The sequence below is a fragment of the Pseudomonas sichuanensis genome, from assembly GCF_024749065.1.
Taxonomy (GTDB): Bacteria; Pseudomonadota; Gammaproteobacteria; order Pseudomonadales; family Pseudomonadaceae; genus Aquipseudomonas; species Aquipseudomonas sichuanensis.
In genome coordinates, this window is the sequence record NZ_CP087185.1 from 3,757,384 (window position 1) to 4,211,367 (window position 453,984).

General features: G+C 64.0%; 412 protein-coding genes, 7 tRNA genes, 3 rRNA genes, 4 pseudogenes and 1 riboswitch (2 of these 427 cut by a window edge). Of the genes and pseudogenes, 216 read left to right on the plus strand and 210 right to left on the minus strand.

The features are described from left to right. Positions 1-197: the 3' portion of a hypothetical protein gene (locus LOY51_RS16935; RefSeq protein ID WP_125859116.1), read on the plus strand. It extends 22 nt beyond the left edge of the window; 197 of the gene's 219 nt are visible here — the last part of the coding sequence; its start codon lies off the left edge, out of view; it ends in the stop codon at positions 195-197. Positions 198-239: 42 nt separating this feature from the next. Here the strand turns inward: LOY51_RS16935 and LOY51_RS16940 are convergent, their stop codons facing one another. Then, entirely contained in the window at positions 240-2,600 is a 2,361-nt protein-coding gene (locus tag LOY51_RS16940) for a DNA polymerase II (protein WP_125859117.1), read from the minus strand. Between the two features lie 55 nt (positions 2,601-2,655). Beyond that, the gene (locus LOY51_RS16945) at positions 2,656-3,852 is read right to left on the minus strand and encodes an MFS transporter (protein WP_125859118.1); all 1,197 of its coding nucleotides are present in this window, start codon (positions 3,850-3,852) and stop codon (positions 2,656-2,658) included. 115 nt (positions 3,853-3,967) lie between these two features. On the opposite strand from LOY51_RS16945, the gene LOY51_RS16950 reads away from it, so the two are divergent. Then, on the plus strand, positions 3,968-4,879 hold the full coding sequence (locus LOY51_RS16950; protein WP_125859119.1) for a LysR family transcriptional regulator: 912 nt from the start codon (positions 3,968-3,970) through the stop codon (positions 4,877-4,879). Here the strand turns inward: LOY51_RS16950 and LOY51_RS16955 are convergent. After that, a complete protein-coding gene (locus tag LOY51_RS16955) occupies positions 4,860-5,780 on the minus strand; it encodes a LysR substrate-binding domain-containing protein (protein WP_125859120.1) in 921 nt (306 codons plus the stop codon). The two genes, LOY51_RS16950 and LOY51_RS16955, sit on opposite strands and share 20 nt — an antisense overlap. Positions 5,781-5,950: 170 nt before the next feature. Here LOY51_RS16955 and LOY51_RS16960 point away from each other — a divergent pair, with 170 nt between their 5' ends. The 8 genes from LOY51_RS16960 (at position 5,951) to LOY51_RS16995 (ending at position 11,530) form a co-directional block, all read left to right on the plus strand. Beyond that, positions 5,951-6,727 (plus strand): YqcI/YcgG family protein, encoded by a 777-nt coding sequence (locus LOY51_RS16960; protein WP_125464541.1) that lies wholly within the window; start codon positions 5,951-5,953, stop codon positions 6,725-6,727. Positions 6,728-6,729: 2 nt separating this feature from the next. Continuing rightward, on the plus strand, positions 6,730-7,359 hold the full coding sequence (locus LOY51_RS16965) for a LysE family translocator (RefSeq protein WP_125464542.1): 630 nt from the start codon (positions 6,730-6,732) through the stop codon (positions 7,357-7,359). A gap of 34 nt (positions 7,360-7,393) precedes the next feature. Beyond that, complete coding sequence (locus LOY51_RS16970) at positions 7,394-8,485, plus strand: hypothetical protein (protein ID WP_125464543.1); 1,092 nt, start codon at positions 7,394-7,396, stop codon at positions 8,483-8,485. 92 nt (positions 8,486-8,577) lie between these two features. After that, complete coding sequence (locus tag LOY51_RS16975; RefSeq protein ID WP_258642246.1) at positions 8,578-9,297, plus strand: sel1 repeat family protein; 720 nt, start codon at positions 8,578-8,580, stop codon at positions 9,295-9,297. 90 nt (positions 9,298-9,387) lie between these two features. Beyond that, positions 9,388-10,086: an AzlC family ABC transporter permease gene (locus tag LOY51_RS16980; RefSeq protein WP_125859123.1), complete on the plus strand. Its 699-nt coding sequence runs from the start codon at positions 9,388-9,390 to the stop codon at positions 10,084-10,086. Next, on the plus strand, positions 10,083-10,397 hold the full coding sequence (locus LOY51_RS16985; protein ID WP_125464545.1) for an AzlD domain-containing protein: 315 nt from the start codon (positions 10,083-10,085) through the stop codon (positions 10,395-10,397). The genes LOY51_RS16980 and LOY51_RS16985 overlap by 4 nt, the downstream gene beginning before the upstream one ends. Next, positions 10,394-11,227, plus strand: a complete 834-nt coding sequence (locus tag LOY51_RS16990; RefSeq protein WP_258642249.1) for an AraC family transcriptional regulator — start codon at positions 10,394-10,396, stop codon at positions 11,225-11,227. The genes LOY51_RS16985 and LOY51_RS16990 overlap by 4 nt, the downstream gene beginning before the upstream one ends. Positions 11,228-11,302: 75 nt before the next feature. Then, positions 11,303-11,530 (plus strand): hypothetical protein, encoded by a 228-nt coding sequence (locus LOY51_RS16995; RefSeq protein WP_110996175.1) that lies wholly within the window; start codon positions 11,303-11,305, stop codon positions 11,528-11,530. Between the two features lie 67 nt (positions 11,531-11,597). On the opposite strand, the gene LOY51_RS17000 is transcribed toward LOY51_RS16995, so the two are convergent. The 5 genes from LOY51_RS17000 to LOY51_RS17020 all read right to left on the minus strand — a co-directional run bounded on the left by LOY51_RS17000 (position 11,598) and on the right by LOY51_RS17020 (position 17,157). Continuing rightward, the gene (locus LOY51_RS17000) at positions 11,598-12,080 is read right to left on the minus strand and encodes a copper chaperone PCu(A)C (protein ID WP_110996176.1); all 483 of its coding nucleotides are present in this window, start codon (positions 12,078-12,080) and stop codon (positions 11,598-11,600) included. Continuing rightward, positions 12,081-12,689: an SCO family protein gene (locus LOY51_RS17005; RefSeq protein WP_125464547.1), complete on the minus strand. Its 609-nt coding sequence runs from the start codon at positions 12,687-12,689 to the stop codon at positions 12,081-12,083. A gap of 282 nt (positions 12,690-12,971) precedes the next feature. After that, the gene (gene nfuA, locus LOY51_RS17010) at positions 12,972-13,556 is read right to left on the minus strand and encodes a Fe-S biogenesis protein NfuA (RefSeq protein ID WP_110996563.1); all 585 of its coding nucleotides are present in this window, start codon (positions 13,554-13,556) and stop codon (positions 12,972-12,974) included. Positions 13,557-13,613: 57 nt separating this feature from the next. Next, entirely contained in the window at positions 13,614-14,648 is a 1,035-nt protein-coding gene (locus LOY51_RS17015) for an acyltransferase family protein (RefSeq protein WP_258642253.1), read from the minus strand. A 208-nt stretch (positions 14,649-14,856) separates the two neighbouring features. Next, entirely contained in the window at positions 14,857-17,157 is a 2,301-nt protein-coding gene (locus LOY51_RS17020) for a fatty acid cis/trans isomerase (RefSeq protein ID WP_258642255.1), read from the minus strand. A gap of 319 nt (positions 17,158-17,476) precedes the next feature. Between LOY51_RS17020 and metH the strand changes: the two genes are divergently transcribed. Both metH and LOY51_RS17030 read left to right on the plus strand, forming a co-directional pair. Then, a complete protein-coding gene (gene metH / locus LOY51_RS17025) occupies positions 17,477-21,184 on the plus strand; it encodes a methionine synthase (protein WP_258642258.1) in 3,708 nt (1,235 codons plus the stop codon). 137 nt (positions 21,185-21,321) lie between these two features. Continuing rightward, positions 21,322-21,540 carry a DUF2970 domain-containing protein gene (locus tag LOY51_RS17030; RefSeq protein WP_125464551.1) on the plus strand — a complete coding sequence of 73 codons (219 nt, stop codon included), beginning with the start codon at positions 21,322-21,324 and terminating at the stop codon, positions 21,538-21,540. A 326-nt stretch (positions 21,541-21,866) separates the two neighbouring features. Here the strand turns inward: LOY51_RS17030 and LOY51_RS17035 are convergent, their stop codons facing one another. Continuing rightward, entirely contained in the window at positions 21,867-22,943 is a 1,077-nt protein-coding gene (locus tag LOY51_RS17035; protein ID WP_125859128.1) for an ABC transporter substrate-binding protein, read from the minus strand. 216 nt (positions 22,944-23,159) lie between these two features. Here LOY51_RS17035 and LOY51_RS17040 point away from each other — a divergent pair, with 216 nt between their 5' ends. From LOY51_RS17040 to LOY51_RS17050, 3 genes are all read left to right on the plus strand, one after another. Further along, positions 23,160-24,812, plus strand: a complete 1,653-nt coding sequence (locus tag LOY51_RS17040) for a nitrite/sulfite reductase (RefSeq protein WP_125859129.1) — start codon at positions 23,160-23,162, stop codon at positions 24,810-24,812. After that, entirely contained in the window at positions 24,796-25,290 is a 495-nt protein-coding gene (locus LOY51_RS17045) for a DUF934 domain-containing protein (RefSeq protein WP_110995358.1), read from the plus strand. The genes LOY51_RS17040 and LOY51_RS17045 overlap by 17 nt, the downstream gene beginning before the upstream one ends. 124 nt (positions 25,291-25,414) lie before the next feature. After that, positions 25,415-26,842 carry a hypothetical protein gene (locus LOY51_RS17050; RefSeq protein ID WP_258642261.1) on the plus strand — a complete coding sequence of 476 codons (1,428 nt, stop codon included), beginning with the start codon at positions 25,415-25,417 and terminating at the stop codon, positions 26,840-26,842. A gap of 643 nt (positions 26,843-27,485) precedes the next feature. Here LOY51_RS17050 and LOY51_RS17055 read toward each other — a convergent pair. The 3 genes and pseudogenes from LOY51_RS17055 to LOY51_RS17065 all read right to left on the minus strand — a co-directional run. After that, positions 27,486-28,001: pseudogene (locus LOY51_RS17055) on the minus strand (c-type cytochrome); the annotation flags it as partial. Continuing rightward, positions 27,998-28,660, minus strand: coding sequence for a c-type cytochrome (locus LOY51_RS17060; protein ID WP_258646676.1), 663 nt, complete (start codon positions 28,658-28,660; stop codon positions 27,998-28,000). The pseudogene LOY51_RS17055 and the gene LOY51_RS17060, both read right to left, overlap by 4 nt. 147 nt (positions 28,661-28,807) lie before the next feature. After that, the gene (locus LOY51_RS17065; protein ID WP_125464556.1) at positions 28,808-29,167 is read right to left on the minus strand and encodes a hypothetical protein; all 360 of its coding nucleotides are present in this window, start codon (positions 29,165-29,167) and stop codon (positions 28,808-28,810) included. A gap of 161 nt (positions 29,168-29,328) precedes the next feature. On the opposite strand from LOY51_RS17065, the gene LOY51_RS17070 reads away from it, so the two are divergent. The 8 genes from LOY51_RS17070 to csrA all read left to right on the plus strand — a co-directional run bounded on the left by LOY51_RS17070 (position 29,329) and on the right by csrA (position 35,071). Beyond that, on the plus strand, positions 29,329-29,631 hold the full coding sequence (locus tag LOY51_RS17070) for a DUF1883 domain-containing protein (RefSeq protein ID WP_046855131.1): 303 nt from the start codon (positions 29,329-29,331) through the stop codon (positions 29,629-29,631). Positions 29,632-29,638: 7 nt separating this feature from the next. Beyond that, the gene (locus LOY51_RS17075) at positions 29,639-29,809 is read left to right on the plus strand and encodes a hypothetical protein (RefSeq protein WP_167409850.1); all 171 of its coding nucleotides are present in this window, start codon (positions 29,639-29,641) and stop codon (positions 29,807-29,809) included. 36 nt (positions 29,810-29,845) lie between these two features. Beyond that, positions 29,846-30,931, plus strand: coding sequence for an NAD(P)H-dependent flavin oxidoreductase (locus LOY51_RS17080; protein ID WP_258642265.1), 1,086 nt, complete (start codon positions 29,846-29,848; stop codon positions 30,929-30,931). 83 nt (positions 30,932-31,014) lie between these two features. Then, complete coding sequence (gene modA / locus LOY51_RS17085; protein ID WP_125859134.1) at positions 31,015-31,773, plus strand: molybdate ABC transporter substrate-binding protein; 759 nt, start codon at positions 31,015-31,017, stop codon at positions 31,771-31,773. After that, positions 31,773-32,453: a molybdate ABC transporter permease subunit gene (modB, locus tag LOY51_RS17090; protein ID WP_125859135.1), complete on the plus strand. Its 681-nt coding sequence runs from the start codon at positions 31,773-31,775 to the stop codon at positions 32,451-32,453. The genes modA and modB overlap by 1 nt, the downstream gene beginning before the upstream one ends. Position 32,454: 1 nt before the next feature. Then, a complete protein-coding gene (gene modC, locus LOY51_RS17095) occupies positions 32,455-33,546 on the plus strand; it encodes a molybdenum ABC transporter ATP-binding protein (RefSeq protein WP_125859136.1) in 1,092 nt (363 codons plus the stop codon). A gap of 56 nt (positions 33,547-33,602) precedes the next feature. Next, positions 33,603-34,622: a DNA topoisomerase IB gene (locus LOY51_RS17100; protein ID WP_258642270.1), complete on the plus strand. Its 1,020-nt coding sequence runs from the start codon at positions 33,603-33,605 to the stop codon at positions 34,620-34,622. A gap of 251 nt (positions 34,623-34,873) precedes the next feature. Continuing rightward, positions 34,874-35,071 carry a carbon storage regulator CsrA gene (gene csrA / locus LOY51_RS17105; protein ID WP_110995367.1) on the plus strand — a complete coding sequence of 66 codons (198 nt, stop codon included), beginning with the start codon at positions 34,874-34,876 and terminating at the stop codon, positions 35,069-35,071. A 71-nt stretch (positions 35,072-35,142) separates the two neighbouring features. On the opposite strand, the gene LOY51_RS17110 is transcribed toward csrA, so the two are convergent. From LOY51_RS17110 to LOY51_RS17125, 4 genes are all read right to left on the minus strand, one after another. Then, positions 35,143-35,514, minus strand: a complete 372-nt coding sequence (locus LOY51_RS17110; RefSeq protein ID WP_125859138.1) for a response regulator — start codon at positions 35,512-35,514, stop codon at positions 35,143-35,145. A gap of 12 nt (positions 35,515-35,526) precedes the next feature. Then, positions 35,527-36,972: an ATPase domain-containing protein gene (locus LOY51_RS17115; protein WP_258642273.1), complete on the minus strand. Its 1,446-nt coding sequence runs from the start codon at positions 36,970-36,972 to the stop codon at positions 35,527-35,529. A 6-nt stretch (positions 36,973-36,978) separates the two neighbouring features. Next, a complete protein-coding gene (locus tag LOY51_RS17120) occupies positions 36,979-38,136 on the minus strand; it encodes a two-component system sensor histidine kinase NtrB (protein ID WP_223277152.1) in 1,158 nt (385 codons plus the stop codon). Positions 38,137-38,198: 62 nt separating this feature from the next. Continuing rightward, positions 38,199-38,507, minus strand: a complete 309-nt coding sequence (locus tag LOY51_RS17125; RefSeq protein WP_125859140.1) for a hypothetical protein — start codon at positions 38,505-38,507, stop codon at positions 38,199-38,201. A gap of 103 nt (positions 38,508-38,610) precedes the next feature. On the opposite strand from LOY51_RS17125, the gene LOY51_RS17130 reads away from it, so the two are divergent. From LOY51_RS17130 to LOY51_RS17140, 3 genes are all read left to right on the plus strand, one after another. Then, complete coding sequence (locus LOY51_RS17130) at positions 38,611-38,823, plus strand: hypothetical protein (protein ID WP_125859141.1); 213 nt, start codon at positions 38,611-38,613, stop codon at positions 38,821-38,823. Between the two features lie 93 nt (positions 38,824-38,916). Continuing rightward, positions 38,917-39,001: transfer RNA gene (locus tag LOY51_RS17135), tRNA-Leu, on the plus strand. A gap of 105 nt (positions 39,002-39,106) precedes the next feature. Then, positions 39,107-39,520 carry a DoxX family protein gene (locus LOY51_RS17140; RefSeq protein ID WP_110995371.1) on the plus strand — a complete coding sequence of 138 codons (414 nt, stop codon included), beginning with the start codon at positions 39,107-39,109 and terminating at the stop codon, positions 39,518-39,520. Between the two features lie 30 nt (positions 39,521-39,550). On the opposite strand, the gene LOY51_RS17145 is transcribed toward LOY51_RS17140, so the two are convergent. Then, positions 39,551-39,739 carry a hypothetical protein gene (locus tag LOY51_RS17145; RefSeq protein WP_110995372.1) on the minus strand — a complete coding sequence of 63 codons (189 nt, stop codon included), beginning with the start codon at positions 39,737-39,739 and terminating at the stop codon, positions 39,551-39,553. Positions 39,740-39,965: 226 nt separating this feature from the next. Here LOY51_RS17145 and LOY51_RS17150 point away from each other — a divergent pair, with 226 nt between their 5' ends. Further along, positions 39,966-40,091 carry a hypothetical protein gene (locus LOY51_RS17150; protein ID WP_258642279.1) on the plus strand — a complete coding sequence of 42 codons (126 nt, stop codon included), beginning with the start codon at positions 39,966-39,968 and terminating at the stop codon, positions 40,089-40,091. A gap of 128 nt (positions 40,092-40,219) precedes the next feature. On the opposite strand, the gene LOY51_RS17155 is transcribed toward LOY51_RS17150, so the two are convergent. After that, positions 40,220-40,576 carry a VOC family protein gene (locus tag LOY51_RS17155; protein WP_125859143.1) on the minus strand — a complete coding sequence of 119 codons (357 nt, stop codon included), beginning with the start codon at positions 40,574-40,576 and terminating at the stop codon, positions 40,220-40,222. Between the two features lie 368 nt (positions 40,577-40,944). Between LOY51_RS17155 and LOY51_RS17160 the strand changes: the two genes are divergently transcribed. Together LOY51_RS17160 and LOY51_RS17165 are read left to right on the plus strand one after the other, a co-directional pair. Next, on the plus strand, positions 40,945-41,373 hold the full coding sequence (locus LOY51_RS17160; protein WP_258642281.1) for an RDD family protein: 429 nt from the start codon (positions 40,945-40,947) through the stop codon (positions 41,371-41,373). Positions 41,374-41,502: 129 nt separating this feature from the next. After that, positions 41,503-41,697 (plus strand): hypothetical protein, encoded by a 195-nt coding sequence (locus LOY51_RS17165; protein WP_125859145.1) that lies wholly within the window; start codon positions 41,503-41,505, stop codon positions 41,695-41,697. A gap of 213 nt (positions 41,698-41,910) precedes the next feature. Here the strand turns inward: LOY51_RS17165 and LOY51_RS17170 are convergent. Then, positions 41,911-41,984: transfer RNA gene (locus LOY51_RS17170), tRNA-Cys, on the minus strand. A 145-nt stretch (positions 41,985-42,129) separates the two neighbouring features. After that, entirely contained in the window at positions 42,130-43,149 is a 1,020-nt protein-coding gene (sohB, locus tag LOY51_RS17175; RefSeq protein ID WP_125466226.1) for a protease SohB, read from the minus strand. Positions 43,150-43,347: 198 nt separating this feature from the next. On the opposite strand from sohB, the gene LOY51_RS17180 reads away from it, so the two are divergent. The 4 genes from LOY51_RS17180 (at position 43,348) to LOY51_RS17195 (ending at position 46,490) form a co-directional block, all read left to right on the plus strand. Beyond that, positions 43,348-44,061, plus strand: coding sequence for a histidine phosphatase family protein (locus LOY51_RS17180; RefSeq protein WP_125859146.1), 714 nt, complete (start codon positions 43,348-43,350; stop codon positions 44,059-44,061). A gap of 54 nt (positions 44,062-44,115) precedes the next feature. Beyond that, positions 44,116-44,433, plus strand: coding sequence for an SCP2 sterol-binding domain-containing protein (locus LOY51_RS17185; protein ID WP_125464629.1), 318 nt, complete (start codon positions 44,116-44,118; stop codon positions 44,431-44,433). A 188-nt stretch (positions 44,434-44,621) separates the two neighbouring features. Beyond that, positions 44,622-45,689, plus strand: coding sequence for a phosphotransferase family protein (locus LOY51_RS17190; RefSeq protein WP_125859148.1), 1,068 nt, complete (start codon positions 44,622-44,624; stop codon positions 45,687-45,689). Positions 45,690-45,722: 33 nt separating this feature from the next. Beyond that, positions 45,723-46,490 (plus strand): SDR family oxidoreductase, encoded by a 768-nt coding sequence (locus tag LOY51_RS17195; RefSeq protein ID WP_125859149.1) that lies wholly within the window; start codon positions 45,723-45,725, stop codon positions 46,488-46,490. A 3-nt stretch (positions 46,491-46,493) separates the two neighbouring features. On the opposite strand, the gene LOY51_RS17200 is transcribed toward LOY51_RS17195, so the two are convergent. Next, positions 46,494-47,315: a class I SAM-dependent methyltransferase gene (locus tag LOY51_RS17200; protein ID WP_258642283.1), complete on the minus strand. Its 822-nt coding sequence runs from the start codon at positions 47,313-47,315 to the stop codon at positions 46,494-46,496. A 138-nt stretch (positions 47,316-47,453) separates the two neighbouring features. Here LOY51_RS17200 and LOY51_RS17205 point away from each other — a divergent pair, with 138 nt between their 5' ends. Continuing rightward, a complete protein-coding gene (locus tag LOY51_RS17205) occupies positions 47,454-48,527 on the plus strand; it encodes a PAS domain-containing protein (RefSeq protein ID WP_258642285.1) in 1,074 nt (357 codons plus the stop codon). A gap of 8 nt (positions 48,528-48,535) precedes the next feature. On the opposite strand, the gene LOY51_RS17210 is transcribed toward LOY51_RS17205, so the two are convergent. Next, entirely contained in the window at positions 48,536-48,886 is a 351-nt protein-coding gene (locus LOY51_RS17210) for a hypothetical protein (RefSeq protein WP_153787143.1), read from the minus strand. A 232-nt stretch (positions 48,887-49,118) separates the two neighbouring features. Here LOY51_RS17210 and LOY51_RS17215 point away from each other — a divergent pair, with 232 nt between their 5' ends. The 4 genes from LOY51_RS17215 (at position 49,119) to LOY51_RS17230 (ending at position 53,298) form a co-directional block, all read left to right on the plus strand. Next, positions 49,119-49,304: a hypothetical protein gene (locus tag LOY51_RS17215; protein WP_110995554.1), complete on the plus strand. Its 186-nt coding sequence runs from the start codon at positions 49,119-49,121 to the stop codon at positions 49,302-49,304. 73 nt (positions 49,305-49,377) lie between these two features. Beyond that, positions 49,378-49,758 (plus strand): glycine zipper domain-containing protein, encoded by a 381-nt coding sequence (locus LOY51_RS17220; protein ID WP_110995555.1) that lies wholly within the window; start codon positions 49,378-49,380, stop codon positions 49,756-49,758. Positions 49,759-49,925: 167 nt separating this feature from the next. After that, positions 49,926-51,755, plus strand: coding sequence for an SLC13 family permease (locus LOY51_RS17225; RefSeq protein WP_125859153.1), 1,830 nt, complete (start codon positions 49,926-49,928; stop codon positions 51,753-51,755). 115 nt (positions 51,756-51,870) lie between these two features. Next, positions 51,871-53,298, plus strand: coding sequence for a GGDEF domain-containing protein (locus LOY51_RS17230; protein WP_125859154.1), 1,428 nt, complete (start codon positions 51,871-51,873; stop codon positions 53,296-53,298). Position 53,299: 1 nt separating this feature from the next. On the opposite strand, the gene LOY51_RS17235 is transcribed toward LOY51_RS17230, so the two are convergent. Continuing rightward, positions 53,300-54,061 (minus strand): sulfite exporter TauE/SafE family protein, encoded by a 762-nt coding sequence (locus tag LOY51_RS17235; protein WP_125464638.1) that lies wholly within the window; start codon positions 54,059-54,061, stop codon positions 53,300-53,302. 100 nt (positions 54,062-54,161) lie between these two features. Between LOY51_RS17235 and LOY51_RS17240 the strand changes: the two genes are divergently transcribed. Continuing rightward, positions 54,162-55,061, plus strand: coding sequence for a LysR family transcriptional regulator (locus LOY51_RS17240; RefSeq protein WP_258642290.1), 900 nt, complete (start codon positions 54,162-54,164; stop codon positions 55,059-55,061). 136 nt (positions 55,062-55,197) lie between these two features. Here the strand turns inward: LOY51_RS17240 and LOY51_RS17245 are convergent, their stop codons facing one another. After that, positions 55,198-55,392 carry a hypothetical protein gene (locus tag LOY51_RS17245; RefSeq protein WP_125464640.1) on the minus strand — a complete coding sequence of 65 codons (195 nt, stop codon included), beginning with the start codon at positions 55,390-55,392 and terminating at the stop codon, positions 55,198-55,200. 464 nt (positions 55,393-55,856) lie between these two features. Next, positions 55,857-56,213, minus strand: a complete 357-nt coding sequence (locus tag LOY51_RS17250; protein WP_125464641.1) for an SH3 domain-containing protein — start codon at positions 56,211-56,213, stop codon at positions 55,857-55,859. Between the two features lie 376 nt (positions 56,214-56,589). Between LOY51_RS17250 and LOY51_RS17255 the strand changes: the two genes are divergently transcribed. Together LOY51_RS17255 and LOY51_RS17260 are read left to right on the plus strand one after the other, a co-directional pair. Beyond that, positions 56,590-56,775 carry a hypothetical protein gene (locus LOY51_RS17255; protein ID WP_125859156.1) on the plus strand — a complete coding sequence of 62 codons (186 nt, stop codon included), beginning with the start codon at positions 56,590-56,592 and terminating at the stop codon, positions 56,773-56,775. Positions 56,776-56,853: 78 nt separating this feature from the next. Further along, a complete protein-coding gene (locus LOY51_RS17260) occupies positions 56,854-57,054 on the plus strand; it encodes a hypothetical protein (protein WP_110995563.1) in 201 nt (66 codons plus the stop codon). Positions 57,055-57,123: 69 nt separating this feature from the next. On the opposite strand, the gene LOY51_RS17265 is transcribed toward LOY51_RS17260, so the two are convergent. Beyond that, positions 57,124-57,211 (minus strand) — tRNA-Ser (locus LOY51_RS17265). Between the two features lie 149 nt (positions 57,212-57,360). Between LOY51_RS17265 and LOY51_RS17270 the strand changes: the two genes are divergently transcribed. From LOY51_RS17270 to LOY51_RS17305, 8 genes are all read left to right on the plus strand, one after another. Next, positions 57,361-58,032 carry a Bax inhibitor-1/YccA family protein gene (locus tag LOY51_RS17270; protein WP_125464643.1) on the plus strand — a complete coding sequence of 224 codons (672 nt, stop codon included), beginning with the start codon at positions 57,361-57,363 and terminating at the stop codon, positions 58,030-58,032. A gap of 188 nt (positions 58,033-58,220) precedes the next feature. Further along, positions 58,221-59,600, plus strand: coding sequence for a nucleobase:cation symporter-2 family protein (locus LOY51_RS17275; RefSeq protein WP_125859264.1), 1,380 nt, complete (start codon positions 58,221-58,223; stop codon positions 59,598-59,600). A gap of 87 nt (positions 59,601-59,687) precedes the next feature. After that, positions 59,688-60,080: a sulfurtransferase complex subunit TusD gene (tusD, locus tag LOY51_RS17280; protein ID WP_125859265.1), complete on the plus strand. Its 393-nt coding sequence runs from the start codon at positions 59,688-59,690 to the stop codon at positions 60,078-60,080. A 1-nt stretch (position 60,081) separates the two neighbouring features. Continuing rightward, the gene (gene tusC, locus LOY51_RS17285; protein ID WP_125859266.1) at positions 60,082-60,441 is read left to right on the plus strand and encodes a sulfurtransferase complex subunit TusC; all 360 of its coding nucleotides are present in this window, start codon (positions 60,082-60,084) and stop codon (positions 60,439-60,441) included. Next, positions 60,441-60,737 (plus strand): sulfurtransferase complex subunit TusB, encoded by a 297-nt coding sequence (gene tusB, locus LOY51_RS17290; RefSeq protein ID WP_258642297.1) that lies wholly within the window; start codon positions 60,441-60,443, stop codon positions 60,735-60,737. The genes tusC and tusB overlap by 1 nt, the downstream gene beginning before the upstream one ends. After that, positions 60,734-61,069, plus strand: coding sequence for a TusE/DsrC/DsvC family sulfur relay protein (locus LOY51_RS17295; protein ID WP_125464648.1), 336 nt, complete (start codon positions 60,734-60,736; stop codon positions 61,067-61,069). The genes tusB and LOY51_RS17295 overlap by 4 nt, the downstream gene beginning before the upstream one ends. Next, complete coding sequence (locus LOY51_RS17300; RefSeq protein WP_125859268.1) at positions 61,066-62,067, plus strand: glycosyl transferase family protein; 1,002 nt, start codon at positions 61,066-61,068, stop codon at positions 62,065-62,067. Before LOY51_RS17295 ends, LOY51_RS17300 begins: the two co-directional genes overlap by 4 nt. A 96-nt stretch (positions 62,068-62,163) precedes the next feature. Beyond that, positions 62,164-63,126 carry a glutathione S-transferase family protein gene (locus tag LOY51_RS17305; protein ID WP_258642299.1) on the plus strand — a complete coding sequence of 321 codons (963 nt, stop codon included), beginning with the start codon at positions 62,164-62,166 and terminating at the stop codon, positions 63,124-63,126. A gap of 113 nt (positions 63,127-63,239) precedes the next feature. Here LOY51_RS17305 and cysG read toward each other — a convergent pair whose 3' ends face one another. Genes cysG through ftsK form a run of 6 tightly spaced genes read right to left on the minus strand, consistent with a single transcriptional unit; the run spans position 63,240 to position 70,756 of the window. After that, a complete protein-coding gene (gene cysG, locus LOY51_RS17310) occupies positions 63,240-64,631 on the minus strand; it encodes a siroheme synthase CysG (RefSeq protein ID WP_258642301.1) in 1,392 nt (463 codons plus the stop codon). Position 64,632: 1 nt separating this feature from the next. Continuing rightward, the gene (gene serS / locus LOY51_RS17315) at positions 64,633-65,913 is read right to left on the minus strand and encodes a serine--tRNA ligase (protein WP_258642303.1); all 1,281 of its coding nucleotides are present in this window, start codon (positions 65,911-65,913) and stop codon (positions 64,633-64,635) included. 30 nt (positions 65,914-65,943) lie between these two features. Next, on the minus strand, positions 65,944-66,318 hold the full coding sequence (gene crcB / locus LOY51_RS17320; protein ID WP_110993205.1) for a fluoride efflux transporter CrcB: 375 nt from the start codon (positions 66,316-66,318) through the stop codon (positions 65,944-65,946). Further along, positions 66,315-67,640, minus strand: a complete 1,326-nt coding sequence (locus LOY51_RS17325; protein WP_125464653.1) for a replication-associated recombination protein A — start codon at positions 67,638-67,640, stop codon at positions 66,315-66,317. The genes crcB and LOY51_RS17325 overlap by 4 nt, the downstream gene beginning before the upstream one ends. A 12-nt stretch (positions 67,641-67,652) precedes the next feature. Then, positions 67,653-68,276 carry an outer membrane lipoprotein periplasmic chaperone LolA gene (lolA, locus tag LOY51_RS17330; protein WP_110993203.1) on the minus strand — a complete coding sequence of 208 codons (624 nt, stop codon included), beginning with the start codon at positions 68,274-68,276 and terminating at the stop codon, positions 67,653-67,655. Between the two features lie 59 nt (positions 68,277-68,335). Beyond that, positions 68,336-70,756, minus strand: coding sequence for a DNA translocase FtsK (gene ftsK / locus LOY51_RS17335; protein WP_125859273.1), 2,421 nt, complete (start codon positions 70,754-70,756; stop codon positions 68,336-68,338). A 432-nt stretch (positions 70,757-71,188) separates the two neighbouring features. Between ftsK and aat the strand changes: the two genes are divergently transcribed. The 3 genes from aat (at position 71,189) to infA (ending at position 72,956) form a co-directional block, all read left to right on the plus strand. Next, complete coding sequence (gene aat, locus LOY51_RS17340) at positions 71,189-71,869, plus strand: leucyl/phenylalanyl-tRNA--protein transferase (protein WP_125859274.1); 681 nt, start codon at positions 71,189-71,191, stop codon at positions 71,867-71,869. A 57-nt stretch (positions 71,870-71,926) separates the two neighbouring features. After that, positions 71,927-72,634 (plus strand): arginyltransferase, encoded by a 708-nt coding sequence (locus LOY51_RS17345; RefSeq protein WP_125464656.1) that lies wholly within the window; start codon positions 71,927-71,929, stop codon positions 72,632-72,634. A 103-nt stretch (positions 72,635-72,737) separates the two neighbouring features. Continuing rightward, positions 72,738-72,956: a translation initiation factor IF-1 gene (gene infA, locus LOY51_RS17350; protein WP_002553999.1), complete on the plus strand. Its 219-nt coding sequence runs from the start codon at positions 72,738-72,740 to the stop codon at positions 72,954-72,956. A 130-nt stretch (positions 72,957-73,086) separates the two neighbouring features. On the opposite strand, the gene clpA is transcribed toward infA, so the two are convergent. Together clpA and clpS are read right to left on the minus strand one after the other, a co-directional pair. After that, positions 73,087-75,357, minus strand: a complete 2,271-nt coding sequence (gene clpA / locus LOY51_RS17355; RefSeq protein ID WP_258642307.1) for an ATP-dependent Clp protease ATP-binding subunit ClpA — start codon at positions 75,355-75,357, stop codon at positions 73,087-73,089. A gap of 30 nt (positions 75,358-75,387) precedes the next feature. After that, positions 75,388-75,762: an ATP-dependent Clp protease adapter ClpS gene (clpS, locus tag LOY51_RS17360; protein WP_028692390.1), complete on the minus strand. Its 375-nt coding sequence runs from the start codon at positions 75,760-75,762 to the stop codon at positions 75,388-75,390. A 230-nt stretch (positions 75,763-75,992) separates the two neighbouring features. On the opposite strand from clpS, the gene cspD reads away from it, so the two are divergent. Beyond that, positions 75,993-76,256 carry a cold shock domain-containing protein CspD gene (gene cspD / locus LOY51_RS17365; protein WP_309475580.1) on the plus strand — a complete coding sequence of 88 codons (264 nt, stop codon included), beginning with the start codon at positions 75,993-75,995 and terminating at the stop codon, positions 76,254-76,256. A gap of 73 nt (positions 76,257-76,329) precedes the next feature. On the opposite strand, the gene icd is transcribed toward cspD, so the two are convergent. Next, on the minus strand, positions 76,330-77,586 hold the full coding sequence (icd, locus tag LOY51_RS17370; RefSeq protein ID WP_125859276.1) for an NADP-dependent isocitrate dehydrogenase: 1,257 nt from the start codon (positions 77,584-77,586) through the stop codon (positions 76,330-76,332). A gap of 482 nt (positions 77,587-78,068) precedes the next feature. Between icd and LOY51_RS17375 the strand changes: the two genes are divergently transcribed. From LOY51_RS17375 to LOY51_RS17415, 9 genes are all read left to right on the plus strand, one after another. Continuing rightward, positions 78,069-80,294 carry an NADP-dependent isocitrate dehydrogenase gene (locus tag LOY51_RS17375; protein ID WP_258642310.1) on the plus strand — a complete coding sequence of 742 codons (2,226 nt, stop codon included), beginning with the start codon at positions 78,069-78,071 and terminating at the stop codon, positions 80,292-80,294. Positions 80,295-80,454: 160 nt separating this feature from the next. Continuing rightward, positions 80,455-80,895 (plus strand): NUDIX hydrolase, encoded by a 441-nt coding sequence (locus LOY51_RS17380; RefSeq protein ID WP_125464661.1) that lies wholly within the window; start codon positions 80,455-80,457, stop codon positions 80,893-80,895. A 58-nt stretch (positions 80,896-80,953) separates the two neighbouring features. Next, positions 80,954-82,078, plus strand: a complete 1,125-nt coding sequence (mnmA, locus tag LOY51_RS17385) for a tRNA 2-thiouridine(34) synthase MnmA (RefSeq protein WP_125859278.1) — start codon at positions 80,954-80,956, stop codon at positions 82,076-82,078. Continuing rightward, on the plus strand, positions 82,075-82,695 hold the full coding sequence (gene hflD / locus LOY51_RS17390; RefSeq protein ID WP_125859279.1) for a high frequency lysogenization protein HflD: 621 nt from the start codon (positions 82,075-82,077) through the stop codon (positions 82,693-82,695). The genes mnmA and hflD overlap by 4 nt, the downstream gene beginning before the upstream one ends. A 142-nt stretch (positions 82,696-82,837) precedes the next feature. Beyond that, a complete protein-coding gene (gene purB, locus LOY51_RS17395) occupies positions 82,838-84,208 on the plus strand; it encodes an adenylosuccinate lyase (RefSeq protein ID WP_125859280.1) in 1,371 nt (456 codons plus the stop codon). 81 nt (positions 84,209-84,289) lie between these two features. Continuing rightward, on the plus strand, positions 84,290-85,456 hold the full coding sequence (locus tag LOY51_RS17400; protein ID WP_258642311.1) for a ribosomal protein uL16 3-hydroxylase: 1,167 nt from the start codon (positions 84,290-84,292) through the stop codon (positions 85,454-85,456). Next, positions 85,449-85,874 carry a GNAT family N-acetyltransferase gene (locus LOY51_RS17405; protein ID WP_125464665.1) on the plus strand — a complete coding sequence of 142 codons (426 nt, stop codon included), beginning with the start codon at positions 85,449-85,451 and terminating at the stop codon, positions 85,872-85,874. Before LOY51_RS17400 ends, LOY51_RS17405 begins: the two co-directional genes overlap by 8 nt. Before the next feature lie 101 nt (positions 85,875-85,975). Beyond that, complete coding sequence (locus LOY51_RS17410) at positions 85,976-86,248, plus strand: DUF1654 domain-containing protein (RefSeq protein ID WP_374046857.1); 273 nt, start codon at positions 85,976-85,978, stop codon at positions 86,246-86,248. 6 nt (positions 86,249-86,254) lie between these two features. Further along, positions 86,255-86,947, plus strand: a complete 693-nt coding sequence (locus tag LOY51_RS17415; protein ID WP_125859282.1) for an endonuclease — start codon at positions 86,255-86,257, stop codon at positions 86,945-86,947. A 6-nt stretch (positions 86,948-86,953) separates the two neighbouring features. On the opposite strand, the gene LOY51_RS17420 is transcribed toward LOY51_RS17415, so the two are convergent. The 3 genes from LOY51_RS17420 to LOY51_RS17430 all read right to left on the minus strand — a co-directional run bounded on the left by LOY51_RS17420 (position 86,954) and on the right by LOY51_RS17430 (position 88,740). Then, on the minus strand, positions 86,954-87,379 hold the full coding sequence (locus tag LOY51_RS17420) for a GTP pyrophosphokinase (RefSeq protein ID WP_125464668.1): 426 nt from the start codon (positions 87,377-87,379) through the stop codon (positions 86,954-86,956). Positions 87,380-87,494: 115 nt separating this feature from the next. Then, positions 87,495-88,064 carry an SPOR domain-containing protein gene (locus LOY51_RS17425; RefSeq protein WP_125464669.1) on the minus strand — a complete coding sequence of 190 codons (570 nt, stop codon included), beginning with the start codon at positions 88,062-88,064 and terminating at the stop codon, positions 87,495-87,497. Positions 88,065-88,143: 79 nt separating this feature from the next. Continuing rightward, positions 88,144-88,740: a TetR/AcrR family transcriptional regulator gene (locus LOY51_RS17430; RefSeq protein WP_258642316.1), complete on the minus strand. Its 597-nt coding sequence runs from the start codon at positions 88,738-88,740 to the stop codon at positions 88,144-88,146. 92 nt (positions 88,741-88,832) lie between these two features. On the opposite strand from LOY51_RS17430, the gene LOY51_RS17435 reads away from it, so the two are divergent. The 4 genes from LOY51_RS17435 (at position 88,833) to LOY51_RS17450 (ending at position 93,547) form a co-directional block, all read left to right on the plus strand. Then, positions 88,833-89,432, plus strand: a complete 600-nt coding sequence (locus tag LOY51_RS17435; protein ID WP_258642318.1) for an NAD(P)H-dependent oxidoreductase — start codon at positions 88,833-88,835, stop codon at positions 89,430-89,432. A 102-nt stretch (positions 89,433-89,534) separates the two neighbouring features. Next, the gene (locus LOY51_RS17440) at positions 89,535-90,041 is read left to right on the plus strand and encodes a sigma-70 family RNA polymerase sigma factor (RefSeq protein ID WP_110993183.1); all 507 of its coding nucleotides are present in this window, start codon (positions 89,535-89,537) and stop codon (positions 90,039-90,041) included. Then, entirely contained in the window at positions 90,038-91,015 is a 978-nt protein-coding gene (locus tag LOY51_RS17445; protein ID WP_125859286.1) for a FecR family protein, read from the plus strand. The genes LOY51_RS17440 and LOY51_RS17445 overlap by 4 nt, the downstream gene beginning before the upstream one ends. A 93-nt stretch (positions 91,016-91,108) precedes the next feature. Beyond that, positions 91,109-93,547 carry a TonB-dependent siderophore receptor gene (locus tag LOY51_RS17450; RefSeq protein ID WP_258642322.1) on the plus strand — a complete coding sequence of 813 codons (2,439 nt, stop codon included), beginning with the start codon at positions 91,109-91,111 and terminating at the stop codon, positions 93,545-93,547. Between the two features lie 6 nt (positions 93,548-93,553). On the opposite strand, the gene thpR is transcribed toward LOY51_RS17450, so the two are convergent. Further along, on the minus strand, positions 93,554-94,099 hold the full coding sequence (thpR, locus tag LOY51_RS17455; protein ID WP_125464674.1) for an RNA 2',3'-cyclic phosphodiesterase: 546 nt from the start codon (positions 94,097-94,099) through the stop codon (positions 93,554-93,556). Positions 94,100-94,304: 205 nt separating this feature from the next. Here thpR and lpxO point away from each other — a divergent pair, with 205 nt between their 5' ends. The 14 genes from lpxO to LOY51_RS17525 all read left to right on the plus strand — a co-directional run bounded on the left by lpxO (position 94,305) and on the right by LOY51_RS17525 (position 109,139). After that, positions 94,305-95,204: a lipid A hydroxylase LpxO gene (lpxO, locus tag LOY51_RS17460; protein ID WP_125859289.1), complete on the plus strand. Its 900-nt coding sequence runs from the start codon at positions 94,305-94,307 to the stop codon at positions 95,202-95,204. A gap of 189 nt (positions 95,205-95,393) precedes the next feature. After that, positions 95,394-95,738, plus strand: coding sequence for a carboxymuconolactone decarboxylase family protein (locus LOY51_RS17465; RefSeq protein ID WP_125859290.1), 345 nt, complete (start codon positions 95,394-95,396; stop codon positions 95,736-95,738). Between the two features lie 79 nt (positions 95,739-95,817). Further along, positions 95,818-96,387 (plus strand): GNAT family N-acetyltransferase, encoded by a 570-nt coding sequence (locus LOY51_RS17470; protein WP_125464676.1) that lies wholly within the window; start codon positions 95,818-95,820, stop codon positions 96,385-96,387. A gap of 186 nt (positions 96,388-96,573) precedes the next feature. Further along, positions 96,574-96,779, plus strand: a riboswitch (cobalamin riboswitch). 110 nt (positions 96,780-96,889) lie between these two features. After that, complete coding sequence (locus LOY51_RS17475) at positions 96,890-99,007, plus strand: TonB-dependent receptor (protein WP_258642324.1); 2,118 nt, start codon at positions 96,890-96,892, stop codon at positions 99,005-99,007. Positions 99,008-99,252: 245 nt separating this feature from the next. After that, positions 99,253-100,308: a GlxA family transcriptional regulator gene (locus tag LOY51_RS17480; protein ID WP_258642326.1), complete on the plus strand. Its 1,056-nt coding sequence runs from the start codon at positions 99,253-99,255 to the stop codon at positions 100,306-100,308. A 220-nt stretch (positions 100,309-100,528) separates the two neighbouring features. Continuing rightward, on the plus strand, positions 100,529-101,734 hold the full coding sequence (locus tag LOY51_RS17485; protein ID WP_258642328.1) for an NAD(P)/FAD-dependent oxidoreductase: 1,206 nt from the start codon (positions 100,529-100,531) through the stop codon (positions 101,732-101,734). 162 nt (positions 101,735-101,896) lie between these two features. Then, entirely contained in the window at positions 101,897-102,736 is an 840-nt protein-coding gene (gene yghU / locus LOY51_RS17490) for a glutathione-dependent disulfide-bond oxidoreductase (RefSeq protein ID WP_258642329.1), read from the plus strand. Positions 102,737-102,895: 159 nt separating this feature from the next. Then, positions 102,896-103,471: a hypothetical protein gene (locus LOY51_RS17495; protein ID WP_125861355.1), complete on the plus strand. Its 576-nt coding sequence runs from the start codon at positions 102,896-102,898 to the stop codon at positions 103,469-103,471. A gap of 15 nt (positions 103,472-103,486) precedes the next feature. Beyond that, complete coding sequence (locus LOY51_RS17500) at positions 103,487-104,071, plus strand: hypothetical protein (protein WP_125464682.1); 585 nt, start codon at positions 103,487-103,489, stop codon at positions 104,069-104,071. Positions 104,072-104,255: 184 nt separating this feature from the next. Then, positions 104,256-105,959, plus strand: coding sequence for an amidase (locus LOY51_RS17505; RefSeq protein WP_125464683.1), 1,704 nt, complete (start codon positions 104,256-104,258; stop codon positions 105,957-105,959). 141 nt (positions 105,960-106,100) lie between these two features. Beyond that, entirely contained in the window at positions 106,101-106,793 is a 693-nt protein-coding gene (locus tag LOY51_RS17510; protein WP_125859296.1) for a helix-turn-helix transcriptional regulator, read from the plus strand. Between the two features lie 15 nt (positions 106,794-106,808). Further along, positions 106,809-107,726 carry a pyridoxal-phosphate dependent enzyme gene (locus tag LOY51_RS17515; RefSeq protein WP_125859297.1) on the plus strand — a complete coding sequence of 306 codons (918 nt, stop codon included), beginning with the start codon at positions 106,809-106,811 and terminating at the stop codon, positions 107,724-107,726. An 89-nt stretch (positions 107,727-107,815) separates the two neighbouring features. After that, entirely contained in the window at positions 107,816-108,433 is a 618-nt protein-coding gene (locus LOY51_RS17520) for a TetR family transcriptional regulator C-terminal domain-containing protein (protein WP_125859298.1), read from the plus strand. A 40-nt stretch (positions 108,434-108,473) separates the two neighbouring features. Beyond that, positions 108,474-109,139, plus strand: coding sequence for a M24 family metallopeptidase (locus LOY51_RS17525; RefSeq protein ID WP_258642332.1), 666 nt, complete (start codon positions 108,474-108,476; stop codon positions 109,137-109,139). A 24-nt stretch (positions 109,140-109,163) separates the two neighbouring features. Here the strand turns inward: LOY51_RS17525 and LOY51_RS17530 are convergent, their stop codons facing one another. Further along, complete coding sequence (locus LOY51_RS17530; RefSeq protein ID WP_258642334.1) at positions 109,164-110,063, minus strand: LysR family transcriptional regulator; 900 nt, start codon at positions 110,061-110,063, stop codon at positions 109,164-109,166. A gap of 113 nt (positions 110,064-110,176) precedes the next feature. Between LOY51_RS17530 and LOY51_RS17535 the strand changes: the two genes are divergently transcribed. Continuing rightward, a complete protein-coding gene (locus tag LOY51_RS17535) occupies positions 110,177-110,566 on the plus strand; it encodes a RidA family protein (RefSeq protein ID WP_258642336.1) in 390 nt (129 codons plus the stop codon). On the opposite strand, the gene LOY51_RS17540 is transcribed toward LOY51_RS17535, so the two are convergent. Further along, entirely contained in the window at positions 110,547-111,032 is a 486-nt protein-coding gene (locus tag LOY51_RS17540) for a metallophosphoesterase family protein (RefSeq protein ID WP_258642338.1), read from the minus strand. The genes LOY51_RS17535 and LOY51_RS17540 overlap by 20 nt on opposite strands. Positions 111,033-111,265: 233 nt before the next feature. Between LOY51_RS17540 and LOY51_RS17545 the strand changes: the two genes are divergently transcribed. Then, a complete protein-coding gene (locus LOY51_RS17545) occupies positions 111,266-112,363 on the plus strand; it encodes a carboxynorspermidine decarboxylase (RefSeq protein ID WP_125464690.1) in 1,098 nt (365 codons plus the stop codon). A 30-nt stretch (positions 112,364-112,393) separates the two neighbouring features. Beyond that, the gene (locus LOY51_RS17550) at positions 112,394-113,638 is read left to right on the plus strand and encodes a saccharopine dehydrogenase family protein (protein ID WP_125464691.1); all 1,245 of its coding nucleotides are present in this window, start codon (positions 112,394-112,396) and stop codon (positions 113,636-113,638) included. A 182-nt stretch (positions 113,639-113,820) separates the two neighbouring features. Here the strand turns inward: LOY51_RS17550 and LOY51_RS17555 are convergent, their stop codons facing one another. Further along, entirely contained in the window at positions 113,821-114,867 is a 1,047-nt protein-coding gene (locus LOY51_RS17555; protein ID WP_258642341.1) for a class I SAM-dependent methyltransferase, read from the minus strand. Positions 114,868-115,060: 193 nt separating this feature from the next. Between LOY51_RS17555 and LOY51_RS17560 the strand changes: the two genes are divergently transcribed. After that, positions 115,061-115,549, plus strand: a complete 489-nt coding sequence (locus LOY51_RS17560; RefSeq protein ID WP_125464693.1) for a signal peptidase II — start codon at positions 115,061-115,063, stop codon at positions 115,547-115,549. 39 nt (positions 115,550-115,588) lie between these two features. Here the strand turns inward: LOY51_RS17560 and LOY51_RS17565 are convergent, their stop codons facing one another. Continuing rightward, positions 115,589-116,428 (minus strand): type 1 glutamine amidotransferase domain-containing protein, encoded by an 840-nt coding sequence (locus LOY51_RS17565; protein ID WP_258642343.1) that lies wholly within the window; start codon positions 116,426-116,428, stop codon positions 115,589-115,591. A 13-nt stretch (positions 116,429-116,441) separates the two neighbouring features. Further along, positions 116,442-116,747, minus strand: coding sequence for a putative quinol monooxygenase (locus LOY51_RS17570; RefSeq protein ID WP_125464695.1), 306 nt, complete (start codon positions 116,745-116,747; stop codon positions 116,442-116,444). A gap of 96 nt (positions 116,748-116,843) precedes the next feature. On the opposite strand from LOY51_RS17570, the gene LOY51_RS17575 reads away from it, so the two are divergent. Then, on the plus strand, positions 116,844-117,761 hold the full coding sequence (locus tag LOY51_RS17575) for a LysR family transcriptional regulator (protein WP_125859305.1): 918 nt from the start codon (positions 116,844-116,846) through the stop codon (positions 117,759-117,761). 133 nt (positions 117,762-117,894) lie between these two features. Here the strand turns inward: LOY51_RS17575 and mqo are convergent, their stop codons facing one another. Then, a complete protein-coding gene (gene mqo / locus LOY51_RS17580) occupies positions 117,895-119,472 on the minus strand; it encodes a malate dehydrogenase (quinone) (RefSeq protein WP_258642346.1) in 1,578 nt (525 codons plus the stop codon). Positions 119,473-119,653: 181 nt separating this feature from the next. Between mqo and LOY51_RS17585 the strand changes: the two genes are divergently transcribed. The 5 genes from LOY51_RS17585 to yddG all read left to right on the plus strand — a co-directional run bounded on the left by LOY51_RS17585 (position 119,654) and on the right by yddG (position 126,071). Further along, positions 119,654-120,571, plus strand: a complete 918-nt coding sequence (locus LOY51_RS17585; RefSeq protein WP_258642348.1) for a toll/interleukin-1 receptor domain-containing protein — start codon at positions 119,654-119,656, stop codon at positions 120,569-120,571. Positions 120,572-120,655: 84 nt separating this feature from the next. Continuing rightward, positions 120,656-121,876 (plus strand): putative DNA modification/repair radical SAM protein, encoded by a 1,221-nt coding sequence (locus tag LOY51_RS17590; RefSeq protein WP_125464698.1) that lies wholly within the window; start codon positions 120,656-120,658, stop codon positions 121,874-121,876. Continuing rightward, a complete protein-coding gene (locus LOY51_RS17595) occupies positions 121,867-122,739 on the plus strand; it encodes a TIGR03915 family putative DNA repair protein (protein ID WP_125859309.1) in 873 nt (290 codons plus the stop codon). Before LOY51_RS17590 ends, LOY51_RS17595 begins: the two co-directional genes overlap by 10 nt. Positions 122,740-122,896: 157 nt before the next feature. Beyond that, a complete protein-coding gene (locus tag LOY51_RS17600) occupies positions 122,897-125,068 on the plus strand; it encodes a TonB-dependent siderophore receptor (protein ID WP_258642349.1) in 2,172 nt (723 codons plus the stop codon). A 103-nt stretch (positions 125,069-125,171) separates the two neighbouring features. Beyond that, on the plus strand, positions 125,172-126,071 hold the full coding sequence (gene yddG, locus LOY51_RS17605) for an aromatic amino acid DMT transporter YddG (protein WP_309475581.1): 900 nt from the start codon (positions 125,172-125,174) through the stop codon (positions 126,069-126,071). On the opposite strand, the gene LOY51_RS17610 is transcribed toward yddG, so the two are convergent. The 5 genes from LOY51_RS17610 to LOY51_RS17630 all read right to left on the minus strand — a co-directional run bounded on the left by LOY51_RS17610 (position 126,013) and on the right by LOY51_RS17630 (position 129,272). Further along, positions 126,013-126,669, minus strand: a complete 657-nt coding sequence (locus LOY51_RS17610; protein WP_258642350.1) for a helix-turn-helix transcriptional regulator — start codon at positions 126,667-126,669, stop codon at positions 126,013-126,015. The two genes, yddG and LOY51_RS17610, sit on opposite strands and share 59 nt — an antisense overlap. Positions 126,670-126,685: 16 nt before the next feature. Beyond that, positions 126,686-127,318, minus strand: a complete 633-nt coding sequence (locus tag LOY51_RS17615; RefSeq protein ID WP_258642352.1) for a hypothetical protein — start codon at positions 127,316-127,318, stop codon at positions 126,686-126,688. 101 nt (positions 127,319-127,419) lie between these two features. Next, positions 127,420-127,899: a VOC family protein gene (locus LOY51_RS17620; protein WP_125859314.1), complete on the minus strand. Its 480-nt coding sequence runs from the start codon at positions 127,897-127,899 to the stop codon at positions 127,420-127,422. Positions 127,900-127,969: 70 nt separating this feature from the next. Further along, positions 127,970-128,803, minus strand: coding sequence for an AraC family transcriptional regulator (locus LOY51_RS17625; protein ID WP_258642354.1), 834 nt, complete (start codon positions 128,801-128,803; stop codon positions 127,970-127,972). Between the two features lie 88 nt (positions 128,804-128,891). Next, positions 128,892-129,272 carry a VOC family protein gene (locus LOY51_RS17630; RefSeq protein ID WP_223277154.1) on the minus strand — a complete coding sequence of 127 codons (381 nt, stop codon included), beginning with the start codon at positions 129,270-129,272 and terminating at the stop codon, positions 128,892-128,894. Positions 129,273-129,378: 106 nt separating this feature from the next. Here LOY51_RS17630 and LOY51_RS17635 point away from each other — a divergent pair, with 106 nt between their 5' ends. From LOY51_RS17635 to LOY51_RS17650, 4 genes are all read left to right on the plus strand, one after another. Then, on the plus strand, positions 129,379-129,981 hold the full coding sequence (locus LOY51_RS17635) for a hypothetical protein (protein WP_125859316.1): 603 nt from the start codon (positions 129,379-129,381) through the stop codon (positions 129,979-129,981). A 93-nt stretch (positions 129,982-130,074) separates the two neighbouring features. Continuing rightward, complete coding sequence (locus LOY51_RS17640) at positions 130,075-130,890, plus strand: protein phosphatase 2C domain-containing protein (RefSeq protein ID WP_258642356.1); 816 nt, start codon at positions 130,075-130,077, stop codon at positions 130,888-130,890. A 136-nt stretch (positions 130,891-131,026) separates the two neighbouring features. Continuing rightward, on the plus strand, positions 131,027-132,388 hold the full coding sequence (locus LOY51_RS17645; RefSeq protein WP_125859318.1) for a hypothetical protein: 1,362 nt from the start codon (positions 131,027-131,029) through the stop codon (positions 132,386-132,388). 161 nt (positions 132,389-132,549) lie between these two features. Continuing rightward, positions 132,550-133,122, plus strand: a complete 573-nt coding sequence (locus LOY51_RS17650) for a ComF family protein (protein WP_125859319.1) — start codon at positions 132,550-132,552, stop codon at positions 133,120-133,122. Positions 133,123-133,212: 90 nt separating this feature from the next. Here LOY51_RS17650 and LOY51_RS17655 read toward each other — a convergent pair whose 3' ends face one another. The 3 genes from LOY51_RS17655 to LOY51_RS17665 form a co-directional block, all read right to left on the minus strand. Next, on the minus strand, positions 133,213-134,550 hold the full coding sequence (locus LOY51_RS17655) for an OprD family porin (RefSeq protein ID WP_258642359.1): 1,338 nt from the start codon (positions 134,548-134,550) through the stop codon (positions 133,213-133,215). A 241-nt stretch (positions 134,551-134,791) separates the two neighbouring features. Next, a complete protein-coding gene (locus tag LOY51_RS17660; protein ID WP_125464711.1) occupies positions 134,792-135,073 on the minus strand; it encodes a type II toxin-antitoxin system RelE family toxin in 282 nt (93 codons plus the stop codon). Next, positions 135,063-135,308 carry a type II toxin-antitoxin system prevent-host-death family antitoxin gene (locus LOY51_RS17665; protein WP_125464712.1) on the minus strand — a complete coding sequence of 82 codons (246 nt, stop codon included), beginning with the start codon at positions 135,306-135,308 and terminating at the stop codon, positions 135,063-135,065. The genes LOY51_RS17660 and LOY51_RS17665 overlap by 11 nt, the downstream gene beginning before the upstream one ends. 208 nt (positions 135,309-135,516) lie before the next feature. Between LOY51_RS17665 and LOY51_RS17670 the strand changes: the two genes are divergently transcribed. Further along, positions 135,517-135,978: a PaaI family thioesterase gene (locus LOY51_RS17670; RefSeq protein WP_189654481.1), complete on the plus strand. Its 462-nt coding sequence runs from the start codon at positions 135,517-135,519 to the stop codon at positions 135,976-135,978. Between the two features lie 120 nt (positions 135,979-136,098). Further along, positions 136,099-136,422, plus strand: a complete 324-nt coding sequence (locus LOY51_RS17675; protein WP_258642361.1) for a DUF2790 domain-containing protein — start codon at positions 136,099-136,101, stop codon at positions 136,420-136,422. 10 nt (positions 136,423-136,432) lie between these two features. Here LOY51_RS17675 and LOY51_RS17680 read toward each other — a convergent pair whose 3' ends face one another. Both LOY51_RS17680 and LOY51_RS17685 read right to left on the minus strand, forming a co-directional pair. After that, positions 136,433-137,161 carry a hypothetical protein gene (locus LOY51_RS17680; protein WP_258642363.1) on the minus strand — a complete coding sequence of 243 codons (729 nt, stop codon included), beginning with the start codon at positions 137,159-137,161 and terminating at the stop codon, positions 136,433-136,435. Positions 137,162-137,278: 117 nt separating this feature from the next. Next, on the minus strand, positions 137,279-138,025 hold the full coding sequence (locus LOY51_RS17685; RefSeq protein WP_125464716.1) for a sulfite exporter TauE/SafE family protein: 747 nt from the start codon (positions 138,023-138,025) through the stop codon (positions 137,279-137,281). 237 nt (positions 138,026-138,262) lie between these two features. Between LOY51_RS17685 and LOY51_RS17690 the strand changes: the two genes are divergently transcribed. After that, the gene (locus LOY51_RS17690; RefSeq protein ID WP_258642366.1) at positions 138,263-141,667 is read left to right on the plus strand and encodes an Ig-like domain-containing protein; all 3,405 of its coding nucleotides are present in this window, start codon (positions 138,263-138,265) and stop codon (positions 141,665-141,667) included. A gap of 135 nt (positions 141,668-141,802) precedes the next feature. Next, entirely contained in the window at positions 141,803-142,768 is a 966-nt protein-coding gene (locus LOY51_RS17695) for an SCO family protein (protein ID WP_258642369.1), read from the plus strand. Between the two features lie 2 nt (positions 142,769-142,770). Here the strand turns inward: LOY51_RS17695 and LOY51_RS17700 are convergent, their stop codons facing one another. From LOY51_RS17700 to LOY51_RS17720, 5 genes are all read right to left on the minus strand, one after another. Continuing rightward, complete coding sequence (locus LOY51_RS17700; protein ID WP_258642372.1) at positions 142,771-143,058, minus strand: hypothetical protein; 288 nt, start codon at positions 143,056-143,058, stop codon at positions 142,771-142,773. Positions 143,059-143,184: 126 nt separating this feature from the next. Continuing rightward, complete coding sequence (locus LOY51_RS17705; RefSeq protein WP_258642375.1) at positions 143,185-144,435, minus strand: IS256 family transposase; 1,251 nt, start codon at positions 144,433-144,435, stop codon at positions 143,185-143,187. 62 nt (positions 144,436-144,497) lie between these two features. Further along, positions 144,498-145,010: a hypothetical protein gene (locus tag LOY51_RS17710; protein ID WP_258642377.1), complete on the minus strand. Its 513-nt coding sequence runs from the start codon at positions 145,008-145,010 to the stop codon at positions 144,498-144,500. A gap of 329 nt (positions 145,011-145,339) precedes the next feature. Further along, positions 145,340-146,053, minus strand: coding sequence for a DUF4225 domain-containing protein (locus LOY51_RS17715; RefSeq protein WP_258642379.1), 714 nt, complete (start codon positions 146,051-146,053; stop codon positions 145,340-145,342). After that, positions 146,050-146,532 carry an Hcp family type VI secretion system effector gene (locus LOY51_RS17720; protein ID WP_125464721.1) on the minus strand — a complete coding sequence of 161 codons (483 nt, stop codon included), beginning with the start codon at positions 146,530-146,532 and terminating at the stop codon, positions 146,050-146,052. The genes LOY51_RS17715 and LOY51_RS17720 overlap by 4 nt, the downstream gene beginning before the upstream one ends. Positions 146,533-146,752: 220 nt before the next feature. Between LOY51_RS17720 and LOY51_RS17725 the strand changes: the two genes are divergently transcribed. Then, positions 146,753-148,030: a bifunctional O-acetylhomoserine aminocarboxypropyltransferase/cysteine synthase gene (locus LOY51_RS17725; RefSeq protein ID WP_258642380.1), complete on the plus strand. Its 1,278-nt coding sequence runs from the start codon at positions 146,753-146,755 to the stop codon at positions 148,028-148,030. A 64-nt stretch (positions 148,031-148,094) separates the two neighbouring features. Next, positions 148,095-148,865, plus strand: a complete 771-nt coding sequence (locus tag LOY51_RS17730) for a hypothetical protein (RefSeq protein ID WP_258646680.1) — start codon at positions 148,095-148,097, stop codon at positions 148,863-148,865. A 78-nt stretch (positions 148,866-148,943) separates the two neighbouring features. Here LOY51_RS17730 and LOY51_RS17735 read toward each other — a convergent pair whose 3' ends face one another. The 3 genes from LOY51_RS17735 to LOY51_RS17745 all read right to left on the minus strand — a co-directional run bounded on the left by LOY51_RS17735 (position 148,944) and on the right by LOY51_RS17745 (position 150,365). Continuing rightward, the gene (locus LOY51_RS17735; protein WP_125859331.1) at positions 148,944-149,240 is read right to left on the minus strand and encodes a DUF3077 domain-containing protein; all 297 of its coding nucleotides are present in this window, start codon (positions 149,238-149,240) and stop codon (positions 148,944-148,946) included. 429 nt (positions 149,241-149,669) lie between these two features. Beyond that, on the minus strand, positions 149,670-150,140 hold the full coding sequence (locus LOY51_RS17740; protein WP_258642382.1) for a type II toxin-antitoxin system YhaV family toxin: 471 nt from the start codon (positions 150,138-150,140) through the stop codon (positions 149,670-149,672). Between the two features lie 15 nt (positions 150,141-150,155). After that, positions 150,156-150,365 carry an AbrB/MazE/SpoVT family DNA-binding domain-containing protein gene (locus LOY51_RS17745; protein WP_258642384.1) on the minus strand — a complete coding sequence of 70 codons (210 nt, stop codon included), beginning with the start codon at positions 150,363-150,365 and terminating at the stop codon, positions 150,156-150,158. A gap of 244 nt (positions 150,366-150,609) precedes the next feature. Between LOY51_RS17745 and LOY51_RS17750 the strand changes: the two genes are divergently transcribed. Further along, a complete protein-coding gene (locus LOY51_RS17750; RefSeq protein ID WP_125859334.1) occupies positions 150,610-151,044 on the plus strand; it encodes a YeeE/YedE family protein in 435 nt (144 codons plus the stop codon). 2 nt (positions 151,045-151,046) lie between these two features. Beyond that, complete coding sequence (locus LOY51_RS17755; protein WP_125859335.1) at positions 151,047-151,466, plus strand: DUF6691 family protein; 420 nt, start codon at positions 151,047-151,049, stop codon at positions 151,464-151,466. Between the two features lie 75 nt (positions 151,467-151,541). Here LOY51_RS17755 and LOY51_RS17760 read toward each other — a convergent pair whose 3' ends face one another. The 4 genes from LOY51_RS17760 to LOY51_RS17775 all read right to left on the minus strand — a co-directional run bounded on the left by LOY51_RS17760 (position 151,542) and on the right by LOY51_RS17775 (position 154,917). After that, the gene (locus LOY51_RS17760; protein ID WP_258642387.1) at positions 151,542-151,853 is read right to left on the minus strand and encodes a DUF3077 domain-containing protein; all 312 of its coding nucleotides are present in this window, start codon (positions 151,851-151,853) and stop codon (positions 151,542-151,544) included. A gap of 1,200 nt (positions 151,854-153,053) precedes the next feature. Then, the gene (locus LOY51_RS17765) at positions 153,054-153,434 is read right to left on the minus strand and encodes a putative quinol monooxygenase (RefSeq protein ID WP_125859337.1); all 381 of its coding nucleotides are present in this window, start codon (positions 153,432-153,434) and stop codon (positions 153,054-153,056) included. 23 nt (positions 153,435-153,457) lie between these two features. After that, entirely contained in the window at positions 153,458-153,862 is a 405-nt protein-coding gene (locus tag LOY51_RS17770; RefSeq protein ID WP_125859338.1) for a nuclear transport factor 2 family protein, read from the minus strand. A 107-nt stretch (positions 153,863-153,969) separates the two neighbouring features. Beyond that, on the minus strand, positions 153,970-154,917 hold the full coding sequence (locus tag LOY51_RS17775; RefSeq protein ID WP_125859339.1) for a LysR family transcriptional regulator: 948 nt from the start codon (positions 154,915-154,917) through the stop codon (positions 153,970-153,972). A 101-nt stretch (positions 154,918-155,018) separates the two neighbouring features. Here LOY51_RS17775 and LOY51_RS17780 point away from each other — a divergent pair, with 101 nt between their 5' ends. The 4 genes from LOY51_RS17780 to LOY51_RS17795 all read left to right on the plus strand — a co-directional run bounded on the left by LOY51_RS17780 (position 155,019) and on the right by LOY51_RS17795 (position 158,159). Beyond that, a complete protein-coding gene (locus tag LOY51_RS17780) occupies positions 155,019-155,771 on the plus strand; it encodes an SDR family NAD(P)-dependent oxidoreductase (protein ID WP_125859340.1) in 753 nt (250 codons plus the stop codon). 53 nt (positions 155,772-155,824) lie between these two features. After that, positions 155,825-156,370 carry a VOC family protein gene (locus LOY51_RS17785; RefSeq protein ID WP_125859341.1) on the plus strand — a complete coding sequence of 182 codons (546 nt, stop codon included), beginning with the start codon at positions 155,825-155,827 and terminating at the stop codon, positions 156,368-156,370. 160 nt (positions 156,371-156,530) lie between these two features. After that, the gene (locus LOY51_RS17790) at positions 156,531-156,923 is read left to right on the plus strand and encodes a hypothetical protein (protein ID WP_258642390.1); all 393 of its coding nucleotides are present in this window, start codon (positions 156,531-156,533) and stop codon (positions 156,921-156,923) included. A gap of 379 nt (positions 156,924-157,302) precedes the next feature. Beyond that, positions 157,303-158,159, plus strand: a protein-coding gene (locus LOY51_RS17795; RefSeq protein ID WP_190305981.1) for an IS5 family transposase whose coding sequence is annotated in 2 segments (ribosomal slippage) — positions 157,303-157,651 and positions 157,651-158,159 — 858 coding nt in all. Because the reading frame shifts where the segments join, the coding sequence is not laid out codon by codon here. Here the strand turns inward: LOY51_RS17795 and LOY51_RS17800 are convergent. From LOY51_RS17800 to thrS, 10 genes are all read right to left on the minus strand, one after another. Further along, positions 158,156-158,365, minus strand: a complete 210-nt coding sequence (locus tag LOY51_RS17800; RefSeq protein ID WP_125859343.1) for a hypothetical protein — start codon at positions 158,363-158,365, stop codon at positions 158,156-158,158. The two genes, LOY51_RS17795 and LOY51_RS17800, sit on opposite strands and share 4 nt — an antisense overlap. A gap of 501 nt (positions 158,366-158,866) precedes the next feature. Further along, positions 158,867-158,943 (minus strand) — tRNA-Pro (locus LOY51_RS17810). A 101-nt stretch (positions 158,944-159,044) separates the two neighbouring features. Beyond that, on the minus strand, positions 159,045-159,401 hold the full coding sequence (locus tag LOY51_RS17815) for a MerR family transcriptional regulator (protein ID WP_011533210.1): 357 nt from the start codon (positions 159,399-159,401) through the stop codon (positions 159,045-159,047). Further along, positions 159,382-159,684 (minus strand): integration host factor subunit alpha, encoded by a 303-nt coding sequence (ihfA, locus tag LOY51_RS17820; protein WP_009394049.1) that lies wholly within the window; start codon positions 159,682-159,684, stop codon positions 159,382-159,384. Before ihfA ends, LOY51_RS17815 begins: the two co-directional genes overlap by 20 nt. 4 nt (positions 159,685-159,688) lie before the next feature. After that, a complete protein-coding gene (gene pheT, locus LOY51_RS17825) occupies positions 159,689-162,070 on the minus strand; it encodes a phenylalanine--tRNA ligase subunit beta (protein WP_258642392.1) in 2,382 nt (793 codons plus the stop codon). A gap of 31 nt (positions 162,071-162,101) precedes the next feature. After that, positions 162,102-163,118 carry a phenylalanine--tRNA ligase subunit alpha gene (gene pheS / locus LOY51_RS17830; RefSeq protein ID WP_110993887.1) on the minus strand — a complete coding sequence of 339 codons (1,017 nt, stop codon included), beginning with the start codon at positions 163,116-163,118 and terminating at the stop codon, positions 162,102-162,104. Between the two features lie 111 nt (positions 163,119-163,229). Continuing rightward, complete coding sequence (rplT, locus tag LOY51_RS17835) at positions 163,230-163,586, minus strand: 50S ribosomal protein L20 (RefSeq protein WP_003250671.1); 357 nt, start codon at positions 163,584-163,586, stop codon at positions 163,230-163,232. Between the two features lie 28 nt (positions 163,587-163,614). Then, on the minus strand, positions 163,615-163,809 hold the full coding sequence (gene rpmI / locus LOY51_RS17840; RefSeq protein ID WP_003250667.1) for a 50S ribosomal protein L35: 195 nt from the start codon (positions 163,807-163,809) through the stop codon (positions 163,615-163,617). Positions 163,810-163,869: 60 nt separating this feature from the next. Next, positions 163,870-164,421 carry a translation initiation factor IF-3 gene (gene infC, locus LOY51_RS17845; RefSeq protein WP_012052879.1) on the minus strand — a complete coding sequence of 184 codons (552 nt, stop codon included), beginning with the start codon at positions 164,419-164,421 and terminating at the stop codon, positions 163,870-163,872. Beyond that, positions 164,421-166,343, minus strand: a complete 1,923-nt coding sequence (gene thrS, locus LOY51_RS17850) for a threonine--tRNA ligase (protein ID WP_125859347.1) — start codon at positions 166,341-166,343, stop codon at positions 164,421-164,423. The genes infC and thrS overlap by 1 nt, the downstream gene beginning before the upstream one ends. A 335-nt stretch (positions 166,344-166,678) precedes the next feature. Here thrS and LOY51_RS17855 point away from each other — a divergent pair, with 335 nt between their 5' ends. After that, complete coding sequence (locus LOY51_RS17855) at positions 166,679-166,981, plus strand: hypothetical protein (protein WP_125859348.1); 303 nt, start codon at positions 166,679-166,681, stop codon at positions 166,979-166,981. 173 nt (positions 166,982-167,154) lie between these two features. Beyond that, positions 167,155-167,367: a cold-shock protein gene (locus LOY51_RS17860; protein WP_007956027.1), complete on the plus strand. Its 213-nt coding sequence runs from the start codon at positions 167,155-167,157 to the stop codon at positions 167,365-167,367. Positions 167,368-167,478: 111 nt separating this feature from the next. Here the strand turns inward: LOY51_RS17860 and LOY51_RS17865 are convergent, their stop codons facing one another. Beyond that, positions 167,479-167,799, minus strand: a complete 321-nt coding sequence (locus LOY51_RS17865; protein WP_125859349.1) for an I78 family peptidase inhibitor — start codon at positions 167,797-167,799, stop codon at positions 167,479-167,481. Positions 167,800-168,087: 288 nt separating this feature from the next. Here LOY51_RS17865 and LOY51_RS17870 point away from each other — a divergent pair, with 288 nt between their 5' ends. Next, complete coding sequence (locus LOY51_RS17870; RefSeq protein ID WP_125464739.1) at positions 168,088-168,300, plus strand: hypothetical protein; 213 nt, start codon at positions 168,088-168,090, stop codon at positions 168,298-168,300. Here the strand turns inward: LOY51_RS17870 and LOY51_RS17875 are convergent. The 7 genes from LOY51_RS17875 to LOY51_RS17905 form a co-directional block, all read right to left on the minus strand. Further along, on the minus strand, positions 168,272-169,279 hold the full coding sequence (locus LOY51_RS17875; protein WP_258642397.1) for a nucleoside hydrolase: 1,008 nt from the start codon (positions 169,277-169,279) through the stop codon (positions 168,272-168,274). The two genes, LOY51_RS17870 and LOY51_RS17875, sit on opposite strands and share 29 nt — an antisense overlap. Before the next feature lie 168 nt (positions 169,280-169,447). Further along, positions 169,448-169,852, minus strand: coding sequence for a D-ribose pyranase (gene rbsD / locus LOY51_RS17880; RefSeq protein ID WP_125859351.1), 405 nt, complete (start codon positions 169,850-169,852; stop codon positions 169,448-169,450). Next, positions 169,849-170,757 (minus strand): ribokinase, encoded by a 909-nt coding sequence (rbsK, locus tag LOY51_RS17885; RefSeq protein ID WP_258642401.1) that lies wholly within the window; start codon positions 170,755-170,757, stop codon positions 169,849-169,851. The genes rbsD and rbsK overlap by 4 nt, the downstream gene beginning before the upstream one ends. A gap of 9 nt (positions 170,758-170,766) precedes the next feature. Next, a complete protein-coding gene (locus LOY51_RS17890) occupies positions 170,767-171,789 on the minus strand; it encodes a LacI family DNA-binding transcriptional regulator (RefSeq protein ID WP_125464743.1) in 1,023 nt (340 codons plus the stop codon). Between the two features lie 6 nt (positions 171,790-171,795). Next, complete coding sequence (locus LOY51_RS17895) at positions 171,796-172,791, minus strand: ABC transporter permease (RefSeq protein WP_125859353.1); 996 nt, start codon at positions 172,789-172,791, stop codon at positions 171,796-171,798. After that, positions 172,788-174,341 (minus strand): sugar ABC transporter ATP-binding protein, encoded by a 1,554-nt coding sequence (locus LOY51_RS17900; RefSeq protein WP_258642404.1) that lies wholly within the window; start codon positions 174,339-174,341, stop codon positions 172,788-172,790. The genes LOY51_RS17895 and LOY51_RS17900 overlap by 4 nt, the downstream gene beginning before the upstream one ends. A 128-nt stretch (positions 174,342-174,469) precedes the next feature. After that, entirely contained in the window at positions 174,470-175,423 is a 954-nt protein-coding gene (locus tag LOY51_RS17905; protein ID WP_125464746.1) for a sugar ABC transporter substrate-binding protein, read from the minus strand. 337 nt (positions 175,424-175,760) lie between these two features. On the opposite strand from LOY51_RS17905, the gene LOY51_RS17910 reads away from it, so the two are divergent. Continuing rightward, positions 175,761-176,852, plus strand: coding sequence for an asparaginase (locus tag LOY51_RS17910; RefSeq protein ID WP_374046859.1), 1,092 nt, complete (start codon positions 175,761-175,763; stop codon positions 176,850-176,852). 48 nt (positions 176,853-176,900) lie between these two features. On the opposite strand, the gene LOY51_RS17915 is transcribed toward LOY51_RS17910, so the two are convergent. Further along, positions 176,901-178,751 carry a polyurethane esterase gene (locus LOY51_RS17915; RefSeq protein WP_258642406.1) on the minus strand — a complete coding sequence of 617 codons (1,851 nt, stop codon included), beginning with the start codon at positions 178,749-178,751 and terminating at the stop codon, positions 176,901-176,903. A 238-nt stretch (positions 178,752-178,989) separates the two neighbouring features. On the opposite strand from LOY51_RS17915, the gene LOY51_RS17920 reads away from it, so the two are divergent. Beyond that, the gene (locus LOY51_RS17920; protein WP_125859356.1) at positions 178,990-180,957 is read left to right on the plus strand and encodes a DNA topoisomerase III; all 1,968 of its coding nucleotides are present in this window, start codon (positions 178,990-178,992) and stop codon (positions 180,955-180,957) included. Positions 180,958-181,084: 127 nt separating this feature from the next. Here the strand turns inward: LOY51_RS17920 and LOY51_RS17925 are convergent, their stop codons facing one another. After that, positions 181,085-181,837 carry a TerC family protein gene (locus tag LOY51_RS17925; protein ID WP_110993902.1) on the minus strand — a complete coding sequence of 251 codons (753 nt, stop codon included), beginning with the start codon at positions 181,835-181,837 and terminating at the stop codon, positions 181,085-181,087. Positions 181,838-181,865: 28 nt separating this feature from the next. After that, on the minus strand, positions 181,866-182,105 hold the full coding sequence (locus LOY51_RS17930; protein WP_125464750.1) for a hypothetical protein: 240 nt from the start codon (positions 182,103-182,105) through the stop codon (positions 181,866-181,868). A gap of 132 nt (positions 182,106-182,237) precedes the next feature. Between LOY51_RS17930 and nhaR the strand changes: the two genes are divergently transcribed. The 3 genes from nhaR (at position 182,238) to LOY51_RS17945 (ending at position 185,272) form a co-directional block, all read left to right on the plus strand. Beyond that, on the plus strand, positions 182,238-183,131 hold the full coding sequence (gene nhaR, locus LOY51_RS17935; RefSeq protein WP_125464751.1) for a transcriptional activator NhaR: 894 nt from the start codon (positions 182,238-182,240) through the stop codon (positions 183,129-183,131). 154 nt (positions 183,132-183,285) lie between these two features. After that, entirely contained in the window at positions 183,286-184,497 is a 1,212-nt protein-coding gene (sstT, locus tag LOY51_RS17940) for a serine/threonine transporter SstT (protein ID WP_125859357.1), read from the plus strand. A 127-nt stretch (positions 184,498-184,624) separates the two neighbouring features. After that, complete coding sequence (locus tag LOY51_RS17945) at positions 184,625-185,272, plus strand: YceH family protein (protein WP_125859358.1); 648 nt, start codon at positions 184,625-184,627, stop codon at positions 185,270-185,272. Positions 185,273-185,274: 2 nt separating this feature from the next. Here LOY51_RS17945 and LOY51_RS17950 read toward each other — a convergent pair whose 3' ends face one another. The 8 genes from LOY51_RS17950 to galU all read right to left on the minus strand — a co-directional run bounded on the left by LOY51_RS17950 (position 185,275) and on the right by galU (position 194,292). Further along, positions 185,275-185,466 carry a hypothetical protein gene (locus tag LOY51_RS17950; RefSeq protein WP_110993906.1) on the minus strand — a complete coding sequence of 64 codons (192 nt, stop codon included), beginning with the start codon at positions 185,464-185,466 and terminating at the stop codon, positions 185,275-185,277. A 137-nt stretch (positions 185,467-185,603) separates the two neighbouring features. After that, the gene (gene ahpF, locus LOY51_RS17955; protein ID WP_258642411.1) at positions 185,604-187,166 is read right to left on the minus strand and encodes an alkyl hydroperoxide reductase subunit F; all 1,563 of its coding nucleotides are present in this window, start codon (positions 187,164-187,166) and stop codon (positions 185,604-185,606) included. A gap of 124 nt (positions 187,167-187,290) precedes the next feature. Further along, positions 187,291-187,854, minus strand: coding sequence for an alkyl hydroperoxide reductase subunit C (ahpC, locus tag LOY51_RS17960; protein ID WP_110993908.1), 564 nt, complete (start codon positions 187,852-187,854; stop codon positions 187,291-187,293). 117 nt (positions 187,855-187,971) lie between these two features. Continuing rightward, a complete protein-coding gene (locus LOY51_RS17965) occupies positions 187,972-190,413 on the minus strand; it encodes a fimbria/pilus outer membrane usher protein (RefSeq protein WP_258642412.1) in 2,442 nt (813 codons plus the stop codon). A 35-nt stretch (positions 190,414-190,448) separates the two neighbouring features. Continuing rightward, complete coding sequence (locus LOY51_RS17970; protein WP_125464757.1) at positions 190,449-191,177, minus strand: fimbrial biogenesis chaperone; 729 nt, start codon at positions 191,175-191,177, stop codon at positions 190,449-190,451. A gap of 60 nt (positions 191,178-191,237) precedes the next feature. Then, positions 191,238-191,768 carry a fimbrial protein gene (locus LOY51_RS17975; protein WP_258642417.1) on the minus strand — a complete coding sequence of 177 codons (531 nt, stop codon included), beginning with the start codon at positions 191,766-191,768 and terminating at the stop codon, positions 191,238-191,240. 191 nt (positions 191,769-191,959) lie between these two features. Beyond that, entirely contained in the window at positions 191,960-193,315 is a 1,356-nt protein-coding gene (gorA, locus tag LOY51_RS17980) for a glutathione-disulfide reductase (RefSeq protein ID WP_125464759.1), read from the minus strand. A gap of 137 nt (positions 193,316-193,452) precedes the next feature. After that, entirely contained in the window at positions 193,453-194,292 is an 840-nt protein-coding gene (gene galU / locus LOY51_RS17985; protein ID WP_046855135.1) for a UTP--glucose-1-phosphate uridylyltransferase GalU, read from the minus strand. A gap of 356 nt (positions 194,293-194,648) precedes the next feature. On the opposite strand from galU, the gene dkgB reads away from it, so the two are divergent. Both dkgB and LOY51_RS17995 read left to right on the plus strand, forming a co-directional pair. Then, positions 194,649-195,452: a 2,5-didehydrogluconate reductase DkgB gene (gene dkgB / locus LOY51_RS17990; protein WP_258642422.1), complete on the plus strand. Its 804-nt coding sequence runs from the start codon at positions 194,649-194,651 to the stop codon at positions 195,450-195,452. Positions 195,453-195,623: 171 nt separating this feature from the next. Then, the gene (locus LOY51_RS17995) at positions 195,624-196,088 is read left to right on the plus strand and encodes a nuclear transport factor 2 family protein (protein WP_125464761.1); all 465 of its coding nucleotides are present in this window, start codon (positions 195,624-195,626) and stop codon (positions 196,086-196,088) included. A 66-nt stretch (positions 196,089-196,154) separates the two neighbouring features. Here the strand turns inward: LOY51_RS17995 and LOY51_RS18000 are convergent, their stop codons facing one another. The 3 genes from LOY51_RS18000 to LOY51_RS18010 all read right to left on the minus strand — a co-directional run bounded on the left by LOY51_RS18000 (position 196,155) and on the right by LOY51_RS18010 (position 209,061). After that, entirely contained in the window at positions 196,155-200,492 is a 4,338-nt protein-coding gene (locus LOY51_RS18000; protein WP_258642425.1) for an NEL-type E3 ubiquitin ligase domain-containing protein, read from the minus strand. 78 nt (positions 200,493-200,570) lie between these two features. Beyond that, positions 200,571-204,902, minus strand: a complete 4,332-nt coding sequence (locus LOY51_RS18005) for an NEL-type E3 ubiquitin ligase domain-containing protein (RefSeq protein ID WP_258642428.1) — start codon at positions 204,900-204,902, stop codon at positions 200,571-200,573. A gap of 61 nt (positions 204,903-204,963) precedes the next feature. Beyond that, a complete protein-coding gene (locus LOY51_RS18010) occupies positions 204,964-209,061 on the minus strand; it encodes an NEL-type E3 ubiquitin ligase domain-containing protein (RefSeq protein WP_258642431.1) in 4,098 nt (1,365 codons plus the stop codon). Positions 209,062-209,509: 448 nt separating this feature from the next. Between LOY51_RS18010 and nhaA the strand changes: the two genes are divergently transcribed. Then, the gene (gene nhaA / locus LOY51_RS18015; protein WP_125464765.1) at positions 209,510-210,709 is read left to right on the plus strand and encodes a Na+/H+ antiporter NhaA; all 1,200 of its coding nucleotides are present in this window, start codon (positions 209,510-209,512) and stop codon (positions 210,707-210,709) included. A gap of 48 nt (positions 210,710-210,757) precedes the next feature. Here nhaA and LOY51_RS18020 read toward each other — a convergent pair whose 3' ends face one another. Then, entirely contained in the window at positions 210,758-211,708 is a 951-nt protein-coding gene (locus tag LOY51_RS18020; protein WP_258642432.1) for a GlxA family transcriptional regulator, read from the minus strand. A gap of 106 nt (positions 211,709-211,814) precedes the next feature. Between LOY51_RS18020 and LOY51_RS18025 the strand changes: the two genes are divergently transcribed. Then, positions 211,815-212,612 (plus strand): SDR family NAD(P)-dependent oxidoreductase, encoded by a 798-nt coding sequence (locus LOY51_RS18025; protein ID WP_258642434.1) that lies wholly within the window; start codon positions 211,815-211,817, stop codon positions 212,610-212,612. Between the two features lie 218 nt (positions 212,613-212,830). After that, positions 212,831-213,838: a zinc-binding alcohol dehydrogenase family protein gene (locus LOY51_RS18030; protein ID WP_125859369.1), complete on the plus strand. Its 1,008-nt coding sequence runs from the start codon at positions 212,831-212,833 to the stop codon at positions 213,836-213,838. A 142-nt stretch (positions 213,839-213,980) separates the two neighbouring features. Here LOY51_RS18030 and LOY51_RS18035 read toward each other — a convergent pair. The 5 genes from LOY51_RS18035 to LOY51_RS18055 form a co-directional block, all read right to left on the minus strand. Further along, positions 213,981-214,056: transfer RNA gene (locus LOY51_RS18035), tRNA-Gly, on the minus strand. 63 nt (positions 214,057-214,119) lie between these two features. Further along, positions 214,120-214,680 carry a CDP-diacylglycerol--glycerol-3-phosphate 3-phosphatidyltransferase gene (pgsA, locus tag LOY51_RS18040; protein WP_125464769.1) on the minus strand — a complete coding sequence of 187 codons (561 nt, stop codon included), beginning with the start codon at positions 214,678-214,680 and terminating at the stop codon, positions 214,120-214,122. A gap of 33 nt (positions 214,681-214,713) precedes the next feature. Further along, positions 214,714-216,537, minus strand: a complete 1,824-nt coding sequence (gene uvrC, locus LOY51_RS18045) for an excinuclease ABC subunit UvrC (protein ID WP_125859370.1) — start codon at positions 216,535-216,537, stop codon at positions 214,714-214,716. Between the two features lie 8 nt (positions 216,538-216,545). After that, positions 216,546-217,184: a response regulator transcription factor GacA gene (gacA, locus tag LOY51_RS18050; protein WP_110993916.1), complete on the minus strand. Its 639-nt coding sequence runs from the start codon at positions 217,182-217,184 to the stop codon at positions 216,546-216,548. Positions 217,185-217,247: 63 nt separating this feature from the next. Then, positions 217,248-217,637 carry a helix-turn-helix domain-containing protein gene (locus LOY51_RS18055; protein WP_110993917.1) on the minus strand — a complete coding sequence of 130 codons (390 nt, stop codon included), beginning with the start codon at positions 217,635-217,637 and terminating at the stop codon, positions 217,248-217,250. Positions 217,638-217,920: 283 nt separating this feature from the next. Between LOY51_RS18055 and LOY51_RS18060 the strand changes: the two genes are divergently transcribed. Beyond that, positions 217,921-218,370, plus strand: a complete 450-nt coding sequence (locus tag LOY51_RS18060) for a hypothetical protein (RefSeq protein WP_258642438.1) — start codon at positions 217,921-217,923, stop codon at positions 218,368-218,370. Here the strand turns inward: LOY51_RS18060 and LOY51_RS18065 are convergent. Together LOY51_RS18065 and LOY51_RS18070 are read right to left on the minus strand one after the other, a co-directional pair. Beyond that, positions 218,342-218,776, minus strand: coding sequence for a GNAT family N-acetyltransferase (locus LOY51_RS18065; RefSeq protein WP_258642440.1), 435 nt, complete (start codon positions 218,774-218,776; stop codon positions 218,342-218,344). The genes LOY51_RS18060 and LOY51_RS18065 overlap by 29 nt on opposite strands. A 66-nt stretch (positions 218,777-218,842) precedes the next feature. After that, on the minus strand, positions 218,843-219,229 hold the full coding sequence (locus tag LOY51_RS18070) for a DUF488 domain-containing protein (RefSeq protein ID WP_125859373.1): 387 nt from the start codon (positions 219,227-219,229) through the stop codon (positions 218,843-218,845). 133 nt (positions 219,230-219,362) lie between these two features. On the opposite strand from LOY51_RS18070, the gene LOY51_RS18075 reads away from it, so the two are divergent. Beyond that, positions 219,363-220,979 (plus strand): inorganic phosphate transporter, encoded by a 1,617-nt coding sequence (locus LOY51_RS18075; RefSeq protein ID WP_258642442.1) that lies wholly within the window; start codon positions 219,363-219,365, stop codon positions 220,977-220,979. Between the two features lie 105 nt (positions 220,980-221,084). Here LOY51_RS18075 and LOY51_RS18080 read toward each other — a convergent pair whose 3' ends face one another. The 5 genes from LOY51_RS18080 to LOY51_RS18100 form a co-directional block, all read right to left on the minus strand. Then, positions 221,085-221,780 (minus strand): glutathione S-transferase N-terminal domain-containing protein, encoded by a 696-nt coding sequence (locus tag LOY51_RS18080; protein WP_125859375.1) that lies wholly within the window; start codon positions 221,778-221,780, stop codon positions 221,085-221,087. A 105-nt stretch (positions 221,781-221,885) separates the two neighbouring features. After that, positions 221,886-222,650 carry an OmpA family protein gene (locus tag LOY51_RS18085; protein ID WP_125859376.1) on the minus strand — a complete coding sequence of 255 codons (765 nt, stop codon included), beginning with the start codon at positions 222,648-222,650 and terminating at the stop codon, positions 221,886-221,888. Positions 222,651-222,661: 11 nt separating this feature from the next. Next, positions 222,662-223,051, minus strand: a complete 390-nt coding sequence (locus LOY51_RS18090; protein WP_258642445.1) for a DUF4398 domain-containing protein — start codon at positions 223,049-223,051, stop codon at positions 222,662-222,664. Between the two features lie 282 nt (positions 223,052-223,333). Then, complete coding sequence (locus LOY51_RS18095; RefSeq protein WP_125464778.1) at positions 223,334-223,831, minus strand: PaaI family thioesterase; 498 nt, start codon at positions 223,829-223,831, stop codon at positions 223,334-223,336. Positions 223,832-223,888: 57 nt separating this feature from the next. Then, positions 223,889-225,271, minus strand: coding sequence for an amino acid permease (locus LOY51_RS18100; RefSeq protein ID WP_125859378.1), 1,383 nt, complete (start codon positions 225,269-225,271; stop codon positions 223,889-223,891). A 254-nt stretch (positions 225,272-225,525) separates the two neighbouring features. On the opposite strand from LOY51_RS18100, the gene gcvA reads away from it, so the two are divergent. Further along, positions 225,526-226,422, plus strand: a complete 897-nt coding sequence (gcvA, locus tag LOY51_RS18105; protein WP_125859379.1) for a transcriptional regulator GcvA — start codon at positions 225,526-225,528, stop codon at positions 226,420-226,422. A gap of 241 nt (positions 226,423-226,663) precedes the next feature. Beyond that, positions 226,664-227,914 (plus strand): 2-aminoadipate transaminase, encoded by a 1,251-nt coding sequence (locus LOY51_RS18110; protein WP_125859380.1) that lies wholly within the window; start codon positions 226,664-226,666, stop codon positions 227,912-227,914. 3 nt (positions 227,915-227,917) lie between these two features. Here LOY51_RS18110 and LOY51_RS18115 read toward each other — a convergent pair whose 3' ends face one another. Beyond that, positions 227,918-228,220, minus strand: coding sequence for a hypothetical protein (locus tag LOY51_RS18115; RefSeq protein ID WP_125464782.1), 303 nt, complete (start codon positions 228,218-228,220; stop codon positions 227,918-227,920). 230 nt (positions 228,221-228,450) lie between these two features. Between LOY51_RS18115 and LOY51_RS18120 the strand changes: the two genes are divergently transcribed. Together LOY51_RS18120 and fusA are read left to right on the plus strand one after the other, a co-directional pair. After that, positions 228,451-228,879 carry a hypothetical protein gene (locus LOY51_RS18120; RefSeq protein ID WP_125464783.1) on the plus strand — a complete coding sequence of 143 codons (429 nt, stop codon included), beginning with the start codon at positions 228,451-228,453 and terminating at the stop codon, positions 228,877-228,879. Positions 228,880-228,947: 68 nt separating this feature from the next. After that, positions 228,948-231,062: an elongation factor G gene (fusA, locus tag LOY51_RS18125; protein WP_125859382.1), complete on the plus strand. Its 2,115-nt coding sequence runs from the start codon at positions 228,948-228,950 to the stop codon at positions 231,060-231,062. 105 nt (positions 231,063-231,167) lie between these two features. On the opposite strand, the gene LOY51_RS18130 is transcribed toward fusA, so the two are convergent. Then, positions 231,168-232,610, minus strand: a complete 1,443-nt coding sequence (locus LOY51_RS18130) for a SulP family inorganic anion transporter (protein WP_125859383.1) — start codon at positions 232,608-232,610, stop codon at positions 231,168-231,170. A gap of 250 nt (positions 232,611-232,860) precedes the next feature. Here LOY51_RS18130 and LOY51_RS18135 point away from each other — a divergent pair, with 250 nt between their 5' ends. From LOY51_RS18135 to LOY51_RS18230, 20 genes are all read left to right on the plus strand, one after another. Next, on the plus strand, positions 232,861-233,625 hold the full coding sequence (locus tag LOY51_RS18135; protein WP_190306004.1) for a secretin GspD/PilQ domain-containing protein: 765 nt from the start codon (positions 232,861-232,863) through the stop codon (positions 233,623-233,625). 499 nt (positions 233,626-234,124) lie between these two features. Next, complete coding sequence (gene aceA, locus LOY51_RS18140; RefSeq protein ID WP_023630475.1) at positions 234,125-235,450, plus strand: isocitrate lyase; 1,326 nt, start codon at positions 234,125-234,127, stop codon at positions 235,448-235,450. A 219-nt stretch (positions 235,451-235,669) separates the two neighbouring features. Next, on the plus strand, positions 235,670-236,332 hold the full coding sequence (locus tag LOY51_RS18145) for a lysoplasmalogenase (RefSeq protein ID WP_125859385.1): 663 nt from the start codon (positions 235,670-235,672) through the stop codon (positions 236,330-236,332). Positions 236,333-236,712: 380 nt separating this feature from the next. Further along, entirely contained in the window at positions 236,713-237,126 is a 414-nt protein-coding gene (locus tag LOY51_RS18150; protein WP_110993934.1) for an NADH-quinone oxidoreductase subunit A, read from the plus strand. Between the two features lie 9 nt (positions 237,127-237,135). Next, positions 237,136-237,813 carry a NuoB/complex I 20 kDa subunit family protein gene (locus LOY51_RS18155; RefSeq protein WP_008096180.1) on the plus strand — a complete coding sequence of 226 codons (678 nt, stop codon included), beginning with the start codon at positions 237,136-237,138 and terminating at the stop codon, positions 237,811-237,813. Between the two features lie 79 nt (positions 237,814-237,892). Continuing rightward, positions 237,893-239,674, plus strand: a complete 1,782-nt coding sequence (nuoC, locus tag LOY51_RS18160) for an NADH-quinone oxidoreductase subunit C/D (protein ID WP_125859386.1) — start codon at positions 237,893-237,895, stop codon at positions 239,672-239,674. A gap of 2 nt (positions 239,675-239,676) precedes the next feature. Further along, positions 239,677-240,174, plus strand: a complete 498-nt coding sequence (nuoE, locus tag LOY51_RS18165) for an NADH-quinone oxidoreductase subunit NuoE (protein ID WP_012313767.1) — start codon at positions 239,677-239,679, stop codon at positions 240,172-240,174. After that, complete coding sequence (gene nuoF / locus LOY51_RS18170) at positions 240,171-241,532, plus strand: NADH-quinone oxidoreductase subunit NuoF (RefSeq protein WP_125859387.1); 1,362 nt, start codon at positions 240,171-240,173, stop codon at positions 241,530-241,532. Before nuoE ends, nuoF begins: the two co-directional genes overlap by 4 nt. Positions 241,533-241,665: 133 nt before the next feature. After that, on the plus strand, positions 241,666-244,380 hold the full coding sequence (gene nuoG / locus LOY51_RS18175; RefSeq protein ID WP_258642452.1) for an NADH-quinone oxidoreductase subunit NuoG: 2,715 nt from the start codon (positions 241,666-241,668) through the stop codon (positions 244,378-244,380). After that, a complete protein-coding gene (gene nuoH, locus LOY51_RS18180; RefSeq protein WP_110993938.1) occupies positions 244,377-245,384 on the plus strand; it encodes an NADH-quinone oxidoreductase subunit NuoH in 1,008 nt (335 codons plus the stop codon). The genes nuoG and nuoH overlap by 4 nt, the downstream gene beginning before the upstream one ends. An 11-nt stretch (positions 245,385-245,395) precedes the next feature. Further along, complete coding sequence (gene nuoI, locus LOY51_RS18185; protein WP_011534620.1) at positions 245,396-245,944, plus strand: NADH-quinone oxidoreductase subunit NuoI; 549 nt, start codon at positions 245,396-245,398, stop codon at positions 245,942-245,944. A 10-nt stretch (positions 245,945-245,954) separates the two neighbouring features. Continuing rightward, positions 245,955-246,455 (plus strand): NADH-quinone oxidoreductase subunit J, encoded by a 501-nt coding sequence (nuoJ, locus tag LOY51_RS18190; RefSeq protein WP_110993939.1) that lies wholly within the window; start codon positions 245,955-245,957, stop codon positions 246,453-246,455. Between the two features lie 3 nt (positions 246,456-246,458). After that, positions 246,459-246,767: an NADH-quinone oxidoreductase subunit NuoK gene (gene nuoK, locus LOY51_RS18195; RefSeq protein ID WP_008096201.1), complete on the plus strand. Its 309-nt coding sequence runs from the start codon at positions 246,459-246,461 to the stop codon at positions 246,765-246,767. Beyond that, positions 246,764-248,617, plus strand: a complete 1,854-nt coding sequence (gene nuoL, locus LOY51_RS18200) for an NADH-quinone oxidoreductase subunit L (RefSeq protein WP_110993940.1) — start codon at positions 246,764-246,766, stop codon at positions 248,615-248,617. Before nuoK ends, nuoL begins: the two co-directional genes overlap by 4 nt. 43 nt (positions 248,618-248,660) lie before the next feature. Beyond that, on the plus strand, positions 248,661-250,193 hold the full coding sequence (gene nuoM / locus LOY51_RS18205; protein ID WP_258642459.1) for an NADH-quinone oxidoreductase subunit M: 1,533 nt from the start codon (positions 248,661-248,663) through the stop codon (positions 250,191-250,193). Positions 250,194-250,200: 7 nt separating this feature from the next. Further along, positions 250,201-251,670: an NADH-quinone oxidoreductase subunit NuoN gene (nuoN, locus tag LOY51_RS18210; protein ID WP_110993942.1), complete on the plus strand. Its 1,470-nt coding sequence runs from the start codon at positions 250,201-250,203 to the stop codon at positions 251,668-251,670. A 243-nt stretch (positions 251,671-251,913) separates the two neighbouring features. Then, positions 251,914-253,965 (plus strand): TonB-dependent receptor family protein, encoded by a 2,052-nt coding sequence (locus LOY51_RS18215; RefSeq protein ID WP_125859390.1) that lies wholly within the window; start codon positions 251,914-251,916, stop codon positions 253,963-253,965. A 428-nt stretch (positions 253,966-254,393) separates the two neighbouring features. Then, the gene (locus tag LOY51_RS18220; protein WP_258642464.1) at positions 254,394-254,528 is read left to right on the plus strand and encodes a hypothetical protein; all 135 of its coding nucleotides are present in this window, start codon (positions 254,394-254,396) and stop codon (positions 254,526-254,528) included. 50 nt (positions 254,529-254,578) lie between these two features. After that, positions 254,579-255,574, plus strand: coding sequence for a class I SAM-dependent methyltransferase (locus tag LOY51_RS18225; protein WP_125859391.1), 996 nt, complete (start codon positions 254,579-254,581; stop codon positions 255,572-255,574). Beyond that, complete coding sequence (locus LOY51_RS18230; protein WP_258642466.1) at positions 255,571-256,785, plus strand: YcaO-like family protein; 1,215 nt, start codon at positions 255,571-255,573, stop codon at positions 256,783-256,785. The genes LOY51_RS18225 and LOY51_RS18230 overlap by 4 nt, the downstream gene beginning before the upstream one ends. A gap of 1 nt (position 256,786) precedes the next feature. On the opposite strand, the gene LOY51_RS18235 is transcribed toward LOY51_RS18230, so the two are convergent. Further along, a complete protein-coding gene (locus LOY51_RS18235) occupies positions 256,787-257,848 on the minus strand; it encodes an AI-2E family transporter (RefSeq protein ID WP_125859393.1) in 1,062 nt (353 codons plus the stop codon). A 125-nt stretch (positions 257,849-257,973) separates the two neighbouring features. Between LOY51_RS18235 and trhP the strand changes: the two genes are divergently transcribed. The 5 genes from trhP to LOY51_RS18260 all read left to right on the plus strand — a co-directional run bounded on the left by trhP (position 257,974) and on the right by LOY51_RS18260 (position 263,253). Next, entirely contained in the window at positions 257,974-259,308 is a 1,335-nt protein-coding gene (gene trhP / locus LOY51_RS18240) for a prephenate-dependent tRNA uridine(34) hydroxylase TrhP (protein ID WP_258642469.1), read from the plus strand. 160 nt (positions 259,309-259,468) lie between these two features. Further along, positions 259,469-261,271 carry a copper resistance system multicopper oxidase gene (locus LOY51_RS18245; RefSeq protein WP_258642472.1) on the plus strand — a complete coding sequence of 601 codons (1,803 nt, stop codon included), beginning with the start codon at positions 259,469-259,471 and terminating at the stop codon, positions 261,269-261,271. Further along, entirely contained in the window at positions 261,264-262,148 is an 885-nt protein-coding gene (locus LOY51_RS18250) for a copper resistance protein B (RefSeq protein ID WP_258642474.1), read from the plus strand. The genes LOY51_RS18245 and LOY51_RS18250 overlap by 8 nt, the downstream gene beginning before the upstream one ends. Positions 262,149-262,387: 239 nt before the next feature. Then, positions 262,388-262,816, plus strand: a complete 429-nt coding sequence (locus tag LOY51_RS18255; RefSeq protein WP_110993948.1) for a DUF411 domain-containing protein — start codon at positions 262,388-262,390, stop codon at positions 262,814-262,816. After that, positions 262,816-263,253 (plus strand): YqaA family protein, encoded by a 438-nt coding sequence (locus tag LOY51_RS18260; RefSeq protein WP_258642476.1) that lies wholly within the window; start codon positions 262,816-262,818, stop codon positions 263,251-263,253. The genes LOY51_RS18255 and LOY51_RS18260 overlap by 1 nt, the downstream gene beginning before the upstream one ends. Positions 263,254-263,293: 40 nt before the next feature. Here the strand turns inward: LOY51_RS18260 and LOY51_RS18265 are convergent, their stop codons facing one another. From LOY51_RS18265 to LOY51_RS18290, 6 genes are all read right to left on the minus strand, one after another. Further along, positions 263,294-263,875 carry a DinB family protein gene (locus LOY51_RS18265; RefSeq protein ID WP_125464798.1) on the minus strand — a complete coding sequence of 194 codons (582 nt, stop codon included), beginning with the start codon at positions 263,873-263,875 and terminating at the stop codon, positions 263,294-263,296. 11 nt (positions 263,876-263,886) lie between these two features. Beyond that, entirely contained in the window at positions 263,887-264,987 is a 1,101-nt protein-coding gene (gene zapE / locus LOY51_RS18270; RefSeq protein ID WP_125859397.1) for a cell division protein ZapE, read from the minus strand. Positions 264,988-265,110: 123 nt separating this feature from the next. Further along, the gene (locus tag LOY51_RS18275; protein ID WP_258642478.1) at positions 265,111-266,259 is read right to left on the minus strand and encodes a PQQ-dependent sugar dehydrogenase; all 1,149 of its coding nucleotides are present in this window, start codon (positions 266,257-266,259) and stop codon (positions 265,111-265,113) included. A 20-nt stretch (positions 266,260-266,279) separates the two neighbouring features. After that, positions 266,280-266,600 carry a hypothetical protein gene (locus LOY51_RS18280; RefSeq protein ID WP_125859399.1) on the minus strand — a complete coding sequence of 107 codons (321 nt, stop codon included), beginning with the start codon at positions 266,598-266,600 and terminating at the stop codon, positions 266,280-266,282. Positions 266,601-266,842: 242 nt separating this feature from the next. Beyond that, on the minus strand, positions 266,843-267,799 hold the full coding sequence (speB, locus tag LOY51_RS18285) for an agmatinase (RefSeq protein ID WP_125859400.1): 957 nt from the start codon (positions 267,797-267,799) through the stop codon (positions 266,843-266,845). A 25-nt stretch (positions 267,800-267,824) separates the two neighbouring features. Continuing rightward, entirely contained in the window at positions 267,825-268,904 is a 1,080-nt protein-coding gene (locus LOY51_RS18290) for an extracellular solute-binding protein (protein WP_125859401.1), read from the minus strand. Positions 268,905-269,006: 102 nt separating this feature from the next. Between LOY51_RS18290 and LOY51_RS18295 the strand changes: the two genes are divergently transcribed. The 3 genes from LOY51_RS18295 to LOY51_RS18305 all read left to right on the plus strand — a co-directional run bounded on the left by LOY51_RS18295 (position 269,007) and on the right by LOY51_RS18305 (position 271,034). Then, positions 269,007-269,897: a LysR family transcriptional regulator gene (locus LOY51_RS18295; protein ID WP_125859402.1), complete on the plus strand. Its 891-nt coding sequence runs from the start codon at positions 269,007-269,009 to the stop codon at positions 269,895-269,897. A 77-nt stretch (positions 269,898-269,974) separates the two neighbouring features. Further along, positions 269,975-270,445: an LEA/WHy family protein gene (locus LOY51_RS18300; protein ID WP_125859403.1), complete on the plus strand. Its 471-nt coding sequence runs from the start codon at positions 269,975-269,977 to the stop codon at positions 270,443-270,445. 28 nt (positions 270,446-270,473) lie between these two features. Then, complete coding sequence (locus LOY51_RS18305) at positions 270,474-271,034, plus strand: GNAT family N-acetyltransferase (RefSeq protein ID WP_258642481.1); 561 nt, start codon at positions 270,474-270,476, stop codon at positions 271,032-271,034. A gap of 12 nt (positions 271,035-271,046) precedes the next feature. On the opposite strand, the gene LOY51_RS18310 is transcribed toward LOY51_RS18305, so the two are convergent. Beyond that, positions 271,047-271,310: a hypothetical protein gene (locus LOY51_RS18310; protein ID WP_110993960.1), complete on the minus strand. Its 264-nt coding sequence runs from the start codon at positions 271,308-271,310 to the stop codon at positions 271,047-271,049. A gap of 128 nt (positions 271,311-271,438) precedes the next feature. Here LOY51_RS18310 and LOY51_RS18315 point away from each other — a divergent pair, with 128 nt between their 5' ends. Continuing rightward, positions 271,439-271,759, plus strand: coding sequence for an ElaB/YgaM/YqjD family protein (locus tag LOY51_RS18315; RefSeq protein ID WP_125859405.1), 321 nt, complete (start codon positions 271,439-271,441; stop codon positions 271,757-271,759). 7 nt (positions 271,760-271,766) lie between these two features. On the opposite strand, the gene LOY51_RS18320 is transcribed toward LOY51_RS18315, so the two are convergent. Next, positions 271,767-272,384, minus strand: a complete 618-nt coding sequence (locus tag LOY51_RS18320; protein WP_125859406.1) for a MiaE family protein — start codon at positions 272,382-272,384, stop codon at positions 271,767-271,769. Positions 272,385-272,539: 155 nt separating this feature from the next. Here LOY51_RS18320 and LOY51_RS18325 point away from each other — a divergent pair, with 155 nt between their 5' ends. Then, positions 272,540-273,403 (plus strand): universal stress protein, encoded by an 864-nt coding sequence (locus LOY51_RS18325; RefSeq protein ID WP_125859407.1) that lies wholly within the window; start codon positions 272,540-272,542, stop codon positions 273,401-273,403. Positions 273,404-273,471: 68 nt separating this feature from the next. Here the strand turns inward: LOY51_RS18325 and rrf are convergent. The 5 genes from rrf to LOY51_RS18350 form a co-directional block, all read right to left on the minus strand. Beyond that, a 5S ribosomal RNA gene (rrf, locus tag LOY51_RS18330) occupies positions 273,472-273,587 on the minus strand. A gap of 148 nt (positions 273,588-273,735) precedes the next feature. Further along, a 23S ribosomal RNA gene (locus LOY51_RS18335) occupies positions 273,736-276,628 on the minus strand. Between the two features lie 245 nt (positions 276,629-276,873). Beyond that, positions 276,874-276,949: transfer RNA gene (locus LOY51_RS18340), tRNA-Ala, on the minus strand. 24 nt (positions 276,950-276,973) lie between these two features. After that, positions 276,974-277,050: transfer RNA gene (locus LOY51_RS18345), tRNA-Ile, on the minus strand. Between the two features lie 86 nt (positions 277,051-277,136). After that, positions 277,137-278,673 (minus strand): 16S ribosomal RNA (locus LOY51_RS18350). Together the 16S, 23S and 5S rRNA genes with 2 tRNA genes alongside form the textbook arrangement of a ribosomal RNA operon. Before the next feature lie 629 nt (positions 278,674-279,302). On the opposite strand from LOY51_RS18350, the gene rhtA reads away from it, so the two are divergent. Both rhtA and LOY51_RS18360 read left to right on the plus strand, forming a co-directional pair. After that, entirely contained in the window at positions 279,303-280,190 is an 888-nt protein-coding gene (gene rhtA, locus LOY51_RS18355; protein WP_125464810.1) for a threonine/homoserine exporter RhtA, read from the plus strand. Between the two features lie 187 nt (positions 280,191-280,377). Further along, positions 280,378-280,659, plus strand: a complete 282-nt coding sequence (locus tag LOY51_RS18360; protein ID WP_125464811.1) for a hypothetical protein — start codon at positions 280,378-280,380, stop codon at positions 280,657-280,659. A gap of 41 nt (positions 280,660-280,700) precedes the next feature. On the opposite strand, the gene LOY51_RS18365 is transcribed toward LOY51_RS18360, so the two are convergent. Beyond that, positions 280,701-282,503, minus strand: a complete 1,803-nt coding sequence (locus tag LOY51_RS18365) for an aminopeptidase P family protein (RefSeq protein WP_258642483.1) — start codon at positions 282,501-282,503, stop codon at positions 280,701-280,703. A 195-nt stretch (positions 282,504-282,698) separates the two neighbouring features. Between LOY51_RS18365 and LOY51_RS18370 the strand changes: the two genes are divergently transcribed. Together LOY51_RS18370 and LOY51_RS18375 are read left to right on the plus strand one after the other, a co-directional pair. Continuing rightward, entirely contained in the window at positions 282,699-283,811 is a 1,113-nt protein-coding gene (locus LOY51_RS18370; protein WP_258642485.1) for a DUF3182 family protein, read from the plus strand. Next, positions 283,795-284,565: an alpha/beta hydrolase family protein gene (locus LOY51_RS18375; RefSeq protein WP_125464814.1), complete on the plus strand. Its 771-nt coding sequence runs from the start codon at positions 283,795-283,797 to the stop codon at positions 284,563-284,565. Before LOY51_RS18370 ends, LOY51_RS18375 begins: the two co-directional genes overlap by 17 nt. Here LOY51_RS18375 and LOY51_RS18380 read toward each other — a convergent pair. Next, positions 284,544-284,924, minus strand: a complete 381-nt coding sequence (locus LOY51_RS18380) for an antibiotic biosynthesis monooxygenase (RefSeq protein ID WP_258642488.1) — start codon at positions 284,922-284,924, stop codon at positions 284,544-284,546. The two genes, LOY51_RS18375 and LOY51_RS18380, sit on opposite strands and share 22 nt — an antisense overlap. A 144-nt stretch (positions 284,925-285,068) precedes the next feature. Further along, positions 285,069-286,046, minus strand: a complete 978-nt coding sequence (locus tag LOY51_RS18385; protein WP_125859413.1) for a GlxA family transcriptional regulator — start codon at positions 286,044-286,046, stop codon at positions 285,069-285,071. A gap of 82 nt (positions 286,047-286,128) precedes the next feature. On the opposite strand from LOY51_RS18385, the gene LOY51_RS18390 reads away from it, so the two are divergent. Next, the gene (locus tag LOY51_RS18390) at positions 286,129-286,677 is read left to right on the plus strand and encodes a cysteine hydrolase family protein (RefSeq protein ID WP_258642490.1); all 549 of its coding nucleotides are present in this window, start codon (positions 286,129-286,131) and stop codon (positions 286,675-286,677) included. Positions 286,678-286,681: 4 nt separating this feature from the next. On the opposite strand, the gene LOY51_RS18395 is transcribed toward LOY51_RS18390, so the two are convergent. Next, entirely contained in the window at positions 286,682-287,245 is a 564-nt protein-coding gene (locus LOY51_RS18395; protein ID WP_125859415.1) for a helix-turn-helix domain-containing protein, read from the minus strand. A gap of 84 nt (positions 287,246-287,329) precedes the next feature. Here LOY51_RS18395 and LOY51_RS18400 point away from each other — a divergent pair, with 84 nt between their 5' ends. From LOY51_RS18400 to LOY51_RS18430, 7 genes are all read left to right on the plus strand, one after another. After that, entirely contained in the window at positions 287,330-288,274 is a 945-nt protein-coding gene (locus LOY51_RS18400; RefSeq protein WP_258642493.1) for a DMT family transporter, read from the plus strand. A gap of 149 nt (positions 288,275-288,423) precedes the next feature. After that, complete coding sequence (locus tag LOY51_RS18405; protein WP_258642495.1) at positions 288,424-291,339, plus strand: monovalent cation/H+ antiporter subunit A; 2,916 nt, start codon at positions 288,424-288,426, stop codon at positions 291,337-291,339. Next, positions 291,339-291,683, plus strand: coding sequence for a Na+/H+ antiporter subunit C (locus tag LOY51_RS18410; protein WP_003250128.1), 345 nt, complete (start codon positions 291,339-291,341; stop codon positions 291,681-291,683). The genes LOY51_RS18405 and LOY51_RS18410 overlap by 1 nt, the downstream gene beginning before the upstream one ends. Beyond that, the gene (locus LOY51_RS18415) at positions 291,680-293,359 is read left to right on the plus strand and encodes a monovalent cation/H+ antiporter subunit D (protein ID WP_258642497.1); all 1,680 of its coding nucleotides are present in this window, start codon (positions 291,680-291,682) and stop codon (positions 293,357-293,359) included. The genes LOY51_RS18410 and LOY51_RS18415 overlap by 4 nt, the downstream gene beginning before the upstream one ends. Beyond that, a complete protein-coding gene (locus tag LOY51_RS18420; protein WP_258642499.1) occupies positions 293,356-293,844 on the plus strand; it encodes a Na+/H+ antiporter subunit E in 489 nt (162 codons plus the stop codon). Before LOY51_RS18415 ends, LOY51_RS18420 begins: the two co-directional genes overlap by 4 nt. After that, positions 293,841-294,119 carry a K+/H+ antiporter subunit F gene (locus tag LOY51_RS18425; protein WP_110994579.1) on the plus strand — a complete coding sequence of 93 codons (279 nt, stop codon included), beginning with the start codon at positions 293,841-293,843 and terminating at the stop codon, positions 294,117-294,119. The genes LOY51_RS18420 and LOY51_RS18425 overlap by 4 nt, the downstream gene beginning before the upstream one ends. Then, on the plus strand, positions 294,116-294,481 hold the full coding sequence (locus LOY51_RS18430; protein WP_125464823.1) for a Na+/H+ antiporter subunit G: 366 nt from the start codon (positions 294,116-294,118) through the stop codon (positions 294,479-294,481). Before LOY51_RS18425 ends, LOY51_RS18430 begins: the two co-directional genes overlap by 4 nt. Positions 294,482-294,494: 13 nt before the next feature. On the opposite strand, the gene LOY51_RS18435 is transcribed toward LOY51_RS18430, so the two are convergent. Beyond that, complete coding sequence (locus tag LOY51_RS18435; RefSeq protein ID WP_125464824.1) at positions 294,495-294,704, minus strand: hypothetical protein; 210 nt, start codon at positions 294,702-294,704, stop codon at positions 294,495-294,497. Further along, complete coding sequence (locus LOY51_RS18440; RefSeq protein ID WP_125464825.1) at positions 294,701-295,171, minus strand: hypothetical protein; 471 nt, start codon at positions 295,169-295,171, stop codon at positions 294,701-294,703. Before LOY51_RS18440 ends, LOY51_RS18435 begins: the two co-directional genes overlap by 4 nt. A gap of 214 nt (positions 295,172-295,385) precedes the next feature. On the opposite strand from LOY51_RS18440, the gene LOY51_RS18445 reads away from it, so the two are divergent. Then, positions 295,386-295,682 carry a hypothetical protein gene (locus LOY51_RS18445; RefSeq protein WP_125859419.1) on the plus strand — a complete coding sequence of 99 codons (297 nt, stop codon included), beginning with the start codon at positions 295,386-295,388 and terminating at the stop codon, positions 295,680-295,682. A gap of 5 nt (positions 295,683-295,687) precedes the next feature. On the opposite strand, the gene LOY51_RS18450 is transcribed toward LOY51_RS18445, so the two are convergent. The 3 genes from LOY51_RS18450 to LOY51_RS18460 form a co-directional block, all read right to left on the minus strand. After that, positions 295,688-295,882: a hypothetical protein gene (locus tag LOY51_RS18450; protein WP_125464827.1), complete on the minus strand. Its 195-nt coding sequence runs from the start codon at positions 295,880-295,882 to the stop codon at positions 295,688-295,690. A 115-nt stretch (positions 295,883-295,997) separates the two neighbouring features. After that, positions 295,998-297,626, minus strand: a complete 1,629-nt coding sequence (locus tag LOY51_RS18455) for a methyl-accepting chemotaxis protein (RefSeq protein WP_374046860.1) — start codon at positions 297,624-297,626, stop codon at positions 295,998-296,000. Positions 297,627-297,723: 97 nt separating this feature from the next. After that, complete coding sequence (locus LOY51_RS18460) at positions 297,724-298,128, minus strand: TraR/DksA family transcriptional regulator (RefSeq protein WP_125464829.1); 405 nt, start codon at positions 298,126-298,128, stop codon at positions 297,724-297,726. Positions 298,129-298,482: 354 nt separating this feature from the next. Between LOY51_RS18460 and LOY51_RS18465 the strand changes: the two genes are divergently transcribed. Beyond that, positions 298,483-303,024: a DUF6543 domain-containing protein gene (locus LOY51_RS18465; protein WP_258642505.1), complete on the plus strand. Its 4,542-nt coding sequence runs from the start codon at positions 298,483-298,485 to the stop codon at positions 303,022-303,024. A 36-nt stretch (positions 303,025-303,060) separates the two neighbouring features. Here the strand turns inward: LOY51_RS18465 and LOY51_RS18470 are convergent, their stop codons facing one another. The 9 genes from LOY51_RS18470 to LOY51_RS18510 all read right to left on the minus strand — a co-directional run bounded on the left by LOY51_RS18470 (position 303,061) and on the right by LOY51_RS18510 (position 319,941). Next, the gene (locus LOY51_RS18470) at positions 303,061-303,834 is read right to left on the minus strand and encodes an enoyl-CoA hydratase (RefSeq protein WP_125464832.1); all 774 of its coding nucleotides are present in this window, start codon (positions 303,832-303,834) and stop codon (positions 303,061-303,063) included. A 13-nt stretch (positions 303,835-303,847) separates the two neighbouring features. Further along, the gene (locus tag LOY51_RS18475; RefSeq protein ID WP_125859423.1) at positions 303,848-304,975 is read right to left on the minus strand and encodes an acyl-CoA dehydrogenase; all 1,128 of its coding nucleotides are present in this window, start codon (positions 304,973-304,975) and stop codon (positions 303,848-303,850) included. An 8-nt stretch (positions 304,976-304,983) separates the two neighbouring features. Then, on the minus strand, positions 304,984-306,177 hold the full coding sequence (locus tag LOY51_RS18480) for an acetyl-CoA C-acyltransferase (protein WP_125859424.1): 1,194 nt from the start codon (positions 306,175-306,177) through the stop codon (positions 304,984-304,986). 12 nt (positions 306,178-306,189) lie between these two features. Then, positions 306,190-306,957 carry an SDR family NAD(P)-dependent oxidoreductase gene (locus LOY51_RS18485; RefSeq protein ID WP_125464835.1) on the minus strand — a complete coding sequence of 256 codons (768 nt, stop codon included), beginning with the start codon at positions 306,955-306,957 and terminating at the stop codon, positions 306,190-306,192. A gap of 12 nt (positions 306,958-306,969) precedes the next feature. Then, positions 306,970-308,616, minus strand: coding sequence for an AMP-binding protein (locus LOY51_RS18490; RefSeq protein ID WP_125859425.1), 1,647 nt, complete (start codon positions 308,614-308,616; stop codon positions 306,970-306,972). 153 nt (positions 308,617-308,769) lie between these two features. After that, positions 308,770-313,320 carry an NEL-type E3 ubiquitin ligase domain-containing protein gene (locus LOY51_RS18495; protein WP_258642509.1) on the minus strand — a complete coding sequence of 1,517 codons (4,551 nt, stop codon included), beginning with the start codon at positions 313,318-313,320 and terminating at the stop codon, positions 308,770-308,772. Between the two features lie 91 nt (positions 313,321-313,411). Beyond that, on the minus strand, positions 313,412-317,935 hold the full coding sequence (locus tag LOY51_RS18500) for an NEL-type E3 ubiquitin ligase domain-containing protein (protein ID WP_258642511.1): 4,524 nt from the start codon (positions 317,933-317,935) through the stop codon (positions 313,412-313,414). A gap of 90 nt (positions 317,936-318,025) precedes the next feature. Then, positions 318,026-319,036, minus strand: coding sequence for an AraC family transcriptional regulator (locus LOY51_RS18505; protein WP_125859428.1), 1,011 nt, complete (start codon positions 319,034-319,036; stop codon positions 318,026-318,028). 41 nt (positions 319,037-319,077) lie between these two features. Then, entirely contained in the window at positions 319,078-319,941 is an 864-nt protein-coding gene (locus LOY51_RS18510) for a LysR substrate-binding domain-containing protein (RefSeq protein ID WP_125464840.1), read from the minus strand. A 114-nt stretch (positions 319,942-320,055) separates the two neighbouring features. Between LOY51_RS18510 and LOY51_RS18515 the strand changes: the two genes are divergently transcribed. Next, complete coding sequence (locus tag LOY51_RS18515) at positions 320,056-321,162, plus strand: 2-aminoethylphosphonate--pyruvate transaminase (protein WP_125464841.1); 1,107 nt, start codon at positions 320,056-320,058, stop codon at positions 321,160-321,162. Positions 321,163-321,196: 34 nt separating this feature from the next. Beyond that, positions 321,197-322,024 carry a phosphonoacetaldehyde hydrolase gene (gene phnX / locus LOY51_RS18520; protein WP_125859430.1) on the plus strand — a complete coding sequence of 276 codons (828 nt, stop codon included), beginning with the start codon at positions 321,197-321,199 and terminating at the stop codon, positions 322,022-322,024. Positions 322,025-322,151: 127 nt separating this feature from the next. On the opposite strand, the gene chrR is transcribed toward phnX, so the two are convergent. After that, entirely contained in the window at positions 322,152-322,712 is a 561-nt protein-coding gene (gene chrR / locus LOY51_RS18525) for a class I chromate reductase ChrR (RefSeq protein WP_110994559.1), read from the minus strand. 157 nt (positions 322,713-322,869) lie between these two features. Between chrR and LOY51_RS18530 the strand changes: the two genes are divergently transcribed. Next, entirely contained in the window at positions 322,870-323,088 is a 219-nt protein-coding gene (locus LOY51_RS18530; RefSeq protein ID WP_110994558.1) for a hypothetical protein, read from the plus strand. Here the strand turns inward: LOY51_RS18530 and ldcA are convergent. The 4 genes from ldcA to LOY51_RS18550 all read right to left on the minus strand — a co-directional run bounded on the left by ldcA (position 323,072) and on the right by LOY51_RS18550 (position 327,643). Further along, the gene (gene ldcA / locus LOY51_RS18535; RefSeq protein ID WP_125859432.1) at positions 323,072-325,321 is read right to left on the minus strand and encodes an Orn/Lys/Arg family decarboxylase; all 2,250 of its coding nucleotides are present in this window, start codon (positions 325,319-325,321) and stop codon (positions 323,072-323,074) included. The genes LOY51_RS18530 and ldcA overlap by 17 nt on opposite strands. Positions 325,322-325,484: 163 nt before the next feature. Then, a complete protein-coding gene (gene dnaQ, locus LOY51_RS18540) occupies positions 325,485-326,240 on the minus strand; it encodes a DNA polymerase III subunit epsilon (RefSeq protein WP_125859433.1) in 756 nt (251 codons plus the stop codon). Positions 326,241-326,403: 163 nt separating this feature from the next. Then, on the minus strand, positions 326,404-326,856 hold the full coding sequence (gene rnhA, locus LOY51_RS18545; RefSeq protein WP_125464845.1) for a ribonuclease HI: 453 nt from the start codon (positions 326,854-326,856) through the stop codon (positions 326,404-326,406). A gap of 13 nt (positions 326,857-326,869) precedes the next feature. Continuing rightward, positions 326,870-327,643: a class I SAM-dependent methyltransferase gene (locus tag LOY51_RS18550; RefSeq protein WP_258642520.1), complete on the minus strand. Its 774-nt coding sequence runs from the start codon at positions 327,641-327,643 to the stop codon at positions 326,870-326,872. An 85-nt stretch (positions 327,644-327,728) separates the two neighbouring features. Between LOY51_RS18550 and gloB the strand changes: the two genes are divergently transcribed. From gloB to LOY51_RS18600, 10 genes are all read left to right on the plus strand, one after another. After that, the gene (gene gloB / locus LOY51_RS18555) at positions 327,729-328,508 is read left to right on the plus strand and encodes a hydroxyacylglutathione hydrolase (protein ID WP_125859434.1); all 780 of its coding nucleotides are present in this window, start codon (positions 327,729-327,731) and stop codon (positions 328,506-328,508) included. Positions 328,509-328,608: 100 nt separating this feature from the next. After that, positions 328,609-330,036, plus strand: a complete 1,428-nt coding sequence (locus LOY51_RS18560) for a lytic transglycosylase domain-containing protein (RefSeq protein WP_125464848.1) — start codon at positions 328,609-328,611, stop codon at positions 330,034-330,036. Between the two features lie 212 nt (positions 330,037-330,248). After that, a complete protein-coding gene (locus LOY51_RS18565) occupies positions 330,249-332,081 on the plus strand; it encodes an extracellular solute-binding protein (RefSeq protein WP_258642523.1) in 1,833 nt (610 codons plus the stop codon). Further along, positions 332,078-333,904 (plus strand): extracellular solute-binding protein, encoded by a 1,827-nt coding sequence (locus LOY51_RS18570; protein WP_258642524.1) that lies wholly within the window; start codon positions 332,078-332,080, stop codon positions 333,902-333,904. The genes LOY51_RS18565 and LOY51_RS18570 overlap by 4 nt, the downstream gene beginning before the upstream one ends. A gap of 1 nt (position 333,905) precedes the next feature. After that, the gene (locus LOY51_RS18575; RefSeq protein WP_125464850.1) at positions 333,906-334,979 is read left to right on the plus strand and encodes a microcin C ABC transporter permease YejB; all 1,074 of its coding nucleotides are present in this window, start codon (positions 333,906-333,908) and stop codon (positions 334,977-334,979) included. Position 334,980: 1 nt separating this feature from the next. Further along, a complete protein-coding gene (locus LOY51_RS18580) occupies positions 334,981-336,000 on the plus strand; it encodes an ABC transporter permease (protein ID WP_125859437.1) in 1,020 nt (339 codons plus the stop codon). Position 336,001: 1 nt separating this feature from the next. Beyond that, positions 336,002-337,612: an ABC transporter ATP-binding protein gene (locus tag LOY51_RS18585; protein ID WP_125859438.1), complete on the plus strand. Its 1,611-nt coding sequence runs from the start codon at positions 336,002-336,004 to the stop codon at positions 337,610-337,612. A gap of 489 nt (positions 337,613-338,101) precedes the next feature. Further along, positions 338,102-338,350 (plus strand): hypothetical protein, encoded by a 249-nt coding sequence (locus tag LOY51_RS18590; RefSeq protein WP_258642527.1) that lies wholly within the window; start codon positions 338,102-338,104, stop codon positions 338,348-338,350. Positions 338,351-338,504: 154 nt separating this feature from the next. Next, positions 338,505-338,774 carry a DUF3077 domain-containing protein gene (locus tag LOY51_RS18595; protein ID WP_125463394.1) on the plus strand — a complete coding sequence of 90 codons (270 nt, stop codon included), beginning with the start codon at positions 338,505-338,507 and terminating at the stop codon, positions 338,772-338,774. Positions 338,775-339,518: 744 nt separating this feature from the next. Beyond that, positions 339,519-340,571: a T6SS phospholipase effector Tle1-like catalytic domain-containing protein gene (locus LOY51_RS18600; RefSeq protein WP_125859439.1), complete on the plus strand. Its 1,053-nt coding sequence runs from the start codon at positions 339,519-339,521 to the stop codon at positions 340,569-340,571. An 18-nt stretch (positions 340,572-340,589) separates the two neighbouring features. On the opposite strand, the gene LOY51_RS18605 is transcribed toward LOY51_RS18600, so the two are convergent. Both LOY51_RS18605 and LOY51_RS18610 read right to left on the minus strand, forming a co-directional pair. After that, positions 340,590-340,955, minus strand: a complete 366-nt coding sequence (locus tag LOY51_RS18605; RefSeq protein WP_258642531.1) for a HEAT repeat domain-containing protein — start codon at positions 340,953-340,955, stop codon at positions 340,590-340,592. Beyond that, entirely contained in the window at positions 340,952-341,920 is a 969-nt protein-coding gene (locus tag LOY51_RS18610; protein WP_258642532.1) for a LysR family transcriptional regulator, read from the minus strand. Before LOY51_RS18610 ends, LOY51_RS18605 begins: the two co-directional genes overlap by 4 nt. Positions 341,921-342,200: 280 nt before the next feature. Here LOY51_RS18610 and lysA point away from each other — a divergent pair, with 280 nt between their 5' ends. After that, complete coding sequence (gene lysA / locus LOY51_RS18615; protein WP_258642534.1) at positions 342,201-343,436, plus strand: diaminopimelate decarboxylase; 1,236 nt, start codon at positions 342,201-342,203, stop codon at positions 343,434-343,436. A 221-nt stretch (positions 343,437-343,657) separates the two neighbouring features. Here lysA and LOY51_RS18620 read toward each other — a convergent pair whose 3' ends face one another. The 14 genes from LOY51_RS18620 to LOY51_RS18685 form a co-directional block, all read right to left on the minus strand. Beyond that, positions 343,658-344,356 (minus strand): response regulator, encoded by a 699-nt coding sequence (locus LOY51_RS18620; protein WP_125859444.1) that lies wholly within the window; start codon positions 344,354-344,356, stop codon positions 343,658-343,660. Beyond that, a complete protein-coding gene (locus tag LOY51_RS18625; protein WP_125859445.1) occupies positions 344,353-347,007 on the minus strand; it encodes a DUF4118 domain-containing protein in 2,655 nt (884 codons plus the stop codon). The genes LOY51_RS18620 and LOY51_RS18625 overlap by 4 nt, the downstream gene beginning before the upstream one ends. Before the next feature lie 134 nt (positions 347,008-347,141). Further along, positions 347,142-347,705, minus strand: a complete 564-nt coding sequence (kdpC, locus tag LOY51_RS18630) for a potassium-transporting ATPase subunit KdpC (protein WP_125859446.1) — start codon at positions 347,703-347,705, stop codon at positions 347,142-347,144. A 13-nt stretch (positions 347,706-347,718) separates the two neighbouring features. Next, positions 347,719-349,773, minus strand: a complete 2,055-nt coding sequence (kdpB, locus tag LOY51_RS18635) for a potassium-transporting ATPase subunit KdpB (protein ID WP_258642537.1) — start codon at positions 349,771-349,773, stop codon at positions 347,719-347,721. Positions 349,774-349,783: 10 nt separating this feature from the next. Beyond that, complete coding sequence (gene kdpA, locus LOY51_RS18640) at positions 349,784-351,478, minus strand: potassium-transporting ATPase subunit KdpA (RefSeq protein WP_258642539.1); 1,695 nt, start codon at positions 351,476-351,478, stop codon at positions 349,784-349,786. A 9-nt stretch (positions 351,479-351,487) separates the two neighbouring features. Continuing rightward, entirely contained in the window at positions 351,488-351,577 is a 90-nt protein-coding gene (gene kdpF, locus LOY51_RS18645; RefSeq protein WP_033696222.1) for a K(+)-transporting ATPase subunit F, read from the minus strand. A gap of 187 nt (positions 351,578-351,764) precedes the next feature. Then, the gene (locus LOY51_RS18650; RefSeq protein ID WP_125859449.1) at positions 351,765-352,817 is read right to left on the minus strand and encodes an AI-2E family transporter; all 1,053 of its coding nucleotides are present in this window, start codon (positions 352,815-352,817) and stop codon (positions 351,765-351,767) included. 11 nt (positions 352,818-352,828) lie between these two features. Then, complete coding sequence (locus LOY51_RS18655; protein ID WP_258642543.1) at positions 352,829-353,623, minus strand: DUF4892 domain-containing protein; 795 nt, start codon at positions 353,621-353,623, stop codon at positions 352,829-352,831. Between the two features lie 102 nt (positions 353,624-353,725). Further along, positions 353,726-354,580: an alpha/beta hydrolase gene (locus LOY51_RS18660; RefSeq protein ID WP_125859451.1), complete on the minus strand. Its 855-nt coding sequence runs from the start codon at positions 354,578-354,580 to the stop codon at positions 353,726-353,728. After that, positions 354,577-355,365, minus strand: coding sequence for an alpha/beta fold hydrolase (locus tag LOY51_RS18665; protein ID WP_125859452.1), 789 nt, complete (start codon positions 355,363-355,365; stop codon positions 354,577-354,579). Before LOY51_RS18665 ends, LOY51_RS18660 begins: the two co-directional genes overlap by 4 nt. 98 nt (positions 355,366-355,463) lie before the next feature. Further along, entirely contained in the window at positions 355,464-355,847 is a 384-nt protein-coding gene (locus LOY51_RS18670; RefSeq protein WP_125464872.1) for a hypothetical protein, read from the minus strand. A 98-nt stretch (positions 355,848-355,945) separates the two neighbouring features. Next, on the minus strand, positions 355,946-356,404 hold the full coding sequence (gene sixA / locus LOY51_RS18675; RefSeq protein WP_258642547.1) for a phosphohistidine phosphatase SixA: 459 nt from the start codon (positions 356,402-356,404) through the stop codon (positions 355,946-355,948). Further along, a complete protein-coding gene (locus LOY51_RS18680; RefSeq protein WP_110993972.1) occupies positions 356,401-356,748 on the minus strand; it encodes a DUF4389 domain-containing protein in 348 nt (115 codons plus the stop codon). The genes sixA and LOY51_RS18680 overlap by 4 nt, the downstream gene beginning before the upstream one ends. A gap of 15 nt (positions 356,749-356,763) precedes the next feature. Continuing rightward, positions 356,764-357,789 (minus strand): NAD(P)H-dependent glycerol-3-phosphate dehydrogenase, encoded by a 1,026-nt coding sequence (locus LOY51_RS18685; protein WP_125464875.1) that lies wholly within the window; start codon positions 357,787-357,789, stop codon positions 356,764-356,766. A 156-nt stretch (positions 357,790-357,945) separates the two neighbouring features. Here LOY51_RS18685 and LOY51_RS18690 point away from each other — a divergent pair, with 156 nt between their 5' ends. The 5 genes from LOY51_RS18690 to fabB all read left to right on the plus strand — a co-directional run bounded on the left by LOY51_RS18690 (position 357,946) and on the right by fabB (position 364,865). Continuing rightward, a complete protein-coding gene (locus LOY51_RS18690; RefSeq protein ID WP_258642551.1) occupies positions 357,946-360,099 on the plus strand; it encodes a TonB-dependent receptor plug domain-containing protein in 2,154 nt (717 codons plus the stop codon). Continuing rightward, the gene (locus tag LOY51_RS18695; RefSeq protein ID WP_125464877.1) at positions 360,099-360,989 is read left to right on the plus strand and encodes an ABC transporter substrate-binding protein; all 891 of its coding nucleotides are present in this window, start codon (positions 360,099-360,101) and stop codon (positions 360,987-360,989) included. Before LOY51_RS18690 ends, LOY51_RS18695 begins: the two co-directional genes overlap by 1 nt. Then, the gene (locus LOY51_RS18700) at positions 360,986-362,914 is read left to right on the plus strand and encodes a response regulator (RefSeq protein ID WP_258642554.1); all 1,929 of its coding nucleotides are present in this window, start codon (positions 360,986-360,988) and stop codon (positions 362,912-362,914) included. Before LOY51_RS18695 ends, LOY51_RS18700 begins: the two co-directional genes overlap by 4 nt. Before the next feature lie 206 nt (positions 362,915-363,120). Further along, positions 363,121-363,636, plus strand: a complete 516-nt coding sequence (fabA, locus tag LOY51_RS18705) for a 3-hydroxyacyl-[acyl-carrier-protein] dehydratase FabA (protein ID WP_110993977.1) — start codon at positions 363,121-363,123, stop codon at positions 363,634-363,636. 11 nt (positions 363,637-363,647) lie between these two features. Beyond that, a complete protein-coding gene (gene fabB / locus LOY51_RS18710; protein WP_110993978.1) occupies positions 363,648-364,865 on the plus strand; it encodes a beta-ketoacyl-ACP synthase I in 1,218 nt (405 codons plus the stop codon). Positions 364,866-365,057: 192 nt separating this feature from the next. Here the strand turns inward: fabB and LOY51_RS27205 are convergent, their stop codons facing one another. The 3 genes and pseudogenes from LOY51_RS27205 to LOY51_RS18720 all read right to left on the minus strand — a co-directional run bounded on the left by LOY51_RS27205 (position 365,058) and on the right by LOY51_RS18720 (position 367,793). Then, the gene (locus LOY51_RS27205; RefSeq protein WP_374045896.1) at positions 365,058-365,921 is read right to left on the minus strand and encodes a methyl-accepting chemotaxis protein; all 864 of its coding nucleotides are present in this window, start codon (positions 365,919-365,921) and stop codon (positions 365,058-365,060) included. Beyond that, positions 365,913-366,683, minus strand: a pseudogene (locus LOY51_RS27210) (MCP four helix bundle domain-containing protein); the annotation flags it as partial. The pseudogene LOY51_RS27210 and the gene LOY51_RS27205, both read right to left, overlap by 9 nt. Positions 366,684-366,776: 93 nt before the next feature. After that, complete coding sequence (locus tag LOY51_RS18720; RefSeq protein WP_258642558.1) at positions 366,777-367,793, minus strand: amidohydrolase family protein; 1,017 nt, start codon at positions 367,791-367,793, stop codon at positions 366,777-366,779. Between the two features lie 118 nt (positions 367,794-367,911). On the opposite strand from LOY51_RS18720, the gene LOY51_RS18725 reads away from it, so the two are divergent. Beyond that, positions 367,912-368,775 carry a pirin family protein gene (locus tag LOY51_RS18725; RefSeq protein WP_258642561.1) on the plus strand — a complete coding sequence of 288 codons (864 nt, stop codon included), beginning with the start codon at positions 367,912-367,914 and terminating at the stop codon, positions 368,773-368,775. Between the two features lie 112 nt (positions 368,776-368,887). On the opposite strand, the gene LOY51_RS18730 is transcribed toward LOY51_RS18725, so the two are convergent. From LOY51_RS18730 to LOY51_RS18745, 4 genes are all read right to left on the minus strand, one after another. Then, positions 368,888-369,613, minus strand: a complete 726-nt coding sequence (locus LOY51_RS18730; protein ID WP_258642563.1) for a dienelactone hydrolase family protein — start codon at positions 369,611-369,613, stop codon at positions 368,888-368,890. Positions 369,614-369,764: 151 nt separating this feature from the next. After that, a complete protein-coding gene (htpG, locus tag LOY51_RS18735; protein WP_125859459.1) occupies positions 369,765-371,672 on the minus strand; it encodes a molecular chaperone HtpG in 1,908 nt (635 codons plus the stop codon). 107 nt (positions 371,673-371,779) lie between these two features. Continuing rightward, on the minus strand, positions 371,780-372,238 hold the full coding sequence (locus tag LOY51_RS18740; protein WP_110993984.1) for a PaaI family thioesterase: 459 nt from the start codon (positions 372,236-372,238) through the stop codon (positions 371,780-371,782). Next, a complete protein-coding gene (locus LOY51_RS18745; RefSeq protein WP_125859461.1) occupies positions 372,235-372,711 on the minus strand; it encodes a PaaI family thioesterase in 477 nt (158 codons plus the stop codon). The genes LOY51_RS18740 and LOY51_RS18745 overlap by 4 nt, the downstream gene beginning before the upstream one ends. A 136-nt stretch (positions 372,712-372,847) precedes the next feature. Here LOY51_RS18745 and LOY51_RS18750 point away from each other — a divergent pair, with 136 nt between their 5' ends. Next, a complete protein-coding gene (locus tag LOY51_RS18750; RefSeq protein ID WP_125464887.1) occupies positions 372,848-373,120 on the plus strand; it encodes a hypothetical protein in 273 nt (90 codons plus the stop codon). A 67-nt stretch (positions 373,121-373,187) separates the two neighbouring features. Here LOY51_RS18750 and LOY51_RS18755 read toward each other — a convergent pair whose 3' ends face one another. From LOY51_RS18755 to sdhC, 11 genes are all read right to left on the minus strand, one after another. Then, positions 373,188-373,937: a DUF599 domain-containing protein gene (locus LOY51_RS18755; protein WP_258642566.1), complete on the minus strand. Its 750-nt coding sequence runs from the start codon at positions 373,935-373,937 to the stop codon at positions 373,188-373,190. A 264-nt stretch (positions 373,938-374,201) separates the two neighbouring features. Then, entirely contained in the window at positions 374,202-375,515 is a 1,314-nt protein-coding gene (gene brnQ, locus LOY51_RS18760) for a branched-chain amino acid transport system II carrier protein (RefSeq protein ID WP_125464889.1), read from the minus strand. Between the two features lie 438 nt (positions 375,516-375,953). Then, on the minus strand, positions 375,954-376,838 hold the full coding sequence (gene sucD / locus LOY51_RS18765; RefSeq protein WP_110993989.1) for a succinate--CoA ligase subunit alpha: 885 nt from the start codon (positions 376,836-376,838) through the stop codon (positions 375,954-375,956). Next, the gene (gene sucC, locus LOY51_RS18770; protein ID WP_008091914.1) at positions 376,838-378,004 is read right to left on the minus strand and encodes an ADP-forming succinate--CoA ligase subunit beta; all 1,167 of its coding nucleotides are present in this window, start codon (positions 378,002-378,004) and stop codon (positions 376,838-376,840) included. The genes sucD and sucC overlap by 1 nt, the downstream gene beginning before the upstream one ends. 172 nt (positions 378,005-378,176) lie before the next feature. Next, complete coding sequence (gene lpdA / locus LOY51_RS18775; protein ID WP_012273351.1) at positions 378,177-379,613, minus strand: dihydrolipoyl dehydrogenase; 1,437 nt, start codon at positions 379,611-379,613, stop codon at positions 378,177-378,179. Positions 379,614-379,709: 96 nt separating this feature from the next. Then, positions 379,710-380,933 (minus strand): 2-oxoglutarate dehydrogenase complex dihydrolipoyllysine-residue succinyltransferase, encoded by a 1,224-nt coding sequence (odhB, locus tag LOY51_RS18780; protein WP_125464890.1) that lies wholly within the window; start codon positions 380,931-380,933, stop codon positions 379,710-379,712. Between the two features lie 42 nt (positions 380,934-380,975). Next, positions 380,976-383,807: a 2-oxoglutarate dehydrogenase E1 component gene (locus LOY51_RS18785; protein WP_110993991.1), complete on the minus strand. Its 2,832-nt coding sequence runs from the start codon at positions 383,805-383,807 to the stop codon at positions 380,976-380,978. 246 nt (positions 383,808-384,053) lie between these two features. Then, positions 384,054-384,758 carry a succinate dehydrogenase iron-sulfur subunit gene (locus tag LOY51_RS18790; RefSeq protein WP_008091906.1) on the minus strand — a complete coding sequence of 235 codons (705 nt, stop codon included), beginning with the start codon at positions 384,756-384,758 and terminating at the stop codon, positions 384,054-384,056. Between the two features lie 11 nt (positions 384,759-384,769). Then, complete coding sequence (gene sdhA / locus LOY51_RS18795; protein WP_110993992.1) at positions 384,770-386,542, minus strand: succinate dehydrogenase flavoprotein subunit; 1,773 nt, start codon at positions 386,540-386,542, stop codon at positions 384,770-384,772. Between the two features lie 3 nt (positions 386,543-386,545). Then, entirely contained in the window at positions 386,546-386,914 is a 369-nt protein-coding gene (gene sdhD / locus LOY51_RS18800) for a succinate dehydrogenase, hydrophobic membrane anchor protein (RefSeq protein WP_110993993.1), read from the minus strand. After that, positions 386,908-387,294 (minus strand): succinate dehydrogenase, cytochrome b556 subunit, encoded by a 387-nt coding sequence (gene sdhC / locus LOY51_RS18805; protein ID WP_110993994.1) that lies wholly within the window; start codon positions 387,292-387,294, stop codon positions 386,908-386,910. Before sdhC ends, sdhD begins: the two co-directional genes overlap by 7 nt. Before the next feature lie 351 nt (positions 387,295-387,645). Between sdhC and gltA the strand changes: the two genes are divergently transcribed. Next, positions 387,646-388,935, plus strand: coding sequence for a citrate synthase (gene gltA / locus LOY51_RS18810; RefSeq protein ID WP_110993995.1), 1,290 nt, complete (start codon positions 387,646-387,648; stop codon positions 388,933-388,935). Between the two features lie 90 nt (positions 388,936-389,025). Here the strand turns inward: gltA and LOY51_RS18815 are convergent, their stop codons facing one another. The 9 genes from LOY51_RS18815 to LOY51_RS18855 all read right to left on the minus strand — a co-directional run bounded on the left by LOY51_RS18815 (position 389,026) and on the right by LOY51_RS18855 (position 395,993). After that, positions 389,026-389,631, minus strand: coding sequence for an START domain-containing protein (locus LOY51_RS18815; protein ID WP_110993996.1), 606 nt, complete (start codon positions 389,629-389,631; stop codon positions 389,026-389,028). 33 nt (positions 389,632-389,664) lie between these two features. Continuing rightward, the gene (locus LOY51_RS18820; protein WP_125464891.1) at positions 389,665-389,919 is read right to left on the minus strand and encodes a YkgJ family cysteine cluster protein; all 255 of its coding nucleotides are present in this window, start codon (positions 389,917-389,919) and stop codon (positions 389,665-389,667) included. Between the two features lie 107 nt (positions 389,920-390,026). Further along, complete coding sequence (locus LOY51_RS18825) at positions 390,027-390,527, minus strand: hypothetical protein (RefSeq protein ID WP_258642570.1); 501 nt, start codon at positions 390,525-390,527, stop codon at positions 390,027-390,029. A 61-nt stretch (positions 390,528-390,588) separates the two neighbouring features. Next, complete coding sequence (locus LOY51_RS18830) at positions 390,589-392,031, minus strand: aminotransferase-like domain-containing protein (RefSeq protein WP_125464893.1); 1,443 nt, start codon at positions 392,029-392,031, stop codon at positions 390,589-390,591. A gap of 207 nt (positions 392,032-392,238) precedes the next feature. Next, on the minus strand, positions 392,239-393,048 hold the full coding sequence (locus tag LOY51_RS18835) for an OmpA family protein (RefSeq protein WP_125464894.1): 810 nt from the start codon (positions 393,046-393,048) through the stop codon (positions 392,239-392,241). Continuing rightward, positions 393,045-393,398, minus strand: a complete 354-nt coding sequence (locus LOY51_RS18840) for a DUF4398 domain-containing protein (RefSeq protein WP_125464895.1) — start codon at positions 393,396-393,398, stop codon at positions 393,045-393,047. Before LOY51_RS18840 ends, LOY51_RS18835 begins: the two co-directional genes overlap by 4 nt. A gap of 9 nt (positions 393,399-393,407) precedes the next feature. Beyond that, positions 393,408-394,229, minus strand: coding sequence for a substrate-binding periplasmic protein (locus tag LOY51_RS18845; RefSeq protein ID WP_125464896.1), 822 nt, complete (start codon positions 394,227-394,229; stop codon positions 393,408-393,410). 84 nt (positions 394,230-394,313) lie between these two features. Next, a complete protein-coding gene (locus tag LOY51_RS18850; RefSeq protein ID WP_125464897.1) occupies positions 394,314-395,243 on the minus strand; it encodes an electron transfer flavoprotein subunit alpha/FixB family protein in 930 nt (309 codons plus the stop codon). Then, positions 395,244-395,993, minus strand: a complete 750-nt coding sequence (locus LOY51_RS18855; RefSeq protein ID WP_125464898.1) for an electron transfer flavoprotein subunit beta/FixA family protein — start codon at positions 395,991-395,993, stop codon at positions 395,244-395,246. A gap of 528 nt (positions 395,994-396,521) precedes the next feature. Here LOY51_RS18855 and LOY51_RS18860 point away from each other — a divergent pair. Then, the gene (locus LOY51_RS18860; RefSeq protein ID WP_125464899.1) at positions 396,522-398,204 is read left to right on the plus strand and encodes an electron transfer flavoprotein-ubiquinone oxidoreductase; all 1,683 of its coding nucleotides are present in this window, start codon (positions 396,522-396,524) and stop codon (positions 398,202-398,204) included. A gap of 59 nt (positions 398,205-398,263) precedes the next feature. Here LOY51_RS18860 and LOY51_RS18865 read toward each other — a convergent pair whose 3' ends face one another. From LOY51_RS18865 to LOY51_RS18885, 5 genes are all read right to left on the minus strand, one after another. Further along, entirely contained in the window at positions 398,264-398,665 is a 402-nt protein-coding gene (locus LOY51_RS18865) for a type II toxin-antitoxin system MqsA family antitoxin (RefSeq protein WP_125859468.1), read from the minus strand. Between the two features lie 2 nt (positions 398,666-398,667). Next, positions 398,668-398,964, minus strand: coding sequence for a type II toxin-antitoxin system MqsR family toxin (locus LOY51_RS18870; protein WP_258642575.1), 297 nt, complete (start codon positions 398,962-398,964; stop codon positions 398,668-398,670). 94 nt (positions 398,965-399,058) lie between these two features. Beyond that, positions 399,059-400,384, minus strand: coding sequence for an MFS transporter (locus LOY51_RS18875; RefSeq protein WP_258642576.1), 1,326 nt, complete (start codon positions 400,382-400,384; stop codon positions 399,059-399,061). A gap of 61 nt (positions 400,385-400,445) precedes the next feature. Further along, positions 400,446-400,931, minus strand: a complete 486-nt coding sequence (locus LOY51_RS18880) for a histidine kinase (RefSeq protein ID WP_125464903.1) — start codon at positions 400,929-400,931, stop codon at positions 400,446-400,448. A 168-nt stretch (positions 400,932-401,099) separates the two neighbouring features. Next, on the minus strand, positions 401,100-401,576 hold the full coding sequence (locus tag LOY51_RS18885; RefSeq protein ID WP_125464904.1) for a sigma-70 family RNA polymerase sigma factor: 477 nt from the start codon (positions 401,574-401,576) through the stop codon (positions 401,100-401,102). A 218-nt stretch (positions 401,577-401,794) separates the two neighbouring features. Here LOY51_RS18885 and LOY51_RS18890 point away from each other — a divergent pair, with 218 nt between their 5' ends. Genes LOY51_RS18890 through LOY51_RS18900 form a run of 3 tightly spaced genes read left to right on the plus strand, consistent with a single transcriptional unit; the run spans position 401,795 to position 406,361 of the window. Continuing rightward, a complete protein-coding gene (locus tag LOY51_RS18890; protein WP_258642578.1) occupies positions 401,795-402,970 on the plus strand; it encodes an efflux RND transporter periplasmic adaptor subunit in 1,176 nt (391 codons plus the stop codon). 1 nt (position 402,971) lies between these two features. After that, positions 402,972-404,936: a MacB family efflux pump subunit gene (locus LOY51_RS18895; protein WP_258642579.1), complete on the plus strand. Its 1,965-nt coding sequence runs from the start codon at positions 402,972-402,974 to the stop codon at positions 404,934-404,936. Between the two features lie 3 nt (positions 404,937-404,939). Next, positions 404,940-406,361: an efflux transporter outer membrane subunit gene (locus tag LOY51_RS18900; protein WP_258642580.1), complete on the plus strand. Its 1,422-nt coding sequence runs from the start codon at positions 404,940-404,942 to the stop codon at positions 406,359-406,361. 191 nt (positions 406,362-406,552) lie between these two features. Here LOY51_RS18900 and pvdP read toward each other — a convergent pair whose 3' ends face one another. Beyond that, positions 406,553-408,175 carry a pyoverdine maturation tyrosinase PvdP gene (gene pvdP, locus LOY51_RS18905; RefSeq protein WP_258642582.1) on the minus strand — a complete coding sequence of 541 codons (1,623 nt, stop codon included), beginning with the start codon at positions 408,173-408,175 and terminating at the stop codon, positions 406,553-406,555. Between the two features lie 122 nt (positions 408,176-408,297). Here pvdP and LOY51_RS18910 point away from each other — a divergent pair, with 122 nt between their 5' ends. Then, on the plus strand, positions 408,298-409,230 hold the full coding sequence (locus LOY51_RS18910) for a siderophore-interacting protein (RefSeq protein ID WP_258642584.1): 933 nt from the start codon (positions 408,298-408,300) through the stop codon (positions 409,228-409,230). Between the two features lie 49 nt (positions 409,231-409,279). On the opposite strand, the gene LOY51_RS18915 is transcribed toward LOY51_RS18910, so the two are convergent. From LOY51_RS18915 to LOY51_RS18940, 6 genes and pseudogenes are all read right to left on the minus strand, one after another. Next, the gene (locus LOY51_RS18915; protein ID WP_125859476.1) at positions 409,280-410,680 is read right to left on the minus strand and encodes an aspartate aminotransferase family protein; all 1,401 of its coding nucleotides are present in this window, start codon (positions 410,678-410,680) and stop codon (positions 409,280-409,282) included. Positions 410,681-410,883: 203 nt separating this feature from the next. After that, positions 410,884-412,206 (minus strand): ATP-binding protein, encoded by a 1,323-nt coding sequence (locus LOY51_RS18920; RefSeq protein ID WP_125859477.1) that lies wholly within the window; start codon positions 412,204-412,206, stop codon positions 410,884-410,886. After that, positions 412,203-412,886 (minus strand): response regulator, encoded by a 684-nt coding sequence (locus LOY51_RS18925; RefSeq protein ID WP_110994018.1) that lies wholly within the window; start codon positions 412,884-412,886, stop codon positions 412,203-412,205. Before LOY51_RS18925 ends, LOY51_RS18920 begins: the two co-directional genes overlap by 4 nt. A 119-nt stretch (positions 412,887-413,005) precedes the next feature. Further along, positions 413,006-413,502 (minus strand): annotated as a pseudogene (locus LOY51_RS18930) (RHS repeat-associated core domain-containing protein); the annotation flags it as partial. A 145-nt stretch (positions 413,503-413,647) separates the two neighbouring features. Beyond that, positions 413,648-414,193, minus strand: coding sequence for a hypothetical protein (locus LOY51_RS18935; protein WP_258642587.1), 546 nt, complete (start codon positions 414,191-414,193; stop codon positions 413,648-413,650). 347 nt (positions 414,194-414,540) lie between these two features. Further along, a pseudogene (locus LOY51_RS18940) lies at positions 414,541-418,883 on the minus strand (RHS repeat-associated core domain-containing protein); the annotation flags it as partial. Positions 418,884-419,264: 381 nt separating this feature from the next. On the opposite strand from LOY51_RS18940, the gene dsbD reads away from it, so the two are divergent. From dsbD to dsbG, 3 genes are read left to right on the plus strand one after another with little or no spacing between them, the layout of a single operon-like run. Continuing rightward, on the plus strand, positions 419,265-420,983 hold the full coding sequence (gene dsbD / locus LOY51_RS18945; protein ID WP_258642589.1) for a protein-disulfide reductase DsbD: 1,719 nt from the start codon (positions 419,265-419,267) through the stop codon (positions 420,981-420,983). Continuing rightward, positions 420,983-421,813, plus strand: a complete 831-nt coding sequence (locus LOY51_RS18950; RefSeq protein ID WP_258642591.1) for a TlpA family protein disulfide reductase — start codon at positions 420,983-420,985, stop codon at positions 421,811-421,813. Before dsbD ends, LOY51_RS18950 begins: the two co-directional genes overlap by 1 nt. Before the next feature lies 1 nt (position 421,814). Continuing rightward, on the plus strand, positions 421,815-422,573 hold the full coding sequence (gene dsbG, locus LOY51_RS18955; RefSeq protein WP_258642593.1) for a thiol:disulfide interchange protein DsbG: 759 nt from the start codon (positions 421,815-421,817) through the stop codon (positions 422,571-422,573). 133 nt (positions 422,574-422,706) lie between these two features. On the opposite strand, the gene LOY51_RS18960 is transcribed toward dsbG, so the two are convergent. Beyond that, complete coding sequence (locus LOY51_RS18960; protein WP_258642595.1) at positions 422,707-435,651, minus strand: non-ribosomal peptide synthetase; 12,945 nt, start codon at positions 435,649-435,651, stop codon at positions 422,707-422,709. A 320-nt stretch (positions 435,652-435,971) separates the two neighbouring features. Between LOY51_RS18960 and LOY51_RS18965 the strand changes: the two genes are divergently transcribed. Further along, positions 435,972-436,502 carry an RNA polymerase factor sigma-70 gene (locus LOY51_RS18965; RefSeq protein ID WP_258642597.1) on the plus strand — a complete coding sequence of 177 codons (531 nt, stop codon included), beginning with the start codon at positions 435,972-435,974 and terminating at the stop codon, positions 436,500-436,502. A 105-nt stretch (positions 436,503-436,607) separates the two neighbouring features. On the opposite strand, the gene LOY51_RS18970 is transcribed toward LOY51_RS18965, so the two are convergent. After that, a complete protein-coding gene (locus LOY51_RS18970; RefSeq protein ID WP_125859482.1) occupies positions 436,608-437,618 on the minus strand; it encodes a GNAT family N-acetyltransferase in 1,011 nt (336 codons plus the stop codon). Between the two features lie 63 nt (positions 437,619-437,681). Continuing rightward, a complete protein-coding gene (locus tag LOY51_RS18975) occupies positions 437,682-438,482 on the minus strand; it encodes a substrate-binding periplasmic protein (RefSeq protein ID WP_125859483.1) in 801 nt (266 codons plus the stop codon). A 178-nt stretch (positions 438,483-438,660) separates the two neighbouring features. On the opposite strand from LOY51_RS18975, the gene LOY51_RS18980 reads away from it, so the two are divergent. Together LOY51_RS18980 and ppnP are read left to right on the plus strand one after the other, a co-directional pair. Next, positions 438,661-439,212 (plus strand): 3'-5' exonuclease, encoded by a 552-nt coding sequence (locus tag LOY51_RS18980; protein WP_125464922.1) that lies wholly within the window; start codon positions 438,661-438,663, stop codon positions 439,210-439,212. A 74-nt stretch (positions 439,213-439,286) separates the two neighbouring features. Further along, a complete protein-coding gene (ppnP, locus tag LOY51_RS18985; RefSeq protein WP_110994027.1) occupies positions 439,287-439,571 on the plus strand; it encodes a pyrimidine/purine nucleoside phosphorylase in 285 nt (94 codons plus the stop codon). A gap of 99 nt (positions 439,572-439,670) precedes the next feature. Here the strand turns inward: ppnP and LOY51_RS18990 are convergent, their stop codons facing one another. Further along, positions 439,671-440,363, minus strand: coding sequence for an alpha/beta family hydrolase (locus LOY51_RS18990; protein WP_125859484.1), 693 nt, complete (start codon positions 440,361-440,363; stop codon positions 439,671-439,673). A gap of 49 nt (positions 440,364-440,412) precedes the next feature. Here LOY51_RS18990 and ccoN (LOY51_RS18995) point away from each other — a divergent pair, with 49 nt between their 5' ends. From ccoN (LOY51_RS18995) to hemN, 14 genes are all read left to right on the plus strand, one after another. Then, complete coding sequence (gene ccoN, locus LOY51_RS18995; RefSeq protein WP_110994029.1) at positions 440,413-441,837, plus strand: cytochrome-c oxidase, cbb3-type subunit I; 1,425 nt, start codon at positions 440,413-440,415, stop codon at positions 441,835-441,837. A gap of 13 nt (positions 441,838-441,850) precedes the next feature. Further along, positions 441,851-442,459 carry a cytochrome-c oxidase, cbb3-type subunit II gene (ccoO, locus tag LOY51_RS19000; protein ID WP_110994030.1) on the plus strand — a complete coding sequence of 203 codons (609 nt, stop codon included), beginning with the start codon at positions 441,851-441,853 and terminating at the stop codon, positions 442,457-442,459. Positions 442,460-442,464: 5 nt separating this feature from the next. Next, positions 442,465-442,656, plus strand: a complete 192-nt coding sequence (locus tag LOY51_RS19005; protein WP_110994031.1) for a cbb3-type cytochrome oxidase subunit 3 — start codon at positions 442,465-442,467, stop codon at positions 442,654-442,656. Then, positions 442,653-443,594 (plus strand): cytochrome-c oxidase, cbb3-type subunit III, encoded by a 942-nt coding sequence (gene ccoP, locus LOY51_RS19010; RefSeq protein ID WP_125464924.1) that lies wholly within the window; start codon positions 442,653-442,655, stop codon positions 443,592-443,594. The genes LOY51_RS19005 and ccoP (LOY51_RS19010) overlap by 4 nt, the downstream gene beginning before the upstream one ends. A gap of 507 nt (positions 443,595-444,101) precedes the next feature. Continuing rightward, positions 444,102-445,544 (plus strand): cytochrome-c oxidase, cbb3-type subunit I, encoded by a 1,443-nt coding sequence (ccoN, locus tag LOY51_RS19015; RefSeq protein ID WP_125464925.1) that lies wholly within the window; start codon positions 444,102-444,104, stop codon positions 445,542-445,544. Then, positions 445,544-446,152: a cytochrome-c oxidase, cbb3-type subunit II gene (gene ccoO / locus LOY51_RS19020; protein WP_110994033.1), complete on the plus strand. Its 609-nt coding sequence runs from the start codon at positions 445,544-445,546 to the stop codon at positions 446,150-446,152. Before ccoN (LOY51_RS19015) ends, ccoO (LOY51_RS19020) begins: the two co-directional genes overlap by 1 nt. Positions 446,153-446,157: 5 nt before the next feature. After that, positions 446,158-446,358, plus strand: a complete 201-nt coding sequence (locus LOY51_RS19025) for a cbb3-type cytochrome oxidase subunit 3 (RefSeq protein ID WP_110994041.1) — start codon at positions 446,158-446,160, stop codon at positions 446,356-446,358. Then, the gene (ccoP, locus tag LOY51_RS19030) at positions 446,355-447,335 is read left to right on the plus strand and encodes a cytochrome-c oxidase, cbb3-type subunit III (RefSeq protein ID WP_125464926.1); all 981 of its coding nucleotides are present in this window, start codon (positions 446,355-446,357) and stop codon (positions 447,333-447,335) included. Before LOY51_RS19025 ends, ccoP (LOY51_RS19030) begins: the two co-directional genes overlap by 4 nt. 321 nt (positions 447,336-447,656) lie before the next feature. Beyond that, a complete protein-coding gene (gene ccoG / locus LOY51_RS19035) occupies positions 447,657-449,072 on the plus strand; it encodes a cytochrome c oxidase accessory protein CcoG (RefSeq protein WP_110994035.1) in 1,416 nt (471 codons plus the stop codon). A gap of 18 nt (positions 449,073-449,090) precedes the next feature. Then, a complete protein-coding gene (locus tag LOY51_RS19040) occupies positions 449,091-449,618 on the plus strand; it encodes a FixH family protein (RefSeq protein WP_110994036.1) in 528 nt (175 codons plus the stop codon). A gap of 148 nt (positions 449,619-449,766) precedes the next feature. Beyond that, positions 449,767-452,238, plus strand: a complete 2,472-nt coding sequence (locus LOY51_RS19045) for a heavy metal translocating P-type ATPase (RefSeq protein ID WP_258642604.1) — start codon at positions 449,767-449,769, stop codon at positions 452,236-452,238. After that, entirely contained in the window at positions 452,220-452,432 is a 213-nt protein-coding gene (ccoS, locus tag LOY51_RS19050; RefSeq protein ID WP_110994038.1) for a cbb3-type cytochrome oxidase assembly protein CcoS, read from the plus strand. Before LOY51_RS19045 ends, ccoS begins: the two co-directional genes overlap by 19 nt. Beyond that, entirely contained in the window at positions 452,425-453,108 is a 684-nt protein-coding gene (locus tag LOY51_RS19055) for a sulfite exporter TauE/SafE family protein (protein WP_258642607.1), read from the plus strand. The genes ccoS and LOY51_RS19055 overlap by 8 nt, the downstream gene beginning before the upstream one ends. Positions 453,109-453,267: 159 nt before the next feature. Continuing rightward, positions 453,268-453,984: the 5' portion of an oxygen-independent coproporphyrinogen III oxidase gene (hemN, locus tag LOY51_RS19060; protein ID WP_125464931.1), read on the plus strand. Its footprint extends 666 nt past the window's final position; 717 of the gene's 1,383 nt are visible here — the first part of the coding sequence; it begins with the start codon at positions 453,268-453,270; the stop codon falls past the right edge of the window.

Here is a 453,984-nt window from a genome sequence, read left to right on the forward strand (position 1 = left end):
TCAACAACATCGTGCTGTACGTTTCCCTGGGCTTGATCTGGCTGGTAGCTCTGATCACCCTGTTCAGCGTTGGGTTCCTGCAAGGGCTGGGTATTTTTGTCGGCGGCAGCCTGGTGTGGTGCATCGTCTCGGGCTTCTGGTTCGTCCAGTCGGCCACCTACGAAGAGCTGCGCAAGCTCAACGCCAACAAGGGCTGAGCCATCCAGGGCGGCGCCGCGACGGTGTCGCCCTCCCCGGCGCTAGAACAGCGGCAGTTGCTGGCCGGTCAGCGCCGCGAAGTCATCGCCCACGAACGGCAGGATGGCGTCGGCCACCGGCTGCAACTGACGGCTCAGGTAGTGCTGGTGATCAATCGGGGACTGGCGGTTCTCCAGCGGTTCGGGGCCTGAGGTGGTGATCAGGTAACTGATCCAGCCGCCGTTCTGGTACTGCTTGGGGCGCCCCAGCCGGGCGTTGTATTCATCGGCCAGGCGCGCGGCGCGCACATGGGGCGGCACGTTGCGCTGGTAGTCGGCCAAGGGCCGGCGCAGGCGCTTGCGGTACACCAGCAGTTCGTCATCCTCGCCCGCCAGCAGGCGCTGCACGGTTTCACGCACGTAGTCGCGATACGGCTGGCCACGGAACACCCGGCCGTAGAGCGTCTGCTGGAACTGCCGGGCCAGCGGCGACCAGTCGGTGCGCACCGACTCCAGGCCCTTGTAGACCACGTCCTCGCTGCCATCCTGGCGCTGTACCAGGCCGGCGTAGCGCTTCTTGCTGCCCTCTTCGGTGCCGCGGATGGTGGGCATCAGGAAGCGCCGGTAATGGGTTTCGAACTGCAGTTCCAGGGCACTGTCCAGCCCCATGGTTTCGCCCAGGTGCTGGCGCCACCATTGATTGACCTCGGCCACCAGCGCACGGCCGATGCGCGCCGCGGCCTCCTCGCCATGGGCGCCCTTGAGCCAGACGAAGGTGGAGTCGGTGTCGCCGTAGATCACGTCGTAGCCCCGCGCCTCCACCAGGGCCCGGGTCTGGCGCATGATCTGGTGGCCGCGCATGGTGATCGACGAGGCCAGGCGCGGGTCGAAGAAGCGGCAACCACTGGAACCGAGCACGCCATAGAAGGCGTTCATGATGATCTTCAGCGCCTGGGACAACGGCGCATTGCCGTCGCGCTTGGCGGCCTCGCGCCCTTGCCACACGCGCTCGACGATGGCCGGCAGGCAGTGCTCGCTGCGCGAGAAGCGCCCGCCCCGGAAGCCCTCGACCGAGTGCGCGTCGTCCGGCTGGCGCAGGCCCTCGACCAGGCCCACCGGGTCGATCAGGAAGGTGCGGATGATCGACGGGTACAGGCTCTTGTAGTCGAGCACCAGCACCGAGTCGTACAGCCCCGGGCGCGAATCCATGACGAAGCCGCCAGGGCTGGCTTCGTCGGGGCGGCTGCCCAGGTTGGGCGCGACAAAGCCCAGGCGATGCATGGGCGGGATGTACAAATGACAGAACGCGGCCACCGAGCCGCCACTGCGGTCCACCGGCAGGCCGGTGACGCTGGCGCGTTCCAGCAGGAAGTCGAGCAGCCGGGTGTGGGCGAAGATCCGCGTGACCAGTTCACAGTCCTTGAGGTTGTAGCGGGCCAGCGCCGGCTTGTCCTCGGCGAACTGGCGGTTGATTTCGTCCATGCGCTGGTAGGGGGTGCTGATGGCCTTGCCCTCGCCGAGCAACTGCTGGGCAACGCTCTCCAGGCTGAACGAGGGGAAACTCCAGGTGGCTGAACGCAGCGCCTCGATGCCATCGATCAGCAGCCGCCCGGGGGCTTCGGCGAAGAAGTGGCTGCGGCTGCCATGCTCGCGCAGGTGCAGCGGCGCGCCGTCACGGCCCAGGCACAGCGGCACGTTCAGCCGCTTGGCGTGTTCGTGCAGCAGACGCAGGTCGAACTGCACCAGGTTCCAGCCGATGATCGCGTCGGGGTCGTGGCGCGCCAGCCACTGGTTGAGACAGTGGATCAGCCCGGCGCGGTCGTCGCAGTAGTGCAGGTCGAAATCCATCTGGCTGGCATCGCCATTGGCCGGGCCCAGCATGTACACCGTGCGCTGGCCGCAGCCTTCCAGGCCGATGCTGTACAGCTCGCCACGCTCGCTGGTCTCGATATCGAGGGAGACCAGGCGCAGCGGCGGGCGGTAGTCGGGGTCGGGCTTGAGCTGGGCGTCGATCAGCGTGCCGTTGGCATCGGGCCGGCCATCGAAACGCACCGGGGCGGTGATGAAACGCTCCATCAGATAGCGCTCGGGCGGACGGATATCGGCTTCGAACACCTCGATGCCGGCAGCGCGCAGGCGCTTGTCGAGGGCGATCAACTGACGGTGCTGGCGGCAGTACAGGCCCAGCACCGGGCGCTGGTCGAAGTCACGCAGTTGCAGCGGCTTGAGCTCGACCCCCTGCTCACCGGCCAGCAGCACCCGGGCATGCTCGGCCTGGGCGACGGGGATGAACGCCACCGACGGTTGCGGCGCCAGGCGCAAGTGGCGCGGGCCCTGGTCGGTGGCCAGCCAGAACTCGACGCTGGTGCCTTCGGGCGTGTCGTGCCAATGGCGGGTGAGGACAAAGCCCTGTTGGCGCTGCACTGCGTGGTCCTTGCTTGGATTGCTGGAGGGCGATTCTACACCCTGCAGCGGCCGATCAGCGTGCGCCAGCGACGAATCCGGCGCGGCGCCCGGCAAACACCAGCAGCCAGGCCAGCCCGGTGAGCGCCAGCACCACGCCACCGAACGCGCCGACCCCGGCCCCGGTCAACAGCAGCCCGCCAATGATCCCGCCCAGGGCGATCGCACTGTTCCACACCGTCACCAGCATCGACTGGGCCACATCGCCGCCCTCGCCTGCCGCGTCTGCGCAGGCGGTCTGCAGCAGGGTCGGGGCGCCGCCGTAGGTGAGCCCCCACAAGGCCACGCTGGCATGCACCAGCCAGGCCGAACCCTGGGTGTGCCCCAGGGCCAACGTGGCCAGGGCGAAACCGGCCAGGCACAGCAGCACCAGGCCGCGCAGATGGCGGTCGACGCCAAGCCCGACCAAGGCGATGCCGGCCAGTGAAGCCAGGCCGAAGGTCATCAGCACCTGGCCGACATCGGCGCCCATGCCAGCCGCCGCCAGCAGCGGCACGATGTAGGTGTAGAGAATGTTGTGGCCGAGGATCCACGCCAGGATCACCAGCAGCACCCGCGCCACCCCTGGGGTACGCAGTACGCCCAGCGCTGAAGGGCGCTTACCGGCGGCCTGGCCGGGGAAGTCCGGCACCGCGCGCAGTACCCAGGCCACCAGCAGCAAGGCCGCCAGGGTGACTACCACGAAGGCGGCGCGCCACCCCAGCCAGGCGCCCAGCCAGGTGCCGATGGGCAGGCCCAGCGACAAGGCGATGGGCTGGCCGAGCATGGCCAGTGCCATCGCCTTGCCTTGTTGTGCCGGTGCCACCATGCGCCGCGCATGCCCGGCGATCAGGCCCCAGGCCAGGCCGGCGGCGGCGCCGGTGAGAAAGCGCAGCAACAAGGTCAGCTGATTGTCGCTGGACAGTGCGGTCAGGCCGTTGAACAGGATGAAACCGATGATGGCCAGCAGCAGCGCCCGGCGCCGCCGCCAACCTTGGGTCAGGGTGACCAGCGGGATGGCGGTGAGCAACGAGCCCAGCGCGTAGGCGGTAACCCACTGCCCGGCCATGGCCTGGCTGATGTGCATGCCGTTGGCCACCTGGTCGAGCAGGCCGGCGGGCAGGGTTTCGCTGAGGATGGCGATGAAGCCGGTCAGGGCCAGGGCCAGCAGCCCGCTCAAGGGCAGTCGCGTGGCGGTGGCGGGCGCCTCTACGGCGGTGAAGGCAGGGTTCATGGGGGTGTCCTGGGCAATGATCAAGGCAGGCATCTTGCGGCGCCGAGGCACTACGGAAAAAGATGGGTAGAATTCCGCTCACCCAGGACATCAACGTCCGTAATCGGAGCACGACATGGACAGCCTCAGCGGTTTCGTGGTTTTCAACCGGGTTGCCGAAACCCGCAGCTTCGTCGCCGCCGGCCAGTCGCTGGGCATCAGTGCCTCGGCGGTGGGCAAACGCGTGGCGCGCCTGGAGGGCCGCCTGGGCGTGCGGTTGTTCCACCGCAGCACCCGAAGCATCACCCTGACCGCCGAGGGCGCGCTGTTTCTCGAGCGCAGCCGGCGCATCCTCGCCGAGATCGAAGCCACCGAGCAGGAACTGTCGCAGGCCAACGGCGCCCCACGCGGGCGGCTGCGGGTAAGCCTGCCGCAGGTGACCGGGCTGGTGATGCCGGCACTGGCCGAGTTCATGGCGCGCTACCCGGACATCGAGCTGGACCTGGACTTCAGCGACCGCATGGTCGACATCATCGGCGAGGGTTTTGACGTGGTGATGCGCGGTGGCCAACCGCTGGATTCGCGCCTGAACGCCAAGTTCCTCGGCCATTTCCAGCACCGCCTGGTGGCCTCCCCCGACTACCTGCGCGAGCATGGTCTGCCCGAGCATCCGCGCGAGCTGGCCGGGCACCGCTGCCTGCACTACCGCTTCCCCAGCAGTGGCAAGCTGGAAACCTGGCCGCTGCGCCGCGAACACCCCGAGCAGGACTACGAGATTCCCATCTCCATGGTCTGCAACCACGTCGAGACGCGCATCTGCTTTGCCCTCAACCACCGCGGCATTACCTGCCTGCCCGACTTCAGCGTACGCGCCGCGCTGGCCAGCGGCAGCCTGGTGAGCGTGCTCGACGACTTCATCGAACGGCGCGGCAGCTTCTACCTGCTGTGGCCGTCGGGGCGCCAGGTGCCGCCCCGGTTGCGGGTGTTCATCGACTTCATGCTCGAACGGGTGTTCCCCGGCAACACGCTCAGCCGTACAGGTAACTGATGTCCTTGTGCGCCAGGGCCGGCACCCGGGCCAGCAGGTAGTCGCGCAGCTTGTGCATCTGCCGGGCCTTGGGGCTGGACTTGAGCCAGGTCATGTAATAACCGTCGCCGGTCGCGACTGCCTGCGGGAAGGGCGTGACCAGGTTGCCGGCGGCCAGGTCGGCGCTGGCCAGCACCAGGTCGACCACCGAAATGCCCAGGCCCTGCTGGGCCGCCGAAATGCCCTGGTCGAGGGTATCGAACACCTGGCCCTGGTCGATGCTGATGTGCGACGCATCCACCCGCGCCAGCCAGCGCCGCCAGTCGCGCCGGTCCGGCGAGGGGTGAAGCAGCTCGCAGCCTTCGAGCACGGCCAGGTCCGGGGCGGGCCCGGGCAGGTAGTCGGGGTGGCAGACCGGGATCAGCCATTCATCGAACAGCTTCAGGCTCTCGACGTCTGCCGGGAAACGCCCGTTGCCGAGCAGGATGGCGCAGTCGTAAGGCTCGGAGTAGAAGTCCACGGCGTCGATGTCCATCCACACGCTCGACAGCTGCACCGCGCAGCTGTTGTCGACCTTCTTGAAACCGTCCAGCGCGCGCAGCAGCCAGCGTACCGTCAGCGTGGACGGCGCCTTCAGGCGCAGGCCGTAGCGGTCCTGGCGCAGCAAGGCACAGGCGTTTTCGATGATCTTGAAGCCGACCTTGAGCTCCTCGGCCAGCAGCCGGCCATGCTCGGTCAGGCGCAGCTTGGGGCCGCGCCGCTCGAACAGGTCGCAGCCGAACAAGGCTTCGAGTGTCTTGATGTGATGGCTGACCGCGCCCTGGGTCAGCGCCAGCTCCTGGGCGGCGCGGGTGAAGGAGCCATAGCGCGAGGCAACCTCGAAGGCACGCAGGGCGTGCAGGGCCTGAATCCGTTCCGACATAGAGGCTTCCAGAGCATGAGCGAGACTAATAGTTGGTCATAGTTCCAGGCGTTTTACAACCTATGACCCTTCTCGGAAAATGCCGGAAACAACAAATATAGAGCGGTTAACCGTATGGATATGCCGGTAAAACCACCTTAACTGCCGATTTGCGACTATCTGGGGAAATCATGTTTACGGGTTATGGAAATTGCTACCGCCTGGATGCGCTGGAGCTGGCCGATGAACATGTTCAGAACCCACACCACTGGACACACAAGGCCATAGAACACTTCAAGGAAACCCTCGCCAACCCTGACTTCCCTTGCCTGTTCGGGCGCAAGGCGGTCAATGCGCGCACCTGCCACATTCTCTTCGCCCGTGCAGAGCAACTGGCCGACGACATCGCCCGGGGCCTTGCCGACTACATCGCCACCATCGAGCCCATACCGCTCAAGCAGCGCATCGGCAACCCGTTGCTGGTGTTCCTGCAAACCGCCGCCGACACCTCGCTGCAACAGCAGCAGGCCCTGGCCTGGGACGTACTGCGCCAGGTGCACAGCCGTGATCCCAGCCCCTGGCCACGCGAGGTGCCACAAGACCCGCACGACAACCAGTGGTCGTTCTGCTTCGCCGGCATGCCGCTGTTCATCAACATGAACTTCCCTGCCCACCGCCTGATGAAAAGCCGCAACCTGGGCCGGCACATTGCCTGGGTGATCAACCCGCGGGAGAGCTTCGACGAGGTAGCCAGTGCCAGCACCGCCAGCGGCCAGCGGATTCGCGCACGCATCCGCGAGCGGGTGCAGCACTACAACGATGGCGTGATGCCAGCCTCGCTGGGCTTCTTCGGCCAGCACGACAACTTCGAATGGCAACAGTACCAACTGCAGGAGCCCGGCTCGCTGAACCCGGCCCGCTGCCCGTTCCATGCCCACGCAACACCCGACCCTCTGATCGAGAACTGAACGTGAATACCGCACTGACCGCCACCTACGCCCTCACCGTCCTGCTGCTGATCGCCACACCCGGCCCGGTGGTGGCGCTGATCGTCAACACCGCCGCCGCCGCCGGCTCGCGCAAGGCCCTGTTCACCGCCATCGGCACCAACTGGGCCTCACTGGTGCTGATCGGCGTCGCGGCCTGGATCATCATGACCAGCGCAGCCATCGACAAAACCTGGCTCAACGGCATGAGCCTGCTGGGCTGCCTGTTCATCGGCTATATCGCTGTGGGCACCCTGCGCGAAGCCCTGCAGGCCCCACCAGCACAGCAGGCCGCAGCCGAAGCGCCAGCGGCCACCCGCGGCGGTCTGCTGCAGGGGTTCATGGTCGGCATCTCCAATCCCAAGGACATCATCTTCTTCATCTCGTTCTTCCCGCAGTTCATCCAGATCACCGAGTCGTTCGGCAAAAGCATGGTGGTGCTGTCACTGCTGTGGATCGCCATCGACTTCGCCGTGCTCAGCCTGTACATCTTCGCCATCGGCAAGATCGCCTCGCAGCGCAGCAACCGCCTGATCAGCCTGGCTTCGGGGGTTGCCCTGCTACTGATCGCCGGTGTGGGCCTGGCCTACAACCTCAAGGCCCTGGCGGCCTGAGCCCTGCCGTGCGGCACGCCGCCAAGGAGCGTCCATGACCCTGATCGCCAGGCCCACGACAGGTGTTGCGCAGCCGTTGCAAGACAGCTATCAGCGCTTCCTGCAGCTGGGCAGCCGCCGCGCACCGCAGACACTGTACGTTCACGAACAGGGCTATCGCTCCAGCACCATCAACACCGACGCACAGGGGATGCGCTACAGCCATCGCGCCGGCAAGCGCTTTTCGGTGGCCGAGTGCGCAGGCGCAGGGCGCATCAACCTGCTGGTGGGGGGCTCCACCGCACTGGGAGTCGGTGCCAGCTCCGATGAACATACGGTGGCGTCCAATCTGTCGCTGCTGACCGGCGAGACCTGGCTAAGCCTGGCCGGATGCGGGCTCAACGCCACACAGGAACTGCTGCTGTTCCTCACCCATCAGCACCGCTTTGGCCAGCTCGGCCATGTGGTGGTACTCAGCGGCTTGAACACCCTCGCCCAGGAGGCACTGGTCGAGGTACTCGCCGCTGCCCACGACCCGCAGCACTCGCAGGCCCACCTGGCGTTTCTCAATCGCTTCAACGAGGGGGTGCAGGACACCGCGCCGGCGCGCCGCGCATCATTGTGGCAGCAGCTGCGGCATGCCGTTGCCCCTCGCCAGGCGCCGCAATGGCCGACGCTCGATGCATTGTCGCCCGCAGACAAACGCCTGGCCCGCGCCGCCGACAGCATCGGCCGTACCTTGCGCCAATGGGAGCGCCTGCTGGCAGACGACCATACCAGCCTGACCTTCATCCTCCAGCCGCTGCTGCCCTGGTGCCGCGAAACGCTGCCCGCCGGCGAACAATCGATGCTGGCCAAGCTGGCAAAGCAACCGACGAACTTCGATCGCCTGCTCGGTGACAGTTACGACCGCCAACTGCACTCGACGTTCTTTCGACGCATCAGAAGCCAGGCCGAGCCGGTCCCTTGCTACGACATGAACTGCATGCTCAGCAGCTCACCGGCTTTTGCCGAAGACCTGTTCGTCGATCGCCTGCACTTCAACGATCAAGGCAACAATGCCCTGGCCAAGGTGATCACCGCCAAGCTGGGCCTGGCCCAGGAAAAACACGCGCAACGCAGGGTGCCGCCGGCCAAGCAGGGCTGATAGGGGTTTCCCGGACTTCCGGCAAGCGTACGAGGATGGCTAGAATACGCTGTCGTCGCACCTGATTCGCCTGAGGCACACCCGCACCTGCCATGACCATTCAAGCCGTCCACCCACGCCAGGGGCTTGGCATCCTGCGCGCGGCCTGCCTGCCGCTGCTGCTGACGACGTTCGCTGCCCAGGCGTTGGAAGTGAGCATCGACCCGCATGCTGACCTGCTCTACCGCCAGGCCTTGCCGTTACTGGAACAGGCGGACATGGCAGACGACAGCGCCAGCCCGTTGCGTACCGTTGCAAGCGACCCCGAACTCAGCCGCCAGGGCCAGGCCATGGCCCGCACCCTGCCCACGGCAGTGGCGCTATTGAAGAAATCAGTGGCGCTCGATCACCCGGTCGCGCAGTACCGCCTGGCGCTGTACTACATCACCTTCCTGCCGACCACACAGATTCCGGACGCTGCCTGCCCACTACTGGAAGCCAGCCTCAAGCAAGGTTTTGCCCCGCCTGCACTGGCCATCGCCCGTTGGTGTCGGCCGTACAACAGCAGCCCTGCCTACCGCGAGGCGCTGGAGTCGATCCCCCGTATGGCCACCCTGTATGCGCCCTACTACCCGCAGCCGGCCACGCGCCTGGCCTGCAGCCGCAGTCGGCCACAAGGCCTGGCGTTACAGTGGGGGCGCCAGCGCGACTACCAGGCCGAAGTGTTCCGCCTGCTCAGTGACCTCGACCCGGTGCGGCGCCAGGCCTTGCTACAGAAGGCAGTGGAAATCAATGGCTGCGCGACGGCGCAACAACACTTGAGCAATCGCTAAGCCCTCGTCGGCAAACCAGCAAGAACGTTCAAGCCAGCGGGCGACACCTCTGGCATGCTGGCCCACCCTGTCGATTCGTTGTCGTGCCCCATGCCCAACCCCACCCTAGCCCGCCAGGCTTTCGTCCATGGCGCCATCGCCATCCTGCCGCTGTCACTGGCCGTCGCCCCCTGGGGGCTGCTCGCCGGTTCCATGGCCATCGAAGCCAACCTCAGTGCCTGGCAAGGCCAGGGGTTATCGGCCATTGTCTTCGCCGGTGCCGCGCAACTGGTGGCGATCGGCATGCTCAAGGGCGGCGCCAACCTGTTCTCGATCCTGCTCACCACGCTGCTGCTGACCTCGCAACACCTGCTTTACGGGCTGTCGATGCGGCCCGTGCTGTCGGGGTTGCCGACGCGCTGGCGGCTGGGGTTGGGGTTCCTGCTCACCGATGAGTTCTTCGCTCTGACCAGCCACCACGACCAGCAGCAGTTCAACCGCTGGTACGCCCTGGGGGTGGGCCTGACCTTCTACGTGGCGTGGAACCTGTTCACCCTGGCCGGCATCATCCTCGGCCAGAACATCCCGCACCTGGATCAGCTGGGCCTGGATTTCTCCATTGTCGCCACCTTTGTCGCGCTGATCGCGCCGCTGGTGCGCAACCTGCCCACGGTGGTGTGCGTGGCGGTATCGCTGTTCTGCTCGGTGCTGTTCAGCTTCTGGCACTGGGAAACCGCGCTGGTGGCGGCCGGCCTGCTGGGCATGGCCGCGGGCTTCATCTGTCAGAAATTCTCCGGAGGCCGTCCATGATCTGGCTGCTGATCTTCGCCATGGGGGCGGTGGTGTTCCTCAACCGCTATGCCTTTCTGGAACCGCGCCTGCCCTTGCGGCTGAGCTCCAACGCCCGGCAGTTCCTCGGCTTTGCCGTGCCCGGCATGCTCACGGCCATCTGCGGGCCGATCATCTTCCTGCCTGGCCACCAGCTCGATCTGAACCCGCTCAACCCCTACCTGCTCGGCGCGCTGGTGGCCATCACCCTGGTGCTGTTGACCCGCAGCGTATTGCTGAGCATGCTGGCGAGCATGCTGATCTTCTTCCTGCTGCGCAGCTGGCTGGCATGACCACGCCCCAACGCGAACAGACCCACCTTTGGCAAGCACCGGCGCTGGGCGACGTCGAGATGCTGCACGCCCGCTACTTCCAGCAGCGCTTTGCCCCGCATGTGCACGAAGGCTATGTGTTCACGGTGATCGAGTCTGGCGCCCAGCGCTTCTGGCACCGTGGCAGCGAGCACCTGGCGCCGGTGGGCAGCATGGTGTTGATCAACCCCGACGAGCTGCACACCGGTGCCACCGCCCATGAGGCCGGTTGGCGCTACCGTGGGTTCTACCCCGAATACGCACGGGTCACCGGGGTGCTCGACGAGCTGGAGCTTGGCCGCCACGGCATGCCGCTGTTCAAGGCCAGTGTGATCCAGGACCCGGCACTGGCCGCGGCCTTCAGCCAGCTGAACCAGCGTTCGGAAGCCGGTGCCAGCGCCCTCGAACAACAGACCGCCTGGCGCCAGGCGGTATTGGCGCTGGTGCAGCGCCACGGCCACTGCGCCGAACCCGCCGCCCCCGGCCATGAGCCACTGGCGGTGGCCCGCGCCCGCGAGTTGCTGGAAAGCCAGCTGGCCGACCCACCGTCGCTGGAAACCCTGGCGGCGGCGGTGAACCTCTCGCCCTTCCACTTCGCCCGAGTGTTCCGCCAGGCCACTGGCCTGCCGCCCCATGCCTGGCTCAAGCAACGCCGCCTGACCCGTGCCCGGGAATTGCTGCGCAGCGGCCTGCCGGCCCTGGAAGTCGCCTTCAACCTAGGGTTTGCCGACCAGAGCCACCTCAGCCGACAGTTCAAACAGGCCTATGGCGTCACCCCAGGCGCTTACCGCCAGGCCTGCCTGAGCCCCTGACGGCGTGCGGCAATCCATCCCAGGCAGCCTGGCAGGCCACTGCTACACTCAAGGGGCTGAACGGAGGATCCCGCCATGTCCGAACGTGAAATCACCAATCTGCTGTCGCTGATGACCCAGCGCCAGGCCAACTTGAGCAGCGCCTGCAAGGAAATCGCCGACTGGATCGATCGCCAGGGCGACGTGCCCGCCGCCGGCAAGATCCGCGCAAGCCTCAAGGCGCTGGAAGCCGACGAAGCGCAGGTGCGCAAGACGCTGACGTCACTGAGCATCGAACGCCCGCTGCCCCGCTTCCGTAGCTGAACGCACATCGCGGGAGCCTGTGCACCGGGCTGAAAAAGTGAGGGCCGCATAAGCGGCCCCAACTGGATCAGTGTTTCATGTGCATATGATCGTGCCCGCCGCCCGCCTCGGCAGTGAGCGGACGCACCGTTGCCTGCACCTGCAGGGTTTCCTTGGCGCCCTTGGCATCCTCGATGGTCAGGGTCAGTGGCACCTGCTCACCATCCTTTACCTGCTGGTTCAGGCCCATCAGCATCACATGCAAGCCATTCGGGTCGAGGGTGACCGGCTTGCCGGCCGGCAGTTCGACCGCCTTGACCTCACGCATGCCCATCACGTCGCCGTTCATGGTCATTTCGTGCACCTGCACGGTCTTGGCTACGGGCGATGCCACGCTTACCAGTTTGCTGTCGCTACTGGCGGTGAGGGTCATGAAGGCACCGGTGGATTGCTGGTGCGGCACGCTGGCGCGCACCCAGGCGTCGCTCACGGTGGTCTGGGCGAAGGCCGGCAGGGCCAGGCCGAACAGCGCCAGGGCAGCCAGGGTGCGTTTGATCGGTTGCATCGACATTCAGCAAATCTCCATCAGGGTGAGCAGGTCTTCGGTGCATTCCTTGGCGTTGAGGGAATGGCCGAGGCTCAGGCGCAGGGTGCCACGGGTATCGTAGACGTAGCTGGTGGACGAGTGAGAGACGGTGTAGGTGTCGCCGACCGGGACTTTTTCGTAGAACACCTTGAACTCCCGGGCCACTTCGGCGATTTCCTCGGGGGTGCCGGTCAGGGCGATGATCGACGGGTCGAACGCCTTGACGTAGGCATCGAGCACTTCGGGAGTGTCGCGTTCCGGGTCCAGGGTGATGAGCACTGGCTGGAACAGTTCGAGGTCACGGCCCCGGAGCATCTTGCGGATCTGCGCCACACGCGCCAGCGCAGTCGGGCAGACCGCCGGGCACTGGGTGAAGCCGAAGAAGATCATCGGCATGCTGCCGTAGAAGCTCGACAGGGAGCGTTCGTTGCCCTGGGTGTCCTTGAGCTTGAATTTGCGCCCGAGGATCTCGTTGCTCATGTTCTTGCCGTACTTGAAGTCCAGGCCGCGGGCCGGGTTGCAACCCGCCAACAGGCCAAGCCCCAGTACGCCCATCCCGGCGACTACCGCGCGCCGGGTCAACAGATCAGTCATGGAACCATCCTTTACAGGGAAGGTGCCGGCCCTTGGGATGGGCCAGCCAGAAAACCGGGGCATTCTGTCATGCCACCCCCTGGCCATCCACCCGACCTAGGGTGGATCGGGCTGCAGCCCTTTGAATACGGGGCGCGACCGGTTGTCGCAGGGGTTGAATCCGTAACAGTTTGTTGCTAGGGATCAAGGCAGGCATCGTCTAAAAGCATCGCGGGGCAAGCCCGCTCCCACGCAGGTTTGTGTGCGTGGGAGCGGGCTTGCCCCGCGATAGGAAGAATCACCTTAGTAGTAGGCGTTTTCTTTCTGACTGTGGTCAGTCACGTCACGCACGCCCTTGAGCTCCGGAATGCGCTCGAGCAGGGTGCGCTCGATGCCTTCCTTGAGCGTCACGTCGGCCTGGCCGCAACCCTGGCAACCACCGCCGAACTGCAGCACGGCAATGCCGTCATCGACCACGTCGACCAGACTCACGGCACCGCCGTGGCTGGCCAGGCCCGGGTTGATCTCGGTCTGCAGGTAGTAGTTGATCCGCTCGTTGATCGGGCTGTCTTCGTTGACCATCGGCACCTTGGCGTTCGGGGCCTTGATGGTCAGCTGGCCGCCCATGCGGTCGGTGGCATAGTCGACCAGCGCGTCTTCGAGAAACGGCACGCTGACGGCGTCCAGGTAAGCGGTGAAGCTCTTCAGGCCCACCGGCTCGTCGTCGGGTTTTTCTTCGCCTGGCTTGCAGTAGGCGATGCAGGTTTCGGCGTACTGGGTGCCCGGCTGGGTGATGAAAATACGGATGCCGATCCCCGGCGTGTTCTGCTTGGAGAGCAGATCGGCCAGGTAATCATGGGCGGCGTCGGTAATAGTTATAGCGCTCATGGAAGTTCCTCACAGACTTGCCGGCAGTGTACGCCAACCCGTGCCCCGAACAAAGTCCTAGTATTTGACTCGGGATAGCGCCAGCGCGGGTTCCGCAGCCGCGGGAGCCGCCAACCAGGCCTTGAGCCGCCCGTACAGGCCACGTTCCAGCCAGTGATAGCTGAGCCACGACATTAGTCCGATTGACGGCACGCACAGGGCGAATACCAGGTACGGGTTCAGGCGCAGCCGCTGGCTGGCGAACAAGCCAGCGTAAAGCACCAGCACATGGATCAGGTACACCGAGTAGGAGCAATCGCCCAGCATCTTGAGCAGCCGGTTGCCTTTGAAGTACGGCTCCAGGGCAATGAACGCCAGCACCACCAGCGCGCTGGGCAGGCCCCAGTGCAGCAGGCGCTGCGAGGCGTCCAGGTGATAGAGCGCGAAGCCCGCCAGCGCCAGCAGCCCCAATGGCGGCCATAGCCCCTCGCGGATCAGCCCGCGCCGGTACAGCACCCCCAGGCCGATGCCCAGCAGGAATTCGTAGACGATGTCGTTGTTGTAGAAACGGCTGAGCACACCCAGGCGGCCGAGCACTTCGCTGACCAGCAACAGCGCCGCCGTCACCAGCAACAGGTGATGGCGCTGGCGCACCAGGAAGGCCAGGCCGAACAGCAGGTAGAAAAACATCTCGAAGTTCAACGTCCAGCCGACATTGAGCGTGGGATACAGGCCATAGCCACCGGGGTTCTCGGCCGGGATGAACAGCAGCGACAACAAGAGGTGCTGCCACTCGAAGACCTGGTGCGGCATCCAGCGGCTGGCGATCAGCATCAATACGGCCATCAACAGGGTGTAGAACCAGTAGGCCGGGACGATGCGCAGGGCGCGGTTGAGCAGGAACTGCCCGGGGGCTATGTCCTTGTCGCGGGTGGACAGGTAAATCACCAGCCCGCTGATCACGAAGAAGATATCCACCCCCACCGCACCGCGCTCGGCGAGCAGTTGGCCGATCGGGCCGCTGGCGTGGAAGTCGAAGAAGATTTGCCGGAAGTGGTGGCAGACCACCACCCAGGCGGCGAATGCGCGCAGAGCTTGAAGCGAATACAGCATGAAATACCTGCGATTGCCGGTGCATTGAGGCCTTCGCGAGCGCGTTGCGCTCGTTCGCGGGTAAACCCGCTCCCACAGGTACTGTGCTGAACCCAAGGTCTGCACTATCCCTGTGGGAGCGGGTTTACCCGCGAAGGGCTGCAAGGCAGCCCCAAAGCCTGTTCACCCACTCCGACCGCAGGATGCCGGGAATGTCCCGGCTGACCGATCAGAGGTTCTCGTAGCGGTTCATGTCCAGCACGCCCTCTTCCACCGGATCGGTCTCCTGGAGGTAGCGGCTCAGGTCATGGAAGTAGCGCCAGAACTCGGGGTGGCTGCGGCGCACGCCCCAGCGCATGACCACCCGCTCGAACTTCGCCGTGTCGTCACGGGCGGCCTCCAGGTCTTCGACAAACTCCGGTACATCCTTGGCCGGCACATTGAAGATGAAGTTGGGATAGCTGCTGAGCACGCCGGGGTACAGCGTGAGGGTGTCCAGCCCAGGCTGGTAGCGGTACGCCTCGCCAAGCAGGAAGGCCACATTGCTGTGGGCGCGGTTGCGCAGCAGGCTGTAGACCTGACGCTGGCCGCCCTGCCCTTCGATACGCAGCATCGTCGCCTCGGGCAACTGGCCGATCACCTTCAGGCCGGCGGCCGGGCGCGAGACCAGACGGCTGAGCGACTGCTCGACATCACGGAACTCCTCGCTCATCTGCGGCCGCGAGCAGAAGGCCCCCTGACAGCGGTTGATCGGGTCGGGCGCGGCATTCAGGCTGCCGGTGCGCTGCAGCAACTTGACACCGAAATCGCGCTTGGGGTCGTGCTTGTCGAGCTTGAGGGCACTGGGGGTGTCGGTGTCGATGTCGGTGTAGTCCATCCACATCTTCACCTTGCCGCTGTTCTGGTACCAGTCGCCGAGGATCTCGCCACGCTTGTTGGCCGGCATCAGACGCAGGAAATTGACCTCGGCGCCGTTGCGGATCAGGTCGAAGTACAGGCGAGTCTGCAACTGGTGCGAGACGTTGCCGAACACGTCGAAGTTCACCGCCAGCTGGTAATAAGTGCGTTCGAACAGCGGGTAGTCGAACAGCCACATGGTCAAGGGTACATCGCCGATCAGGCCCTTGGTGACCGAGGCGCTGTCGAAGTGGCGGAAGATGCTCAGCAGGGCATTGTCATTACCCGCCCACAGGGTCGACCAGCTCGGCGCGGGCTGCTCGGCATAGGCCTCGCGGCGCAGCGCCTCGTAGTCGTTGCGCTTGTCGCGATAGGCGTGCCACAGGCTCAACACGCTGCCCACGTCGTCGATCTGACCCGGCATGGCCAGCAACGGCGTGGCCTCGCCACGGTAGCGCGCATCGGTGATGTAGAGGTCGTGGGCCGGTTCCTGGAACAGCGCCCAGAAGTTGTCACGGATCACGTCGGTGGCGATCTGCCCACGGCACACCGGGCCACGGATGAAGGTACGCACGAAATATTCGGCGTTATCCAGCATGAACTGGTAGCGCGCCACCGCCGGGATCGCCTCGAAGGTTTCGAACGGGTTGGCGCGGTGGCGCGGGCCGTAACCGGGCAGCGCATCGGCGTGCCAGTCGCCGCTGTAGAACAGCTGCTTGACCCGCTTGAGCTTCTGCGGGCCCATCGGGTAGGTGATGTGGGTCTTGTGCACGATCACCCCCTGCACCGGGATCAGCCGGTAGTAGAAGTCGGTGCCGGGCGGGTCGTTGGGGCGGCGGGTGGCGATCAGGTCGACCGGCTGGCCGCTGGGCGTGCGCGAGCGTACCCACTGGAAGAAGTGGCCCTGCTCGCCGCCCTTGAAATAGATGTGGGCGAGGAACAGGTGCTCGTACAGCCAGCGGCCGACCAGCGCTTCGGTCGAACCCGGGCGGTTGAGCAGCTCTTCCCAGTCGGCGATCTGCTGCGCTTCGACGGCACTTGGCTGGATCGGGGTCTTCTCCACCGGAGCACCGGCCGCCAGCCAGCGCTGCAAGGTCTGGTACTCCTGGTCGGTCAGGCCGGTCACCGCCAACGGCATGCCCTCCTTGGGGTGGGCGCCGGCGTAGGCGTCGAACTCGTGGGGCATGGGGCACATGTTGTTGCGATTGAGCCCCAGCACGATCTCTTCGGGCAGCTTGGCGTTGGGCGTGAGCGGGGTCTTGTGGCCCAGTTCGAGCATGCGTGCCATCAGCGCGGCCTGGCTGCCTTGCTTGTCCAGCACCGAATAGAAGCCCTGCTTGCGCCAGCCGGCCTCGTCACGGGCGTCATAGAACAGCCGGGTGGTGGGCACCGCCTTGCTGCGCTCGCCCTGATAGACCGGCACCTTGGAGGCGCCGCGCTCGGCGCCTTCGGCACTGCCCAGGTTGAGCTGGCAGGCGGCATCGTTGCAGGCGTGGCAGGCCACGCACTTCTCGGTGAAGATCGGTTGAATGTCCCGGGTGTATGAAACCGCCGGGCTGGATTGCGGGGCCTGCGCGAACGCCGCGCCACTGATCAGCAGTGCGAAGGCGCTGGCAAGAATGCGAAACAGCATGTGCCGAATGTCCTGGTTACTTGAAGCCATCACGATGTGCCTGGCGGGTCTTGAGGTGTGGGTGGCGCGCCGCACCAGGCTTTGTACGAAAAGTGCCTGCGCGACGATCATGCTGCGTTGAAAACAGGCTCGGAATGCTCATTTGCAACCAGCAAACTCCGCTTCCTCGCCTGTTTTCGCCTTGCCTGATCGCCGCTCGGCGACTTTTCGGACAAACCCTAACATGAGTGAAATTCATGCAAATGGGCAGAACGCCTAAAATCCATGCAGCTTTGTTATTATTCGGCACCTTCTGATATTCGCCCGACCAGGTAGTCCTATGTCCGACCGCAGCGCTCGTTACCAAGCACTCCAGAAAGCACTCAAAGAGCGCATCCTGATCCTCGACGGCGGCATGGGTACTATGATCCAGAGTTACCGCCTCGAGGAACACGACTATCGTGGCACGCGCTTCGCCGATTGGCCAAGCGACGTGAAGGGCAACAACGACCTGCTGCTGCTCAGCCGCCCCGATGTGATCGCGGCGATCGAGAAGGCCTACCTGGACGCCGGCGCCGACATCCTCGAAACCAACACCTTCAACGCCACGCAGATTTCCCAGGCCGACTACGGCATGGAAGCGCTGGTGTACGAGCTCAACGTCGAAGGCGCGCGCATCGCCCGCCAGGTGGCCGACGCGAAAACCCTGGAAACCCCGGACAAGCCGCGCTTCGTCGCCGGCGTGCTCGGCCCGACCAGCCGCACCTGCTCGATCTCCCCCGACGTCAACGACCCGGGCTATCGCAACGTCACCTTCGACGAACTGGTGGTGAACTACATTGAGGCCACCCGCGGCCTGATCGAGGGCGGCGCCGACCTGATCCTGATCGAAACCATCTTCGACACGCTCAACGCCAAGGCGGCGATCTTCGCCGTGCAGCAGGTGTTCGAGGAAGATGCTGTCGAACTGCCGATCATGATCTCCGGGACCATCACCGATGCCTCCGGCCGCACCCTGTCCGGGCAGACCACCGAAGCGTTCTGGAACTCGGTGCGCCACGCCAAGCCGATCTCCATCGGCCTGAACTGCGCCCTGGGCGCCAAGGACCTGCGCCCGTACCTGGAAGAGCTGTCGGGCAAGGCCGACACCTTCGTTTCGGCGCACCCCAACGCCGGCCTGCCGAACGCCTTCGGCGAATATGATGAAACCCCGGCAGAAATGGCTGCCGTGGTCGAAGAGTTCGCCGCCAGCGGCTTCCTCAACATCATCGGCGGCTGCTGCGGCACCACCCCGCCGCACATTCAGGCCATCGCCGAGGCCGTGGCCAAGTACAAACCGCGTGAAATCCCGGACATCCCCAAGGCCTGTCGCCTGTCGGGCCTGGAGCCGTTCACCATCGATCGCCAGTCGCTGTTCGTCAACGTCGGCGAGCGCACCAACATCACCGGCTCCGCCAAGTTCGCCCGGCTGATCCGTGAAGAGAACTACACCGAAGCGCTTGAGGTCGCCCTGCAGCAGGTCGAGGCCGGCGCCCAGGTGATCGACATCAACATGGACGAAGGGATGCTCGACTCCCAGGCCGCCATGGTCCGCTTCCTCAACCTGATCGCCGGCGAGCCGGACATCTCCCGCGTGCCGATCATGATCGACTCCTCCAAGTGGGAGGTGATCGAGGCGGGCCTCAAGTGCATCCAGGGCAAGGGCATCGTCAACTCGATCTCGATGAAGGAAGGCGTCGAGCAGTTCAAGCACCACGCCCGCCTGTGCAAGCGCTACGGCGCCGCCGTGGTGGTGATGGCCTTCGACGAAGTCGGCCAGGCCGACACCGCCGCGCGCAAGAAAGAGATCTGCCAGCGCAGCTACGACATCCTGGTCAATGAAGTGGGCTTCCCGCCGGAAGACATCATCTTCGACCCGAACATCTTCGCCGTCGCCACCGGCATCGAGGAGCACAACAACTACGCCGTCGACTTCATCGAGGCGTGTGCCTATATCCGCGACCACCTGCCCTACGCCCTGACCTCGGGCGGTGTGTCCAACGTGTCGTTCTCGTTCCGTGGCAACAACCCGGTGCGCGAGGCGATCCACTCGGTGTTCCTGTATCACGCCATCCAGAACGGCCTGACCATGGGTATCGTCAACGCCGGCCAGCTGGAAATCTACGACGAGATCCCCGCCGCGCTGCGCGAGAAGGTCGAGGACGTGGTGCTCAACCGCACCCCCGAAGGCACCGACGCCCTGCTGGCCATCGCCGACGACTACAAAGGTGGCGGCGCCACCAAGGAAGTCGAGAACGAAGCCTGGCGCTCGCTGCCGGTCGACAAGCGCCTGGAGCACGCCTTGGTCAAGGGCATCACCGCGCACATCGTCGAAGACACCGAGGAGTGCCGCCAGCAATGCGCGCGCCCGATCGAGGTGATCGAAGGCCCGCTGATGAGCGGCATGAACGTGGTCGGCGACCTGTTCGGCGCCGGCAAGATGTTCCTGCCCCAGGTGGTGAAATCGGCCCGGGTGATGAAGCAGGCCGTGGCCCACCTGATCCCGTTCATCGAAGCGGAGAAAGGCGACAAGCCCGAAGCCAAGGGCAAGATCCTCATGGCCACGGTCAAGGGCGACGTGCATGACATCGGCAAGAACATCGTCGGCGTGGTGCTCGGTTGCAACGGCTACGACATCGTCGACCTGGGCGTGATGGTGCCGGCCGAGAAGATCCTGCAGACCGCCCGCGAGCAGAAGTGCGACATCATCGGCCTGTCCGGCCTGATTACCCCGTCGCTGGACGAGATGGTCCACGTCGCCCGCGAGATGCAGCGCCAGGGCTTCCACCTACCGCTGATGATCGGTGGCGCCACCACCTCCAAGGCGCACACCGCGGTGAAGATCGAGCCCAAGTACTCGAACGATGCCGTGGTCTACGTCACCGACGCCTCGCGCGCGGTGGGCGTGGCCACCCAGCTGCTGTCCAAGGAGCTCAAGGCCGGCTTCGTCGAGAAGACCCGCGAGGAGTACGTGCAGGTGCGCGAGCGCACCGCCAACCGCAGCGCCCGCACCGAGCGCCTGAGCTATGCCCAGGCCATCGCCGCCAAGCCGCAATACGATTGGGCCGGCTACCAGGCCGCAGAGCCGTCCTTTACCGGCGTGAAGGTACTGGACAACATCGACCTGCGCACCCTGGCCGAGTACATCGACTGGACCCCGTTCTTCATCTCCTGGGACCTGGCCGGCAAGTTCCCGCGCATCCTCACCGACGAAGTCGTCGGCGAGGCGGCCACCTCGCTGTACCAGGACGCCCGCGAGATGCTCGACAAGCTCATCGACGAAAAGCTGATCAGTGCCCGCGCGGTGTTCGGCTTCTGGCCGGCCAACCAGGTCAATCATGACGACATCGAGGTGTATGGCGACGACGGCAAACCGCTGGCCACCCTGCACCACCTGCGCCAGCAGACCATCAAACCTGACGGCAAGCCGAACTGGTCGCTGGCCGACTTCGTCGCGCCGAAGGACAGTGGCGTGACCGACTACGTGGGTGGCTTCATCACCACCGCCGGCATCGGTGCCGAGGAAGTGGCCAAGGCCTATCAGGACAAGGGCGACGACTACAGCTCGATCATGGTCAAGGCCCTGGCCGACCGCCTGGCCGAGGCCTGCGCCGAGTGGCTGCACGAGCAGGTGCGTAAAGAGCACTGGGGTTATGCCAAGGACGAGCACCTGGACAACGAAGCGCTGATCAAGGAGCAGTACAGCGGTATCCGCCCTGCCCCTGGCTACCCGGCGTGCCCGGACCACACCGAGAAGGAAACCCTGTTCCGCCTGCTCGACGGCAGCGCCATCGGCGAAACCGGCCCAAGTGGGGTGTTCCTCACCGAGCACTTCGCCATGTTCCCGGCGGCGGCGGTCAGCGGCTGGTACTTCGCCCACCCGCAGGCGCAGTACTTTGCCGTGGGCAAGGTGGACAAGGACCAGGTCGAGCAATACAGCGAGCGCAAGGGCCAGGACCTGAGCGTGAGCGAGCGCTGGCTGGCGCCGAACCTGGGTTACGACAGCTAAGGCTGCGGCGGCCCCATCGCCGGCAAGCCGGCTCCCACAGGAATTGCACTCCAACCTGTGGGAGCCGGCTTGCCAGCGATGGGCTCGGAACATTCACCTACACTGTCCCTGATTGCCTCTGACCCAAGGAGCCAACCATGGACGATTCCAGCCAAGGCAAACCACCCACCTTCTGGCAGATGCTGCAGAGCATCCTCGCCGCCGCCTTCGGCGTGCAAAGCGGCAAGAACCGCGCCCGCGACTTCACCTACGGCAAGGCCAGCCACTTCATCGTAATGGGCACGCTGTTCACCCTGGTGTTCATCTTCGTGCTGATCGGGCTGGTGCAACTGGCGGTGCATCTGACTGCGCGCTAGACAAACATGCAATCCCTGTAGGACCGCAAGCCATCAGGTCACGATGAAATGGATGCTGAACGCAAACCGCCCGCGTGTATCCACTCCGCGGGCGGTTCAGGTTTGTTTCACGGTTTATGGCGGCCCGTTACTGGTGGCTGACCCAATACACGGCGGTGACCACCACCAGCACGATCAGGCACAGGATCGCCCAGGCGTCGACACTGCTGTCAGCTTTGCGGACCTTGGTTGAGTTTCCCATTGCATTGCCTCTTGTAGTGGTTATGGGAATGCACTTCACAAGCAGCAGTTAAGTCCAGCAATGTCCTTCGCTCAAGCAGGGACTTTCAATAGTCGACGGGCGACGTGAGAAACGGGTAGCGGTAGCTGGCCGGCCGCCCTTCGGCGCTGTAGTGATGAAAGTCGACGCCGTGGCCACCCTGCTCCAGCAACTGCAGCCAGCGTCGGGCCTTGGCCGGGTCGATCAGCTGCAAGACCGGCACCTGATGCTCGCGCAATCCGTCGCGATTCACCGCCAGGCCCATGGCATCGTCGTGCAGCATGACCATGGCCCAGCCGCCCAGGGTGAAATGGCCGCCCATCAACACCCCCAGGCGCCCGTCGATCAGTGCACGGAGGGCTTCCGGCGAGCTGTTCACCGCACTGAACACAGCATCGCGCCCCGGCACCTTGCCAGCCTGCTCGAAGGCCCGCATGGCGCCGAAGGCCATTTCATCGTTGGCCGACCACACCAGCCGCGTCTGCGGATAGCGCTCCAGCAGCACCTGCGCCTGTTCGAAGGCGCGCTGGCGGTTCCAGCCGCCATACACCACCTGGCGCAAGCGCACCTGCGGGAAGTCCGCCAGCGCGCGGCGCATGCCCTGCTCGCGCAGTTGCGAGGCCGGGGTGGTCTTGACCCCGGCAAAGGCCAGCAGGTCGACCGGCTCGGACGAGGGCGGCAGTTTCGCCACCATCGCCTTGAGCATCTGGTAGCCGGCCGCTTCGTCGTTGTTGGTCAGGGTGCCGAGCACTTCGGGGTACTTGTCGGGCTGGGCCTGGATGCTGCGCGCCTGGCTGTCCGTCAGGCCGTTGTTGACCAAAAACAGCTTGACCCCGGTGCCGCGGGACAGGCGAATGATCTCGGGAGCGACGTACTGTTCGTTGACCAGCACCAGGTAGTCTGGGCGTTCCGGCCCCTGCAGCACGGCGCGGGCCTGGGTCAGGGCGAGGTCGGCCCGGCGCTCGCTGTACTGCACGCGCAGTTGCATGCCCAGGTCCGTGGCGGCGGCCTGCATGAAGCGTGAGTAGTCGACCCAGAACGTCTCGTTGGACAAGCCTGGGTTGAGAAATACCACCGAAGCGGCCTGTGCGCCCGCCACCAGTGGCAGGCTCAGGCACAGGCCCTGGCACAAGGCCTTGAGCATGCGGTTACATCCCTGGGGAGCAAACAGCGGAGTATACGCGTAGCGCGGTATAGAGCGGGCAAATGGCAGTCAGTCTCACTTAGTCCAAATGGTTCTTTTCATATGCAAAAACATCACTTTAGCGCATAAACCCACTCTGCTATCGTTCCCCCGCTCCGCTCCGGAGTGCGCGGCCGTGCGCGCGATTAGCTGCATGCAGCCTGAGACAGGACTTTTATGTACGTATACGACGAGTACGATCAGCGGATCATCGAGGACCGCGTCAAGCAGTTCCGTGATCAGACCCGCCGCTACCTGGCCGGTGAGCTGAGCGAAGAAGAATTCCGCCCGCTGCGCCTGCAGAACGGGCTCTATGTCCAACGCTTCGCCCCGATGCTGCGCGTCGCCGTGCCCTATGGCCAGCTGAACGCGACGCAGGCCCGTATGCTGGCGAAGATCGCCCGCGACTACGATAAGGGCTACGCGCATATCAGCACCCGCCAGAACGTGCAGTACAACTGGCCGGCGCTGGAAGACATCCCGGACATCCTGGCTGAGCTGGCCACCGTGCAGATGCACGCGATCCAGACCAGCGGCAACTGCCTGCGCAACGTCACCACCGACCAGTTCGCCGGTGTCGCCGCCGACGAACTGGTGGACCCGCGCCCATGGTGCGAGATCGTCCGCCAGTGGACCACCTTCCACCCGGAATTCGCCTACCTGCCGCGCAAGTTCAAGATTGCCGTCAACGGTTCGAGCGACGACCGCGCCGCCATCGAAGTGCACGACATCGGCCTTGAGCCGGTGCGCAACGCTGCCGGCGAGCTGGGCTTCCGCGTGCTGGTAGGTGGCGGCCTGGGCCGTACCCCGGTGATCGGCGCGTTCATCAACGAGTTCCTGCCGTGGCAGGAGTTGCTCAGCTACCTGGACGCCATCCTGCGCGTGTACAACCGTTACGGCCGCCGTGACAACAAGTACAAGGCGCGGATCAAGATCCTGGTCAAGGCCCTCACCCCGGAAGTGTTCGCCGAGAAGGTCGAGGCCGAAATGGCCCACCTGCGCGGTGGCGACACCACCCTGACCGAGGCCGAAGTGCAGCGCGTGGCGCGCCACTTCGTCGACCCTGAGTACCTGGCGCTCGACAACCAGGACTTCAGCACACTGGATGCCGAGCACCCAGGCTTCGCCCGCTGGCGTTCGCGCAACACCCGCGCGCACAAGAAGCCGGGCTACGTCGCTGTCACCCTGTCGCTCAAGCCCACCGGCGTCGCCCCGGGCGATCTGACCGACAAGCAGCTGGACGCCGTCGCCGACTTCGCCGAGCGCTACAGCTTCGGCTACCTGCGCACCTCGCACGAGCAGAACATCATCCTCGCCGACGTCGAGCAGCGCCAGCTGCACGCCCTGTGGCTGGAACTGCGCGAGCAAGGCTTCGCCACACCGAACATCGGCCTGCTGACCGACATCATCTGCTGCCCGGGCGGTGATTTCTGCTCGCTGGCCAACGCCAAGTCGATCCCGATCGCCGAGTCCATCCAGCGCCGCTTCGACGACCTGGACTACCTGTTCGACATCGGCGAGCTCGACCTGAACATCTCCGGCTGCATGAACGCCTGCGGCCACCACCACGTCGGCCACATCGGCATCCTCGGGGTGGACAAGAAGGGCGAGGAGTTCTACCAGGTTTCGCTGGGCGGCAACGCCGCGCGCGACGCCAGCCTGGGCAAGATCCTCGGCCCTTCGTTCGCCCAGGATGACATGGCCGACGTGATCGAGAAGCTGATCAACGTGTATGTCGAGCAACGCACCGAAGACGAGCGCTTCATCGACACCTACCAGCGGATCGGCATCGACCCCTTCAAGGAACGCGTCTATGCAGCGAATCATTAAGAACAACCAGATCGTCGACGAAACCTGGCACCTGCTGCCCAAGGACGTCTCGATCGACGAGCTGACCAACTGCGACGACTACATCGTGCCGCTGCAACTGTGGCGTGACCATCCGAGCATGCTCAAGGCCCGCGACGGCGGCCTGGGCATCTGGCTGGACAGCGACGAGGAAGCGGAAGAGATCGGCGCAGACGTCCAGCACTTCCAGGTCATCGCCCTGAACTTCCCGGCCTTCACCGACGGGCGCAACTATTCCAATGCGCGCCTGCTGCGTGACCGTTACAAGTTCAAGGGTGAGCTGCGCGCCATCGGCGACGTGCTGCGCGACCAGCTGTTCTACATGGCCCGTTGCGGCTTCGATGCGTTCGCCATCCGTGCCGACAAGGACCCGGAAGACGCGCTGCAGAGCCTGAAGGACTTCTCGGTGACCTACCAGGGCGCCACCGACGAGCCGCTGCCGCTGTTCCGCCGCCGCTGATCGTCAGCTGCTGCATCGACCGGCCCGCCTTATGGCGGGCCGGTTCGTTTCGCACATATCGCTCAGGTTTGACGATGGCATGCCGATATCATCGGTAGACCCATTCCCGCGCAAGGACCGCGACATGAACCCGATCAGCACCGCGCTGCGGCTCCCCCTCGCCTACAGCAGCTCCCCCCCCCAGCAGACCGTCAGCCTGCACAAGGCCGCACACCCCGCCGACAGCCCAAGCGCTCAGGTCAACCTCGGCCTGGATACCCGCGTTGCCGATGCCCAGACATACTCCGCCAGGGGCTCGCTGGGCACACCGCAAAGCCGTTACCTCTGGCAGCAGGAAAACACCGACCCGCTCAGCCTGCACATGCAGGGCAGCCTCAGGAGCAATACGCTGAGCGGGAGTTTCCAGGGCCTGGGCGCAACCCTCATGGAACAACTGGTCGCCAACGGCGGCCAGCGCGTGTCCCAATCGGCGCTGCTGGCAGGCGCAAATAGCCAAGCCGACGCCGTGCTGCTGGCCCAGCAGCAGTCAGAGCTGCGTAAGTACGCCAGCAACCACGTGACCTTGAACCTGACCACCGCTTCCGGGGCAACTGTCACCCTCGGCCTCTACAGCAGCGAGAAAGGCCTGGCCGTCGATGCCGAGGTGCAGAACGGCACCCTCAGCGACACCGAACTGAAGAGCCTGGCGAGCCTCGCCAATGGCTTCGAGTCGGTGATCAGCGGCCTGAACCAGCAGCCGCCGCGCCTCAAGCTGGACGCTATGCTCAAGCTCGATCAGAACCTGTTCACCGGGCTGCAGATGAATGCCAGGCTCGATCTGGTCGACGGCGAGCAGCAGACCTTCGATCTGCGTCTGAATCAAACCACCCGCAGTGTCAGCCTGCAGGGGCCGAACGGCGACCTGCAACTGAACCTCGACACCCAGGGGGGTAGCTTGCTTGGTGGCACGGCGCAGCGACAGGCGGCGCTCAACAACTACCTGGCCCAGTTCGATGCTGCGCAGGAGCGCGGCAAGGGCGATGCGCACTTGATGACGCTGTTCAAGGACGCCTTCCGCCAACTCAACCAGGTGGACGACAATAGTCCGCGCCCGGCCGGGCACAGCATGCCAAACAAAAGGGAAGAGAAAGAAGAAAAAGAAGGAGAGAAGAAGGAAGAACAGAGAGAGAAAAGAAAGAAAGAAGAAAAAAAAAGAGAAGAAGGGAAGGAAAGAGAAGAAGAGAGAGAAAAGAGAGGAAAAGAGAAAAAGAGAAAAAGAAGACAAGAAGAGAAAAGAAGGAAAGAAGAAAAAAGAAAGAAGAAAGAAAAAGAAGAAGAAAGAAGAAAAAGAAAGCAAGAGAAGGGAAGAAAGAGAAGACCACCCAACAAGCAAGCACGCACCCAAGAGATCAGCCACATCACCGATTTAGTCTCGCTACGACTGAAAAGTCACCACCAAGCACAGCGAACGTCACCTCAAATAGACGCGGCAACATGCATGGAACCACGAACCAGGGCCGACCTCCTTGCGGGCGACACAACAGGACACCCGGCCCAAAACACCGTCAAATGAGCGTGAGGCCCGCGAAGACCTACAGAACGCAGCACGAACCGAAGACTACACCCGTGCCCCCCGGAACACAGCAACACCCCGCATAGACCATATTATAGCTCGTACAGTCGCTGACCACCGTCAATATTAGGCGAGGGAACTTCACAATCGCCAAGTTGCCACAACAACTCTCCACGTCGTATCTCGAAAGACCCGCTCCCAACATACGAAGTGGAAATCATGTGGCGCTTCCAGTGGCGGATTATCTGATCCACAGCAGCCGCCAACGTCCAAGGCCTCAGAACTGTCAAGTCGACTAACTAGCTCGCCAAGCGATTGCCCCAGCGGCACAATGTAAGGGAATTATGGTCAGTTGATTGCGCGATGCATGCCCTAAGCCACCACCCCACAGTTGTACGAGTACAACACTATGACCAAACGAACCAAAAACTAGCCAGCACGGCACCGAGCAACTCACAATACACCGTACAAAATTCCGGCGGACTCAATTCAATCGCTGCCACCCTTCCATACCACGTGGTACACTACGCTACGGGCAAAGACAAGCGCCGCAAAATCACTAGCTCGCCGCGAAATACAACATCTGCTCAAGGACCACACACGAACTTAGCAACATCAGAATACAGTAGGAACAGACCGCCGCGGGCTGCGCAACGTCGGGGTAGCCACGGCCGGCGATCTCGACGCCGGTCGGCGCCTGGGTCGACAGCCAGTAGGCATACACACTCAGCGCAGTCATCTGCGGGCTGTCGGCCGCCGGTGGCTTGCCATTCATGCTGAACTGGAAACAACCCTGGATGCGTTCGGCGAAGGTGTTGACCTTGTCGTTTTTCTTGCGGTAGGCCGGGTACATCGGATAGGCGCCCCACAACGGCGCCGAGTGGGCCATGCGCCCCTGATCAAGGTGGCAATTGCTGCAATTCAGGCCATTGCCCACGGCGTCGGGCATCAAGCGGCGGGTATCGACGAACAATGCATGGCCTTGGCGGACCATCTTGCCAAAGGCGTTGTCGGGGATGGCGCTTTCGGCGGGCGCCACGAACTGCGGCGCGGCCTGCACGCCCGGCACCTTGAGCTGCGATTGATCTTCCATGGCAATCGGCGCGGCCTGGGCACTGCCCATGGCCAGCAACAGCACAGCGGGGATCAGGGTTTTCATGGCTTGACCTCCTGGCTGGGCGACGGGCTTGCTGCGTTGGCGAAATACTCGGCTATCGCCTTGACCTCGGCATCGGTCATGGCCTTGGCCACGTTGACCATCAACTGGTTGGGGTCGTTGCTGCGGCTGCCGTCGCGCCAGGCATTGAGCTGGGCAACCAGGTAGCCGGCCGGTTGCCCGGCCAGGGGTGGGAAGTGTTCGCCGACTCCGCTGCCACCAGGCCCATGGCACTGCACGCAGCCAGGGATCTGCCGGCCCCAGTCGCCATACAGGGCCAAACGGGTTACCGCATCGCCGGCAATCTGCTGGCGACGCAATTCGGCGGCGCCATCGGCCGGGAGCGCCGCCAGGTAGGAACTGACGGCGTCGATTTCCGCGTCACTCAGCGCCTTGGCCAGCGGCTCCATCACCGCCTGCTTGCGGCTGCCCTGGCGAAAATCCCGCAGCTGCTTGGCAAGGTAGCCGGCAGGCAAACCAGCAAGGCGGGGGAAGCCGGCTGCGGCAATGCCTTTGCCGTCCGGCCCATGGCAGCCAAGGCAGGCCATGGCGGCGGGGTTCTGCCCGCCCTGGTTGAAGACCTGTTGCCCGTCGGCGGCATACGCCGAGGGCCAGGCCAGGATCAGCCAACCGCCGATCACGACACGACTCAGGGATATCATCACGGAAGACTCCATTTTCCTTGTTATAAGCTTAGGCTCAAACGACATAAGCCCAGAAATACTAGGGCTTATCCCCGGTATGCGACAACGTGTCACCGGGAAGGAAAAGGGCAATCTGCCTTTTAATCGATCAATGACTGCGCTGGATCAAGAACCGGAGATGCACTCGGTCGCTGCAGTGCGCACATCCCCCAGGCGCAGGGGGAAATTGCTCAAACGCTCATGAACCTTGATCGCACTGCCGCTGCCACGCTTGTCGATGTCCAGCAGCGCCGCAGGCCCTGCGCTGGCCGACAGTTTTTGCGGCACGATCAGGCGCAGGCCGTCGCCGCGCACTTCTTCACCCAACGGGTCACGGCTGTCCGCCAGCTTGCGCTTGACGCAATCGGCGTATTCACGGGGCGTCTTGCCAGACATCACATCCATGGTTTCGTGGGACTGCTCCAGCTCCGTCACGCTTGCGCAGCCCCCCAGCGCCAGCGCCACCGCCGCTACCAGCCATTTCATTTACGCTACTCCAATTGCAAAGGTCACCCTCTGACCGCAGCCAGGCGCAATTGCTCCCCGATCTGGCAGAAATCTCCCCGCCGGCTCGAGCCCGGACGCAAGTGTAGCCCCACATCGTGGTATCTTTCGCCTTTGCAGAAACAACCCTTGCGGAGCACCCCATGAAATTCGTACACCAGCGCGAGCACCTGAACGAGGACGACATCGTCGTCATCGAATGCTCCCAGCGCTGCAACATCCGCCTGATGAACGACGCCAACTTCCGCAGCTTCAAGAATGGCGGGCGACACACTTACCACGGCGGCCACTTCGAGAAGTTCCCGGCAAAAATCACCGTGCCCAGCACCGGTTTCTGGAACATCACCATCGATACCGTCACCACGCGCCCGATCTCGGTGACCCGCAAGCCGACCCTGACGCACAAGATCAAGATCATTCGCCGCTCCTCGTCGAAACTCGGATAACGCCCGCATGACCCAGACCATCAAGTATGTGATCAAGTACAAGCTCGACGGCGAACGCCGCTGGGATTTCGCCCTGATGCCCGATGCCTCCCTGGAGCAGGCGCAGCAGGCCCTGCGCAAGATCCACGGCGACGACGCCGAGAAGATCAGCGACATACAGGTCAGCAAGGCCCTGTAAAGCCGCCCCGATCCCGCCGCACTCTAGGAGTCGCCCATGAGCACCTGGCCAGACCGCCGCATCCTCGACCTGTTGAACATCGAGGTGCCCATCCTCCAGGCGCCCATGGCCGGCGCCAGCGGCTCGGCGATGGCGATTGCCGTCGGCAACGCCGGCGGCCTGGGCGCCCTGCCCTGCGCCATGCTGACCCACGACCAGCTACGAGGGGAAATCGAGGCCTTCCGCGCCGCATGCAGCGGCCCGCTCAACCTCAACTTCTTCTGCCACCAGCCGCCAGCACCCGACCCCGAGCGTGACGCGCGCTGGAAGCAGGCGCTCAAGCCCTACTACGACGAGACCGGCGCCGACTTCGACGCACCCACGCCGGTGTCCAACCGTGCGCCGTTCGACGAGCAGAGCTGCCAACTGGTGGAGGCGATGCGCCCGGAGGTGGTCAGCTTCCATTTCGGCCTGCCTGCCGCCGAACTGCTGCAACGGGTCAAGGCAACCGGGGCCAAGGTGCTGTCCAGCGCCACCACGGTCGAGGAAGCCATCTGGCTTGAGCAGCACGGCTGCGACGCGATCATCGCTATGGGCTTTGAAGCGGGCGGCCACCGCGGCATGTTCCTCAGCGACGATATCACCAGCCAGATCGGCACCTTCGCCCTGGTACCCCAGGTGGCGGATGCCGTGGGCGTACCGGTGATCGCCGCTGGTGGCATTGCCGATCACCGCGGCCTGCTCGCCGCCCTCGCCCTGGGCGCCTCGGCGGTGCAGATCGGCACCGCCTACCTGTTCTGCCCACAGGCCAAGGTTTCGCCGGCGCATCGCCGCGCACTGGACAACGCCCCGGCCAGCGATACCGCATTGACCAACCTGTTCACCGGGCGCCCTGCGCGCGGCATCAACAACCGCATCATGCGCGAGCTGGGGCCCATGAGCGCACTGGCCCCGCATTTCCCCCTGGCAGGCGGCGCATTGATGCCGCTACGGGCGATTACCGACCCACAGGGCAACAGTGATTTCAGCAACCTGTGGTCAGGCCAGGCCCTGCGCTTGGGTAAACACCTCGACGCGGGCGAGCTGACGCTTGAAATTGCCAACGGGGCGCTTAAAATCTTGACCCGCAGATCAACTTTTTAGCCGCGCAGCTCTTCCCGACGGATGGCTTATCGCTATATAGTCCGCACCATAACGATAAACACCCGCCCCTAGGAGCCTTCTCGATGCGTATTCGCCTGTCCCACCTGGCCGCCGCTACCCTGGCCAGCCTGTTCTCCCTCAACAGCGCCTGGGCCGATGAGGTCCAAGTTGCCGTGGCAGCCAACTTCACCGCGCCCATCCAGGCCATCGCCAAGGATTTCGAGAAGGATACCGGCCATAAGCTGGTCGCAGCGTACGGCGCCACCGGCCAGTTCTACGCACAGATCAAGAACGGCGCGCCGTTCGAAGTGTTCCTCGCCGCCGACGACAGCACCCCGGCCAAGCTCGAGCAGGAAAAAGAGACCGTTGCCGGCTCGCGCTTCACCTACGCCATCGGCACCCTGGCACTGTGGTCGGCCAAGCCCGGCTACGTCGACAGCAAGGGCGAGGTGCTGAAGAAAAACGACTTCAAGCACCTGTCCATCGCCAACCCCAAGACCGCCCCTTATGGCCTGGCCGCCACCCAGGTGCTGGACAAGCTCAAGCTGACCGAGGCCACCAAGGCCAAGCTCGTCGAAGGGCAGAACATTACCCAGGCGTTCCAGTTCGTTTCCACCGGCAATGCCGAGTTGGGCTTCGTCGCCCTGTCGCAGATCTACAAAGACGGCAAGGTCGAGACCGGCTCGGCCTGGATCGTCCCGGCCTCGATGCACGAACCGATCCGCCAGGATGCGGTGATCCTGAACAAAGGCAAGGACAACCCGGCGGCCAAGGCGCTGGTCGACTACCTCAAAGGCCCGAAAGCAGCCGCCGTGATCAAGTCCTACGGCTATGAAATCTGATGCCGCTCGACGCCAGTGACCTGGGTGCGATCTGGCTGACCATCAAGCTGGCCAGCCTGACCACTGCCATCCTGCTGGTGGTGGGCACGCCCATCGCCTGGTGGCTGGCACGCACCCGCTCCTGGCTGCGCGGGCCGATTGGCGCGGTGGTGGCGCTGCCCCTGGTGCTGCCACCGACGGTGATCGGCTTCTACCTGCTGCTGATGCTTGGCCCCCATGGCTGGATCGGCCAGGCCACACAGGCGCTGGGCCTTGGCAGCGTGGTGTTCAGCTTCGCCGGGCTGGTGATCGGCTCGGTGGTGTACTCCATGCCGTTCGTGGTCCAGCCTCTGCAAAACGCCTTCAGCGCCATTGGCCAGCGCCCGCTGGAGGTGGCCGCGACCCTGCGCGCCAGCCCCTGGGATACCTTCGTCCATGTGGTGCTGCCGCTGGCACGCCCCGGTTTCATCACCGCCAGCATTCTAGGCTTCGCCCATACCGTGGGCGAGTTCGGCGTGGTGCTGATGATCGGTGGCAATATCCCCGACAAGACCCGCGTGGTTTCGGTGCAGATCTTCGATCATGTCGAGGCCATGGCCTATGACCAGGCCCACTGGCTGGCCGGGGCCATGCTGCTGTTCTCCTTCCTGGTGCTGCTGATGCTTTACGCCGGCCGGCGTGGCAAGGCTGGCTGGAGCTGAAATGAGTGCTTCGATACAGGCGCGCCTCACCCTTGCGCGCGACGATTTCACCCTGGATGTCGACCTGCACTTGCCCGGGCGTGGCATCAGCGCGCTGTTTGGCCATTCCGGCTCGGGCAAGACCTCGTGCCTGCGTTGCCTGGCGGGCCTGGAACGTGCCACCAGTGCCTACATCGAGGTCAACGGCGAGGTCTGGGAAGACAGTGCGCGTGGGCATTTCATTGCCCCGCACAAACGCCCTGTGGGTTATGTGTTCCAGGAAGCCAGCCTTTTTGCGCACCTGTCGGTGCGCGGCAACCTGGAGTTCGGCTGGCGCCGCATCGCCCCCAGTGAGCGCAAGATCAAGCTGGAGCAGGCGTGTCAGTTGCTGGGCATCGGTCATCTGCTCGAACGCAAGCCTGCAACCTTGTCGGGCGGCGAGGCACAACGTGTCGGCATCGCCCGGGCGCTGCTCAGCAGCCCGCGCCTGTTGCTGATGGACGAGCCCCTGGCGGCCCTGGACAGTGCGCGCAAGCGTGAAATCCTGCCCTATCTGGAGCGCCTGCATGACGAGCTGGATATCCCGCTGATCTACGTCAGCCATGCCCAGGATGAAGTTGCGCGCCTGGCCGACCACCTGGTGCTGCTGGAGCAGGGCAAGGCCCTGGCCAGCGGCCCGATCGGCCAGACCCTGGCACGCCTGGACTTGTCGCTGGCCCAGGGCGAGGATGCCGGCGTAGTGCTCGAAGGCGTGGTGGTCGGCCATGACCCGCACTTTGAGCTGTTCGACCTGCGCTTGCCCGGCGGCGAAGGTCCGCTGTTGCGCATCGCCCATCCTGACTTGCATGTGGGCAGCACCCTGCGGCTCAAGGTGCAGGCCCGCGATGTAAGCCTGGCGCTGAGCGCCGACGGCGCCTCGAGCATTCTCAACCGCCTGCCGGTGCAGGTGCGCGAATGCCACGCGGCAGACAACCCGGCCCATGTGATGGTAAGCCTGGACGCCAGCGGCAGCCCCCTGCTGGCGCGCATCACCCGCTACTCGGCAGAGCAACTCGGCGTGCAGCCGGGCCAGCACCTATGGGCGCAGATCAAGTCGGTGGCGCTGCTCGGTTGAGCAACGCCGCAGTAGCGATTGTCCATTGCTGCATGACCGCTCGATGGACTGCACCGATGCCCGACTGCCCGCCACCCGCCGCCCTGCACTATGTCGACGATAACCAGCCCGGATTGAGCCGGCGCCGGCGAGGCGAACGATTCCTCTACTTCGATGCCTTGGGCCGGCAGGTGCGCGATGCCGCGACCCTGGCGCGCATCGCGGCGCTGGTGATCCCGCCAGCTTATACCGAGGTGTGGATCTGCGCCGACCCGCTGGGCCATTTGCAGGCCACCGGCCGCGATGCCCGGGGGCGTAAACAGTACCGCTACCATCAGCAATGGCGAGAGCAGCGTGACCAGTACAAGTACGGCCGCCTGCTGGCCTTCGCCGAAGCCCTGCCCGCCTTGCGCAAGCGGCTGGACGAACACCTGGCCCGCCGCGGGATGGACCGGGAAAAAGTGATGGCGCTGGTGATCAGCCTGCTCGACGCAACGCTCATTCGCATCGGCAATCGGCAGTACCTTCGCGACAATCGCTCCTACGGGCTGACCACGCTGAACTGCCGTCACGTAAAGGTTCGGGGCAGCACCATCCGCTTTCAGTTCCGCGGCAAGCGCGGTGTCGAACACGACGTCACGCTGCAAGACCGACGCCTGGCGGCGCTGCTCAAGCGCTGCATGGAACTGCCCGGCCAAGCGCTGTTCCAGTACCTGGACGAAGACGGGCAACGCCACAGCATCGGTTCGACCGAGGTGAACCAGTTCCTCCAGCAGTTGACCGGCGCCGACTTCACCGCCAAGGACTACCGCACCTGGGCCGGCAGCAGCCTGGCCCTGAGCCTGCTGAGGCCACTGGCCTGGGAGCCCGACAGCGAAGCCCGGCGCCAGGTGGCGGCAACCGTGCGCCAGGTGGCCAACCGCTTGGGCAATACCCCAGCCGTTTGCCGCCGCTGCTATATCCACCCTGCGTTGTTCGAGCATTTTCAGCTCGGGCGCCTGGCACAGTTGCCGCGAGCACGCCGGCGCAAGGGTCTGGAGCCCGAGGAAGCGGCGCTGCTGGTTTTTCTGCAGGCACTGGACGCAAACGATCATTGAGCTCGGCTATTTCACTTATCAAACAAGGAAATTTCCCATATGACGTCAACCACCCTATCCTTGCCACCGAGCACCTCCGCTGATGGCCAGCAACATATGTCCACCAGCACCTGCAACTAGAGACAGGCATAAATTGTCTGACGGAGGAATTACTATCCGCCGAAAGCGTCTTTAATGGAAAGGAAGAGGGACAAAGCTCCCACCGTTGTGGTAAATGGCCCGGCGGTTTTTACATCACCAAGGAGAACTACATGCTGATACTCACCCGTAAGGTCGGCGAAAGCATCGTCATCAACGACGACATCAAAGTCACCATTCTGGGAGTCAAGGGGATGCAAGTGAGGATCGGCATCGATGCGCCGAAGGATGTCCAGGTGCACCGTGAAGAGATTTACAAGCGAATCCAGGCAGGCAGCCCTGCCCCGGAGAAAGGCGACGAGAAACACTGATCACCCACGCATCAAGCCGCACGGACGCGTCTGATCGATTGCCCGCCCACGCGGGGCGCCCACCCTGAACCTCAGGTGCCCAGCAGTTCGCGCACCTTGGCGATCATTCTGTCCATGTCGAATGGCTTGTCGAACACCGCGGCGAACAGCTCGGGGCGGATCAGCTTTTTGTCGGCCTGCGCACCACTCATGAGAATGACCGGCAGGTGCGGCAGGTCCAGTTCAGTGCGAATAGCCCGCACGAGCTCCACACCATTCATGACCGGCATCATGTAATCGGTGATCACCAACTCCACATGCCTGCCTTTTTGCATCCCATTCAACGCCTCCAGGGCTTTGCGCCCGTTGCTGGCCTTTTCCACCTGATAGCCTTCGTCCTCCAGGGCGAAACCGAGGATATCGGCGATCAGGTACTCGTCATCGACGATCAGGATGGTGTTCATGGCGTCATCCCATCAGCGATCGCCCTGCGGGACCGCTGTGCCGCTGAGCACGCCACTTGCGCCATCGAAAGCCCGCCCCAGGGTGATCCCCTGCGGCCCCAGGTGCAGCGCCTGCAGCGTTGGGTCGTGCTCGCTGTCGCGCACCTTGATGATCGACAGCATGCGGTGCAGCTTGGCATCGAGTTCGGCGAAGCGCATCAACACCAGATTGTCGACGATGCTCGACAGGTCCGGTGCCGGCGCGGTGATCTCGGCGCCGAAAATATCACGCATCTCCCACGTGAGCAGGACGGTCACTTCACGCGCGCGCAGCTCACCGGTCAGGGCACGGAAGAACGCGTTCAAGCGCCCAGGCTCCAGCGCCAGGCGCCCGAACGCGCCGAGGCTGTCGATCACCACGCGCTTGGCGCCCTGCGCCCGCACCTGCTCCAGCAAACGTGCGCCTACCTCATCCAGCAGCCCCTCAGTGGTGGGTTGCCAACTGAGCTGCACGACCCCGTCGCGCTCCTGCCCGGCGATGTCGAAACCCAGTGCTTGAGCCTTGAGACGCAGGCGAGCGGGCGTCTCGTAGAACCCAAAGTGCAGCCCGGGTGCGTGCTCATCGGACGCTGCCAGAAACGCGATACCCAAGGCACTTTTGCCGACCCCGGACGGCCCCATCAGCAGGCTCACGGAGCCTTCAGCCAAACCGCCGCCAAGCATGCGATCCAGGTCGCTCACCCCGGTAGTGGCGCGGCTCAGCGCCTGCGCGCCAGGCTGGCTGGGGTGGCTGTACAGTGATTCCAGCCGCGGGAAGACCTGCAACCCTGCTTCGCTGATCAGGCATTCGTGGCGCCCCGACAACGCCGCGCTGCCACGGGTCTTGCGCAATTGGACATGACGTACCGCCGTGCTGCCAACCATGTGCTCGCCCAGCTCGATGACGCCATCGACCATGGTGTGCTCGGGGCTGCCCTCCTCCAGGCGTGCGCTGGTCAGCAGCAGGACGGTGCATCCGGCAAAAGCGGCATGCCCCTGCAATTCGGAAACAAATTTTTTGGTGTCGAGGCTGGTTTCCGCCCGCGAGCGGGCGTTGAGCAGGCCATCGACGATCAACAGGCTGGCCTGCTGCCGGGCAATCTCCTGGCGCAGCAACCGCACTACGGCATCGAGGCCATCCTGCTCAAGGGTGTCGAAAGCGCTGACGAACTGAATGCTGTCGCCCACCAGCGTCTGATCGAAAAACGTCAGGGTCGACAGGTACTGGAACAACCGCTCATGGGATTCACTGAGCAACGTGGCCACCAGCACCCGCCCGCCTTCGCGAACATGGTTGCAAGCAAGCTGGTTGGCCAGGATGGTCTTGCCCGAGCCCGGATGCCCCTGGACGATATAGGACGCCCCCACCACCAACCCACCCTTGAGCAGGGCATCGAGGCCTTCAATGCCGGTGGCCAGTCGCTTGAGCTGTTCAACCATGATTTTTTACTCGCCTGTCTGCGGTTGGTCATCGGGGCATGCCGGCAGATACAGGCTCATGCAGGTCCCCTTGCCGGGCCGGCTGGCAACGCGGATGGCGCCATTGCTCTGCCTGGCGAACCCATAGGCCTGGCTGAGCCCCAGACCGGTGCCTTTGCCGAAAGGTTTGGTGGTGAAAAACGGCTCGAAGATACGTGGCAAAACCTGCGGATCGATTCCCTCGCCGTCGTCCCGCACGTCGAAACGCACGTAGCGCCCTTGCAAGCCCTCCACTTCACCGGCCAGCTCCACACTGTCGACCACCAGGTCAATCCGTCCCGCCGTGCCGATCGCATCCCGGGCATTGAACATCATGTTCAGCAGCACCATCTGCAACTGCCCGGCATCCACTTCAATCGCAGGCAGCTCTGCCTGGATCTGCTCGACAAGCTCGATGTCGGGAGGCAACGCATGTTCCGCCAGTGCGCGAATGGACCCGGCCACCTGGGCAGGCGAAATCCGCGCGACACTCAGCTGCCGATAGCGGGCAAAGCTGAGCAGTTGCTGGGTCAGCTGGGTGCCCCGCTGCCCGGCATCGAGAATGTGTTCGAGCATACGCCGGGTGCGGCCGGGGTCCTGACTGTTGATAGCCAGGCGCGCGGAACTGAGGATGATGGTCAGCAGATTGTTGAAGTCGTGGGCCAGGCCGCCGGTCAGTTGGCCGAGGGCCTCGAGTTTCTGTGCCTGGAACAGCTGGGCGCGCATGGCGTCCAGTTGCAGCGCGGAATCCCGGCGATCGGTGATGTCGCGCGTGACCTTGGCCAGGCCGATGATCTGGCCCTGCTCGTCGCGAATGACGTCCATCGCGGCCAGGGCCCAGAATTGCGTGCCATCCTTGCGTACGCGCCAGCCCTCATCCTGCGCCACTCCTTGCTCCAGGGCCTGGCGCAACAGGCGTTCGGGGCGGCCGTCGGCACAATCTTCGGCGGTGAAGAACAGAGAGAAATGCTTGCCTATCACCTCGTCGGCGCGATAGCCCTTGATCCGTTGGGCACCGGCATTCCACGACACCACATGGCCATCTGGGTCGAGCATGTAGATGGCATAGTCCACCACCGCCTGAACCAGCTGTTCATAGCGCGCTTCGGGCATCACTGACTGGGCGGGCCGGTCCGTTGCTGGCATGCGAACTCCCCAAGCACCGCGATAAGGACATACTGAGCGTAGTCAAAAGTCCTGCAAGCACCCTACTCCATGCGACGACCGTCAACTCCAGGCTCACGCAATGTCGGCACCAGCCTGCGTGGCATTGCCACTTTGAGCAGCCACAGGCCCACCAGTAAGATCACGGCACCGCCGCCCACGGCCATGAGCCGTTGAGACGCCGAATGCAATTCATCCAGGCCCAGCACCACAAGATAGCTACCCAGCCCCATCAGGCCGACGAAGAGGAAGGCTGCCAGCAGGCAAACCAGCAACAACAACACACGCCAAAACAGCTTCGGGCGCACAACACGCCCTGCTGCGCTGGCCTGGCCTGAGGAAAACGGGGGCATCACGGCTTACTCACTTGGATCCAATGGCGCAAAGGTGGCGCAATGACAGCCTGCTGTCAATTGGCCTATAGTGGCACCTCGCTTACCTGCAAGGATGCACCACATGCGCTCGAATCAACGTCTGCAATTGCTTCAGGACGACCTGCTGCACACTGCTGCCGAAATCGACACACTGTGCCAGGCACTGGACGGCCACGCCCTGTATCTGCGTCATTCAATCCATAAGACTGATGCTCGGACCATGGACAACCATGTCCACGACTTGCGTGATTCTGCCTGTGAGCTGCGCGGAATCGCCCACACCATCACGCCCTGAACCTGCAGGCTGGTTGACGCTTCTATAACAATGGGTTATAAAGCGCGCTTGATTGCCAAGGCCATCTATCAATGAGGCGCGGCGATCAACAGTGCGAGTGTGGTGGAATTGGTATACACAGCAGACTTAAAATCTGTCGGCGTGAGCCTTGCGGGTTCGAGTCCCGCCACTCGCACCATCTGTTTTCGATGAAGGCGCCCTTGCGGCGCCTTTTTCATGCCCAGCGGAATTCCGCCTGGCAGCTGCTAGAGTGGAAACTGTCCCCGTCCATCGGAGCGCCGCCATGCGCTATGCACTGCTCGAAGGCCAACGCGACTTCATTCTGCTGCTTGCCCGAATCTTCCTGATGATCCTGTTCGTACTCGCGGGCTGGGGCAAGCTGACCGGCTTCGAGGGCACGGTCGGCTACATGACCTCCCTCGGCGCACCGGCCCCGATGCTGGCTGCCGGGGTGGCGGTGATCATGGAGTTCCTGGTCGCCATCCTGCTGATCCTCGGCTTCTATACCCGGCCACTGGCGCTGCTGTTCGCCCTGTTCGTGCTGGGCACAGCGCTGCTCGGCCACCCGTTCTGGAACATGGTCGACCCTGAACGCAGCGCCAACATGACTCAGTTCCTGAAAAACCTGAGCATCGTCGGCGGCCTGCTGGCACTGGCCGTCAGCGGCCCCGGGCGTTTTTCGCTCGACCGCCACTGACCGCCGGATCAATACGCGATTGCTGCGACGTCAATCGTCGCAGTCATCGTGCCAGGCCGGGTGATCCTCCTCGTCATCGAAATCATCCTGCAGCTCCTCGTCTTCCTCGACTTCATCCAGCGCCCCCTGCGCATCCGCCTCAGGGTCGAAGCTGTCGTGAAATTCGTGGTCAAGCAGATGGTCGTGCTCGGGCTCTGGCAAATCGTCTTCTTCGTACATCACACACTCCACACACTACAGGCCGCCTGTATAGGCGCTTCGGCGCCAGCGGTCAATGCAGCGGGTAGTTAACCCTGACTTAACCGACCAGGCGCAACCTCAAGGCTCTCCCTTCAAGCACGTTCCAGCCCGCCGGCCCCGGCGGGCTTTTTTTGCCTGAGCCCAGCCGTGCTGATGCGCTTGGCCGCTTCCGACGACCACCGCAGAACAGGATGAAAGTAGAGTCGTGGCCATCGGCGTAGCATTGCATGGCCTCGCCATCGAAGAAACAAGCCGCGCCGACGCAATAGGCCTGAAGCGCTACGCAGTAGAAAGACGCATGATTGATGAAAAATTCAGTAACGGTTATTGAAACCTGACTTACCGAGCCTTCACAAAATTCTGACATCTGTAACGGCAGACTGGCCTTGCTTCGATACGTTCTGTTTAACCCGCCTAGATGGCGGGTTTTCTTTTATTCGCTGTTTCTGCCTGGTCGCTTCAATCCACAGAAGTCCAGACCGCGAGCTCGTAACCATCCGGATCGATGAAGTGGAACCTCTTGCCGCCGGGAAATGCGAACACCGCCCTGCTGATCCTTGCCCCTGCAGCCTCAAGCCGATGTTGCGTTTCTGCCAGATCATCCGCATACAGGATCACCAGTGGGCCACCAGGCCTGACGGGCTCACCCGTGGTGAAACCGCCCGTCAATCGCCCATCCGTAAATTCGGTATAGGTCGGGCCATAGTCCACGAACTGCCAGTTGAAAACCGCACCGTAGAACGCCTTGCTGCGGTCAATATCGCTGACATTGAATTCGATATTGTCGATCTGATGATCCTTGCCTCTGGTTGCCATGTTTCACCTCCTTGTTAATGGCGGGAATCTATCACACCTGGGCCATTTCCAATTTCCAGGCATCCTTCTTGTTGATGAGGGCAATCTAGCATTGCAGCGCCACAGCACAAGAATCTCGCGACTCAAGGATAAACGTCAGCCAGCCGCTGCCGATACAGCAAGACCCACCTCAATACGTGCATGCTCGAAATGCCTCACTCACGACGAACGCCCAAGCCAGGTCCTGCGCCACTCATTTTTACCAGTGTACTTCGCGACTGTAGCGCGCCGTTGCTACGAACTGTTCAACGAGCGCAATTTCAGTAACCCCAAGCCGGTTAACTCCTGGGCCCTACTCATTCGCTATTTACCACAACACGGAGCACCTGATGGAAGTCTCAAGGACGTCCCTTCTGATGAAACGCATAGGGGCGTACATCATCGACTACGGAACAATTGTTCTTCTCGGCCTGTGGCTCACCCAGCAAGAACGTCTGTTGTTCGCAGGGCTTGAACTGGTCTTTGTCTACCTATTCCTATATCCGCTATGGGAATGGCTTCTTAAAGGCAGGACACCGGGGAAGCTTGTATTTGGGCTGACCGTCATCAACGGAGCAGGTGACCCACCTACGCTTGTACAAGCCCTGATTCGAGGATTCACCAGACACATCGAGGCTCCGCTAGGGATCATAACGATCTTCATCTATGCGCAGTCGGCACGATGCCAACGAGTCGGTGACATGCTCTCTAGAACCTATGTCATACCGACCAAGGATCTAGCTCTGCTCCGCGCAACGATGCAGGCGTCAACCCTTTGACATTGCATGCAACCCAAGCCCGGCCAAGCGCCGGGCTTTTCGTTCGCCGCTTGCCAACAACCGCCACAAGCATCACGCCCATCTGGTCTACCCTTACCCCTTCCAACCACTCACGCGAAGGGTGCCGAGATGCCCGAGAATGAGAAGCGAAGGTTTGCCGAGGCGCTGGAGCACTGGGCGGAGGCTGTTGATGCGATCCGCGCGCGAGAACGTGCCGAGGCCATTGCCTGGGCTGAGGAGCTGAAGAAGGCGCATCTCACGCGGGCACTTCATGCCAGTGACCTGGGCAGGCACCACGCTTGGAAGCATCGCGGTGAGGGGTGAGCGCCAGATCAAAAGCCCTGTGCGGGGCTGGGCGACTGACTTAGGGCACTCGAAAGAAGGAATCAGCGAGCGGGTTTACCGCCGTGTCGACGCCGTCAGCCCCACCAAGTAATGCGCTGATGCGGAAACGATGCCTGATTATGCGGAAATGATCGTCTTTTTCGACCCACAAAGAAAAGCCCCGCAGACGTTAATCTGCGGGGCTTTCGAATATGGAGGCCGAGGTCGGAATCGAACCGGCGTAGACGGATTTGCAATCCGGAGCATAACCACTTTGCTACTCGGCCTCAAAGTCGGAGTCAGCTTTCGCTATCTCCTTGAAACTGCTGGGCTTTTTCAAGTTCAGCTGCGTTTCGATGGAGGCCATTATGTCGGCAATCGATTGACCTTGCAACCCCCTTCAAGAAAAAAATCTTCAAGGGGTTCAAGGTGTTAGCGAAGGCGCCCAAGTTTGCTCCACAGCCCTACCAGCGTGTTCTCCATCGCGCCACTGGCAGCCACGCCAATACGCTCCTGCAGGCTCTTGCGCTCGGCAAAACGCAAGTGGAATACATTGGCCTCGCGGGCGCTGCGGCTCAGGTACTCGTCGCTGGTGCCAAGCTCATCGACCAGTTGGCGGTTGAGAGCGGCAATGCCCAGCCAGACTTCGCCGGTCGCCACTTCATCGATGTGCAATTGCGGACGGTAGCGGGCAACGAAATCCTTGAACAGCTGATGGGTGATGTCGAGGTCTTCCTGGAACTTCTCCCGGCCCTTTTCGGTGTTCTCGCCGAACACCGTCAGGGTGCGCTTGTATTCACCTGCCGTGAGCACCTCGAAATCAATATCGTGTTTCTTCAGCAAGCGGTTGATATTGGGCAATTGCGCCACCACGCCGATCGAACCGAGCACGGCGAAGGGTGCGCTGACGATCTTCTCGCCGATGCAGGCCATCATGTAGCCGCCGCTGGCGGCGACCTTGTCGATGCAGATGGTCAAGGGAATGCCGGCTTCACGAATGCGCGCCAGCTGCGAAGCCGCCAGGCCGTAGCTATGCACCAGGCCGCCGCCGCTTTCCAGGCGCAGCACCACTTCGTCACGTGGTGTGGCCAAGGTCAACAGCGCAGTAATCTCGTTGCGCAGGCTTTCGGTGGCCGAGGCCTTGATGTCGCCATCAAAGTCGAGAACGAACACCCGGCGTTTCTGCTCGGGCTTTTTCTTCTTCTGTTGCTTCTCGTCCTTCGCCTGCTGCTTGCGCAGCGCCTTGAGCTCGCCTTTGTCGAGCAGGCCCGACTCCAGGCGCTCACGCAGCTCTTTATAGAATTCGTTGAGGCGGGTGACCTGCAATTGCCCACCCGGCTTGCGCCGCCCCTTGCCGCGCAGACCGGCGATGGCCGACAACACCATCAGGATGGCGATCACCAGCGTTGCGGTTTTGGCGAGAAAGCTTGCGTATTCGGCAAGAAACTCCACGTTGACTCCTTGATAGACCAGCGCCAGACAGGCACGAAATGCTTGCAGCATACCGGGCTGCCTGGGCTGCTGCCAGCCATCGACAACGCCGGCAACACAGTTCAAACGACCTTTTCAAACGCTTGTATGTTTTTTCGTTGACAGCCTTGGCAGGGCATCCTAACCTCGCTGCAACCTCCAACCGGGCCGGACAACTTCGTGGGCAACCTCTACCTGATCCGACATGGCCAAGCCTCTTTCGGTGCCGCCGACTACGACGTCCTCTCGGCCGTAGGCGAGCGTCAGAGCCTGGCGCTGGGCGAGCACCTCGGCCAACTCGGGCTGCGCCTGGATCGTTGCGTCGCTGGCAGCCTGCGCCGCCAACAGGATACCGCCCGCCTGGCACTGCAAGCCTTGCACGCCAACGGCAGCCAGGCCCCTGCCATCGAGACCGACCCGGCCTTCAACGAATTCGATGCCGACGGGGTGATCCGCGCCCTGCTACCCGGCCTGCTGGCCGATGAGCCCGAAGCGCTGCACGTACTGCGCAACGCTGCGCAGAACCGCAGTGAGTTCCAGCGCCTGTTCGCCTTGATGGTACAGCGCTGGCACGCGGGCGAGCATGCCCACGACGACAACCTGGAAACCTGGCAAGCCTTCACTGGCCGGGTGGGTGACGGGCTGCAGCGGTTGCTCGACAGCGCTGCCAGCGGTGAAAACATCGCCCTGTTCACCTCGGGTGGCACCATTGCCGCCCTGCTCCACCTGACTTGCGCAATCACGCCGGCACAGGCCTTCGCCCTGAACTGGCAGATCATCAACACGTCGCTCAGCCACCTGAAGTTCCGTGGCCGTGACGTGGTACTGGCCTCCTTCAACAGCCAAGCCCACGTGCAGCTGCTGAGGGCGCCGGAGCTCATCACCTACCGATGAGCCCGGCCTGTTTTGTCCCTGCGGACTTGAATATCACTTAATAAGGAAAACACCATGAGCGATGTAGCAAAAGCCGTCGAGGCAATGAAAGCGAAATTCAACCCCGCCGCTGCCGCCGGCCTGGACCTGGTGTTCGGCTTCAACATCACCGACGAAGACAAGCACTACGCGCTGCTCGTCAAGGACGGCACCTGCGAGATCCAGGAAGGCGAGAACGCCGACGCCAACTGCACCCTGGTGCTGGACAGCGAAACCCTCAAGGGCATCGTCAGCGGTGACACCGATGGCATGCAGGCCTTCATGGGCGGCAAGCTGCGCGTCGAAGGCGACATGATGCTGTCGATGAAGCTCAGCGAGCTGTTCCCGGCCTGATCGGCAACGCGAACTGCGAATGAAAAAACCGAAGCGTCCTGCGCTTCGGTTTTTTTTTGCCTGCCCAGCATCAAGGCCATTGATCGCCCGGCAACACCCCGACCAATAAGCGCCTGGCACGCTTGTACCAACAGCCATGGGAAATTAGATTAGCCAATAGTCCTTGTTATTGATCATAAGGAAATCGCATGACGATCACCGATCAGTCCACCCAGGTCCGCCCCGGCGAAGAACTCGATGCCGCCGTCATCGATCCCTATCTGAAGGATCACATACCCGGCCTTGAAGGCCTGCCGACCATCAGCCAGTTCCCTGGTGGCGCCTCCAACCTTACCTACCTGCTGGCCTACCCGCAGCGGGAGTTCGTGCTGCGCCGCCCGCCGTTCGGGCACAAGGCCAAATCGGCCCATGACATGGGCCGCGAGTTCCGCATCCTCAACCGGCTCAACGAAGGCTTCCCTTACTGCCCCAAAGCCTACGTGCACTGCACCGACGAATCGCTGGTCGGCGGTGAGTTCTATGTGATGGAGCGGGTCAACGGCATCATCCTGCGCTCGGATATCCCGGTCGAACTGAACCTGGACCCTGCCCGCACCGAAGCCCTGTGCAAGAGCTTCATCGACCGTTTGGTCGAACTGCACCAAGTGGACTACAACGCCTGCGGGCTGGCCGACCTGGGCAAGCCGGAAGGCTATGTGCAACGCCAGATCGAAGGCTGGGCCAGCCGCTATGAAAAGGCCCTGACGCCCGATGCGCCGCGCTGGGAGCAAGTCATTGCCTGGCTGCGCGAAAAAATGCCGGCCGACCACCCGCGCCCTGGCATCGTGCACAACGATTACCGCTTCGACAACGTCATCCTCGACAGCAACAACCCCATGCGCATCATCGGCGTGCTGGACTGGGAGATGGCCACCATTGGCGACCCACTCATGGACCTGGGCAACAGCCTGGCCTACTGGATCGAGGCCAGCGACCCGGCACCGGTGCAACTGATGCGCCGCCAGCCCAGCAACGCACCAGGCATGCTGACCCGCCAACAGTTCGTCGACTACTACGCCGAGCGCGCAGGTATCACCCTCGACAACTTCGACTTCTATTACTGCTATGGCCTGTTCCGCCTGGCCGGCATCGTGCAGCAGATCTACTACCGCTTCTTCCACGGCCAGACCCAGGACAAACGCTTCGCCCAGTTCATCCACATGAACCGCCTGCTGGAGCAAATGAGCCTGCAACTGATCGACAAATCCCGCCTGTAAACCCGGCAGCGACAGACAACAAGGAATACAAGCATGTCCAAGACCCAGCTGTTCGACCTCGATGGCAAGATCGCATTCGTCTCCGGCGCCAGCCGCGGCATCGGTGAAGCCATCGCCCACCTGCTGGCCCAGCAGGGCGCCCATGTGATCGTCTCCAGCCGCAAGCTCGACGGCTGCCAGCAGGTGGCCGAGGCGATCATCGCCGCTGGCGGCAAGGCCACCGCGGTGGCCTGCCACATCGGCGAGATGGAGCAGATCCAGCAGGTGTTCGCCGGGATCCGCGAGCAGTTCGGCCGCCTCGATATCCTGGTCAACAACGCCGCCACCAACCCGCAGTTCTGCAATGTGCTGGACACCGATCTGGGCGCCTTCCAGAAGACCGTCGACGTGAACATCCGCGGCTACTTCTTCATGTCGGTGGAGGCCGGCAAGCTGATGCGCGAGCACGGCGGCGGCAGCATCATCAACGTGGCCTCGATCAACGGCGTATCGCCTGGCCTGTTCCAGGGTATCTACTCGGTGACCAAGGCGGCGGTGATCAACATGACCAAGGTGTTCGCCAAGGAGTGCGCACCTTTCGGTATCCGCTGCAACGCCCTGCTGCCGGGCCTCACCGACACCAAGTTCGCCTCGGCACTGGTAAAGAACGACAGCATCCTCAACGCCGCCCTGCAACATATCCCGCTCAAGCGCGTGGCCGACCCGAGCGAAATGGCCGGCGCCGTGCTGTACCTGGCAAGCAGCGCGTCCAGCTACACCACCGGCACCGCACTGAATGTCGATGGCGGTTACCTGTCCTGAGGCTCAGCCCTTGAGCGCCTGCAGCGTGTAGCTCAGCGGCAGGCGCCAGGGGGCTTCGATCAGGCGCCACTCACCGTCGGCGCCCTTTTCCATCTGCCCCGGCAACGCCTCCCAGGGGATGCTCTGGTGCTCCTCAAGGGCGGTCAGCCGCAGGCCATTGCCCAGCAGTGCGCTGATCACCTCGCCCAGCCCGTGGTTCCACTCATGGGTCTCGGTCTGGGCCAGCGCCTGGTCGGTGTCCACGTAGGTCTGGTCGCTGTGCCACACCGTGGGCGCTTCACGCTCGAAATACGGGTAGTCCAGTTGCAGCCGGTCCTGATGGTCCTCGTTGACGGCCATCAGCATCGGATGGCCATCGCGCAGGAACAGGCGCCCGCCCGGCTTGAGCAAGGCCGCCACCGTGCGCGCCCAGCGCTCGATGTCAGGCAACCAGCACAAGGCGCCGATGCCGGTGTAGACCAGATCGAAGCGGCCTGCCGGCAGCACCTGCTCGGCACGATAAACGTCCGCCTGCACATACTCGATGCACGCGCCACAGCGCCCGGCCAAACTGCGCGCCTGCGCCAGCGACGCCGCCGAGAAATCCAGGCCCCAGGCCTGGGCGCCAAGCCGAGCCAACGACAGGGTATCGGTACCGATATGGCATTGCAGGTGCACCGCGCGCAAACCGCGAAGCTCGCCCAGCCTCGGCAGGTCGAAACGCACGACCTCGGACAGGTGTCCGGGGTCGCGGACGAATGTCTCGACTTCATAATCCTTCGAGGCCGCGTGCAGCGGCGCGCGCTCATCCCAACTGGCGCGATTGAGTTCCAGTGATCGGCTCATGCGGTAGTACATCCCTGTCCTGATGGAGTCGGCTGCCACGTTAACCGCCCCTGCTCAGGCACGGCAATACCCGTCAACCTCAGGTTGACAGCTCAGGTATACTGCGGCCTTCGGCCCCCGCCCAAGGATCCAGCACCCATGACGGAAAACAGCTTCGCCTTTCGCCTCAAGGAACTGCTCGAACACCACAAGCTGACCCTGCAAGCGGTTGGCACGGCCCTGGGGATATCGCGCACGGCAGTGCACAAATGGACACGCGGCGGCGAGATCGACTACGACAACCTGCGCAAGCTGGCGGACTTTCTCAAGGTCAACTGGATCTGGCTGCGTTACGGCGAGGAAGCCCTGCACAGCGTGCAGCAGGCCGAGGTGGTCGAGCTGCCGATGACCGATGTGCGCCGACGCTACACCGCCGAGATCATGGAGAGCGAAATGCGCATGAAGCTGGCCCAGGAAGGCGCGCGCATCGTCACCTGGGAGTGGAATCTGGTCAGCGACGAGGTCACCTACTCACCCAACGTCGAGGCGGTGTATGGCTGGCCGGTACGGCGCAACGAGGATTTCTGGGCCCATATCCACGCCGACGACGCCCGCCACATGCAGGGCATGTACGCCCAGGCGGTCGCGCAAGGCACTGGCTGCGAGTGTGATTTTCGCATCACCCGGCCCGATGGTAGCCAGCGCTGGATCGCCTCGCGCGCGACGGTGCTGCAGGACAGCGTCGGGCGCCCGGTGAAGATGGTCGGCATCAGCATGGACAACACCGAGCGCAAGGTCGCGGAAGAACACCTGCGCCAGAGCGAGGAACGCTTTCGCGCGATCTTCGAACTGGCCTGGGGGGCATTGGCCTATATCGACCCGGACGGCACCTGGCGACGGGTCAATGGTGGCCTCTGCGAATTGCTGGGCTACAGCGAGGCCGAGCTGTATGCCATGACCTTCCAGCAGTTGACCCACCCCGACGACCTGCCGGGCAACCTCGAGCTGCTAGGGCGCATGCTGGCCGGCGAAATCGAGCGCTATGAAGTGGAAAAACGCGTGCGGCACAAGGATGGCCGCTTTATCTGGGTGCGCGCGCGCACTTCGCTGCAACGGCATGCCGATGGCCAGCCGGAGCACCTGATCAGCGTGTTCGAGGACATCGGTGCCGAGCGCGAGGAGCATGAGCGTTTGCAGGCGCATATTGCCGGGCTGGAGGCGCGACTGCGCTGAGCGCAGCCTTACAGGCAGGTCGCCGCTGCCGCCCGGCGCTGCAGGGCCATGCCGTCGTTGTGCTGGGCGTAGTAGTCCACCCGCGTGCCGCCGGCCTGGGCGTAGACATCGACGAACGACTCCGCCTCGCGGGTATACACGGTGAAACCGCCCGCCTTGCGCGCTTCAAGGTAGCCGCTGGCATCAACGCCGAAGGTCTTCTCTTCCTGCCAGCTGAACTGGATGCACTGGGCGACCACATCCGGGGTCTTGTGCGAGTCCAGGCGCGCGGTCGGTGCGCCGTTACGCGCTGCCTCCATGGTCGACGACGCACAGCCCACCAGCAGCAGCGCCACAGTCATCGGCAGAATCGCTCGCATGTTCCATCCTCGGGACAAAAAAGAACGCGACTCTAGCACGGCAAACCAGGGTTCGGCGTCTGTCCCGACCTGATTCAGTGCGGGCCATGGGCACGACGTTTCGTCCTCCCGCCCTGCCCTGGATGCCGCTTATCGCCAGGGCACCAATATTTTGCGGGGTAAAGAAACCAAATCGATCGACCAAGGTCTCAGCGAGTACCCGGTAAACCTTTACCGATCAAGGACCTATATCTTGAAGACTCGCCTCGCAAGCCTTTCGCTGATCACCGCCGTGCTGCTGCTTGGCGGCTGCTACAGCCACCACTACCACGACGATGATGATGGCTGGCGCGACGGTGATCGCGGCCACCGCCATCACCACCGCCATGATCGCGATGACGACGACGATCGTCAGTACCGTGACCGTTACCAGCGCTGAAGCGTCTTCCCAACCTTGATTCGCCGCCCGCAAGGCGGCACCCCACCCTGATGATTCCTCTGAGGTTCACAACATGCGTCTGACTCTGCCTTCCCTCGCCCTCGGCCTGCTGCTCTGCCAGGGTGCTTTCGCCGGTGACGGTACCGCGGCCATCGGCGGCGGCCTGGGCGGCGCCTTGGGTAACGTGGTCGGTAAACAGATCGGCGGCAGTACCGGCGCCGCCATCGGCGCAGGCCTGGGCGGCGCGGCAGGCAGTGCCGTCGGCGCACGCAAGGGCAACCGCACCGAGGCGGCTATTGGTGGCGGCCTGGGTTCGGCAGGCGGCTCGCTGATCGGCGGCAAGCTCGGCGGCTCCAACGGTTCGACCATCGGCGCAGGCCTTGGCGGCGCAGCCGGTGGCGCCATCGGCAACCACATGGGTGACAGCAACCGCAAGCACAAGCACCGTCACTGATCGACGCTGACACCCTCGCGGGCGGTGCAGGCTTGTTACATGGCCGCACCGCCCGCGATCGTTTCGCCCGGCAAAACATTGCAGCACGTCAACGACGCATTCGCGTCAAGCTGCCACACTAGGGCCATCGCTTTTCGCGCCCTTGTGTGAAGGAACACCCCCTCCCCATGAACCAAGAGTTGCTCTGGGTCCTCGGCCTGCTGGCCGTCGTCGTCGTGCTGTTCATCATCAACCGCCCACGCATGGACGTGGTTGCGTTGCTGGTGATCCTCATCCTGCCGCTCACCGGCATCCTTACCGTGGACCAGGCCCTGGCCGGTTTCAGTGACCCCAACGTGGTACTGATCGCTGCACTTTTCGTGATCGGCGAAGGCCTGGTACGCACCGGCATCGCCTACCGCATCGGCGAATGGATGAGCGAGCGTGCTGGCAACAGCGAGGCGCGCCTGCTGGTCCTGCTGATGGTCGCGGTGGCCGGCCTGGGCTCGGTGATGAGTTCCACCGGGGTGGTGGCGATTTTCATCCCGGTGGTGCTCAGCATTGCCGCGCGCCTGAAGCTCTCACCCAGCCGGCTGATGATGCCGCTGAGCTTCGCCGGGCTGATCAGCGGCATGCTAAGCCTGGTGGCCACGCCACCCAACGTGGTCGTGCATAGCGAGCTGATGCGCCACGGGCAAAGCGGCTTCGGCTTTTTCAGCTTCACCCCGTTCGGCCTGGTGGTGTTGGTGCTGGGCATCGGCTACATGCTGCTGACCCGCCACTGGCTCAATGGCGAAGTGCGCAAGGATGGCCGGGTGGAAACCCGCCGCACCCTGCTCGACCTGGTGCTGGACTACAAACTCAACGGCCGCGAACGCCGCCTGCGCATTCGCCCGCACTCGCCACTGATCGGCCATACCCTGGGCGAACTGGAACTGCGCACTCGGCATGGCGCCAACGTGGTCGGCATCGAACGCCAGCACAAGTTCACCACCCGGGTGATCGCCGCCGACTCGGGCACCGTGCTGCAGCAGGGCGATATCCTGCTGCTCGACCTGTTCGCCAACCGCGACGACCTGCGCAGCCTGTGCCAGACCATGCAACTGGAGCCGCTGCACTTCAAGGCGGCCTACTTCATCGACCAGTCCCAGGAACTGGGGATGGCGGAAGTGTCGCTGCCGCCAGGCTCGCAACTGATCGGCAAGAGCATCCTCGAACTTGCGTTCCGTACCCGCTACGACCTCAACGTGGTGGGGCTGCGGCGCGACCAGTTGGCCATCGAGGAACAGTTGGTTGAAGAAAAGCTGCGCCTGGGCGACACCTTGCTGGTAGTCGGCCCGTGGAAAGCGGTGCGCCAGCTGCAGGCCAAGCCCCGCGACTTCCTGGTGCTGAGCCTGCCGGCCGAGATCGACCAGGTGGCACCCGCAAGCGCCCGGGCGCCTTATGCCCTGCTGAGTTTGGCGGTGATGGTCGGGTTGATGGTCAGTGGCCTGGTGCCCAACGTGCTCGCCGCGCTGATCGGCTGCCTGCTGATGGGCGCGGGGCGCTGCATCGATATGAACAGCGCCTATCGCGCCATCCACTGGCAGAGCCTGGTGCTGATCGTCGGCATGCTGCCGTTCGCCCTGGCGCTGCAGAAGACCGGCGGCATCGACCTGGCGGTGGGCGCCCTGGTGAGCCTGCTCGGCGATGCCGGGCCAAGCGCGATTCTCGCCTGCCTGTTCGCTGTCACCGCAGTCATCGGCCTGTTCATTTCCAACACCGCCACGGCGGTATTGATGGCGCCGGTGGCCATCAGCACCGCGCAACAGCTGGGCATGTCGCCCTACCCGTTTGCCATGACGGTCGCGCTCGCGGCATCGGCTGCGTTCATGACCCCGGTATCGTCGCCCGTCAACACCCTGGTGCTGGGCCCCGGGCAGTACCGCTTTGCCGATTTCGTCAAGGTCGGGGTGCCGTTCACCTTGCTGGTGATGCTGGTGACCGTGCTGATGGTGCCATGGGTTTTTGGCTTGTAATCTGACACAGTATTCAGGAAATTCCCGGCGAATTGACATCAATTGGCGACTTGAAACAAACTGACGCGACTTTGCCCCAGGTGCCTACGGCCGTTTTCCTGGATTCCGTCTTCGCTTGTCGGTCGAGCTTATGGTGTCTCCAGTTCCGTCGCGCCTGCTGCCTTTAGCCATCCTGTTCGGCTTGACGCTCGCCCTGACACTTACGGGTATCCTGGCCAGGCCGATCGAATCCCTGTCGCTATTCTGGCCGGTCAACGCCGTGCTGGCCGGGGTCTTGCTGCGCAACCCGCGCCAGGCCACAGTGCTCGGCTTCGGCCTGATCTACCTGGGGATGGTCGCTGCCGACCTGGTCACCGGCTCCGCCTGGCAACCGGCCCTGTGGTTCAACCTGTGCAACCTTGGCGCCATCCTCAGCATCTGGTACCTGATGGCCCGTTTGCCACGGGTGCACAGGCGCCTGCGCACACCCCACGGCACCCTGTGCCTGTTCGGCGCCTGCGCTGTCGGTGGCATGGTGGCTGCCAGCCTGGCCTGCGTCATGGCCGCGCCGTGGTTCGAGCAGTCATTGCGCGCCACCTGGCTGGCCTGGTTCAGCGAGCAGTTCTCCACCAGCGTATTAGTCCTGCCGGTACTGCTCACCGCCCCCTCGCCCCGCGCCTTCACCCGCAGCGGCAGCCAGCCAATCTCCATGGCCCCTCTGCTGGTGTTGCTGGCCTCGCTGGCATTGAGCATCTTCTTCGGCGGGCCTGGGGCGATTGCCTTCCCGATCGCCGCCCTGCTGTGGTGCGCCTTGAGCTACTCGCCTTTTCTCGTTTCGTTGCTGACCCTCACTGCCGGCAGCACCTTGATCGTTGCCGTGGCGCAGAACCTCATGCACTTCAGCGTGCCGCAGAGCGAGCCGGGCGTGACCACCTTGATGTCGGCACGCCTGGGCATCGCCATGCTGGTGCTCGGCCCGCTGGTGGTGGCCTGCGTGAGCAATGCCAACCGCAGCCTGATGGCGCGCATGGCGCACCAGGCCACCATCGACCACCTCACCGGCACCCTCACCCGCAGCGCCTTCACCCGCCGCGCCAACGGCCTGCTCGACAGCCGTCAGCAGCAGGCTCCGGCCCTGCCGTTGACCCTGATGATGCTCGACATCGACCATTTCAAGACCATCAATGACCGCCACGGCCACGCGGTGGGTGACCTGGTACTGCGCCAGTTTGCCGACACCCTGCAGGACCAGTTGCATGACGGCGAGCTGTTCGCCCGCCTGGGTGGCGAAGAGTTCGCCATTGTCGTCCCGGGGCTGGCGCCGGAGTTGGCCAGGTTCACTGCCGAACGCCTGCGCCGTGCCGTTCAGGACCTGCAGTTCGCCCAGGCCGGGCAGCGCCTGCAGATCACGGTCAGTATCGGTATCGCCGGTTGCAGCAGTGACGTTGCCGCGCCCAGCCTCGACGTGCTGCTGGCCAGCGCTGATCAGGCGCTGTACCGCGCCAAGGCCCACGGCCGCAACCGTATCGAGCTGGCCGAGACCCAGCGCCAGATAGTGGTCTGACTCAGCCGCTGAACAGGTCCCAGCTCAGCTTGGCGATCAGCACACAGAGCAGGATCAGGAACAACCCGCGCACGAACCCCGCCCCCTTGCGCACCGCCAGCCAAGTGCCCGTCAGCGCGCCGAGGATATTGAACAGCGCCATCGGCAGGGCAATCGCCCACAGCACATTGCCCGAAGGGATGAAGAACACCAGTGCCGCCAGGTTGGTGGCAATGTTGACCAGCTTCGCCGAGGCCGAGGCATGCAGGAAGTCGAGGGCGAAGAAGCGAATGAACAGGAAGATCAGGAAACTGCCGGTACCCGGCCCGAACAGGCCGTCGTAGAAACCGATGGCGCCACCGATCAATACCGCCAGGCATTGCTCCTTGCGGCCGATGACGGTGGGCTTGTGCAAGGTACCGAAGTCCTTCTTGCAGAAGGTGTAGACGGCCATCAGCACGATCATCGCCAGCACCATCGGCCGCATCACGCTGGCCGGCACCAGCGACACCGTGGCCGCGCCGCAGAAGGACATGACGAAGGCGCTCAGCGCCGCCGGGACGATCAGCCCCCAGTCCAGCTGCACCTTGCGAATGAACGAACGCGCCGCAAAGCTGGTGCCACAGACCGACGCCAGTTTGTTGGTACCCAGCAACGCGGCCGGCTGTGCAGTGGGCAACACGTTGAACAGGGCCGGGATCTGGATCAGCCCGCCGCCACCCACGGCGGCGTCGATCAAGCCAGCGGCAAAGGCAAACAGCGAAAGCAGGGCGATATCCATCATGTCGGCAGTCCAGGCGGCAATAAGCAGGCCGCCAGACTAATCAAAGGGCCGCGCTTGTGTTGAAATGCCACGTTGCGAAAACTGCAACAAGGATAAGCCCATGGCCCTGGATATGCTGCGTGAGATCCAAGCATTCGTCAGCGTTGCGCACAAGCGCAGCTTCGTCAGCGCAGCCCGCGCCCTGGGCCGCTCCCCCAGCGCCGTTACCCGCGCAGTGCAGGCGCTGGAAGATAACAGCGGCGCCAAGTTGTTCAACCGCAGCGCCAGCACCGTGACCCTCACCGAAGCCGGCGAACGCCTGCTGCCCCACGCCGAGCGCTTGCTGGATGTGCAACGCGATGCCGCCGACGAACTGGCCGCGCTGGCGGGCAGCGCGCAGGGTTGGATCCGCCTGGCCGCACCCGAGGTTCTGGCGCAGCAGGTACTTCCGCAGGTATTGGCCGAGTTCTCCAGGCGTCATCCTCAGGTGACCCTCGATGTGCAGTTCAGCGACCAGGCGCTCGACCCACTGCTTGGCAAGCTCGACTTCGTCATCCGCGGCGCATTCCCCCAGTCCAGCGAGCTGATCGGCTACCCGCTGTGGAGCTACCGTCGACACCTGTATGCCAGCCCGCAGTACCTGGTTCGCGAAGGCACACCCCAGGGGCTGGAGGATCTGGAGCGGCACGCGCTGATCCTGCACACCGCGCCACGCATCCTCAAGGCCTGGCACTTCTGCCGCGAGGGGCATATCACCAGCCTGCGGCCACAACCACGGTTGCGCCTGGGTTCAGGTGTCGCGGTGCTGCAAAGCACCCTGGCCGGCGCCGGCATCGCCCGGCTGGCCGACTGGCTGGCCGAACCCGAGGTGCGCGCAGGGCGCCTGGTGCGGGTCTGCGCCGATTACCACCTGACCTCCAGCACCGGCCAGGACCCGCAGATGCATGCGCTGTACCCGACAGGCGACGTGCCGGCGCGGGTACGCGAGCTGCTGCAGGCCCTGCGCGCCGCGCGTCCGTGAGCACAAAAACAGAGGGTGAAAACGCTGTTCACTTTCTGCTCAATTTGACAGAGGCCACGGACCACAAGGCCCAGAGAACTTTATCCACAGACCTACCCACGTTTTTTGTGGACAGTTTCAGCAACGCTTGCAGGATTTATCTGAGCTTGAGCAACGCCGTATTGGCCAACCTGACCATTTCGATCCATTCACTTGCACTGATCACTCCAGAATGCTCCAACGCTTCGGCACTGCGCAGCGCCTGATCGTAGTCCTCCTCATGCAGGATGCCCTCTGCGAGATAGCGACTGCGCCACTCCAGCATCGCTGCAGTGTCTTTCTTGCATTCCATAGTGCGTATTGTCTCCAAGGCAAGTGATCGGCCCGTGTTCCCGGGCCCTTTTTACGGGGGCGGGAGAGTACACGAGCACCTTGCACTTGAGAATGACTTGCAGCTACCGCCTGTCTAGACGACTGCGGCAAATGGCCAAGGGCCGAAGGGAGAAAATCGAGCCCGCCTTGATGCCAGACGGGCTGAGGGATGAAGCGCAGGTTTTCAACCTGGCGGAATGGTACCCAGCAAACCGATCATGATAGTCAGCAGCAGAAAACCACCCAGGAACAGAGCAAGCTTGCCCATCGGAACCTCTACAGTGTGATGACGGAACAGCGGGGCCGGCCGATGCGGGTGCAGAGCAGCGCAACCGGCCCGGTGCTTGCCGGTTCGCAAGCGCCGGGCCTGGAAGGTATTGTCGGCTCGGCGCTGATACGGTTACAGATTCAGGTTCGTGGAAAAAAAGCAGATCAGATGTTCTTTCAGCAGCCCAGCAAGCGCAGTTTCTCCTGCGGCAACCAGCCCAGTTCGCCGTTGCGCAAGTTGCGGCACCACAGCCAGCCGTTCAGTGGCCGCAGGCCCTCGACCTGCTGGCCCGGGTCGATGTCCAGTTCATGGGCGCAATAAGCCTCCACCGCCCTGCCCCGGTCGACGCCGATCCGCTCGATCACCTGCGCCGGTACCCAGCCCGGCGCCTGCCCGCTGCAACTGCACAGGTACCAGTCCTGCCAAGGTTCCTCGCCCTCGTAGCGCTGACCGATGTCCAGCAACGTGCCGCCAGCGAAGGTGATGGGGGTGGGGTATTCGCTGCGGTGGTGCTCTATCACGACGTACTTCACATGCCTCTCCCTGGCGGTGAAAAGCGTCGATGCTAGCAGAAACCGCCAACGCGGGATCGCCGGGGCCGGCAACTTCCCGCGCAAGTCAATTGCAACATATCGTTTCAACTCATTCGAAGACGTCCTACGGCGTCAGGTTCATTATCGACGCTGCGTGTATGGCTTAAGCCCAACCATGCCAAGGCTTCTGGCGCGACCGTTGGGGGACACCCAAAAATCAAGCCCTGATCTATTCGTAGGACCAATCTGAATGTTCTGTAGCCGAGTTATCGCCAATTCAGGAAGCGTGTATGAATGATCAGTATTGGCACGCGGAATGAGCTGATACCTTCGTTGGCACTAACAACGGCAAGGAGGCCCTTCATATGAGATCGACATGGATCAGTACCACACCTCCGCCCTCGCCCTGCAAAAACATCTGCTGAACCTGCGCCAGGAGCTGGTGCGGCTCAAGGCACACGGCCAACTGGAAAAGGCAGATCACCTCGCCGGGTTGATCGCGCATATCGAACTGACGCTGGCTGACATGGCCTCACCCTTCAGGTCACCGACGCTGCAGTGAACACAGGGGCTGGGCGAGCGTTTGGCCTTGATGGTGGTAACCTAGGGCTCACCCTCAGGCACCAGGAAGATCCGACACGTGCACGACGCACTCGATAGTTTACTAAGCGCGATTGGCAGCATTTTCGAAGCCATCGGCAATCTCTGTAATGCACTGCTCAACTGGCCAAGTTTCGACAAGCCACGCCGGGTGTTCACCCGTGGCTTCGTGGCCTTCTGCGTGCTGGTTGCGGTGCTGGAGTTGTGGTTTTTGAATGCGACGTTCGGGCAGGGTGCCTGATGGGGGAATTCGGCGGGGGTGACTATGCCCGAAAACGCAAAAAGCCCTGAATAATCAGGGCTTTGAAAGTGGCGGAAGCGTAGAGATTCGAACTCTAGGATAGTTGCCCATCGACGGTTTTCAAGACCGTTGCCTTAAACCACTCGGCCACGCTTCCAGCTGGTTTTGCGGCGGCAATAATACCTTAATGTAACAAGCTGTCAAACTCTCTGTGTCGCGGGTTGCGGCAGCTCTGGTATGCTCCAGCAACCATACGTTTCATTCGCCAGGCTTCAACGCCTGGGTACACACCAAAGGAGTGTCGCCATGCGCGAACAGGATTACGCCGTCCACCACGGCCAGCAGGTCGAGCAGCAGGAGATCAGCAAGGTCCTGCGCAACACGTACAGCCTGCTGGCGCTCACCCTCGCCTTCAGCGGCATCATGGCCTTCGTCTCGCAGCAGATGGGCTTTCGCTATCCCAACGTGTTCGTCGTGCTGATCGGCTTCTACGGCCTGTTCTTCCTCACCGCCAAGCTGCGTGATTCGGTCTGGGGCCTGGTATCGACCTTCGCCCTCACCGGCTTCATGGGCTTCATCCTCGGCCCGATCCTCAACCGTTACCTGGGCATGAGCGGTGGCGCCGAAGTCGTCAGCTCGGCATTCGCCATGACCGCACTGGTCTTCGGCGGCTTGTCGGCCTACGTGCTGATCACCCGCAAGGACATGAGCTTCCTCGGTGGCTTCATCACCGCTGGCTTCTTCGTCCTGCTGGGCGCCGTGCTGGCCAGCTTCTTCTTCCAGATCAGCGGCCTGCAACTGGCCATCAGCGCCGGCTTCGTACTGTTCTCGTCGGTCTGCATCCTGTTCCAGACCAGCGCCATCATCCATGGCGGCGAGCGCAACTACATCATGGCGACCATCAGCCTGTACGTATCGATCTACAACCTGTTCATCAGCCTGCTGCAGCTGTTCGGCATCATGGGCCGCGACGACTGATTCAAACCCGTCGAGTAGCCAGGAAAAGCCCGCTTCGGCGGGCTTTTTCGTGGCCGATGAAAACGCCGCACAAACTGACCTTTAAGTCAGCTTCATCTGCGATTGTGACGCTATCTTCCTAACCTCTACCCCTATCGGGATTCAGCCCGTAGAATGCGCTCCTTTTTTCTTCCGGGGCAGCATTTCCCATGAGTTCACACGAACACGGGCCGGGCGCGGCGGCGCCTGCCAACGAACTGGTCCTGGGCCTTGAGGACAAGCCTCGCCTGTTGATCGGCCTGCTGGCGGCACTGCAGCACCTGCTGGCGATCATCGTGCCGATCGTTACCCCAGGGTTGCTGATCTGCCAGGCGCTGGGGGTCTCGCCTCGCGATACCAACCTGATCGTGTCCATGTCGCTGGTGATCTCCGGCATCGCCACTTTCGTGCAGTGCAAGCGCTTTGGGCCGTTCGGCGCCGGTTTGCTGATCGTGCAGGGCACCAGCTTCAACTTCGTTGGCCCGCTGATCGCGGGTGGCGCACTGATGGTCAAGCAGGGCACGCCGGTAGAAGGCGTGATGGCGGCCATCTTTGGCGTAGTCATTGCCGGTTCGTTCGTAGAGATGGGCGTTTCGCGCATCCTGCCCTTCGTCAAACGCCTGATCACCCCGCTGGTCACCGGTATCGTCGTGCTGATGATCGGCCTGACCCTGATCAAGGTCGGCCTGATCAGCATGGGCGGCGGCTTCGGCGCCATGGCCAACGGCACCTTCGCCAACGGCGAAAACCTGCTGCTGTCGGGTGTGGTGCTGGCAATCATCGTCATCCTCAACCGTATCCCGGTGGTATGGATGCGCAGCTGCGCCATCGTCATCGCCCTGGCCGTGGGCTATGCCCTGGCCGGCTACCTGGGCCGCCTGGACTTCACCGGCATGCACCAGGCCGCGTTGTTCCAGGTGCCGACGCCGCTGCACTTTGGCGTGAGCTTCTCCTGGGCGCTGTTCATTCCGATGCTGGTGATCTACCTGGTCACCTCGCTGGAAGCCATCGGCGATGTCACCGCCACCAGCAAGGTCTCGCGCCAACCGGTCGAAGGCCCGGTGTGGATGCAGCGGATCAAGGGCGGGGTGCTGGTCAACGGCGCCAACTCGCTGCTGGCCGGCGTGTTCAACACTTTCCCCAGCTCGATCTTCGCCCAGAACAATGGCGTCATTCAGCTGACCGGCATCGCCAGCCGCCATATCGGCATCTGGATCGCCGCCATGCTGGTGCTGCTGGGCCTGTTCCCCAGCGTTGCCGGGGTAATCCAGGCGGTGCCGGAGCCGGTCCTGGGTGGCGCGGCCATGGTGATGTTCGGTGCAGTTGCCGCATCGGGTATCAACATCCTCGCCAGCACCCGCCTCGACCGCCGGGCGCTGCTGATCATTTCCGTGTCGCTGGCCCTGGGCCTTGGCGTGGCTCAGGTGCCGGAGTTCCTCGCACACATGCCGGCGGCGCTGCGCAACGTGCTGGAGTCGGGCGTCGCCACCGGCGGCATCTGCGCCCTGGTGCTCAACTGGTTCCTGCCGGAGAGCAAGGAACAGGCTTGACCGATCACGGCCTTGCAGACCGAGCCCGCGCCCACCAGCGCGGGCTTTTTGCTTTATCATGGCCGCATTCCTTTACACGGGTTTTCCATGAAATTCGCCATTGCGGTCTTTTCCCCGGCGCATGCGCCCTCCTCGCGTCGCGCCCTGCGCTTTGCCGAGGCGGCGCTGGCCGGCGGGCATGAAATTGCTCGGCTGTTCTTCTACCAGGACGGGGTGCACAGCGCCTCGGCCAATATCGTCGCGCCCCAGGATGAACTCGACGTGGCCAAGCAATGGCGCGCGTTCATCAGCGAGCACCAGCTCGACGCTGTGGTGTGCATTGCCGCAGCCCTGCGCAGGGGCGTGCTCAATGAAGAAGAGGCCAACCGTTACCAGCGCCCGGCCGTGAACCTGCCGGCACCTTGGGAGCTGTCCGGCCTGGGCCAGTTGCACGAGGCCGCGCAGGATGCCGACCGCTTGATCTGCTTTGGGGGTGATTGAAATGGCCAAATCGCTTCTTATCATCAGCCGCCAGGCGCCGTGGAGCGGCCCGTCCGCCCGTGAAGCCCTGGATATCGCCCTGGCCGGCGGCGCCTTCGAACTGCCGCTGGGCATGCTGTTCCTAGACGACGGGGTGTTCCAGCTGGCTCAAGACCAGCACCCGGACGTCCTGCAGCAAAAAAACCTGGCCGCCAACCTCCAGGCCTTGCCGATGTTCGGCGTCGAGGAGCTGTTCGCCTGCGCTCACAGCCTGGCCCGCCGCGGCCTGGACAGCACCACGCTGGCTTTGCCCGTCGAGGTTCTCGACGATGCCGCACTGGCCGCGCTGATCGCCCGTTTCGACCAGGTGGTAACCCTCTGATGACGACCCTGCACGTAATTGCCCACTCGCCTTTCGCGGACGAGCGCCTGGCCAGCTGCCTGCGCCTGCTCGGCCCACAAGACGCAATATTGCTATGTGGCGACGCCACCTATGCGCTCAAAACCGGTAGCGAGCCCCTGCGCGCCCTGCAAGCCGCCAACCTCGAACAGCGCCTGTACGCCCTCGGTGAAGACCTGCAAGCCCGCGCCCTCACCAGCCCACTGGCCAAGGCCGTGGACTACCCGGCCTTCGTCGAACTCACCCTGCACTACGACAAGGTCAACAGCTGGCTATGAGCACCCTGACTGTCGGCGATCGCGCCATCGCCCTGGACAAAGACGGTTTTCTGGTCGACCTGCAGGACTGGTCCCACGAAGTCGCCGAATCACTGGCGGCCCGCGAAGACATCGCCCTGACCACCGACCACTGGGAAATCCTAGAGCTGTTGCGCCAGTTCTACGCCGAGTACCAGCTGTCGCCAGCCACCCGCCCGCTGATCAAGTACACCGCGCTCAAACTGGGCACGGAGAAGGGCAACAGCCCGCACCTCAACCGCCTGTTCAACGGCACTCCCGCCAAACTCGCCGCCAAGCTGGCGGGCCTGCCCAAGCCGACCAACTGCATATGAACGCACCTCGCCCGCTTACCCTGGAAACACCGACCGAACACCCTTTCGCCGAATTCGTGCGCATCCTGGGCAAAGGCAAGCGCGGCGCCCGCGGCCTGACCCGCGAGGAGGCCCGCGCAGCCATGACCCTGCTGCTTGAGGGCAAGGTCGAAGACACCCAGCTCGGCGCGTTCCTAATGCTGCTGCGGCACAAGGAGGAAAGCGCCGAGGAGCTTGCGGGCTTCACCGAGGCGTTGCGCGCCCACCTGCAGGCACCACGCATCAACGTCGACCTGGACTGGCCGAGCTACGCCGGCAAGAAGCGCCACCTGCCCTGGTACCTGCTGGCGGCCAAGTGCCTGGCCGGTAATGGCGTACGCATCCTGATGCACGGCGGTGGCGCCCACACGGCCGGGCGCCTGTACACCGAACAACTGCTCGGCCTGCTGGACATCCCGCTGTGCCGTGACTGGGCAGGCGTTGCGCAAACGCTGGACAATCGCCAGCTGGCCTTCTTCCCGCTGCAGGACTGGGCGCCGCAGTTGCAGCGCATGATCGACCTGCGCAACACCCTCGGCCTGCGCTCACCGATCCACTCGCTGGCCCGGGTGCTCAACCCCCTCGCCGCGCGCTGCGGCCTGCAGAGCATCTTCCACCCCGGTTACCAGGCCGTGCACCGCGAGGCCAGCCGGCTGCTGGGCGACCACGCACTGGTGATCAAGGGTGACGGTGGCGAGATCGAGATCAACCCGGATGTCACCAGCCATCTCTACGGTGCTTCGGCCGGCGCTGCCTGGGACGAGGAGTGGCCTGCCCTGAGCGCCCAGCGCCACGTGAAGCCCGCCAGCCTGCAGCCGGAGCACCTGCTTGCCGTCTGGCGCGGCGAAGCCGAAGACAGCTACGGCGAAATGGCCGTGGTCGCGACCATGGCCCTGGCCCTGCGTGGCCTGGGCCAAGACCGCGAGCTGGCGTTCAGTACCGCCCGCGCCTACTGGGCCGCCCGTGGAAACATCAAATAAACAGATCTGTTAACCCCACTCTTTGCGCTATTCGTTCGAACGCTTTGCTCTAGACTGAGCTCCAACGACAAACACTTTGTTCCGAGGAGCTCCAGCATGGGCCTTTTGATCGATGGCCGCTGGCATGACCAGTGGTACCAGACCAGCAAGGACGGCGCCTTCCAGCGCGAGAATTCGCAACGACGCAACCCGCTGCCCGCCCCCGAAGCCGGCCGCTACCACCTGTATGTGTCGCTCGCCTGCCCCTGGGCCCACCGCACCCTGATCGTGCGCGCCATCAAAGGCCTGGAGCCGCTGATTGACGTTTCGGTGGTCAGTTGGCTGATGGGCGAGCATGGCTGGACCTTCGACCAGCAGGAAGGCTCCAGCGGCGACCACCTCGATGCCCTGCAGTACCTGCACCAGCGTTACACCCAGGACGACCCGCACTACACCGGTCGCGTGACGGTGCCTGTGCTGTGGGACAAGCAGGAAAAACGCATCGTCAACAATGAGTCGGCCGAGATCATCCGCCTTTTCAACTCGGCATTCGACGAGCTGACCGGCAATACTCTGGACCTCTACCCAGCGCCGCTGCGCAGCACTATCGATGCACTCAACGAGCGCATTTACCCGGCAGTGAACAACGGCGTCTACCGCGCAGGCTTCGCCACCACACAGGAGGCCTACGAAACGGCGTTCGACGAGGTGTTCAATGAGCTGGACTATCTGGAAGGGCTACTGGCTCGCCAGCGCTACCTGGCCGGTGAATACCTGACCGAAGCCGACGTACGCCTGTTCACCACGCTGGTGCGCTTCGATGCGGTGTACCACGGCCATTTCAAGTGCAACCTGCGCCGCCTGAGCGACTACCCGAACCTGTCCAACTGGCTGCGCGAGCTGTACCAGTGGCCGGGGGTGGCGGGCACGGTGAACATGGAGCATATCCAGAAGCACTATTACATGAGCCACAAGACCATCAACCCGAACGGCATCGTGCCCAAGGGGCCACTGCAGGACTTCAATCAGCCCCATGACCGGGAGCGGTTGCCGGGCAAAGGCATCTGGCAGAGTAAATGAAGACCCCACGTGGGAGCGGGCTTGCCCCGCGATAGCGTCACAGCGCAGGGCAATGTTGCCGCTGCTGTCGCCATCGCGGGGCAAGCCCGCTCCCACGAGGTGCTACAGAGTGCTCAGACGTCTTGCGAACCTTCAAACCACGCCAGCTTCTCGCGCAACTGCACCACTTCCCCGACAATCACCAGGGTCGGCGCGTGCACTTCATGCCGGGCCACCAGTTCAGGCAAGTCGGCCAAGGTACCGGTGAACACCCGCTGGTTGCGTGTGGTCCCCTGCTGCACCAGCGCTGCCGGGGTACTGGCCGCACGGCCATGGCGAATCAACTCGGCACAGATGGTCGGCAGCCCCACCAGCCCCATGTAGAACACCAGGGTTTGCGCAGGCGCCACCAGATCGTGCCAGGGCAGGTTGCTGGTGCCATCCTTCAGGTGGCCGGTCACGAAGCGCACCGACTGGGCATAGTCGCGGTGGGTCAGCGGAATACCGCCGTAGGCGGAACAACCGCTGGCTGCGGTGATGCCAGGCACCACCTGGAACGGGATGCCCTGCTCGGCCAGTTCCTCGATCTCTTCGCCGCCCCGGCCGAAGATGAACGGATCACCACCCTTGAGCCGCAACACGCGCTTGCCCTGCCGGGCCAGGTCGACCAACAGGCGGTTGATCTGGTCCTGCGGCACACTGTGGTCGGCGCGGCGCTTGCCGACATAGATACGCTCGGCATCGCGCCGGCACATCTCGATGATGGCCGGAGCCACCAACCGGTCGTACAGCACCACGTCGGCCTGCTGCATCAGGCGCAAGGCACGGAAGGTCAGCAGGTCCGGGTCACCCGGGCCGGCACCGACCAGATACACCTCGCCACCCTGCTGCACAGGTGCGCCATCGACCATCGCCTGCAACAGGCGTTCGGCCTCGGCACCCTGCCCGGCCAGCTGGCGCTCGGCGATCGGCCCCTGGAACACGTTCTCCCAAAAGCCGCGGCGCTGGTTGACATCAGGGTACAAGGCCTTGACCTTGTGCCGGAAACGCGCGGCCAGGCCAGCCAGCTCGCCATAGGCGGACGGGATCCAGGCCTCGAGCTTGGCGCGAATCAACCGCGCCAGCACCGGAGCGTCACCACCGCTGGAGACCGCCACCACCAAGGGTGAGCGGTCGACGATGGCGGGGAAGATCACCGTGCACAAGGCCGGCGCGTCAACCACATTGACCGGCAGGCTGCGCGCCTGCGCATCCGCCGAGACCTGGGCATTGAGCCCGGGGTCATCGGTGGCCGCGATCACCAGGCGACAGCCGTCCAGATCCGATGGCTGATAGCCGCGCACCAGCACCTCGCCACCGCCCTCACGGGCCAGTGCGGCGAGCTGGCCGTCTACGTCCGGCGCCACCACCCGCAGCGCGGCGCCGGCATCGGCCAGCAGGCGCGCCTTGCGCAGGGCGATCTCGCCACCGCCGACGACCAGTACGTGGCCGCCCTGCAGCTTATGGAACAGCGGCAGGTAATCCATCTCAGCGAATGACCTCGACGCCACCCATGTACGGCTTGAGCACCTCCGGTACACGGATCGAGCCGTCGGCCTGCTGGTAGTTCTCCAGCACTGCCACCAGGGTACGGCCTACTGCCAGGCCGGAACCGTTGAGGGTGTGCACCAGCTCCGGCTTGCCGGTTTCCGGGTTGCGCCAGCGCGCCTGCATGCGGCGGGCCTGGAAGTCACCGCAGTTGGAGCAGGAGCTGATTTCACGGTACTTGTCCTGGCTCGGGACCCACACTTCCAGGTCGTAGGTTTTCACCGCGCCGAAGCCCATGTCGCCGGTGCACAGCGCCAGCACGCGATACGGCAGCTCCAGCAGCTGCAGCACGCGCTCGGCGTTGGCGGTCAGGCCTTCCAGGGCTTCCATGGATTTTGCAGGCTCCACCACCTGGACCATCTCGACCTTGTCGAACTGGTGCTGGCGGATCATGCCGCGGGTGTCACGGCCCGACGCGCCGGCCTCGCTGCGGAAGCATGGGGTGTGGGCAACCAGCTTGAGCGGCAGCTGCTTAGCGTCGAGGATCTGGTCGGCCACCAGGTTGGTCAGCGACACTTCGGCAGTCGGGATCAGGTAGAAATCGGCCTCGCCTTCGCGGCTGATCTTGAACAGGTCTTCCTCGAACTTCGGCAGCTGGCCGGTGCCCTGCAGGGCCGGGGCCTGGACCAGGTACGGGGTGTAGTGCTCTTCGTAGCCATGCTCGCCGGTGTGCAGGTTGATCATGAACTGCGCCAGGGCGCGGTGCAGGCGGGCGATCGGGCCACGCAGCACAGCGAAGCGGGCACCGGACAGCTTGGCCGCCGCCTCGAAGTCCAGGCCACCGCTGACTTCGCCCAGGGCCACATGGTCCTTGATCTCGAAGTCGAAGGCCTGCGGCGTGCCCCAGCGGCGCACTTCGACGTTGTCGTCTTCGCTGGCACCGACCGGTACGCTGGCGTCCGGCAGGTTGGGGATGGTCAGCAGGATGCCGTCGAGCTCCGCCTGGATGCCGTCCAGCTCGACCTTGCCGGCGGCCAGCTCGTTGGCCATGCGCTCGACGTCTGCCATCAACGGGGCGATGTCTTCACCCTTGGCCTTGGCCTGGCCGATGGACTTGGAGCGAGCGTTACGCTCGGCCTGCAGTTGCTCGGTACGGGTCTGCACCGCCTTGCGGCGCTCTTCCAGCGATTCGATGCGCGCGACATCCAGGCTGAAGCCACGGGAGGCCAGGCGGTCCGCCACTTCCTGAAGTTGGCCGCGTAACAGTTTGGAATCGAGCATATCGTTCTCTCGTTATAGGTAGGTGTTGGTTCAAAATCGGGTAAGGGTGAGGCCGGCCCAGGTCGCAAGCAGCCCGCCCACCACACTAATACCGGTATAGCCCAAGGCCAGTGGAACCTGCCCGCTTTCGAGCAGGCGCACGGTATCCAGGGAAAAGGAAGAAAAGGTAGTCAGGCCACCGAGAAAACCGACGATCAGCCCAGCGCGCAGCTCCACCGGCACCATGGGTTTGTGCAGGAACAGGCCGTACAACAGGCCGATCAGCAGGCAGCCCACCAGGTTGACAGCCAGCGTACCGAGATAGAAATGCTTCGGCCAGTTGGCAGCGACCCAGTTGGAGGTGGCAAAACGCAGCAGGGTGCCGGCGATGCCGCCGGCACTGACGGCGGCGATGAGTGCGATCACGGTTTTCTCCGTTGGCGGGGGCTGGTGCGGTCGAGCTCGGCCAGGTGACGCAGCTTTTCGCCGATCTTCAGCTCCAGCCCACGTGGCACCGGCTGGTAGTACTGGCGCGGTTCCAGTTGTTCGGGGAAATAGTCCTCACCGGCGGCATAGGCATCCGGCTCGTCGTGGGCGTAGCGGTATTCCTCGCCGTAGCCGAGCTGCTTCATCAGCTTGGTCGGGGCATTGCGCAGGTGCAGCGGCACTTCCAGCGAACCGTGCTCGGCCGCTTCGCGCATGGCCGCCTTGAAGCCCACGTACACCGCATTGCTTTTCGGTGCGCAGGCGATGTAGGTGATGGCCTGGGCCACCGCCAGCTCGCCTTCCGGGCTGCCCAGGCGTTCCTGCACGTCCCAGGCCGCCAGGCACAGGCTCAGGGCACGCGGGTCGGCGTTGCCGATGTCTTCACTGGCCATGCGCACCACGCGCCGGGCGATGTACAGCGGGTCGCAGCCGCCGTCGAGCATGCGCGCGTACCAGTACAGCGCGCCATCGGGGTTGGAGCCACGCACCGACTTGTGCAGCGCCGAGATCTGGTCGTAGAACGCCTCGCCGCCCTTGTCGAAACGTCGACGGCTGTCGCCGAGCAGGCTTTGCAGCAGCTCGACGCCAATTTCACCGCCATCGTCGGCCAGGTCCGAGGCGTTCTCGAGGAAGTTGAGCATGCGCCGGCCATCGCCATCGGCGGCGGCCATGAGCATCTTGAAGGCCTCGTCGCCAACCCGCAGGTTGCGCTTGCCCAGGCCGCGCTCCTCGCTCAGCGCACGGTCGACCAGTTTGCGCAGCGCCGCTTCGTCCAGGCTCTTGAGCACATACACCCGCGCCCGCGACAACAAAGCGTTGTTCAGTTCGAACGAGGGGTTCTCGGTAGTGGCACCGATGAAGATCAGCGTGCCGTCCTCCACATAGGGCAGGAAGGCGTCCTGTTGCGACTTGTTGAAGCGGTGCACCTCGTCGACGAACAGGATGGTGCGCCGGCCGTACTGGCCGGCCTGCTGCTTGGCCACCTCGACCGCCTGGCGAATCTCCTTCACCCCGGCCAGCACCGCCGAGACCGTTTCGAAGTGCGCATCGCAGAACTGCGCCAGCAGCCGCGCCAGGGTGGTCTTGCCCACCCCGGGTGGCCCCCAGAAGATCATCGAATGCAGCGCACCCTGCTCCAGCGCCTCGCGCAGCGGCTTGCCGCGCGCCAGCAGATGCTCCTGGCCAACGTACTCGTCCAGGTTGGACGGGCGCAGCCGGGCGGCCAGGGGCTGGGCGACGGGTTCGCTTCGAAACAGGTCCATCACGGGCTCCGCTTACTCCTTGATGACGTCCGCGCCTTTGGGGATGTCGAACTTGAAGGTGCTGTCCGGCACCGCCTGGTTGGCCTTGACGCCATTGAACAGGATATTGGTGCGCTGGCCGACACTGTCGATCAGTTGCATGTCATTGATCAGGCCCTTGCGGAACGACACGCGCAGCGAATCGAACAAGGTGTCCTTGGTCTTGGGCTTGAGGGTGAAGTCCATGACTTCGCCCTGCTCCTTGGAGGTGATGTCGAAGCTCTGGCTGATCTTCGACACGTCACCGGACAGCAGCAGCGCCGGGGTCTGGTTCAGACGCACGTCGAGCTTCTTGATGGTGGCCTGCTCCAGGTCCGGGTCCCACAGGGTGACGTTCTTGCCGTCGGACACCACCACCTGCTCCTGCGGTGCATTGGTGTGCCAGTAGAACAGGCCCGGGCGCTTGACGGTCATCTTGCCGGAGGTTTCCTGCAGGTTGGCACCATCGGCGGCAAGGGTCAGCTGGGAAAAGTTGGCTTCAATGGTCTGCGACTTCTCCAGCAACTGGGTCAGGCGCTGCACATCCTGCTCGCCGGCATGGGCCGACAGAGTGCCCGCAGCCAGGGCAGAAACCAACAGCATGCGAATCGCGCGCATGGAAATCCTCGTAGAACAGTGGGTGGGCCGGGCACTTCGTGTGCCCGGCAGGGTGATCTTCAATCGCGTGGGCCGCCCGGGGCAATCACTTCCCGCGAGCCGTTGCTGTTCATGGGGGTGACCACACCGGCCATCTCCATCGACTCGATCATTCGCGCGGCGCGGTTGTAACCGATCTTCAGCTTGCGCTGAACCGCGGAAATCGATGCCCGGCGGCTTTCCAGCACGAACTGTACGGCTTCGTCGTAGAGGGCGTCGGCTTCCGGGTCGTCACCGTCGCCACCGCCGCCGCCACCGCCGTCGAAGCCGCTGCCGGCCTCCTCGACGCCATTGAGGATGTCGTCGTTGTAGTCCGGCGCACCGCGCAGTTTCCACGCCTCGACCGTGCGATGCACCTCGTCGTCGGAAACGAACGCGCCATGCACACGGATCGGCAGGCTGGTGCCCGGCGGCATGTACAGCATGTCACCGTGGCCCAGCAGCTGCTCGGCGCCACCCTGGTCGATGATGGTCCGCGAGTCGATCTTGCTCGACACCTGGAACGCCATGCGGGTCGGGATGTTGGCCTTGATCAGGCCGGTGATCACGTCCACCGAGGGGCGCTGGGTGGCCAGGATCAGGTGGATACCGGCGGCACGGGCCTTCTGGGCGATACGGGCGATCAGTTCTTCAACCTTCTTGCCGACGATCATCATCATGTCGGCGAATTCGTCGACCACCACCACGATGGTCGGCAGGGTCTTCAGCGTCGGCGGTTCGTCATCCATGCTCTCGCGACGGTACAGCGGGTCGTGGATGACCTCGCCGGCCTCTTGCGCGTCCTTGATCTTGCGGTTGAAGCCGGCCAGGTTACGCACACCCATGGCCGCCATCAGCTTGTAGCGCCGCTCCATCTCGGCAACGCTCCAGCGCAGGGCGTTGGCGGCGTCCTTCATGTCGGTGACCACCGGGCACAGCAGATGCGGGATGCCTTCGTAGATCGACAGTTCGAGCATTTTCGGGTCGATCATGATCAAGCGCGCGTCTTCCGGGCCCGACTTGAACAGGATCGACAGGATCATGGCGTTCACACCCACCGACTTACCGGAGCCGGTGGTACCGGCCACCAGCAGGTGGGGCATCTTCGCCAGGTCGGTGATCACCGGCTTGCCGCCAATATCGTGGCCCAGGGCCAGGGTGACCGGCGACTTGTTCTCGTCGAACTGCGGCGACGACAGCACTTCGGAGAAACGCACCATCTGGCGGTTCTCGTTGGGGATCTCGATACCCACGGTGGTCTTGCCGGGGATCACTTCGACCACCCGCACGCTGGTCACGGCCAGCGAACGCGCCAGGTCCTTGGCCAGGTTGGCGATGCGGCTGACTTTCACGCCCGCGGCGGGCTGGATTTCGTAACGGGTAATCACCGGGCCCGGGTGGATCGAATCGACAGAGACTTCGACGCCGAACTCTTTCAGTTTGATTTCCAGCAAGTGGCCGACACCAGCCAGGGACTCCGGCGAGTACTCGATCTTCTTCTGCTCGGCCGGGTCGAGGATGGAAATCGAAGGCAGCGTGCCTTCCACGGCGCTGTCGACGAACAGCGGCGCCTGCTTCTCCTTCATCACCCGCTTGCTCGGCTCGGGCGCTTTGACCTGTGGTGGCGGCATGTTGATCACCGGGGCCGGCTGCTGTTCGCGCTGGGCCACATGCTTGGTCAGGGCGTCGTCGCGCTCGATGATGCGCTCACGGGCCTTGATCTGCTCGCGCTTGTCCGGCACCACCGGGGCAACCACTTCATCGACCTGCTCGTCCACTTCACGCAACTGCGCCACCAGGCGCTTGCGCTCGTTGCGCGCCTCCCACCAGCGGTTGGCGGCACCTTGCACCAGCTCGAACAGGTCGAGGGTGATCTTGCCGGTGACGTCCATCACCTTGAACCACGACAGGTCGGTGAACACGGTCAGGCCGAACAGGAACAGTGCGATGAACATCAGCGTGCTGCCCTGCACGTTGAGCAGGTTGCGCGCCAGATCCCCAAGGCTTTCGCCCAAGGCTCCGCCGGCGGAGAACGGCAGGCTCTCCGAAGGGTGGAAGTGGATATGCGCCAGCGCCGCGCCCGACAGCACCAGGAACACCAGGCCGATCAACCGCCAGGAAAACAGCCAGCCACTCCACTGCCAGGGCTGGTGACGCTCGCGGAAGATCTGCCAGGTTTTGATCGCCAGCAGCAGCGGGAAAATGTAGGCGAAGTAGCCGAGCACCATGAACAGGATGTCGGCGAAGTAGGCACCGGCACGGCCAGCGGCGTTCACCACCTGGTCGGCGTTGCTGGTGTGGCTGAAGCCAGGGTCGGAGGTGTCGTAGGTGAGCAGCGCCATCCACAGGTACAGGCACAGGGCACCGACGGCGATCAACGCACCTTCCTTGAGGCGGTAATGCAGCTGTTGCCGCCACAGGGGCACAGGCAAGGGGGCTGGAGTTGCGGTGGATTTCTTCAAAACGCGTCTATTCCTGCGCGAATAGTGATTGGCCGGTGACTGGCCAACAAATCACTACTTTTAACATTACTGCCCGCCAGCCGCCATGGCGGCACGCCGTTTCGGGCGTGAACGGGGGCTACTTTCATTTGCTTGCAATTTGAGCATGCATTTTCTTTTGTGACAAAGGCTTATGCTGTGTTTTTGCACAGGTGTGACAACAAAGACGCCGGATGGTGCCAAGCAACCGAAATATAGGCCATCTGACCAGACGCATTCGCGGGTGAACCCGCTCCCACATGTATTGCGCTCCTGCAAGAAGACAGTTGCCCCCACAGACGACTCATAGCCTGTGGGAGCGGGTTTACCCGCGAAGCAGCCCCCGCCAATTGACCCTGCCAAGCTCACACGCCATGCTTGTCACCCTCCCCTCTCCCGCCGTTCAGGACGACGATGCTCACCTGGCTGACCCGCGACTCGCTGACCTTCCCGCCCCTGGAAAAAGCCTTGCACGACCCCAACGGCCTGCTGGCCGCTGGCGGCGACCTCACCCCAGAGCGTTTGGTCGCAGCCTATCGCCACGGCTGCTTCCCCTGGTACCAGGATGGCCAGCCAATCCTCTGGTGGGCGCCCGATCCACGCACCGTGCTGTTCCCTGACGAACTGCACGTTTCGCGCTCGCTGGCCAAGCTGATCCGCCAAGGCCGCTACCAGGTCAGCTTTGACACCGACTTTGCTGCCGTAATTGCCGCCTGCGCCGCGCCACGCGATTACGCAGACGGCACCTGGATCACCGACAACATGCGAGCCGCCTACTGCGAACTGCACCGACGCGGCATCGCCCACTCGGTGGAGGTACGCCAGGACGGCGAGCTGGTGGGCGGCCTCTACGGGCTGGCCATGGGCCGGCTGTTCTTTGGTGAATCGATGTTCAGCCGTGCCGACAACGCGTCGAAAGTGGGCTTTGTGGCCCTGGTCGAGCACTTGCGCGAGGCCGGTTTCGTCCTGATCGACTGCCAGATGCCGACCAACCACCTGCATAGCCTGGGCGCCCGCGCCATCAGCCGGGCGAACTTCGCCGAACATCTGGCCAGGCACCTCGATGCCCCCAATCATGCCACCTGGGTTCGCTAGGCGAGTTCCCGGAGCTGGCTTACACTTAGAAACAACGTCTCACCGAAGGGGTTGATCATGACAGAGCTGGCGCGGTTGAAGTTCTATGCCACTCAACCCCACTCCTGCAGCTACCTGCCGGACGAACAGGCCACCACGCTGTTTCTCGACCCGAGCCAGCCGATGGACGTGCACGTGTACGCCGACTTGTCGGAAATGGGCTTTCGGCGCAGCGGCGACCATCTCTATCGCCCGCATTGCCAACACTGCAATGCCTGCGTACCGGCGCGCATTCCCGCTGCGCGCTTCATCCCCAATCGCCAGCAACGGCGCATCCTCAAACGCAACGCCGACCTGACCGTCACGGCCGCACGCCCGGCGTTCAAGGAAGAGTATTTCGACCTCTACCGGCGCTACATCGAGCAGCGCCACGCCGATGGCGACATGTACCCGCCAAGCCGCGACCAGTTCGCCACCTTCCTGGTGCGCGACCTGCCGTTCTGCTGGTTTTACGAGTTCCGCCTCGATGGCCGCCTGCTGGCCATCGCGGTCTGCGACCTGCTGCCCAACGGCCTGTCGGCGGTGTACACCTTCTACGAGCCCGAGGAAGAACGTCGCAGCCTAGGCCGCTATGCCATTCTCTGGCAGATCGGCGAAGCCCTGCGGCAAAACCTCGATGCCGTCTACCTTGGCTACTGGATCAAGAACTGCAAGAAAATGAACTACAAGACCCAGTACCGCCCCATCGAACTGCTGATCAACCAGCGCTGGGTCAGCCTCAACTGAAAGCATTGGCTTGAAACACAATTTTCGGGCATAATCCACGCCACTTTTTTTGCCCGGTGCAGTTACGCGTCGGGCCAACTCTGGACACCGAGGGCTTTACTGCATGTCGAAAGAAGACAGCTTCGAAATGGAAGGCACTGTCGTCGACACCCTGCCCAACACCATGTTCCGCGTGGAGTTGGAAAACGGGCACGTCGTTACCGCGCATATCTCTGGCAAGATGCGCAAGAACTACATCCGTATTCTCACTGGCGACAAGGTCCGCGTCGAACTGACGCCGTACGACCTGAGCAAGGGCCGCATCACCTACCGTGCGCGCTAAGCTCCAGCCATAAAAAAGCCCGGCCATGTGCCGGGCTTTTTTATGGGCCGTGAAAAGCATCGCGGGGCAAGCCCACTCCCACGCTCGGTATTGAACCAAGTGTGGGAGCGGGCTTGCCCCGCGATGACGTTTACGCCACCTCTGCCGTGGTCTCGTAATCGAACACCAACTCACCGTCGCGCAGATCGATGTGCACCACACCGCCATGCTCGGCCAGCTCGCCAAACAGGATCTCTTCGGCCAGCGGCCGCTTGATCTTGTCCTGGATCAGCCGCGCCATAGGCCGTGCACCCATCTGCACGTCGTAGCCCGAGGCCGCCAGCCAACCGCGCGCGGCATCGGTGACTTCCAGCAGCACGCGCTTGTCCTCGAGCTGCGCCTGCAACTCGATGAGGAACTTGTCGACGATGCTCTTGATGGTCTCGTGGGAGAGACGACCAAACTGGATGATGGTGTCCAGGCGGTTGCGGAACTCCGGCGTGAAGCTCTTGCGGATGACCTCCATCGCGTCGGACGAGTGATCCTGGTGGGTGAAGCCGATCGAGGCCCGCGCGGCGGTTTCGGCGCCAGCGTTGGTGGTCATGATCAGGATCACGTTGCGGAAGTCGGCCTTGCGCCCGTTGTTGTCGGTCAGGGTGCCGTGGTCCATCACCTGCAGTAGCAGGTTGAAGACTTCCGGGTGAGCCTTCTCGATTTCGTCGAGCAGCAGCACACAGTGCGGTTGCTTGGTGATCGCCTCGGTCAGCAGGCCACCCTGGTCGAAACCGACGTAGCCGGGCGGCGCACCGATCAGGCGCGACACGGTATGCCGCTCCATATACTCGGACATGTCGAAGCGCACCAGCTCTACACCCAGCGCCTTGGCCAGCTGGCGGGCGGCTTCGGTCTTGCCCACGCCAGTGGGGCCGGCAAACAGGAACGAGCCGACTGGCTTGTCCGGTGCTTTCAGGCCCGCTCGCGACAGCTTGATCGCGGTGGCCAGCGAATCAATGGCCGGATCCTGACCAAATACGGTCAGCTTCAGGTCGCGCTCCAGATTGCGCAGCAGCTCTTTGTCGGAACTGGTGACGTGCTTCGGCGGAATCCGCGCGATCTTGGCAACGATGTCCTCGACCTGCGGCACCTCGATACGCTTGACCCGGCTGGCTTCCGGCTGCAGGCGCTGGTAGGCACCCGCCTCGTCGATCACGTCGATGGCCTTGTCCGGCATGTGCCGGTCATTGATGTAGCGCGAAGCCAGCTCTGCAGCTGCACGCAGTGCCTCATCACTGTACTCGATGTTGTGATGGCTCTCGAAACGCCCCTTCAAGCCGCGCAGGATGCCAACCGTGTCTTCCACCGAAGGCTCGGTGACATCGACCTTCTGGAAACGCCGCGCCAGGGCGCGGTCCTTCTCGAAGATGCCACGAAACTCCTGGAAGGTGGTCGAGCCGATGCAGCGGATATCTCCCGACGACAGCAATGGCTTGAGCAGGTTGGAGGCATCCATCACCCCGCCGGAAGCTGCACCGGCACCGATGATGGTGTGGATCTCGTCAATGAACAGAATGGCCTGCGGACGTTTTTTCAGCTCGCCGAGCAGCGCCTTGAAGCGCTTTTCGAAGTCGCCGCGGTACTTGGTACCGGCCAGCAGCGCACCCAGGTCGAGCGAATAGACCACGCTCTGGGCCAGCAGGTCGGGCACCTGGCCATCGACGATGCGCTTGGCCAGGCCTTCGGCGATGGCGGTCTTGCCCACCCCGGCCTCGCCGACCAGCAGCGGGTTGTTCTTGCGCCGACGGGCGAGGATCTGCGCAACGCGCTCGACCTCCTGCTCGCGCCCCACCAGCGGATCGATACGCCCGGCACGGGCCAGTTCGTTCAGGTTGCTGGCATAGGCGTCCAGCGGATTACTGGACGACGAGGTTTCGCCACCCTCCTCGTCCTGCATGTCCTGGTCGTTGTCGTTGTGCGAGCCATGGCCCGGCACCTTGCTGATGCCATGGGCGATGTAGTTGACCACATCGATGCGCGCCACGCTCTGTTGCTTGAGCAGGAACACCGCCTGGCTTTCCTGTTCGCTGAAGATCGCCACCAGCACGTTGGCGCCGGTCACTTCGCGTTTACCGGAACTTTGCACATGGAACACGGCGCGCTGCAGCACCCGCTGGAAGCCCAGCGTCGGTTGCGTTTCACGGTCCTCGTCATGCACGGGGATCAGCGGCGTGGTCGAATCGATGAACTCCTGCAGGTCATGCTTGAGCTTGTCGAGATTGGCGCCACAGGCGCGCAGAACGGTCGCGGCAGCCTCATTGTCAAGGAGTGCCAGCAGCAGATGTTCGACGGTCATGAACTCATGACGCTTCGAACGAGCCTCCTTGAAGGCCAGATTGAGGGTGACTTCGAGCTCGCGGTTTAACATAGCTTCACCTCATACCCAAGTGGTCGGCGATTAACCGTCCTTCTCGATTTCACAGAGTAGCGGATGCTGGCTTTCCCTGGCGTATTGGTTGACCTGCATGGCCTTTGTTTCGGCGATGTCCCGGGTAAACAATCCGCACACTGCCCGCCCTTCGGTATGGACGGTCAGCATGATCTTGGTCGCCAGCTCGCGGTTCAGATTGAAGAACGTCTCGAGCACTTCGACGACGAAATCCATCGGTGTGTAGTCATCATTGAACAAAACCACCTTGTACATCGGTGGCGCCTGCAGGATAGGTTTGGCCTCCTGCACCGCAAGGCCGGCACCGTCATCCTCATGCCCGTCCTCATGGGACTGCGGGCGGTCCTGATTGAATGTTAGTCGAATCTCACTGGGTACATGCATGGAAAGAATTTCATCATGATCGACAGGTTAAGGTTGTGAGTTGACCGCACAGGCCCCTGTCGGCGCGGGCGCCGGCTGACCTTGACTATCGGCAAAACGGTGTTACAACCAATAAGAACCCACCGTGATCGATAAAGATCCGCGCAGTCAACCAGATTTTTCGCAAGGTTCGTATGCGGATGACGTGGATGATACTCCAGTGATGGAGTCCTTTGCAGAGGGACATAGGGATGGCAAGCGGTAAAGTCAAGTGGTTCAACAATGCCAAGGGCTACGGATTCATCAATGAGGACGGCAAGGCCGATGATCTGTTCGCCCATTACTCCGCCATTCAGATGGATGGGTACAAGACACTCAAGGCCGGGCAAACCGTATCCTTCGACATCATCCAGGGCCCCAAGGGCCTGCATGCGGTGAACATAGCCAACGCCACCGCCAGCAGTGCAGGCACCAGCACAGGCAATGCTGCCCCGGCCGTCCCGCTCCAAGCCTGACCCCTGCTTACTGCCGGTATACGAAAAAACCGGCCGCTTCTTTATAACGAGGCGGCCGATTTTTTTGCCCGCCTTACATGTGCTTGATCATTGCCTCGCCAAAACCGGAGCTGCCGACCAGCGTCGCACCGTCCATCAGGCGCTCGAAGTCATAGGTCACCGTCTTAGCCGCAATCGCCCCGTTAGTGCCCTTGATGATCAGGTCGGCGGCCTCGGTCCAGCCCATGTGCCGCAGCATCATTTCGGCAGACAGGATCACCGATCCCGGATTGACCTGGTCCTTGCCTGCGTACTTGGGCGCGGTGCCATGGGTAGCCTCGAACATGGCCACGGTATCCGACAGGTTGGCCCCCGGCGCAATGCCGATGCCGCCCACCTCCGCCGCCAGCGCGTCAGACAGGTAGTCACCATTGAGGTTGAGCGTGGCGATCACGTCGTATTCGGCCGGGCGCAGCAGGATCTGCTGGAGCATGGCATCGGCGATGGCGTCCTTGACGATCACTTCACGACCGGTCTTGGGGTTCTTGAACTTCATCCACGGGCCGCCGTCCAGCAGTTCGGCGCCGAACTCGTCACGGGCCACTTCATAACCCCAATCCTTGAACGCACCTTCGGTGAACTTCATGATGTTGCCCTTGTGCACCAGGGTCAGCGACTTGCGATCGTTGTCCACCACATACTGCAGGGCCTTGCGCACCAGGCGCTTGGTGCCCTCCCTGGAAACCGGCTTGACGCCGATACCGCAGTCCTGGTCGAAACGAATCTTGGTAACGCCCATTTCCTCCTTGAGGAACTTGATCACCTTGTTCGCCTCGGGCGAGCCGGCCTTCCACTCGATGCCGGCGTAGATGTCCTCGGAGTTCTCGCGGAAGATCACCATGTCGACATCACCCGGCTTCTTCACAGGGCTGGGCACACCCTGGAACCACACGACAGGCCGCAGGCACACGTAAAGGTCGAGCTGCTGACGCAACGCCACGTTGAGCGAGCGAATACCACCACCGACCGGCGTGGTCAGCGGCCCCTTGATCGACACTACATAGTCTTTCACGGCATCCAGGGTTTCCTGGGGCAGCCAGGTGTCCTGGTCATACACTTGCGTGGCCTTCTCGCCGGCATACACCTCCATCCAGGCGATCTTGCGCTTGCCGCCGTAGGCCTTGTGCACGGCTGCGTCCACCACCTTGATCATCACCGGCGAAACGTCCACGCCGATACCGTCGCCTTCGATGTAGGGGATGATGGGGTTGTCGGGAACATTGAGCGAATGGTCTGCATTGACGGTGATCTTGCTGCCGTCAGTCGGAACCTTGATTTTCTGGTATCCCATGCTGCACTACTCCGCTTTTCGCTGGTGTGATTGAAAAACGCGCGATGCACTGAGCCTAAACCAGGATTGCCGAGCTGCAAGCTGCAAGTTTCAAGCGGCAAGAGACGAGCTGTTCTTGCAGCTTGCAGCTGACAGCTCGAAGCTGCCGCCCTGCGGCATTGCGCCACATTGCCCCTACGTCTTTGGTCTTATAAATGGCGCGATCGCACTTGACCTTGCTGAATCGACCAAAGGGTTTGATATACTGCGCCGCGACCGCAGGGTCATCGGGGCGAATCCCAGGAAAATGCGGACCGCCCTTGGCCATGAATGGCCACGAAGCCTGGGCTGTTACCGCACCCCAGCACTTGACGCTCGACTGATGCATCCACCATCACCGCTCGCAGCCTCTCGACTTTCCGCTCATGGCGATGCCAGGGCGAAGCGCCTACCCTGCGCACCTCGAGACTCGAGTACGCTCAGCACATAGAGAGTTAACCCGCATGCCCACCCGTTCCAAGATCATCTACACCTTCACCGACGAAGCCCCCGCCCTCGCCACCTATTCGCTGCTGCCGATCGTCGAAGCGTTCACCGCTTGCGCCGACATCGCCGTCGAAACCCGCGACATCTCCCTGGCCGGCCGCATCCTCGCGGCATTCCCGGAGCAACTGGGCGCCCAGAAGCAGGTAGCCGATCACCTGGCGGAACTGGGCCAGCTGGCCACCACCCCTGAAGCCAACATCATCAAGCTGCCGAACATCTCCGCTTCGGTTCCGCAGCTCAAGGCCGCCATCAAGGAACTGCAAGCCAAGGGCTTCAACATTCCTGACTACGCCGACGAACCGGCCAGCGCCGAAGAGAAAGAATCCCGCGCCCGCTACGACCGCATCAAAGGTTCGGCTGTGAACCCGGTACTGCGCGAAGGCAACTCCGACCGCCGCGCGCCGCTGTCGGTCAAGAACTACGCCCGCAAGCACCCACACAAGATGGGCGCCTGGGCCGCCGACTCCAAGTCGCACGTTGCCCACATGACCCAGGGCGACTTCTACGGCAGCGAGAAAGCCGCACTGATCGAAGCTGACGACAGCCTGCGCATCGAGCTGGTCGGCAAAGACGGCAGCACCACCGTCCTGAAAGAAAAGACCGCGGTCAAGGCCGCCGAAGTCATCGACTGCGCCACCATGAGCCGCAAAGCGCTCAAGGCCTTCATCGCCGAGCAGATCGCCGATGCCAAAGCCTCCGGCGTGCTGCTGTCGGTGCACCTGAAAGCCACCATGATGAAGGTCTCCGACCCGATCATGTTCGGCGTGATCGTCGAAGAGTTCTACGGCGACGTGCTCAACAAGCACGCCGCAGCCCTGGCCGAAGTGGGCTTCAACGCCAACAACGGTATCGGCGACCTGTACGCCCGCATCAAGGACCTGCCAGCTGACAAGCAGGCCGAGATCGAAGCCGACATCCAGGCCCTGTACGCCGTTCGCCCGGCCCTGGCCATGGTCAACTCGGACAAAGGCATCACCAACCTGCACGTACCAAGCGACGTCATCGTCGACGCCTCGATGCCAGCAATGATCCGCGACTCGGGCAAGATGTGGAACACCGCCGGCGAGCTGCAAGACGCCAAGGCCGTGATCCCGGACCGCTGCTACGCCGGCATCTACCAGGCCACCATTGAAGACTGCAAGGTCAACGGCGCCTTCGATCCGACCACCATGGGCAGCGTACCGAACGTTGGCCTGATGGCGCAGAAAGCCGAAGAATACGGCTCCCACGACAAGACCTTCCAGATCAAGGCCGACGGCGTCGTGCGCGTGGTCGATGGCAAGGGCCAGGTCGTTCTGCAGCAGGACGTCGAAGCCGGTGACATCTTCCGCATGTGCCAGACCAAAGACGCGCCGATCCAGGACTGGGTCAAGCTGGCCGTCAACCGCGCCCGCCTGAGCAACACCCCGGCAGTGTTCTGGCTGGACCCGGCCCGTGCCCACGACGGCGTGATGATCGAGAAGGTGCAGAAGTACCTGAAGGATCACGACACCACTGGCCTGGACATCCGCGTCCTGGCCCCGGTCGACGCCATCAAGTTCTCCCTGGCCCGCATCCGCGAAGGCAAGGACACCATCTCGGTGACCGGCAACGTGCTGCGCGACTACCTGACCGACCTGTTCCCGATCATGGAGCTGGGCACCAGCGCCAAGATGCTGTCGATCGTCCCGCTGATGAACGGCGGTGGCCTGTTCGAAACCGGCGCCGGCGGTTCGGCACCGAAGCACGTGCAGCAGCTGGTCGAAGAGAACTTCCTGCGTTGGGACTCGCTGGGTGAATTCCTGGCCCTGGCCGCCTCGCTCGAGCACCTGGGCGACACCTACGCCAACCCGCGCGCCAAGGTCCTGGCCAACACCCTGGACCAGGCCACCGGCAAGTTCCTCGACACCAACAAGTCGCCTTCGCGCAAGGTCGGCGGTATCGACAACCGTGGCAGCCACTTCTACCTGACCCTGTACTGGGCGCAAGCCCTGGCCGCCCAGAGCGACGACGCTGCCCTGCAGGCGCGCTTCGCCCCGCTGGCAAAAACCCTGGCCGAGAACGAAGCGACCATCGTCGCCGAGCTCAACGCCGTTCAGGGCAAGCCGGCCGACATCGGTGGCTACTACGCCCCGGATGCCGAGCTGACCGCCAAGGTGATGCGCCCAAGCCAGACCCTGAACAGCGCCATTGCCGCCCTGTAAGGTTCGCTTGACGTAACAGCACAAACCCCGGCCACGCACCGGGGTTTGTGCTTTTTCAGCCACAAGTTTCAAGCTGCAAGCCACCAGTCAAAGCAGTCCGCGTACCGCTTCGACTGGTGGCTTGCAGCTTGAAACTTGTCACTTAGGGAGAGAATCGACCGTGTCCTGGCAACCCCACATCACCGTCGCCACCATCGTCGAGCACGACGGCAAGTTCCTCTTCGTCGAGGAGTTCAAGGCCGGCCAGCACGTCTTCAACCAACCCGCCGGCCATCTCGAAGCCAACGAGACCCTGCCCCAGGCTGCCCTGCGCGAAACCCTGGAAGAAACCGCCTGGGAAGTCGAGCTCACCGGCGTGGTCGGCATCTACCTCTATACCGCACCGAGCAATGGCGTCACCTACCAGCGCATCTGCTTCGCCGCCCGGCCTGTGCGCCACCACGAAGACCTCGCCCTGGACACTGACATCGTCCGCGCCGTGTGGCTGACCCGCGACGAGTTGCTGGCCGACCCCGCCCGCTGGCGCAGCGAGCTGGTGCCGCGCTGCCTCGACGACTACCTCGCAGGCCCGCTGCACAGTCTCGAACTGCTCCGCGACTGACGCCACGCCGCGGGTTTGATAGAATCCGCGCTTTTCCCCCTGATACACACCGGTAGCCATGACCAGCCCAGCACTCAAAGACCCCGCCAAGACCCGCGTCATCGTCGGCATGTCCGGCGGCGTGGACTCTTCCGTTTCCGCCCTCCTGCTCATCGAGCAGGGCTACCAGGTGGAAGGTCTGTTCATGAAGAACTGGGAAGAGGACGACGGCACCGAATACTGCACCGCCCGCGAAGACCTGGCCGACGCCCAGGCCGTGTGCGACCGCATCGGCATCAAGCTGCACACCGCCAACTTCGCCGCCGAGTACTGGGACCACGTGTTCGAGCACTTCCTCGAAGAATACAAGGCCGGCCGCACGCCCAACCCGGACATCCTCTGCAACCGCGAAATCAAGTTCAAGGCGTTCCTCGACTACGCCCTGTCGCTGGGCGCCGACCTGATCGCCACCGGCCACTACGTGCGCCGCCGCGACACCGGCACGATCACCGAACTGCTCAAGGGCCTGGACCCGAACAAGGACCAGAGCTACTTCCTGCACGCCGTCGGCGGCAAGGAAATCGCCCGCACGCTGTTCCCGGTCGGCGAACTGGAAAAACCCGAAGTGCGCGCCATTGCCGAGAAACACGGCCTGGCCACGGCCAAGAAGAAGGACTCCACCGGCATCTGCTTTATCGGCGAGCGCCGCTTCAGCGACTTCCTCAAGCAGTACCTGCCGGCCCAGCCCGGCGAAATCCAGACCACCGACGGTGAAGTGATCGGCCGCCATCACGGCCTGATGTACCACACCATCGGCCAGCGCCAGGGCCTGGGCATCGGCGGCCTCAAGGATGCCGGCGACGAGCCATGGTACGTGCTGCACAAGGACCTGACCCGCAACGTACTGGTGGTCGGCCAGGGTAACGAGCACCCGTGGCTGTTCTCCCGTGCCCTGCTGGCCTCGGAAATCTTCTGGGTCAACCCCATCGACCTGAGCAGCCCGCGCCGCCTCACCGCCAAGGTGCGCTACCGCCAGGGTGACCAGCACTGCACCCTCGAGCAGAGCGAAAACGGCTACCGCGCCGTGTTCGACGAGCCGCAACGCGCCGTCACCCCCGGCCAGTCGGTGGTGTTCTACGACGGTGAAGTGTGCCTGGGCGGCGGCGTGATCGAAATCGCCGAGCCGTGGAGCCCGCGCGCATGAGCAACCTGCAGGAGCAATTGATCGCCCTGGGCGGCGTGTTCCAGGCCGCCGTGCTGGTGGACCGCATCGCCCGCACCGGCCAGGCCAGCGAAGCCACGCTGGGCTGCATGCTCGGCAGCCTGCTGGTGCGCGACCCCAAGGACACCCTGGAAGTGTTCGGCGGCGACGACCTCAACCTGCGCGACGGCTACCGCGCGCTGGTCGGCGCCCTGGAGCGCGACCCCAGCAGCCTGCAGCGCGAACCGCTGCGCTATGCGCTGTCGATGCTCGGCCTGGAACGCCAACTGGCCAAGCGTGGCGACCTGCTCGACACCATCGGCAACCGCCTGCCGCAGATCCAGTCCCAGGCCGAGCATTTCGGCCTGGTTCACGATAACGTCATCGCTTCCAGCGGCGCCTTGTACCAGGACACCCTGAGCACCCTGCGCCAGCGCATCCAGGTGCACGGCGACATGCGCTTCCTGCAGCAAGCCAACAACGCCTCGAAGATTCGCGCCCTGCTGCTGGCCGGCATCCGCGCCGCGCGCCTGTGGCGCCAGCTGGGCGGGCACCGCTGGCAGTTGGTGTTCAGCCGACGCAAATTGCTCAACGAGCTGTACGGCATGATGCAGGGATAAGCTGCAAGCTCTAAGCTTCAAGCGGCAAGTAAAGGCGATACAGCGTACTGCTTCTACTTGCCGCTTGTAGCTTGCAACTCGCCACTGCTTTTTTCATGTATGATATGCGCCCCCCAAAAGCCTGACTGTCCGAGAACACCCCATGCAGCTCTCTTCGCTCACTGCGGTTTCCCCTGTAGACGGCCGTTACGCCGGCAAAACCCAGGCCTTGCGCCCCATCTTCAGCGAATTCGGCCTGATCCGTTTCCGCGCCCTGGTCGAAGTGCGCTGGCTCCAGCGCCTGGCCGCCCATCCGCAAATCGGCGAAGTGCCGGCGTTCTCCGCCGAAGCCAACGCCGTGCTGGACAGCCTGGCCACTGATTTCAAACTCGAGCACGCCGAACGCGTCAAGGAAATCGAGCGCACCACCAACCACGACGTCAAGGCCATCGAGTACCTGCTCAAGGAGCAGGCCGCTCAACTGCCTGAGCTGGCCAAGGTCAGCGAGTTCATCCACTTCGCCTGCACCAGCGAGGACATCAACAACCTGTCCCACGCCCTGATGCTGCGCGCTGGCCGTGATGAAGTGCTGCTGCCACTGATGCGTCAGATCGCCGAAGCGATCCGCACCCTGGCCCACACCCACGCTGCCGTGCCGATGCTGTCGCGCACCCACGGCCAGCCGGCTTCGCCGACCACCCTGGGCAAAGAGCTGGCCAACGTCGTCTACCGCCTGGAGCGCCAGATCGCCCAGGTAGCCGCCGTGCCGCTGCTGGGCAAGATCAACGGCGCCGTGGGCAACTACAACGCCCACCTGTCGGCCTACTCGCAGATCGACTGGGAGCAGAACGCCCGCGCCTTCATCGAAGACGAGCTGGGCCTGGTGTTCAACCCCTACACCACCCAGATCGAACCGCACGACTACATCGCCGAGCTGTTCGACGCCATCGCCCGCTTCAACACCATCCTCATCGACTTCGACCGCGACGTCTGGGGCTACATCTCGCTGGGCTACTTCAAGCAGAAGACCGTCGCCGGCGAAATCGGCTCCTCGACCATGCCGCACAAGGTCAACCCGATCGACTTCGAAAACTCCGAAGGCAACCTGGGTATCGCCAACGCACTGTTCCAGCACCTGGCCAGCAAGCTGCCGATCTCGCGCTGGCAGCGTGACCTGACCGACTCCACCGTGCTGCGCAACCTGGGCGTGGGCTTCGCCCACAGCGTCATCGCCTACGAAGCCAGCCTCAAGGGCATCGGCAAGCTGGAAGTCAACGAAGCCCGCATCGCCGCCGACCTGGACGCCTGCTGGGAAGTCCTCGCCGAGCCGATCCAGACCGTGATGCGCCGCTTCAACATCGAGAACCCCTACGAGAAGCTCAAAGAGCTGACCCGTGGCAAGGGCATCACTCCTGAAGCGCTGCTGACCTTCATCGACGGCCTGGACATGCCGGCCGACGCCAAGGCCGAGCTCAAGCTGCTCACGCCTGCGACCTACATCGGTAACGCCGTGGCCCAGGCCAAACGCGTCTAAGCTGACCGTCGCGTTCAACGCCCGGCCTGGCCGGGCGTTTTTATTCCCGTACAAAAATTACGTTTTATCAATAGGTTGAACATGAATTCTGATACTCCACTGCAACTGCTGGGCGGCCTTACGGCCCGTGAATTCCTGCGCGACTACTGGCAGAAGAAGCCCCTGCTGGTGCGTCAGGCCTTCCCAGACTTCATCAGCCCGATCGACGCCGACGAACTGGCCGGCCTGGCCCTGGAAGAAGAAGTCGAGTCGCGCCTGGTGCTCGAGCACGGCGAGCGCCCGTGGGAGCTGCGCCGCGGCCCGTTCGCCGAAGACGCCTTCAGCGACCTGCCCGAGCGCGACTGGACCCTGCTGGTCCAGGCCGTGGACCAGTTCGTGCCGGAAGTGGCCGAGCTGCTGGAAAACTTCCGCTTCCTGCCCAGCTGGCGTATCGATGACGTGATGATCAGCTACGCCGCCCCCGGTGGCAGCGTCGGCCCGCACTTCGACAACTACGACGTGTTCCTGCTGCAAGGCGACGGCAAGCGCAACTGGAAAGTCGGCCAGATGTGCAACAGCGACAGCCCGCTGATCGACCACGCCGACCTGCGCATCCTCGCTGACTTCGAACAGAGCGACGAGTGGACCCTGGAGCCAGGCGACATGCTCTACCTGCCACCGCGCCTGGCCCACTACGGCGTAGCCGAAGACGAATGCCTGACCTACTCGGTAGGCTTCCGCGCGCCGAGCGCCGCCGAAGTGCTGACCCACTTCACCGACTTCCTCGGCCAGTTCCTGCCCGAAGAAGAGCGCTACAGCGACGCCGACGCCCAACCGGTCAGCGACCCGCACGAGATCCAGCACGACGCCCTCGACCGCCTCAAGGCCCTGATCGACAAGCACATGTCCGACAAGGACCTGCTGCTGACCTGGTTCGGCCAGTTCATGACCGAGCCGCGCTACCCTGAGCAGGTTGCCGGTGAAGAACTGAGCGAGCAGGACCTGGTCAACTACCTCGAACAGGGCGCCGTGCTGATCCGCAACCCAAGCGCACGCATGGCCTGGTCCGAGCTCAACGACGACCTGATGCTGTTCGCCAGCGGCCGTAGTTGCCCACTGCCGGCCAAACTGCGCGAACTGCTCAAGCTGGTGTGCGCCGCCGATGCCCTGCACATCGACAACCTTGGCCAGTGGCTGCAGGACGAAGACGGCCTGATGCTGATTCAGCAACTGGTCATGCAAGGCAGCCTGGGGTTCGCCGATGAATAAGATCAGCGTTCGCCTGGCCGACTGGCACAAAGACAACGCCGACATCCACCGCATCCGCAGCGCCGTGTTCATCGCTGAACAGCACGTGCCGCCAGAGCTCGAGTTCGACGCCGAAGACCCTACGGCCGTGCATTTCCTGGCCATGGAAGGCGAATACCCGATCGGCACCGCGCGCCTATTGCCCGACGGCACCATTGGCCGGGTGTCGGTGCTCAAGGACTGGCGCGGCCTGCACGTGGGCGATGCGCTGATGCATGCGGTCATCAGCGAGGCGCAGAACCGCGACCTCAAGCAGCAGATGCTCAGCGCCCAGGTGCACGCCACCCCCTTCTACGAGCGCCTGGGATTCCGCGTGGTCAGCGAGGAGTTCCTCGAGGCCGGTATCCCGCACGTCGACATGGTGCGTGATTCGCGCTGAACCGCCTGAGTAACGCCTGGGGCCGCCTTGCGGCCCCAACCCCCTCGATCACGGCTTTCTTCCTGCCTGTTATTGCGAAATGGCCTACAGTGAAATACTGTATGCACATACAGCAAAACAAGGAACAGCCCGTGGCCAGCAACTCCGCAGCAACGCCAAGCAGTTATGAACAACTGGGTCAGCGCATCCAGAAGATCATCAACAGCCCAATCGCCCAGCGCAGCCGCGCCGCCTTGATCTTCCGCCTCGAACAGGAAACGCCCGAAGACTGGGACACCCTGCTCGCAGAAATCGCCGAGAACGACAACGTCACCCTCGCCCACCGCGATGACGGCGGCGTGCAGATCTTCTGGACCGTACCGCAGGAAGACTGACCGCCCATGAGAGTTCTGCTTTACACGGCCACCTGCCTGCTACTGACCACCCCGCTTGCCCACGCCGACGCCCCGCGCACCTTCCAGGAAGCCAAACAGGTCGCCTGGCGCCTGTATGCGCCGCAATCCACCGAGTTCTACTGCGGCTGCAAATACAACGGCAACAAGGTCGACCTGGCGTCCTGTGGCTACGCGCCGCGCAAGAACGCCCAACGCGCCGCGCGCATCGAATGGGAGCATATCGTTCCGGCCTGGCAGATCGGCCACCAGCGCCAGTGCTGGCAGAGCGGCGGGCGCAAGAACTGCGCGCGCAATGATGTGGCCTACCAGCGCGCCGAAGCCGACCTGCACAACCTGGTACCCAGCATTGGTGAAGTGAACGGCGACCGCAGCAACTACAGCTTCGGCTGGCTGCCAGTGCAGCATGGCCAGTACGGCAGCTGCCTGACCCAGGTCGACTTCAAGGCGAAAAAAGTCATGCCGCGCCCGTCGATCCGCGGGATGATCGCGCGCACTTACTTCTACATGAGCCAGCAGTACGACCTGCGCCTGTCGAAACAGGATCGCCAGCTGTTCGAGGCGTGGAACAAGACCTACCCGCCGCAGGCGTGGGAACAGCAGCGCAACCAGCGGGTTGCGTGCGTGATGGGCCATGGCAACGCATTCGTCGGGCCGGTCAACCTCAAGGCCTGTGGCTGACGGCGCTCAGCCCAGTGTTTGCAGGTAGGCGCTGGCCTGCTGGTAGCGGACCAGACGGGCGAGGTCCGCCGGGCCCGGGCAGGCGATGCGCGACAGGTCGCTGTTGTCGGCCAGGTCGGCCAGCTTCACTTCGCGGGCCAACGGGTCGACGCCCAGACGGATGACGAAGGCTTCGTAGCTTTCGCCTTCGCGCCGGCTCAGGGCCAGCAGCGCAGCGAGTATCTTCAGCGGGAAGCCTTCGCGGGCAAGGTCGGAGAGGGTGAACGGGGTGTCTTCCAGCACATCGTGCAGCACCGCGACGATCCGCTGCTCGGGCGTGGTCACCCGCGCCATCACCCGCAGCGGATGGAGGATATAGGCCGCCCCACCCTTGTCGTACTGCCCTTCATGGGCCTTTATGGCCAGCGCGATGGCACGTTCCAGCGTTGCCATGTGGCTCTCCTGCTCAGCGTTCGCCCCCTCAGCATAGCCGGTAAAAATGTCCTTCGACATCAAGGCCCTGCCAAGGGTAAGCCACTCGCAACATGACAGCTTCTTGACGCTCCTGTCAGCGCTCGACACCGTGCTGGATGACCACCGAGTCGGTCCCAAGCTTGGCCATTACCTCTGCCTTGCGCGCATCGGCCTCGGCCTTGCTCGGGTACGGCCCGATCAACACCACCGGCTTGCCCTCGCGGTATTCGACCCAGGACGGGATGCCCTTCTCGATCAGGCGCGCGGTCATGTCGGTCAGGGCGCCCATGTTCGGCCCTTGGATCACTTCCACATCCCAGCCTTCCGGCGCCGGCTGGTCAGCCAGGGCCTCGGCGCGGCGCTGCAGCTCGGCGCCACCGCAGACTTCGCGGATGCGCAGGTCGTTGCCGGTTTCATCGATGATGATCTGGTACTGGCCGTCGCGCTTGATCGCCACGTAGCTGCGATACGCCTCGTACTGCCCGGCATCGTCCTTGCCACGCACTTGGCCGCAGATGGAGCCCTGGGTGTCGAAGCGCACATTGGCGAACTTGGCCGTCTTGGGGTTTTTCAGGTGCTCAGCCACCTGGTTGTGTACCCCTTCGACCTCGTTGTTACAGCCCGCCAGGGCCAACACCGCCATTACCACAGCCAGTTTGCGCACGCGTGTACCTCCAGATTCGAAGGGGCGGATTCTAGCATGACCAATGCTTGAGTCCGGGGGTTATCCCGCCAGCGCCGGCTCATCGCCGGCTGACCATCGCGACAATGGTCGCCTGCAATTCCTGGCGGGCGGTCTCAGGCGCAAGCTCCCCGCAGGCGGCGGCCTGCGACAGTGCCTCGGCAGCCCCGACCAAGGCCCGCAAACCAGCGGTATCGATGTCGCCACTTGCGGCAAACGGCGCCAGCGCCTGCCGGCACTTGTCGAGAAACGGCCCCTCATAGACGCGTTTGAGGGCCTCCATTTCCGGTGAGCCCGCCAGCGCCGCGCTGACCCCGGGAATCTCCCGCCCCTGGCTCATCACGCAATTGACATAGGCGTCGGCGATCACCTGCGCCCGCCCTGCCAGGTCGGCCGGGCCGCCGGCCAGGGCGCTGTCGAGCATGGCGGTCTGGCGGGCGTCGTACTCCTGATACAAAGCCACCAGCAGCCCGGTGCGGGTCTCGAAGTGGTCATACACCACAGGCTTGGTGACCCCGGCCTGTTCGGCCAGCCGACCCAGACTCAAACCTTCGGTACCCTCTTCGCGCACCAGCTGCCAGGCCACATCGAGCAACTGACGGCGGCGCTGCTCACGTGAAAGGCGCTTGCGCGAGGGGGTCTTGTCATCGCTTGACATCGCTTACCTACCAAAAGTAACTTACCAAAAGTAACTTACCGCGAGTATATAGCGCTCACGGTTTTCCTGCACACCTTGATGGAGTCTTCGCCATGCATGCCCTGATCGTCATTGGTCACCACGACCCAGCATCCCTCACCCACACGCTCGCCGGGCAGATCGCTGCCGGTTTGCACGCCGTCGGCCATACCAGCGAGTTCGCCGACCTGGGGGCCGAGCAGTTCGATCCGCGCTTCGGCTTTGCCGACCACGCCGTGCACCGGCACCAGGCTGCGGCCCCGTCAGACGTGCTGGCCGAGCAGGCGCGCATCGCACGGGCCGACACCCTGGTGCTGGTCTACCCCATCTACTGGTGGTCGCTGCCAGCCTTGCTCAAGGGCTGGGTGGAGCGGGTGTTCAGCAATGGCTGGGCATTCGACTACCACGCCGACGGCAAGCTGATCAAAAAGCTCGATGGCCTGACCGTGCACCTGGTCGGCGTGGCCGGGGCCGACGCTGGCACCTTCGAGCGCCACGGCTACAACCAGGCCATGGCAACGCAGATCGAACACGGCATCTTCGACTACTGCGGCGCCGAGGTGCTCAGCACCACGCTGCTCACCGACAGCGAAAGCCAGGACAACTGCGCCAACCTCGAACGCGTACGGCAACTGGGCGAGCGGCTGTTCGAAGGCCATTTCGCCCTCGCCTGAGCCGCACTGCCTGGGGGCGGCAGCCCACCGCCCCATTGCAGCAACCCGAGCGACCCGGCTACTATTGAGAACGATTTTCACTAACACTCTGGAAACCGGTCGTTGGACAGCACTTCAACCCGCAAGCTGGGCTTCTTCTTCAGCGACCACCATCGCTGGCTGCTGCAACACATCAACAAGCGCCTGCGCAACCGTGCCGACGCCGAGGACACTGCCGCCGAAGCGTTCTGCCAGATGCTCGGCGCGCGGGTCGACCCAGACAGCATCCAGCAGCCCCGCGCCTACCTGTCGACCATCGCCCGCCGGCTGATCTTCGACCGTCACCGTCGCCGCCAACTCGAACAGGCCTACCTGGACCGCCTGGCCCTGTTGCCGGAGCCAGTGGCCCCTTCGGCCGAGGAACAACTGCTGCTGCTCGAGGCGCTGGTCACCATTGACCAGGTGCTCGATGGCCTGCCGGATATCGTCAAGGCGGCCTTCCTCTATAGCCAGCTCGATGGCCTGAGCTACGTCGACATTGCCGCCAAGCTGAACCTGTCCGAGCGCACCGTCAGCCGCTACATGAAGCAGGCGCTGCGCCAATGCTACCTGTGCGAGCTGCAGCCATGAGCCGCCAAGTGCTCGACAGCATCAGCGAACAAGCCATCGACTGGATGGTGGAACTCAACGCTGGCGGCCATGACGCCAGCCTGCCCGCGCGCCTGCAGCACTGGCTGGGCCAGGACCCTCGGCACCAACAAGCGTGGGACTTGCTGCAACAGCGCCTTGGCCGCCCCTGCGCGGTACTGCGCGGCCTCGATGCACGCGCCCCCGGCCAGATCGAAGCCACCCGCCGCCTGTTGCTGCAGCCCACCCGCAGCCGCCGCGACGTGCTGCGCACCATGGCCGGGCTCGGCCTGCTGGGCGGTGGGCTATGGGCCGGCTGGCGCAGTGACGCGGCCCTGGGCTGGCGGGCCGACCTGCATACCGTCAGTGGCCAGCGCCGCAGCTTCACCCTCGACGATGGCAGCCGCCTGAGCCTCAACAGCCACAGTGCGGTCGACGTGCTGTTCGATGCCGGCCAACGCTTAGTGGTATTACGCCGCGGCGAGCTATTGATCCAGGTCGCGGCCGACCCGCAACGCCCGCTGCGGGTACGCACCGCGCAAGGCCAGGTGCAGGCCCTGGGCACGCGCTTCCTGGTCAGCCAGGAGGCAAGCTCGACCCGTGTGGTGGTGCTGCAGCACAGCGTGCGCGCCAGCCTCGCCGACGGCCGCCAGCTCGACCTGCAGGAAGGCCAGGCCGCATTGCTGCGCAGCAGCGGTATCGAACTGCTCGCGCAGGAACAACGCCAGCGCGCAGCCTGGCTTGAAGGCCGCCTGGAGGTGCTCGACGAGCCGCTGCATCAGGTGATCGATGCCCTGCGCGACTACCAGCCCGGTTTCATCCGCCTGGCTCCCGAAGTGCGCAGCCTGCGCGTACAAGGCGTGTTCCCGCTGGATCAGCCCCGGGAGGCCCTGCAGGCCCTGGGCGAAACCCTGCCGATCCGCATCGAACACTACGGCCCGTGGCTGACCCTGATCAGGCCGGCGGCTGCGGGTTGAAAATATTTTTGAAAATCATTCGCAAAGGTGTCCGGTTTTCATTTCTCGTTGCACCTAACTCCTGACAGCCAACTTCAAATTCGGGAGAACACCGTGCACAACCTATGGCCCCGCGCCCTGCCCCTCGTCATCGCCCTGAGCAGCCTCAGCGGCTTTGCCCAGGCGCAGACTCAGTCGTTCAACCTGCCGGCGGCAGACCTGGCCACCACGCTCAACCGCATTGCCAGCCAGAGCGGGCACATCATCGCCCTGGAACCCGGCCTTGTGCGCGGCAAGCAGGCCCCGGCCGTGGTCGGTGAAATGAGTGCCGAACAAGCCATGCAGGCCGCCCTGGCCGGTAGCGGTCTGCAACTGCGGGTGACCGCCAGCGGCCACTTCAGCGTGGCGCCGGCCAGCCTGGAGGGCAATGCGCTGGAACTGGGCAGCACCAGCATCAGCGACAACTACCTGGACGCCACCAGTGAAGGCAGCGGCAGCTACGCAGCGCGCGCCGTCACCCTCGGCAAGGGCGTGCACACGCTCAAGGAGATCCCGCAGTCGGTCACCGTCATCACCCGCAAGCAGCTGGACGACCAGGGCATCACCGACCTGCAGGACGCCGTCAACCACACCACCGGCCTGGTCGGTGCCCAAGGTATCGGCCCGGGCGTGGTCATCACCTCGCGCGGCTTCCAGATCGACGACTGGCAGTACGACGGGGTGCCGATCCAGCGCAATAACTACTCGCTGGGCAACTGGGCAACCCAGGACCTGGTGTTCTTCGACCGCGTGGAAATCCTGCGGGGCGCCTCCGGCCTGCTGCAAGGTACCGGCAGCCCAGGTGGCGCGATCAACCTGGTGCGCAAGCGCGGCCAGGCCACCCCGACCGTCGCCCTGACCGGCAAGGCCGGCTCCTGGGATCACTACGGCCTGCAGCTGGACGCCGGCGGCCCGTTGACCAGTGATGGCCGGGTACGTGGGCGCGTGGTGCTGGACGAAGACCAGAGCGACAGTTACATCGATTACCAGTGGAGCAAGAACCACTCCCTGTACGGCGCCCTGGACATCGACCTGAACGACGCCACTACCGTGGGTGGCGGCATCAGCTACAGCCGCCAGCAGTCGCGCCCGATGCTGCGCGGCATCCCCCGCTATGCGACCGGCAAGGCGGTGGACCTGCCCCGCTCCACCTACACCGGTGCGCGCTGGAGCCGCGCCGAGACCGACGTCACCACCTACTACCTCGACCTCGAGCACCGTTTCAACGACGACTGGACGTTCAAGACCGCCGCCGTGCGCATGGACGAAACCAATACCTCGACCCACCAGCGCGTGCAGACCATCGACCAAGGCCTGGCCCCCGATGGCACGGGCGTCAGCTATGCCGACTGGATCACCGACTTCCACAACACCAAGCTCGGCCTGGACATGAATGTGGTCGGGCATTTCGATACCGGCTCCGTGGCCCACGAGGTGACCCTGGGTGGAAACTACGCCAAGCTGACGTCCGACGATGCCTATTGGCGCAACTTCGTCGATGATCCCGACGACAACATCTTCGCCATCGATCACAACCGCCCGGAACCTAGCCGCGACAGCCTGCTCGCCGGCGACATGGGCCGCGCCAACCGCGCCAGCTACGACATCCGCCAGAAAGGCCTGTATGGCGCCTGGCGCGTCAAGCCAGTGGAGGACCTGACCCTGGTGCTCGGCGCGCGGGTCAGCTGGTTCGACTATCGCTGGGATTCGACCGACTTCAACGGCCCGAACGAGCCCGGCAACCAACACCCGACCAGCCGCATGACCGAGACCGGGCAGGTCACGCCTTATGCCGGCTTCGTTTACGACCTGACCCGTGAATGGGCCTGGTACGCCAGCTACACCGATGTGTTCGTGCCGCAGACCGAGCGCGCCGTGGGTAACACGCCGCTCAAGCCGGTGGTGGGCAGCAACTACGAGACCGGCCTGAAAGGCGAACTGCTCGACGGCCGCGTCAATGCCTCGCTGGCCGTGTTCCGCTATGACCAGGAAAACCGCGCCGTCACCGACGTCGCCTCGGGTTTTGCCTGCGATGACTGGTACTGCTCGACCGCTGCAGGCAAGGTGCGCAGCCAGGGCGTCGAAGCCGAGGTCAGCGGCGAAGTGCTCAGCGGCCTGCAACTGTTCGCCGGCTATACCTACAACACCACCAAGTTCCTCGAAGACCCGGACAACAAGGGCCGTGTGTTCAGCCAGTGGACCCCCAAGCACATGCTGCGCGCCTGGGCCGACTACACCCTGCCGCTGGACGGCCAGCGCTGGAGCACCGGGCTGGGCTTCACCAGCCAGAGCCACACCCTGGGCTACGAGCGCAACTATGAAGTGGCAGGCTACACGGTCTGGAGCGCACGCCTGGCCTACCAGCTGACGCCCGAGGTGAACCTGGCGGTCAATGCCAACAACCTGTTCGACAAGAAATACTGGGTGGCCGGTTTCAACCAGCTCAATGGCAGCAACAACTACGGTGAGCCACGCAACTTCATGTTCACGGTCAAGTACACGCCGCAGTTCTGATCCGCCTCAATCCGCCAGGGGCCACTCGGCCAGCGGCCAGTACTGGCCCTTGCGCGACTCGTACAAGGTGAAGCTGCGCGCCGCCAGGAAGAACTCCGGCGCTTGCGCCGCCTCCGGCAGCGGCCCGCGAAAGTCCCGTGACAGCGTCAGGTGCGGCCGGTACTCGCGCACCTGCGCCTCGATACCCAGCGGCAGCACTGCCTGCTGCAGGGCATAGACCAACTGGCGCAGGGCCGCTGGCGCCTGCTCGGGCTCAAGCACCAGGGCGCTCGCCCGCGGCCACACCTGCAACCGGTCAAGCACCACCCGCAGCGGCGCATCCGGGCGCTGCAACGGCTCGACGGCGGCGCACACCGCCGGCACCAAGGCCGCATCCACATCCCCCAGGAACAACAAGGTCACATGGAAGTTGTCCGCCGGCACCGGCTTGCCGCTGCGCAGATTGAGGCCACGGCGCCACTGGGCGATGGCGCGGCGCTGTCCATCACTGACCGAAAGGGCGAAGAACAGGCGCTTGAAGGGTGCGCCGCTGGGGCGGGATTCCTGGACCATAGGGCGTTCCTTGTCAGAAGATTGGGGCAATCCAAAACACAAAGTGCATGGAAAAAACCAGTTGAATCGTTTGCGCAAGCTGTAGGCCATTACACCTAAGTCGCCCGGAATTTACGTAACAATAAGTACAATCCCTGACGATGTTTGTTTATGCTGGCGGGCTTATGCCATGGCGCATGGCCATTTTTTAGACAAGTAACCGTCCATGAAAATTGCACTCGTACTGATCTTCGTCCTCTCGATCGCCTATGTTCACCTGCGCGGTCGGGTTCGTCACAAGCTGACCCGCCAGTTGGGCGACCACTCCAGTTTCCTCGCCCCGGTCAACAGTTTCCTTTACCTGTTCTCCAGGCTCCCGGCCAAGCCCTACCTGCCGGTCGAGGCGTTCCCCGAACTGCAACCGCTCAAGGACCACTGGCAGGAGATCCGTGCCGAGGCCCAGCAACTGCTGCATGCCGGCGAGATCAAGAAGTCCGACAATTACGACGACGTCGGTTTCAACTCATTCTTCAAGACCGGCTGGAAGCGCTTTTACCTTAAGTGGTACGGCGAGAGCCACCCCTCGGCGATGAGCCTGTGCCCGCGCACCACCGAGCTGCTGCAGGGTATCGGCACGGTCAAGGCGGCGATGTTCGCCACCCTGCCACCGGGCGCCAAACTGGTACGCCACCGCGACCCGTACGCCGGGTCTTACCGCTACCACCTGGGCCTGGACACCCCTAACGACGACGGCTGCTACATCGATGTCGACGGCGAGAAGTATTCGTGGCGCGACGGCGAAGCGGTGATGTTCGACGAGACCTACATCCACTACGCCGCCAACACCACCGAGCACAACCGCATCATCCTGTTCTGCGACGTCGAACGCCCGCTCAAGTACCGCTGGGCGAGCGCCTTCAACCGCTGGTTCAGCCGCAACGTCATGGCCGCCGCCGCCGCGCCCAACGATGCCAATGACAAGACTGGCGGCATCAACCGCCTGTTCACCCGCATCTACAAGATCCGTGAACGCGGCAAGGCGCTGAAGAAACGCAACCGCATGCGCTACTACCTGGAAAAGTGGGTCGTGGTCGCAGCACTGGTGCTGGTGTTCATCTACATCTGACCGGGCAGCGCCGTACGTACACCATCGCGGGGCAAGTCGCATCGGCGCACCGCCGCTCCCACGCCAGACCTCATTGCATGGGGCACGTGGGAGCGGGCTTGCCCCGCGATGTTTTCACCAGATGAAAACACTCTCCCCATCATCGACTAGCCTGAAAGCTCCCCCGACCAACCTGACAAGGTGAAGACGATGAGCATGATGGACTGGGACGCCTACCGTAAGCAGTTGATGGCCGGCATCGGCGATCTCAAGCAACTGTCTCCCGACACCGTGGCCGGCTACATGACCGCCAGTGGTGCCGGGGCCAAGACCAATCACCTGGACGCCAAGACCCGCGAGCTGATCTCCCTGGCCGTGGCGGTGACCACCCGCTGCGACGGCTGCATCGCCGTGCATTCGCAGCAGGCGGTCAAGCACGGCGCCACCCGCGAAGAAATCGCCGAGGCCCTCGGCGTGGCGGTGGCGATGAATGCCGGCGCCGCCCTGGTGTACTCGGCCCGGGCCCTGGATGCGGTCGGCAAAGCCAGCAACTAGCCCCTTCACGGCGCCAGCGCCCTTGCGCGCCGGCGCCGCGACACCCAGACTTGGCGGCCCAGCCCGCGCAGGAACCGCCATGATCCACATCCGCCCCATGACCCCGGAAGACTTCCCGCGCTTCTGGCCGACCTTCCAGGCCATCGTCCAGGCCCGCCAGACCTACGCCTTCGACCCCGCCCTGAGTTACGAGCAAGCCCTGGCGCTGTGGCTTGAAGCACCGCTGCGCACCCTGGTGGCCGAAGAAGACGGCGAGCTGCTCGGCTCCTACTACCTCAAGGCCAATGCCGCCGGCCCCGGCGCTCATGTTGGCAACTGCGGCTACATGGTCTGCGAGAACGCCCGGGGCCGCGGCGTGGCGCGGCTGATGTGCGAACACTCGCAGAAGCTGGCACGCCAGGAAGGCTTGCTCGCCCTGCAGTTCAATTCGGTGGTGGCGACCAACGAGGTGGCCGTGGCGCTGTGGCACAAGCTTGGCTTCGAGACGGTCGGGCGCCTGCCCCGGGCCTTCCGCCACGCCCAGCTGGGGCTGGTGGACTGCCTGGTGATGTACAAGTGGCTGGCCGATGAACCGGTCGTGGAAAAGCCACCCCTGCTGATCGGCCGCAAGAACATCGAAGCACGGGTGTCACGCCGGCGCGGTCGCTGAAAGCATGGATTAGCTGCGACACCTGTCAGGCCTTATCGCCGGCAAGCCGGCTCCCACAGGGTAATGCCGGACTACTGTGGGAGCCGGCTTGCCGGCGATGAGGCCCGCACGCCAAGCACACAACCCCTTGACCCACATGATCTTTCCCTTCGCTCCAACGCTTGACTGACTCTCCGCGCGATGGTCAGATGCGCGCCAGTTTCAGGTGCCCTACGCCGCCGTGCGCAGGGTGAAACGGGAAGCCGGTGCGTCGCTCCATGCGACAAGTCCGGCGCTGCCCCCGCAACGGTAAGCGAGCGAACCCTTCGACACACCACTGTGCGCCAGCATGGGAAGGTGAAGGCTTCACGACCCTCGCAAGCCCGGAGACCGGCCTGAGGCTTCACTTGGCAACCCGCGGTGGGCGGGCGCAGGCCGGTATCCGTGCGCGTGCCTGCGTGCGCGGTTCGCCTTTTGCGTGTTTTCCACCGGGATCCATTCATTCCTGCAGCAGTGGAACGACATGTCCCGTATCAGCAAGCGTTACTCCCTGGCGGCCTGCCTGGCCGTCGCCCTGCCGGCCCAGGCCGAACAGCAGACCACCCTCACCCTGCCCTCCACGGCCATCACCGACAGCCGCGATGCGCAAACCGTCGACCTGGCCACCCCGACCCAGGCCGGTTCACGCCTGAACCTCAGCGCCCTGGACACCCCCGCCAGCACCAGCAGCCTCGGCGAGACGCAGATCCAGCAGCGCAACAACCTCACCGTGCAGGATGCGGTAACCCGCTCGCCGGGCATCACCTTCATCGGCACCCCCGGCGATGGCGGCACCGGCCTGTCGGCGCGTGGCTTCAGCGGGCAGAACTCGGTGATGACCCTGTTCGACGGCGCGCGCCTGTACACCGGTGCCGGCACCCAGACCTTCCCGGTCGACCCGTGGATGGTCGAGCGCATTGATGTAATCCGCGGCCCGGCCTCGGTGCTGTACGGTGAAGGCGCCACCGGCGCGGTGGTCAACGTGATCCCGAAAAAGCCCTTCGCCGGCGAGATCAGCAACCACCTGCGCCTGGGCTATGGCTCCTGGGACCGTCAGCAACTGGGCCTGGACAGCGGCGGCAGCCTGAGCGAGCGCCTGAGCTACCGCGTCACCCTCAACCAGCAGGCCGGCAACGGCTACATCGACCGCACCGACTCGCGCAGCCTGGCCCTGAGTGCCGCGCTGCGCTTCGATGCCAGCGACGACCTCAGCTTCACCCTCGCCCACGAGCGTGGCGATGCACAGCCGGCCAACTACTACGGCACGCCGCTGATCGACGGCCATCTGCGCAGCAGCCTGGCCAAGAAGAACTACAACGTCAGCAACGACGTGCAGCGCTACCATGATGAGTGGACACGCTTCACCACCGACTGGGCCATCAACGACAGCGTCTCGGCCAGCAACCAGCTCTACTACATCAAGAGCCGCCGCCACTGGCGCAACGCCGAGCAGTACGCCTGGGACGCCGACAACGGGGTGGTGCAGCGCGGCAGCTTCCTCGAGATCAAGCACAACCAGGAGCAGATCGGCGACCGCCAGACGTTCACCTTCGATCACACACTGTTCGGCCTGGCCAGCAAGACCGTGGTCGGTGCCGAGTACAACCGCATCCGCTTCAACATCGACAGCAACTGGCCCTACGACGACGGCAGCACAGACCCGCTCGATCCTTGGCAGCCCACGCCCGGTGCCTTCCATAGCGCCAGCCTGACCCAGCCGCAGTCGCTGTCGAAAACCAGCACCTTCGCCCTGTTCGCCGAAAACCGCACCCAGCTCACCGAGCGCCTGTCCCTGGTCACCGGCATTCGCCGCGACCAGAACCACATCGACCGCAGCAACTTGCTCGACGACACCCGCGGCGACCGCAGCCTGCAGGGCGGCAACTGGCGCGCCGGGTTGGTGTTCGCCGTCACCGACGACCTGTCGTTGTACGGCCAGTACTCCACCAGCGAAGACGGCGTCGGCGACCTGATCACCCTGCGCCCCGAGCAGCGCCTGGACCTGACCGAAGCCAAGCAGACCGAGTTGGGCCTCAAGCAGCGCTTCTGGGAAGGCCGTGGCGAATGGACCCTGGCGGCCTATCACATCGTCAAGGACAAGCTGCTGGTCAGTGACCCGCTCACCCACACCAAGCAGCAGGCCGGCCAGCAGACCTCCGATGGCCTGGAGGCAAGCCTGGAACTGGCGCTGGGCAATCAGTGGCAGCTGTCGGCCAATGCGGCGCTGGTGCGGGCGAAGTACGACGAGTTCGACGAAGTGAGCGGCGGCATCGCCTACGACCGCTCGGGCAACCGCCCCACCGATGTGCCACGGCGAACCGCCAACCTGTGGCTGAGCAAGGGTTTCGGCCAGGCTGTCGATGCCGGCATCGGCCTGCGCTATGTCGACCAGCGCTACGCCACCACCGCCAACGACCAGCACGTGCCGGGCTACACCGTGATCGATGGCAACATCGGCTGGCAGGTGCTGCCGGACGTGCGCCTGGGGCTGCAGGTGAACAACCTGTTCGACCGTGAATACGCGATGTCGGCCTACAGCGGCGAGCAGTGGCTGCTGGGCGCACCGCGTTCGTACTTCGCCACGGTCGATTACCGCTTCTGAGCCAAAGGCCCCTTCGCGGGTACTGTGCAATCCTGGGGGAATGCACGGCCCCTGTGGGAGCGGGTTTACCCGCGAAGATGACACCTCGCTGCCTGGCACGGGCTATGCCCGTGTTCGCGGGTAAACCCGCTCCCACAGAGCGGTGGTGCGCCGATGCGACTTGCCCCGCGATGAGGCCGCCGGTGCTTGTACATCACCGCGCAAGCTGATCGACTAGGGCAAGCCCCCGCCCAAAGCAGCATGCCATGACCGATATCCCGCAAATCCCCGACCCGCCCGTGCATTCGCTCGACCAGCCGCATACCGTGCTGTTCCTTGCCTATCCGCAAATGGGCCTGCTCGACCTGACGGGCGCCCAGACGGTGTTCTGGGCCGCAACCAAAGCCCGCGCCGAACGCGGCTTGCCCGGCTACCGGGTGGTCACCGCCAGCCTAACCGGTGGTCTGGTGCCCACCGCAGAAGGGTTGGCGGTCGGTACCGAACCTTTGCCGCCCTGGTTGCACGAACCGCTGCACACACTGGTGGTGCCGGGCGCCCCGGAGATCGTCCGCACCCTCCCCGAACACGGCGAACTGGTCGACTGGCTGCGCCTGGTCGCCGCCCGCGCCCGGCGCACCGCCTCGGTGTGCAGCGGCACCTTCCTGCTGGCCGCCGCCGGCCTGCTCGACGGCCGCCGGGCGGCCACCCACTGGGCCATGTGCGACGCCCTGCACCAGCGCTTCCCGGCCATCGAGGTGGATGCCGAATCGATCTTCGTGCAGCAGGACCAGGTGTGGACCTCGGCCGGGGTAAGCGCCGGCATCGACCTGGCCCTGGCCCTGGTCGAGGCCGATTGCGGCCGCGAGGTGGCCATGCAGGTGGCGCGCGAGCTGGTGGTGTTCCTCAAGCGCCCCGGCGGGCAGGCGCAATTCAGCGAGTTGCTCAAGGCCCAGGGTGAGGACAGCGCCGTCTTCGACGCCCTGCACCTGTGGCTCAACGACCACCTGGGCGACCCCCGCCTGAGTGTCGAACGCCTGGCCGAGCAGGCGCGCATGAGCCTGCGCAACTTCACCCGGGTGTACAAACAGAAGACTGGCCGCACCCCGGCCAAGGCCATCGAACTGTTCCGCCTGGAAGCCGCCCGCCGCCTGCTGGAGAACTCCACCCAGCACATCGAGCAGATTGCCCGCCACTGCGGCTTTGCCAGCGAGGAACGCATGCGCCAGGCGTTCCAGCGCCACCTGGCAGTCACCCCGCGCGACTACCGCGCGCGCTTCGCCCGCAGCGTGCCGCTGGCCGAAATCCAGGGTTCTTTGGCCTAGGGCGCAACGCCGGCCACGCTTAGCATCCTTGCTGCGTCAACCATCCTCATCGCGGGGCAAGCCCGCTCCCACAGTGCCGTGGGAGCGGGCTTGCCCCGCGATGGGCCACAGGTCGGACCAGGCCCCACCCAGCAGCACCAGGCGTACCCTTTTCCCACTGCCGTGCCCGAACCGACAATTCCAACTATCCGCGGTATTCGGAACCTCCAGGAGCACCCTCATGAAACAGATCCTGATCATTGGCGCAGGCTTCGCCGGGCTGTGGAGCGCCCTGGGCGCCGCGCGCCAGCTTGACCTGCACGGGCGCGACGACGTCGCCATCACCGTGCTCGCCCCCCAGGCCGAGCTGCATGTGCGCCCGCGCTTCTACGAACCCGAAGTGCACACCATGGCCGCGCCGCTGCAGGCGCTGTTCGATGCGGTCAATGTGCGCTTCGTCAAAGGCAGCGCCAGCCACATCGACGAAAAAAACCGTCAAGTGACCTACCGCGCGCCCGGCGGCATCGAGTCGAAACTGAGCTACGACCGCCTGATCATGGCGTGCGGCAGCCTGCTGAACCGCCCCGACATGGCCGGTATCGAGCATGCCTTCGATGTCGACAAGATCGACTCGGCGTCGCGCCTTGAACAACACCTGAAATCCCTCGCCGGCCGGCCAGACAGCCCGGCACGCAATACCGTGGTGGTGGCCGGCGGCGGCTTCACCGGTATCGAGACCGCCACCGAACTGCCGTCGCGCCTGCACAAGATCCTGGGTGATCGCGTGAAACCACGGGTGATCGTGGTCGACCGCGGCCGGACAATCGGCGCCGCACTGGGTGACGGCATCCGCCCGGCCATCGAGCAGGCCAGCGCGCACCTGGGCATCGAATGGATCTGCGGTGCCACGGTGGCCTCGGTGGATGCCAATGGCGTGGTGCTCGACAACGGCCAGCGCATCCAAGCCAGCACGGTGATCTGGACCGTCGGTTTCAAGGCCAACCCGCTCACCGAGCAGATCAGCGGTGAACGCGACCGCCAGGGCCGCCTGCACGTCGACGGCAACCTCAAGGTCATCGGCAATGACGCGGTGTACGCCGCGGGCGACGTGGCCTACGCAGCGTGCGACGAGGTCGGCAACCATGCGGTGATGTCCTGCCAGCACGCCATCCCGCTGGGCCGCTACGCCGGCAACAACGCCGCCGCGGAACTGATCGGCGTGGCACCGATGACCTACAGCCAACCCAAGTACGTCACCTGCCTGGACCTCGGCGCCTGGGGCGCGGTGTACACCGAAGGCTGGGAGCGCACGGTGTCGCCGCCGACCGACAAGGCCGAGGCCAAGGTGCTCAAGCACCAGATCAACTCGATCTGGATCTACCCACCGGCCGCCGATGATCGTGCGGCGGCGCTGGCGGCGGCTGATCCGTTGATTCCGGTGGCCTAGCCAAAGCCAGCGCGGTCGCTGTAGGAGCGGCCTTGTGCCGCTCCTACAAAAGGGCAGCGTCAATCACTGGTCATTGATATCAGCTATGCATCCAATGCATTTGCCCCTCGCGCCGAACCCATGGCATAGATGCTCGATCACGCCTTCCAGGAGTTTCCGCGCATGAGCAAGCACCCCTACGTCCCGCCTCAGGTCTGGACCCACGAGGCACCGTCCGGCGGCCAGTTCGCCAGCATCAACCGCCCGATCGCCGGCCCGACGCATGAAAAACAGCTGCCGCAGGGCTTGCACCCGCTGCAGCTCTATTCCCTGGCCACCCCCAATGGCGTCAAGGTGACCATCCTGCTCGAAGAATTGCTGGCCCTGGGGCATACCGGCGCCGAATACGACGCCTGGCTGATCCGCATCGGCGAAGGCGACCAGTTCGGCAGCGGCTTCGTCGGGGTCAACCCGAACTCGAAGATCCCCGCCCTGCTCGACCGCAGCGTCGAACCGCCGGTACGGGTGTTCGAGTCTGGCTCGATCCTGCTGTACCTGGCCGAAAAATTCGGCGCCCTGCTGCCCAAGGATCCGGCCAGTCGCACCGAAAGCCTGAACTGGCTGTTCTGGCAGATGGGCTCGGCGCCCTACCTGGGCGGTGGTTTCGGCCACTTCTATGTGTACGCGCCCGAGAAGTTCGAGTACGCCATCAACCGCTTCACCATGGAAGCCAAGCGCCAACTCGATGTGCTCGACCGCCGCCTGGCCGAAAGCAGCTACCTGGGTGGCGACCAGTACAGCATCGCCGACATCGCCGTATGGCCGTGGTATGGCCAGCTGGTACGCGGCAACCTGTACGGCGCCGCAGAGTTTCTTGCGGTAGACCAATACCCCAACGTGCAACGCTGGGCCGAAACCATCGCGCAACGCCCGGCAGTACAGCGTGGCACCCGGGTGAACCGGACCTGGGGCGATGAGGCGAGCCAGGTTCCCGAGCGCCATTCGGCAGCCGACCTGGGCTGATCACAAAGGGCCGCTCAGCCACGCTGGGCGGCCTGGATACAATGGTGGCACTTTGCCCTAAAGTTCCTCGCCTTGCAGCCGTAATCCTTGTTCAGCCTTTCTCTCGCGCAAGGATTTACCGGCTTGAAGCAATTCCTTAAATGCACCGTCCTCGCGGCCATGCTGTCGATGGGCGGCTGCGTGTCCTTCCAGGTCACTGGCCCCATCAACGCCCCTGTCCACCCCGTCGCCGTCACCAGCCCGCGCACCGCACAGGTCGCCGATGTCACGGTGTCCGCCCCCGGCCTCGACCAGGCTACCCGCGAGGCCATCAGCCGCTCGCTGACCAAAGACCTGGACCGCTACGTGGACAAGGCCGGCTATTTCAAGTCAGTCAGCGAGTACCCCACCCGCCTGGGCGAACAGGACGTGGTGCTGAAGTTCGACTTGACCTCGCTCAAGGGCCGTCGCGCGCCGCACCCTGGCTATTTCCCCGGTGCGCTGCTGACCCTGACCCTGTGGATCTGGGTCAACGGCCCGATCTACGTGGACAGTTTCGACCTGGCCGGCGACCTGGTGATCGTCGACCGCGACGGCGTCGAGCTGGCCCGTAGCAAGGACCAGATCACCTTCAAGCACAACGTCGGCCTGTACGGCGGCGACTACTGGGCACCGACCATCATGGGCGGCAAACAGCTGTCGCTGCTGGTCGGCGAGTTGCTGGACAGCGCCACCGTGCAATTGGCAAAACGTTAAATCAGGAATCGATACATGAACGTGCTTAAACAAGGATTGCTGCTCGGCGCATTGCTGCTCGGCGGCTGCGTCTCCTACTCCACCGGCGACCTGGCCCCGGTCGGCACCTGGCCGCCTGCGGCCAGCAGCGAAGCGGCCAAGCCCAGCGCCTACCTGCGCACCACCGCGCTGTACCAGGTCAACGACAATCCGGCCACTGCCGCCGCCGGCGCCCACGCGCAGATGTGGGAGAAGGCCATCAGCGAGACCTACCAGGAATCCGGCCGTTTCACCCAGGTCAGCACGCGCAAGGTCGAATCGGACCTGTACGCCGAATCGACCCTGACCAACCATGAGCAGTTCGTCATGGCCTCGGCGTTCATCACTGGCTTCACCTTCTTCATCATTCCGTCCACGGCGAAGAACACCTTCACCCTGCAGACCGTGTTCAAGGACAAGGAAGGCAAGGAAGTCGGGCGTATCAGCAAGAGCGAGTCGGTACGCACCTGGATGCAACTGGTGCTGATCGTCGGCCTGCCGTTCCAGGCCGACACCCGCGACGTGGTCCGTGAGCTGGCGCGCAGCACCCTGGACGAAGCGGTGCAGCGCAAGCTGCTGTAAGCGACCGGGCAACTTAAGTGAGCCATTCGCCGGCCTTGCCGGCGAATGGCACCCGTGCAATACCCACGCCCAGCACAATGCTGTGACGCAACGAAGCATTTCCCCACTGCATGCCTGCTCCGGCAAAGCCTTCTTGCTACACTCGCCGCCATGATTTTTCCACCTGCACAACTGTGGTGACAGCATGATCGAGGTAACCGAGGTTTCCATTGCCGAGCTGCGCGACGCGCTCGAGTCTGGCCGCACGACAGCGGTCGAGCTGGTCAAGGCCTACCTGGCGCGCATCGACGCCTATGACGGCAAGGACACCGCCACCGCACTCAACGCCGTGGTGGTGCGCAACCCTGAAGCGCTGAAAGAGGCCGAAGCCTCCGATGCCCGCCGGGCCCGTGGCGAAGTCCTCGGCCCGCTGGACGGCATCCCCTACACCGCCAAGGACAGCTACCTGGTCAAAGGCCTGACCGCCGCCTCTGGCAGCCCTGCCTTCAAGGACCTGGTCGCCCAGCGCGATGCCTTCACCGTCGAGCGCCTGCGCGCCGGCGGCGCCATCTGCCTGGGCAAGACCAACATGCCACCGATGGCCAACGGCGGCATGCAGCGCGGTGTGTATGGCCGCGCCGAAAGCCCGTACAACGCCGCCTACCTGACCGCGCCGTTCGCCTCCGGCTCGTCCAACGGTGCCGGTACCGCCACCGCCGCCAGCTACAGCGCCTTCGGCCTGGCCGAAGAGACCTGGTCCAGCGGCCGTGGCCCTGCCTCGAACAATGGCCTGTGCGCCTACACCCCGTCGCGCGGGGTGATCTCGGTGCGCGGCAACTGGCCGCTGACCCCGACCATGGACGTGGTCGTGCCTTATGCCCGCACCATGGCCGACCTGCTGGAAATCCTCGACGTGGTGGTGGCCGACGACGCCGACAAGCGCGGCGACCTGTGGCGCCTGCAGCCATGGGTGCCGATCCCCGCCGCCTCCAGCGTGCGCCCGGCCTCGTACCTGGCGCTGGCGGCCGATGCAGCCTCGCTCAAGGGCAAGCGCTTCGCCGTGCCGCGCATGTACATCAACGCCGACGCCGAGGCCGGCACGTCCGAGAAACCGGGCATCGGTGGCCCCACCGGCCAGCGCATCAACACCCGTGCCAGCGTGATCGAGCTGTGGAAGCAGGCGCGCCAGGCCCTGGAAGCGGCCGGTGCCGAAGTGGTCGAAACCGACTTCCCACTGGTGTCCAACTGCGAGGGCGATCGCCCCGGCGCACCCACCGTGTACAACCGCGGCATCGTCAGCAAGGAATTCCTCCATGACGAGCTGTGGGAACTGTCCGGCTGGGCCTTCGACGACTTCCTGCGGGCAAACAACGATCCCAAGCTCAACCGCTTGGCCGACGTCGACGGCCCGCAGATCTTCCCCCACGACCCAGGCACCCTGCCCAACCGTGAGGATGACCTGGCCGCCGGCATGGACGAGTACGTCAACATGGCCAAGCGCGGCCTGAAGACCTGGGACCAGATCGCCACTGTGCCGGATGGCCTGCGCGGCCTGGAGCAGACCCGCAAGCAGGACCTGGAAGACTGGATGGACGCCCAGGGCCTGGACGCGGTGCTGTTCCCCACCGTGGCCGATGTCGGCCCGGCCGATGCCGATGTAAACCCTGCCTCGGCGGATATCGCCTGGAGCAACGGTATCTGGGTGGCCAACGGCAACCTGGCGATCCGTCACCTGGGCGTGCCAACCGTGACCGTGCCCATGGGCGTGATGGCCGATATCGGCATGCCGGTAGGCCTGACCTTCGCCGGCAAGGCCTACAGCGACAACAATCTGTTGAAATTCGCCGCTGCCTTCGAGGCGACCGGCTCGCGCCGCATGATCCCGCCGCGTACGCCCAAGCTGTCCTGACCGACTGACATCGCGGGGCAAGCCCGCTCCCACGAGATTACCTTCGTGGGAGCGGGCTTGCCCCGCGATGCTTTCTACCCCGCTGGAATAATTCAACAAGGCATGCAAAAATCAACTAACTGTTGATAATGCGATGCCACCATGACGCCTTCCCAAGAGCGCCAGCTCACCCTCACCGTACTCAAGGCCACCCTTCAGGCCTTGGGCAGTGTTGTCCCGCGCAACGTCGAAATCCTCCTGCATGACCTCGACCACCCCGAACACTCGGTGGTGGCCATCGTCAACGGCCAACTCTCCGGGCGCCAGGTCGGCAGCCCGATCCTCGCTGCCCCCGAACAGGACCAAGGCTTCAAGGCCTTGATGCAGGCTGCCAATGGCCAGCCAGGCTGCACGCCTGTGGTACTGCCCGACTACCCCACCACACTCAAAGGCCGCAACCTGCGCAGCGCCACGGCGATCTTTCGCGACAGCGGCGGGCACCCGTTTGCCAGCCTGTGCGTGAACACCGATGTCACCGGCCTCGATGCCGCCATGGCCTTCCTGCAGCACTTCCAGCCACTGGGCGCCACGCCCGCCCCGGCCATGAGCAGCGAGCCCGCCGACATGGCCGTGCTGATGGCCGAGATCATTCACGACTCGCTGCAGCGCAGCGGCCAGGGCCGGATGAACAAGCAGGCCAAGGTCGAGGCGGTGCGGGTGATGCAGGAACGCGGGCTGTTCATCGTCAAGGGCGGTGTGGAGAAGGCCGCCGAGGCCCTCGGCGTGACCCGCTACACCATCTACAACTACCTGGAGCAGCTGCGCGGCGAGCACGCGCCGGCTGCCCGCGACTAACAATCTGGAGTTCCCATGCCACTGCACATCCAAACCCCGCTGATCGAATCCCGCCCCCTTTCGCTGAGTGCCGGCCGGCCGGTGTGGCTCAAGCTCGAGGCCCTGCAACCCTGCGGCTCGTTCAAGCTGCGCGGGGTCGGGCATGCCTGTGAAATACACCGGGCCCGTGGCGCGCAACATTTCGTCTCGTCGTCGGGCGGCAATGCCGGGCTGGCGGTGGCCTATGCCGGGCGCAAGCTGGGGCTGCCGGTGACCGTGGTGGTACCCGAAACCACCACCGAGCGGGCCAAGGAGCTTTTGCTGCTCGAAGACGCCAAGGTCGTGGTGCACGGCAGTTCGTGGCAGGAGGCCAACGCCCATGCCCAGACGCTGCTGGGGCCGGACGATGCATTCATCCACCCCTTCGACGACCCGCTGCTGTGGGCCGGCCATGCCAGCATGGTCGACGAAGTGGCGGCGACGGGCTTCAAGCCCGATGCCGTGGTGCTCTCGGTCGGTGGCGGCGGGCTGCTCAGCGGTGTGGTCGAAGGCCTGCAACGCAATGGCTGGCACGACGTGCCGGTGCTGGCGGTGGAGACCGACGGCGCGGCATCGCTGCATGCGGCCATGGCTGCCGGGCATACCGTGGAGCTGCCGGGCATCCAGTCGGTGGCCACCTCGCTGGGGGCCAAGCGGGTTGCCGAGCAGGCGCTGGCCTGCAGCCGTAGCCACACCGTGAATAGCCACCTGGTCAGCGACCGCGAAGCTTTGCAAGCCTGCGAAAGGCTGCTGCGCGATCACCGGGTGCTGGTCGAACCGGCCTGCGGTGCGGCGCTGGCGTTGCTGCAGCGGCCAGAGGTGTTCCAGGCCTACGGCAATGTGCTGGTGATCGTCTGCGGTGGCGCGACCGCAACACTGGAGCAGATCCGCGCCTGGCTGGAACAGGTGGCCTAAGCCCTGCTCGCAGGTACAAGCCCATGGCAGGCTAACTGGGTATCGCTATATACTTTTCAACATAGCGATTCAGAAGTCCTGCCTCAGCCATGTCCAGTATCCGTGACCGCAACCTGCAACTGATCCTCGAAGCTGCCAGCGAAGAGTTCGCCCAACACGGCTTCGCCGCCGCCCGGGTCGAGGCCATCGCCACCCGCGCCGGCCTGCCCAGGGCCAATGTCTTCTACTACTTTCGCAAGAAGCAGCAGCTCTACACCGCCGTGCTGGACCTGGTGATGGAGCCCTTGCTGCTCGCTTCGCGCAGCCTTGCGGCCGAGGCCCATCCAGAGCACGCCCTGCCCCGCTACTTCAAGGCCAAGGCCGAGGTCGCCCGCCAGCACCCCCATGCCACGCGGGTCTGGCTCAAGGAAATGCTCCACGGCGGCCAGCGCCTGCCTGGCGAGCGCAGCGAGGCCCTGCGCCACAGCGCCCGGCAGAACCTCGCCTGCCTTGCGCAGTGGATGGAGCGCGGCCTGATTGCCCGGACCGCGCCGGAGCATCTGCTACTGTTCCTCTGGTCCACGCCCCTGGCCAGTTTCCGTTTCGGCGAGGCGCCCGGCAGCTCGGCGCAGCTCAAGCCGACGCGGGCGTCGACCCAGGCGCTGGCCGACCTGTTCCTGCGCGGCCTGCGCCCGGAGGCTAAGGTGCCGAAGTTGATCGCTATATAAAAAAATCATAACGAAATACACCCTGATGAGGAGTACCGGCATGACTGCCACCAACACTGCAAAGGAAGCTGTGGGTGCCCCCTATCAGCTGGACCTGATGAAACATGCCCAGCGCATGACTTGGCAGGCCGTCGAGCGCATCGCCCAGGGCATCCGCCCCGGCATGCGCGAATCCGAGGCCCGCGCGCTGGGCCAGCAAGTGCTGGAAGCGCTGGGCATGCAGCGGATCTGGCACCCCACCCACATCCGCTTCGGCGCCAACACCCTGAAGACCTTCAAGCAGCGCTCCGAGGGTGACCCGGTGCTGGGCGAGGACGACATCTATTTCATCGACATGGGCGTGGTCTGGGAAGGCCATGAGGGCGATGCCGGCACCACCTTCGTCACCGGCAACGACCCACAGAAGATCGCCTGCGCCGCAGCGGTCAAAACCTTGTTCGACGAGGTCCAGGCGCATTGGCGTACCCAGGGGGTGACGGGGATCGAGCTGTACGATTTTGCCGCCGAGCGCGCACGGGAAATGGGCTGGCAGCTGAACCTGGAAATCAAGGGCCACCGCGTCAGCGACTTCCCCCATGCCATCTACCGGGCCGGTGACCTGGGCGCATTCGACGGGCAGCCGGGCGCAGGCTTGTGGATCCTGGAAATCCAGATCGCCCACCCCGAGCTGCCCTACGGCGCGTTTCACGAGGACCTGCTGGCCTGACCTGGCAAAGCCGCAAGCGCCCTATCAGAGCCTGGCAGCCACTTGCGCCACCCAGTCGATGAACACCCGCAGCCGCGCGCCCACATGGCGATTCGGCGGATAGGCGACGTACAACGGCATGGGCGCCAGCTGCCAGTCTTCGAACAGGCGCACCAGCGCGCCCTGGGCCACCTGCTCACGGGCCATGTAGTCCGGTAACCAGAGCACGCCCAGGCCTGCCAGGCCGGCCGCGAGGTAGGCGTTGCCATCGTCGACCGACAACACGCAGTGCCCCTGGACCTGCACTTGCTGCGCCCCTCGCGCCAGGTTCAGCGGCAACGGCCTGCCGGTGCGCGCCCAGAGGAACCCCACCACATGATGGGCCGAGCCTTCCAGCTCGCCGGGGTGGGTCGGTGTGCCCAGGCGTTCAAGATAAGCCGGCGCGGCGTAGACACCCAACTGCAGGTCGGCCACCCGCCGCGCCATCAGCGACTGGTCGAGCAACTCACCGCCGCGCACCACGCAATCGACATGTTCGCCGATGATGTCGACCATCCGATCGCTGACGCCCATTTCGATCTGAATATCGGGGTAGCGGGCGTGAAACTCGGCCAGCGCGGGCACCAGCACCAGGCGCGCCAGGGGGCTCGGCACATCGACCCTGAGCTTGCCACGCGGGCGCTGGGCGGCTTCACCCAGGCTGCTTTCGGCGTCCTCCAGGTCGGCCAGCAGGCGCTGCACGCGCTCATGGAACTGGGCCCCATCACGGGTCACGCTCACCCGTCGGGTAGTGCGATTGAGCAGGCGCACCCGCAACCGCGCCTCCAGTTGCTGGATCAGCTGAGTGACGCTGGTGCGACTGATGTTCAGGGTTTCGGCGGCCTTGCTGAAACTGCCGGTTTCCACCACTCGGGAAAAAGCGCGCATGGCCTCGAAGCGGTCCATCGGGCATCTCCAATTATTTGCAATTTGCAAACAATCTTAACCGTAACTGCCTGATTATCGGGATTGGTGCGCGGCATACAGTGAGGCCATCCCCACCACGTAGGCCCCCAGACATGACCAAACGCGACGTGATCTTCCCCCCAGGCCGCCAAGCCCTTTACCAGCGCAACCGCTATTCACCGGCCATCCGCGCCAACGGCCTGCTGTTCGTCTCCGGCCAGGTCGGCAGCCGTGAAGACGGCTCGCCGGAACCCGACCTCAAGGCCCAGGTTCACCGGGCCTTCGCCAACCTTGAAGCGATTCTGCGCGAAGCGGGTTGCAGCTTCGACGATGTGCAGGACGTGACGGTGTTCATGGTCGACCCGCAGTCGACATTCGAAACCATCTGGCAGGTGGTACCCGAGTATTGGGGCAGCGCCCCTCATCCAACCTTGACCGCGGTGGGCGTCACTTGGCTTTACGGCTTCGACTTCGAAATCAAGGTCATCGCGAAGTTGCCTTGAGCGGGTTGGCAACCAGCAGCGGGACAATTTCAGGCACCAGCGCATCCGCGCCAACCTCGATCAGCGCGAGGGTCACCGGCAGGCTGAACCGCCGGGGCCCGGCGCTGCCCGGGTTGAGGTACAGGCAGCCTTCCCGCTGTTCGATCAGCGGTTTGTGCGAATGCCCGGTGATCACCCACTGCACGCCTTGATCCAGGTGCGCCGGCACATCGGCCAGGTCGTGCACCAGCAGCACCTGCCAGCCTTGCACCTCGAACCTGTCCACGTCCGGCAAGCCCTGGGCCCAGGGCAGCGCCACGTCGTTGTTGCCACGCACCACCCGCAGTGGTGCAAGCGCTGCAAGCGCCTCAAGCACCTGTGGCTTGCCGATGTCACCGGCGTGCACGATGAGCGCGCAGCCCTCGAGCGCCGCCAGCGCTTCGGGGCGAAGCAAACCATGGGTATCGGAAATAACGCCAACTTTCATTGCCCGCCCCTCGCTACCGGCCTTTGATCAGGATGGTCATATTCGTCTGTTTCAATGGGGCCATTGCACCCCAGGTGTTACCCGACAGCGAGCTCCGGGCAACCGCATGATGGCGCTTTGTATAGGCAATGAGCGGCGACTCGGACGAAAAGCACCTTGCGCCCTTTCGAACTGTGGCAAGTGAAGGCACAATGCGTGTCCTTTTTTTGGCCGGCCTGGCCGGGGGCCTTTAAATGATCAAGACGCCGTACTACCTCATCGATAAAACCAAGCTGCTGAGCAACATGGAGAAGATCGCCTACGTGCGCGAACACTCCGGTGCCAAGGCCCTGCTTGCCCTCAAGTGCTTCGCCACCTGGTCGGTGTTCGACCTGATGCAGCAGTACATGGACGGTACCACTTCGTCCTCGCTGTTCGAGCTCAAGCTCGGCCGCCAGAAGTTCGCCGGCGAAACCCACGCCTACAGCGTGGCCTGGGCCGACGATGAAGTCGAAGAGATGCTCGAAAACTGCGACAAGATCATCTTCAACTCCATCGGCCAGCTCGAGCGCTTCGCCGAGCAATCCGAAGGCAAGGTGCGCGGCCTGCGCGTCAACCCGCAGGTGAGCAGCTCCGACTACCTGCTGGCCGACCCGGCGCGCCCGTTCAGCCGCCTGGGCGAGTGGGACCCCGAGAAGATCGAGAAGGTGATCGAGAAGATCTCCGGCTTCATGTTCCACAACAACTGCGAGAACGGTGACTTCGGCCTGTTCGACAAGATGCTCAGCCACATCGAGGAGCGCTTCGGCCACCTGCTGCACAAGGTCGAATGGGTCAGCCTCGGTGGCGGCATCCACTTCACCGGCGAAGATTACGCGGTGGACGCCTTCTGCGCGCGCCTGAAGCAGTTCTCGCAAACCTACGGCGTGCAGGTGTACCTGGAGCCGGGCGAAGCGGCCATCACCAACAGCGCCTCGCTGGAAGTGACCGTGCTCGACACCCTGTACAACGGCAAGCACCTGGCCGTGGTCGACAGCTCGATCGAAGCACACCTGCTCGACCTGCTGATCTACCGCCTCAACGCCAAGATGGCCCCCAACGATGGCGCGCACACCTACATGGTCTGCGGCAAGTCGTGCCTGGCCGGCGACATCTTCGGCGAGTACCAATTCGACAAGCCACTGGCCATTGGCGATCGCCTGTCGTTCGTCGACACCGCGGGCTACACCATGGTCAAGAAAAACTGGTTCAACGGTTTGAAGATGCCGTCCATCGCGGTCAAGCAACTCGACGGCAGCGTCGAGGTAGTGCGCGAGTTCGGTTTCGAAGACTACGTTTCGAGCCTGTCGTAAGACGGGCTTTCATGAAGGAGAGCAGCTGAATTGAAGAAGAACGTTCTTATCATTGGTGCAGGAGGTGTCGCCAAGGTGGTGGCCCACAAGTGCGCACAGCATAACGACGAACTGGGTCGTATTGCGATTGCGTCACGGAACATCTCCAAATGCCAGGCCATCATCGACAGCGTCAAGGCCAAGGGTAGCCTCAAGGTACCCGCCGACATCCAGGCCTTCTCGCTCAACGCCCTCGATGTCGAGGCGACCAAGGCACTGATCCGCGAGACCGAATCGCAGATCGTGATCAACGTCGGTTCCGCCTTCCTCAACATGTCGGTGCTGCGTGCCTGCATCGATACCGGTGTCGCCTATCTGGACACCGCGATTCACGAAGAACCGGGCAAGATCTGCGAAACCCCGCCCTGGTACGGCAACTACGAGTGGAAACACCTCGAGGAATGCCAGCAGAAGAACATTACCGCCATTCTTGGTGTCGGCTTCGACCCGGGTGTGGTGAACAGCTACGCAAAACTTGCGCAGCAGCAGTATTTCGACCGCATTGATTCGATCGACATCCTCGACGTCAATGCCGGTTCCCACGGCAAGTACTTCGCCACCAACTTCGACCCGGAAATCAACTTCCGCGAGTTCACCGGGCAAGTATGGAGCTGGCAGAACAGCCAGTGGACCAGCAACACCATGTTCGAGGTCAAGCGCACCGACGACTTGCCGGTGGTGGGTTCGCAGAACCTGTACCTCACAGGCCACGACGAAGTGCACTCGATCTCGAAGAACCTGAACGTGCCGAACGTGCGCTTCTGGATGAGCTTCGGCGAGCACTACATCAATGTGTTCACCGTGCTGAAGAACCTGGGCCTGCTCAGCGAGCAACCGGTGAAAACCGCCGAAGGCCTGGAAGTGGTGCCGCTCAAAGTGGTCAAGGCCGTGCTGCCCGACCCGGCCTCGCTGGCCCCCGGCTACACCGGCAAGACCTGCATCGGTGACCTGGTCAAGGGCACCAAGGACGGCCAGCCGCGCGAAGTGTTCATCTACAACGTGGCTGACCACGAAGAAGCCTACGCCGAGACCGACAGCCAGGGCATCTCGTACACCGCCGGCGTACCGCCAGTGGCTGCTGCCCTGCTGGTCGCCCGTGGCGAGTGGGACGCCGGCCGCATGGTCAACGTCGAGGAACTGCCGGCCGAGCCGTTCCTCAAGGCGCTGGACGTGATGGGCCTGCCGACCCGCGTCAAGGATGAAAAAGGCGACCGTCCCTGGGACGCGCAAGCCTAAGCAGCAACAAGAAGGGGTGCCAAATGGCGCCCCTTCTCTTTGTGGGAGCAACTGTCTCATGTTGTCAGTGCTGGCCTCATCGCTGGCAAGCCAGCTCCCACAGGTACGATGCTGCCTCTAAGTTAGCGCGATCCATGTGGGAGCGGGCTTGCCCCGCGATGAGGCCGATGCAGGCTCACGCATTACTTGCGTGCCTCCAGAATCAGGTTGAACGGCGTCTGCGTCGCCCGCCGAAACCGGCTGAACCCCGCCTCCTCGAACACCGCCCGCAAGCGTGCCTCTCCCGCCTGCGCCCCCAGCCCCAGCCCAACCTCCTGCGACAGTGAATTGGGCGTGCAGATGAAGGTCGACGCGGCATAGAACAACCGCCCCACCGGGTTGATATTGGCGTCCAGGCTGTCCTCGGCGAACGGCTCGACCAGCATCACCGTGCCATCCGCCTTCAGTGCCTTGTAGGCATGCCGCGCCGCACCAACCGGGTCGCCCATGTCATGCAGGCAATCGAAGAAGCACACCAGGTCCAGATCGTGGCCGGGGTAGTCCTTGGCCGACGCCTGCTGGAAGCTCACCTGCCCGCCCACACCGGCGTCCCGTGCCCGTTCGGTGGCGGTGGCCACCGAAGGCGCGTGATAGTCATAGCCGACAAAATGCGACTGTGGAAACGCCTGGGCCATGACGATGGTGGAGGCACCGTGACCGCAGCCCACATCCGCCACCTGCGCGCCGGCCTGCAGCTTGCTGACCACGCCTTCCAGCGCCGGCAGCCAATCGGCCACCAGAAAAGTGCGATAGCCCGGGCGGAAAAACCGTTCGGTGCCACTGAACATGCACGGGTGGTGGTCACCCCAGGCCAGCGCGCCATCGCCGCGCATGGCCTTCACCAGCTTGTCCTTGTCGTGGAACAGCGCCGCCAGCACCGCCGCGCCGCCGGCCATGTAGGCCGGCGAGTCTTCCAGCGCCAGGGTCATGGCCTGCTCTTCGGGAAGGGTGAAATTGCCTTGATCGTGCACCACGTAACCGGCCGCAGCCTGGCCATTGAGCCATTCGCGCACCAGCCGGGGCTGGCACCCGGTGCGCTCGGCAAGCGCCTCGGGGCTGACCGGCTGGCTGTCGGCCATCGCCCGGTACAGGCCGAGCTCGTCGCCCAGCACCACGTTGGCCAGGGTCGCCGCGGCGCCCATGTCGCCCACCAGCTTGCCCATGAATTCGTGAAGCCTTGCCTCGTCCATGACCTGACCTCCTCTGCTCAGAAGGCCACCGTCGACGAAGTCCGGTCCGGGGCGGTGGTCGGATTGATGATAGGCCCACAGCAGAACCGGGCCCGGGCTTTAAGTCTAGACCCGCCTGCGCTATCTTCGCCGCGCTGCCGGCACACCCGCCACTACCGGACGGCCGCACCCGTGCAGCAAAGGAATTGCCACCATGTTCTCCAGCCGTACCCTCGTCCTTGTCCTGGGCGTTGCCTTCATCATCATTGACCAGTGGGTGAAGCTGATCGCCCTGGTAGCCCTCGATAACCACAGTTATGTCCTGGGCAACCAGAGCATCTGGCTCGACCTGGCCCTGAGCCTCAACCCCGGCGCCTTCCTCAGCCTGGGTGCCGGCATGCCGGCGCTGCTCAAGCAACTGATCTTCGTGGTCGCCGTGGGCGCGGTGTGCTGCTGGGCCAGCGTCTGGGCGTTCAGGCACTGGCAGGCGGCGCCGATCAAGGCCTTCGCCGCCTGGTTCATCGCCGTGGGCGGGCTGTCCAACTTGATCGACCGGGTGTTTCGCGAGGGGCATGTGGTCGACTACCTGGTGCTCAACATCGGCACGCTGCACACCGGCGTTTTCAACCTGGCGGATATCGCCATCATGGCCGGCGCAGCGGTGCTGATGGTCGATGCCCTGACCAGGCCAGCCAAGCGCTGAGCAACCACCGGTGCGCCGGCCTCAGCGCTTCGAGCACCGTTACTTCCGGGCTCGCGCCAACTGCTCCAGCAGCGCCTTGGCCAAGGCCTTGTCGGAGAACGGGTTCTGCCCGGTGATCAGTTCGCGATCGACCACTACATGCGGCTGCCAGGCCTCGGCATAGCTCATGTTGCCACCCGCGCCGGCCATGGCCTTGGCCGGGTAGAACTGCAGGCGCTCACCCTTGAGCGAACCTTCGAACACCTGCTCCTCGGGGTCGGAAAAGATGGTCATGCGGTAGCCCTGATAGCTCCAGTCGCTGGCCGCCGGGGTTTCGCCACGGGCCAGAGCAGCGCGGTAGGCCGCCGGGTCCTGCTGGGCCGACAGCAGCGTGATCGGGCCATGGCAGATGGCGGCAGTGGGCTTGCCGGCCTGATGGAAATAGCGCAGCAACGCACCGACCTCTGGGTTGTTGGCCAGGTCGATCAGCGGTGCATGGCCACCCGGGATGAAGATCCCGGCGTAGCGATCAAGGTCACCGGCCAGCACTTCCTTGACCGACAGCGTGTCATCGATGCCCGGCAAGCCCTCGACCACCTGGTGGATGCGCTGCATCTCGGCCTTGTCGCCGCCGAAATACATCGGGTCGATCGAACGCTCGTCCACCTGCGGCGCATTGCCCTTGGGCGTGACCAGCACCAGCGAGTAGCCCGCCTTGAGCAACTGGTCGGCAGGCACGCCGAATTCGTTGAGGTAATAGCCCGTGGCGTATTGCTTGCCATCCTGGAGCGCCAGCTGGTGTTCGCTGGACAGCAGCACCAGCACTTCGCCCTTGGGCGCGGCGACGGCAGCACCGGCCACCAGTGCGCTGGCCAGGGCGATGGGTGTGAAGATTTTCATGCAGATGTCCTGATCAGTTGAAGGGTGCGAGGTTCAGTGGGCGGGCCAGTTGGACCCGGGTCGGCGCGGCCAGCCACGCGCCAGTGGCGGCGCGGTAGGCCTGGTAATGAGCGCTGTTGCGATGCGCCTCGACCGCAGCCTCATCGACGTACAGCTCGAACAGCTCGAACGCCAAGGGCTCACCCTCGCGGACAAACAGGTCGTAGCGCAGGTTGCCGGGCTCGGCACGGCTGTGTTCAACCATCAGCTGCAGGGCCTGGGCGGCTGCCTGATAGTGCTCGGGGCTGGGGTGGATCGTGGCGAAAATGGCGATGGACATGGGTATGTTCCGTGCAGGTTCGAATTGACTGGGCCCATGCTAGCCATCGCGTTAGGATTCGATAATTCGAAAGCACTTATTCCTGCGATTCAAAATATGAATATCACCAACAAAGACCTCAACCTGCTGCACCTGTTCCAGGTGCTCTACGAGGAACGCAACGCCTCCCGCGCCGCCGAGCGCATGGCCCTCAGCCAGCCGGCGCTGAGCCACAAGCTGAACAAGTTGCGCCACCAGTTCGGCGACCCGCTGTTCGTCCGCGCGCCACGCGGGCTCACGCCTACGCCTCGAGCCCATGAACTGGCGCCGCAGGTGCAGGTGTTGATTGGTCAACTGCAAAGCTTCTTCGAGCGCTGCGATGGCGAAAACTTCCTCGCCCGCCCTGCCCGCCTGCACCTGTACAGCACCGACTACCTCGAGCAGACGCTGCTGCCCAGGTTGCTGCCGATCCTGCGCAGCCAGGCACCAAACCTCACCCTGGTCACCCACAACACCCGTGGCGAATTGCCCCGCGAGGCGCTGGAGAAAGGCACCTGCGACCTGGCCATCGCCGGTTTCTACACCGGCCTGCCAGACACCTTTCACCAGCAACGGTTGCATGGCGAAGACTTCGTGGTGCTGGCTTCACGGGGCAACCCAAGGCTGACCGACGGCTTGAGCCTTGAGGCCTTCGTGGCCTGCGAGCACCTGATCACCACCCTGACCGGCGACCTCGACGGCCGTGTCGACCGCGCCTTGCGCGCCCTGGGCCATGAGCGGCGGATTGTCGCCGGGCTGTCCAGTTTCATCGCCCCGACGCGACTGGTCAGTGGCACCGACCTGTTGCTGACTTGCCTGCGCTCCCTGGCCGTCGATGCGCTGGAGCGCGACGCCGAACTGTGCATCCACCCGCTGCCGCTGACGCTGCCACAGGTGGAGGTGATGCAGATCTGGCATGAACGAACCCATGCCGATCCGTTGCGGCGCTGGTTCCGTCAGCAGGTGCGAGAGGTGGCGGCGCAGGTGGGTGCGTAATACTGCTGGATGCGCTACGGCCCATCGCCGGCAAGCCGGCTCCCACTCCGATTGCGCATGGCTTGAGCTCAGCGCGGTCGAGGTGGGAGCTGGCTTGCCAGCGAAAAGACCGCAAAGCGGTCGCAAGGCTGAGTCAGGGCGCGGCAACCTCACTGGCCGGCGCCAGCTGCAGCACTGCACTGGTGTAGTCCCACTCCTCCTGCACCTTGTCCGGGTGTTCGTTCAGGCGGATGCCATACGACGGGATGATCTGCCTGACCTTGGCCTGCCATTCGGGCGTGGCCAGCTTGTCCTTGAACACCTTGCCCAGCAGGTCGAGCATGATCGGTGGCGCGGTCGAGGCCCCCGGCGAGGCGCCCAGCAGCCCGGCGATGCTGCCGTCCTTGGAAGTGACGATCTCGGTACCCAACTTGAGCACGCCACCCTGGTTCTCGTCCTTCTTGATGATCTGCACCCGCTGCCCGGCCTGCCACAGGCGCCAGTCCGCAGGCTTGGCCTCGGGGAAATAGGTCTGCAGCGCGGCAAAGCGATCATCGTCGGACTGCAGCACCTGGCCGACCAGGTACTGCACCAGGGCGAACTCGCGCACCCCGACCAGCACCATGGGCCAGGTGTTATGGATCGTGGTGCTGCCCAGCAGGTCCAGCAGCGAACCCTGCTTGAGGAATTTGGTGGAGAAGGTGGCGAACGGCCCGAACAGGATCATCCGCTTGCCATCGAGCACCCGGGTATCCAGGTGCGGCACCGACATCGGTGGCGCACCGGTGGCGGCGATGCCGTAAGCCTTGGCCATGTGGCGTTGAGCGATGGCCGGGTTGTCGGTGACCAGGAACGAGCCACCCACCGGGAAGCCGGCATAGTCCTTGGCCTCGTCGATGCCGGACTTCTGCAGCAACGGCAGCGCGGCGCCGCCGGCACCGATGAACAGGAACTTGGCGTCGGTGGCGGCCGTACTGCCATCCTTGAGGCTCTTGTACTCGACGTGCCAGCTGCCATCGTCGTTACGGGTGATGTTCTCGACCTCGGTGGACAGCTTGAGGTCGAAGTTCGGCCGGGTCTGCAGGTAGCCCACGTACTGGCGGGTGATCTCGCCAAAGTTGACGTCGGTGCCGATCGGCGTCCAGGTCACCGCGAGCTTCTGGTTGGGGTCGCGCCCTTCCATCATCAGCGGCACCCACTTGGCTATCTGCGCGTGGTCTTCGGAATACTGCATGGGCTTGAACAGCGGGCTGGCCTGCAGCGCCTCATAGCGTTTGCGCAGGAAGCGGATGTTGTCATCGCCCCAGACGAAACTCATGTGCGGGGTGGTATTGATGAACGAGCGTGGGTTCTTCAGCACCCCCTGCTTCACCTGCCAGGCGAGGAACTGCCGGGTGATCTGGAACGATTCGTTGATCTCCACCGCCTTGCTGATGTCGATCTTGCCGTCCTTCTCCGGCGTGTAGTTGAGCTCGGCCAGGGCCGAGTGCCCGGTGCCGGCGTTGTTCCAGCCGTTGGAGCTTTCTTCGGCAACCTTGTCCAGGCGCTCGACCATTTCCATCGACCAGCCAGGCTCCAGCTCGTTGAGCCACACGGCGAGAGTGGAACTCATGATGCCGCCGCCCACCAACATCACATCGACCTTCTTCGTGTCCGCCGCCTGGGCGCTAGCCAGGCCCAGTACAACGATGAGGCCGGCCAGCCCCCATCTGCTTCTCTTGGTGATTTTCATGGTCGCTCCCGCGAGTCGCAGCGCGTCCCGCTCCAATTCCTGCCCGTGCCCGCCTGCCCATGCGCCCGACATGGCCCATGACCAGACTATTCGGCAGCAAGCTTAGCTGACCGGGCTGCTCGGGTAGGGAAAGCCGCGACTTTGAGACAAGTTCGGTTGCAAAGTACGAGATGCTTCCACGATGCTTGATGGCTTTATGGACCACGGCACAGGCAATGGACAAGGACATGCATTGATGGACATTTTAGGGATCCCGCTATTCGTGGTGCTGTTGGCGTTCCTGATGGTGGCCACGGTGATCGATCATCGGCGACGCAAGCAGGGGCTGCTCGACCTGCGCCAGCAAGGGTTCGAGTACATTTTCAACGGTAAAGGCAGAACGTATCTGGCATTCAACCTGCCTGAGGCCACGATCCGCATCGGCAAGCTCGGCGCAGCCCAGTGCCTGCAACGCCCGGTCAGCATCATTTCGCACTTTGAGTGGAAATGGGTCGAGCGGAACGCCGTCAAACGCGAGAACCGCTTCGTGTTCTTCCTCAGCGACCTGGAGATTTCCATGCACGAAGTTTTCTACAGCACCGACGAACGCCTGGCCGAAATCGAATGGGCCAAGCTCCAGGCGGTGTACAACCACGCTGTCTCCTACCAGACACAGGTAATCGAGCAAATGCCAAGAACCGACACCTACGATCTTTTCATTTCCCACGCCAGCGAAGACAAGGAAGCCTTCGTCCGCCCCCTGGTCAACGCGTTGCAGGCACTGGGCCTGCGAGTATGGTACGACGAGTTCACGCTGGAGATCGGCGACAGCCTGCGCCGGTCCATCGACCATGGCCTGGGTAATTCGCGGTTTGGCATCGTGGTGCTCTCTCCTTCGTTCTTTGCCAAACAATGGACCCAGTACGAGCTTGACGCCCTGGTCAACCGCTCCATGTCCGGCGAGAAAGTGGTCTTGCCCATCTGGCACGACGTGCAGCACCCGGAAGTTTCCCGTTACAGCCACAGCCTGGCAGACAAGGTTGCATTCTCATCGTCGGCGCTGAGTATCGATGAAATGGCGACGGCGTTCCTGCGCGTTGTACAGCGCGAACTGCACTGAAAACACCGCGGCGTATTCACGACACTTGTCTTCTCGACGCCCTATCAATACTGTATGCATGAACAGCACTCATAAGGCATGTGCATGCAACTGATCGCCAAACTCGGCATCCTCGCCGACGCCGCCAAATACGACGCTTCCTGCGCCAGCAGCGGCGCGCCCAAGCGCGGTTCGCGTGGCCGTGATGGGCTGGGCGCCACCGACGGAACGGGCATCTGCCACAGCTACACCCCCGACGGGCGCTGCGTGTCGCTGCTCAAGGTGCTGCTGACCAACTTCTGCCTGTACGACTGCCAATACTGCGTCAACCGCCGTTCCAGCAACGTGCCGCGGGCACGCTTCAGCCCTGAGGAAGTGGTGCGCCTGACCCTGGATTTCTACCGGCGCAACTGCATCAGCGGGCTGTTTTTGAGCTCCGGGATCATCCGCTCGGCCGACTACACCATGGAGCAACTGATCCGGGTGGCGCGCCTGCTGCGCGAAGAGCACAACTTCCGTGGCTACATCCACCTCAAGACCATCCCGGATGCCGACCCGCTGCTGATCGAGGAGGCCGGGCGCCTGGCCGACCGGCTCAGCGTCAATATCGAACTGCCCACCGACGCCAGCCTCCAGCGCCTGGCCCCGGAGAAGCAGGCCAGCACCATCCGCCTGGCCATGGGCGTGATCCACCAGGGCCAGCAAGCGGTGGCCAACGAGCCTCGGGCGCCGCGCTTCACCCCCGCCGGGCAGAGCACCCAGGTGATCGTCGGCGCCGACGCCACCGACGACAGCACCCTGCTGCGCAACGCCGAATCGCTGTACCAGGGCTACGGCCTCAAGCGCGTGTACTACTCGGCCTTCAGCCCGATCCCCGACAGCCCCGCCAGCGTGCCCCTGGCCGCCCCGCCACTGCTGCGCGAGCACCGCCTGTACCAGGCCGACTTCCTGTTGCGCGGCTATGGCTACAAGGCCGGCGAGCTGCTGGGCGCAAGTGGCAACCTGGCACTGGACATCGACCCGAAACTGGCCTGGGCGCTGGCCAACCGCGAGGTGTTTCCGCTCGACGTCAACCGCGCAGAACCGGCGCTGCTGGCGCGCATCCCCGGCATCGGCCTGCGCAGCGTGCAACGCATGGTGGCCCTGCGCCGCGAACGGCGGATCCGCTACGACGACCTGATCCAGCTGCGCTGCGTGCTGGAAAAAGCCCGCCCGTTCATTGTCACCAGCGACTACCGACCGGCCCAGGCCGAACTGCGCAGCGGGCTGTTGCGCGAGCGCCTGCGCGAACCCCAGGCCCCCGTGCAGATGGGGTTGTGGGGGTGATCGCGCTCGATTGCGACGACTGCTTCGCCACCTGGCGCGACCAGGCCAGGCGCCTGCTCGGCCACGGTATCGACCCGGCCGAAGTCACTTGGAGCCAGGGCCCGATGGACGACCTGCTGGCCGTCCCGGAGGCGCTGCCCGAAGGCCCAGGCCCCTTCCATGCCCGGGTGCCGGCGGCCTTGCTGGCCCAATTGGAGCAGGCCGGGCGCTACCGCGGTGAACAGCGCTGGAACCTGCTGTACGAAGTGCTCTGGCGCGTCGCCCACGGCGACCGCACCGCCATGCTCGCCGGCGACCGCCTGGGCAGCGAGCTGCAACGGCGCATCAAGCAGGTCGGCCGCGAAGCCCACCACCTGCATGCCTTCGTGCGCTTCGTGCCACTGCCTGCGGCGCTGGCCGAACACCTGCAGCTGGACCTGGTGGCCTACCACGAACCGGCCCACGACATCCTCGACAGTGCCAGCGGCCACTTTGCCGAGCGCCTGGGGCGCCAGCGCTGGCTGATCGCCACGCCCCGCGACGGCGTGCGCTACGACGGTGCGTCGCTCGAATACCAGCGGCGCTGCCCCGAAGCCTGGCAGCAGTGGGCGCGCACTGCCGAAGACCCCGACGCCGAGCTGTGGCTGACCTATTACCGCCACACCTTCAACCCGGCCCGGCTCAACCCCGACGCCTTGCGCCAGCATCTGCCCGGGCGGTTCTGGCGCCACCTGCCGGAAGGGCCGCTGATTCCGCAACTGGTGGGCCAGGCGCGCCACGGCAAGCAGCGGGATGGCCAGGCACGGGAAGTGGCGCAACAGCGTGGCAAACAGATCAGCGCCAGCCCCGCACGGCCTGTCAGGTCGCCTACCTCCGAGGCTTGAGCAGCGTGCGTTAGCCCTGCAAAAACCATTCGCCCGAATGGCAATTGTGAAAAATACGTCAAATTTATATCCGGCCGGGCTATGACCAGGCGAGGAATCCTGACAGACTTATTGCTAATCATTCTCATAAGTACTAGCAATAAGGATAAAGCCCGGCATGTCTCCGCTTCGCTTGCCCCGCCGCTTCACGCCCACGCGCAACCTGCTGGCCATGGCTGTCTGCATGGCCTCCCTGCCCCTCGCCGTCGCCGCCGAACCGCCGCAAACCGATGCACCGGCCGTGCTCGAACTGGGCGCCACGGCCATCAACGACAGCCGTCTGGGCAGCACCACCGAAGGTTCGCAGTCGTACACCACCGGAGCCATGTCCACGGCTACAAAGCTGCCGCTGACCATGCGCGAAACACCCCAGTCGGTGACCGTGATCACGCGCCAGCGCATGGACGACCAGGCCATGACCAGCATCAACGATGTGGCCAAGTACACGCCGGGCCTGTTCCTCAACCAGTCCAACGGCCCGGGCCGCCAGACCTACACCGCCCGTGGCTTTGACGTCGACAACATCATGTACGACGGCATCCCCAGCGCGTACACCGGCTGGGTGGTCGGCGCCCAGCCTAACCTGGCGATGTTCGACCGGGTGGAAGTGGTGCGCGGCTCCACCGGCCTGGTCACCGGCGCCGGCACCCCCTCGGCCGCCATCAACCTGGTGCGCAAGCGCCCATTGGCCGAGCAGAAAGTCACCCTGACCGGTGCCGCCGGCAGCTGGGACAACTACCGCGGCGAGCTCGACGCCTCCAGCCCGCTCAACGACAGCGGCACCCTGCGCGGCCGAGTGGTCACCTCATACCGCGACGCCAACGGCTTTCGCGATGGCCAGGAAGAAGATCACGGCCTGTTCTACGCCATCACCGAAGCCGACCTGAGCGAAGACACCACCCTCACCCTCGGTTTCTCCCACCAGAAGGACAAGACCAACTTCTTCTGGGGCGCCATCCCCACCGACCTCGGCGGCCATCACCTGGACGTGTCGCGCTCGTACAACCCGGGCACCGACTGGGAGAACAAGGACCAGGAGATCAACACCCTGTTCGCCGAAGTGCGCCACCGCCTGGCCAACGACTGGAAGCTGCAGGTCAACGCCAACTACAGCGAGCAGGACGCACTGTTCCGCGGCTCGTACCAGTCGCGCTGGAACGCCGCCAAGACCCTGAGCCGGACGGTCTACCAGTCGAAGCACGACGAGAACCAGCTGGGCCTGGATGCCTTTGCCAGCGGCCCGTTCCAGGCCCTGGGCCGCACCCACGAACTGGTGGTCGGCGCCAGCAAGCGCCTCTACGACATGAACCAGGACAACTACAGCCCGTACAACACCGACTACCCCCTGGGTGGCGGCAAGCCCGGCTTCGTGCACACCAGCAACAACCGCTACCTGATCAACCAGGAAGGCGTCTACAGCACCACCCGCCTGAGCCTGGCCGACCCGCTCAAGCTGATCCTCGGCGGGCGTCTGGACTGGTACGACTACGACCAGCGCGACAACGACGCCGGCGACTACAAGGTCACCCGCAAGGTCACCCGCTACGGCGGCCTGATCTACGACCTGGATGACCAGCACTCGGTCTACGTCAGCTACACCGACATCTTCACCCCGCAGGACGGGCGTGACGGCTCCGGCAAACCGGTAACGCCGATCGTCGGCAAGAACTACGAGGTCGGCATCAAGGGCGAGTACTTCGACGGCGCACTGAACGCCAGCCTGGCAGTGTTCCGCATCGACCAGGAAAACCGCCAGGTCGAGGTGAAACTGCCAGACTGCCCGCAACTGAGCTGCTACCAGGCCTCCGGCGAGGTGCGCAGCCAGGGCATCGACTTCGAACTGCAGGGGGCGCTGACCGAGCAGTGGCAAATCGGCGGTGGCTACACCTATGCCCGCGTCCACACCATCAAGGACCAGAACAACCCGCAGAACATCAACAAACCGCTCAACTCCGACACCCCCGAGCACCAGTTCAAGCTGTACACCACGTACCGCTTCCAGGGCCCGCTGGAAAAACTGCGCGTGGGTGGCGGCGTCACCTGGCAGAGCCGCATGTACAACGACATCGCCCTGGCCGATGGCAGCAGCTACCGCTTGATCCAGGGCGCCTATGCGGTTACCGACCTGATGGCCGGCTACCAGGTCAGCCCGCAGCTGGACCTGCAGCTCAACGCCAACAACGTGTTCGACAAGCACTACTACTCGTCGATTTCCGAATCGGTGGACTACGGTGGCGACACCTTTGGCGACCCACGCAACTTCATGCTGACCGCCAAATACAGCTTCTGACATCCGCAGGCGCATGGATGCGCCGCTCCCCAGCTCTGTCGCCAGGCTTGGATACAGACTCTCTACCCGGTTAGACTCCGCGCCTTTTCCAGCGAGCCCGCCCATGGCCAGGATTACCGGACGCAACGCCACCCTCTGCGGCCTCGCCGCCATCTTGCTGTGGAGCACCGCCTCGGGCCTGATCCGCAGCGTCAGCCAGCATTTCGGCGCCATTGGCGGCGCGGCGCTGATCTATACCCTGGGCGCGCTGTTGCTGCTGGTATTGCTGGGCAAGCCACGTTTTCGCAAGGCCTCGCCCTGGTACCTGCTCGGCGGCTCGGCGCTGTTCGTCGCCTACGAGATCTGCCTGTCACTGGCGCTGGGCTATGCCCTGGACAGCACCCAGGCGATCCAGCTGATGGTGGTCAACTACCTGTGGCCGAGCCTGACCGTGCTGCTGGCGATCGTGATGAATCGCCAGGCGGCGCGCTGGTACATCGTGCCAGGCACCGCGCTGGCACTGCTCGGCATCCTCTGGGTGGTGAGCAGCGATGGCCTGTCGCTGGCCAGCGTGCTCGCCAACATTCGCTCCAACCCGTTGGGCTATGGCCTGGCTGCCAGCTGCGCGATCACCTTCGCGCTGTACTGCAACATCACCCGCCGCTACGCCGACGGGCAGAACCATGTGGTGCTGTTCTTCCTGCTCACTGCGGCGGTGCTGTGGCTCAAGTACGCCATCAGCGCAGAAACGCTGCCGGCCTTCAGTACCGGCGCCAGCCTGGAACTGCTCGGGGCGGGCCTTTCCATCGCCGGCGGCTACGCGTTGTGGAACTTAGGTATCCTGCGCGGCAACCTGACCCTGCTGGCCACCGCCTCGTACTTTGCCCCGGTGCTGTCGTCGGCGTTCGCCGCGCTGTGGCTCGGTGCGCATCTGGCCCTGCAGTTCTGGCAGGGTGCGTTGCTGGTCACCCTGGGTTCTTTGCTGTGCTGGCAGGCGACCCGCCAACCTCGCTCGGGCGCCTGACAGCGAAGCGGCACACCTGCCCACCGCGCAGCATGCATTCCAGGTGCTGCGCCTCGCCGCCCCCCAGGGCGCCGATCAGCGCCAGGTCCAGTTCGCACACCGACGGGTGCGCCTTGGCCAGGTGATGGAACACGCAGTTGTGGGCGACGATCTCCGGCTCACCGGAGGAGCGGAAGAACACCGCCGCTTCATAGCCGGCCTGGTTCATGTGCTGCACGATCCGCGCCTCATCAACCACCTCCTGCTCAAGGTCGGCAGCCAGCTTGCGCCCCAGGCCACGCAGCAGCGCCAGCAACGCGTCGTTGCCAAGCAGGCCGGCGACCTCGTCGATCAGCAGGTTGGCCAGCAAGGGGTACTGCCGCGGGAACAGCTCACGGGCCTGCTCGGTGAGCTGGTGCAGTTGCTCTGGCCGGCGCCCGGTGGGCCGGGTGGCACCGCGCTGTACCAGGCCGTCGCGCTCCAGCGCCGCCAGGTGCTGGCGCACCGCGGTACGGGTGATCGCCAGCGCCTGGGCCAGGTCATCGATGCTCATGCCCGCCGGCTGATGCAACAGCGCATAGAGCAGGTCACGCTGGGTACGGCCCAATCCTTCCAGCATTGGCGCAGGCTCCTGTTCAGAACTTGTCGGGGAACTGCTTGACCAACGCCCCGGCCAGGGCGTCGGCCAGCACCAGCATGTGTTGGCGCATCATCTGCCAGGTCTGTGCTTCCCCGGCGTAGTCGCGGGCGGCGATCTGGTCGATCTGCGTCACATGGTGGCCGCCGTGGGCGCTGAGCAGGGTCAGCAAGGTCGGCTCGGGCAGGTAGGGGTTGGCCTTGGCCAGGAACCCGGCGATGGCCTTGGCGTTGCCCGACAGCTCGTTCACCGCCGCCTGCTGTCCCGCCTTGTCCCTGGCCACCGTGGCATCGCTGTAATGCTTGACCGCGCCCCAGTGCCCGGCCAGCAGCTTGAGCATCTGCTCCGCCGCCGGTTGGCCATACAACGGCGCCAGGCTGTTGGCGATGGTGGTGGCATTGCTCACCACCTGCCTGGCCGCCGTGTCGGCCTGGGCCTTGTTGCCGGCCTGGTTGGCAACGGCGTAGTTGCGCACCCAGAACACATGCTCGACCCACAGATCGCGCAACGCCAGGCGCGTGCTCAGTGCGGCAGGCTCGGCGGCGGGCGCATCGGTGCTGGCCAAGGCCTGGTTGAAAAGCGGCTGCGCGCACAGGGCGAGCAACAGCAGTGCAGCAATCTTGATGTTCATGACGACACCCTCGAAGTGGATGACCCCCAACAAGGGTAATTTAAGCATCAAAATATGTTTTTATTGGCCGAAGCGCTGGATTCGGACCAATGGTCCACGGCTCATCCCTTGATGGCTTTCTCGATGGTTGCGATGTCGATCTTGCCCATGTCCATCATCGCCTCCCAGGCCCGCTTGGCTGCCGCCCGGTCGCTGCCAGCGACGGCCTGGGTCAGCACGCGCGGGCTGATCTGCCACGACAGCCCCCATTTGTCCTTGCACCAGCCGCACACACTCTCCTGACCGCCGTTGCCGACGATGGCGTTCCAGTAACGATCGGTCTCCTCCTGGCTGTCGGTCGCCACCTGGAACGAGAACGCCTCGCTGTGGCTGAACGCCTTGCCGCCGTTGAGGCCGATGCAGGGGACGCCCATTACCGTGAATTCGACGGTGATCACATCGCCCTGCTTGCCTGACGGGTAGTCGCCGGGGGCCAGGTGTACGGCGATCACCTGGCTGTCGGGGAAGGTTTGGGCATAGAAGTTCGCGGCCTCTTCAGCGTCGTGGTCGAACCAGAGGCAGATGCTGTTCTTCGGGGTCATGGTCGGGGTTCCCGGGGCACGAGGTCCCACGAGTCTAGCCCCCCTGCCCGCCCGCACTGGCGGTGCGCGATCAGCGGCCGGCCAGGGGGATCCACAGGTCGACGTAACCGCCACCGTGCAGCGGGTCGAAATCGGCGCTGTACAGCTCGAATTCCGGCGCATCGGCCGCCTGGTGGCCGGACGCCGGCAACCACTGGTTGAACACGGTGTAGACCGTCTGGTGGATCATCGACACATGGCCCTGGTGGCGGAACACCGCATAGTCCCGTGCCGCCAACCGGAAATGGCTGAAGTTCGGCGGCAGGTCGCCGGCGCGGGCCACCTCGACCCCGGCGATGTACTCGAAACTGCCGTCGTCGCCGGGGTTGCAGCACACCCCGTAGGTGGCGTCGCCGACCTGCCCGGGCACACGCCCGACGTAGGGGTCGAAAGCCTGCCACAGGCCAGGGATGCCTTCGTTGCGCTCGAAGGTGAAGCGCCCGCCGAGGCCAGCGATGATGAAGGCATCGCGGTGTTCGAAACGCGGTTCGGCAAGCGGGATGAAGTCGAGGGTTTTCATGCGCAGGGGCTCCAGCAAGGCAGAGGGGTCGTGGGCCTGGCCGCGCAGCTGGCTCGGCGGCATGCCGAACAGCTCGCAGAAGGCCCGGGTGAACGCTTCGTGGGAGCTGTAGCCAGCCGCCAGCGCTACTTCAAGGATGTCCGGGCAGCCACCGCGCAGGGCCTGCGCGGCACGGCTCAGGCGCCGGGCCCGCACATAGCGCATCACCGGCCAGCCGGTGGCGGCAGCGAACTGGCGGGCCAGGGCGAACGGCGAAAGCCCGAAGTGCCGGGCGACACGGCCCAGGTCCAGGTCGGTGTCCAGGGCCGTCTCGATGTACCACAGGATGTGTTCGATGCTTCGCATTCCCTTGCTCCTCAGTCAGCGCCGCCACACTACCAAGGGTGTTGGCGGACGACTTGATCGTTCTTGCGCGTAGTCATCGCAACCTGTTTCAGCGAGCCTGTCCTTCGGCTCGATGCTGACTGAAGGCCAGGTGGTAACCGTTGCAGTCACGCACCCCGAACTCTCGCGAACCGTGCGCCATGTCCTGCAACGGCCAGGCGATGTCGGCTCGCTGCTTGACTTGGGCGAAGTAGCCCTCGACATCATCGATGATCAGGTAAAAGGTGCCGGAGCAGGCCACCGGCTGCTGCCACAGGTCCTCTTGGGTGAACACCAGTGTGCAGTCATGCAGGCGTGCGGTGAGGGTCGACTGCGCACTGTCGCTGACACTGAAGCCGAGCACGTCGCGGTAGTAGTCGCGTGTGCCTTTCAGGTCGGTACAACGCACAAGCAGGGCAATGGGCATGCTGGCCTCGTCGATGAAATCCATGTGCTGCGGATCATCACTGTTAACACCCCAGGCGACAAGGGCTGGCAGCGGGCAGCGATAGTGGCACAATGCCTCGTTTGCCACCTGCCCCTATCAAGGAGGATTCATGTTGTCGCGCTCCATCCCGGCCATCCTGACACTGGCCGCCACACTGCTGCTCGGTGCCTGTGCCACAGCCCCGCAGCCCCCCGCTCCACCGCTTGGCCCCGTGCTGCCGAGTACACCGCAACGCAGCCAATGGATCGAACAGACCCTGGCCAAGGACCCGCTCGTCAAGCCCAAGGACAAACCGGCTGTCTATCCGAACAGCGACGAGACTGTGGCCAAGCTGCGCAAAGAGCGCAACCTGCCTGTGCCGGATGAGTATTGGGCACTGTACAAACAGAACCTCGACACCCTGCGCGCCGACATGCAACAGCAGAAGGTTACCGGGCGCGCCGCCTACATCGCTGTCTACACCGACCAGCTCAACCGCGCCGACGACCAGACCCTGCAACGCCTCGCCACTGCGCCCGACAGCCTGGACAAGGCCAGCAGCCGGGCCTGGACCCAACGCATGGTCGATCGCCTGCTGACCTACATGGCGGATGACAACAAGGCCACCGTCACTACCCTGCAAAATCACATGCAACGCATGGCACTGATGGACCGGCAATACAAGATCTGCGCGCTGTACAGCGACTGCTGGGACAAGCCGCCGTCCAAATGACCTGGCCGGCGCCAGGTTTGACGCCGGGCGCCGCAGCGTTCAAGGTCGGTGCTGCACAGAGCAACCCAGCCTTTCCCTGACGCGGAGACCGCCATGCATTTCGACCTGATCCAGACCCTGAGCCTGGCCGGCAAGCCGGATGTGCCCAACGATGACCGCCTCGGCTGCGCCGAGCGCCATGCCTGGGTCATCGACGGTGCCACCGACCTCGGCCCAGCCGGCCTGCTCGGCGAGCGTGGTGGTGCGGCCTGGCTGGCGGGCGCGGCGCAGCGTGCCTTCGCTGGCGCTTGCGGGCCTTTGCAAGGTATCTGCGAGCAGGTATTCGACACCCTGGCCAAGGACTACGAGCAAGCCCGCCAACGCGTGCCGCTGGCCCCGTGGGAGCTGCCCCGCGCGGCCTTCGCTGCCGTGGCCCTGGAGGGCGACGAGCTGGTCTGCGCGCACCTGGCCGACTGCGTGGTGCTGCACCGTAGCGCCCAGGGCGTTGCCTTCCTCACCCCGGCCCCCGACCGCGAGGCCGAACGCGCCGAAGCCGCCGCCCTGGGCCCCGGCACCGGCGCCTTCGGTGTGCGCACACCGGCGGTGCTGGCCGACCGCCGCGCCGCCCGCGAACGGCCGCGGACCGTGCTGGGTGTCGAACCCGAACAGGCCCGCGCCGGCACCGGCTACAGCCGCACCCCGGTAGCCAGGGGCGACGATGTGCTGCTGATGAGCGACGGCTTTGCCGCACTGTTCGACACCTACCGGGCCTACGACCCGGGCGCATTCATCACCCGCCTGCTGAGCCACGGGCTGGCCGACCTGGCCCAGACCCTGCGTGGCATCGAGCAGGACGACGCCGCCTGCGTGCGCTACCCGCGCTTCAAGATGAGTGACGATGCGTCGGCGATCTGGTTGCGGGTGGGCTGAGGCGACCACTGCATCATCAAGAAATGCCCTACAACAATTTGGGAAGCACTCAGGCGTTTGTGGCTTCACACCGTAATTCGCTTCCCTATGATTTCCCCAACGACGCTAGGTACCGTAGTCCAGGGGAGATTCAAGCTTGTCGGAACTTGAAAAAAAACTGCAGCACCTGACCGCAGAACAGATCGAAGTACTCTACGCGCAGTATCTCGCTGGCGAAAAAGTTTCCGTGCTGCTCGATCGCTATGCCATCGACCTGAAACCCACCCAGCTCATCAAGGCCCTGCCACCCCGACTGATCGAAGACCTCATCTGCCCATACTGCAACACGCCGCTGTTTCAGCGCCGCCCCGCCAAGTCCGCCCTGGGTGGGGCAAAGCAACCGGCGTTCTGCTCGCGCTGCGAGCACCAGCACCACTTCCCCTACTATCACCGCCCCCCTCAGGCGTGCCAGTGCAGCCCTTGCCAGCTGGCACGGGAGCAGGCGCGACTGCAGCGTGAAGCTGAGTTGCGCCAGCGCGTGCAAGCGTTCCATGGGCTGGAGGCTGTTACCCCTGTGCCATTTTCCAGCTTGAGCCTGACCCACAAGCTGCAACTGATGGCGTTGTTCGAAGCCCGCAGCGATTGGCGCCTCGACTGCCTTCTACCGGCACGGGCGGTGAAAGGTGATGCCTGCATCGCCCCGTCAGAAGCGATGGAGCAGGCAGTTCTGCAGTCGCTGCGCGAGGCAAAAGTGTTGATGGTTGATCCGACGTCGCCGCTCGATGCCTTCGATTCGGGGCCTACACCCACGCCCCGGTTCGATAGGGTCTACTGGCGGGTCAATGTCAGCTTGGGCGACGGGCAACGCACGAACCTCGCCGACTTGTACCGCGCCATCCATCGCGAACTGTCGCGCGGCCCCATGCCCGCCTGGCGCGAAGAGATTGCCGAGGCCATCCACACCCTCGCCTTAGAAGAGGTCTACGGCTATCTGGAAAGCTACTGCGCTGAACACAGCCTGCCCTTCCAGGCGTGGAAGAAAGGCCGTGAAGTCATCGCGCAGCTGCTGGAAGAGCTACCGGTATGCCAGGTCTGGTACCTCGCCAAACTGGCTGTGAACAATGCAGTCGTGTATTTCAACAAGGGCTCGGTGAGCAAGACCCAAGCCAGCAATGGCATCCCCAACAGCATGCTGGCGCTGGGGCAAAAGGCCGTGGAAGGTGCATGGACAACAAAATGGCACAAGCACAGCGTCAGGTCTCCCCGCTCCGGATTCAGCAAGGCCCTCCACGACCTGCTGCTCAAGCATGACGACTACGGTCGCGAGCGCAGGATTGGCAATTACATCACGGCACTACCGAGCGCAGCCTACGGCCCCGGCACTGCCGAAATCTGCTGCAGTGCCTGCGGTTCCCTGGCCATTCATGTGCAGACGAAGGTCAATGAGACCATCGTCAACTGCAAGGACTGCATGGCGAGATCGTTGCTCCCCACCGATGGCCATCGCCACCTTCAGTAGCAAAAATCACCTGCAATTCATGCGCACCCAGAAAAGGACTACACGAAAAACGGAAAGCATGAAGTCGATCGCGGGCAAAGTCGGACTCAAAATGTTTCCGCGAACTACAAGAACAGCGGAAAAACTCCCGCTTCATCGACTCATGTACAAGGAAGCACGCAATGCTGATCCAGCCCCTCCCTTCCCACGGCCCTTGGGACCAAGGCATCAGCCTTGACCGACATACCGTGTTCAGCACCCCCATCGGCCTGAACGCACAGGGCCACATGCAGTTTGAGATCCTGCGCACCGACATCGGCGAGGCGCTGTTTCAGCTCAAACATCGCGACGACTACCGGCAGGTCGCCTTCCTCGCTCGTTCGGTGGCCGCCGCCTTGGCCGGGCAACGCTTCGACCTGGTCATCCCCATGCCCGCCAGCAGGCAGCGGCCCTGCCAGCCGGTCCACGAAGTGGCCAGGCAAGTGGCGGTGTTGCTGGGCAGCACCTACAGCGATCAGCTTTTGCTGAAGACCTGGCCCACCGCATTGATGTCCGACCTCGCCAACTATGAACAACGGGCCGAGGCACTGGCCGGCTGCTTCATCGTCAACGACACCCTGCGCCATAGCGCCGATGTGTTGCTGCTGGACGACCTGGTCGACACCGGTGCCTCGCTGGAGGCTGCCTGCACCGCCCTGCGCGAATGCGCCAGCATTCGCAGCATCTCGCTGGTTGCTCTGACGCGCCGGCACTGAACAGGCAAAAAAAAAGCGCCTCACGGAGGCGCCAAAACATTCACCTGTAACCAAAGGAGCGCGTGGGCTTCTAAAGGTGAATTCGATTGTTCACAGAATCGACAGCGGGTATTCGACGATCAGCCGCACCTCGTCCAGGTCAGACTCGAACGCCGTGGCCCGGGTGGTGGCCTGACGCACCCGCAGCGACAGATCCTTTGCCGCGCCGGTCTGCACCACGTACTTGACCTCGATATCGCGCTCCCAGCGTTTCTGGTCGGTGAGCGGGTCGCCGTTGCCGTCGCGGCGCATGTAGAAGGCGTTGGCGTTGCTGTAGTCGGCGTCGCTGCCACGCCCGTAACGGGTCATGAACGTCAGCCCTGGCACGCCATAAGCAGTCATGTTCAGGTCGTAGCGCAGCATCCAGGAACGCTCCTTCGGCGAGTTGAAGTCGCTGTACTGGATGGAGTTGTCGAGGAAGATCGAATCGGACTGGCGCAGGTAGTCGAAGTCGTCGTCGCCGTTGTTGCGCTGATGGGACAGCGCCAGGGTATGGGCGCCGTAGCGCACACCGAGCTTGGCGCTCCAGATATCGTTGTCGAACTGGCCGAGGCGCTGACGGCCTTCGTCCTTGGCGTTGTAGAAGTTGAACCCGCCGATCAGCGCCAACTCGTCGCTCAGCGGCCAGGTCACGCTGGTGCCAGCGTAGTACTGGTTCCACACATCCTTCAGGCGGCTGCCGAACAGGCTGACGCTGACGTAGTCGTTGATCGCGTAGTCGCCACCGCCGTAGGCAATCCATGGCGAGTCCACCGGGCCGCCGTAAAAGGTCACGAAGTTGTCGCGCAGGTCGCTGGACACCGGCTGGCTCATGGCATGCAAACGCCCGCCCTGCAGGGTCAGGCCCTTGAGGCTGGTGTTTTCCACGGTCACGCCACGGAAGCTCTCCGGCAGCAGGCGCGAGTCGCCGGCGGCCACCACCGGGTTGGCCGGGAACACATCACCCACCCGCAGCACGGTGTCGTACAGGCGCAATTTGGCGGCGCCGCCGACCTTGCTGTACTCGTCCCGGGCCTGGCCGTCGCGGTCCACCGGCAGCACATCGAACGAGCTGCGCCCGCCATTGCGCCCACCGCCGGTGTCGAGTTTGAGCCCGAGCATCGCGAAGGCATCCAGCCCCACGCCCACAGTACCCTCGGTGAAGCCGGACTCGAAGCGGGTGATGATGGCGTGGGCCCAGGCCTCGGAGTAGCCGTTGGCGCTGGCCTTGCCGCTGTTGTAGGTCGGCGCCGGGCCGTCGCGGTGGTCACGGTTGAAGTAGAAGTTGCGGTTGAGCACATTCAGGCGGCTGCCTTCGATGAACCCCTCTTGCTGCGCGTCGCCGGCCCAGGCGGCGGGGCCGGCCATTGCCAGCAGGGCGGCCAGGGAAAGTGTCGGACCGTTTCTCATGCGATGCTCCTTCGCTGCGGCTGTTGTAGTTGTACGGCCTCGGCGCTGGAGCGTCCCTGGTCTGGCCAGATGCGCGTGCACCCAGCCCCTTCGGCCGAGGCTGATGCTCGCTGCTGGCGGATAACGGCAAGGTGATGGGCGGATTACAATTGCGTCATGCGCGCACTTGCGTCCGGCATTGGGGATGCTGGGTTAACAGGCACTTGAGGTGGGTGTGGCTTGCGGGACAGGAGGGCTTGCTTCAGCGCTTCAGAGCAGAGCGATAGGCCGCCGCGCCTTCGCGCTTGCCTACCGCCACCACCAGCACAACGACTCGCTGATCCTCTACCCGATAGACCAGTCGATAACCTGAGGACTTGAGTTTGATCTTGTAGTGGTTGGGCAAGTCGCGCAGCGCGTCCGCTGGCACCCTGGGCAGTACCAGCCGCTCACGCAGTTTCTTCTTGGCTTGCTCACGCACGGTATGGCCAAGTTTCTCCCACTCCTTCAACGCAGAGGGCAGAAACTCGAGCTTATAGGTCATCCAGCTTCACCGGCACGCCCTTCTCGTGCGCACGTGCCTTGACCAATTGCGCCAGCTCGATGTCTTCCAGTTGCTCCATCATCGCCTCATAGAGTTCAGCGGGCACCATGTAGCCCATGACGCGATTATGATTGAGCACTGCCACTGGCTGCCCCTGTGCACCTGCCATGACAGCCGTGGGATTCTTCTTCAATTCCGAGACGCTGACGGTGATGTCGGCGAAGATGTTCTGCATGATCAAGCCCTCAATGAAGGGCTAGATTTTGGTCTTTATTTAGGGCTCATTCAAGTCGTACAGGTCGCTTTCCAATATAAGCAAACGACACTTCGGGCCCGCCACAATGACGCAGTCGCTCCCCTCCGTCACCTGGCATTTCTACCAGTAGACACGCGCCAGCCCCTCCCGAAACATGCCAGCTGCCGGCCCAAAGGGAGTGCCCGCCATGCAAAGCGCCACGTTGTTCTGGAAGGTTGCCAATGGCGACCACCCCTGCCCACATGCGTCTTCGCTGCTGGGCTGGGAGTTCATCTTCTATGAGCCGGACAAACGCCAGGTCCGGGTGCGCTTTCATGCCTCGGCTTCGTTGACCACGCCGCTGCAGTGCATCCACGGCGGCATGCTCGGGGCCATGCTGGATGACTGCATGGGCGCGGCGGTACTGGCCGCCCTCGGCCCTGAAGAGGTGGCGCTGAGCGCCAGGCTCGAAACCCGCTTGCTGGCCCCGGCCCTACCGGGCCACCTGGCCGGCGTGGCCAGGGTCACCCGGCGCATCGGCAAACTGCACTACACCAGCGGTGAGCTGCACGCCGAGGACGGTACGCTGCTGGCGACCGCCAAGGCCTGCTACAAGGTCATCCCCCTGCCGCCGGGCGGGGTCTTGCAGGGTGCCGTCGAGCCGGGGTGACACCCTTGCCGGGCATGGGCCTGGCCATACCTTGCGCATCTGTAACCCTGGCGTCATGCCCCTGTTGGCTGGTGCTGGCTAGCCTGGGCTTCGAAACCTCACCCCTTTCGGAGGCCCACCATGCTACGACTGACCCTGAGCGCCGCGTTGCTGGCGCTGTCCCTCTCGGCCCAGGCCACTGGTTTTACCAGCCGGGCAAACGAGCAACTGCTGGAGGACCACCAGCAAGCCGTGGCCGCCTACGCGGCGGAGCGCGCCAAGCCCATGCCGGAGATCGTCGACTACCGCTACGGCATGCGCCTGGACGTTGCCCGCCTGGTGCGCCAGTCAGCCGACCCGCGCAACTGCAACGTCGGGCCCCGCCTGATGACTTACGAGGACAGCCAGGGCGCCCTGCGCACCGTGCGCTACGTGATGCAGTCGCAGTGCATCAACAACAAATGACTGGCTGGCCTCAGGCGCTGACGCGCCCGCGTTGTACCAGGTTGCGATAGCCCAGCCACAGCACACTCAACAGCAACACGCCCAGCAGCACCATCAGCTCGACGCTGTAGCGTGCCACCAGCGCCGCGAAGCCGAACACTTCGCGGTACACCTGGATATCGGCGCTGCCGTCGGCGTGCCGGATGCTGATGCCGCCCTGACGGATCTGCGAGTAGTCAGTGTCGAAATACACCCATATCCAGCTCTCGCCCGCCGCTTCGATACTGGGGATTTCGACAAGGTTGGTGGGCGCCTCCAGCAAGGTATCGTTGCCAGCGCTGTCGCGAATCTGCACCAGGCCCTTGGCCGGCAGGCGGATCTGCACCGCCTGCAGCGGGCGCTGCCGGTGGTTGAACAGTTCGATAAGCAGCCCAGTGCGGTGATCCACCAACCCCGCCTCGAATGGCTTGGCGAACAGCTGCAGGTACGGCGCCTGGGCCAGCTCCACCAGCTTGTCGACCTGCGGATCGGCGAGCGCGCCGTTGCCGATCTCGCGGACAAGCCCATGCAGGCGCTCGTACTTGAGCAACGCGTTGGCCGTGCTGATACGTTCGCTGAACTGGCCCGGGTAGGTAAGGTGGGCGTAGGTCAGGCGCGCTTCGAGGCGGTTGTCATCACGCAGCAGGGCGAAGAGCGCGGTGGCGGTGACCGCGATGACCAGCAGGCCCGCGAGGGCTTTACCGACTTTTTCCCAGCTCACCTTGGGGTTCCTTGTACTGCAGGGTTGGCGACAGGCAATGGCGGGCAAGGTTGCCAAGAAGCAGGGGCCGGGGCAAGGCATCTTTGCCTTGGCTGGCCCCTTGGGCGCAAGGCCGGCTCATCCTCGGCTGAGCAACCCCGGCACCGCCACCACCAGCATCGCCACGCCCGACAGGGTCAGCAGCCCCAGCACGATCCGGCGAAACGCCAGCTCGCTGATGCCCAGGTACAACCGTGTGCCGAACAGGGTTGGCAGCAGCATCGCCAGCGCCACCACGGCAAACGACGGCAGCAGCGCCGTCGTCACCAGCCCGCTGCCGATGTAGGTAAGCAGGGTCACCGCCAGCATCGACAGGTTGAAGTTCTGGATCACCGCGCGCTGGGTGTCGCGCTCGAAGCCGCGCAAGGTGCACCACAGTGTTGGCACGGTGCCGGTGAAACCGCCGATACCGCCCAGCACACCCCCGACCATGCCCACCGCGCCATCGGCCAGGCGCCCGCCGCGCAACCTGGGCAGGCGCGGCGCCAGCAGCATCAGCGGGCACCACAGCACCAGCAGGCTGCCGAACACCGCCTTGAACCACAGCATGTCCAGATAGGGCAGCACCCACACCCCCAGCGGGATGCCAGCCAGGCCACCAAGCACGAAGGGCCACAGCAGGGCCCAGCTGAACCCCCGGCGCACACTGAACACGGCGATCAACTGGCCGCTGAGGCTGCCGAACACGGTCAGCACTGCCGCCGCCTGGGGCTCCAGGCCCCAGGCCCAGAACGACATGGCCACCATGCCGAAGGCAAAGCCCGACAAGCCTTGGACGAAACCGGCAACGACAGCGCCGAGGGCGATCAGTAACAGCGGGTCCATGAACACTCCGTACAGGTGGCCAGTGGGGCAGCATTCCCCACCCATCAATGGGTGACTATCCCCAGGTTTGCGGCGAAGCCTGAGCGTATCGCGTTCGCATCTTTTGTAACATCTTGAAATATCTGGCCCTTGGCCACATTCCCTTTGGCACAGCCGTTGCTCATCCCACCTACAGGGCACGGCGCCACCCCAAGGGTGGGCAACAGATGCCCGTTGCACAACACGGGGCATACCGCAATGAAGAAACCAGCTGCAACATCCCTACAGGTGTTCAGGTTGTCCTCAGTCACGGCGCTACTGCTCAGCTTCGGGCTGGTGGGCGCGGTAGCCGGATCATTGGACGACGTCAGCCAGCCACCGCCCGGCGACCCTTCCGCCTACAGCGACCCACCCGCCGACCCGGTGGCCGCGGCAGCGGCGCTCGAAGCGCTGAAAAGCATGCCAGAAGCCAACGAAGGCTCGCTGGAACTGAGCAATGGGGTTTACGGCGACCGCTCCACGGTAACCACCGACAACGTGCTGCAGCCAGCGCAGCAGACCTCGCGCAAGTACCCCACCAACGGCAAGCCCAGCCCGTTGTTCGGCGCCGAGCCGTTCACCCAGCAACTGCTGCTGCTCGAAGAGTTCGGCCCGGAAAAACTCGACCCGGCCACCCCGCCCTACCAACTGACGTTCCCGCCACCCATCCTCGGCCCGGCCCCCGCCCAGGACCCTGACATCGTTGCCCGCAGCAGCCCCAACGGCAACGCCCTGGAAGCCTTCCTCACCCAACCCGGGCTGACGCCGTTCCCGTCGCAGTATGCCAACGTGCTCGACCGCAACCCGTGGAAGGCGCAGATCGAGATGTTCCTCAACCGCAATTCGGTAGGCTCGCCCGCCGAAGGCCGCCCACCAGGAAAGGGCTGGTCGCACCAGCGCTGGAACGAGTTCTACCCGCAGGCCGCGTTCAAGACCGCGCAGGCCGGCGCGCGCATCAACCAGGGCCTGCGTGACCGCAAGCAGTTGCACGGCTACAGCAAGGGCGAGTTCGGCCCCGGCGGCCTGTACTACCAGACCTCGGACATCCCCACCACCCTGGGTACCACCAAGGGCATCGACACACGCTTCCACCCGAAGATGCCGCTGCAGAACCACAAGGCGCTGTGGACCTTCGACGGCACCTTCCCGATCAAGCTGCTGATGGTGCGCTACGGCCAGCCGGTGCTGATGCGCCACTACAACGCGCTGCCGATCGACCCGTCGGCCAACAACGGCTTTGGCCTGCACACCATCTCCACCCACGAACACAACGGCCACTCACCGGCGGAAAGCGACGGCTTCGCCAACGCCTACTTCTTCCCCGGCCAGTACTACGACTACCGCTGGCCGATCCAGCTGGCCGGCTACGACACCATCAACACCCGCGCCCAGGACCCACGCGCCGCCTTCCCCTGCTCGCCCGGCGAAACCCTGTACGTCAATGACAGCTCACCGGGCCTGAAGACCTGCGAGAACGGCAGCATCAAGATCCGCGGCGACTGGCGCGAAACAATGAGCACCCACTGGTTCCACGACCACATGCTCGATTTCACCGCGCAGAACGTCTACAAGGGCAACGCGGTGATGATGAACTACTACTCGGCCATCGACCGCGGCAACGAAGCCCTGCAGGACGGCGTCAACCTGCGCTTCCCCAGCGGCAGCGCAATGCCCTGGGGCAACCGCGACTACGACGTCAACCTGGTGGTCGCCGACAAGGCCTGGGATGCCAATGGCCAACTGTGGTTCAACCCGTTCAACACCGATGGCTTCCTCGGTGACCAGATCCTGGTCAACTGGCAGTACCAGCCAAAGCTGAAAGTGCGTGCGCGCAGCTACCGCTTCCGCATCCTCAACGGCTCGGTGTCGCGCTACTTCAAGTTCGCCATCGTGCGTGAGGTGGCCGGCAGCAGCGGCGAGTTCAAGGGCCCGATCGGCTCCAATGTGTCGTACAACCGCGTGCCGTTCCACATGATCGGCAACGACGGCAACATCATGGAACACGCGGTGCCGTTCGACGGCAGCATGGACCTCAACGGCGACGGCGACCGCCAGGACAACAACGGCATCCTGCCGCTGCAGGGCATCGCCGAGCGCTACGACATCATCGTCAACTTCGCCAAGAATGGGATCAAGGCCGGCGACAAGCTGTATTTCGTCAACCTGATGGAGCATGAAACCGGCAAAGGGCCGAAACAGCCGATTGCCCTGGCCGACGTGCTGTCGGGCAAGTACAAGCCCGTGATCAAGCAGACCAGCAATGGCCCTGAGTGGGACGGCGGTGACCCGACGGTGGGCAAGTTCCTGCAACTGCTGGTGCAGCCTTACAGCGGCCAGGACGTGAGCATGGACCCGGCCCTGTATGAACCGGCCAAACCCGGCAAGGCCGAAGGCCTGGTGATGATCCCGCTGACCATCAACCCCGGCAACGCCGCCGACCAGACCAAGCTTGCGGCCGCGCGCCACCGCGAGTTCATCTTCGGCCGCTCGGACGGCACCGACAGCGCGCCCTGGACCATCAAGACCGACGGTGGCTTCGGCTTCAGCATGGACCCACGGCGTATCAGCGCTGCTCCGCAACTGGCCAGCGAGGCGACTGCCGCCGGCTTCAGCGGCGACGGCACGCTCGAGGTGTGGAAGATCAAGAACGGCGGCAACGGCTGGAGCCACCCGGTGCACGTGCACTTCGAGGAAGGCGTGATCCTCAGCCGCGACGGCAAGGCGCCGCCGGAATGGGAGAAGTGGGCGCGCAAGGACGTGTACCGCATCGGCCCGGACAAAGACTCGTCCGAGGAAGTGGAAATGGCCATCCGCTTCCGCGAGTTCGCCGGCACCTACATGGAACACTGCCACAACACCCAGCATGAAGACTCGTCCATGCTGCTGCGCTGGGACATCGAGCACCCTGGCCAGTTCCAGCTGATGCCCACGCCGCTGCCCGGCTGGGATGGCGTGCAATACGTCAACTCCGCCGCCCTGCCGACCTTCCGCAAGGCCGACGGCGACGGTGGTGGCAATGAAGACCCCGGCAACAAACCGCCCGTGGCGGTGAACGACAGCGCCGCCACCAGTGCCGGCAAACCGATCGTGCTCAACGTGCTGGCCAACGACACCGACCCCGACGGCAACCTGCCACTGACGGTCAGCGGCCTGGCCCAGCCCGACTCGGGCATGGGCACGGTGAGCAGCAACGGCACCCAGGTGACCTACACCCCGCCGGCCACGGTGGCCAGCCCGTTCACCGCCAGCTTCACCTACCTGGCGCGTGATGCCAAAGGCCTGGAGTCGCTGGCCCCGGCCACGGTGAGCATCGCCGTATCGCCCGCCGTGCAGGCCGACACCGTGGTGGTCAGCAGCGCCAGCGTGCAACTGCGCAGCAACAGCCGCTGGACCTGGGAAATCGCCGGTACCACCAGCGTGGCCAGTGGCAACAGCATCCGCGTCAGCACCAACACCACCAGCGGGCCGCTCGACCTCGGGCTGGCGACACTGACCGCCAGTGGTACCGGGGCACGCTGGAAGCTGTCGGTGACCACCACCGGCAGCGGCCCGGCCTCGCCACCGGCGGTGACCGTGAAGTCGGCGCTGGGGCAGACCGTGACCGCACCGTTGAGCATCAAGTGAAGTAGAAACCGTGGGAGCGGGCTTGCCCCGCGATGACGCCAGCCCAGGCAACACCGTTGCCCAGGCTCGGCCCATCGCGGGGCAAGCCCGCTCCCACGAGCCCAGGCCTTGTCACACACCCAAGAGGGTAAAACCATGCCCCGCACCTGGCGCCTGCTGCTGCCCCTGCTGCTCATCCTCAGCCTGCCCTGCACCCTGCCCCCGACCCGCGCCAGCGCTGACCCCGACACCCCCTGGGGGGCCAACTACTTCCCCAACATCCCCCTGCTTACCCAGGACGGCAAACAGGTACGTTTCTTCGACGACCTGATCAAGGGCAAAGTGGTCGCCATCAACTTCATCTTCACCGGCTGCGGCGACTCCTGCCCGGTGGAAACCGCGCGCCTGCGCCAGGTGCAGAAGCTGCTGGGCGAACGCGTCGGCCAGGACATCTTCTTCTACTCGATCAGCATCGACCCCTACAACGACACCCCCACCACCCTCAAGCGCTACGCCGAAAAGTTCGCCATAGGCCCCGGCTGGACCCTGCTCACCGGCGAAGCCGCCGATATCGAACAACTGCGCCGCAGCCTCGGCCTGTATATCGAAGGCCTGGAAAACGGCCGCAGCAAAGACCACAACCTGAGCCTGATCATCGGCAACCAGAGCACCGGCCGCTGGATGAAAGCCTCGCCCTTCGAAAGCCCGTACATCCTCGCCGACCGCCTGGCCAACAGTCTGCACAACTGGAAGACCGCCAGCGCGCAGAACCTCGACTACACCCAGGCGCCGGCCATTCGCCCGCCCAGTGCCGGCGAGCAGCTGTTCCGCACCCGCTGTTCGTCGTGCCACACCGTTGGCGAGGCCGAACGCGGTGCCACCGGCGGGATCGGGCCGGACCTGCTGGGGGTGACCCGCCAGCGCGACGAAGCCTGGCTGAAACGCTGGCTGATGGTGCCGGACCAGATGCTGGCCGAAAAAGACCCGCTGGCCGTGTTGCTGTACCAGCAGTACAACCAGCTGGCGATGCCCAATATGCGGTTGGGGGAGACCGAGGTGGCGGCGTTGCTGGCATATCTGGAGGAGGAGACGACGCGGGTTCAGGGGGTGGTGGGGCGATAGGGTCAGGGTTCGCCGTGGCGCTTGAAGGTGGGGTCCCATTTGCGGCGTAAGCGGATGGGGGAAGGTGTCAGCCCGGGGATGATCCAAAGATGGTAGAGAATCATCGGGATCGACAACCAGACGATCCAGGGGTGTTCCTGTACGGTCTCGACGGGGAGGCCGAATCGTTCATATTCACCAGGGAAGACATGGAAGAAGTAAAAAACCGCAAAGCCAATGTTGTAGAACGAACCGAATACCGCTTTGCCCTCGGTCAGATTGATCCCGGAAAAAAAGAACCAGATAAGCATTGACGATGACAGGCTCCAGCACACGACAAGAAAAAATGTCAAAGCAGTCATAAGCACCCCATGGGGGACTGTCAGATTTTTTGTGTGCGGGCCGGTAATGGCCTGCCGCTAGGCAGGCCCTGATTCTCACCAGGTTGGCCTGATGAACCGATCTCCATACAGAATCGCAAATTGATTCATCGCGCTTTTCCAGTCATGGGCCGGTTTTCCCCAATTGGCTGTGATGTTGCGCAATCCCAGCCAAATCAGTTTGGTCGCTGCATCATCATTCGGGAAATGTCCGCGAGTCTTGATGACCTTGCGTAGCTGGGCATTGATGCTCTCGATGGCGTTGGTGGTATAGATCACCTTTCGGATGGCGGGCGGGAAAACAAAGAATGGAATCACGCGATCCCAAGCCCGTCGCCAAGCAGCCACCACCGTCGGATATTTCTCGCCCCACGGCCCGTTCTCAAACTCATCGAGTGCTTGCTCAGCCGCTTCGGCATTGATGGCTTGGTAAATCGGCTTCAGCTCCTTGGCCAGAGCCCGCCGCTTGTCCCAGGCCGCGTAGTCGAGGCTGTTGCGGATCAGGTGCACGATGCACGTCTGCAGCGTCGTTTCTGGAAACACTGCGCTGAGGGCCTCTGGCATGCCTTTGAGGCCATCGGTCACGGCAATCAGCACATCTTCAACACCGCGCGTCTTGAGATCGTTAAAGACCTTCATCCAAAACTTCGCACCCTCGGTGTTCTCGATCCAGATGCCCAGGATATCGCGCGTCCCGTCGGGGAGAACGCCCAATGCCAAGTAAATGGCCTTGTTGCGCACCAAGCCTTCTTCGCGAATCTTCACTCGCAGTGCATCAAAGAAAATGACCGGGTACATCGGCTCCAGTGGCCGCTGTTGCCACGCGCCAATCTCTTCCATGACCTCGTCTGTCACCGAGCTGATGAAATCGGGTGAAACGTCGGTTCCATACTGCTCGGACAGGAAGGCCCGGATCTCTCTGACCGTCATTCCACGGGCGTACATGGCGATGATTTTGTCATCGAATCCGGTGTAACGGCGCTCATGCTTGGGGATCAGGATGGGCGAAAAACTGCCGTCACGGTCCCGAGGGATATCCAGCCGTAGCGGGCCATCGCCTGTCAGTACAGTCTTGCCACTCGTGCCATTGCGCTGGTTGGTCTCATCCTCTGGGCGCTGCGCGCCCGGTGGATAGCCCAGGTGATGACCCAGTTCGGCGTTCAGGGCTCGCTCGATCAGTGCTTTCTTGAAGGCGGCAGAGGCCTCTTCGATAGCCTCTGCGGTCATCAGTGGGGTCGCGGAAAACTGTTCAAGCAGCTCTTTCGGGACCTTCGGTAACTCTCGAAGCGGTTTCTTTTTGGTTGGCATACATGCACCTCTTACTCATGGTATGCCCGAACACAAAATTTCTGACACCCTCCCCCATGGCGTTACCTCAAAATATCCATGTCTCTTTTCCAACGGAAGCAATTCACATTATTGTTCCGGAATTGTGCAACGAAATTAAGCACGGCAAATGCGCAAGCAAACCAGAATATCTGAGGGTGACGTTCAATGAGGTCAGGCCGTTGATAGACATAAAAATATTTATCCAGAGCACCCACCGAACAATGCATGAACGCCAGAATAAAATTATAGAAAATCACAGCACCATGCCTCGTACCCTCCTCGCCTCGCTTTGTTACGCAGCACCTTAGAAACCGTGACCCCGCAAGTGCTGCAAAAGAGAAAACAACATAAAACCATAGCATTGCATAATCCTCATCTGGCTTTACGAATTGCAACCAATCATCCCAGCCGCGTTGAATCAGCCCCCCCTTGGACAAGCCAGAAAAACAGCGAGCATTATTTATTGCCACAATGCCGTATAGGTGGATGAGCATGAATACTAAGGCCAACCCCTCAGCTCTCCCATACACCAAAATCCAGCGTGCCGACTTCATTACCCATGAATTCGCAGTAGCGCTTCACTTTTTTCTGAACCATTTCTTTGTCTCCCACTGCACGGGAAATGCAAAGCTGTGCATCCACATACCAACAATGCACCACCACCCAACAGCAGGGTTTTCATATCTAAAGTCAGGCATATACCCAATAAACAATAGATAGGACCGCTCCATAATCCTCATGTAGTAAGTTGAAAAAAATATATTGAAAACCACGCACAACCAAAAAGTCACCCATCTGAAATTCGCTCCAGAAAACCTATACCTAAGCGTATACGCAATCACCACCCCGACAACCACGCAGCATCCGAACAACCAGGAAATCATTACTTCTGAATCTCCACCCAGATCAGTTCCCCATTCATGACGTTCACACCAAGCTCTAAGCCTATAGCTCCTGCCCCCAAATTTTTGTACGCAGGAACCATATCAGACCTGATGTACTTAAAAAGCCTCCAAGCATTTCGACCAACAACGAGCGTAGTCAACCCAAAACCAGACAACGCCATATCCGTAGCGGCATACACGACATTCCCATGCGAAGCCTTCCCTCCCAGCGCCTTGGCTACTTCCTGATAACCCTTTCTCAATGGACCTACCGTATCGGTTCTTCCCTGAAAAATATTTCGACCATTTTCATAAACTGCATTGATCCCATGCTGCACGAGTGCAATACCCCCCAAAGCACACGCAACCCCTGCGGTCAGCTTGCATACTGCGACACCGCCTGCAATCTGTATTACTCCGGCCGCCAACCCTGCCACCAGTTTTGAATATTGAAAAACTTGATCAGCCAACTCGGCATGTTCTTTCCTTATTTGAACCAGCCCTTGCTCCGGCGTTTTCCTCCCCGTCCGAACATCCTCCACAATGCCCTTCCCGACATACGCCATCTCCTGGGTAAACTGCAGCCGCAACATCCCGTCATCCAGGCACCGCGCGGCAACTTCGCAGGCATATTGCGTCAACCGCGCCGCGGCATGGCTGACCTCCCAGAAGTCGTCGTCCCACGGCACGTCATGCTCGCTGCGCCCGCTCATTCCTCGCCCCAGGTTGCATACCCGGTTGTTCCGGCCACATGGTGCACCCAGGAGATATCCCGGTAGCGCAGCGCCAGATACTCCTGCGGCTCCTGCTCGTTGAGCAGGACCGCGTGGGGCATGGCAACGTTCTGCTGGACGATCACCGCCCCGCCGAGTCTCACCGAGTAGTATTTTTCCTGGAGGCCCGCAGCGCTGGTGCGGAAGAACTGAATGTCGCATTCGACCCGCTCGCCGCTGTCCAGCGCCTGGGCCAGAAGCGGGGTGGCCTTGTCGACAAACTTGGTGAGGTAGACGGGACGGTGCAGCGCGCGCTGCGTGTTGTCGGCATTGGTGAGGCCATGGTCGAAGGCCAGGACCATGATTTCATCCCTATGCCCCAGTTGGCATTTGTTGCCAATGGAGTCCTGGGTGGAACAGCCCGCCGAGATCAAACCCTGCAGCGAACCTTTGATCGACATATATCCGTGATAAGCCATGTTACGAACTCCCTGTAAAAGGCTCGCAATCTAATGACGCACGGTGCAGCTGTATGTCGGACGCGTCCGAAAATGCGCCATTAAGAAGTTACCAAGTACGTCAGACAGGCTGGACGCGCTCGGTAACTTCCTGGGCAAAACTGCCTGCCAAACGGCTTGACCCTCACACGCGTCGCGCTCCATGCTCAGCCGCTTCCACCCACGCTCAAGGAACGACTGCATGAAGCTGGAAACACTCGCCATCCACGCGGGCTTCAGCCCCGACCCGACCACCCGGGCCGTGGCCGTGCCGATCTACCAGACCACCTCGTTCGCCTTCGACGACACCCAGCACGGCGCCGATCTGTTCGACCTGAAGGTGGCCGGCAACATCTACTCGCGCATCATGAACCCCACCAACGACGTGCTCGAACAGCGCATGGCCGCCCTCGAAGGCGGGGTCGGCGCGCTGGCCGTGGCGTCGGGCATGGCCGCCATCACCTACGCCATCCAGACCGTCGCCGAGGCCGGCGACAACATCGTCTCGGTGGCCAAGCTGTACGGCGGCACCTACAACCTGCTGGCCCACACCCTGCCGCGCATGGGCATCACCACCCGCTTCGCCGCCCATGACGACATCGCCGCCCTCGAAGCGCTGATCGACGAACGCACCAAGGCGGTGTTCTGCGAGTCCATCGGCAACCCCGCCGGCAACATCGTCGACATCGCCGCCCTGGCCGCCGCCGCCCACCGCCACGGCGTGCCGCTGATCGTCGACAACACCGTGGCCACGCCGATTCTGTGCCGCCCGTTCGAGCACGGCGCCGACATCGTGGTGCACTCGCTGACCAAGTACATCGGCGGCCACGGCACCAGCATCGGCGGCATCGTCATCGACTCGGGCAAGTTCCCCTGGGCCGAGCACAAGGCACGCTTCGCCCTGCTCAACACCCCCGATGCCTCCTACCACGGCGTGACCTACACCGAAGCTTTCGGCCCCGCCGCGTTCATCGGCCGCTGCCGCGTGGTGCCGCTGCGCAACACCGGTGCCGCGCTGTCGCCGTTCAACGCCTTCCTGATCCTGCAAGGCCTGGAAACCCTGGCCCTGCGCATGGAGCGCCATACCGAGAACGCGCTCAAGGTTGCCCACTACCTGCAAGGGCACGAGCAAGTGGCGTGGGTGAAATACGCCGGCCTGCCCGACCACCCCGAGCATGCCCTGGCCCAGCGCTACACCGGCGGCAAGCCGGCCTCGATCCTGTCGTTCGGCATCAAGGGCGGCCAGGCCGCAGGTGCACGCTTCATCGACGCGCTGCAGTTGGTGGTGCGCCTGGTGAATATCGGTGATGCCAAGTCGCTGGCCTGCCACCCCGCCTCCACCACCCACCGCCAGCTCAACGATGAAGAGCTGGAAAAGGCCGGCGTGCCACGGGACATGGTGCGCTTGTCGATCGGCATCGAGCACAGCGACGACATCATGGCCGACCTGGCCCAGGCGCTGGAGGCCAGCCGCGGCTGATTCACCCGCGCCCCACCCAATGCCGACGGCGGGCGCACCCATGGCAACAGCGGATACCCAGGCAATGACCCTGTTCTACCTGAAACTCATCGTCACGCCGCTGCTGATGTGGGCCGTGTCCCTCGCCTCGCGGCGCTGGGGCGGCCTGCTCGGTGGCTTGCTGTCCGGCCTGCCGATCACCTCGGCGCTGGTGATGACCTTCCTGTGCCTGGAGCAAGGCACGGCGTTCGTCCTGGGCGCGGTGCCCGGCGCCCTCGGCGGGCTGGCGGCGGTGCAGGCCACCTACGCCTTCTACCTGTACATCACCCGCCGCTTGGGCATTGCCAGCGCCGTGCCGCTGGCGCTGCTGTGTTATGGCGTGGCGGCCCATGCCTTCACCCATTGGGGCAGCCTGCCCCTGTCGATTACCGTGGCCCTGCTGCTGATCGCCGTGCTGATCCGCGCCAGTGGCCGCGAACCCAGGCCCGACAGCCTCGCCCAACCCCGCCACCGCTATTGGGAAATCCCCCTGCGCATGGTGTCCGCCACCGGCCTGTTGATGGTCACCACCAGCCTGGCCAGCTGGCTCGGGCCCGCCGCCAGCGGGATGCTGGCGCCGATCCCGGTGATCGCCTGGCCGTTGGTGGTGTTTGCCCATGTGCAAAGCGGGCGCGCCGGAATGGCGATGATGGTGCGCGGCAATGCAATTGGCGCGGTGGGGGTGATTGCGTTTTATTTGATCGTGGCCGGGTTGCTGGAGCGCATCGGCATTGCTGCGACCATGGGGCTGGCCGTGGTGGTGGCGGTTGTGCTGACCGTGGCGTTGGCGACGATATTGCGCCGGCGCGGGGCTTGATCCGCTCGGGCCGGTTTCGCCCATGAAAAAGCCGCTCCCGGTGCTCCGGAAGCGGCTTTGTCGTTCAACGGTCGAGGCTCATTTGTCGCCTTGCTCTTTGATCGATGGCAACTGCCCCTCGATCATTACCCTGGCCAGGCCGCTGAGGTAGAAGGTCGCGCGCATCAGCGTCTGCGCCTCGCGTGGTTTGGCAAGTGCCTGCTGGGTAAGCCCGGTGACGCAGCCCAGGATGACTGAAGCCTCCTCCAGTACCTCGCGCGTCTGCAGCCCCGGCGTAGCCTGCACCCAGTGGCGTGTTGGCATCTGTTTGCCCCGTTGGGCCAGTGCGATGACGTTCAGTTTCTGCCGCTCCTGCGATTGCTCGTCCTTGTCCATGCGCTTACCCCCTGTCAACGACGGCAACGGCCGCAACCGGCCACCCGCCCAGTGGAAAAAAAGAGCCCGCCGCGTCTCCCCCTCCGGGGCCTCCGTGCCTCACCGCACGATCCTTGTGCAGTGCGCTGATCTGAAGGCCCGGCCAACCCCGGACGGTGAAACACGACGAGCAGGGCGAGACTAGTCGTGCAGATTCACTATCTCAACAGGCTAAGGGCTGAAGAAGGGCTGTTAGGAAATGGACTACATGAAGAGCAGAAGAAATCCTGTAGGACCTACGAGATCAGCTTGCATCACTGTGCGTATTGGCCCTCTTGCACAGCCGCTTGCCACCCCCTGGAAACGGTTTGTGGCCAATGCTGTCGAGCCGTGAGTTTTGCACGTAGCTTCTGCTTACTTCTGCAGCTCTGAAGTTAGATTCAGAACTGATCAGTTGTACTCAGGTACTGGGGAAGAAGCCTGGAGAAGGTCGGCGAAAGCATCGGGCATTGCGCCTTTCTTGAGCATCGCCTTGAAAACCGTATAGACATCAGTGCGAGCGCCAGCCTTGCGTAGGGTCGCCTCGTCATTCAGCCATGCGTAGATGATGCTTTTGGGAACGTCGCCTCGGTACTGGAAGAAAAGGCGATAGCGGTTGGGCAGCCCGGCTTTGACCCTGCGCCAGTGCCGACAGTCCTTACCCAGAGTGTTGCCTTGAACGTAAGCCTTCGCACCTGGATCTGCCGGTACGCGCTCCATGATAGAGGCATCGACTTTTTCCAGAAGCTTGTAATGGGGATGGTTATGGAATCCGTCTGGATCATCGGCTGCCAGACATTCCGCTTCGACAATCAATGCTTCAAAGCGGCTGAGAAAAAGCGGATGACCAAACAGTGCCCATTCGTTGACTAGCGTAATCATCCCTGGCTGCATCACTCAACCTTCAAGCAGCTCGGTACGCTCGCGATTCGCTTGCGCTTTGGCCCGAAGGTGACCCATACGATTCAGCAACGCTGACGGGATGGGCTGGATCCTTTCCGGATGCTCTGATATGTCAGCATGCACAAGCTCAAGAAAGGCTTTTTTGGCCTCCTGCGCTTCGCGCTCGGCGGCCAGGAAAGCCACCTTTACCCTTGACTTGGACATGTTCTGCTCCTGTTCTCGCCCCTGCGACAGCTACCGCATATGCGGCCTGACGAAGGCAATAATACAGCAGAAGCAGCCATGCGAACCTTGGGCAAGCCCATCGTTACAGGTTTCAGAACGGTACTACAATCCCGGCCCGCGGATGCCCGAGTTCGGCAGCGAACGGTTAGCCCTTTTGGCACAGGCTCTTGTACCCGCGCAGGCCTATATTTTGACCAGAACCTCTGTTGCCGGGAGCTGCAGCATGAACATCGATTGGGTCAACTTCACGCCTTGGGCGTCATTGGCCGGAGGCGCCTTGATCGGCCTGGCCGCCAGCCTATTCATCCTGGCGAATGGCCGTATCGCCGGCATCAGCGGCCTGCTTGGCAGCCTGATCCAGGGCGATGGTGAGGGCCGCAGCGAGAAGGCGCTGTTCCTGCTCGGCCTGGTGCTGGCGCCGGTGCTGTGGGGGCTGTTTGCCGTATTGCCCAAGATCGAGATCCACGCCGGGTGGCCGGCGTTGGTGATTGCCGGCCTGCTGGTAGGTGTGGGCACCCGCTACGCCGCAGGTTGCACCAGTGGCCATGGCGTCTGTGGCGTGTCCCGGTTGTCACCCAGGTCGATGCTGGCCACCTTGTGCTTCATGGCGACCGGGTTTGCCACGGTGTTTGTCATCCGCCATCTGCTGGGGGCTTGAACATGCGCAAGTTCACGGCCTTTCTCGCAGGGTTGGTCTTTGGCTTCGGTCTGCTGTTGGGGGGCATGACCAACCCCGCGAAGGTGCTGGCGTTTCTCGATGTGGCCGGGGTCTGGGACCCCAGCCTGGCGTTGGTGATGGCAGGCGCCATCGCGGTAGCGGCCGCCCCGCTGAACTGGGCGCGCACGCGCAAGCAGTCCTTGCTCGGTGCACCCATGCAGTTGCCCGTGAAGCGCACACTGGATGCCCGCTTGATTGGCGGCAGCCTGGTGTTCGGCGTGGGTTGGGGGATTGCCGGTTTCTGCCCTGGGCCGGCGGTGGCGTTGCTGTCTACCGGGCGGTGGCAGGTGCTTGTGTTCGTGGTGGCGATGCTGGTTGGCATGTATCTGTTTGCCAAGCTGGAGAGTCGACGCGGCGCTTGAGCGAGTTATCGGTTTCCGGGGCACCATCACATGAAGGTCATGTCGCCCGAAGGCACCTTCGGGCGTGTTGCTGCTCTATTCGCCTCGCAAGGCCGGGGCCATCAAGCCGTGGTTCGCATCCTGGACCAGCGCCTTGGCCATGCCACTGAGGTAGTGCATCGCCGTCAGTAGCGTGGGCAGGTGATCCGTTTCCACCATCGCCAGGTCACTGATCTTGTGCACCGCACACATCAGCACGGTGGCCTGCTCCACCGCATGGTCCAGCGGATGCCCCGGTACTACGCGGAACAACGGGGCTTGCACGCCGACCTCCCCGCCTTCGCCGAAATGGCCGACGCCGGTGGTGGCGAGTTGCTTGATGCGTGGGGTTTGCGATTCCTTGTCCATACCACTCCTCCTGCGGCCCCGCGAACGGCGCGGGGCCTGATCGGTGAACATCTAGGGCGAGTACGAGTTCGCCAGGTCAGTGTCGGGATTGCACGCGGCTTAGCGCCACTTCCACCAGGGTGTGGGCGCTGTCGATTTCGTGGATGGCGGCGAGGGTCAGGACCTGGGCTGGGGGTTTGGTGTGGAGCAGGATGGACTGCTGGCTGACGGTCAGGGCGCAGACTAGGTATTCGGAGATTTGGACCAGGAGGTCTTCGAGGGTTTGGGTGGTGTAGCGGTCGTGCTGGGGTGGGTCGGGTCACCCTCGACCCCTACTGCTACTTCCCCTCCAAGACAGTGTTCTACATTTGCCCCTGTATCATCCAGGCCATCTAACAGTTGAGCGCGCAGGCGGCCCGGTACGAGGCTACCGCGAAACCCGCATTACGGCGCTGTGCGACACTCGCATTCGATCCAGGTGGTGGGTTGTAGAAGACGAATAGGTCAGCAGCCTGCTGCCGACACGCTTACCCGTGCACCCGCACGGACAATGTCCCCTTCATGGCGCGAGTTGCTCCATGAACACAACGCGCCCACCAGAATCCGCTAAAGGCCAGAGGGAGCCAAACTATAAATGGGGGACCAGATGGGGGACCAAAAACGACCAGACACAAAAAAGCCCTGAAAAATCAGGGCTTTGATGAAAAATAGTGGCGGAAGCGTAGGAATTCGAACTCTTTCGATTACAACGCCTGATTTGTCCCTGCCGATTGTCCGCTATCGACCCTTTTGCCGTCCTTCGCGGAGCATAGCTACCGGCTAAGACCCGCCACTCATGTCGCCTTCCAGCCCCTATTACACATTATCCAAGCAGCCCAGAATAGGCGAAAAAAGACCGGTAGCGTCCACAAAAGCCATATCATGCAAAAGCGAGACGAGAAGAAACCCACCCAGCCCCCATCTGGGCATATAAGAGGATGCCATTAACGGCACTGGAGGCTGAGGTGTGTGCCCCAACTCCGGATAATATCCGGATAACTTTCTCCTAGCCTGAGACGGCACGCTGATCTGCGATGACTTTACGGGGTAACAAGCCGGTTTTGAGCAAGTCAGCAATGAGGTCAGCTCCATGACCCAGACGCGTGGGCCAATGGCGCAGTTACCAGCACAGACCAGTTAATCAGCCCCTTGAAACCGTCCCCCTGGAAAAACAGATTTCACCTACTCGGTGATTTTCCCACGAGGATCGTCAATGTGCTGTTTAGCCACATCGTAACGAATGCCCTCTCTATCCAGGATACGGACGTTTTTCACAACCGTGGCCAGCGCCGTGAGGAAAGACTCCGAGTTTTCATGGCGCTCGTAAGCTTCTTCATCCGCCCAACCTTCAGTCAAATGGAAATTGTTCGGGTTGCTCAGATCCTGCGCAAATGCGTAGTAAATGCAGCCTGACAGTTTCTGGGCCGCCAGCATCTCGGGGATCACCGCGTCGATGAAGGTCTGGCGGTCGTCGGGATGAACGCGGTAGTACGCACTTACGAGAATCTTGGTCGGCAGCGTCTTGTCGTGGTCGGATGCAGCTGCAGGATGAATGTTTTGCATATCCATACTCCTCAGAGAACAGGTCAGGCGTTGGTAACGGGGGCGAAGGCATTGGCGGCAGCAACGGTGTCCATCGACTCACGCAGTAACTGGATCTTCCCGTCACGCGCGACCAGGCGGCCCGCGTAGGATTGTCGATAGACTCGCCCTGTCGCTGGCACCAGCGCTTCGACGTCGTATTCAGCGAACGCTTGCTCCGGCGTATCGATAAGGAAACGGATACTCCGGAATTTAAAGCCGGGGACTTTTGCGAGCAGGGAAGCGATAAAGGCTTCAATCTGCTCCGGGCCTTGGACTCGGTGGGGGATGCCCAGAGATTTGAGGTATGGAATTTCCAGTGCACCCTCCTCGGCAAACAACTGAGCGGCGGCGCGAGGATTCTGAATGGTGTCCAGGTAGGTCTGGAAAAGTTGTACGGCGTCTTTCATCGACAGGGGCCTTTGGTAAGTTGATTTCCAACGTCATTCGCTTGGGGTGAGTCAACGTTACTGAAGCCCTGGCCGCACGAAAATATCAAAGATTGAAAGCCATCATTTCATTTTTGAACATCGCCTAATGAGTCATACCCAGGTGCCCAGCGCCACGCCGGCTCGGACAAGTGTTCAAAGAAGAAATCGGAAACCGCTCTGATCTTCACTGGCCGGGTTCGTGCAGACGGCGTCACGAAGTACAAACCACCCCGCGTCATGCTCCACTCCGGGAGGATTCTTTCCAGGCGCCCATCCATCAGGTATTCACTCGCGATGAACTCAGGCAGTTCGGATATGGCCATCCCTTCTAGCAACAAGGGGATCATTGCATCCGAATTCGTGACCCGCAGAGGCCCGGTAGGCACGACATCCTCTTCAACTCCAGAGGCATGCGTGAACCTCCATACCTGCGTCCGGGCGCGGTAGGCGTAGCTCAGGCAAGGCACACTTGCCAGCTCTCGGGGGTGTTGTGGCCTTCCGTGCTTGTTGAGGTAGGCCGGTGAAGCGACGAGAAACTGGGTTACCGCACACAGCTTTCTAGCCACCAGTGATGAGTCTGGCAGCGCCGCGATTCTCAAGGCAGCGTCAAAACCATCCGCGATCAGGTCGACCGAAGCATCGGACAAATGCAGGTCTACCGAGAGTTCTGGATATTGCCGGATAAGTTTGGGCATCAAGGGCGCGACCCATCTCAAGCCGAACGACATGGGGATCGCAAGGCGAACCAGGCCGCGTGGTCGAACGGAGAGCTCCATTGCCTCACCTTCTACCTCTTCGGCCTGCCGGTAGATTTCGCCAGCCTTGCCGGCCATGCTCTGACCGAACTCGGTCAATGAAAGTTGTCGAGACGTGCGGTTGAACAGACGCCCCCCCAGTCGCTCCTCCAGTCGAGCTACGGCCCTGGACACGGTGGGCACCGAAACGCCCATGACTCTGGCAGCGGCAGCGAACGAGCCCTCTTCAGCTACCTTGGCGAACATCGCCAAACCTTCAAAATCCGGAAGTTTGCTCATTTCATTTCTGCAACGATGAGTTTCTGACAATTCTATTTTGGTTTCTTCTTGTCGTCGATACGCTTCTCCCACCGCAACATTTCAAACATTGGAGAACGCTCATGACTGGCAAGCTTGTAAACAAAATCGCAATCGTGACTGGCGGAACCTCAGGCATCGGGCTGGCAACCGCGAAGCTTTTCGCTCAGGAAGGTGCGCGGGTATTCATCACTGGGCGCCGCCAGACGGAGCTGGACAACGCCGTCGCACTGGTTGGCAACGCAGTAGGGGTTCGAGTGGATTCCTCTAAGCCGGACGAACTCGATGCCTTGTACCAACAAGTCGCTGCAGCGCACGGGCGTATCGATGTGTTGTTCGCAAACGCAGGGGGTGGCTCGATGTTGCCGCTGGGAGACATCTCTGAAGAACACTACTACGACACATTTGATCGTAACGTCAAAGGTACGCTGTTCACTGTTCAGAAAGCGCTGCCACTTCTGGCTGAAGGCGCTTCGGTGATTTTAACCGGTTCCACTGCTGCCAGCTCGGGCACGCCCGCATTCAGTGTGTACGCGGCCTCCAAGGCTGCAGTACGTGCCTTCGCCCGTAACTGGATCCTCGACCTGAAGGATCGCAACATCCGGATCAACACCATCAGCCCCGGCGCTACCCGCACGCCGGGCCTGGTAGACCTTGCCGGCCCGGACGCAGCTCAGCAGCAAGGCCTGCTGGATTACCTGGCTTCGCAGATTCCCTTGGGACGCGTCGGAGAGCCTGAAGAGATTGCCAAAGCCGCTCTTTTCCTGGCGTCCAGCGATGCCAGCTTCGTCAACGGTGCCGAACTGTTCGTCGACGGCGGCCAAGCGCAAATCTAACCCGCAAAGGCCGCGAGCAATGCGGCCTTCCCTTACTGTTCCAGGGTCTTCTCATGAACGTTGTAAAGCTCACCCTTATCGCGCTATCCGTCGCGTTCACCTCTTGGGCTCAAGCCGCTTCATCCAGCACCATCTCAGTGCCATCAGGCGCACTGGAGGTATCAGTTATCGACCATGTGGGCATGAATGTTCCAGACGTCGATGCTGCGATTCACTTCTTCGCCGATCTCGCGGGCGCCAAAGTCATCTCGGACATTCGCCCTGGTGCCATCCCGGCAGAATGGAAAACACAGTTTCGCTGGCACCCATCCAGCGAGCTGCAGCGCTTCGCCATGGTGCAGCTCGACGGCGGCGCGAAAGTGGAGTTGTTCCAATATCGGGGCCCGGACATCAACCCTGAACACCCACACGAGGACGATAGCGGCGCCAGCCACTTTGCACTCAAAACTAACGATATCGCGCGCAGCCTTGCCCTCGTCAAATCCAAGGGTTTGAAAGTACTGAACGAGCCGATTACCAATCCTGACGGTGTGCAGTGGTTCTATTTTCTGACGCCGTGGGGTTCGCAAATGGAGCTTGTGTCCATGACCACAAAGTAAATCCTCGCCTCTCCCCCCTTCAACTAGCACCTGGCTCATTCCATGGCGGATTAGGTAACGCCCATCAAAGAATCCCGTTGATTACGTAAGCCTACCGCAAGCAGCTAACATTTTGACCAGTCGATCGAACCGAACAGCAACAAAACCAAGGACATCCATCATGGCAATCGATGCAAACTTCAACGGCATCACGAACACGTCCACACCTTATTCAGTATCGGAGCGCCCTGAACCCGTTGCGTCAAAAGACGACTCAACAACCACCGGTTCAATTAGCGTAAAAGCAGAAACACGGGCCGGATCCGAGACGGGAGCTGGCACGTCCAAAAAAGACATACTGGAAAAACTGCAAAAGCAGATCACCGAAGCGGCGAAGCGAATCCAGGAGCTGCAACAACACCTGCAGCAAGCTCAATCTGGTCAAGCATCCAGCGAGGAAAAAAATGCGCAGGTGGCAGCGATCCAAGCCCAGATTTCGAGTGTAACGGCAAACATGATGGCGATGCAGGCAACAATGATCACGCTGCAAAACTCCGTCGACACAACTGCCTGACTCACAAGCAGTTGTTCGTCAAGCTGACACTTCGATACTCATGTCGTGCCAAATGGCTGTCCCGTCATCACGGGCAGCCAGTGGTTGCGCTGTCAGCTTTCGTACTGATTAAAGCACTCAACCGCAAACGCCCGGTTACCCACACGCTCACCCAGATGCTCATCTCATGGGGCTATCTTCAAAGCAGCCATTCCCCCCGTGGGCCAGGTACGAAAAGAGTAGGGCTGATTGATAGCTGCCTGCTTGAGCACCCTTTTTAAGCTAGAGGTACGCACATATCTTCCTAGGCTCTGTCTGAAATCCTAAGAAACTGAAATGTGGCCTCGGAACAGCCTGGGTTCTGTACAGTCGCCGGCCATCTACGGAAAGGAATTCTGTGATGGCAAAGCGTTATGAACTCTCGGATGAAGCGTGGGCAGTGGTCGCCGACCTCTTTACGGCGGCCCACGTCAGGGGCAGGCCCCGCAGCAGTGATCGTTTGATGCTCGATGGTGTGCTCTGGGTGCTCTGCTCAGGAGCAGCCTGGCGAGATATGCCCGAGCGCTTCGGGTCTTGGGCAACGGTCTATCACCGCTTCCGACTCTGGCGAAACCGCGGAACATTCGATCAGATGCTCAGACGATTGCACCTCAGACTCAATGACAAAGGCTTGATCGATCCCCACACCTGGATGATCGATTCGACCGCTGTTCGAGCAACCCGTGCTTCATCTGGAGCGCGGAAAAAAGGGGGCCTGACGAGCCTGCCGATCACGCTCTAGGCCGCAGTCGCGGCGGCCTGACAACCAAAATCCATATGCTCTGCGACGCCAACGGGATACCGTTGCGCTTCCTTCTCTCTGGCGGCCAAGCCAGCGACATCAGCTATGCCCAGCCGTTGCTTGATGATGTCAGCATCCCGACAAACCAGCGTGGTCGTCCACGCAAACGATGCAAATGGTTGCTGGCTGACAAAGGCTACGACGCCGAGGCCTTGCGCCGTTACTGCGATCGATATCGGATGCAGCCGGTCATTCCGCTGCGCTCAATGAAACGCAAGCCCAAACCCGGCTTGCCGAGACTGTTTGATCGCCCCAAATATCGACAGCGCAACATCATCGAACGCATGTTCGGCTGGCTAAAAGAGAACCGCCGAATCGTCACGCGCTTCGACAAGCTCGCAAAAAGTTATGCCGCAATGGTCTCGCTGGCTTGCGTCATGCGGTGTATGCGACGGCTTTTTTCAGACAGAGCCTAGCCGCCACAGCCCAAAGATAACGCAGCTACGACCAGGCAAATGAGCAAATTCCCCAGTACCTGACCAAATTGGAAAGGAGTTAAATATCCTTTAAATGCGGGTAACGCTGTTTTGAAGGTCGTGGTTGCAATGTAAATCCACACAAATACAGATGCTGTATAAATGGGCAGTGAGACAGAAAGCCGAGATGCCTTGTTGATGATCATTTGCTTCCTTGCAGGCTGACTAGGACAGCCCATGGTAAAGGCTTGGCGATCCAAGTCCAGCATGCAAACCATGCAGACCCGGGTCGAGTTCACCGGAGAAGACATCGACCGCTCGCAATGGATTTTCATCGATGATGAAGTCGTCCAAGCTCCCAGGCAGCAACGTAACCTGCGTCCTAGCCTCACCCTCGATGGATCGTTTCATGATTACCCCCACGACCACGACGACCGGAAAGGTTAGACAGCAGAGGGGGTGCTAACACAGCTTGGAGCGAAAACGGTCATTGAAGATTCACTGGTGCGAGCATGTGCCCATTAACTCATATAGTTAGACGCTCTTGAGAAGCGCTCACTTACGGATTTTGATGTGCCAACCAGCACCCGAAATACAATCGACATCTCGGTGGGGCAAAAAGTGGGGCAAAATTGCTAACCAGTGAAAAGCGGTCAAGCATAAAAAAATCCAGCCACCGCTAAGTGACTGGATTCTTCGGAGTATTTTGGTCGGGACGGAGTGATTCGAACACTCGACCCCTTGCACCCCATGCAAGTGCGCTACCGGGCTGCGCTACGCCCCGACATCATTCTCGATACCGCTGAGAACGTTGAAGAATTTAACCTAAGCTTTTGAATAATGGAAGCTTTTTTTCAAAAAACTTTCCGTTCGTCGCCAACCAGATCACTTCTTCAACACCACCAACACATCCTCCAACTCAGCAATCATCTGCCGAATCAGCTGCTTGTACTGGCTGGATTCATCCTTGACCTCATCACTGGAGAGCCGCAACCGCGCCCCGCCAATGGTAAAGCCCTGGTCATACAGCAAAGCGCGGATCTGGCGGATCATCAGCACGTCTTGGCGCTGATAATACCGCCGGTTGCCACGGCGCTTCACCGGGTTGAGCTGCGGGAATTCCTGCTCCCAGTAGCGCAGCACGTGCGGTTTTACCGCACAGAGCTCGCTGACTTCACCGATGGTGAAGTAGCGTTTGCCCGGGATGGGGGGCAGCTCGTCGTTATGGCTTGGTTCCAGCATAGGCCTCTACCCGGGCTTTCAGCTTCTGCCCTGGACGAAAGGTGACGACGCGGCGCGCGGTGATCGGGATCTCTTCCCCTGTCTTGGGGTTGCGGCCCGGCCGCTGGCGTTTGTCGCGAAGGTCGAAGTTGCCGAAACCGGACAACTTGACCTGCTCGTTATCTTCAAGCGCATGCCGAATTTCTTCGAAAAACAGCTCGACCAGCTCCTTGGCCTCTCGCTTGTTGAGCCCCAGCTCCTCGTACAGCCTTTCGGCCATCTCAGCTTTCGTCAGAGCACCCATGCCGTTATTTCCTTAACGTGGTGTTCAACCTTTGTTCGAGCGAGGTGAGGATATTCTGCAGGGTTTCGTTCACCTCATCGTCGTTAAGAGTGCGCGATGGATGTTGCCAGGTCAAGCCGACGGCCAGGCTTTTTCTATCAGGATCAATGCCTTTACCCTGGTAGACGTCAAACAGCCTGAGGTCTGTGAGCCATTCGCCGGCATTGTCACGAATTACTTCAAGCACCGAACTGGAAGCCACATCACGGCCTGCGATCAAGGCCAGGTCACGGCGGGTTTCCGGGAACTTGGACAGTTCGCTGAACTTCGGCAGGCGGCCTTCCACTACATCGCCGAGCACCAGCTCGAAGACGTACACCGGGCGGTCGAGGCCGAGGGTCTTGGCCAGTTCCGGGTGGATGGCGCCGAGGTAGCCGACTTCCTTGCCGTCGCGCTCGATGCGGGCGGTTTGGCCTGGGTGCAGGGCTGGGTGCTTGCCGGCGACGAAGCTGAAGTCGCTCAGGGCGCCCGAGTAGCCCAGCAGGGCTTCCACATCGGCTTTAACGTCGAAGAAGTCGATGCCGTCACGGCCGTTGGCCCAGCCTTCGGGCAGGCGGCTGCCGGTGACGACGCCGGCGATCATCGGCTGCTGCTTGAGGTCACCCAGCTGGCCGACGAAGCGCAGGCCGCTTTCGAACAGGCGCACGCGGTCTTGCTGGCGGTTGAGGTTGTGCTGCATCGCCTTGACCAGGCCCGGCCACAACGAAGCGCGCATGGCGGCCATGTCGTTGGAGATCGGGTTGGCCAGCACCAGCGGCTCGACGCCTGGGGTGAACAGCTCGAACAGTTTCGGGTCGATGAAGCTGTAGGTGATGGCTTCCTGGTAGCCGCGGGCGACCAGCAGGCGACGCAGGTTAGGCAGCTCGCCGCGGGTCTCTGGCTTGCCCTGGGGCGCCAGGCGCGCCTGCGGGTAGCGGACCGGCAGGTTGTTGTAGCCGTACAGACGGGCCAGCTCTTCGATCAGGTCGACTTCCAGGCTGATGTCGAAGCGGTGGCTTGGCACGGTAACAGTCCACTGCCCTGCCCCGTTAGCGCTGGTTTTCAGCTCCAGGGCATTGAGCAGCTGCTCGACCTGGGCGGCGTCCATCTGCAGGCCGAGCATCTGGGTGATGCGTTCGTCGCGCAGGGTGATCGGCGCGATGTTCGGCAGGTGCTGTTGGCTGACGGCTTCGACGATCGGGCCGGCTTCACCGCCGACGATCTCCAGCAGCAGCGCGGTGGCGCGCTCCATGGCTTCGCGGGCCAGTTGCGAATCCACGCCGCGCTCGTAGCGGTGCGAGGCGTCGGTGTGCAGGCCGTAGGAACGGGCCTTGCCGGCGACGGAGATCGGCTCGAAGAAGGCGCTTTCCAGGAACAGGTCGCGGGTCTTCTCGGTGTTGACGCCGCTGTGCTCGCCACCCATCACGCCGGCAATGGCCAGGGCGCGGGTGTGGTCGGCGATCACCAGGGTGTCGGCGCGCAGGGCAACTTCCTGGCCGTCCAGCAGGACCAGCTTCTCGCCCTCTTCGGCCATGCGCACGCGGATGCCGCCGTTGATTTCGGCGAGGTCGAAGGCGTGCATCGGCTGGCCGAGTTCGAGCATCACGTAGTTGGTGATGTCGACGGCGGCGTCGATGCTGCGCACGTCGCTGCGGCGCAGGCGTTCAACCATCCACAGTGGGGTCGGCTTGCTCAAGTCGACGTTACGGATGACACGGCCCAGGTAACGTGGGCAGGCAGCCGGGGCACTGACTTCCACCGAGCGCACTTCGTCGTGGGCAGCGGGGACAGCCGGCACAACCGGGCGGGTGACCGGGACGTCGTACAGGGCGCTGACGTCGCGGGCCAGGCCGGCCAGGGACAGGCAGTCGCCGCGGTTCGGGGTCAGGCCGATCTCGATGCTGGCGTCGTCGAGGTTCAGGTACTGGCGAATGTCCTGGCCGACCGGGGCGTCAGCGGCCAGCTCCAGCAGGCCGTCGTTCTCTTCGCTGATCTGCAGTTCGGCAGCCGAGCACAGCATGCCGAAGGACTCGACGCCGCGCAGCTTGGCTTTCTTGATCTTGAAGTCGCCCGGCAGCTCGGCGCCGATCATGGCGAACGGGATCTTGATGCCTGGGCGGGCGTTGGGGGCGCCGCAGACCACCTGGAAGGTTTCTGCGCCGTTGCTTACCTGGCACACGCGCAGCTTGTCGGCGTCCGGGTGTTGTTCGGTGGCGAGGATCTCACCCACCACGATGCCGCTGAACTGGCCGGCAGCGGGGGTTACGCTGTCGACTTCGAGGCCGGCCATGGACAGGCGAGCGACCAGTTCGTCACGGGAGACTTGCGGGTTTACCCAACCGCGCAGCCACTGTTCACTGAATTTCATGCTGTTCTCCTAGAATTTGCGTCGATTGGGCCTAGCGGAATTGCGCCAGGAACCGCAGGTCGTTGTCGAAGAACAGACGCAAATCGTTGACGCCATAGCGCAGCATGGCCAGGCGCTCGGCGCCCATGCCGAAGGCGAAGCCCTGGAACTCTTCCGGGTCGATGCCGGACATGCGCAGCACGCTCGGGTGGACCATGCCGCAGCCCATCACTTCCAGCCAGCCGGTCTGCTTGCACACGCGGCAGCCTTTGCCGGAGCACATCACGCACTGGATATCCACTTCGGCGCTCGGCTCGGTGAAGGGGAAGAACGACGGGCGGAAGCGCACGGCCAGTTCTTTCTCGAAGAACACCCGCAGGAACTCTTCGATGGTGCCCTTGAGGTCGGCAAAGTTGATATCGCGATCGATCAGCAGGCCTTCGACCTGGTGGAACATCGGCGAATGGGTGATATCCGAGTCGCAGCGGTAGACGCGGCCCGGGCAGACAATGCGAATCGGCGGCTGGCTCGACTCCATGGTACGCACCTGCACCGGCGAGGTGTGGGTACGCAGCAACATGTTGGCATTGAAATAGAAGGTGTCGTGCATCGCCCGGGCCGGGTGGTGGCCGGGGATGTTGAGCGCTTCGAAGTTGTGGTAGTCGTCTTCGACCTCGGGGCCTTCGGCGATGCCGTAGCCGATGTGGGTGAAGAACTGCTCGATGCGCTCGAGAGTACGGGTGATCGGGTGCAGCCCGCCGGTGGTCTGGCCACGGCCTGGCAGGGTGACGTCGATGCATTCGGCGGCCAGGCGAGCGTTGAGCTCGGCCTCTTCAAAGGCGGCCTTGCGTGCGTTGAGCACGTCGGTGACGCGTTCCTTGGCGTCGTTGATCAGCGCGCCAACCTTGGGGCGCTCTTCGGCTGGCAGGTTGCCCAGGGTCTTCATCACCTGGGTCAGCTCGCCTTTCTTGCCGAGGAATTGGACCCGGATCTGTTCCAGGGTTGTGATGTCTTCAGCGCGTTCCACGGCCTCAAGGGCTTGGGCAACCAGCGCGTCCAGGTTTTCCATGTACAGACTCCAGATACGAAAATAGGGGAAGAGCTTTTGAAGGCTCTTCCCCTATCGATGACGTTTTACACCCGACGGCGCAGGGCGCCGACGGATGATTGTCGTGGGTACTTAGGCCAGAACGGCTTTAGCTTTCTCGACAATTGCAGCAAACGCCGCTTTTTCGTTCACTGCCAGGTCAGCCAGAACCTTGCGGTCGATTTCGATCGACGCTTTTTTCAGGCCAGCAATCAGACGGCTGTAAGACAGGCCGTTGGTGCGTGCACCGGCGTTGATACGAGCGATCCACAGAGCGCGGAACTGACGCTTCTTCTGGCGACGGTCGCGGTAGGCGTATTGGCCTGCCTTGATGACAGCCTGCTTGGCAACACGGAATACGCGCGAACGTGCACCGTAGTAGCCTTTAGCCAGTTTCAGAATTTTCTTGTGACGCTTACGAGCGATGACGCCACGCTTTACACGAGCCATGAGTAACTTCCTCTATCTTTGACCGAAATTAACGTACGCGCAGCATGCGCTCGACTTTTGCAACGTCAGACGGGTGCAGCAAGCTGGCACCGCGCAGTTGACGCTTACGCTTGGTCGACATTTTGGTCAGGATGTGGCTTTTGAAAGCGTGCTTGTGCTTGAAGCCGGAAGCGGTTTTCAGGAAACGCTTCGCAGCACCGCTCTTGGTTTTCATTTTTGGCATGTTGGAACTCCGCATTCGATAAAATTACACATAATCATCAGGCCTGCCGTGCCCGGGAGATTACTTCTTTTTCTTGGGGGCGATGACCATCATAAGCTGGCGTCCTTCCATCTTCGGATGCTGCTCAACGGTGCCGTATTCGGCGAGGTCAGCTTCAACCCGCTTCAACAGCTCCATGCCCAGCTCCTGGTGGGCCATCTCACGGCCACGGAATCTCAGAGAGATCTTGGCCTTGTCCCCATCGGTAAGGAAACGTACCAGGTTGCGTAGTTTTACCTGGTAATCCCCATCCTCCGTCCCTGGACGAAACTTGATTTCTTTAATCTGAATCTGCTTCTGGTTTTTCTTGGCTTCGTTGGCCTGCTTCTTCTTCTCGAAGAGGTGCTTGCCGTAGTCCATGACCTTGCAGACAGGCGGTACCGCGTCTGCAGAGATCTCTACCAGATCCAGCTTCGCTTCATCAGCAATACGAAGCGCTTCATCAATCGAGACGATGCCAACCTGCTCGCCATCAGCGCCAATTAACCGAACCTCGCGGGCCGAGATATTCTCGTTGATCGGGGCTTTCGGTACAGCACGCTTATCGTTTCTCATTTCACGCTTAATAGTCATTACTCCGATTCTTGGCGACCACGCCGGGAAACCGCCTGATTCAGCAGCTCAGCGAACTGGGCGACGGGCATGGAGCCCAGGTCAGCGCCTTCGCGAGTACGCACTGCGACGGTTTGCGTTTCGACTTCACGATCCCCTATAACCAAAAGGTACGGGACCTTGAGCAAAGTATGCTCGCGGATTTTAAAGCCGATCTTCTCATTTCTCAAGTCCGACTTGGCACGGAAACCGCTACCGTTCAGAGATTTCTCGACCTCGAGGGCGAAATCGGCCTGCTTGTCGGTGATATTCATGACCACTGCCTGCGTCGGCGCCAGCCATGCCGGGAACACGCCGGCATAGTGCTCGATGAGCATGCCGATGAAGCGTTCGAACGAGCCGAGGATGGCGCGGTGCAGCATCACCGGGCGCACGCGGCTGTTGTCTTCGGCAATGTAGCTGGCGTCGAGGCGCTCAGGCAGGTTCGGGTCGTACTGCAGGGTGCCGCACTGCCAGTTACGGCCCAGGCAGTCGCGCAGGGTGAACTCGATCTTCGGGCCGTAGAACGCGCCCTCGCCCGGCTGGTATTCCCACTCCAGGCCGGAGTCGTTCAGCGCTTCGGCCAGGGCGCCTTCGGCGCGGTCCCACAGCTCTTCGGAACCCACGCGCTTGGCCGGGCGAGTCGAGAGCTTCATGGCGACGTCGGTGAAACCGAAGTCCTTGTACACATCGAGGGTCAGCTTGATGAAGTCGGCGGCTTCCTTCTTTACCTGTTCTTCGGTGCAGAAGATGTGCGCGTCGTCCTGCACGAAGCCACGCACGCGCATGATGCCGTGCAGCGCGCCGGACGGCTCGTTGCGGTGGCAGGCACCGAACTCGGCCAGGCGCAGCGGCAGGTCGCGGTAGGACTTCAGGCCCTGGTTGAACACCTGCACGTGGCACGGGCAGTTCATCGGTTTTACCGCGTAGTCGCGGCTTTCCGACGAAGTGGTGAACATGTTCTCGGCGTAGTTGGTCCAGTGGCCGGAACGCTCCCAGAGGATGCGGTCGACGACCTGCGGGGTCTTGATTTCCGAGTAGCCGTTTTCGCGCTGGACTTTACGCATGTACTGCTCGAGTACCTGGTAGATGGTCCAACCGTTGGCGTGCCAGAACACCATGCCCGGCGCTTCTTCCTGCAGGTGGAACAGGTCGAGCTGCTTGCCGATCTTGCGGTGATCGCGTTTTTCGGCTTCTTCGATGCGCTGGATGTAGGCCGCCAGCTGCTTCTTGTCGGCCCAGGCGGTGCCGTACACGCGCTGCAGCTGCTCGTTCTTGGCATCGCCGCGCCAGTAGGCGCCGCTCAGCTTGGTCAGCTTGAAGGCTTTGAGGAAGCGGGTGTTCGGCACGTGCGGGCCGCGGCACATGTCGACGTATTCTTCGTGGTAGTACAGGCCCATGGCCTGCTCATTCGGCATGTCTTCGACCAGGCGCAGCTTGTAGTCTTCGCCACGGCTGGTGAACACGTCGATGACTTCGGCACGCGGGGTCATTTTCTTGACCACGTCGTAGTCGGTGTCGATCAGCTGCTGCATGCGCTTTTCGATCGCAGCGAGGTCGTCCGGGGTGAAAGGACGCTCGTAGGCGATGTCGTAATAGAAGCCTTCCTCGATCACCGGGCCGATCACCATCTTGGCGGTCGGGTACAGCTGCTTCACTGCGTGGCCGATCAGGTGGGCGCACGAGTGACGGATGATCTCCAGTCCCTCTGCATCTTTGGGGGTGATGATCTGCAGGGTGGCGTCGTGATCGATCTTGTCGCAGGCATCGACGAGCTTGCCGTCGACCTTGCCGGCCAGGGTGGCCTTGGCCAGGCCGGCGCCGATCGAGGCGGCGACTTCGGCTACGGATACCGGCTGGTCGAACGTGCGTTGACTGCCATCGGGAAGAGTAATAACGGGCATGGCGCCTCCTCTCCTAGTGGTGACCCCTACCAAAGGTCACGTGGGTTGGGATGAGCCAGTACAAGATCCGCCCTGCCTTTCCCGCGGGAAAGCCTGCCTCACAGTGGCAGAGACCTTTCGGCCGGTCAGGGGCGAACCAGAGTGACTGGAGGTATAAAAAGAAATGCGGCTGCCACAGGCATACCGCAAGGGAGGCATGCTAGCACGGGGCTAGAGGGGTCGGCAGAAAATTTTGGTAAGCGTGCCTGCCAGGTGAACTTGTACGGAAAATTTCCTATCAGACCTTCTGAAGCAACCTACTCTTGATGAGACCTTAACCCAAGGAGTATCCGGTTATGCGACTTCCCTCCCTTCTGGCCGCCTGCGCCGTTAGCGCCCTGCTGCTGCCCTTGGCTGCCACTGCGGGCGACTTCCCGGCGGGCAAGGAGAAAAACTACATGGCCCAGTGCCAGCAAACAGCCAAGGCGCAAGGCGTCGACGCCGCGACGGCGACCAGGCACTGCACCTGCGGCGCCCAGATCATCAAAAAGAACTTTACCGACGAGGAGATCAAGGACCTCGACAGCTCGGACGGTGTCGACGCCAAGCTGATGCACCGTGCTCAGGCCGCCGTGCAGGACGCCTGCCAGCCGAAATAGCCGAAATAGCTGCGTTTTATGCGGCCTTGGCCCCCTTCATTTACGCTTTATCGACATAGTGCGAAGGTAATAGGCGCCTGATCCGCAGAATTAGACTATGATGTAGCCGGTGCCCCTGTAGCCTTGGCCACATCGCACCTCGAAAAAAAATCATGTTTCTGGAGATTCATCCCATGTCCAATCGCCAAACCGGCACCGTCAAATGGTTCAATGATGAAAAAGGCTTCGGCTTCATCACCCCACAAGGCGGCGGCGACGACCTGTTCGTACACTTCAAGGCCATCGAAACCGACGGTTTCAAGAGCCTGAAAGAAGGTCAGACTGTTTCCTTCGTCGCCGAGAAAGGCCAGAAGGGCATGCAGGCTGCACAGGTTCGTCCGGAGTAATTCGGATAGCTGTAAAAAACCCGCCACTTGTGGCGGGTTTTTTATTGGCTGCGAAAAGGCGCCATCGCCCTTGCAGGTCTCATCGCGATGCGACTTGCCCCGCGAGCACCATCAGCCGCAGTTGACGCGGGTGACCACACCTTTGTCATCGACATTCAGGTTCAGGCGCTCGGAGCGATACTCCAGGGTGATCATGTCGTGGGGTTTGAGGATGCGCGCCATCTGCGAGCCACTGGCTTTGCGCGCCTGCTCGAGCAACTCCGCGGTAGCCGGCTTGCCGACGGTGAAATCGGCGCCACTGGCTTCGCAGCGGCCATCGTTGCCGGCCGGGGCGGCAGGTGCGGCGGTGCCACCCGAGGTGCCGCCGGTGCTGCAGCCTGCAAGAACGGTGGCCAGCAACAGGGTCGCCAGGGAAGCGCGGGTACGGAACATGAATCCTCCTAATCGATCGTGGGAACTGCCCAATACGACAGCCCCTAAAACTGATTGTTGCAAAACTGCAAGATTCTGCCTGAACCCGGCCGTAGACGCGAAGGGCAATCGTGACGGGATTTTGCACCGAACCACTGGTTCACCCTGGCGCCGCCCTTATGCCTAAGTCGCAGGGCCAAGGTGACCAAGGCATGATTTACTGCAAACAGTGGAGTGCGCAACGCCTCCCCCTCGAACGCCAGGACCCGGTATTCGACCCCTCAGCCCAGGCCCCAGCGAGAACGCTTCATGAGCAACCACAGCATCGATGCCGACATCAAGGTCAAATGGGACGAAGGCCAGAGTGCCTATAGCCCGGGTTCGCCCGAAGAACTGGTACTGATCGCCATCGATCTGCTGGTGCGCGACCGCGGTGGTGAAGCGGCGCGCAGCTTCATCGAGCAGGTACTGGAACGCCACGCGCCTCAGGCTGCTATTGCAATCGAGCCAGGCGCGCGCTGAGCAGGTCGAAGAAGCCTTTTGCGTCACCCTCCTCCACCCAGGTGACATTGGCGGGCTGCTTGAGCACGCCGTACCAGTCGGCAACGGTCTGGCCAAAGGTCGGGCCCTCACGGCTGTCGACCACCATGTGAATGTCCCGCCCCTTGAACAGCTCGGGCTTGAGCAGGTAGGCGATCACGCTGGCATCGTGCACCGGGCCGCCAGGCATGCCGTAGGTGTCCATGTCGAACTTGATGTAGGCGTTGAGGATATCCACCACCAGCTTGCTGGCCTTGTTGTTCACCGCCGCCAGTTGCTTGAGGCGTGCATCGCTGGTGAGCAGCTTGTGGGTGACGTCCAGCGGCAGGTAAGTGAGTTTGACGCCACTGGCCAGCACCACCTCGGCGGCGTGCGGGTCGGCATACAGGTTGAACTCGGCCGCCGGGGTGATATTGCCGCCATTGAAGTGAGCGCCGCCCATGACCACCACTTCCTTGATGCCCTTGGCGATGTCCGGCTGCTGGATCATCGCCAGGGCCAGGTTGGTCTGTGGGCCGAGCATGGCGACGGTGATGCTGTGGGGCTCGGCGGCGCCCAGGGTATCGACCAGGTATTGCACGGCGTTGCCTTTGGCCAAGGGTTGTTTCGGCTCATGCACCTGGATACCGGTCAGCCCCTCTTCACCGTGCACATTGGCAGCGTAGATCGGCGCGCGTACCAACGGCCGCCCTGCCCCGGCATAGACTGGGATATCTTCACGGCCACCCCATTCACGGGCCAGCCGGGCGTTGCGCGAGGTCTTGTCCAGGCGCACGTTGCCGGCGACCGTGGTGATGGCGCGGATTTTCAGCTCGTCAGGCGAAGCCATGGCCAGCAGTAGCGCGACCACGTCGTCGGCGCCGGGGTCGGTGTCGATGATCAGGTCGCGTGGGGCGGCCATGACGGCGGTAGTGGCTAGCGCGGACATGAGCACGGCTCCTTGCAGCAGGCGTTTGAACATTGGGTTTTCCTTTCTCCAATTGGTTGACCTTATCGCCCCCCTGTGGGAGCGGGTTTACCCGCGAACACCGGCGAAGCCGGTGCCATGCATCGGCGGCGCCTGATTCGCGGGTAAACCCGCTCCCACAAGGGTTGTAGATAGCTCGGCAGCGGCATTACCACCAAGGCTTCAGAAAGTGACGCCCGCCACCAGGGCAATATTGCTGTAAGGCTTGCACTCCCCCGTGCGCACCACGGCCCGGGCCTGCTGGCACAAAACCTTGAACTCAGCGTGGGTCAGTAATTGGCGCAGACCGATCAGCCCCTCGCCACGCAAACGTTCAACCTCCACCAACGCCGGCGGCGCAGCCAGGAGGATTTCCTCGGCCAGTACATGCCGCTCAACCTGCATCTCGCTCAACACCACCCGCAGCACGCTGGCGAAGTCGGGAATCCCCGGCGTCAGCGCCAGGTCGATCAGTTCGACCCCGGGCGGCACCGGCAAACCGGCATCACCGATCACCACAATGTCGCCATGGCCCAACCCGGCAATAACCCGTGACAGGGCAATGTTCAGCAGCGGCGTCTTCTTCATGGCGCCAGCTCCCGCAGATAGGGAATCGAAGGCTGGGCACCCGCGCGGGTAACCGACAACGCCGCTGCACGCTGCCCGAAAACGATTGCGTCGTTGAGCGAAAGGCCACGGGCCAAGCCGGCGGCAAAGCCACCGACAAAGGTGTCACCGGCCGCCGTGGTGTCCACCGCGTTGACCGGCGCGACGGGGAAGTGCCTGTCGCCCTGCCCGTCGACAAACAATGCGCCCTGGGCACCCAGAGTGACGATCACCTTCCCAGCCCCCAGCTTTATCAACTGCTCGCCGGCACGGCGAGCACTGTCGAGGTCGGTCACCGCCACCCCGGTCAGCGCCTCGGCCTCGCTTTCGTTGGGGATCAGGTAGTCGACCTGGGCGTACCAGCCCGCCGGCAGCGGGCCGGTGGCCGGCGCCGGGTTGAGGATCACGGTCTTGCCCAGCTCGCGCCCCCGCGCCAGGGTCCAGGCCACAGTCTGGGCAGGCACTTCAAGCTGGCAGATGATCACCTCGGCCTGCTGCAGCAACGCGTCGAAGCGCTGCACCGACTCAGGGCTGAGCAAGCCATTGCCACCCGCAATGATGACGATGGCGTTCTGGCTGGCGGCATCCACCACGATCAGCGCCACGCCACTGGAAACCCCCGGGCAAACGCCGACGCCCCGGCAGTCGACACCCTCCACTTCCAGCGCCTTGCGCAGCTGCTGGCCGTAGGCATCGTCACCCACATTGCCGACCATCGCCACGCTGGCGCCCAGCCGGGCCACGGCCACGGCCTGGTTGGCGCCCTTGCCGCCGGGCACGGTGAAGAAGCTGTCACCGGCCAGGGTTTCACCGCCCCGTGGCAGGCGCTGGGCGCGGGCCACCAGGTCCATGTTGAGGCTGCCGACCACTACCACCTTGGCATCCATGGGCATTCCTTAACGGTAATCGTTGAACAGGTCCGGGCGCGGCCCGGTGGATTCACGCAGGACGATGCGCGGCGCGACGATGCGCTGCTCCACCGCCCCACAGCTCGGAGCGCCAATGCGCGACAGCAGCAGCGCCGCCGCGCTCTCGCCCAGCTCGCGGATCGACTGGCCGACGGTGGTCAGCGCCGGGTACACATAGCGGCTCAGTTCGATGTCGTCGAAACCGATCACCGACAGCTCGCCTGGCACGTTGATATTGCGTTCGGCGGCGGCGCGCAGCACGCCAAAGCCGATCATGTCGTTGCCAGCGAAGATCGCCGTCGGCCGCTGGCCATCGAGCAGGCGCGCCGCGGCGGCATGGCCCCCAGGGCTGGTGAAGTCGCTGTGCAACACATGGCCGGCGGCAATGCGCAGCCCGGCCTCGGCCATGGCCCGACGGAAACCGGCCAGGCGCAGTTGGCTGACGCCGGTGTCCACGGGGCCTGCGATGGTGGCGATGTCGCGATGGCCCAGCTCCAGCAAATGGCGGGTGGCCAGGTAAGCGCCATGCTCGTGATCGATCCGCACAAGGTCTGCCTCGACGCCGTCCAGCGCGCGGTCGACGATGACCATGGGCGTGCGCACGCAGGCCAGGCTGTCGAGCAGGTCACGCTCCTCGCCCACCGAGGCGACGACCAGGCCGTCGATGCGTTTTTCCAGCAGCACACGCAGGTAGCTGCGCTGCTTCTGCGGATCGTCGTCGGAGTTGCACAGGATCACGCAGTAGCCGTTGCGCTCGCAGGCATCCTCGATGCCCCGGGCCAGCTCGGCGAAGTACGGGTTGACGCTGTTGGGCACCAGCAGGCCGATGGTGGCGGTGCTGCGGGCCTTCAGCGAGCGGGCTACGGCGCTGGGCACGTAGTCGAGCTCGGCGATCGCCGCCTCGACCTTCAGGCGCACGTGTTCGCTGACCGGACGGGTCTTGTTCAGTACATGGGACACGGTGGTGTAGGAAATACCCGCCAGTGCCGCGACATCTTTGATGGTGGCCATGTTTTATCAGTTCCGCCGGTTCGCACGCCGGCTACGGTAAGTGTCGAGCACCACGGCGATGACGATCACCGCCCCGGTGATGATGCGTTTGGTGGGCTCTGAAGCACCGATCTGGGCAAGGCCTGCGGCCAGCACCGAGATGATCAGCACCCCGAAGAACGTACTGATGACCGAGCCACGCCCACCCATCAGGCTGGTGCCGCCGATCACCACGGCGGCGATCACCTGCAGTTCCAGGCCGGCACCGGCGTTGGGGTCGGCGGCCTCCAGGCGGGAAATCTGGAACAGCGCAGCCAGGCCTGCGAGCACGCCCATCAGGGCGAACACCAGGATCTTGTAAGGGCGCGGGTCGATACCGGCGAGGCGCACGGCTTCTTCGTTGGTCCCAATGCCGATCAGATAACGGCCGAACACCGTGCGGGTCAGCACCAGCTGGGCCAGCACGATCACCAGCAGGCCAATGATGAAGGCCGGCGAAATGCCGAAGGCGATGGGGTTGGAGAACCAGGCGAAGGCATCGCCGATGTAGGCGGTGCGCGAGTCGGTGAACTGGTAAGCGAGGCCCCGAGCCATCTCCAGCACGCCCAGCGAGACGATGAACGACGGGATGCGCCAGGCCACGGTAATGCTGCCGGTGATGCTGCCGGCCAGCGCCGCCACGGCCATGCCGAGCAAGGCGGCGGGCAGCACGCCCCAGCCCCAGCCGAGGATCGCCACGCTGACCGTGGAGGCGGCCAGCGCCAGCACCGAGCCCACCGACAGGTCGATGCCGCCGATGATCAGCACGAAGGTCATGCCCACCGCCAACACCATCAGGTCGGGGATCTGGTTGGCCAGGGTGCTGAAGGTGGCATAGGAGAGAAAGTGGCTGCTGAGCAACGAGAACAGCACGATCATCGCCAGCAAGGCGCCGGCCAGGCCCAGGTAGGTGCCCAGGCCATAATAGTTGCCGCTGCGGCGGGCGGGCACGGCGCCCGAGGTGTCGAGAGGGGAGGTTTTCATGCGTCCATCCTGGGAGCTGCGTCGTGCAGCAGGGCATCACGTTTCTGGTAGCCGGCAAAGGCGGCGGCAAGCAACTGGTCCTGGCTCCAGCGGTCACGGTCGAAGGTGTCGATCAGCCGCCCGGCGGACAGCACGGCGATGCGGTCGCAGATCAGCATCAGCTCGCGCAGGTCGCTGGACACCACCACCAGGGCCTTGCCCTGGCGAGCGAGCTCGGCGAGCAGGCCATAGATGTCGAACTTGGCACCCACGTCGATCCCGCGGGTGGGCTCGTCGAACAGCAGCACCTGGCAGTCACGCTCGAGCCAACGGCCGATCACCACCTTCTGCTGGTTGCCGCCGGACAGCTCGCCCACCGCCTGCGCCGGGCCGGCGCTGCGAATGCGCATGGCGCTGATCTGCCGTTCGGCCAGGCTGCGCTCGGCGTCGCGATCGAGCACACCGGCACGGGACACCGCGCCCAGGTTGCCCAGGGCGATGTTGGCGCTGATCGACTGGGTCAGCAGCAGGCCTTCGCCCTTGCGGTCCTCGGTGATCAGGGCGATGCCGGCGGCCACGGCGGCCTTGGGCGAGTCGATGCTCACCGGCTGCGGCGGCAGACCAAGGGCAATCTGCCCGCTGTCGGCGCGGTCGGCGCCGTAGATCAGGCGCAGCAGTTCGGTGCGCCCGGCGCCGATCAGCCCGGAGATGCCGAAGATCTCCCCTGCCCTCACCTCGAACGACACCTCACGCACCTTGTCGCCACGGCTGAGCTTGTCGACCTTGAGCAACGGCGCACCGATCTGGCGGCGGCCAAGGTCGATGTGTTCACCCAGCTCGCGGCCGACCATCAGGTTGACCAGCTCGTTGCTGCTGTAGCGCTGGATCGGCTCGGCGCATACCAGCTTGCCGTCGCGCAGCACGGCGATGCGCTGGGCTACGCGCTGCAGCTCTTCGAGGCGGTGCGAGATATAGACGATGGCCACGCCACGCTGGCGCAGGCGCTCGATCTGGGTGAACAGCAGTTCCACCTCACGGCTGGTGAGCATGGCCGTGGGCTCGTCGAAGATCAGCACATGACAATCGCCAATCAGGTTGCGGGCGATCTCGACCATCTGCTGATGGCCGATCCCCAGCTCGCCAACCGGGGTGTCCGGGTCGATGGCCTCCAGGCCCACCTGGGCCATGGCCGCCGTGGCCAACTGGCGCAGGCGCTTCTGGCTGATCCAGCCGAAGCGGCTGGGCAGGTTGTCGAGGAACAGGTTCTCGGCCACGGTCAGTGTCGGCAGCAGGTTGAGCTCCTGCATCACCATGCGCACCCCAAGGCGCTCGGCCTCGGCGCGGCTGCCGGGGTTGTAGGGCTGGCCGCGGTAGTGCATCTGCCCGGCGGTGGGGATTTCCAGGCCGCCGATCAGCTTGGACAGGGTCGACTTGCCCGCACCGTTTTCGCCGGTCAGCGCCAGCACCTCGCCGCCGCGCAGCTCGAGGGTGACGTCGCCGAGCACCGGCTGGGTGTAGGTCTTGCCCAGGCCGCTGACGGCCAGCATGGTTTCATTGGCCGGTACTGACATGGCCATCTCTCCCAACATGTTCAATTAGCACGCCCCCTGTGGGAGCTGGCTTGCCAGCGATGACGGCAACTCGGTGCATGGCACCGGCTTCGCCGGTGATCGCTGGCAAGCCAGCCCCCACAAGCCAATCACTGGGTAATCAATTCCACCGGCGTCTGGATCACATTGTCGGCATCCACGGCAGGCTTCTCGCCCTTGAGCACCGCCAACGCCGCCTGGATGCCAAACACCGCCTGCTGGCTGGCGGCCTGGTCGAGGGTGGCGAGCACGCGGCCATCCTTGAGCATCGGCTTGATGGCCTTGATGTTGTCGTAGCCGACCACCTGCACCTGGCCGGCCTTGCCCGCAGCGCGCACGGCCGAGACCGCGCCCAGCGCCATGCTGTCGTTGCCGGCCAGCAGCGCCTTGAGGTCGGGGTATTCGTTGAGCATCGAGGCGGCCACGGCGTTGCCTTTGTCGATCTCCCAATTGCCGGATTGCACCGAGACGATCTTCATCTGCGCGGCTTCCATGGCGTCCTTGAAGCCGGCGGTGCGCTGCTGGGCATTGGTGGTGGTCGGCACGCCCTCGATGATGCCGACCTGATCGCCGGCCTTGAGCTTCTCTTTAGCCAGGTAATCGCCGACGAGGCGCGCGCCCTTGCGGTTGTCGGGGCCGACAAAGGGCACGCTGATGCCCTTGCTCTTGAGCAGTTCGGGGTCGAGGCGGTTGTCGATGTTGATCACCACAACGCCTTTGTCCATGGCCTTCTTCACCGCCGCGACCAGCGCCTTGGAGTCGGCCGGCGCGATCACCAGGGCCTTGGCGCCTGAGTTGACCATCTGCTCGACGATGCGGATCTGCTCGCCGGTATCGGTTTCATTCTTGATGCCGTTGGCGATCAGTTCGAAATCTTGGGGGTGGGCTTTCTGGTAGTCCTTGGCGCCGTCCTCCATGGTGCGGAAGAACTCGTTGGCCAAAGACTTCATCACCAGGGCGACCTTGGGCGCGTCCTCGGCATGGGCGGCAGACAGTGGCAGGGCGAACATCAGCGAAGAGAGCACAGCGACGGCCAGCGGACGACCGGAGAACGGCAGTTTCATGGAAATGACTCCGAATTTTGTGTTTTTTATCGGATGCAAACGTTTGCGGTGACTCACTATGGAAACAGGTCCCGCGTTTGTCAAATCCAGTGCGTAGGCAAAGCGCCAGCACGCACGCCAGATTATCCGCAATTTATCCGAAAAACCGAACACTTTTCCTACGCTTGTTCGGGATGCCGAACGACGGCAACCCGCGCAGTCTCACGCATTCAGGTTACACATGATGAATATCAACGGCTTACAGATGAAAAACGACGAACGGTAAGGCCTGGTACGAAATCTGCCTGACTGTGGTGCGACACAGCGAACATCTCATTAGGAAGAGAGAAGAAGAACTATGATCAACATCGCACTCAAGGCCTTCACCCCGGCCACCCTGGCCCTGCTGCTGGCCCTGCCGACCTCCGTTTCGGCCAAGGAAGCCGAGCAACAACAGGAGCTCGCCAACGTGGTGATCCTCGCCACTGGCGGCACCATCGCCGGCGCCGGTGCCAGCGCCGCCAACAGCGCCACCTACCAGGCCGCCAAGCTCGGCATCGACAAACTGATCGCCGGCGTGCCGGAACTGGCCGACATCGCCAACGTGCGCGGCGAGCAGGTCATGCAGATCGCCTCCGAAAGCATCAGCAACGACGACCTGCTCAAGCTGGGCAAGCGTGTTGCCGAGCTGGCCGACAGCAAGGACGTCGACGGCATCGTCATCACCCACGGCACCGACACCCTGGAAGAGACCGCCTACTTCCTCAACCTGGTGGAGAAGACCGACAAGCCGATCGTGGTGGTCGGCTCCATGCGCCCGGGCACCGCCATGTCCGCCGACGGCATGCTCAACCTGTACAACGCCGTGGCCGTGGCCAGCGACAAGCAGAACCGTGGCAAAGGCGTGCTGGTGACCATGAACGACGAGATCCAGTCCGGCCGCGATGTGAGCAAGTCGGTCAACATCAAGACCGAAGCCTTCAAGAGCGCCTGGGGCCCGATGGGCATGGTAGTGGAAGGCAAGTCCTACTGGTTCCGCCTGCCGGCCAAGCGCCACACGGTCAACTCCGAGTTCGACATCAAGACCATCAGCAGCCTGCCTGCCGTGGACATTGCCTACGGCTACGGCAACGTCACCGACACCGCCTACAAGGCCCTGGCCCAGGGTGGCGCCAAGGCGATCATCCACGCCGGTACCGGCAACGGCTCGGTATCGTCGCGCGTCGTCCCTGCCCTGCAGGAACTGCGCAAGAACGGCGTGCAGATCATTCGTTCGTCCCACGTCAGCCAGGGTGGTTTCGTTCTGCGCAACGCCGAACAACCTGATGACAAGAACGACTGGGTCGTGGCCCACGACCTGAACCCGCAGAAAGCCCGCATCCTGGCCATGGTCGCCATGACCAAGACCCAGGACAGCAAGGAACTGCAACGTATCTTCTGGGAATACTGATCCCGGCCTGAACCCGGCGCGGCGCCCGGCCGCGACGGGTTCACTCCATCAAGCGATGACGATCTGGCCGTCCGCCAGGCCCTGCCCGGCAATGCCCACCAGAGTCACGCTGTCCTTGCCGAAGGTCAGCACCAGGTCATCACCCACCTGGCTCAGGTGATCACGGAAGTCCCGCGACGCCGTGCCACCGTCCACCCCCATGAACACCAGACGGTCCTGGCTGCTGAAGTCCAGCACCCGGTCCTGGCCGAAATGGCCGTCGAACAGGAAGGTGTCGCGCCCTGCCCCGCCGCTGAGCAGGTCGTTGCCGGCCCCGCCCACCAGCACATCATTGCCCGCACCGCCCACCAGGCGGTCGTCGCCGTCCAGGCCGAACAACCACTGGCCCTGCTTGCCGGCCACCAAGGTGTCGCCCGCCTGGCTGCCGCTTTGCGAGGCGGCGTAGAGGTTGAGCTTGCCGCTGGAGAGCAAGCCATCGACGCCCACCGTGTGGCTGACCTCCTTGCTGAAGAACACCAGGCTCGTCTCCTGGCTCACCAGGCTCTCCACGTTGCGAACCAGGCTGATGCCGCCCTCGGCGTCGCGCACGTAAAGCGTCCCTTGCCCGTCACGGGCAATGCTCAGGTTGGCCAGCGCATCGCCGAGCTTCAAGGTGTCGTGGCCGCTGCCACCGTCGATCAGGTTGAAACCGCCTTGGTCACGGAACGTATCATTGCCGCCGCGCCCTTCCAGGTAGTCGTTGCCACGCCCGCCCTGGATAAGGTCGGCCTGCTCGCTGCCGATTATGAAAGTGCTGCCCTTGTGCGTCTCGGCGTTGCGGTTGAGGTCCTGCACCCAGGTCGAGCCCCGGGTGACGTCGGACAGGTTGCTGACCACGATGGTCGAGTCGCGGCTGGTCCACTGATAGAAGCCGGAGTCCAGCACCCGGCCCAGGCCGTCGGTATAGGCCGCCGGCAGGTGCGACAGCCAGGTGGCGATGTTGCCGATGGAGTACGGCAGCAAGTTCCAGGCGTCCGAGGCGTAGTGGTCGTTGAAGTTGACGATGTTGTCGGTGGCCGAAGCCTTGGCACTGTCATGCACGCCCAGGGTGCCCCAGGTGACCGACGTGCCGTCGAGCGCACGGAACACCGGGTCGTTTTCGTAGCCGATGTTGAGCACCTTGTCGGGGTTTGCCGCCTGGGTGGGCGAGGCGAAGGCAACGTAGCGCGCGTCCTCAAAGAAGCCACCCCAGCGCGTACCGCTCAGGTCGGCCAGGCTGTTGACCGCCAGGCCACCCAGGCTGTGGCCGCTGACGGTAATGTCGGCGCCGCTCAGGCCGTTGGCCTTGGCGAAGGCCGCTACGTCACCGAGCAGGCCATCGAAGGCCTTGGCCGCGTAGTCGCGGGCATAGCCGGCCGGCCCCAGCGACGCCAACAGGTCGTTCACCGCATCGCCCAGGGTGTCCCCCAGCAGGTTCTCGCGGGGCCCACTGGTGCCACGGAAGGCAATGCCGATCCCGCTCAGCTGGCCATTGGAATCGTAGCGCCCGAGGATTTCCACCTGGGCACTGGTGTAGCCCGGCGTTTCCCCGTGAAAGGTACCGCGGGCGTCGGTGTGGCCGTTGTAGCCCAACTGCGCGGCGCTGATCGGCGCCCAGCCGGCTGCCTTCACCTGAGCCAGCGCCTTGGCTTCGGAATCGGGGTTCCACGGGATGCCGGGGATCACCCCCTGGCTGTCGCTGCCGCCGATCAACGCCTTGACCAGCGTGGCCGGCAGGCCCAGGCCGAAGCCATGTTGCTGGTAGCCGGCGGCAAAGCCGTCGTCGATGCCATGGTAGGCGTACATGGCCAGGGCCATGGCGTCCTGGTAAAGCGCGCCGGAGGCGGCGCTGTCGAGCTGCTTGTAATCGAATACGGGCATTAGTTGACGTCCTTGTTGCAGGTAGGAAAAACGCCCCAGCGACATCGTCCACTGACACGACTGACGGGCGAAGGGCCAAGTTCGCACGGGGCTCGACCTCAGGTCCAACGCCGTGCCTGGGGCTACCCTGCCAAAGGTGCGGGCATAAAACCTGTACATTCATACAGATAAAACTTGCCTGCCCGCCCTGCCTTGCGCATCCTAGTGCCCCATCTCCAACGATGAAGCGTTGCCGGCCATGCGCCTCTTTCTCTGCGAAAAACCCTCCCAGGCAAAAGACATCGCCAAGGTGCTCGGCGCCCAGCGCCGTGGCGATGGCTGCTGGCAAGGCACCGACCTGTGCGTCACCTGGTGCATCGGCCACCTGCTGGAAACCGCGCCACCGGACAGCTACGACGAACGCTACAAACGCTGGTCCCTCGATGACCTGCCGATCATCCCCGACAAATGGAAGATGACGGTCAAGCCCAAGACCGCCAGCCAGTTCAAGGCGGTCAAGCGCCTGCTGGGCGAGGCCCGCGAGCTGGTGATCGCCACCGACGCCGACCGCGAGGGCGAGATGATCGCCCGCGAACTGGTCGAGCACTGCCGCTACCGCGGCCCCATCCAGCGCCTGTGGTTGTCGGCACTGGACGATGCCTCGATCCGCAAGGCCCTGGGGCGCCTGCTGCCTGGCCAGGAAACCTTCAGCCTGTACCACTCGGCCCTGGGCCGCTCACGTGCCGACTGGCTGATCGGCATGAACATGAGCCGCCTGTTCACCCTGCTCGGCCGCCAGTCCGGCTACCAGGGCGTGCTGCCGGTGGGCCGGGTGCAAACCCCGACGTTGCGCCTGGTGGTGGACCGCGACCGCAGCATCGCCGACTTCGTGCCAGTGCCGTTCTGGGCAATCGACGTGCAGCTGGAAAGCGCAGGCCAGGTGTTCAATGCCCAGTGGCGCGCGCCGGAAGACGCCTGCGACGACCAGGGCCGCTGCCTGCAACAAGCGTTGGCGCAGCAGGCCGCCGCCGCCATGCAGGCCGCGGGCACGGCGCGGGTGCTCAAGGTTGCCACCGAGCGCGTGCGCGAAGCGCCGCCGCTGCCCTTCGACCTGGGCACGCTGCAGGAGCTGTGCTCGAAAAAGTTCGGCCTGGGCGCCCAGGAGACGCTGGACATCGCCCAGGCCCTGTACGAAACCCACAAGCTGATCACCTACCCGCGCAGCGACAGCGGCTACCTGCCGCTCAGCCAGCACGGCGAGGCACCGGCGATCCTCGCCGCCCTGCAGCGTGCCGACGCCAGCCTCGCACCGCTGCAGGCGCATCTTGAGCCCCAGCGCCGCTCACGGGCGTGGAACGACCAGAAGGTCAGCGCTCACCACGGCATCATCCCCACCGCCGCCGCCAGCGACCCGGCGCGCCTGCCGCCCAAGTACAAGGCGGTCTACACGCTGATCCGCGCCCGCTACCTGGCGCAGTTCCTGCCCAACCACGAATACGACCGCACCCAGGCCGAGTTCGACTGCGCCGGGCAAGCGCTGCGCGCGGTGGGCAAGCAGATCGTCGAGCCGGGCTGGCGCCGCGCCCTGCCCGAGGCTCTCACCCCGGCCAAAGGCCGCGAAGCACCACCGGCCCAGGTGCTGCCCGCCCTGCGCGAAGGGCAGGACTGCGCGCTGCATGATCTGCAACTGAAAGACCTGTGGACCCAGCCGCCCAAGCCCTTCACCGAGGGTGACCTGATCAAGGCGATGAAGAACGTCGCCAAGCTGGTGGATGACCCGCTGCTCAAGCAGAAGCTCAAGGAAACCACCGGTATCGGCACCGAGGCCACCCGCGCCAGCATCATCCAGGGCCTGCTCGATCGGGGTTATCTGGTCAAGCATGGCAAGGCGCTGTCGGCGACACCCGCGGCGTTCAGCCTGATCGATGCCGTGCCCCGCGCCATCGCCGACCCCGGCACCACGGCCATCTGGGAGCAGGCGCTGGATATGGTGCAAAGCGGTGAGATGAGCCTTGAGGAGTTCGTCGCCCGGCAGTCGGCCTGGATGGGCAAGCTGGTACAGCGCTGCGCGGGGATGCGCCTGAACATCAGCGGCCCGCCCCTCGCGCCGGGAGGCAAGGGTGCGCCGTGGAAGAAGAAGCGTGGGAGTGGCGGCAAGCGCAAGACGGAACCAGGAGTGGCCAAAGCCACAACCCCGCGCCGGCGCAAGACTGCCGGCAAGTCATGAATCATCGCGGGGCAAGCCCGCTCCCACGTTATGAACTGCTCCTCAAGGGTTGGATGGATGTCCAACTTCTTGGAGCAGTTCGTAGCGTGGGAGCGGGCTTGCCCCGCGATAGGTTGGTGGAACTACCTCAACCCTCAGCAGCCTCGCGCTTCAACCGCGCCCGGCGGGCCATGATGTTGAGCATCTCGATCACCGTCGAGAAGGCCATGGCGGCATACACGTAGCCTTTCGGTACATGGGCGCCGAAGCCTTCGGCGATCAGGGTCATGCCGATCATGATCAGGAAGCCCAGGGCCAGCATTACCACGGTCGGGTTGTCGTTGATGAACTTGGCCAGCGGGTCGGCGGCCACCAGCATCACGATCACGGCGCTGATCACGGCGATGATCATGATCGGCAGGTGCTCGGTCATGCCCACGGCGGTGATGATGCTGTCGATCGAGAAGACGATGTCCAGCAGCAGGATCTGGAAGATCGCCGCGGTGAAACCAATGGTCACGGTGCTGCCGAGCTTGGACTCTTCCTTGGCGCCGTGGGGATCGACACTTTCATGGATCTCCTTGGTCGCCTTCCACAGCAGGAACAAGCCACCGGCGATGAGGATCATGTCCTTCCACGAGAAGGCGTGGCCGAACACATCGATCACCGGCTCGGTCAACTGGACGATCCAGGCCACGGTGCTGAGCAGCGCCAGGCGCATGACCAAGGCCATGCTGATACCGATGCGTCGCGCCTTCGAGCGGAATTGCTCAGGCAGCTTGTTGGTGAGGATCGAGATGAAGATCAGGTTGTCGATGCCGAGTACGACCTCCATGGCCACCAGGGTGGCAAGGGCAACCCAGGCGGTGGGGCTAGCGGCGAGTTCCAGCAAATATTCCATTGGTCAGTCCTGCTTCGGGTCCGGTGGGTCAGATGTCTTGGGTGTTTTTCTTGTCGTCTTCGGCCTTGGCCTTCTCGCCATCGCTGCCGATGGCGTCGCTCAGCGCCTGCTGGGCGGCATCGTTGGTCTTGTCGATGGCCTGCTTGGCCGTTTCGGCGGCCTGGTCGAGCATCTGCTGGGCGGACTTCTCGGCCTGGTCGCAGCCGCTCATGGCGAACAACGCCAGGGCCAGCACCAGGGGCGTACCGATGGATTTGAGTTGCAACATGGGGTCCTCGCTTGTCGATATCCGTGCGGCGCGCGGGGCGCCTGATGGGGTCGCATTCTAGAGGGGCTGAAACATCCAGAAAATTCGTTTTTTCAGCTGATATACTTCGGTTTTTACGAATCCGGAAACACCATGCTCAACTACCGCCAGCTTCATTACTTCTGGGCTGTAGCAAAGACCGGGAGTATCGCCCGCGCCAGCGAGCAACTGAATCTTACGCCGCAGACGATCAGTGGGCAGATCAGCCTGTTCGAGCAGACCTGGAACCTGGAGCTGTTCCAGCGCGTCGGTCGTCAGCTGGAGCTGACCGAAACCGGCCGCCAGGCACTCACCTATGCCGAGCAGATGTTCCAGATCGGCGGCGAGCTGGAAGCCATGCTGCGTGCTGGCCCTCAGGAACAGATCCTGTTCCGCGTGGGGGTGGCCGACGTGGTGCCCAAGTCCATCGTCTACCGCCTGTTGGCGCCAACCATGGAGCTGGACGAGGTGCTGCGCATCAGCTGCCGCGAAGACAAGCTCGAGCGCCTGCTCGCAGACCTGGCGATCCAGCGCCTGGACCTGGTGATTTCCGACAGCCCCATGCCCAACCACCTGGACATCAAGGGTTACAGCCAGAAACTGGGAGAATGCGGCCTGAGCTTCTTTGCCACGCACACCTTGGCCGCACAGCTCGACAAGCCCTTCCCCGCCTGCCTGGACGATGCGCCGCTGTTGATTCCCGGCCAGGAAACCGTAGTGCGCAGCCGCCTGCTGCGCTGGCTGGCCGAGCAACAGGTGCAGCCGCGCATTGTCGGTGAGTTCGACGACAGCGCGCTGATGCAGGCCTTCGGCCAGTCCGGCAGCGGCATCTTCGTCGCCCCCAGCGTGATCGCCGAAGAAGTGTGCCGCCAGTACGGGGTACGGCTGATCGGCCAGACCGAGGCGGTGAACGAGTCCTTCTATGCCATCTCGGTGGAACGCAAGGTCAAGCACCCGGGCATCGTGGCGATCACAGAGGGGGCCCGGCGGGAGTTGTTTCACTGGTGAACACATCGCGGGCGGTTCGGCGTCCCGACAAGCCCGCTCCCACCCTACCTGGATTGCCCGAACGCCCTGCGTGGGAGCGGGCTTGCCCCGCGATAAGTGGCATACCTGGCTGTGGTAAAGTGCGCGGTTCATTCGTCCCGAGATTGCGCTGCACATGACCCCCGTTCTTCGCCTCATCAACCGCACCGGCCTGGTGACGCAGATCTGCATCGGCCTGGTGGCCGGCATCGCCCTGGCCCTGCTCGCGCCCTCCGTGGCCCGTGACCTTGGCTTTCTTGGCAAGGTGTTCGTCAGCGCCCTGAAAGCGGTTGCCCCCGTGCTGGTGTTCATCCTGGTGATGGCCTCGATCGCCAACCACCGCCACGGCCAGGAAACCCATATCCGCCCGATCCTCTGGCTGTACCTGCTGGGCACCTTTGCCGCTGCCGTGGTGGCCGTGGCCGCCAGCCTGCTGTTCCCCTCGCAGCTGGTGCTGAACACCAGCGAAGCCACGCTCAGCGCCCCTGGCGGCATCACCGAAGTAATGCAGAACCTGTTGCTGAGCGCCGTCGACAACCCAATCAACGCCCTGCTCAATGCCAACTTCATCGGCGTACTGACCTGGGCCATCGGCCTGGGCATTGCCCTGCGCCATGCCAATGACACCACCCGCACCGTGGTCGAGGACTTGTCCAACGGCGTCACCCTGATCGTGCGCGTGGTCATTCGCTTCGCCCCGCTGGGTATTTTCGGCCTGGTCAGCTCGACCCTGGCGCAATCCGGCCTGGAAGCGCTGCTGGGCTACCTGCACCTTTTGGGCGTGCTGATGGGCTGCATGCTGTTCGTGGCACTGGTGATGAACCCGCTGATCGTATTCTGGAAAATCCGCCGCAACCCGTACCCGCTGACCCTGCTGTGCCTGCGCGAAAGCGGCATCACCGCGTTCTTCACCCGCAGCTCGGCGGCCAACATCCCGGTCAACCTGGCATTGTCGGAAAAGCTCGGCCTGCACGAGGACACCTACTCGGTATCAATCCCCCTGGGCGCGACCATCAACATGGCCGGCGCGGCGATCACCATCACTGTGCTGACCCTGGCGGCCGTGCACACCCTGGGCATCCCGGTCGACCTGCCCACCGCCGTGCTGCTCAGCGTAGTGGCGGCGGTCTGTGCCTGCGGCGCCTCGGGTGTGGCCGGTGGTTCGCTGCTGCTGATCCCGCTGGCCTGCAGCCTGTTCGGTATTCCCAGCGAGATCGCCATGCAGGTGGTGGCGGTCGGTTTCATCATCGGCGTGCTGCAGGACTCGGCCGAGACGGCGCTGAACTCCTCCACCGATGTACTGTTCACCGCCGCCGCGTGCCAGGCCATGGAGCAGCGCAGCTCCTGATAGGGCCATCGCGGGGCAAGCCCGCTCCCACGGTGGGAGCAGGCCTGCCCCGCGATGTGTTCGGCGATTGCTTAAGCCGGGCACTTTACCTAGGCTAGTGGCCTTTTCCTCGCAATGAGTCAGGGCCATGTCTGAACACGAAAGCACCGGCGAAGGCCGCTTCAACAGCACTGAAATCCGCGTCCTCGGTTCGTTGATCGAAAAGCAGGCCAGCAACCCGGAAACCTACCCCCTGACCCTCAATGCCCTGGTCCTGGCCTGTAACCAGAAAACCAGCCGCGAACCTGTCATGAACCTCTCCCCCGGCCAGGTTGGCCAGGCTTTGCGCGCTCTCGAAGGGCAGAACATGGCCCGCCTGCAGATGGGCAGCCGTGCCGACCGCTGGGAGCAGCGAGTGGACAAGGCGCTGGAGCTGGTACCGGCGCAACTGGTGCTGATGGGCCTGATGTTCCTGCGCGGCCCGCAAACCCTGAACGAACTGCTGACCCGCAGCAACCGCCTGCATGATTTCGAAGACGTCGACCAGGTCCAGCACCAGCTGGAGCGCCTGATCTCCCGTGGCCTGGCCCTGCACCTGCCGCGCCAGGCCGGCCAGCGTGAGGACCGCTACACCCACGCCCTGGGCGATCCAGCGGAAATCGAAGCTATCCTCGCCGCGCGTCAGCAGGAAGGTGGCGCACGCAGCAGTGCCGGCAGTGTCTCGCAGGAGCGCATCGAAGCGTTGGAAGCGCGGATCGCCGCGCTGGAGGAACGCCTGGCCCAGCTGGAAGGCTGAGGTCAGGGCTTGAGTGCTTCGGGGAAGTTGCGACAGCTCTTGCGCTCGGCCATTTCGCGCTCGCTGGGGCGCTGGTCGACAAACACGGTACGACCATCGGCGTAGATTTCCAGGTAGCCCCAGTGCAGGTCCTGCTCTTTCTGCCCGGGCTGGGGTGGCACAAGCCACCAGGGTTCGCGGCTGATCAGGGTCATGGGTAAGGTTCCGAAATAGGCCTGCCCTACATGATAGCCACTGCCACACCAACGCAATCGCGGGGCAAGCCCGCTCCCACGAGCGTGTGTCTAGGCTCGTGGGAGCGGGCTTGCCCCGCGAAGAGGCCGGAACAGGCTTACGCCGGCGCCGAAGTCCGAATCAGGTGATCGAACGCCGCCAGCGAAGCCTTGGCGCCCTCGCCCACGGCGATGACGATCTGCTTGTACGGCACCGTGGTCACGTCACCGGCAGCGAACACGCCGGGGATGCTGGTCTGGCCCTTGGCATCGACGATGATCTCGCCACGCGGCGACAGCTCGACCGTGCCCTTGAGCCAATCGGTGTTCGGCAGCAGGCCGATCTGCACGAAGATGCCTTCCAGCGCCAGGTCATGCACTTCGTCGGTGCTGCGGTCCTTGTAACGCAGGCCGGTCACCTTCTCGCCATTGCCGATCACTTCGGTGGTCAGCGCGCGGGTGATCACCGTGACGTTCGGCAGGCTGTGCAACTTGCGCTGCAGCACCGCGTCGGCGCGCAGCTGGCTGTCGAACTCGATCAGGGTCACCTGGGCGACGATACCGGCCAGGTCGATGGCCGCTTCCACGCCGGAGTTGCCGCCGCCGATCACCGCCACGCGCTTGCCCTTGAACAGCGGGCCGTCGCAGTGCGGGCAGTAGGCCACGCCACGGGCGCGGTATTCCTGCTCGCCCGGCACGTTCATTTCGCGCCAACGGGCACCGGTGGCCAGGATCACGGTCTTGGCCTTGAGCAAGGCACCGCCGGCCAGACGCACTTCGTGCAGGCCGCCATCGGTGGCCGGGATCAGCGCTTCGCCGCGCTGCAGGTTCATGATGTCGACGTCGTACTGCTTGACGTGCTCTTCCAGCGCCGTGGCCAGTTTCGGCCCTTCGGTTTCCTGCACCGAGATGAAGTTCTCGATGGCCAGGGTGTCGAGTACCTGGCCGCCGAAGCGCTCGGCGGCAACACCAGTACGGATGCCTTTGCGTGCCGCGTAGATGGCTGCCGCGGCGCCGGCTGGGCCACCGCCGACCACCAGCACGTCGAAAGCGTCCTTGGCGTTGATCTTCTCGGCCTGGCGGGCGCCGGCGCCGGTGTCGATCTTGCCGAGAATCTCTTCCAGGCCCATGCGGCCCTGGCCGAACACTTCGCCGTTCAGGTAGATGCTCGGCACCGCCATGACCTTGCGGCTTTCCACTTCATCCTGGAACAGCGCGCCGTCGATCGCGACGTGGCGCACGTTAGGGTTGAGCACCGCCATCAGGTTCAGCGCCTGGACCACATCCGGGCAATTCTGGCACGACAGCGAAAAGTAGGTTTCGAAGGTGAATTCGCCTTCCAGGGCCTGGATCTGCTCGATCACTTCAGCACTGGCTTTCGAGGGATGGCCGCCGACCTGCAGCAGCGCCAGCACCAGGGAGGTGAATTCGTGGCCCATGGGGATGCCGGCAAAGCGCAGGCTGATGTCCGCCCCTGGGCGATTCAGCGAGAACGAAGGACGACGGGCGTCGTTACCGTCCGCGCTGAAGGTAATGAGGTTCGACAGGCCGGCGATTTCCACCAGCAGGTCGTGCAATTCGCGGGACTTCGCGCCGTCATCGAGGGAAGCGACGATCTCGATCGGCTGGGTGACCCGCTCCAGGTAGGTTTTCAGTTGCGATTTAAGCGTGGCGTCCAACATACGGGCGATTCCTTTTTCAAACTTCGGATACAAAAACGCCCAGGCGAGGTCGCCCGGGCGTTTGACGGGGCAGTGAGTACTTCAGCTTTGGCGGCTGCTCACCGCCCGCGATTGGCACATGGCCTTAGATCTTGCCAACCAAGTCCAGGGACGGCGCCAGGGTGGCCTCGCCTTCTTTCCACTTGGCCGGGCAGACTTCACCCGGGTGGGCGGCAACGTACTGGGCAGCTTTGACTTTGCGCAGCAGCTCGGCAGCGTCACGGCCTACACCACCGTCGTTCAGTTCGACGATCTTGATCTGGCCTTGCGGGTTGATCACGAAGGTACCGCGATCGGCCAGGCCGGCTTCTTCGATCAGCACGTCGAAGTTGCGCGAGATGATGTGGGTCGGGTCACCGATCAGCGGGTACTGGATCTTGCCGATGGTGTCCGAGGTGTCGTGCCAGGCTTTGTGGGTGAAGTGGGTGTCGGTGGACACGCCGTAGATCTCGACGCCCAGCTTCTGGAACTCGGCGTAGTTGTCAGCGAGGTCGCCCAGCTCGGTCGGGCAGACGAAGGTGAAGTCGGCTGGGTAGAAGAACACGACGGACCATTTGCCTTTCAGGTCGGCTTCGCTGACCTGAACGAACTCGCCCTTGTGGTAGGCGGTGGCGGTGAACGGTTTGACCTGGCTGTTGATGATAGGCATGTGCTGCTCCTTCATGGGGTGAGTAAGTTGATGGAGGCCATCCTATCCAAGCGACGGCGCAATGGCTCATTGGCAAACCTCATGTTGCTGATTGGTTTTGGCTATAACGTTGCTCGATCAATAGATCTTTTGATTACTACGCGGGCCACATACGGCTACAGCAGAGGCCGCACTCCCCACCTCGAAATCCACCCAGCACGTCTGATGTTCGGCACCGCCCCAACTGATGCGCAGCCGCCCCCGCCTGGCCTGGCTGCGTATCTGAACCTGCCCCCCCTGGCCCACCACCCCCACCTCGTTACCAGTTTCATCGAATACCTGGGCACCGAAAGGCAAAGCCTCGCCCCCCGTACGCTCGGCAAGCAGCACATGGAAATCTCCGGCGCGCGTGGCAAAGCGCAGCAGCGGTGCGGCCCCGGCCCTGGGCACCACGTTGTGCCCGGCAACCAAGAGTTCGGTGGTGCGCGGCATACCCTTGGGGTCGATCTCAACGGTGTTCACGCTGTAGGGTGCCAACGATGGCACCACTGCATAACCTCGGCGGTCGACCCGCGACTGGGGCTGTTGCCGCACCCGTGCGGCCGTGGCACCAGGCGCGTGGATGATGGCAAAGCTTTCGCCCAGCGTCGGTGCTGCCGTCACCCCGCCGGCATGGGCCACCACTGCACCGCGTGCGCCCAACGCCAGATGACGCTGGTCACCGCGACTGCCTAGCGCAACGGCAAGGTCGCCGGCACTGCCTCGGTAACGCAGATTGCCATCGATGCCGACCGGATCGGCTGCCGCTGCCTGGTATTGTGCCGCCAGCCCATAGCCCCACTGCGCCTGCTCGCCGGCACGGGAACTCCAGCGCAGGCTGGTACTGGCATGCCGCCGCGAATCGCTGCTCACGGCGCTGCTCAACAGATCGCGGCGGCGCTCGCCGAGCGGCATGCTGAGGGTCAGGGCGATGGTCCGCAACGGCTGGCCATGCTCGCTGCGTTGGCGCCCGATGCTCAGGCCATAGGCCATGGCAGCAAAATGGTTGTTGTAGCCGAGCCGGTAGTCGGTACCGCCCTGCCCCGACCAGCTGCGCGCGCCGTTGACGGCAAAGCTCAGCCGGCCGGCGCCAGGGCCCAGGGCCTGATCGAGAGAGAAGCTGGCGCGCCAGTGGTTCGGGTCTGAATGCCGGCCGCGGCGCGCCTGGGCGAACTGATCGAAACCAAGATAGCCGGTACTCTGACTGCGGCTGATGGACGCCTCCAGGCGTGTCGCCGTGTCAGTCAAGTCCTGTCGCCAGTTCAAGCGCATGGCTTGCCCCCGTCGATCGGCCTCGGGGCTGGGCGCCGCATCTGCGTGATAAGCGGTCAGCCCCACTGCGCCAACAGCGGTGTTCAGGGCAACACCCAAGGCGCCGCCCAGATAGTCTTCGGCCACCCAGAGCCCGCCATGGACACTCAAACGATCATCCAGGCCTTGCTGCCAACTGCCTTGGCCGAACGCAGGACCAGTGCGACCGAAGCCATCCAGCCAGTGGCCGCCAGCGAAGTCGAAGCGCCTGGCGCCTGGGCGCAATGCCAAGGGCGCCGCCTGGAACGGCACGCTGAACACTGTCACGCTGCCGTCCGCCTCCTTGAGCGTGACCTCCAGGTCGTCACTCAAGCCGCTGGGATAGAGGTCGTCGATTTCGAACGGCCCGGGAGGCACGCTCGATTCGTGCAGCAGCACCCCACGGTGACGAATACTCACCAGCGCCGTGCTATTGGCCACGCCACGCACCGTAGGGGCATAACCCCGCCGCGATTGCGGCAGCATGCGTTCGTCACTGCCTAGTTGCAGACCTCGGAACGCACTGGCCGCGAAGACATCCGAACTGCTCGCGGCATCGCCAAGGGTCAGCTGCGCCGACAGGGCCGGCAAGTCGCGTCGTACCGAGGTCATGCCGCGTTGGTAACGGGTCGGGGCATCGTCCGCCCCCTGCAGGATGCCGTCGTGCCGCCAGTACCAGTCACCGGTGTTGAGCCCGCCGCGCAGGCCGAGGAAACCTCGATAGGCAGTGCCCTGCCGATGTGCCATTTGCTGCTGGTGAAGGTTCAGGTCGTAGTTGACGAAACCCGCGCCAACCCCGCTGTCCCACTGCCGCGTGTCCACGTGGTCGACGGGGCGGCGGCTCAGGTGCTGCCGGGCGATGCTCAGCGTCAGCCGCAGTTCGCCGTAGGCAAGCGCCTCGCTGGCTTCCAGGCCCAAGGCGGACAGCGCCAGGCAATCACCTTCTTGCGCCAGCAGTGCCTGTTTCGCCGGCGGCAATCGCAGCAGATCAACGCCCAGCGCTTCGAGCAGCTCGCGCCCATAGCACGGTGTGGGCTGCATAGCACCTGGCGGCGTGCGCAGCGCTATCTGATAGCGGCCCATCCATCGCTGGTTGAGCGTTACGTCCAGGCTCACCTCACCTTCCGGGATGACGCTGGCCCCCTCGAAGCGCTGCAGGTCACTCGAAGTCCCCAGGCGCAACATGCGTGCGTCGAACTCTACCGGGGCGGCCAGGCTGCCGGCCGCAAGCACCAGCAGGCCAGGCAGCAATACGCGCGCGCATGCAACGCCTGTGACCCGCGCGCTCAATGACGCACCACCGCAGTGGCCGGTCGCTCGGCGCCATAGTCATCGATGTAGGAATAGTCCACCTGGTTCGGTACAGGACGCTCATCGGCCAACCCCTCGATGGCGAAGCGAGTCTGCGAAAACGGCAGCACATGCCTCGGTTGTGCCTGCCAGGATCGGCCCTGGTAGCTAACGGCGACACGCCCGAGATTGACGACATAGGCCCCAGGGTTGTCAGCCTCGAGCTGCCAGCGCCGACCTTCGCGCACCCAGCGCCAGGAGAGCGCGCGATGAGCATCGGCCACCGTCCCGGGCAGGGATGGTGGACGGAAGAACAGCTTGATGCGCGTACGCAACGCAACATTGATCTGGTTGCCGACGCCCTTGGGCGCTATCTCGAGGACATTGAGCCAATACAAGGTTTCACGGTCGGTGGGCATCGACGCGCCGTTATGGAACAGGCGCAGGCTCTGGCTGGTGCCAGGCTCCACGCGAAACAGCGGCGGCATCAGGCTGAATGGCACCTGCGGATCCTGGCTATCGGCCATGGCCACACCGTCGTCGATCCAGGCCTGCACCAGCGCTGGCCGTTCCCCCAGATTGCGCAGGCTGACGGTAACTTCGGCCTGCTCGGCGGGATAGACGATTCGGGTGGTGGCGATGACCACACTGGCCTGGGCGTGGCCTACGGCCAGCAGCCAACCTGCCAGCAAGACGCGCCGACAGGCCGTGGAGAAAGTCTTCATGTTCAAGGCTCGCGCACAGCGTTGAGGTGTAGCCCCCGAGGGGGCTACCAGGAAGGAGACTCAGAGGTACTCGAGCGAGTAGCGGACGTTGGTCGAGACCAGACCCGGGGTGGTCGCACCCAGCGAGAAGTAGCGAGCGGTGTAGTTGAGGATGGCGTTGCCGTTGACGATATCGACCCGCTGGGAGCTCTGATTGCCTCTGCCACCGGCCAGGTTCATGGGCGCGCGGGCACTGTTGAGCAGTTGCACGTCGACACTGGTGGCGGCGCCCGAGCCAGCATCGACCGTCAGCCGGCCTTCAGGATTCACGGTGGGGCCCGGCTCGAAGTAGGTGGACACCTGGCCGACATGCGAGCACTGGCTCAGCACCAGGCTGAAGGTGCGCTCGCCAGCCGTCTGGCCCGCTTGGCGCAGATCGTAGGTGCTGACTTCCGGCAGGTTGACCTGCACATCGTTGTCGCCGCCGTTGATGACGCAGGTCGGGCCAGCCACGCTGCCACTGAAGCTGATCAGCCCTTGATCGGCTTGGGCAACCCCTGCCATCAACAGCCCGCTGCAGGTGCCCAGGATGATATTGCGTAAGACATTCATCTGATAACTCCTAAGTCAAGTTGACCTGGCAACGCCAGGCCGACGCCACATACGTGGCACCCAGCGAGTATTTATGACTGCCGAGGTGATGACCGTAGGAAAGACGTGGTGATGCGGGGCGCATTGCACGCCCGCTATGTAGGAGGTTTCGCCACAGAGCCGATGCCTCAACCCTGTGGCGTCTGACAGGCTCAGCGCGTGACGGTACGCATGGTGACGAATTCTTCGGCCGCCGTCGGGTGCACGCCGATGGTCTCGTCGAACTGCAGCTTGGTGGCACCGGCCTTCAGCGCGATGCCCAGGCCCTGGATGATCTCGCCGGCATCCGGCCCGACCATGTGGCAGCCCAGCACCTTGTCGGTCTCGGCATCCACCACCAGCTTCATCAGGGTTTTTTCCTGAATATCGGTGAGGGTCAGTTTCATCGCCCGGAAGCGGCTCTCGAAGATCTGCACCTTGTGCCCGGCCTGCAGCGCCTGCTCTTCGGTCAAGCCCACGGTACCGATCGGCGGCTGGCTGAACACCGCGGTGGGAATGTTCTGGTAATCCACCGGGCGGTACTGCTCGGGCTTGAACAGGCGACGGGCCACGGCCATGCCTTCGGCCAGTGCCACCGGGGTGAGCTGCACGCGGCCGATCACATCGCCAATGGCCAGGATGGACGGCGCGGTGGTCTGGTACTGCTCATCGACACGGATGAAGCCGCGCTCGTCCAGTTCCACGCCGGTGTTCTCCAGGCCCAGGTTGTCCAGCATCGGCCGGCGCCCGGTGGCGTAGAACACGCAATCGGCGACCAGCTCGCGGCCGTCCTTGAGGGTGGCCTTGAGGCTGCCGTCGTCGAGCTTGTCGATGCGCTGGATATCAGCGTTGAACTGCAGGTCCATGCCACGCTTTTCCAGCTCTTCCTTGAGGTGCGTGCGCACCGAGCCATCGAAGCCGCGCAGGAACAGGTCGCCACGGTACAGCAGCGTGGTAGCGGCGCCCAGGCCTTGGAAAATACCGGCGAACTCGACGGCGATGTAGCCACCACCGACCACCAGCACCCGGCGTGGCAGGTCCTTGAGATAGAACGCCTCGTTGGAGGTGATCGCCAGTTCCTTGCCCGGAATGTCCGGCACCTGCGGCCAGCCGCCGGTGGCGATCAGGATGTTCGCAGCGCTGTAGCGCTGGCCTTCCACTTCCACTTCGTTGGCAGCGGTGATACGCGCGTGGCCGGTCAACAAGGTGACGCCGCTGTTGACCAGCAGGTTGCGGTAGATGCCGTTGAGGCGCTCGATCTCGCGGTTCTTGTTGGCGATCAGGGTGCCCCAGTCGAAGTGGCCTTCTTCCAGGGTCCAGCCGAAACCGGCGGCCTGCTCCAGCTCGTCGGCGACATGGGCGCCGTACACCAGCAGTTTTTTCGGTACGCAGCCGACGTTGACGCAAGTACCGCCCAGATAGCGGCTCTCGGCAACGGCCACCTTGGCGCCGAAGCCCGCGGCGAAACGCGCCGCACGTACACCGCCGGAACCGGCGCCAATCACGAACAGATCAAAATCGTAGGCCACTTTCCAGACTCCACAAAAAAAGCCACCCGAGGGTGGCTCTTTTTGCGGCGAGCTGCAAGTTTCAAGCGGCAAGAAAACTGCTCACAGCTTGTAGCTTGTAGCTTGTAGCTTGTAGCTTGTAGCTTGTAGCTTGTAGCTCAATAAGCCTTGCCGGTCTTGTAGAAGTTTTCGAAGCAGAAGTTGGTCGCCTCGATGTAGCCTTCGGCGCCACCGCAGTCGAAACGCTTGCCCTTGAACTTGTAGGCAATCACGTTGCCTTCAGCGGCCTGCTTCATCAGTGCGTCGGTGATCTGGATCTCGCCGCCTTTACCTGGCTCGGTCTGTTCGATCTTCTCGAAGATGTCCGGGGTCAGGATGTAACGGCCGATGATGGCCAGGTTCGACGGTGCGTCTTCCGGCTTCGGCTTCTCGACCATGGAATCCACGCGGAAGATGCCGTCCTTGATCTCTTCACCGGCAATGACGCCGTACTTGTTGGTTTCCTGCGGATCGACTTCCTGGATGGCAACGATCGAGCAGCGGTACTTCTTGTACAGCGCGACCATTTGCGCGAGCACGCCATCGCCTTCGAGGTTGACGCACAGGTCATCGGCCAGTACCACGGCGAACGGCTCGTCACCGATCAGCGGGCGGCCGGTGAGGATGGCGTGGCCCAGGCCTTTCATCTCGGTCTGGCGGGTATAGGCGAACGAGCACTCGTCCAGCAGACGACGGATGCCGACCAGGTACTTTTCCTTGTCGGTGCCCTTGATCTGGTTTTCCAGCTCATAGCTGATGTCGAAGTGGTCTTCCAGGGCGCGCTTGCCGCGGCCGGTGACGATGGAGATTTCATTCAGGCCGGCGTCCAGTGCTTCTTCAACGCCATACTGGATCAGTGGCTTGTTGACCACCGGCAGCATTTCCTTGGGCATGGCTTTGGTAGCGGGCAGGAAACGAGTGCCGTAACCGGCTGCCGGGAACAAGCATTTCTTGATCATATACGTCCTTAACGTAGGGCTTTGCGTACGAATTCGGCGCAGTCTAATCAGGCGGAGGTCACCTTACAATGCCCCCCCTGCTGTCTGCCGACGCCATCATAGAGACATCTCAGTGTAGTTAGTTCCGAGGCAACGTGAGAATTGCGACCAACTACCTGTTCAAAGGCGCAAGCCCACGCCGGTTTTCAGGGCGCTTGCTCATTTGCGCGCATGAAAAAACCGCTCACTCATGACTCCAGGTCAAAGGACTTTGGCCCCCCGACACCTTAATCAAAACCTGTGAGTACCGCACACTGCCGCCTATCCGAACGATGCCAGCGCACACAGCCCCGGCATCCCACCACAGGAGCAGCCCCATGAGCATTCCATCCTTCGGCGTCGGCACTTTCCGCCTGACTGGCCAAGCCGTCATCGACTCGGTCAAGTCGGCACTGCAGCTGGGTTACCGCGCCATCGACACCGCGCAGATCTACAACAACGAAGCCGAGGTCGGCCAGGCTATCGCCGAAAGCGGCGTGCCCCGCAGCGAACTGTTCATCACCACCAAGATCTGGGTCGACAACTACGCAGCCGACAAGCTGCTGCCGAGCCTGCGCGAAAGCCTGGCCAAGCTGCGTACCGACCACGTCGACCTGCTGCTGATCCACTGGCCGGCCCCCGGCAACGGCGTCGAACTGCCCGAGTACATGCAGGCCCTGGCTGAGGCCAAGAAACTGGGCCTGGCCCGCCAGATCGGCGTTTCCAACTTCAACATCGAGCTGACCCGCCAGGCCATCGAAGCCGTCGGCAAAGGCGAGATCGCCACCAACCAGATCGAGCTCAGCCCCTACCTGCAGAACGACAAACTGACTACCTTCCTCAAGGAGCAGGGCATCACCACCACCTCCTACATGACCCTGGCCTACGGCAAGGTGCTGAAGGACCCGGTACTCGCCCAGATCGCTGCCAAGCACAAGGCCACCGTCGCCCAGGTAGCCCTGGCCTGGGCCCTGCAGCTGGGTTATGCGGTGATTCCGTCGTCTACCAAGCGCGAAAACCTGGCCAGCAACCTGCTTGCCCGCAGCCTGCACCTGGATGCCGACGACATGGCGCTGATCGCGACACTGGAGCGCAATGGTCGCGAAGTCAGCCCCGACGGCTTGGCGCCGACCTGGGACTGATCCTCTGAAAAAAAGCCGCGCGGACGGTGGTCGCGCGGCTGATGCCGCAATTGTTCCGCCGCCAGCAATTATGAAGTGAGCCGGGCACGGATTTCCCTGCGCAATCGGCAGGGCTAGCCTGCAAGCCGTGCACAGCATCCCGCTGACCACTTCAAGCTGAGGAATCGCCCAATGTCCCGCCCTCCACTTCCGCCCTTCACCCACGAAAGCGCCATCGAGAAAGTCCGCCTGGCCGAGGATGGCTGGAACAGCCGAGACCCGGCCAAGGTCGCTCTCGCCTACACCCTCGATACCCATTGGCGCAATCGCGCCGAGTTCTGCCACAACCGTGAAGAGGCCCAGGCCTTCCTCACCCGCAAGTGGAACCGCGAGCTGGAATACCGCCTGATCAAGGAACTGTGGGCCTTCACCGGCAACCGCATCGCCGTGCGCTACGCCTACGAGTACCACGACGACAGCGGCCAGTGGTACCGCGCCTACGGCAACGAGAACTGGGAGTTCGCCGAGGACGGCCTGATGCGCAACCGCCACGCCAGCATCAACGAGCAACCCATCACTGAAGCCGAGCGCAAGTTCCGCTGGCCTCTGGGGCGGCGCCCGGATGACCATCCCGGGCTGAGTGAATTCGGTTTCTGATGCCCCACGGGCAAAAAGCCCCCAGGCACTCACTGCCGGGGGCATCTGCAACGAGGCGCCGCTGAACTACAACGGGTTGCGGGTGAAGATTTCCTGGGTCAGGGTTTCGATCAGCGCCTGCATGGCGGCGTCACGCGCCCGGGCCACGGCTTCCACGCGTGACAGGTATTCACCCTCGGCCAGATCCGCCGCATTCAGCGCTTCCAACTGCGCATGAAACGGCTGGTCGGCCTGCTCGAAACGTTGTGCATGGGTGTCGCGCAGGTGTGCCTGCCAGAACTCGCGCTGGGCCACCGATGTCGCCAGGCTCGGCGTTCGTTCCGCCGTCAGTACCTGGCTGCGCACCCTCAGCAGGTCGCGTGGCGACACCTCGGCACTGTTCGGGAAACGCATGTGCAGCGGCTGCCCCGGCAAATCCAGTGCATGGGCCAGGCCCACGCGGTATCTCAAGCGCACCTGGACCTCATCGAAATCCGCACCCTGGGCCGTGCGCCAGGCGATTTCCGCAGAGGCCGCGCGATCGACCTCGTCGAGCCGGAACAACGAACGCCCCAGGCGCTGCAGGCCGCGTTCGGCGGCCTGCCCAGTCAACCCGGCAGTGTTCAGATGCACCCACGACTGCACCTCGAGCAGGCTGAAGTTCATCGCCACACTGTCGGAACAGGTACGCGGATGGCCAGCCAGCTCGAACAACCGCGCACGCAACTGGGCATTGCCGGCGCACCCCTCGACCACCATCCAGACCCGCGCAGTCAGGTCACCGCGCTGAGTCAGGAAATCCTCCGTGCCACGCAGGTCGGCGAGCAACTGGAAAAAGTCCGCGGCGCCAGGCTCGTACACCAGGCTGTCCCATTGCAACCCGCGCAACAGGCGCTCGTCCGGCTCCAGCAAGCGCACCCAGGCCTCGCGGTTCTCGGCTGCGCCGCTGCTGTGGCGCACCAGGCGCCGCATGCGATGCGACTCGGCCTGCTGGAAAGCGCTCAGACGCGCCTCACTGCGCAGATCCAATGGATTGTCATGCAGGAAGATCCGCTCGATGCTGCGTGCCGGCATGCCGAAGAAGGCATCATCGAGGCTGTCGATGCGATTGTCGCGCAGGTCGGCGTACTCCAGGACCGGCAGGCGCGCCAAGGCCTGCGGTACCTCGGTCAACCTCGTGCCGCGCAGGCTCAGGTGGCGCAGCCGGGTCAGCCCGTCCAGACGCGGCGCGGCAACCAGCGGATTACGGTTCAGGTTCAACTGCCGTAACTGCCCCAGTCGCTCCAGGCGCCGGATATTCTCAGGCCCGAGCACAATGCGATTGTCGGCCAGGTCCAGTTCCTCCAGGTTGGCGAGCTGCTCCAGCACGACCGGCAGGCCTGTAAGCCGGTTACCGCGCAGATCCAGGCGTTGCAGCATGCCAAAGCGTCCGAAGAACGCCGGATTCAGATCATCCAGTTCCAGGTTGCGCAGCACCAGACGGGTCACGCTGTCGAAACGGACACTGGCCGGCAGCGCAGGCAGCCCGCCCAGTGCCTCACCCTCGATACTCAGGTGAACCTGCTCGCCATACAACGCCAGTGACTGACGACGCCAGTTGCGCAACAGGTATTTGGCCATCCGCTTGCGCGCCCGCTGCTGCGAGCGCCCCAGCGCCCCCTGGCGCCATGCCGTCAGGTGTTGCTCGAGCAGCGGAAGCTGGCGTTGCAGCGCGGTAACTTGGTCCCAAAGGTTGACCTGCCGCCGCAGCTGGTCAGCGATGTAGGCGCTGAGGTCGGTATCGGTGAATTCGGGGTGGATCTGCCGCAAGGCATGGCGCAGGGCATGCCGTCCGCCCTCGGCGCGACCACTCAGCGGATAGCCCAGGCGCCCGTCGCCCAGACGCACCGGCGGTCGAATCCCACCGCCCACGGGGGCCAGGCCTATCAGGCCAGCAGCGGCTTCACGCTGGCTTACGGCCCGGGCAAGCATCAAATCGCTCAATTGCCTTTCACTGAGCGGGGCACCCGCCAGGCTCAGTTGCTGCACCGGGTCCATGTGCAGCAGTAGCGCCTTGATCAGTGAGTCCTGCGCCGTGGCAGTGACGGGCGCCAGACCGTCCGCGGCAATCGCCAGGTAACCCTCTGCCCCTTTGACGATGCGCCGCGCATCGGTGGCATCCGCCTTGCCCAGCGACTGCAACAACGGGCCATCGACCTGCCCATCGTGCAACGTCACGCGAACACCGTCGGCCCAGGGCGACAGGCTGTCGAGCAGCCCGAACGCCAGGCGCTCGCCATCGGCATTGATCGCCGAGACCTGGCGCAGGCCCGCACAGGCACGGTCCAGACGACTGTCACGCAATGCCCAGCGCGCCTGTTCGGCGAGCGCCAGTGGAACCCGCGAGGTGTTGATCATCTGTTCGCATTGGTGGCCGCTGGCCTGCTCGACGATCTCTTCGGCGCATCGCGGGGTCAGCCCGGGGAAGTCCCGACGCAGCAGTTGCGCGGCATCGCCAACTGGCGCCTGGCGCGCTGCCAGGACGGCCTCGAAGGCCTCCCCGCGCAAACCGGGCTGCTGTTCATGCAGGCGCTGACGCTCCAGGGCGTCGAGCAGACGTGCCGGCGCAGGCGCGTCTTCAAGATGCAGCCGGCGCAGCCGTGCTTCGTCGAACCCCGTGGTCTCCAGCACTTGAGCGATGGTCGGTTCCGGGATCTCGGCCAGATCACTGCCCAATCGGCGCAGCAGCCGCGCCCCCTGCCAGTGCTGGGGGCTCTCCAGCGCGTGATACCAGGCGCCGGCACCATTGTCGCGCACGGTCACCGGCAACGCTGCAGGCCGCTGCGGATGGCGCAACTGCCAAGTGTCGCTGGCGGCATGCCGTTGCACGGCAAAACTGCCCTCGTGGGTACGCACATGTTTCCAGGTTAAGTTGTCGATCACTTCACCCAGCGCATCGTCATCGCTGTGCTCGACCTTGTAGCCATCGAGCTCGGGATGACACAGCCGGGCCTCGCCGTCGGTTCCCACCACCGGCACCAGCTCATCGACCAGACGCACGCGCTGCAACGTTTTACCCAGCGCGGCGCCGCCGGCCATCAACAGCGCATTGGCCGCGACATTTTCGGCCACGCCGAACAGGTGGTTCAAGGCACCTTCCCGGTCGCCGATCTGCCAGTCCTCGTACCCCTCATAGACCTCCTTGACGATATCCAGCGCCGCCACGCCCAGCATGGCAAGGCCAAGCCCGGGCACGAACAGCGCGGCCAGATTGAGCAGGCCCAGGCCTGCGCTCCGATAGCCTTCAAGGCGCTCACTGCGGCTGCGCCGGTCCTCATCGTCGGTCGGTACCGCCAGCACTCGTGCATCGGCCAGGATCTTCCCTACCTGGTCCTGGCGCAGGCGGACGAACAGCTCACCCTCGACCTCCAGGTTTCGCCCGTCCAGTTCGAGGGGAGCCTTGTCGGCCAGCAAGCCCGCAAGCACCCGTTCGAAGGCGATTCGATCGGACTGGGCGAGGAAGCGCTGAAAGAATGCCGGGTAACCGGGCTGGCGAAACCGTCGGGCAAGCGCCTGATACAAGGCGCCCCACGAGGAATGGCGGCTGACTGCGCCCTGGGGGTCGCCCGGGATCCAGGCGATCACGCCGTCCAGCGCCGCGTCTGGCGCGGGGCTTCGGCGCACTTCCAGGGTGACCACGCCGATCACCCGCTTGCCCAGAAGATAGAGCTGACGGGCAATCAAGACCGTGGGCTCGGCGGGTACCAACGGCGTCTGCGCAAGCAGCGGTCGCAGTTGGCGGCCGCTCAAGGCATCCAGTTGCCCTTTGCCCAGCGCCAGTTGCACGGCGGCATCGAAGTTGGCGCGCTGTACCGCTTCGAGCTGTTGCTCGACACGTTGCCGGGCAGCGGCGTCCTCCGGCTCGAAGTGCGTCTTGAGATAGCGCTGGTACTGGCCGCCGACATCGAGCCGACGGCACAACCAGGCGTATTGCTCAGGCTTGAACGCCTCGATCACGTCGCCCAGATCATCGGTCAGCCGGGTATCGGCATGGAACGCCTTGGCATCCAGTTCATCCTCGCTGAAATTGTGCAGTGCAGCGGCCAGCAGAGTCTGCTCGGAACGGTGTGTCCGCCAGGTCAGCGGCAAGCTGGCCACAGCAGGAACGACCACCTCGCGCCAGACGCTGAGAAGCTTGGCGCCACGCACATCGATCTGTTCATCGGTGATCAGCGTCATGGCATCGTCGAGCAGATTCTCGGCAAAGTCCTCCAGCGGCGTGATCACCCCGAGCAGCTGTTGCAGGTGGTGTTGGACTTGCTGCTGAAGCACAAGGGCCTGCTGCAGCGCAACGCGTTGCTCCTGGGACAAGCCGGCAAGCCAGGGCGGCATTCGTTGGGCGATAAGTGTATCGACGGTGACATGGGGAATGAAGGGATTGTGCATGGTGTCCTCCGAGAGCTAGAGGTCCGCAGGACACCATGCCTGCCACGGCTACAGGGCCTATATAACGCTTGGCTGTCCTCAGCCGGGATGACGCTGCCAGGCCGAGTAGGTCAATTCGAAGATCAATGCCCGCTGTGCCTGCTCACGCGCCTGGGCGACCTGATCGATGGCCGCCAGGTACTCACCGTCCGTAAGGTCGTCAGTGGCCTCGAGCAACGCCTCCAGGCGCTCGTGGAAGGGTCGATCGACCGCCTCGAACTGCGCGCCATAGGTGCCCCGCAGGTGCACCTGCCAGAACTCGCGGTGAGTAAGGGACTCGACCAGGCGCGGTCCTCGCTCGGCCACCAGCACCTGGGCGCGAACCTGGCTGAGCTGCTGTGCCGTCACCCCGGCGCTGCTGGCGTAGCGCATGCCCTCTGGTTGCGCGGGCAGGCTCAAGGGTTCGGCCAGCCCGACGCGATAGGCCATGCGCACCTCGACGTCGTCAACGAACGCGCCACGCTGCCATCGGTCCTCGATATCCAGCGTTGCCAGGCGCTCCACCTCATCCAGGCGGAACAAGTCACGCCCCAGGCGCAGCAAGTCCCGTTCGGCCCTGGCGCCGGTCACGCCCTGGGTGCGCTGGTGCACCAACGCCAGCACTTCCAGGTGGCTGAAGTTGAGCGCCACGCTGTCGCTGCAACTGCGCGGCCGTGCCGCCAGCTCGAACACAGCCTGGCGCAACTGGCTGTCCTGTTCGCAGGCCTCGATCACACGCCAGACACGCTGGCGCAACTCGACCGGCTGATCACGAAAATCGGCCGCGCCGCGCAGGTCGCTGAGCAGCCTGAGCAATCCGGAACTGAAAGGTTGCTGGGCCAGGTTGTCCCATTGCCCCTGGCGTACGCCGCGAATCGAATGCTCCAGTCCCTCCAGCCATACGTCGCGCGCGCCCGTTTCGGGCTGGAAGTGGCGAAACAACCGATGCAAGAGCCCCTGCTCACCTTGCAGGAAGGTTTCCAGGCGAGCGAGGCTGGCGGCCGACAGGGGATTGTCGTGCAACGCGATGCGTTCCAGGCGTCGCCTTGGCAGCTCGAACAACGCGCTGTCCAGATCGACGATCAGATTGTCGCGCAGATCCGCATATTCAAGCCCACCCAGCCTCGGCAGGCTTGGCGGCACCAGGGTGAGCCCGGTGGCACGCAGATGGACCTGACGCAAGCGGCTCAGTGGGGCAAGCGTCGGCATCTGCTCAATAGGATTGCGATTGACGTTGAGTACTTCGAGCTGGCTCAGCCGACTGATCGCGAGATCGGCCTGATCGTTCCAGCGAATCTGGTTTCCAGAGACGTCGAGTTCGGCCAGCTGGCTCAGCTCGCCAATGGCGTCTGGCAGCGCGGTCAGCTGGTTGCCGCTGAGATCGAGCCGACGCAGGCCGGAAAATCGCCGCAGCCAATCACCGCTGATTTCTGCAAGTTCAAGGTGCTGCAAGACCAGGTGCCGTACATGCGCGAAATCGACCCCTTCGGGCAGTGCCGGCAGCGAATGCAGCAACTCGCCTTCGAGCAGTAGCGCATAGCCGCCTTGCACCACCGGTATTTGCCGGCGCCAACAACGCAACAGCCGGGCGGCGATTCGATGACGAGCCTGGGCCTGCTGCGCGTCAGCTGCCGTGCGCTGCCAATCCGTCAGCGCCGAGCGCAGCCCCTGTTCCTGCTGATGCAACGCGTTCATGTGGCTCCAGAGGTTGTCGCCGGCGAGCAGGCGCTCGGTGATGTAAGCCTGCAACTGGGCGTCATCGAGCGTCGGAAACACCTGCCGAATACCCTGCGCCAGCGCCTGGCGACTGGACTCGCCGCGACCGCTCAACGGGTACCCGAGACGCCCGTCGCCCCAACGCAGTGGCGGTCGCACACCGGTACCCACCGCTGCCTGGCCGATCCAGCCAGCAGCTTGATCGCGACGGATCGAGGCCTGGTGGAGCAGGTATTGACCCAGCGCCTGCGCGCTGGCGGCATGCTCGCCAAGCTGGGTGCTCTGCGTCGTTTGCAGGTGCCTCGACAATGCCTGAAGCAAGCTGTCGCCGGGCGAGGCCTCGGCAAGCCCCTGGCCTGTCGCATCGGCGGCCAGGTACCCCTCCGATCGCTTGAGGATCAAGCGTATCTGCCCGGACGTTGCGCCACAGTGAGCCAGTAACGCGCCACCCTTGAAACCGTCACGAATTTCCACTCGCACATCGACCGCCCAGGGCGCCAGATGGTCGAGCAGCGCCAAGGTCAATCGTTCGCTGTCCTGGTTGAGCGAGCGACCCTGCAACATGCCTTCGCAGGCCTGATCCAGGCGACTGTCACGCAGTTGCCAGCGCGCCTGCTCAGCCAAGGCGAGTGGCACTTTGCGCTCAGTGCGCAGGGTACGCAGCTCGGAACCCGTGGCCCCTCGAAGCAGGGCGTGGGCGGCACGCCGTGTGAGGCTGGGGAAGTCACGTCGCAACACCGATTCGCCTGCCAGCGCAGGCAGATCGAGCGCCAGCCCGTACTGAAGTGCCTCTGCGCTCAATGCTGGCCAGCGGGCACGCAGGCGCAAGCGCTCCAGGCTGTCGAGCAGGCGCGCAGGGGGTTCGGCCTGCTCGAGCAGCAAGCGCCGCAGTCGGGCGACGTCGAAGCCTGTGACCTGCAACAGCGCCTGTGCCTCGGCATCAGTGATCTCGATCAGCTCGCCCCCCAGACGCCTGCACAACTCAACTGGCGTATCCCAGCTTTGCGGCACCTCGAGGGCATGCCACCACACCTCCACCCCATTGCTTTCGAGTGACGGCGCATGGGCCCCGGCGCGATGCGGATGCCTGATGCGCCAAGGCTCGCCAGGCCTTGTGCGCACGACCGCGTAGCGCCCCTGCTGCAAGGTCAGTGAACGCCGGTCCCCCTCACCCACCAGACGCCCGGGCACATGGCCTTCATCGGGCAGTCGATAGTCGCTCAAGGTACCGTCACATAGCTTCACACGCCCGTGCTCGGTAACCACCGGGCGCAGCCCGTCGACGAAGGTACTGCGCACCAGCAGCGAGCTCAGCAGTTGTTCGGAGCCGGTATTCAGGGCTCCCATGGCCAAGCCCTCGGCGACGCCGAACAGATGGCCCAGTGCCGCTTCGCGATCACCCAGCTGCCAGGCCTCATACCCTTCGTAGGCTTCATGGACCACCTGCAAAGCGGCGATGCCCAGCAACACCTCGCCCAGCCCCGGCACGAACAATGCCGCCAGCCCCAGCAGGTCGAGGCCGGCCCCCAGATAGCCCTGCAAGCGTCGATCACGGGCCTGGCGATCCTCGTCATCGGTGGGCACGGCCAGCACGCGGGCATCGTCCAGCAGCTTGCGCACCTGCACTTGGCGCAGGTAGCCGAACAGCGTGCCTTGCACCTCGCGTGCCCGCCCATCCAGGCGCAGCACAGGCGCGTCGCGATCAGCCTGCCGGCGTGCACCAAGGCTCAGCTCGAATGCCAGGCGCTCGGGCTCATCGATGAAGCGCAGGATGAAGCGTGCATAGTCGGCGCCGCGCAGGCGCTGGCCGAGGATCTGGTAGAGCGACTCCCAGGTATCGGCGCTCAGCAGCGCGCCTTGGGGGTCATCCGGCAGCCAGGCGATGACGCCCAGCGTGTCGACACCGCGGCGCACCTCATATGCCGCCACGCCGTGAAGCGGGCGCCCCAGCAGGTACAACTGACGCAGCTCCAGCACCTCGGCGATGGGCGCCACGACCGGCTGCTTCGAAAACAACGGCAGCCAGCGCAGGTAAGCGGTGTCGTCGATGTCCCCCTTCAGGTGGGCCAGGCGCACCGCCACCTCAAGACCGGCGCGCAGTTGCTCCTCCATCAGCCGATTGACCAGGATCCGCGCGCCCGGCGCATCAGCAGGCCTCAGGCGCTGCTTGAGATAGGTTTGGTAGCGGCCTCCCAGATCCAGCCGGCGACAGAGCGCGGCGAACGAGCTGGCCGACAGCGCCACCGGTTTACCGGCGCCATTGAACACGCGTGACTCGGTGCCAAGCCCTCCGTCCTGTGCCTCGCTCTGGGAGAAGTTGTGTAGCGCGGCGGCCAGCAGACTCAGGGTTTGCTGGTGGGTACTGATCGGCAAGGGAAGACTGGCAGGCACCACGGGTTGCACTTCGGTCCAGACCCGCAGCAATCGGCAGGCACGCACGTCCAGGGACAGGCCGCTGGCCTCGCGCAAGGCCTCCACCAGCAGCGGTTCGGCGAATGCATCGATCGCCAGCAACACACCCAGTTGCTGGTCAAGCGCATGCTGCGCGCGCTGTTGAGCCTGCAGGCTCTGGTGCAGCGCCCGCCGATGGGTCGTGGAGGCGCGGGTCAACCACGCCGGCAATGTCTGCGCGAGCAGCGCGTCGTTCGAAACGGGTGACGGGAATAAGTGGGGCATGATGTCCTCTGCGTGATTGCAACCAGGCAGCAGAACATCACCCCACCGTCGATCCCGTGCGCTACATACTGCTGGCAACCGCCGCGTCGGTCAGTTGCCGGCGCAATGCCGCCTGGGCGGCCTGATGCTCACGCACGACCGGCTCGATCGCCTCCAGGTAAGCCTGCTCCGGCCCGTTTGCGGCCTCGTGCCAAAGCTGCTCCAGACGCACGTGGAACGGCGCGCTGACCTCGTCGAAACGCTCGGCGTACTGCGTGCGCAAATGTTCTGTCCAGAAATCCCTGCCCTGCAACGACTCGCTCAGTGCCTGTGGAGTTTCCGCCGCCAGCACCGTGTGCAACGCCTGGTCGATCTGCGCGGCGCTGACCGCGCGGCTCTGTTCGTAACGCACGGCCTGCGGCTGATCGGGCAAGCCGAGTCGTTGTGCAAGACGGGTTCGATAGGCCAGGAACACCTCGACGTCATCCGGTGCCGCTGGCCTGGCATCGCCCGGCAGGTTGCCCCAGGCACGCTCGGCCTCCTGGTAATGCGTGCTGGCGATGCGTTGCACCTGATCGAGACGGAACAAGGCCCTGCCCTCCTGCAACAGCTCCCGCTCGACAGTTGCCCTGTCTCGACCGGCCGTGCGCACCGTGATGCGTACGCGCACTTCCAGGGCCGCGAGGATCAGCAAAACCTGATCGGCACAGCTGCGCGGGCCGGCGGCCTGCTGAAAGACCGCCTGGCGGATCTGCCCGTTCTGCTCGCAACGCCTGACGATCTGCCAGATCCGCGCCCTCAAGGGCGCGGGCCTGCGGCGAAACTCCAGCGAGTGAGCAAGGTCCGCCAGCAGACGAAAGAAGTCATCCGAGCCAGGGGCGGCACGCAGGCGCTCCCAGCGGCCCAGGCGCGCCGCCCGCTCGGCCCCGGAAAGCTCACCCAGCCAGCGATCGCGCACGGCAGGGTCGGCTTCGGCATGCGGCCGTTGCGCTGACTCGGGTGCTTGCAAGGCCTCGGACAGGCGCCGGGCGCTATCCGGCTGCAGCGGGTTGTCATGCAGGGCAAGACGCTGCAGACGTTGGCGCGGCAAGCTGAGCAACTCGTCATTCAGGCTCTGGATGCGGTTGTCACGGTAATCGGCGCTTTCCAGCAACGCTGGACGACCTGCCGGGCCGGGCAGCGCCGGCAACGCGCAACCGCGCAGCGAGTACTCCCGCAGCCTGTGCATGCTACCCAACGCGGGCTGGCGCCCGAGGGGGTTGCGACTCAAGTCCAGACGACGCAGGCTGGCCAGCCCCTGCAGACGCCGATTGCCCGCCTCATCCAGGACGATGTGGTTGTCACCCAGGCGCAGATCCTCCAGCTTTGGCAGCGCGCCTAGGCCTTCAGGGAACGCCGTCAACTGGTTATGCCGCAGGTTCAGCAGGCGCAGGTTCGGAAAATGCCCGAGGAAGCCTGCCGGCAAGGCGTCCAGCGCCATGTTTCGCAGCGTCAGCTCGGTGATGTGCGCGAAGGCCACGCCCTCTGGCAACAGCGGCAGACCGCCGAGCACTTCGCCGTCGAGCGACAAGCGATGCCCGCCTTGCGCGGCTGTCGACGACTTGCGCCGCCAGCAGCGGCGGATGATGTCGCCGACGCGGCGCCGGCGCAGCATTCGCGCAGCGCCCACAGGCTCTCGGCTCCAGCCGTCGAGCGCGGCCCTGAGGGCATCGAGCTGCCGCCGCAGTTCGGCCACTTGCTGCCACAGGTCGATACCCTGCTGGCGCAGACTGGCCCGATACGCTTGCAGCTCGGCATCGTCCAGTGTCGGGAATACCTGCCGCACACCCCGCATCCAGGCTTGCCGGGCGCTTTCGCCGCGACCGCTCAGCGGGTAGCCAAGGCGTCCGTCGCCAAGCCTCATGGGCGGGCGCAGGCCGGCCCCGACCGGCGCCAGGCCGATACCCCGGGCCGCCAGCCCGCGATGCCTGGCGGCGTGCCGCGCCAGCGCATCGAGCATCTCCCCGTGGCTGCCCAATTGCTCCCGCTGGTCGCTGTCGAGCCAGTGCCAGAGGGCCTTGCCAAGATCGTCCGTTTCTTGCGATGCCGGCAGCGGCGCAGCGTGCTGATCAAAGCAGCGATAGCCGCGCTCACCGCGCACGACCAACCGGAGTTGCCCAGCCTCGGGGGCTCCCGTATGGGCCAGAAGGTTTCCACTAACGCTCGCATCACGTATTTCGATGCGCACTGACGGGGTCACAGGTGCCAGGTCTTCGAGCATCGTCAAAGCCAGCCGCTCAGCATCCACACCGGGCACCCCAGCCCGCAACGCCGTGCAGGCTCGGTTCAGTCGCCCGTCGCGCAGCAGCCAGCGCGCCTGCTCGGCAAGCGCCAGGGGTACCCGCTGTGTTTCGAGCAGGCTCGCCAGCTGCGCGCCAGAAGCACTGCGCACAACCTCCGCCGCCGCCCGCTGTGTCAGCCCGGGGAAGTCGCGCAGCAGTAGCTGTTCGATGGCGTCCGGCTCGGCTTGCTGCGCCCGCAGTTGCAGCTCGAACGCCTCGCCTTGCAGCGCCGGGAAACGCTGGTGCAAACGCAGAAGGGCCAAGGCATCGAGCAGCAGCGATGGCGCTGCAGAACCTTCCAGGGCCAGCCGACGCAGTTGATCGGTGCGCAGCCCCGTGTCCTGCGCCACGGCATCCGCTTCTGCATCAGTCAGCGAACCCAGCTCGGCACCCAGGCTACGCAGCAGTGGCCCCGGCGCCGGCCCATGGCGTGCGGCTTCGAGCTCATGCTGCAAGCCCGACAGCCTCACCCCCTGCGAGGGCGTCAGTACCGGCGACAGGCCATCGACGAACGGGCGACGCGGCAACAGCTTGCCGAGCGCATGACCGGCGGCCCCCACGGCGAGGCCGCCCGCGATCAGCCCTGCAACATCGAACAGATGCTCCAGTGCACCAGCACGGTCGCCCACCTGCCAGTCCTCATAGCCTTGGTAGATATCCTGGGTGAGCTGCACTGCAGTCACCCCCAGCATCACGACACCCAGCGCTGGGACGAACAGGCTGACCACCCCCAGCAGGTCCAGGCCCGCTTCGGCGTACTCGCGTATCCGCCGATCACGCGCGGCGCGGTCTTCATCGCCTGTAGGAACCGCCATTACCCGAGCATCATCGAGCAACTTGGCAAGCTGGCCTGCCGCCAGATGCTCGAACAGATCCCCTTCGCTCGCGGTGTGGCGCCCGTCCAGTTCGGCAGGCGTGAGCGGGCCGGCGGTGGCCAGGGCAGCGAGCAATGCACGGTCGAAGGCAACCCGGTCGCGTTCGGCGATGAAGCGCTTGAAGAACGAGCGGTAAGCGGGGTTGGCCAGGCGTCCCGCCAAGGCGGTATACAGCGCGGTCCACGAGGGGTGCCAGGTGCACGGGCTCAGCGGATCGTCCGCGATCCAGCTGAGGACACCCTCGAACTCGCCGGCCCGGCGCACCTCCACGATGGCCAGGCCAATCACCCGCATGCCCAGCAGGCGCAGCTCGTGCGGCCGAGGCTGAAGTTCGCCTGGCTCGTGCAATGACGCCCAGTGCGCCAGGGCGGTGTCACCCAGCCGTCCACGCAGGTGCTCAAGGTACACCGCAGCCTGCAGATTGGCCTTGAGCACCTCGGCGAACACCGTTTGGGCCGAGGTACTGGCCTGACCGTCCGCCAAGCCGGCGTGCAGGTGGGCCTGATACTGCGCGCCAAGATCGAGCTCGCGGCAAACCCGTGCGAATTCGGCGGGGCTCAGTGGCAATGGCGAGCCTGTGGCATCGAGCACATCACTGTGTGCGGAGAACTGCTCGCGCGCTGCAAAGTTGTGCAGCGCCGCACTCAGGAGCGACTGGCGCGACTCCAGGCGGTGATAGCGCAAGGGCTGACGACCGGGTATCGGATGCGGTTCAGGCAGCAGCGCCACACGCCGCAACTGGCTGCGGCGCACATCCAGGCGCTTGCCGACCAGCTGATACAGGCGCTCAGTCAGCAACCGCTCGGCAAATGCCTCAAGTGGCTCGATAGCCTGCAAGCGCCGACGCAAGCGGGCCTGGGCCTGCTCCTGGGCCAGCAGGGCGGCCCGCAAACGTGCCTGCTGCTCAGGCGTGGCGCTGGTCAACCAGGCGGGTAGTTGCCGGGCGATCAGCGTATCGATGGAATCGTCTGGAAAATCGGTCATGGCGCACCTGTGGTGGGAAGTACAGGTGCCAGCCAATCAGCAAGGCAGCGTACGCTGGCGGTAATGCTGCATGGCGCCACGCCGTACATGAGCCTGGCCAGCCATCTGCTGCTTGCAACATTTCGATGCAACTGCATGACGCAAAGCGCCTCCGGCATCGTTAAAATGCGCGCCTGGCGTGTGCTGCGTGCGCCCGGGAGCCTTCCCGAATACGGAGAACATTCATTTGTTTTCCGTGAGATTCGTCCATGTTGCACGCATGCCAGCATTCCCCATGGCCTGTCCCGTTCCGTGCCTGCACGGTATGGGGTTTCGCGCCGTTTTACCCATCCTTCTTCTCGTCCATCGCCGCAGTGGCCCGTAACCTTCGGAGCCAGCACCTCGCCGTGCCCGTCGTTCGCCGCGCCCCTGCCCTGGCGAGGGCGACGCCATGAACGAGGAACCCCGCATGAATGCACCTCTCACCTCCCTCCAGCAGCGCTCCGTGCTGCGCCGCCTGCTGACCAGCGAAGCGGCCGGCGGTGTCCTGCTGATGATCACCGCCGCCCTCGCGATCATTCTGGCCAACAGCCCCGGCGTCGATGCCTACCAGCACCTGCTGCACTGGCAGGTAGGCCCCACCCTGACCGACAAGCTCGGCCCGATGACCGTCCACCACTGGGTCAATGACGGCCTGATGGCCGTGTTCTTCCTGCTGGTGGGCCTGGAAATCAAGCGCGAACTGGTCGACGGTCGCCTGGCCAGCTGGGAGCAACGCCGCCTGCCGGCCCTGCCGGCGCTGATGGGCATGGCGGCACCAGCGCTGATCTACCTGGCGGTGTCGAACGGCCAGCCAGGGCTGGCCAGCGGCTGGGCGATCCCCGCCGCCACCGACATCGCCTTCGCCGTCGGCGCCCTGGCGCTGCTCGGCCGCCATGCGCCGCTTTCGCTGAAAGTGATGCTGGTGTCGGTGGCGATCATCGACGACATGGGCGCGGTGGCGATCATCGCGGTGTTCTACACCTCGTCCATCGACCTGCTGGCGCTGGCCGGTGCCGGCGCTGTGGTGGCCTTGCTGCTGACCTTGAACCGCCTGCGCGTGGTCGCATTGTGGCCGTACCTGCTGGCCATCGTCGCGCTGTGGTACTTCACCCTGCTGTCAGGGGTGCATGCCACCATCGCCGGTGTGGTCGGTGCGTTGCTGATCCCCTACAGCGCTGGCGCAGGCCAGCCGCTCGGGGCCAGCCCGTTGCTGCGGCTCGAGCATGCGCTGGCGCCATGGGTGGCGTTCCTGATCGTGCCGGCGTTCGGCTTTGCCAATGCCGGTGTGTCCTTCGGCAACCTGGGGCTGGCCGAGCTCTTCGCCCCGCTGCCCCTGGCGATTGCCCTGGGCCTGTTGCTGGGCAAACAACTCGGCGTGTTCGGCGGCGTGCTGCTGGCGGTCAGGACCGGCCTGGCCAGCAAGCCCCAGGGCGCCAGCTGGCTGCAGATCTACGGCGTGGCCATGCTCTGCGGCATCGGTTTCACCATGAGCCTGTTCATCGGTGAACTGGCGTTCCCAGGCCAGCCGGAGACAGTCGACGCGGCGAAGATCGGCATCCTGTTGGGGTCATTGCTGTCGGCGGTGATCGGCTGCCTGATTCTGCGCTTTGCGCCGAAGCCTGCCTGAGGGGCCGTGCGCCAGGGTACAGCGCCGCGCCCACCTGCCGGGTACGCGTCAGCCGGTCACTACGCGCCGCGCGTCCCGGCGCACCGCCTGCGGCGGCACGCCGAATCCGCGCATGAACACCTCGCGCATGTGCCGACGGTCCCGGAAGCCGGTTTCCCTGGCCACCACATCCAGGCTGTGCCGGCTCTGCTCGATCATCACCCGCGCGGCTTCCAGGCGCAGGCTTTCCACGGCCTTGGCCGGTGATTGGCCGGTTTCGGCGGTAAACACACGGGTGAATTGGCGGGCGCTCAAGTGCGCGACCTCGGCAAGCTCTTCCACGCTCAGCGGCCGGCTGAGGTGCTTGCGGGCGTAGTCCAGCGCGCTCTGGATACGGTCCGATTTGGGCGACAGCGACAGCAGCTCGGAATGCTGGGATTGCCCGCCGGAACGGCGCTGGTGCATCACCAGCTTGTGCGCCACCGAGCGGGCCAGCTCGGCCCCCAGGTCCTTCTCGACCATGCCCAACGCCATGTCCAGGGCGGCGGTCATGCCGGCGGAGGTCCAGATCGGGCCATCAACGATGAAAATCCGGTCTTCCTCCACGTCCACCTGCGGGTACAGCTCGCGCAGCCTGGGCGCGTAAGCCCAGTGGGTGGTTGCGCGCCGGCCGTCCAGCACGCCGGCCTGAGCCAGCACGAAGCAGCCGGTGCACAGGCCGGCGGTGCGGCGCGCACCGTCGACGAAGCCACGCACGCTGGCCAGCACCGCGTCTTCGGGCGGTGTCAGTGGCGTCAGCGTACCGGTGACCATCCAGGTGTCGGCCAGGCCCGGCGCGCCCAGGGGCAGCGTGTCGATATACATCCCCAGGGAGGAGCGCACCGTACCGCCATCGATGGAGAAGTTCTGGATCCGGTAGACCTCTTCGCCCGCCACGATGTTGGCGAACTCGAACACGGCTTGCGTCGCCAGGGACATGACCTGGAAGCCTTCGGTAATCAGGTAGCCGACCCGGTGCATCGTGAAGCGCCTCTGGTTGATGTCTTTAAACCATACCCTATGCGTCATTTAAGACACAGGCCACATTCTGCATCATGGCACCACACCCCAGCAACGGAGCATCACCATGACGCAGCAATTCAAAGGCACCGCGCTCATCACAGGCGCTTCCTCCGGCATCGGTTCGATCTACGCAGAGCGCCTGGCCCGCCGCGGCTACGACCTGGTGCTGGTGGCGCGCAACCGCGAGCGACTGAACGCCCTCGCCGCCCGGCTCACCAGCGAAACCCGGCAGAACGTCGAAGTGTTCCCGGCCGACCTGGCCAACCCCGACGACCTGGCCAGGGTCGAGCGCAAGCTGCGCGAAGATGCCAGCATCAACGTGCTGGTGAACAACGCGGGCATCGGCACCCACACCAGCCTGCTGGAGAGCGACGTCGAGCGCATGGCCGAGATGATCAGCCTCAATGTCACCGCCCTCACCCGCCTCACCTACGCGGCCGTGCCTGGTTTCGCCGCCCGCCAGCAAGGCGCAGTCATCAACATCTCGTCCATCGTCAGCCTGGCACCAGAGCTGCTCAACGGCGTGTACGGCGGCAGCAAGGCCTATGTCACGGCATTTACCCAGGCGCTGAACCAGGAGCTGGCGGGCAAGGGCGTGCAGGTCCAGGCGGTATTGCCTGGGGCCACCGCGACCGACTTCTGGCAGATCGGCGGCTTGCCGCTGGAGAACCTCGACCCCGCCATCGTCATGTCGGCCGAGGACCTGGTTGACGGCGCGCTGCAGGACTTCGACAACGGCGTGCTGATCTCCCTGCCGTCGCTGCACGACCTGCAAGCCTTCAACCAGTACCAGGCCAGCCGCCAGGCCCTGTTCGACAAGCTGTCCAGCAACCGGCTCGCCCCGCGCTACAGTGCCAAGTGAACCCTTCGAAGGAGAGCGCTACATGACTCACCTCTTGGCCAGGCCCCTGCCGCTGCTCGTACTGCCCGGCAAGGCGTGGCCATGTGAAGCGCCCGACCACGACGCGTCAAACCATTTTCACTCCGGGTAACTACGTCTTGCGCGTTTCAGGCTGTTTAGCGTCTGAATCGACTCCCAGCACTTGCCCCCACTTTTTCAACACCCTAGAGGAAGCGCCAATGAAGGCCGTCGTTTACACCCAACCCGCTTTGCCGATCCAGGATCCGCAATCGCTGTACGACGCGGAACTGCCCAAGCCAAAACCCGGTGCACGGGACCTGCTGGTCGAAGTCCGGGCTATCGCCGTCAACCCGGTCGATACCAAGATCCGCGCCAGCCGCGGGGGTGAACACCCGCAAGTGCTGGGCTGGGATGCCGTTGGTGTCGTCCGCGAGGTCGGCGACCAAGTAACGTTGTTCCAGCCGGGTGATGAAGTGTTCTACGCCGGGGCCATCGACCGCCCTGGCAGCTACAGCGAATTCCACGTTGTCGACGAACGCATCGTCGGGCACAAGCCCCGCAGCCTGGACAACGCCAGCGCCGCCGCCCTGCCCCTCACTTCGATTACCGCCTGGGAGCTGCTGTTCGACCGCCTGGGCGTCGAGGAAAACGGTGGCAAGGGCCAGTGCCTGCTGGTGGTCGGGGCTGCCGGCGGGGTGGGCTCGATCCTGGTCCAGCTCGCCAGCAAGCTCACGCAGTTGACGGTGATCGGCACAGCGTCCAGGCCTGAGACCCAGGCGTGGGTCAAGGACCTGGGCGCCCACCATGTCATCGATCACAGCGCATCGCTCGCGCTTCAACTGGACGCGCTCAAGCTGAACCAGATCGACTACGTCATCAGCCTGACCCACACCGACAGCTACCTGCCGCAACTGGTGGAAGTGCTTCGCCCACAAGGCAAGCTGGCGTTGATCGACGACCCAATGCAGCTCGATGTGATGGCGCTCAAGCGCAAGTCGCTTTCGCTGCACTGGGAGCTCATGTTCACCCGCTCGTTGTACAAGACCGAGGACATGATCAAGCAGCACCAGTTGCTCGATCGCGTTGCGCAGCTGATCGACGATGGCGTGCTCAAGACGACCCTGGGCGAGCATTACGGCACGATCAACGCCGAGCACCTCAAGCGCGCTCACGCCATGATCGAAAGTGGCAAGGCACGCGGGAAGATAGTGCTGGAAGGGTTCTGATTTGCGGACAGGGCTCGATCGCGGACGTGAAAGGTCCGGATTCTGCAGGTTTGCGGTGCTTTTGCGCAGGTACGAAAAAAGGGCCTTTCGGCCCTTTCTTCGACGATTTACAGATTTCCGTGGAACCCTGTAGATCTATATTTGGAGCGGGAAACGAGACTCGAACTCGCGACCCCGACCTTGGCAAGGTCGTGCTCTACCAACTGAGCTATTCCCGCGTCGTGATGGGGGCCATTCTAGCGTTTTGTAGAACGGCGTCAACCCCTTGATTCAAAAAAGTTTTATTTCTGCTCGGAACCTTCGCGCAGGTGCGGCCAGGCGGCGACCAGGTAGTGCACCATCGACCACAGGGTCAGGCCGGCGGCCACCAGCAGCAGGCCGTAGCCCAGTGCCACCCAGAAGGTCATGGCCGGCGGGTTGGCCAGCAGGATCACCAGCGCCAGCATCTGCGCGGCGGTTTTCCATTTGCCCAGGCTCGACACCGCCACATGCGCCCTCGCCCCCAGCTCGGCCATCCACTCGCGCAGCGCCGAAACCACGATCTCGCGGCCGATGATCACCGCCGCCGGCAGCGTGAGCCAGAAGTTGGCGTGCACCTGCACCAGCAGCACCAGCGCCACGGCGACCATCAGCTTGTCCGCCACTGGGTCGAGGAAGGCGCCGAACGGTGTGCTCTGCTGCAGCCGACGGGCCAGGTAGCCGTCCAGCCAGTCGGTGGCGGCGGCGATGGCGAACACCGTGCTGGCGGCCATGTAGCTCCAGTGATAGGGCACATAGAACAGCAGGATGAAGATCGGAATGAGCAGGACGCGTAGAACGGTGAGCAGGTTTGGAATATTCATCGGTACGACTGGCTGCGAGTTGAGCCCGGCATTCTACTCGCTATGCAGGCTGGCATAAATCGACTCGGCAAGCTTTTTACTGATGCCGGGGGCCTTGGCGATCTCGTCGATACTGGCGCGGTTGAGCTCCTGCAGGCCGCCGAAATGTTTCAGCAGCTCGCGCCGGCGCTTGGGCCCCACCCCGGCCACGTCTTCAAGGCTGGAGGTGCGGCGGGCCTTGCCGCGCCTGGCGCGGTGGCCGGTGATGGCGAAACGGTGGGCTTCGTCGCGGATCTGCTGGATCAGGTGCAGCGCCGGGTTGTCGCCCTTGAGGGTGAACTCGTGGGCCACGTCGTTCAGGTACAGGGTTTCGAAACCGGCCTTGCGGGTCACGCCCTTGGCCACGCCGAGCAGGGTGAGGTCGGCGAAGCCCAGTTCCTGCATCACGTCGCGGGCCATGTTCAACTGGCCCTTGCCGCCGTCCACCAGCAGCACGTCGGGCAGCTTGCCCTCGCCGTCCTTGATGCGCCCGTAGCGGCGCAACAGGGCCTGGTGCATGGCGGCGTAGTCGTCGCCGGCGGTGACACCTTCGATGTTGAAGCGGCGGTAGTCGGACTTGAGCGGGCCTTCGGGGCCGAACACCACGCAGGAGGCCACGGTGGCCTCGCCGCTGGAGTGGCTGATGTCGTAGCACTCCAGGCGCTGCGGGACTTCATCCAGGTCCAGCACCTGGGCCAGTGCTTCGAAGCGCGCGGCCATGTGCTGGCGGTTGGCCAGGCGGGCGTTGAGCGCTTGTTCGGCGTTGGTCACCGCCAGCTGCTGCCAGCGCGCGCGGGTACCGCGCACCCGGTGGCTGATGCTCAGCTCGCGGCCACGCAGGGTCTGTACGGCTTCACTGATTGCGGCGAAATCCTCGTGCACCACATTGACGATCAGCTCGCCCGGCAGTTCGCGCTCGGCATTGCCCAGGTAGTACTGGGAAAGGAACGCGGCCATGACCTCGGCCACCTCCTCCTCGATGCCCACCTGGGGGAAGAAGTTCTTGCTGCCCAGCACCCGCCCGCCGCGCACGCTGATCAGGTGCACGCAGGCGCCGCCGGGGTTGACGAAGGCCGCCACCACATCCACGTCGCCGGAGCCGCCTTCCATGTACTGCTGGTCCTGGACCCGGCGCAGCAGCGCGATCTGGTCACGCAGCTCGGCGGCCTTTTCGAAGTTCAGGACCATGGCGGCCTTTTCCATCTCGGCATTGAGCTCGTTGCCCAGTTGCTGGCTTCGCCCTTCGAGGAACATCACCGAGTGCCGCACGTCCTCGGCATACTCGGCCGGCTCGACCAGGCCCACGCAAGGCGCCTTGCAGCGTTTGATCTGGTACTGCAGGCAGGGCCGGGTGCGGTTGGCGTAATAGCTGTCCTCGCACTGGCGCACCGAGAAGGCCTTCTGCAACAGGCTCAGGCTTTCGCGAATGGCGCCGGCGCTGGGGTAAGGGCCGAAGTAGCGGCCCTTGGCTTTCTTGGCGCCACGGTGGATGCCCAGGCGCGGGAATTCACCGTCGGAGAGGAACACATAGGGGTAGGACTTATCGTCGCGCAGCAGAATGTTGTAAGGCGGCCGCCACTCCTTGATCAGCGTCTGTTCAAGCAGCAGCGCTTCGGTCTCATTGGCGGTGATGGTGGTCTCGACCTGGGCGATGCGCCCCACCAGTGCGGCAGTTTTGGGCGCCAGGCCGGTCTTGCGGAAATAGCTGGCCAAACGCTTCTTGAGGTTCTTGGCCTTGCCCACGTAGAGCAGCCGCGCCTCGCTGTCGAACATCTGGTACACGCCCGGGCGACCACTGCAGGTCGCCAGGAACGCGCTGGCATCAAAAGGTTGTGACATGGGTGTGCTTAAAGACTTGCGTCGACCATACCGTGGCGAACGGCCAGCAAGGTCAGTTCGACGTCGCTGGTAACCGAGAGTTTTTCGAAGATTCGATAACGGTAAGTATTGACGGTCTTGGGGGACAGACACAACTTGTCAGAGATGATCTGCACTTTCTGGCAACCGACGATCATCAGCGCGATCTGGATTTCCCGCTCCGACAGCGTATCGAACGGCGAGCCCTGGGGCTGGAACGACTTGAGCGCCAGTTGCTGGGCAATCTGCGGGCTGATGTAGCGCTGGCCGGCAAACGCCAGGCGGATGGCCTGGACCATTTCGTCGAGCCCGGCGCCCTTGGTCAGGTAGCCGGCGGCACCCGCCTGCATCAGGCGAGTGGGGAACGGGTCTTCCTCGCACACGGTTACCGCCACCACTTTGGTGTCCGGCTGGCTGCGCAACAATTTGCGGGTTGCTTCAAGGCCGCCGATCCCTGGCATTTTCACGTCCATCAGAACCACGTCCGGCTTGAGCTCGCGGGCAAGCTTGAGGGCGGACTCACCCGAGTCCGCCTCCCCCACCACTTGCAGGCCATCGATGTCGGCCAGCATGCGCGTAATGCCGGTACGCACCAGATCGTGATCGTCGACCACCAGGACCCTAATCAAGCAGACACCTCATTAGTGGGGCGATTGGATCCCGCCACCTTAACAAAATTTTTCACAAGCAACCTAGCGTAAAGCGTCATGAAAATAGGCGTTACGCTCTGGTGGGCGCATCCGCACTACCTCAGCGCTTGTAGCTTCTCCAGCCAGACGGTGCAGCAGGTGCCAGACAGCCGCCTGATCGGCTTGCGGCAAACGGCGGAAGGCGCCGAGCAGACGGTCTTCGTCGGCGGTGAGACAATCCAGTGGCGCCGGGGTCGGCACACCGGTCAACACATACAGCGCATCGACTCCCTTGGCCGCGACCGCGGCAAGGTAGTCCATCCGTGGCGTACGTTCGCCGCTCTCGTATTTGCCCTGGGCATTGGGCTCGACACCCCCTACGTCACCGAATACGCGCTGGGTCAGCCCCAAGCGTTCGCGTTCTTCTCTCAGGCGCGGGCCGAATCCACTCATCTGTTTGCCTCCTCTGCATCTGTTCGGCTCGAGCGCGTCCAGCACCCGAGTGAATGCGCTTGCATTCGTCCGGCACTATGCCAATTGGATCCAATTCTAGCAAGCAAAGGGAGCTAAATTGCCCCTGAAAAGGGTTGTGCCAATCATTTGCAGCATGTTCAAACGCGCCCCAGCACACGCACCAAACTCACTATAAACACACTGTCAACTATTAAATCTGCCAGTTGCCACCCTTCTACATGCGCAGCACATTAAAGTGGCAAACTCAACCAGGAGCCCTCGCATGAAAATGCAAAAACATCCGAAAATCAAAGAACTTAAAGAACTTCTTAAATACGTTGAAGGAAGAAAACTGCAATATTTCGATGGACCCTTTGAAGCGGACTTAAGCCATACGACCAAACCACCCCAGAAGGTAGTTTTCAAAGAAGGCCACATGTTGCCCACTGCTCTTATTGGTTATTTTGGCCCCCCTGATGATCGGCGCATAGTCGCGCTTTGGACCCCCAACAATAAGGACATGGCCGCAGGCACCTATGAATTGGGCCCAGATAAAGACTACCAAGGCGGACTGCAAGTTGGCGCAATCGATCTCTTTTACGCCCACGAGGGGACATTGACCATCAATGAAGCCTCAGCAACAAGTCGCACAGGGAAGTTTAACTTCAAAGCGGGAGAATACGAAGTCGACGGCACCTTCGAGGTCACCGTACAATCAATCGTTGCATTCTGACAAAACACTCATCCTCCCCCGCTTCGAGGAATCCCCGGCGCCGATATAGTTGTTGCGCCGGGTTGCCCTTGAACACCATCAAACGCAACATTGGCAAATGCCGCTGCTGGGCGCAGGCTGCCAACGCCTCCAGCACCCACCCCCCCACTCCACGCCCGCGATGCTCGGGCAACAGATGCAGTTCGCGTATGTACAACGCCTGGCGATCCTGACTGAGGCTGCAAAAACCCAGCACCTGCCCGCCCTCCACCACCAGCCACTGCTCGCGCCAGCCCCAGGCCTGGTCGAAGGCCTCCTCGATCCACAGCAGGTCGAATTCACGGTAGTAAGGCAGCATCGCCCGGCGGGTCAGGTCGCGGGCAAAGGTGAGGTGTTCATCAGTGGCGGGAATCAGTGCAAGAGTCATGATGGGATTGGATCGAGTTCCGAGGTTCGCATTGTGCCATTGGGTCCATCGCCGGCAAGCCTGCCCCTAAGGGGCATAGCACACCGGCGAACTGCCCGGCCCGCGCCGCTGCCGTTCATCCTCCAGCCAGTCAGCGAGCACCCGGGCATTGTTGTGTTCGGTGTCCTTGCCGGCGTATAGCAGCGTCAGGTCGCCGTTGTCCGCCAAGTCCAGCAACGGGTACCAATGCTCGGGATGAGCGGCCAGCTCATGATGGTAACGCCGGGTGAACGCGGCGAAATCCAGTTCGCCGGCATGGAACGCCTTGCGCAGTTCGTCGGATGGTGCCGCCTCGCGCAACCACTGACCCTGCAGGTCCTCCTTGCGCTTGTTGCGCGGCCACAGCCGGTCGACCAGCACACGCTGGCCATCGCAGGCTTCAACTGGGTCGTACACACGCTTGCAGCGGATCATTCAGGGCTCGCTTGGCAATTCGCCGATGCCTCCTAGACTAGATGTTCCTTTGATCGAGGTCACTCCCCGGTAACAGATTGTTTTTAGGATGGGATACCTCGCCTCGTGCCTCTAAGCACACCGGAGCCCACCCATGACAACCCCGTCGATGGTCAGCCAGGACGCGCTGATCAAGCTGGATTCCCGCCCGCAGCTGTCCCACCGGCCTGGCCGCGCCACCCTGGTGCTGTTCTTCGGCCTGCTGCTGGCCGGCCTGGCCTACACCTTCTGGAGCCTCAAGCAAGATGTCAGCGCCAGTGGCACCGTGATCACCACGGTCACGCCGTTCCTGTTGCTGGGCCTGGCCTTGCTGATCGCACTGGGCTTCGAATTCGTCAACGGTTTCCATGACACCGCCAACGCCGTGGCCACGGTGATCTACACCCATTCGCTGCCGGCGCCGGTGGCGGTGGTGTGGTCGGGGCTGTGCAATTTTCTCGGTGTGCTGCTTTCCAGCGGCGCGGTGGCTTTCGGCATCATCGCCCTGCTGCCGGTCGAGCTGATCCTGCAGGTGGGGTCGGGCGCCGGCTTCGCCATGGTCTTCGCTTTGCTGCTGGCGGCGATCATCTGGAACCTCGGCACCTGGTGGCTGGGCCTGCCGGCCTCGTCCTCGCACACGCTGATCGGCTCGATCATCGGCGTGGGCGTGGCCAACGCACTGATGCACGGGCGCGACGGCACCAGCGGGGTGGACTGGGGCCAGGCCAGCAAGGTCGGCTATGCCCTGCTGTTTTCGCCGTTGATCGGTTTCGCCTGCGCTGCCCTGCTACTGCTGACCCTGCGCGCGCTGGTCAAACGCCAGGAGCTGTACCAGGCGCCCGAGGGCCAGACCCCGCCACCCTGGTGGATCCGCGGTGTGCTCATCCTTACCTGCACCGGTGTATCGTTCGCCCACGGCTCCAACGACGGGCAGAAAGGCATGGGTCTGATCATGCTGATCCTGGTCGGCACCCTGCCGATGGCCTACGCCCTGAACAAGACCATGCCCAGCGAACAGGCCCTGCAGTTCTCGGCGGTGGCCGAGGTGACCCGCCAGGCGCTGGTGCGCAGCGCTCCGCAGGCGGCCCCGGCTGACCCTCGACAGACCCTGACCACTTTCATCGGCCAGCCCAAGGCCAGCCCCGAACTGGTACCGGCCCTGGCCGCGCTGACCGGCATGATCGGCGAAGAGGTCAAGGGCTATGGCTCGCTCAACCGTGTGCCGGCCGAGGCCATGGCCAACGTGCGCAACGACATGTACCTGACCAGCGAAGCCATCCGCCTGATCGACAAGAACACGCTGGTGGCGTTCGACGCCGACACCGCCCGCCATGTACAACTGTTCAAGCGCCAGCTGGACGATGCCACCCGTTACATCCCCCTGTGGGTCAAAGTGGCGGTGGCCATCGCCCTGGGCCTGGGCACCATGGTCGGCTGGCGGCGCATCGTGGTGACGGTGGGTGAGAAGATCGGCAAGACCCACCTGAGCTATGCCCAGGGGGCGTCGGCGGAAGTGGTGGCGATGTGCACCATTGGCGCGGCGGACATGTTCGGGCTGCCGGTGTCGACCACCCATGTGTTGAGCTCGGGGGTGGCCGGGACCATGGTTGCCAATGGCTCGGGGATCCAGAAGCGCACCCTGGTCAACCTACTGATGGCCTGGGTGCTTACGTTGCCGGCGGCGATGGTACTGGCAGGCAGCCTGTACTGGCTTCTGAATCAAATTCTCTAGGCTGAAATAGAGAACCTGTGGGAGCGGGTTTACCCGCGAATGCGATGGCGAATCCGCCACAGCCTTCGCGGGCAAGCCCGCTCCCACAGGTTCACTGATGCCCAATCAACCGGGGATTTTCAGGCCACGCTGAACGGCAGGCCGTTCGAGGAAGCGGGCCAGCACTCGCTGCACCTCCTTGAACTCCTCGAAGCCCACCAGGTCACGGGCGTTGTAGCGCTCCACCAGGTTGCGCACCCAAGGGAAGATGGCAATGTCGGCAATGCTGTATTCGTCGACCATCCATTCACGGCCTTGCAGGTGCCGGTCCAGCACGCCCAGCAAACGCTTCGACTCGTTGACGTAGCGATCACGCGGGCGCTTGTCCTCGTAGTCCTTGCCAGCAAAGAAATGGAAGAACCCCACCTGGCCGAACATCGGCCCGATGCCGCCCATCTGGAACATCAACCACTGGATCGTCTGGTAACGCTGGGCCGGATCCTGGCTGAGCAACTGACCGCTCTTTTCCGCCAGGTACTGCAGGATCGCGCCGGATTCGAACAACGCCAGCGGTTTGCCGCCCGGGCCGTCGGGGTCGAGAATCGCCGGGATCTTGTTGTTGGCGCTCAGCGAAATGAATTCGGGGCTCAGTTGGTCATCGCTGTCGAAGCTGACCTTGTGCGGCTCGTAGGCCAGGCCGATTTCCTCCAGCATGATCGACACCTTGACGCCATTGGGCGTGGGCAGCGAATACAGCTGCAGGCGCTCGGGGTGTTGCGCCGGCCACTTGCGGGTGATGGGGAATGCGCTCAGATCGGTCATGCTCGGTCCCTGCAATCATCGAAACGATCACTTTAGGGACAGCGCTGCGGTTTGACCATCGCAGCATGCCGGATGGCGCAGCCAAAGGGCTGCGCCGGCTGCACATCAGAAGCGTGGCGCGACAGCCTCGGCGCCCCTGGAGATCACCACCTCGACGCGTCGGTTGAGCTGGCGTGACTGCGCCGTGGCGTTACTGGCCACCGGGTAGTCCTTGCCATAACCAGCGCTTTTGATGCGCTGCGCAGCTACCCCCTGACGGCGCAGCGCGTTGGCCACCGCGTCAGCCCGCTGCTCGGACAGTCGCTGGTTGAGGGCATCGCTGCCGGTGGCGTCGGTGAATCCCTCTACCAGCACGTTGCGCTCAGGGTTTGCCTGCAGGTACGCAGCCAGTTCCTGAATGTTGTGCTGGCTGCGGCCGTTCAGCTCGGCCATGCCGGTCTGGAACAGCACATCACCGAAGGTCACCACATCGCCGCGTACACTCGGCTTGGCCTTGAGCGCGTTGAGCTGTGCGGTGCGTGCATCCAGGCGGGCCTGGGTTCGCTCGAGCTCGACACGTTTGAGCGCAGCGTCGGTGTTGCGCAGGTCGATGGTCTGTTGAGCAAACTCGATCTGCCGAGCGGCCAGCGTGGCCAGACGCTCGACCTCGGTGGACTTGCGGTCCTTGAGCGAGGCCAACTCGGCCTTGCCCAGGGCGGTGTAGGCGTCCTGGGTTTCCAGCGCGGCGAGACGGCTTGCCTCGGGTTTGCCTTGCAACACCGAATAGGCTTCACGAGCTTCAAGCAATGCGGGATTTTCCGGCGTGGTGCCGCAGCCGGCCAGCATCAGACCAAGGAGCGACATAGCGGGCAGCAGGTAGGCTTTGGACATGGTCACTTCCTTCAATGAACGGATTTGGCAGTTGGGCTGTCAGGAGCATCAAGGATCTCCTGCTTGAGCACTTCGATCCCCTTGCGGGCGACCTCCAACTGCTCTTTGGCCTTGAGCGCCTGGGCCTTGCGCTCGGCTACTCGCGCGTCTGCCCTCGCCCCTTCGGCCAGGGTGCGGGCCTGTTCGAACTTCTTCTCCCCCAAGGCCCGGTCCAGGGCGCTCATCTTGTCCTGGGCGGCGCGCATCTCCACCGGGGCATATTGGGTGGCTTCGGCGGCGACGGCGCGGTTGACCGCATTGCGGGCCAGTTCGATCTGCTCATTGGGAACGGTCACACTGGCGCAGCCGCCCATGATCATGAGCAGGCCGACAAGCGGCAAAGTCTTGCAGTTGAAACGCATGGAATAGGCTCCTTTGATGCGCTCGCGAATCTGTGGCTACCGGCGTCGGTGACCACAGGCAGTTGATGAACAGACAGCCTGATCTGGAAGCGACGCAAGACTATTGCCACGAAGCCGACGGCCAAATAGGACTTATCCCAACCACCCTGTCGGCTTTTTCAACAACTGCTTCGGCGTAGGCCCTATGCCTGACGGCAAAACGCCTGAACGGCGCACGCCCACGTTTGGGGCGAGCGCCGTTCAGGCGTCTACTGGCAAAAATGCTGGGTGAACGGCCTGTTGTCAGGCCTGGCCGTGTGCCTTGAGCTTGAGTTTTTCGGTGTCCACCCGCACGAACACCGAGTCGGCGGTGACAGTCAGGACATCACCCGCCCAGACCTCGCAGATGACCCGCGTCTTGCGTCCGACTTCGCCCTCCACGCGGGCCTTGAGCAACAGCTCCACGCCCATTGGGGTCGGTTTCAGGTAATTGAGCCCGAGGCTGCCGGTGACGCAATCGATACGCGGCAGGCTGCCCGCCTCGCGGCCCTCGGCGCGGTAGTGGTAGGCCATGGCGGTCCAGTTGGAGTGGCAGTCGACCAGCATGGCCAGCAAGCCGCCGTAGACCAGGCCGGGCCAGCCGATGAAGGTTTGATCCGGTGCATGCCGGCACAACAGGTGGATGCCGTCGGCATCCCAGTGGCTTTGCAGGTGCAGGCCGGAGGGGTGGGCGCTACCGCAGCCGTAGCAAGTGCCGTCGGGTGCGGCGAGGGCCTGGAGGGAAAGCATCTGATCGTTCATACGCAGCCTGTGCTTGTTGGAATGGGGGCGCGAAACGCCCCCATTAAAACAGAAACATCAGGCCGTCTGCGCCACTGCACCGCCGCGCTTCTGGGTCAGCGAAACCAGCAGGATGAACAAGGTCACCCCTGCGGTCATCAGCGTTTCATAGCGGTAGGCATCGCTGAACAGCATGTAACCCAGGACCATCACGATGGTGCCGATCACCAGCCAGGTCAGCCACGGGAACAGCCACATCTTCAGCTCCAGCGGCCGCCCTTCACGCTCGGCACGGGCACGCATGCGCAGCTGCGAAACGGCGATCACCAGGTACACCAGCAAAGCGATGGCGCCGGTGGTCGAGAGCAGGAAGCCGAACACCTTGCCGGGGAACACATAGTTGACCAGGCAGCCAGCGAAGCCTGCCAGGGTCGAGAGGATCACCGCCACGGTCGGCACGCCAGCACCCGAGATACGCTTGGTCATGCTCAGCGCCTGGCCACGGGCACCCAGGGAGTACAGCATCCGCGAAGCGGTATAGAGGCCGGAGTTCATGCAACTGGTCACTGCCACCAACACCACCAGGTCAACCAGCAGCTTGGCCCCGGGCACATTGAGCACCTCGAGCACACGCTGGAACGAACCCACGGATTTCAAGGCAGGGTCGTTCCAGGCCACCAGCGATACCACCAGGAAGATCGACGCCAGGTAGAAGATGGCGATGCGGTACACCACCAGGTTGGTAGCACGGCGGATCTTGTCTTTCGGGTTGGCGGTCTCGTCGGCGGCGATGGTGACGATCTCGGCGCCGAAGAACGAGAAGATGGTGATCAGCACGCCACCCAGCACGGTGCCGAAGCCGTTGGGCATGAAACCACCGTGGTCCCACAGGCGGCTCACCCCGGAGACTTCGGCCAGCGGCCAGAAGCCGAACACCGCCAGGCTGCAGACCACGATGAAGGCTATGATCGCAACCACTTTCACCAGCGCGAACCAGTACTCGAAGGCACCGAAGTTCTTCACGCTGATCAGGTTGGTGCCCGACAGCACGACCATGATCAGGAAGGCGAACAGCCAGGACGGCACCCCAGGGAAGTAGGCGTGCAGGATGTCGGCGCCGGCAATGGCCTCGACCGGGATGATCAGCACCCAGAACCACCAGTACAGCCAGCCGATGGTAAAGCCGGCCCAAGGGCCGATGGCTTCGCTGGCATAGGTGGAGAACGAACCGCTGTTGGGGTTGGCGATGGCCATTTCGCCGAGCATGCGCATCACCAGCAGCACCAGCAAGCCAGTCATGGCATAGGAGATGAGGATGGCCGGGCCGGCGGTGGCGATGGCGTTGGAGGAGCCGATGAACAGCCCGGCGCCGATGATGCCGGCGATGGAAATCATCGAGACCTGACGGGAGGTCAGGCCGTGTTGCAGGGAACGCTGTTTCTTGTTGTCTGGCGATGCCATGGGGAACCCTCGAATGGGTCGGCCGTTGCAAGGACGGCTGAAAGTTGGAGCAGAATTCAGTAAGTCGCAGGTGCTCGTTGTTGTTCTTGTTAAACGCCGGTCGTGGTTTTGCCCTCCTCTTTGCACTACCGGTTGTCATCGTTGATCCAGGTCAGTATTAATCTATAGGGACGGGTCAACAAACGACCTTTTCGAAGCACATCATTCTGTTAAGGAATGAATTCCTTCCTTTTTTGCCGGGTAGCGCCTTCGCCATGTCCAAACGCCTGATGCCGTCCACCACCGCCCTGCAGTGTTTCGAGGCCGCCGCCCGCCACCTGAGTTTCACCCGCGCCGCGCAGGAACTGCACCTGACCCAGAGCGCGGTCAGCAAGCAGGTGGCGCAGCTCGAGGACATGCTCGCCCACCCGCTGTTCCAGCGCATTCGCCGGCGCCTGCACCTCACCCCGGCGGGGGCGCTGTACCTCACCGAGGTGAACAAGATCCTCACCCAGATCGACATCTCCAGCCGCTACATCCTCAGCTACGGCGACGAGACCGAGGTGCTGCGCATCGCCACCCAGCCGACCTTCGGCGCACGCTGGCTGGTGCCCCGGCTCAAGGGTTTTGGTGAGCGGCATCCGCGCATCCACCTGGACATCCGCAACGAACTGGAGCCGTTCGACCTGGTGCAGGCCAAGGCCGACGTGGCGTTTTTCTTTGGCCAGGGCACCTGGCCGGGGGCAACCTGCATCGAGCTGTTCAGCGAAGCCGTGGTGCCGGTGTGCGCGCCCGCGCTGCTGGCCCGGCAGCGCATCACCTGCGCCACGGCGCTAACCGAGCACCGCCTGCTGCAATGCGCCTCGCGCCCGGAAGCCTGGCACGAGTGGTTCCTGGGGCTGGGGCTGCACAGCCAGAACAGCTACCACGGGCCACGTTTCGACACGTTCTACCTTTGCATTCGCGCCGCCATCGCCGGCTGCGGGATTGCCCTGATCCCGCGCTACCTGGTGGCCGAGGAGCTGAGCGAGGGCAAGCTGGTGGTGGCCTGGGACCACCCGGTGCCCAGCAATGGCCGGCACTTCATGGCTCATGCCGAGCATGCGGCCGAGGTGCCGAAGGTACGGGCCTTTGTGCAATGGATTCGCGAGCGGGTGGCTGAGGGGGATTGAGGCCGCCTGTAATGGCCTCTTCGCGGGTAAACCCGCTCCCACAGGTACAGCACTGCTTTCAAGTTCAGTGTGGGAGCGGCGGTTCGCCGCTGCGATTTACCCGCGAAGAGGCCGGCAACAGCAACACAAATTCCAGCAAGATCGCGAATTCATGGAATGATCGCAATCCGATAATTCGTTTGCGGAATATATCCCCGGCACGCTTCGATAGTCAGTAATTCGAACAACAGGCCGCGTGCACATGAATCAGGAAAGTATCAGCCAGTCCATCGCCATCGTTCACCCGATTACACTTTCCCATGGCCGTAATGCCGAAGTGTGGGATACCGACGGCAAACGTTATATCGACTTTGTCGGCGGCATTGGCGTGCTCAACCTGGGCCACTGCAACCCGGCAGTGGTCGAGGCGATCCAGTTGCAGGCCACGCGCCTGACCCACTATGCGTTCAACGCCGCCCCCCATGGCCCGTACCTGGAGCTGATGGAGCGCTTGCGCCAGTTCGTGCCGGTCAGCTACCCCTTGGCAGGCATGCTCACCAACAGCGGCGCGGAGGCGGCGGAAAATGCCCTGAAGGTGGCCCGTGGCGCCACCGGCAAGCGCGCCATCATCGCCTTCGACGGCGGCTTCCATGGCCGCACCCTGGCCACCCTCAACCTCAACGGCAAGGTCGCGCCCTACAAGCAACGCGTGGGCGAGCTGCCCGGCCCGGTCTACCACCTGCCCTACCCCAGTGCCGACACCGGGGTCACCTGCGAGCAGGCGCTCAAGGCCATGGAGCGGCTGTTCAGCGTTGAGCTGGCGGTGGAGGACGTGGCGGCATTCATCTTCGAGCCGGTGCAGGGCGAAGGCGGCTTCCTCGCCCTGGACCCGGCCTTTGCCCAGGCGCTGCGGCGCTTCTGCGACGAGCACGGGATCCTGATCATCATCGACGAGATCCAGTCGGGCTTCGGCCGCACCGGGCAACGCTTTGCGTTCCCCCGCCTGGGCATAGAGCCCGACTTGCTGCTGCTGGCCAAGAGCATCGCCGGCGGCATGCCGCTGGGCGCAGTGGTCGGCCGCAGGGAAATCATCGATGCGCTGCCCAAGGGCGGACTGGGCGGGACCTACTCGGGCAACCCGATCGCCTGTGCAGCGGCGCTGGCGAGCCTGGCGCAGATGACCGATGCCAACCTCGCCACCTGGGGCGAACGTCAGGAACAGGCCATCGTCGCGCGCCATGCGCGCTGGAAAACCTCAGGGGTGTGCGCTGCGCTCGGGCGCCTGACCGGCACCGGCGCCATGCGTGGCATCGAACTGCTCAATGCCGACGGCAGCCCGGCGCCAGCGGCGCTGGCCAAGGTGCTGGAAGCGGCGCGTAGCAAGGGGCTGCTGCTGATGCCAAGCGGCAAGGCGCGGCACATCATCCGCCTGCTGGCACCGCTGACCATCGAGCCACAGGTGCTCGAGGAAGGGCTGGATATCCTCGAGCAGTGCCTGGCGGAACTCGGCTGAGGCTTACAGCCCGAGTTCTTCGGGGGTAGGCATGTCGCATTCGAAGGCGATCCAGCCGCCTTCGAGTTCGGCGTGGCCGTTGACGATCAGGCCGTAGTAGCTCAGGCCGTTCTCCAGGGTGACGCAGATGTGCGTGGCGCCTTTTTCGGGAGCCGCGAGCGTGCCGACGAAATGCACTTTCTTCAGCACCTCGGTCACCGCCTCGAGGCCCACGCGCATGCTGGTGTTTTCCGAGGCCTCGGTGTCGCCCCCACGGTCTTCGGCGCTGACGGTCACGGTGGCGATGTAGGGGTACTTGGTGCTCAAGCGGGGTTACCTCAACAGGTGTATTAGGCGTATGGGCGCGTAGAGTACGGCAGGCCTTCCCGATTGTCTCTACCGGCCTCATCGCGGGGCAAGCCCGCTCCCACAACGAGACGATATCCCTGTGGGAGCGGGCTTGCCCCGCGAAGAGGCCTGGCCTGCAACAGGTGATCTGGATGCCCCGATCTGTTAGGGTGCCCGCCGATGCACGCCACACCACGCGAGGATACCGAGTGAGCGCAGAACTTCCCCTGATCGCCGACCTGTTCGAGGTCGACAAACGCCTGACCCTCAAGCCCGTCGTGGACTTCAACAGCTACCTGCGCAACGCCTTCGCCGACGGCGCCTGCCGCTGCCATCGCTGCGTAGAGGGCAACGGCGACGAAAGCAGCTACAGCCACCGCCACACCTTCGAACTGGAAGGCCGCACGGTGAATCGCCGCTTCGCCAACACCGCCGGCAGTGACGTGCTGCTGGTGCTGAAGAAAGCCTGGCTGTCCTACACCAAGAACGACCTGGTCACCGTCGGCACTCTGGACATGACCACCCTCAAGTCCTTCACCGAGGCCAGCCTGCACGCCCGCCTGCTGGCCCTGCTGCCGGCCAGCGGCCTGGCCCGGGAAGTCGACGGCCAGTGGCAGTTGCAAGTGCTCGCCGACTGACGGCCTGCCACGGCAGGATTCTCCCGCTCTGCTAAGTTGGGAGAACCCTCACCCGCAGGTGACCCGCCATGGCCCGCACGACCCCCATCGAGCTGTACCGCAATATCGGCATCGTCGCCCACGTCGATGCCGGCAAGACCACCACCACCGAGCGGATCCTGTTCTACACCGGGGTCAACCACAAGATGGGCGAGGTGCACGACGGCGCCGCGACCATGGACTGGATGGCCCAGGAGCAGGAGCGCGGCATCACCATCACCTCGGCGGCCACCACCGCGTTCTGGCAAGGCTCGACCAAGCAGTTCGAGCACAAGTACCGCTTCAACATCATCGACACCCCCGGCCACGTCGACTTCACCATCGAGGTGGAGCGCTCGTTGCGCGTGCTCGATGGCGCGGTGGTGGTGTTCAGCGGCGCTGATGGCGTGGAACCGCAGTCCGAGACCGTCTGGCGCCAGGCCAACAAGTACCATGTGCCGCGCCTGGCCTATATCAACAAGATGGACCGGCAAGGCGCCGACTTTCTGCGCGTGGTGAAGCAGATCGACCAGCGCCTGGGCCACCACCCGGTGCCGATCCAGTTGGCCATCGGCAGCGAGGAGAACTTCATCGGCCAGATCGACCTGGTGAAGATGAAGGCCATCTACTGGAACGACGCCGACAACGGCACCAGTTACCGCGAAGAAGCGATCCCCGCGGAGCTGCAGGCCCTGGCCGACGAATGGCGGGCCCACATGATCGAGGCGGCGGCGGATGCCAGCGAAGAGCTGACCCTGAAGTTCCTCGACGGCGAGGAGTTCACCACCGAGGAAATCAAGGCAGCCCTGCGCCAACGCACCATCGCCAATGAAATCGTGCCGACCATCCTCGGCTCGTCGTTCAAGAACAAGGGCGTGCCATTGATGCTCGACGCGGTGATCGACTACCTGCCCGCCCCGTCCGAAATCCCGGCGATCAAGGGCACCGACCCGGACGATGAAGAGAAGCACCTTGAACGCCACGCTGACGACAAGGAGCCGTTCTCGGCCCTGGCCTTCAAGATCGCCACCGACCCGTTCGTCGGCACCCTGACCTTCGCCCGGGTGTATTCGGGGGTGCTCAGCTCCGGCAATGCGGTGCTCAACTCGGTCAAGGGCAAGAAGGAACGCATCGGCCGCATGGTGCAGATGCACGCCAACCAGCGTGCCGAGATCAAGGATGTGTGCGCCGGCGACATCGCCGCGCTGATCGGCATGAAGGACGTGACCACCGGCGACACCCTGTGCGACATGGACAAGCCGATCATCCTCGAACGCATGGACTTCCCTGACCCGGTGATCTCCCAGGCGGTCGAACCCAAAACCAAGGGCGACCAGGAAAAAATGGGCATCGCCCTGAGCAAGCTGGCCCAGGAAGACCCGTCGTTCCGGGTCAAGACCGATGAGGAAACCGGGCAGACCATCATCTCCGGCATGGGTGAGCTGCACCTGGACATCATCATCGACAGGATGCGCCGCGAGTTCAACGTCGAGGCCAACATCGGCAAGCCGCAGGTGGCCTACCGCGAGAAGATCCGCAACACCTGCGAGATCGAAGGCCGCTTCGTGCGCCAGTCCGGTGGGCGTGGCCAGTACGGCCACTGCTGGATTCGCTTTGCCCCGGGCGACGAGGGCAAGGAAGGGCTGGAGTTCGTCAACGAGATCGTCGGCGGCGTGGTGCCACGTGAATACATCCCGGCGATCCAGAAAGGCATCGAGGAGCAGATGAAGAACGGCGTGCTGGCCGGCTACCCGCTGATCAACCTCAAAGCGGCGGTGTTCGACGGCTCGTACCACGACGTCGACTCCAACGAGATGGCCTACAAGATCGCCGCCTCGATGGCCACCAAGCAGTTGTCGCAGAAAGGCGGCGCGGTGTTGCTCGAGCCGGTGATGAAGGTCGAGGTGGTGACGCCCGAGGAGTATCAGGGCGACATCATGGGCGACCTGAGCCGGCGCCGCGGGATGATCCAGGACGGTGACGAGACCCCGGCCGGCAAGGTCATCCGGGCCGAGGTGCCACTGGGCGAGATGTTCGGCTACGCCACCTCGATGCGCTCGATGACCCAGGGCCGGGCCAGCTACACCATGGAATTCACCCGCTATGCCGAGGCACCGGCGAGCATTGCCGATGCCATCGTCAAGAAGAATCGCGGGGAGTCATGAACCCATCGCGGGGCAAGTCGCAGCGGCGCACCGCCGCTCCCACGCAATGCCTGTGGCTGATGCGTGGGAGCGGCGGTGCGCCGCTGCGACTTGCCCCGCGATGATTCAGTGCTGCTCACCCGCCCGCTTCAGCAGCTTCTTGCAACGCTCGGACAGATGCACCACCCGCAACTGCTTGCCTGCCTTGGCATACCGCTCGCGCAAGGTCTTGAGCGCCGCGATCGCCGAATAATCGACAAAGCTCAAATGCTGGCAATCCAAGGTCACCTGGGCCGGATCATTGGCCGGGTCGAACTGATTGAGAAACGGCGTGGTCGAGGCGAAGAACAACGTCCCATGCACTTGGTAATGCTTGTCGCCCGCCGCATCCACATGGCTGTCGGCGTACAGTTCACGCGCATGCTGCCAGGCGAAGTTGATCGCGGCGATGACGATACCGAACATCACCGCCATGGCCAGGTCGGTGAACACCGTCACCACCGTTACCGCAATGATCGCCAGCACATCGCTCGCCGGCACTTTGCGCAGCACCCGCAACGAGGCCCAGGCGAAGGTCTGCTGGGCCACCACGAACATCACCCCGACCAGAGCCGCCAGCGGAATACGCTCGATCAACGGCGACAGGAACAGCACGAACAGCAGGATCATCACCCCGGCCACCACCCCCGACAGCCGCCCACGGCCGTTGGAGCTGAGGTTGATCACGGTCTGGCCGATCATCGCGCAGCCGCCCATGCCGCCGCACAGGCCCGAGACCATGTTGGCCGCCCCCAACGCCACGCACTCGCGGTCCGGGTAGCCACGGCTCTCGGTGACTTCGTCGGTGAGGTTGAGGGTAAGCAGGGTTTCCAGCAGGCCGACCATGGCCATCAGCAGCGCATAGGGCGCGATGATCTTCAGTGTCTCGAGGTTCCACGGCACGTCCGGCAAGGCCAGTTGCGGCAAGCCGCCGGCAATGTGCGCCATGTCGCCGAGGGTGCGGGTGGGCAAGCCGACCAGGTACACCAGCAGGCCGACGCCGAGGATCGCCACCAACGCCGGTGGCACCGCACGGGTCAGTTTGGGCAGTATGTAGACCACCAGCATGGTCAGGGCCACCAGGCCGATCATCAGGTACAGCGGCGTGCCACTGAGCCAGCGCTCACCCTCTTTGAAGTGCTCCAACTGGGCCAGGGCGATGACGATGGCCAGGCCATTGACGAAACCGAGCATGACCGGGTACGGCACCAGGCGCACCAGCTTGCCCAGGCGCAGCACGCCGAACAGGATCATCACCACCCCGCCCAGCAGCACCGTGGCCAGCAGGTATTGGGCGCCGTGCTGCACCACCAGGGCGACGATCACCACCGCCATCGAGCCGGCGGCGCCGGAGATCATCCCCGGGCGGCCGCCGAACAGCGCGGTCAGGGTACAGATGATGAACGCACCGTACAGGCCCATAAGCGGATTGAGGTGGGCCACCAGGGCAAAAGCGATGCACTCGGGCACCAGGGCGAACGAGGTGGTGAGGCCGGCGAGCAGGTCGGCGCGTAGGCGAGCGGGTTTCATGGGGGGCCTGTACAGGAAGTTAAGGCAGCACGCCCTGCCCTGTGGGAGCGGGTTTACCCGCGAATGCGATGGGGCATTCCCTGACGCTTTCGCGGGTAAACCCGCTCCCACAGGACATGTGTTGCCTTGAGGGGCGAGACTGAAATTTGGGGGCGATGTTACGTAAATTGACTGACAGCGGCCAGCAACAGCCGCAACCTTTCACACCCCTGTGATCCAGGCCCGGCAAGATGCCGACAAATTTGCCATCATGTTCATTCCACCCGCGGAGATCATGGACATGCCGCTACGCCCCCTCCTTGCCTCGCTGCTGCTGGCCGCCAGCCTGACCGCCCAGGCCGCCACCGAGGTCATCCCCCTGCAACACCGCAGCAGCGCCGAGCTGCTGCCCGCCGCCCAGTCGTTCCTGGGCAAGGACGGTAGCGTCAGCTCCTTCGAGGACAAGCTGATCGTCAATGCCAGCCAGGAGCGCATCGACGACCTGCGCACCCTGCTGCAACAACTGGATACCGCACCCAAGCGCCTGCTGATCAGCGTCGACAACAACGACAGCAACTTCCAGGACAACCGCGGCAATGCGCGGGTAATCCACTACGGCACCGCCAACCGCGAAGGCGGCCTGCAGCAGATCCAGGCCAGCGAAGGGCAACCGGCGCTGATCCAGGTGGGCCAGAGCATCCCCATCACCAGCACCTCCACCGACGGCTACGGGCGCATCCAGAGCGACACGCAATACCGCAATGTCACCCAGGGTTTCTACGTCACCCCACGCCTGACCGGTGACACCGTACGCCTGCAAATCAGCAGCAATAATGACCGAATGAGCCAGGAACGTGCCGATGTAGTGAAAGTGCAAAGCACCGACACGACGGTCACCGGCAGGCTGGGTGAGTGGATCACACTGGCAGGCTACAACCAGGACAGCCAGGCCGAGCGCAGTGCGTCAAGCCTCAGCTACAGCACCCAGCGCGGGGAAAATATGACTTTGCGTGTCAAAGTCGACCTTCTTGACTGATCCCAGGCAATTCAAGGCCTCGACCAAAGGCCTTGAAACTGACCAGCAAGTCGCATTAGACCAAAGATGTAGTAACCAGAAAAAAGCACTACAAAATCGTTGACAGGCACTTTTTGGCAAAGGCATGATGGCCTCGCTCCCGCTAATCAGAGGCCCTGGCAAGGGTCTTCGGAGCGCCCTGCACACCACCAGCGCAGGCGCTTCGTGTCCATACGGCCCACAAGGCGGTTCGACGGGATTGCGACTGCAACGAAGAAGTTGTCCCGAGGGACGGAAGCGCATCACCGCAGTCATCAGCAATCGCGTAGCACCGCAGCACGGCATCCACGAGCCAACCTGCAGCGCACGCCTTCGCCCGGCCTGCACACCCTTCCCCCTTCGAGCCTTCTGCGTTCGCCGCCGCACTCCCCCGAACAGGACAGCCGCCCGGCCCTCTGACCCGCGTTTGTCGAGCATCAGCACAATTACACTCAAGATCGATGCGACGAGGTTTATTTCCATGGCACTGACACGCGAACAGCAAATTGCAGCCCTCGAGAAAGACTGGGCCGAAAACCCGCGCTGGAAAGGCGTGACCCGTACCTACACCGCCGCTGATGTCGTTCGCCTGCGTGGCTCGCTGCAACCGGAGCACACCCTGGCTCGCCAGGGCGCAGAGAAACTGTGGAAGCTGGTCACCCAAGGTGCCCACCCGTCCTTCCGCCCAGAAAAAGATTTCGTCAACTGCATGGGCGCCCTGACCGGCGGCCAGGCAGTGCAGCAGGTCAAGGCCGGCATCCAGGCCATCTACCTGTCCGGCTGGCAGGTTGCCGCCGACAACAACTCGGCCGAATCGATGTACCCCGACCAGTCGCTGTACCCGGTCGACTCGGTTCCGACCGTGGTCAAGCGCATCAACAACTCGTTCCGTCGCGCCGACCAGATCCAGTGGAAAGCCGGCAAGAACCCAGGCGACGAAGGCTACATCGACTACTTCGCGCCGATCGTGGCTGACGCCGAAGCCGGTTTCGGCGGCGTACTGAACGCCTACGAACTGATGAAGAACATGATCGAAGCGGGCGCCGCCGGCGTGCACTTCGAAGACCAGCTGGCCTCGGTGAAAAAATGCGGCCACATGGGCGGCAAGGTACTGGTACCGACCCAGGAAGCCGTACAGAAGCTGGTGGCTGCCCGCCTGGCCGCCGACGTTGCCGGTGTACCGACCATCATCCTGGCCCGTACCGACGCCAACGCCGCCGACCTGCTGACCAGCGACTGCGACCCGTACGACCAGCCGTTCGTGATCGGCGACCGTACCCGTGAAGGCTTCTACAAGGTCCGCGCCGGCCTCGACCAGGCCATCTCCCGCGGCCTGGCCTACGCGCCGTATGCCGACCTGATCTGGTGCGAAACCGCCAAGCCGGACCTGGACGAGGCCCGTCGCTTCGCCGAAGCGATCAAGAAGGAATACCCGGACCAGCTGCTGTCGTACAACTGCTCGCCTTCCTTCAACTGGAAGAAGAACCTGGACGACGCCACCATCGCCAAGTTCCAGCGCGAACTGTCGGCCATGGGCTACAAGCACCAGTTCATCACCCTGGCCGGCATCCACAACATGTGGCACGGCATGTTCAACCTGGCGCACGACTACGCCCGCAACGACATGACCGCCTACGTGAAGCTGCAGGAGCAGGAATTCGCCGACGCCAGCAAAGGCTACACCTTCGTGGCGCACCAGCAGGAAGTGGGCACCGGCTACTTCGACGACATGACCACCGTGATTCAGGGTGGCGCTTCGTCGGTGACCGCACTGACTGGTTCGACCGAGGAAGAACAGTTCCACTGATTGGTGTGAGCTGAACAAGAAGCCCAGACTCCGTCAGGAGCCTGGGCTTTCTTTTGTCTGCACCGGCCTCTTCGCGGGTAAACCCGCCCCCACAGGATCGGCACTCCCCCTGAGCCCGGCACAGCACCTGTGGGAGCGGGTTTACCCGCGAAAGGGCCGGCACAAGCATTCTCCGCGTTCAGGTCTATGCTTGTGTCTACCCAGCAGCAAGGACCGCCCATGCCCCGTCCAAGCCACCTGATCCTGATCGCCATCGCAGCCGCCGCCTGCTATCTATATGCACTGGCCAGCGGTAACGCCCTGCTCGGCCTGCTGGTCAAACCCATTCCCGTGCTCGCCCTGATCGCCTGGCTGAGCACCACGCCCGCCACCCCCTACCGCCGCTGGATCATGATCGGCCTGGCCTTCTCGGTACTTGGCGACATCCTCCTGGCCATCCCCCGCGACCTGTTCGTGTTCGGCCTGGCCGCGTTCCTGTGCGCCCACCTCGCCTACCTGCGCGGTTACTGCAACCTGACCCAGCGCCCAGCCTATCCCTCACTGGCACTCGCACTGCTGGTAGGCGGCTCGCTGTTCGGCCTGCTCGCCAGCCACGGCCTGGGCCCACTGCTGATCCCAGTGGCGCTGTATGCCCTGGCGATCGGCTGCATGCTCTGGCGCGCCCTGGCCTGTGGTGGCGTCGCAGCACTGGGCGCCTGCGCCTTCGTATTCTCCGACAGCCTGATCGGCATCGACCGCTTCGTCAGCCCGTTTGCCGCCGCACAGTACCTGATCATCCTGCTCTACTGGCTCGGCCAGTGGCTGATCGCCGCCTCGGTGATTCGCACCCCAAGCTCCGAACCATTGATCCAGAGCGGTACGCGTGAGATTGGAAGCTGTTAGAACGAGCATTTTTCGCATTTGCAAGTGGCGAGGCCGCCCAATGAACTTTGCAAGGCTCAGAACTGCTAAATCAATACAGCTCAATCCAAATGATATTAATTATCATTACACAGCTAAGTCGTCATTACGCCGGGTAAGAAACATAATTAACAAAACCGCACGCAATGCCCGAAACTCAAGGGTTTCAGCCAGTTACGAACGGTTTTTGTTCTTAAACCTACGAATAAATTTGCAACGGAAATTTTACTTGCACCGGGTTTACCCATAAAATCAGCGCGATTGATTCAGCTGCGACATTTGGTCACTGCGCCTGCGACACCGCGTCGCCGCTCTACTTATTTCAGACTTCAGAGCTGGGTCTCTGTATAAGGATTTCTAGCATGTCCGATTCGGCAGGACTCATGGCCCACAACTGGGGCTTTGCCATCTTCCTCCTGGGTGTCGTCGGCCTGTGCGCCTTCATGCTCGGCCTGTCCAGCCTGCTCGGTAGCAAGGCCTGGGGCCGCGCCAAGAACGAACCCTTCGAATCCGGCATGCTGCCCGTCGGCAGCGCTCGCCTGCGTCTGTCCGCCAAATTCTATCTGGTCGCGATGCTGTTCGTGATCTTCGATATCGAAGCCCTCTTCCTGTATGCATGGTCTGTGTCCGTCCGCGAAAGCGGCTGGACCGGATTCGTCGAAGCACTCGTTTTCATAGCAATTCTGTTGGCAGGTCTTGTCTACCTATGGCGCGTCGGGGCGCTCGATTGGGCTCCCGAAGGTCGCCGCAAGCGGCAAGCGAAGCTGAAACAATGAGGCTTTGGCATGCAATACAATCTCACCAGAATCGATCCGGATGCGCCCAACGAGCAGTACCCGGTCGGTGAACGGGAAACCGTCACCGATCAGCTGCTAGAGGACCAGGTCCACAAGAACATCTACATGGGGAAACTCGAAGATGTGCTGCGTGGCGCGGTCAACTGGGGTCGCAAGAACTCCCTCTGGCCGTACAACTTCGGCCTGTCCTGCTGCTACGTGGAAATGACCACGGCCTTCACGGCACCCCACGACATCGCCCGCTTCGGCGCCGAAGTCATCCGGGCCTCGCCGCGTCAGGCCGACTTCATGGTCATCGCCGGTACCTGCTTCGTGAAGATGGCGCCGATCATCCAGCGCCTGTACGAGCAGATGCTTGAGCCCAAGTGGGTCATCTCCATGGGTTCGTGCGCCAACTCCGGCGGCATGTACGACATCTACTCGGTCGTTCAAGGGGTCGACAAGTTCCTCCCCGTGGACGTGTACGTGCCTGGCTGCCCGCCGCGCCCCGAAGCATTCCTGCAAGGCTTGATGCTGCTGCAGGAGTCGATCGGCCAGGAGCGACGCCCGCTTTCCTGGGTTGTCGGCGATCAAGGCATTTACCGTGCCGAGATGCCTGCCCAGAAAGACCTGCGTCGCGAACAGCGTATCGCGGTAACCAACCTGCGCAGCCCCGACGAAGTCTGATCCAGCGACCTGCCGCCCGCTCCCCCAGGAGCCGGCGGCCTGGCTTCATTCTTAACGTTGACCCAAAGCGACCGAGACCATGACAGCGGACAACGCTATTTATATTCCGCCTTACAAGGCTGACGACCAGGATGTGGTCGTCGAACTGCACAACCGATTCGGCGCCGACGCTTTCGTCGCCCAGGAAACCCGCACCGGCATGCCGGTACTGTGGGTCAAGCGTGCCCAGCTCAAAGAAATCCTGACCTTCCTGCGCAACGTCGCCAAGCCGTACAGCATGCTGTACGACCTGCACGGCGTGGACGAGCGCCTGCGCACCCAGCGCCGCGGCCTGCCGGCTGCCGACTTCAGCGTGTTCTACCACCTGCTGTCGATCGAACGTAACAGCGACGTGATGATCAAGGTGTCGCTGAGCGAAGGCGACCTCAACCTGCCCACCGTCACCGGTATCTGGCCCAACGCCAACTGGTACGAGCGTGAAGTGTGGGACATGTTCGGCATCGACTTCGCCGGCCACCCGCACCTGACCCGCATCATGATGCCGCCGACCTGGGAAGGTCACCCGCTGCGCAAGGACTTCCCGGCCCGTGCCACCGAGTTCGACCCCTACAGCCTCACGCTCGCCAAGCAGCAGCTTGAAGAAGAGTCGGCGCGCTTCAACCCCGAAGCCTGGGGCATGAAGCGTTCGGGCGCCAACGAGGACTACATGTTCCTCAACCTTGGCCCGAACCACCCGTCCGCCCACGGTGCCTTCCGTATCGTCCTGCAGCTGGACGGAGAAGAGATCGTCGACTGTGTCCCTGACATCGGCTACCACCACCGTGGCGCCGAGAAGATGGCCGAGCGCCAGTCCTGGCACAGCTTCATCCCCTACACCGACCGTATCGACTACCTCGGCGGGGTGATGAACAACCTGCCGTACGTGATGGCGGTGGAGAAGCTGGCCGGCATCAAGGTGCCGCAGAAAGTCGACGTGATTCGCGTCATGCTCGCCGAGTTCTTCCGCATCACCAGCCACCTGCTGTTCCTGGGTACCTACATCCAGGACGTCGGCGCCATGACCCCGGTGTTCTTCACCTTCACCGACCGCCAGCGCGCCTACACCGTGATCGAGGCGATCACCGGTTTCCGCCTGCACCCGGCCTGGTACCGCATCGGTGGCGTAGCCCACGACCTGCCGCGCGGCTGGGACAAGCTGGTCAAGGACTTCGTCGAATGGCTGCCCAAGCGCCTGGACGAATACACCAAGGCTGCCCTGCAGAACAGCATCCTCAAAGGCCGTACCATCGGCGTCGCCGCCTACAACACCAAAGAGGCCCTGGAATGGGGCACCACCGGTGCCGGCCTGCGTGCCACCGGTTGCGACTTCGACCTGCGTAAAGCCCGCCCCTACTCCGGCTACGAGAACTTCGAGTTCGAAGTACCGCTGGCCCACAACGGCGATGCCTACGATCGCTGCATGGTCCGTGTCGAGGAGATGCGCCAGAGTATCCGCATCATCGACCAGTGCATGCGCAACATGCCGGAAGGCCCGTACAAGGCGGATCACCCGCTGACCACGCCCCCGCCGAAAGAGCGCACCCTGCAGCACATCGAGACCCTGATCACCCACTTCCTGCAAGTCTCGTGGGGCCCGGTCATGCCGGCCAACGAGTCGTTCCAGATGATCGAGGCGACCAAGGGCATCAACAGTTACTACCTGACGAGCGATGGCGGCACCATGAGCTACCGCACCCGGATCCGTACCCCGAGCTACCCGCACCTGCAGCAGATCCCTTCGGTGATCAAAGGCAGCATGGTCGCGGACCTGATCGCGTACCTGGGCAGTATCGACTTCGTTATGGCTGACGTGGACCGCTAAGCATGAACAGCACGCTTATCCAAACCGACCGTTTCGCCCTGAGCGAAACCGAGCGCTCGGCCATCGAGCACGAGATGCACCACTACGAGGACCCGCGCGCGGCGTCCATCGAAGCCCTCAAGATCGTGCAGAAAGAGCGCGGCTGGGTGCCGGACGGCGCCATCTACGCCATCGGCGAAGTGCTGGGCATCCCTGCCAGCGACGTCGAGGGTGTGGCCACCTTCTACAGCCAGATCTTCCGCCAGCCGGTTGGCCGCCACATCATCCGTGTATGCGACAGCATGGTCTGCTACATCGGCGGCCACGAGTCCGTGGTCAGCCAGATCCAGAGCGAGCTGGGCATCGGCCTCGGCCAGACCACCGCCGACGGGCGTTTCACCCTGCTGCCGGTGTGCTGCCTGGGTAACTGCGACAAGGCCCCGGCGCTGATGATCGACGACGACACCTTTGGCGACGTGCAACCTGCCGGCGTCAGCAAGCTGCTGGAGGGTTACGTATGACCATCACTTCCTTCGGCCCGGCCAACCGCATTGCGCGCAGCGCCGAAACCCACCCGCTGACCTGGCGCCTGCGTGACGACGGCGAGCCGGTGTGGCTTGCCGAGTACGAGTCCAAGAACGGCTATGCCGCCGCGCGCAAGGCGCTGGCCGACATGTCCGCCGACGACATCGTGCAGAGCGTCAAGGACTCCGGCCTCAAGGGCCGTGGCGGCGCAGGCTTCCCCACTGGCGTGAAGTGGGGCCTGATGCCCAAAGACGAATCCATGAACATCCGCTACCTGCTGTGCAACGCGGATGAAATGGAGCCCAACACCTGGAAAGACCGCATGCTGATGGAGCAACAGCCCCATCTGCTGGTCGAAGGCATGCTGATCAGCGCCCGCGCACTCAAGGCCTACCGCGGCTACATCTTCCTGCGTGGCGAATACACCACCGCGGCGAAGAACCTCAATCGCGCCATCGATGAAGCCAAGGCCGCAGGCCTTCTGGGCAAGAACATCCTCGGTTCGGGCTTCGACTTCGAGCTGTTCGTGCACACCGGTGCCGGGCGCTACATCTGCGGTGAAGAAACCGCACTGATCAACTCCCTCGAAGGCCGCCGCGCCAACCCGCGCTCCAAGCCGCCCTTCCCTGCCGCCGTCGGCGTGTGGGGCAAGCCGACTTGCGTGAACAACGTCGAGACCCTGTGCAACGTGCCGGCCATCGTCGCCAACGGCAACGACTGGTACAAGTCGCTGGCCCGTGAAGGCAGCGAAGACCACGGCACCAAGCTGATGGGCTTCTCCGGCAAGGTGAAGAACCCTGGCCTGTGGGAGCTGCCGTTCGGCGTCACCGCCCGCGAGCTGTTCGAAGACTACGCCGGTGGCATGCGCGACGGCTTCAAGCTCAAGTGCTGGCAGCCAGGCGGCGCCGGTACCGGCTTCCTGCTGCCCGAGCACCTCGATGCGCAGATGTACGCCGGTGGCATCGCCAAGGTCGGCACCCGTATGGGTACGGGCCTGGCCATGGCGGTGGACGACAGCGTCAACATGGTTTCGCTGCTGCGCAACATGGAAGAGTTCTTCGCCCGCGAATCGTGCGGCTGGTGCACCCCGTGCCGTGACGGCCTGCCGTGGAGCGTGAAGATGCTGCGCGCCCTGGAGAAAGGCCAGGGCCGCGCCGAAGACATCGAGACCCTGCTGGGTCTGGTCAACTTCCTCGGCCCAGGCCGTACCTTCTGTGCTCACGCACCAGGTGCCGTCGAGCCATTGGGCAGTGCCATCAAATACTTCCGCTCGGAGTTCGAGGCCGGTGTGGCGCCAGAAAGCGCTGGCACCCTGCGCCCGAACCTGGCGAAGCCGATCGTGGTCGGCGCATAACAAGATGAAACAGCGGATGGTCCGTGCCATCCGCCAGCCCGCTGGCCGGCCCGAACGACTCGTGGCTGGCCGCAGGCTCACCGATTTCCATTAGCCACGCCCGCTCACGCGGGCCAACGAAGAACTTTGAACAATGGCCACTATCCACGTAGACGGCAAAGCGCTCGAAGTCAACGGTGCGGACAACCTGTTACAGGCGTGTCTGTCACTCGGCCTCGACATCCCCTATTTCTGCTGGCACCCGGCGCTCGGTAGCGTCGGCGCCTGCCGGCAGTGCGCGGTCAAGCAGTACACCGACGAGAACGACACCCGTGGTCGTATCGTCATGTCCTGCATGACCCCTGCCTCCGACGGCACCTGGATCTCCATCGACGATGAAGAGTCCAAGGCGTTCCGCGCCAGCGTCGTCGAATGGCTGATGACCAACCACCCGCACGACTGCCCGGTGTGCGAGGAAGGCGGTCACTGCCACCTGCAGGACATGACGGTAATGACCGGCCACAACGAGCGCCGCTACCGTTTCACCAAGCGTACCCACCAGAACCAGGACCTCGGCCCGTTCATCGCCCACGAGATGAACCGCTGCATCGCCTGCTACCGCTGCGTGCGCTACTACAAGGACTACGCCGGCGGCACCGACCTGGGTGTGTACGGCGCCCACGACAACGTGTACTTCGGTCGCGTTGAAGACGGCGTGCTGGAAAGCGAGTTCTCCGGCAACCTCACCGAGGTCTGCCCGACCGGTGTGTTCACCGACAAGACCCACTCCGAGCGCTACAACCGCAAGTGGGACATGCAGTTTGCTCCAAGCATCTGCCATGGCTGCTCCAGCGGTTGCAACATCAGCCCGGGTGAGCGCTACGGCGAACTGCGCCGCATCGAGAACCGTTTCAACGGCTCGGTGAACCAGTACTTCCTGTGCGACCGTGGCCGCTTCGGCTATGGCTACGTCAACCGCAGCGACCGCCCACGCCAGCCGCTGCTGGCAGACGGCACCAAGCTGTCGCTGGACGCCGCCCTGGACAAGGCCGCCGACCTGCTGCGCGGCCGCACCATCGTCGGTATCGGCTCGCCACGCGCCAGCCTCGAAAGCAACTACGGCCTGCGTGAGCTGGTCGGCGCCGAGTACTTCTACTCGGGTATGGAAGCCGGTGAACTGGCCCGTGTGCGCCTGGCGCTGAACGTGCTGAACAACAGCCCGCTGCCGGTGCCGACCCTGCGCGACATCGAAGACCACGACGCGGTGTTCGTGCTCGGTGAAGACCTCACCCAAACTGCCGCCCGTGTCGCCCTGGCCGTACGCCAGGCCACCAAGGGCAAGGCCGAAGCCATGGCCGACGCCATGCGCGTACAGCCTTGGCTGGACGCCGCGGTGAAGAACATCGGCCAGCACGCGCTGTACCCGCTGTTCATCGCATCCTTGGCTGAAACCAAGCTGGACGACGTTGCCGAAGAGTGTGTACACGCCGCTCCCGCCGACCTGGCCCGCATCGGTTTCGCCGTGGCCCACGCCATCGACCCGAGCGCCCCGGCCGTCGAAGGCCTGGACAGCGACGCCAAGGCCCTGGCCCAGCGTATCGCCGACGCCCTGGTCGCTGCCCAGCGCCCACTGATCGTCGCCGGTACTTCGCTGGCCGACCCGGCGCTGATCGAAGCCGCCGCCAACATCGCCAAGGCCCTCAAGCTGCGCGAGAAGAACGGCTCGCTGAGCCTGGTCGTGCCTGAGGCCAACAGCCTCGGCATGGCGATGATGGGCGGTGAGTCCATCGACGCCGCGCTGGACGCGGTGATCAGCGGCAAGGCCGACGCCATCGTCGTGCTGGAAAACGACCTGTACGCCCGCGTACCGGCCGCCAAGGTCGACGCCGCCCTGGCTGCCGCCAAGGTGGTGATCGTTGCCGACCACTCCAAAACCGCCACTGTCGACCGTGCCCACCTGGTACTGCCAGCCGCCTCGTTCGCCGAAGGCGACGGTACTCTGGTCAGCCAGGAAGGCCGTGCCCAGCGCTTCTTCCAGGTGTTCGACCCGCAGTACCTGGACAGCAGCATCCAGATCCACGAAGGCTGGCGCTGGATGCACGCCCTGCGTGCCACCCTGCTCAACAAGCCGGTGGACTGGACCCAACTGGATCACGTCACCAGCGCCTGCGCCGAAGCCGCTCCGCAACTGGCCGGCATCGTCAACGCCGCACCGAGCGCCGCGTTCCGCATCAAGGGCATGAAGCTGGCCCGTGAGCCGCTGCGCTACTCGGGCCGTACCGCCATGCGCGCCAACATCAGCGTGCACGAGCCGCGTACCCCGCAGGACAAGGACACCGCGTTCGCCTTCTCCATGGAAGGCTACTCGGGTTCGGCCGAACCGCGTCAGCAGGTGCCGTTCGCCTGGTCGCCGGGCTGGAACTCGCCGCAAGCCTGGAACAAGTTCCAGGACGAGGTCGGTGGCCACCTGCGTGCCGGTGACCCGGGCGTGCGCCTGATCGAATCTCAAGGCGACCGCCTGAGCTGGTTCACCGCCATCCCTGGCGCGTTCAACCCGGCCCGTGGCACCTGGACCGCCGTGCCGTTCTTCCACCTGTTCGGCAGCGAAGAGAGCTCCTCGCGCGCCGCCCCGGTGCAGGAGCGCATCCCGGCCGCCTACGTCGGCCTGGCCAAGTCCGAAGCCGACCGCCTGGGCGTCAACGACGGCGCGATGCTGAGCCTGAACGTGGCCGGTGTGTCGCTGCGCCTGCCGCTGCGTATCAATGAAGAGCTGGGCGCTGGCCTGGTTGCGTTGCCCAAAGGCCTGGCAGGCATTCCGCCCGCCATCTTCGGTGCATCCGTCGAAGGCCTGCAGGAGGCAGCACAATGAGCTGGTTCACCCCCGAAGTGATCGACGTGATCATTCAGGTCGTCAAGGCCATCGTGGTGCTGCTGGCCGTGGTGGTCTGCGGCGCGCTGCTCAGCTTCGTCGAGCGTCGCCTGCTGGGCTGGTGGCAGGACCGCTACGGTCCGAACCGCGTCGGCCCGTTCGGCATGTTCCAGATCGCAGCCGACATGCTGAAGATGTTCTTCAAGGAAGACTGGAACCCGCCCTTCGTCGACAAGATGATCTTCACCCTGGCGCCGGTCGTGGCCATGAGTGCCCTGCTGATCGGCTTCTCGATCATCCCGATCACCCCGGGCTGGGGCGTGGCCGACCTGAACATCGGTCTGCTGTTCTTCTTCGCCATGGCCGGCCTGTCGGTCTACGCCGTACTGTTCGCCGGCTGGTCGTCGAACAACAAGTACGCCCTGCTGGGCAGCTTGCGTGCTTCGGCGCAGACCGTCTCGTACGAGGTGTTCCTGGGCCTGGCGCTGATGGGCGTGGTGGTGCAGGTGGGCTCGTTCAACATGCGCGACATCGTTGAATACCAGGCCCAAAACCTGTGGTTCATCATTCCGCAGTTCTTCGGCTTCTGTACCTTCTTCATCGCTGGCGTCGCCGTGACTCACCGTCACCCGTTCGACCAGCCGGAAGCGGAACAGGAACTGGCCGACGGCTACCACATCGAATACGCCGGCATGAAATGGGGCATGTTCTTCGTCGGTGAATACATCGGCATCATCCTGATCTCGGCGCTGCTGGTCACCCTGTTCTTCGGTGGCTGGCACGGTCCGTTCGACCTGCTGCCGCAGCTGCCGTTCTTCTGGTTCGCCCTGAAGACCGCGTTCTTCATCATGCTGTTCATCCTGCTGCGCGCCTCGATCCCGCGCCCACGCTATGACCAGGTGATGGACTTCAGCTGGAAGTTCTGCCTGCCGCTGACCCTGATCAATTTGCTGGTGACCGCTGCGATCGTGCTCTACAACACGCCAGCCGTCGCGGCCCAGTGAGGATTTGACCCATGTTCAAGTATATCGGCGACATCGTTAAGGGCACCGGCACCCAGCTGCGCAGCCTGGTGATGGTGTTCTCCCACGGGTTCCGCAAGCGCGACACCCTGCAGTACCCCGAAGAACCCGTGTACCTGCCGCCGCGCTACCGCGGCCGCATCGTCCTCACCCGCGACCCCGACGGCGAGGAACGCTGCGTAGCGTGCAACCTCTGCGCGGTGGCCTGCCCGGTCGGCTGCATTTCGCTGCAGAAGGCCGAGACCGAGGACGGTCGTTGGTACCCCGAGTTCTTCCGCATCAACTTCTCGCGTTGCATCTTCTGCGGCCTGTGTGAAGAAGCGTGCCCGACCACCGCGATCCAGCTCACCCCGGATTTCGAAATGGCCGAGTTCAAGCGTCAGGACCTGGTGTACGAGAAAGAAGATCTGCTGATCTCCGGCCCCGGCAAGAACCCTGACTACAACTTCTACCGTGTTGCCGGTATGGCCATCGCTGGCAAGCCGAAAGGCTCTGCGCAGAACGAAGCCGAGCCGATCAACGTGAAGAGCTTGCTCCCATAAGGACAGAAAGATGGAATTCGCTTTCTACTTCGCATCCGGTGTCGCCGTTGTTTCCACGCTTCGCGTGGTGACCGGCACCAACCCGGTGCACGCCCTGCTCTACCTGATCATCTCGCTGATTTCCGTGGCGATGATCTTCTTCTCCCTCGGTGCGCCGTTCGCCGGCGCCCTGGAAGTGATCGCCTACGCCGGCGCCATCATGGTGCTGTTCGTGTTCGTGGTGATGATGCTCAACCTCGGGCCGGCCTCGGTCGCCCAGGAACGCGGCTGGCTCAAGCCCGGCATCTGGGCGGGGCCGGTGATCCTCGCCGCCCTGCTGCTGCTGGAGCTGCTGTACGTGCTGTTCGTCAGCCCGTCGGGCGCCGCCATCAGCGGTACCACCGTCAGCGCCAAGGAAGTCGGCATCAGCCTGTTCGGGCCGTACCTGCTGGTGGTCGAACTGGCTTCGATGCTGCTGCTCGCGGCAGCCGTCACCGCCTTCCACCTGGGCCGCAACGAGGCGAAGGAGTAAATCATGGGTGCTATCCCTCTCGAGCATGGTCTGGCGGTCGCCGGCATCCTGTTCTGCTTAGGTCTGGTTGGCCTGATGGTCCGCCGCAACATCCTCTTCGTGCTCATGAGCCTGGAAGTCATGATGAACGCCTCTGCCCTGGCGTTCATCGTCGCCGGTGCCCGTTGGGTCCAGCCCGACGGCCAGGTGATGTTCATTCTGGTGATCAGCCTGGCAGCCGCCGAAGCCAGCATTGGCCTGGCGATCCTGCTGCAGCTGTATCGCCGCTTCCACACTCTCGACATCGATGCTGCCAGTGAGATGCGCGGATGAACCTTATCTTCCTGACGTTCGTATTCCCCCTGATCGGCTTCCTGCTGCTGTCGTTCTCCCGTGGACGGTTCTCGGAGAACCTGTCCGCACTGATCGGCGTCGGCTCGGTCGGTCTGTCGGCGGCCACCGCCGCCTACGTGATCTGGCAGTTCAACGTCGCCCCGCCTGAGGGCGGTGCGTACAGCCAGCTGCTGTGGCAGTGGATGTCGGTGGACGGCTTCGCGCCGAACTTCACCCTGTACGTGGATGGCCTGTCGGTCACCATGCTGGGCGTGGTCACCGGTGTCGGCTTCCTGATCCACCTGTTCGCCTCCTGGTACATGCGTGGCGAAGCCGGTTACTCGCGCTTCTTCTCGTACACCAACCTGTTCATCGCCAGCATGCTGTTCCTGGTGCTGGGCGATAACCTGCTGTTCATCTACTTCGGCTGGGAAGGCGTGGGCCTGTGCTCGTACCTGTTGATCGGTTTCTACTACAGCAACCGCAACAACGGTAACGCGGCGCTCAAGGCGTTCATCGTCACCCGCATCGGCGACGTGTTCATGGCCATCGGCCTGTTCATCCTGTTCGCCCAGCTGGGCACGCTGAACGTGCAGGAACTGCTGGTGCTGGCACCGCAGAAGTTCCAGGCCGGTGACACCTGGATGGTCCTGGCCACCCTGATGCTGCTGGGTGGCGCGGTCGGTAAATCGGCCCAGCTGCCGCTGCAGACCTGGCTGGCCGACGCGATGGCGGGCCCGACCCCGGTTTCGGCACTGATCCACGCCGCAACCATGGTGACCGCGGGCGTGTACCTGATCGCCCGTACCAACGGCCTGTTCCTGCTGGCCCCGGACGTCCTGCATCTTGTGGGCGTGGTCGGTGGCGTGACCCTGGTGCTGGCCGGCTTCGCCGCGCTGGTGCAGACCGACATCAAGCGTATCCTCGCTTACTCGACCATGAGCCAGATCGGCTACATGTTCCTGGCCCTGGGCGTAGGTGCCTGGGACGCGGCGATCTTCCACCTGATGACCCACGCCTTCTTCAAGGCCCTGCTGTTCCTTGCCTCGGGTGCGGTGATCGTTGCCTGCCACCACGAGCAGGACATCTTCAAGATGGGCGGCCTGTGGAAGAAGCTGCCGTTGGCCTATGCCAGCTTCGTGGTCGGTGGCGCTGCACTGGCCGCCTTGCCGATCCTGACCGTGGGCTTCTACTCCAAGGATGAGATCCTCTGGGAAGCCTTCGCCAGCGGCAACACCGGCCTGCTGTACGCCGGCCTGGTCGGCGCGTTCATGACCTCGCTGTACACCTTCCGCCTGATCTTCATCGCCTTCCACGGCGAAGCCAAGACCGAAGCCCACGCCGGCCACGGCATCAGCCACTGGCTGCCGCTGGGTGTGCTGATCGTGCTGTCGACCTTCATCGGCGCCTGGATCCACCCGCCGCTGGCAGGCGTGCTGCCTGAGAGCGCCGGCCACGCCGGTGGCGAAGCCAAGCACTCGCTGGAGATCGCCTCGGGCGCCATCGCCATCGCCGGTATCCTGTTGTCGGCCCTGCTGTTCCTGGGCAAGCGTCGCTTTGTCAGCAGCATCGCCAACAGTGGTATCGGTCGCGTCCTGTCGGCCTGGTGGTTCGCCGCCTGGGGCTTCGACTGGATCTACGACAAGCTGTTCGTCAAACCTTACCTGCTGATCTGCCACATCCTGCGCAAGGACCCGGTGGACCGCAGCATCGGCCTGATCCCACGGATGGCTCGCGGCGGCAACGTCGCCATGAGCAAGACCGAGACCGGCCAGCTGCGTTGGTACACCGCCTCGATCGCCGTCGGCGCCGTGCTGGTGCTGGGCGCCGTGGTAGTGGCTGCGGTATGACTATGAAGAACCTTGCGACTTTGCCAAAGGAAACCAACCCGTCATGATTTTGCCTTGGCTGATCCTGATCCCCTTCATCGGCGGCCTCCTGTGCTGGCTGGGTGAGCGCTTCGGCGCCACCCTGCCCCGCTGGATCGCGCTGCTGACCATGTCCCTGCTGCTCGGCATCGGCCTGTGGCTGTGGGCTAACGGCGACTACACCCTGGCCCCGGCGCCAGGCGCCGAACCGCACTGGGCCCTCGAATACAAGTTCGAGTGGATCAAGCGCTTCGGCATCAGCGTGCACCTGGCCCTGGACGGCCTGTCGCTGCTGATGATCCTGCTGACCGGCCTGCTCGGCGTGCTGTCGGTACTGTGCTCGTGGAAAGAGATCCAGCGCCACGTCGGCTTCTTCCACCTCAACCTGATGTGGATCCTCGGCGGCGTGGTCGGTGTGTTCCTGGCCCTGGACCTGTTCCTGTTCTTCTTCTTCTGGGAAATGATGCTGGTGCCGATGTACTTCCTCATCGCGCTCTGGGGTCACAGTTCGTCGGACGGCAAGAAGACCCGGATCTACGCGGCGACCAAGTTCTTCATCTTCACCCAGGCCAGCGGCCTGATCATGCTGGTGGCGATCCTTGGCCTGGTGCTGGTCAACTACAACACCACCGGTGTGCTGACCTTCAACTACAGCGACCTGCTCAAGGCCGAACTGCCGGCTGGCGTGGAATACGTGCTGATGCTGGGCTTCTTCATCGCCTTCGCGGTGAAACTGCCGGTGGTACCGTTCCACTCCTGGCTGCCTGACGCTCACGCCCAGGCACCGACCGCAGGTTCCGTGGACCTGGCGGGCATCCTGCTGAAGACCGCGGCCTACGGCCTGCTGCGCTTCGCCCTGCCGCTGTTCCCGAATGCCTCGGCCGAGTTTGCGCCGATCGCCATGACCCTGGGCCTGATCGGTATCTTCTACGGTGCCTTCCTGGCCTTCGCGCAAACCGACATCAAGCGCCTGATCGCCTTCTCCAGCGTCTCGCACATGGGCTTCGTGCTGATCGGCATCTACTCCGGCAGCCAGCAGGCCCTGCAAGGCGCGGTGATCCAGATGCTGGCCCACGGCCTGTCGGCCGCCGCGCTGTTCATCCTGTCCGGCCAGCTGTACGAGCGCCTGCATACCCGTGACATGCGCCAGATGGGTGGCCTGTGGCACCGCATCGCCTACCTGCCGGCCATCAGCCTGTTCTTCGCCGCCGCGTCGCTGGGCCTGCCAGGCACCGGCAACTTCGTCGGTGAGTTCCTGATCCTGATCGGCAGCTTCGCCCACGTGCCGTGGATCACCGTGATCGCCACCACGGGCCTTGTGTTCGGTTCGGTCTACTCGCTGATCATGATCCACCGCGCCTACTTCGGCCCGGCCAAGGCCGACACCGTACTGGCCGGCATGGACACCCGCGAGATGATCATGGTGCTGGGCCTGGCTGGCCTGCTGATCCTGCTGGGCGTGTATCCGCAGCCGTTCCTCGACACCTCTGCCGCCACCATGAGCGGTGTGCAGCAGTGGCTCGGTTCCGCTTTCACTCAACTCGCTTCGGCCCGGTAAGAGCGCTATGGAATTCACCACTCAACACTTCATCGCATTGGCGCCGATGCTGATCACCACCATCACCACGGTGGTGGTGATGCTGGCGATCGCCTGGAAGCGCAACCACTCGCAGACGTTCCTGCTGTCCACCGTGGGCCTGAACCTGGCCCTGCTGTCGATCCTGCCGGCACTCAAGGTTGCACCGCTGGCGGTCACCTCGCTGGTCACCATCGACAAGTTCGCCTGCCTGTACATGGCCATCGTGCTGGTGGCGACGCTGGCCTGCGTGACCCTCGCCCATGCTTATCTGGGCGAGGGTTCCAAGGGCTTCCCGGGCAACCGTGAAGAGCTTTACCTGCTGCTGCTGATGTCGGCACTGGGCGGCCTGGTGCTGGTCAGCGCCAACCACCTGGCCGGCCTGTTCATCGGCCTGGAGCTGCTGTCGGTGCCGGTCTACGGCCTGGTGGCGTATGCGTTCTTCAACAAGCGCTCGCTGGAAGCCGGCATCAAGTACATGGTGCTGTCGGCCGCCGGTTCCGCCTTCCTGCTGTTCGGCATGGCCCTGCTGTACGCCGACGCCGGCAGCCTGACCTTCGACCAGCTGGGCAAGGCCCTGGCCGCCACCAGCATGCCAAGCCTGCTGGCCCAGCTGGGCCTGGGCATGATGCTGGTCGGCCTGGCGTTCAAGCTGTCGCTGGTGCCGTTCCACCTGTGGACCCCGGACGTGTACGAAGGCGCCCCGGCGCCGGTGGCCGCGTTCCTGGCCACCGCCAGCAAGGTCGCGGTGTTCGCCGTGGTCGTGCGCCTGTTCATGCTCTCCCCTGCCGCCAGCAGCGGCGTGCTGAGCACCGTACTGGCGGTCATCGCCGTGGCCTCGATCCTGATCGGCAACCTGCTGGCGCTGACCCAGAGCAACCTCAAGCGCCTGCTCGGTTACTCGTCCATCGCCCACTTCGGCTACCTGGTCATCGCCCTGGTTGCCAGCAAGGGCCTGGCCATGGAAGCCATGGGTGTGTACCTGGTCACCTACGTGATCACCAGCCTCGGCGCCTTCGGCGTGATCACCCTGATGTCCTCGCCCTACGCCGGCCGTGACGCCGACGCCCTGTACGAGTACCGCGGCCTGTTCTGGCGCCGTCCGTACCTGACCGCGGTACTGACCGTGATGATGCTGTCGCTGGCCGGTATCCCGCTGACTGCGGGCTTCATCGGCAAGTTCTACATCATTGCCACCGGTGTCGAGTCGCAGCTGTGGTGGTTGGTCGGCGCCCTGGTGCTGGGCAGTGCCATCGGCGTGTACTACTACCTGCGCGTCATGGTCACCCTGTACCTGGTCGAGCCGAACCTGCGTCGCCACGACGCCCCGCTGAAGTGGGAACAGCGCACCGGCGGCGTGATGCTGCTGGCCATCGCCATTCTCGCCTTCGTGCTGGGTGTGTACCCGCAGCCACTGCTGGAAATGGTGCAACAGGCTGGCCTGCAACTGATCGGTTGATCGGCTGGACGATGTGAAAGAAACCCCGCCTCGGCGGGGTTTCTTTTTGCCTGAAGGAAATCACGGGCTTCTTCGCGGGTAAACCCGCTCCCACAGGTTCACCACTTACCTTGCAATCAGTGGTGATCCTGTGGGAGCGGGTTTACCCGCGAAGAAGCGACTGCGGTTTACAGATCGACCACTGTGCTTCGTCTGCCTTTTGCAGCGTCAGACTCCCGCACTCGATCTGGAACCTCGCCCCCCATGCGCCCCACCCTGCCCTACTCCCTGCTGGCCCTGTTCGTCGCCAGCACCACCCAGGCCGCCAACCGCGTCGAACTCGACCAGGTGCTGATCCAGGGCCAGCAGCAATCCGAACTGGAAGCCGCCGCCGAGCGTCTGCGCGAAATCCCCGGCGCCAGCAACCTGGTGGACATGGACAAGGTGGGCCAGGGCCGGGTGGCCAGCAACCAGGACGTGCTCGCCTACCAGCCTGGGGTGTTCGCCCAGTCGGCCGGCAACGACGGCATCAAGCTGTCGATCCGCGGCTCGGGCATCAACCGTGCGCCCGGCGCCCACGGCTCCGGCGTCTACACCATGTTCGACGGCCTGCCGCTGACCGGCCCAGGTGGCACCCCCTATGAACTGTTCGAGCCGCTGTGGCTGAGCCGCGCCGAAGTGCTGCGCGGCGCCAACGGCTTCGACCAGGGCTCGCTGGCCCTCGGCGGGGCGATCAACTACGTCACCCATACCGGCTACGATGCCGCGCCCTTGCAGGTGCGCTACGAGGTCGGCAGCCGTGGCTACCAGCACCGGCATGTCAGCAGCGGCCAGGTGCTGGGCAACCTCGACTACTACGTGGCCCTGACCGACTCGGAATACGACGGTTACCAGGCCCACAGCAGCGGCAGCGCCAAGGGCATCGCCGCCAACCTTGGCTACCGCTTCAACCCGAACCTGGAAACGCGCTTCTACCTGCGCTACCGGGAAACCGAGAACGACCTGGCCGGGCGCCTGACCAAAGACCAGATCAAGCACCACCCGCGCGCGGCCAACGCCGCCTACCTGGCCCGCGACGACAGCCGCCCGCAGCCGGGCAGCACCTGGGTGGGCAACAAGACCACCTTCTTCCTCGATGACGATTCGCGCCTGGAGGCCGGGCTGGTCTATCACGACTTCCCCATGGACCTGCGCGAAGGCCCGATGCGCCTGAAGGTCGCCTACACCGATGTCAGCGGCACCCTGAACTACATGCGTCGCGACACCTTGTTCGGCCACGAGAGCAAGACCACGGTCGGCTGGCGCACCACCAAGCACCTGCCCAACAGCGGTGCCTCGCAGTTCGCCCGCAGCGGCGGCGACAATTTCGGCGCCCGCAGCCGCGACTTCAGCTACCAGGGCTCGGACACCGTGCTGCATGTGGGCAACGACCTCGAGCTGATCCCCGACCTGTGGCTCACCACCGGGCTTGCAGCGATCTACACCCGTCGCGAGAGCGACGTCAGCTATCCCGCCACGGGCGGCAAGGTCAGCCAGCACGACTGGGACTTCGCACCGCGCGTGGGCCTGCGCTACGACATCCGCCCGGACCTGCAGGTGTACGGCAACCTCAGCCGTTCGGTGGAGCCGCCGCACCCGTGGTCGCTGGTCTGGAGCTCGACCTCGACGACCCAGCCGATCGAGATGCAGAACCAGACCGCCACCACCCTGGAACTGGGCGCACGCGGCGATTCGGCGCTGGGCCGATGGGACCTGGCCTGGTACTACTCGCAGGTTCGCCATGAACTGCTGGCCGTCGAGATCGTGCAAGGGGCGCTGCCCAAGGAGTTCAACGCCAGCCCCACGGTGCATCAGGGCGTCGAAGCCGGCCTGGACAGCACCCTCTGGGAGCAGCCTGGCACTGGCAAGCTCAGCCTGCGCCAGGCCTATACCTTCAGCGACTTCCACTACCGCGACGACGACAAGTTCGGCGACAACCGCCTGCCCGGCATCCCCATGCACTACTACCAGGCCGAACTGCGCTACGACTGGCCGAGCGGTTTCTACGCCGGGGTAAATACGCAGATGGCCTCCAAGGTGCAGGTGGACTATGCCAACAGCTACCCCGCCGACGCCTACGCCCTGCTCGGCGCGCGGCTGGGCTGGGATTCGCCGAAACGTGACTGGCAGACCTGGCTGGACCTGCGCAACCTGACCAACAAGCGCTACGCAGCGACAGTGACGCCGGGGTATGACGATGGCGGCAAGGATGTCGCCCGTTCGACGCCGGGGGAAGGTTTCGCCGCTTATCTGGGCGTTTCATACAGCTTCCGCTAGGCCATCGGTCTGCGCTGAAAACGCGCCTTGATGGATTTATTTCACCTAGGCGCGACGTAACGCCTATCGAGCAAGGTTTGACTTACAGGCCTGGGTAAACAATACCGGCCTGCTTGAGGCCATTCCCGCTTCGGCACTGAACAAAACTTACACGCCTGCGTCAGCACTCCCTGATCCTAAGTATTTTTTCATCTGTAAATGCAGCCTCGGCAGTTACACAAGCCACGCATGCCGAGGCCTTATCCCACAGTGCGCTACCGGTTTACGCCCTCCTGCGTTCCCCTACCCCATCCGCATTCCTGTCTGGCGCCAAGGCAGAGGGAAATAACTCCCATTTAAACAGGCGGTGGTGATTCGCAAGAATTCCAACGGCAACGAAATGGTCGTTGCACCACTACTTGTACGGAGAATCAAAGATGGGCACCTACATGGGTATCAGATTCAACTCCCAACACGAAGAACAGTCCGAGGCCATCACCCAGGCACCCTCCCAGGTCCAGCCTGAGCAGATCGATGCGCAGCACCTGGCTGAGCACGAGAAACAGCAACTGAACGACGAGTAACGTGCTTGCGCAAGGTGCGCCAACAGGCCACCTTGCGCCCGGGAGCCCCCATGCCATCAGCAACCGAAAGGCCCATCAACCGCGAATTGTTCGAGGCCCAGGCCAGACACCTGGCCTGCGTGCTTGCCTTGCCCGCCATGGAGCAAGTCGGCATCACATCGAGCGCCCGAATAGACGAGCCAGTCGGCCCCGGGCTCAACAACCTGTTCCTGCTGCGGGTCGACGGTATCGAGCACCTCGGGCGTAGGGTACCGGGCGCCAACGGCGAGCTGGATAGCCGCCTGACACCCGACATGCTGCTGGGCACACTGCTGCAAGCGCGCTGGGACGAGCAGGGCTGGCACTGCCGATACCAGCCGCTGACCGACAGCCAATGCCAGGCGCTGTTCCAGCGAGCACTCACGTCTTCCAGCCACAGGATCCATTTCCCGTTTCCGGAACTGGACAGCCAATGCCGGGAGCAGGTCGCGCCCCCCTGCTTCTGGGATGCCCCGCAAAATCTGGCCAAGCACCTGGACCGCCAGGAACAGCACTTTCGCGACACCAGCATCGCCCTGCTCGCAGGCCGCCTGCGCCCCGGCGCAATCATTCATGATCCGGCGTGCTCTACCGGCACCTTCATCGCCGCGCTGGCACGCGCACTGCCAACCACTCATTGCGTGGGCGCGGATCGTTCTGCGGCAATGATCGACCATGCGACCGCCAGCCATCGGTTGCCGAACCTGAGTTTCGAGGTCGCCGACGCCAATGCGCCAATCATGCCTGCGGGCAGTTGCGACGTGCTGATCCTGCGCTTCCTGAACGCCGAGATGATGACGCGCGCTTGCGCCCTTGCACTGTTCGAGCATCTTACCGGCCTGGTCCGCCCCGGCGGCATGGCCCTGGTGTTCGGCCAATCGAGTGTGTTGTTCGACGTCGAGCGGCAGGCGCGCCGGCTTGGCCTGCAAGTCGCCAGCAGCCTGGCCGAGGTCCCCGGCTCCTTGCAGTTGTTCCAGTTCTACCAACTGGTCTGCCCTATGCCCCTCTTGGAACAGAAGCCCTCATGAACAGACCTGCCGAACGCGAATACAGCCTGGACGTGGCCAAAGTACGCGTCGAAGAGCAACTGGCATTGCTTGGCTTGCACCTTGAAGAAACAGTCCTGGGCAAGGGCCTCGGCTCGGTACTGATAAGCCTGAGCGACGCGGTGACCGGCAGGATTGCTCAAGGCAGCGGCAAGGGGGGGCTCGAGGAAGCCCGTGTAGGCGCACGCTTCGAGGCACTAGAGCACTACCTCGACGAGCACCAGCCACGCCCGTTGCACGTGCGCAGCACCGTCAGCCTGGCCCGCCAGGCACACCTGCAAGGCGACTTCCTGCTGCCCTGGCTGAAGGCCCAGCCCGACCGATACCTGGCTTGCCAACGCTACACCGACATCCACGCCAAGCCGCTGTTCGACTACCCGCTTGGCGTCACCCTCCCTGATTACGCCGACCAGGCCCTGCCAGGTGACGACTTCGACCACCGTGGGCTCAGGCGTTACAGCAGCAACGATGGCGCAGCAATCGGCGCCAGCCGCGACGAGGCTGTGCTGCACGCCCTGAACCAGATCATCGAACGCGATGCGCTATCGCTGTTCATGCTGCGCCACTTCTACTACCAGCGCCGCGAAGCCGTGCTGCAGGTGCTGCGCCCAGCGGCCAGCTCGGCGCTATCACGCTTATGGGGCGAGGCCGAACGCTGCCTGGACAGCCCCATCGCCGTGCTGGACATCAGCAACGAATTCGCCAGCCGCAGCTTCCTGGCCCTGTGCCTTCGCCCGGCCTCGCCCTTGCAGGCCAACGTGGTCGGCTGCGGCGCCTCACTCGACACCTGGCACGGTATACAGCGTGCCTTGAGCGAGCTGGTACAGCTGCAACTCAACAGCCGGTTGCCACAGGGCCGTCAGCAGTTGCAGCAGGCAGCGGGTGCACTGGCGACCTGGCCAAGACTGCAACGCTGCCAGCAGCTCGATATTGCCGCCCTGCTGGATAACAGCCGCGACTGCGCCTTGCCGGAACCGCTGCCCGCACAGACGGTCACCCAACAACTAGAGGCGCTGGTGGACGACTTGAATCGGCACGGTCATCAGGTGGGCATCTGCGAAGTGTTTCGGGGCGCCCAGGGAATCAGCCTGATCAACGCCCTGGTGCCAGGGCTGGAACGTTTCCATCTGGTCCGCAGCGGTAATCTGGTACTGCCTGGCCCGCGTGGTCTGCGCCTGGCGGAAGGCGGATGACTCACGGCAACTGCACCTGCGGCTTGGTCGAGGCAAAGATCGCCCAGCTGGACACGAACAACGCCGCGATCAACGGCCCGATCACAAAGCCATTGAGTCCGAATACCGCCAGCCCGCCCAAGGTGGACACCAGCACCAGGTAGTCCGGCATGCGCGTGTCCTTGCCCACCAGGATCGGCCGCAACAGGTTGTCCACCAGCCCGATCACCAGTACCCCGAAGGCAGTCAGCACGATGCCCTGCCAGGTCGCCCCGGTCAGGATGAAATAGGCCGCCACCGGCGCCCAGACGATCCCCGCGCCCACCGCCGGCAGCAGCGACAGGAACGCCATCAGCACCGCCCAGATCAGCGCACTGGGGATATCCAGCACCCAGAAGATCAACCCGCCCAATGCGCCCTGGGTAATCGCCACCAGCAGGTTGCCCTTGACCGTGGCCCGTACCACGCGCTTGAACTTCAGCTGCAAACGGCGCTTCTGCTGCTCGGGCAGCGGTACGGCCTGGCGTACCTTGCGCGCCACCTCTGCGCCTTCGCGCAGGAAGAAGTACAAGAGGTAGAGCATGATGCCGAAGCTCACCAGGAACTCGAAGGTGCCCTGCCCGAAGCTGAATGCCTGCCCTGCAAGGAACTGGCTGCCTTGGGTGGCCCACTTGGTGATCTTGTCGCGCAGACCGTCGAGGTTGCCCATGCCCATGCGGTCCAGGGCATGCTGGGCATAGTTCGGGAGCATGTCCTTGCCGCGTTCGATATAGCCGGCAATGTCCAGTTGGCCGCTCTCCACGCGCTGGTACAGCGCCGCGCCCTCCTGCACCAGCAGCATGCTGATGATGATCACCGGCAGCACCGCGATCAGCAGGCAGACCACCAGGGCCAGTGACGTCGCCAGGTTGCGCCGCCCGCCCAGGCGCAGCAGCAGACGACGCTGCAAGGGCGCGAAGAGGATGCCCAGCACCACCGCCCAGAAGATTGCGCCGAAGTACGGCAAGAGAATCCAGATGAAGGCAATGGTCACCAGCGCCAGCAGCGCAGTCAGGGCCTTGTTCTGCAACACGGTCTCGTTCATGGGCATTCCTCAGGGGCTCAACACTTTAGTGCGCGCCATAACGGCAAAAGTGCCGTTGACCCAGATCAATACCGTCGCAGCGCCGCCGCCGTAGCATCCGCGCCTTTTGCCCCTGGTGCGCACCCATGACCTCACCCGCCAAGCCCGAACTGCTGGCCCCCGCCGGCACCCTGAAGACCATGCGCTATGCCTTCGCCTATGGCGCCGACGCGGTGTACGCCGGCCAGCCGCGCTACAGCCTGCGGGTGCGCAACAACGAATTCGACCACGCCAACCTGGCACGCGGCATCCAGGAGGCCCAGGCCCAGGGCAAGCGCTTCTACGTGGTGGTCAACATCGCCCCGCACAATGCCAAGCTCAAGACCTTCCTCAGGGACCTGGCACCGGTGATCGCAATGGGCCCGGACGCGCTGATCATGTCCGACCCGGGGCTGATCATGCTGGTGCGCCAGCACTTCCCGCAGATGGCCATCCACCTTTCGGTGCAGGCCAACACGGTGAACTGGGCCAGCGTGCAGTTCTGGCAGCAGATGGGGCTGACGCGGGTGATCCTGTCGCGGGAGCTGTCGCTGGAAGAGATCGAAGAGATCCGCCAGCAGGTGCCGCAGATGGAACTGGAAGTGTTCGTCCACGGCGCGTTGTGCATGGCGTACTCCGGGCGCTGCCTGCTGTCGGGCTACCTGAACAAGCGCGACGCCAACCAGGGCTCGTGCACCAACGCCTGCCGCTGGAAGTACCTGGCCACCCCGGCCACCGAGAACGCCACCGGCGATATCGTGCGTGAATTCGAACCGACCCTGGGGCTGGGTGCGCCAACCGACCAGGTGTTCCTGCTGCAGGAGAGCAACCGCCCGGGCGAAGAGATGCCGGCCTTCGAGGACGAGCACGGCACCTACATCATGAACGCCAAGGACCTGCGCGCCATCCAGCATGTCGAGCGGCTGGCGCAGATGGGCGTGCACTCGCTGAAGATCGAGGGCCGCACCAAGTCGCACTTCTACTGTGCCCGTGCGGTGCAGTCATACCGTCAGGCCATCGACGACGCGGTGGCCGGAAGGCCGTTCGACCGAGGCCTGATGGGCAACCTCGAATCCCTCGCCCAGCGCGGCTACACCGAGGGTTTCCTGCGCCGCCACGTGCACGACGAGTACCAGAACTACCAGCGCGGCAATTCGGTGTCCGAGCGCCAGCAATTCGTGGGCGAGCTGACTGGCGTGCGGGTTGACGGCCTGGCCGAAGTGAAAGTGAAGAACCGCTTCGCCGTGGGCGACCACCTGGAGCTGATGACTCCGCGTGGCAACTACCACTTCGACCTGCACCGCCTGCACGACCGCCAGCAGCAGGCAATCGAAGTGGCACCCGGCGATGGCCACGTGGTGTACCTGCCGATCCCCGAGCAGGTGTCGCTGGAGTTCGGCCTGCTGATGCGTGACCTGGACAACGCCGAGGCGCCTGCCTGACAAATCTGTAATGCACGCCTCAGGTGACTGACAGGCGCTGGCGGCGAGGATCGTGGCTCATCTTCGGGCTGTTCGCAGGCCATCGCGGGGCAAGCCCGCTCCCACGTGGGAGCGGGCTTGCCCCGCGATGGGGGGCGACGGCCACCACCGAGACCACGCCATGCCACCTACCCCCACCCGTCGCACCTTCGTCAAGGGCCTGGGCGCCGCCACCGCCCTGGCCGGCCTCGGCCTGTGGCGCCCGCTGGCCCAGGCCGCCGAGGGCCGCCTGCCGCTGCACGACCTGAGCGGCCAGCAGTTCGAGCTGTTCATCGGCCAGACCCCGGTCAACATCACCGGCAAACCACGCACCGCGCTGACCATCAATGGCAGCCTGCCCGGCCCGCAATTGCGCTGGCGCGAAGGCGACACCGTGACCCTGCGGGTGCGCAACCGCCTGGACCAGGACACCTCGATCCACTGGCACGGCATCATCCTGCCGGCCAACATGGACGGCGTGCCGGGCCTGAGCTTCGCCGGCATCGAACCGGGCGGCGACTACCTGTACCAGTTCACCCTGAAGCAGAGTGGCACCTACTGGTACCACAGCCATTCCGGGCTGCAGGAGCAGGCCGGGGTGTACGGTGCCATCGTCATCGAACCGCGCGAACCCGAGCCGCATCAGTACCAGCGCGACCATGTGCTGCTGCTCAGCGACTGGTCGGACCAGGCGCCGCAAGCGCTGATGGCGACGCTGAAGAAGCAGTCCGACGCCTTCAACTACAACAAGCGCACGGTCGGCGACTTCATCGACGATGTGGCAGACAAGGGTTTCGCCAATGCGGCAGACAATCGCTGGGCCTGGGCCAAAATGCGCATGAGCCCGACCGACCTGGCCGACATCAGCGCTGCCAGCTACACCTACCTGCTCAACGGCCAGCCGCCGGACGGCAACTTCACCTGCCTGTTCCAGCCCGGCGAAACCGTGCGCCTGCGCCTGATCAACGCCTCGGCGATGACCTACTTCGACTTCCGCATCCCTGGTTTGAAACTGACGGTGATTGCCGCCGACGGCCTGCCGGTCACCCCGGTGACGGTTGACGAGCTGCGCATCGCCGTGGCCGAGACCTATGACGTGCTGGTGACCGTAGGCGACTTGCCGGCCTACACCCTGTATGCCCAGAGCATGGACCGCACCGGCTACGCCCGCGGCACCCTGGCCCGCGCAGCCGGGTTGCAGGCACCGGTGCCCGCGCCCGACCCGCGCCCGGTGTTGACCATGGATGACATGGGCCATGGCGGGATGGGCGGAATGGATCATTCGAACATGGCCGGGATGGACCACGGCAGCATGGCCGGCATGGATCATTCGAACATGGCCACCATGGACCACGGCAATATGGCAGGCATGGAGCATTCAGCCATGTCGGGCATGTCGGGCATGTCGGGCATGTCGGGCATGCAGCAGCATCCTGCCAGCGAAACCGACAACCCGCTGGTGGACATGCAGACCATGGCCCCGCGGCCCAATCTTTCCGACCCGGGCCTGGGCCTGCGCGACAACGGCCGCCGGGTGCTGACCTACGCCGACCTGCGCAGCCCCTACCCCGACCCGGACGGCCGCGAACCGTCACGGGACATCGAGCTGCACCTGACCGGGCACATGGAGCGCTTCGCCTGGTCGTTCGACGGCATCAAGTTCAGCGACGCCGAGCCCTTGCGCCTGAAGTACGGCGAGCGGGTGCGCATCACCCTGGTCAACGACACCATGATGACCCACCCCATCCACCTGCACGGCATGTGGAGCGACCTTGAGGATGAACAAGGACGCTTCCTGGTACGCAAGCACACCCTCGACATGCCGCCGGGCAGCCGCCGCAGCTACCGCGTCACAGCCGATGCCCTGGGCCGCTGGGCCTACCACTGCCACCTGCTCTACCACATGGAGACCGGCATGTTCCGCGAGGTACGCGTCGATGAATGAGATGACCAACCGCCGCATTGCCACCGGCGTCGCCCTGTTCGCCCTGCTGGCCAGCGAGCGGGCGCTGGCCGCCGGGATGGAACACATGAACCATGGCGCCATGCCCATGGACCACGGCAAGATGGACCATGGCCAGATGAATCACGGCGCGCCCGCCAGCACCCAACCCCGCACCCCGTTGCCGGTGATCACCGACGCCGACCGCCGCGCCGCCTTCCCGCCGCTGCCCGGCCACCAGGTACACGACCGCGCCATCAATTGGGCAGTGATCGTCGATCAACTGGAGTACCAGAACTTCGAGAGCAGCAGCGCGCTGAACTGGAACGCCACGGCCTGGGTGGGTGGCGACATCGACCGCCTATGGCTGCGCACCGAAGGCGAGCGTGAACAAGGCAAGACCCACAAAGCCGAACTGCAGGCCCTTTGGGGGCATGCCATCAGCCCCTGGTGGGAGCTGGTCGGCGGCGTGCGCCAGGACTTCAAACCCGCCAGCGGCCAGAGCTGGGCGGCCTTCGGCATCCAGGGCACGCCGCTGTATGGCCTGGAACTGGAGGCCACCGCCTACGCCGGCGAGCAACAGCAGACCGCGCTGCGCCTGGAGGCCGGTTACGCTATGCTGCTGACCAATCGCTGGGTCCTCGAACCGACCGTCGAAGCCAACTTCTTCGGGCGCAACGACGCTGGCCGCGAACAGGGCTCGGGCCTGGCCGAAAGCGAAGTGGGCCTGCGCCTGCGCTACGAAATCACCCGCGGCTTTGCGCCCTACGTCGGGGTCAGCTTCAACCGCCTGCACGGCAACCGCGCCGATCAGGCCCGGGAAGATGGCGAAGACATTGGCCAGACCAGACTAGTGGCCGGGGTTCGATTACGCTTTTGAGGCTGAACGCCGGCCCTGTGGGAGCAACTGTCTTATGTTGTCAATGCTGGCCTCATCGCTGGCAAGCCAGCTCCCACAGGTACGATGCTTGCCTCGAGGTTAGCGCGGTCCATGTGGGAGCGGGTTTACCCGCGAAAGCGGCAATGGCTTCACTGACGCTTTCGCGGGTAAACCCGCTCCCACAGGGTCAGTAGTGCGCACCGACCAACACGATGTATTTGTTTCACAGGAGTTTCACCATGCTGCGCAAACACCTGCTCACCCTCGGCCTGCTGGCCATCACCGGCCTGGCCCAGGCTGGCGAAACCATCGACGTGTACCGCGATCCCAACTGCGGCTGCTGCAAGGAATGGATCAAGCACCTGAGCGATAACGGCTTCACCGTCAATGACCACGTCGAACCGAACATGAGCGCGGTCAAGCAGCGCCTGGGCGTGGCGCCGCGCCTGGCGTCGTGCCATACCGGCGTGATCAACGGCAAGTTCGTCGAAGGCCATGTGCCGGCCGAACAGGTGCGCCTGCTGGCCAAGCGCGACGACCTCAAGGGCCTCGCCGTCCCCGGCATGCCCATGGGCTCGCCGGGCATGGAAATGGGTGACCACAAGGATGCCTACCAGGTCATCGGCGTTACCCGCGACGGCCAGGACACCGTGGTCGCCAACTACTGATGCTCAGCCTCTGGGCGCTGTTCTTCAGCGCCTTCGGCGCCGCCACGCTGCTGCCGCTGCAATCGGAAGCCGTGCTGGTCGGCCTGTTGCTGCGCGAGCCCGAGGCCTGGGCCACCCTGCTGCTGATCGCAACCCTGGGCAACGTGCTGGGCTCTGTCGTCAACTGGCTGCTGGGCCGGGGCATCGAGCACCTGCGCGACAAGCGCTGGTTCCCGTTCAGCGCCAGCCAGCTCGAGCGCGCACAGCAGCGCTACCAGCGATGGGGGCAGTGGTCGCTGCTGCTGAGCTGGATGCCGGTGATCGGCGACCCGCTCACGCTGATCGCCGGGATCATGCGTGAACCCTTCTGGCGTTTCCTGCTGCTGGTCACCCTGGCCAAGGGCGGGCGCTACATCGTGGTGGCGACGATTACCCTGGGCTGGTTTCACGGCGGGTAACACCTTTCACTGACCGCTATCCAGAACAGAGCGCCCCAGTTCACTTGGGCCAGACCAGCTCTTCGCTCCAACCCAACTCGGCGAAATCATCCGCCCGCAAGCCGGCCTCCTCCTCGCAGAAGAACTCATCAAGTTGCGGTGGCTTCACCGTCGTATCACTGAGCATCGCATGCACCTGCCCACGATGATGGATCTGGTGCTCGAACAGGTGCGCCAACACCCGAAGACGCTGCTCGCGCTGCACCCGCTCAGGGCGCACGATGCTCACATAACGCGCCAACTGGTCATCGCTCAACTGCCGGCAATAGCTGATCAACCGCTGGTCGGCCTGGGCCTGTTGCGCCTGCAGGTCGCTGCAGGTGACGAAGGGTTGCTCGGGCTGGAAGAAGCGCTCGCCATCCGGGTCGGGCGCCTCGCCGCGCTGCTCGCACTCCAGCGCGTCGAGGTAGAACCAGTCCACCGTCAGCAAATGGTTGAGGGTGGCCTTGATCGAAGGAAAGAAACTGCACCGCGGGGCGACGAACTCATCGTGGCTCAGTTGCAGGCAGGCCTTGTACAAACGGTGGTTGGCCCAGCCATTGTTGTAGGCCTGGGTCAGCAAGTGCTGCGACAGTGGCTGCATGGTCGGCTCCTTCAGGCGAAGCGTTGCAGTTGCATCTCCCGTAGCCGGCTCAGGGTCCGTTGGTACGGGAACGCCAGATACCCTTGAGTGTAGAGCGCATCCAGGGGAACCTCAGCTTCCAGGTACAGCGCCACCCGCCGGTCATAGCATTCGTCGACCAGGGCGATGAAGCGGCGCACGCTGTCATCCTTGGGCGCCAGCGTTGGCAGCACACGATCACCGGCCTCGACGCGCGCGGCGCCATCTTCGGTGCCGCGTGCAATGCGCCCTGCCTGCTGCTCGCCACCGAGGGCCGGGATGCCACTGACCAGGATCGCCGGGAAGCGGTCGCACAGGGCCATGAAATCCATCGCCGCCAAGGGCTGCTCGCACAGGTCGCTGAAATGGCACCAGAGCGCGTGCTGGCTATGGCGCAGCGTACGGATCTGCCGGGAGCCGACCTGCAACGGCTGATCGCTGCCAGGCGCCTCTGGGCTCAACTGGCGAAATACGGATTCGAGAGCGCTCGGCTGCCCGGGTTCGACAACCCAGTAACGCTGGCGCTGGGCGCCCGGATGCAGGCGATGGTCCTGCTCGCCGGATACCGCCAATACCTCCATATGCCGTTCGATGGCGGCGATGGCCGGGAGGAAGCGCTCGCGGTTGAAACCATCGCGGTAGAGCTGCGCAGGCGGCTGGTTGGAGGTAGCGACGATGACCACGCCGTGGTCGAACAGCACCTGGAACAGCCGGCCGAGAATGATCGCATCGCCAATATCGCTGACGAACAGTTCGTCGAAGCACAGCACCCGGATTTCTTCGGCCAGGCCGCTGGCCAGGGCCCTGAGTGGGTCGGCCGTGCCATTGAGCTGGAACAGCCGCTGGTGGACCCAGGCCATGAAATGGTGGAAGTGCTGGCGCCTGGCCGGAACCTTCAGGCAACGGTGGAACAGGTCCATCAGCCAGGTCTTGCCACGGCCGACCGGGCCCCAGAGGTACAGGCCCTGGCTGGGTTGGCGCTGGTGCAGGGCGTCGAAACAGCCCTGCAGGGCGGCGACAGCGGCGGCCTGGGCGGGGTCGGGGACGAAGCCACGGTCGTTGAGGGCCTGGTGGTAGAGGGATTCGGGGGTCATGCCGGGCATGTTACGACAGTTTCGGCCCTATCGCTGGCAAGCCAGCTCCCACCGGGTTCGCGCTGAGCTCATGGCATAGGCAATCCTGTGGGAGCTGGCTTGCCAGCGATAGGGCCAGCTCAGTCAACCCTGCTTCAACCCCACCTTCAACAAGGCGCCATCCTTGTCATCGGTCAGCACATACAGGTAGCCATCCGGCCCCACCCGCACATCGCGGATGCGCGCCTTCAGCTCCCCCAGCAAGCGTTCTTCATGCACCACCTTGTCCCCCTTGAGCTGCAAGCGGATAAGCTCCTGGGTGGCCAACGCGCCGATGAACAGGTTGTGGTCCCAGGCTTTGAACCTCGGGCTGTCGTAAAAGGCCATGCCGCTGATGCCGGGCGACTTCTCCCACACATGGTGCGGGTCGACCATGCCATCAACATGCTTGCCCTTGGCCTCGGGGATCGGCAACAACGAGTAGTTGATGCCGTGGGTGGCGAGCGGCCAGCCATAGTTCTTGCCGGGCTCAGGGATGTTGATCTCGTCGCCGCCGCGCGGGCCATGCTCGTGGGTCCACAGCTTGCCGGTCCAGGGGTTGAGCGCGGCGCCTTGCTGGTTGCGGTGGCCCAACGACCAGATTTCCGGGCGCACCTGGTCGCGGCCGACGAAGGGGTTGTCCTTGGGCACTTTGCCGTCGGGGAGGATGCGCACGATCTTGCCTTGCAGCTTGTCCAGGTCCTGCGCGGTGGGGCGCTGGTTGTTCTCGCCCAGGGCAATGAACAGATAACCATCGCGATCGAACACCAGGCGCGAGCCGAAGTGGTTGCCCACCGACAGCTTGGGCTGCTGGCGGAAGATCACCGTGAAGTTCTCCAGCCGGGCCCTGTCCGGTGACAGCTGGCCACGGCCCACCGCCGTGCCGGCCTTGCCGTCGGCGCCTTCCTCGGCGAACGACAGGTAGATCGTATGGTCCTTGGCGAAGTCAGGCGACAACACCACATCGAGCAGCCCGCCCTGCCCTTCGGCCCAGACCTTTGGTATACCGGACAGCGGCGGGCCAACCTTGCCTTCGGCACTAACGATACGCAGGTTGCCGGGGCGCTCGGTCACCAGCATGTCCGTGCCACCTGGCAGGAAGGCCAGGGCCCAGGGGTTGCGCAGGCCTTCGGCAACGGTGCTGACGGTCAGCTGGCCTTGTTCACTGGGAAACTGTTGCTCGGAGGCGGCGTGAGCCAGCAGGGGAAACAGGCTGGCGGCGGCCAGGGTGGTCAACCAGGTGCGTGGCGTCATGCTCGGTTCCTTCGATAGGGTCAGGGCACGCGTAGCGAATCGCGCGCTGGCCGGGTGGGTTCCAGGTTGGGCGCCCGCTGCTCGCGGCGCAGGTTGTCGCCGTTACCGATGCCACGGTTGTCGAGGGTCGGCGGGCGCGGGTTGGGCTGGGTGGACGGGCCGCGCACCGGAGGGGTGGCGGGCACGCTGCCCTGGCGGCTATTGGGGTTGGCGCGCTGGATCGGGCTGTTGTAGGGGTTGTTACTGTCGCTGGCGGCCAATTGCATGGGCGCAACGGCAGCGGCCTGCAGCGGCAGGCTCAGCAGCAGGCCAATGGCCAGCGCTGGCAGTGTGGGATTCATGCTTCACCTCCGTACGAAAAGGCGCGCTCCAGGGTTGGATAGCCTAAGACGCGCAGGGTTCGACGCAAAAGCGAGAATGCGGATTGAGATGATTCGTGATGTTTCAGTATGGGTCTTTCCACGCATCGCGGGGCAAGCCCGCTCCCACGGTATGACTGCCCCAAGGGTTGGATTGATGTCCAACTTCCTGAGGGCAGTCCATAGCGTGGGAGCGGGCTTGCCCCGCGATCGTCTGCGTGAATTCAACTCACTTTGTGCCGCGCCGCATACAAGCACAGCATCTCCATTGCCAGCGTCGCCCCGGCCAGGGCGGTGATGTCGGCATGGTCATAGGCCGGGGCCACTTCCACCAGGTCCATCCCCACCAGGTTGATGCCGCGCAGGCCGCCGAGGATCTCCAGCGCCTGCACCGTGCTCAGGCCGCCGCATACCGGGGTACCGGTACCGGGCGCATAGGCCGGGTCGAGGCAATCGATGTCGAAGGTCAGGTACACAGGCATGTCCCCCACCCGCTGGCGAATCGCCGCGATGATCGCCTCGGTGCCCTGGCGATGGACCTGGCGGGCATCGAGGATGGCGAAGCCCTGGCTGTCGTCGTTGGTGGTGCGCAGGCCGATCTGCACCGAGCGCGCCGGGTCTACCAGGCCCTCGCGGGCGGCGTGCCAGAACATGGTGCCGTGGTCGATGCGCTTGCCTTCCTCGTCGGGCCAGGTGTCGCTGTGGGCATCGAAGTGGATCAGCGCCAGCGGGCCATGGCGGCGGGCGTGGGCCTTGAGCAGCGGGTAGCTGATGAAGTGGTCGCCGCCCAGGGTGAGCATGGCGCAGCCGGCTTCGAGGATGCGCTCGGCATGGGCCTCGATGCTGTCGGGTACCGACGCCGGCGTGCCGCTGTCGAACGCACAGTCGCCGTAATCGATCACTGCCAGGTGATCGAACGGGTCGAACGCCCACGGCCAGTGCCGGGCCCAGGCCTGCTGCACCGAGGCGGCGCGGATCGCCCGTGGGCCGAAGCGCGCCCCCGGGCGGTTGCTGGTGGCCGTGTCGAACGGCACGCCGCTGACCACCACATCGACCCCGCGCAGATCGCGGCTGTAGCGGCGCCGGGAAAAACTGGTGATGCCGGCGTAGGTACTCTCGGCGGCGGTGCCGTAGAGGCTGTCACGGGTGATGGCCTGGTCGTTGTCCTGGGCGAGATCCACGGTCTGTCTCCTGGTGTTGTGGTTGTTATTGGCGGCTGCGGAAGGCGGTCCACAGGCGGTTGCGCTGGCGCAGGTCGGACAGCGCCATGCTGCGGTCGGCGAACAGGCGCTGGCGCACTTCGGCCGGGGGGTAGATGTCCGGGTCGGTGCGGATCGCCTCATCCACCAGCGGCGTGGCAGCCTGGTTGGCGTTGGCGAAGAACAGCGAGTTGGTCAGGGCGGCGACAGAGTCGGGGCGCAGCATGAAGGCGATGAAGGCCCGGGCGGCTTCGGGGTGCGGGGCATCCTTGGGGATCACCAGGTTGTCCTGCCACACCAGGGTGCCTTCACGGGGGATGCGGTAGATCAGCTCGAACGGCTTGCCGGCACGGCGGGCCTGGTCGGCGGCGGTGGCGGCGTCGCCGTTGTAGGTAAGTGCCAGGCACACGCTGCCGTTGGCCAGGTCGTTGATCTGACGGCCGTTGGCCACGTAGCTGACCGACGGCTGCAACTGCTGCAACAGGGCTTGGGCGGCGTCCAGGTCGTTCTTGTCCTGGCTGTACGGGTCCTTGCCCAGGTAGTTGAGGGTGAGGCCAATCACCTCCTGCGGTGAGTCGAGCATGGCGATCCCGCAGTCCTTGAGGCGGCTGGCGTACTCGGGTTTGAACAGCAGGTCGAGGCTGTCGAGGGGGACATCACCCAGGCGCTGGCGTACCGCCTCGACGTTCACCCCCAGGCCCAGCGTGCCCCAGGTGTAGGGCACGGCATGGCGGTTGCCCGGGTCGGTTTCGGCCAGCTTGGCCAAAAGATCCGGGTCGAGATTGGCGTAGCCTGGCATCGACTGCGCATCCAGCGGTTGCAGTGCGCCGGCCTTGAGCGCCCGGGCCAGCACGGTGGCCGACGGCACCACCACGTCATAACCGCTGCGGCCTGTGAGCAGCTTGGTTTCCAGCACTTCGGTGGTGTCGAAGGTGTCGTAGCGGACTTTGTAACCGGTCTCTTGCTCGAAGCGTTGCAGGGTTTGCGGGGCGACATAGTCGGCCCAGCTGTAGAGGTTGACGACCTTCTCTTCGGCCTGCAGCGGCAAGGCGATCAGCAGGGACAGCAAGCACAGCGTTCGACGCATGGCGGACACCTCGGCAAATGGGTGGATGCCGCCAGCATGCCTGCCGGGTTACATTGCAAAAATGGCAACTGTGTAAAGCTGACATTCACCTGGAGCAATGTAATGCTTGGACAACTCCATGACCTGGACCTGCACCTGCTGCGGCTGTTCGTGACTGTAGCCGAGGCTGGCGGCTTCAGTGCCGCACAGGGGGTGCTGGGGCTCAGCCAACCGAGCATCAGCCAGCAGATGGCCAAGCTGGAGACGCGCCTGGGCTATCGCCTGTGCAGCCGCGGCAAGGGTGGGTTCCGCCTCACAGAGAAAGGTGAACTGCTGCTGCAGGCGAGCCGTGGCCTGCTGCTGCAGATCGAGCAGTTTCGCCAACAGGCCAACGGCGTGGCCGGGCGCCTGCTGGGCAGTGTGCGCATCGGCCTTGCCGAGAACCAGGACAGCAGCGTCACCCTGCGCATCGCCCAGGCCATTGCGCGTTTTCGCCAGCGTGACGAGGCCGTGCAGCTGGAACTGATCAGCGCCCCGCCTGCAGAACTCGAGCGGCTGTTGCTGGAGCAGCGGCTGGATTGTGCGATCAGCTATTTTTCGGGTAACCAGGCGGCGTTTGACTATCAACCGCTGTTCGATGAACGCCAGCGTTTGTACTGCGGTGCGGGACACGCGCTGTTCGAGGCTGTCGATGTCAGCCGGGAGCAACTGCTGGAAGTTGACCAGGTGCGCCACCCCTATCGCTTTCTCAAGCAGGGCGAGCCGTTCCAGAGCCGCTACAGCAAGGCGGTGGCGGAGCAGATCGACAGCGCGTTGACGCTGGTGCTGTCGGGCCGGCATATCGGTTACCTGCCCTGCCATTGCGCCGCGCCGTGGGAGGCGCAAGGGCTGTTGCGGGCGCTGGATACCGGGCTGGATTTCATCGTGCCGTTTACCCTGGCGCGGCATCGCGGGCAGGTGCCTGGGGAAGCGCAGCGGGCCTTTGTCGAAGATGTGCTCGCGGTGTTCGCTTGAGGGGGCGCCAGTACTTTCAACGCCGCCGTGCATTTGCCACACTGCAGGCTCGCCCGTAAGTCGAGGCCGTGAACGCCATGCTTTTCCGCTGCTGCCTGATCCTGCTGTTGGCCCTGGGCCTCAATGCCTGCGCGCTGTTGCAAAACCGCGACCCGCTGAACATCAGTGTGATCGGCATAGACCCCCTGCCCGGCCAGGATCTGGAGATCCGCATGGCGGTGAAGATCCGCGTGCAGAACCCCAACGAAACAGCGGTCGACTTCAATGGCATCGCGCTCAATCTCGAGGTCAACGACCAGCCCCTGGCGGCTGGCGTGAGTGACCAGCGTGGGCATATCGGCCGTTACGACGAAGCCGTGATCGTGGTGCCGGTGAGCGTCACCGCCTTCGCCTTTCTGCGCCAGGCCTACGGCCTGAGCCGGGTGGATTCGTTGCAAGGGCTGCCTTATGTGCTGCGCGGCAAACTGGCCGGCGGCCCGCTGGGTACTGTGCGTTTCACCGACAAAGGCAAACTGGACTTGCCTGCTGCCACCGCAGCCGGCTGGTAAACATCCTGAATTGGTAATGGAGCTACCAATGTCTTCTACGCCTGAACTGAAAACCGCCCGGCTGCTGCTGCGCCCCTTGCAACTGAGCGACGCAGCGGCCATCCAGCAACTGTTCCCCCACTGGGAAGTGGTGCGCTACCTGAATGCCCTGGTGCCGTGGCCCTACCCGGAGGATGGTGCCTTGCGCTACCTGCGTGATATCTGCCTGCCGGCCATCGCTGCGGGGCGTGAGTGGCACTGGTCGATCCGCCTGCTCGAACGCCCGCAGCAGCTGATCGGCAGCATCAGCCTGATGGACCTGCCCGACAACAACCGTGGTTTCTGGCTGGCACCCGCTCACCAGGGCCGGGGCTATATGACAGAGGCCTGCGCGGTGGTCGATGGGTTCTGGTTCAACACCTTGCAGCGCGAGGTCATGCGCGTGCCCAAGGCGGTGCCCAACGAAGCGTCCAGACGTGTTTCGCAGCGCGGCGGCATGCGCCTGCTGCGCACTGGGCAAGGCAACTTCGTGAGCGGTTGCCTGGCGCAGGAAGTGTGGGAGATCACTCGGCAGGAGTGGCTCGAGCTGGGTGGTGCAGGGGCCGGTTGAAATTGCCCTGACTCAGCGGCCGGCGTTGGCAGCGGCCATCAGCTTGTTGACCTCGCTGCGCACCAGTTGGGTGAACTCGGGCGGCGACATGCCGTCCAGTTCGGCACGCACCCACTCCGCCCACTTGCCCTTGCGTCGCGGTTTTTCTGCGATCAGCCGCCCTGCTTCACCCTTGGCCTTGGCCAGGTTGCCTTGCCAGTATTGGAACAAGCGCGCTTTTTCTGCCTCGATCTGCGCCCGTTCCGCGAAGCTCATGTTGGCCAGATTGAAACTCATGGGTAATACCTGCCACTGAAAAATGGGCGCTATCTTACACCGTAGCGACCGAGCGCCGGTAAGCCGCTGCAACTTTCCCGACGCCACGGCATCCACTGTTCAACCCCACTCTGCACGAGGACGTGTACATGGCCAGGAATACCGCCGCGAAAAACAATGGTGAACAAATCAAGGACCAGGTGTTCAGCGAACTCCAGGCGTTGATCGAGGAGTCCGAGAAACTGCTCAGCGACAGTGCATCACTGGTCGGCGAAGAGGCCGACGGCCTGCGCGCCCAACTGGGGCTCAAGCTGCGCCAGGCCCGTGACGCCACCAGCCGCCTGGGCCAGAAGGCGCAACCGGTGGTCGATGCCACCGAGCAATACCTCGGCGGTCATCCATGGCAGACGGTGGCGATCTCCGCAGGCTTCGGGTTGGTGGTGGGCCTGCTGCTGGGGCGCCGCCAATAGCGGCGGATCAGGCCGCGTGGGCCATGGGGATGCCGCTGTGGAAGCGCATCTCCTGGTCGGGCGAGCTGATCAGTTCGGCTTCCGCTTGCCGTACCTGCTCAACCACTCGGGCGATCTCGGCATCATCGCCGTACACATGGGCCAACTTGAGGTAGCCCTGATAGTGCCGGGCTTCGCTCTTGAGCAGGCCGTGGTAGAAGGTACCGAGTTCTTCGTCCAGGTGCGGTACGAGAGCAGCAAAACGCTCGCAGCTGCGCGCCTCGATAAAAGCCCCCACAACCAGCGTGTCCACCAGCTTCACCGGCTCGTGGGCACGCACCAGGCGACGCAGGCCCGAGGCGTAACGCCCGGCCGACACCGGCCGCAAAGGCACACCGCGTCGCTTCATCAGCCGCAGCACCTGCTCGTGGTGCACCAGCTCTTCACGGGCCAGGCGCGACATCATGTTGATCAGGTCGAGGTGGGTGTTGTACTTGGCGATCAGGCTCAGTGCAGTGCTGGCCGCCTTGAATTCACAGTTCTTGTGATCGATCAGCAGGGTTTCCTGGTCGGCCAGCGCCGCCTCGATCCAGGCGTCTGGGGTACGGCAGCCGAGGAAGGCGTCGATTTCAGGAATCTGGGACATAACACTCACAATCACGAAAGATATCTGCAGGACCGGCGATTATACCGGCGGCAGCGGCGAGTGCCAGTGGCTATTCTTGACGCATATCAAGCGGCGGCAGGAGGTGCGCCGACTATAGTCAGGCATTGGTCGCCATCCAGAAGGGAGTTCACGCCATGCAAGCCGTTCGCAGCATCCTTGTCGTTCTCGACCCCGAGCACGCCCACAGCCGCGCCCTGACCCGGGCCAAGCTGATCGCCGGCGTGACCGGCGCTCGCCTGCACCTGCTTATGTGCGACAAGAAGCATGACCACAGTGCGCTACTGAGCCTGCTCAGCAGCCAGTTGCATGATGACGGGTATGACAATGTCACCCACGAGCAGGCCTGGCACGACGCCCTGCATGAATCCATCATCAGTGTGCAGCAGGCCGAAGGTTGCAATCTGGTCATCAAGGAACATCGGCCGGATAACCCGCTACGCAAGGCACTGCTCACGCCCAGTGACTGGAAACTGCTGCGTCAGTGCCCTTGTGCGGTGCTGATGGTCAAGAGTGAGCGGCCGTGGACTGGCGGGGTGATCCTGGCAGCGGTGGATGTGGGCAACCAGGATGAAGACCACCGCAGGCTGCATGCGAGCATCATCGACCATGGCTATGAGATTGCCAGCCTGGCCAAAGGTGAGCTTCATGTGATCAGCGCACACCCCTCGCCCATGCTGTCGGCGTCAGACCCGGTTTACCAGCTTACCGAGACCATCGAACAGCGGTATCGCGATGCCTGCAAGGCCTTCCAGGCAGAGTTCGACATCAGCGAGGAGCGCCTGCACGTAGCGGAGGGGCCGGCTGATGTACTGATTCCCTTTACCGAGAAGAAGTACGACGCCGTGGTGACCATCATCGGTACCGTGGCGCGGACAGGCATTTCCGGGGCTTTGATCGGTAATACCGCTGAAGTGGTGCTCGACGCCCTCGAAGGCGATGTACTGGTGCTCAAGAGCGAGGAAGTGACAGCGCACCTTGCCGAATTGGCTCGTGGTTGAAGCGCTATAAAACCCTGAAAAGACAAAACCCCTACCTGCATGCGCAGATAGGGGTTTTGCGAAATGAATCTTGACGATGACCTACTCTCACATGGGGAAACCCCACACTACCATCGGCGATGCATCGTTTCACTACTGAGTTCGGGATGGGATCAGGTGGTTCCAATGCTCTATGGTCGTCAAGAAATTCGGTTGCCCAGAATGTCTTGTGAACACTCTTGGCTAATTCGGATATGTGAATTTGTGGTGCTTTTGTGAACAGTGCGAATTTTCGGGTCTTTCGTCTTCACCACCACAATTTGGCATACGTGCTCAAATTGCTTGGGTGTTATATGGTCAAGCCTCACGGGCAATTAGTATTGGTTAGCTCAACGCCTCACAGCGCTTACACACCCAACCTATCAACGTCGTAGTCTTCGACGGCCCTTCAGGGGATTCAAGATCCCAGTGAGATCTCATCTTGAGGCAAGTTTCCCGCTTAGATGCTTTCAGCGGTTATCTCTTCCGAACATAGCTACCCGGCAATGCCACTGGCGTGACAACCGGAACACCAGAGGTTCGTCCACTCCGGTCCTCTCGTACTAGGAGCAGCCCCTCTCAAATCTCAAACGTCCACGGCAGATAGGGACCGAACTGTCTCACGACGTTCTAAACCCAGCTCGCGTACCACTTTAAATGGCGAACAGCCATACCCTTGGGACCGGCTTCAGCCCCAGGATGTGATGAGCCGACATCGAGGTGCCAAACACCGCCGTCGATATGAACTCTTGGGCGGTATCAGCCTGTTATCCCCGGAGTACCTTTTATCCGTTGAGCGATGGCCCTTCCATACAGAACCACCGGATCACTAAGACCTACTTTCGTACCTGCTCGACGTGTTTGTCTCGCAGTCAAGCGCGCTTTTGCCTTTATACTCTACGACCGATTTCCGACCGGTCTGAGCGCACCTTCGTACTCCTCCGTTACTCTTTGGGAGGAGACCGCCCCAGTCAAACTACCCACCATACACTGTCCTCGATCCGGATAACGGACCTGAGTTAGAACCTCAAGGTTGCCAGGGTGGTATTTCAAGGATGGCTCCATGAGAACTGGCGTCCCCACTTCAAAGCCTCCCACCTATCCTACACAAGCAAGCTCAAAGTCCAGTGCAAAGCTATAGTAAAGGTTCACGGGGTCTTTCCGTCTAGCCGCGGATACACTGCATCTTCACAGCGATTTCAATTTCACTGAGTCTCGGGTGGAGACAGCGCCGCCATCGTTACGCCATTCGTGCAGGTCGGAACTTACCCGACAAGGAATTTCGCTACCTTAGGACCGTTATAGTTACGGCCGCCGTTTACCGGGGCTTCGATCAAGAGCTTCGCTTGCGCTAACCCCATCAATTAACCTTCCGGCACCGGGCAGGCGTCACACCCTATACGTCCACTTTCGTGTTTGCAGAGTGCTGTGTTTTTAATAAACAGTCGCAGCGGCCTGGTATCTTCGACCGGCATGGGCTTACGGAGCAAGTCCTTCACCCTCGCCGGCGCACCTTCTCCCGAAGTTACGGTGCCATTTTGCCTAGTTCCTTCACCCGAGTTCTCTCAAGCGCCTTGGTATTCTCTACCTAACCACCTGTGTCGGTTTGGGGTACGGTTCCCAGTTATCTGAAGCTTAGGAGCTTTTCTTGGAAGCATGGCATCAACCACTTCGCGCTCTAAAGAGCACTCGTCATCAGCTCTCGGCCTTGAGATCCCGGATTTGCCTAAGATCTCAGCCTACCACCTTAAACTTGGACAACCAACGCCAAGCTGGCCTAGCCTTCTCCGTCCCTCCATCGCAATAACTGGAAGTACAGGAATATTAACCTGTTTTCCATCGACTACGCTTTTCAGCCTCGCCTTAGGGACCGACTAACCCTGCGTCGATTAACGTTGCGCAGGAAACCTTGGTCTTTCGGCGTGGGAGTTTTTCACTCCCATTGTCGTTACTCATGTCAGCATTCGCACTTCTGATACCTCCAGCAAGCTTCTCAACTCACCTTCACAGGCTTACAGAACGCTCCTCTACCGCATCACCAAAAGGTGATACCCGTAGCTTCGGTGCATGGTTTGAGCCCCGTTACATCTTCCGCGCAGGCCGACTCGACTAGTGAGCTATTACGCTTTCTTTAAAGGGTGGCTGCTTCTAAGCCAACCTCCTAGCTGTCTAAGCCTTCCCACATCGTTTCCCACTTAACCATGACTTTGGGACCTTAGCTGACGGTCTGGGTTGTTTCCCTTTTCACGACGGACGTTAGCACCCGCCGTGTGTCTCCCATGCTCGGCACTTGTAGGTATTCGGAGTTTGCATCGGTTTGGTAAGTCGGGATGACCCCCTAGCCGAAACAGTGCTCTACCCCCTACAGTGATACATGAGGCGCTACCTAAATAGCTTTCGAGGAGAACCAGCTATCTCCGAGCTTGATTAGCCTTTCACTCCGATCCACAGGTCATCCGCTAACTTTTCAACGGTAGTCGGTTCGGTCCTCCAGTCAGTGTTACCTAACCTTCAACCTGCCCATGGATAGATCGCCCGGTTTCGGGTCTATACCCAGCGACTAAAGCGCCCTATTAAGACTCGCTTTCGCTACGCCTCCCCTATTCGGTTAAGCTCGCCACTGAATATAAGTCGCTGACCCATTATACAAAAGGTACGCAGTCACCTAACAAAGTAGGCTCCCACTGCTTGTACGCATACGGTTTCAGGTTCTATTTCACTCCCCTCTCCGGGGTTCTTTTCGCCTTTCCCTCACGGTACTGGTTCACTATCGGTCAGTCAGTAGTATTTAGCCTTGGAGGATGGTCCCCCCATATTCAGACAAAGTTTCTCGTGCTCCGTCCTACTCGATTTCATTGATAAGAGATTTTCGTGTACGGGGCTATCACCCACTATGGCCGCACTTTCCAGAGCGTTCCACTAATCTCAAACCAACTTAAGGGCTGGTCCCCGTTCGCTCGCCACTACTAAGGGAATCTCGGTTGATTTCTTTTCCTCAGGGTACTTAGATGTTTCAGTTCCCCTGGTTCGCCTCTTGCACCTATGTATTCAGTACAAGATAACCAGCTTATGCTGGCTGGGTTCCCCATTCAGAGATCTCTGGATCACAGTCTGTTTGCCGACTCCCCAAAGCTTATCGCAGGCTACCACGTCTTTCATCGCCTCTGACTGCCAAGGCATCCACCGTATGCGCTTCTTCACTTGACCATATAACCCCAAGCAATCTGGTTATACTGTGAAGACGACATTCGCCGAAAATTCGCATTTCGCTCAGTTAAGAGCAGAACTCACAAATTTTACCTTAGCCTGATCACACACCAGTGAAAGTGCATGTCAGTCTATCTATCACATATCCGAATTTTTAAAGAACGATCTGACAAAAGTCAGAAATCAACATTCATTGCCGAATGTTCATTTCTAAGTTCTGAGCAGTGCTGCGAAACCTGAAAGAGTGGTGGAGCCAAGCGGGATCGAACCGCTGACCTCCTGCGTGCAAGGCAGGCGCTCTCCCAGCTGAGCTATGGCCCCATTTGACCAGCCGCACCAAGTAATTGGTAGGTCTGGGCAGATTTGAACTGCCGACCTCACCCTTATCAGGGGTGCGCTCTAACCAACTGAGCTACAGACCTATAACAGGGTTGCGTTACAGCATCGTCTTTACACAATGAATCAAGCAATTCGTGTGGGAGCTCATCAGCAGGCTGATGTCGTCGATTAAGGAGGTGATCCAGCCGCAGGTTCCCCTACGGCTACCTTGTTACGACTTCACCCCAGTCATGAATCACACCGTGGTAACCGTCCTCCCGAAGGTTAGACTAGCTACTTCTGGTGCAACCCACTCCCATGGTGTGACGGGCGGTGTGTACAAGGCCCGGGAACGTATTCACCGCAACATTCTGATTTGCGATTACTAGCGATTCCGACTTCACGCAGTCGAGTTGCAGACTGCGATCCGGACTACGATCGGTTTTGTGAGATTAGCTCCACCTCGCGGCTTGGCAACCCTCTGTACCGACCATTGTAGCACGTGTGTAGCCCAGGCCGTAAGGGCCATGATGACTTGACGTCATCCCCACCTTCCTCCGGTTTGTCACCGGCAGTCTCCTTAGAGTGCCCACCATAACGTGCTGGTAACTAAGGACAAGGGTTGCGCTCGTTACGGGACTTAACCCAACATCTCACGACACGAGCTGACGACAGCCATGCAGCACCTGTGTCAGAGTTCCCGAAGGCACCAATCCATCTCTGGAAAGTTCTCTGCATGTCAAGGCCTGGTAAGGTTCTTCGCGTTGCTTCGAATTAAACCACATGCTCCACCGCTTGTGCGGGCCCCCGTCAATTCATTTGAGTTTTAACCTTGCGGCCGTACTCCCCAGGCGGTCAACTTAATGCGTTAGCTGCGCCACTAAAATCTCAAGGATTCCAACGGCTAGTTGACATCGTTTACGGCGTGGACTACCAGGGTATCTAATCCTGTTTGCTCCCCACGCTTTCGCACCTCAGTGTCAGTATCAGTCCAGGTGGTCGCCTTCGCCACTGGTGTTCCTTCCTATATCTACGCATTTCACCGCTACACAGGAAATTCCACCACCCTCTACCATACTCTAGCTCGCCAGTTTTGGATGCAGTTCCCAGGTTGAGCCCGGGGCTTTCACATCCAACTTAACGAACCACCTACGCGCGCTTTACGCCCAGTAATTCCGATTAACGCTTGCACCCTCTGTATTACCGCGGCTGCTGGCACAGAGTTAGCCGGTGCTTATTCTGTCGGTAACGTCAAAACAGCAAGGTATTAACTTACTGCCCTTCCTCCCAACTTAAAGTGCTTTACAATCCGAAGACCTTCTTCACACACGCGGCATGGCTGGATCAGGCTTTCGCCCATTGTCCAATATTCCCCACTGCTGCCTCCCGTAGGAGTCTGGACCGTGTCTCAGTTCCAGTGTGACTGATCATCCTCTCAGACCAGTTACGGATCGTCGCCTTGGTGAGCCATTACCTCACCAACTAGCTAATCCGACCTAGGCTCATCTGATAGCGCAAGGCCCGAAGGTCCCCTGCTTTCTCCCGTAGGACGTATGCGGTATTAGCGTTCCTTTCGAAACGTTGTCCCCCACTACCAGGCAGATTCCTAGGCATTACTCACCCGTCCGCCGCTGAATCGAAGAGCAAGCTCTTCTCATCCGCTCGACTTGCATGTGTTAGGCCTGCCGCCAGCGTTCAATCTGAGCCATGATCAAACTCTTCAGTTCAATACTGCTTGGATTTTTAAGAAACCCTAAACTTGGCTCAGCAATCTCAAATGACTATGTGATTTCTCGCATGGCCACTTGTGATGCTGATAATCTTTTTGACTATCAGTCCGTACTCACAAGCACCCACACGAATTGCTTGATTCAATTTGTTAAAGAGCGTTTGGTTAAGAACTTTTCGTCTCAACCGAGACGCGCATTCTACGCTTTCCTCATTTGCTGTCAAGCGTTTATTTTGAAGTTCTTTCCGAGAAACTCGTTTAGCTTCAACCGCTTAACTCGCTGCGATCCCTCGTAGCGGGAGGCGAATCATACAGCGTTACAACCTGCTGTCAACCACCTTTTTCACCGCTGCCGATCGTGAGACCGAAACGCTTCCGGAGCCTTCGAATCGCTTAACTCATTGAATTTCAAGGAGTTTTGCGTTCCGTTGTCGCTGGAAGTGGGGCGCATTATAAGGGGATCTGAAACCCCGTCAACCTTTAATTTCATGAAACTGAAATAAAGAGGTAACACCAAGCCCGCAATGCCCCTGCTCGCACAAGAGATAACCTTCCCTTGCACATCCCACCGCAAATTGCGCACTATATTGCTCACCCCGCCGTACAACCATGGACCCTCCCCCTACAATGAACACCCCCCAACGCAGCCTGGCCGCCACCCTGTTCCCCATCGGCCTGCTGCTGATCGCCATGGCTTCCATCCAATCCGGCGCCTCGCTGGCCAAAAGCATGTTCCCTGTCGTAGGCGCACAAGGTACCACCACCCTGCGCCTGATCTTCGCCAGCATCATCATGCTATTGCTGCTGCGCCCCTGGCGAGCACGATTGGACGCCAGCACTCTGCGCAGCGTGATCATCTATGGCATGGCCTTGGGCGGAATGAATTTCCTCTTCTATATGTCACTGCGCAGTGTGCCCTTGGGGATCGCCGTGGCGCTCGAATTCACCGGCCCACTGGCCGTAGCACTATGGGCCTCGCGCCGGGCGCTGGACTTTGTCTGGATTGGCCTGGCGGTAGTTGGCCTGCTGTTGCTGATCCCCGTCGGCCAGTCCGGCGCCAGCATCGACCTGTTGGGTGCCGGCTATGCACTGGGGGCAGGCGTATGTTGGGCGCTCTACATTCTATATGGCCAGCGCGCGGGCGCCGAAAATGGCATCCAGACTGCCGCACTGGGGGTGGTCATCGCCGCGCTGTTCGTTGCCCCCATCGGCATCGTCCATGCCGGCAGCGCACTGCTCACACCGGCTTTGCTACCTGTGGCACTGGGCGTCGCGATTTTGTCGACAGCGCTCCCCTATAGCCTGGAAATGGTCGCTCTGACCCGCATGCCCGCACGTACATTCGGCACCTTGATGAGCATTGAACCGGCATTCGGTGCCCTTTCAGGCTTGCTGTTCCTGGGCGAGAAACTCACCACCTGGCAATGGCTGGCGATCCTCGCCATCATCACCGCATCGGTCGGTGCAACACTGTCGATGAGACGAGAAACAGCACCCGCCGTGGCCGCCGACTGATTTGAGAAATATTTGCATTTAAAACATGCCTGGCCTTGTACCGCTCCCGCCGGCTGATTAAGCTGTCACAAAATCATAATCAAGACGCTATCTACTTGGCTGCAAAAGGACGCAGGGGAATCTCAGGGAAGACTCGAAGCGCTGACGACAGGCCCAGGTATGTAACCGGGCCCGCATAAGGACAGGAATGAAACGTATTTTTCTCATCCTGGCCATCTTGGCCATTGCTGGATGTGCCGCGACTGCCAAGACCGAAGTGAAGCGGGGGAAAAAGGGCATGCACATCAACTGCTCGGGGCTCTCTTCGTCGTGGGACAAGTGCTACAGCAAAGCCGCTAGCGCCTGTAGCAGCAAAGGCTACAAAGTCATCGCCCGCTCTGGCGACAGCGATGAAGAGCCCGGCGACTATATCTTCGGCATCAACCCCGCCGGCTATACCAGCCGCAGCATGATCGTGATCTGCAAGTAGATATGAAAAGGGCAGCCTCCGGGCTGCCCTTTTCGTTGCTGTCAGATCGGTGCGGTGCGCCGCTTCAGCCACTCCAGCGCATCACCCTGGAGCAGCGGCGATAGCCGCTCCCGCACGGTCTCGTGATAGCGATCGAGCCAGGCGATATCTTCGCTGCTCAGCCCTTCGCGCAACAGGCAGCGAGTATCGATCGGGCACAAGGTCAAGGTTTCGAATTCGAGGAAATCACCGAACGCACTGCTGCCTGCCTCGCGATTGACCACCAGGTTCTCGATCCGTACCCCCCACTGTCCCGGTCGATAAGTGCCAGGCTCGATCGAGCTGATCATCCCCGGCTGCATCGCCGTCTGTGGCATGGCCGCCGCCTGGTAGGCAATCACCTGCGGCCCTTCGTGCACATTCATGAAATAGCCCACACCATGGCCGGTGCCATGCCCATAATCGACTTGGTCGGCCCAGATCGGCGCCCGCGCGATGGCGTCGAGCAAAGGTGAAAGAATGCCGCGCGGGAACTTCGCCCGCGACAGCGCGATCATGCCCTTGAGCACCCGCGTGCAATCGGCCTTCTGTTCATGGTTGGGCTCACCGATGGGCACCATCCGCGTGATGTCTGTGGTGCCACCCAGGTACTGGCCACCGGAATCGATCAACAGCAGGCCATTCCCTTCAACAATCGCATGCGATTGATGAGTGGCATGGTAATGGGGCATTGCACCGTTGGCGTTGTAGGCCGCAATGGTCGAGAAGCTCAACGATACGAAGCCAGGCCGCCGGGCACGCGCCTCGCTCAGTTTCTCGTCGATGGTCAGCTCGGTAATCTCCTGCTGCCCCTGATGGGCTTCGAACCAGGCAAAGAATTCGCACAGTGCCGCGCCGTCCTGCTCCATGGCTTTGCGAATGTGAACAAGATCCCCCTCCCCCTTGCGCGACTTGCTCAAGGTCGTGGGATTGATGGCTTCAATCAGCCTCACCTCGTTCGCAAGATGGTCCAGCAAACCACAGGTGACACGCGCCGGGTCCACCATCAAACTGCTTTCAGCGGGGATTGCCGCCAGCGCGCTGCGCACCTCGGTGTAGTCGCACACTTCGATGTGGTCGGCCTTCAGTACCTGGCTCAGATGCTCATCGACCTTGTCCTTGCCTACGAACAGGTAGGCATTGTCCTGACCGATCAATGCAAATGAGACAAACACCGGATTGTAGGAAACATCGCTGCCACGCAAGTTGAACAGCCAGGCAATGTCATCGAGCGTGGCAATAAAATGCCAATCAGCACCCTTGTCCTGCAGCGTGCGACGCAGCTCGGCAAGCTTTTGCGCACGATTGACCGTGGCGTGCGGCGCCAAGTGCTGGTACACCGGATTAGCCGGCAAGGGCGGCCGGTCAGTCCAGACCTGCTCAAACAAATCAAGATCGGTTCGCAGGCTCACACCTCGGGCCTGCAAGCGCTCGTTCAGTTGACGCGCCGAAGCCAAAGCCATCACCGCGCCGTCCACGGCAACCGTGCCTTGAACATGCTCGCCCAACCACTCAAGCGCCCCCGGCTGCCCGGGCCGCAGCTTCATCAGTTCGATACCGCTACCCGCCAGCTCTTTATCCGCCTGCTCCCAATAACGGCTGTCAGCCCACACCCCGGCGAAGTCCGCAGTCACCACCAGCGTGCCCACCGAACCGTAGAAACCGGACAACCATTGCCGCCCCTGCCAATGGCCCGGCAGGTATTCGGACAAATGCGGGTCGGCGGAAGGTACCAAAAGGGCATCGACCCCCTCGCGGGCCATGACCTGACGCACTCGGGCCAGACGCGCCGGTACGGATTCCTGAAGGGGGGACTGACTGTTCATGCGCACTCCTGCGGACACATCTCGACTGATCCAGGCCATCGATAATGGAACAGGCGGCCACCGCCCGCAATCTTCAAGACCGGAACAGGGCCAGGATTGCCCCATGCGCCGTGCAAACCGCCGATCAATCCCGCTGAACTTTGCCCCGCAGATGCCTTCATAGCCCATACACACTTCAGTGCACGCGAGGCCCTCATGCCCCACTCCCGCGAGCCGAAAACCGCTGTCGCACTGCTCGACACCCGCGAGCACACTTCGGACCACGAACACGCCGTCCAGCTCAAGCTGGCCGACTGCCTTGCACAGTTGCTGAACCTGCCGCGAGCCCAACTCGATCAGCCACCAACCGAGCATGCCCACTACTATTACTTGGCCACCGACACCCTGATCGACCCGGCACGCTACGCACCACTGGGCATCCACAGCGAACGCGACTTGTTCGGCGGTTTGGTCAGCCACCCCTACATGGCCACCAAGGCCATCTCCCATCCCCTGCCCGCCGGGGCAAGCTTCCCGCCGGGCTGGACCAATGCGTTCGCCCAGGATGCCGGCAACGCCTTGCTGCGGGGCTACACCGTCTTCAGCAAAGACGACGCGCGCCGTGCCGCCGCCTTGCTACTTGCCGAAGGCCGAATTCGCATCAAGCCAGTGCTGGCCTGCGCCGGTCGTGGCCAACAGGTCATCACCCGGCTTGAAGCATTGGAAACACTGCTGCAGCCGATGGACGAGCAACAGCTCGCCGTATGGGGCCTGGTGCTGGAAGAAGACCTGAGCGACGTCGAGACCTTCAGCGTCGGCCAGGTTCGTGTGGCCGGGCTCACCCTGAGCTACCACGGCACCCAGCAGCTCACCCACGACCACGCCGGCACCGAGGTGTACGGTGGCTCCGACCTGCACGTAGTGCGCGGCGACTACCAGCAACTGCTGCAGTTGCCGCTGGAAGACCATCTGCGGCTGGCCATCAACCAGGCCATGGCCTACGAGCAGGCTGCCGAACGCCACTTCCCTGGCTTCATCGCCTCGCGACGCAACTACGACATCGCCCGCGGCACCGACCCGCACGGCCACCTGCGCAGCGGCGTGCTGGAGCAATCGTGGCGCCCAGGCGGGGCCAGCAGCGCGGAGATTCTCGCGTTGCAGGCTTTCGCCGACGACCCGGCCCTGCAACAAGTGCGCGCATCAACCCACGAAGTGTTCGGCGAAGCCCAACTTCCGGCCGACGCCACGCTCTTCTATCAGGGGCATGACAGTGAACTGGGACAACTCAGCAAATATGCACGGATCCGCGACCATGACCATCGAAAGTGAAACCATCGAACTGGCCGTCGAAGGTGAATGCATCGCCGGCACCTTGGTCAGCCCCGGCAGCAAGATGCCGGGCATCCTTTTCGTCCACGGCTGGGGTGGCAGCCAGCAGCGCGACCTGGCGCGGGCCCGACAGATTACCGGGCTGGGTTGCGTGTGCATGACCTTCGACCTGCGCGGCCACGAGAAGACGCAAAGCCAGCGCCTGACCGTCACCCGCGAGCAGAACCTCGCCGACCTGCTGGCCGCCTACGACCGCCTCGCCAACCACCCCGCAGTCGACCCCGCCGCCATGGCCGTCATCGGCAGCAGTTATGGCGGCTACCTGGCTACCCTGCTCACCCGCCACCGAGCGGTGAAATGGTTGGCGCTGAGGGTGCCGGCACTGTACTGGGACGATGAATGGAACAGCCCCAAGCAGGCACTGGACCGTCAACGCCTCAACGCCTATCGCCTGCGCGCCTTGAGCCCGGCCGACAACAGCGCCCTTGCCGCCTGCGCGGAATTCGCCGGCGATGTGCTGCTGGTGGAGTCCGAACAGGACGACTATGTACCGCACAGCACCCTGATGAGCTACCGCTCGGCGTTCGTCAGCGCACATTCGCTGACTCACCGCACCGTCGATGGCGCCGATCACGCGCTATCGAGCGAAGAGAGCCAGAAAGCCTACAGCGCGATGCTGAGCGCATGGGTCAGCGAGATGGTCATCGGCGCGCGCCTGGACCGCTACCCACACTACGCGCCCTGGTACGCCTGAGCCTCGCCGACCTGGCAGTGCAGGCCGCCATCCGCCCCCCGCACCAGGCTACGCAAGGTCTGGTAGGCCGCGAAGTTGACGCCGCGGGCCTGGTGCTGACGCAACAGCTCGAGGAACGGCTCCTCGACGAAGCTGCTAGCGGCGGCCGCCCATGCAACCCGCGACTGCCATTGCAGGTATTGGAGCACCCGACAGCCGTCATCACTGGCCTGGATGCTGACGCCCTGCAAACCTTCACAGCGCTGCGCCAATTGCTCGCTGCGTGCGACCAGGGCCTGGGCCAGCGTCTGCTGATGCTCAGGTGGGACGTCGTACTCGATCATCTGGGTGAACCACAGGGAATGGGCATCGACCATCATGGACTGTCTCCTTGCTTGGGCCATTTGCAGCCCATTGGCGCGCAGGTTAAAACCTCCAGTTAACTCAAGGTCAAGGACTTTCTCCTTGAAGGCGCCCCACCGGAACGGTGTGCCACCGCGCAATCGGCAGGATCGCGCTGACCCTCACTCACTGCCAACCGCAAAACGCCGTCGGTAGTCACTGGGGGTCATGCCGGTGAGGCGCTGGAACACCTTGCGAAAGGCGCCGGGGTCCTGATAGCCGACGCCCCAGGCGATCTGGTCGACACTGCGCCGGGTGAACTCCAGCAGCCGGCAGGCCCGGCCAACCCGCACTTGCTGGGCATACTCGGTGGGACGCAGGCCGGTGGCGGCACGAAAGCGCCGCAGGAAAGTGCGCGGTTCGAGCCCTGCACAGCGGGCCATGTCGGCCAGGCCGGCGACGCGAGCCTGCTCACCCTGCAACCAATGCTGCACCCGCAGCACCGCCTCGTCGCCATGTTCCAGCCGCGGGGTGAACAGCGCCCCCGGCACAGGCGCCGGTGCCGGCTCCACCGCCAGGTAGCGTGCGGTCTCACGGGCCAGGGTGTGGCCAAGGAAGCGCTCGATCAGGTGCAGCCCCAGGTCGGTCCAGGCCATCAGGCCAGCGGACGTGACGATATCGCCATCGTCCAGCAGTGGCTGGCTGGTCGCCACACGCACTTTGGGGAAGCGCTCGCTCAGGGCCTGGGCGTAGTTCCAGTGGGTGCAGGCCGAACGCCCGTCGAGCAGGCCGCTGCCCGCTATCAGGAACACCCCGATGCACACCGAAGCCAGCACCGTCCCCTGGCCATGCAAGTCGCAGAGTGCGGGGCGATGAGCGGCCAGCAGTTCGCCGGAAGGCGTCGCAGCCAGGCTGGGGGGAATCAACATAGCCCGTGGTGCATGCCCGGCCTGCGGCAGGCTGTCGTGAATGACCTGCAGTTGCCCAGCGGCATCGAGCTGCCAGTGGCTGACACGCAGCAGCGGCAACTGGTGTTCACCCAGTTCGGCCGCCACCCGGTTGGCCACCGTGAACAGGTCGGTCAAACCATGCACCGCCGCACTCTGGGCACCCGGGTACACCAGCACGCCAATTTCCAGGCTGTCAGTTTTTGCCGTCATTGTGTCGCTCGCGCCAATCCTCGATCCGATCGTTCAAGCCTATAACTATCAGCAGTTCATCACTACTGCCGAAGGAGGCACCATGAGCAAGCAGGCACTGATCATCATCGACATCCAGAACGACTACTTCCCGGGTGGTAAATGGACCCTCGACGGCGCAGAGGCTGCCGCCGACAACGCCGCACGACTGCTTGACGCTGCGCGTAAACGGGGCGACCTGGTGGTTCACGTGCGTCACGAGTTCGAAAGCAGCGACGCCCCCTTCTTCACCCCAGGCTCGGCCGGTGCACGGATTCACCACAAGGTCGAACCTGCCAACGACGAGGCCGTGGTGCTCAAGCACAAGGTCAACAGCTTCCGTGACACCAACCTGAAGGCGCTGCTCGACCAGCATGATGTCAAGGCGCTGACCATCGCCGGCAGCATGAGCCATATGTGTGTCGATGCCGCCACCCGGGCGGCCGCAGACTATGGCTATGACGTCACCGTGGCCCATGACGCCTGCGCCACCCTGCCGCTGGCGTTCGACGGCAAGCAGGTGCCAGCCGCCGAGGTGCACGCCTCGGCGATGGCCGCACTGGCCTTCGCCTACGCCAAGGTGGTCAGCACCGACGAACTGCTCAAGGGTTGACCGCTCAGATCACCACATTGCGCACGAAGCGCACGGCCAGTTGACCATCGTTGCGATAGGCATAGCGGCAGTTGCTGGGGAACACATGGAACTGGCCGGTAATCAGGTGGTGCTCGACGCCTTCAATGACCAGCGTCAGCTGCCCTTCGGCGACGTAGATCTGTTCGCTCCAACCCGCCGCGTCGGCCTCGCTGGTGTAGCACTCGCCGGGCGCCAGGGTCCACTCCCACAGCTCTGCCTCGCGCCGGGCCGGGCTGCTGCCCAGCAGCACCGCCCGGCTACCGGGGTGTTCACCGGCCCAGGCCAACTCGTCGATGCGGCTCGGGTCGCGTTGGTCGGGCGCCTGGATCAGCGTGCTGAAAGCCACACCCAACGCCTCGGCAATCAGGTCGAGGGTGGTCAGGCTGACATTCTTCTCGCCGGCCTCGATAGCCACCAGCATTCGCCGGCTGACCCCGGAACGCTCGGCCAGGGCCGCCTGGCTGAGGCCGGCGTCGCCCCGCAGGCGGCGAACATTCTGGCTGACATGCTGCAACACCGAGGCACGGTGTTCGGTTTCTTTGTGCACTATATTGCTCACTAACAGGGGTTGCGCAGTATACTGCCCACTTTGCGGCGGATTGTGCGCCGCCCCTGCCGAGCACGCAAGCCCATGAACCAAGCCACCTACAGCAAGCCCGCCGCCTCCTTCCGCCTGAGCAAGGCCGAGCTGGTGCTGGTATTCATCACCATGCTCTGGGGTGGCACCTTCCTGATCGTGCACACCGTCATGAGCGTCAGCGGGCCGATGTTCTTCGTCGGCCTGCGCTTCGCCGCCGCCGCGTTGTTCGTCGGCCTAATGTCGGCGCGTTCGCTGCCCGGGCTGACCTTCACCGAACTCAAGGCCGGCATGCTCATCGGCGTGTCGATCATGCTCGGCTACGGCTTGCAGACCATGGGCCTGCAGACCATCAGCAGCAGCCAGTCGGCGTTCATCACCGCGCTGTACGTGCCCTTCGTGCCACTGCTGCAATGGCTGGTGCTGGGGCGCCGCCCAGGGCTGATGCCGAGCCTGGGCATCTGCCTGGCCTTCGCCGGCCTGATGCTGCTGGCAGGCCCCGAAGGCGGCAGCTTGCACTTCAGCGAAGGCGAGCTGGTGACGCTGGTCAGCGCCGTGGCGATTGCCGGCGAGATCATCCTGATCAGCCGTTATGCCGGCAAGGTCGATGTGCGCCGGGTCACCGTGGTGCAACTGGCGACTGCCTCGGCGCTGGCATTCCTGATGATCGTGCCGACCCAGGAGCCGCTCCCCGACTTCTCCTGGTTGCTGCTGGTCAGCGCCGTAGGCCTGGGTGCCATGAGCGCGGTGATCCAGGTGGCGATGAACTGGGCGCAGCAGTCGGTTTCGCCCACACGCGCCACCTTGATCTATGCCGGCGAGCCGGTGTGGGCCGGCGTTGTCGGGCGCATTGCCGGCGATCGCCTGCCGGGGGTAGCGCTGATCGGCGGGCTGCTGATCGTGCTGGCGGTGGTGGGAAGCGAGCTGAAGATCCGTCGCAGCGACGAGGCTGTCGCATTGCAGGACGAGGACGAGCGTCAACGTGAAGCCGGGCTGTGATGCGGCCAACACCCGCTATGCTTTGTAAAGAACTGTTATAAAAAAACAGCTTGTCACAGCACATTTGTAGGATCCTGCAACCGCTTGCGTGTTGGTGATACACACCCCGGCACGTATGATCCTTGGCAAACTTCTCAGAACAGAACGCTATGTCATTGATTGTGCTATTGCTTCTGCCCTTCGTTGGCAGTTGCCTGGCGGCTGTCCTGCCGCACAACGCACGCAACGCAGAGTCCATTCTCGCCGGGCTCGTCGCCCTGGTCGGCACCGTCCAGGTGGCGTTGCTGTACCCCCAGATCGCCGACGGCGGCGTCATTCGCGAGGAACTGCTGTGGCTGCCCAGCCTGGGCATGAACCTGGTGCTGCGCATGGACGGCTTCGCCTGGCTGTTCAGCTTGCTGGTGCTGGGCATCGGCACCCTGGTGTCGCTCTACGCGCGCTACTACATGTCTCCCCAGGACCCTGTGCCGCGCTTCTTCGCCTTCTTCCTGGCGTTCATGGGCGCCATGCTCGGCCTGGTGATTTCCGGCAACCTGATCCAGCTGGTGTTCTTCTGGGAACTCACCAGCCTGTTCTCCTTCCTGCTGATCGGCTACTGGCACCACCGCGCCGACGCCCGCCGCGGCGCCTACATGGCGCTGATGGTCACCGGTGCCGGCGGCTTGTGCCTGCTGGTCGGGGCCCTGCTGCTCGGCCATGTGGTCGGCAGCTACGACCTGGACAAGGTCCTGGCTGCCGGCGACACCATCCGCCAGCATGCGCTGTACCCGGTGCTGCTGCCCCTGATCCTGATCGGCGCCCTGAGCAAGAGCGCGCAATTTCCCTTCCAGTTCTGGCTGCCCCACGCCATGGCGGCGCCCACCCCGGTCTCGGCTTACCTGCACTCGGCGACCATGGTCAAGGCCGGGGTGTTCCTGTTGGCCCGGCTATGGCCGGTGCTGTCGGGCAGCGAAGAATGGTTCTGGATCGTCGGCGGTGCCGGCGCCGCCACCCTGTTACTCGGCGCATTCGCCGCGATGTTCCAGAACGACCTCAAGGGCCTGCTGGCCTACTCGACCATCAGCCACCTGGGCCTGATCACCCTGCTGCTGGGCCTGAACAGCCCGCTGGCCGCCGTGGCCGCGGTGTTCCACATTCTCAACCACGCCACCTTCAAAGCCTCGCTGTTCATGGCCGCCGGGATCATCGACCACGAAAGCGGCACCCGTGACATCCGCCGCTTGAGCGGCTTGTTCCGCATGGTGCCGTTCACCGCCACCCTGGCCATGGTCGCCAGCGCCTCGATGGCCGGCGTGCCGTTGATGAACGGCTTCCTGTCCAAGGAAATGTTCTTCGCCGAGACCGTGTTCATCAGTTCAACCGCCTGGGTCGAGGCCGCCCTGCCGGTGATCGCCACCCTGGCCGGCACCTTCAGCGTGGCCTATGCGCTGCGCTTCACCGTCGACGTGTTCTTCGGGCCTAAGGCAGAGGACTTGCCGCACACGCCCCACGAGCCACCGCGCTGGATGCGCGCACCGGTCGAGCTGCTGGTACTCACCTGCCTGGTGGTCGGCATCTTCCCGGCGCAATCGGTCGGCCCGCTGCTGGCCGCCGCCGCCCTGCCAGTGGTCGGTGGCACCCTGCCGGAATACAGCCTGGCCGTCTGGCACGGCTGGAACGCACCGCTGATGATGAGCCTGATCGCTATGTGCGGCGGCATCCTCCTCTACCTGCTGCTGCGCAAGCAATTGCAACGTGGCCGCTTCGCCAAGCCACCGCTGATCGGCCGTTTCAACGGCAAGCGCCTGTTCGAGCAGGGCCTGGTGCACCTGATGTTGCTGGCCCGGCACATCGAGCGGTTGCTGACCACCCGCCGCCTGCAGACCCAACTGTTCATGCTGGTGCTGGCGGCCTTCATCGCCGGCCTCATACCCTTGCTGTACAACGGCCTGAGCTGGGGCGACCGGCCGAAAATCCCCGGCTCAGGGGTGTTCGTCGCGCTGTGGCTGATCGCCATCGCCTGCGCCATCGGCGCCGCCTACCAAGCCAAGTACCACCGCCTCGCGGCGCTGATCATGGTCAGCGTCTGCGGCCTGATGACCTGCATCACCTTCGTCTGGTTCTCTGCCCCCGACCTTGCACTCACGCAGTTGGCGGTCGAAGTAGTGACCACCGTCCTGCTGCTGCTCGGCCTGCGCTGGCTGCCCCGGCGTATCGAAGGCGTATCGCCACTGCCCGGCAGCCAGGACCGCGCACGCCTGCGTCGCCTGCGCGACCTGGTGCTGGCGGTGCTGGTCGGTGGCGGCATGGCGCTGTTGTCGTACGCCATGCTCACCCGCCCCACGCCCAACGACATCTCCTCGTTCTACCTCAGCCGGGCCCTGCCACAAGGCGGTGGCACCAATGTGGTCAACGTGATGCTGGTGGACTTCCGCGGCTTCGACACCCTCGGCGAGATCACCGTGCTGGTGGCCGTGGCACTCACCGTGTTCGCCCTGCTGCGCCGCTTCCGCCCGCCCAAGGAGAGCATGCAGCTGCCTGCCCAGCAGCGCCAGCTGGCGCCGGACGTGGTCACCGACCTGGTCAACCCGCGTCACGCCACCGACACCGCGCTGGGCTTCATGATGGTGCCGGCCGCCCTGGTGCGTCTGCTGCTGCCGATCGCACTGCTGGTGTCGATGTACCTGTTCATGCGTGGCCACAACCAGCCGGGCGGCGGTTTTGTCGCTGGCCTGGTCATGTCCGTGGCGTTCATCCTGCAATACATGGTCGCCGGCACCCAATGGGTGGAGGCGCAGATGAGCCTGCGTCCGCTGCGCTGGATGGGCACCGGCCTGCTGTGCGCCACCCTCACCGGGGCGGGCGCCATCGGCCTGGGCTACCCGTTCCTGACCACCCACACCGCCCATCTGCACCTGCCGCTGCTGGGTGACGTGCACGTGGCCAGCGCGTTGTTCTTCGACATCGGCGTATTCACCGTGGTGGTCGGCTCGACACTGCTCATCCTCACCGCGCTGGCGCACCAGTCGGTGCGTGCCTATCGCCCGGGCAATCCCGGCAAAACCAGCCAAGCAGGAGCCGCCTGATGGAAGAAGTCATTGCAGTCGCCATCGGCGTGCTGGCCGCCTCGGGGGTGTGGTTGATCCTGCGCCCGCGTACCTACCAGGTGATCATGGGCCTTTGCCTGCTGTCCTACGGGGTCAACCTGTTCATCTTCAGCATGGGCAGCCTGTTCATCGGCAAGGAGCCGATCATCAAGGACGGCGTCACCCAGGACCTGCTGCACTACACCGACCCGCTGCCCCAGGCGCTGGTGCTCACCGCCATCGTCATCAGCTTCGCCATGACCGCACTGTTCCTCGTGGTACTGCTGGCCTCGCGTGGTCTGACCGGCACCGACCATGTCGACGGTCGGGAGCGTGACGAATGAGTGGGATGAACCAATTGATCATCGCGCCGATCCTGCTGCCGCTGGTGACCGCGGCGCTGATGCTGCTGATCGGCGAGAAGCACCGCTGGCTGAAGGCGCGGCTGAACCTGCTGTCGACCTTCACTGGCCTTGCCATCGCCGTCACCCTGCTGTTGTGGGTGCGCACCCAGGGCCAGGCCGAGTCCATCGGCGTGTACCTGCCGGGCAACTGGCCAGCACCGTTCGGCATCGCCCTGGTGGTGGACCACCTGTCGGCGTTGCTGCTGGTATTGACCGGTATCGTCGGTAGCAGCGCGCTGTTGTTCGCCCGGGCCCGCTGGGACAGCGCCGGGGCCAGCTTCCACGCCCTGTTCCAGATCCAGCTGATGGGCCTGTACGGCGCCTTCCTGACCGCCGACCTGTTCAACCTGTTCGTGTTCTTCGAGGTGCTGCTGGCAGCCTCCTACGGCCTGCTGCTGCATGGCTCGGGGCGTGCGCGAGTGCGGGCCGGGCTGCATTACATCGCCATCAACCTGTTCGCCTCGTCGCTGTTCCTGGTTGGCGCCGCCATGCTTTATGGCGTCACCGGCACCCTGAACATGGCCGACCTGGCGCTCAAGGTGCCGCTGGTGCCAGAAGCTGACCGCGGCCTGCTGCATGCGGGCGCTGCCATTCTCGCCATGGCCTTCCTGGCCAAGGCCGGGATCTGGCCGTTGAACTTCTGGCTGGTACCGGCCTACTCCTCGGCCAGCGCCCCCGTGGCGGCACTGTTCGCGATCATGACCAAGGTCGGGCTGTATGCCGTGCTGCGCCTGTGGAGCCTGCTGTTCTCCGGGCAGGCCGGCGCCTCGGCGAACTTCGGCGGCGAGTGGCTGGTGTATGGCGGCCTGGCGACGCTGGCAGTGGCTGCAGCGTCGATCCTTGCCGCCCAGCGCCTGGAGCGGCTGGCGGCGCTGAGCATCCTGGTGTCGGCCGGCACACTGATGGCCGCCATCGGCTTCGGTCAACCGGTACTGACCGGCGCCGCGCTGTTCTACCTGGTCAGCTCCACCCTGGCCCTGTGCACGCTGTTCCTGCTGGCCGAACTGGTCGAGCGCTCGCGTTCGGCCAACGAGGCGCCGCTGGACGAAGAGGAGGATGCGATGCCTTCGCCGCTGGAGTCGCTGCACCCGCCCAAGGGCATCAACCTGGACGATGAACAGAAGGCGGTGATCGGCCAGATCATCCCCTGGACCATGGCCTTCCTTGGCCTGTGCTTCATCGCCTGCGCCCTGCTGATCATCGGCATGCCGCCGCTGTCGGGGTTCATCGGCAAACTCAACCTGATCAGCGCGCTGTTCAACCCGCAAGGGCTGGGTATCGCACCGGGGCAGCCGTTGGGCACCGCCGGCTGGACGCTGGTCACCCTGTTGATTCTGTCCGGCATGGCTTCGCTGATCGCCTTTGGCCGGGTCGGCATTCAGCGTTTCTGGAAGCCCGAGGAGCGCCAGTCACCCTTGCTGCGCCGCTATGAATGCCTGCCCATCGTCATCCTGCTGGGCCTGAGCATTTTCCTCAGCTTCAAGGCAGAACCGCTGCTGCGCTACACCCAGGACACCGCAGCCAGCCTGCAGGCCCCCGACGCCTACATCCAGGCCGTCATGGCCACCCGGCCAGTGCCTGGCCCAACCACCCTGAATGCGCAGGTGCAGCCATGAACCGACTGTTCCCTGCACCGCTGCTTTCGCTTTCGCTGTTTGTCCTGTGGCTGCTGCTGAACCTGTCGGTCAGCCCGGGCAACCTGCTGCTGGGGGCCGCGCTGGGCATCCTTGCACCGATCCTGATGGCGCCCCTGCGCCCGCAGCATGCCCACATTCGCCGGCCGTTGGTGGTCGCACGGCTGATCGGCCGGGTGGGCATCGATGTGATCGCCTCCAACCTGCTGGTGGCCCGTGGCGTGCTGCGTGCCGGCAGCACCCCGCCACGCTCGGCCTTCGTCCATATCCCGCTGGCGCTGCGCGATGCCCACGGCCTGGCGGCACTGTCGATGATCACCACGGTGGTACCAGGCACGGTCTGGTCGGAGCTGGCCCTGGACCGCAGCGTACTGTTGCTGCACGTGTTTGACCTGGACGACGAAGCGGCGTTCATCGAGCACTTCAAGCGCACCTACGAACGCCCGCTGATGGAGATTTTCGAATGAGCGGCCTGCTTGCCAACGCCGTCCTCGCCAGCCTGTTCATCTTTGCCTTGGCCATGGGCCTGGCACTGATCCGGCTGTTCCGCGGCCCCTCCGCCCAGGACCGGGTGCTGGCGCTGGACTACCTGTACATCCTGGCCATGCTGATGATGCTGGTGCTGGGCATCCGCTACGCCAGCGACACCTACTTCGAAGGCGCCCTGCTGATCGCCCTGTTCGGCTTCGTCGGCTCGTTCGCCCTGGCCAAATTCCTGCTGCGAGGCGAGGTGATCGAATGAGCGAAACCCTGGTATTGCCGTTCTGGCTGGAGCTCACGGTTTCGGCGCTGCTGCTTGTCGGCAGCCTGTTCGCCCTGATCGGCGCGATCGGCCTGGTGCGGCTGAAAGATTACTTCCAGCGCATGCACCCGCCCGCGCTGGCCTCGACCATCGGTGCCTGGTGCGTGGCACTGGCGTCGATCCTGTACTTTTCAGAACTCAAGCAGAGCCCGGTGCTGCATGCCTGGCTGATCCCGATCCTGCTGTCGATCACCGTGCCGGTCACCACCCTGTTGCTGGCCCGGGCGGCGCTGTTTCGCAAGCGCACCTCTGGCGAGGATGTTCCGGAAGAGGTCAGCAGCGGGCGCGACCGGGGCAACTGAAACTATCGCGGGCTCAGCCGCCCGCCAGGCGCTGCAGCTCACGCCGCACCATCGCCGCATAAGGCGGTGGGCTGAGCTGGTAGAGCTCGCTGGCTACCCAGGCCAGCCAGGCGCCCTGCAGCGCTTCACGGCGCGCCAGCAACTGCTCGGCCTGGGCAATGGCCTGGGCCTGGTGACGACGGTGGAAGTCGGCACGCGAGCCCGGCGCCGCCAGGTCACTCATTCGCTGGCCTTGAAGGTGGTCAGCTCGCCCTTGCGCCATTTGGCGACCTTGCCGGTCACTGCCTTGAGCAGCTTGCCCAGGCCTTCCTGTACCTGTTGCTCTGCGGCAAACACCAACATCACACCCTGCCCCTCGCGAAACACGATGCCCTCGCCCTCGGGCACACGGACAAAGGCATAGTCGCCTTGCCCATAGACATTCAACTTGATCTCGCGAAAGCGCAGTTCCAGCTTTCCGCCTTCACGGCTGGGCAGCACCGCCGCGCGGAAGTGGTCGCCCACTTTCAGCTCCAGGCGCTGTTTGTCGTCGACCACCATGGCACCCTCGGGGTCGATCTCGGCCATGTACAGGCCTTCAGGATTTTGCTCGGTAACGTAGATGAACCGCCCGTTGAACAACTTGACCAGCTTGGCGCGCAAATCGCCCAGGGCAAACAACGCATGGGTATCCAGAGTACTGACTGCCAATGAAGAGCTCCTCACATCAATTACTACAGGCCATCACCCGGCCGCGGTATCGCGCCAGGTGCCAGCCTTTTCAAGTCAACGTCCACAGGACTTCGCAATCACGCCACGGAGTATCCCCGCGAGATAAGCCGAGCGATAACCGGGAAATGCTTCACTCAACTATCGTTCGGGCGCGCGGGGTAGGCTTCGGCGTGATTCCATAAAGGGAACCGTAATGTCCGACATCAAAACTGCCAGAAAAGATGCGACAGCCAGCAACAGGTCCCTCAAAGAACAGGCCTGGCCTTCGGTCGCGCATTACAGGAGAACGAATATGCCCGAAAACACTGAAATCCGTCGAGAGGCGCAACACATTTCCTTCAAGTTCGCCCCTCCAAACCAAGCGCGCTTCATCGTCGTGCCTGCCGGTGTCGCGTTCTTTCATATCACCGAACGCACCACAGGCAGGGTCAGGGGCTTTCGCCAACGCCACCAGGACGCCTGCGAGCTGGCCCGCCAGCTGGAAGCTTGACGCCCTCAGGCCACCTCGCCCCGCGCCAACTGCGCCAACCAGGCGGCCTGGCACTCCAGCGCTTCGCCACGGCTGGCAAAGGCGGTGCCACGCCGTTCGCCATTGACCAGCACCACCCAGCACGCCCGCTTGCCCAACGCCTGCAAAGAGGCAGGAACACCCGTGCCAATCATCACTGCCACATCGACTTGGCTATTCATCATTCCCTCCGGAATTTAATTAGCAACCTAACGATATGGCTATGATACGTGCTGCATGCTTCAGGAAAAAGCCCAGGCAGGTAGAGCTGTATTGCACCTGAGGCAACAAATCGCCTCAATCAAGCCCGGGTTCGGGGCGGTAGCCCAGCCGCAGGCCGCCCCAGTGGCGCCCCTTGACGTAGATCGGCACCGACAGGTCATGCATCAACTCACCGGTATCGCGGGTGTAGGTTTGCAGCAATACCCGCTGCTGATGGCTGCCGCAACGGATGCCGGTGCGGTCGTCGAAGGTACGCTTGCTGCGGTTATGCGCCGTATCCTCTACCGGGTCACCGGTCAGTGGCCGATTGAAGGCGTTGTTGTGGGTCGGCACATAGCCCTGCTGGGTACAGGCGATGGCGTAGACCAAACCCTCATGTTGCAGCAGTGGCTCCTGGATCTGCGGCAACACCGTGTCGGTGTAGTGGTCGAAGCGCGTGGTGAAACGTGGCGGCTGCATGCCGGCAATCGGCCGGTACTGGCGGTCGAACAGATCCTCCAGCGCCACCCGCCCCTGCTCGATATCGGCCTCGAAACGTTCGGCAATACGCCGTGCCCCACCCTGCGCCAGCTCGAACACCCGCTGGTGATAGGCGTCCAGCCCGACCTCGGCCAGGCGCTCGCTGAGGTGCTCGACCTGCCCTTCCATCTGCACCGCGGCCTGGGCCAGGCGCCTTGTTTGCTGCTCGCTCACCGCCAGGTCGCTGCGCACCTGCGCCACCGCCTGGAACAGGGTATCAAGCTGAGTACGATTGGTCTGGGTGCCCGCAGCAATTGCGCCGACCTGCCCTTCAACGCTGGCGGCCAGGCAGGCGATCTGCGCCAGTTGCCCGCCGGTCTGCTCCACCTGCGCCACGCCGCTGCCCAGGTCATCGGCCAACGCGCGGATCTGCGTGACCACCTGGGCGGTACGTTCCTGGATATCGGCCACCATCTGCCCCACCTCCTGGGTGGCGGTGGCGGTACGCCCGGCCAGGCCGCGCACTTCATCGGCTACCACGGCAAAGCCGCGGCCATGCTCACCCGCCCGCGCCGCCTCGATGGCGGCGTTGAGCGCCAACAGGTTGGTCTGGCTGGCAATGGCCTGGATCACCAGGGTCACCCGGGCAATGTCCTCGCTGCGCAGGTGCAGCGCCTCGATCAGCTCACGGCTGGCGGTGGCGCGCTGGCTAAGGTCGTGCATGCACTGGATCGACTCGGCCAACACCGCACTGCCGGCGACACTGCTGCCATGGGCCGAGCGGGCGGCTTCCAGGGCCTGATGACTGAGCTGGGCACTGGCCTGTTCAGTGGCGATCATGATCTCGGCACTGCCGACGATCTCCTCGGCGGCGCCCAACTGCGACTGCACCCGCGCAGCCAGTTGCTGCACCGCGTAAGCCACCGCCGCGGCCGACAGCGCATTGTGGCTGGTGCCCCGGGCCAGTTGCGCAATCAGGTCATCGTCCTGCGCAGCTGTCTCCACCGGCATCGTTACCGGTGCGCGCCGCAGATGAGGTAGCCACAGCACCAGCAGGGCCGACGGCAGAGCCAGGTACAGCGCCAGGCCGGCATAAGCCTGGGCCGCCAGCAGCGCGCACAGCATGCCACCCTGTAGCAAGGCGATGGCAACAGCCAGCCGAGTTCCTTCTCGCATCATCTTCGTGGTCCGTCCGCGTGTCGTTATTGTGACGCCATTAAACGCCACCATAACGCCACTATCCATAGTCCCTTGGATGTATGACGATCACACTTGATGCAAGGCAAGAAAACACAAAGGCCCCAGGGATCGCTCCGTGGGGCCTCGCGCAGTGCGCCGAGTATCAGATCTGCCGCTGGTGGCGGTCGAGCTGCTCGTGACGCTCCTGGGCTTCGATGCAGTACTTGGTGGTCGGGCTGATCAGCAGACGCTTGAGGCCGATTGGCTCGCCGCTGTCGTCGCACCAACCGAAGCTGTCGTCACCGATACGGTCCAGGGCCATCTCCAGCTGCGGCAGCAGGCGCTGATCGCGGTCGATGGCGTTGACCAGCCAAGTGCGCTCTTCCTCGACCGAGGCCACGTCAGCTGGATCCGACGGGGTATCCAGGCCTTCGATGGCAATGCGGTTGAGTTCGATGCGCTCATGCGTCTCGACTTTCATCGCTTGCAGCAGCTTGGTAAAGAACACCAGTTGGTCGGCATTCATGTAGTCATCGGCCGACATGGCCAGCAACTGTTCCTTGGTCATCGATTTCTCTATGAAAAAATGTGCATTTGGGCGATTCGAGTGCCACCGATGATGGCTCATCGGCAGCGGAATTCTTCAAGCGCCAACCGGCACTCTTTTACAGGGGGCGGAAGTCTAAGGTGCCAAGCGGCAAGGGGCAACAGAAATGACGGCAGATTTGACCGAAATACCGAGGAATCCGCCCATTGGTGCCGCGTTAGCCCTCGCCGGCGCGCTTGCCAAGCGCCAGCGGGCAATATGCCGCAACACATCTCCCCACTGCCAGCCCCTCCTGCAGGCACAGGTGGCAGTTAGCTAACACCGACGATTGCGCTCAGTACCGTTTGATGACGCCTTTCATCAACGGAGCTTGCCATGAACCTGCATCAACGCCTCATCGCCCTCAGTGACCTGGACTGCGCAGTCGCCCGGCGCTTCCAGGATCGTCCCGTACTGACCGAGGTGGCGGGCCGACTGCTGGCCGAGCAGTGGCGGCAACGCCGCCTTGGCGACTCACACGATCCGCTGAGCCTCTACCTGATCAGTCGCCCTCCGCCCGGTGCCCGCGCCTGGATACGCCCGCTCTCGACACTGTTGATCGAGCGTTTCTGTCGCCGCGTCACCCTCAACCTCACCGAGGGCGAGGACTTCATCAGCACCCACGCCGAAGACAACCCGGACTGGGCCGTGGCGATCGACCTGCACGCGGTCGAGTTGCTGATCAACGACTGCGGCCCGTTCATGCTCGATCGTTATCGGGAAGAACTGCTGGCTTACTGGAGCCGATTCGACATCACCGGCCAGACCCCTTGGCAGTGGTACACCGAACATCTTCGCCAACAGTTCATCAATGCACTGGACGCAGGCAAGCGGGCCAGTCGCCTGAGACCACAGGTGATCGACCTCGCCAACCGCCTGCTGGTGATACCCGAAACTGCAGTTACGCCCACCGCTTCGCCCTCAGTCAGCCTGCTGTCCAGCGACCTGTCCGCCAGCGGCAAGATCGACCGCGACCTGGGCAGCGCCTTGCTGATAGAGCACAGCAGCGATACTGCAAGCACGTCAGTCACGCTGCTGTTCACCCTGGTCGGCAAGCTGCTGGTGTTTCCATCCCGTCAGGTGATGATCAATATCCTCGAGCGCCTGTGGCCGGTCACGCCCACCCCGGCGCCCCATGTCCTGCGCATTCTGCCGCAGACCGAGGAACCATTCGCGGCACAGGCCCTGGGCTTGCTTCGCCAGCAACTCGACGTGGTGCAAGCTGTCGCGAACAACTATCACACCCAGGGTCTGGCGCTGGCCCTGGGTCGGAACACGGACCATCTGACATCGATGGTGGAACTGTGCAACCGTGCCGAGCGCACACAGCGCCAGCGCCTGACCGAACAACTTCCCGACTGGCTGCGGCACGCCCCCTACACCGCCCAGGCACTCTATGCCCGCAACCTGGTAGACGTGGCACAGAGCTACGAAGATGCCAATGGCCAGTTCTGGCTCGACGGCATCGTCAGCGCAGAGGCGTTCGCCAATCAGCAACTGCGTGCCCGGCTGGCCGTCGACCATCCCGGCGAAAGCCTGGCGCCGGAAGAAGTGCTGGTTCTGAATTACCAGATCACCACCTCCAGCACCGCCATCGGGGACACGGCGTTCACCAGTGGCGAGATCCACACCGTCACATTCAGCCTCGCCGAGCTGGCCATCGGCAACCTCGTACTGCTCAAGCCCGGCAAGGTGGCGCTGGCCTCGTCCACTGGCCAGCCGCTGCCCGCATGGTTGAACGAAGGCTATGTGAAGACCCTGGTCAGCGAACTGGACATCGGCGCCTCCTACCCACGCCTGCTACGCACAAAGCTGCTCGATGACCCAGAACAGAGGCACGCACGCGAACGGCTGCTTGATGCCCAACTGCGCAGTCAGCTGCCCGCGCAGGCCATGGAGTTGCACCTGCGCGGCGAGGGGATCAGCGAAGCCAGTGCGCTGCGCATCGCGCAGATCTTCACCCGTACCCCTGATGATCGGACGCACTGGGTGATGCGTCCATTGGGGCTGCTCCGGCGAGCGGACGCCGAACCCGATCACCCGCTCAACACCTGGCTGATCGAAGCGGCCAACCCCACGAGTGGCGTCTGCCTGCTGTACCGCCCGCAGCACGAGCAACCCTTGCTGGAGTATGACGACCGCCTGGCCCTGCTGGTCGCCATCGGCACGCCCGGAGCGCTGCAGGACGATCTGCTGCAGCGCCTGCCTGCGCCGGACCGCAAGGTCTACGCCCACGGCGGATTCCAGGAACCCCACCTGTTCCACCCGCTGGACGACAGCTTCGCCGTCCCCTTCGGCACCCCCGCCCCGGTGACGCTCAGCACCGAGCCCGCTGTCGATGACATCGGCAAGGCCATCTACCAGGCCAGCATCGAGGAAACCATCCAGCACTTCCAGGCACACGCCGTGACCACCCACGAAGCCACCTGGAAGAGCCGGATAACGTTCGGCTGGCTGCTGTTCAACAGCGTGCTGCCGTTCGCCGGACGCCTGGCTGGCAGGCTTGCCTGGCTGGCCCAGATTGAGATCGCCCTGGCGCAGGTCATCGATACCGACGACAGTCTCTCGCCAACCGAACACCGCATCGCCTGGGTCAACTTGTTGCTCAACCTTGCCCTGTTGCTGCTGTCGAGTTCGCCGGCACAGCTGCAACTGGAGGAAGGCGCGGAGGACCACCTTGCGCCTCCACCGTTGCCATCCCCCCTGCCCCCTGCCCTCCCGCAGGTAGAAACCACGGTGCCTGACAGCGAGCTCGACTTCAGTTGGGCGCAGCCGGCCGGCAAGCTCAGCCAGGCGCAACGACAGGCACTCAATGCCCTGTCTTCCCGTACGCTGCCGCAAAGCCTTGGCGAGCCTATTCCCCACGGCGCCCTGGCTGGACTGCACCTGCATGACAACAACCTTTACGTGCTGCTCGAAGGCAAGGCCTATAGCGTGCTGCTGGACGAACCCAGCGGCCAGCCCAGGATCGTCGGCGATTCGCCGGAGCAGCTCCCCGGCCCCTGGCTGCGACGTGACGAAGCAAACCGATGGGGCATCGACCTGCGCTTGCGCCTGCGGGGCGGCATGCCCATGACCTCGCGCATTGCCCGGCTGCGCGAGGCGAACAGACAGGCATTGGTCGAACTCGACCGCACCCTTGCGCAAGATCTCGAGCAAGGGCTGGAACAGTTGCGGCGCATGCGCATAGACGCGTCGAGCTTCAACGACGACATGCCCGAGGATGACCTGCGCAAGCACCTGCACACCTGCCAGGCCGCCTCGCTGCACTGGAAGGCCTATCTGGAGCGCCTCAACCAGCGCAACGCGCTGGAGGTCCGTGACGGCTTCAAGCTGGAGCGTGCCAACGCACTCACCCAGCGCGCTTTCAGCGAGCAGATGATCTACGCCACACTGCATCAGTTGTATACGCCCAAGCGCACGCAGCTCATGCGTTTCATCAGTGAGAACGAAACCCGCATGAGCCCTGCGGACCTGGTCATCTACAGCCGACGCCTGGCCGAAATCTCGCCCCTGCTCGACGAGCTGGTGATCAACGCCGATGCCATGCACGACATTCATGCCCAGTTGAAGAAACTGACCAATCGTGGCCAGGACCGCATCCAGGCAATGTTCGACAGCCTCGAGCGCGGATGGCCCAGCGCCGAGCGCCCGATCACCTGCCGCTACATACGCCTGGAAAACCACTTCAACCGGCTGTTCGCCTTCCACCCGCTCAAATCCAGCGAGCCCAGGAACGGCGGTTTCTGGCTCAAGCTGGCCAACGACAACATCAGCCTGGTCATTGCCCAGCGCCGACAACTGGCGGCCCTGGCCAAGCCAAGCGACGAGCTGGCCACGCGCCTGCTAAAAAGCGCCAAAGAGTGGCTTGCCCAGGCAGACCGACAACTGGGCAACTTCAAGACACTGTCCACGGACACGGCGTCGACGGCCTTGCTGGCCCCTATCGAACAGGACCTGGCGTACATCCAGGCGACAGTCAGCAGCGAACTGGCCGAGTACCCGGACTACCCACCCACCACGACACTCTCGCGCTTGCGCGAGCAGACACCCGGGCTGATCGAGACCGAGGAACACGGGGTGCTGCTGGGCGTACCGCGTGCGGGCGATGAGACGACCGTCGACATCGAGGCGCCGGGGCCGGAGGGCCGCACACGTACCTACCGCCAAGACCACGGCAACTGGGTCGAAGTCCCGCCAGCCCCGGTTGCACGAGCGAGAGCCAATGACAGCCTGAAGCGCCTGCTCAAGGGTAGCCAGGCACTCATGGACAACGCCCGTGCAACCCTCCATCACCTGCAGGGCAGCCCCAGTGAGCGCTACCTGCCCGTGGAGATCCACGATGAACTCATGCTGCATGGGCAACGGTTGACGGAACGTGCCGATGCCATCGAACGAAGGCTGACTGCCGACAACGCCAGTGACGAGGCCAGCGGCGGCCAGGATGCAGCGCGGGTCGGCAAAGCGCTGAGTGACCTGGCCATGATCCTGGAGAGCCAGGCCAAGGCCTTGCGCATCCAGGCTGCCCTGAGCCAGAAGCCGCGCATGGGTGAGCTGCAGAACCTCATCGACAATCATGAAGTGACCGTGCATGCCCTGGGGGCTCGCACGCGGCTGGCAAAGGTCAAGGGGCGGCCCGCCGACTACCTGGACGAATACGTCATTCGCCATCAGGGCCGCGACCTGTGGTACGCGCACTTCCACTACCCCGCGCAGGACACAGCCAAACCCCAGTTCCTCGCCGGTCACCTGAAAACAGCCGACCAACGCCATCTCAAGGGCCAGACTGCCGTGGACGTCGCCACGGGTCGGCCGGTCGAGGTCTACCGCTCACCCATCACCCTGGCCGCGGCGACTCGATTCTTCTTCAGCCTCTGATGCGACGGGCGCCGGCCGCGGCGCCCGTTCCCGTGCTCAGCGATCCTTGAACTGTGCCTCGCGCTTGGCGATGAACGCCGCCATGCCTTCCTTCTGGTCCTCGGTGGCGAACGCCGCATGGAACACCCGGCGCTCGAAACGCACGCCCTCGCTCAGGGTCACTTCGAAGGCGCGGTTGACGCTCTCCTTGACCATCATGCTCACCGGGATCGATTTGCTGGCAATGGTCGCGGCCACCTTCAGCGCCTCCTCAAGCAACTCGGCCTGCGGCACGACGCGCGCCACAAGGCCTGCCCGTTCGGCTTCCTCGGCCCCCATCAGGCGGCCGGTCAGGCACAGTTCCATGGCCTTGGCCTTGCCCACTGCGCGGGTCAGGCGCTGGGTGCCGCCCATGCCCGGCAGCACGCCGAGGTTGATTTCCGGCTGGCCGAACTTGGCGTTGTCGGCGGCCAGGATGAAATCACACATCATCGCCAGCTCGCAGCCACCGCCCAGGGCGAAGCCGGACACCGCGGCGATGATTGGCTTGCGCCGGTTGGCGACGCGGTCGGCGTCGCTGAACAGGTCTTCGACGTAGATCTGCGGGTACTTCAGGTCGGCCATTTCCTTGATGTCGGCGCCAGCGGCGAAGGCCTTGGCGGAGCCGGTGAGCACCACGCAGCCGATGTTCGGGTCACGCTCGAGCTGATCCAGGGCCTGGTTGATCTCGCCGACGATCTGCGCGTTCAGGGCGTTGAGCGCCTGCGGGCGGTTGAGGGTGATCAGGCCGACCTTGCCGTGGATGTCCAACAGGATGGTTTCGAATGCCATGCAGACTGCTCCTTCAAAGATTGCGCGCAATGACCATGCGCTGAATGTCGCTGGTGCCTTCGTAGATCTGGCAGACCCGCACATCGCGGTAGATGCGCTCCAGCGGGAAGTCGCTCAGATAGCCATAACCACCGAGCGTCTGCAAGGCATCCGAACAGACCTTTTCGGCCATTTCCGAGGCGAAAAGCTTGGCCATCGAAGCTTCCACCAGAGCCGGTCGCCCAGCATCGCGCAGGGCAGCGGCATGCAGCACCATCTGCCGGGCCACGGCAATCCTGGTTGCCATGTCGGCCAGGCGGAAGGCCACGGCCTGGTGCTCGATCAGCGCCTTGCCGAAGCTCTGGCGTTCGTTGGCGTAGTCGCGGGCCACCTCGAAGGCGGCGCGGGCCATGCCCACCGCCTGCGAGGCGATGCCGATGCGCCCGCCTTCGAGATTGGCCAGGGCAATCTTGTAGCCCTGCCCTTCTTCGCCCAGGCGGTTGGCCACCGGCACCCGCACATTGTCGAAGACGATCTGGCAGGTGTCGGAGGCGTGCTGGCCGAGTTTGTCCTCGACCCGTGCCACCTGGTAGCCGGGGGCGTCGGTCGGCACGATGAAAGCGCTGATGCCACGCTTGCCGGCGTCCGGATCGGTGACGGCAAAGACGATCACCACCCCGGCGTTCTGCCCGGAGGTGATGAACTGCTTGCTGCCGTTGAGCACGTAATGGTCACCGTCCAGGCGCGCGCGGGTCTTCAGGCTGCTGGCGTCGGAGCCGGCCTGGGGTTCGGTCAAGGCAAACGCGCCAAGCATCGCACCCGTGGCCAGCGGCGTGAGGAACTGCTGCTTTTGCGCCTCGTTGCCGAACTTGAGGATCGGCACGCAGCCCACCGAGTTGTGCACGCTCATGATGGTCGAGCAGGCACCGTCACCCGCGGCGATTTCTTCCAGGGCCATGGCGTAGGCCACATAGCCCGTATCGCTCCCACCGTACTGCTCCGGCACCAGCATGCCGAACAGGCCAAGTTCGGCCATTTCCTCGATGGCCTCTTTGGGGAAGCGGTGCTCCTTGTCCCATTGCTCGGCGAACGGCTTCAAGCGCTCCTGGGCAAAAGCCCGCACGGCGTCGGCGATCTGTTGTTGCTCGTCAGTTACCAGCATGGCTCACCTCAGTACAGGCATTCGACGGCCATGGCCGTGGCCTCGCCACCGCCAATGCAGATGGCCGCCACGCCACGGCGCAGGTTGTTCTGGCGCAACGCCGACAGCAGGGTCACCAGGATGCGTGCGCCCGAGGCGCCGATCGGGTGGCCCAGGGCGCAGGCGCCACCATGGATGTTGACCTTGTCGTGGGGCAGGTCGAGGTGCTTCATGGCCGCCAGGGTGACCACGGCGAAGGCCTCGTTGATCTCGAACAGGTCGACCTCTGCCAGGTCCCAGCCGGTGCGTTTCATCAGCTTGTCGATGGCGCCGATGGGGGCGGTGGGGAACAGCGCCGGGGTGTCGGCGAAAGCCGCGTGACCGTGGATCACCGCCAGCGGCTTGAGGCCGCGCTTCTGGGCCTCGGAGCGACGCATCAGCACCAGTGCCGCAGCGCCGTCGGAGATCGAGCTTGAGTTGGCCGCGGTCACGGTGCCGCCTTCGCGGAAGGCCGGCTTGAGCTGCGGGATCTTGTCCAGGCGCGCTTTCGGCGGCTGTTCGTCATCCTTGATGACGCGCTTTTCCCTGCCCTCGGTGACTTCCACGGGAACGATCTCGGCAGCGAAGCGGCCGTTCTTGATGGCGTCCTGGGCCCGGGTCAGCGAGGCGATGGCGAAGTTGTCCTGGGCCTCACGGCTGAATGCGCCATGCTGCGCGCAGTCCTCGGCGAAGGTGCCCATCAGCCGGCCCTTGTCGTAGGCGTCTTCCAGGCCGTCCATGAACATGTGGTCGATGATCTTGCCGTGGCCCATGCGGTAGCCGCCACGGGCCTTGTCCAGCAGGTACGGCGCATTGGTCATGCTCTCCATGCCACCGGCGACGATCACCTCGGCGCTGCCGGCCAGCAGTTGGTCATGGGCCAGGATCGCCGCCTGCATGCCCGAGCCGCACATCTTGTTCAGGGTGGTGCAGGTGGTGTGCTTGCCCAGGCCGGCGCCCAGGGCGGCCTGGCGTGCCGGGGCCTGGCCCTGCCCCGCGGGCAGCACGCAGCCGAACAACACCTCCTGGACACTGGCGGCATCGATGCCGGCGCGCTCAACGGCGGCGCGGATAGCCGCGCTGCCCAGTTGTGGCGCGGTCAGGCTCTTGAGGTCGCCCTGCAGGCCGCCCATGGGCGTGCGCACGGCGCTGACGATAACGATCGGATCATTGGCGAGAGTCATGTTCATTGCTCCTTATTTGGCAGCCATGCGCAGCGCGCCGTCGAGGCGGATCACCTCGCCGTTGAGCATGCTGTTCTCGATGATGTGGCGGGCGAGCGCGGCGTATTCCTGCGGGCGGCCCAGGCGCGGCGGGAATGGAACCCCGGCAGCCAGGGACGCGCGCACTTCCTCGGTCATGCCGGCCATCATCGGGGTTTCGAAGATGCCCGGGGCGATGGTCATCACGCGGATGCCGAAGCGCGCCAGTTCACGGGCAGCCGGCAGGGTCAGGCTGGCGATCGCGCCTTTGGACGCGGCATAGGCGGCCTGGCCGATCTGGCCGTCGTAGGCGGCAATGGAGGCGGTGTTGATGATCACCCCACGCTCACCGCCTTCGTCGGCCTGACCCTCGGCCATGGCCGCGGCAGCCAGGCGCAGCAGGTTGAAGCTGCCGATCAGGTTGACGTTGATGACCTTGGCGAAGCTGCCCAGGGCGTGCGGGCCGTTCTTGCCCAGCACTTTCTCGGCACCGACGATGCCCGCGCAGTTGACCAGCCCGTGCAGGCTGCCGAAGGCGCTGACGGCGGCATCGACCGCTGCCTTGGCGGCCTGCTCGTCGCTGATGTCGGCCACCGCGAAGCGGGCGTTGTCACCCAACTCACGGGCCTTGGCCTCGACGGCGGCGGCGTTCAGGTCGACCAGCATGACCTTGGCGCCAGCTTCGATGAGCATTTGCGCGGTGGCGGCGCCCAGGCCCGAGGCCGCGCCGCTGACGATGAAGTGCTTGTTCTGGATATGCATGTCGGATTTCCTTCAGGCGCCCGCAGCGATCGGCTGCGCAGCTTGTTGTTTGGCGATTTCCTGGTTGCGCAGGATGAAGCGTTGCAGCTTGCCGCTCGGGGTCTTTGGCAGCTCGGCGACGAAGTCGATTTCACGCGGATAGGCGTGGGCGTACAGACGCTGGCGCACGTGCTGGCGCAGGGTTTCCTCAAGTTCGGGGCTGCCCGCGTACCCCTTGGCCAGCACCACGAACGCCTTGATCAGCTCGGTGCGCTCCGGGTCGGGCTTGCCGATCACCGCAGCCTCGATCACCGCCGGGTGCTCGATCAGCGCGCTCTCCACGTCGAACGGGCCGACACGGTAGCCGGAGGTGGTGATCACATCGTCGCTACGGCCGACGAAGCTGATGCTGCCGTCCTGGTTGAGCTCGACGGTGTCACCGGACAGGTAGTAGCGGCCGACGAACGCCTTGGTCGGCAGGCCGCGATAGCCGCCGAACCAGCACAGCGGCGAGCGTTCGCGGTCTACGGCAAGAATGCCTGGCTGTCCGGCCGGCAGCTCGAAGCCCTGTTCGTCCACCACCACGATGCGGTGACCGGGAATGGCGAAACCGGCCGACCCCAGGTGCACCGGATGCGCCAGGCCGTGGTGGTTGCACAGCACCATGCCCAGTTCGGTCTGGCCGTAGTGATCGTGAATGGTCACCCCCAGTTCGTCGGCGAACCAGCGGATCACCTCGGGATTGAGCGGCTCGCCCGCGCTGCTGACCACCCGCAGGCGGCCCTTGATCGGTGCCGAGAACTGCTCCCCGGCGGCGATCAGCAGACGGTAGGCGGTGGGTGAGCCGGCCAGGTTGGTGATGCCCAGCTTGTCGATGATCCGCGCACAGCTGTCGACACTGAACGGGCCGTCGTAGAAGGTGGTGGCATGGCCCAGGGACAACGGGCCGGTGACGGCGTAGTAGAGACCGTAGGCCCAGCCCGGATCGGCCAGGTTCCAGAACCGGTCGTCCGCACGCAAGTCGATGGCATCGCGCATGTAGCCCTGGAAGGCGACGATGGCGCGCAGCGGTACTTCCAGCGGCTTGGCCGGGCCGGTGGTGCCGGAGGTGAACATCAGCAGGAAGGCATCGTCACCGGTACGCATCACTGGCTCGCAGTGGCTGTCCGCCGCGTCGAGGGCCTGGTGAAAGTCCAGCTCGCCGGCGCGCGCACCGACCGTGATGAGCACCGGGCAGTCCGCGACGTCATCGAGCTTGGCGCGGTTGTTGCGGTCAGTGACCACCAGCCGGGCCTGGGACTGTTCGAGGCGGTGCTCGATGGCTTTTGGGCCGAAGGCGGTGAACAGCGGCTGATAGACCGCGCCCACTCGCCAGGTGGCAAGGATGGTCACCAGCAATTCAGGCGTGCGCGGCATGAGCCCGGCCACCCGATCACCGGCCCCGACACCTTGGGCCTTGAGCACATTGGCCAAGCGTGCCGCCAAACCCTGCAACTGCTCGAATGTGTAGCGCCCGCTGTTGCCGTCACGATCCTCCCAGATCAGGGCGGCACGGTCGCCACCGACATGCCGGTCGCAGCACTCGACGCAGGCATTCAGAGCGTCAAGGGTGCCGTGCAAGGCCGCTTCCACGGCCTGGACATGATCGAAGGAACGGGCGGCCTCGGCGTAATCGCGCATCGTCGGACTCCTGGATTGTTATTGTTGGAGTGCTTCATCGGTCCGACGATGTTCGCGCCGCAGTCAGGCGGCAGCAATGGCCAAAGACGTCAATCTGGATGACCGGTTTGGCCGCTACGCAAGGCTGAACAGCCAGAGGCGATCAAACCGTCCTCAGCGCTCGCCGGGCGCCACCCTGGCCAAGGCCTCCCGGGTCAAGCGCAGGTACCAGGCCTGCTCGGCCTCCAGCAGCGCCTGACGCAAGGCGTCAGCCTGCGCAAGGTATCCACCTTCATTGATTTCACCCGCTATGCGCCGCTCATCCAGCCGCTCCAGGTCGGCGAAGAAAGGCTCCTGGACCTCATCCAGGCTGGTCGCATGCTGCTGTTTCAGGTACGCCTGCCAGAAATCGCGCTGACTGATGAAGCGTGCCAGTACTTCACCATTCGCCTCGGCGGCACGTACGCTGCGCTCGGCATCCGCGAGTTGCTCGTCGCCGACATGAGCCATGGATCTGAACTGCATGGTCCTGGGTTGGCGCGGCAATGACAGGCGCTCGGCAAGACCGATCCGATAGGCCAGGTCGACTTCGACCTCATCGACACTTTCGTCCGGGTACTGCCTGCGCAAGGCACGCTCCACCCGTGGCAGGTCAGCGCGGGCGTAAGCCTGGACCTGTTCCAGGCGGAACAGCCGCCGCGCCATTTCCAGGCGCCGACCCTCGGCCTGCCCGGCGTCTGCGCGACGCAACATCTGCGCCACCTGGACACGCACCTCCAGGGCACTGAAGCAGCCGATCACACTGTCCGCGCAGGTACGTCCCGAACCGGCCCAGTTGAACAGTTCCTCGCGCAACGCGCTCTGCTCCGACGCGGCCTCGATCATGTCCCACAAGCGGTTGCCCAGGTCTTCGCGGGCTTCACGATAGTCACTGGTGCCGGTGAGTTCGGCGAACAACTGCAACAGCGCTTCACTCTCGGGCTCGGCGGCCAGCAAATCCCATTGCTGCTCGCGCCGCTCACGCAGCAACCCATCCTCACTACCCACCCAGATCTGCCGGGCCTGTTCCACGGTGACCTCCTGCGTGGTGCCAGCGGCCCCCTCGTTGACCGGTTCAAGCATGGCGCTGCCTGGATGCATCAGCCGAGCATGGGCGCTGGCGGGCAAGGGGTTGCCAGCCAGCAGCAAGGCCCGCCGGAAGCTGTACGGTGTCTGGAAAACGATCGGTTGCAACGTGGCGATCTGGTTGTCTCGCAGATCCGCCAGTTCCAGATAGCCGGCCCACAACAAGTCCGCAGGCAAGCGCTGCAGCCGGCAGTTTCGCGCATGCAACTCTCGCAGGCGGCGCAGTTCATCCAGCGGCAGGTCGACAGGCCCCAGCGGATTGTCGCTCACATCCAGCAGCCGCAACTGCCCAAGGGGCTGGAGCACCACCGAAGACTGCTCGTCCAGACGAATACGATTGTTGTTCAGCCGAAGCTCATGCAGGCGGGTCATCGAACCCAGCCCGTTTGGCAACTGGGTCAGGCGGTTGTTGCTCAGGTTGCACCAGCGGGCATTTGGAAAGCATTGCAAGAAGCGTGTCGGCAGCGACTGAAGCTCCAGCTGGACAAGCACAAGTTCGGTAACCTGGAGGAAGCTCACGCCCGCAGGTATCTCAGGCAGGCCATGGGTGGGCACCCCGACCAGGCTCAGGCGCATGCCGAAACCGGTGCCCTGGCTGTCGACCAACCGCTCTGCGCGCAACTGCCACGCACGGCTGATGTCCTGGGCGACGCGCTGACGCGCCGCTCGATGTTCGGCCTGTTCGCTGATCCACGCCTGCAGGCTCTCATGCAGATCGCGGTACTGCTGCTCATGGCGCAGCAGACGGCTGAACGCCTGCGTATGCGATTGCCGGTAGTCCGCCATCCATACTTCCAGTTCGGCCTCTTCGATGCCCGGGTACAGCGCGCGTACCCGTGCGCGGAAAGTGCTTTCCATTGCCTGCCTGGGGTCACCCCGCCCACTGAGCGGATAGCCCACGCGCCCATCAGGCATGCGCCTGCCAGGATTGAACCAGGGTCGGGCGGGTGAAATGCCGGCGGATAGCGCAATGTCTCGACGCGAGGAAGGCAACGATTGTTGCAACGTCTGGCGAACCTTGGCCGGGGCGTCATCCCCGGTCCAGCCCAGGCGTTGCCGATCACTCGGCGCCAGCATGGCCAGCAGCACCTGCTCCCAGCCGCTGGGCTCGTCGACCTCGACTTCCGAGGCACGGCCGTCGTTGTACAACCGGTAGCGCCCTTCATTGCGCACCAGGGTGGTCAGCAGCCCTGGCCGTCCTTCAGGGAAGATGAGCCCCAGGCGGCGCCCGCTGTCGCTGCCCTGGCGTACTTCCAGATTGATGCTTTGCGGCCATGCAGCCTGGCGCGAAAGCAGCGAAAGCACCAGGGCGCAGGTTTCGTCGCAGTGGCTGTCCTGCAGGTAGAACCCTTCCAGCGCACGGGTCAGCCTCGCTTCGCGCAGCAGTTCACGGGCCTTTTCCGCCAGTGCCAGCGGAACTCGCCGCGCCTCGGTCATGCGCTGGCGCTGAGCCGTCGTGGCTTCGCCCAGCACGGCGGCGGCATAGGCGTCGGGCAAACCTGGAAAGTCACGCTGAACCAGGCCCAGCAACGCGTCTGGGTGTACGTAGCGGACCGCAAAGTGCTCGAGCAGCCTGCCACGCAAGGCTCGGGCGTGCAGCAGTATCGCATCAGGCTGCTCGACCTCCTGCAGCCCTGCGATTTCGGGCTGGTGCAAGCACCACGCGAAGTACTCGCGGGATCCGGACGGCACCTCGCCCCTGCCCAGTGCGGTGAAAAAGGCGTCGATGGCGTCACTCACCTCGAACCGTTCAAGGGTGTCGCGCAAGGTCACGGGCAACGGGCGGTTTTCCACCAGCAATCCACGCAGACCGTCCTCGTCGAAACCGGCAACTTTGAGGATCTGCGCGACCCGCTCTGGCGAACGGGCCTGCGCCCCTGGCCACAGCACCCCCAGCATGCGCCTGCTGCCGCTCCACGCCTGAGGCTCATCATGAGCAAGACGCCAGGCGCGTTCACCATTGCTGACCAGCTCGGGGCCATAGGCGGCATCATTGCCGGGGTGACGCAGGGACCAGTTGGCACCGGGGCGGGCCTGTTGAACTTCGTAGTAGTCATCCGCATCTCGCCACCAGTGGCGTTGCCCATCGCCGTACAGGCCACGTTCGGTGAGTGTGGCGCTGCCTGGCAGGCCCGCAGTGCGATAGGGCTGCAGATCGTCCGACCATAACCGTTCCTTGCCCGGCATCACCGTGACCGGCTTCAGGCCGTCGACGAAGGCGCTGCCGACGAAGCGTCGCGCCGCAACGGCGCCGCCTGCCACCAGGGTGTTGCCGACCACCGTCTGCGCCACATTGAGAAGGTGCTCCAAGGCTTCGTGATCCCGCCCCTTGCTCCAGTCGGCAACCCCTTCGTATACCTGCGTCAGCGTTTCCTGAAGCATCTTCGCCAGTAACAGCTCCCCCACTCCCGGCACGAAGAATGCTGCCAGATTGAGCAGCGTCAGGCCCACCTCTTCCAACTCTTCGCGTCGGCGCCTGGACGCCGCGGCATCGACCTGCCGAGTGGGCACCACCAGCAAGCACGCATCCTGCAGGATCCGCTCGACCTGTCGCTGGGCCAGGGCAGCGAAGACGTCGTGGCGGCTCACCTTGCCGCGAGGTTGCATGTCTGGGGAACTGTCCTGCACTCGGGTGCGTAGCGTCGTGATGAATCGCGCTCGCTGGCCAAGCGCCACGCGCTGCAACAGATACCCCTGGAATGCCGGGTCCTTGACCAGAGTACCCAGGCCGGCATTCATTTGCGCCCAGGAGTCGTACCCTTTCAGCACAGCCTGCGGGGCGCCTGGCAGATAGCACACCAGCCCCTTGACCACGTTGCCCGCCAGGTCATCGCTGAGGACGAACAGCAATGCCCCATCGACCGGGCAATCCAGCAGGTCCAGTGTCTGCACGCTGATGAACGCGCTGTCCGGATGAGTGATCAATTGCCCGTCACAGGCCTTGAGCAACAGGCTCAATACGTCTTCGTCTATTTCCTGCTTCATCGCTGCAATCTGAGCGGCGACACCCAGCCCCAGACGCCCGTCGTCGGCTATCTGCCGCCGTAGTTCGGCATCGAGCCGGGCCTGCAGATGTTCCTGGTAGCGCTGGCCGACATCCAGCGAACGGCACTGCTCCACCAGTTTGTCCAGCGCCACCGGCAACGGCAGGTCCGGGCCCTCCCCCTGCAGCGCGGCACCTTGCGCCAGCCCGGTGCCTGGGAAAAACGCCTGGCCTTGCTCGAAGTTCTGCAGCAATCGCTGCAACGCCGGCTCTCGCAGCGTAACCCGGCTTATGGTGCCGCCTGGCATGGCAATCTCGGGAAGGAAGGGTGAAGTACCACGCTTGAAGCCCTGGAAGGCCTCCTCCCAACGCAGTATCTCCAAGGGCTGCGCGATACCCAGCCCGCGCGACAGCATCCGTTCGAACAGTGGCCGGGCGAAATCGATCGGCGACTCGATCTGGCGCCAGGCCTCGGCAAGCCGGTCCTGGGTCGCTCGGTGTGCCTGGAAGCGCGCCCGCAGGGCTTGCAACTGATCGACACTGGCGGATCTGAGCCATGCAGGCAGTTGCTGCGCAATGAACGCGTCTGTAGCGGAAGGTAGGGGCGTGCCGGACATGGTTGTCGCTTCCTGAGGGATGAGAGCGACAACCCTGCCCGCTGTACGTGCGGCGGATCAGCGGGAAATACGCCCGGTCGGGCGTTGCACGCTAGGTGAGCGAGCCATTGGCCTCACGCTCGAGTGCCTCCTCGGTAAGCCGAAGCGCCAAGGTCTGTTCTGCCGAAGTACGCCCACCGACCAGCGCATCCCAGCGTTCTCTGTATTCCTGGCTGTCCAATGCCGAAGCTTCATCGTCAAGCTCGCTGCCATACCGCGAGAACGTCTCTGCCAATGCCGAAAATGCAGCGCCATGGCGCTTTTCCAGGTAGGAGCGCCAGAAATCACGCCCACTGATGCTTTGCGCCAGCGCCGGGGACGCCTCTGTCGCCTTCACTTCAGCCAACGCCTTGGCCTTCCTCGTCGCATCGATATGCGAAAGACTCTCGAAGCGCAAGTTGCGCGGCTGGTTCGGCAAGTTCAACTCGCTGGCCAGCGAGGTGCGATAGCCGAGGATAACCTGCAGCGCATCGACGCCTGCCGACTGCGGATCGTCAGCGCGTAGCGCCGCGTCCTGCTGACGAACGTCCTCAGCGGCGATCTCGTCCAGCTTTTCCAATCGGAACAATTGCCTCCCCAGCACTAGCAGCCCGTCACCACCAACGCCCTGGGCACCCAGGACGTTGGCCTTGTACACCAGTTCGTGGATCATCAAGCGGCTGAAGCGCTCCACATGGCTGTCATGACAGCCGCGCACCTCATCAGCGTGCAGGAAGATCTCCTCACGCAGTTGCGCATCCTGATCCATGCTCTCAAGCAACGGCCAGAGTTGCTCGGACATGTAACCCGGCGCTCGCACGAAATCCGGGGTCGCCGTCAGGTTGCGCAGCAACTCGAACAGGCCAGCACTGCCGGGCAGTGCTTCCAGCCGTGTCCACAACTGCATACGGGCCTGGTCATTACGCCTGTCCTTGTCCAGCGCCAGCCAGCGCTGCATCACCGCTCCTGGCTCGGGGGTGTTTTCCTCGTTATCCACCTGGTCCAGCAGAAATCCGTGCTGCAGATCCACCTGATACAGACGCTCCATCGCTTGGTAGTCCAGCGGATTGCCCAGAAGGTTCAGGCGTCGCCGGAACGACCATGGCTGAGCGGCCAGTGCGTCCGACACACTGCGGATGCGGTTGTTGCTCAGGTCAGCTGTGCGCAGCAGCGCGCAGTGCTCGATACCGTCAGGCACTTCGAGCAACTCGCACCCTCTGGCCCGAAGTGTCGTCAACTCAGGCAGACGGTCGAAACGCAACGGCAACCGGCGAATCGGATTGAAGCTCAGATCCAGGACCTGCAAGTTGTCCAGCTCGGCCAGCACCTGCTGGTCACTGTCGGTCATGCGTATCTGGTTCGACAGCAGCAGCAGGCTGCGCAGGCCTGTGAACCGGGCAAGCGAAGGCGGTATTGCGCCGATCCGATTGCTGTTGAGGTTCAGCACGCTCAGGGAGTCGAAGACATGCAGGAAGTTGCCATTCACCGCCGTCAGCCCCATGCGCACCATCGTCAACTCGGTGACATGGCCCAGATCGATATCCGCCGGCAACTCCGGCAGACTGCCGATACGCCAGCCGCTGATGTCCAGACGCATGCCGTCAGCCCGCCTTTGCGCGCCACGCGCAACTTCTCCCTCGAAACGCCAGATGGCGCGCAAGCGATTGGCGAACTGCGCACGCACTCGACGAAGCTGCGGTTCCGTATCGGTGTGGGTCCAGCGCCGTAGTGCTTCGTCAAGGTCGTTGTAGTTGCGCTCCTGCCGGGCGATCGCTTCGAACGGCCGCTCATTGTCACGCTGTAATCCCTGAACATAACCTTCCACTTCGTCGGCATCAAAAGCGGGGTACAGCATGCGCACTCGCTGTCGCAACCGCTCGGTGGACGGACGTGAGGAGCGCCCGCCGAGCTCGTAACCGACACGCCCATCGGCCAGGCGCCGGCCCGGGTTGAACCATGGCGTGGACACGCGCCAACCCAGGCGCGCCAGCACACTGCTGCGTGTCGCCGGCAACTGCTCGATCAGCGCATTGCGCAACTGCTCGGCAAGGTCGCTGGCGTCGAATTTCAGGGCCCTGCGGTCCGACTCTTTGAGCAAGGCCGCAAGCGCCTCGAACAGGCCGCCGGGCTCTGCCACATCCTCCTCCCGTGGACGGCCTGCACTGTCGTAGAGCCAGAAACGCCCGTTACGGGTGAACAGCACGATGCGCTCGGCGCTCGGCCCTTGCGGATCGAGAATCGCCAGCGTGGCACCGTTCTCGGAACCTTCATGCAACTCCAGGTTGAGGCGTTCGGGCCAACCGGGCAGGCGTCCGAGCAATGCGATGACCAGTTCGGCCGTCGCACTGGAACAAGCACTGCGCAGGTACAGGCCCTCCACGGCGCGGTTGGCGCGCGACAGCTCAAGCAAGGCCCGGGCCCGCTTGCCCAACGCGAAGGGCAGGCGCGCTTCGGCCAGTGCCTGTGCCTCCACTTCAGGTTCGACCTCGCGTGCGACCTCCTCGACATACGCCTGCGGCAACCCGGGGAAATCGCGCCGCACAAGGGCCGCCAAGCCCTGCGAAGGCGCAGCCTGGGTGGACAGATGCTCAAGCAGTGCCCCCTGCAACTCGGCCTGCCGTCCGGCAAGCTCCCTGGCAATGGCGGCATCGTCCAGGCCTTGCATGTCGTCACGGCTCTTGCACCATGCCAGAACCTGGTCATCTTCCAGGCTCGGATCAGGCAAGCGCAGGGCAACGAAGAGTTTCGCCAGCCTGGCGTCGGCCTCGAAACGCCGAAGGGTGTCACGCAGGTTGACCGGCGTGGGACGGTTTTCCACCCACACCCCCCGCAGCTCATCCTTGTCCATGCCCGCCGTCCTCAGGATGCGATCGGCCTGCACGGCATCGAACGGAGGTTCATGGGGCCAGAGCCGGTTGAGCATGTCGGTGCTGTCATCCCACTCCAGCGGTCGCTCCTGGCGCAGGCGCCAGCCCCGCTCGCCATTGTGTTCCAGCGGCGGCTCGTAGGCACCCTCTGCATCGGGGTGGCGCAAGCGCCAGGCCTGGCCCGGCGCAGGCTGATGCACTTCGTAGTAGCGAGTACCGATGCGCAGCCAGCGCTGCTGCGCGTGCGCGTACAGACCATCCTGCCCAAGCGTCGCCGGGCCCGGGTCCGACTCATAGACACTCAAGTCGTCGTTCCACAAGCGTTCGCCGCCTGCCGAGAGCGGCACCGGCTCCAGCGCGTCGACAAACGCGCTGCCCTGGAAACTGCGCGCCACTGCGCCGGCGCCGGCCACCGTCGCCCCGGTGACGAGCACGGTTTGCGCCACATGCAGCAGGTGCTCCCTGGCCTCATGCTGATGGCCTTCGGACCAGTCCTCGATACCGGTATAAACCTCACCGAGCAGATCGACGACCAGCTTGCCGAATAGCACCAGCCCGACAACCGGCACTGCCAGGCCGACCAGGCCGAGTGCCGCCCAACCGACAGACTTCCAGCGTTCCAGGCGTTGCTCGGCGGCCTTATGGTCGACTGCCTCGTTCGAAACCAGCAGTACCCGCGCATCCGCCTCGAAACGCTCGACCTGGGACAGCGCCAGCGCCGCGAAGATATCGCCAACCGCCACCACCCCTTGCACCTCGAGATCAGGCACATCGTCCTGCAAGCGCATGTTGAGGGTAGTGACGAATTCCGCGCGCTGATCGAGGCCGACCAGCGGGTAGAATTGCTGGCGCGCATCGTCCCGACTCAGCTCCATGGCCAGGAATGCTTGCAGCTGCAACTGCGAATCGAACCGTCGCAGAGGGCATTGCCGGTCAGTGGGCAGGTACAGGACCACGCCACTGTCCTCTCCCTGCTCGTTGCGCAGCTGGATCTTCAGGCCGTTGGCGATCTTGCACCCGAGCAACTGCAACTCACCGGCGTAGGCAGCCAGAGGCGCCGAGGACGCGTGCGGCGCCGAGGACAGCAGGCGGCCCAGGGCTGCGTGCTCCTCGGCACTTATCCAGCCCTGCATGAGCCCCAGCTCGCAACTCAGGGCGAAGCCCGTGCGCTGGTGCGTCGCAAGCAACGCGCGAGCTTCGCTGGTAAAGGCTTTCTGCAACAACGCTTGGTAGCCATCTCCCACCTTGAGTGCCCTGACCCGCTTGACCAGCGTGCCCAGGTCCTCGAACAGCAGCTTTTCATCAGCACTGGCGGTCAGCCCGCTCCCCTCGTAGAACGAGGCATCGGCGGCGAACCCCTGCATCAGCCGCAGCAATGCCGGATAGCGCAAGTAGTGGATCTGGTCCTCAGGCAGACCGCCCCCCAAGGGCACTCGAAAGCGGCGCCTTACCTCCAGCCAGTCAAGCTTGGCGAGCGCGGGGCCAGCGGGCAGCAGTTCGCCGATCAAGGGGTCGAATGCTTGCTCGGCAAAGCGTTGCGGCGACATCAGCGACCGTTCGAGTGCCGCCAGTGCCTTGCCGCTGTCGGCGTGCGCTTTGAAGCGCGAAGACAGTGTGCGGACCTGCTCGGCCGAGCCTGTGCGCAGCCAGGCCGGCAACTTCGCGGCGATGAAGCCATCGGTCAACTGCTCGGGAGTCAAGGGAGTGGGGGTTGGAGTTGTAACCGTCATGGGTTGGACGACCTGCATGATTAAGGGACGTCCACCCTCTACAGCCTCAACGCTCGATCACAGCGGGAAACGCCGTCACCTGTTCGAGCGCTACCCCTGCATGACCAGTTGCCGGTAGTGCCCCGGATTGCAGCCGAACCACTTGCGAAACGCCTTGTAGAACGAGCTGCTGTCGGCAAAGCCCAGGCGTTCGGCGATATCGCCCATGGCGGGCTCGACCTCGCCCAGCCAGGTCACGGCCAATTCACGTCGCACGCTGTCCTTCAGGCCTTGGTAACTTTGCCCTTCGTCCGCCAGGCGACGTCTGAAGGTCGACGGCGACAGGCATAAACGCCGGGCCAGGCTTTCGGCATCGGGCCATTGTGCTGGCGCCAGTTGCAGCAAGTCGTGGCGAATGCGCCGGGCCAGGCTGGCCGGGTCGCGGTATTTGACCAGGATGTTGCCCGGCGCCTCGGCGAGGAAACGCTGCAGCTCCTCCGGCGTGCGCTTGAGCGGCAGATCGAGGCAGTCGGCGGCGATGATCATGCGCGTGCGCGGGCGCTCGAATTGCAGGTTTTCGGAGAACATCACCCGGTAGTCGTCACAGAACGGCGGTTCGGCGCAGCGCAGATCGATGGCCAGGATCGGGATGCGCCGGCCCGCCAGCCAGCAGGCGACGCCGTGCACGATCATCCAGAAGGTGAAATAGGTGAAGGCCCGGCGCGGCTCATCGCGCGGTTCATTGATGACGATCTCGGCCAGGCTTTGCTGGCGCACCAGGCCCGGCTGCAGGTCTTCGAGCATCAGCCCGAGGAAGTCCAGGGCAGTGCGCAGGCCGTCGGCCAGGGTCGGTTGCATCATCGCCGCGCGGCACAGGAACGCCAGGCTGCCGCTGCGCAGGCCGCGCGGGTCCATGGCGAAGAATTCGTCGTTGCAGCGCCGCGCCAGCAGGCGCCAGAGCCGGGCATAGGCGTCCGCGCTCACCCGCGCCTGGGGCAGGTCGAGATGCTGCGCGTCGATCCCGGCGCCGGCCAGCAACGCCGCGTCCGGCTCGCCCGCCGGGCAGGTCTGCAACAGCGCTTCGCGCACCAGTTGCATGGAGATGGTGTCTTTCTCGCTCATCGACGATCCATTGTGCTCTGTGGCCGCCATCTTAAGGCTTGTCAGACGCTCGCAGCCAGACCAAGGAACGCCTGGATCAGGCGCAGTTCGCGGCGTCGCTCCAGACAGCCGATCATGTGTTGGTTGACCAGCCCCGCGCCGCTCAAGGGGCGCGCCACCACCCTTGGGTCATGGGCAACCTCGGTGGACGACACCACGCCGATGCCCAACTCGGCCGCCACTGCCTCGGTGACCGCCTCACGGCTGTCCAGCTCCAGCAGCACCCGCGGCAGTACACGGCCCTCGGCACAGGCCTTGTCGAACGTGCGCCGGGTGGTTGAGCTTGGCTCGCGCAATACCATGATCTGCTTGTCCAGCTCGGACAGCGGCAGGTCGCCGTCAGCCTTGGCCCAGGCATGCCCTGCCGGCAACAGCGCGCACAGGCGCGACTCGCACAGGCTCTGCAGGTGCAGGCCCTTGCGCGGTTCGATCTCGGTCAGCACCGCGACATCGGCATGTTCGGACAGCAACGCGGCCAGCGTCTCCTGGGCATTGCCCAGGCGCAGGTTGACGGTGATGCCGGGGTAGCGCTCGCGCAGCAGCGCCAGCATCGGCATTACCCGGTGCGGCCCGTCGGCGGCCACCTCCAGGCGTCCGGTCAGCAACTGGCGGTTTGCCTCGAGCATCGCCTGGGCTTCCTCGGCAAGGCCGAACATGGCCCGGGTGATGGCCGCCAGCCGAGTGCCCTCCTCGGTCAGTTCGACCCGCCGCGCGGTGCGCCGCAGCAAGGTGATCTGGTAGTGCTCCTCCAGCGCCTTGACGTGCCCGGTGACCGCCGGCTGGCTGATGAACAGGCGCTCGGCGGCGCGGGTGAAGCTGCCCTCACGGGCCACGGCATCGAAGGCGCGGAGCTGGAACAGGTTCATATCTATCGGCCTGACTTATGGCTGGCATAACGACAAACAATTTGAATGATGGACCGGCGAATTGCAACCTAGCCCCCATAAGTTTCCAGCCCACCGCATGTGAGGAACCACGGAATGAGCAACGCCCCGATCCTGCTGACCCCCGGCCCCCTGACCACCTCGATCCGCACCCGCCAAGCCATGCTGGTGGACTGGGGTTCCTGGGACCGTGACTTCAACCAGCTGACCGCCAGCGTATGCGAGCAGCTGCTGGCGATCATCGACGGTGCCGCCAGCCACCACTGCGTGCCCCTGCAAGGTAGCGGTACCTTCGCCGTGGAAGCGGCCATCGGCACCCTGGTGCCGCGTGACGGCAAGGTGCTGGTGCTGATCAACGGCGCTTATGGCCAGCGCCTGGCAAAGATCTGCAAGGTACTGGGCCGCCAGTACAGCACCTTCGAAACCGCCGAGGACCAGCCGACCACCGCCGCAGACGTCGACCGCCTGCTGGCCGCCGACCCAAGCGTTACCCACGTGGCCCTGATCCACTGCGAGACCAGCACCGGCATCCTCAACCCGCTGGCCGAGATCGCCCAGGTGATCAAGCGCCACGGCAAACGCCTGATCATCGACGCCATGAGCTCGTTCGGCGCGCTGCCCATCGATGCCCGCGAAATTCCGTTCGAGGCGCTGATCGCAGCGTCCGGCAAATGCCTCGAGGGCGTACCGGGGATGGGCTTCGTGTTCGCCGAGAAAACCGCCCTGGCCGCCGCCGAAGGCAATGCCCACTCGCTGGCCATGGACCTGCACGACCAGCACGCCTACATGGCCAAGACCGGCCAGTGGCGCTTCACCCCGCCGACCCACGTGGTCGCCGCGCTGCACGAAGCACTGCAGCAGTACGCCGAGGAAGGCGGCCTGCCGGCACGGCACCAGCGCTATGCCGACAACTGCAAGACCCTGCTCGACGGCATGGCGAAGATCGGCTTGCAGAGCTTCCTCCCCGCCGAGATCCAGGCGCCGATCATCGTCACTTTCCACGCCCCCAGCGATGCTCGATACCAGTTCAAGGACTTCTACGAGCGGGTCAAGGCCAAGGGTTTCATCCTCTACCCGGGCAAGCTGACCCAGGTCGAAACCTTCCGCGTCGGCTGCATCGGCGTGGTCGGCCCTGACGGCATGCAGGCCGCCGTCAACGCCGTGGCCGAGGTGCTGCGGGAAATGGAAGTGCTGGACATCTGACCCTCTGCCTACCCAACTTCAGGAAACCGCGCACATGAACTACAGCAACCCTACCCAGCTGCAAGCCGCCATCCTCGACTGGGCCGGCACCGTGGTCGACTTCGGCTCCTTCGCCCCCACCCAGATCTTCGTCGAGGCCTTCGCCGAGTTCGACGTGCAAGTGTCCATCGAAGAGGCTCGCGGCCCGATGGGCATGGGCAAGTGGGACCATATCCGCACCCTGTGCGACGTGCCGGAAATCGCCGAGCGCTACCGCAAGGTGTTTGGCCGCACGCCCACCGATGATGACGTCACCGCCATCTATGAACGCTTCATGCCCCTGCAGATCGAGAAGATCGCCGTGCACTCGGCGCTGATCCCCGGTGCGTTGGACACCTTGACCGGCCTGCGCAAAGGCGGGCTGAAGATCGGTTCGTGCTCGGGCTACCCGAAGGTGGTGATGGACAAGGTGGTCGAGCTGGCCGCGCAGAACGGCTATGTCGCCGACCACGTGGTGGCCACCGACGAAACCCCGAACGGCCGCCCATGGCCGGCCCAGGCCCTGGCCAACGTGATTGCCTTGGGCATCGACGATGTGGCGGCGTGCGTGAAGGTGGACGACACCGTGCCGGGCATCCTCGAAGGCCGCCGCGCCGGGATGTGGACCGTGGCGCTGGTGTGCTCCGGCAATGCCCTGGGCTTGACCTGGGAAGGCTACCAGGCGCTGAGCGCGGATAAGCTGGAGAGCGAGCGCAAGCGGATTCACCAGCTGTTCGCCAGCTCGCGCCCGCACTACCTGATCGACACCATCAATGAGTTGCCAGAGGTGATTGCCGATATCAACCGGCGGCTGGCCAAGGGCGAGATGCCGCAGGCGTTCTGACAGATCGGTGTCGCATTCTTCGCGGGTGAACCCGCTCCCACAGGAACATCACAGACTTCAAAGGCAGTGATATCTCTGTGGGAGCGGGTTCACCCGCGAAGGCGTCAGCGCAGGCAACCAAAAACCATCAAACTGCCCGGTTGAGCTTCACCCACGAGGCGAACTTGTCGATGAAGCCTTGCAGGAACGGCCGGGTCTTGTCGCTCAATTTACCGCTGTCCTCGAACAGCGTTGCCGCACCGCCGAGGTAAGCCTCGGGCATCTGCATGCAGGGCATGTCGAGAAACACCAGCGACTGGCGCACAGCGTGGTTGGCGCCAAAGCCACCGATGGCCCCTGGCGACACACTGACCACCGCCGCCGGCTTGCCGCTCCAGGCGCTCTGCCCATAGGGGCGCGAACCCACGTCGATGGCGTTCTTCAAGCCTCCGGGCACGGAACGGTTGTACTCGGGGGTAACGAACAGCACCGCGTCGCTACGCCGGATCTCGTCACGAAAACGCTTCCACGCCTCAGGCGGCGCCTCAGCCTCGACATCCTCGTTGTACAACGGCAAATCGCCGATTTCGACGATCCTCAGGGCAAGGCTGGACGGCGCCAGCTCAGACAGCGCGCGGGCGACCTTGCGGTTGTAGGAGTCCTTGCGCAAGCTGCCGACAACGACCGCTACCGAATAGACCTGGCTCATGGCGTTTGCATCCTCTGCGTGGGAAATGGGACGTACTAGTTATAGATGACCGTTCCTCGGGCCCTGGATTTTTTTCCGCCCGGGCAAAAACTCCCAGGCGTTTCGCTGGTCTATGGCTGCAGACATTTCCCCAACGTTTCAGAGGGTTTCACCCAAAATGGCAGCAGTAATGGTCGGCCAGTTCCACGCCCGCGACGCCGAAGGCCGTATCTATCCCGTGCACGAATTCCAGGAGTCGACGCTCCAGGCCGACGGCAGCACCCTCGGTGCACCGATCACCACCTATCGCCTGGCCATTGGCGACCGGGTCAACTACCTGGGCGAGGACCGTTTCGAGCTGGCCCAGACCGGCGTCGAGATCATTCGCATTCCTTGATGCAGTCGACCGTGTACGCGCCGTGCTCGTGCTGCAGGCCATGCACATCGGCGACGAAGCCGGGGAAGCCCTGGTCGAAGGCCCGGGCGAACGCCAGGTAATCGAGGATCGAGCGGGTCGCCTCGGTGAACCGCTCGCCCGGCATGATCAGCGGGATACCCGGCGGGTACGGCACCAGCATCACCGCCGCAACCCGCCCCAGCAGCTGTTCGATCGGCACCGCCTCCACCTCTTCCTTCACCATCCGGTCATAGGCCTGGGCCGGGCTCATGGCCACCTCCGGCAGTTTGGTGAACAGCCGTTTCAGCTGCTTGGCGGTGGCGTTGGCGCGGTAGCAGTCGTGCAACTGCTGACACAACTCACGCAGGCCCAGCCCCTGGTAGCGCGCAGGCTGTTCGCCAACCACACTGGGTAGGCATTGCAGCAACGGCGTATTGCCATCGTAATGGCGCTTGAACTCCAGCAGCTCGGTAAGCAGGGTGCTCCACTTGCCCTTGGTGATCCCCATCGAGAACAGCACCAGGAAGCTGTACAACCCGGTCTTCTCCACCACCAACCCGCGCTCCCAGAGAAACTTGCTGACCACTGCCGCCGGTATGCCGTGCTCAGCCAGCACACCACCGGCGTTGAGCCCGGGCATGACCAGGGTGACCTTGAGCGGGTCGAGCAGCACGTAGTCGTCCGCCACCTCGCCAAAGCCATGCCACTCGGACCCCGGCTGCAACAGCCAGTCCGCGGCCGCCAGGCGCTGGGTGCCCTCGGTCGCCGGCGGCTGCCAGATACCGAACCACCAGTCGTCGGCGGCGATGTGCTCGCGCAGGTTGGCCAGGGCCCGGCGAAAGCTCAGCGCCTCGTCGAACATCTCCTGCAGCAGTGAACGCCCGGCCGGGCCTTCCATCATCGCCGAGGCCACGTCCAGCGAGGCCAGGATGCTGTACTGCGGTGAGGTGGAGATATGCATCATGAACGCTTCGTTGAAGCGGTCGCGGTCAAGCGCACGGGTGGCGCCATCCTGCACATGGATCATCGACGCCTGGCTGAAGGCGGCCAGCAGCTTGTGGGTGGAATGGGTGCTGAACAGCAGCGGGCCATCGTCGGCCTTGGGCGTGCCCATGGCATAACGGCCGGTAAAGAAATCGTGGAAGGCGGCGTAGGCGAACCAGGCCTCGTCGAAATGCAGCACCTCGACACTGGCGCCGAGGGCCTGCTTGATCAAGCCCGCGTGGTAGCACAGCCCGTCGTAGGTAGAGTTGGTCACCACCGCCAGCCTGATCTTCGCGGCCCGGCCCTGGGCCAGCGGATGGGCCTGGATCTTCGCCTGGATCGATTCGGCGCTGAACTCGCTGAGCGGGATCGGCCCGATGATGCCCTGCTCGTTGCGCTCCGGGCACAGGTAGATGGGGATGGCGCCGGTCATGATGATCGCGTGCACCACCGACTTGTGGCAGTTGCGGTCCACCAGCACCAGGTCATCGCGACCGACCATGGCGTGCCAGACGATCTTGTTGGCGGTGGAGGTGCCGTTGATCACGAAAAAAGTGTGGTCGGCGCCGAAGTTGCGCGCCGCGCGGGCCTCGGCTTCGGCCAGGGGGCCGGTGTGGTCGAGCAGCGAGCCGAGTTCGGGCACCGAGACCGACAGGTCCGAGCGCAGGGTGTTCTCGCCGAAGAACTGGTGGAAGGCCTGCCCCACCGGGCTCTTGCGATACGCCACGCCACCGCCATGGCCCGGTGTGTGCCAGGAATAATTCGATTGCGCGGTGTGCTGCACCAGCGCCTTGAAGAACGGCGGCAGCAGGCCATCGAGGTAATTGTGCGCGGCCCGAGCCACCTGGCGAGCGAGAAAGGGCACGGTGTCCTCGAACAGGTAGAGGATGCCGCGCAGCTGGTTGAGCTCGCTCATGGCCTCGGCGGGGGCGTTTTCCAGGGTGACCTGCTCGCCCAGGGCGAAGATCGGCAGGTGCGGCGCACGCAGGCGGGCCAGGCGGATCAGCTCGGCCATGTGCTGCAGCAGGTGGTTGTTGTCACCGGCCCCTTCGGCGCCGATCAGCATGCAGGCCAGCCCGTGGTGGGTGGCAGCGACCAGACGCGCTTCGGTGTAGTCGCCGGCGGCGAGGATGCTGAAACCGTCCTGGGCCAGCTCGGCGGCGATGCCACGCACCCGCTCGCCGGCAACGCTGTCAGCCTTGATCGCCCGGTGGACGATGAGGATGGGGAACTTGAGGTCCTTGTACATCAGGCGGCTACCTCTGCGGGGGCTTTTTTCCCTCAGGGTAGTCGAGTGTGGTGTTATCAGTACCGGCCTGATCGCCGGCAAGCCGGCTCCCACAGGGTGCGGCGCAGCATGCGGTCTATGTGGGAGCTGGCTTGCCAGCGATGGGGGCCAGCCTGCCTTCGAATCAGTTGGCAGCCGGCTCGGTCAACGCCTGCCACATGGCCGGCCCACCGGCCGACTTGGCTACCGCCGCCAGGCGCTCGGCATGGGCTTGCAGCTCTTCCTCGCTGGCCATGATCACTCGCCCCGGCGCACGGCCGGCGATCCGGCGGATCTCGCTACCGGTGCTGCCTTGGCCATCTTCATCGCCCCCAGCATCACCGGCCAGCGACAGGCTGGTCTGCCCACCGGTCATCGCCAGATAGACGTCGGCCAGCAGTTCCGAGTCGAGCAGTGCGCCGTGCAGATCACGGCCGGAGTTGTCGATGCCGTAGCGTTTGCACAGGGCATCGAGGCTGTTGCGCTGCCCCGGGTGGCGCGAGCGCGCCATCATCAGGGTGTCGAGGATCGGGCAGTGCTGGGAGATATCGGCGCGGTCGTGCTGGCCCAGCAGGGCGAATTCGTTGTTGATGAAGCCTACGTCGAACGCCGCGTTGTGGATGACCAGGGTGGCGCCCTGGATGAATTCGAAGAACTCCTCGGCCACATCGGCGAACCGCGGCTTGCCGACCAGGAAGGCATCGGTGATGCCGTGGACGTTGATGGCGCCCTCGTCACTCTCGCGGTCGGGCTGCAGGTAGACGTGGAAGTGCCGCCCGGTCAGGCGTCGGCCCACAACCTCGACACAACCGATCTCGATGATGCGGTGGCCGTCGGCCACTGGCATACCCGTGGTTTCGGTGTCGAGGATGATGAACCGTTTGTCTTGCTGCTGCTCCACGCGGGGACTCCAACATGCGGTGCTTGAATTCAGGGCGGGAGTATACCGGACTCGGGGCCGCTTTGCGGCCCTTCGCGGCTAAAGCCGCTCCCACACTGGAGCGCATGGAACCTGTGGGAGCGGCTTTAGCCGCGAAGGGCTGCGCAGCAGCCCCATATGGATATCAACGCTTGGCGCGAAGCTCTTCGACACCGCGGTTGGCCAACTGATCAGCCCGTTCGTTGCCCGGGTGGCCAATGTGCCCGCGCACCCACTTCCAGGTCACCTTGTGGCGGTTGACCTGCTCATCGAGGGCCATCCACAGGTCGGCGTTCTTCACCGGTTCCTTCGCGGCAGTCTTCCAGCCACGCTTCTTCCAGTTGACCATCCACTCGTTGATGCCCTTCATCACGTATTGCGAGTCGGTGGTCAGCACCACCGCGCATTCACGCTTGAGCGCCTTCAACCCTTCGATCGCGGCCATCAGCTCCATGCGGTTGTTGGTGGTTTCGCGCTCGCCGCCCCACAACTCCTTCTCGACGCCCTTGAACACCATCAGCACGCCCCAGCCGCCCGGGCCAGGGTTGCCTTTACAGGCACCATCGGTGTAGATCTCGACGATTTCGCTTTCGCTCATGTACCACTCATCTTCAATGCTTTTCGATATCGGGGTTGCTGGCGTTGCGGTTGACCTTGGCCAGCGGCAGCGGCAAAAGCTTGCCCATGGGCTCGCGGCGCTCCTGACGAAGTGGCCGCAGGCCGACCATGATCTTGCGTGCCACCAGCAGGTAGACACCGCCACCGGCCGTCTGCCAGCCACCGGCAATGCGCTCCCAGCCAGCCAGGCGTTGCTGCCAGGCCGCCGAGGCAAGCGGCGGACGATAGCACCCGAAACGGCGTTTCTCCAGCGCGAAGCCCAGCAGGTTGAGCCAGTCGCCAACCCGCGACGGCGGGATGCAGCGCGCCTTGCGCAAGGCGCCGTGGCTGAAGAAATGGCGCATGCCCCAGCTGCTCCAGGGGTTGATACCGACGATAAGCAGATGGCCACCTGGGCGCACCGCACTGGCCGCTTCGCGCAGCAGGCCATGGGGCGACAGGCTGAAATCCAGGCCATGTTGCAACACCACCACGTCGGCGGCGTGCTCTGACAGCGGCCAGGCCTGCTCCTCGCAGACGATCTCGACCCCCGGCAGCGGCGCGCCCAAGCGCACGTTGCGCTGCACCTGCGGGGCATTGGGCGGGGCGTCGGCACCGGGACCGTAATGCACCAGATAACCGCCGAAGAAGCGGCCGAGCTCTTGTTCGAGCAGTTTCTGTTCTTCCTCGAGCATCAATTGCCCGAGCGGCCCGTTGAACCACTCGCGGGCCAGGCTGATCAGTTCAACCCACTCGGGGTCGGACTGGGCGAAGGCTTGGTCGGTCATTGCGTTCTCCCTCGAAGGTTCTCCGGCCGCGCCATCGCGGCTAAGATGCCTTCAATGTCCCGGCTTGGCGATACGGATCCGCACCATGATACAGATCGATGCCCTACCCGCTTTCTCCGACAACTACATCTGGTTGTTACAGGATACTGCCAATCGCCGCTGCGCGGTGGTCGACCCCGGTGATGCCGGGCCGGTGCAGGCCTGGCTTGACGCCCACTCTGGTTGGGTACTGACGGACATCCTCGTCACCCACCACCATCACGACCACGTCGGCGGCGTCGAAGCGCTGAAAAAGGCTACCGGCGCCCGCGTCTGCGGCCCTGCCCACGAACGCATCCCGGCCCGCGACCTGGCCCTGGAAGACAACGCCAGCGTGCAGGTGCTGGGGCTCGACTTCGAGGTGCTGGCCATGCCCGGCCATACCCTTGGGCACATCGCCTATTACACTGCGCAACCGGCCACGCCGCTACTGTTCTGTGGCGACACCCTGTTCGCCGCCGGTTGCGGCCGCCTGTTCGAAGGCACCCCGGAGCAGATGCACCATTCATTGCAGCGCCTGGCCGCCCTGCCCGCTGCAACCCAGGTGTACTGCACCCACGAATACACCCTGAGCAACCTGCGCTTCGCCCGCGCCGTAGAGCCGCACAACCCGCACGTTCTGCAGCGGTTCGAAGACGTTACCCGGCTGCGCGCCGAAAATCGCATCAGCTTGCCCTCGACCATCGGCCTGGAACGTCAGACCAACCCTTTTTTGCGCACTGCTGAAACATCCGTTAAAGAAAAAGCAGACGAATGGAAGGGTCTTTCAAACCCCACCCAAGCCACTGTTTTTGCTGCCTTGAGGTCTTGGAAGGACGTGTTCTGATAACCCTAAGATATATCGCGACACAGGTACAAAGGTTGACCCGGCCGGGACCGGTTTCTAGAATCGCCGAAATTTTTTGCCCGGATAACTGTCCCAGCCGATGCCTTCCACTAGCCGCAGAACCTCTCATTCGGTCGCCCTGACGCGACTGGCCCAGATCAGTGCACTGGCGCTGGCCGCCACCCTGGTCGGCTGCCAGAGCACCCGTCAGCTCGACGAATCCGACAGCGTTCGCGCGCACAATTACCAGGCGCGGATCAAGCACAAGCCCGCCCCGCTGCTGGTCAAACCGAAGGAGCAGGCCCCGCAGGACGTGTGGGAGCGCATGCGCCAGGGCTTCGCCCTGCAGGACAACGTCGACGTCAACCCGCGCATCGAGCAGCAGCGCCTGTGGTTCGCCAGCAACCCGTCGTTCCTCGAGAACGCCGGCGAGCGTGGCAGCCTCTACCTGCACTACATCGTCGAGCGCCTGGAAGAGCGTGACATGCCGCTGGAGCTGGCCCTGCTGCCGGCCATCGAGAGCGCCTACAACCCGATGGCCTACTCCCGCGCGCACGCCGCCGGCATGTGGCAGTTCATCCCGTCCACCGGGCGCCACTTCAACCTGCGCCAGACCAACTTCTACGATGGCCGCCGCGACATCACCGCATCGACCAACGCCGCGCTGGATTACCTGAACCGCCTGCACGACATGTTCAACGGCGACTGGCTGCTGGCCCTGGCTGCCTACAACGCCGGCGAAGGCACCGTCAGCCGCGCCATCGAGCGCAACGAACGCCTTGGCCTGCCCACCGACTACTGGAACCTGCCGCTGCCGCAGGAAACCCGCGACTACGTGCCCAAGCTGCTGGCCCTGTCGCAGGTGGTCAACACCCCGCAAGCCTATGGCGTCAACCTCAACCCGATCGCCAACGAGCCCTACTTCGAAGCCGTCGCCATCAACGAACGCCTCGACCTGTCGCGGGTCGCCGCCTTCGCCGACATCGACGAGGACGAGCTGATCCAGCTCAACCCGGCGTTCAAGAAGCGCATGACCGTGGACGGCCCCAAGCAACTGCTGGTGCCCACCGCCAAAGCGCAGTTGCTGACCGATCGCATGTCCAACCTCAAGCCCGAGGAGCTGGTCAGCCTGCAGCCGAACAAGGCCGTGTTCAATGCTGCCCTGGCCGAGGCCAAGGCGCCGGCGGCGCGCAGCTACCGGGTCAAACGCGGCGATAACCTGGCCAGCATCGCCAAGGCCAACCGGGTGTCGGTCAAGCAGCTGCAGGGCTGGAACAAGCTGCGCGGCAACAGCCTCAAGGTCGGCCAGGTACTGGCCCTGCGTGGTGGCAGCGCACCGAGCGCCGCCGCCAACCGGGTCGCCGACTCGAAGCAGCGCTCCACCCAGTACAAGGTGCGCAAGGGCGACTCGTATTACCTGGTGGCCAAGCGCTTCAATGTCGAGATGCAGCACCTCAAGCGCTGGAACCCGCGCAGCGGCCATGCGCTCAAGCCAGGGCAAACGCTGACCGTTTACCTGGCGCGCTGAGCCACAACGTCGAAGCCCGCGCCCCACCCTGTGGGAGCGGGTTTACCCGCGAAGCAGGCTCTGCGGTGCGTGGCACCGGCTTGGCCGGTGTTCGCGGGTAAACCCGCTCCCACAGGGGACTTCATTTGCTCCAAGGGCGCCCTTTTTCCTGCCAAGACAAGCTGTTACTGTACCCCGACCAAAGCCCAACGCCTTCTGGATCGGATGCCGACTTGATACGTCCCCTCCTGCTGTCCCTCAGCCTGGCCTTGAGCTTCCCCGCCGTCGCGATGGTGAGCGAAAGCCACGGATACGCGCAGTTCGGCACGCTCAAGTACCCGGCCACCTTCACCCACTTCGACTGGGTCAACCCGCAAGCCCCTAAAGGCGGCACCTTGCGGGCCATGGCGTTCGGCACCTTCGACACGCTCAACCCCTATACCTTCAAGGGCTCGAGCCCGGTCACCACGCCCAACTTCCTGCAATACGGCATCAGCGAGCTCAACGAGCCACTGATGGTCGGCACCGGCATGTACGACCCCTCCGGCGACGAGCCCACTTCAAGCTATGGCCTGATCGCCCGCAGCGTCGAGTACAGCGAGGACCGCAGCTGGGTGGTGTTCAACCTGCGCCCCGAGGCACGTTTCCACGACGGCACGCCGATCACCTCGGCCGACGTCGCCTTCAGCTACCGCACCCTGCTCAAGGATGGCCACCCGATCTATCGCACCAACCTGCAGGAAGTGCAGCGCGTCGACATCCTCGGCCCCCTGCGCATCCGCTTCGTCTTCAAGCGCGCCGGCAACCCGCTGCTGATCCTGCGCCTGGGCGAGATGCCGGTACTGCCCAAGCATTACTGGCAAACGCGTGATTTCAAGGCCACCACCTTCGAGCCACCGCTGGGCAGCGGCCCGTACCGCATTAGCGAAGTGCAGCCTGGCCGGCGCCTGGTGTTCGAGCGGGTGAAGGACTACTGGGGCAAGGACCTGGCGGTCAACCGCGGCAAGTACAACTTCAAGCGCGTCGAATACGAGTTCTACCGCGACGCCACCGTGGCCTTCGAAGCGTTCAAGGCCGGCGAGTTCGACATCTATATCGAGCACCAGGCCAAGAACTGGGCCAACGGCTACAACTTCCCCGCCGTGCGCCGGGGCCAGGTGATCAAGGCGCAGATCCCGCACCAGATCCCCACGCAAACCCAGGGCCTGTTCATGAACAGCCGCCGCGCCACCTTCGCCGACCCTCGGGTACGCCAAGCGCTGGGCCTGATGCTGGACTTCGAGTGGACCAACCGCGCGCTGTTCAGCAGCGCCTACCGCCGCGCCACCAGCTACTACCCCAACAGCGAGTTCGCCGCCAGCGGCCTGCCCACCGGCAAGGAGTGGCTGCTGCTCAAGCCGTTCCGCGACCAACTGCCGGAAAAGCTGTTCACCGAGCCCTACCAGGTCAGCCACACCGATGGCCGTGGCATCAGCCGCCAGACCCTGCGCCAGGCCCTCGATTTGTTCGCCCAGGCCGGCTGGAAGCTCAACGGCCAGCGCCTGGTGGACAGCAAGGACCAGCAGTTGCGCATGGAACTGTTGTTGGTGAACCCGAACCTCGAACGTATCCTGCAACCTTATGTCGAAAATCTGGCCAGCATCGGCATCGATGCTCGCTTGCGCACCGTCGACCGCGCCCAGTACAAACAACGGCTCGACCAGTTCGATTTCGACATGATCCTGATGACCCTGAACCAGACCCTGAGCCCCGGCCTCGAACAGTGGCTGTACTTCCATTCAAGCCAGGCCGCGACCAAGGGCAGCAAGAACTATGCTGGCGTGAAGGACCCGGTGGTCGACCACCTGCTCGACACCCTGCTCGCCGCCCGCACCCGCGATGACCAGATCGCCGCCGCCCGGGCCCTGGACCGCGTGCTCTCATGGCAGTACTACATGATCCCCAACTGGTACCTGGACAACCATCGCCTGGCCTACCGCAACCGGCTGGCCTTCGTCACCACGCCGCCCTATACCCTCGGGCTGAACAGCTGGTGGATCAAGAAGACTTCGGAGAAAGCCAAATGACCCCGACCCTGCGCCTGGCCTGCAGCCTGATGCTGGCCTGCCTCACGCTCCCGGCCATGGCCGCCCCGCAACACGCCCTGACCCTGTATGACGAAGCGCCGAAATACCCGGCCAACTTCAAGCACTTCGACTTCGTCAACCCGAATGCGCCCAAGGGCGGCACGTTCCGCCAGTCCAGCTTCGGCGGCTTCGACAGCCTCAACCCGTTCATCAACAAGGGCGTGCCCGCCGACAACGTCGGCAGCATCTACGACACCCTGATGCGCCAGAGCCTGGACGAACCCTTCACCGAGTACGGCCTGGTGGCCGGCAAGATCGAAAAAGCCCCCGACAACAGCTGGGTGCGCTTCTACCTGCGCCCCGAAGCACGCTTCCACGACGGCCACCCGATGCGCGCCGAGGACGTGGTGTTCACCTTCAACGCCCTGATCAAGGACGGCGCGCCGCTGTACCGCCAGTACTACGCCGACGTCGCCGAGGTGGTTGCCGAAGACCCGCTCAAGGTGCTGTTCAAGTTCAAGCACACCAACAACCGCGAGCTGCCGCTGATCCTCGGCCAGCTGCCGGTGCTGCCCAAGCACTGGTATGAAAACCGCGACTTCAACCGCGGCAACCTGGAAATCCCCTTGGGCAGCGGCCCCTACAAGGTCGCCGACGTGAAGGCCGGCCGCTCGATCCGCTACGAGCGGGTCAAGGACTACTGGGCCAAGGACCTGCCGATCAACCGCGGCTTCTACAACTTCGACGTGATGACCTTCGACTCCTACCGCGACAACACCGTCGCCCTCGAAGCGCTCAAGGCCGGCCAGTTCGACTACGGCCTGGAAGTCAGTGCGAAGAACTGGGCCACCGCCTACGACGTGCCCGCCGTGCGTGATGGCCGGTTGATCAAGGAAGAGCTGCCCAACGGCACCCCCGTCGGCATGCAAGGCTTTATCTTCAACCTGCGCAAGCCGGTGTTCCAGGATGTGCGGGTGCGCCAGGCGCTGAGCCTGCTGCTGGACTTCGAGTGGACCAACAAGCAGCTGTTCAACGGCGCCTACCTGCGCACCGGTAGCTATTTCGAGAACTCCGACATGGCCGCCCAGGGCCTGCCCTCCCCGGCCGAACTGAAAATCCTCGAACCGCTGCGCGGCAAAGTCCCCGAACAAGTGTTCAGCGAGGTCTTCCACAACCCCGTCACCGACGGCAGCGGCATGATCCGCGAGCAGCAGCGCCAGGCCTACAAGCTGCTGCAGGAGGCCGGCTGGAAAATCGTCGACGACAAGATGGTCGACAAGGACGGCAAGCCGCTGAGCATCGAGTTCCTGCTGGCCCAGACCCAGTTCGAGCGCATCCTGCTGCCGTTCAAGCGCAACCTCGCCGACCTCGGCATCGAGCTGAACATCCGCCGCGTCGACGTTTCGCAGTACATCAACCGCCTGCGCTCGCGCGACTACGACATGATCGTCGGCGGCTTCTCGCAATCCAATTCGCCCGGCAACGAGCAGCGCGAGTACTGGTCCAGCGCCGCCGCCGACAACCCCGGCAGCCGCAACTTCATCGGCCTGCGCGACCCGGCCATCGACCAGCTGGTGGAGCAGTTGATCAACGCCGATTCGCGCCAGAGCCTGATCGACCACACCCGCGCCCTCGACCGCGTGTTGCTGTGGGGTTACTACGTGATCCCCAACTGGCACATCAAGACCTGGCGCGTGGCCTACTGGAACCACATCGGCCACCCGCAGGTGCCGCCCAAGTACGACATCGGCATCGACACCTGGTGGATCAAGCCAGGCGTCACCCCCGCCGTGACCGACGCCCCTGCGGATGAGGCCAACTGACATGCTGGCCTATATCCTGCGTCGCCTGCTGCTGATCATCCCCACCCTGTTCGGCATCCTGATCATCAACTTCATCATCGTCCAGGCCGCCCCCGGCGGCCCGGTCGAGCAGATGATCGCCAAGCTCGAAGGCTTCGAAGGCGCCACCAGCCGCATCGCCGGCGGCGGTGCCGAAGTGTCGGTGGCCGGCTCCAACTACCGCGGCGCGCAAGGCCTGGACCCGGCCCTGATCGCCGAGATCGAGCGCATGTACGGCTTCGACAAGTCCGCCCCCGAACGGCTGTGGATCATGGTCAAGAACTACGCCCAGCTCGACTTCGGCAACAGCTTCTTCCGCGACGCCAAGGTCATCGACCTGATCATCGAGAAGATGCCCGTGTCGATCTCCCTGGGCCTGTGGAGCACGCTGATCATGTACCTGGTGTCGATCCCGCTGGGGATCGCCAAGGCGGTGCGCCACGGCAGCCATTTCGACGTGTGGACCAGCTCAGCCATCGTCGTCGGCTACGCCATTCCCGCGTTCCTGTTCGCCATCCTGCTGATCGTGCTGTTCGCCGGCGGCAGCTACTTCGACTGGTTCCCGCTGCGCGGCCTTACCTCCAACAACTTCGACGAGCTGTCCACCACTGGCAAGGTCCTGGACTACTTCTGGCACCTGGTGCTGCCCATCACCGCGCTGGTGATCGGCAACTTCGCCACCATGACCCTGCTGACCAAGAACAGCTTCCTCGACGAGATCAACAAGCAGTACGTAGTCACCGCCAAGGCCAAAGGCCTGAGCCGCACCCGCGTGCTGTACGGCCACGTGTTCCGCAACGCCATGCTGCTGGTGATCGCCGGCTTCCCTTCGGCGTTCATCGGCATCTTCTTCACCGGCTCCCTGTTGATCGAGGTGATCTTCAGCCTCGACGGCCTGGGCCTGATGAGCTTCGAGGCGGCCATCAACCGCGACTACCCGGTGGTGTTCGGCACCCTGTTCATCTTCACCCTGCTGGGGCTGTTGGTGAAACTGATCGGCGACCTCACCTACACCCTGGTCGATCCGCGTATCGACTTCGCCAGCCGGGAGCACTGACATGGCCCTCTCCCCCCTCAATCGTCGGCGCTTCGAGCGCTTCAAGGCCAACCGCCGCGGCTGGTGGTCGCTGTGGATCTTCGTGGTGCTGTTCGGCCTGAGCCTGGGCGCCGAGCTGATCGCCAACGACAAACCAGTAGCGGTGCGCTACGACGGGCAGTGGTACTTCCCGGCCTTCAAGCGCTACCCCGAGACCACCTTCGGCGGCGAGTTCCCGCTGGAGGCCAACTACAAGAGCCCGTACATCCGCGAGCTGCTGGCCAAGAAAGACGCCTTCGTGCTGTGGGCGCCGATCCCGTTCAGCTACCAGAGCATCAACTACGACCTCAAGGTGCCCGCCCCCGCGCCGCCCTCGGCCGACAACCTGCTGGGCACCGACGACCAGGGCCGCGACGTGCTCGCCCGGGTGATCTATGGCTTTCGCATCTCGGTGCTGTTCGCCCTGACCCTGACCCTGGCCAGCTCCGTCGTCGGCGTCATCGCCGGCGCCCTGCAGGGTTTCTATGGCGGCTGGGTCGACCTGGCCGGCCAGCGCTTCCTGGAGATCTGGTCCGGCCTGCCGGTGCTGTACCTGCTGATCATCCTCGCCAGCTTCGTGCAGCCCAACTTCTGGTGGCTGCTGGGCATCATGTTGCTGTTCTCGTGGATGAGCCTGGTGGACGTGGTGCGCGCCGAGTTCCTGCGCGGCCGCAACCTCGAGTACGTCCGCGCCGCCCGCGCCTTAGGGATGCGCAACGGCCCGATCATGTACCGGCACATCCTGCCCAACGCCATGATCTCGACCATGACCTTCATGCCGTTCATCCTCACCGGCGCCATCGGCACCCTCACTGCCCTGGACTTCCTCGGCTTCGGCCTGCCCGCCGGCTCGCCGTCGCTGGGCGAGCTGGTGGCCCAGGGCAAGTCCAACCTGCAAGCGCCGTGGCTGGGCATCAGCGCCTTCGCCGTGCTGGCGGTGATGCTGAGCCTGCTGGTGTTCATCGGCGAGTCCGCCCGCGATGCCTTCGACCCAAGGAAATGACATGAGCCAAGACACCCTGATCGAAGTGCGCGACCTGGCCGTGGAGTTCGTTACCGGCGACCAGGTCAACCGCGTAGTCGATGGCATCAGCTTCGACATCCGCAAAGGCGAAACCTTGGCCCTGGTCGGCGAGAGCGGCTCGGGCAAGTCCGTCACCGCCCACTCGATCCTGCGCCTGCTGCCCTACCCCCTGGCCCGGCACCCGTCCGGCAGCATCCAGTACGACGGCAAGGACCTGCTGCACCTGGGCGAAAAGCCCATGCAGCGCATCCGCGGCGACCGGATCGCGATGATCTTCCAGGAGCCGATGACCTCGCTGAACCCCCTGCACAGCATCGAAAAGCAGATCAACGAAATCCTCCTGCTGCACAAAGGCCTCACCGGCAAGCAAGCCACCGCCCGCACCCTGGAGTTGCTGGAACTGGTCGGCATCCCCGAGCCGCGCAAGCGCTTGAAGGCCCTGCCCCACGAGCTGTCCGGCGGCCAGCGCCAGCGCGTCATGATCGCCATGGCCCTGGCCAACGAACCCGAACTGCTGATTGCCGACGAGCCCACCACGGCGCTCGACGTGACCGTGCAGTTGAAGATCCTCGACCTGCTCAAGGAGCTGCAGGCGCGCTTAGGGATGGCCCTGCTGCTGATCAGCCACGACCTCAACCTGGTACGCCGCATCGCCAACCGCGTGTGCGTGATGCAATGCGGCAAGATCGTCGAGCAGGCCGACTGCGCCACACTGTTCAGCAAGCCGCAGCACCCGTATACGCAGATGCTGATCAATGCCGAACCCAGCGGCGCGCCGGCAGCGAACGCCGAAGGGGCGCCGTTGCTGGAGGTGAAGGACTTGAAGGTGTGGTTCCCGATCAAGAAGGGGCTGCTGCGCCGCACCGTGGACCATGTGAAGGCCGTGGATGGGGTGAACTTCAGCCTGCCCCAGGGGCAGACCCTGGGGATTGTTGGCGAGAGTGGATCCGGCAAGTCCACACTGGGCCTGGCCATCTTGCGGTTGATCTCCAGCCAGGGCGGTATTCGCTTCCACGGGCAGAACCTGGAAGGGTTGAACCAGAAGGAAGTGCGGCCGCTGCGCCGGGAAATGCAGGTGGTGTTCCAGGACCCCTTTGGCAGCCTGAGCCCGCGCATGTGCGTGGCGGATATCGTTGGCGAGGGGTTACGGATTCACAAGATCGGCACGCCAGCCGAGCAGGAAGCGGCGATTGTGGCGGCGCTGGAGGAAGTGGGGCTGGATCCGCGGACGCGGCATCGGTATCCCCATGAGTTTTCTGGGGGGCAGCGGCAGCGGATTGCGATTGCTCGGGCGTTGGTGTTGAAGCCGGCGCTGATTTTGCTGGATGAGCCGACCTCGGCGCTGGATCGGACGGTGCAGCGGCAGGTGGTGGAATTACTTCGGAATTTGCAGGTTAAGTACAACCTGACGTACCTGTTTATCAGTCACGACTTGGCGGTGGTCAAGGCGTTGAGTCATCAGTTGATGGTGATCAAGCATGGGCAGGTGGTGGAACAAGGGGATGCGGGGGCGATCTTTAATGAGCCCAAGCATGGGTATACGCGGCAGTTGTTGGAGGCGGCGTTTTTGGGCACAACATCGATTGCCTGAAACCGGCCCCTTTCATCCAAATAGCTCGCGCGATTCCTGTGGGAGCGGCTTTAGCCGCGAACACCGGCGTAGCCGGTGCCAGTCACCGCGTCGCTTGCTTCGCGGCTAAAGCCGCTCCCACAAAAAATCGCGTTAACCGGGCCGGCCAATATCAGTGCAATATCTGCAACTGCTGACTTTGCTACCCGTCACGAAAAATCAGATTAAAGCCCTTACTTGTAGTCCATTTCCCAAACATACTCCTGCCGCCTTTTTTCCGTTGCGGTCGCTTTGGCAGCCCCCTAGTCTCGGCGAGTCGCTGAGTTTAGCGATCGACTTTGACAGGTCGCGACGGTACATGGCTACAGCTCTCCTTTATGGCAGCTGTACGTGCGGGCACGCTTGCGTGCGCCGGAACTTGCTATGTCCGCCGGTCTGTCAACCCACGTACAGCTGCCACCCTTCTGTTTGACAGCAGTCAGGTGACCGCATCTTTAAAAGGACGTAGTCATGCTGAAGATTGTTCCGGACCCACCCCACAACCATCACTCCCTCGAAGACACCCTCGTCCAGGCCACAGAGTACGCCCTGTGCGCACAGGCCGTGGCGCATCAGGCCATTTCGGTCCAGCAGCCCAAGTCCCACGCGTCGATTCTGATCATGGCGTTGATGCATGAGATCGAGGCGCTGCGGGTGCTGCTCGAGTCGGCGTTGATTCAGGTGCAGATGCCGCAGCTGGAGCGTCGGGCGTTCCACTAGGCCGGTAGGCGTGTTTTGCCTGGACCGCCCTCATCGCCGGCAAGCCGGCTCCCACAGGGATTGGCTTTGCCCTAGCACCGGTGCCGTAACTGTGGCGTTGGGTTGCCAGCGATAGAGGCCGTCCGGGCATCGATCATTTCAGGGAGAGTGAGCAATGAATACAGACGACACCACGCCCCGCACCACTGCGGGCAAAACCAAGTTCTACCAAGGCGAAGGGATGACCGCTCCGCTGTTCTGCATCGAGCCCGGCATCCCCTGCCAGCATGCGCGGGATCAGGCTTCGGAGCTGATGGGCTGCGTGCGCGACCTGACCATTGCCGGGATCATGGAGGAGAAGCCGCAACTGCTGTGGGCGTCGTATTACCTGAGCGCGCTGGCCAAGGCGCTGATGGATGATGCGGAGTTGGGGATGAAGCACTGAGGGGTGGATTACCTGGGCTGGATTCCACATCTGTTTAGGCTGCGGCACTCCTGTGAGACAGGCGCAGCAGCATCCGCGCGCACCACGATACCGCGTCATGCCAACAAGGCGGACAGCGATGACCTCACAGGCATGACTGGCCCGAAACAAATGTGGGAGCTGGCTTGCCAGCGATGCGCCGCGCGGGCGGCGCTCGATCTTGAGAGCGCTGCAAAATTCCCGGCAAGCACCTGGTGGCCCTCCCCCCAATACCCTGACATGCACATAGCGGCCATTACCGAATGCTGACTCAACAAAACCAGCGGTGTAATTCCCAAGCGCCTGTCTTGGGGTCGCATGTGGGCCACTAGGTGCTTGGCGGCAGGTTTGCAGCGCCTATGAAATCGAGCGCCGCCCGCGCGGCGCATCGCGGCACAAGGCCGCTCCATCTGTTTCGGGCCAGTCACTCCTGTGAGGTCACCGCTGTCCGCCTTGTTGGCACGACGCGGTATCGCGGTGCGCGCTGATGCCGCTGCGCCTGTCTTGTGTCATGCGACATTCCCACGCCATAACCTCCACGGCACCCCAACAAATGTAGGGCTACAGTGATCGCTGAGAACAGCACCTGCGAATGGCCTGGGGAGCATGTGTCAGCGCACCACCCGCTGTAACTTGCGCTGCACCCTGCACGAAATACCCGTTATTCACGCCCATGCCCAGTGCGGTTCAAAGCCCAGGCCGCACAGTGGCAAAGGAGAACGGACAATGCCCAAGAAAATCATCATCTCGTTTGACGGCACCTGGAACACACCGGATGTGAAGTCCGAAATCAAAGGCAGTAAAAGCACCAACGTGTGGAAGTTGCACGCAGCCCTGCTCCCACGCGACAAGGACAACACCGTCCAGCACAAATGGTACGACCAAGGTGTTGGTACCGACTGGTACGACCGCATCAGCGGGGGTGCCTTCGGGGTGGGGCTTTCAGAAAAGATCCTCGACGGCTATCGCCACCTGGCAAGCACCTACGAACCGGGTGACCTGGTCCATATCTTCGGCTTCAGCCGGGGCGCCTACACGGCGCGCAGCCTGGTGGGCCTGATCCGTAACGCAGGGCTGCTCAAGCCCGAACACCTCGACCTGACCCGTGAGGCCTATGGCCTGTACCGCACCCGCGACGAAGGCGCCGACTCGGATAGCGCGCAACTGTTTCGCAGCAACTTCTCACGCACCATCACCATCCACATGCTGGGTATATGGGATACCGTCGGCGCGCTGGGCGTGCCGCTTGAGTCCTTCGACTGGTTCAACAAGTCGTACTACGAATTCCATGACACCGAACTGAGTTCGATCGTCCACAACGCCTTCCACGCGCTGGCCATTGATGAGTGGCGCAAGAACTACCAGTGCACCCTGTGGGACCCGAAGAGCAAACCCAACCAGCGTGTGGAGCAAGTCTGGTTCTGCGGTGCCCACGCCAATATCGGCGGTGGCTACCCGGACAACAGCCTCTCGGATATCGCCCTGACGTGGATGATCAACAAGGCGGTCGAATGTGGCCTCGCAGTCGACACCAGCAAGCTCCCCAGCCTGCCCACCACGACACTGCCGATCACCAACTCCTACAAGCAGTTCCTCGGCGGTGCCTACAGCCAGTTCAATCCGCCCTACTACCGGGATATCGGGCAAACGCTGTTTGGCCGGGAGGCCATCGACCCAAGCGTCGAGGACCGGCTCAAGCACGAGCCTGAATACAAGCCGAAGAATACGGTTGGCCCGAATTTGGTCGGCAGCTTCACGCCGGTCGGGAAGGTCAGGTAGTAGGGTTCGATGGCGTCTCTACTTGAGGGGCCAACGAGCCAGCCCTTCTTCTCCATAAGCCTGGATGTCCGGGTCGGCACTGCTCGCCATGTGTTCAAGCACTGCGCGGGATTGCAGGGTGCCGATCCGCGCCAGCGCATACGCGCACTTGCGCTGGAACTCCTGCAGGTTGCCCCAGCGCACCAGGCTGGCGAACGGAATGTTCACCGCCTGCGCAATGGCAGGTACCGCCGTCGCATCGCCGAGCAGCCCGAGTTCGAACACGATGTCTTCGAGTCGCTCATGGGTTTCCTCCAGCAATAACCGGGTGAGGGTCGACACAGAATCTGGAAGGGGTTCGAGATCCCCCAGGGATTTTGCCGTCGTGGGCTGTGATCCGTTCATTGCGCTTCCTTGTGGATGGACAAAGCTGCCCCGGATTCTATCGCCACTTGAGCGCTGCTACCGCCCAGCGCCGCTGTCATTTCCCGCGCCTGCTCACGCAAAGCCTGGCAAAACGGCTCGACAACCGCCGACGTCGGCCGATGTTCCGGCTGGATCAGCATCACCCGATACGGCACCGAGATACTCAACCGCCGAATCGGCAACCCACCCTGCCCCGCTTCCAGCCCACTCAAAGGGTTGATGATCGCCACCCCCAACCCCTGCCGGACCATGGCGCACACCGAGGCCGCGCTGGTGGTCTCGATCACAGTGCGCCGATTCACCCCGGCAGCGCGAAAGTGCTGGTCGAGTTGCTGGCGGTAGGTGTCGAGGCTGGCCAGGTTGATGAAGTCGACCTCGTCGAAATCGCTCAGTTCAAGGACCGCCTTGGCCTGCAATGGGTGCCCATGGGGCAGCACGCAGACCATGTCAGCGCTGAACAGCAGCTCGCCCACCGCGCCACGCGGGACCTGCTCGACTTCGGTCAGGCCGAGGTCGTGCTGCTGGGCGACCAGCGATTCCTCCAACAGCGGCGATTCCTGGGCGGTGATGCTCACGCTCACGCCCCGGTGTTGCTGGTGGAAGCGCTGGCAGGCCCTGGGCAGCAGGGTTTGCGAGAACAGCGGCAGGCAGGTAATGGCCAGCCGGCCTTGCTCGAAGTTGCGGATGGCCTGGGCAAAGCGGTCGATGCGTTCCAGGCCGACGAAGGCGCGCTCCACCTCGTCGATCAGCAGCAGGGCCTGGGCGGTGGGCGCCAGGCGCCCGCCTTCGCGGTCGAACAGGTTCAGGCCGGTGACCTGCTCCATGCGCGCCAGTTCACGGCTGACGGTGGGCTGCGAAGTGAACAGCAGCCGGGCGGCGCCGGTGACGCTGCCGGCGGCCATGATGGCGCGGAACACTTCGATATGGCGGACGGAGAGTTTCATGGGGGTACACAGCCTGAAGTATGAACGCGGCGTCGTGGGAGCGGGCTTGCCCCGCGATGCAAGCAACGCGGAGCATGGCACCGGCCATGCCGGTGATCGCGGGGCAAGCCCGCTCCCACGCACATGCACATGCACATGCACATGCACATGCACATGCACATGCACATGCACATGCACATGCACATGCATATCAAATATGAATAGACTAAATAAAAATAGCTATTTTTGTGAATCAATCAACTCCTTCAAGATCGGTGCATCCATTACAAGGAACACCACCATGAGCACCCCTTCCACCCTCCTGGCCGACGCCGTCCGCCAACACGGCTCGCCCCTGTGGGCCTACGACGCGCAAACCATCGGCCAGCGCATCGACCAGCTGCTGCAGCACTTCGACACCGTCCGTTTCGCACAAAAGGCCAACCCCAACCTGCACGTCCTGCGCCTGATCCGCGAACGCGGCCTGGTGCTCGATGCGGTCTCGCTGGGTGAAATGGAACGTGCCTTCGCTGCGGGTGCGCAGGTAACTGGCGAACCGGCCGGGGTGGTGCTGACCTGCGACGTGCTGGACCAGCCGACCCTGGCGCGGGTGGTCGAGACCGGTATCGAAGTGAACGCCGGTTCCATCGACATGCTCTGCCAACTGGGCGAACGCTCCCCTGGGCACCGGGTGTGGCTGCGCATCAACCCAGGCTTCGGCCACGGCCACAGCCGCAAGACCAACACCGGCGGTGAAAACAGCAAGCACGGTATCTGGCACGAGCAACTGCCCGAAGCGCTGGCCTGCGTGAAGCAGCACGGCCTGCACCTGGTGGGCGTGCACATGCACATCGGCTCGGGGGTGGATTACCAGCACCTGGAGCAGGTGGCCGGGGCCATGGTCGGGCTGATCGGCCAACTGGGCATGGACATCGAAGCCTTCTCCATCGGCGGCGGGCTGTCCACGCCTTACCGCCAGGACGACCAGCCGGTGGACCTGCAGTGCTATGCCCGCACCTGGGCACTGGCGCGGGCGGAGATCGAAGCGATGCTCGACCACCCCGTGCGCATGGAGATCGAACCGGGGCGCTTCCTGGTGGCGGAGTCGGGCTACCTGGTGGCCGAGGTGCGCGCCGTCAAGCAGATGGGCAACAACCACTACATCCTGGTGGACGCCGGCTTCAACGACCTGATGCGCCCTGCGATGTATGGCGCTTATCACCGCATGAGCCTGTTCGATGCCGTGGGGCGGCCCGTCAATCGCCCGCTGCAACCGACCGTGGTGGCCGGGCCGCTGTGCGAGTCCGGGGATGTGTTTACCCAGGACGATCAGGAGCTGACGCCCCAGGTACTGCCGCAAGCCAAGGTCGGTGACCTGCTGGTGATTCACGATGCCGGGGCCTACGGCGCGTCCATGTCGTCGAACTACAACAGCCGGCCGCTGTTGCCGGAGTTTCTGATCGAGCAGGGTCAGATGCGCATGATCCGCCGGCGGCAGACTGTGCAGGAACTGCTGGCGCTGGAGCTGGGTGTCTAACACTCAGTAGCGCGATACGTGCTGATATGAACATCGTGGGAGAAACTGTCTTGTGGGTTATCCAAAAACCGACGCGATTCCTGTGGGAGCGGGTTTACCCGCGAAGATGACACCTCGGTGCCTGGCACGGGCTATGCCCGTGTTCGCGGGTAAACCCGCTCCCACAGGGAACGCGCAGCTGTTTGAATGACGAGCAAGACAGTTACCCCCACGTGTCCTCGCTACGGCTGCGCTGGCGCCACCAACCGATACCCCACCCCCGCCTCGGTAATGATGAACCGTGGCGCGGTCGGATCATCCCCCAGCTTCTGGCGCAGGTGCCCCACCACAATCCGCAGGTAATGCGTGTCGTCGGTGTGGGTCGGCCCCCAGATATCCTTGAGCAGCTGCTGCTGGGTAATCACCCGCCCAGGGTGCCCGGCCAACTGCGCCAGCAAGGCGTATTCCTTGCGCGTCAGCGCCACCTCCAGCCCCTCCAGCGTCACCTTGCGAAAGGCAAAATCCACCACCAGCGGCCCAAAGCTGGCCGTCGAAGTTGCACTGCCCACCTGCGGCGCCTGGCGCAGCAACGCGCGCACCCGGGCGAGGAATTCCTGGATGCCGAACGGCTTGGTCACATAGTCGTTGGCACCACCATCCAGCGCATCGACCTTCTGCACTTCACTGGCGCGCACCGACAGTACCATCACCGGCACCGTGCTCCATTCGCGCAGCTCACGCAGCACTTGCTGGCCGTCCATGTCCGGCAGGCCGAGGTCGAGCACCACCAGGTCAGGCTTGCTCAAGGCGGCCTGGGCCAGGCCTTCACTGCCGGTACCGGCTTCAATCACCTTGTAGCCCTGGGACGCCAGGCTGATGCGCAGGAACTTGCGGATCTGCGGTTCGTCGTCGATCACCAGCAGGGTGGCGGCTTGGCTCATGGGGCTTCACTTTCGCTATCGGGTTGGGTGGGCAGCGGCAAGCATAGTGTGATGCAGGTGCCGTGGCCATCGAGGCCCTCGCCCACCAGGATGCGCCCGCCGTGGGCGCCGATCATGCCCTGGCAGATCGCCAGGCCCAGCCCGGTGCCCTGCCCGCCGCGGTCGCCGCGGGCGGCGGTGTAGAACATGTCGAAGATCTTTTCGCGCTCGTCCTCGGGGATGCCGGGGCCCTGGTCGCTGACGGCGAAGCACAGTTGCTCGTCCTGCACCTTCACCTGCAAGTCGAGCCGCCCTTGTGGCGGCGAGAAACGCGCGGCGTTTTCCAGCACGTTCACCAGCGCCTGCTCGATCAGCGCGGCATGCACGAACAGCAGCGGCAGCTCGCCGGGCACATCGGTGTGCACGCGCAGCGGCGCCAGCACCACGCGCAGGCGGTTGAGGGCGCTGCCGACGATATCGGCGGGGGCCACCCAGTCGCGGGCGAGCTTGAGGCTGCCGTGGCCGAGGCGGGTCATGTCCAGCAGGTTCTGGATATAGCGGTCCAGGCGCTCGGCTTCGTCGCGGGTGCCTTCGAGCAACTCGCGGCGGTCGTCCGGGGGGATGGCGTCGCCCAGCGCCAGCAGGCTGTCGATGCTGCCGCGCATGGACGTGAGCGGGGTGCGCAGGTCGTGGGACACCGAGGCGAGCAAGGCGCTGCGCAGTTGCTCGGTTTCGCCGTGCAGGCGCGCGGCCTCCAGTTGCTCGCCCAGGCGGGCGCGGGCCAGGGCCTGGGCCAGGGGCTGCGCCAGGGCCATCAACAGGCGGCGGCGCTGGGCAGCCATGGGTTCGCCGTTGCGCGGGCGCACGCCGAGCAAGGCCAGGGGTTGCTCCTCCACGGCCAGCGGCCACCACCACCAACGGCCGTGGGGCAAGGTGTCGCTGCCGAAACCTGCGGCCTGGCCGTGCTGCCAGGCCCATTCGGCAGCGGCGCGTTCGTTGTCGGTGAAGGCCGGGGCATCGCCGCTGGCGACTTGCAGCAGGCCGTCGACGCTGCGTTCGAGCAGGCACACCTGTACGTCCTGCCAGCCGTTCAGGTGCTGGCCGGCGGCGCTGAACACGGCCTGGCGATCGGTGGCCACGGTCAGCCGGCGCGACAGGTCGAGCAACTGGTTGGTCTGCGCCTGGGTTTCGCGCAGGGCCTGCAACTGGCGGCGCTGGCGGGCGGCGAGGTTGCCGGTGAGCGCCGCCATCAACAGGAAGAACACCAGGGTCAGGACGTCTTCTTCGCGCTGGATGCTGAACGAGAAGTTCGGCGGGATGAACAGGAAGTCGTAGGCGAGGAACGACAGCACTGCGCAGGCCAACGCCGGGCCGAGGCTGCTGCGCACCGCCACCAGCAGCACGGCGGCGAGGAACACCAGCGAGATATTGGGCAGCGCCAGCACGCTGGACACCGCCCATGACAGGCCGGCGGCCAGCACCGTGGCCAGCAGCGCCAGCAGGTAGTGGCGCCACACCCACACGCGCTTGGCCGCAGCGCTGGCCGGTTGCGGCTGGGCGTCGCGGTCGAGCACGTTGATTTCCAGGCCATGGCTTTCGCGCAGCAGGCGCGCCGCCACGCCGGCACCGAAGAAACGGCGGCGCAGCAGGTCGCGGGACTGGCCCACCAGCACCAGGCTGGCGCGGCGTTCGGCGGCGTGCTGGATCAGCGTGCGGGCCACCTCCCCTGCCCTGAGCAGCACCACTTCACCGCCCAGCCGTTCGGCCAGTTGTTGGGCAGCCTGCAGGCGATGGCGGGCGGTTTCGTCGCGCAGGCGGCCGTTGTCGACGTGCACCACGCTCCACGGCAAATGGCGGCGTTGCGCAACGCGGCTGGCATGGCGCACCAGGCGTTCGGCCTGGTCGTCGCCGTCGATGCCGACCAGCAGCCGGCCGCGCAGGGCCGGCGCTTCCTGGCCGCGCTGGCGGTAGCCGCTGGCCAGGTCGGCATCTACCTGGGCGGCGGCGGTCTGCATCGCCAGCTCGCGCAGGGCGGTGAGGTTGGTCTGGGAGAAATAGGCGTCGATGGCGGCGCGGGCCTGCTCGGGCACGTAGACCTTGCCCTCGCGCAGGCGCTCCAGCAGTTCGCGCGGCGGCAGGTCGATCAGCACCAGTTCGAAGGCTTCCTGCAGCACCCAGTCGGGCAGGGTTTCGCGCACCTGCACGCCAGTGATGTCGCGAACCTTGTCGTTGAGGCTTTCCAGGTGCTGGACGTTGACCGTGGTGTACACGTCGATACCGGCGGCCAGCAGCTCCTGCACGTCCTGCCAGCGCTTGGCGTGGCGGCTGCCGGGGGCGTTGCTGTGGGCCAGCTCGTCGACCAGTACCAGCGGGGGCTTGGCCTTGAGCAGGCCGTCGAGGTCCATTTCTTCGAGCAGCACGCCACGGTATTCGCTGCGCAGCAACGGTTGCTGGAGCAGGCCGCCGAGCAGGGCCTCGGTTTCGGCGCGACCGTGGGTTTCGACCACCCCGGCCACCACCTGCACGCCTTGGCGCTGCTGGGCGTGGGCGGCCTGGAGCATGGCGAAGGTCTTGCCGACCCCAGGCGCGGCGCCGAGGAATACCTTGAGCCTGCCCCGGCCTTCGCGGGGCAGGCCGGCCAACAGCGCGTCGGCGCGGGTGGGGTTGCTCATGTTTGATCCTTCACAAATTGCGAATGTGGGCCTGCTGCGCAGGCCTTCGCGGGTAAACCCGCTCCCACAGGGGAGGCGGCGCTATCCCTGTGGGAGCGGGTTTACCCGCGAAGGGCCGCAAAGCGGCCCCTTTGTCAGTGCTGGTTAACAGGTGCCAAACGCTCAAGCGCCTGGTTCAGCGCCAGCACATTGACCACCGGCGGCCCGACCAATGGGCGAAGGGTGGCGTCATTCACCAGCACTTGCAAGCGCTCCACCGGCACCTGCCGCGCCGCCGCCACTCGCGCCAGCTGGTAGGCGATGGCTTGCGGCGGCAGGTGCGGGTCCAGGCCGCTGCCGGAGGTGGTCAGCAGCGCCAAGGGCACCGGCCCTTGCTGCGCCTGGTATTGCGCGGCGGCCTCGCCCTTGACCCGCTCGGCCAGTGCCGGGTTGCTCGGCGACAGGTTGCTCGCGCTGCTGGCCACGGTGGCATACGCCCCCGCCGAAGGCCGCGACTGGAACCAGCCGTCGCCCTTGAACTCCTGGGCGATCAGCGCCGAGCCGCGCACTTCACCTTTGTCATCGCGCACCAGGCTGCCATTGGCCTGGTCGGGGAACGCCACCTGGGCAATCCCGGTCACCGCCAGCGGGTACAAGGCGCCAGTGACCACGGTCATCAGCAGGATCAGGCTCAAGGCCGGGCGTACATAAGCAGTCATGTCAGTCTCTCCTTCAAACCAGGTGCAAGGCGTTGAGCAGCAGGTCGATCAGCTTGATCCCGGCGAACGGCACGAGGATGCCGCCCAGGCCATAGATCAGCAGGTTGCGCCGCAGCAGGTGGGCGGCGCTGGCGGCCTGCACACGCACCCCGCGCAGGGCCAGGGGGATCAGCACGATGATGATCAGCGCGTTGAACACGATGGCCGAGAGGATCGCGCTCTGCGGGCTGGCCAGCTGCATCAGGTTGAGCACGCCCAGTTGCGGGTAGATGGCGGCGAACAGCGCCGGCAGGATGGCGAAATACTTGGCCACGTCGTTGGCAATGGAAAAGGTGGTCAGCGCGCCACGGGTGACCAGCAGCTCCTTGCCCACCTGCACCACGTCCAGCAGCTTGGTCGGGTCGCTGTCGAGGTCGACCATATTGGCGGCCTCGCGGGCGGCCTGGGTGCCGTCGTTCATGGCCATGCCCACGTCAGCCTGAGCCAGGGCTGGCGCGTCGTTGGCGCCGTCGCCGCACATGGCCACCAGGCGGCCGTCGTTCTGCTCCTGGCGAATGCGCGCCAGCTTCTTCTCCGGGGTGGCTTCGGCGAGCACGTCATCCACGCCGGCCTCGGCGGCAATGGCCGCGGCGGTCAGCGGGTTGTCGCCGGTGACCATCACGGTACGGATGCCCAGCTTGCGCAGCTCGGCGAAGCGCTCACGGATGCCGGGCTTGACCACGTCCTTGAGGTGGATCACGCCGAGCAGGCGCTTGTCGACGCACACCAGCAGCGGTGTGCCGCCGCTCTGGGCAATGCGCTCCACTTCACGGGCCAGGGGCACCGGCATTTCCAGGCGCTGCATGCCGACGAAGGCCAGCACCGCATCGACGGCGCCCTTGCGGTAGCGGTGCTGCTGGAAGTCGATGCCCGACAGGCGCGTCTCGGCGCTGAAGGCAATGGCCTGGTACTGGCTGCTCGAGGGTTCATCGAAATCATGCAACTGGCGCAGGTACTCGACGATGGATTTGCCTTCGGCAGTGTCGTCGGCCAGCGAGGCGAGCAAGGCACCCTCCCCCAGTTCCTTGGCGGTCACGCCCGAGGCGGCGTGCAGGGCGCTGCAGCGACGGTTGCCGAAGGTGATGGTGCCGGTCTTGTCGAGCATCAGCGTGTGCACGTCGCCGGCCGCCTCCACTGCGCGGCCGGAGCGGGCGATCACGTTCAGGCGCACCAGGCGGTCCATGCCGGCGATGCCGATGGCCGACAGCAGGCCACCGATGGTGGTGGGGATCAGCGTCACCAGCAAGGCGGCGAGGAAGATCAGCGGCAGGCTGCCGCCGGCGAAGCGGGCAAACGGCTGCAGGGTCACCACCACGATCAGGAAGATCAGGGTGAGGCCGATCAGCAGGATGTCCAGGGCGATCTCGTTGGGGGTTTTCTGGCGCTTGGCGCCTTCGACCAGGGCGATCATGCGGTCCAGGGTCGATTCGCCAGGGTTGCTGGAGATGCGGATCAGCAGCCAGTCGGAGACCAGCCGGGTGTTGCCGGTGACGGCCGAGCGGTCGCCGCCGGACTCGCGGATCACCGGCGCGGACTCGCCGGTGATGGCGGCCTCGTTGACCGCGGCGATGCCTTCGAGCACCTCGCCGTCACCGGGGATCATCTCGCCGGCCACCACGCGCACCACATCGTCCTTGCGCAGCTGGCTGGCAGCGACGGTCTCAAAGCTGCCGTCGCTCTTGCGCCGCTGCGCGGTCAGGCCCTGGCTGCCGGCCTTGAGGCTGTCGGCGCGGGCCTTGCCACGGCCCTCGGCGAGGGCTTCGGCAAAGTTGGCGAACAGCACGGTGAACCACAGCCATACGCTGATCTGCACCGCCACGCCGGTGCTCACGCCGCTTTCGGGGGCGAAGCACAGGACCGTGGTGAGCAGCGCAGTGAGGGCCACCACCAGCATCACCGGCGAGCGTTTGAGCTGGCGCGGGTCGAGCTTGACGAAGGCCTGCAGCAGCGCCGGGCGCCACAGCGCGGCGAAGCGGGTCTGGTCCTTGGCGCTGCGTTGCGCCTTCACGTCAGGAATGGGCATGTTCATCAATGATTCCTCAGAAACCCAGGCTCAGGTGTTCGGCGATCGGCCCCAGGGCCAAGGTCGGCAGGAAGGTCAGGCCACCGACCAGCAGGATGGTCACCAGCAGCAGCGTGGTGAACAGCGGGCCGTGGGTGGGGAAGCTGTTCAGCCCCTGCGGTGCGCTCTTCTTTGCCGCCAGGCTGCCGGCCAGGGCCAGCACCGGCAGGATGTAGCCGAAGCGGCCGATCAGCATGGCCAGGGCGATCATCACGTTGTGGTAGGGGGTGTTGGCGCCGAAGCCGGCGAAGGCCGAGCCGTTGTTGGCGGTGCCGGAGGTGTAGGCGTACAGCAACTGGCTGAAGCCGTGGGCACCGGGGTTGCTCACCGCGCCGGCCGGGCCTGGCAGGCTGGCGGCGATGGCGCCGAGCACCAGCACGCCGACCGGCATCACCAGCAGGGTCGCCACCAGCAGTTGCACTTCACGGGCCTGCAGCTTCTTGCCCAGGTACTCCGGGGTGCGGCCGATCATCAGGCCGGCCAGGAACACCGCGATCAGCACGAACAGCAGCATGCCGTACAGGCCTGCGCCGACGCCGCCGAAGATCACCTCGCCGACCATCATGTTGACCATCGCCACCATGCCGGTCAGCGGGTTGAGGCTGTCGTGCATGGCGTTGACCGAGCCGTTGGAAGCGGCGGTGGTGGTGACCGTCCACAGCACCGAGCCGGTGGTGCCGAAGCGGCTCTCCTTGCCTTCCAGCGGCGCGCTCTGTTGCACCTGGGTACTCTCCAAGGCCGGGTTGGGCTGGTACTCCGACCACAGCGCGGTGCCGCCGCCGATCAGGAACAGCGCCAGCATGCAGGCGATGATCGCGCGGCTTTGGCGCAAGTCCTTGACGTAGTGGCCGAAGGTGAACACCAGCGCCACCGGGATCAGGATGATCGAGGCCACCTCGAACAGGTTGCTCCAGGCCGTGGGGTTCTCGAACGGGTGCGCCGAGTTGACGCCGAAGAAGCCGCCGCCGTTGGTGCCCAGTTGCTTGATGGCGATCTGGCTGGCGGCCGGGCCGAGCGGGATGGTCTGGTCGGCACCTTGCAGGGTGACGGCGTGGGCGTAGTCGGCAAAAGTCTGCGGCACGCCCTGCCATACCAGCAGCAGCGCCAGCACGAGGCACAGCGGCAGCAGGCCGTAGAGGGTGGCGCGGGTCAGGTCGACCCAGAAGTTGCCCAGGGTGGTGGTCGAGCGGCGGGCGATACCACGGCACAGGGCGACCAGCACGGCCAGGCCGGTGGCGGCGCTGACGAAGTTCTGCACGGTCAGGCCGAGCATCTGGCTCAGGTAGCTGACCGAGGCCTCACCGCTGTAGGACTGCCAGTTGGTGTTGGTCATGAAGCTGACCGCTGTGTTGAACGCCAACGACCACTCCTGGCCCGGCAGGTGCTGCGGGTTGAGCGGCAGGCTGCCTTGCAGCAGCAGGACGGCGAACAGCAGCCCGAAGCCGGCCAGGTTGAAGGCCAGCAGGGCCAGGGTGTACTGCTTCCAGTTGTGCTCTTGCCCGGCGTTGACCCCAGCCAGGCGATAGCAGCCCCGCTCCACCGGGCCGAGCACCGAGGTCAGCCAGGTGCGCTGGCCTTCCATCATCTTGAAGTAGAAACGCCCAAGCCAGGGTGCCGGTAGCAGCACGATGGCGAAGAACGCCAGCAGTAGCAGGTAATCGTAACTGTGCATGGCCGCCCCTTAGCTGCGATCGGCGCGCAGCAGCGCCACCAGCAGGTAAACCGCCAACGCCACTGCCAACAGCAGTGACAGCCCATCGAGCATGTACATGAGCCCATCTCCCTTGATGCGGCATGAGGGCCGCTTTGGGGAAATTGTCCGAGGGAGGGGCGTAAAGGGGCGAGATGGGGGGTGGGGTCAGGGCATAAAGAAGGCGTAAAGATCGACCAACCATCGCGGGGCAAGCCCGCTCCCACGCCCGTTACCTCGTGGGAGCGGGCTTGCCCCGCGATGGGCGCTAGTGCTGCGAAGTGTTCTGCGCAGAGTGGCGGCTCCAGTCCAGCAGCAGGCTGTAGCCCACCGCCAACAGGGTCGGCCCGATGAACAAGCCGATAAAGCCAAAGGCGAGCAAACCGCCGAACACCCCGAGCAGCACGATCACCAATGGCAGGTTGCCGCCGCGGCTGATCAGGTACGGTTTGAGCACGTTGTCCACGCCACTGATGACGAAGGTGCCCCACACGCCGAGGAACACCGCCATGCCGTAATCGCCCTTCGACACCAGCCAGGCAGTGGCAGGGATCCAGGCCAGCGGCGGGCCCATGGGGATCAGGCTGAGCATGAAAGTCACCAGGCCCAGCACCACTGCCCCCGGCACGCCGGCAATCAGGAAGCCGATCAGTGCCAGCAGGGCTTGCGCCGCCGCCGTGCCGATCACCCCGTTGACCACCCGTTGCACGGTACCGGCCACCAGTTCGACGTAGTACTCGGCGCGCTCGCCCACCAGCCGTTGCAGCAGGCGGAGCACGAACGCCGCCAGGCGCGGCCCGTCGCGGTAGAAGAAGAACACGAACACCAGGCTCAGGGTCAGCTCCAGCACCCCGCTGCCGATCTGCGCGCTGCGCGCCAGCAACCAGTTGCCGACCTGGCCGAGGTAAGGTTTGGCCGAGGCCAGCAGCGCCGCACCTTGCTGGTCGAACGACTCCCACCAGCCGACCAGGCGCGCACCCACCAACGGAATACCCGCCACCCAGGCGGGTGCATCGGGCAGGCCTTCGACCTGCACGTCGCGCACAAAGGCGGTGGCATCACGGATATGGTCGGCCAGGTTGAAGCCCAGCCACACCAGCGGCAAGGCCACGATCAGGATCCAGGCGGTGGTCAGCAGGCTGGCGGCCAGGGTTTCCCGCCCGCCCAGCACACGCGTGAGCAAACGCATCAACGGCCAGCTGGCGAAGGCCAGGATGGCGCCCCACAGCAGTGCCGAGATGAACGGCGCCATCACCCAGAGTGCGGCGCCGAGCAGCGCCAGCAGCAGGATCTGCACCAGCAGGCGGTCGGTGTTGGGCATGGGGCGCTCACTCAACGGATCAGCTCCAGGTGCAGGCCATCGGTGGGCGCATCGCCGACTTCGAGCCGGCCGCTGCGCACGCCGGCCTTGGTCAACTGTTCGCGCCAGGCCTCGGCGCCCTTGCCACTGAGGCTGGCGCGCAGGGTGCTGTCCAGGTTCAGGCTGCGCGCCAGCAGCGACACCCACGCGGCCTGGGGCTCGGCCAGGTCGGGGTAGTCGAGCTTGCCGGTGTCGCGCAGTTCGCGCAGAACTGTGGCGGCCGTGGGCAGCAGTTCTCCCAACGGGCTGCCGGCGACGAACTCTTCCACATGCAGGTAGGCGCGGCGGTTGCCGCGGGTGACGCTGTACAGCGCGACCAGGGTGTCGGCCTCCTCGGCCGAGCGGCGCAACAGGATGAACGCCTGCTGCTCGTCGCCGCCATTGAGACGGGCGTTGGCGAACACGTCGTTGGCCCACAGGCTGGCTTCGCCGCAGTCGCGGCCCTGGCACCAGAACAGCGGGTAACCGCCGTCTTTTTGCAGGGCTTCGCGGGCGCTGGTGAAAGCCTCGCGGGCGCTGCGTTCCAGCGGCAGTTCGTAGGTGACCGAGCTGACCTGGCCACGGCTTTCGACCTTGTCATCGACCCGCAGGCGGCCGCTGATCTTGCGCAGCGGCCCCATCGGGTAGACCCGCTCCTGCTCCACAGCGGGGCGTTGATCGACCACTTTGGCGTCAACCGGAACGGGCAGCTCACCGGCCCACAGCCAGGGGCTGGCGAAGGCGAGGCAGGCAGCAATGGCGCTGCGGGCGTAAACGGGTACGCTCATCGGCAGCCCTCGTGGCCGCGGGTTTGGAATACGTGAGTGTCTGGCATGTACATGGTTGTCTCCCTTTCAACCCGCCAAGCCTCGACACTTGCCCGGTGCAAGTCAAGGAATGCCAAAGAAGCGATTGAAACAGTCTGCAACAAGGGCCGCACCCTGCTCATCGTTCAAGTGCAGGTGATGGCCACCCGGCAGCGTGATCTGCTCGAAGGGTAGCTGCTCCAGCAGCTCCGTGTGGCGCGCCAGCATGCCGTCGGCCGCCACCACCAGGCAGGCCGGGCAGGCCACGCGCTTGACGAAGGCCATGGCCTGGGCCTGGTTCAGGCGGGTGGGTGAAGGCAACGTGAGGCGGCTGTCGCTGCGCCAGCTGTAACCGCCGGGTACCGGCATCAGGCCGCGCTGGGCCAGCAGTTCGGCCGCTTCACGGCTGACCGCGACCATGCCTTTCATGCGCGCCTCGACTCCCTCCTCCAGCGTTGCGTAGACCGTCTTGCGCTTGCCGTCCAGGCGCAGCTGGGCCTGCAGGGCCATCCCCAGGCGCTCGGCGGCATCCTGTTCGGTCACGGTGGGCGGGATCACCCCGTCGATCAGCGCCAGGTGGCTGACCCGCTCGGGCAAGGCGCCGGCCAGCTGCACCGAGATGATCGCCCCCAGCGAATGACCGAGCAGGCCGAAGCGCTGCCAGCCCAGTTGCTCGGCGACCCGCAGCACGTCGTGGGCGTAATCGGCCAAAGCGTAACCAGCCCCGACCGGGCGGTGCTGCGAATAGCCGTGCCCGGCCAGGTCGAGGGCGACGATACGCAGCCCTTCGAGCTGGGGCGCCAGGCGGGCGAAGCTGTTGGCGTTGTCCAGCCAGCCGTGCAGGGCGATCACCGGCAGGCCGTCGTCGGGGCCGAACAGGTGGGCGGCCAGTTCGATATGGCCCAGGGTCAGGCGAACTTCTTCAACCTGGGCGCTCATGCCTGGCCCCAGCGGTCGAACAGGCCTTTGATCAGGCTGGCGGTGTCGAGGGGGCGCTCCAGCGGGAACATGTGCCCGCCCGGCAGGCTGTGATATTCGCCCCGGGCCATGCCCCGCACGCCCAGCGCATGGTGCCGGCGGATCACCCGGCTTTGGGCGCCGCGCACCACCGCCAGCGGCACCTGCAACTGGCGCGGCGGCAGCGGGCTGGCATGCGGGATGCTGCGGTAGATGCTGATCTCGGTGGCCGGGTCGAAACGCAGGCGCAGCCCGTCTTGCGCGCGCTCCAGACCATGCTCCAGATAGGCCTCGAGGCAGTCCGGGTCGAAGTGGCGGAACAGGCTCTTGCCGGCGAAGTAACTGCGCGCGCTGTCGCGGTCGCTGAATGCCTCACGCCGGCCCAGGGTGCGCCCGGCCGGGGTGATGCGGTCGATGAAGCCCAGGCGCTTGGCCGCCTGGATCAGCCATTCATCCACCCGGGTCAACACCGGCGAGTCGAGCATCACCACGCCACGGTAGAGTTCCGGGCGGCGCAACGCCGCGTGCAGGTGCAGCACCCCGCCCAGCGAATGGCCAACACCCCACACCGGGGCGTCCTGCTGTTCGAGGTGATGCAGCAGCTCGTCCACCAGGCTTTGCCAGTTGTCGTTCACCGGGAAGCGCGGGTCGTGGGCATGCTGGGCCAGGTGGCGCACCTGGTAATCCGGCGCCAGGGCGGCGAACAGCTTGCCGTAGGTGGCCGAGGGGAAGCCATTGGCGTGGGCGAAGAAGATCTGCTGCGACATGGCCGCCTGCTCTGCACGGGGAAGGATGGCCCATTGTCGGCAAGCCGGTGGGTGGCGGCAACGTCCGGAAAGGTCATCGCCAAGGGCGATCAGGTCATTCAGAATTCGCCGAAGCTGGCCATCGAGCGCCGCAGGCAGGCCTGCATATAGGCCAACTGATACTCCAGCGCCTCACGGGCCAGGTGTTTGTCCTGCTGCTCCAGGCCAAGCCTGCGCAAGGCCAGGCAGCTGGTTTGCAACAGATGGGCCATGCGCATGCTGGCTTCCTGCAGGCGCCGCAGATCTTCTTCGCCGTCGAACAGCGTGGCGGGGGCCAGGCCTTGCCCGGCACGGACCTTGTTCATCAACTGGTAGAGCTTGGCGTCGGCCGACTCTCGCAACATGCTGTACTCGGCAAATTCCAGCACGTCATCCTTCTGCACTTTTTCCAGCGTTGGTTGCAGGTCAACCGAACCTACCAACGCCAGCCTTCGGCTATTCATTCGACGCTCCCTTGGCCTGCCGCACATTCACTTGCTGTTGCCGACGCTAGCAAGCGCCTCGGCGGCGCGACAACTAGCAAAAATACCAGTTGCCGCCTTCACGCCGAATGATGAAGGGCCCGCAGGGTCATCAGCCCGGCCAGCGGCCAGTCGCCGTCCAGCATGGCCAGGCTGGCGGTGCTCAAGGGCGCCGGTTGCTGGGCATGGCCATGCTCCAGCATGCCCACCAGCGAACCCACCAGTGGCTGGTGGCTGACCAGCAGCACATGCTCCAGCCCCAGGCGTTCGAGCTCGCCGATCACTTGTTGCACATTGCTCTCGGGGGTCAGCCAGGGCATGGTGCGCACCGGCTCAGTAAAGCCCAGGGCATCGTGCACCAGCGCTGCGGTTTGCTGGGCGCGCACATAGGGGCTGGCGATGATCGCCTGCAGCGGCTGGCCCAGCAGGTGCGCGGCACTGCGCAGCACCTGCTCGCGGCCGTGGGCGGTGAGGGGCCGTTCGGCGTCGGTGTTGGCGCGCGGCTGGGCCTCGCCGTGGCGCAGCACCCACAGCTTCACAGCTTGGGCTCCTCGTCACGCACCGGGTGCGGGGCCGGGGCCACGGCGTGGGCGGCCTCGCCTTCAGGGGCGCGGGGCGTGGGCCAGTCGGCGAACGGCCAGGGTTTCTGGTCGCTGTGGAAGCTGCCGAAGCGGCCGATCTGTGCCAGGTACTGGCTGAGGCTGTCGCCAAAGTTCATCAGGCTGGCGCTGGGCGCGCCGTAGATCAGCCGGTAGATCAGTTGCACCAGGACCAGGCCGCCCAGCAACAGCTCGGCGAGCTGCCAGACCACCAGGAACACCAGCATCCACAGCACCCGCAGGATGATCGACTCGCGCGCGGCGCTTTGCGGGGTATCGTTCATGTGTCGCTCCTTCGTTCAGTTGAAACCGCTGGTGGAAATGAAATCGATGTCGGTCTTGGGCTCGGCGCGCATCAGGTGCTCGATCACCTGGTTGAGGGTGCGGCCTTCGAACAGGATCGCATGCAGGCCGGCTACCAGGGGCATGTACACCTGCACCTCCTGGGCCTTGGCCTTGAGCACCTTGATGGTGTTGACCCCTTCGGCCACCTCGCCCAGGCGGCTGACGGCCTGCTCCAGGGTCAGGCCCTGGCCCAGGGCATGGCCGACCTGATAGTTGCGGCTCTTGGGCGAGGAGCAGGTGACGATCAGGTCGCCGACCCCGGCCAGGCCAAGGAAAGTCATGGGGTTGGCACCCTGGCTCACGGCGAAACGGGTCATCTCGGCCAGGGCGCGGGTGATCAGCATGCTCTTGGTGTTTTCGCCCATGCCCAGTGCCACCGCCATGCCGGCAATGATCGCGTAGACGTTCTTCAGGGCGCCGCCCAGCTCGACGCCGAAGCGATCGCTGCTGGCATAGACGCGGAAGGTGCGGCCGTGCAGCACGGCCTGCACCTGCTGGCACAGCGCTTCATCTTCGCTGGCGACCACGGTGGCGGTCAGCGCGTGCTCGGCGATCTCGCGGGCTAGGTTCGGCCCCGACAGCACGCCGATGCGCGCCTGGGGGGCGATCTCTTCGAGGATCTGGCTCATCAGCTTGAAGCTCTGCGCTTCGATGCCCTTGGTCAGGCTGACCAGGCCTTTGCCACGCAGCAGCTCTGCGTGAGGCGCCAGCACGCTGCGCAGGGCGCTCGACGGCAGCGCAACGAAGATCAGGTCGCTGGCCTGCAAGGTGGCGAGCAGGTCGTTGACCGGCTCGACGCCGTCATGCAGACGAATGCCCTTGAGGTAACGCGGATTCTCGCGGTTGACGCGCATCGCCTCGGCCTGCGCCGGGTCGCGCATCCATTGGCGCACCGGGTGGCCGTTTTCCGCCAGCAGGTTTGCCACGGCGGTGCCGAAGCTGCCACCGCCAAGAACTGCAACAGGTTGCTGTTCAGTCATATCCAATCCGTTAACCCATAAAATAAGTGGCGACTGGCGCATTATAAAGGCAAGCCGCAAGCGTCAAGCTACAAGCGACAAGAAAACCGCGATGGTCGCCTGCTTTTGCTTGCAGCTTGAGGCTTGCAGCTTGCAGCTTGAGAAAGGTCGGTTAACATGCCTGATTCATTTCTGAAACAAGGCCGTACCGTGTTCCCTGGCACGCCCCCTTACCCACGCCTGCTGATACTGACCGCCCTGCTCGGCGGCCCGGCCATGGCCGATGATCTGTTCACCGACACCCAGGAGCTGCCTCAGGTTCTGACCGCCACACGCCTGAAACAATCCCCGGCCGCAGTGCCGGGCAGCATGACCGTGCTCGACAGCGAGCTGATCCACGCCAGCGGCGCCCGGGACATCCCCGAGCTGCTGCGCCTGGTGCCGGGCATGATGATCGGCTATGGCGCCGGCAACCAGCCGACGGTCAACTACCACGGCAGCAACGTCAACGATGCCCGGCGCATGCAGGTGCTGATCGACGGTCGTTCGGTGTACCGCGCAGGCCTGGCCACGGTGGACTGGAGCGACATCCCGGTGGCCATCGAGGATATCGAGCGGATCGAAGTGTTCCGCGGCCCCAACACCGTCAGCTACGGCGCCAACGCGCTGATGGCGGTGGTCAACATCCTCACCCGCAACCCCGCCGACAGCCACGGCACGCGAATGAAGCTGACCCGTGGCCAGGACGGCATCAACGACTATTACGCCAGCCAGGGCATCGGCTGGGACGGCGGCGACCTGCGCCTGTCGCTGTCGGGCCAGCAGGACGACGGTTTCGACAAGGACCAGTTCGGCCGCGACTACCGCGACAGCCGCCGGCTCAACCGCATCAATATCAATGCCAGCCACAGCCTGGCGCCGGACCAGACCCTGGAATGGCAACTGGCGGCCAAGGAGGGCAGCAACCAGCGGCCCTATACCTACCAGCCAGTTTTCGGCAGATACGCCGCGGGCACGGATGCCGACGTCAACGCCAAGGACTACGCAGGCTCGGTGCGCTGGAGCATCGACCTCAACCCCAATCACAGCCTGTATGTGCAGGGTTCGGCGCAGCACTTCGACCGCCAGGTTGTGTGGCGTGCATGTGATGCCGCACTCGCCTTCAGTCCGGAACTCACACGGCTCTGGCAGTTGAACCCCAACCTCGCCGAGCAAGTGGCGCGTAACGCCGGCGGCACGCACCTTGGCGGCAACGCCACCGAACAGACGCTTATCGATGCGGTTGCCTCTCAGTGGAACCGACCCGGCCCGATGAGCGGAAAGCAGATGATCTGCGGCGATGTCGACCAAAGCACCCGCGAGACCCGCTACGACCTGGAAGTCCAGGACACCCTGAGCCTGAGTGAGAGCCTGCGCCTGGTCACGGGCATGAACTACCGCTACGACCGCGCAGACTCGCAGACCTACTTCAACGGCAGTCTCGACGACCAGACCTGGCGCCTGTTCGGCCAGCTGGAATGGCGCGCCGACGAACACTGGGTCGTCCAGGGCGGGGCGATGTACGAAAATGCCCAACTGTCCGGCAACTCGTTGACCCCGCGCGTGGCGGTGAACTATCTGATCACGCCACGCCATGGCCTGCGAGCGGTGTATTCCGAAGCGGTTCGCTCGCCCGACATGTTCGAGAACAACGTCAACTGGAGCTACACGGTCAAGAACCTGTCGCCCAACATGTACGGCCTGCAGAACGGCCAGTACTTCGTCAAGACCCGCGGCCCGGGCAATCTCGACCAGGAGCGCATGCGCTCGCGCGAGCTGGGCTACAACGGCTACTTCAGCGACATCGACCTGAGCATGGACGTGAAGCTGTTCTACGACGAGATCACCGGGATGATCAGCGAGCCGCTGAAGAACAACCAGTACATCGCCAGCAACGCCAACAAGGCGCGCTTCACCGGCAGCGAGGCGCAGTTCGACTGGCGCGCCACCCAGCGCGACCGCCTGCGCATCACCTACGCCTATGTCGACGCCTGGGCCAGCAACCCCGCGGACCGGCGCCTGAGCGCCCGCAACAGCGGCTCGGCCGGCTGGCTGCGCGAGTGGGGCCTGGGCTGGTCCAGCGCCCTCTTTTATTACGGTGACGATGCGCTCAACCAGTACCGCTACGAGCGCGTCGACCTGCGCGTGGCCAAACGCTTCAAGGTGCAGGGCAGTGACCTGGAGCTGGCGGCCCTGTGGCAGCAGCGCCTGGATGACGAACCGACCACTGCCGTCCAGAACCGCTACGACAGCCGCCACCGCCTGAGCGTGAGCGCGGAGCTGGCGTTCTGATGGTCGTGCTGCTGCGCTTGCTGCTGCTGTGCATCCTGCCACTGGGTTCGCTGTCGGCCAGCGAAATCCTGTTGGTGGGTGCCGACGACCAGCCGGGCATCCGCAGCTTCGTCGCCGCCCTGGCGCAGCGCCGCCCGCACGACCATGTGCATTTCCAGACCGTAAGCGAACTGCCGCGCCCGGAGCAGCTGAAAAGCGATACGCGCCTGGTGCTGCTGGACGGCCCGGCGCTGGAGTGGCGCCTGGGCGAAACCGCCGGCCCGCCGGCGCTGGCCCTGAGGGTCAGCCGGGTGCAAGCCGAGCAACGCCTGGGAAAGTCGCGGCCGGCATACCTCAGCCTGCTGTGGAGTGACCCGCCGCTGGCCCGGCAATTGCGCCTGGCCCGCTACCTGCTGCCGCAGGCGCGGCGCATTGGCGTGCTGTACGGTGAGCACAGCCGCTTCCTGCTCGATGAACTGCGCCAGGCCGCCCAGCCCATGGGGCTGGAGATCGTCGCAGAAGGCTGGCCCGATTTGCGCGACAGCCGCCCGCTGCAGAACCTGCTGGCCAACAGCGATGTGCTGCTGGGGCTCGACGACCCCGAGCTGTACAACTCCAAATCGGCCAAGAACGTGCTGCTCAGCAGTTACGGCCGGCAGATGGCGCTGATCGGGCCGAACGTCGGCTTCGTCCGTGCCGGCGCCCTGGCCAGCACCTACAGCGACCAGGACGACTGGCTGGCAGTGCTCGACCAACTGCTCGAGCAACCCCCGGCACGCTGGCCACGCAGCCTTTACCCCAAGCATTTCGCCGTCAGTGGCAACCAGCAGGTGGCACGTGCCCTGGGCCTGGAAGCCATCGACCAGGACGCCGCCGCGCTGGCGTTGGCCGCAGGAGAACCCACCCCATGAGCAAACGCCTGAGCTGGGACATCCACACCCGCACGCAGATGATCAGCCTCGGCCCTGCCCTGCTGCTGACCTTGCTGCTGATCAGCTTCTTCACCTTCGTGCGTATCCAGGACTTGCGCCAGGAGCTCAACCACACTGGTCAATTGATCGCCAACCAGCTGGCGCCCGCCTCCGAGTACGGCGTGATCTCCGGCAACAATGAAGTGCTCGAAAGCCTGATGCGCGCGACCCTGAGCATCCCTCACGTACGTTTCCTCGAGGTGCAGGACAGCCGCAACCACATCCTGGTGTACGTCGAGCAACCGGACGAAAGCCTCAGCCGAGCGCAACGGGTGGAAGTGTTCCAGGCGCCGATCCGCCTGCAGCAAATCCGCCTGGACAACGACTTCCTGCTGGGCAAGCCGCAGTTGCCGAGCATCGGCGACGACTACCTGGGGCGGGTGATCGTGGGCATGTCCGACGACGCCTTCAGCCAGCGCCAGCAGGAGATCGTGATCAAGGCCGGCATCCTCGCCCTGTTCGCGCTGCTGTTCACCTTCCTGCTGGCCCGGCGCCTGGCCATGAGCCTGTCCAAGCCGATCAGCGACATGGGCCATGCGGTCAAGGCCATCCAGCAAGGTGATTTCGATGCCCCGTTGCCGGTGGTCGATGACAGCGAACTGGGCCACCTGGCGCGGCACATCAACAACCTGGCCAGCGCCCTGGACCAGGCCGCCCATGAACAACAGCAGGCCATGAGCCAGCTGATCCAGGCCCGCGAAGAGGCCGAGCAGGCCAACCGTGCCAAGTCGGACTTCCTGGCCATGATGAGCCATGAGCTGCGCACCCCCATGAACGGTGTCCTGGGCATGCTGCAGCTGCTGGAGACCACCCGGTTGACCAGCGAGCAGGCCGAATACGCCGCAGTGGCAAGCGAGTCCACCGGGCACCTGCTCAAGGTGATCAACGACATCCTCGATTTCTCGCGGATCGAACGCACCACGCTGCAACTGGAGCACATCGACTTCAACCTTGGCGATCTGGTCGCCAGCAGTGTCCAGTCGTTCCAGCACAGCGCCCAGCAGCGCGGTCTGGCGCTGCACCTGCAGTTGCCGCCCGGCATGGAGCTGCTGCAGGTGGTCGGCGACCCGACCCGGATTCGGCAGGTCCTGCTCAATTTGATCGGCAATGCGCTGAAGTTCACCGAACGTGGCGAAGTGGCGGTAGAGGCGAGCTGGCAGGTGCTCGATCAGCAGATGATCTGGCTGACCTGCACCGTGCGCGACACGGGGATAGGTATCGACAGCAACCGCCTGGAAATGATGTTCGTCGCCTTCCAGCAGGCCGACAGCTCGATTTCCCGGCGCTACGGCGGTACCGGGCTGGGCCTGTCGATCGCCCGCACCCTGGCCGAACGCATGGGCGGCCATCTGCGTGGCGAAAGCCGCGAAGGGGCGGGCTCGACCTTCACCCTGGAGATGCCGCTGGCCCTGGCCAACGCCCCAGCGGCCCTGCCTGCGGGCACGGCGGCGGCCGGTGCGCTGGGTGGCAATGGCGAGCGGATCCTGCTGGTGGAGGACAATCCGGTCAACCAGAGCGTCATCGAAGCCATGCTGCGCAGCCTCGGCTTCGAGGTCAGCCTGGCGATGGATGGCGCCCAGGCGGTCGACCTGGTGCAGCAGCAACGCTTCGCCGCCGTGCTGATGGACTGCCGCCTGCCGCAGGTGGACGGTTTCGAGGCCACCCGGCGCATCCGCCAGCTGGCGCAGGGCGACGGGCTGCCGATCATCGCCCTCACCGCCAGTGTGCTGGAGGGGGACCGCGAGCGTTGCCTGGCCGCCGGCATGAACGATTACCTGAGCAAGCCGTTCAAACGCACCGAGCTGCAACGCATCCTGCACCGCTGGTTACCCGCTCGGACAGCTGCGACTGGCGATAAATGCTAAAGTGCGGCAGTCTTAAAGACTGGACAGGACCTTCGCAGGCCCGGAAAATAACATTTCAGTGCACACCTGTACTTCTTTTGCCAGGTGCGCTGTGACTTTCACCACAACGCAATAGTCTACCTGTAGGCTGCCGCCTCGAACGCACAACGCTTCGGGCCGGCCGGGAAGATTCATCCCCTGCCACAGGGGGTTATTGAGGAGCTCGCATGACCAAACAAAACGCCTTTACCCGGGAAGACCTGCTGCGCTGCAGTCGCGGTGAGCTGTTCGGCCCCGGTAATGCGCAACTGCCCGCCCCGAACATGCTGATGGTCGATCGCATCGCCCATATCAGCGAGGAAGGCGGCAAGTTCGGCAAAGGTGAATTGGTCGCCGAGCTGGATATCAACCCGGACCTGTGGTTCTTCGCCTGCCATTTCGAAGGCGACCCGGTGATGCCAGGCTGCCTGGGCCTCGATGCCATGTGGCAGCTGGTCGGCTTCTTCCTCGGCTGGCAGGGCCTGCCGGGCCGCGGCCGTGCGCTGGGTTCGGGCGAAGTGAAATTCTTCGGCCAGGTACTACCCACCGCCAAGAAAGTCACCTACAACATTCACATCAAGCGCGTCCTGAAGGGCAAGCTGAACATGGCCATCGCCGATGGCTCGGTCAGCGTCGACGGTCGCGAGATCTACACCGCCGAAGGCCTGCGGGTCGGCGTGTTCACCTCCACTGACAATTTCTAAGGGTTATTCGCATGCGCCGCGTCGTTATCACTGGTCTGGGCATCGTTTCGTGCCTGGGCAATGACAAAGCTACCGTCACCGAAAACCTGCGCAACAGCCGTCCGGGCATTCGTTACAACCCGGAATACAAGGAAATGGGGCTGCGTAGCCAGGTTTCCGGCTCCATCGACCTGAACCTCGAAGAGCTGATCGACCGCAAGGTGTATCGCTTCGTTGGCCACGCTGCTGCCTACGCGTACCTGGCGATGCAGGATGCGATCAAGGACGCGGGCCTGACCGAAGAGCAAGTGTCGAACCCGCGCACCGGCCTGGTTGCCGGTTCCGGCGGCGCTTCCACGCTGAACCAGATGGAAGCCCTGGACACCCTGCGCGAGAAAGGCGTCAAGCGCGTTGGCCCATACCGTGTCACCCGCACCATGGGCAGCACCGTGTCGGCGTGCCTGGCCACCCCGTTCAAGATCAAGGGCATCAACTACTCGATCTCGTCGGCCTGCGCCACCTCGGCACACTGCATCGGCACCGCCCTGGAGCAGATCCAGTGGGGCAAGCAGGACATCGTCTTCGCCGGTGGCGGTGAAGAAGAGCACTGGAGCCAGTCGTTCCTGTTCGATGCCATGGGCGCCCTGTCGACCAAGCGCAACGAAACCCCAGAGCTGGCCTCGCGCGCCTACGACGCCGACCGTGATGGCTTCGTCATCGCTGGCGGTGGCGGCATGGTGGTGGTCGAGGAGCTGGAACACGCCCTGGCCCGTGGCGCCAAGATCTACGCCGAAATCGTCGGCTACGGCGCGACCTCCGACGGCTACGACATGGTCGCCCCGAGCGGCGAAGGCGCAATCCGCTGCATGCAGCAGGCGCTGTCCACCGTCGACACCCCGATCGACTACCTGAACACCCACGGCACCTCCACCCCGGTCGGCGACGTCGCCGAGATGAAGGGCGTGCGTGAAGTGTTCAAGGACAAGGCTCCGAAGATCAGCTCGACCAAGAGCCTGTCCGGCCACTCGCTGGGCGCCGCTGGCGTGCACGAGGCGATCTACTGCCTGCTGATGATGGAGAACGACTTCATCGCCGGCTCCGCCAACATCGACGAGCTGGATCCGGAAGTTGCCGACCTGCCGATCGTGCGCAAGACCGAAGACGCCAAGCTCACCACCGTGATGAGCAACAGCTTCGGCTTCGGCGGCACCAACGCTACCCTGGTGCTCAAACGCTGGGAAGGCAAGTGATCGCTTGATCTGCTGAACGAGAACGCCCGGGCCTTAGGTCCGGGCGTTTTTGTTTGTGCCGTGCGGTATTCAGCATCATAACGGCACCGCCCTCATCGCTGGCAAGCCAGCTCCCACAGGCATGACACAGGCCTTGAGGATGGCGCGATCAATGTGGGAGCCGGCTTGCCGGCGATGAGGCAAACACAGCCTTCAGACCGAAAACCGCTGCACCAGGGTATTCAAGTCCACCGCCAGCCGCGACAGCGACTGGCTCGCCGCCGAAGTTTGCTCGGCGCCGGCTGAAGACTGATGCGCCAGGTCGCGAATGGTGGTGAGGTTACGGTCCACCTCCCGCGCTACCTGGGCCTGCTGCTCCGACGCACTGGCGATCACCAGGTTGCGCTCGTTGATCTGGCCGATGGCCCCGGCAATCGCTTCCAGCGCCGCACCAGCGGCATGGGCGCCATCGAGGGTCGAGCGGGCCCGCGCATCGCTCTGCTGCATGCCCTGCACGGCACGTTCGGCACCGCCCTGGATAGCCACGATCATCTGTTCGATCTCGCGGGTTGAGGCCTGGGTGCGATGGGCCAGCGCCCGCACTTCGTCTGCCACCACGGCAAACCCGCGCCCGGCCTCGCCGGCCCGTGCCGCCTCGATGGCAGCGTTGAGCGCCAGCAGGTTGGTCTGCTCGGCGATCGACCCGATCACCTCCAGCACCTTGCTGATATCGTGCACCTGCTGGGCCAATTGGCCGACCTCTTCGGCATTGCCGGCAACGCCGCTGGCCAGCGCCTCAATGGCGGTGACCGTGGCCTGCACCTGTTCGCGGCCCTGGCGGGCGATGCGGTCGGACTCGGCAGAAGCCTCCGAGGTGGCCACGGCATTACTCGCCACCTCCTCCACCGCCGCGGTCATCTGGTTGACCGCCGTGGCCGCCTGTTCGATCTCCAGGCTCTGCTGCTGCAGGCCGCGGGTGGCATCCTCGGTCACCGCGCTGAGCTCTTCGGAGGCCGACGCCAACTGACTGGCCGAGTCGGAAATCCGCCCGATGGTCTCGCGCAGGCTCTGCTGCATAATTTTGAGCGCCGCCAGCAAGCGCGCCGGCTCGTCGTCGCCCTGCACGGCGATCTGCGGCGTCAGGTCGCCGGTGGCAACCGTCTCAGCCACTTTCAGCGACTGCCCGAGCGGGCGCACGATGCTGCGGGTCAGGGCCATGGCCAGCACCACGGTCAACGTCAGGGCCACCAACAGCAGCCCCATGACCCAGACCCGCGCGGCACTGTAGACCGACTCGGCCGTGGTGGTGGCCAGCCCGGCATGGTGAGTGTTCAGGGCGATCAATTCGTTGAGGCTGGCCGTCATCTGATCGGCGATCTGGTTGATCTCGCCATTGACCAGCGCCGCGGCCGCTTCGATGCGGCCATCGCTGGCCAACTGCACCACCTGGCCCTGCAAGGTCATGTACTGGCGTTCGAGGCCCAGGTAGCGGTCGAACAGGGTGCGCTCCTCCGGCAGCACGATCAGCGCGTCATAGCGCTGCTGGGCCTTGCTCAGGCCTGCCTTGATCTCCTCGATGCGGGCACGGTTCTGCTGCTGCGCCGTGCTGTCGGTGTTGACCAGCAGGCGCAGGGTGAGCGCGCGAATGCGCAGCATGTCCTGGGTCATGCTGCCCACCGAGATGATGCTGGGCAGCCAGTTGTCGTCCACCTGCTCGGCCTGCTGACGCATGTTGGTCATCTGTTGCAGGGCGAAACTGCCCAGCGCCACCACCAGCAAGGCCATGATGCCGAAGCCGATCCCGGCGCGCGGGGCGATATTCAAGCGTCTGAGGCTCATTTCAGGATCCCTCCCAAAGGTATTGTTCCGTCGCTTAAAGAAGGTATCGGGCGGCTCGAAATTTGCGTAAGACAAAAACGCGATATCAAAACGCTACTTGTCCTGCTTTGCCGCCTTGGGTAGCACGGCAAGGAAATTGTCGCGTGCCACCTTGTTCGCGACCGCCTCCGGCAGGGCATCGAGAAACGGCTTGAAACCATGAAGCTGCTCGCCAAGGCTGTCGAAGCGCCCCACCAGGTCAGAGCCAAGCATGAACCGCTCAGGGAAGCGCTCTACCAGCTGCAGCCAGGCTTGGCGAGGCACGCCTTCGGCATCCAGCAAGTAAGGTTCGAGCACGCTCCAGGACAGGTCGACGTACAGATTGGGATAATCCTCGAGCAGCCGGGTCAGTACCGGCAAAAGAAAATCCATCTGCGTCTGGTGCCGGTGAATTTCCAGGCTGCTGCCCGCATGGGCCCAGATGAACCGGGTGTGCGGGTGGTTACGCAGAGGCTCCTCGATTTCGGCCAGGTACAGCGGATTGCGCTCGCGCTTGGACGTGATGTTGGAATGCAGCAGTACCGGCAGGTCGCGCTCGGCGGCCAGGTGGTAGATGCGGGTCATGGCCTCGTTGTTGGCCCGCGGCGTATCGCCGCTGGTCAACGCAGTGAGGTCATCGTGGCGGGTGAACACTTCGCCGATGCCCTGCCACAGCCCCGGATACAACTCGAGCATGCGTTCGATGTGGCTGACGGCGTTCTTGTCCACCGGGTTGAAACCGGTGAGGAACGGGTGGAAACGCCGCCGTTGCGCAGGCAGCAACTTTGCCAGCGCCGCGGCCACGTACAGGTCGGTGGCGCTGTACCAATAGGCGTCGGCATCATCGCCCGCGTAGTAACGCGGGCGCTTGGGCTCATCCTCATGCCATTTCTTGGCCACCGGGATACCAGAAATCATCGACTGCTCGACCCCGGCCGCGTCCATGGCCTTGAGCAGCGCCGGCATGCCCTCGGTTTCCTGGAAGAAGTCCACGTAGTGCAGGTGGGCATCGCTGTAACGATAGTCGCGGGCCTGGGCCGACGGATACAGGCATCCGTAGAGCAGCAGGCCGGCGAGGATGCGCGCGATCATCGTCGCCTCCTTTGCAAGGTATGGAAAGGGTAGACCGACCGGCCGCTTCGGCGGTTCAGCGCCAGCCCGCGAACCGCTATGCTTGGGGCTGTTCCCCTGCCCACTCCGGAGTATCCCCATGAGCAGCCCCTTGGTCATCCGCCCCCGCGCTGAATCGGTCGAGGGCCAGCCGATCCTGCGCCCGCTGCCCTCAGCCCAATGCCGCAGCGTCGGGCCATTCGTGTTCTTCGACCATATGCTCGAGACCGACTACGCCCCGGGCAGCGGCATGGATATCCGCCAGCACCCGCATATCGGCCTGTCGACCCTTACCTACCTGTTCGAAGGCGAAATTCAGCACAAGGACAGCCTGGGCTCGGACCAGCGTGTGCGGCCAGGGGATGTGAGCTGGATGACGGCGCGAGGCGGCGTGGCCCATGTCGAGCGCACCCCTGCCGACCTGGTGGCCAAGGGTTCACGGCTACACGGGCTGCAGGTGTGGCTGGCGTCGCCCCGCCAGCACGAGCAGGGCATGCCGAGCTACAGCCATCATCCGGCGGCGAGCCTGCCAGTCAGTGACAGCCTTGGGGTGCAGATCCGCATGATCGCCGGCAATGGTTTTTGCCTGGAGTCGCCAGTGCCGGTGCTCTCCCCTACCCTGTATGCCCACGTGCACATGCAATCGGCAACGACACTGACAGTCCCTGCCGAGCATGAGCAACGGGCCTTGTATGTGCTGGACGGTGAACTGTCGCTCAACGACGAGCGCGTGGAGGTCTGCAGCCTGGTCGTGCTGCCGGAGGGCGAAACCATGGTTCTGTACGCCGAAGAAGCGTGCCAGCTGGTGCTGATCGGTGGCGCGGCGCTGGATGGGCCGCGGCGGATGAACTGGAATTTCGTTGCCAGTGACCCGGAGCTGATCGAGCAAGCGCGAGCGCGTTGGGCGGCGGGCGATTGGCCGGTTGTGCCAGGGGAAAACGGACGGATCGAATTGCCGCGTTGATGTGGGGCCGCTTTGCGGCCCTTCGCGGGTAAACCCGCTCCCACAGAAGGTCACGAGATCCCTGTGGGAGCGGGTTTACCCGCGAAGGGCTGCGCAGCAGCCCCTTTTACATTCAACCGCGGAACACTTCGCTGAGCAGGTTATGCATCGAACGGAATGCCCGCTCCGACGTGCGTCGGTCGTACTGCATCTTGCCCGGCACATTGGCATTCGGGTCGGTGAACGAGTGCACCGCACCGCCGTAGCTGAGCAACTGCCAGTCGACCTTGGCGGCATTCATCTCGTCTTCGAAGGCCGGCAACTGTTCTTTCGGCACCAGTGGGTCGGATGCACCGTGCAGCACCAGCACAGAGCCTTTGATGCGCTTGGCGTCCGCCGGGTTCGGCGTATCCAGCGTGCCGTGGAACGACACGGCCGCCTTCAGATCGGCACCGGTGCGCGCCAGTTCCAAGGCGCAGCAACCACCGAAGCAGAAGCCGAAGGTAGCCACCTTGCCCGGTTCCAGCAGGGCCTTGGACTGGCCCACCAACTGCGCCAGGGCTTCCTGCATGCGCTTGCGCAGCTCGGCGCGATCGTTCTTCAGCGGCATCATCGCCGCCCCGGCTTCATCGGCATTGGACGGCCGCACCGATTGCCCGTAAAGGTCGGCAATCAACACCACATAGCCCTGCTCCGCCACTTCCTTGGCGATGCGCTCGGCACCTTCGCCAATCCCCATCCAGTTCGGCGCCATCACCAGGCCCGGCTGCGGCAGTGCGCCGGGGGCATAGACCAGGCGGCTTTCATAGGTCTTGCCCGACAGGTGATAAACCAGCGACTCGACGATGACCTTGCTCATTCAACACTCCTTGGCATTCACGGTTGTGCGAATTCTAGACTCTTTCACTCTTTTCGCGGGGCAAGTCGCATCGGCGCACCGCCGCTCCCACGGTTGGGCATTTAGGCATGAATAAAAAAGCCCGCCGAAGCGGGCTTTTCTGTGCATCAACTCAAGCAGACAGCTCGACCAGCAGCTTGTTGAGGCGTCGGACATAAGCCGCCGGGTCCTTCAGGCTGTCACCGGCCGCCAGTGCCGCCTGGTCGAACAGGATGTGCGACAGCTCGGCGAAGCGGTCTTCGCTCTGCTCGCCATCGAGCTTCTCGATCAGCGGGTGGCTTGGGTTGAACTCGAAGATCGGCTTGGAATCCGGCACCTTCTGCCCGCTGGCCTCGAGGATCTGGCGCATCTGCAGGCCCAGGTCCTGCTCGCCGATGGCGAGGATCGCCGGCGAGTCGGTCAGGCGGTGCGAAACACGCACTTCGGCAACGCTGTCACCCAGCGCGCCCTTGAGGCGCTCGACCAGGCCTTCTTTGTCCTTGGCCACTTCTTCCTGGGCTTTCTTGTCCTCTTCGGAGTCCAGCTTGCCCAGGTCCAGGTCGCCACGGGCGACATCGACGAAGGCCTTGCCATCGAACTCGCTGAGGTAGCTCATCAGCCACTCGTCGATGCGGTCGGTGAGCAGCAGCACTTCGATGCCTTTCTTGCGGAAGACCTCCAGGTGCGGGCTGTTCTTGACCTGGGCGTAGGATTCGCCGGTGAGGAAGTAGATCTTGTCCTGGCCTTCCTTGGCGCGAGCCAGGTAGTCAGCCAAGGCGACGCTCTGCTCGCCACTGTCATCGTGGGTCGAGGCAAAGCGCAGCAGGCCGGCGATCTTCTCTTTGTTGGCGAAGTCTTCGGCCGGGCCTTCCTTCAGCACCTGGCCGAAGTTCTTCCAGAAGCCCTTGTACTGCTCGGGTTCGTTCTTGGCCAGTTTCTCCAGCATGTCCAGCACGCGCTTGGTCAGCGCGGTCTTCATCGAATCGATGATCGGATCCTTCTGCAGGATCTCGCGGGAGACGTTCAGCGACAGGTCGTTGGAATCGACCACGCCTTTGATGAAACGCAGGTACAGCGGCAGGAACGACTCGGCCTGATCCATGATGAACACGCGCTGCACGTAGAGCTTCAGGCCGCGTGGCGCTTCGCGCTGGTACAGGTCGAACGGTGCGCGGGCCGGCACGTACAGCAGCGAGCTGTACTCGAGCTTGCCTTCGACCTTGTTGTGGCTCCAGGCCAGCGGGTTCTCGAAGTCATGGCCGATGTGCTTGTAGAACTCCTGGTATTCCTCGTCTTTCACCTCGGTGCGCGAACGGGTCCACAGGGCGCTGGCGCGGTTGACGGTTTCCCATTCCTGCGCCGGTTGCTCTTCACCCTCGGCGGCTTCGGCCTGCTCCTTGGGCAGCTCGATCGGCAGGGCGATATGGTCGGAGTACTTCTTGACGATGTTGCGCAGGCGCCAGCCATCGGCGAACTCGTCTTCACCACTTTTCAGGTGCAGGACGATGCGGGTGCCGCGCTGCGGCTTGTCGACAGTGGCAACTTCGAACTCGCCCTCGCCCTTGGACGACCAGTGCACGCCTTCGGCGGCCGGCAGGCCGGCACGGCGGCTGAATACGTCGACCTTGTCGGCGACGATGAATGCCGAGTAGAAGCCCACGCCGAACTGACCGATCAGGTGCGAGTCTTTCTTCTGGTCACCGGTGAGGTTCTTCATGAAGTCGGCAGTGCCGGACTTGGCGATGGTACCCAGGTGCGCGATGACGTCTTCGCGGCTCATGCCGATACCGTTGTCCTCGAGGGTCACGGTGTTGGCGGCCTTGTCGAAGCTCACGCGGATCTTCAGGTCGGCGTCGCCCTCGAGCAGTTCAGGCTTGGCCAGGGCTTCGAAGCGCAGCTTGTCGGCAGCGTCGGAGGCGTTGGAAATCAGCTCGCGGAGGAAGATTTCCTTGTTCGAATACAGGGAATGAATCATGAGGTGCAGCAGTTGCTTGACCTCGGTCTGGAAGCCCAGGGTTTCTTTTTGAGTCTCCACACTCATCGTCTTCAAACTCCAATCTGTTGGTAGGTGACGCCTGGCGACCCCGTGGGCCTGCATTTCTTGGCGGATGTTCAGCAGATGGGGGCTTGCCCGACCATTTCAAGGGGCTATTCGAGCGGTTTCTCGGGTTCGATCTTGAAGTGCGCACGGGCGGTGGCGATGGGCGTGTCACGGTCGGCCTGCCAGGCGGTGATGGCGACGTTGGTCACACGTCGGCCCTGGCGCCACAGCTGGCACTGGGCGAAGGTGTCGCGGTAGTGCCCGGCACGCAGGTAGTCGATGGAAAAATCGATGATTTTCGGGATGCTCGCACTTTCGCTGTAGATCAGCAGGTACAGCGCCGCAGACAGCTCCATGAAGCCGGCGATGACGCCACCGTGGATGGCCGGCAGTAGCGGGTTGCCGATGTTGTTCTCGCAGGCGGGCAGGCGGAACAACAGGTCGTCGCCCTGGCGCTCGCACTCGATGCCGATCAGCCCCGCGTAGGGAATCAACGCCAGCAACGGGCGGTAATCGCCACGGGCATGGGCTTCATTCAACTGCTGGCGAGTGCCTGCGGGGATCATTGGCGTGGCTCCTTGAGGCTGTTGCCGAAGCGGATGCCGCCCTTGATGTCCTGGCCCAGGCGCATGAAGGTGCCGACCACCTGGCAGATCGGCTGCGACGGGTCGTCCTGGTAGGCACTGCCACGGGTAAAGATCACGTCGCGGGTGACTCGGTAGCACTGGGCATGGCCATAGATGTCCTTGCCGGCTTCGGCCGGGTGCATGTAGTCGATGCGCAGGTCCAGCGTTGGGCACACCTCGAAACGCGGCAGCGCGCATAAAGTCGCCATGCCGCAGGTGGTGTCCATCAATGTGGTCAGCGCACCGCCATGCACCGCGCCGTTCTGCGGGTTGCCGACAATCGCCGGCGACCAGGGCAGCACCAGGGTCATGCCTTGGGCATCGGCATGCTGCACGCGCATCTGCAATAGCTGGCAGTGTTTCAAGGCCGAGAGAAATCGCTCGGCCATGGCCATCAATGGCGTATCGTTCATACACCCTCGCTGCATAAAATCAGTGAAAAGTCTATATAGGCCAGGCAGTTATATATCTTTAACATTCGTGGAACTTATCCGCCCGCGGTGAACTCTTAGGAACAAGTAAAGTTATTCCACCCAGGAGAGACACCCCATGCGTAAACCTTTTGCTTTTGCTCTGATGCTGGCCGCTGCCATGGGCCTGGCTGCTTGCGATAAAGCGAGCGAAGACAAAGCCCAGGACGCACAGCAACACGCCGAGCAAGCCCAGGAAAAGATGGGCGAAGCTCAGGATAAGATGAACGAAGCCGCCAAGGAAAACGCCGAAGCCGCCAAAGATCAGGCCGAAGCGCAACAGAAAGCCGCCGAAGAAGCTGCCCCGGCTACTCCGGCTGCCCCAGCGCCGAGCGAGCCTGCCAAGCAGTAACTGGCCAAAACAAAAAAACCCGACAATGTCGGGTTTTTTTGTGCCTGTTGATTCTAGATGAAACGCTTCAGTTGTTGATTACCGAAGTTTCCTTGCCCGCCTCTACCGCTGCACTTTGCGTGGGCGTGAACACCATCACTTCAAGCACATGGGAGTGGAACTCGCGGCGATAAAGAATGAACACCACCCCGACACTCATGACCATGAACAGCCACGGGCTGATGAACCAGCTCAACATGGCCATGCCGAAGTAGTACGAACGCAGTCCGAGGTTGAACTGGTTGGCCGCCAGGGATAACACCCGCGCCGCTCGCGACGCGAAGGCATTGCGCTCCAGTTCACTCACCTGGCGCTCGCCGATCATCGGTGCCGACCCCACCAGCACCGCAGCGAAGTTGTACTGGCGCATGCACCAGCTGAAGGTGAAGAAGGCGTAGACGAACACCATCGCCAGGCACAACAGCTTGATCTCCGACATCCCCTGGGAGGCCTGCTGTACCAGCGGCAGGTCGGCCAACAACGACAGCGCCCGGTCCGAGGCACCGAGCACGGTGAGGATGCCGGCGAGAATGATCAGGGTACTGGAAGCAAAGAACGATGCATTGCGCTCCAGGTTGCCAATCACGCTGGCGTCGGCGATGCGGTTGTCGCGCAGCAGCATGCGGCGCATCCAGTCTTCGCGGTACAAGTGCAGCACGCTGGCCAGGCATGCCGTGTCGCGGCCCTTCCATAGCGCATAGCGGGTGTAACCGCCCCAACAGATGGCGAACCAGCACACGGCCAGCAGATTGCCGAGGTTGTTTTGGATGAAGCTCATGCAGATACCCGCACAGAAAAGAGGTAGACCGGCTTTCGACGCCTGGATTCGGCAAAAGGCACGCGGCAGGCAAAAAATCGCGGGCAAGCCCGCTCCCACGCTCCGGGACTGTGACGCAAACGTGGGAGCGGGCTTGCCCCGCGATAGTGTAGGGGCAGGCAATAAAAAACCCCGCGCCTTCACAGGCAGCGGGGTTCTCGGTTTTCACCTGCGGCTGGCACCCTGTTGGCTTGTGGCCGGTGCCAGCCCTCAGGCTTCAACGCATCAGGCCAGCACTTCGCGCGGCTTGCCGAGCATGCGGTCACAGGCCACGGCAACGCCGAGGGTGACCACCGATGGCACCAGCCAGGCCAGGCCCTGCTCGCTCAGCGGCAGGTGGGCCATGGCGTCCGGCAGCATGTGCGCGAGGCTGCTGCCCTTGATCGCATCGACCATGCCGAACAGCAGCGACACCAGCATCACCGGTGCCAGGATGCGCACCGGCGAGTTCCACAGCTCTTTGACGAAGCTCAGGCCCACCACCACGATGCACGGCGGATAGATCGCGGTGAGTACCGGGATCGAGAACATGATCAGCTTGGTCAGGCCGAGGTTGGAGATCAGCAGCGAGAAGCCGGCCAGGATAACCACCAGGGCGCGGTACGACAGCGGCAGGATCTGGCTGAAGTACTCGGCGCAGGCGCAGGTCAGGCCAACCGCGGTCACCAGGCAGGCCAGGGCGATCAGCACGGCGAGGAAGCCGCTGCCCAGGGAGCCGAAGGTGTGCTGCACATAGGCATGCAGAACGGCCGCGCCGTTGGTGGCGCCAGCGGCGATTTCATGGCTGCCCGCGCCCAGGCGGAACAGGCTGATGTACACCAGCGCCAGGCCCACACCGGCGATCAGGCCGGCGATGATGGCGTAGCGGGTGATCAGCTTCGGCGAGTCCACGCCGCGCGAACGGATGGCATTGACGATGACGATGCCGAAGACCAGCGCACCGAGGGTGTCCATGGTCAGGTAGCCGTTGATGAAGCCCTGGGAAAACGGCGCGGCAACGTATTGCGGCTGTGCTTCACCGATGGTGCCCGCCGGCAGCATGAACGCGGCAATGCCGAGGGCGGCCAGGGCGATGATCTTCAGCGGGGCGAGGAAGCGGCCGACGGTATCGAGCAACTTGCCCGGGTACATCGACACAGCCAGCACCACGAGGAAATACACCAGGCTGTAGATGAACAACGCCAGCGGGCTTTCACCGGTCAGCGGGGCCACGCCCACCTCGAACGAGACGGTCGCGGTGCGCGGGGTGGCGAACAGCGGGCCGACCGAGAGGTAGCACACGGCCGCCAGCAGGCCACCGAAGAACTTGCCGATCGGGCTGCTCAGGGCGTCCATGCCGCCGCCGACCTTGGCCAGGGCGACCACGGTGATGACCGGCAGGCCAACCGCGGTGACGAGGAAGCCCAATGCCGCCATCCACACGTGTGGACCGGACTGCAAGCCAACGATGGGCGGGAAGATGATATTGCCGGCGCCAACAAAAAGCGCAAACGTCATAAAGCCAAGCGCCAGGATATCCTGGCCTTTTAACACTTTCATTTAAGGTAGTACCACACTGCTGAAATCGGGGTTCGTGAGGGAATTTCCCCATGAATGAGGGAAATGTTGCCCGGCTTGATGAGCCAGACCCGTTTAGCGTGTCGTTCCCTTTTGGGGCACGGGCACAGAGTGAACGCGTAGGGTAACCGTTTTACCCACTAAACGCACTGCAACGGTGCTGCTTGTCCGATGTGCGTATGTGTTTGTCGTCTGGATGACTCTGTGACGGCAGAAAGTTTGTCAGGCATCTAGTGCACTGTCTGTGCGAAAAAACCTATGAAACCGATCGAGCGTCGTGATCAACGCAATCGGCATCGCCTTGAGCATGACTACAGAACGACCAGAGGGTCTTCAGGATGCCGAGCAAACGTCCCACCCAGAAGCGACAAAGGCCACCCGAAGGTGGCCTTTGTGCGCGTGGGGGGTACTACGTGTTACTTACTTCTTGGCTTCCCAGCCAGTCAGCTCGGCCAGGGCCTTGCCGATGTCAGCCAGGGAACGCACGGTCTTCACACCAGCGTCCTGCAGCGCGGCGAATTTCTCGTCCGCAGTGCCCTTGCCGCCGGAAATGATGGCGCCAGCGTGACCCATACGCTTGCCCGCAGGAGCGGTCACACCAGCGATGTAGGAAACCACTGGCTTGGTCACGTGAGCCTTGATGTAGGCCGCGGCTTCTTCTTCAGCCGAACCGCCGATCTCACCGATCATGACGATCGCTTCGGTCTTCGGGTCTTCCTGGAACAGCTTCAGGATGTCGATGAAGTTGGAGCCCGGGATCGGGTCACCGCCGATGCCGACGCAGGTCGACTGGCCGAAACCGGCGTCGGTGGTCTGCTTGACAGCTTCGTAGGTCAGAGTGCCGGAACGCGACACGATACCGACCTTGCCTGGCAGGTGGATGTGGCCTGGCATGATGCCGATCTTGCACTCGCCCGGAGTGATGACACCTGGGCAGTTAGGGCCGATCAGGGTAACGCCCAGCTCGTCGCACTTGACCTTGGCGTCCAGCATGTCGAGGGTAGGGATACCCTCGGTGATGCAGACGATCAGCTTGATGCCGCCGAAGGCAGCTTCCAGGATCGAGTCTTTGCAGAACGGAGCCGGAACGTAGATCACCGAAGCGTCAGCGCCGGTAGCTTGTACGGCTTCCTTGACGGTGTTGAACACCGGCAGGCCCAGGTGGGTGGTGCCACCCTTGCCTGGGGTTACGCCGCCGACCATCTTGGTGCCGTAGGCGATGGCTTGTTCGGAGTGGAAAGTACCCTGCGAGCCGGTGAAGCCCTGGCAGATGACTTTGGTGTCTTTATTGATCAGGACGCTCATTACTTGCCCTCCGCAGCTTTTACAACTTGTTGAGCAGCGTCGGTCAGGCTGGTTGCCGCAATGATGTTCAAACCGCTTTCTGCCAGTACTTTAGCGCCCAGTTCAGCGTTGTTGCCTTCGAGGCGAACGACGACCGGAACTTTAACGCCGACTTCTTTCACTGCACCGATGATGCCTTCGGCAATCATGTCGCAGCGAACGATGCCGCCGAAGATGTTGACCAGAACGGCCGCGACATTGCTGTCGGACAGAATGATCTTGAACGCTTCGGTAACGCGCTCTTTGGTGGCACCGCCGCCAACGTCGAGGAAGTTGGCTGGTTTGCCGCCGTGCAGGTTGACGATGTCCATGGTACCCATGGCCAGGCCGGCACCGTTGACCATGCAGCCGATGTTGCCTTCCAGCGCGACGTAGTTCAGCTCGAAGCTGGCTGCGTGGGCTTCACGAGGATCGTCCTGGGACGGGTCGTGGAAGGTTTTCAGCTTAGGCTGACGGTACATGGCGTTTGCGTCGATATTGATCTTCGCATCCAGGCAGTGCAGGTCGCCGTCGGCCTTGATGACCAGCGGGTTGACTTCCAGCAGGGCCAGGTCGTGTTCTTTGAACAGCTTGGCCAGGCCTACGAAAATCTTGGCGAACTGTGCAACTTGCTTGCCTTCCAGACCCAGCTGGAATGCCAGTTCACGACCCTGGAACGGCTGAGCGCCGACCAGCGGATCGATAGTCGCCTTGATGATCTTCTCAGGAGTTTCGTGAGCGACCTTCTCGATGTCCACGCCACCTTCGGTGGAAGCCATGAACACGATGCGGCGGCTCGAGCGATCGACTACAGCGCCCAGGTACAGCTCTTTGGCGATGTCAGTGCAGGATTCGACCAGGATCTTGGTCACTGGCTGACCGTTGGCGTCGGTCTGGTAGGTCACCAGACGCTTGCCCAGCCACTGGGCAGCGAACGCCTTGGCGTCTTCCTTGCTGCGAACCAGCTTGACGCCGCCCGCTTTACCGCGACCACCCGCGTGAACCTGGGCCTTAACAACCCACTCGGAACCGCCGATCTTGTCGCAGGCTTCTGCTGCAGCTTCAGGGGTGTCGACTGCGAAACCCTTGGAAACTGGCAGGCCGTATTCAGCGAACAGCTGCTTACCCTGATACTCGTGAAGATTCATGCTTTTTACCGTCTTCGTTAGGTACTGCGCTTCGGCGCTGCGCCATTACTGGCGCCGCGCCACCTGTGACCGTTGACCCCGGGTTTTCCCGTGTGATCCGGTCCGGCGGACGTTCCGCGGTGAGTCTTGCACGCAAGACCCACGACGGGCAGCCCGCCGTGGTTTCTTATAATTAACGCTTCTTACGGTTGGCGACGTGAATGGCACCGCCATTCACTGCCAGCGCTGCTTCATGCAGCGCTTCGGACAGGGTTGGATGGCTGAAGACCATCATGCCCAGATCCTCGGCACTGGTGCCGAATTCCATTGCGATCGCGCCCTGCTGAACCAGCTCGGCAGCGGACGGGCCGATCACGTGTACACCCAGTACGCGGTCGGTCTTGGCATCGGCGATGACCTTGACGAAACCACCGGTGTCGTTGGCTGCCATCGCACGGCCGCTGGCCGCGAACGGGAAGGTGCCCACGTTAACCTCAACGCCTTCGGCTTTCAACGCCTGTTCGGTCTTGCCGACCCACGCGATTTCCGGGTGGGTGTAGATAACCGACGGGATCAGGTCGTAGTTCATCTGGGCTTTGTGGCCCTTGATGCGCTCGACGACCATGATGCCCTCTTCCGAGGCCTTGTGTGCCAGCATCATGCCGCGAACCACGTCACCGATGGCGAATACGCCCGGTACGCTGGTGGCGCAGTGATCGTCGACGAAGATGTAGCCACGCTCGTCGATGGTCACGCCGCTGTCGGCGGCCAGCAGGTCGGTGGTCACCGGACGACGGCCGACCGCGACGATCAGCTTGTCGAAGGTGATCTTCTGCTCGCCTTCGGCGTTGGTGTAGGTCACTTCGACTTCGTTGCCGTTGACTTTCGAGCCGGTCACGCGAGCGCCCAGCTTGATGTCCAGGCCTTGCTTGGTCAGGGTCTTCTGGGCTTCTTTCGACACGGCGGTGTCGGCAGCCATCAGGAAGGTGTCCAGGGCTTCCAGCACGGTGACTTCAGCACCCAGGCGAGCCCAGACCGAACCCAGCTCCAGGCCGATCACGCCAGCACCGATAACGCCCAGGCGCTTCGGAACGGTCTGGAATTCCAGGGCGCCGGTGGAGTCGACGATGACGTTCTGGTCGACCGGAGCCGGCGGAATGTCGATCGGACGCGAGCCGGAAGCCAGGATCACGTTCTCGGCTTCGATGACTTCGGTGGTGCCGTCAGCCTTGGTGACTTCGACTTTCTTGCCAGCCAGCAGCTTGCCGTGGCCCTGGATCGAAGTAACGCCGTTGGCCTTGAACAGGGTGGCAACACCGCCGGTCAGGTTCTTGACGATACCGGCCTTGCGGCCAACCATCGCAGCGACGTCCATCTTCACTTCGCCAGTGGAGATACCGTGGACGTTGAAGCTCTCTTTGGCTTCCTTGTATTTCCAGGAGCTGTCCAGCAGCGCCTTGGAAGGAATGCAACCTACGTTCAGGCAGGTGCCGCCCAGGGCCAGCTTGCCCTCAGCGTCGGTGTACTTCTCGATACAGGCAGTCTTCAGACCGAGTTGGGCAGCCTTGATGGCAGCTACATAGCCGCCAGGACCTGCACCAATCACCACTACGTCGAATTTCTGGGTCATAAAAGATTCCTTTTTAGCTTCAAGCGGCAAGCTGCAAGCTGCAAGACCGGCAGGCTTCTACTTGAAGCGTGCGGCTTGCGGCTTGCAGCTGCGCGATTAGATGTCCAGCAGCAGGCGAGACGGATCTTCCAGCAGGTTCTTGATGGTTACCAGGAAGGTTACCGCTTCCTTGCCGTCGATCAGGCGGTGATCGTAGGACAGCGCCAGGTACATCATCGGGCGAATTACCACTTGGCCGTTGATGGCCATCGGACGCTGGATGATGTTGTGCATGCCGAGAATGGCAGCCTGTGGCGGGTTGACGATCGGGGTCGACATCATCGAGCCGAAGGTACCACCGTTGGTGATGGTGAAGGTACCGCCGGTCATCTCTTCGATCGACAGTTTGCCGTCACGGGCTTTCTTGCCGAAGGTGGCGATGCCGTTCTCGATTTCTGCCAGGCTCATCGACTCGGCGTTACGCAGAACCGGAACCACCAGGCCGCGGTCGCTGGAGACGGCAACGCCGACGTCAGCAAAACCGTGGTAGACGATGTCGTTGCCGTCGATCGAGGCGTTGACTGCCGGGAAGCGCTTCAGCGCTTCGGTGGCCGCCTTGACGAAGAACGACATGAAGCCCAGGCGTACGCCGTTGTGGGTCTTCTCGAACAGGTCCTTGTACTTCGAACGCAGGGCCATGACTTCGGTCATGTCGACTTCGTTGAAGGTGGTCAGCATGGCCATGTTCGACTGGGCTTCGACCAGACGCTCGGCGATCTTGGCGCGCAGGCGGGTCATCGGCACGCGCTTCTCGGTGCGGTCGCCAGCGGCAACTACAACAGCGGCGGCAGCGGCAGCAGGCTTGGCAGCAGGAGCTGCGGCAGGAGCCGACTTCTTGTTGGCAACGGCTGCAACCACGTCTTCCTTGGTGATGCGACCGCCTTTGCCGGTGCCGGCAACGGCAGCCAGGTCGATGCCGTTCTCTTCAGCCAGCTTGCGCGCGGCAGGAGCGGCGACCGGGTCGTCTTCGCCAGCGTCGGCGGCAGCGGCAGCCGGGGCAGCGGCCGGGGCAGCGGCGGCGGCAGGCGCAGCGGCAGCAGCGCCGCCTTCAACGATCGAACCCAGCACTTCGTCGGACAGGACGGTGTCGCCCTCGCCCTTGACGATGGCGCCCAGCACGCCGTCGGCGGTGGCCAGCACTTCCAGGACGACCTTGTCGGTCTCGATGTCGACGATCAGCTCGTCACGCTTGACGGCGTCGCCCGGCTGCTTGTGCCAGGTGGCAACGGTGCCATCGGCAACCGATTCCGGGAAGGTTGGGGCTTTGATCTCGATAGCCATTATCTGTGTTTCCTTAAATTCGGTTTCAGGTGCGCGAAGGCGTTAGACAGTGAAGGCGTCTTGCAGCAGTTTTTCCTGCTGTTCGGCGTGCTTCGAAGCGTAACCACAGGCTGGCGCGGCAGAAGCGTCGCGGCCGGCGTATTCCAGGACCAGTGCCTTGTTGTGGCGGCCCAGGATACGGCGCATGTGGTGCTGGCTGCTGTACCAGGCGCCCTGGTTCATCGGCTCTTCCTGACACCACACTGCATGCTTGAGGTTGGTGTAAGGCGCGAGGATTTCGATCAGGTCGTCCTCAGGGAACGGATACAACTGCTCGATACGCACGATGGCGATGTCTTCGCGGCCTTCGGCACGGCGTTTTTCCAGCAGGTCGTAGTAGACCTTGCCGCTGCACAGGATCAGGCGTTCGACCTTGGCCGGATCGAGGGTGTCGATTTCCGGGATCACGGTCTGGAACGAGCCTTCTGCCAGGTCTTCCAAGGTCGAGATGGCCAGCTTGTGGCGCAGCAGCGACTTTGGCGTCAGGACGATCAGCGGCTTGCGCAGCGGACGGATGACCTGGCGACGCAGCAGGTGGTAGATCTGTGCCGGGGTGGTCGGTACGCAGACCTGGATGTTGTGCTCGGCGCACAGCTGCAGGTAACGCTCCAGACGCGCGGAGGAGTGCTCCGGGCCCTGCCCTTCATAACCGTGCGGCAGCAGCATGGTCAGACCACACAGGCGGCCCCACTTGTGCTCGCCGCTGGTGATGAACTGGTCGATCACCACTTGCGCACCGTTGGCGAAGTCGCCGAACTGGGCTTCCCAGATCACCAGCGCGTTCGGCGTGGTGGTCGAGTAGCCGTATTCGAAGGCCAGTACCGCTTCTTCCGACAGGAAGGAGTCGTACAGCTCGAACTTCGGCTGGCCCGGGAACAGGTTCTGCAGCGGTACGTAGGTGCTGGCGTCCTTCTGGTTGTGCAGCACCGCGTGACGGTGCGAGAAGGTGCCACGGCCGATGTCCTGGCCGGTCATGCGGATCGGGTGACCTTCGAACTGCAGGGTGGCGTAGGCCATGGTCTCTGCATAACCCCAGTTGATCGGCAAGCCACCGGCCTGCATCTTCTGACGGTCTTCGTAGATCTTCGACACCTGACGCTGAACCACGAAGCCTTCCGGCAGCTCAAGCAGCTTGGCCGACAGGTCCTGCAGGGTCTTGAGGTCGAAACGGGTGTCGTGACGCGCAGTCCAGGCGTGGCCCAGGTACGGACGCCAGTCGACGAACAGCTCGCGGTTCGGCTCCTTGACCAGGCTTTTCACCACGTGCAGGCCGTTGTCCAGGGCGTTGCGGTATTCGTCGATCTTGGCCTGAGCACGCTCGGCGTCGATACGGCCGGCGCTGATCAGCTGATCGGCATACAGCTCGCGGGTGGTGCGCTGCTTGGTGATCTGCTGGTACATCAGCGGTTGGGTGCCGTTCGGCTCGTCAGCCTCGTTGTGGCCGCGACGACGGTAGCAGACCAGGTCGATGACCACGTCACGCTTGAACTGCATGCGGTAGTCGATGGCCAGCTGGGTCACGAACAGCACGGCTTCCGGGTCATCACCGTTCACGTGCAGGATCGGCGCCTGGATCATCTTGGCGACGTCGGTGCAGTACTCGGTGGAACGCGAGTCCAGCGGGTTGCTGATGGTGAAACCAACCTGGTTGTTGATCACGATGTGCACGGTACCGCCGGTCTTGAAACCGCGGGTCTGCGACATCTGGAAGGTTTCCAGCACCACGCCTTGGCCGGCGAATGCGGCGTCACCGTGGATCGAGATCGGCAGTACCTTGTCACCGACCGTGTCGTTGCGACGGTCCTGACGGGCACGCACAGAACCTTCCACCACTGGCGAGACGATTTCCAGGTGGGAAGGGTTGAACGCCATGGCCAGGTGAACTTCGCCACCCGGGGTCATCACGTTGGAGGAGAAGCCCTGGTGATACTTCACGTCACCGGAGCCCAGCTCGTTCATCTTCTTGCCTTCGAACTCGTCGAACAGCTCGCGCGGGTTCTTGCCGAAGGTGTTGACGAGCACGTTCAGGCGGCCACGGTGGGCCATGCCGATCACGACTTCCTTGGTGCCGTACGAGCCGGAACGCTGGATCATCTCGTCGAGCATCGGGATCAGGCTTTCGCCGCCTTCCAGACCGAAGCGCTTGGTGCCTGGGTACTTGGTGCCCAGGTACTTCTCCAGGCCCTCACCGGCCGTGACGCGCTCGAGCAGGTGTGCCTGCACGTCGGCGGAGAATTCAGGACGGCCACGCACGCTTTCCAGACGCTGCTGGAACCAGCTGCGCTGCTCGGAATCGACGATGTGGGTGAACTCGGCGCCAATGGTGCGACAATATGTCTTCTGCAGCGCTTCGAAGATTTCGCGTAGGCTCGCTTCCTCTTTGCCGAAGAACAGGTCGCCGGCACGGAAGGTCGTATCAAGATCGGCATTGGTCAAGCCGTAGTGATTGATCGACAGGTCTACGGGCGCAGGACGCTGCCACAACCCCAACGGGTCGAGCTTGGCAGCCTGATGGCCGCGCATACGATAGGCCTGGATCAGTCGCAGCACTTCAACCTGCTTCTTCTCGTGTTCACTGCTCACGCTCCCGGCGGAAACCGGTTGGGCGCGGCGCTGGTTCTTTGCCAGCAGTACGAAATGGTCGCGGATTGTCGAGTGCGATACATCGGTAGCGGTGCTGCCGTCGGCGGGCAACTTCTGGAAGTAAGTGCGCCACTCTTCTGGCACAGCGTTAGGGTCGTGCAGGTAGAGCTCATAAAGCTCTTCCACATATGCAGCGTTACCACCTGAAAGGTGGGCGCTATCCCACATGCGCTGCATCACGCTTTCTTGCATGCTTGGTCACCCTCGGTTAGGGGACTGATCGGCGAGAGCCACAGCAAACCTGGAAAAGTCCGAACACAGCGACTGAACCACGCCACTTGGATCTTGCTGATTTTCCGGGTACCAGCCCGGAAAGCCCCTGCTGGTCTCATATCTTCATAGGTAATGGGCGCGGGCTTTGTGGGCCCTTGCCCGAGTTTTACCTCAGTGCGGGCTCACCACCCGCACCTCGGCTTACTGCAGGTACAACGCTTTGAATCAGGTGCCGCTTTGCAGCAGCATGTTACGTACGTGGCCGATTGCCTTGGTCGGGTTCAGACCCTTGGGGCAAACGTTCACGCAGTTCATGATCCCGCGGCAGCGGAATACGCTGAACGGGTCATCCAGGGACGCCAGGCGCTCCTGAGTCTTGGTGTCGCGGCTGTCGGCCAGGAAACGGTAGGCCTGCAGCAGTGCGGCGGGGCCCAGGAACTTGTCCGGGTTCCACCAGAACGATGGGCAGGAGGTCGAGCAGCAGGCGCACAGAATGCACTCGTACAGACCGTCCAGCTTGTCACGCTCTTCCGGCGACTGCAGACGCTCGATGGCCGGAGCCGGGGTGTCGTTCTGCAGGAATGGCTTCACCTTCTCGTACTGCTTGTAGAAGATGCTCATATCGACCACCAGGTCACGAATGACCGGCAGGCCTGGCAGCGGACGCAGCACCAGCTTGTTGCCCTTGACCACGCCCGACAGCGGGGTGATGCAGGCCAGGCCGTTCTTGCCGTTCATGTTCATGCCATCGGAACCGCACACGCCTTCACGGCAGGAGCGACGGTACGAGAAGCCCTCGTCCTTTTCCTTGATCAGTGCCAGCACGTCCAGAACCATCAGGTCCTTGCCGCCGGTATCGACATCGAACGACTCCATCTTGGGCGCCGAGTCGGTGTCGGGGTTGTAGCGGTAAACTTCGACTTTCAACATAGCAGCCACCCTTAGTAAGTCCGGATTTTTGGCTCGAAGGCCGGAACGGTCTTCGGCGCAAAGTTGACGCCACGCTTGGCAACGCGCTTCTCACCCGGGTAGTACAGGGTGTGGCACAGCCAGTTCTCGTCGTCACGGTCTTCGAAGTCTTCACGGGCGTGCGCGCCGCGGGACTCTTTACGGGCTTCGGCCGCAATGGCGGTAGCTTCGGCAACTTCCAGCAGGTTCTGCAGCTCCAGCGCTTCGATACGCGCGGTGTTGAAGGCCTGGGACTTGTCGTTGATCTTGACGTTGGCGATGCGGTCACGCAGACCGGCCAACTGCTCGATACCCTTCTGCATGTATTCGCCGGTACGGAATACACCGAAGTAGTTCTGCATGCAGCTCTGCAGCTCGCGCTTCAGGCTGGCAACGTCTTCACCGGTAGTGCGCTCGTTGAGCTTGCTCAGACGGTTCAGGGCAACGTCGACGTCAGTGTCGCTGGCATCGCGGTACTCGACGCCATCGCTCAGGGCTTTTTCCAGGTGCAGGCCGGCAGCACGGCCGAACACCACCAGGTCGAGCAACGAGTTGCCGCCCAGGCGGTTGGCACCGTGAACCGATACGCACGCCACTTCGCCTACGGCGAACAGGCCCGGAATGATGTGGTCCTTGCCCTCGGCGTCCATGGTGATGGCCTGGCCATGAATGTTGGTGGCAACGCCACCCATCATGTAGTGGCAGGTCGGGATGACCGGCACCGGCGCGACCACAGGGTCGACGTGGGCGAAGGTCTTGGACAGTTCGCAGATACCTGGCAGGCGGCTGTGCAGCACTTCCTCACCCAGGTGGTCCAGCTTCAGCAGTACGTGGTCCTTGTTCGGGCCCACGCCGTTGCCGGCGATGATCTCTTTGACCATGGAACGGGCAACCACGTCGCGGCCAGCCAGGTCCTTCGCGTTCGGCGCGTAACGCTCCATGAAGCGCTCGCCGTGGGCGTTGATCAGGTAGCCACCTTCACCACGGCAGCCTTCGGTAACCAGTACACCGGCGCCGGCGATACCGGTCGGGTGGAACTGCCACATCTCGATGTCCTGCACCGGAACACCGGCACGCAGGGCCATGCCGATACCGTCACCGGTGTTGATCAGGGCGTTGGTGGTGGAGGCGTAGATACGGCCCGCACCGCCCGTGGCCAGTACGGTGGCCTTGGACTTGATGTACATGGTTTCGCCGGTTTCGATGCAGATCGCGATCACACCGACGAAGGCGCCGTCCTGGTTCTTCACCAGGTCTACGGCGTAGTACTCATTAAGGAAGGTGGTGCCTGCTTTCAGGTTGCCCTGGTACAGGGTGTGCAGCAGCGCGTGACCGGTACGGTCGGAAGCTGCGCAGGTACGGGCGGCCTGGCCACCTTTACCGAAGTCCTTGGACTGGCCACCGAACGGACGCTGGTAGATACGACCGGTTTCGGTACGCGAGAACGGCAGACCCATGTGGTCCAGCTCGAAGACCGCAGCCGGGCCTTCCTGACACATGTATTCGATCGCGTCCTGGTCACCGATGTAGTCGGAGCCCTTGACGGTATCGTACATGTGCCAGCGCCAGTCGTCGTTCGGGTCGGCCGAAGCGATGGCGCAGGTGATGCCGCCCTGGGCGGAAACGGTGTGCGAACGGGTCGGGAACACCTTGGTGACTACGGCAGTCTTGTGGCCGCCTTGAGCCAGTTGCAGCGCTGCGCGCATGCCTGCGCCGCCGCCACCGATGATGATGGCGTCGAACGAAATGGTTGGAATGTTAGCCATGAATCAGATACCCCAGAGAATCTGCACACCCCAGACGAAGTACGCGAACATCGCAACGCCGCATACAGCCTGGAACAGGAAACGGATCGCAGTCGCCGACTTGCCGAACGCCATCGGCGTCAGGTAGTCGGTGGCAATGGTCCACATGCCGACCCAGGCGTGAGCGCCCAGAGCGACGAGTGCCAGCAGACTGAAGATGCGCATCGCGTTGTTGGTGAACAGACCGTGCCACTGGGCATAGTCGATCCCTGGGTGAACGGCGAGGTAGCCGATCAGGAAGATGAAATAAGCCGCGAGAACGACCGCCGAGACGCGCTGCGCCATCCAGTCGTAGAGGCCCGAACGCGAGAGGTTCGTGACGTTAGTTACCATACCCAAACTCCTGCCAGAACGATCAGCACCACGGAGATGACGATCACGATTTTCGAGCCCAGCTTGCCGCCTTCCAGCGTCTCACCGACACCCATGTCCATGATCAGGTGGCGCACACCTGCGACGAGGTGGTACAGCAGGCCGGACAGCAGGCCCCAGGTCACCAGTTTGGCCAGCGGACTGGTCAGACACGCCTTCACCTCGGCAAAGCCTTCCTCGGAACCCAGCGAATTGCCCAATGCGTAGAGCATGATGGCAATGCCGAGGAACAGGATGACGCCGGAAATACGGTGAAGAATGGACGTGTATGCGGTGATCGGGAGTTTGATGGTCCTTAGGTCTAGGTTTACAGGTCGTTGGCTTTTCACGGCTTTTTTCACACTGAAGAGCCCCTAGCGAACAGGGCAAAGTTGTTGGTAAGTGTACTGGTCAGGTACCCACCACCCAGGAGAGCACGACACCCAGCAGGGCAGGCTTGAAAGCCTCTGGGAGTCGGCTGCCGAGTATAGACAGTTAGGCTGCTTATGACAACGCAAGGGACTCGCCCGAATAGCGCATTGCCTTTAGTGAACAAAAGGCGTAAACGGGCGAGAATTTCGTGAAAAATCAGGCCTCAGAGGGCGTTTCAACCAGCCTTTAGGCAAATTGACATTCGAATTTATCCCTCTATAGTGGTGCGGGCCCTGCGTGGGGGGTCTGTCTGATGATTTCAAGCATTAATAGGAGGCCACATGGCTGACAAAAAAGCGCAGTTGGTCATCGAGGGCAATGCCCCCGTCGAGCTGCCCATTTTAACCGGCACCGTTGGTCCTGATGTTATCGACGTCCGCGGGTTGGGGGCATCCGGCCACTTCACCTTCGACCCCGGCTTCATGGCGACCGCTTCGTGCGAGTCGAAGATCACCTACATTGATGGTGACAAGGGCGTGCTGCTACACCGCGGCTACCCGATCGAGCAACTGGCCGAACAGTCGGACTACCTCGAAACCTGCTACCTGCTGCTCAACGGCGAACTGCCGAATGCCGAGCAGAAGGCCCAGTTCGTCAGCACCGTCAAGAACCACACCATGGTTCACGAACAGCTGAAGTCGTTCTTCAACGGTTTCCGTCGCGACGCCCACCCGATGGCGGTGATGTGCGGCGTGGTCGGCGCCCTGTCGGCGTTCTATCACGACTCGCTGGATATCAATAACCCGCAACACCGCGAAATCTCCGCGGTGCGCCTGGTCGCCAAGATGCCGACCCTGGCCGCGATGGTTTACAAGTACTCCATGGGCCAGCCCATGATGTACCCGCGCAACGACCTGTCGTACGCGGAAAACTTCCTGCACATGATGTTCAACACGCCGTGCGAGATCAAACCGATCAGCCCGACGCTGGCCAAGGCCATGGACCGGATCTTCATCCTCCACGCCGACCACGAGCAGAATGCCTCCACCTCCACCGTGCGCCTGGCAGGTTCTTCGGGCGCCAACCCGTTCGCCTGTATCGCTGCCGGTATCGCCGCACTGTGGGGCCCGGCCCACGGCGGTGCGAACGAAGCCGTACTGACCATGCTCGATGAAATTGGCGATGTCTCGAACATCGACAAGTACATCGCCAAGGCCAAGGACAAGAACGATCCGTTCAAGCTCATGGGCTTCGGTCACCGCGTGTACAAGAACCGCGACCCGCGCGCCACCGTGATGAAGAAGACCTGCGACGAAGTTCTCAGCGAACTCGGCATCAAGAACGATCCGCAACTCGAACTGGCCATGCGCCTGGAAGAGATCGCATTGACCGATCCGTACTTCGTCGAGCGCTCGCTGTACCCGAACGTGGACTTCTACTCGGGCATCATCCTCAAGGCCATCGGCATCCCGACCAGCATGTTCACCGTGATCTTCGCCCTGGCACGTACCGTGGGCTGGATCTCGCACTGGAAGGAAATGCTCTCCAGCCCTTACAAGATCGGCCGCCCGCGCCAGCTGTACACCGGCTACGAAAAGCGCGACATCGTCGAGCTGAAGGACCGCAAGTAAGCCTTCTGAGCCGAACGCAAAAAAGGCCGCCCTTCGGGGCGGCCTTTTTCGTTACGATCCAGCGCTAAACAGGTGAGCGCTGAAAGCTGCTCAGGGCCTTTCAGCTTTTTCGCGCAGCCCTTTGAGGGTATTGAACGGCGCATCCACCACGAACTTGTTGGCCAGCCACGACGGCACGCTGCCTCCCGGCTCGGTGTGTACCTGATAGGTCACTTCGGTACTGTCACCCTTGGGTACCAACTTCCAGAAACCCTGCACCTGGGCAACACGCACGTAGCCGCTTTCTTCCGGCAGGTACTTTGGCTGCTCCTCGAGCGTGCGGGTCAAGCTGCCATCGCTGCCCTGGACTGTGGTGATATGCAATACCGAGTCACGCGGAGTCACCGGCCAGGGTGTATTGAACTGGGTGTAGGTCCAGCTCTGATCACCTTCATGCTTCAGCAGTTTCTGCGACTTGCATTCATGCACCCAGGCACAGGCCCCGGCGACGTCTTCCTGCAACGCCCTGACCTTGGCCAGCGGCGCCTTGATCAGCGTTACACCACGGTAAGCCTTGTACTTCGAGCCCGGCACTTCGCTGAGCGACACCTTGATGCCGTCCTCGTCCTTGGCCACCTGCCAGCTTTCAGCCCAGGCTGCCGGCGCCAACAGCACACTCAGGCCACACAACACAGCAACACGCTTGAACGATCTCATTATCTTGTTCCTTGTTGTAGAAGATCCGCACAGTCACGCCGCCGTCATTTGCTCCAGCCAACCAATGATGCGAATGGCTTCGTCACGATCATTGCCGCAGACATCCACCTCTGCCTTGAAGCCACCACACACCTTCGGCCGTTCGGGCTTGCCGAACAGGGCACAGAGGTTGTCGATGGACAGGTGCAGGCAGCGCTCGCCGGCCGGCTTGCCTTGCGGCATCCCCGGAATGGCTGAGCTGATGGACGGAGCGATGCAGCAGGCACCACAGCCCTCACGGCATTTCATGACAACAGGACTCCCAGGAGCAAAGCGGGACGAACGTCCCTGGATACTAACCGCTCAAACATACGTTTGAAATTGCCGGACAGATGAAATCGCCAGTGACCCGGCAGTCAGTTGCGGAATTCGAATTCGATGGCCGCGCCCTCTACATCGCGACGGCTGTCGTTGCGCAGCTGCAGCTGCATTTCATTGTTGATCAGCCGACCATTGAGCTGGAACGGGCTGTCATCAGTGACCGGCTTTTCGCTGAACATGGAAGGCAGCAATGGCTTGCGGGGCGACGGCGCATTGCCAACGTCCGGCTTGAGGTGCTTGACCATGTCGGTGGGCAGACTGAGGTCGAGCTTCGCGGCAGGTACAGGCTGACTGGCCACCTTGCTCACGCCCTTGCTGCGAGTGACAGGTTTCTGCTTGGGCTTGGGCTTGGGCTTGACCGCCGGCTTGGCGGGCGCTTTGGACACAGGTTTCGCCGCCACCTTGCTCACAGGCTTGGCAGCCTTGCCCTGCTGCGCCTGCTCCTTGGCCGGCGGTTGCGCGGCGTGCACCAAGCCCCCCGAAAACCAAGGTAGCGATAAGGACAGAATCAGTGCCAGAGGGCGAAGCGCTTTCATGAATACCGGGAGCAGGCTGGGAAAACGCGTATGCTCCCTGTTCCCTGCCCTTCTGACAAGCCTACATAAGCAAGCCAGCCGACTCCCGGCACAGTTGCTGGGCCAGCAAGCCCAGGGTCATTACCGCCCGTTCGGCTTCCTTGTTCCATGGAATACCGCAGTTGAGACGGATGCAGTGGTTGAATTGCTCGGTATTGCTGAAGATCAGCCCCGGCGCGATGCTGATACCCTGCTCCAGCGCACGCACGTGCAACTCTTGGGTGTTGACCCGTCCAGGCAGGCTGACCCACAGGATAAAACCGCCTGTCGGCCGGGTCATCTGCGTACCCTCCGGGAAATGCTGCTGCACCGCCAACTGGTAGGCACTGAGGTTCTTGCGATACTCCTGACGGATATAGCGCAGGTGGCGGTCGTAGCCGCCGTTTTCCAGATAGGCCGCCACCCCCATCTGCGTCACGCTGCAGGCCGAGTGCGTGGTGAAAGTCTGCAAGCGCTGGATCTCGTCCTGATAACGGCCGGCGACCATCCAGCCGACACGAACCCCCGGCGACAGCGTCTTGGAGAAGCTCGAACAGTAAATCACCCGATCGAGGCGGTCGAAGGCCTTGAGTGCCTTGGTGCGCCCCTGCTCGAACATCAGCTCGCCATAGATATCATCTTCGACGATCTGAATATCGAAGTCCGAGGCCAGGCGCAGCAGCTGTTTTTGCCGCTCTTCGGGGATGGTGCCACCCAGCGGGTTGCTCAAGCGCGCGGTCAGCACCAACGCCTTGATCCCCCATTGATTGGCGGCCAGCTGCAGCGCTTCGAGGCTGATGCCGGTGGAGGGGTCGCTGGGAATCTCGATCACCTTCAACCCCAGCAGATCGGCCAGCTGCAGCAAACCGTAGTAGGTTGGCGACTCGGCGGCGATCAGGTCACCCGGGCGCGTCAGCACCCGCAACGACATCTGCAGCGCATCGACACAACCATGGGTCACCACCACTTCGCGCGGGTCGACCAACACACCGGCATCGCGCATGCGAATGGCAATCTGCCTGCGCAGCGGCTCGAAGCCAGGGCTGAACATGTAACTGAAGGCACGCGGGCTGTGGAAGCGGGTCACCTTGGCGATTTGCTGGTGCAGGGCACGCACCGGCAGGTAATCGACATGAGGCACCGCCGCACCGAAGGGAAATACGCCGTCGCGCCGCGCTTCGGTCAAGACCTGCTGAATGATACTGGCGCGGGTAACCAGGCCGGGGCGTTCGACCCGAGCGATATCCGGCGTTTGCGCAGTAAGGGCCGGCGTCTGGTGTACGTAGTAGCCCGACTGTGGCCGCGCACGAATGAGGCCCTGGTCCTCGAGATTGGCATACGCCTGCAGTACGGTGGCATGACTGACGTTGAGCTGGGCGCTCATCTTGCGCACCGAGGGCACCCGCTCACCAGGCTGATAGACACCACGGCGGATGTCATCGGCCAGTTGCTGGGCGATGCGCTGGTACAACAGCAGGTTGGTCATGGCGTGTTCTCGAAGCGCGGACGGGATCGTTGTTCTTGTGCGACTCACAGCTGAGCCAGAATACCGTAACAGTTGCAAAGTGTACTGGGACAGATCGCAGGATAGTCAACAATACAGTTGCGTGACAGCTACAAGATGAACAACAACGGCCGTGCGCCGACGAACGCAGGGAGCACAGGGCCGCGTCGCGACCCTGCAGGAGCTGGCTCAGCGCGCTGGAGCGAGCTTGCCCTTGTCATCGGAGAAAACGATCTCGACCCGACGATTCTGCGCCCTGCCCCGCTCCGAGGCGTTAGCCTCGACCGGATACTGGTCGCCATAACCCTCGACTTCGATGCGCTTCTCGTCGATACCCAGGTCAACCAGCATGTCGGCCACCGACTGAGCACGATCGCGCGACAGCTTGAGGTTGTCCTCGGGCGTGCCGGTGCTGTCGGTGTAACCCTCGATCCGCACCACACGGCGCGGGTTGAGCTGGAGGAACTGCACCAGCTTGAGCACGGTGCGGCTGGCCGAGCTCTTGAGCTCCGCCTGGCCGGTGTCGAACAGCACATCGCCCAAGGTCATCACCAGCCCCCGGTCGGTCTGCTCAGAGGCCAAAGCGGCAATCTGCGCCTCGACGAACTTGCCCTGCTGCTGGACGCTGGCCAGCTTGGCCTCACGCAAGGCCAACTGCAGGCGCTGGCGTTCGAGGTCGAGCTTGGTCAAGCGTTCCTGATTCACCGCCAGCTTGGCGTGCTCGGCAGCGATTTCACTGTAACGCTGGCTCAGATAGGCGTAATGACGCACATCGCTGCCAGTACCGATATAGCCGGCCAGGCGCTCTGCCCGGCCCAGCGACTCACCGGCACGGATCACGTCACGCGGCGCACTGCGCAGTACATCGGAGTCATCCTTGACCTTCTGGAACGCAACGGTGGCGTCATCCAGTGCCGATTCGCTGCGCTGGCTGGCACAGCCCTGCAACCCGACCAGCGCCAGCAAGGCCAGCGCAGCCATTGGCTTGAGGCGGCTCATGGCTGCACCTCCAGTTGCTTGCGCAGGCGCTTGACCCGCGTCTGCAACAGCTGCAGCTGCTCTTCGCTCTTTTGCGTCAGCACCAGGGCCTCGGCCAGGCGCGCATCAAGCTCGGCCTGCTCGGCACGCATGCGCGCATCACGGTAGCTTTCGCTGGCCATGTTGGCCTTGGCACGGGCCAGCTTGTCTTCGGCCAGCTTGAACTCCGGCACCTGCTCGGTGGCGCCGACCGCCTTGGCCTGCTGCAGCGCCTGTTCGGTGAGGCGCAGTTGTTCATGGGGCACCGGATCACTGGCACACCCGGCCAGGCCAAACACGGCCAAGGCAAGAATCAGGGGATGGCTTCTCACACACTCTTCCTACTGTTTAGGGGCGTCCAGCGGCGCCTGCATCTGCGCTTTCCAGCGCTCGACATTGCGCTGCAGCACCGCCTCACTCGCCCCGGAGATCGGTAATTCTGTCAGCTTTTTCGCCAGTTGTCCGCGCAACCAGCTGTCGTTGCACGCCGAGTTGTGCGACACCGCCAGGTACAGGCCTGGGCGGTCTACTGGCAGGCCGCGGGCGATAAGGTCGTTGCCCACTCCCAGGCTCTGAGCCATTGCCATGCCGGCGTAACGCCCTGCAAGCACATAATCGACCTGGCCGAGCACCAGCCTCTGGAACGCCTGGGTGAGGTTCTGCGCGGGCACCAGCTTGAGCTGGGCCTTGGTAAAGGCTTCGAAAGCCGGGGTCAGGCGCGCCTTTTCCGACACGCCGCCCTGGTAACGGGCAAGGTCTGCAGGGCCGTTGAACTCCAGCACCGCGTCGTGCCGGGTCCACACCAGGTATTCGTTGAGCTGCAAAGGGGGATGAATGTAATCAAGCGCAGTGAGCTGGGTAACCTGCATGGGCGTGTCGAGCAGCAGGTCCATGCGCCCGCTGCGCACTTCTTCAAGCGCCTGTTCGCGCTTGCCGGCGTACAGCACTTCGACCTTGACCCCCAACTCTCCCGCCACTTGGCGCAACAGGTCGACATTGGCGCCGATCAGGTGCTTGGGGTCGCTTGGGTCCTGCCAGGAGTAAGGCGGCGCATCCGGGCTACCGGTGACCACCAGGCGCTCACACTTGCCGGCGGCCAGCAGCGGTGCCGACAGCAGCGCCAGCACACCGACCAAGATCCCTTTGCTTGCGCGAAACGCCATGCCAACTCTCCTACAGCCTTGAAAATCAAAAAAAAGCCCGACCCCCAAGGAGGGCCGGGCTTCTTTATAGGTGAAGCAGGCGGATCAGACCAGCTTTTCCAGCTCCGGAACCGCTTCGAACAGGTCGGCGACCAGGCCGTAGTCGGCGACCTGGAAGATCGGCGCCTCTTCGTCCTTGTTGATCGCAACGATCACTTTCGAGTCCTTCATGCCGGCCAGATGCTGGATCGCGCCGGAGATACCGACGGCGATGTACAGCTGTGGCGCGACGATCTTGCCGGTCTGGCCGACCTGCATGTCGTTGGGCACGAAGCCTGCGTCAACCGCAGCACGCGAAGCGCCGACGGCGGCGCCGAGCTTGTCGGCCAGGCTGTACAGGTGCTTGAAGTTGTCACCGTTGCCCATGCCACGACCGCCGGAAACGACGATCTTGGCAGCGGTCAGCTCTGGGCGATCGGACTTGGCCAGCTCTTCGCCGACGAAGGCCGATTTGCCGGCGTCGTGCGCGGCAGCAACAGCTTCGACAGCAGCCGAACCACCTTCAGCGGCCACGGCGTCGAAGCCGGTGGTACGCACGGTGATGACCTTGACCGCAGCGCTCGATTGCACGGTGGCAATGGCGTTACCGGCGTAGATCGGGCGCTTGAAGGTATCGGCGGATTCAACCGAGATGATCTCGGAAATCTGATCGACGTCCAGCAGCGCGGCAACTCGCGGCAGGATGTTCTTGCCGTTGGTGGTGGCCGGGGCCAGCACGTGGCTGTAACCGCTCGCCAGATCGACGATCAGCGGCGCGACGTTTTCCGGCAGGGCGTGGGCGTAGGCGGCATTGTCGGCAACCAGCACCTTGGCAACACCGGCGATCTTGGCGGCAGCTTCGGCAACGCCACCGACGTTTGCGCCAGCGACCAGCACGTGGATATCACCACCGATCTTGGCAGCAGCGGCAACAGTGTTCAGGGTGGCCGGGGCTACGGCACCGTTTTCGTGTTCAGCGACAACCAGGATAGTCATTTAGATTACCTTCGCTTCGTTCTTCAGCTTCTCGACCAGTTCGGCCACCGACTTGACCTTGATGCCAGCGCTGCGGGCAGCAGGCGCTTCGACTTTCAGGGTTTTGGTGGTGGAGGCGATGGACACGCCCAGCGCGTCTGGAGTAACGGTCTCCAGCGGCTTCTTCTTGGCCTTCATGATGTTCGGCAGCGACGCGTAGCGCGGCTCGTTCAGGCGCAGATCGGTGGTGACGATCGCTGGCAGGTTCAGCGCAACGGTCTGCAGACCGCCATCGATTTCACGGGTGACGTTGACCTTGTCGCCGGCCAGCTCCACCTTGGAGGCGAAAGTGCCTTGGGCGTAGCCGGTCAGCGCAGCCAGCATCTGGCCGGTCTGGTTGTTGTCGCTGTCGATCGCCTGCTTGCCGAGGATGACCAGCTGTGGCTGCTCTTTATCGACAACGGCCTTGAGCGCCTTGGCCACGGCCAGGGAGTTCAGCTCATCGGCGACTTCGACCAGGATGGCGCGGTCGGCCCCCAGGGCCAGGGCGGTACGCAGTTGCTCCTGGGCCGTGCTCGGGCCGACGGAGACGACGACGATCTCGCTCGCCACGCCCTTTTCCTTCAGGCGGACGGCTTCTTCCACGGCGATTTCGCAGAAGGGGTTCATGGACATCTTGACGTTTGCAAGGTCGACGCCGGAGTTGTCCGCCTTGACGCGAACCTTGACGTTGTAGTCGACCACTCGTTTGACAGCTACAAGAACCTTCATGGATTCCTCGTTACTCTCCGGTGAAAAGAATGTCGCCTGGGGGCTGCCCGGCGAATGCGCGTGGGTACAAGGGCACCTCTAAAAACGTTCTGGAGCCGGCAGAATTCAGATGACCGATCAGTCCTGTTACGACCCTTCGGGGTAAAACCCGCGGGTCATTTTCTGTCGTGGCGTGTAGACTCCACTACAAAACCTGATTCGGCCCGTAAACCCTGCTCCACGCCTGGTCTTTAGGGGTGCACCTGCGCCCGTCGGTCAGCCTACGGCGAGCGTAAAAGCGCTCGTATCTTGACCGTAACACCCCATCCGGTCAATACGCCAAATTGGCCAGCCTTCAGCCGCGTACCAGTGATTTTACTGGGCTCCGGCAAATTCAAACAAACGTTTGTATTGGACCCGCCAAGTGGTGTAGATATAATGCGCGGCCAAGACAAAACGGTGTAGTCCGTCATTCCAGCAGCTACAGCATCAGCCGCTACCCATGACCGCCCCAGCACCCAATAAGACCAAGCAACAGCACGAGCCTTGATGAGTAGGAGAGAACCAGTGGAACGCGAATACATGGAATTCGACGTGGTCATCGTCGGCGCCGGCCCGGCGGGCCTGTCCGCCGCCTGCCGCCTGAAGCAGAAGGCCGCCGAAGCCGGTAGCGAGATCAGCGTCTGCGTGGTCGAGAAAGGCTCCGAAGTCGGCGCCCACATCCTCTCCGGCGCGGTATTCGAGCCGCGCGCCCTGAACGAACTGTTCCCCGACTGGAAAGAACTCGGCGCGCCGCTGAACACCGAAGTGAAGCGCGACGACATCTATGTGCTGAAAAGTGCCGACAGCTCGACCAAGGTCCCCGACCTGTTCGTGCCCAAGACCATGCACAACCAGGGCAATTACATCATCTCCCTGGGCAACCTGTGCCGCTGGCTGGCCCAGCAGGCCGAGAACCTGGGCGTCGAGATCTACCCGGGCTTCGCCGCCCAGGAAGCCCTGTTCGACGAGAACGGCGTGGTCCGCGGCATCATCACCGGTGACCTCGGTGTCGACCGCGAAGGCAATCCGAAAGAAGGCCTGTACACCCCAGGCATGGAGCTGCGCGCCAAGTACACCCTGTTCGCCGAAGGCTGCCGTGGCCATATCGGCAAGCAACTGATCAAGCGCTTCGACCTGGACAACGAATCCGACGTGCAGCACTACGGCATCGGCCTCAAGGAAATCTGGGAAGTCGACCCGGCCAAGCACGAGCAAGGCCTGGTGGTACACACCGCCGGCTGGCCACTGGACGTGATGAGCGCCGAGAACACCGGCGGCTCGTTCCTCTATCACCTGGAAAACAACCAGGTGGTAGTCGGCCTGATCGTCGACCTGTCGTATGCCAACCCGTACCTCTCGCCCTTCGACGAGTTCCAGCGCCTGAAGCACCACCCGGTGATCAGCCAGTACCTCGAAGGCGGCAAGCGCATCAGCTACGGCGCCCGCGCCATCTGCAAAGGCGGCCTGAACTCGCTGCCGAAGATGGTGTTCAACGGTGGCGCGCTGATCGGCTGCGACCTGGGCACCCTGAACTTCTCCAAGATCAAGGGCAGCCATACCGCGATGAAGTCCGGCATGCTCGCCGCTGAAGCGGTAGCCGACGCATTGATCGCCGGCAGCGAAGGCGGCGACCAGCTCAACGGCTATGTCAGCGCGTTCAAGGCCAGCTGGCTGCATGAAGAGCTGTTCGCCAGCCGCAACTTCGGCCCGGCGCTGCACAAGTTCGGCCCGCTGCTCGGTGGCGCGTTCAACTACATCGACCAGAACTGGTTCGGCGGCAAGCTGCCGTTCACCCTGCACGACACCAAGCCGGACTACGCCTGCCTCAAACTCGCCGCCGACTCGCAGAAGATCGACTACCCGAAACCGGACGGCAAGCTCAGCTTCGACAAGCTCAGCTCGGTATTCCTCTCCAGCACCAACCATGAAGAGGAACAACCCTGCCACCTGAAGCTGGCCGACCCGAACATCCCGATCGCCAGCAACCTGCCGCTGTACGACGAGCCGGCGCAGCGCTACTGCCCGGCCGGCGTGTATGAAGTGATTACCCAGGAAGACGGCAGCAAGCGTTTCCAGATCAACGCGCAGAACTGCGTGCACTGCAAGACCTGCGACATCAAGGACCCGGCCCAGAACATCACCTGGGTCACTCCTGAAGGCGCCGGCGGGCCGACCTACCCGAACATGTAAGGCCTGCCCTCGCAGCAATGAAAAGCCCCCTGGCCGCAAGGCCAGGGGGCTTTTTCGTATCAGGCGGTCCTGACTTCCTCGAACAGCTCGGGGTGGCGGTCGAGCAGCTTGAACAGCTTGATCAACGCCACTGGCGGCGTGGTTTTACCATTTTCGTAGCGGGAAAAGGCGTTGACCCCACCACCGAAAATCTCACCCGCCTCGCGCTGGTCCAGGTCGAATTTCTTGCGCACGGCGCTGATGAAAGCTGGATCAACCGCGGCCGCATTGACCCGACGCTCAAAGGCCGACATCTGTTCACTGACACGCATGGCTTCGTCGTGGCTCAGGACCGCCTCACCACAGGCAGAGCAGTAGTCGCCGCTGACGCCCTGGATCAGAGTCGACTCTCCTTTGTAGCGGTAGGGCATGTCCTGAATATCTGGCGCAAGCTCCGCACCACCGCAGATCGGGCATCTCATGATTACAGCTCCTTGAAGGACACGATGAGCACGTCATCGACCACTGACAGTTTCAGGTAAACGTAGCCGACTGCCGTGAGCGGACGGTATATGTCCTGCCAGACGCGGTGTTCCGTATAGCAGGTCATGCTTTTGTAAAAATCAGTGCGTTCCAGACTGCTGATCACATCGAGCATTCCTGGGTAATCCAGGCCCAGAGACCTGGCACCTCTTAATGCAGCGAAGGTCGGACTGATCCGCTTTACAGCAAGCAGCGCTTTTACCCGATCAAGTGGACAGTGAGGCACTCTCTTTTCCATGAGAAATTAACCTTTCAGGTTAAATCTGGCTAATAGGTTATTCCAATAACCCCCGCCCGGAAGTCTGCCTCAACACCCCACAGCCACTACCACTTCATTTGTCACCACACATGATCGGCATGGGCTCCGCACCGAATGCCAACGGCTCACGACGCCCGAAATACAACGACGTCAGCGCCCCGACCGTGCCCATGATCAGACAAAAGCCGACACACACCCACGGGCTCCACGGCATCAGCGCAATCAACGCCAACGGCGTGGTACTGGCCCACAGGGCGTAGGCGATGTTGTAGGTGAACGAAATCCCCGACACCCGGATCTGCGCCGGGAACAGCCCGACCATCACCGACGGCACCACCCCCACCACCCCACAGGACAGCCCGGCCAGCGCGTAGGCCAGCCAGGTCATGCCCCACTGCCCGACCAGGCTGGCGTACAACGCGCCGATGCCCAGCGGCAGCACCAGGCTGTAGATCATCAATGCACGCCAGGCGCCGATGCGGTCGACCAGCAACCCGGCCAGCACGCAACCAATGTTGAGAAAGACGATACCCACGCTACTCAAGGCAAAGGTGTGCCCGGCCGTCATGCCGAAACGCTGCTGCATCACCGTCGGCGTGATCACCACCAGCACCACCACTGCCGAGGTCAGCACACAGGTCAGCAACACCGCCGGAATCAGTGCCCGGCGATGCTCGCCAAGCACACTGCGCAGCGGGAAGGCCACCGGCTGTTCCCGCTGTTCACGCAGGGCAAGAAACACCGGTGTCTCGCTCAGCCAGCGGCGTAGCCACACACCGATCACGCCGAACACGCCGCCCAGCAGGAACGGGTAGCGCCAGGCGTAATCGAGTATCTCCTGCGCTGTATAAAGCTGCGCCAGCAGCGTCGCAGTCAGCGCGCCCAGCAGATAGCCAAAGGTCAGCCCCGCCTGCAGAAAGCCAAGCGCATAGCCTCGCCGCCCGGCCGGCGCATGCTCGGCGACGAAGGTCCAGGCACTGGGCACCTCGCCCCCCACCGCAGCCCCTTGCAGGATGCGCAGGGCCAACAGGATCAGCGGCGCGGCGTAGCCGATGTCGGCGTAGGTCGGCATCACGCCGATCAACAGGCACGGCAATGCCATCATCAGGATGCTCAGGCTGAACACCCGCTTGCGCCCCAGGTGGTCGGCGAAATGGGCCATGAGGATGCCGCCCAAAGGCCGCGCCAGGTACCCGGTGACGAAAATCCCGAAGCTTTGCAGCAACCGCAGCCACTCTGGCATCTCGGGCGGGAAGAACAGCTGGCTGAGGGTCAGCGCAAAAAACACGAAGATGATGAAATCGTAGATTTCCAGGGCGCCGCCCAGCGCCGCCAGGCCCAGGGTCCGGTGGTCGCCGCGGCTGAAGCCGGGCGCGCGGGGGTTATCGATGGCAGTCATGGCAGGTCCGCAGATCGGCAAAAGGCCAAGAGGATAGCAAATGCCGTTAACGGGGGCCGAGTCAGGAACTGCGGCTGAAAACGGTCTGGCCGAAATTCATTCGCCGCTTGCCATAGCCGGCTGCGCCGCAAAGGCTGGCCGGCAAGGGTACCTGCCCGACCACCACCGGCAGGTCGATGATCGCCATGAACGACCCTAACGCTTCGCAATCAGGCACGCTTGGCAGGCTGACGCTCACGGCCTGTCGCTCGCTCTGCGGCACGGCAGGCACCTTCAGTTGCTGCGAGTGATACAACAAAGCGTGCTGGATCTGCGTACTGACCCGGCAGAAGCGCGCCAGGTCGACGCCCGCATGGCTGGCCAGTTCGATGTTGCCAACCAACAGGTTGAACGGCAGCAGGGCACTGTGCACCAGACGCTGCAGATCGTCGAAGCTCTCCACCGGGGCGATGCGGTAATACCCCAGGCCATTGAGCAGCCGCTCCAGTTGCAGACGCTGGTCGGGGTGTTCGTCAGCGATGAGGATGCGCAGGGATTTGTTGGGCATCGTCCGCACCTGGCCGCAAGGTAATGAATGGGCTCCATGACCGTACTGCGCCAGAACAGGCAAACGTCAGGCAGGCCGCCTGATCGGGTCTTTATTGATAGTTGTCTTGAAACAAGTGGAAATCAAGTTGCCAGCACAGGAAATTTTCACCTGCCCTTCACGGCGTCTTCACGACTCCCACTGACGCATGCGCAAGCGACAGTGCTTCATGGCATTGACGATGTGCTTCTCCACCAGGCTGCGGGAAATGCCCAGGCGCTCGGCAATCTGCGGGTGCGACAGGCCATCGAGCTTGCGCAACAGGAAGCAGTCACGGCACACCGCGCTCAACTCATCCAGGGCTTGCTGCATCAAGGCCAGGCGCTGATCCTGCTGCATGCTTTGGGTCAGTGCCGGGCTATGCCAGCGCTCGTCGCTATCTAGCACCTCCAGCGGCTCGGCCTGGCGCACCAGGTGGCGCCGGTGGCGATCGACCACCAGGTTCAGCGCGGTGCGGTACAGGAACGCCCGCGGGTGCTCGATCTGCTCGCCCTCGGTACGCTCCAGCACCCGCAGGTAAGCGTCATGGGCCACATCTTCCGCCGCCTGGCGATTGCCCAGGCGCGCAGAGAGAAAGCTCACCAATTCGCGATAGTAGTGTTCCACGACGGTACCTGGCCTTTCCCTGCGCAAACGCTGACATGGCATGGGCAGCGGATAGGAGTGAAGTAAGCGAACGATCTTACAAATTATAATTATTCTCAGCAACATCGATACTGGCCTTTCGCCCGGTTAAATCGGCACGCAGCAGGTTCGTTTAACTGGCACCCCCGAGCGCGCCGTGCATGGCCGCGCCCGGCCACTCCCTTCGGCTGGAAGCCCGCATGACACGCACAACCGCCCCCCGTCGCCGTCTGCTTATTGCAGCCTTGGGCCTGCTTGGCCTGGGCAGCCTGCTGGCCTGGACCACCTTGCCCCTGGGCGGTGCGCCGGTCAGCACCGTGCCGGTGACCCGCGCCGATATCGAAAGCAGCGTCACCGCCCTCGGCACTCTGCAACCGCGTCGCTATGTCGACGTCGGTGCCCAGGCGTCCGGGCAGATCCGCAAGTTGCATGTCGAGGCCGGCGATGAAGTCCGCGAAGGCCAGTTGCTGGTGGAGATCGACCCCTCCACGCAAAAGGCCAAGCTCGACGCCGGCCGCTACTCCATCGAAAACCTCAAGGCGCAACTCGCCGAGCAACGCGCCCAGTACCTCCTGGCCCAGCAGCAACACCAGCGTCAGCGCGACCTGGCCGCCGCTGGCGCCAGCCGCCAGGAAGACCTGCAAACCGCCCAGGCCCAGCTGAAAGTGACCCAGGCCCGCATCGACATGTACCAGGCACAGATCCTCCAGGCCCAGGCCAGCCTGCGCAGTGACGAGGCGGAGCTTGGCTACACGCGCATCTATGCCCCCATGAGCGGCACCGTGGTGGCCGTGGACGCCCGCGAAGGCCAGACCCTCAATGCCCAGCAACAGACCCCACTGATCCTGCGCATCGCCAAACTGTCACCGATGACCGTCTGGGCCCAGGTATCCGAAGCCGACATCGGCAAGGTCAAACCCGGCATGACCGCCTATTTCACCACCCTTGCAGGCGGCAAACGCCGCTGGGCCAGCACCGTGCGCCAGATCCTGCCGATCCCGCCCAAGCCGCTGGATCAAAGCGCCCAGGGCGGCGGCAGCCCGGCCAGCGCCACGGCCGGCACCACCGGCAGCAAAGTGGTGCAGTACACCGTACTGCTCGACGTCGACAACCCCGACGGCGCCCTGATGGCCGAGATGACCACCCAGGTGTTCTTCGTCGCCGGCCAGGCCAGCCAGGTGCTCAGCGCCCCGCTGGCCGCGCTGGAAGACACGCCGGAGGACGGCCTGCGCCTGGCCCAGGTACTCAAGGCCGACGGCAAGGTCGAGGCACGCCAGGTACGCATCGGCCTGAGCGACCGCCTGCGCGTACAGATCCTCGACGGCCTGCACGAAGGTGAACGCCTGGTGATCGGCTCGCCGACCAGCGGGGGTTGAGATGAGCACGCCCCTGATCGAATTGAGCGACATCTACAAGGCCTACGGCGGCATCGACTCACCGAAAGTCGAGGTGCTGCGCGGCATCAGCCTGAGCATCCACCCCGGCGAGTTCGTCGCCATCGTCGGCGCTTCGGGCTCCGGCAAGTCGACCCTGATGAACATCCTGGGCTGCCTCGACCGCCCGACTTCCGGCAGCTACCGCTTCGCCGGCCGCGACGTGGCCGAGCTGGACGGCGACGAACTGGCCTGGCTGCGCCGCGAGGCGTTCGGCTTCGTGTTCCAGGGCTATCACCTGATCCCTTCGGGCTCGGCCCAGGAAAACGTCGAGATGCCGGCCATCTATGCCGGCACGCCACCGGCCGAACGTCATGCACGCGCCCATGCCCTGCTCGAACGCCTGGGCCTGGCAAGCCGCACCGGCAATCGCCCGCACCAGCTCTCAGGCGGGCAGCAACAACGCGTGTCGATCGCCCGGGCATTGATGAACGGCGGCCATATCATCCTCGCCGACGAACCCACCGGCGCCCTCGACAGCCACAGCGGCGCCGAAGTGATGGCCCTGCTCGACGAGCTGGCCAGCCAGGGCCACGTGATCATCCTGATCACCCACGACCGCGAAGTGGCTGCCCGCGCCCAACGGGTGATCGAGGTGCGCGACGGCCAGGTGGTCAGCGATTCGGCCGCCGAGCAGGCGGCCAGCGTACCCACCCGCCACCTGCAGGCCGACGACCTGCGGCAACGCCTGGACAGCGGCGCCAGCCATAAAGGTGCCTGGAAAGGCGAAATGCTCGAGTCGCTGCAAGCCGCCTGGAGGGTGATGTGGGTCAACCGTTTTCGTACCGCGCTCACCCTGCTCGGTATCGTCATCGGCGTGGCCTCGGTGGTGGTCATGCTGGCGGTCGGCGAAGGCAGCAAACGCCAGGTGATGGCGCAGATGGCCGCCTTCGGTTCGAACATTCTCTACCTCAACGGCAAACGCGCGACCGAGCGCGAACCCGCAGGCATCGTCACCCTCGACGATGTGGCCGCCATCGCCGAACTGCCCCAGGTGAAACACGTCATGCCGGTGATCGGCGACAAGCTGATGGTGCGTCAGGGCAACAACAGCCAGCAGTTCTATGTAGGCGGCAACAACACCTGGTTCCCCGAGATCTTCAATTGGCCGGTGGTCGAAGGCAGCTTCTACAGCGAGGCCGACGAAGCCAGCGGCGCAGCCGTGGCGGTGATCGGCCAGAAGGTCCGCAACAAGATGTTCGGCGAGCAGAGCAACCCGCTCGGCCAATACCTGCTGATCGGCAACGTGCCGTTCCAGGTGATCGGCGTGCTGCAGGCCAAGGGCGCCAGCTCCGGCAGCGAGGACAGCGACGAGCGCATCGTGGTGCCCTACTCGGCCGCCGCCATCCGCCTGTTCGGCAGCGGCGACCCCGAATACATCGCCATCGCCGCCCAGGACTCCAGCCGGGTGCACCAGACCGAACAGGCGATCGAGCACCTGCTGCGCCAGCGCCACCAGGGCAAGCACGATTTCGAGCTGACCAACGACGCCGCGCTGATCCAGGCCGAGGCGCGCACCCAGAACAGCCTGTCGCTGATGCTCGGGGCGATCGCCGCGATATCCCTGCTGGTCGGTGGCATCGGCGTGATGAACATCATGCTCATGACCGTGCGCGAACGCACCCGCGAGATCGGCATCCGCATGGCCACCGGTGCCCGCCAGCGCGACATCCTGCGCCAGTTCCTCACCGAAGCAGTGATGCTGTCGATGGTCGGCGGCGTCACCGGCATCCTCCTCGCCCTGGCCATCGGCGGCAGCCTGCTACTGGCCGATATCGCCGTGGCCTTCGCCCTGCCCGCGATCATCGGCGCCTTCGCCTGCGCCGTGGTCACCGGCGTGGTGTTCGGCTTCATGCCGGCCCGCAAGGCCGCCCGCCTAGACCCGGTCAAAGCCCTTACCAGCGAATAATCCATGACGATCCCCAGCCGCATCAGCCTGTTGACCCTGAGCCTGTTCCTGGCCGCCTGCAGCACCCCGCCGCCACCGGCGTCGGGCATCGACGCCCCAGCCGCCTGGCAAGGCGCCGCCGAAACGGCGCAACCCTGGCCGGACGGCCATTGGTGGCGCGCCTTCGCCAGCCCAGTGCTTGACCAGTTGATCGAACGCGCCCGGCAAAACAGCTACGACCTCGCCGCCGCCACCGCCCGGGTGCGCCAGGCCCAGGCCAGCGCGGTGATCGCCGGCGCCCCCTTGCTGCCGGAACTGCAGCTGGGCCTGGATGCCAGCCGCCAGCGCCTGCTGCGCGGTGACGGCAACGACCAGCTCGACGCCAGCAGCAGCGAACGCACCAGCACCTCGTTCGGTACCCGCCTGAGCGCCAGCTACGAGATCGACTTCTGGGGTGGCCTGCGCGCCGCTCGCGACAGCGCCCTGCGTAGCCTGGACGCCAGCCGCTTCGAGCGCCAGACCGTCGAACTGACCTTGGTCAGCGCCGTGGCCGACAGTTACCTGCAGGGCCTGGCCCTGGAGGAGCAATTGCGCATCGCCCGCCTCAACCTCGACAACGCCCGCGATGTGCTCGGCCTGGTCGAGACCCGCGAACGCGCCGGCTCCGCCACCCGCCTGGAACTGGCCCAGCAGCGCAGCCTGGTGGCCGCCCAGGAGCGCCAGCTGCCGCTGCTCGAACAGCGCCGCCAGGACAACCGCATCACCCTGGCCACCCTGCTGGGTGAACCAGTGCAGGCACTGCCCGCTGGCAACGAGGTGATCGGCGCGCTGCGCTGGCCAGTGATCGGTAGCGGCGTGCCCAGCGAACTGCTGAGCCGACGCCCCGACATAGCCGCCGCCGAAGCCCGCCTGGCCGCCGCCAGCGCCGACGTACAGGTCGCCAGGGCCGCCATGCTGCCGCGCCTGGTCCTGGGCGCCAACCTTGGCAGCGGCTCCAGGACCTTTGCCAATATTTTCGACAGCCCCTACTACACCCTCACCGCCGGCCTTACCGCGCCCATCTTCAACAATGGCCGCCTGCGCGCCCAGCGCGAGCTGGCCAGCGCCGAGCAGCAGGAGCTGCTGGAGACATACCGCAGCAGCATCCTGGCCGGTTTTTCCGATGTCGAGAAAGCCCTCAACGCCATCAGTGGCGTGGAGCGCCAGCGCCAGTGGCAAGACCAGGAAGTGCAGCAGGCGCGCATCGCCTTCGACCTCGCCCAGCAGCGTTATGCCGCCGGTGCCGAGACCTTGCTGAGCGTGCTGGAAACCCAACGCACCCTGTACCTGGCCCAGGATGAGCAGGCGCAACTGTACCTGGCACGACTGCAAGGCAGCGTGGCGTTGTACAAGGCGTTGGGTGGGGGGTGGCAGGCGCCGCAGGCGTTGGCCGAGGCTCGGCCATAATCCGCCGCCCCTCGTAGGAGCAACTGTCTTACTCAACTGCTAAAGCTAGCGCGATCCCTGTGGGAGCGGGCTTGCCCCGCGAAAGGGCCGTGCAGCGGCCCCAGCGATTTCTGCCTTTACACCGAAACCTGGGGCTGCCCTGCATCCCTTTCGCGGCACAAGGCCGCCCCTAAAGAGGGCGGGCTACCCCATCAAGTCGCGATGTTCTTCATCGACAGGTGCCGCGCATACCAGGGCCGTTGCGGCACCTTGCGCAGCAGCCCGTCGATCTTGTCGTCTTCACCGAAGGTGATGCGCAAGGCCAGTTTCATCACCTCCACGTCCATCTCGACCGATTTGCCCGGGCGCGTGCCCGGCTCGGTGCTGCAGCCATGGGTATCGGGCCCCAGCCACGGGTCATCGACCTCCACCCAGCGGCCAGGGGCGAACCAGGCCACACCATTGACTTGCTGGCGCCGAACCTGGCCAGGGTGATAGCGCTCGTGGGCGCGGAACCAGTCCTCGATGCGGTCGTCGATCCAGCCATGGAAGGCCCAGAACACCGGGTTGACGTGGGACGAGAACGGGTCGCCGAGAAAATCGTTTTCACGCTCGAACCAGCGCGCGGCGAAGTCCGCAGGGTCACGGGCAAAGGGCACCGGCGCGCCGTTGATCGGGTCACGCGGCACCGACGCCCAGCACATGTGCAACCAGTCGTGCAGGTTCATCTCAAGCTCGGAGCCAAAGGCCCCCAGCGACAGCTTCGACAGGTACTGCGGGTCCTGGTACTGCGACTCCCACACCTGGAAGTTGCTGCAGAACGTCTCACCTGCCTTGATCGCCGCCACCCACTGGCCGTAGGCCTCGTCCTCGGGCGCCTGCCAACTGGGCGGCACACGGTGGCCGTCGTGGTTGTCGTGGTAGCGAGCGAAGCCTGCGCGGTCGTACTCCACGCTCGGTTGCGGCAACGGGAAGCGCTGCCACGACGGCAGGTCCTGCAGGGTGCGGGCATGCATCAGCATGTGCCGATGCATGAACAGGAAGTCGATGCCTGAACCATTGCGGTGCTTGCGCGGGCCACGGGCATCGCGCTCGCGGTCGCGCGGGCCGGGCTGCCAGCCCAGGCCACGCAGCGCGTTGTGCTTCTCCACGGGCAGCTTGTGCCACTGATCGCGGGTCGCGTGCCAGAGCTGGTGGAACAGCCGATGCTCGGCGCCGATCACCCAGTCCTGCATCTGCGCGGTGTAGGGCAGGCGCTCGCGCGCTTCGGGGAATGGCCGCTTCACCGCGACAAAGCGGCTGTCCTGCAACGGCAGCGTCAGCGGGCGGTCCAGGCGTTGAATGCGGCCGCTGAGGGTGCCTGGGCCGGCATTGGCAAAGGTGCCCCACACCTCATCGAGGCTGGCCACGCACTCATAGCCCGGGCCGCCGTGCAGGCCGACCAAGCGCCAGCGCACCTGGCCGCTGCTGGCACCCACCAGGTCGCCAAGCACACGGTAGGCCGCCTCGCCGTCGCCACGCAGGCGTTCGCCGATATCGACGAAGCCCCGCAGCCCGCGGCCCTTGGTGGCGACATCGAGGAACATCTCCACGCCTTCCTTGGGCAGGCCATCAAGGCCACCATCGGCGCCGGCAAAGCGGATGTCCCAGACCCCGCGCAGCAAGTCCGCCAGCACCTGCCCGGCGGCGTCGGCCAGCTCCACGCTGGCCTCGCCCGGCGTGACCACATCGTCCTGCGGGTCGTGGGTCAGTTCCTTGTGCGCGTAATAGGCCGCCGTGCCGGCAGCGCCCGCTACCGCCAGGCCTGCGATGAATCCTCGTCGAGAAATTGTCATTGCGCCTCAATCCGTCTCCGCGTGACGCGGCTTCTATCCAAGCTAGGACGGATGTCGGCCGGGTAAATTTAGCGGCCGAGGCGCTCGTCTGTTGAGTATCTCCCGTTGCCAGAGGTACCCCCATGACCTCCCTGCTTGCCCGCCTGATCCGCCCCAGCAAGGCCACCACCTACCGGATCTTCGACATCGAGCTCAAGGCCATCGTGGCCCTGAGCCCTTCGCTGTGCCGCTTCGTCTTCAGCGGCCCTGACGTGGCCCAGATGACCACCCTGGCTCCCGACCAGCGCATCAAGCTGTTCTTCCCCACTCCTGCGGGCGCTGCGCCCAACCTGCCCAAGGACGGCCAGTGGCAACAGGCACGCCGCCACCTGGCGCCGCAGGACACGCCACCGATGCGCACCTACACCATTCGCGCCCTGCGCCGCGAAGCCTGTGAAGTGGATGTGGACTTCGTCCTGCATGGGGTGAACGGCCCGGCATCGGCCTGGGCGACCAGCGCCCGCATGGGTGACCGGCTGCAGATGGTCGCCCCCAACCTGGCCTATGCCGGCGACCCGGGCGGCTACGAATGGAAGCCCCCGCACGACGCCCGGCACATTCTGCTGGTGGGCGACGAAACCGCCCTGCCGGCCATCGCCGGCATCCTCGAACAGCTGGCCGACCAGGCCCCTGAGCTGGCGGTAGAAGCTTTTATCGAAGTGCCCCTGGAAGACGACTGCCTGCCCCTGCGCCACAGCCCGGCAACCCGCCTGCACTGGCTGCCCCGTGACCTGCTGCGCAGCGAGCACGGCCAGGCCATGCGTCACGCCGTACAAGAGCTGGCCAGCCTGCCCGCTGCGCGCAGCACAGCGTCGGACACGCTGGAAGACGTGGACATCGACACACAGCTGCTGTGGGAACTGGCCAGCGGCGAGAGCAATGGCTTCCATGCCTGGATCGCTGGTGAATCAGGGGCGGTGATGGACATCCGCCGACACCTGATCAAGACGCGCGGCCTGCCACGCGAGAGCCTGACCCTGATGGGCTACTGGCGCGCCGGCCGGGTACTGGACTGAAAAGCACTGGGGCCGCATTACGCGGCCCCAGTGCTTGTCACGGTTCGCTTCAACGTGCAGCAACCGCCGCCCGCACCGCTTCGGCAAAACGCCCGGCCACTTCGTCGATCTGCTCGGCGCTGATGATCAACGGCGGCAGGAAGCGCACCACCGCGCCATGCCGCCCGCCCAGTTCGAGGATCAAACCACGGCGCAGGCATTCACGCTGCACCTTCGGCGCCAGGGTGCGACAGGCCGGCGGATGGCCTTGGGCGTCGAGTTTGCCGGCCGGATCCACCAGCTCGACCCCCAGCATCAAGCCACGGCCACGAATGTCGCCCAGCTGCGGATAATCCTGCTGCAGGCGCTGCAGGTGGCCACGCAAGCGCTGACCCATGGCTTCGGCGTGCTCGCACAGACGGTGCTCGACCAGGTAGTTGATCACCGCCGAGCCTGCGGCCATGGCCATCTGGTTGCCGCGGAAGGTGCCGGCATGGGCACCCGGCGACCACTGGTCGAGCCAGTCGCGATAGACCATCACCGCCAGCGGCAGGCTGCCGCCGATGGCTTTCGATAGCGTGACCACATCCGGGACGATGCCGGCATGCTCGAAGGCGAACATCCGCCCGGTACGGGCAAAGCCGCTCTGGATCTCATCGACGATCAGCGCCACCCCGGCCTGCTCGGTGATCCGGCGCAGGCCGCGCAGCCACTCGATGTCCGCCGGGATCACGCCGCCTTCGCCCTGCACCACCTCGACGATCACTGCCGCTGGCAGTGCAACACCGGCCTCGGGATCGTTCAGCAGGTTTTCCAGGTAATGCAGGTTGGCGCGCACGCCCGCCTCACCGCCCAGACCGAACGGGCAACGGTAGTCGTAAGGGTATGGAAGGAACTGCACGCCATTGTTGAGCAGCGCGCCCAGCGGCTTTTTCGGCCCCAGGCTGCCCATCAGGCTCAGCGCGCCCTGGGTCATGCCGTGGTAGGCCCCCTGGAACGCCAGCACCGTGCTGCGCCCGGTGGCGGTGCGCACCAGCTTCAGTGCGGCTTCCACCGCATCGGTACCGGTCGGGCCGCAGAACTGGATCTTCGCCTCGTTGCGCAGCGCCTCGGGCAGCACCCCGAACAGGTCCTGGACGAAACGGTCCTTGACCGGGGTGGTCAGGTCCAGAGTGTGCAGCGGCAGCTCATCGGCCAGCACCCGCTGGATCGCCTCGGTCACCACCGGGTGGTTGTGCCCCAGCGCCAGGGTGCCGGCGCCGGCCAGGCAGTCGATGAACTGGCGGCCCTCGACGTCCTCGACGTAGAGGCCACGGGCGCGCTTGAGCGCCAGCGGGATGCGCCGCGGGTAGCTGCGCGCGTTGGACTCCTGCTGCTGCTGGCGCAGCAGCAGCGGTGAGTCCGTGAATTCATACAAGGCCTGCGGCGCGCTGGCCGGCAGAACCTGAGCAAGGCTGGAAGCGGTCGACATCGGAAAAACCCTCGCAAGCAAGCGAATGTGCCCGCCACGCCCCTGTAACCGGATGTGTGTCGGGTTGTTATCGCTTGGAAAACGCTTGGGCGAGGTACGGATTTAGCGGTTGCTGCGGGATTTGTTAGGGCAGTGCCGCTCCCACAGGCGGACATGCAAGTTCATTGTGGGAGCCGGCTTGCCGGCGATGAAGCCAACGCCGATCACTTGACCGAGCGCGCCGGCACGTTCAACCACACCCGCAATCCATCGGCCTGGCTGTCGAAACGCAGGCTGCCCGCGCAACGCTGGGCAATGGCCTGGACGATCGCCAGGCCCAGGCCACAACCGCCGCTCTGGCTGTTGCGCCAGAAGCGTTCGGTGAGGTGTTCGAGGTCTTCCTGGGCGATGCCCGGGCCATGGTCGCGCACCATGAAACCCACCTGTCCATCCCGCGCCTGCACTTCCAGCTCCACCGCCGCATCGCCCCCGTGGCGCAAGGCGTTGTCCAGCAGGTTACGCAGCGCCGCCACCGCCAAGGGCGCCGGCATGCCGAGGTAGACCTTGGCCGCCTCTTCCGGCAAGCGCAGCAGGATGCGCCGGTTATCACCACCGCCTGCGTCCTGAACCGCCTGCAAGGCCACCTGCTCGGCGCTGCACTGCACGCCGTCGTCGAACGACAGGCTGCCCTCGACCCGGGCCAGCATCAGCAGTTGTTCCAGCGTGCGGTGCATGCGGTCGGTGCCCTGCTCGGCGTGCTCCAGCGCCTGCTCGCGTACCGCGCCGTCGGTCATGCGGGCCACCTGCAGGTGGGTCTTGATCGCGGTCAGCGGACTGCGCAGCTCGTGGGCGGCATCGTCGGTCAGGCGCCGCTCGCGCTCGAGGGTCTGGGCGATGCGCAGGAACAGCTGGTTCTGGGTGTCGAGCAACGGCTGCAGTTCGCTGGGCAGGCCCGCCACCTGCAACGGCTCGACACTGTCGGCGCGCCGCCTGCGCAACGCGTCGCGCATACGGTTGAGCGGTTCCAGGCCCTTGCCCAGACCGATCCACAGCAACCCCAGGCTACCCAGCAAAGCCATCAGCACCGGCGCCGAGGCGGCCAGCAGTATCGACTGGTTCAGCGCTTCGCGCTCCTGGTGGCGGTCAGCCGTGGTGATCCGCACATCGCCGTGGTTGTAGGTGAAGGTGCGCCAGGAGGCGCCTTCGATGGTCTGGTCACGGAAGCCGCTGCGCTGGTCGTCCATCGCCCCGTCATGCTTGTGGTTGCTGGCCAGCACCTCACCGCGCAGCGAGCTGACCTGGCAGGCCATGCCGTCCGGCACGCTCAGCTGGTCGGCGGCAAAATGCGCCTCCTCGCCCTTGGCCGCCAACGGCTGCGGCAACTGGTCGATGAGCCCGGCGACCATGCGTGCCGAGGCCACCAGGCGTTGGTCGAGGGAGAACATCATCTGCTGGCGCAGGTCGCGCAGCATCCACGCCGCCGCCAACGCCCAGATGACGATGAACACGCTGCCAAGGATCAGCGACAGCCGCACCCGCAGGCTCATGACGAAGCCCCCTCGGGCGCCTGCGCCGGCCCCAGCCGATAGCCCAGCCCACGCACCGTCTCGACGATGCCATTGCCCAATTTGCGCCGCAGGTGATGGATATGCACGTTCAACGCATTGCTCTCGACCTCGTCGCTGAAGCCGTAGACGCAGTCCTTGAGCTGTTCGCTGGACAGCACCCGCCCGGGGTTCTGCAACAGCGCCTGCAACAGTGCCTGCTCGCGCCGCGACAGGTCGACCGGCTGCCCGGCCAGGGTGGCCATGCAACTGCTCGGGTCATAGCACAGCGGGCCATGCTCGATCACGTTCACCGCCCGCCCCGCCACCCGCCGCACCAGGGTGTGCAGGCGCGCCGCCAGCTCGCGCAGGTCGAACGGCTTGAGCAGGTAGTCGTCGGCGCCAGCCTGCAGCCCGTCGACCCGGTCGCTGACCGCGTCCCGCGCGGTCAGCACCAGCACCGGCAGCGCCTCGCCCTGCTGGCGCAGGCGGCGCAGCAGCTTCAGGCCGTCCTCGTCGGGCAGGCCCAGGTCGAGGATCATCACATCGAACTGCGCGGCCTGCAGCATCTGCCGCGCCTGCGACGCATTGCCCACCCGGTCGACGGTGAAGCCCTGGGCCGTGAGCCCGGCGCAGATGCCGCTGGCGATCAGGTCGTCGTCCTCGCAGAGCAGAACGTGCATGGTGGGGGCTCCTAGGGTGGGGAAGCGGGTATTGCACAGGGGGGGGATTAAGTGGGGATTATCGTATCGCCTTCATCCTGCGGCGGCGAACTTTCCCAGGCGAGCGTGTCGCCTTCTCAACCATAGAGGGTGATACCACAACCCAGCTCGCGCTGGCGTTTGGCCCGCTGCATCCGGTTCCAGCCGCTGCCCGAACGGGGATCGTCCTGATAGCGTGCACTCGAGTGTTTATGCAGGCGGCGGCCCAGGGCGTCGTAGCTGTAGACCACGCTGAGTTTGCTGTCGTCAAAGCGAGTCAGGCGGTCGAACAGGTCCCAGGTCAGGCGCGCCTTGTCGCCGTTATGCAGGCGGTGGACGAGGTTGCCGCGCTCGTCGTACTGATAGTGGGTACCGGCGTACTCGCGCAGCAGGTTGTCCATGCGCTTGTTATAGCGGGGGTCGCTTTCCAGCGGGCGGTTGAGTTGCTGGGCTTTGTCGTCCAGCAGGTTGCCGCCGGATCGAAGGCGATGGTCTCAACACCAAGATGGCTGGTGGATTGAAGCAGGCGACCAACGGGATCGTATTGATAGACCAGATAGCCACGGCGAGTGTCGTGGATATCGGTCAGCTGGTGGGCCACTTAGCGGTACAGCTCATCGCACTCATAGGCCAGCAGCATCTTGACGCTGTTGCACATCTCTCGACGCACTAAATACAGGTGCACCATTTTATTCCGGAACAGAGCACGTAGTGATAGTAACTTCGTGGGCCAATTTTATATATCAGGGCAATATTTTCGGCAAATAGCCCGAACTAGCATTTAGAGGCTTCCTAACCCCAAAGCCTAAAAACAGATGCCAATTTTTACCAGACACCAGCGCACCTTCCGTCCAATAATAATTATCCCAAAGCCCACCTACTCCACCTTCAGAGCTGACAACCCCTTTATTCGCGCACTTCCTGAGCAACTTACTCAACGCTTTTCCAACCATTTTTTCATTTTCAGATGAGTCGCCTTTAAAAATGGTCGCACCAATAGCATTTTCATCATCGCGCCCATAAGTCACATCAACAAAACCCACGATATCAGCACGACCGACTTCTGCTCTAGGCTTATCTGAAAACGTAAAGTCTTTCTTTGCCCCGATTAAAATTCGGGGCTTTCGAGATGAATTAATTAAAGACTCGCTACCAGCACCCAACGACTCGATAAGCGCGAAGGGCTCTTCAGAACTGGCAGACATGAACAAGTCAAGCCCCGACTCCTCTTTAAGCTTATTAACGAGAGAAGCATACTCTGCAAAAGTAATAAATATTGTCTTTTCCACAGATCACCTTAAGGACACGGCCTATTGTAAGCACGGAACTGCACCTCATCTGGAATATCTTTACCTTGAGTCTTCGTCCTCAAATCCTCCATTGCCTTCTGCTCACGAGCCACTGGCGTTACACCATCCGCCTTGACTTTTCCTACGTTGCCGTAAACTAATTTACCGTCGGCGTCTTCGTAGATGATATCGGGCCGCCTTTTCCCTTTGTTACCTACCGGCGTGTTCACTGCCGTCTCTTTAAGAATGCCTCCACCCGCGATTACCGCACCACCAGAAGCCTCCACCTCTCGCCCCCACGCCGCAATAACCTGATTATGCGGCCCTTCACCATTAGTTTTCGGCCCCCGTTTCGCCAACCCAAGTGGATCTATCCAGTCAACAGGGTTCGGCGTATACGCAAAAAGGTTCAATCCACCAAAGTAGCTGATCGGATCTTGGTTGATGAACCGCCCGACCCTCGGATCATAGTACCGATAGCGGTTGTAATGCAGCCCGGTCTCGTGATCGTGGTACTGCCCCTGGAAGCGAATCGGGTTGGTCATCCCGACCTGCCTGGCCCACGCCGAGCGCGCCTCGCGTACTTCACCCCAAGCCTTGTACTGCGCCGTCCACGCCACCTCACCGTTGTGGTCGGTGAGTTCCATCGGTGTACCGAGGTGATCGCACTGGTACCAAACAATCAAATCGAACGGCTGCGCCTTGACCTCGGTGTGCCACAACGGATCCTGATCGAAATCATATTCCCGACCGCGCCAGTCCGGCTGGCGTAGCAGGCGAATCGGCGCCTTGCGCAGTGCCTGGACCACCGGCACGAAACTGCCCGGCTCGTACAGGTAGTGCACGGTGCGTCCGGTCTCGCCTTCGTCTTGCGGCGGCGAGCTTCCCAGGCGAGGGTGTCGCCATCCCAGCCGTAAAGGGTGTAGCCGCAGCCCAGCTCACGCTGGCGCTTGGCTCGCTGCATGCGGTTCCAGCCGCTGCCCGAACGGGGATCGTCCTGATAGCGTGCACTCGAGTGTTTATGCAGGCGGCGGCCCAGGGCGTCGTAGCTGTAGACCACGCTGAGCTTGCTGTCGTCAAAGCGAGTCAGCCGGTCGAACAGGTCCCAGGTCAGGCGCGCCTTGTCGCCGTTATGCAGGCGGTGGACGAGGTTGCCGCGCTCGTCGTACTGGTAATGGGTGCCGGCGTACTCGCGCAGCAGGTTGTCCATCCGCTTGTTGCGGCGCGGGTCGCGTTCCAGCGGGCGGTTGAGCTGCTGGGCGTTGTCGTCCAGCAGGTTGCCGGCCGGGTCGAAGGCAAAGGTCTCGACGCCCAGGCGGCTGGCAGCTTGCAGCAACCGTCCCACCGGATCGTATTGATAGGCCAGATGGCCACGGCGGGTGTCGTGGATATCGGTCAGTTGGCCGACTGCATCGTATTGATACTGGCGCTTGAGCAGAGTGGACTTGCCGTCATGGCTGCCCAGCAGTTGTTCCTGTAAACGGCCTGCCGGGTCCCAGGCCTGGGTCTGCATCAACTGGTTGCCTTGATGGCGGACCACTTCGCGGTGCAGGTCGTCACGCTCGTAGGCCAACAGTTCGTGCTGGTCGAGGGTCATGCCCAACACATGGCCGCTGCCGTAGGTGAGCACGCTGACCTTGTGCCCGTCCGGGCGAATCGTCGAAACACGATGATTGAGGGCGTCGTACGCGTGCTGCCACACCGCGACCATCGGCACGTCAGTCTTGAAGTAGTACTGGTGCTCGCGGGTCAGGTTGCCGGCTTCATCAAAGAACCACTGCAGCTTGCTGTCGGCGTTGACGGCCTGGACCAGCTTGCCGTTACCGTCGTAGGCAAAGGTTTCTTCCTGGCGCTGGTCGCCCAGGCTCGCCACCCGCGAGGCCAGGCGCCCCACGGCATCGAAGGTGATATCGATCCGGCGTTGGCCGACCTGCGTGCTGGCCAGCCGGCCGCTGTCCGGGTCGTACCGGTAGCGCGTCACCAGGCCATCGAAGCCCTTTTCTTCCAGCAAACGACCCACCGGGTCGTGGAGGAAGGTGGCCTTGCTCTCGTTCTCGTTCTCCAGCCCGATCAAGCGGCCCAGCTTGTCCCAGCGGTAACGCACCGTGTGCTCGGCAGCATCCACGCGTTCAGCAAGCAGCCCCGCCGTGTTGTAAGACCAAGTGGTGCAGCGGTCCAGGGCATCGGCGTGGGCCAGCAGGCGGCCTTCGGCATCACGTTCGAAGCGCTCTTCGGTGTTGTCCGGATGAATGACTTTCGCCAGCTGGCCGGCGTTGTATTCATAGGCGGTCTTGCTGCCGGCGGCATCGGTGAACAGCACCAGACGGCCGAGATCGTCGTATTCCCACTGACTGGTCTTGCCTGAACAGTCGGTGTACTCGACCAACTGATCCGCCGCGTTGTACGCCAGTTTCTTTTCGTTGCCCGTTGCATCCTTGATCGCCTTGACCAAGCCCGAGGGCGTGTAGGCGTATTCGGTCCTGTTACCCAGCGGGTCGGTGGCTTCGATCAGGTTGCCCTTGAGGTCATAATCGCTCAGCCACAGACCGCCTTCAGCTTCGCGGATCTTGATCGGGCGCCGCCTGGCATCCCGAGCGATATGGACCTGGCTGTGATCGGCGCGGATATGGCGAACGACACTGCCCTGTTCGTCATAGTCGTAGCGGTCCTCACTGCCGTCAGCGTGTACATGGCGTACCACGTTCTTGCGCTCGTCACGGAAAATCCATTCCGAGCGCTCGTCAGGATGCCGTACACGGTAAAGGTGGCCGAGGATGTCGTAGTAGTACCAAGTCTCCTGGCCGTGGGCGTCGGTGACGTAGGTCAGGCGAATGTTTTCGTCCCACTCCAGGCGGGTGTCGTAGCTGCCGTCGTCGGCCCACTCATGAATAGCCTTGGCGTGGGCGCTGCTACCGTCCCATTCCAGGTTCATGCCGCGACCGGTACGGTCGGTGTAGCGAGTCACCAGGTGATGCTGGTACTGGTAGTGCCAGGCCGCGCCGTTCTCGTCCTGGGCGGCAGTCAGATCGCCTTGGTCATCGTAGTGGTAGGCGCACAACTGACGCAGCGGCTGGCCGTCGCGCATTTCCCACAGGCCGGTGATATGGCCGCGTTCGTCGATCAGGGTGCCGAGGTGGCGCAGCACATTCTTCACGTCGCCCTGGAAGGTGATGATGTCGGACAGCACCGGGCGGCCTTCGTGGCGATGCTCGTAGTGCAGCATGCAGCCGGCGTCGTTCCCCAGCAGGATCTTGCGCAGGTAATAGCGATCGCCCACGCGCAGGTAGTACTCCTTGCGATCGAATCCGCGGCAGATCACCAACTCGTTATCACGGCTGCGCACCAGCAGCAGGTCTTCGATGGCGTTGTACAACGCTTTCTCCACCTTGGGAGTTTCAAAAGCGTGGCTGCGCCCATCGTAATCGTGGAACAGCAACCCCATGCCCACCACATCGATACGCGTAGTGAACGGTGTGACCCAACGCGCACCCAGGCAACCTTGGTCGAATTCGGCAAGACGCGAGTGGTAGATGCGCTGCCATTCGATGGGGAAGGCCCCAGGCAAGCTGAAGTCGGTGTGGATGATGAATTCCGAGCCTAGGGCAAAGCTGATGCTGCGACCCGTGGTGGGTTTGGGGGTTGGTCTCGGTAGTGGGCAACTTGCCTGGATAGGACTCGGCGTCTGCTCAGCCGGCGCCTGCTTGCCACTGACCGCCAACTGCCCCTTGCTTTGCTCACGCTCCACCTTGGTCACGGCATCCGGCTTGGCTACCCCCGGCTGGCCGTTCCTGTTGCGCTTGCGAAAGCCCTTAACCGCGCCGTCCAGCACGTTGAGCATCCAGCCGATGCTCATCTGTGTGCCCGGGTCGGCCAGCTTGTTCAACTGCTGGGCCATCTCCGGGCCCAGGGCGCGCAACTGGCCGGTGTTGGCCAGCATTTTGGTCTTGATTTCGTCCGGCAGCAGCTTGCTGGTCGCGCTGTTGGCCAGGCCCTTGCCGGCCGCCTTGTAGGCGCTGTGCACCGCACCGAAGAAATTGCTGATCGCGGTCTTGGGGTCGTAGAGCAACTGATCGCTCGCCGCCGCCATCTGCCTGCTGACCGCCGCTTTGTCGCCCCTGGCATCCAGCTGGCCGAGCACCACCTTCTCCAGGCCATCGGCGATCTCGCCGGTCACCTTGGTGCCGAGCGCACCGGCGTCGGCGAGGATCTCGGCAATCTTCGGCTGGGCCTGTTGGACGAAGTCATCGATGGTGCCGGCAATCGTCGCATTCAGGTGCCCGCTCAACACCGTGATCAGCGAATCGCCCAGCAGCATCTTGGCGCTGTTGCGCAGCTCCTGGCGCACCAGGAACAGCGTTGGCCGCAGGCTCATGCGCGCGGCGGCCATGGTCGGCGGCGTCGGCAGCACGCCGATCAGGTTGATGCCCAGGCTCACCCAGTCGAGCAGTTGGCGGTTCTTGCTCTTGACCAGGGTCACCACGTCGCCCAGGGCGTCGACCAGGGCCATGATGTTGCCCACCACCGGCAGGGCGCCGGCCACGGTCTTGATCCGTTCGAGGGTGACGTAGCCAGCGCTGACCGATTGCAACCAGGCGTCGAAAGCGGCGGCGCCACGGCCAACGTCCTTGACATCGATGGTGTTGAGCGGGGCGACGGCGACCTGCGGTTCGCGCTGCTTGGCGTCGCTCATGCCAGCGCCTCGCGGCTCGGCAGGCCCTTGGCCGGTTTAGAGGTCGAAAACAGCGAGGGCCATTGCCCTGCCCGCTTTGTAAAGATAGCGGCCATCGTGGCGCGTGTTGCCATGTGCAGCTCTCCATGCGTGAACACTGTGCCCCGGTGATCCCACCCAGGCCAAAACAGGAAGGGAAAAGATACCGGGGAGGCTCACAGAGAGAGCGTCAGGAAATTCCTGATAGAGTGAAGGACGCTTCCTGCGTGACAGCTGAATCGCTCATGTCGGCGGCAGCAGTAGATAGATCGCCGCTATTACTCCGCCCTATCCCCCGTTTAACCTTCAGTTAATACCCCCCGGCCAGCATGGCCCCACTCCAAGCTCTGCCAAGGCCTCGACATGCGTGTGCTCCTGCTCTTCCTGACCTTCCTGCTCGCCGGCCCGCTTCAGGCCAACTCGTTTGCCGCCAAACCGGACTTCCTGCCGGTGAACCAGGCCTTCGTGCTGACCCACGACCGCCTCGCCGACGGCCAGGTGCGCCTGCATTTCCAGATCCAGGACGGCTATTACCTCTACCAGAAGCGCCTGAAGTTCGACGGCCTGCCGCCTGAGCAGCACCCGCAACTGCCCCAGGCTGAAAACCATCACGACGAGTTCTTCGGCGACAGCGCGGTGTACCGCACCGAGTTGGAGCTGCTGTTGCCGGCCAACGCCAGTGGCGAGCTGCGCCTGGGCTGGCAGGGCTGCGCCGACGCCGGGCTGTGCTACCCGCCGCAAACCACGCCGATCGCCCTGGGTGGCACGCAGGCGCCGACGCCGGGCGCTGAGCAGGCCAGCGACCAGGCCCTGGCCGGCACGCTGCAGCAGAGCACCCTGGCCTGGAGCCTGCTGGCATTCTTCGGCCTGGGCCTGCTGTTGGCCTTCACCCCCTGTTCGCTGCCGATGCTGCCGATCCTCGCCGGGCTGGTCATGGGCAATGGCGCCAGCGCCCGCCGTGGCTGGGTGCTGGCCGGCGTGTATGTGCTGAGCATGGCGCTGGTGTATGCCGCGCTGGGGGTGATCGCCGCGCTGCTGGGCGCCAGCCTGCAGGCCTGGTTGCAGCAGCCGTGGCTGCTGGGCAGCCTGGCGGCGCTGTTCGTGCTGCTGGCCCTGCCGATGTTCGGGGCCTTCGAGTTGCAGCTGCCGGCGGCGCTGCGTGATCGCCTGGACCGCGCCGGGCAAGGCACCCGCGGCGGCAACCTGTATGGCGCGGCATTGCTCGGCGCGTTGTCGGGCTTGCTGATGGGCCCGTGCATGACCGCGCCGCTGGCGGGCGCGCTGCTGTACATCGCGCAAAGCGGCGATGTGCTGCACGGGGCGCTGGTGCTGTTCAGCCTCGGGCTGGGCATGGGCGTGCCGCTGATGTTGCTGGTGACCCTGGGCAACCGCTACCTGCCGCGCCCGGGCGCCTGGATGAACCTGGTCAAGGGCCTGTTCGGCTTCGTGTTCCTGGCCATGGCCCTGTACACCGTGCGCACCCTGCTGGCCGAGCCCTTGCTGCTGGCCCTGGCCGGCGCCTGGCTGATCGCTCTGGGCTGGGCCGCCTGGCCGGCCCTGCATCGTTTACCTGCCCTGCGCGCGGTGCCGCTGCTGGGGGCCCTGTGGGGCGGCCTGCTGCTGGTCGGTGCGGCGGCGGGTGGCAGCAACCTGTGGCAGCCGTTGCAGCCCTTCGCGGGCAATACCCAAAGTGCCGCCCAGGCCAGCGCGCATGACGCCTTCGTCACGGTCAGCAACCCCGTCGACCTGCAGCGCGAGCTCGACGCCGCCAAGACCCGTGGCCAGTGGGTGCTGGTGGACTACTATGCCGACTGGTGTGTGTCGTGCAAGGTCATGGAAAAACAGGTGTTTGGCCGTGCCGATGTACAGGCCAGCCTCGCTGGCGTGCACCTGCTGCGCCTGGACGTCACCGCCGACTCGCCGGCCAGCCGCGAGCTGCTGCAGCGCTACCAGGTGCCAGGCCCGCCCAGCCTGATCTGGGTCGGCCCGGAAGGCGACGAACGCCGCGCCCGACGCATCACCGGCGAAATCGACGCCGCCGGTTTCCTGCAACACTGGGCCCAGACCAGGAGCCAAGGCTGATGCTGACCGTCACCCTCGGGCCATTGACCATGGCCCTGAATCACCTGCTGTTGCTCGCGGCGCTGGGCATCGCCTGCCTGGTCGGCTGGCGCGTGGCCAAGCGCGGTGGCGAGAACCCCGAGTCAGCGTTGTTCAATGTGTTTCTGCTGGGTTTGCTGTGTGCCCGTTTGGGCTTCGTCCTGGCCTACTGGCCGATGTACCGCGACGAGCCGCTGCAAGTCATCGATATCCGCGACGGTGGTTTCCTGCTCTGGGGCGGCCTGTTCGGCATCGTCCTGGGCACGCTCTGGCAGGGCTGGCGTCGCCCCGGCCTGCGCCGCCCACTGGGCTGGGCGCTGGCCAGCGGCGCGCTGTTCTGGGTGCTCGGCAGCCTAGGCAGCCACCTGTACAGCAAGGGCACGGAGCTTCCGCCGTTGACCCTGCGCGACAACCGCGGCCAGGCCGTGGCGCTGCACGACTACCGTGGGCGCCCGCTGGTAATCAACATCTGGGCCACCTGGTGTCCACCTTGCCGCCGGGAAATGCCGGTGTTGCAGCAAGCCCAGCACGACTACCCCCACGTGACCTTCCTGTTCGTCAACCAGGGCGAAACCCCGGAGAACGTCAGCACCTTCATGGCCACCACCGGCCTGATGCTGTCCCATGTGCTGTTCGACGGCAGCGGCGAGCTGGCGCGCAAGGTCGGCTCCATGGCCCTGCCCACCACCCTGTTCTACAACGCCGAAGGGCGGCTGGTCGGCAGCCACCTGGGCGAGTTGTCGCGGGCCAGCCTGCGCCACGCCCTGGAACCCTTCGACCGCGCCGACGCGCCCGCCCCACAAGGAAACTGACATGCGATTGAATGCCCTGCTGCCCCTCACCCTCGCCTTGCTGGCCGCCCCCGCGCTGCAGGCCGAAGAACTGCCCAAAGCGATCCAGCAACTGCAAGCCAAGGGCGCGGTGATCAAAGGCAGCTTCAATGCCCCCGACGGCCTGCGCGGCTACGCCGCCGAGTACCAGAACAACGGCATCGCCCTGTACCTCACCCCCGACGGCAAGCACGTGCTGGTGGGCAGCCTGTTCGACGAGCAAGGCAAGGACCTCAGCGCCGAGCCCCTGGAGAAACTGGTGTACGCCCCGATGAGCAAGGCCATCTGGGCGAAGATGGAGAAGACCGCCTGGATCGCCGACGGCAAGGCCGACGCACCGCGCATCGTCTACCTGTTCAGCGACCCCAACTGCCCGTACTGCAACATGTTCTGGCAGCAGGCCCGGCCGTGGGTCGAGTCGGGCAAGGTGCAACTGCGCCATATCATGGTCGGCATCATTCGCGAGGACAGCCCGGGCAAGTCCGCCGCCCTGCTGGCCGCCAAGGACCCGAGCAAGGCCTTGCTGGCCCATGAGTCGGCGGGCAAGGCGAGCACGCTCAAGCCACTGGAGAAGGTGCCGGAGGCGGTGCAGAAGAAGCTCGATGGCAACCAGGCGCTGATGGAAGAGCTGGGGCTGGCGGCAACGCCGGCGATTTTCTTCCAGGACGAGCATGGCCAATTGCAGAGCCAGCAAGGGGCGCCGCGGCCGGAGATGCTGGGCAAGATACTCGGCAAACGTTGATTAGTCGCAGTCCTGTGCTGGCCCCTTCGCGGGTAAACCCGCTCCCACAGATACACCGCTGGATTGAAGATTGCGGTGTACCTGTGGGAGCGGGTTTACCCGCGAAGAGACCGACGCGGATTTCCCGATTAAGTCAGAGCGCCTCCAGCTCCGCCATCAGATCACTCAACCGATCCACCTTGTCCTCATCCAGCGCGCTGCCCTGCAGCCCCTGCACGTACTCCGCCAGTTCCTCCACCGTGCTGCACTCGAACATCGCCCGCAGCGGCACGTTGAGTGCCAACGCCTTCTGCACCCGCGAAGCGATCTGCGTGGCCAGCAGCGAGTGCCCGCCCAGTTCGAAGAAGTTGTCGCGCACGCCCACCCGCTCGGCCTTGAGCACGTCGGCCCAGATGCCGGCCAGGGTCTCTTCCAGCTCGCTGCGCGGCGCCAGGTAGTCCTGACTGTGCTGGCCGCCGATATCGATGGCCGGCAGCAGTTTGCGGTCGAGTTTGCCGTTGGCGTTGTGCGGCAGGCTGTCGAACCAACCCCAGTGCAGCGGCACCATGTACTCCGGCAGCTCGGCACGCAGGCGTTGCTTGAGCTGGTCGAGCAGCGCGGCATCGGCTTCGACACCTTGATGGGCCACCAGGTAGCCGACCAGGTGCTTGCCGTTGACGCCTTCCTGCACACCCACGGCGGCATCGCGCAACTCAGGCTGTTCGTGCAGGCGCGCCTCGATCTCGCCCAGCTCGATACGGTAACCGCGGATCTTCACCTGGTGGTCGATACGCCCGACATACTCCAGTACCCCGTCCGGGCGACGACGCGCCAGGTCGCCGGTGCGGTACAGGCGTTCGCCCGGGGCACCGAACGGATGCGGAATAAAGGCCTGGGCGGTACGCACCGGGTCGCCGACATAGCCGCGGCCCACCCCGGTACCGGCGACGCACAGCTCGCCTACCGCACCCAGCGGCACCAGTGCCTGATCCTCGCCCAGCAGGTACAGGCGGTTGTTGTCGGTCGGCGTGCCGATCGGCAGGTAGCTGCCCTGGGTCGATGCGAGATCGACGCGGAAGAACGCCACGTCGTCCGAGCATTCCGCCGGGCCATAGGCGTTGACCAGGCCGATGGCCGGATAGCGCTGCAGCCACTGCGCGGCCAGCTCCGGCGGCATCGCCTCGCCGGTCGGCAGCATCCAGCGCAGGCCGTCCAGCGCCTGGTGATCGTTGGCCAGCATGCCCTGGATCAGCGACGGCACGCTTTCCAGCACGGTGATGCCGGTGGCCTGCACATGGGCCAGCAAGCCTTGCGGATCATGGGCGATGGCATTCGGCACGATCTCTACCGTGGCGCCGAACAGCGGCGCGGCAAGGAACTGCCAGACCGAGATATCGAAGCTCTGCGAAGCGGTCTGGGCGATCACGTCTTGCTCGTCCAGCACCAGGTACGGCACCTTGCTCAACTGGTTGTTGAGCATGCCGCGCTGCTCGACCATCACGCCCTTGGGCAGGCCGGTGGAGCCGGAGGTGTAGATCACATAGGCAAGGTTGTCCGGTGCGCTATGGATGCCTGGGTTGTGGCTGGCCACGTTGCTCGCCTGCACCTCTTCCCATACCAGCAGTTTCGGCCGTACCGCGCCCGCCACTTCATCGAGCAACTGGCGCGCCTGCTCGGCGCAGGCCGCGCTGCACACCAGCACCGGGGTGCGGCTCAGTTCGACGATGCGTTGCAGGCGTGCCGATGGCAGGCCTGGGTCCAGCGGCAGGTAGCCGGCGCCCGCCTTGAAGCTGCCGACGATCATGCCCAGCAGCGCCAGGCCACGCTCGGCCAACAGTGCCACCGGCTGGTCGATGGCAACCCCGGCCGCGACCAGGGCATGGCCCAGGCGGTTGGCCGCCAGGTTAAGCCCGGCGTAGTCGAACGACGCCTCCAGGCAGCGGGCGACGGTGCGCTGCGGATGCGCGGCGACCCGCGCTTCGAACAGTTCGATGTAGCTCTGTTCCAACGGGTAGGCATGCTCGGTGCGGTTGCAGTCGTCCAGCAGGAAGCGCTGTTCATCCGCGCCCAGCAGCGGCAGTTCGCCCACCTCGCCTTCGAAGCCGTCCACCAGCGCCAGCAGCAGGCGCTTGAACTCGCCCAGCAGGCGCTCGACGCTCGGGTAGTCGAAGTAGCGCTGGTCGAACGACAGGTGCAGGCCAAGGTCGTCGCCCGGGTAGCACACCGCGGTCAGCGGGAAGTTGGTATGGGTACGGCCCGAGTCGGAGCTGGCGTTCAGGTGCTGGGCGTGGTCGAGCACGGCGGTTTCCACCGGGGCGTTCTCGAACACGAACAGGCTGTCGAACAGCGGCTGGCCCTTGGGCAGTTCGCTGCATTCCTGGATCGCCACCAGCGGCAGGTATTCGTACTCGCGCAGCTGCATGTTGCGGTCGAGCAAACCCTGCAACCACTGGCGCACGCTGCGCCGTTCACCCGGCTGCGGCAACTGCACGCGCAGGGCGATGCTGTTGATGAACAGCCCGACGGTGCGCTGCATCTGCGGCAGGCTCACCGGGCGCCCGGCCACGGTGACGCCGAACACCACGTCGCGCTCGCCGCTGCAACGGGCCAGGGTCAGGGCCCAGGCCGCCTGGGCGAAGGTGTTGACCGTCAGCTGGTGGGCCTGGGCCAGTTCGCGCAGGCGGGCACCTTCGGTGACGTCCAGGCGGGTGTAGCAGTCGCCGACCACCATGCCGTCACCGGCATGGTCATGGCGCAGCGGGCGGTCGCTGGGGATTGCCGTGGCCCGTTCGAAACCGGCCAGGTTGGCCTGCCACCACTGGCGCGCCTCGCCCAGGTCCTGGCGTTGCAGCCAGCCGATGTAGTCGCGGTAGCGCGGCGGCACCGGCAGCTGCGCCTGACGGCCCTCGCCAAGAGCCTGGTAGAGCTCGAAGAAGTCGTTCATCAGCAGCGAGCGGCACCAGGCATCGATGAGGATGTGGTGGTTGCTCATCATGAACCAGTAGCGCTCATCGGCCACGCGCACCAGGCGCAGGTGGAACGGCGCCTCGCGCAGCAGCTCGAAGCCGGCCTCGCGTTCCTGCTTGTGCAGGGCCTGCAGGCGTTGTTCCTGGGCGTCGTCGTCGAGGCCGCGCCAGTCCTGGTAGTCCACCGGCGTGTTGCCGGCCTTGTGGATGATCTGCAGCATCGCCTCGCCGGCGTTCCAGCTGAACGAAGCGCGCAGTGCTTCGTGGCGGGCGACCACGGCCTGCCAGGCCTGGGCGAAGCGTTCGGGGTCGAGGGCGCTGTTGATGCGGTAGCGGTCCTGCATGTAGTACAGGCCGGTGCCCGGCTCCAGCAGGGTGTGCAGCAGCAGGCCTTCCTGCATCGGTGTCAGCGGGTAGACGTCCTCGATCTGCGCGGCGGGCACCGGCAGTGCGTCGATCTGCTCCTGGGTCAGTTGCGCCAGGGGGAAGTCCGATGGGGTGAAGCTGCCGTTGCCATCGGCCAGGCAATGGCCGACCAGCGCCAGCAGTTCCTGGCGATAGGCTTCGGCCAGGGTGGCGATGGTGGCCTGGTCGTAGCGCTCGGCGCTGAAGCTCCAGCGCAGTTGCAGGGCGCCGCCGTACACCTGGCCATCCACGCTCAGCCAGTTCGGCAGCGGCGCGTCCAGGTCATGGGCCAGGCCCGCCGGCGCATCCAGTGGCTGGAACAGCGCGGCCTGGTCGAACTGCTGGTCGAACTGGCCGAGGTAGTTGAAGGTGATGCGCGCCTGGGGCAGCGCCGCCATGCGCTCACGGCCGGCGTCATCGGCCAGGTAGCGCAGCACGCCGTAGCCCTGGCCTTTGTGCGGCACCTGGCGCAGTTGCTCCTTGATGCGCTTGATCGACGCCGCGCGGGCCACCTCGCCTTCGGCCATGTCCGGGCTCAGGCTCAGCGGATAGGCGTTGGTGAACCAGCCGACGCTGCGGGTCAGGTCCATGTCTTCGAACAGCCCGTCGCGGCCATGGCCTTCCAGCTGCACCAGCACCTGCTCGTCACCGGTCCAGCGGCACAGGGTGCGCGCCAATGCGGTCAGCAGCAGGTCGTTGACCTGGGTGTGGTAGGCCGCCGGCGCTTGTTGCAGCAACTGACGGGTCTGCTCGACATCGAGTTCGATGGCCAGGCTTTGGGCATGGCGATGCAGGTTGCCGCCCTGGGGGTGATCGCACGGCAATTCATGGCGGGCGCTGCCCAGCTGGCGTTCCCACCAGCCCAGCTCGTCACGCAGTGAATCGGAACCCGCGTAGCTGGCCAGGCGTGCAGCCCAGTCGCCCATGGCGTGGGTCTTGGCGGCCAGGGTTTGACCGCGATACAGCGCTTGCAGGTCTTCGAGCAGCACACGCCAGGAGACGCCATCGACCACCAGGTGATGGATCGCCAGCAGCAGGCGCTGGGCACCCTGGCCGTCGCTGACCAGCAAGGCGCGCAGCAGCGGGCCCTGCGCAAGGTCGAGGCTGCGTTGCACGTCGCTGTACAGTGCCTGGCAGTCGTTGAAGTCGGCCACGGTGGCAGTCCACAGCAGTGGCTGGGTGTGCGGCTGGGTGTACTCGGCCTGCCAGCGGCCCTGGGCCTGGCTGAAGCGCAGGCGCAGGCTGTCGTGGTGGGCCACCAGCGCGGCCAGGGCCTGTTCCAGTTGCTCCGCCTGCAGCGGCTGGCGCGCTTCGAGCAGCACGGCCTGGTTCCAGTGCTGGGGTTGCGGCACTTCGCTGTCGAAGAACCAGTGCTGGATCGGCGTCAGGCCGCTGCGCCCCTGGCGCGGGCCCTGCTCGATGTCGCTCGATGCCGCGCTGCGGGTCACCACGGCGGCCAGGGTCTGGATGGTCTGGTGCTGGAACAGGTCGCGCGGGGTGAACTGCAAGCCCAGCTGGCGGGCGCGGCTGACCACCTGGATCGACAGGATCGAGTCGCCGCCCAGCTCGAAGAAGTTGTCCTGCACGCCGATGCGCGAGACGTTGAGCACGTCGCGCCAGATCTGCGCCAGTTGCGTTTCCAGCTCGTTGGCCGGGGCCTGGTAGTGCTGGCGCGCCTGCTCAAGGTCCGGCGCCGGCAGCGCACGGCGGTCGAGCTTGCCGTTGCCCATCAGCGGCAGGCTGTCGAGCAGCACCAGGTGCGCCGGCACCATGTAGTCCGGCAGGTGCTGACGGGCGTCGGCCTTGACCGCTTCGCGCAGCAGGGCCTGGGCCTCGCTGTCGGCCTTGGCTTGCGTGCACACCAGGTAACCCACCAGCTGCTTGCCGCCCGGCAGGTCGAGGGCCAGGACCACGGCCTCGTCGACATCCGCATGCTCCTGCAGGCGGCTTTCGATTTCGCCCAGCTCGATGCGGAAGCCGCGGATCTTCACCTGTTGGTCGGCACGGCCGACGTATTCCACCAGACCATCGGCGCGCAGGCGCACCAGGTCGCCAGTGCGGTACAGGCGCCCGCCGTGGTGGCTGAACGGGTCGGCGACGAAGCGCTCGGCGCTCAGGCCCGGGCGGTCGTGGTAACCCTGGGCCAGGCCGGCGCCGCCGACGTACAGCTCGCCGATGCCGCCTTGCGGCAGCAGCGCCAGGTCGTCGTCGAGGATGTAGGCGCTGCGGGCACCGATCACCCGGCCGATCGGCACGCTGCCAGCGTCGCTGGGCAGTTGCTCGGGGGCCAGGCAGGCCAGCGGCATGACCACGGTTTCGGTGGGGCCGTAGGCGTTGAAGAACTGCTGCGGGGCGAACGCCTGGCGAATACGTTGCAGGTGCTCGCCCGTCAGTGCCTCGCCGCCGGTAATCACCAGGCGTACCGGCAACTGCTCGCCCTGCCCGGCCAGGTACTGGGCCAGCTGGCTGCCGTAGCTCGGGGTGAAGCCAAGGATGCTCACCTGCTGCTCACGCACCACCTGGCAGATCTCTTCGGCACCCCATTGGCCCTGGGCGCGCAGCACCACGCGGGCACCGCACAGCAGCGGCGTCAGCAGGCGTTCGCTGGCGGCGTCGAAGTTGATCGAATAGAAGTGCAGCTCGCAGTCGTCGCTGCGCATGCCGAACTCGGCGATCACCGCCTGGCAGTGCATGGCGATCTCGCCGTGGCTGACCACCACGCCCTTGGGCTTGCCGGTGGAGCCGGAGGTGTAGATCAGGTAGGCCTGGTGCTGCGGCAGGTTGAGGTTGTCCAGCGGCGCGTCGCTGTAGGCGGACAAGCGTGCGGCATCGTCCTCCAGGTTCCAGCTGGCCACCCCTGCGGGCAACTCGCCCAGGGTTTCGAGCAAGCTGCGCTGGCCGATCAGCAGGCCCAGGCGGCTGTCTTCGATCATGTAGCGCAGGCGGTCGAGCGGGTATTCCGGGTCCAGCGGCACATAGGCGCCACCGGCCTTGAGGATGGCCAGCAGGCCGACCACCATCTCCAGCGAACGCTCCAGCGCCAGGCCCACCCGCACCTGCGGGCCGACACCGCGCTCGCGCAGGGCGCGGGCCAGGCGGTTGGCCTGCTGGTCGAGTTCGGCGTAGCTCAGGTGTTGGCCTGCGAAGGTCAGCGCCAGCGCCTCGGGGGTGCGTTCGGCCTGGGCGGCGAACAGGCCGTGGAGCGTCTGATTCAGCTCGAAGTCCTGCTGCCCCTGCAACTGGCCCACCAGCACCTGCTGCTCGGCCTCGGCCAGCATCGGCAACTCACACAGGCGCTGCGCCGGGTTGTCCAACAGCGCTTCGAGCAACTGCTGCCAGTGCTCGGCCATGCGCGCGATGCGCGGTTCGTCGAACAGGTCGCGGCTGTAGGTGAAACAGCAGCCCAGGCGGCCATCGAGGTCGGTGACCTCCAGGTACAGGTCGAACTTGGTGGCGCTGGCGTCGTTGACCAGGTAGTCCACCTGCATGCCCACCAGCTCGCGGCTTTGCTGGAAGGCCCAGCGCTGCACGTTGCACATCACCTGGAACAGCGGGTTGTAGGCGCTCGAACGCGGCGGCTGCAGCGCTTCGACCAACTGCTCGAACGGCAGGTCCTGGTGCGACTGGCCGTCGATGATGGCGCTGCGCACCTGCTCGAGCAGCGCGCTGGCGCTCATCTGCCCGTCCACCTCGCAGCGCAGCACCTGGGTGTTGAGGAAGGCGCCGATCAGCCCTTCGCTTTCCGGGCGGATGCGGTTGGCCACCGGCGCGCCGATGCGCAGGTCGCGCTGGCCGCTGTAGCGGTGCAGCAAGGCGGCCAGGGTGGCGGTCATGGTCATGAACAGGGTCAGCCCGCGCTGGCCATTGAAGGCATGCACGCGCTTGACCAGCGCAGGGTCCAGGTCGAAGCGGTACAGCTCGCCGCGGTGGCTCTGCACCGCCGGGCGTGGGCGGTCGGCCGGCAGGGCCAGCACCGGGTGCTCGTCGCCCAGGCGGTCTTGCCAGTACGCCAGCTGGCGCGCGCCCTCGCCGCTTTCCAGCCACTGGCGCTGCCAGACGCTGTAGTCGAGGTACTGCACCGGCAGCGGCGCCAGCGGCGATTCGCGCTCGTCGACGAAGGCTTCGTACAGCTCGCCCAGTTCGCGGGCGAAGATGTCCATGGCCCAGCCTTCGGTGACGATGTGGTGCAGGGTCAGCACGAAGTAATGCTCGCGCTCACCGGCCTTGACCAGGCAGGCGCGCAGCAGCGGGCCGCGCGCCAGGTCGAACGGCTGGTGCGCCTGGTCGTCGGCCAGTTGCTGCAGGCGTTGTTGGCGGGCCTCGTCGGGCAAGGCACTGAAGTCATGCCATTGCAGTTGCAGGTGGCTGTCGTCGTCCACGCACTGGTAAGCCTTGCCGTCGATGCTGGGGAAGGTGGTGCGCAGGGTTTCGTGGCGCACGATCAGCGCCTGCAGGGCGCGCTCGAAGGCGTCCACGTGCAGCACGCCCTTGAAACGGGCCATGCCGCCGACGTTGTAGGCCGGGCTGTCCGGCTCCATCTGCCAGAGGAACCACATGCGCTGCTGCGAGTACGACAGCGGCACCGCCTGACGGCGGTCGACCCGGGCGATGGCGCCTTGCTGGTTGCGCTCGCCGCTGCCCTGCAGGCGGGCGATCTCGGCGCAGAACGCGCCCAGCTCGCTGGCCTCGAACAAGGCCTTGAGCGGCAGCTCGACGTCCAGTGCCTGGCGGCTGCGCGAAACGATCTGGGTGGCCAGCAGCGAGTGGCCGCCAAGGGCGAAGAAGTCGTCGTGCAGGCCGACCTGGGGCAGGTTCAGCACCTCGCGCCAGATCGCCGCCACCTGCTGTTGCAGTTCGGTTTGCGGCTCGACGTGATCACGCTGCTGCCACACCGGCGCCGGCAGTGCCTTGCGGTCCACCTTGCCGCTTGGGCCGAGGGGCATCTGCGCCAGGTGGATCAGTTGCGCCGGCACCATGTAGGCCGGCAGGCGCTCGGCCAGGGCCCCGAGCACGGCGTCGGTCTGTTCGATGCCGCTGTAGTAGCCGACCAGCTGGGCGCCGACGGCGTCCTTGTGGATCAGCACCAGTGCCTGCTGCACACCTGGTTGCGCCAGCAATACCGCCTGCACTTCCTCAGGCTCGACGCGGAAGCCGCGCACCTTGACCTGCTGGTCCAGGCGCCCGAGGTACTCCAGGGATTCACTCTGCACGTGCCAGCGGGCACGGTCGCCACTGCGGTACAGGCGCGCGCCCTCGCCGTCGGGCTGCGGCACGAAGCGCTCGGCAGTGAGGCCAGGACGGCCAAGGTAGCCACGGGCCAGGCCGGCGCCGCCCAGGCACAACTCGCCCGGGACGCCTGGCGGGGTCAATTCGAATTCATCGTCCAACACCCGGCACAGCACGTTGCCCAGCGGGCGGCCGATCGGCGAGCGCTGGCCGTCGCTGGTCTGGCAGTGCCAGTGGGTGACGTTGATAGCGGTTTCGGTCGGGCCGTAGCGGTTGTGCAACTGCACCTGGGGCAGCAGTTGCAGCACGCGGTCGCGCAGGGCCGCGCTCAGCGCCTCGCCCCCGGAGAACAGCCGGCGCAGGCTGGTGCAGCCAGCCGCCAACGGCTCTTGCACGAACACCTGCAGCAGCGGCGGCACGAAGTGCAGCGTGGTCACGCCGTGCTGCTGGATCAGCTGGGCAATGCGCTGCGGGTCGCGGTGCTCGCCGGGGCCGGCCAGGACCAGCTTGCAGCCGGTGATCAACGGCCAGAAGCACTCCCACACCGACACGTCGAAACTGATCGGCGCTTTCTGCATCAGCACGTCGTTGTCGTCCAGCGCATAGGCCTGCTGCATCCATTGCAGGCGCTCGGCCAGGGCCCCATGGGTGTTGCCCACGCCCTTGGGCTGGCCGGTAGAGCCGGAGGTGTAGATCACGTAGGCGAGGTTGTCGCCGTGCAGGTGCAGCCCCGGGGCCTGGCTTGGCCAGCTGTCCAGGTGCAGCTGGTCGAGGGCGATGGCGCTGACGCCGTCAACTTCCGGCAGGGTTTCGAGCTGGCTGCTGTGGCTGAGCAGCAGGCCGGCGTTGCAATCCTTGAGCATGTAGGCCAGGCGTTCGGCCGGGTAGTCCACGTCCAGCGGCACGTAGGCGCCGCCGGCCTTGAGGATGGCCAGCAGGCCCACCAGCAGCTGCGGCGAACGCTCGAGGGCGATGGCTACGCAGGTGTCCGGGCCGACGCCCTTGTCGCGCAGGTAGTGGGCCAGGCGGTTGGCCTGCTGGTGCAGCTCGCCATAAGTGAGCTGGCCGCCGTCCCATACCAGCGCGGTGCGCTCGGGGGTCAGGCGGGCTTGTTCGTTGAGCTGCTCGACCAGCAGCTGTTGTGGCTGCGCGGCCGGGGCCTGGCCCCAGTGCAGCAGTTGCGCACGGCTCGGTTCATCGAGCAGTTGCACCTCAGCCAACGCCAGCTGCGGCTGGGCGCACACTTGTTCGAAGAACGCCAACAGGTGGTTGGCCAGGCGCTTGACGGTGGCCGCCTCGAACAACCCGGCGGCGTAGTCGAAGGCCAGGGTCAGGCGGCCCTGGTGGTCCTCCTCGCTGTGCAGCTGCAGGTCGAACTTGGCCTCGCGGCTGTGCCAGGGCAGCTCTTCGGCCAGCAGGCCGGGCAAACGGCGCAGCGCCGAAAGGTCGCGCTGCTGGTGGTTGAACATGACCTGGAACAGGCCCTGCTCACGGGCCTGCGGCAGCGCCTCGACCAACTGCTCGAACGGCAGGTCCTGGTGGGCCTGGGCTTGGAGGGTGGCTTGGCGCACCTGGCCGAGCAGTTGCGCGAACGGCAGGCGGCCATCGAGCTCGGCGCGCAGCACCTGGGTGTTGATGAAGAAGCCGACCATGCCCTGGGTTTCCAGGCGCGGGCGGTTGGCGTTGGGCACGCCAACGCGGATGTCGCCTTGGCCGCTGTAGCGGTGCAGCAGCGCCTGCCAGCCGGCCAGCAGCACCATGAACAGGCTGGCCTGCTGGTCGCGGGCCAGGTCCTTGAGGGCTGTGGCGAGTCGGGTCGGCACCTTCAGGCTGTGACGCGCTGCGCGATTGTGCTGCTGGCTGGCGCGGGGCTGGTCGGTGCACAGGTCGAGCACCGGCAGTTCATCGCCCAAGGCGTGCTTCCAGTAATCGAGCTGGCGGGCGCTTTCGCCGTCGGCCAGCCACTGGCGCTGCCAGGTGCCGTAGTCGGCGTAGCCCAGTGGCAATTCGGGCAACTGTACCTGCCCTTGCGCCGCGTACAGGCGGGCGAACTCGTCGAGCAGAATGTTCAGCGACCAACCGTCGGCGACAATGTGGTGCAGGGTCACCCACAGCTGGTGCTCTTCGTCATCCAGGCGGGCCAGGGTCACCCGCAGCAGCGGGCCCTGGCGCAGGTCGAACGGGCGCTGCGCTTCGTCTTCGCGGCGCGCGGCCACCTCGGCGGGCTCCAGGCCCTCGAGGTCGCAGTGCTGGAGGTTGAACGCAAGGCTCGGCAGGATGCGCTGCACGGCCTGGCCGTCGACCTCGTCGAACACCGTGCGCAGGGATTCGTGGCGGGCCACCAGGGCCTGGAAGCTGGCCTGCAGCGCGGCCTGGTCCAGCTCGCCGCGCAGGTGCAGGCCGGCGGGGATGTTGTAGGCGGCGGACGCAGGCTCCAGCTGCCACAGCAGCCACAGACGGTTCTGCGCCAGCGACTGGGGCAGGGCCTGGTCGCGACCTTGGGTGTCGATAGCGCCGGCAGCCTTGCCCCCTTCGGCGAGGATGGCCGCCACCGCGGCACTGTATTCGGCCAGGGTCGGTGCTTCGAACAGGGTACGCAGGCTCAGCTGGATGCCCAGCTCGTCACCCAGGCGCGCGGTGACCTGGGTGGCGGCGATGGAGTTGCCGCCCAGCAGCAGGAAGTGATCATCCGCCGCCACGGCTTCGACCTTGAGCAGCTCGCGCCAGATACCGGCGATGCGTGCTTGCAGGTCGCTGCCGGCAACCTCTGTGCTGCCCTTCGCGGCGACGAACGGGAAGCGGGCGTAGCAATCCAGGCTGCCGTCATGCATGCGCAGGCGGCAGGCCGCGCGCTGCAGCTTGCCGCTGGAGGTCTTGGGCAGCGCGCCGGGGTTGAGCAGCAGCACCGCCGCCGGGGCCTGGCGGCAGGCGTCGGCGATCACCCGACGCAGGGTGTTGATCAGCGCTTCGGGGGTGTGCGCCTTCTGTACGTTGCGGCTGATCTCCACCGCCACGCCGATGCCCTCCTCGCCCTGGTCGTCGACGGCGAACACCGCCACCCGGCCTTTGCGCAGCACGTCCACTTCACGCTCCAGGGTCTTTTCCAGATCCTGCGGGTAGAGGTTCTGGCCACGGACGATGAGCATGTCTTTCAGGCGCCCGGTGACGAACACTTCGCCGTCACGCATGAAACCCAGGTCGCCAGTGCGCAGCCAGGTCTGGCCATCCATTTCGACGAAGGTGCGTGCGCTGGCTTCGGGGTTGCGCCAGTAGCCCAGGGCGATGCTCGGGCCGCCGGCCCAGATCTCGCCCACCCGGTTGTCGCCCAGCACCTGCAACTGCTGCGGTTCGACGATGCGCACGGCGTGGCCCGGCTGCGGGTAGCCGCAGCTCATCAGCACACTGCCCTGGCCCGGCTCGGCGCGGTTGGCGGCAAACGCCTCGGCGTCCAGCTCCAGCGCGCCGATGCCCTGGCCACGGCGGCTGCCGCTGACGAACAGGGTGGCCTCGGCCAGGCCGTAGCTGGCGAAGAAGCTGCTGGCCTGGAAGCCGCAGCGGGCGAATTTGTCGGCGAAGGTGTCGAGGCTGTCCTGGCGGATCGGTTCGGAGCCGGAATAGGCCACGCGCCAGCGGCTGAGGTCGAGCCCGGCCAGGGCGGCCTCGCTGACCCGCTCGCTGCACAAGCGGTAGGCGAAGTCCGGGCCGCCGCTGATGGTGCCACCGTACTCGCTGATGGCCTGCAGCCAGCGCTGTGGCCGGGCGAGGAAATAGCCGGGCGACATCAGCACGCAGGGCACGCCGCTGAAGATCGGTTGCAGCAGGCCGCCGATCAGGCCCATGTCGTGGTACAGCGGCAGCCAGCTGACGATCACGTCGTCGGGGTTCAGGTCGATGCCGAAGCCCTGGCGGATCAGTTGTTCGTTGGCCACCAGGTTGCCGTGGCTGACCTGCACGCCTTTGGGCAGCGCAGTGGAGCCAGAGGTGTACTGCAGGAAGGCGATATCGTCATTGGCCAGCGCAGGTTCACGCCATTGTTCGGCCAGCTGCGGGTCAAGACTGTCCACGGCCAGCAGCACCGGGGCATTTTCCCCGACCAGCGCTTCCAGGCCCTGCAAGCTCTCGCACAGCGCCCCTACCGTCAGCAACAGGCGCGGCTGCGCGTCATCGATGATCGACAGCAGCCGTTCCTGGTGGTGCTGGCGGGCAGACTCCGGCGGGTAGGCCGGCACCGCGATCACCCCGGCATACAGGCAGCCGAAGAACGCCGCGACGTAGTCCGGGCCACTGGGGAACAGCAGCACGGCACGCTCACCGAAACCGGCACGGGCCTGCAACGCGGCGGCAATGGTGCGCGCGCGCTGGTCGAGGTCCCGGTAGCTGAGCACGGCCTGCTCGCCTGGCGCATCGGCCAGAAAGCGCAAGGCGATGCGCTCCGGGGTCTGCTCGGCGCGTTGCGCCAGGGCCTGGACCAGCGAGTGCGGGAGTTCGAAGGCGTCCGTCATGGAATGTTCCTGCCAGTGTCTGGTTGAGTCGTGCCGATGCTGTACCGCGCCAAGCTGGCGGGCAGCGCTGGGCAGCCGGATGTACACAGGGGAACGGATGGACAGGGGAAGAAATTAGCCCCGCCGGGCAGCGGGTAGAGGCGTTGGGGCCTGCGACGGTTTGAAGCAGTTCACAGTGTTCGGCTTAGAACCAGATCGAATGCTTAATCATTAACTTTCGTATTTGACAATCATTATCATTCTGAATAGTTTGTCGCACGTCGTAGGAAGCCTCCCCACGGGATGTGCTCCCTTTCCCTCTGAGACAAGGTGAAAATTCCATGGCGGAACAACTGTCCACAAGTAAGTGCGATTCACCGCTGCTCCAGGCGTTCGTCGACAACCGCAGCATCCTGGTCAAGATCGCCGCGCGCATCACTGGCTGCCGTTCGCGCGCCGAGGATGTGGTGCAGGACGCGTTCTTCCGACTCAGCGACGCGCCGCAGATTACCTCTTCGTTCAAGGCCCAGCTCAGCTACCTGTTCCAGATCGTGCGCAACCTGGCCATCGACCACTACCGCAAGCAGGCCATGGAGCTGAAGTACTCCGGCAGCGAGGAGGAAGGGCTGAACGTGGTCATCCAGAACGCCTCGCCCGAAGCCACGCACATCAACCTGGCCACCCTCGAGCACATTGCCGAAGCGCTCAACGAACTGCCCCAGCGCACCCGTTACGCCTTCGAGATGTACCGCTTGCATGGCGTGCCGCAGAAGGACATCGCCAAGGAACTGGGGGTGTCGCCGACGCTGGTCAACTTCATGATCCGCGATGCCCTGATCCACTGCCGCAAGAGCAGCCTCAAAAGCAGCTGAAAGCTTCGAGCTGCAAGCTGCAAGCTGCAAGAAGTAGCCGGACGTCGATCCGCTCTTCCCTTGCAGCTTGCAGCTTGAGCCGCAGGCGGCTTGTGGCTTGAGCCGCTAGGCGAGCCTGCAGCGCTCGAAGAACCGCTCCCGCCCCAGGATCATCAACGCCGCCCGCTTGTGCGGGAAATCGAACTCTTTCTCGCAGTGGAAGCACTGGTCGTGCATGTAGCCGATCATCTTGCCGTTGTCGGCACGCGGCTCGGCCACCACCCGCTGGGTGCGCGGGTCGTCGAGGAACAGGTAGTGCACCAGCGCCGACAACCAGCTGGCGACCTTGTGCGGGCCGCGATGCGTCTCTTCGCCCACCAGCATGTGGATGCCACGGTCGTAGTCGTCGGCCGGGTAGAACGGCGCGATGCGATCTTCCTTGGCCCAGTACGCCTCGAAATAGGCGAACGGCTCGTCATCGAAGCAACCGATCAGGGTCAGGGTGTGCGGGTCCTGTTCAAGCTTGGTCAGGTACTCGCGGTGTTGCTCGAGCGAGCCGCCCTCCTGCCAGAACTGCTCCACGCGCGGATTGTTCTGCCAGCGGTTGAAGCGTTCCAGGTCCTGGCTGATTTCCAGGGTGCGCAGCGAAACCCAGGCCCCCAGACGCGCATCGAAGCGCCGGTACACCTCACCCCGTGGCTTGGGCGCCCGGCGCGGGTGACGCTTGCCATTGCTCAACTGCATCTGCTGCGGATAGACCCCGGCCAGCGACTCGCCGAGCCACGGCTGGGGCAGTTGCCAGAACAGCGTGCGTTCGCACAGGTAACGCCCCGGCGCCTGGTCGGGCAGCAACAGGCCACTGGCGACGGCTTGCGGGATTGGTTGCGGCAGGTGCCAGGCCAGGCGCTGGCAGGCCGGGTCGCGTGACAGCAGCCAGTAGCAGGCGGCCCACAGGGCCTGCTCGGGGCGCTCGGGGCAAATCTGTTGCAGGTGCGCTTCAAGGGGCTCGCCAGGTACCAGGCGCAGGCTGATGAGGGGGCGCCCTTCCAGGGTCAGGCTCAGGCGGCAATCGCCTTCGTCGGCCTGCAGGCTGCGCCAGCGGGGCGCGCAAGGGGGCGTAGCGGCATCGAACGGCATGTCAGGGCTCACAGGAAATGAAAGAAAGGCTCACTCCTGAAAACGTCCTCATGCCCCGGCAATTTAGTCGTGGGGCGCTTCGACCGTGATCTTGTAGGGTTTGAAGATACGCAACAACTCACCGTTCTCGCGCAGCCGGCGCAGCAGCCCGGTAAAGTTTTCCGGGCTTATCGGCGCATCCGGGCGCAGCAGTGCGTAGTGGTGGTAGACCTGGTCGACCCGCTGCGAGGCCAGCAGCTGGCTGACGCTGGACGGGTTGCGCTTGAGGAAGTCGCTCAGGTAAGAGCGAGTGACCAGGGCGATGTCGGCCCGACCGCGCTCGACCATGGACAGGTTGCTGTCGTGGGAGTAGGTCAGGGTCGCCTGATAGCGTTGCCTGAGCAGCACCGGGTCGGGCTCGAAGTCGGCGAAGGCGTAGTGGTAGCCATTGAACAACGCCAGGCGCTTGCCGTGCAGATCATCGAAATACTGCTGGTCACGCCCCGGCTGCTGGCGCGTGACGAAGATCTCGGCATCTTCCAGCCCCATGTCCACGGTGCTGTGCGCGATCCCCTGCCACCCCCACTGCGGGTTTTCGAAAATCGCCATGTCGGTGCGGCCTTGCTGGAAATCGCCAAAGCGCCGGGGAATCGAGGTGGGCACGAGCACGAAGCGGTAGTCGTTCTGCAGCTCGTTCAAAGCCTCCACCAGTTGTGGCAGCAGGCCGGTGTCAGCGCCCTGCTCGGGGCGCACGGTGTAAGGCGGGAAATGCGCCGCGCCGATCTTCACCTCGACCGCCTCGCCCGCCCACGCTGCTGCCGTCAGCGACAGTGCGGCGAACAACAGCACAGAGCAGGAGAGCTTGAGGCTGGGCAGAGGGATCAAGTCGAGACACTCGTCACGGGTAGTGGCCTGGATGCGCTTAAGCTAGGCGTTTTCCCAGGCGGGCACAACCGCCGGATATGCCAAAGTGCCAGGGGATGTCGCGCGCGCGGACATTGGCTACCCTCTAGGGGCCCGCGCGTGAGGACGCGGGCTACCGCGTATTGATAGGGAGCCTGGCATGGGCCACTGGTTGGTGATCGACCTGGAAGCCACCACCGACGACGGCGGCTGGCCGGTCACGGAGATGGAAATCATAGAAATCGGCGCGAGCCTGGTCACCCGTGAGGGGCGCGAGGTCGACCATTTCCAGCGCTTCGTACGGCCCCGGCGGCGGCCACAGCTGACGCCGTTCTGCCGCGAGCTGACCCATATAAGCCAGGCCGATGTCGACGGCGCCGAGCCCTTCAGCGCGGTGTGGGGCGCGTTCGAGCGCTGGCTGGGCGATCACCAGGCGCAGCTGCAGGCCTGGGTCAGCTGGGGCGACTACGACCGCAAGCAACTGCTGCAGGAGTGGCAACTGCATCACCAGCGCAGCCTGCTCGAGCAACTGCCGCACATCAACCTCAAGCAGCGCTTCGCCAAGGCCCGCCACCTGCAGCGGCCGGCGGGGCTCAACAGCGCCCTGCAACTGGCCGGGCTGCAGTTCAGCGGCCAGCAGCATCGCGCGCTGGAAGACGCGCGCAATACTGCCCGGCTGCTGCCGTTGAGCCTGCCGCTGGGCGGCGCCTGAAACAGATGACGCAAGGGCGGGCCTTGGGCATACTGGCCAGCCCTTTTTTTCATCCCCTTTTTCAGGAGTCGCCCATGTTCAAGGTCAATGAGTACTTCGATGGCACCGTCAAGTCGATCGCCTTCGAAAGCAGCGAAGGTCCGGCTACCGTTGGCGTGATGGCCCCGGGCGAATACGAGTTCGGCACCGCCAAGCGCGAAATCATGCATGTGGTTTCCGGTGCGCTGATCGTCAAGCTGCCAGGCAGCGAGAACTGGGAAACCTTCAACGCCGGCGACAAGTTCAATGTTGCCGCCGACAGCAAGTTCCAGCTGCAGGTGAAGGTCGATACCGCCTACCTGTGCGAGTACCGCGACTAAGCGCCAGCCTGCTTTGGCCCCATCGCCGGCAAGCCGGCTCCCACAGGGTCACACGATATCCTGTGGGAGCCGGCTTGCCGGCGATGAGCCTTAACCCACTCAGTTTTTCAAAAACCCCGCCACCTTCTGGGCCGCCGCCTGCAGATGCTGCTCATGGCTGAACCCCGAAGCCTTCAGCGGCTTCAGGTCATGGTCCGCCGCCACCAGCCAGCTCACTTCGATCGCTGGCGATAGTTCATACCCCTGCACCGCTTCCCGATTGCCCAGGGCATCGCGCTCCCCCTGGACGATCAGCGTGCGCGTGCGCAGCCCGGCCAGGTGCTCGACGCGGGGCTTTTGCGGCTTGCCCACGGCATAGAACGGATAGCCCAGGCACACCAGCGCATCGGCACCGAGTTCGTCCGCCAGCAGGCTGGCCATGCGCCCGCCCATGGACTTGCCACCGACGGCCAGAGGCCCCGCGACCAAAGGTCGCACCTGGCTGTATACATCGCGCCAGCAGTCGAGCAGAACTTTCTGCGGATTGGGCGGGCGCCGGCCACCGTCGACACGCCGCTGGGCCATGTACGGAAACTCGAAGCGCACCACCCCTACCCCAAGCCCTGCCAGCCTTTGCGCCATGTCGTCCATGAACCCGCTGTCCATCGGTGCACCCGCGCCGTGGGCCAGGATCAGCCAGCTGGTTTGCCCGCTTTCGCCGGTGATTCGCGGAGGATCGCAGCGCAAGCCTGGGGCATTTGCAATCTGCGCCCATTGATCCCCGTCAATACCGGCACTTTGCCCATTAATCATGCTTGCCTCGCTGTCTAGCCTGCCTATAACCGTGGATGGGAACCCATACATGAACACAACCAGCAGTACCGCCTACAACTATCAGGTGGTCCGCCAATTCGCCATCATGACGGTGGTGTGGGGCATCGTCGGGATGGGGCTCGGCGTCTTCATTGCCGCCCAGCTCGCCTGGCCCGCCCTTAACCTTGACCTGCCGTGGACCAGCTTCGGCCGCCTGCGACCCTTGCACACCAACGCGGTGATCTTCGCCTTCGGCGGCTGTGCCCTGTTCGCCACCTCGTATTATTCGGTGCAACGCACCTGCCAGACCACCCTGTTCGCACCGCGCCTGGCCGCGTTCACGTTCTGGGGCTGGCAATTGGTGATCCTGCTGGCGGCGATCAGCCTGCCGCTGGGCTACACCAGCTCGAAAGAGTACGCCGAACTGGAATGGCCGATCGACATCCTGATCACCATCGTCTGGGTCGCCTACGCCGTGGTGTTCTTCGGCACGCTGATGAAGCGCAACACCAAGCACATCTATGTGGGCAACTGGTTCTTCGGCGCGTTCATCCTCACCGTGGCGCTGCTGCACATCGTCAACAACCTGGAGCTGCCGGTCAGCCTGACCAAGTCGTACTCGGTGTACGCCGGGGCCACCGACGCCATGGTGCAATGGTGGTACGGCCACAACGCCGTGGGCTTCTTCCTCACCGCCGGCTTCCTCGGGATGATGTACTACTACGTGCCCAAGCAGGCCGAGCGCCCGGTGTATTCGTATCGCCTGTCGATCGTGCACTTCTGGGCGCTGATCACCCTGTACATCTGGGCCGGCCCGCACCACCTGCACTACACCGCGCTGCCGGACTGGGCCCAGTCGCTGGGCATGATCATGTCGCTGATCCTGCTGGCGCCGAGCTGGGGCGGCATGATCAACGGCATGATGACCCTGTCGGGGGCCTGGCATAAGCTGCGCAGCGACCCGATCCTGCGTTTTTTGGTGGTGTCGCTGGCGTTCTACGGCATGTCCACCTTCGAAGGCCCGATGATGGCCATCAAGACGGTCAACGCCCTCTCCCACTACACCGACTGGACCATCGGCCACGTACACGCCGGCGCCCTCGGCTGGGTGGCGATGATTTCCATCGGCGCGCTGTACCACACCATCCCCAAAGTGTTCGGCAAGGAGCGCATGTACAGCCTCGGGCTGATCAACGCGCACTTCTGGCTGGCGACCATCGGCACCGTGCTGTACATCGCCTCGATGTGGGTCAACGGCATCGCCCAGGGCCTGATGTGGCGCGCGGTCAACAGCGACGGCACGCTCACCTACTCGTTCGTGGAAACCCTGGTGGCCAGCCACCCAGGCTTCGTCGTGCGCTTCGTCGGTGGCGCGATCTTCCTCAGCGGCATGTTCCTGATGGCCTGGAACACCTGGCGCACGGTGCGTTCGCCAAGCGTTGTGGAAGCCCCTGCCAACGCCCAGCTGGCTTGAGGAGTAGAGCCTGATGAAACATGAAGTCGTTGAGAAAAACATAGGCCTGATGGCGCTGCTGATGGTGTTCGCCGTCAGCATCGGCGGCCTGACCCAGATCGTCCCGCTGTTCTTCCAGGACGTCACCAACAAGCCGGTGGAGGGCATGAAGCCTTACACCGCCTTGCAGCTCGAAGGTCGCGACATTTACATCCGCGAAGGCTGCGTGGGTTGCCACTCGCAGATGATCCGCCCGTTCCGCGCCGAAACCGAGCGCTACGGCCACTACTCGGTGGCCGGCGAAAGCGTGTGGGACCACCCGTTCCTGTGGGGCTCCAAGCGCACCGGCCCGGACCTCGCCCGCGTGGGTGGCCGCTACTCCGATGACTGGCACCGCGCGCACCTGTACAACCCGCGCAACGTGGTACCGGAGTCGAAGATGCCGTCCTATCCCTGGCTGGTGGCGACCCAGGTCGACAACAGCCACACCGACGTCAAGCTGCGCACCCTGCGCACCCTCGGCGTGCCGTACACCGACGACGACATCGCCGGGGCCCGCGACGCAGTCAAGGGCAAGACCGAGATGGACGCGCTGGTCGCCTACCTGCAGGTGCTTGGCACCTCGATCAAGAACAAGAGGTGAGTGCGATGGAAATGGACATCGGCATGATCCGTGGCCTGGGCACCCTGGTGGTGATGATCGCCTTCATCGGCCTGTCGCTCTGGGTGTTCAACCGTCGCCGCGACCGTGATTTCGCCGAAGCGCGCCTGCTGCCCTTCGTCGACGACCGCCTGCCCCCTGCCGGGCAGGAACCCGCCATGAGGAGTAATGGGCAATGACCACCTTCTGGAGTACGTATATCAGCGTACTGACCATCGGCAGCCTGATCGGCCTGACCTGGCTGCTGCTCGGCACCCGCAAGGGCCAGAGCAGCGACACCACCGACCAGACCATGGGCCACAGCTTCGATGGCATCGAGGAGTACGACAACCCGCTGCCCAAGTGGTGGTTCTGGCTGTTCGTCGGCACCCTGGTGTTCTCGGTGGGCTACCTGATCCTGTACCCGGGCCTGGGCAACTGGAAAGGCATCCTGCCCGGCTACGAGAACGGCTGGACCGGCGTCGACGAGTGGAAAAGAGAGATGGAAAAGGCCGACGCCAAGTTCGGCCCGATCTTCGCCAAGTACGCCGCCATGCCAGTGGAAGAAGTGGCCAAGGACCCGCAAGCGCTGAAGATGGGCAGCCGGCTGTTCGCCTCCAACTGCTCGGTGTGCCACGGTTCGGACGCCAAGGGCTCCTACGGCTTCCCCAACCTGACCGACAAGGACTGGCGCTGGGGCGGCGAGCCGGAAACCATCAAGGCCTCGATCATGAACGGCCGGCACGGCGTGATGCCGGGTTGGGCCACGGTGATCGGCGAGCAGGGCGTGGCCGATGTGGCCGCTTACGTGCTGACCGGCCTGGACGGGCGCAGCCTGCCAGCGGAAGCCAAGGCCGACCCGGTCAAGGGCAAGGAGATCTTCGCCACCACCTGCGTCGCCTGCCACGGGCCGGAAGGCAAAGGTACCCCGGCGATGGGCGCACCTGACCTGACCCATCCACAGGCGTTCATCTACGGCTCGAGCTTCGCCCAGCTGCAGCAGACCATCCGTTACGGCCGTCAGGGCCAGATGCCGGCGCAGCAGGACATCCAGGGCAATGACAAGGTGCATCTGCTGGCGGCGTATGTGTACAGCCTGTCGCAGGATCAAGTGCCAGAAACCGTAACTGCCAAGTAGTCCCTTCGTGGGAGCGGGCTTGCCCCGCGATAGCGCCAGGCCTGACGACCTCATCGCCGGGGCCGACGCTTATCGCGGGGCAAGCCCGCTCCCACGACCCGCTCCCACGATCCCCTAGCTCACCCCTCCCCGCCTTGCACCCCCTCCGAACACAACTAAGCTTGTTGCCACAGTGGCCCCGCTCGCAGCAGCCGGAGCAGACGTGGTGCACAGCCTGACACCACGCAGCGATTCCAGCCTTGCGAGCCCGCGCTTTGGGATGATGCCTTGCGTGCCCGTCCCGGCAATAAAAGCTTGACCGATCGATCAGAAAAACATGGGAAACGGTACACATTACAAAGATTTATTTGTGTACAATCGTTCGAACCCCGACGCCACGGGACGGTGGCGAACAGGGTTTGGACACGGGTCGGCACCAGTCGCCTTGCATTGTAATAACCCTGGTGGTTATTGATACTGGCGCCGATTTACCAACCAACAAGAATACCCAAACCGTGGAACCTTAGAATGAGCACTGCAATCAGTCCGACTGCTTATAACTATAAGGTCGTCCGCCAGTTCGCCATCATGACGGTGGTCTGGGGGATCCTTGGCATGGGGCTTGGCGTCTTCATCGCCTCGCAACTGGTATGGCCCCAGCTCAACCTGGACCTGCCATGGACGAGCTTCGGCCGCCTGCGCCCACTGCACACCAACCTGGTGATCTTCGCCTTCGGTGGCTGTGCCCTGTTCGGCACCAGCTACTACGTGGTGCAGCGTACCTGCCAGACCCGCCTGATCTCCGACAGCATGGCCGCCTTCACCTTCTGGGGCTGGCAGGCGGTGATCGTCGGCGCGCTGATCACGCTGCCCATGGGCTTCACCACCACCAAGGAATACGCCGAGCTCGAGTGGCCGCTGGCGATCCTGCTGGCCATCGTCTGGGTGACCTACGGGCTGGTGTTCTTCGGCACCATCGTCAAGCGCAAGACCAAGCACATCTATGTCGGCAACTGGTTCTACGGTGCCTTCATCGTGGTCACCGCGATGCTGCACATCGTCAACCACATGTCGTTGCCGGTGAGCCTGTTCAAGTCGTATTCGGCCTACGCCGGCGCCACCGACGCGATGATCCAGTGGTGGTACGGCCACAACGCCGTGGGCTTTTTCCTCACCACCGGCTTCCTCGGGATGATGTACTACTTCGTGCCCAAGCAGGCCGAGCGCCCGATCTACTCCTATCGCCTGTCCATCGTGCACTTCTGGGCGCTGATCACCCTGTACATCTGGGCCGGCCCGCACCACCTGCACTACACCGCCCTGCCGGACTGGGCGCAGTCGCTGGGCATGGTGATGTCGATCATCCTCCTGGCACCGAGCTGGGGCGGCATGATCAACGGCATGATGACCCTGTCGGGGGCCTGGCATAAGCTGCGCACCGACCCGATCCTGCGTTTCCTGGTGGTGTCGCTGGCGTTCTACGGCATGTCCACCTTCGAAGGCCCGATGATGGCCATCAAGACGGTCAACTCGCTGTCCCACTACACCGACTGGACCATCGGCCACGTGCATGCCGGCGCCCTCGGCTGGGTGGCGATGATCTCGATCGGCGCGGTCTACCACATGATCCCCAAACTGTACGGCCGCGAGCAGATGCACAGCGTCGGCCTGATCAACGCGCACTTCTGGCTGGCGACCATCGGCACCGTGCTGTACATCGCCTCGATGTGGGTCAACGGCATCACCCAGGGCCTGATGTGGCGCGCCATCAACGACGACGGCACCCTCACCTATTCGTTCGTCGAAGCGCTGCAGGCCAGCCACCCGGGCTACATCGTCCGCGCCCTGGGCGGTGCGTTCTTCGCCTCGGGCATGCTGCTGATGGCCTACAACGTGTTCCGCACCGTTCGCGCGGCCAACCCGGTACAGGCTGAGGAAGCCGCCAAGATCGTCGTCGTGGGAGCCCACTGATGAAGCATGAAGCAGTCGAGAAGAACATTGGCCTGATGGCCTTCTTCATGGTCATCGCCGTCAGCGTCGGTGGCCTCACCCAGATCGTCCCGCTGTTCTTCCAGGACGTCACCAACAAGCCGGTCGAGGGCATGAAGCCGCGCACCGCGCTGGAAGTGGAAGGCCGCGATATCTACATCCGCGAAGGCTGCGTGGGTTGCCACTCGCAGATGATCCGCCCGTTCCGCGCCGAGACCGAGCGCTACGGCCACTACTCGGTGGCCGGCGAAAGCGTGTGGGACCACCCGTTCCTGTGGGGCTCCAAGCGTACCGGCCCGGACCTCGCCCGCGTGGGTGGCCGCTACTCCGATGACTGGCACCGCGCGCACCTGTACAACCCGCGCAACGTGGTGCCGGAATCGAAGATGCCGTCCTACCCGTGGCTGGTCGAGAACAAGCTCGATGGCAAGGACACCGCCAAGAAACTGGAAGTCCTGCGCACCCTCGGCACGCCGTACACCGACGAAGACATCGCCGGTGCCCGCGACGCGGTCAAGGGCAAGACCGAGATGGACGCCCTGGTGGCGTACCTGCAAGGCCTTGGCACCCTCATCAAAAGCAAACGGTGACACTGATGGATATCGGGATGATTCGCGGCCTGGGCACCGTCGTGGTGCTGGTGGCTTTCGTGGGCCTGGCGCTGTGGGTGTTCAGCCCGCGGCGCAAAAAGGACTTCGATGAGGCCACGCAGTTGCCATTTGCGGACGACCCCGAGGCCACTCGCCACGTTGAGCACGCGAAAGCGCAAAAAGCTTCTGGGAGCAAACAACAATGACAACCTTCTGGAGTCTGTACGTCACCGTCCTGACCCTGGGCACCATCTTCGCCTTGAGCTGGCTGTTGCTGTCGACCCGCAAGGGCCAGCGCGAAGAGATCACCGACGAAACCGTCGGCCACGCCTTCGATGGCATCGAGGAGTACGACAACCCGCTGCCCAAATGGTGGTTCTGGCTGTTCGTCGGCACCGTCGTGTTCGCCCTCGGCTATCTGGTGCTGTACCCGGGCCTGGGCAACTGGAAAGGCATCCTGCCGGGGTACGCCTACGTCGATAACGACAAAAAGACCGAGTTCAGCAACGGCCAGCCAGGCTGGACCGGCGTGCACGAGTGGGAAAAGGAGATGGCCAAGGCCGACGCCCGCTTCGGGCCGATCTTCGCCAAGTTCGCCGCCATGCCGCTGGAGGAAGTGGCCAAGGACCCGCAGGCGCTGAAGATGGGCGCACGCCTGTTCGCCTCCAACTGCTCGGTGTGCCACGGCTCGGACGCCAAGGGCGCCTACGGTTTCCCCAACCTGACCGACAACGACTGGCGCTGGGGCGGTGAACCGGAAACCATCAAGACCACCATCATGGGCGGGCGCCACGGCGTGATGCCGGGCTGGACCACGGTGATCGGCGAACAGGGTGTGGCCGATGTGGCGGCGTTCGTGCTGACCAAGCTCGACGGCCGCACACTGCCCGAAGATGCCAAGGCCGACCCGGTCAAGGGCCAGCAGATCTTCGCCACCACCTGCGTGGCCTGCCATGGGCCTGAGGGCAAGGGCACCCCAGCCATGGGTGCGCCGAACCTGACCCACCCGCAGGCGTTCATCTACGGCTCGAGCTTCGCCCAGCTGCAACAGACCATCCGCTACGGTCGCCAGGGCCAGATGCCGGCCCAGGAACAGTTGCAGGGCAACGACAAGGTGCACCTGCTGGCGGCGTATGTGTACAGCCTGTCGCAACAGGAGCCAGCACCGGCCAAGGCCGAGTAAGGCAGGTTTGGCCTCTTCGCGGGTAAACCCGCTCCCACAGGACTCTCACCGGTTTCTGATGCGGTGCAGTACCTGTGGGAGCGGGTTCACCCGCGAAGAGGCCGGCACTGACGCCACAATTCCTGCAGGCCCCATGACCTGGATCAATTGACACTCGCCATATCACGATTCAAACCATCACCCAACGCGACTAAAGGTCGCAGTACGGCCCCGGCGCGCCAACACAGGCGTATCATGGGCCGCAGAGCGCCAGCAGAACGCGCGCGACTGCGGCCGGCAAGCACTGGCCGCGGCGTTTCTCCACTGCCGTGGGACTAGATGATGAGCAAGCAAATTCCGGTACATGACGTCACCCCGCCTGCCAGCAAAGGGAAGGATTCCGTCGACCTCTACGCATCACGCGAAAAAATCTACACCCGCGCCTTTACCGGCATTTTCCGCAGGCTGCGGATGGTCGGCGGCGCGGTGCTGTTCCTGCTGTATTTCGGCACCGTCTGGTTGAACTGGGGCGGCCACCAAGCCGTGTGGTGGAACCTGCCCGAGCGCAAGTTCTACATCTTCGGCGCCACGATCTGGCCGCAGGACTTCATCCTGCTCTCGGGCCTTCTGATCGTCGCGGCCTTCGGCCTGTTCTTCATCACCGTCTACGCCGGCCGCGTCTGGTGCGGCTACACCTGCCCGCAAAGCGTGTGGACCTGGGTGTTCATGTGGTGCGAAAAAGTCACCGAGGGTGACCGCAACCAACGCATGAAGCTGGACAAGGCGCCCATGAGCGGCAACAAGTTCCTGCGCAAGTTCGCCAAGCACAGCCTGTGGTTGCTGATCGGCTTCGTCACCGGCATGACCTTCGTCGGCTACTTCTCGCCGATCCGCGAGCTGGCCATCGAGTTCTTCACCGGCCAGGCCGACGGCTGGGCCTACTTCTGGGTCGGCTTCTTCACCCTGGCCACCTACGGCAACGCCGGTTGGCTGCGCGAGCAGGTGTGCATATACATGTGCCCCTACGCGCGCTTCCAGAGCGTGATGTTCGACAAGGACACCCTGATCGTCTCCTACGACCCGCGCCGTGGCGAAACCCGTGGCCCGCGCAAGAAGGACATCGACTACAAGGCCAAGGGCCTGGGCGACTGCATCGACTGCACCATGTGCGTACAGGTCTGCCCCACCGGCATCGACATCCGCGACGGCCTGCAGATCGAGTGTATCGGCTGCGCCGCCTGCATCGACGCCTGCGACAGCATCATGGACAAGATGAACTACCCCAAGGGCCTGATCAGCTACACCACCGAGCACAACCTGTCCGGGCAGAAGACCCACATGCTGCGCCCGCGCCTGATCGGCTACGCGTTGGTGCTGCTGGTGATGATCGGCGCCCTGACCACCGCCTTCGCCACCCGCTCGCTGGTTGGCTTCGACGTGGCCAAGGACCGGGTGCTGTACCGCGAGAACGCCCAGGGGCGGATCGAGAACGTGTACAGCCTGAAGGTGATGAACAAGGACCAGCGCGACCACGTCTACGTGCTGGATGCCGCCGGCCTGCCGGACCTGCGCCTGGAAGGCCACCGCGAAATCCGCGTGGCCGCCGGCGATATCGTCAGCCTGCCGGTGCAACTGTCGGTTGCCCCGGAGAAACTGCCCTCGACCACCAACGAAATCACCTTCATCCTCAAGGACGCCGACGACAGCGCCAGCCAGGTTGAAGCCAAGAGCCGCTTCATCGGCCCACAGATCCGCTGACTAGAGAGAACACAGACAATGCCTGCCGCCACCGCCGCCAGCCCCTGGTACAAGCACCTCTGGCCCTGGATCATCATCGGCATCCTGGCCACCTCGGTATGCCTGAGCCTGACCATGGTCAGCATTGCCGTGCGCAACCCGGACAACCTGGTCAACGACAACTATTACGAAGCCGGCAAGGGCATCAACCGCTCGCTGGACCGTGAACTGCTGGCCCAGACCCTCAACATCAAGGCCAGCATCCACCTGGACGAACTGACCGGTGAAGTGGACGTGCGCCTGACCGGCAACAGCGCCCCGCAGGCGCTGGAACTGAACCTGATTTCACCGACCCAGCCCAACAAGGACCGCAAGGTACAACTGGCACGCACCGAGCCGGGCCGCTATGTCGGCCAGCTGGATGACAAGGTCGACGGCCGGCGCTTCGTCGAGTTGCTCGGCAGCCAGGATGACCATGTGTGGCGGCTGTTCGAAGAGGAGAAGGTCGAGCATGGCGTGACCTTGCAGTTGGGGGATGAGGCCATTCAAGGCGCCGAGCACCACTGACCGAACACCGCGCCCCTTGTGGGAGCGGGTTTACCCGCGAATGCGTCAAACCTGAAGACATCACTGCCTGCTCTGACGCGTTCGCGGGTGAACCCGCTCCCACAGGTACCCTGTCCAGACAGCCGACTTGCGTAAGGCAATGATGTAAATGACCCAACCCACCCCCTGCTACCACTGCGCCCTGCCCGTCCCCGCCGGCAGCCGCTTCACCGCCGTGGTGCTCGGCGAGCCCCGGGCATTCTGTTGCCCGGGGTGCCAGGCAGTGGCCGAGTCCATCGTCGCCGGGGGCCTTGAGCACTATTACCAGCACCGCAGCGACACCAGCGCCAACCCCGAAGCCCTGCCCCGCCAGTTGCAGGACGAACTGGCGCTGTACGACCGCGACGACGTGCAACAGGGCTTCGTGCGCCATGCCGGCGAACTGGCCGAAGCCACCCTGCTGGTCGAAGGCATCAGCTGCGCCGCCTGCGGCTGGCTGATCGAAAAACACCTGCGCACCCTGCCCGGGGTCGCCGAGGCACGGCTGAACCTGTCCAACCACCGCCTGCTGGTCAACTGGGCCGACAGCCAGTTGCCGCTGTCCAGGCTGCTGGCCGAGCTGCGCCGCATCGGCTACGCCGCCCACCCCTACCAGCCGGACCAGGCCGCCGAGCAACTGGCCCGAGAAAACCGCAGCGCCCTGCGTCGCCTGGGCGTGGCCGGGCTGCTGTGGTTCCAGGCAATGATGGCGACCATGGCCACCTGGCCGGAATTCAACATCGACCTGTCCGCCGAGCTGCACACCATCCTGCGCTGGGTCGCGCTGTTCCTCACCACTCCGATCGTGTTCTACAGCTGCGCGCCGTTCTTCAAGGGCGCCGCTCGCGACCTGCGTACCCGCCACCTGACCATGGACGTCTCGGTGTCGCTGGCCATCGCCCTGGCCTACTGCGCCGGGATCTGGACGGCGATCACCGGCAGTGGCGAGCTGTATTTCGACACCGTGGGCATGTTCGCCCTGTTCCTGCTGACCGGGCGCTACCTGGAGCGCCGCGCCCGTGAGCGCACGGCGGCGGCCACGGCGCAACTGGTCAACCTGCTGCCGGCCTCGTGCCTGCGCCTGGCTGCCGACGGCCAGGCCGAACGCATCCTGCTCGGCGAACTGCAGCGCGGCGACCGCGTGCAAGTGCTGCCCGGCGCGGTGATCCCCGCCGACGGCTGCATTATCGAAGGCCGCTCCAGCGTCGACGAATCGCTGCTCACCGGTGAATACCTGCCCTTGGCGCGGCGCACCGGCGACCGGGTCACCGGCGGCACCCTCAACGTCGAAAGCACCCTCACCGTCGAGGTCCAGGCCCTGGGCCAGGACTCACGGCTGTCGGCCATCGTGCGCCTGCTGGAGCGGGCGCAGACCGAAAAACCGCGCCTGGCCGAGATCGCCGACCGTGCCTCGCAATGGTTCCTGCTGTTCACCCTGGTGGCGGCGGCGATCATCGGCCTGGTCTGGTGGCAACTCGATGCCGGGCGGGCGTTCTGGATCGTCCTGGCGATGCTGGTCGCCACCTGTCCCTGCGCCCTGTCGCTGGCCACCCCGACCGCCCTCACCGCCGCCACCGGCACCCTGCACAAGCTTGGCCTGCTGGTGACCCGTGGCCATGTGCTGGAGGGCCTCAACCAGATCGACACGGTGATCTTCGACAAGACCGGCACCCTCACCGAAGGCCGCCTGGCCCTGCGCAGCATCCGCCCGCTGGGGCGCCTGGATGCCGACCGCTGCCTAGCGCTGGCCGCCGCCCTCGAGAACCGCTCCGAACACCCCATCGCTCGCGCCTTCGGCCGCGCTGCCCGGCCGGCCGAGGCGGTCAACGCAGTGCCTGGGCTGGGCCTGGAGGGTGAGGTGGACGGCCAGCGCCTGCGCATCGGCCAGGCCACCTTCGTCTGCGCCCTGAGTGGCGCCGAAGTGCCTGGCGTACCCGAACCACGCGGCCAGTGGCTGCTGCTGGGCGATCGCCAGGGCCCGCTGGCCTGGTTCGGCCTGGATGACCGCCTGCGCGACGATGCCGCCGACCTGGTGGCCGCCTGTAAGGCCCGTGGCTGGCAGACCCTGCTGCTGTCCGGCGACAGCTCGCCTATGGTTGCCGAGGTGGCCGCGACGCTTGGCATCGACCAGGCCGTCGGCGGCCTGCGCCCGGACGACAAGCTCGCACGTCTGAAACAGCTCCAGGCCGAAGGGCGCAAGGTGCTGATGCTGGGTGACGGGGTGAACGATGTGCCGGTCCTGGCCGCTGCCGATATCAGCATCGCCATGGGCAGCGCCACCGACCTTGCCAAGACCAGCGCCGACGCCGTGCTGCTGTCCAACAACCTGCACGCATTGGTGCAAGCCTTTGCCCTGGCCCGGCGGACCCGCCGCAACATTGTCGAGAACCTGCTCTGGGCGACCCTGTACAATGGCCTCATGTTGCCGTTCGCCGCACTCGGCTGGATCACCCCGGTCTGGGCGGCGATCGGCATGTCGGTCAGCTCGCTGATCGTCGTGCTCAACGCCTTGCGCCTGACCCGGCTGCCAACGGCAGTGGGCGTACCGGTGAACGCGCCACCGTCACTTGGAAGGAAAACCCTATGCCCGCCCTCTACGTGATGATCCCCGCCGCCCTGCTGCTGGTCGGGGTGGCCGTGTACATCTTCTTCTGGGCGGTGGACAGCGGCCAGTACGACGACCTTGAAGGCCCGGCCCACAGCATCCTGTTCGACGACCAGGACCCGCGCCACCAGGCTGCGGTCAAACACGACGAACAACCTCCTGAAGACAAGGACGCCAAACCGAGTGCCTGAACTGATCCCCCTGCTCGGCTCGGCCCTGGTCCTCGGCCTGCTCGGTGGCGGCCACTGCCTGGGGATGTGCGGCGGCCTGATGGGCGCCTTGACCCTGGCCATCCCGCCGGAGCAGCGCAACCGGCGCCTGCGCCTGTTGCTGGCCTACAACCTCGGACGCATCCTCAGCTACGCCGCGGCCGGCCTGCTGTTGGGCCTGGCCGGCGTGGCCCTGGCCAGCAGCCCGCTGGCGCTCGGGCTGCGGGTGGTCGCGGCGCTGCTACTGATCGCCATGGGCCTGTACCTGGCCGGGTGGTGGAGCGGCCTGACACGCATTGAAGCGCTCGGGCGCGGCCTGTGGCGCCATATACAACCGCTGGCCACACGGCTGCTGCCGGTGTCCAGCCTGCCCCGCGCCCTGTTGCTCGGCGCCTTGTGGGGCTGGCTGCCGTGCGGGCTGGTGTACAGCACCCTGCTGTGGGCGGCCAGCCAGGGTGATGCGCTGCACAGCGGGGCATTGATGCTGGCGTTCGGGCTGGGCACCTGGCCGGTGTTGCTGGCCACGGGGTTGGCGGCGGAGCGTGTGGGCAGCGTGCTGCGCAAGCGCGGGGTGCGCATGGCGGGTGGCGTGCTGGTGATCCTCTTTGGCCTGTGGACGCTGCCTGGGCCTCACCAGCACTGGCTCATGGGGCATTGACAGGGAATCGCGGGGCAAGCCCGCTCCCACGCCGTCTCCTCAGCTATGTGGGAGCGGGCTTGCCCCGCGATCGGCTGGCCTGCTTGATGCAAATCAACACCCTACACCCCATGCAGCCCTAGACTCCGGACACTGCTGCTCTATCCGGGGACTGCCCACATGCTCGACGACCTACGCTGGGACGCCGACCTGATCCGTCGTTACGATCTGGCCGGGCCACGCTACACCTCCTACCCTACCGCCGTGCAACTGCATGGCGAAGTGGGCTCGTTCGACCTGCTCCACGCCCTGCGCGAGAGCCGTCGGGCCACGCGCCCGCTGTCGCTGTACGTGCACGTGCCGTTCTGCGCCAACATCTGCTACTACTGCGCATGCAACAAGGTCATCACCAAGGACCGCGGCCGCGCCGCGCCCTACCTGCAGCGCCTGGAACAGGAAATCCAGCTGGTCGCCTGCCACCTGGACCCCAAGCAGCGCGTCGAGCAGCTGCACTTCGGCGGCGGCACCCCGACCTTCCTCAGCCATGTGGAACTGCGCCAGCTGATGGCGACCCTGCGCCAGCACTTCAACCTGCTGGACGATGACTCCGGTGACTACGGCATCGAGATCGACCCGCGCGAGGCCGACTGGTCGACCATGGGGCTGCTGCGCGAGCTGGGCTTCAACCGCGTCAGCCTCGGCGTGCAGGACCTCGACCCGGCGGTGCAGCGAGCGGTCAACCGCCTGCAGAGCCTGGAACAGACCCGCACCCTGATCGAAGCGGCGCGCACCCTGCAGTTCCGCTCGATCAACCTCGACCTGATCTACGGCCTGCCCAAGCAGACCCCGGAAGGGTTCGCCCGCACTGTCGAAGAAGTGATCCGCCTGCAACCCGAT

What these genes read in the sequence shown, in the direction of transcription:
- LOY51_RS16945 (WP_125859118.1), bottom strand. Translation starts at nt 3,852, where the DNA reads ATGAACCCTGCCTTCACCGCCGTAGAGGCGCCCGCCACCGCCACGCGA.
- LOY51_RS16950 (WP_125859119.1), top strand. Translation starts at nt 3,968, where the DNA reads ATGGACAGCCTCAGCGGTTTCGTGGTTTTCAACCGGGTTGCCGAAACC.
- LOY51_RS16955 (WP_125859120.1), bottom strand. Translation starts at nt 5,780, where the DNA reads ATGTCGGAACGGATTCAGGCCCTGCACGCCCTGCGTGCCTTCGAGGTT.
- LOY51_RS16960 (WP_125464541.1), top strand. Translation starts at nt 5,951, where the DNA reads ATGTTTACGGGTTATGGAAATTGCTACCGCCTGGATGCGCTGGAGCTG.
- LOY51_RS16970 (WP_125464543.1), top strand. Translation starts at nt 7,394, where the DNA reads ATGACCCTGATCGCCAGGCCCACGACAGGTGTTGCGCAGCCGTTGCAA.
- LOY51_RS16975 (WP_258642246.1), top strand. Translation starts at nt 8,578, where the DNA reads ATGACCATTCAAGCCGTCCACCCACGCCAGGGGCTTGGCATCCTGCGC.
- LOY51_RS16980 (WP_125859123.1), top strand. Translation starts at nt 9,388, where the DNA reads ATGCCCAACCCCACCCTAGCCCGCCAGGCTTTCGTCCATGGCGCCATC.
- LOY51_RS16985 (WP_125464545.1), top strand. Translation starts at nt 10,083, where the DNA reads ATGATCTGGCTGCTGATCTTCGCCATGGGGGCGGTGGTGTTCCTCAAC.
- LOY51_RS16990 (WP_258642249.1), top strand. Translation starts at nt 10,394, where the DNA reads ATGACCACGCCCCAACGCGAACAGACCCACCTTTGGCAAGCACCGGCG.
- LOY51_RS16995 (WP_110996175.1), top strand. Translation starts at nt 11,303, where the DNA reads ATGTCCGAACGTGAAATCACCAATCTGCTGTCGCTGATGACCCAGCGC.
- LOY51_RS17000 (WP_110996176.1), bottom strand. Translation starts at nt 12,080, where the DNA reads ATGTCGATGCAACCGATCAAACGCACCCTGGCTGCCCTGGCGCTGTTC.
- LOY51_RS17005 (WP_125464547.1), bottom strand. Translation starts at nt 12,689, where the DNA reads ATGACTGATCTGTTGACCCGGCGCGCGGTAGTCGCCGGGATGGGCGTA.
- nfuA (WP_110996563.1), bottom strand. Translation starts at nt 13,556, where the DNA reads ATGAGCGCTATAACTATTACCGACGCCGCCCATGATTACCTGGCCGAT.
- LOY51_RS17015 (WP_258642253.1), bottom strand. Translation starts at nt 14,648, where the DNA reads ATGCTGTATTCGCTTCAAGCTCTGCGCGCATTCGCCGCCTGGGTGGTG.
- LOY51_RS17020 (WP_258642255.1), bottom strand. Translation starts at nt 17,157, where the DNA reads ATGCTGTTTCGCATTCTTGCCAGCGCCTTCGCACTGCTGATCAGTGGC.
- metH (WP_258642258.1), top strand. Translation starts at nt 17,477, where the DNA reads ATGTCCGACCGCAGCGCTCGTTACCAAGCACTCCAGAAAGCACTCAAA.
- LOY51_RS17030 (WP_125464551.1), top strand. Translation starts at nt 21,322, where the DNA reads ATGGACGATTCCAGCCAAGGCAAACCACCCACCTTCTGGCAGATGCTG.
- LOY51_RS17035 (WP_125859128.1), bottom strand. Translation starts at nt 22,943, where the DNA reads ATGCTCAAGGCCTTGTGCCAGGGCCTGTGCCTGAGCCTGCCACTGGTG.
- LOY51_RS17040 (WP_125859129.1), top strand. Translation starts at nt 23,160, where the DNA reads ATGTACGTATACGACGAGTACGATCAGCGGATCATCGAGGACCGCGTC.
- LOY51_RS17045 (WP_110995358.1), top strand. Translation starts at nt 24,796, where the DNA reads ATGCAGCGAATCATTAAGAACAACCAGATCGTCGACGAAACCTGGCAC.
- LOY51_RS17050 (WP_258642261.1), top strand. Translation starts at nt 25,415, where the DNA reads ATGAACCCGATCAGCACCGCGCTGCGGCTCCCCCTCGCCTACAGCAGC.
- LOY51_RS17060 (WP_258646676.1), bottom strand. Translation starts at nt 28,660, where the DNA reads ATGATATCCCTGAGTCGTGTCGTGATCGGCGGTTGGCTGATCCTGGCC.
- LOY51_RS17065 (WP_125464556.1), bottom strand. Translation starts at nt 29,167, where the DNA reads ATGAAATGGCTGGTAGCGGCGGTGGCGCTGGCGCTGGGGGGCTGCGCA.
- LOY51_RS17070 (WP_046855131.1), top strand. Translation starts at nt 29,329, where the DNA reads ATGAAATTCGTACACCAGCGCGAGCACCTGAACGAGGACGACATCGTC.
- LOY51_RS17075 (WP_167409850.1), top strand. Translation starts at nt 29,639, where the DNA reads ATGACCCAGACCATCAAGTATGTGATCAAGTACAAGCTCGACGGCGAA.
- LOY51_RS17080 (WP_258642265.1), top strand. Translation starts at nt 29,846, where the DNA reads ATGAGCACCTGGCCAGACCGCCGCATCCTCGACCTGTTGAACATCGAG.
- modA (WP_125859134.1), top strand. Translation starts at nt 31,015, where the DNA reads ATGCGTATTCGCCTGTCCCACCTGGCCGCCGCTACCCTGGCCAGCCTG.
- modB (WP_125859135.1), top strand. Translation starts at nt 31,773, where the DNA reads ATGCCGCTCGACGCCAGTGACCTGGGTGCGATCTGGCTGACCATCAAG.
- modC (WP_125859136.1), top strand. Translation starts at nt 32,455, where the DNA reads ATGAGTGCTTCGATACAGGCGCGCCTCACCCTTGCGCGCGACGATTTC.
- LOY51_RS17100 (WP_258642270.1), top strand. Translation starts at nt 33,603, where the DNA reads ATGCCCGACTGCCCGCCACCCGCCGCCCTGCACTATGTCGACGATAAC.
- csrA (WP_110995367.1), top strand. Translation starts at nt 34,874, where the DNA reads ATGCTGATACTCACCCGTAAGGTCGGCGAAAGCATCGTCATCAACGAC.
- LOY51_RS17110 (WP_125859138.1), bottom strand. Translation starts at nt 35,514, where the DNA reads ATGAACACCATCCTGATCGTCGATGACGAGTACCTGATCGCCGATATC.
- LOY51_RS17115 (WP_258642273.1), bottom strand. Translation starts at nt 36,972, where the DNA reads ATGGTTGAACAGCTCAAGCGACTGGCCACCGGCATTGAAGGCCTCGAT.
- LOY51_RS17120 (WP_223277152.1), bottom strand. Translation starts at nt 38,136, where the DNA reads ATGCCAGCAACGGACCGGCCCGCCCAGTCAGTGATGCCCGAAGCGCGC.
- LOY51_RS17125 (WP_125859140.1), bottom strand. Translation starts at nt 38,507, where the DNA reads ATGCCCCCGTTTTCCTCAGGCCAGGCCAGCGCAGCAGGGCGTGTTGTG.
- LOY51_RS17130 (WP_125859141.1), top strand. Translation starts at nt 38,611, where the DNA reads ATGCGCTCGAATCAACGTCTGCAATTGCTTCAGGACGACCTGCTGCAC.
- LOY51_RS17140 (WP_110995371.1), top strand. Translation starts at nt 39,107, where the DNA reads ATGCGCTATGCACTGCTCGAAGGCCAACGCGACTTCATTCTGCTGCTT.
- LOY51_RS17145 (WP_110995372.1), bottom strand. Translation starts at nt 39,739, where the DNA reads ATGTACGAAGAAGACGATTTGCCAGAGCCCGAGCACGACCATCTGCTT.
- LOY51_RS17155 (WP_125859143.1), bottom strand. Translation starts at nt 40,576, where the DNA reads ATGGCAACCAGAGGCAAGGATCATCAGATCGACAATATCGAATTCAAT.
- LOY51_RS17160 (WP_258642281.1), top strand. Translation starts at nt 40,945, where the DNA reads ATGGAAGTCTCAAGGACGTCCCTTCTGATGAAACGCATAGGGGCGTAC.
- LOY51_RS17165 (WP_125859145.1), top strand. Translation starts at nt 41,503, where the DNA reads ATGCCCGAGAATGAGAAGCGAAGGTTTGCCGAGGCGCTGGAGCACTGG.
- LOY51_RS17185 (WP_125464629.1), top strand. Translation starts at nt 44,116, where the DNA reads ATGAGCGATGTAGCAAAAGCCGTCGAGGCAATGAAAGCGAAATTCAAC.
- LOY51_RS17190 (WP_125859148.1), top strand. Translation starts at nt 44,622, where the DNA reads ATGACGATCACCGATCAGTCCACCCAGGTCCGCCCCGGCGAAGAACTC.
- LOY51_RS17195 (WP_125859149.1), top strand. Translation starts at nt 45,723, where the DNA reads ATGTCCAAGACCCAGCTGTTCGACCTCGATGGCAAGATCGCATTCGTC.
- LOY51_RS17200 (WP_258642283.1), bottom strand. Translation starts at nt 47,315, where the DNA reads ATGAGCCGATCACTGGAACTCAATCGCGCCAGTTGGGATGAGCGCGCG.
- LOY51_RS17205 (WP_258642285.1), top strand. Translation starts at nt 47,454, where the DNA reads ATGACGGAAAACAGCTTCGCCTTTCGCCTCAAGGAACTGCTCGAACAC.
- LOY51_RS17210 (WP_153787143.1), bottom strand. Translation starts at nt 48,886, where the DNA reads ATGCGAGCGATTCTGCCGATGACTGTGGCGCTGCTGCTGGTGGGCTGT.
- LOY51_RS17220 (WP_110995555.1), top strand. Translation starts at nt 49,378, where the DNA reads ATGCGTCTGACTCTGCCTTCCCTCGCCCTCGGCCTGCTGCTCTGCCAG.
- LOY51_RS17225 (WP_125859153.1), top strand. Translation starts at nt 49,926, where the DNA reads ATGAACCAAGAGTTGCTCTGGGTCCTCGGCCTGCTGGCCGTCGTCGTC.
- LOY51_RS17235 (WP_125464638.1), bottom strand. Translation starts at nt 54,061, where the DNA reads ATGATGGATATCGCCCTGCTTTCGCTGTTTGCCTTTGCCGCTGGCTTG.
- LOY51_RS17240 (WP_258642290.1), top strand. Translation starts at nt 54,162, where the DNA reads ATGGCCCTGGATATGCTGCGTGAGATCCAAGCATTCGTCAGCGTTGCG.
- LOY51_RS17245 (WP_125464640.1), bottom strand. Translation starts at nt 55,392, where the DNA reads ATGGAATGCAAGAAAGACACTGCAGCGATGCTGGAGTGGCGCAGTCGC.
- LOY51_RS17255 (WP_125859156.1), top strand. Translation starts at nt 56,590, where the DNA reads ATGGATCAGTACCACACCTCCGCCCTCGCCCTGCAAAAACATCTGCTG.
- LOY51_RS17270 (WP_125464643.1), top strand. Translation starts at nt 57,361, where the DNA reads ATGCGCGAACAGGATTACGCCGTCCACCACGGCCAGCAGGTCGAGCAG.
- LOY51_RS17275 (WP_125859264.1), top strand. Translation starts at nt 58,221, where the DNA reads ATGAGTTCACACGAACACGGGCCGGGCGCGGCGGCGCCTGCCAACGAA.
- tusD (WP_125859265.1), top strand. Translation starts at nt 59,688, where the DNA reads ATGAAATTCGCCATTGCGGTCTTTTCCCCGGCGCATGCGCCCTCCTCG.
- tusC (WP_125859266.1), top strand. Translation starts at nt 60,082, where the DNA reads ATGGCCAAATCGCTTCTTATCATCAGCCGCCAGGCGCCGTGGAGCGGC.
- tusB (WP_258642297.1), top strand. Translation starts at nt 60,441, where the DNA reads ATGACGACCCTGCACGTAATTGCCCACTCGCCTTTCGCGGACGAGCGC.
- LOY51_RS17295 (WP_125464648.1), top strand. Translation starts at nt 60,734, where the DNA reads ATGAGCACCCTGACTGTCGGCGATCGCGCCATCGCCCTGGACAAAGAC.
- LOY51_RS17300 (WP_125859268.1), top strand. Translation starts at nt 61,066, where the DNA reads ATGAACGCACCTCGCCCGCTTACCCTGGAAACACCGACCGAACACCCT.
- LOY51_RS17305 (WP_258642299.1), top strand. Translation starts at nt 62,164, where the DNA reads ATGGGCCTTTTGATCGATGGCCGCTGGCATGACCAGTGGTACCAGACC.
- cysG (WP_258642301.1), bottom strand. Translation starts at nt 64,631, where the DNA reads ATGGATTACCTGCCGCTGTTCCATAAGCTGCAGGGCGGCCACGTACTG.
- serS (WP_258642303.1), bottom strand. Translation starts at nt 65,913, where the DNA reads ATGCTCGATTCCAAACTGTTACGCGGCCAACTTCAGGAAGTGGCGGAC.
- LOY51_RS17325 (WP_125464653.1), bottom strand. Translation starts at nt 67,640, where the DNA reads ATGGACCTGTTTCGAAGCGAACCCGTCGCCCAGCCCCTGGCCGCCCGG.
- lolA (WP_110993203.1), bottom strand. Translation starts at nt 68,276, where the DNA reads ATGCGCGCGATTCGCATGCTGTTGGTTTCTGCCCTGGCTGCGGGCACT.
- aat (WP_125859274.1), top strand. Translation starts at nt 71,189, where the DNA reads ATGCTCACCTGGCTGACCCGCGACTCGCTGACCTTCCCGCCCCTGGAA.
- LOY51_RS17345 (WP_125464656.1), top strand. Translation starts at nt 71,927, where the DNA reads ATGACAGAGCTGGCGCGGTTGAAGTTCTATGCCACTCAACCCCACTCC.
- infA (WP_002553999.1), top strand. Translation starts at nt 72,738, where the DNA reads ATGTCGAAAGAAGACAGCTTCGAAATGGAAGGCACTGTCGTCGACACC.
- clpA (WP_258642307.1), bottom strand. Translation starts at nt 75,357, where the DNA reads ATGTTAAACCGCGAGCTCGAAGTCACCCTCAATCTGGCCTTCAAGGAG.
- clpS (WP_028692390.1), bottom strand. Translation starts at nt 75,762, where the DNA reads ATGCATGTACCCAGTGAGATTCGACTAACATTCAATCAGGACCGCCCG.
- cspD (WP_309475580.1), top strand. Translation starts at nt 75,993, where the DNA reads ATGGCAAGCGGTAAAGTCAAGTGGTTCAACAATGCCAAGGGCTACGGA.
- icd (WP_125859276.1), bottom strand. Translation starts at nt 77,586, where the DNA reads ATGGGATACCAGAAAATCAAGGTTCCGACTGACGGCAGCAAGATCACC.
- LOY51_RS17375 (WP_258642310.1), top strand. Translation starts at nt 78,069, where the DNA reads ATGCCCACCCGTTCCAAGATCATCTACACCTTCACCGACGAAGCCCCC.
- mnmA (WP_125859278.1), top strand. Translation starts at nt 80,954, where the DNA reads ATGACCAGCCCAGCACTCAAAGACCCCGCCAAGACCCGCGTCATCGTC.
- hflD (WP_125859279.1), top strand. Translation starts at nt 82,075, where the DNA reads ATGAGCAACCTGCAGGAGCAATTGATCGCCCTGGGCGGCGTGTTCCAG.
- purB (WP_125859280.1), top strand. Translation starts at nt 82,838, where the DNA reads ATGCAGCTCTCTTCGCTCACTGCGGTTTCCCCTGTAGACGGCCGTTAC.
- LOY51_RS17400 (WP_258642311.1), top strand. Translation starts at nt 84,290, where the DNA reads ATGAATTCTGATACTCCACTGCAACTGCTGGGCGGCCTTACGGCCCGT.
- LOY51_RS17405 (WP_125464665.1), top strand. Translation starts at nt 85,449, where the DNA reads ATGAATAAGATCAGCGTTCGCCTGGCCGACTGGCACAAAGACAACGCC.
- LOY51_RS17410 (WP_374046857.1), top strand. Translation starts at nt 85,976, where the DNA reads ATGCACATACAGCAAAACAAGGAACAGCCCGTGGCCAGCAACTCCGCA.
- LOY51_RS17415 (WP_125859282.1), top strand. Translation starts at nt 86,255, where the DNA reads ATGAGAGTTCTGCTTTACACGGCCACCTGCCTGCTACTGACCACCCCG.
- LOY51_RS17420 (WP_125464668.1), bottom strand. Translation starts at nt 87,379, where the DNA reads ATGGCAACGCTGGAACGTGCCATCGCGCTGGCCATAAAGGCCCATGAA.
- LOY51_RS17430 (WP_258642316.1), bottom strand. Translation starts at nt 88,740, where the DNA reads ATGTCAAGCGATGACAAGACCCCCTCGCGCAAGCGCCTTTCACGTGAG.
- LOY51_RS17435 (WP_258642318.1), top strand. Translation starts at nt 88,833, where the DNA reads ATGCATGCCCTGATCGTCATTGGTCACCACGACCCAGCATCCCTCACC.
- LOY51_RS17445 (WP_125859286.1), top strand. Translation starts at nt 90,038, where the DNA reads ATGAGCCGCCAAGTGCTCGACAGCATCAGCGAACAAGCCATCGACTGG.
- thpR (WP_125464674.1), bottom strand. Translation starts at nt 94,099, where the DNA reads ATGGTCCAGGAATCCCGCCCCAGCGGCGCACCCTTCAAGCGCCTGTTC.
- lpxO (WP_125859289.1), top strand. Translation starts at nt 94,305, where the DNA reads ATGAAAATTGCACTCGTACTGATCTTCGTCCTCTCGATCGCCTATGTT.
- LOY51_RS17465 (WP_125859290.1), top strand. Translation starts at nt 95,394, where the DNA reads ATGAGCATGATGGACTGGGACGCCTACCGTAAGCAGTTGATGGCCGGC.
- LOY51_RS17470 (WP_125464676.1), top strand. Translation starts at nt 95,818, where the DNA reads ATGATCCACATCCGCCCCATGACCCCGGAAGACTTCCCGCGCTTCTGG.
- LOY51_RS17475 (WP_258642324.1), top strand. Translation starts at nt 96,890, where the DNA reads ATGTCCCGTATCAGCAAGCGTTACTCCCTGGCGGCCTGCCTGGCCGTC.
- LOY51_RS17480 (WP_258642326.1), top strand. Translation starts at nt 99,253, where the DNA reads ATGACCGATATCCCGCAAATCCCCGACCCGCCCGTGCATTCGCTCGAC.
- LOY51_RS17485 (WP_258642328.1), top strand. Translation starts at nt 100,529, where the DNA reads ATGAAACAGATCCTGATCATTGGCGCAGGCTTCGCCGGGCTGTGGAGC.
- yghU (WP_258642329.1), top strand. Translation starts at nt 101,897, where the DNA reads ATGAGCAAGCACCCCTACGTCCCGCCTCAGGTCTGGACCCACGAGGCA.
- LOY51_RS17495 (WP_125861355.1), top strand. Translation starts at nt 102,896, where the DNA reads ATGCTGTCGATGGGCGGCTGCGTGTCCTTCCAGGTCACTGGCCCCATC.
- LOY51_RS17500 (WP_125464682.1), top strand. Translation starts at nt 103,487, where the DNA reads ATGAACGTGCTTAAACAAGGATTGCTGCTCGGCGCATTGCTGCTCGGC.
- LOY51_RS17505 (WP_125464683.1), top strand. Translation starts at nt 104,256, where the DNA reads ATGATCGAGGTAACCGAGGTTTCCATTGCCGAGCTGCGCGACGCGCTC.
- LOY51_RS17510 (WP_125859296.1), top strand. Translation starts at nt 106,101, where the DNA reads ATGACGCCTTCCCAAGAGCGCCAGCTCACCCTCACCGTACTCAAGGCC.
- LOY51_RS17515 (WP_125859297.1), top strand. Translation starts at nt 106,809, where the DNA reads ATGCCACTGCACATCCAAACCCCGCTGATCGAATCCCGCCCCCTTTCG.
- LOY51_RS17520 (WP_125859298.1), top strand. Translation starts at nt 107,816, where the DNA reads ATGTCCAGTATCCGTGACCGCAACCTGCAACTGATCCTCGAAGCTGCC.
- LOY51_RS17525 (WP_258642332.1), top strand. Translation starts at nt 108,474, where the DNA reads ATGACTGCCACCAACACTGCAAAGGAAGCTGTGGGTGCCCCCTATCAG.
- LOY51_RS17530 (WP_258642334.1), bottom strand. Translation starts at nt 110,063, where the DNA reads ATGGACCGCTTCGAGGCCATGCGCGCTTTTTCCCGAGTGGTGGAAACC.
- LOY51_RS17535 (WP_258642336.1), top strand. Translation starts at nt 110,177, where the DNA reads ATGACCAAACGCGACGTGATCTTCCCCCCAGGCCGCCAAGCCCTTTAC.
- LOY51_RS17540 (WP_258642338.1), bottom strand. Translation starts at nt 111,032, where the DNA reads ATGAAAGTTGGCGTTATTTCCGATACCCATGGTTTGCTTCGCCCCGAA.
- LOY51_RS17545 (WP_125464690.1), top strand. Translation starts at nt 111,266, where the DNA reads ATGATCAAGACGCCGTACTACCTCATCGATAAAACCAAGCTGCTGAGC.
- LOY51_RS17555 (WP_258642341.1), bottom strand. Translation starts at nt 114,867, where the DNA reads ATGGACGAGGCAAGGCTTCACGAATTCATGGGCAAGCTGGTGGGCGAC.
- LOY51_RS17560 (WP_125464693.1), top strand. Translation starts at nt 115,061, where the DNA reads ATGTTCTCCAGCCGTACCCTCGTCCTTGTCCTGGGCGTTGCCTTCATC.
- LOY51_RS17565 (WP_258642343.1), bottom strand. Translation starts at nt 116,428, where the DNA reads ATGAAAATCTTCACACCCATCGCCCTGGCCAGCGCACTGGTGGCCGGT.
- LOY51_RS17570 (WP_125464695.1), bottom strand. Translation starts at nt 116,747, where the DNA reads ATGTCCATCGCCATTTTCGCCACGATCCACCCCAGCCCCGAGCACTAT.
- LOY51_RS17575 (WP_125859305.1), top strand. Translation starts at nt 116,844, where the DNA reads ATGAATATCACCAACAAAGACCTCAACCTGCTGCACCTGTTCCAGGTG.
- mqo (WP_258642346.1), bottom strand. Translation starts at nt 119,472, where the DNA reads ATGAAAATCACCAAGAGAAGCAGATGGGGGCTGGCCGGCCTCATCGTT.
- LOY51_RS17585 (WP_258642348.1), top strand. Translation starts at nt 119,654, where the DNA reads ATGCTTGATGGCTTTATGGACCACGGCACAGGCAATGGACAAGGACAT.
- LOY51_RS17590 (WP_125464698.1), top strand. Translation starts at nt 120,656, where the DNA reads ATGCAACTGATCGCCAAACTCGGCATCCTCGCCGACGCCGCCAAATAC.
- LOY51_RS17600 (WP_258642349.1), top strand. Translation starts at nt 122,897, where the DNA reads ATGTCTCCGCTTCGCTTGCCCCGCCGCTTCACGCCCACGCGCAACCTG.
- yddG (WP_309475581.1), top strand. Translation starts at nt 125,172, where the DNA reads ATGGCCAGGATTACCGGACGCAACGCCACCCTCTGCGGCCTCGCCGCC.
- LOY51_RS17610 (WP_258642350.1), bottom strand. Translation starts at nt 126,669, where the DNA reads ATGCTGGAAGGATTGGGCCGTACCCAGCGTGACCTGCTCTATGCGCTG.
- LOY51_RS17615 (WP_258642352.1), bottom strand. Translation starts at nt 127,318, where the DNA reads ATGAACATCAAGATTGCTGCACTGCTGTTGCTCGCCCTGTGCGCGCAG.
- LOY51_RS17620 (WP_125859314.1), bottom strand. Translation starts at nt 127,899, where the DNA reads ATGACCCCGAAGAACAGCATCTGCCTCTGGTTCGACCACGACGCTGAA.
- LOY51_RS17625 (WP_258642354.1), bottom strand. Translation starts at nt 128,803, where the DNA reads ATGCGAAGCATCGAACACATCCTGTGGTACATCGAGACGGCCCTGGAC.
- LOY51_RS17630 (WP_223277154.1), bottom strand. Translation starts at nt 129,272, where the DNA reads ATGGATTTCATCGACGAGGCCAGCATGCCCATTGCCCTGCTTGTGCGT.
- LOY51_RS17635 (WP_125859316.1), top strand. Translation starts at nt 129,379, where the DNA reads ATGTTGTCGCGCTCCATCCCGGCCATCCTGACACTGGCCGCCACACTG.
- LOY51_RS17640 (WP_258642356.1), top strand. Translation starts at nt 130,075, where the DNA reads ATGCATTTCGACCTGATCCAGACCCTGAGCCTGGCCGGCAAGCCGGAT.
- LOY51_RS17650 (WP_125859319.1), top strand. Translation starts at nt 132,550, where the DNA reads ATGCTGATCCAGCCCCTCCCTTCCCACGGCCCTTGGGACCAAGGCATC.
- LOY51_RS17655 (WP_258642359.1), bottom strand. Translation starts at nt 134,550, where the DNA reads ATGAGAAACGGTCCGACACTTTCCCTGGCCGCCCTGCTGGCAATGGCC.
- LOY51_RS17660 (WP_125464711.1), bottom strand. Translation starts at nt 135,073, where the DNA reads ATGACCTATAAGCTCGAGTTTCTGCCCTCTGCGTTGAAGGAGTGGGAG.
- LOY51_RS17665 (WP_125464712.1), bottom strand. Translation starts at nt 135,308, where the DNA reads ATGCAGAACATCTTCGCCGACATCACCGTCAGCGTCTCGGAATTGAAG.
- LOY51_RS17670 (WP_189654481.1), top strand. Translation starts at nt 135,517, where the DNA reads ATGCAAAGCGCCACGTTGTTCTGGAAGGTTGCCAATGGCGACCACCCC.
- LOY51_RS17675 (WP_258642361.1), top strand. Translation starts at nt 136,099, where the DNA reads ATGCTACGACTGACCCTGAGCGCCGCGTTGCTGGCGCTGTCCCTCTCG.
- LOY51_RS17685 (WP_125464716.1), bottom strand. Translation starts at nt 138,025, where the DNA reads ATGGACCCGCTGTTACTGATCGCCCTCGGCGCTGTCGTTGCCGGTTTC.
- LOY51_RS17690 (WP_258642366.1), top strand. Translation starts at nt 138,263, where the DNA reads ATGAAGAAACCAGCTGCAACATCCCTACAGGTGTTCAGGTTGTCCTCA.
- LOY51_RS17695 (WP_258642369.1), top strand. Translation starts at nt 141,803, where the DNA reads ATGCCCCGCACCTGGCGCCTGCTGCTGCCCCTGCTGCTCATCCTCAGC.
- LOY51_RS17700 (WP_258642372.1), bottom strand. Translation starts at nt 143,058, where the DNA reads ATGCTTATCTGGTTCTTTTTTTCCGGGATCAATCTGACCGAGGGCAAA.
- LOY51_RS17705 (WP_258642375.1), bottom strand. Translation starts at nt 144,435, where the DNA reads ATGCCAACCAAAAAGAAACCGCTTCGAGAGTTACCGAAGGTCCCGAAA.
- LOY51_RS17710 (WP_258642377.1), bottom strand. Translation starts at nt 145,010, where the DNA reads ATGAAGTCGGCACGCTGGATTTTGGTGTATGGGAGAGCTGAGGGGTTG.
- LOY51_RS17715 (WP_258642379.1), bottom strand. Translation starts at nt 146,053, where the DNA reads ATGAGCGGGCGCAGCGAGCATGACGTGCCGTGGGACGACGACTTCTGG.
- LOY51_RS17720 (WP_125464721.1), bottom strand. Translation starts at nt 146,532, where the DNA reads ATGGCTTATCACGGATATATGTCGATCAAAGGTTCGCTGCAGGGTTTG.
- LOY51_RS17725 (WP_258642380.1), top strand. Translation starts at nt 146,753, where the DNA reads ATGAAGCTGGAAACACTCGCCATCCACGCGGGCTTCAGCCCCGACCCG.
- LOY51_RS17730 (WP_258646680.1), top strand. Translation starts at nt 148,095, where the DNA reads ATGACCCTGTTCTACCTGAAACTCATCGTCACGCCGCTGCTGATGTGG.
- LOY51_RS17735 (WP_125859331.1), bottom strand. Translation starts at nt 149,240, where the DNA reads ATGGACAAGGACGAGCAATCGCAGGAGCGGCAGAAACTGAACGTCATC.
- LOY51_RS17740 (WP_258642382.1), bottom strand. Translation starts at nt 150,140, where the DNA reads ATGATTACGCTAGTCAACGAATGGGCACTGTTTGGTCATCCGCTTTTT.
- LOY51_RS17745 (WP_258642384.1), bottom strand. Translation starts at nt 150,365, where the DNA reads ATGTCCAAGTCAAGGGTAAAGGTGGCTTTCCTGGCCGCCGAGCGCGAA.
- LOY51_RS17750 (WP_125859334.1), top strand. Translation starts at nt 150,610, where the DNA reads ATGAACATCGATTGGGTCAACTTCACGCCTTGGGCGTCATTGGCCGGA.
- LOY51_RS17755 (WP_125859335.1), top strand. Translation starts at nt 151,047, where the DNA reads ATGCGCAAGTTCACGGCCTTTCTCGCAGGGTTGGTCTTTGGCTTCGGT.
- LOY51_RS17760 (WP_258642387.1), bottom strand. Translation starts at nt 151,853, where the DNA reads ATGGACAAGGAATCGCAAACCCCACGCATCAAGCAACTCGCCACCACC.
- LOY51_RS17765 (WP_125859337.1), bottom strand. Translation starts at nt 153,434, where the DNA reads ATGCAAAACATTCATCCTGCAGCTGCATCCGACCACGACAAGACGCTG.
- LOY51_RS17770 (WP_125859338.1), bottom strand. Translation starts at nt 153,862, where the DNA reads ATGAAAGACGCCGTACAACTTTTCCAGACCTACCTGGACACCATTCAG.
- LOY51_RS17775 (WP_125859339.1), bottom strand. Translation starts at nt 154,917, where the DNA reads ATGAGCAAACTTCCGGATTTTGAAGGTTTGGCGATGTTCGCCAAGGTA.
- LOY51_RS17780 (WP_125859340.1), top strand. Translation starts at nt 155,019, where the DNA reads ATGACTGGCAAGCTTGTAAACAAAATCGCAATCGTGACTGGCGGAACC.
- LOY51_RS17785 (WP_125859341.1), top strand. Translation starts at nt 155,825, where the DNA reads ATGAACGTTGTAAAGCTCACCCTTATCGCGCTATCCGTCGCGTTCACC.
- LOY51_RS17790 (WP_258642390.1), top strand. Translation starts at nt 156,531, where the DNA reads ATGGCAATCGATGCAAACTTCAACGGCATCACGAACACGTCCACACCT.
- LOY51_RS17800 (WP_125859343.1), bottom strand. Translation starts at nt 158,365, where the DNA reads ATGATCATCAACAAGGCATCTCGGCTTTCTGTCTCACTGCCCATTTAT.
- LOY51_RS17815 (WP_011533210.1), bottom strand. Translation starts at nt 159,401, where the DNA reads ATGCTGGAACCAAGCCATAACGACGAGCTGCCCCCCATCCCGGGCAAA.
- ihfA (WP_009394049.1), bottom strand. Translation starts at nt 159,684, where the DNA reads ATGGGTGCTCTGACGAAAGCTGAGATGGCCGAAAGGCTGTACGAGGAG.
- pheT (WP_258642392.1), bottom strand. Translation starts at nt 162,070, where the DNA reads ATGAAATTCAGTGAACAGTGGCTGCGCGGTTGGGTAAACCCGCAAGTC.
- pheS (WP_110993887.1), bottom strand. Translation starts at nt 163,118, where the DNA reads ATGGAAAACCTGGACGCGCTGGTTGCCCAAGCCCTTGAGGCCGTGGAA.
- rplT (WP_003250671.1), bottom strand. Translation starts at nt 163,586, where the DNA reads ATGGCTCGTGTAAAGCGTGGCGTCATCGCTCGTAAGCGTCACAAGAAA.
- rpmI (WP_003250667.1), bottom strand. Translation starts at nt 163,809, where the DNA reads ATGCCAAAAATGAAAACCAAGAGCGGTGCTGCGAAGCGTTTCCTGAAA.
- infC (WP_012052879.1), bottom strand. Translation starts at nt 164,421, where the DNA reads ATGACTATTAAGCGTGAAATGAGAAACGATAAGCGTGCTGTACCGAAA.
- thrS (WP_125859347.1), bottom strand. Translation starts at nt 166,343, where the DNA reads ATGCCCGTTATTACTCTTCCCGATGGCAGTCAACGCACGTTCGACCAG.
- LOY51_RS17855 (WP_125859348.1), top strand. Translation starts at nt 166,679, where the DNA reads ATGCGACTTCCCTCCCTTCTGGCCGCCTGCGCCGTTAGCGCCCTGCTG.
- LOY51_RS17860 (WP_007956027.1), top strand. Translation starts at nt 167,155, where the DNA reads ATGTCCAATCGCCAAACCGGCACCGTCAAATGGTTCAATGATGAAAAA.
- LOY51_RS17865 (WP_125859349.1), bottom strand. Translation starts at nt 167,799, where the DNA reads ATGTTCCGTACCCGCGCTTCCCTGGCGACCCTGTTGCTGGCCACCGTT.
- LOY51_RS17870 (WP_125464739.1), top strand. Translation starts at nt 168,088, where the DNA reads ATGAGCAACCACAGCATCGATGCCGACATCAAGGTCAAATGGGACGAA.
- LOY51_RS17875 (WP_258642397.1), bottom strand. Translation starts at nt 169,279, where the DNA reads ATGTTCAAACGCCTGCTGCAAGGAGCCGTGCTCATGTCCGCGCTAGCC.
- rbsD (WP_125859351.1), bottom strand. Translation starts at nt 169,852, where the DNA reads ATGAAGAAGACGCCGCTGCTGAACATTGCCCTGTCACGGGTTATTGCC.
- rbsK (WP_258642401.1), bottom strand. Translation starts at nt 170,757, where the DNA reads ATGGATGCCAAGGTGGTAGTGGTCGGCAGCCTCAACATGGACCTGGTG.
- LOY51_RS17890 (WP_125464743.1), bottom strand. Translation starts at nt 171,789, where the DNA reads ATGGCCACCATCAAAGATGTCGCGGCACTGGCGGGTATTTCCTACACC.
- LOY51_RS17895 (WP_125859353.1), bottom strand. Translation starts at nt 172,791, where the DNA reads ATGAAAACCTCCCCTCTCGACACCTCGGGCGCCGTGCCCGCCCGCCGC.
- LOY51_RS17900 (WP_258642404.1), bottom strand. Translation starts at nt 174,341, where the DNA reads ATGTCAGTACCGGCCAATGAAACCATGCTGGCCGTCAGCGGCCTGGGC.
- LOY51_RS17905 (WP_125464746.1), bottom strand. Translation starts at nt 175,423, where the DNA reads ATGAAACTGCCGTTCTCCGGTCGTCCGCTGGCCGTCGCTGTGCTCTCT.
- LOY51_RS17910 (WP_374046859.1), top strand. Translation starts at nt 175,761, where the DNA reads ATGATCAACATCGCACTCAAGGCCTTCACCCCGGCCACCCTGGCCCTG.
- LOY51_RS17915 (WP_258642406.1), bottom strand. Translation starts at nt 178,751, where the DNA reads ATGCCCGTATTCGATTACAAGCAGCTCGACAGCGCCGCCTCCGGCGCG.
- LOY51_RS17920 (WP_125859356.1), top strand. Translation starts at nt 178,990, where the DNA reads ATGCGCCTCTTTCTCTGCGAAAAACCCTCCCAGGCAAAAGACATCGCC.
- LOY51_RS17925 (WP_110993902.1), bottom strand. Translation starts at nt 181,837, where the DNA reads ATGGAATATTTGCTGGAACTCGCCGCTAGCCCCACCGCCTGGGTTGCC.
- LOY51_RS17930 (WP_125464750.1), bottom strand. Translation starts at nt 182,105, where the DNA reads ATGTTGCAACTCAAATCCATCGGTACGCCCCTGGTGCTGGCCCTGGCG.
- nhaR (WP_125464751.1), top strand. Translation starts at nt 182,238, where the DNA reads ATGCTCAACTACCGCCAGCTTCATTACTTCTGGGCTGTAGCAAAGACC.
- sstT (WP_125859357.1), top strand. Translation starts at nt 183,286, where the DNA reads ATGACCCCCGTTCTTCGCCTCATCAACCGCACCGGCCTGGTGACGCAG.
- LOY51_RS17945 (WP_125859358.1), top strand. Translation starts at nt 184,625, where the DNA reads ATGTCTGAACACGAAAGCACCGGCGAAGGCCGCTTCAACAGCACTGAA.
- LOY51_RS17950 (WP_110993906.1), bottom strand. Translation starts at nt 185,466, where the DNA reads ATGACCCTGATCAGCCGCGAACCCTGGTGGCTTGTGCCACCCCAGCCC.
- ahpF (WP_258642411.1), bottom strand. Translation starts at nt 187,166, where the DNA reads ATGTTGGACGCCACGCTTAAATCGCAACTGAAAACCTACCTGGAGCGG.
- ahpC (WP_110993908.1), bottom strand. Translation starts at nt 187,854, where the DNA reads ATGCCTATCATCAACAGCCAGGTCAAACCGTTCACCGCCACCGCCTAC.
- LOY51_RS17970 (WP_125464757.1), bottom strand. Translation starts at nt 191,177, where the DNA reads ATGAAGACTTTCTCCACGGCCTGTCGGCGCGTCTTGCTGGCAGGTTGG.
- LOY51_RS17975 (WP_258642417.1), bottom strand. Translation starts at nt 191,768, where the DNA reads ATGAATGTCTTACGCAATATCATCCTGGGCACCTGCAGCGGGCTGTTG.
- galU (WP_046855135.1), bottom strand. Translation starts at nt 194,292, where the DNA reads ATGATCAAGAAATGCTTGTTCCCGGCAGCCGGTTACGGCACTCGTTTC.
- dkgB (WP_258642422.1), top strand. Translation starts at nt 194,649, where the DNA reads ATGAGCATTCCATCCTTCGGCGTCGGCACTTTCCGCCTGACTGGCCAA.
- LOY51_RS17995 (WP_125464761.1), top strand. Translation starts at nt 195,624, where the DNA reads ATGTCCCGCCCTCCACTTCCGCCCTTCACCCACGAAAGCGCCATCGAG.
- LOY51_RS18000 (WP_258642425.1), bottom strand. Translation starts at nt 200,492, where the DNA reads ATGCACAATCCCTTCATTCCCCATGTCACCGTCGATACACTTATCGCC.
- LOY51_RS18005 (WP_258642428.1), bottom strand. Translation starts at nt 204,902, where the DNA reads ATGCCCCACTTATTCCCGTCACCCGTTTCGAACGACGCGCTGCTCGCG.
- LOY51_RS18010 (WP_258642431.1), bottom strand. Translation starts at nt 209,061, where the DNA reads ATGACCGATTTTCCAGACGATTCCATCGATACGCTGATCGCCCGGCAA.
- nhaA (WP_125464765.1), top strand. Translation starts at nt 209,510, where the DNA reads ATGAATGCACCTCTCACCTCCCTCCAGCAGCGCTCCGTGCTGCGCCGC.
- LOY51_RS18020 (WP_258642432.1), bottom strand. Translation starts at nt 211,708, where the DNA reads ATGCACCGGGTCGGCTACCTGATTACCGAAGGCTTCCAGGTCATGTCC.
- LOY51_RS18025 (WP_258642434.1), top strand. Translation starts at nt 211,815, where the DNA reads ATGACGCAGCAATTCAAAGGCACCGCGCTCATCACAGGCGCTTCCTCC.
- LOY51_RS18030 (WP_125859369.1), top strand. Translation starts at nt 212,831, where the DNA reads ATGAAGGCCGTCGTTTACACCCAACCCGCTTTGCCGATCCAGGATCCG.
- pgsA (WP_125464769.1), bottom strand. Translation starts at nt 214,680, where the DNA reads ATGAATATTCCAAACCTGCTCACCGTTCTACGCGTCCTGCTCATTCCG.
- uvrC (WP_125859370.1), bottom strand. Translation starts at nt 216,537, where the DNA reads ATGTCACAACCTTTTGATGCCAGCGCGTTCCTGGCGACCTGCAGTGGT.
- LOY51_RS18055 (WP_110993917.1), bottom strand. Translation starts at nt 217,637, where the DNA reads ATGAGTGGATTCGGCCCGCGCCTGAGAGAAGAACGCGAACGCTTGGGG.
- LOY51_RS18060 (WP_258642438.1), top strand. Translation starts at nt 217,921, where the DNA reads ATGAAAATGCAAAAACATCCGAAAATCAAAGAACTTAAAGAACTTCTT.
- LOY51_RS18065 (WP_258642440.1), bottom strand. Translation starts at nt 218,776, where the DNA reads ATGACTCTTGCACTGATTCCCGCCACTGATGAACACCTCACCTTTGCC.
- LOY51_RS18070 (WP_125859373.1), bottom strand. Translation starts at nt 219,229, where the DNA reads ATGATCCGCTGCAAGCGTGTGTACGACCCAGTTGAAGCCTGCGATGGC.
- LOY51_RS18075 (WP_258642442.1), top strand. Translation starts at nt 219,363, where the DNA reads ATGACAACCCCGTCGATGGTCAGCCAGGACGCGCTGATCAAGCTGGAT.
- LOY51_RS18080 (WP_125859375.1), bottom strand. Translation starts at nt 221,780, where the DNA reads ATGACCGATCTGAGCGCATTCCCCATCACCCGCAAGTGGCCGGCGCAA.
- LOY51_RS18085 (WP_125859376.1), bottom strand. Translation starts at nt 222,650, where the DNA reads ATGTCCAAAGCCTACCTGCTGCCCGCTATGTCGCTCCTTGGTCTGATG.
- LOY51_RS18090 (WP_258642445.1), bottom strand. Translation starts at nt 223,051, where the DNA reads ATGCGTTTCAACTGCAAGACTTTGCCGCTTGTCGGCCTGCTCATGATC.
- LOY51_RS18095 (WP_125464778.1), bottom strand. Translation starts at nt 223,831, where the DNA reads ATGAACGATCAGATGCTTTCCCTCCAGGCCCTCGCCGCACCCGACGGC.
- LOY51_RS18100 (WP_125859378.1), bottom strand. Translation starts at nt 225,271, where the DNA reads ATGGCATCGCCAGACAACAAGAAACAGCGTTCCCTGCAACACGGCCTG.
- gcvA (WP_125859379.1), top strand. Translation starts at nt 225,526, where the DNA reads ATGTCCAAACGCCTGATGCCGTCCACCACCGCCCTGCAGTGTTTCGAG.
- LOY51_RS18110 (WP_125859380.1), top strand. Translation starts at nt 226,664, where the DNA reads ATGAATCAGGAAAGTATCAGCCAGTCCATCGCCATCGTTCACCCGATT.
- fusA (WP_125859382.1), top strand. Translation starts at nt 228,948, where the DNA reads ATGGCCCGCACGACCCCCATCGAGCTGTACCGCAATATCGGCATCGTC.
- LOY51_RS18130 (WP_125859383.1), bottom strand. Translation starts at nt 232,610, where the DNA reads ATGAAACCCGCTCGCCTACGCGCCGACCTGCTCGCCGGCCTCACCACC.
- LOY51_RS18135 (WP_190306004.1), top strand. Translation starts at nt 232,861, where the DNA reads ATGTTCATTCCACCCGCGGAGATCATGGACATGCCGCTACGCCCCCTC.
- aceA (WP_023630475.1), top strand. Translation starts at nt 234,125, where the DNA reads ATGGCACTGACACGCGAACAGCAAATTGCAGCCCTCGAGAAAGACTGG.
- LOY51_RS18145 (WP_125859385.1), top strand. Translation starts at nt 235,670, where the DNA reads ATGCCCCGTCCAAGCCACCTGATCCTGATCGCCATCGCAGCCGCCGCC.
- LOY51_RS18150 (WP_110993934.1), top strand. Translation starts at nt 236,713, where the DNA reads ATGTCCGATTCGGCAGGACTCATGGCCCACAACTGGGGCTTTGCCATC.
- LOY51_RS18155 (WP_008096180.1), top strand. Translation starts at nt 237,136, where the DNA reads ATGCAATACAATCTCACCAGAATCGATCCGGATGCGCCCAACGAGCAG.
- nuoC (WP_125859386.1), top strand. Translation starts at nt 237,893, where the DNA reads ATGACAGCGGACAACGCTATTTATATTCCGCCTTACAAGGCTGACGAC.
- nuoE (WP_012313767.1), top strand. Translation starts at nt 239,677, where the DNA reads ATGAACAGCACGCTTATCCAAACCGACCGTTTCGCCCTGAGCGAAACC.
- nuoF (WP_125859387.1), top strand. Translation starts at nt 240,171, where the DNA reads ATGACCATCACTTCCTTCGGCCCGGCCAACCGCATTGCGCGCAGCGCC.
- nuoG (WP_258642452.1), top strand. Translation starts at nt 241,666, where the DNA reads ATGGCCACTATCCACGTAGACGGCAAAGCGCTCGAAGTCAACGGTGCG.
- nuoH (WP_110993938.1), top strand. Translation starts at nt 244,377, where the DNA reads ATGAGCTGGTTCACCCCCGAAGTGATCGACGTGATCATTCAGGTCGTC.
- nuoI (WP_011534620.1), top strand. Translation starts at nt 245,396, where the DNA reads ATGTTCAAGTATATCGGCGACATCGTTAAGGGCACCGGCACCCAGCTG.
- nuoJ (WP_110993939.1), top strand. Translation starts at nt 245,955, where the DNA reads ATGGAATTCGCTTTCTACTTCGCATCCGGTGTCGCCGTTGTTTCCACG.
- nuoK (WP_008096201.1), top strand. Translation starts at nt 246,459, where the DNA reads ATGGGTGCTATCCCTCTCGAGCATGGTCTGGCGGTCGCCGGCATCCTG.
- nuoL (WP_110993940.1), top strand. Translation starts at nt 246,764, where the DNA reads ATGAACCTTATCTTCCTGACGTTCGTATTCCCCCTGATCGGCTTCCTG.
- nuoM (WP_258642459.1), top strand. Translation starts at nt 248,661, where the DNA reads ATGATTTTGCCTTGGCTGATCCTGATCCCCTTCATCGGCGGCCTCCTG.
- nuoN (WP_110993942.1), top strand. Translation starts at nt 250,201, where the DNA reads ATGGAATTCACCACTCAACACTTCATCGCATTGGCGCCGATGCTGATC.
- LOY51_RS18215 (WP_125859390.1), top strand. Translation starts at nt 251,914, where the DNA reads ATGCGCCCCACCCTGCCCTACTCCCTGCTGGCCCTGTTCGTCGCCAGC.
- LOY51_RS18220 (WP_258642464.1), top strand. Translation starts at nt 254,394, where the DNA reads ATGGGTATCAGATTCAACTCCCAACACGAAGAACAGTCCGAGGCCATC.
- LOY51_RS18225 (WP_125859391.1), top strand. Translation starts at nt 254,579, where the DNA reads ATGCCATCAGCAACCGAAAGGCCCATCAACCGCGAATTGTTCGAGGCC.
- LOY51_RS18230 (WP_258642466.1), top strand. Translation starts at nt 255,571, where the DNA reads ATGAACAGACCTGCCGAACGCGAATACAGCCTGGACGTGGCCAAAGTA.
- LOY51_RS18235 (WP_125859393.1), bottom strand. Translation starts at nt 257,848, where the DNA reads ATGAACGAGACCGTGTTGCAGAACAAGGCCCTGACTGCGCTGCTGGCG.
- trhP (WP_258642469.1), top strand. Translation starts at nt 257,974, where the DNA reads ATGACCTCACCCGCCAAGCCCGAACTGCTGGCCCCCGCCGGCACCCTG.
- LOY51_RS18245 (WP_258642472.1), top strand. Translation starts at nt 259,469, where the DNA reads ATGCCACCTACCCCCACCCGTCGCACCTTCGTCAAGGGCCTGGGCGCC.
- LOY51_RS18250 (WP_258642474.1), top strand. Translation starts at nt 261,264, where the DNA reads ATGAATGAGATGACCAACCGCCGCATTGCCACCGGCGTCGCCCTGTTC.
- LOY51_RS18255 (WP_110993948.1), top strand. Translation starts at nt 262,388, where the DNA reads ATGCTGCGCAAACACCTGCTCACCCTCGGCCTGCTGGCCATCACCGGC.
- LOY51_RS18260 (WP_258642476.1), top strand. Translation starts at nt 262,816, where the DNA reads ATGCTCAGCCTCTGGGCGCTGTTCTTCAGCGCCTTCGGCGCCGCCACG.
- LOY51_RS18265 (WP_125464798.1), bottom strand. Translation starts at nt 263,875, where the DNA reads ATGCAGCCACTGTCGCAGCACTTGCTGACCCAGGCCTACAACAATGGC.
- zapE (WP_125859397.1), bottom strand. Translation starts at nt 264,987, where the DNA reads ATGACCCCCGAATCCCTCTACCACCAGGCCCTCAACGACCGTGGCTTC.
- LOY51_RS18275 (WP_258642478.1), bottom strand. Translation starts at nt 266,259, where the DNA reads ATGACGCCACGCACCTGGTTGACCACCCTGGCCGCCGCCAGCCTGTTT.
- LOY51_RS18280 (WP_125859399.1), bottom strand. Translation starts at nt 266,600, where the DNA reads ATGAATCCCACACTGCCAGCGCTGGCCATTGGCCTGCTGCTGAGCCTG.
- LOY51_RS18290 (WP_125859401.1), bottom strand. Translation starts at nt 268,904, where the DNA reads ATGCGTCGAACGCTGTGCTTGCTGTCCCTGCTGATCGCCTTGCCGCTG.
- LOY51_RS18295 (WP_125859402.1), top strand. Translation starts at nt 269,007, where the DNA reads ATGCTTGGACAACTCCATGACCTGGACCTGCACCTGCTGCGGCTGTTC.
- LOY51_RS18300 (WP_125859403.1), top strand. Translation starts at nt 269,975, where the DNA reads ATGCTTTTCCGCTGCTGCCTGATCCTGCTGTTGGCCCTGGGCCTCAAT.
- LOY51_RS18305 (WP_258642481.1), top strand. Translation starts at nt 270,474, where the DNA reads ATGTCTTCTACGCCTGAACTGAAAACCGCCCGGCTGCTGCTGCGCCCC.
- LOY51_RS18310 (WP_110993960.1), bottom strand. Translation starts at nt 271,310, where the DNA reads ATGAGTTTCAATCTGGCCAACATGAGCTTCGCGGAACGGGCGCAGATC.
- LOY51_RS18315 (WP_125859405.1), top strand. Translation starts at nt 271,439, where the DNA reads ATGGCCAGGAATACCGCCGCGAAAAACAATGGTGAACAAATCAAGGAC.
- LOY51_RS18320 (WP_125859406.1), bottom strand. Translation starts at nt 272,384, where the DNA reads ATGTCCCAGATTCCTGAAATCGACGCCTTCCTCGGCTGCCGTACCCCA.
- LOY51_RS18325 (WP_125859407.1), top strand. Translation starts at nt 272,540, where the DNA reads ATGCAAGCCGTTCGCAGCATCCTTGTCGTTCTCGACCCCGAGCACGCC.
- rhtA (WP_125464810.1), top strand. Translation starts at nt 279,303, where the DNA reads ATGAACACCCCCCAACGCAGCCTGGCCGCCACCCTGTTCCCCATCGGC.
- LOY51_RS18360 (WP_125464811.1), top strand. Translation starts at nt 280,378, where the DNA reads ATGAAACGTATTTTTCTCATCCTGGCCATCTTGGCCATTGCTGGATGT.
- LOY51_RS18365 (WP_258642483.1), bottom strand. Translation starts at nt 282,503, where the DNA reads ATGAACAGTCAGTCCCCCCTTCAGGAATCCGTACCGGCGCGTCTGGCC.
- LOY51_RS18370 (WP_258642485.1), top strand. Translation starts at nt 282,699, where the DNA reads ATGCCCCACTCCCGCGAGCCGAAAACCGCTGTCGCACTGCTCGACACC.
- LOY51_RS18375 (WP_125464814.1), top strand. Translation starts at nt 283,795, where the DNA reads ATGACCATCGAAAGTGAAACCATCGAACTGGCCGTCGAAGGTGAATGC.
- LOY51_RS18380 (WP_258642488.1), bottom strand. Translation starts at nt 284,924, where the DNA reads ATGATGGTCGATGCCCATTCCCTGTGGTTCACCCAGATGATCGAGTAC.
- LOY51_RS18385 (WP_125859413.1), bottom strand. Translation starts at nt 286,046, where the DNA reads ATGACGGCAAAAACTGACAGCCTGGAAATTGGCGTGCTGGTGTACCCG.
- LOY51_RS18390 (WP_258642490.1), top strand. Translation starts at nt 286,129, where the DNA reads ATGAGCAAGCAGGCACTGATCATCATCGACATCCAGAACGACTACTTC.
- LOY51_RS18400 (WP_258642493.1), top strand. Translation starts at nt 287,330, where the DNA reads ATGAACCAAGCCACCTACAGCAAGCCCGCCGCCTCCTTCCGCCTGAGC.
- LOY51_RS18405 (WP_258642495.1), top strand. Translation starts at nt 288,424, where the DNA reads ATGTCATTGATTGTGCTATTGCTTCTGCCCTTCGTTGGCAGTTGCCTG.
- LOY51_RS18410 (WP_003250128.1), top strand. Translation starts at nt 291,339, where the DNA reads ATGGAAGAAGTCATTGCAGTCGCCATCGGCGTGCTGGCCGCCTCGGGG.
- LOY51_RS18415 (WP_258642497.1), top strand. Translation starts at nt 291,680, where the DNA reads ATGAGTGGGATGAACCAATTGATCATCGCGCCGATCCTGCTGCCGCTG.
- LOY51_RS18420 (WP_258642499.1), top strand. Translation starts at nt 293,356, where the DNA reads ATGAACCGACTGTTCCCTGCACCGCTGCTTTCGCTTTCGCTGTTTGTC.
- LOY51_RS18425 (WP_110994579.1), top strand. Translation starts at nt 293,841, where the DNA reads ATGAGCGGCCTGCTTGCCAACGCCGTCCTCGCCAGCCTGTTCATCTTT.
- LOY51_RS18430 (WP_125464823.1), top strand. Translation starts at nt 294,116, where the DNA reads ATGAGCGAAACCCTGGTATTGCCGTTCTGGCTGGAGCTCACGGTTTCG.
- LOY51_RS18435 (WP_125464824.1), bottom strand. Translation starts at nt 294,704, where the DNA reads ATGAGTGACCTGGCGGCGCCGGGCTCGCGTGCCGACTTCCACCGTCGT.
- LOY51_RS18445 (WP_125859419.1), top strand. Translation starts at nt 295,386, where the DNA reads ATGTCCGACATCAAAACTGCCAGAAAAGATGCGACAGCCAGCAACAGG.
- LOY51_RS18450 (WP_125464827.1), bottom strand. Translation starts at nt 295,882, where the DNA reads ATGAATAGCCAAGTCGATGTGGCAGTGATGATTGGCACGGGTGTTCCT.
- LOY51_RS18455 (WP_374046860.1), bottom strand. Translation starts at nt 297,626, where the DNA reads ATGGATAGTGGCGTTATGGTGGCGTTTAATGGCGTCACAATAACGACA.
- LOY51_RS18460 (WP_125464829.1), bottom strand. Translation starts at nt 298,128, where the DNA reads ATGACCAAGGAACAGTTGCTGGCCATGTCGGCCGATGACTACATGAAT.
- LOY51_RS18465 (WP_258642505.1), top strand. Translation starts at nt 298,483, where the DNA reads ATGAACCTGCATCAACGCCTCATCGCCCTCAGTGACCTGGACTGCGCA.
- LOY51_RS18470 (WP_125464832.1), bottom strand. Translation starts at nt 303,834, where the DNA reads ATGGCATTCGAAACCATCCTGTTGGACATCCACGGCAAGGTCGGCCTG.
- LOY51_RS18475 (WP_125859423.1), bottom strand. Translation starts at nt 304,975, where the DNA reads ATGCTGGTAACTGACGAGCAACAACAGATCGCCGACGCCGTGCGGGCT.
- LOY51_RS18480 (WP_125859424.1), bottom strand. Translation starts at nt 306,177, where the DNA reads ATGACTCTCGCCAATGATCCGATCGTTATCGTCAGCGCCGTGCGCACG.
- LOY51_RS18485 (WP_125464835.1), bottom strand. Translation starts at nt 306,957, where the DNA reads ATGCATATCCAGAACAAGCACTTCATCGTCAGCGGCGCGGCCTCGGGC.
- LOY51_RS18490 (WP_125859425.1), bottom strand. Translation starts at nt 308,616, where the DNA reads ATGCGCGATTACGCCGAGGCCGCCCGTTCCTTCGATCATGTCCAGGCC.
- LOY51_RS18495 (WP_258642509.1), bottom strand. Translation starts at nt 313,320, where the DNA reads ATGTCCGGCACGCCCCTACCTTCCGCTACAGACGCGTTCATTGCGCAG.
- LOY51_RS18500 (WP_258642511.1), bottom strand. Translation starts at nt 317,935, where the DNA reads ATGACGGTTACAACTCCAACCCCCACTCCCTTGACTCCCGAGCAGTTG.
- LOY51_RS18505 (WP_125859428.1), bottom strand. Translation starts at nt 319,036, where the DNA reads ATGAGCGAGAAAGACACCATCTCCATGCAACTGGTGCGCGAAGCGCTG.
- LOY51_RS18510 (WP_125464840.1), bottom strand. Translation starts at nt 319,941, where the DNA reads ATGAACCTGTTCCAGCTCCGCGCCTTCGATGCCGTGGCCCGTGAGGGC.
- LOY51_RS18515 (WP_125464841.1), top strand. Translation starts at nt 320,056, where the DNA reads ATGAGCAACGCCCCGATCCTGCTGACCCCCGGCCCCCTGACCACCTCG.
- phnX (WP_125859430.1), top strand. Translation starts at nt 321,197, where the DNA reads ATGAACTACAGCAACCCTACCCAGCTGCAAGCCGCCATCCTCGACTGG.
- chrR (WP_110994559.1), bottom strand. Translation starts at nt 322,712, where the DNA reads ATGAGCCAGGTCTATTCGGTAGCGGTCGTTGTCGGCAGCTTGCGCAAG.
- LOY51_RS18530 (WP_110994558.1), top strand. Translation starts at nt 322,870, where the DNA reads ATGGCAGCAGTAATGGTCGGCCAGTTCCACGCCCGCGACGCCGAAGGC.
- ldcA (WP_125859432.1), bottom strand. Translation starts at nt 325,321, where the DNA reads ATGTACAAGGACCTCAAGTTCCCCATCCTCATCGTCCACCGGGCGATC.
- rnhA (WP_125464845.1), bottom strand. Translation starts at nt 326,856, where the DNA reads ATGAGCGAAAGCGAAATCGTCGAGATCTACACCGATGGTGCCTGTAAA.
- LOY51_RS18550 (WP_258642520.1), bottom strand. Translation starts at nt 327,643, where the DNA reads ATGACCGACCAAGCCTTCGCCCAGTCCGACCCCGAGTGGGTTGAACTG.
- gloB (WP_125859434.1), top strand. Translation starts at nt 327,729, where the DNA reads ATGATACAGATCGATGCCCTACCCGCTTTCTCCGACAACTACATCTGG.
- LOY51_RS18560 (WP_125464848.1), top strand. Translation starts at nt 328,609, where the DNA reads ATGCCTTCCACTAGCCGCAGAACCTCTCATTCGGTCGCCCTGACGCGA.
- LOY51_RS18570 (WP_258642524.1), top strand. Translation starts at nt 332,078, where the DNA reads ATGACCCCGACCCTGCGCCTGGCCTGCAGCCTGATGCTGGCCTGCCTC.
- LOY51_RS18575 (WP_125464850.1), top strand. Translation starts at nt 333,906, where the DNA reads ATGCTGGCCTATATCCTGCGTCGCCTGCTGCTGATCATCCCCACCCTG.
- LOY51_RS18580 (WP_125859437.1), top strand. Translation starts at nt 334,981, where the DNA reads ATGGCCCTCTCCCCCCTCAATCGTCGGCGCTTCGAGCGCTTCAAGGCC.
- LOY51_RS18585 (WP_125859438.1), top strand. Translation starts at nt 336,002, where the DNA reads ATGAGCCAAGACACCCTGATCGAAGTGCGCGACCTGGCCGTGGAGTTC.
- LOY51_RS18590 (WP_258642527.1), top strand. Translation starts at nt 338,102, where the DNA reads ATGCTGAAGATTGTTCCGGACCCACCCCACAACCATCACTCCCTCGAA.
- LOY51_RS18595 (WP_125463394.1), top strand. Translation starts at nt 338,505, where the DNA reads ATGAATACAGACGACACCACGCCCCGCACCACTGCGGGCAAAACCAAG.
- LOY51_RS18600 (WP_125859439.1), top strand. Translation starts at nt 339,519, where the DNA reads ATGCCCAAGAAAATCATCATCTCGTTTGACGGCACCTGGAACACACCG.
- LOY51_RS18605 (WP_258642531.1), bottom strand. Translation starts at nt 340,955, where the DNA reads ATGAACGGATCACAGCCCACGACGGCAAAATCCCTGGGGGATCTCGAA.
- LOY51_RS18610 (WP_258642532.1), bottom strand. Translation starts at nt 341,920, where the DNA reads ATGAAACTCTCCGTCCGCCATATCGAAGTGTTCCGCGCCATCATGGCC.
- lysA (WP_258642534.1), top strand. Translation starts at nt 342,201, where the DNA reads ATGAGCACCCCTTCCACCCTCCTGGCCGACGCCGTCCGCCAACACGGC.
- LOY51_RS18620 (WP_125859444.1), bottom strand. Translation starts at nt 344,356, where the DNA reads ATGAGCCAAGCCGCCACCCTGCTGGTGATCGACGACGAACCGCAGATC.
- LOY51_RS18625 (WP_125859445.1), bottom strand. Translation starts at nt 347,007, where the DNA reads ATGAGCAACCCCACCCGCGCCGACGCGCTGTTGGCCGGCCTGCCCCGC.
- kdpC (WP_125859446.1), bottom strand. Translation starts at nt 347,705, where the DNA reads ATGACTGCTTATGTACGCCCGGCCTTGAGCCTGATCCTGCTGATGACC.
- kdpB (WP_258642537.1), bottom strand. Translation starts at nt 349,773, where the DNA reads ATGAACATGCCCATTCCTGACGTGAAGGCGCAACGCAGCGCCAAGGAC.
- kdpA (WP_258642539.1), bottom strand. Translation starts at nt 351,478, where the DNA reads ATGCACAGTTACGATTACCTGCTACTGCTGGCGTTCTTCGCCATCGTG.
- kdpF (WP_033696222.1), bottom strand. Translation starts at nt 351,577, where the DNA reads ATGTACATGCTCGATGGGCTGTCACTGCTGTTGGCAGTGGCGTTGGCG.
- LOY51_RS18650 (WP_125859449.1), bottom strand. Translation starts at nt 352,817, where the DNA reads ATGCCCAACACCGACCGCCTGCTGGTGCAGATCCTGCTGCTGGCGCTG.
- LOY51_RS18655 (WP_258642543.1), bottom strand. Translation starts at nt 353,623, where the DNA reads ATGAGCGTACCCGTTTACGCCCGCAGCGCCATTGCTGCCTGCCTCGCC.
- LOY51_RS18660 (WP_125859451.1), bottom strand. Translation starts at nt 354,580, where the DNA reads ATGAGCGCCCAGGTTGAAGAAGTTCGCCTGACCCTGGGCCATATCGAA.
- LOY51_RS18665 (WP_125859452.1), bottom strand. Translation starts at nt 355,365, where the DNA reads ATGTCGCAGCAGATCTTCTTCGCCCACGCCAATGGCTTCCCCTCGGCC.
- LOY51_RS18670 (WP_125464872.1), bottom strand. Translation starts at nt 355,847, where the DNA reads ATGAATAGCCGAAGGCTGGCGTTGGTAGGTTCGGTTGACCTGCAACCA.
- LOY51_RS18680 (WP_110993972.1), bottom strand. Translation starts at nt 356,748, where the DNA reads ATGAACGATACCCCGCAAAGCGCCGCGCGCGAGTCGATCATCCTGCGG.
- LOY51_RS18685 (WP_125464875.1), bottom strand. Translation starts at nt 357,789, where the DNA reads ATGACTGAACAGCAACCTGTTGCAGTTCTTGGCGGTGGCAGCTTCGGC.
- LOY51_RS18690 (WP_258642551.1), top strand. Translation starts at nt 357,946, where the DNA reads ATGCCTGATTCATTTCTGAAACAAGGCCGTACCGTGTTCCCTGGCACG.
- LOY51_RS18695 (WP_125464877.1), top strand. Translation starts at nt 360,099, where the DNA reads ATGGTCGTGCTGCTGCGCTTGCTGCTGCTGTGCATCCTGCCACTGGGT.
- LOY51_RS18700 (WP_258642554.1), top strand. Translation starts at nt 360,986, where the DNA reads ATGAGCAAACGCCTGAGCTGGGACATCCACACCCGCACGCAGATGATC.
- fabA (WP_110993977.1), top strand. Translation starts at nt 363,121, where the DNA reads ATGACCAAACAAAACGCCTTTACCCGGGAAGACCTGCTGCGCTGCAGT.
- fabB (WP_110993978.1), top strand. Translation starts at nt 363,648, where the DNA reads ATGCGCCGCGTCGTTATCACTGGTCTGGGCATCGTTTCGTGCCTGGGC.
- LOY51_RS27205 (WP_374045896.1), bottom strand. Translation starts at nt 365,921, where the DNA reads ATGCAGCAGAGCCTGCGCGAGACCATCGGGCGGATTTCCGACTCGGCC.
- LOY51_RS18720 (WP_258642558.1), bottom strand. Translation starts at nt 367,793, where the DNA reads ATGATCGCGCGCATCCTCGCCGGCCTGCTGCTCTACGGATGCCTGTAT.
- LOY51_RS18725 (WP_258642561.1), top strand. Translation starts at nt 367,912, where the DNA reads ATGAGCAGCCCCTTGGTCATCCGCCCCCGCGCTGAATCGGTCGAGGGC.
- LOY51_RS18730 (WP_258642563.1), bottom strand. Translation starts at nt 369,613, where the DNA reads ATGAGCAAGGTCATCGTCGAGTCGCTGGTTTATCACCTGTCGGGCAAG.
- htpG (WP_125859459.1), bottom strand. Translation starts at nt 371,672, where the DNA reads ATGAGTGTGGAGACTCAAAAAGAAACCCTGGGCTTCCAGACCGAGGTC.
- LOY51_RS18740 (WP_110993984.1), bottom strand. Translation starts at nt 372,238, where the DNA reads ATGATCCCCGCAGGCACTCGCCAGCAGTTGAATGAAGCCCATGCCCGT.
- LOY51_RS18745 (WP_125859461.1), bottom strand. Translation starts at nt 372,711, where the DNA reads ATGAACGATACGCCATTGATGGCCATGGCCGAGCGATTTCTCTCGGCC.
- LOY51_RS18750 (WP_125464887.1), top strand. Translation starts at nt 372,848, where the DNA reads ATGCGTAAACCTTTTGCTTTTGCTCTGATGCTGGCCGCTGCCATGGGC.
- LOY51_RS18755 (WP_258642566.1), bottom strand. Translation starts at nt 373,937, where the DNA reads ATGAGCTTCATCCAAAACAACCTCGGCAATCTGCTGGCCGTGTGCTGG.
- brnQ (WP_125464889.1), bottom strand. Translation starts at nt 375,515, where the DNA reads ATGAAAGTGTTAAAAGGCCAGGATATCCTGGCGCTTGGCTTTATGACG.
- sucD (WP_110993989.1), bottom strand. Translation starts at nt 376,838, where the DNA reads ATGAGCGTCCTGATCAATAAAGACACCAAAGTCATCTGCCAGGGCTTC.
- sucC (WP_008091914.1), bottom strand. Translation starts at nt 378,004, where the DNA reads ATGAATCTTCACGAGTATCAGGGTAAGCAGCTGTTCGCTGAATACGGC.
- lpdA (WP_012273351.1), bottom strand. Translation starts at nt 379,613, where the DNA reads ATGACCCAGAAATTCGACGTAGTGGTGATTGGTGCAGGTCCTGGCGGC.
- odhB (WP_125464890.1), bottom strand. Translation starts at nt 380,933, where the DNA reads ATGGCTATCGAGATCAAAGCCCCAACCTTCCCGGAATCGGTTGCCGAT.
- LOY51_RS18785 (WP_110993991.1), bottom strand. Translation starts at nt 383,807, where the DNA reads ATGCAAGAAAGCGTGATGCAGCGCATGTGGGATAGCGCCCACCTTTCA.
- LOY51_RS18790 (WP_008091906.1), bottom strand. Translation starts at nt 384,758, where the DNA reads ATGTTGAAAGTCGAAGTTTACCGCTACAACCCCGACACCGACTCGGCG.
- sdhA (WP_110993992.1), bottom strand. Translation starts at nt 386,542, where the DNA reads ATGGCTAACATTCCAACCATTTCGTTCGACGCCATCATCATCGGTGGC.
- sdhD (WP_110993993.1), bottom strand. Translation starts at nt 386,914, where the DNA reads ATGGTAACTAACGTCACGAACCTCTCGCGTTCGGGCCTCTACGACTGG.
- gltA (WP_110993995.1), top strand. Translation starts at nt 387,646, where the DNA reads ATGGCTGACAAAAAAGCGCAGTTGGTCATCGAGGGCAATGCCCCCGTC.
- LOY51_RS18815 (WP_110993996.1), bottom strand. Translation starts at nt 389,631, where the DNA reads ATGAGATCGTTCAAGCGTGTTGCTGTGTTGTGTGGCCTGAGTGTGCTG.
- LOY51_RS18820 (WP_125464891.1), bottom strand. Translation starts at nt 389,919, where the DNA reads ATGAAATGCCGTGAGGGCTGTGGTGCCTGCTGCATCGCTCCGTCCATC.
- LOY51_RS18825 (WP_258642570.1), bottom strand. Translation starts at nt 390,527, where the DNA reads ATGAAAGCGCTTCGCCCTCTGGCACTGATTCTGTCCTTATCGCTACCT.
- LOY51_RS18830 (WP_125464893.1), bottom strand. Translation starts at nt 392,031, where the DNA reads ATGACCAACCTGCTGTTGTACCAGCGCATCGCCCAGCAACTGGCCGAT.
- LOY51_RS18835 (WP_125464894.1), bottom strand. Translation starts at nt 393,048, where the DNA reads ATGAGCCGCCTCAAGCCAATGGCTGCGCTGGCCTTGCTGGCGCTGGTC.
- LOY51_RS18845 (WP_125464896.1), bottom strand. Translation starts at nt 394,229, where the DNA reads ATGGCGTTTCGCGCAAGCAAAGGGATCTTGGTCGGTGTGCTGGCGCTG.
- LOY51_RS18850 (WP_125464897.1), bottom strand. Translation starts at nt 395,243, where the DNA reads ATGACTATCCTGGTTGTCGCTGAACACGAAAACGGTGCCGTAGCCCCG.
- LOY51_RS18855 (WP_125464898.1), bottom strand. Translation starts at nt 395,993, where the DNA reads ATGAAGGTTCTTGTAGCTGTCAAACGAGTGGTCGACTACAACGTCAAG.
- LOY51_RS18860 (WP_125464899.1), top strand. Translation starts at nt 396,522, where the DNA reads ATGAGTAGGAGAGAACCAGTGGAACGCGAATACATGGAATTCGACGTG.
- LOY51_RS18865 (WP_125859468.1), bottom strand. Translation starts at nt 398,665, where the DNA reads ATGAGATGCCCGATCTGCGGTGGTGCGGAGCTTGCGCCAGATATTCAG.
- LOY51_RS18870 (WP_258642575.1), bottom strand. Translation starts at nt 398,964, where the DNA reads ATGGAAAAGAGAGTGCCTCACTGTCCACTTGATCGGGTAAAAGCGCTG.
- LOY51_RS18875 (WP_258642576.1), bottom strand. Translation starts at nt 400,384, where the DNA reads ATGACTGCCATCGATAACCCCCGCGCGCCCGGCTTCAGCCGCGGCGAC.
- LOY51_RS18880 (WP_125464903.1), bottom strand. Translation starts at nt 400,931, where the DNA reads ATGCCCAACAAATCCCTGCGCATCCTCATCGCTGACGAACACCCCGAC.
- LOY51_RS18890 (WP_258642578.1), top strand. Translation starts at nt 401,795, where the DNA reads ATGACACGCACAACCGCCCCCCGTCGCCGTCTGCTTATTGCAGCCTTG.
- LOY51_RS18895 (WP_258642579.1), top strand. Translation starts at nt 402,972, where the DNA reads ATGAGCACGCCCCTGATCGAATTGAGCGACATCTACAAGGCCTACGGC.
- LOY51_RS18900 (WP_258642580.1), top strand. Translation starts at nt 404,940, where the DNA reads ATGACGATCCCCAGCCGCATCAGCCTGTTGACCCTGAGCCTGTTCCTG.
- pvdP (WP_258642582.1), bottom strand. Translation starts at nt 408,175, where the DNA reads ATGACAATTTCTCGACGAGGATTCATCGCAGGCCTGGCGGTAGCGGGC.
- LOY51_RS18910 (WP_258642584.1), top strand. Translation starts at nt 408,298, where the DNA reads ATGACCTCCCTGCTTGCCCGCCTGATCCGCCCCAGCAAGGCCACCACC.
- LOY51_RS18915 (WP_125859476.1), bottom strand. Translation starts at nt 410,680, where the DNA reads ATGTCGACCGCTTCCAGCCTTGCTCAGGTTCTGCCGGCCAGCGCGCCG.
- LOY51_RS18920 (WP_125859477.1), bottom strand. Translation starts at nt 412,206, where the DNA reads ATGAGCCTGCGGGTGCGGCTGTCGCTGATCCTTGGCAGCGTGTTCATC.
- LOY51_RS18925 (WP_110994018.1), bottom strand. Translation starts at nt 412,886, where the DNA reads ATGCACGTTCTGCTCTGCGAGGACGACGACCTGATCGCCAGCGGCATC.
- dsbD (WP_258642589.1), top strand. Translation starts at nt 419,265, where the DNA reads ATGCGTGTGCTCCTGCTCTTCCTGACCTTCCTGCTCGCCGGCCCGCTT.
- LOY51_RS18950 (WP_258642591.1), top strand. Translation starts at nt 420,983, where the DNA reads ATGCTGACCGTCACCCTCGGGCCATTGACCATGGCCCTGAATCACCTG.
- dsbG (WP_258642593.1), top strand. Translation starts at nt 421,815, where the DNA reads ATGCGATTGAATGCCCTGCTGCCCCTCACCCTCGCCTTGCTGGCCGCC.
- LOY51_RS18960 (WP_258642595.1), bottom strand. Translation starts at nt 435,651, where the DNA reads ATGACGGACGCCTTCGAACTCCCGCACTCGCTGGTCCAGGCCCTGGCG.
- LOY51_RS18965 (WP_258642597.1), top strand. Translation starts at nt 435,972, where the DNA reads ATGGCGGAACAACTGTCCACAAGTAAGTGCGATTCACCGCTGCTCCAG.
- LOY51_RS18970 (WP_125859482.1), bottom strand. Translation starts at nt 437,618, where the DNA reads ATGCCGTTCGATGCCGCTACGCCCCCTTGCGCGCCCCGCTGGCGCAGC.
- LOY51_RS18980 (WP_125464922.1), top strand. Translation starts at nt 438,661, where the DNA reads ATGGGCCACTGGTTGGTGATCGACCTGGAAGCCACCACCGACGACGGC.
- ppnP (WP_110994027.1), top strand. Translation starts at nt 439,287, where the DNA reads ATGTTCAAGGTCAATGAGTACTTCGATGGCACCGTCAAGTCGATCGCC.
- LOY51_RS18990 (WP_125859484.1), bottom strand. Translation starts at nt 440,363, where the DNA reads ATGATTAATGGGCAAAGTGCCGGTATTGACGGGGATCAATGGGCGCAG.
- ccoN (WP_110994029.1), top strand. Translation starts at nt 440,413, where the DNA reads ATGAACACAACCAGCAGTACCGCCTACAACTATCAGGTGGTCCGCCAA.
- ccoO (WP_110994030.1), top strand. Translation starts at nt 441,851, where the DNA reads ATGAAACATGAAGTCGTTGAGAAAAACATAGGCCTGATGGCGCTGCTG.
- LOY51_RS19005 (WP_110994031.1), top strand. Translation starts at nt 442,465, where the DNA reads ATGGAAATGGACATCGGCATGATCCGTGGCCTGGGCACCCTGGTGGTG.
- ccoP (WP_125464924.1), top strand. Translation starts at nt 442,653, where the DNA reads ATGACCACCTTCTGGAGTACGTATATCAGCGTACTGACCATCGGCAGC.
- ccoN (WP_125464925.1), top strand. Translation starts at nt 444,102, where the DNA reads ATGAGCACTGCAATCAGTCCGACTGCTTATAACTATAAGGTCGTCCGC.
- ccoO (WP_110994033.1), top strand. Translation starts at nt 445,544, where the DNA reads ATGAAGCATGAAGCAGTCGAGAAGAACATTGGCCTGATGGCCTTCTTC.
- LOY51_RS19025 (WP_110994041.1), top strand. Translation starts at nt 446,158, where the DNA reads ATGGATATCGGGATGATTCGCGGCCTGGGCACCGTCGTGGTGCTGGTG.
- ccoP (WP_125464926.1), top strand. Translation starts at nt 446,355, where the DNA reads ATGACAACCTTCTGGAGTCTGTACGTCACCGTCCTGACCCTGGGCACC.
- ccoG (WP_110994035.1), top strand. Translation starts at nt 447,657, where the DNA reads ATGAGCAAGCAAATTCCGGTACATGACGTCACCCCGCCTGCCAGCAAA.
- LOY51_RS19040 (WP_110994036.1), top strand. Translation starts at nt 449,091, where the DNA reads ATGCCTGCCGCCACCGCCGCCAGCCCCTGGTACAAGCACCTCTGGCCC.
- LOY51_RS19045 (WP_258642604.1), top strand. Translation starts at nt 449,767, where the DNA reads ATGACCCAACCCACCCCCTGCTACCACTGCGCCCTGCCCGTCCCCGCC.
- ccoS (WP_110994038.1), top strand. Translation starts at nt 452,220, where the DNA reads ATGCCCGCCCTCTACGTGATGATCCCCGCCGCCCTGCTGCTGGTCGGG.